396 protein-coding genes, 3 tRNA genes, 1 other RNA gene and 2 pseudogenes (1 of these 402 running past the window's edge) are annotated in these 461,373 nt (G+C 56.8%); 184 read left to right on the top strand and 218 right to left on the bottom strand.

Translation table 11 applies throughout. The features are described 5' to 3' along the window. The 3 genes from dnaJ to METAL_RS09920 all read left to right on the top strand — a co-directional run. Nucleotides 1–771 carry the 3' portion of a molecular chaperone DnaJ gene (dnaJ, locus tag METAL_RS09930; protein WP_005371981.1) on the top strand. Its footprint begins 369 nt before the window's first position, so the window shows 771 of its 1,140 coding nt (coding positions 370–1,140); its start codon lies beyond the left edge, outside the window; its stop codon occupies nt 769–771. Between the two features lie 5 nt (nt 772–776). Continuing rightward, the gene (gene dapB, locus METAL_RS09925; protein ID WP_005371976.1) at nt 777–1,589 is read left to right on the top strand and encodes a 4-hydroxy-tetrahydrodipicolinate reductase; all 813 of its coding nucleotides are present in this window, start codon (nt 777–779) and stop codon (nt 1,587–1,589) included. A 342-nt stretch (nt 1,590–1,931) separates the two neighbouring features. Beyond that, nucleotides 1,932–2,327: a bacteriohemerythrin gene (locus METAL_RS09920; RefSeq protein ID WP_005371974.1), complete on the top strand. Its 396-nt coding sequence runs from the start codon at nt 1,932–1,934 to the stop codon at nt 2,325–2,327. 123 nt (nt 2,328–2,450) lie between these two features. On the opposite strand, the gene METAL_RS09915 is transcribed toward METAL_RS09920, so the two are convergent. Next, on the bottom strand, nt 2,451–5,132 hold the full coding sequence (locus METAL_RS09915) for a bifunctional acetate--CoA ligase family protein/GNAT family N-acetyltransferase (protein WP_005371968.1): 2,682 nt from the start codon (nt 5,130–5,132) through the stop codon (nt 2,451–2,453). Nucleotides 5,133–5,268: 136 nt separating this feature from the next. Between METAL_RS09915 and METAL_RS09910 the strand changes: the two genes are divergently transcribed. The 6 genes from METAL_RS09910 to METAL_RS09890 all read left to right on the top strand — a co-directional run bounded on the left by METAL_RS09910 (nt 5,269) and on the right by METAL_RS09890 (nt 14,833). Then, nucleotides 5,269–6,201, top strand: a complete 933-nt coding sequence (locus tag METAL_RS09910) for an MlaA family lipoprotein (RefSeq protein WP_005371966.1) — start codon at nt 5,269–5,271, stop codon at nt 6,199–6,201. Nucleotides 6,202–6,235: 34 nt separating this feature from the next. Beyond that, nucleotides 6,236–8,551, top strand: a complete 2,316-nt coding sequence (locus METAL_RS09905; protein WP_005371965.1) for an alpha/beta fold hydrolase — start codon at nt 6,236–6,238, stop codon at nt 8,549–8,551. Nucleotides 8,552–8,716: 165 nt separating this feature from the next. After that, nucleotides 8,717–9,856 (top strand): thiolase family protein, encoded by a 1,140-nt coding sequence (locus METAL_RS09900; protein WP_005371962.1) that lies wholly within the window; start codon nt 8,717–8,719, stop codon nt 9,854–9,856. After that, nucleotides 9,853–12,171, top strand: coding sequence for a 3-hydroxyacyl-CoA dehydrogenase/enoyl-CoA hydratase family protein (locus tag METAL_RS09895; RefSeq protein WP_005371954.1), 2,319 nt, complete (start codon nt 9,853–9,855; stop codon nt 12,169–12,171). The genes METAL_RS09900 and METAL_RS09895 overlap by 4 nt, the downstream gene beginning before the upstream one ends. Before the next feature lie 232 nt (nt 12,172–12,403). Beyond that, nucleotides 12,404–12,880, top strand: a complete 477-nt coding sequence (locus tag METAL_RS21560; protein WP_245549337.1) for a hypothetical protein — start codon at nt 12,404–12,406, stop codon at nt 12,878–12,880. Further along, on the top strand, nt 12,881–14,833 hold the full coding sequence (locus METAL_RS09890; RefSeq protein WP_281023991.1) for an acyl-CoA dehydrogenase: 1,953 nt from the start codon (nt 12,881–12,883) through the stop codon (nt 14,831–14,833). It abuts the gene before it with no gap. A gap of 165 nt (nt 14,834–14,998) precedes the next feature. On the opposite strand, the gene ilvD is transcribed toward METAL_RS09890, so the two are convergent. Beyond that, on the bottom strand, nt 14,999–16,852 hold the full coding sequence (gene ilvD, locus METAL_RS09885) for a dihydroxy-acid dehydratase (protein ID WP_005371952.1): 1,854 nt from the start codon (nt 16,850–16,852) through the stop codon (nt 14,999–15,001). A gap of 265 nt (nt 16,853–17,117) precedes the next feature. Between ilvD and thiD the strand changes: the two genes are divergently transcribed. From thiD to moeA, 7 genes are all read left to right on the top strand, one after another. Continuing rightward, on the top strand, nt 17,118–17,909 hold the full coding sequence (thiD, locus tag METAL_RS09880; RefSeq protein ID WP_005371950.1) for a bifunctional hydroxymethylpyrimidine kinase/phosphomethylpyrimidine kinase: 792 nt from the start codon (nt 17,118–17,120) through the stop codon (nt 17,907–17,909). Then, on the top strand, nt 17,906–18,526 hold the full coding sequence (thiE, locus tag METAL_RS09875) for a thiamine phosphate synthase (RefSeq protein ID WP_005371948.1): 621 nt from the start codon (nt 17,906–17,908) through the stop codon (nt 18,524–18,526). Before thiD ends, thiE begins: the two co-directional genes overlap by 4 nt. Further along, complete coding sequence (gene soxX, locus METAL_RS09870) at nt 18,523–18,867, top strand: sulfur oxidation c-type cytochrome SoxX (RefSeq protein WP_005371946.1); 345 nt, start codon at nt 18,523–18,525, stop codon at nt 18,865–18,867. Before thiE ends, soxX begins: the two co-directional genes overlap by 4 nt. After that, nucleotides 18,864–19,331 carry a thiosulfate oxidation carrier protein SoxY gene (gene soxY / locus METAL_RS09865; RefSeq protein WP_005371945.1) on the top strand — a complete coding sequence of 156 codons (468 nt, stop codon included), beginning with the start codon at nt 18,864–18,866 and terminating at the stop codon, nt 19,329–19,331. The genes soxX and soxY overlap by 4 nt, the downstream gene beginning before the upstream one ends. A gap of 3 nt (nt 19,332–19,334) precedes the next feature. Beyond that, a complete protein-coding gene (soxZ, locus tag METAL_RS09860; RefSeq protein ID WP_005371943.1) occupies nt 19,335–19,646 on the top strand; it encodes a thiosulfate oxidation carrier complex protein SoxZ in 312 nt (103 codons plus the stop codon). A gap of 112 nt (nt 19,647–19,758) precedes the next feature. After that, a complete protein-coding gene (gene soxA / locus METAL_RS09855) occupies nt 19,759–20,556 on the top strand; it encodes a sulfur oxidation c-type cytochrome SoxA (protein ID WP_245549335.1) in 798 nt (265 codons plus the stop codon). Continuing rightward, nucleotides 20,553–21,812 (top strand): molybdopterin molybdotransferase MoeA, encoded by a 1,260-nt coding sequence (gene moeA / locus METAL_RS09850; RefSeq protein ID WP_005371939.1) that lies wholly within the window; start codon nt 20,553–20,555, stop codon nt 21,810–21,812. Before soxA ends, moeA begins: the two co-directional genes overlap by 4 nt. A gap of 51 nt (nt 21,813–21,863) precedes the next feature. Here moeA and METAL_RS09845 read toward each other — a convergent pair whose 3' ends face one another. Next, the gene (locus METAL_RS09845) at nt 21,864–22,442 is read right to left on the bottom strand and encodes a hypothetical protein (protein ID WP_213069352.1); all 579 of its coding nucleotides are present in this window, start codon (nt 22,440–22,442) and stop codon (nt 21,864–21,866) included. 424 nt (nt 22,443–22,866) lie between these two features. Here METAL_RS09845 and pgsA point away from each other — a divergent pair, with 424 nt between their 5' ends. Further along, on the top strand, nt 22,867–23,442 hold the full coding sequence (gene pgsA, locus METAL_RS09835) for a CDP-diacylglycerol--glycerol-3-phosphate 3-phosphatidyltransferase (RefSeq protein WP_005371937.1): 576 nt from the start codon (nt 22,867–22,869) through the stop codon (nt 23,440–23,442). 67 nt (nt 23,443–23,509) lie between these two features. Here the strand turns inward: pgsA and METAL_RS09830 are convergent, their stop codons facing one another. After that, on the bottom strand, nt 23,510–23,761 hold the full coding sequence (locus METAL_RS09830; RefSeq protein ID WP_040578319.1) for an OmpA family protein: 252 nt from the start codon (nt 23,759–23,761) through the stop codon (nt 23,510–23,512). A gap of 91 nt (nt 23,762–23,852) precedes the next feature. Here METAL_RS09830 and METAL_RS09825 point away from each other — a divergent pair, with 91 nt between their 5' ends. After that, complete coding sequence (locus tag METAL_RS09825) at nt 23,853–24,809, top strand: IS5 family transposase (RefSeq protein WP_005369238.1); 957 nt, start codon at nt 23,853–23,855, stop codon at nt 24,807–24,809. A gap of 140 nt (nt 24,810–24,949) precedes the next feature. Here the strand turns inward: METAL_RS09825 and METAL_RS09820 are convergent, their stop codons facing one another. Further along, a complete protein-coding gene (locus METAL_RS09820) occupies nt 24,950–25,378 on the bottom strand; it encodes a DUF4398 domain-containing protein (RefSeq protein WP_051040365.1) in 429 nt (142 codons plus the stop codon). Between the two features lie 118 nt (nt 25,379–25,496). Further along, nucleotides 25,497–25,883 (bottom strand): DUF4398 domain-containing protein, encoded by a 387-nt coding sequence (locus tag METAL_RS09815; RefSeq protein ID WP_245549334.1) that lies wholly within the window; start codon nt 25,881–25,883, stop codon nt 25,497–25,499. A 182-nt stretch (nt 25,884–26,065) separates the two neighbouring features. On the opposite strand from METAL_RS09815, the gene METAL_RS09810 reads away from it, so the two are divergent. After that, nucleotides 26,066–26,872: a cyclase family protein gene (locus tag METAL_RS09810; protein WP_005371933.1), complete on the top strand. Its 807-nt coding sequence runs from the start codon at nt 26,066–26,068 to the stop codon at nt 26,870–26,872. A gap of 398 nt (nt 26,873–27,270) precedes the next feature. On the opposite strand, the gene METAL_RS09805 is transcribed toward METAL_RS09810, so the two are convergent. The 8 genes from METAL_RS09805 to METAL_RS09770 form a co-directional block, all read right to left on the bottom strand. Next, a complete protein-coding gene (locus METAL_RS09805) occupies nt 27,271–27,516 on the bottom strand; it encodes an FAD assembly factor SdhE (protein WP_005371931.1) in 246 nt (81 codons plus the stop codon). After that, nucleotides 27,516–28,301, bottom strand: a complete 786-nt coding sequence (locus tag METAL_RS09800; RefSeq protein ID WP_005371929.1) for a succinate dehydrogenase iron-sulfur subunit — start codon at nt 28,299–28,301, stop codon at nt 27,516–27,518. Before METAL_RS09800 ends, METAL_RS09805 begins: the two co-directional genes overlap by 1 nt. After that, entirely contained in the window at nt 28,301–30,085 is a 1,785-nt protein-coding gene (gene sdhA / locus METAL_RS09795; protein ID WP_005371927.1) for a succinate dehydrogenase flavoprotein subunit, read from the bottom strand. Before sdhA ends, METAL_RS09800 begins: the two co-directional genes overlap by 1 nt. Before the next feature lie 3 nt (nt 30,086–30,088). Next, nucleotides 30,089–30,469, bottom strand: a complete 381-nt coding sequence (gene sdhD / locus METAL_RS09790; protein WP_005371919.1) for a succinate dehydrogenase, hydrophobic membrane anchor protein — start codon at nt 30,467–30,469, stop codon at nt 30,089–30,091. Continuing rightward, a complete protein-coding gene (sdhC, locus tag METAL_RS09785; protein WP_005371917.1) occupies nt 30,466–30,858 on the bottom strand; it encodes a succinate dehydrogenase, cytochrome b556 subunit in 393 nt (130 codons plus the stop codon). The genes sdhD and sdhC overlap by 4 nt, the downstream gene beginning before the upstream one ends. 26 nt (nt 30,859–30,884) lie before the next feature. Next, complete coding sequence (locus METAL_RS20720; protein WP_245549333.1) at nt 30,885–31,097, bottom strand: DUF1674 domain-containing protein; 213 nt, start codon at nt 31,095–31,097, stop codon at nt 30,885–30,887. Between the two features lie 196 nt (nt 31,098–31,293). Beyond that, nucleotides 31,294–31,369, bottom strand: a tRNA-Phe gene (locus tag METAL_RS09775). 49 nt (nt 31,370–31,418) lie between these two features. Further along, a tRNA-Phe gene (locus tag METAL_RS09770) sits at nt 31,419–31,494 on the bottom strand. Nucleotides 31,495–31,876: 382 nt separating this feature from the next. Between METAL_RS09770 and METAL_RS09765 the strand changes: the two genes are divergently transcribed. The 4 genes from METAL_RS09765 (at nt 31,877) to METAL_RS09750 (ending at nt 37,900) form a co-directional block, all read left to right on the top strand. Next, nucleotides 31,877–34,633 carry an Hsp70 family protein gene (locus tag METAL_RS09765; protein WP_005371915.1) on the top strand — a complete coding sequence of 919 codons (2,757 nt, stop codon included), beginning with the start codon at nt 31,877–31,879 and terminating at the stop codon, nt 34,631–34,633. A gap of 15 nt (nt 34,634–34,648) precedes the next feature. After that, nucleotides 34,649–35,002 carry a hypothetical protein gene (locus METAL_RS09760; protein WP_005371914.1) on the top strand — a complete coding sequence of 118 codons (354 nt, stop codon included), beginning with the start codon at nt 34,649–34,651 and terminating at the stop codon, nt 35,000–35,002. Between the two features lie 64 nt (nt 35,003–35,066). Continuing rightward, entirely contained in the window at nt 35,067–36,620 is a 1,554-nt protein-coding gene (locus tag METAL_RS09755; RefSeq protein ID WP_005371913.1) for an MBOAT family O-acyltransferase, read from the top strand. A gap of 170 nt (nt 36,621–36,790) precedes the next feature. Continuing rightward, nucleotides 36,791–37,900: a hypothetical protein gene (locus METAL_RS09750; protein WP_213069351.1), complete on the top strand. Its 1,110-nt coding sequence runs from the start codon at nt 36,791–36,793 to the stop codon at nt 37,898–37,900. A 7-nt stretch (nt 37,901–37,907) separates the two neighbouring features. Here METAL_RS09750 and serS read toward each other — a convergent pair whose 3' ends face one another. Together serS and orn are read right to left on the bottom strand one after the other, a co-directional pair. Further along, nucleotides 37,908–39,182 carry a serine--tRNA ligase gene (serS, locus tag METAL_RS09745; RefSeq protein WP_005371911.1) on the bottom strand — a complete coding sequence of 425 codons (1,275 nt, stop codon included), beginning with the start codon at nt 39,180–39,182 and terminating at the stop codon, nt 37,908–37,910. 193 nt (nt 39,183–39,375) lie between these two features. After that, a complete protein-coding gene (orn, locus tag METAL_RS09740) occupies nt 39,376–39,942 on the bottom strand; it encodes an oligoribonuclease (protein WP_005371910.1) in 567 nt (188 codons plus the stop codon). 100 nt (nt 39,943–40,042) lie between these two features. Between orn and METAL_RS09735 the strand changes: the two genes are divergently transcribed. Together METAL_RS09735 and rsgA are read left to right on the top strand one after the other, a co-directional pair. Next, nucleotides 40,043–41,293 (top strand): M48 family metallopeptidase, encoded by a 1,251-nt coding sequence (locus METAL_RS09735; protein ID WP_031431634.1) that lies wholly within the window; start codon nt 40,043–40,045, stop codon nt 41,291–41,293. Continuing rightward, entirely contained in the window at nt 41,293–42,180 is an 888-nt protein-coding gene (rsgA, locus tag METAL_RS09730) for a ribosome small subunit-dependent GTPase A (RefSeq protein ID WP_005371906.1), read from the top strand. Before METAL_RS09735 ends, rsgA begins: the two co-directional genes overlap by 1 nt. Before the next feature lie 14 nt (nt 42,181–42,194). On the opposite strand, the gene METAL_RS09725 is transcribed toward rsgA, so the two are convergent. Next, nucleotides 42,195–42,461, bottom strand: a complete 267-nt coding sequence (locus METAL_RS09725; protein ID WP_005371903.1) for a DUF2024 family protein — start codon at nt 42,459–42,461, stop codon at nt 42,195–42,197. Nucleotides 42,462–42,694: 233 nt separating this feature from the next. On the opposite strand from METAL_RS09725, the gene METAL_RS09720 reads away from it, so the two are divergent. Then, entirely contained in the window at nt 42,695–43,252 is a 558-nt protein-coding gene (locus tag METAL_RS09720; RefSeq protein ID WP_031431633.1) for a MarR family winged helix-turn-helix transcriptional regulator, read from the top strand. 26 nt (nt 43,253–43,278) lie between these two features. Here the strand turns inward: METAL_RS09720 and queG are convergent, their stop codons facing one another. The 4 genes from queG to METAL_RS09700 all read right to left on the bottom strand — a co-directional run bounded on the left by queG (nt 43,279) and on the right by METAL_RS09700 (nt 48,588). After that, entirely contained in the window at nt 43,279–44,400 is a 1,122-nt protein-coding gene (queG, locus tag METAL_RS09715; RefSeq protein WP_005371896.1) for a tRNA epoxyqueuosine(34) reductase QueG, read from the bottom strand. 103 nt (nt 44,401–44,503) lie between these two features. Beyond that, on the bottom strand, nt 44,504–46,411 hold the full coding sequence (gene ftsH / locus METAL_RS09710; RefSeq protein ID WP_005371893.1) for an ATP-dependent zinc metalloprotease FtsH: 1,908 nt from the start codon (nt 46,409–46,411) through the stop codon (nt 44,504–44,506). Nucleotides 46,412–46,735: 324 nt separating this feature from the next. Further along, the gene (locus tag METAL_RS09705) at nt 46,736–47,191 is read right to left on the bottom strand and encodes a tellurite resistance TerB family protein (protein ID WP_005371891.1); all 456 of its coding nucleotides are present in this window, start codon (nt 47,189–47,191) and stop codon (nt 46,736–46,738) included. Nucleotides 47,192–47,403: 212 nt separating this feature from the next. Further along, on the bottom strand, nt 47,404–48,588 hold the full coding sequence (locus METAL_RS09700) for a TerD family protein (RefSeq protein WP_005371889.1): 1,185 nt from the start codon (nt 48,586–48,588) through the stop codon (nt 47,404–47,406). 48 nt (nt 48,589–48,636) lie between these two features. On the opposite strand from METAL_RS09700, the gene METAL_RS20715 reads away from it, so the two are divergent. Then, nucleotides 48,637–48,879, top strand: a complete 243-nt coding sequence (locus tag METAL_RS20715) for a hypothetical protein (RefSeq protein ID WP_157203458.1) — start codon at nt 48,637–48,639, stop codon at nt 48,877–48,879. A gap of 92 nt (nt 48,880–48,971) precedes the next feature. Further along, nucleotides 48,972–49,538, top strand: coding sequence for a tyrosine-type recombinase/integrase (locus tag METAL_RS20710; RefSeq protein ID WP_084675376.1), 567 nt, complete (start codon nt 48,972–48,974; stop codon nt 49,536–49,538). Here the strand turns inward: METAL_RS20710 and METAL_RS09695 are convergent. Beyond that, nucleotides 49,489–49,965: a helix-turn-helix domain-containing protein gene (locus METAL_RS09695; protein ID WP_005371884.1), complete on the bottom strand. Its 477-nt coding sequence runs from the start codon at nt 49,963–49,965 to the stop codon at nt 49,489–49,491. The two genes, METAL_RS20710 and METAL_RS09695, sit on opposite strands and share 50 nt — an antisense overlap. A 329-nt stretch (nt 49,966–50,294) precedes the next feature. On the opposite strand from METAL_RS09695, the gene METAL_RS09690 reads away from it, so the two are divergent. Further along, nucleotides 50,295–51,488 carry an OmpA family protein gene (locus METAL_RS09690; protein WP_005371882.1) on the top strand — a complete coding sequence of 398 codons (1,194 nt, stop codon included), beginning with the start codon at nt 50,295–50,297 and terminating at the stop codon, nt 51,486–51,488. A 106-nt stretch (nt 51,489–51,594) separates the two neighbouring features. On the opposite strand, the gene METAL_RS09685 is transcribed toward METAL_RS09690, so the two are convergent. The 6 genes from METAL_RS09685 to METAL_RS09660 form a co-directional block, all read right to left on the bottom strand. Then, complete coding sequence (locus METAL_RS09685; protein ID WP_005371880.1) at nt 51,595–51,924, bottom strand: hypothetical protein; 330 nt, start codon at nt 51,922–51,924, stop codon at nt 51,595–51,597. 421 nt (nt 51,925–52,345) lie between these two features. Continuing rightward, nucleotides 52,346–53,473 (bottom strand): sodium ion-translocating decarboxylase subunit beta, encoded by a 1,128-nt coding sequence (locus tag METAL_RS09680; protein WP_005371878.1) that lies wholly within the window; start codon nt 53,471–53,473, stop codon nt 52,346–52,348. 84 nt (nt 53,474–53,557) lie between these two features. Beyond that, a complete protein-coding gene (gene oadA / locus METAL_RS09675; RefSeq protein ID WP_005371877.1) occupies nt 53,558–55,339 on the bottom strand; it encodes a sodium-extruding oxaloacetate decarboxylase subunit alpha in 1,782 nt (593 codons plus the stop codon). A gap of 82 nt (nt 55,340–55,421) precedes the next feature. After that, nucleotides 55,422–55,649, bottom strand: coding sequence for an OadG family protein (locus tag METAL_RS09670; protein WP_005371874.1), 228 nt, complete (start codon nt 55,647–55,649; stop codon nt 55,422–55,424). 159 nt (nt 55,650–55,808) lie between these two features. Continuing rightward, nucleotides 55,809–56,573 carry an ABC transporter permease gene (locus tag METAL_RS09665; protein ID WP_005371872.1) on the bottom strand — a complete coding sequence of 255 codons (765 nt, stop codon included), beginning with the start codon at nt 56,571–56,573 and terminating at the stop codon, nt 55,809–55,811. Continuing rightward, nucleotides 56,570–57,499 (bottom strand): ABC transporter ATP-binding protein, encoded by a 930-nt coding sequence (locus tag METAL_RS09660; protein ID WP_005371870.1) that lies wholly within the window; start codon nt 57,497–57,499, stop codon nt 56,570–56,572. Before METAL_RS09660 ends, METAL_RS09665 begins: the two co-directional genes overlap by 4 nt. 140 nt (nt 57,500–57,639) lie before the next feature. Between METAL_RS09660 and ppx the strand changes: the two genes are divergently transcribed. Then, a complete protein-coding gene (gene ppx / locus METAL_RS09655; RefSeq protein WP_005371868.1) occupies nt 57,640–59,139 on the top strand; it encodes an exopolyphosphatase in 1,500 nt (499 codons plus the stop codon). A 10-nt stretch (nt 59,140–59,149) separates the two neighbouring features. Beyond that, entirely contained in the window at nt 59,150–60,430 is a 1,281-nt protein-coding gene (locus tag METAL_RS09650) for a YfiM family lipoprotein (RefSeq protein WP_005371865.1), read from the top strand. 169 nt (nt 60,431–60,599) lie between these two features. Here the strand turns inward: METAL_RS09650 and METAL_RS09645 are convergent, their stop codons facing one another. From METAL_RS09645 to METAL_RS09615, 7 genes are all read right to left on the bottom strand, one after another. Beyond that, on the bottom strand, nt 60,600–61,610 hold the full coding sequence (locus tag METAL_RS09645) for a cytochrome-c peroxidase (protein WP_005371864.1): 1,011 nt from the start codon (nt 61,608–61,610) through the stop codon (nt 60,600–60,602). A 1,073-nt stretch (nt 61,611–62,683) separates the two neighbouring features. Further along, nucleotides 62,684–63,571, bottom strand: a complete 888-nt coding sequence (gene sucD / locus METAL_RS09635; RefSeq protein WP_005371863.1) for a succinate--CoA ligase subunit alpha — start codon at nt 63,569–63,571, stop codon at nt 62,684–62,686. 9 nt (nt 63,572–63,580) lie between these two features. Then, nucleotides 63,581–64,780, bottom strand: coding sequence for a malate--CoA ligase subunit beta (locus METAL_RS09630; RefSeq protein ID WP_005371862.1), 1,200 nt, complete (start codon nt 64,778–64,780; stop codon nt 63,581–63,583). Between the two features lie 25 nt (nt 64,781–64,805). After that, nucleotides 64,806–65,756: an HpcH/HpaI aldolase/citrate lyase family protein gene (locus METAL_RS09625; RefSeq protein ID WP_005371861.1), complete on the bottom strand. Its 951-nt coding sequence runs from the start codon at nt 65,754–65,756 to the stop codon at nt 64,806–64,808. Nucleotides 65,757–65,762: 6 nt separating this feature from the next. Continuing rightward, the gene (locus METAL_RS20705) at nt 65,763–66,020 is read right to left on the bottom strand and encodes a hypothetical protein (RefSeq protein ID WP_157203457.1); all 258 of its coding nucleotides are present in this window, start codon (nt 66,018–66,020) and stop codon (nt 65,763–65,765) included. 132 nt (nt 66,021–66,152) lie between these two features. Then, the gene (locus METAL_RS09620; RefSeq protein ID WP_005371855.1) at nt 66,153–68,309 is read right to left on the bottom strand and encodes a sensor histidine kinase; all 2,157 of its coding nucleotides are present in this window, start codon (nt 68,307–68,309) and stop codon (nt 66,153–66,155) included. Further along, on the bottom strand, nt 68,309–69,013 hold the full coding sequence (locus tag METAL_RS09615; protein WP_005371853.1) for a response regulator transcription factor: 705 nt from the start codon (nt 69,011–69,013) through the stop codon (nt 68,309–68,311). The genes METAL_RS09620 and METAL_RS09615 overlap by 1 nt, the downstream gene beginning before the upstream one ends. A gap of 178 nt (nt 69,014–69,191) precedes the next feature. On the opposite strand from METAL_RS09615, the gene METAL_RS09610 reads away from it, so the two are divergent. From METAL_RS09610 to METAL_RS09590, 5 genes are all read left to right on the top strand, one after another. Continuing rightward, nucleotides 69,192–69,722, top strand: coding sequence for a PspA/IM30 family protein (locus tag METAL_RS09610; RefSeq protein ID WP_031431627.1), 531 nt, complete (start codon nt 69,192–69,194; stop codon nt 69,720–69,722). Next, nucleotides 69,707–70,285 carry a hypothetical protein gene (locus METAL_RS09605; RefSeq protein ID WP_245549332.1) on the top strand — a complete coding sequence of 193 codons (579 nt, stop codon included), beginning with the start codon at nt 69,707–69,709 and terminating at the stop codon, nt 70,283–70,285. The genes METAL_RS09610 and METAL_RS09605 overlap by 16 nt, the downstream gene beginning before the upstream one ends. Before the next feature lie 11 nt (nt 70,286–70,296). Further along, nucleotides 70,297–71,523, top strand: coding sequence for a vWA domain-containing protein (locus tag METAL_RS09600; protein ID WP_005371844.1), 1,227 nt, complete (start codon nt 70,297–70,299; stop codon nt 71,521–71,523). 259 nt (nt 71,524–71,782) lie between these two features. Continuing rightward, complete coding sequence (locus METAL_RS09595) at nt 71,783–72,949, top strand: aminotransferase class V-fold PLP-dependent enzyme (protein ID WP_005371842.1); 1,167 nt, start codon at nt 71,783–71,785, stop codon at nt 72,947–72,949. Nucleotides 72,950–73,356: 407 nt separating this feature from the next. Further along, on the top strand, nt 73,357–74,331 hold the full coding sequence (locus METAL_RS09590) for a 2-hydroxyacid dehydrogenase (protein WP_005371840.1): 975 nt from the start codon (nt 73,357–73,359) through the stop codon (nt 74,329–74,331). 91 nt (nt 74,332–74,422) lie between these two features. On the opposite strand, the gene METAL_RS09585 is transcribed toward METAL_RS09590, so the two are convergent. Next, a complete protein-coding gene (locus tag METAL_RS09585) occupies nt 74,423–75,400 on the bottom strand; it encodes a malate dehydrogenase (RefSeq protein WP_005371838.1) in 978 nt (325 codons plus the stop codon). 386 nt (nt 75,401–75,786) lie between these two features. Between METAL_RS09585 and METAL_RS09580 the strand changes: the two genes are divergently transcribed. The 6 genes from METAL_RS09580 (at nt 75,787) to METAL_RS09555 (ending at nt 81,883) form a co-directional block, all read left to right on the top strand. Further along, nucleotides 75,787–76,644 carry an NADP-dependent methylenetetrahydromethanopterin/methylenetetrahydrofolate dehydrogenase gene (locus METAL_RS09580; protein ID WP_005371836.1) on the top strand — a complete coding sequence of 286 codons (858 nt, stop codon included), beginning with the start codon at nt 75,787–75,789 and terminating at the stop codon, nt 76,642–76,644. A 42-nt stretch (nt 76,645–76,686) separates the two neighbouring features. Beyond that, complete coding sequence (locus tag METAL_RS09575) at nt 76,687–78,033, top strand: glycerate kinase type-2 family protein (protein ID WP_245549331.1); 1,347 nt, start codon at nt 76,687–76,689, stop codon at nt 78,031–78,033. Nucleotides 78,034–78,109: 76 nt separating this feature from the next. After that, nucleotides 78,110–79,363, top strand: coding sequence for a serine hydroxymethyltransferase (gene glyA / locus METAL_RS09570; protein ID WP_005371833.1), 1,254 nt, complete (start codon nt 78,110–78,112; stop codon nt 79,361–79,363). Nucleotides 79,364–79,479: 116 nt separating this feature from the next. Then, on the top strand, nt 79,480–79,710 hold the full coding sequence (locus METAL_RS09565; RefSeq protein WP_005371831.1) for a hypothetical protein: 231 nt from the start codon (nt 79,480–79,482) through the stop codon (nt 79,708–79,710). Continuing rightward, nucleotides 79,707–80,099 (top strand): type II toxin-antitoxin system VapC family toxin, encoded by a 393-nt coding sequence (locus METAL_RS09560; RefSeq protein ID WP_005371829.1) that lies wholly within the window; start codon nt 79,707–79,709, stop codon nt 80,097–80,099. Before METAL_RS09565 ends, METAL_RS09560 begins: the two co-directional genes overlap by 4 nt. Nucleotides 80,100–80,209: 110 nt before the next feature. Then, the gene (locus METAL_RS09555; RefSeq protein ID WP_005371826.1) at nt 80,210–81,883 is read left to right on the top strand and encodes a formate--tetrahydrofolate ligase; all 1,674 of its coding nucleotides are present in this window, start codon (nt 80,210–80,212) and stop codon (nt 81,881–81,883) included. Nucleotides 81,884–82,310: 427 nt separating this feature from the next. Here METAL_RS09555 and METAL_RS09550 read toward each other — a convergent pair. Then, nucleotides 82,311–83,268, bottom strand: a protein-coding gene (locus tag METAL_RS09550) for an IS5 family transposase (RefSeq protein WP_005369238.1) whose coding sequence is annotated in 2 segments (ribosomal slippage) — nt 82,311–82,748 and nt 82,750–83,268 — 957 coding nt in all. Because the reading frame shifts where the segments join, the coding sequence is not laid out codon by codon here. Between the two features lie 309 nt (nt 83,269–83,577). Here METAL_RS09550 and METAL_RS09545 point away from each other — a divergent pair. Next, on the top strand, nt 83,578–84,168 hold the full coding sequence (locus METAL_RS09545) for a DUF502 domain-containing protein (protein WP_005371822.1): 591 nt from the start codon (nt 83,578–83,580) through the stop codon (nt 84,166–84,168). A 66-nt stretch (nt 84,169–84,234) separates the two neighbouring features. Here METAL_RS09545 and METAL_RS09540 read toward each other — a convergent pair whose 3' ends face one another. The 6 genes from METAL_RS09540 to METAL_RS09515 are packed head-to-tail and all read right to left on the bottom strand — an operon-like array spanning nt 84,235 to nt 93,972. Beyond that, the gene (locus tag METAL_RS09540; protein ID WP_005371820.1) at nt 84,235–84,483 is read right to left on the bottom strand and encodes a (2Fe-2S)-binding protein; all 249 of its coding nucleotides are present in this window, start codon (nt 84,481–84,483) and stop codon (nt 84,235–84,237) included. Then, on the bottom strand, nt 84,480–86,033 hold the full coding sequence (locus METAL_RS09535; RefSeq protein WP_245549505.1) for a complex I subunit 4 family protein: 1,554 nt from the start codon (nt 86,031–86,033) through the stop codon (nt 84,480–84,482). The genes METAL_RS09540 and METAL_RS09535 overlap by 4 nt, the downstream gene beginning before the upstream one ends. A gap of 2 nt (nt 86,034–86,035) precedes the next feature. Continuing rightward, nucleotides 86,036–87,628 carry a complex I subunit 4 family protein gene (locus tag METAL_RS09530; RefSeq protein ID WP_005371816.1) on the bottom strand — a complete coding sequence of 531 codons (1,593 nt, stop codon included), beginning with the start codon at nt 87,626–87,628 and terminating at the stop codon, nt 86,036–86,038. Nucleotides 87,629–87,635: 7 nt separating this feature from the next. Further along, nucleotides 87,636–89,198: a proton-conducting transporter transmembrane domain-containing protein gene (locus METAL_RS09525; RefSeq protein WP_005371813.1), complete on the bottom strand. Its 1,563-nt coding sequence runs from the start codon at nt 89,196–89,198 to the stop codon at nt 87,636–87,638. Between the two features lie 2 nt (nt 89,199–89,200). After that, nucleotides 89,201–92,500 carry a DUF2309 domain-containing protein gene (locus METAL_RS09520; RefSeq protein WP_005371811.1) on the bottom strand — a complete coding sequence of 1,100 codons (3,300 nt, stop codon included), beginning with the start codon at nt 92,498–92,500 and terminating at the stop codon, nt 89,201–89,203. 8 nt (nt 92,501–92,508) lie between these two features. Continuing rightward, nucleotides 92,509–93,972, bottom strand: coding sequence for a complex I subunit 4 family protein (locus METAL_RS09515; RefSeq protein ID WP_005371809.1), 1,464 nt, complete (start codon nt 93,970–93,972; stop codon nt 92,509–92,511). A 627-nt stretch (nt 93,973–94,599) separates the two neighbouring features. On the opposite strand from METAL_RS09515, the gene METAL_RS09510 reads away from it, so the two are divergent. The 4 genes from METAL_RS09510 (at nt 94,600) to METAL_RS09495 (ending at nt 100,753) form a co-directional block, all read left to right on the top strand. Next, on the top strand, nt 94,600–97,161 hold the full coding sequence (locus tag METAL_RS09510) for a YbcC family protein (RefSeq protein WP_040578316.1): 2,562 nt from the start codon (nt 94,600–94,602) through the stop codon (nt 97,159–97,161). Next, a complete protein-coding gene (locus METAL_RS09505; RefSeq protein ID WP_005371798.1) occupies nt 97,158–99,062 on the top strand; it encodes a proton-conducting transporter transmembrane domain-containing protein in 1,905 nt (634 codons plus the stop codon). Before METAL_RS09510 ends, METAL_RS09505 begins: the two co-directional genes overlap by 4 nt. 493 nt (nt 99,063–99,555) lie before the next feature. Continuing rightward, nucleotides 99,556–99,969, top strand: coding sequence for an exosortase system-associated protein, TIGR04073 family (locus METAL_RS09500; protein WP_005371796.1), 414 nt, complete (start codon nt 99,556–99,558; stop codon nt 99,967–99,969). 70 nt (nt 99,970–100,039) lie between these two features. Next, complete coding sequence (locus METAL_RS09495) at nt 100,040–100,753, top strand: OmpA family protein (RefSeq protein ID WP_005371794.1); 714 nt, start codon at nt 100,040–100,042, stop codon at nt 100,751–100,753. Between the two features lie 821 nt (nt 100,754–101,574). On the opposite strand, the gene katG is transcribed toward METAL_RS09495, so the two are convergent. Then, nucleotides 101,575–103,791, bottom strand: a complete 2,217-nt coding sequence (gene katG, locus METAL_RS09490; RefSeq protein WP_281023985.1) for a catalase/peroxidase HPI — start codon at nt 103,789–103,791, stop codon at nt 101,575–101,577. Nucleotides 103,792–104,183: 392 nt separating this feature from the next. Between katG and METAL_RS09485 the strand changes: the two genes are divergently transcribed. Further along, the gene (locus METAL_RS09485; RefSeq protein ID WP_005371789.1) at nt 104,184–105,059 is read left to right on the top strand and encodes a LysR substrate-binding domain-containing protein; all 876 of its coding nucleotides are present in this window, start codon (nt 104,184–104,186) and stop codon (nt 105,057–105,059) included. A 356-nt stretch (nt 105,060–105,415) separates the two neighbouring features. Continuing rightward, nucleotides 105,416–106,129 (top strand): 2'-5' RNA ligase family protein, encoded by a 714-nt coding sequence (locus METAL_RS09480; RefSeq protein WP_005371787.1) that lies wholly within the window; start codon nt 105,416–105,418, stop codon nt 106,127–106,129. 60 nt (nt 106,130–106,189) lie between these two features. On the opposite strand, the gene METAL_RS09475 is transcribed toward METAL_RS09480, so the two are convergent. From METAL_RS09475 to METAL_RS09465, 3 genes are read right to left on the bottom strand one after another with little or no spacing between them, the layout of a single operon-like run. Then, nucleotides 106,190–106,660, bottom strand: coding sequence for a TPM domain-containing protein (locus tag METAL_RS09475; protein ID WP_245549504.1), 471 nt, complete (start codon nt 106,658–106,660; stop codon nt 106,190–106,192). 29 nt (nt 106,661–106,689) lie between these two features. Next, nucleotides 106,690–107,538, bottom strand: a complete 849-nt coding sequence (locus METAL_RS21850; RefSeq protein WP_005371783.1) for a TPM domain-containing protein — start codon at nt 107,536–107,538, stop codon at nt 106,690–106,692. An 11-nt stretch (nt 107,539–107,549) separates the two neighbouring features. After that, complete coding sequence (locus METAL_RS09465; protein WP_005371782.1) at nt 107,550–108,161, bottom strand: LemA family protein; 612 nt, start codon at nt 108,159–108,161, stop codon at nt 107,550–107,552. Between the two features lie 456 nt (nt 108,162–108,617). Here METAL_RS09465 and METAL_RS19940 point away from each other — a divergent pair, with 456 nt between their 5' ends. The 6 genes from METAL_RS19940 to METAL_RS09435 all read left to right on the top strand — a co-directional run bounded on the left by METAL_RS19940 (nt 108,618) and on the right by METAL_RS09435 (nt 116,770). Continuing rightward, the gene (locus METAL_RS19940) at nt 108,618–110,432 is read left to right on the top strand and encodes a sigma-54-dependent Fis family transcriptional regulator (RefSeq protein WP_005371780.1); all 1,815 of its coding nucleotides are present in this window, start codon (nt 108,618–108,620) and stop codon (nt 110,430–110,432) included. 135 nt (nt 110,433–110,567) lie between these two features. Beyond that, complete coding sequence (locus METAL_RS09455) at nt 110,568–111,131, top strand: REP-associated tyrosine transposase (RefSeq protein WP_005371778.1); 564 nt, start codon at nt 110,568–110,570, stop codon at nt 111,129–111,131. Nucleotides 111,132–111,372: 241 nt separating this feature from the next. Beyond that, complete coding sequence (locus tag METAL_RS09450) at nt 111,373–113,025, top strand: DHA2 family efflux MFS transporter permease subunit (RefSeq protein WP_005371776.1); 1,653 nt, start codon at nt 111,373–111,375, stop codon at nt 113,023–113,025. 2 nt (nt 113,026–113,027) lie between these two features. Then, entirely contained in the window at nt 113,028–114,488 is a 1,461-nt protein-coding gene (locus METAL_RS09445; RefSeq protein WP_005371774.1) for an efflux transporter outer membrane subunit, read from the top strand. A 115-nt stretch (nt 114,489–114,603) separates the two neighbouring features. Then, nucleotides 114,604–115,830: an HlyD/EmrA/EmrK family protein gene (locus tag METAL_RS09440; protein ID WP_005371772.1), complete on the top strand. Its 1,227-nt coding sequence runs from the start codon at nt 114,604–114,606 to the stop codon at nt 115,828–115,830. Between the two features lie 73 nt (nt 115,831–115,903). After that, nucleotides 115,904–116,770: a class I SAM-dependent methyltransferase gene (locus METAL_RS09435; RefSeq protein WP_084675375.1), complete on the top strand. Its 867-nt coding sequence runs from the start codon at nt 115,904–115,906 to the stop codon at nt 116,768–116,770. A 161-nt stretch (nt 116,771–116,931) separates the two neighbouring features. On the opposite strand, the gene tpx is transcribed toward METAL_RS09435, so the two are convergent. From tpx to tgt, 12 genes are all read right to left on the bottom strand, one after another. Then, a complete protein-coding gene (gene tpx / locus METAL_RS09430; RefSeq protein WP_005371767.1) occupies nt 116,932–117,462 on the bottom strand; it encodes a thiol peroxidase in 531 nt (176 codons plus the stop codon). A gap of 554 nt (nt 117,463–118,016) precedes the next feature. After that, the gene (gene der, locus METAL_RS09420) at nt 118,017–119,411 is read right to left on the bottom strand and encodes a ribosome biogenesis GTPase Der (protein ID WP_005371766.1); all 1,395 of its coding nucleotides are present in this window, start codon (nt 119,409–119,411) and stop codon (nt 118,017–118,019) included. Between the two features lie 250 nt (nt 119,412–119,661). Continuing rightward, nucleotides 119,662–120,849, bottom strand: coding sequence for an outer membrane protein assembly factor BamB (bamB, locus tag METAL_RS09415; protein WP_005371765.1), 1,188 nt, complete (start codon nt 120,847–120,849; stop codon nt 119,662–119,664). Further along, entirely contained in the window at nt 120,849–121,514 is a 666-nt protein-coding gene (locus tag METAL_RS09410) for a YfgM family protein (protein WP_005371764.1), read from the bottom strand. The genes bamB and METAL_RS09410 overlap by 1 nt, the downstream gene beginning before the upstream one ends. A 35-nt stretch (nt 121,515–121,549) precedes the next feature. Continuing rightward, the gene (gene hisS, locus METAL_RS09405; RefSeq protein ID WP_005371763.1) at nt 121,550–122,842 is read right to left on the bottom strand and encodes a histidine--tRNA ligase; all 1,293 of its coding nucleotides are present in this window, start codon (nt 122,840–122,842) and stop codon (nt 121,550–121,552) included. A 14-nt stretch (nt 122,843–122,856) separates the two neighbouring features. Further along, entirely contained in the window at nt 122,857–123,618 is a 762-nt protein-coding gene (pilW, locus tag METAL_RS09400) for a type IV pilus biogenesis/stability protein PilW (protein ID WP_169740994.1), read from the bottom strand. 1 nt (nt 123,619) lies between these two features. Then, the gene (gene rlmN / locus METAL_RS09395) at nt 123,620–124,732 is read right to left on the bottom strand and encodes a dual-specificity RNA methyltransferase RlmN (protein ID WP_005371758.1); all 1,113 of its coding nucleotides are present in this window, start codon (nt 124,730–124,732) and stop codon (nt 123,620–123,622) included. Continuing rightward, entirely contained in the window at nt 124,707–125,138 is a 432-nt protein-coding gene (gene ndk, locus METAL_RS09390; RefSeq protein ID WP_005371757.1) for a nucleoside-diphosphate kinase, read from the bottom strand. The genes rlmN and ndk overlap by 26 nt, the downstream gene beginning before the upstream one ends. A 174-nt stretch (nt 125,139–125,312) precedes the next feature. Next, nucleotides 125,313–126,245, bottom strand: coding sequence for a protein translocase subunit SecF (secF, locus tag METAL_RS09385; RefSeq protein WP_005371756.1), 933 nt, complete (start codon nt 126,243–126,245; stop codon nt 125,313–125,315). Between the two features lie 13 nt (nt 126,246–126,258). Continuing rightward, the gene (secD, locus tag METAL_RS09380) at nt 126,259–128,109 is read right to left on the bottom strand and encodes a protein translocase subunit SecD (protein WP_005371755.1); all 1,851 of its coding nucleotides are present in this window, start codon (nt 128,107–128,109) and stop codon (nt 126,259–126,261) included. A gap of 71 nt (nt 128,110–128,180) precedes the next feature. Next, nucleotides 128,181–128,537: a preprotein translocase subunit YajC gene (gene yajC / locus METAL_RS09375; protein WP_005371754.1), complete on the bottom strand. Its 357-nt coding sequence runs from the start codon at nt 128,535–128,537 to the stop codon at nt 128,181–128,183. Nucleotides 128,538–128,581: 44 nt separating this feature from the next. Then, the gene (gene tgt / locus METAL_RS09370) at nt 128,582–129,697 is read right to left on the bottom strand and encodes a tRNA guanosine(34) transglycosylase Tgt (RefSeq protein ID WP_005371753.1); all 1,116 of its coding nucleotides are present in this window, start codon (nt 129,695–129,697) and stop codon (nt 128,582–128,584) included. A 627-nt stretch (nt 129,698–130,324) separates the two neighbouring features. On the opposite strand from tgt, the gene cysQ reads away from it, so the two are divergent. The 21 genes from cysQ (at nt 130,325) to METAL_RS09265 (ending at nt 153,162) form a co-directional block, all read left to right on the top strand. Then, nucleotides 130,325–131,113, top strand: a complete 789-nt coding sequence (cysQ, locus tag METAL_RS09365) for a 3'(2'),5'-bisphosphate nucleotidase CysQ (protein WP_245549503.1) — start codon at nt 130,325–130,327, stop codon at nt 131,111–131,113. Beyond that, nucleotides 131,110–131,736 (top strand): adenylyl-sulfate kinase, encoded by a 627-nt coding sequence (gene cysC, locus METAL_RS09360; protein ID WP_005371751.1) that lies wholly within the window; start codon nt 131,110–131,112, stop codon nt 131,734–131,736. Before cysQ ends, cysC begins: the two co-directional genes overlap by 4 nt. A 32-nt stretch (nt 131,737–131,768) precedes the next feature. Further along, the gene (locus tag METAL_RS09355; RefSeq protein ID WP_005371750.1) at nt 131,769–133,757 is read left to right on the top strand and encodes an acyltransferase family protein; all 1,989 of its coding nucleotides are present in this window, start codon (nt 131,769–131,771) and stop codon (nt 133,755–133,757) included. Further along, nucleotides 133,754–134,932: a DegT/DnrJ/EryC1/StrS family aminotransferase gene (locus METAL_RS09350; RefSeq protein WP_005371749.1), complete on the top strand. Its 1,179-nt coding sequence runs from the start codon at nt 133,754–133,756 to the stop codon at nt 134,930–134,932. The genes METAL_RS09355 and METAL_RS09350 overlap by 4 nt, the downstream gene beginning before the upstream one ends. A 71-nt stretch (nt 134,933–135,003) precedes the next feature. Then, the gene (locus METAL_RS09345; protein WP_005371748.1) at nt 135,004–136,281 is read left to right on the top strand and encodes an ATP-grasp domain-containing protein; all 1,278 of its coding nucleotides are present in this window, start codon (nt 135,004–135,006) and stop codon (nt 136,279–136,281) included. 11 nt (nt 136,282–136,292) lie between these two features. Beyond that, nucleotides 136,293–137,342: a sulfotransferase gene (locus METAL_RS09340; protein ID WP_005371746.1), complete on the top strand. Its 1,050-nt coding sequence runs from the start codon at nt 136,293–136,295 to the stop codon at nt 137,340–137,342. 33 nt (nt 137,343–137,375) lie between these two features. Then, nucleotides 137,376–138,821 (top strand): lipopolysaccharide biosynthesis protein, encoded by a 1,446-nt coding sequence (locus tag METAL_RS09335; RefSeq protein ID WP_005371744.1) that lies wholly within the window; start codon nt 137,376–137,378, stop codon nt 138,819–138,821. Between the two features lie 7 nt (nt 138,822–138,828). Next, nucleotides 138,829–139,506, top strand: a complete 678-nt coding sequence (locus METAL_RS09330; protein WP_005371742.1) for a sulfotransferase — start codon at nt 138,829–138,831, stop codon at nt 139,504–139,506. 101 nt (nt 139,507–139,607) lie between these two features. Then, on the top strand, nt 139,608–140,573 hold the full coding sequence (locus METAL_RS09325; RefSeq protein WP_157203456.1) for a glycosyltransferase: 966 nt from the start codon (nt 139,608–139,610) through the stop codon (nt 140,571–140,573). 52 nt (nt 140,574–140,625) lie between these two features. After that, nucleotides 140,626–141,585 carry an NAD-dependent epimerase/dehydratase family protein gene (locus METAL_RS09320; RefSeq protein ID WP_005371736.1) on the top strand — a complete coding sequence of 320 codons (960 nt, stop codon included), beginning with the start codon at nt 140,626–140,628 and terminating at the stop codon, nt 141,583–141,585. Next, entirely contained in the window at nt 141,582–142,727 is a 1,146-nt protein-coding gene (locus tag METAL_RS09315; RefSeq protein ID WP_005371734.1) for a glycosyltransferase, read from the top strand. The genes METAL_RS09320 and METAL_RS09315 overlap by 4 nt, the downstream gene beginning before the upstream one ends. Further along, nucleotides 142,724–143,962 (top strand): glycosyltransferase family 4 protein, encoded by a 1,239-nt coding sequence (locus METAL_RS09310; RefSeq protein ID WP_005371732.1) that lies wholly within the window; start codon nt 142,724–142,726, stop codon nt 143,960–143,962. The genes METAL_RS09315 and METAL_RS09310 overlap by 4 nt, the downstream gene beginning before the upstream one ends. Next, nucleotides 143,959–144,822 carry a dTDP-4-dehydrorhamnose reductase family protein gene (locus METAL_RS09305; RefSeq protein WP_005371730.1) on the top strand — a complete coding sequence of 288 codons (864 nt, stop codon included), beginning with the start codon at nt 143,959–143,961 and terminating at the stop codon, nt 144,820–144,822. The genes METAL_RS09310 and METAL_RS09305 overlap by 4 nt, the downstream gene beginning before the upstream one ends. 21 nt (nt 144,823–144,843) lie before the next feature. Continuing rightward, nucleotides 144,844–145,854: a polysaccharide biosynthesis protein gene (locus METAL_RS09300; RefSeq protein WP_005371729.1), complete on the top strand. Its 1,011-nt coding sequence runs from the start codon at nt 144,844–144,846 to the stop codon at nt 145,852–145,854. Then, entirely contained in the window at nt 145,847–146,974 is a 1,128-nt protein-coding gene (gene wecB, locus METAL_RS09295) for a non-hydrolyzing UDP-N-acetylglucosamine 2-epimerase (protein ID WP_005371727.1), read from the top strand. Before METAL_RS09300 ends, wecB begins: the two co-directional genes overlap by 8 nt. Beyond that, nucleotides 146,971–147,957: a UDP-glucose 4-epimerase family protein gene (locus METAL_RS09290; RefSeq protein WP_005371725.1), complete on the top strand. Its 987-nt coding sequence runs from the start codon at nt 146,971–146,973 to the stop codon at nt 147,955–147,957. Before wecB ends, METAL_RS09290 begins: the two co-directional genes overlap by 4 nt. Further along, entirely contained in the window at nt 147,954–148,973 is a 1,020-nt protein-coding gene (locus METAL_RS09285; protein WP_005371723.1) for an MraY family glycosyltransferase, read from the top strand. The genes METAL_RS09290 and METAL_RS09285 overlap by 4 nt, the downstream gene beginning before the upstream one ends. Further along, entirely contained in the window at nt 148,970–151,060 is a 2,091-nt protein-coding gene (locus METAL_RS09280; protein WP_005371722.1) for a polysaccharide biosynthesis protein, read from the top strand. The genes METAL_RS09285 and METAL_RS09280 overlap by 4 nt, the downstream gene beginning before the upstream one ends. A 202-nt stretch (nt 151,061–151,262) precedes the next feature. After that, a complete protein-coding gene (locus METAL_RS09275; RefSeq protein WP_005371721.1) occupies nt 151,263–152,183 on the top strand; it encodes a LysR family transcriptional regulator in 921 nt (306 codons plus the stop codon). Continuing rightward, a complete protein-coding gene (locus METAL_RS09270; RefSeq protein ID WP_005371720.1) occupies nt 152,180–152,773 on the top strand; it encodes a class I SAM-dependent methyltransferase in 594 nt (197 codons plus the stop codon). Before METAL_RS09275 ends, METAL_RS09270 begins: the two co-directional genes overlap by 4 nt. Continuing rightward, nucleotides 152,770–153,162, top strand: a complete 393-nt coding sequence (locus METAL_RS09265) for a rhodanese-like domain-containing protein (protein ID WP_005371719.1) — start codon at nt 152,770–152,772, stop codon at nt 153,160–153,162. The genes METAL_RS09270 and METAL_RS09265 overlap by 4 nt, the downstream gene beginning before the upstream one ends. 849 nt (nt 153,163–154,011) lie before the next feature. Here the strand turns inward: METAL_RS09265 and METAL_RS09260 are convergent. The 5 genes from METAL_RS09260 to METAL_RS09240 all read right to left on the bottom strand — a co-directional run bounded on the left by METAL_RS09260 (nt 154,012) and on the right by METAL_RS09240 (nt 163,461). After that, nucleotides 154,012–158,247: a DEAD/DEAH box helicase gene (locus METAL_RS09260; protein ID WP_005371718.1), complete on the bottom strand. Its 4,236-nt coding sequence runs from the start codon at nt 158,245–158,247 to the stop codon at nt 154,012–154,014. Nucleotides 158,248–158,501: 254 nt separating this feature from the next. Beyond that, a complete protein-coding gene (gene ttcA / locus METAL_RS09255) occupies nt 158,502–159,404 on the bottom strand; it encodes a tRNA 2-thiocytidine(32) synthetase TtcA (protein ID WP_005371717.1) in 903 nt (300 codons plus the stop codon). Between the two features lie 324 nt (nt 159,405–159,728). Continuing rightward, on the bottom strand, nt 159,729–160,949 hold the full coding sequence (fabB, locus tag METAL_RS09250; RefSeq protein ID WP_005371716.1) for a beta-ketoacyl-ACP synthase I: 1,221 nt from the start codon (nt 160,947–160,949) through the stop codon (nt 159,729–159,731). Between the two features lie 12 nt (nt 160,950–160,961). Continuing rightward, nucleotides 160,962–161,477 (bottom strand): 3-hydroxyacyl-[acyl-carrier-protein] dehydratase FabA, encoded by a 516-nt coding sequence (gene fabA, locus METAL_RS09245; RefSeq protein ID WP_005371715.1) that lies wholly within the window; start codon nt 161,475–161,477, stop codon nt 160,962–160,964. A gap of 79 nt (nt 161,478–161,556) precedes the next feature. Further along, complete coding sequence (locus METAL_RS09240) at nt 161,557–163,461, bottom strand: transglycosylase SLT domain-containing protein (protein ID WP_005371712.1); 1,905 nt, start codon at nt 163,459–163,461, stop codon at nt 161,557–161,559. 248 nt (nt 163,462–163,709) lie between these two features. Between METAL_RS09240 and METAL_RS09235 the strand changes: the two genes are divergently transcribed. Both METAL_RS09235 and METAL_RS09230 read left to right on the top strand, forming a co-directional pair. Further along, on the top strand, nt 163,710–165,392 hold the full coding sequence (locus METAL_RS09235; RefSeq protein ID WP_005371711.1) for an ABC transporter ATP-binding protein: 1,683 nt from the start codon (nt 163,710–163,712) through the stop codon (nt 165,390–165,392). A 64-nt stretch (nt 165,393–165,456) separates the two neighbouring features. Next, a complete protein-coding gene (locus METAL_RS09230) occupies nt 165,457–166,287 on the top strand; it encodes a PHP domain-containing protein (protein ID WP_005371709.1) in 831 nt (276 codons plus the stop codon). A 48-nt stretch (nt 166,288–166,335) separates the two neighbouring features. Here METAL_RS09230 and METAL_RS09225 read toward each other — a convergent pair whose 3' ends face one another. Continuing rightward, nucleotides 166,336–166,869, bottom strand: coding sequence for a DUF4231 domain-containing protein (locus METAL_RS09225; protein ID WP_005371707.1), 534 nt, complete (start codon nt 166,867–166,869; stop codon nt 166,336–166,338). A gap of 59 nt (nt 166,870–166,928) precedes the next feature. Here METAL_RS09225 and METAL_RS09220 point away from each other — a divergent pair, with 59 nt between their 5' ends. From METAL_RS09220 to METAL_RS09195, 6 genes are all read left to right on the top strand, one after another. After that, nucleotides 166,929–167,843, top strand: a complete 915-nt coding sequence (locus METAL_RS09220) for a 1-aminocyclopropane-1-carboxylate deaminase/D-cysteine desulfhydrase (RefSeq protein ID WP_005371706.1) — start codon at nt 166,929–166,931, stop codon at nt 167,841–167,843. Between the two features lie 118 nt (nt 167,844–167,961). Beyond that, nucleotides 167,962–168,618, top strand: a complete 657-nt coding sequence (locus tag METAL_RS09215) for a class I SAM-dependent methyltransferase (RefSeq protein ID WP_005371705.1) — start codon at nt 167,962–167,964, stop codon at nt 168,616–168,618. 22 nt (nt 168,619–168,640) lie between these two features. Further along, nucleotides 168,641–170,734: a polyphosphate kinase 1 gene (ppk1, locus tag METAL_RS09210; protein WP_005371704.1), complete on the top strand. Its 2,094-nt coding sequence runs from the start codon at nt 168,641–168,643 to the stop codon at nt 170,732–170,734. An 85-nt stretch (nt 170,735–170,819) separates the two neighbouring features. Beyond that, nucleotides 170,820–171,344: a peptide deformylase gene (gene def / locus METAL_RS09205; RefSeq protein WP_005371703.1), complete on the top strand. Its 525-nt coding sequence runs from the start codon at nt 170,820–170,822 to the stop codon at nt 171,342–171,344. Between the two features lie 64 nt (nt 171,345–171,408). Beyond that, entirely contained in the window at nt 171,409–172,356 is a 948-nt protein-coding gene (locus tag METAL_RS09200; RefSeq protein WP_005371702.1) for an LOG family protein, read from the top strand. A 12-nt stretch (nt 172,357–172,368) separates the two neighbouring features. Further along, on the top strand, nt 172,369–173,640 hold the full coding sequence (locus tag METAL_RS09195; protein ID WP_005371701.1) for an MgtC/SapB family protein: 1,272 nt from the start codon (nt 172,369–172,371) through the stop codon (nt 173,638–173,640). Between the two features lie 62 nt (nt 173,641–173,702). On the opposite strand, the gene METAL_RS09190 is transcribed toward METAL_RS09195, so the two are convergent. Further along, nucleotides 173,703–175,325: a GTPase gene (locus METAL_RS09190; protein WP_005371699.1), complete on the bottom strand. Its 1,623-nt coding sequence runs from the start codon at nt 175,323–175,325 to the stop codon at nt 173,703–173,705. Then, on the bottom strand, nt 175,306–177,045 hold the full coding sequence (locus METAL_RS09185; RefSeq protein WP_005371697.1) for a GTPase domain-containing protein: 1,740 nt from the start codon (nt 177,043–177,045) through the stop codon (nt 175,306–175,308). Before METAL_RS09185 ends, METAL_RS09190 begins: the two co-directional genes overlap by 20 nt. A gap of 124 nt (nt 177,046–177,169) precedes the next feature. Here METAL_RS09185 and METAL_RS09180 point away from each other — a divergent pair, with 124 nt between their 5' ends. Continuing rightward, a complete protein-coding gene (locus METAL_RS09180) occupies nt 177,170–177,598 on the top strand; it encodes a hypothetical protein (protein WP_005371695.1) in 429 nt (142 codons plus the stop codon). 88 nt (nt 177,599–177,686) lie between these two features. On the opposite strand, the gene glgC is transcribed toward METAL_RS09180, so the two are convergent. Continuing rightward, entirely contained in the window at nt 177,687–178,904 is a 1,218-nt protein-coding gene (gene glgC / locus METAL_RS09175; RefSeq protein ID WP_005371693.1) for a glucose-1-phosphate adenylyltransferase, read from the bottom strand. A gap of 723 nt (nt 178,905–179,627) precedes the next feature. Between glgC and METAL_RS09170 the strand changes: the two genes are divergently transcribed. Next, nucleotides 179,628–180,077 (top strand): CBS domain-containing protein, encoded by a 450-nt coding sequence (locus METAL_RS09170; protein WP_005371689.1) that lies wholly within the window; start codon nt 179,628–179,630, stop codon nt 180,075–180,077. Nucleotides 180,078–180,419: 342 nt separating this feature from the next. On the opposite strand, the gene METAL_RS09165 is transcribed toward METAL_RS09170, so the two are convergent. After that, nucleotides 180,420–181,376, bottom strand: a complete 957-nt coding sequence (locus tag METAL_RS09165) for an IS5 family transposase (protein WP_005369238.1) — start codon at nt 181,374–181,376, stop codon at nt 180,420–180,422. Between the two features lie 145 nt (nt 181,377–181,521). Here METAL_RS09165 and METAL_RS09160 point away from each other — a divergent pair, with 145 nt between their 5' ends. From METAL_RS09160 to METAL_RS09145, 4 genes are all read left to right on the top strand, one after another. After that, nucleotides 181,522–182,313, top strand: a complete 792-nt coding sequence (locus METAL_RS09160; protein WP_005371686.1) for a GNAT family N-acetyltransferase — start codon at nt 181,522–181,524, stop codon at nt 182,311–182,313. Next, a complete protein-coding gene (locus tag METAL_RS09155; RefSeq protein WP_005371683.1) occupies nt 182,285–183,118 on the top strand; it encodes a lysophospholipid acyltransferase family protein in 834 nt (277 codons plus the stop codon). Before METAL_RS09160 ends, METAL_RS09155 begins: the two co-directional genes overlap by 29 nt. A 152-nt stretch (nt 183,119–183,270) precedes the next feature. Beyond that, the gene (locus tag METAL_RS09150) at nt 183,271–184,287 is read left to right on the top strand and encodes a M14 family zinc carboxypeptidase (RefSeq protein ID WP_005371681.1); all 1,017 of its coding nucleotides are present in this window, start codon (nt 183,271–183,273) and stop codon (nt 184,285–184,287) included. Beyond that, entirely contained in the window at nt 184,280–185,053 is a 774-nt protein-coding gene (locus METAL_RS09145) for an alpha/beta fold hydrolase (RefSeq protein WP_005371679.1), read from the top strand. The genes METAL_RS09150 and METAL_RS09145 overlap by 8 nt, the downstream gene beginning before the upstream one ends. Before the next feature lie 21 nt (nt 185,054–185,074). Here METAL_RS09145 and METAL_RS19935 read toward each other — a convergent pair whose 3' ends face one another. Together METAL_RS19935 and recJ are read right to left on the bottom strand one after the other, a co-directional pair. Next, complete coding sequence (locus METAL_RS19935; protein ID WP_005371678.1) at nt 185,075–188,224, bottom strand: sensor domain-containing protein; 3,150 nt, start codon at nt 188,222–188,224, stop codon at nt 185,075–185,077. Between the two features lie 200 nt (nt 188,225–188,424). After that, nucleotides 188,425–190,167: a single-stranded-DNA-specific exonuclease RecJ gene (gene recJ, locus METAL_RS09135; RefSeq protein WP_005371676.1), complete on the bottom strand. Its 1,743-nt coding sequence runs from the start codon at nt 190,165–190,167 to the stop codon at nt 188,425–188,427. Between the two features lie 213 nt (nt 190,168–190,380). On the opposite strand from recJ, the gene METAL_RS09130 reads away from it, so the two are divergent. The 4 genes from METAL_RS09130 to METAL_RS09115 all read left to right on the top strand — a co-directional run bounded on the left by METAL_RS09130 (nt 190,381) and on the right by METAL_RS09115 (nt 196,234). After that, complete coding sequence (locus METAL_RS09130) at nt 190,381–191,013, top strand: HD domain-containing protein (RefSeq protein ID WP_005371675.1); 633 nt, start codon at nt 190,381–190,383, stop codon at nt 191,011–191,013. A gap of 260 nt (nt 191,014–191,273) precedes the next feature. Then, a complete protein-coding gene (locus tag METAL_RS09125; protein WP_005371672.1) occupies nt 191,274–193,025 on the top strand; it encodes a carbamoyltransferase family protein in 1,752 nt (583 codons plus the stop codon). After that, nucleotides 193,018–195,201: an iron-containing redox enzyme family protein gene (locus tag METAL_RS09120; RefSeq protein WP_005371670.1), complete on the top strand. Its 2,184-nt coding sequence runs from the start codon at nt 193,018–193,020 to the stop codon at nt 195,199–195,201. The genes METAL_RS09125 and METAL_RS09120 overlap by 8 nt, the downstream gene beginning before the upstream one ends. Then, nucleotides 195,194–196,234: a fatty acid desaturase gene (locus tag METAL_RS09115; RefSeq protein WP_005371667.1), complete on the top strand. Its 1,041-nt coding sequence runs from the start codon at nt 195,194–195,196 to the stop codon at nt 196,232–196,234. Before METAL_RS09120 ends, METAL_RS09115 begins: the two co-directional genes overlap by 8 nt. A 604-nt stretch (nt 196,235–196,838) precedes the next feature. Here the strand turns inward: METAL_RS09115 and METAL_RS09110 are convergent. From METAL_RS09110 to METAL_RS09095, 4 genes are all read right to left on the bottom strand, one after another. Beyond that, a complete protein-coding gene (locus tag METAL_RS09110) occupies nt 196,839–198,146 on the bottom strand; it encodes a replication-associated recombination protein A (RefSeq protein ID WP_005371664.1) in 1,308 nt (435 codons plus the stop codon). Between the two features lie 38 nt (nt 198,147–198,184). Then, a complete protein-coding gene (lolA, locus tag METAL_RS09105; protein WP_005371661.1) occupies nt 198,185–198,814 on the bottom strand; it encodes an outer membrane lipoprotein periplasmic chaperone LolA in 630 nt (209 codons plus the stop codon). Between the two features lie 12 nt (nt 198,815–198,826). Further along, nucleotides 198,827–201,175: a penicillin-binding protein 1B gene (gene mrcB, locus METAL_RS09100; protein ID WP_005371659.1), complete on the bottom strand. Its 2,349-nt coding sequence runs from the start codon at nt 201,173–201,175 to the stop codon at nt 198,827–198,829. 178 nt (nt 201,176–201,353) lie between these two features. Beyond that, the gene (locus METAL_RS09095) at nt 201,354–202,376 is read right to left on the bottom strand and encodes an alpha/beta hydrolase (RefSeq protein WP_005371656.1); all 1,023 of its coding nucleotides are present in this window, start codon (nt 202,374–202,376) and stop codon (nt 201,354–201,356) included. Between the two features lie 255 nt (nt 202,377–202,631). Between METAL_RS09095 and METAL_RS09090 the strand changes: the two genes are divergently transcribed. Then, nucleotides 202,632–203,801, top strand: a complete 1,170-nt coding sequence (locus METAL_RS09090) for an AI-2E family transporter (RefSeq protein ID WP_005371653.1) — start codon at nt 202,632–202,634, stop codon at nt 203,799–203,801. Here METAL_RS09090 and METAL_RS09085 read toward each other — a convergent pair. Next, the gene (locus METAL_RS09085; RefSeq protein ID WP_005371650.1) at nt 203,743–205,164 is read right to left on the bottom strand and encodes a PhoH family protein; all 1,422 of its coding nucleotides are present in this window, start codon (nt 205,162–205,164) and stop codon (nt 203,743–203,745) included. The two genes, METAL_RS09090 and METAL_RS09085, sit on opposite strands and share 59 nt — an antisense overlap. A gap of 297 nt (nt 205,165–205,461) precedes the next feature. Between METAL_RS09085 and METAL_RS19930 the strand changes: the two genes are divergently transcribed. After that, nucleotides 205,462–207,525: a diguanylate cyclase gene (locus METAL_RS19930; protein WP_005371648.1), complete on the top strand. Its 2,064-nt coding sequence runs from the start codon at nt 205,462–205,464 to the stop codon at nt 207,523–207,525. Nucleotides 207,526–207,559: 34 nt separating this feature from the next. Here the strand turns inward: METAL_RS19930 and METAL_RS09075 are convergent, their stop codons facing one another. Further along, nucleotides 207,560–208,030, bottom strand: a complete 471-nt coding sequence (locus METAL_RS09075; protein ID WP_005371646.1) for a peroxiredoxin — start codon at nt 208,028–208,030, stop codon at nt 207,560–207,562. Nucleotides 208,031–208,039: 9 nt separating this feature from the next. Next, a complete protein-coding gene (locus tag METAL_RS09070; RefSeq protein ID WP_005371644.1) occupies nt 208,040–208,564 on the bottom strand; it encodes a glycine cleavage system transcriptional repressor in 525 nt (174 codons plus the stop codon). A 181-nt stretch (nt 208,565–208,745) separates the two neighbouring features. Here METAL_RS09070 and METAL_RS09065 point away from each other — a divergent pair, with 181 nt between their 5' ends. Next, entirely contained in the window at nt 208,746–210,272 is a 1,527-nt protein-coding gene (locus METAL_RS09065; protein WP_005371642.1) for an SPOR domain-containing protein, read from the top strand. 59 nt (nt 210,273–210,331) lie between these two features. On the opposite strand, the gene METAL_RS09060 is transcribed toward METAL_RS09065, so the two are convergent. From METAL_RS09060 to METAL_RS21845, 19 genes are all read right to left on the bottom strand, one after another. Beyond that, entirely contained in the window at nt 210,332–210,826 is a 495-nt protein-coding gene (locus tag METAL_RS09060) for a hypothetical protein (protein WP_005371640.1), read from the bottom strand. Between the two features lie 105 nt (nt 210,827–210,931). Beyond that, nucleotides 210,932–211,675 carry a lysophospholipid acyltransferase family protein gene (locus METAL_RS09055; RefSeq protein WP_005371638.1) on the bottom strand — a complete coding sequence of 248 codons (744 nt, stop codon included), beginning with the start codon at nt 211,673–211,675 and terminating at the stop codon, nt 210,932–210,934. Next, nucleotides 211,635–212,186, bottom strand: a complete 552-nt coding sequence (gmhB, locus tag METAL_RS09050) for a D-glycero-beta-D-manno-heptose 1,7-bisphosphate 7-phosphatase (protein WP_005371636.1) — start codon at nt 212,184–212,186, stop codon at nt 211,635–211,637. The genes METAL_RS09055 and gmhB overlap by 41 nt, the downstream gene beginning before the upstream one ends. Nucleotides 212,187–212,294: 108 nt before the next feature. Then, on the bottom strand, nt 212,295–214,364 hold the full coding sequence (gene glyS, locus METAL_RS09045) for a glycine--tRNA ligase subunit beta (protein WP_005371634.1): 2,070 nt from the start codon (nt 214,362–214,364) through the stop codon (nt 212,295–212,297). Continuing rightward, a complete protein-coding gene (gene glyQ / locus METAL_RS09040) occupies nt 214,361–215,281 on the bottom strand; it encodes a glycine--tRNA ligase subunit alpha (RefSeq protein WP_005371633.1) in 921 nt (306 codons plus the stop codon). The genes glyS and glyQ overlap by 4 nt, the downstream gene beginning before the upstream one ends. A gap of 192 nt (nt 215,282–215,473) precedes the next feature. Continuing rightward, nucleotides 215,474–216,229, bottom strand: a complete 756-nt coding sequence (locus tag METAL_RS09035; RefSeq protein ID WP_005371631.1) for an IS5 family transposase — start codon at nt 216,227–216,229, stop codon at nt 215,474–215,476. A gap of 188 nt (nt 216,230–216,417) precedes the next feature. Further along, nucleotides 216,418–217,152, bottom strand: a complete 735-nt coding sequence (locus METAL_RS09030) for an ABC transporter ATP-binding protein (RefSeq protein ID WP_005371627.1) — start codon at nt 217,150–217,152, stop codon at nt 216,418–216,420. Next, nucleotides 217,149–217,919 carry an ABC transporter ATP-binding protein gene (locus tag METAL_RS09025; protein ID WP_040578314.1) on the bottom strand — a complete coding sequence of 257 codons (771 nt, stop codon included), beginning with the start codon at nt 217,917–217,919 and terminating at the stop codon, nt 217,149–217,151. Before METAL_RS09025 ends, METAL_RS09030 begins: the two co-directional genes overlap by 4 nt. Further along, nucleotides 217,897–219,000 (bottom strand): branched-chain amino acid ABC transporter permease, encoded by a 1,104-nt coding sequence (locus METAL_RS09020; RefSeq protein ID WP_005371624.1) that lies wholly within the window; start codon nt 218,998–219,000, stop codon nt 217,897–217,899. The genes METAL_RS09025 and METAL_RS09020 overlap by 23 nt, the downstream gene beginning before the upstream one ends. Next, nucleotides 218,997–219,884 (bottom strand): branched-chain amino acid ABC transporter permease, encoded by an 888-nt coding sequence (locus tag METAL_RS09015; protein WP_005371622.1) that lies wholly within the window; start codon nt 219,882–219,884, stop codon nt 218,997–218,999. Before METAL_RS09015 ends, METAL_RS09020 begins: the two co-directional genes overlap by 4 nt. Nucleotides 219,885–219,921: 37 nt before the next feature. Continuing rightward, nucleotides 219,922–221,097 carry an ABC transporter substrate-binding protein gene (locus tag METAL_RS09010; RefSeq protein WP_005371620.1) on the bottom strand — a complete coding sequence of 392 codons (1,176 nt, stop codon included), beginning with the start codon at nt 221,095–221,097 and terminating at the stop codon, nt 219,922–219,924. A 205-nt stretch (nt 221,098–221,302) separates the two neighbouring features. Next, nucleotides 221,303–222,790 (bottom strand): glycerol kinase GlpK, encoded by a 1,488-nt coding sequence (gene glpK, locus METAL_RS09005; protein ID WP_005371619.1) that lies wholly within the window; start codon nt 222,788–222,790, stop codon nt 221,303–221,305. 4 nt (nt 222,791–222,794) lie between these two features. Next, a complete protein-coding gene (locus METAL_RS09000; protein WP_005371618.1) occupies nt 222,795–223,928 on the bottom strand; it encodes a GGDEF domain-containing protein in 1,134 nt (377 codons plus the stop codon). A 115-nt stretch (nt 223,929–224,043) separates the two neighbouring features. Next, a complete protein-coding gene (locus METAL_RS08995; RefSeq protein ID WP_005371617.1) occupies nt 224,044–225,948 on the bottom strand; it encodes a helix-hairpin-helix domain-containing protein in 1,905 nt (634 codons plus the stop codon). A gap of 86 nt (nt 225,949–226,034) precedes the next feature. Beyond that, complete coding sequence (locus tag METAL_RS08990; protein ID WP_005371616.1) at nt 226,035–226,772, bottom strand: cell division protein ZipA C-terminal FtsZ-binding domain-containing protein; 738 nt, start codon at nt 226,770–226,772, stop codon at nt 226,035–226,037. Beyond that, nucleotides 226,772–230,281, bottom strand: coding sequence for a chromosome segregation protein SMC (gene smc / locus METAL_RS08985; protein WP_005371615.1), 3,510 nt, complete (start codon nt 230,279–230,281; stop codon nt 226,772–226,774). Before smc ends, METAL_RS08990 begins: the two co-directional genes overlap by 1 nt. Nucleotides 230,282–230,387: 106 nt before the next feature. Beyond that, nucleotides 230,388–231,119: a tetratricopeptide repeat protein gene (locus METAL_RS19925; RefSeq protein WP_005371613.1), complete on the bottom strand. Its 732-nt coding sequence runs from the start codon at nt 231,117–231,119 to the stop codon at nt 230,388–230,390. A 77-nt stretch (nt 231,120–231,196) separates the two neighbouring features. Further along, nucleotides 231,197–231,598: a hypothetical protein gene (locus tag METAL_RS08975; protein WP_031431586.1), complete on the bottom strand. Its 402-nt coding sequence runs from the start codon at nt 231,596–231,598 to the stop codon at nt 231,197–231,199. Between the two features lie 342 nt (nt 231,599–231,940). Then, the gene (locus tag METAL_RS21845; RefSeq protein ID WP_005371608.1) at nt 231,941–232,072 is read right to left on the bottom strand and encodes a hypothetical protein; all 132 of its coding nucleotides are present in this window, start codon (nt 232,070–232,072) and stop codon (nt 231,941–231,943) included. A gap of 222 nt (nt 232,073–232,294) precedes the next feature. Here METAL_RS21845 and METAL_RS08970 point away from each other — a divergent pair, with 222 nt between their 5' ends. Further along, nucleotides 232,295–232,672 (top strand): hypothetical protein, encoded by a 378-nt coding sequence (locus tag METAL_RS08970; protein WP_005371605.1) that lies wholly within the window; start codon nt 232,295–232,297, stop codon nt 232,670–232,672. A 28-nt stretch (nt 232,673–232,700) separates the two neighbouring features. Continuing rightward, nucleotides 232,701–233,126 (top strand): hypothetical protein, encoded by a 426-nt coding sequence (locus tag METAL_RS08965; protein WP_005371603.1) that lies wholly within the window; start codon nt 232,701–232,703, stop codon nt 233,124–233,126. A 92-nt stretch (nt 233,127–233,218) separates the two neighbouring features. On the opposite strand, the gene METAL_RS08960 is transcribed toward METAL_RS08965, so the two are convergent. Then, a complete protein-coding gene (locus METAL_RS08960; RefSeq protein ID WP_005371601.1) occupies nt 233,219–233,407 on the bottom strand; it encodes a DUF2970 domain-containing protein in 189 nt (62 codons plus the stop codon). 97 nt (nt 233,408–233,504) lie between these two features. Here METAL_RS08960 and metH point away from each other — a divergent pair, with 97 nt between their 5' ends. From metH to METAL_RS08895, 18 genes are all read left to right on the top strand, one after another. Further along, entirely contained in the window at nt 233,505–237,179 is a 3,675-nt protein-coding gene (gene metH, locus METAL_RS08955) for a methionine synthase (protein WP_005371599.1), read from the top strand. 82 nt (nt 237,180–237,261) lie between these two features. Beyond that, nucleotides 237,262–237,768 carry a TIGR00645 family protein gene (locus METAL_RS08950; RefSeq protein ID WP_005371598.1) on the top strand — a complete coding sequence of 169 codons (507 nt, stop codon included), beginning with the start codon at nt 237,262–237,264 and terminating at the stop codon, nt 237,766–237,768. After that, a complete protein-coding gene (locus METAL_RS08945) occupies nt 237,768–238,019 on the top strand; it encodes a glutaredoxin family protein (RefSeq protein ID WP_005371596.1) in 252 nt (83 codons plus the stop codon). The genes METAL_RS08950 and METAL_RS08945 overlap by 1 nt, the downstream gene beginning before the upstream one ends. 218 nt (nt 238,020–238,237) lie before the next feature. Then, nucleotides 238,238–240,052 (top strand): translational GTPase TypA, encoded by a 1,815-nt coding sequence (typA, locus tag METAL_RS08940; protein WP_005371595.1) that lies wholly within the window; start codon nt 238,238–238,240, stop codon nt 240,050–240,052. Nucleotides 240,053–240,387: 335 nt separating this feature from the next. Next, nucleotides 240,388–243,591 (top strand): RHS repeat domain-containing protein, encoded by a 3,204-nt coding sequence (locus METAL_RS08935; RefSeq protein ID WP_245549501.1) that lies wholly within the window; start codon nt 240,388–240,390, stop codon nt 243,589–243,591. Between the two features lie 41 nt (nt 243,592–243,632). After that, a complete protein-coding gene (locus METAL_RS21550; protein ID WP_040578312.1) occupies nt 243,633–244,733 on the top strand; it encodes an RHS repeat-associated core domain-containing protein in 1,101 nt (366 codons plus the stop codon). Nucleotides 244,734–244,748: 15 nt separating this feature from the next. Further along, the gene (locus METAL_RS08925) at nt 244,749–245,306 is read left to right on the top strand and encodes a suppressor of fused domain protein (RefSeq protein WP_005371593.1); all 558 of its coding nucleotides are present in this window, start codon (nt 244,749–244,751) and stop codon (nt 245,304–245,306) included. 154 nt (nt 245,307–245,460) lie between these two features. Continuing rightward, nucleotides 245,461–246,708, top strand: a complete 1,248-nt coding sequence (locus METAL_RS19920) for an RHS repeat-associated core domain-containing protein (RefSeq protein WP_031431583.1) — start codon at nt 245,461–245,463, stop codon at nt 246,706–246,708. Next, nucleotides 246,698–247,339 (top strand): hypothetical protein, encoded by a 642-nt coding sequence (locus tag METAL_RS08915; protein WP_005371592.1) that lies wholly within the window; start codon nt 246,698–246,700, stop codon nt 247,337–247,339. Before METAL_RS19920 ends, METAL_RS08915 begins: the two co-directional genes overlap by 11 nt. 243 nt (nt 247,340–247,582) lie before the next feature. Beyond that, nucleotides 247,583–248,074 carry a hypothetical protein gene (locus METAL_RS20700; protein WP_213069487.1) on the top strand — a complete coding sequence of 164 codons (492 nt, stop codon included), beginning with the start codon at nt 247,583–247,585 and terminating at the stop codon, nt 248,072–248,074. Further along, nucleotides 248,067–248,552 (top strand): hypothetical protein, encoded by a 486-nt coding sequence (locus METAL_RS08910; protein ID WP_005371591.1) that lies wholly within the window; start codon nt 248,067–248,069, stop codon nt 248,550–248,552. The genes METAL_RS20700 and METAL_RS08910 overlap by 8 nt, the downstream gene beginning before the upstream one ends. Before the next feature lie 1,166 nt (nt 248,553–249,718). Continuing rightward, on the top strand, nt 249,719–250,261 hold the full coding sequence (locus tag METAL_RS20695) for a hypothetical protein (RefSeq protein WP_005371590.1): 543 nt from the start codon (nt 249,719–249,721) through the stop codon (nt 250,259–250,261). Between the two features lie 111 nt (nt 250,262–250,372). Beyond that, nucleotides 250,373–251,698 (top strand): hypothetical protein, encoded by a 1,326-nt coding sequence (locus METAL_RS08905; RefSeq protein ID WP_005371589.1) that lies wholly within the window; start codon nt 250,373–250,375, stop codon nt 251,696–251,698. Between the two features lie 312 nt (nt 251,699–252,010). Continuing rightward, a complete protein-coding gene (locus METAL_RS20690) occupies nt 252,011–252,520 on the top strand; it encodes a hypothetical protein (protein WP_005371588.1) in 510 nt (169 codons plus the stop codon). A 36-nt stretch (nt 252,521–252,556) separates the two neighbouring features. Next, complete coding sequence (locus tag METAL_RS20685; RefSeq protein ID WP_213069486.1) at nt 252,557–252,730, top strand: hypothetical protein; 174 nt, start codon at nt 252,557–252,559, stop codon at nt 252,728–252,730. Next, entirely contained in the window at nt 252,693–252,902 is a 210-nt protein-coding gene (locus METAL_RS22120) for an HNH/endonuclease VII fold putative polymorphic toxin (RefSeq protein ID WP_157203455.1), read from the top strand. The genes METAL_RS20685 and METAL_RS22120 overlap by 38 nt, the downstream gene beginning before the upstream one ends. A gap of 741 nt (nt 252,903–253,643) precedes the next feature. Continuing rightward, nucleotides 253,644–257,888 (top strand): DEAD/DEAH box helicase, encoded by a 4,245-nt coding sequence (locus METAL_RS08900; protein ID WP_005371587.1) that lies wholly within the window; start codon nt 253,644–253,646, stop codon nt 257,886–257,888. A 385-nt stretch (nt 257,889–258,273) separates the two neighbouring features. Next, nucleotides 258,274–258,756 carry a PepSY domain-containing protein gene (locus METAL_RS08895; RefSeq protein ID WP_005371586.1) on the top strand — a complete coding sequence of 161 codons (483 nt, stop codon included), beginning with the start codon at nt 258,274–258,276 and terminating at the stop codon, nt 258,754–258,756. Nucleotides 258,757–258,814: 58 nt separating this feature from the next. Here METAL_RS08895 and METAL_RS08890 read toward each other — a convergent pair whose 3' ends face one another. From METAL_RS08890 to METAL_RS08870, 4 genes are all read right to left on the bottom strand, one after another. Then, complete coding sequence (locus METAL_RS08890; protein WP_005371585.1) at nt 258,815–259,354, bottom strand: gamma carbonic anhydrase family protein; 540 nt, start codon at nt 259,352–259,354, stop codon at nt 258,815–258,817. A gap of 442 nt (nt 259,355–259,796) precedes the next feature. Beyond that, entirely contained in the window at nt 259,797–262,202 is a 2,406-nt protein-coding gene (locus tag METAL_RS08880; protein WP_005371584.1) for an MMPL family transporter, read from the bottom strand. Then, the gene (locus tag METAL_RS08875) at nt 262,177–262,767 is read right to left on the bottom strand and encodes an outer membrane lipoprotein carrier protein LolA (protein ID WP_245549500.1); all 591 of its coding nucleotides are present in this window, start codon (nt 262,765–262,767) and stop codon (nt 262,177–262,179) included. Before METAL_RS08875 ends, METAL_RS08880 begins: the two co-directional genes overlap by 26 nt. Next, a complete protein-coding gene (locus METAL_RS08870) occupies nt 262,764–263,183 on the bottom strand; it encodes an acyl-CoA thioesterase (RefSeq protein ID WP_005371582.1) in 420 nt (139 codons plus the stop codon). Before METAL_RS08870 ends, METAL_RS08875 begins: the two co-directional genes overlap by 4 nt. A 193-nt stretch (nt 263,184–263,376) precedes the next feature. Here METAL_RS08870 and METAL_RS08865 point away from each other — a divergent pair, with 193 nt between their 5' ends. After that, nucleotides 263,377–264,162: a hypothetical protein gene (locus METAL_RS08865; RefSeq protein WP_005371581.1), complete on the top strand. Its 786-nt coding sequence runs from the start codon at nt 263,377–263,379 to the stop codon at nt 264,160–264,162. A gap of 178 nt (nt 264,163–264,340) precedes the next feature. On the opposite strand, the gene METAL_RS08860 is transcribed toward METAL_RS08865, so the two are convergent. The 4 genes from METAL_RS08860 to sodC form a co-directional block, all read right to left on the bottom strand. After that, entirely contained in the window at nt 264,341–265,708 is a 1,368-nt protein-coding gene (locus METAL_RS08860) for an efflux transporter outer membrane subunit (protein WP_245549499.1), read from the bottom strand. After that, on the bottom strand, nt 265,708–267,660 hold the full coding sequence (locus METAL_RS08855; RefSeq protein ID WP_005371576.1) for a MacB family efflux pump subunit: 1,953 nt from the start codon (nt 267,658–267,660) through the stop codon (nt 265,708–265,710). The genes METAL_RS08860 and METAL_RS08855 overlap by 1 nt, the downstream gene beginning before the upstream one ends. Beyond that, a complete protein-coding gene (locus tag METAL_RS08850) occupies nt 267,657–268,862 on the bottom strand; it encodes an efflux RND transporter periplasmic adaptor subunit (protein WP_005371574.1) in 1,206 nt (401 codons plus the stop codon). The genes METAL_RS08855 and METAL_RS08850 overlap by 4 nt, the downstream gene beginning before the upstream one ends. Before the next feature lie 376 nt (nt 268,863–269,238). Next, nucleotides 269,239–269,760 (bottom strand): superoxide dismutase family protein, encoded by a 522-nt coding sequence (sodC, locus tag METAL_RS08845; protein WP_005371572.1) that lies wholly within the window; start codon nt 269,758–269,760, stop codon nt 269,239–269,241. A gap of 306 nt (nt 269,761–270,066) precedes the next feature. Here sodC and METAL_RS08840 point away from each other — a divergent pair, with 306 nt between their 5' ends. Then, on the top strand, nt 270,067–270,765 hold the full coding sequence (locus METAL_RS08840; protein ID WP_005371570.1) for a DUF2490 domain-containing protein: 699 nt from the start codon (nt 270,067–270,069) through the stop codon (nt 270,763–270,765). A 70-nt stretch (nt 270,766–270,835) separates the two neighbouring features. Here the strand turns inward: METAL_RS08840 and METAL_RS08835 are convergent, their stop codons facing one another. From METAL_RS08835 to METAL_RS08800, 8 genes are all read right to left on the bottom strand, one after another. Continuing rightward, complete coding sequence (locus METAL_RS08835; RefSeq protein WP_005371568.1) at nt 270,836–273,148, bottom strand: NADP-dependent malic enzyme; 2,313 nt, start codon at nt 273,146–273,148, stop codon at nt 270,836–270,838. A gap of 127 nt (nt 273,149–273,275) precedes the next feature. After that, a complete protein-coding gene (locus tag METAL_RS08830) occupies nt 273,276–273,701 on the bottom strand; it encodes an HD domain-containing protein (RefSeq protein ID WP_005371566.1) in 426 nt (141 codons plus the stop codon). Nucleotides 273,702–273,831: 130 nt separating this feature from the next. After that, the gene (gene rpoH / locus METAL_RS08825; protein ID WP_005371564.1) at nt 273,832–274,686 is read right to left on the bottom strand and encodes an RNA polymerase sigma factor RpoH; all 855 of its coding nucleotides are present in this window, start codon (nt 274,684–274,686) and stop codon (nt 273,832–273,834) included. Between the two features lie 83 nt (nt 274,687–274,769). Next, nucleotides 274,770–275,777 (bottom strand): permease-like cell division protein FtsX, encoded by a 1,008-nt coding sequence (ftsX, locus tag METAL_RS08820; RefSeq protein WP_005371563.1) that lies wholly within the window; start codon nt 275,775–275,777, stop codon nt 274,770–274,772. A 3-nt stretch (nt 275,778–275,780) separates the two neighbouring features. Next, nucleotides 275,781–276,437, bottom strand: a complete 657-nt coding sequence (ftsE, locus tag METAL_RS08815) for a cell division ATP-binding protein FtsE (protein WP_005371553.1) — start codon at nt 276,435–276,437, stop codon at nt 275,781–275,783. Nucleotides 276,438–276,445: 8 nt separating this feature from the next. Further along, on the bottom strand, nt 276,446–278,467 hold the full coding sequence (gene ftsY / locus METAL_RS08810) for a signal recognition particle-docking protein FtsY (protein WP_005371551.1): 2,022 nt from the start codon (nt 278,465–278,467) through the stop codon (nt 276,446–276,448). Nucleotides 278,468–278,476: 9 nt separating this feature from the next. After that, nucleotides 278,477–279,073: a hypothetical protein gene (locus tag METAL_RS08805; protein WP_005371549.1), complete on the bottom strand. Its 597-nt coding sequence runs from the start codon at nt 279,071–279,073 to the stop codon at nt 278,477–278,479. Nucleotides 279,074–279,080: 7 nt separating this feature from the next. Continuing rightward, nucleotides 279,081–279,782, bottom strand: a complete 702-nt coding sequence (locus METAL_RS08800) for an SURF1 family protein (protein WP_005371548.1) — start codon at nt 279,780–279,782, stop codon at nt 279,081–279,083. 130 nt (nt 279,783–279,912) lie between these two features. Here METAL_RS08800 and METAL_RS08795 point away from each other — a divergent pair, with 130 nt between their 5' ends. After that, nucleotides 279,913–280,194, top strand: a complete 282-nt coding sequence (locus tag METAL_RS08795; RefSeq protein WP_005371543.1) for a twin transmembrane helix small protein — start codon at nt 279,913–279,915, stop codon at nt 280,192–280,194. Between the two features lie 54 nt (nt 280,195–280,248). On the opposite strand, the gene METAL_RS08790 is transcribed toward METAL_RS08795, so the two are convergent. The 4 genes from METAL_RS08790 to coxB all read right to left on the bottom strand — a co-directional run bounded on the left by METAL_RS08790 (nt 280,249) and on the right by coxB (nt 285,041). After that, nucleotides 280,249–281,121 (bottom strand): cytochrome c oxidase subunit 3, encoded by an 873-nt coding sequence (locus METAL_RS08790; RefSeq protein ID WP_005371541.1) that lies wholly within the window; start codon nt 281,119–281,121, stop codon nt 280,249–280,251. Nucleotides 281,122–281,132: 11 nt separating this feature from the next. Beyond that, entirely contained in the window at nt 281,133–281,678 is a 546-nt protein-coding gene (locus tag METAL_RS08785; protein ID WP_005371539.1) for a cytochrome c oxidase assembly protein, read from the bottom strand. 146 nt (nt 281,679–281,824) lie between these two features. Beyond that, on the bottom strand, nt 281,825–283,447 hold the full coding sequence (gene ctaD / locus METAL_RS08780) for a cytochrome c oxidase subunit I (RefSeq protein WP_005371537.1): 1,623 nt from the start codon (nt 283,445–283,447) through the stop codon (nt 281,825–281,827). 70 nt (nt 283,448–283,517) lie between these two features. Next, nucleotides 283,518–285,041: a cytochrome c oxidase subunit II gene (coxB, locus tag METAL_RS08775; RefSeq protein WP_005371535.1), complete on the bottom strand. Its 1,524-nt coding sequence runs from the start codon at nt 285,039–285,041 to the stop codon at nt 283,518–283,520. 394 nt (nt 285,042–285,435) lie between these two features. Here coxB and METAL_RS08770 point away from each other — a divergent pair, with 394 nt between their 5' ends. From METAL_RS08770 to METAL_RS08760, 3 genes are all read left to right on the top strand, one after another. Next, on the top strand, nt 285,436–286,392 hold the full coding sequence (locus METAL_RS08770; protein WP_005369238.1) for an IS5 family transposase: 957 nt from the start codon (nt 285,436–285,438) through the stop codon (nt 286,390–286,392). Nucleotides 286,393–286,866: 474 nt separating this feature from the next. Continuing rightward, the gene (locus tag METAL_RS08765) at nt 286,867–287,103 is read left to right on the top strand and encodes a hypothetical protein (RefSeq protein WP_005371528.1); all 237 of its coding nucleotides are present in this window, start codon (nt 286,867–286,869) and stop codon (nt 287,101–287,103) included. 124 nt (nt 287,104–287,227) lie between these two features. Then, the gene (locus METAL_RS08760) at nt 287,228–288,835 is read left to right on the top strand and encodes an NAD(P)/FAD-dependent oxidoreductase (RefSeq protein ID WP_005371526.1); all 1,608 of its coding nucleotides are present in this window, start codon (nt 287,228–287,230) and stop codon (nt 288,833–288,835) included. A 21-nt stretch (nt 288,836–288,856) separates the two neighbouring features. On the opposite strand, the gene METAL_RS08755 is transcribed toward METAL_RS08760, so the two are convergent. Next, on the bottom strand, nt 288,857–289,210 hold the full coding sequence (locus tag METAL_RS08755; RefSeq protein ID WP_005371524.1) for a hypothetical protein: 354 nt from the start codon (nt 289,208–289,210) through the stop codon (nt 288,857–288,859). A 150-nt stretch (nt 289,211–289,360) separates the two neighbouring features. On the opposite strand from METAL_RS08755, the gene cysD reads away from it, so the two are divergent. The 3 genes from cysD (at nt 289,361) to cysN (ending at nt 292,369) form a co-directional block, all read left to right on the top strand. After that, nucleotides 289,361–290,269, top strand: a complete 909-nt coding sequence (cysD, locus tag METAL_RS08750; RefSeq protein WP_005371523.1) for a sulfate adenylyltransferase subunit CysD — start codon at nt 289,361–289,363, stop codon at nt 290,267–290,269. 42 nt (nt 290,270–290,311) lie between these two features. Further along, nucleotides 290,312–290,659: a four helix bundle protein gene (locus tag METAL_RS08745; RefSeq protein ID WP_005371522.1), complete on the top strand. Its 348-nt coding sequence runs from the start codon at nt 290,312–290,314 to the stop codon at nt 290,657–290,659. Nucleotides 290,660–290,746: 87 nt separating this feature from the next. Next, the gene (gene cysN / locus METAL_RS08740) at nt 290,747–292,369 is read left to right on the top strand and encodes a sulfate adenylyltransferase subunit CysN (protein ID WP_005371520.1); all 1,623 of its coding nucleotides are present in this window, start codon (nt 290,747–290,749) and stop codon (nt 292,367–292,369) included. 134 nt (nt 292,370–292,503) lie between these two features. Here the strand turns inward: cysN and METAL_RS08735 are convergent, their stop codons facing one another. After that, on the bottom strand, nt 292,504–293,139 hold the full coding sequence (locus METAL_RS08735) for an MlaC/ttg2D family ABC transporter substrate-binding protein (protein WP_005371519.1): 636 nt from the start codon (nt 293,137–293,139) through the stop codon (nt 292,504–292,506). Nucleotides 293,140–293,340: 201 nt separating this feature from the next. On the opposite strand from METAL_RS08735, the gene hemB reads away from it, so the two are divergent. The 4 genes from hemB (at nt 293,341) to dinB (ending at nt 297,395) form a co-directional block, all read left to right on the top strand. Beyond that, nucleotides 293,341–294,300 carry a porphobilinogen synthase gene (gene hemB, locus METAL_RS08730; protein WP_245549523.1) on the top strand — a complete coding sequence of 320 codons (960 nt, stop codon included), beginning with the start codon at nt 293,341–293,343 and terminating at the stop codon, nt 294,298–294,300. A gap of 114 nt (nt 294,301–294,414) precedes the next feature. Continuing rightward, entirely contained in the window at nt 294,415–294,918 is a 504-nt protein-coding gene (locus METAL_RS08725) for a hypothetical protein (protein ID WP_005371517.1), read from the top strand. 1 nt (nt 294,919) lies between these two features. Beyond that, the gene (gene aroE, locus METAL_RS08720) at nt 294,920–295,762 is read left to right on the top strand and encodes a shikimate dehydrogenase (protein ID WP_005371515.1); all 843 of its coding nucleotides are present in this window, start codon (nt 294,920–294,922) and stop codon (nt 295,760–295,762) included. Between the two features lie 520 nt (nt 295,763–296,282). Next, nucleotides 296,283–297,395, top strand: coding sequence for a DNA polymerase IV (gene dinB, locus METAL_RS08715; RefSeq protein ID WP_005371514.1), 1,113 nt, complete (start codon nt 296,283–296,285; stop codon nt 297,393–297,395). Here dinB and METAL_RS08710 read toward each other — a convergent pair. The 15 genes from METAL_RS08710 to flgB all read right to left on the bottom strand — a co-directional run bounded on the left by METAL_RS08710 (nt 297,378) and on the right by flgB (nt 311,564). Next, a complete protein-coding gene (locus METAL_RS08710) occupies nt 297,378–298,124 on the bottom strand; it encodes a hypothetical protein (protein ID WP_005371513.1) in 747 nt (248 codons plus the stop codon). The two genes, dinB and METAL_RS08710, sit on opposite strands and share 18 nt — an antisense overlap. 11 nt (nt 298,125–298,135) lie before the next feature. Beyond that, nucleotides 298,136–299,107 (bottom strand): flagellar motor protein MotB, encoded by a 972-nt coding sequence (motB, locus tag METAL_RS08705; protein WP_005371512.1) that lies wholly within the window; start codon nt 299,105–299,107, stop codon nt 298,136–298,138. Nucleotides 299,108–299,154: 47 nt separating this feature from the next. Next, a complete protein-coding gene (motA, locus tag METAL_RS08700; RefSeq protein ID WP_005371511.1) occupies nt 299,155–300,012 on the bottom strand; it encodes a flagellar motor stator protein MotA in 858 nt (285 codons plus the stop codon). 130 nt (nt 300,013–300,142) lie between these two features. Beyond that, the gene (locus METAL_RS08695) at nt 300,143–301,411 is read right to left on the bottom strand and encodes an EAL and HDOD domain-containing protein (RefSeq protein ID WP_005371510.1); all 1,269 of its coding nucleotides are present in this window, start codon (nt 301,409–301,411) and stop codon (nt 300,143–300,145) included. Nucleotides 301,412–301,646: 235 nt separating this feature from the next. Continuing rightward, nucleotides 301,647–302,573, bottom strand: coding sequence for a flagellar hook-associated protein FlgL (gene flgL, locus METAL_RS08690; RefSeq protein ID WP_005371509.1), 927 nt, complete (start codon nt 302,571–302,573; stop codon nt 301,647–301,649). 9 nt (nt 302,574–302,582) lie between these two features. Continuing rightward, nucleotides 302,583–304,238 carry a flagellar hook-associated protein FlgK gene (flgK, locus tag METAL_RS08685; RefSeq protein WP_005371507.1) on the bottom strand — a complete coding sequence of 552 codons (1,656 nt, stop codon included), beginning with the start codon at nt 304,236–304,238 and terminating at the stop codon, nt 302,583–302,585. Between the two features lie 24 nt (nt 304,239–304,262). Continuing rightward, nucleotides 304,263–305,315, bottom strand: a complete 1,053-nt coding sequence (gene flgJ / locus METAL_RS08680) for a flagellar assembly peptidoglycan hydrolase FlgJ (RefSeq protein WP_005371505.1) — start codon at nt 305,313–305,315, stop codon at nt 304,263–304,265. 13 nt (nt 305,316–305,328) lie between these two features. After that, nucleotides 305,329–306,435: a flagellar basal body P-ring protein FlgI gene (locus tag METAL_RS08675; protein ID WP_005371503.1), complete on the bottom strand. Its 1,107-nt coding sequence runs from the start codon at nt 306,433–306,435 to the stop codon at nt 305,329–305,331. A 19-nt stretch (nt 306,436–306,454) separates the two neighbouring features. After that, nucleotides 306,455–307,129: a flagellar basal body L-ring protein FlgH gene (flgH, locus tag METAL_RS08670; RefSeq protein WP_005371501.1), complete on the bottom strand. Its 675-nt coding sequence runs from the start codon at nt 307,127–307,129 to the stop codon at nt 306,455–306,457. A gap of 13 nt (nt 307,130–307,142) precedes the next feature. After that, nucleotides 307,143–307,931: a flagellar basal-body rod protein FlgG gene (flgG, locus tag METAL_RS08665; RefSeq protein ID WP_005371499.1), complete on the bottom strand. Its 789-nt coding sequence runs from the start codon at nt 307,929–307,931 to the stop codon at nt 307,143–307,145. 50 nt (nt 307,932–307,981) lie between these two features. Then, nucleotides 307,982–308,722 (bottom strand): flagellar basal-body rod protein FlgF, encoded by a 741-nt coding sequence (gene flgF, locus METAL_RS08660; RefSeq protein WP_005371497.1) that lies wholly within the window; start codon nt 308,720–308,722, stop codon nt 307,982–307,984. 22 nt (nt 308,723–308,744) lie between these two features. Then, the gene (gene flgE / locus METAL_RS08655) at nt 308,745–310,040 is read right to left on the bottom strand and encodes a flagellar hook protein FlgE (RefSeq protein WP_005371496.1); all 1,296 of its coding nucleotides are present in this window, start codon (nt 310,038–310,040) and stop codon (nt 308,745–308,747) included. Nucleotides 310,041–310,055: 15 nt separating this feature from the next. Beyond that, nucleotides 310,056–310,727 carry a flagellar hook assembly protein FlgD gene (locus METAL_RS08650; protein WP_005371494.1) on the bottom strand — a complete coding sequence of 224 codons (672 nt, stop codon included), beginning with the start codon at nt 310,725–310,727 and terminating at the stop codon, nt 310,056–310,058. Nucleotides 310,728–310,737: 10 nt separating this feature from the next. Continuing rightward, the gene (gene flgC, locus METAL_RS08645) at nt 310,738–311,154 is read right to left on the bottom strand and encodes a flagellar basal body rod protein FlgC (RefSeq protein WP_005371492.1); all 417 of its coding nucleotides are present in this window, start codon (nt 311,152–311,154) and stop codon (nt 310,738–310,740) included. 2 nt (nt 311,155–311,156) lie between these two features. Beyond that, nucleotides 311,157–311,564: a flagellar basal body rod protein FlgB gene (gene flgB / locus METAL_RS08640; protein WP_005371491.1), complete on the bottom strand. Its 408-nt coding sequence runs from the start codon at nt 311,562–311,564 to the stop codon at nt 311,157–311,159. 985 nt (nt 311,565–312,549) lie between these two features. On the opposite strand from flgB, the gene METAL_RS08635 reads away from it, so the two are divergent. The 4 genes from METAL_RS08635 (at nt 312,550) to METAL_RS08620 (ending at nt 320,334) form a co-directional block, all read left to right on the top strand. After that, entirely contained in the window at nt 312,550–313,746 is a 1,197-nt protein-coding gene (locus METAL_RS08635) for a hypothetical protein (RefSeq protein WP_213069484.1), read from the top strand. A 76-nt stretch (nt 313,747–313,822) separates the two neighbouring features. Further along, nucleotides 313,823–317,353, top strand: a complete 3,531-nt coding sequence (locus METAL_RS08630; RefSeq protein ID WP_005371487.1) for a response regulator — start codon at nt 313,823–313,825, stop codon at nt 317,351–317,353. Beyond that, nucleotides 317,350–319,206 carry a GGDEF domain-containing response regulator gene (locus tag METAL_RS08625; RefSeq protein WP_005371474.1) on the top strand — a complete coding sequence of 619 codons (1,857 nt, stop codon included), beginning with the start codon at nt 317,350–317,352 and terminating at the stop codon, nt 319,204–319,206. Before METAL_RS08630 ends, METAL_RS08625 begins: the two co-directional genes overlap by 4 nt. Before the next feature lie 240 nt (nt 319,207–319,446). After that, nucleotides 319,447–320,334 (top strand): GGDEF domain-containing protein, encoded by an 888-nt coding sequence (locus tag METAL_RS08620; protein ID WP_005371472.1) that lies wholly within the window; start codon nt 319,447–319,449, stop codon nt 320,332–320,334. A gap of 490 nt (nt 320,335–320,824) precedes the next feature. On the opposite strand, the gene METAL_RS08615 is transcribed toward METAL_RS08620, so the two are convergent. The 23 genes from METAL_RS08615 to METAL_RS08505 form a co-directional block, all read right to left on the bottom strand. Next, on the bottom strand, nt 320,825–321,580 hold the full coding sequence (locus METAL_RS08615; RefSeq protein ID WP_005371468.1) for a Fic family protein: 756 nt from the start codon (nt 321,578–321,580) through the stop codon (nt 320,825–320,827). A 188-nt stretch (nt 321,581–321,768) separates the two neighbouring features. Further along, the gene (locus tag METAL_RS08610) at nt 321,769–322,263 is read right to left on the bottom strand and encodes a flagella synthesis protein FlgN (RefSeq protein WP_005371466.1); all 495 of its coding nucleotides are present in this window, start codon (nt 322,261–322,263) and stop codon (nt 321,769–321,771) included. A gap of 2 nt (nt 322,264–322,265) precedes the next feature. After that, nucleotides 322,266–322,577, bottom strand: coding sequence for a flagellar biosynthesis anti-sigma factor FlgM (flgM, locus tag METAL_RS08605; protein ID WP_005371464.1), 312 nt, complete (start codon nt 322,575–322,577; stop codon nt 322,266–322,268). Between the two features lie 83 nt (nt 322,578–322,660). Continuing rightward, nucleotides 322,661–323,359: a flagellar basal body P-ring formation chaperone FlgA gene (flgA, locus tag METAL_RS08600; protein WP_040578502.1), complete on the bottom strand. Its 699-nt coding sequence runs from the start codon at nt 323,357–323,359 to the stop codon at nt 322,661–322,663. Nucleotides 323,360–323,452: 93 nt separating this feature from the next. Continuing rightward, a complete protein-coding gene (locus tag METAL_RS19915; RefSeq protein ID WP_005371461.1) occupies nt 323,453–325,411 on the bottom strand; it encodes a flagellar hook-length control protein FliK in 1,959 nt (652 codons plus the stop codon). A 66-nt stretch (nt 325,412–325,477) separates the two neighbouring features. Further along, complete coding sequence (fliJ, locus tag METAL_RS08590) at nt 325,478–325,915, bottom strand: flagellar export protein FliJ (RefSeq protein WP_005371459.1); 438 nt, start codon at nt 325,913–325,915, stop codon at nt 325,478–325,480. 3 nt (nt 325,916–325,918) lie between these two features. Then, nucleotides 325,919–327,277 (bottom strand): flagellar protein export ATPase FliI, encoded by a 1,359-nt coding sequence (gene fliI, locus METAL_RS08585; RefSeq protein WP_005371457.1) that lies wholly within the window; start codon nt 327,275–327,277, stop codon nt 325,919–325,921. A gap of 5 nt (nt 327,278–327,282) precedes the next feature. Beyond that, entirely contained in the window at nt 327,283–328,017 is a 735-nt protein-coding gene (fliH, locus tag METAL_RS08580) for a flagellar assembly protein FliH (protein WP_005371456.1), read from the bottom strand. After that, on the bottom strand, nt 328,001–329,008 hold the full coding sequence (gene fliG / locus METAL_RS08575) for a flagellar motor switch protein FliG (protein WP_005371454.1): 1,008 nt from the start codon (nt 329,006–329,008) through the stop codon (nt 328,001–328,003). Before fliG ends, fliH begins: the two co-directional genes overlap by 17 nt. Further along, entirely contained in the window at nt 329,001–330,779 is a 1,779-nt protein-coding gene (gene fliF / locus METAL_RS08570; protein ID WP_005371452.1) for a flagellar basal-body MS-ring/collar protein FliF, read from the bottom strand. The genes fliG and fliF overlap by 8 nt, the downstream gene beginning before the upstream one ends. A gap of 24 nt (nt 330,780–330,803) precedes the next feature. Beyond that, nucleotides 330,804–331,121: a flagellar hook-basal body complex protein FliE gene (gene fliE / locus METAL_RS08565; protein ID WP_005371450.1), complete on the bottom strand. Its 318-nt coding sequence runs from the start codon at nt 331,119–331,121 to the stop codon at nt 330,804–330,806. 476 nt (nt 331,122–331,597) lie between these two features. After that, nucleotides 331,598–333,070: a sigma-54 dependent transcriptional regulator gene (locus METAL_RS08560; RefSeq protein WP_005371448.1), complete on the bottom strand. Its 1,473-nt coding sequence runs from the start codon at nt 333,068–333,070 to the stop codon at nt 331,598–331,600. 255 nt (nt 333,071–333,325) lie between these two features. Further along, complete coding sequence (cheD, locus tag METAL_RS08555; RefSeq protein ID WP_005371445.1) at nt 333,326–333,913, bottom strand: chemoreceptor glutamine deamidase CheD; 588 nt, start codon at nt 333,911–333,913, stop codon at nt 333,326–333,328. A gap of 6 nt (nt 333,914–333,919) precedes the next feature. Next, a complete protein-coding gene (locus METAL_RS08550) occupies nt 333,920–334,798 on the bottom strand; it encodes a CheR family methyltransferase (RefSeq protein WP_005371442.1) in 879 nt (292 codons plus the stop codon). Between the two features lie 183 nt (nt 334,799–334,981). Further along, the gene (locus tag METAL_RS21840; RefSeq protein WP_005371440.1) at nt 334,982–337,282 is read right to left on the bottom strand and encodes a methyl-accepting chemotaxis protein; all 2,301 of its coding nucleotides are present in this window, start codon (nt 337,280–337,282) and stop codon (nt 334,982–334,984) included. Between the two features lie 68 nt (nt 337,283–337,350). Continuing rightward, nucleotides 337,351–337,839: a chemotaxis protein CheW gene (locus METAL_RS08540; protein WP_005371439.1), complete on the bottom strand. Its 489-nt coding sequence runs from the start codon at nt 337,837–337,839 to the stop codon at nt 337,351–337,353. Nucleotides 337,840–338,279: 440 nt separating this feature from the next. After that, nucleotides 338,280–339,347, bottom strand: coding sequence for a protein-glutamate methylesterase/protein-glutamine glutaminase (locus tag METAL_RS08535; RefSeq protein ID WP_005371435.1), 1,068 nt, complete (start codon nt 339,345–339,347; stop codon nt 338,280–338,282). A gap of 139 nt (nt 339,348–339,486) precedes the next feature. Beyond that, a complete protein-coding gene (gene cheD / locus METAL_RS08530; RefSeq protein ID WP_005371433.1) occupies nt 339,487–340,125 on the bottom strand; it encodes a chemoreceptor glutamine deamidase CheD in 639 nt (212 codons plus the stop codon). Nucleotides 340,126–340,390: 265 nt separating this feature from the next. Beyond that, nucleotides 340,391–340,756, bottom strand: coding sequence for an STAS domain-containing protein (locus METAL_RS08525; protein ID WP_005371432.1), 366 nt, complete (start codon nt 340,754–340,756; stop codon nt 340,391–340,393). Between the two features lie 328 nt (nt 340,757–341,084). Further along, the gene (locus METAL_RS08520; protein WP_005371431.1) at nt 341,085–341,594 is read right to left on the bottom strand and encodes a chemotaxis protein CheW; all 510 of its coding nucleotides are present in this window, start codon (nt 341,592–341,594) and stop codon (nt 341,085–341,087) included. Between the two features lie 11 nt (nt 341,595–341,605). Beyond that, complete coding sequence (locus METAL_RS08515; protein WP_005371429.1) at nt 341,606–343,744, bottom strand: chemotaxis protein CheA; 2,139 nt, start codon at nt 343,742–343,744, stop codon at nt 341,606–341,608. A 49-nt stretch (nt 343,745–343,793) separates the two neighbouring features. Continuing rightward, a complete protein-coding gene (locus METAL_RS08510) occupies nt 343,794–344,156 on the bottom strand; it encodes a response regulator (RefSeq protein WP_005371426.1) in 363 nt (120 codons plus the stop codon). Between the two features lie 828 nt (nt 344,157–344,984). Continuing rightward, entirely contained in the window at nt 344,985–345,374 is a 390-nt protein-coding gene (locus tag METAL_RS08505; RefSeq protein ID WP_005371424.1) for a response regulator, read from the bottom strand. Between the two features lie 599 nt (nt 345,375–345,973). On the opposite strand from METAL_RS08505, the gene METAL_RS08500 reads away from it, so the two are divergent. Further along, complete coding sequence (locus METAL_RS08500) at nt 345,974–346,411, top strand: hypothetical protein (protein WP_245549498.1); 438 nt, start codon at nt 345,974–345,976, stop codon at nt 346,409–346,411. A 49-nt stretch (nt 346,412–346,460) separates the two neighbouring features. Here the strand turns inward: METAL_RS08500 and METAL_RS08495 are convergent, their stop codons facing one another. The 13 genes from METAL_RS08495 to METAL_RS08435 form a co-directional block, all read right to left on the bottom strand. Continuing rightward, entirely contained in the window at nt 346,461–346,847 is a 387-nt protein-coding gene (locus METAL_RS08495; RefSeq protein ID WP_005371421.1) for a DUF2802 domain-containing protein, read from the bottom strand. 177 nt (nt 346,848–347,024) lie between these two features. Then, the gene (locus tag METAL_RS08490) at nt 347,025–347,759 is read right to left on the bottom strand and encodes an RNA polymerase sigma factor FliA (RefSeq protein ID WP_040578311.1); all 735 of its coding nucleotides are present in this window, start codon (nt 347,757–347,759) and stop codon (nt 347,025–347,027) included. Further along, on the bottom strand, nt 347,756–348,589 hold the full coding sequence (locus METAL_RS08485; protein WP_005371417.1) for a MinD/ParA family protein: 834 nt from the start codon (nt 348,587–348,589) through the stop codon (nt 347,756–347,758). The genes METAL_RS08490 and METAL_RS08485 overlap by 4 nt, the downstream gene beginning before the upstream one ends. Before the next feature lie 40 nt (nt 348,590–348,629). After that, nucleotides 348,630–350,036 carry a flagellar biosynthesis GTPase FlhF gene (flhF, locus tag METAL_RS08480; RefSeq protein ID WP_005371415.1) on the bottom strand — a complete coding sequence of 469 codons (1,407 nt, stop codon included), beginning with the start codon at nt 350,034–350,036 and terminating at the stop codon, nt 348,630–348,632. Nucleotides 350,037–350,052: 16 nt separating this feature from the next. Then, a complete protein-coding gene (gene flhA / locus METAL_RS08475) occupies nt 350,053–352,149 on the bottom strand; it encodes a flagellar biosynthesis protein FlhA (RefSeq protein ID WP_005371414.1) in 2,097 nt (698 codons plus the stop codon). A 2-nt stretch (nt 352,150–352,151) separates the two neighbouring features. After that, entirely contained in the window at nt 352,152–353,285 is a 1,134-nt protein-coding gene (flhB, locus tag METAL_RS08470; RefSeq protein WP_005371413.1) for a flagellar biosynthesis protein FlhB, read from the bottom strand. A gap of 28 nt (nt 353,286–353,313) precedes the next feature. Further along, entirely contained in the window at nt 353,314–354,087 is a 774-nt protein-coding gene (gene fliR, locus METAL_RS08465; protein WP_005371412.1) for a flagellar biosynthetic protein FliR, read from the bottom strand. Nucleotides 354,088–354,090: 3 nt separating this feature from the next. Beyond that, nucleotides 354,091–354,360: a flagellar biosynthesis protein FliQ gene (gene fliQ, locus METAL_RS08460; protein WP_005371411.1), complete on the bottom strand. Its 270-nt coding sequence runs from the start codon at nt 354,358–354,360 to the stop codon at nt 354,091–354,093. Nucleotides 354,361–354,376: 16 nt separating this feature from the next. Further along, nucleotides 354,377–355,132 carry a flagellar type III secretion system pore protein FliP gene (gene fliP, locus METAL_RS08455; protein ID WP_005371410.1) on the bottom strand — a complete coding sequence of 252 codons (756 nt, stop codon included), beginning with the start codon at nt 355,130–355,132 and terminating at the stop codon, nt 354,377–354,379. Continuing rightward, on the bottom strand, nt 355,125–355,505 hold the full coding sequence (fliO, locus tag METAL_RS08450) for a flagellar biosynthetic protein FliO (protein ID WP_245549497.1): 381 nt from the start codon (nt 355,503–355,505) through the stop codon (nt 355,125–355,127). The genes fliP and fliO overlap by 8 nt, the downstream gene beginning before the upstream one ends. A 59-nt stretch (nt 355,506–355,564) precedes the next feature. Further along, nucleotides 355,565–355,930 carry a flagellar motor switch protein FliN gene (gene fliN / locus METAL_RS08445; protein WP_005371407.1) on the bottom strand — a complete coding sequence of 122 codons (366 nt, stop codon included), beginning with the start codon at nt 355,928–355,930 and terminating at the stop codon, nt 355,565–355,567. A 44-nt stretch (nt 355,931–355,974) separates the two neighbouring features. After that, the gene (gene fliM, locus METAL_RS08440) at nt 355,975–356,979 is read right to left on the bottom strand and encodes a flagellar motor switch protein FliM (RefSeq protein ID WP_005371406.1); all 1,005 of its coding nucleotides are present in this window, start codon (nt 356,977–356,979) and stop codon (nt 355,975–355,977) included. Between the two features lie 3 nt (nt 356,980–356,982). Beyond that, complete coding sequence (locus tag METAL_RS08435; protein ID WP_005371405.1) at nt 356,983–357,474, bottom strand: flagellar basal body-associated FliL family protein; 492 nt, start codon at nt 357,472–357,474, stop codon at nt 356,983–356,985. Nucleotides 357,475–358,150: 676 nt separating this feature from the next. Here METAL_RS08435 and METAL_RS08430 point away from each other — a divergent pair. After that, the gene (locus tag METAL_RS08430; RefSeq protein ID WP_005371404.1) at nt 358,151–358,381 is read left to right on the top strand and encodes an AbrB/MazE/SpoVT family DNA-binding domain-containing protein; all 231 of its coding nucleotides are present in this window, start codon (nt 358,151–358,153) and stop codon (nt 358,379–358,381) included. Beyond that, entirely contained in the window at nt 358,381–358,809 is a 429-nt protein-coding gene (locus METAL_RS08425; RefSeq protein ID WP_005371402.1) for a type II toxin-antitoxin system VapC family toxin, read from the top strand. The genes METAL_RS08430 and METAL_RS08425 overlap by 1 nt, the downstream gene beginning before the upstream one ends. A gap of 387 nt (nt 358,810–359,196) precedes the next feature. On the opposite strand, the gene METAL_RS08420 is transcribed toward METAL_RS08425, so the two are convergent. From METAL_RS08420 to METAL_RS19910, 5 genes are all read right to left on the bottom strand, one after another. After that, entirely contained in the window at nt 359,197–359,502 is a 306-nt protein-coding gene (locus METAL_RS08420; RefSeq protein ID WP_005371400.1) for a flagellar protein FliT, read from the bottom strand. Between the two features lie 16 nt (nt 359,503–359,518). Beyond that, on the bottom strand, nt 359,519–359,911 hold the full coding sequence (gene fliS / locus METAL_RS08415; RefSeq protein ID WP_005371398.1) for a flagellar export chaperone FliS: 393 nt from the start codon (nt 359,909–359,911) through the stop codon (nt 359,519–359,521). Nucleotides 359,912–360,054: 143 nt separating this feature from the next. Further along, a complete protein-coding gene (fliD, locus tag METAL_RS08410) occupies nt 360,055–361,377 on the bottom strand; it encodes a flagellar filament capping protein FliD (protein ID WP_213069483.1) in 1,323 nt (440 codons plus the stop codon). 368 nt (nt 361,378–361,745) lie between these two features. Continuing rightward, nucleotides 361,746–362,156: a flagellar protein FlaG gene (locus METAL_RS08405; RefSeq protein ID WP_005371395.1), complete on the bottom strand. Its 411-nt coding sequence runs from the start codon at nt 362,154–362,156 to the stop codon at nt 361,746–361,748. A gap of 88 nt (nt 362,157–362,244) precedes the next feature. Next, nucleotides 362,245–364,530, bottom strand: a complete 2,286-nt coding sequence (locus METAL_RS19910) for a flagellin N-terminal helical domain-containing protein (protein WP_005371394.1) — start codon at nt 364,528–364,530, stop codon at nt 362,245–362,247. A gap of 575 nt (nt 364,531–365,105) precedes the next feature. On the opposite strand from METAL_RS19910, the gene METAL_RS08390 reads away from it, so the two are divergent. Next, nucleotides 365,106–365,468 (top strand): flagellar basal body-associated FliL family protein, encoded by a 363-nt coding sequence (locus METAL_RS08390; RefSeq protein ID WP_213069482.1) that lies wholly within the window; start codon nt 365,106–365,108, stop codon nt 365,466–365,468. A 130-nt stretch (nt 365,469–365,598) separates the two neighbouring features. On the opposite strand, the gene METAL_RS08385 is transcribed toward METAL_RS08390, so the two are convergent. The 3 genes from METAL_RS08385 to fliK form a co-directional block, all read right to left on the bottom strand. After that, a complete protein-coding gene (locus tag METAL_RS08385) occupies nt 365,599–366,105 on the bottom strand; it encodes an REP-associated tyrosine transposase (RefSeq protein ID WP_005371392.1) in 507 nt (168 codons plus the stop codon). Between the two features lie 130 nt (nt 366,106–366,235). Next, nucleotides 366,236–366,505: an EscU/YscU/HrcU family type III secretion system export apparatus switch protein gene (locus METAL_RS08380; protein ID WP_005371391.1), complete on the bottom strand. Its 270-nt coding sequence runs from the start codon at nt 366,503–366,505 to the stop codon at nt 366,236–366,238. Beyond that, nucleotides 366,502–368,643 carry a flagellar hook-length control protein FliK gene (gene fliK / locus METAL_RS08375; RefSeq protein ID WP_005371390.1) on the bottom strand — a complete coding sequence of 714 codons (2,142 nt, stop codon included), beginning with the start codon at nt 368,641–368,643 and terminating at the stop codon, nt 366,502–366,504. Before fliK ends, METAL_RS08380 begins: the two co-directional genes overlap by 4 nt. 1,041 nt (nt 368,644–369,684) lie before the next feature. On the opposite strand from fliK, the gene METAL_RS08370 reads away from it, so the two are divergent. Together METAL_RS08370 and METAL_RS08365 are read left to right on the top strand one after the other, a co-directional pair. After that, complete coding sequence (locus METAL_RS08370) at nt 369,685–372,324, top strand: MMPL family transporter (protein ID WP_005371388.1); 2,640 nt, start codon at nt 369,685–369,687, stop codon at nt 372,322–372,324. Between the two features lie 918 nt (nt 372,325–373,242). Next, complete coding sequence (locus METAL_RS08365) at nt 373,243–373,725, top strand: hypothetical protein (RefSeq protein ID WP_040578309.1); 483 nt, start codon at nt 373,243–373,245, stop codon at nt 373,723–373,725. Nucleotides 373,726–373,730: 5 nt separating this feature from the next. Here METAL_RS08365 and METAL_RS08360 read toward each other — a convergent pair whose 3' ends face one another. After that, complete coding sequence (locus tag METAL_RS08360; protein WP_005371383.1) at nt 373,731–374,063, bottom strand: hypothetical protein; 333 nt, start codon at nt 374,061–374,063, stop codon at nt 373,731–373,733. A 485-nt stretch (nt 374,064–374,548) separates the two neighbouring features. Continuing rightward, on the bottom strand, nt 374,549–375,421 hold the full coding sequence (gene ubiA, locus METAL_RS08355) for a 4-hydroxybenzoate octaprenyltransferase (RefSeq protein WP_040578499.1): 873 nt from the start codon (nt 375,419–375,421) through the stop codon (nt 374,549–374,551). Nucleotides 375,422–375,522: 101 nt separating this feature from the next. Between ubiA and arsC the strand changes: the two genes are divergently transcribed. The 5 genes from arsC to METAL_RS08330 all read left to right on the top strand — a co-directional run bounded on the left by arsC (nt 375,523) and on the right by METAL_RS08330 (nt 380,487). Further along, entirely contained in the window at nt 375,523–375,870 is a 348-nt protein-coding gene (gene arsC / locus METAL_RS08350; protein ID WP_005371379.1) for an arsenate reductase (glutaredoxin), read from the top strand. Between the two features lie 2 nt (nt 375,871–375,872). Next, nucleotides 375,873–376,472: an NAD(P)H:quinone oxidoreductase gene (gene wrbA, locus METAL_RS08345; RefSeq protein ID WP_005371377.1), complete on the top strand. Its 600-nt coding sequence runs from the start codon at nt 375,873–375,875 to the stop codon at nt 376,470–376,472. Then, nucleotides 376,469–376,825 carry a DUF2069 domain-containing protein gene (locus METAL_RS08340; protein ID WP_005371375.1) on the top strand — a complete coding sequence of 119 codons (357 nt, stop codon included), beginning with the start codon at nt 376,469–376,471 and terminating at the stop codon, nt 376,823–376,825. The genes wrbA and METAL_RS08340 overlap by 4 nt, the downstream gene beginning before the upstream one ends. 2 nt (nt 376,826–376,827) lie before the next feature. Then, nucleotides 376,828–377,517: a DnaA regulatory inactivator Hda gene (gene hda, locus METAL_RS08335; protein ID WP_040578308.1), complete on the top strand. Its 690-nt coding sequence runs from the start codon at nt 376,828–376,830 to the stop codon at nt 377,515–377,517. Nucleotides 377,518–377,751: 234 nt separating this feature from the next. Beyond that, nucleotides 377,752–380,487, top strand: coding sequence for a cation-transporting P-type ATPase (locus tag METAL_RS08330; RefSeq protein WP_005371371.1), 2,736 nt, complete (start codon nt 377,752–377,754; stop codon nt 380,485–380,487). Nucleotides 380,488–380,753: 266 nt separating this feature from the next. On the opposite strand, the gene METAL_RS08325 is transcribed toward METAL_RS08330, so the two are convergent. From METAL_RS08325 to METAL_RS08320, 3 genes are all read right to left on the bottom strand, one after another. Continuing rightward, nucleotides 380,754–381,044: a type II toxin-antitoxin system HicB family antitoxin gene (locus METAL_RS08325; RefSeq protein WP_005371369.1), complete on the bottom strand. Its 291-nt coding sequence runs from the start codon at nt 381,042–381,044 to the stop codon at nt 380,754–380,756. A gap of 48 nt (nt 381,045–381,092) precedes the next feature. Further along, nucleotides 381,093–381,311 carry a type II toxin-antitoxin system HicB family antitoxin gene (locus tag METAL_RS20675; RefSeq protein WP_005371367.1) on the bottom strand — a complete coding sequence of 73 codons (219 nt, stop codon included), beginning with the start codon at nt 381,309–381,311 and terminating at the stop codon, nt 381,093–381,095. Between the two features lie 399 nt (nt 381,312–381,710). Next, entirely contained in the window at nt 381,711–383,201 is a 1,491-nt protein-coding gene (locus METAL_RS08320) for an alpha-amylase family glycosyl hydrolase (RefSeq protein ID WP_005371365.1), read from the bottom strand. Between the two features lie 533 nt (nt 383,202–383,734). On the opposite strand from METAL_RS08320, the gene METAL_RS08315 reads away from it, so the two are divergent. From METAL_RS08315 to METAL_RS08265, 11 genes are all read left to right on the top strand, one after another. Further along, nucleotides 383,735–384,445, top strand: coding sequence for an ABC transporter ATP-binding protein (locus tag METAL_RS08315; protein ID WP_005371363.1), 711 nt, complete (start codon nt 383,735–383,737; stop codon nt 384,443–384,445). Further along, nucleotides 384,429–386,975: an FtsX-like permease family protein gene (locus tag METAL_RS08310; protein WP_005371361.1), complete on the top strand. Its 2,547-nt coding sequence runs from the start codon at nt 384,429–384,431 to the stop codon at nt 386,973–386,975. Before METAL_RS08315 ends, METAL_RS08310 begins: the two co-directional genes overlap by 17 nt. Then, nucleotides 386,975–388,120 (top strand): lipocalin-like domain-containing protein, encoded by a 1,146-nt coding sequence (locus METAL_RS08305; RefSeq protein WP_245549496.1) that lies wholly within the window; start codon nt 386,975–386,977, stop codon nt 388,118–388,120. The genes METAL_RS08310 and METAL_RS08305 overlap by 1 nt, the downstream gene beginning before the upstream one ends. Nucleotides 388,121–388,222: 102 nt before the next feature. Next, the gene (locus METAL_RS08300; protein ID WP_005371357.1) at nt 388,223–389,398 is read left to right on the top strand and encodes a phosphoglycerate kinase; all 1,176 of its coding nucleotides are present in this window, start codon (nt 388,223–388,225) and stop codon (nt 389,396–389,398) included. 260 nt (nt 389,399–389,658) lie between these two features. Further along, nucleotides 389,659–389,898: a DNA-directed RNA polymerase subunit omega gene (gene rpoZ, locus METAL_RS08295; RefSeq protein WP_005371353.1), complete on the top strand. Its 240-nt coding sequence runs from the start codon at nt 389,659–389,661 to the stop codon at nt 389,896–389,898. 10 nt (nt 389,899–389,908) lie between these two features. Then, the gene (locus METAL_RS08290) at nt 389,909–392,077 is read left to right on the top strand and encodes a RelA/SpoT family protein (RefSeq protein ID WP_005371351.1); all 2,169 of its coding nucleotides are present in this window, start codon (nt 389,909–389,911) and stop codon (nt 392,075–392,077) included. 52 nt (nt 392,078–392,129) lie between these two features. Then, complete coding sequence (locus METAL_RS08285; RefSeq protein WP_005371349.1) at nt 392,130–392,534, top strand: RidA family protein; 405 nt, start codon at nt 392,130–392,132, stop codon at nt 392,532–392,534. A gap of 10 nt (nt 392,535–392,544) precedes the next feature. Then, nucleotides 392,545–394,626, top strand: a complete 2,082-nt coding sequence (gene recG, locus METAL_RS08280; protein WP_005371347.1) for an ATP-dependent DNA helicase RecG — start codon at nt 392,545–392,547, stop codon at nt 394,624–394,626. 6 nt (nt 394,627–394,632) lie between these two features. Next, nucleotides 394,633–395,193, top strand: coding sequence for a chorismate--pyruvate lyase family protein (locus METAL_RS08275; protein ID WP_005371346.1), 561 nt, complete (start codon nt 394,633–394,635; stop codon nt 395,191–395,193). An 88-nt stretch (nt 395,194–395,281) separates the two neighbouring features. Further along, nucleotides 395,282–395,545: an AbrB/MazE/SpoVT family DNA-binding domain-containing protein gene (locus METAL_RS08270; RefSeq protein WP_005371344.1), complete on the top strand. Its 264-nt coding sequence runs from the start codon at nt 395,282–395,284 to the stop codon at nt 395,543–395,545. Further along, nucleotides 395,532–395,948, top strand: a complete 417-nt coding sequence (locus tag METAL_RS08265; RefSeq protein WP_005371342.1) for a type II toxin-antitoxin system VapC family toxin — start codon at nt 395,532–395,534, stop codon at nt 395,946–395,948. Before METAL_RS08270 ends, METAL_RS08265 begins: the two co-directional genes overlap by 14 nt. Nucleotides 395,949–396,055: 107 nt before the next feature. Here METAL_RS08265 and METAL_RS08260 read toward each other — a convergent pair whose 3' ends face one another. Beyond that, nucleotides 396,056–396,877, bottom strand: coding sequence for a thermonuclease family protein (locus tag METAL_RS08260; protein WP_005371340.1), 822 nt, complete (start codon nt 396,875–396,877; stop codon nt 396,056–396,058). A 92-nt stretch (nt 396,878–396,969) separates the two neighbouring features. Between METAL_RS08260 and METAL_RS08255 the strand changes: the two genes are divergently transcribed. Further along, nucleotides 396,970–397,368 (top strand): gamma-glutamylcyclotransferase family protein, encoded by a 399-nt coding sequence (locus METAL_RS08255; RefSeq protein ID WP_005371339.1) that lies wholly within the window; start codon nt 396,970–396,972, stop codon nt 397,366–397,368. A 3-nt stretch (nt 397,369–397,371) separates the two neighbouring features. Next, entirely contained in the window at nt 397,372–397,812 is a 441-nt protein-coding gene (gene dtd, locus METAL_RS08250; RefSeq protein ID WP_005371337.1) for a D-aminoacyl-tRNA deacylase, read from the top strand. 8 nt (nt 397,813–397,820) lie between these two features. On the opposite strand, the gene METAL_RS20670 is transcribed toward dtd, so the two are convergent. Then, nucleotides 397,821–397,961, bottom strand: a complete 141-nt coding sequence (locus METAL_RS20670; RefSeq protein WP_005371335.1) for a hypothetical protein — start codon at nt 397,959–397,961, stop codon at nt 397,821–397,823. A gap of 179 nt (nt 397,962–398,140) precedes the next feature. On the opposite strand from METAL_RS20670, the gene rraA reads away from it, so the two are divergent. The 3 genes from rraA to METAL_RS08235 are packed head-to-tail and all read left to right on the top strand — an operon-like array spanning nt 398,141 to nt 400,018. After that, entirely contained in the window at nt 398,141–398,626 is a 486-nt protein-coding gene (gene rraA, locus METAL_RS08245) for a ribonuclease E activity regulator RraA (protein WP_031431527.1), read from the top strand. Nucleotides 398,627–398,662: 36 nt separating this feature from the next. Continuing rightward, nucleotides 398,663–399,613: a 4-hydroxy-3-methylbut-2-enyl diphosphate reductase gene (gene ispH / locus METAL_RS08240; protein ID WP_005371329.1), complete on the top strand. Its 951-nt coding sequence runs from the start codon at nt 398,663–398,665 to the stop codon at nt 399,611–399,613. Beyond that, complete coding sequence (locus METAL_RS08235) at nt 399,614–400,018, top strand: RNA-binding S4 domain-containing protein (RefSeq protein WP_005371326.1); 405 nt, start codon at nt 399,614–399,616, stop codon at nt 400,016–400,018. A 108-nt stretch (nt 400,019–400,126) separates the two neighbouring features. On the opposite strand, the gene METAL_RS08230 is transcribed toward METAL_RS08235, so the two are convergent. The 3 genes from METAL_RS08230 to METAL_RS08220 are packed head-to-tail and all read right to left on the bottom strand — an operon-like array spanning nt 400,127 to nt 401,060. Next, a complete protein-coding gene (locus METAL_RS08230) occupies nt 400,127–400,459 on the bottom strand; it encodes a TusE/DsrC/DsvC family sulfur relay protein (protein WP_005371320.1) in 333 nt (110 codons plus the stop codon). After that, nucleotides 400,450–400,740 carry a sulfurtransferase complex subunit TusB gene (tusB, locus tag METAL_RS08225; RefSeq protein WP_005371315.1) on the bottom strand — a complete coding sequence of 97 codons (291 nt, stop codon included), beginning with the start codon at nt 400,738–400,740 and terminating at the stop codon, nt 400,450–400,452. Before tusB ends, METAL_RS08230 begins: the two co-directional genes overlap by 10 nt. Next, nucleotides 400,740–401,060 (bottom strand): DMT family transporter, encoded by a 321-nt coding sequence (locus tag METAL_RS08220; RefSeq protein WP_005371313.1) that lies wholly within the window; start codon nt 401,058–401,060, stop codon nt 400,740–400,742. Before METAL_RS08220 ends, tusB begins: the two co-directional genes overlap by 1 nt. A gap of 113 nt (nt 401,061–401,173) precedes the next feature. Between METAL_RS08220 and METAL_RS08215 the strand changes: the two genes are divergently transcribed. Beyond that, the gene (locus METAL_RS08215) at nt 401,174–401,986 is read left to right on the top strand and encodes a histone deacetylase family protein (protein WP_005371312.1); all 813 of its coding nucleotides are present in this window, start codon (nt 401,174–401,176) and stop codon (nt 401,984–401,986) included. On the opposite strand, the gene tnpC is transcribed toward METAL_RS08215, so the two are convergent. The 3 genes from tnpC to tnpA all read right to left on the bottom strand — a co-directional run bounded on the left by tnpC (nt 401,983) and on the right by tnpA (nt 404,281). After that, on the bottom strand, nt 401,983–403,575 hold the full coding sequence (gene tnpC / locus METAL_RS08210; protein WP_005371083.1) for an IS66 family transposase: 1,593 nt from the start codon (nt 403,573–403,575) through the stop codon (nt 401,983–401,985). The genes METAL_RS08215 and tnpC overlap by 4 nt on opposite strands. Nucleotides 403,576–403,649: 74 nt before the next feature. Beyond that, the gene (gene tnpB / locus METAL_RS08205; RefSeq protein WP_005371080.1) at nt 403,650–404,000 is read right to left on the bottom strand and encodes an IS66 family insertion sequence element accessory protein TnpB; all 351 of its coding nucleotides are present in this window, start codon (nt 403,998–404,000) and stop codon (nt 403,650–403,652) included. After that, nucleotides 403,988–404,281, bottom strand: a complete 294-nt coding sequence (gene tnpA / locus METAL_RS20665; RefSeq protein WP_005371078.1) for an IS66 family insertion sequence element accessory protein TnpA — start codon at nt 404,279–404,281, stop codon at nt 403,988–403,990. The genes tnpB and tnpA overlap by 13 nt, the downstream gene beginning before the upstream one ends. 130 nt (nt 404,282–404,411) lie before the next feature. Here tnpA and METAL_RS20660 point away from each other — a divergent pair, with 130 nt between their 5' ends. After that, nucleotides 404,412–404,534: a hypothetical protein gene (locus METAL_RS20660; protein ID WP_342633135.1), complete on the top strand. Its 123-nt coding sequence runs from the start codon at nt 404,412–404,414 to the stop codon at nt 404,532–404,534. Nucleotides 404,535–404,600: 66 nt separating this feature from the next. Here METAL_RS20660 and METAL_RS08200 read toward each other — a convergent pair whose 3' ends face one another. Both METAL_RS08200 and METAL_RS08195 read right to left on the bottom strand, forming a co-directional pair. Then, nucleotides 404,601–406,019, bottom strand: coding sequence for a high affinity choline transporter 1 (locus METAL_RS08200; protein WP_005371309.1), 1,419 nt, complete (start codon nt 406,017–406,019; stop codon nt 404,601–404,603). Between the two features lie 275 nt (nt 406,020–406,294). Next, nucleotides 406,295–407,815: a CYTH and CHAD domain-containing protein gene (locus tag METAL_RS08195; protein ID WP_005371307.1), complete on the bottom strand. Its 1,521-nt coding sequence runs from the start codon at nt 407,813–407,815 to the stop codon at nt 406,295–406,297. Between the two features lie 181 nt (nt 407,816–407,996). Between METAL_RS08195 and METAL_RS08190 the strand changes: the two genes are divergently transcribed. Beyond that, the gene (locus tag METAL_RS08190; protein WP_005371305.1) at nt 407,997–408,500 is read left to right on the top strand and encodes a SixA phosphatase family protein; all 504 of its coding nucleotides are present in this window, start codon (nt 407,997–407,999) and stop codon (nt 408,498–408,500) included. A gap of 59 nt (nt 408,501–408,559) precedes the next feature. Here the strand turns inward: METAL_RS08190 and METAL_RS08185 are convergent. Further along, nucleotides 408,560–408,636: transfer RNA gene (locus tag METAL_RS08185), tRNA-Asp, on the bottom strand. A 322-nt stretch (nt 408,637–408,958) separates the two neighbouring features. Here METAL_RS08185 and ssrA point away from each other — a divergent pair. The 6 genes from ssrA (at nt 408,959) to METAL_RS08175 (ending at nt 411,496) form a co-directional block, all read left to right on the top strand. After that, nucleotides 408,959–409,351, top strand: a transfer-messenger RNA (tmRNA) gene (gene ssrA, locus METAL_RS20655). Between the two features lie 149 nt (nt 409,352–409,500). Beyond that, entirely contained in the window at nt 409,501–409,641 is a 141-nt protein-coding gene (locus METAL_RS20650) for a hypothetical protein (protein ID WP_213069481.1), read from the top strand. Next, entirely contained in the window at nt 409,592–409,891 is a 300-nt protein-coding gene (locus METAL_RS22115; protein WP_425357667.1) for a phage integrase central domain-containing protein, read from the top strand. Before METAL_RS20650 ends, METAL_RS22115 begins: the two co-directional genes overlap by 50 nt. Next, nucleotides 409,866–410,207 carry a tyrosine-type recombinase/integrase gene (locus METAL_RS19905; protein WP_051040362.1) on the top strand — a complete coding sequence of 114 codons (342 nt, stop codon included), beginning with the start codon at nt 409,866–409,868 and terminating at the stop codon, nt 410,205–410,207. The genes METAL_RS22115 and METAL_RS19905 overlap by 26 nt, the downstream gene beginning before the upstream one ends. Further along, nucleotides 410,201–410,482, top strand: a complete 282-nt coding sequence (locus tag METAL_RS19900) for a tyrosine-type recombinase/integrase (protein ID WP_051040361.1) — start codon at nt 410,201–410,203, stop codon at nt 410,480–410,482. Before METAL_RS19905 ends, METAL_RS19900 begins: the two co-directional genes overlap by 7 nt. A 36-nt stretch (nt 410,483–410,518) precedes the next feature. After that, on the top strand, nt 410,519–411,496 hold the full coding sequence (locus METAL_RS08175; RefSeq protein WP_005371303.1) for a hypothetical protein: 978 nt from the start codon (nt 410,519–410,521) through the stop codon (nt 411,494–411,496). On the opposite strand, the gene METAL_RS20645 is transcribed toward METAL_RS08175, so the two are convergent. Together METAL_RS20645 and METAL_RS08165 are read right to left on the bottom strand one after the other, a co-directional pair. After that, the gene (locus METAL_RS20645; RefSeq protein ID WP_213069480.1) at nt 411,487–411,807 is read right to left on the bottom strand and encodes a hypothetical protein; all 321 of its coding nucleotides are present in this window, start codon (nt 411,805–411,807) and stop codon (nt 411,487–411,489) included. The two genes, METAL_RS08175 and METAL_RS20645, sit on opposite strands and share 10 nt — an antisense overlap. After that, a pseudogene (locus METAL_RS08165) lies at nt 411,804–412,675 on the bottom strand (ISAs1 family transposase). Before METAL_RS08165 ends, METAL_RS20645 begins: the two are co-directional and overlap by 4 nt. A gap of 577 nt (nt 412,676–413,252) precedes the next feature. On the opposite strand from METAL_RS08165, the gene METAL_RS08160 reads away from it, so the two are divergent. Next, nucleotides 413,253–414,299: a GGDEF domain-containing protein gene (locus METAL_RS08160; RefSeq protein WP_005371300.1), complete on the top strand. Its 1,047-nt coding sequence runs from the start codon at nt 413,253–413,255 to the stop codon at nt 414,297–414,299. A 26-nt stretch (nt 414,300–414,325) separates the two neighbouring features. Here the strand turns inward: METAL_RS08160 and METAL_RS08155 are convergent, their stop codons facing one another. The 5 genes from METAL_RS08155 to ppsA form a co-directional block, all read right to left on the bottom strand. Continuing rightward, entirely contained in the window at nt 414,326–414,541 is a 216-nt protein-coding gene (locus tag METAL_RS08155; RefSeq protein WP_005371298.1) for a helix-turn-helix domain-containing protein, read from the bottom strand. Between the two features lie 115 nt (nt 414,542–414,656). Continuing rightward, nucleotides 414,657–415,160 (bottom strand): siphovirus Gp157 family protein, encoded by a 504-nt coding sequence (locus tag METAL_RS08150; RefSeq protein ID WP_005371296.1) that lies wholly within the window; start codon nt 415,158–415,160, stop codon nt 414,657–414,659. A gap of 1 nt (nt 415,161) precedes the next feature. Continuing rightward, complete coding sequence (locus tag METAL_RS08145) at nt 415,162–415,983, bottom strand: hypothetical protein (RefSeq protein WP_005371294.1); 822 nt, start codon at nt 415,981–415,983, stop codon at nt 415,162–415,164. A gap of 250 nt (nt 415,984–416,233) precedes the next feature. Further along, nucleotides 416,234–416,527, bottom strand: a complete 294-nt coding sequence (locus tag METAL_RS08140; RefSeq protein WP_005371292.1) for a hypothetical protein — start codon at nt 416,525–416,527, stop codon at nt 416,234–416,236. Between the two features lie 937 nt (nt 416,528–417,464). Further along, complete coding sequence (ppsA, locus tag METAL_RS08130; protein ID WP_005371291.1) at nt 417,465–419,876, bottom strand: phosphoenolpyruvate synthase; 2,412 nt, start codon at nt 419,874–419,876, stop codon at nt 417,465–417,467. A gap of 397 nt (nt 419,877–420,273) precedes the next feature. On the opposite strand from ppsA, the gene METAL_RS08125 reads away from it, so the two are divergent. The 5 genes from METAL_RS08125 to METAL_RS08095 all read left to right on the top strand — a co-directional run bounded on the left by METAL_RS08125 (nt 420,274) and on the right by METAL_RS08095 (nt 431,879). Further along, complete coding sequence (locus METAL_RS08125) at nt 420,274–422,022, top strand: autotransporter assembly complex protein TamA (protein WP_005371289.1); 1,749 nt, start codon at nt 420,274–420,276, stop codon at nt 422,020–422,022. Then, the gene (locus METAL_RS19895) at nt 422,019–425,909 is read left to right on the top strand and encodes a translocation/assembly module TamB domain-containing protein (protein WP_005371282.1); all 3,891 of its coding nucleotides are present in this window, start codon (nt 422,019–422,021) and stop codon (nt 425,907–425,909) included. The genes METAL_RS08125 and METAL_RS19895 overlap by 4 nt, the downstream gene beginning before the upstream one ends. Before the next feature lie 156 nt (nt 425,910–426,065). Beyond that, nucleotides 426,066–427,142, top strand: a complete 1,077-nt coding sequence (gene gcvT / locus METAL_RS08110; RefSeq protein WP_005371280.1) for a glycine cleavage system aminomethyltransferase GcvT — start codon at nt 426,066–426,068, stop codon at nt 427,140–427,142. A gap of 3 nt (nt 427,143–427,145) precedes the next feature. Next, nucleotides 427,146–430,040, top strand: coding sequence for an aminomethyl-transferring glycine dehydrogenase (gene gcvP, locus METAL_RS08105; protein WP_005371279.1), 2,895 nt, complete (start codon nt 427,146–427,148; stop codon nt 430,038–430,040). A gap of 633 nt (nt 430,041–430,673) precedes the next feature. Continuing rightward, nucleotides 430,674–431,879 carry an OmpP1/FadL family transporter gene (locus tag METAL_RS08095; RefSeq protein ID WP_213069478.1) on the top strand — a complete coding sequence of 402 codons (1,206 nt, stop codon included), beginning with the start codon at nt 430,674–430,676 and terminating at the stop codon, nt 431,877–431,879. Here METAL_RS08095 and METAL_RS08090 read toward each other — a convergent pair. Further along, nucleotides 431,857–433,029 (bottom strand): hypothetical protein, encoded by a 1,173-nt coding sequence (locus tag METAL_RS08090; protein ID WP_005371277.1) that lies wholly within the window; start codon nt 433,027–433,029, stop codon nt 431,857–431,859. The genes METAL_RS08095 and METAL_RS08090 overlap by 23 nt on opposite strands. Before the next feature lie 438 nt (nt 433,030–433,467). Next, the gene (locus tag METAL_RS08085; protein WP_005371276.1) at nt 433,468–435,066 is read right to left on the bottom strand and encodes a GGDEF domain-containing protein; all 1,599 of its coding nucleotides are present in this window, start codon (nt 435,064–435,066) and stop codon (nt 433,468–433,470) included. 348 nt (nt 435,067–435,414) lie between these two features. Here METAL_RS08085 and METAL_RS22110 point away from each other — a divergent pair. Next, nucleotides 435,415–435,890: pseudogene (locus METAL_RS22110) on the top strand (REP-associated tyrosine transposase). Between the two features lie 12 nt (nt 435,891–435,902). Here the strand turns inward: METAL_RS22110 and METAL_RS08075 are convergent. The 4 genes from METAL_RS08075 to METAL_RS08060 form a co-directional block, all read right to left on the bottom strand. Further along, nucleotides 435,903–437,249, bottom strand: a complete 1,347-nt coding sequence (locus METAL_RS08075) for a TRAFs-binding domain-containing protein (protein ID WP_005371275.1) — start codon at nt 437,247–437,249, stop codon at nt 435,903–435,905. Beyond that, nucleotides 437,246–438,427 (bottom strand): patatin-like phospholipase family protein, encoded by a 1,182-nt coding sequence (locus tag METAL_RS08070; RefSeq protein WP_005371274.1) that lies wholly within the window; start codon nt 438,425–438,427, stop codon nt 437,246–437,248. Before METAL_RS08070 ends, METAL_RS08075 begins: the two co-directional genes overlap by 4 nt. Nucleotides 438,428–438,553: 126 nt before the next feature. Then, nucleotides 438,554–439,171 (bottom strand): hypothetical protein, encoded by a 618-nt coding sequence (locus tag METAL_RS08065; RefSeq protein ID WP_005371272.1) that lies wholly within the window; start codon nt 439,169–439,171, stop codon nt 438,554–438,556. Nucleotides 439,172–439,658: 487 nt separating this feature from the next. Then, nucleotides 439,659–439,982 (bottom strand): hypothetical protein, encoded by a 324-nt coding sequence (locus METAL_RS08060; RefSeq protein WP_005371270.1) that lies wholly within the window; start codon nt 439,980–439,982, stop codon nt 439,659–439,661. Between the two features lie 455 nt (nt 439,983–440,437). Here METAL_RS08060 and METAL_RS08055 point away from each other — a divergent pair, with 455 nt between their 5' ends. The 4 genes from METAL_RS08055 (at nt 440,438) to METAL_RS08040 (ending at nt 444,440) form a co-directional block, all read left to right on the top strand. Further along, complete coding sequence (locus tag METAL_RS08055; protein ID WP_213069477.1) at nt 440,438–441,655, top strand: porin; 1,218 nt, start codon at nt 440,438–440,440, stop codon at nt 441,653–441,655. A 705-nt stretch (nt 441,656–442,360) separates the two neighbouring features. Further along, entirely contained in the window at nt 442,361–443,644 is a 1,284-nt protein-coding gene (locus METAL_RS08050) for an ammonium transporter (RefSeq protein ID WP_005371267.1), read from the top strand. Nucleotides 443,645–443,691: 47 nt separating this feature from the next. Continuing rightward, complete coding sequence (locus METAL_RS08045) at nt 443,692–444,018, top strand: hypothetical protein (protein ID WP_005371265.1); 327 nt, start codon at nt 443,692–443,694, stop codon at nt 444,016–444,018. A gap of 158 nt (nt 444,019–444,176) precedes the next feature. Then, a complete protein-coding gene (locus METAL_RS08040) occupies nt 444,177–444,440 on the top strand; it encodes a hypothetical protein (RefSeq protein WP_005371264.1) in 264 nt (87 codons plus the stop codon). A 360-nt stretch (nt 444,441–444,800) separates the two neighbouring features. Here the strand turns inward: METAL_RS08040 and METAL_RS08035 are convergent, their stop codons facing one another. Next, nucleotides 444,801–446,012, bottom strand: coding sequence for a PepSY-associated TM helix domain-containing protein (locus METAL_RS08035; RefSeq protein WP_005371262.1), 1,212 nt, complete (start codon nt 446,010–446,012; stop codon nt 444,801–444,803). A gap of 193 nt (nt 446,013–446,205) precedes the next feature. Here METAL_RS08035 and METAL_RS08030 point away from each other — a divergent pair, with 193 nt between their 5' ends. Beyond that, nucleotides 446,206–446,745 carry an REP-associated tyrosine transposase gene (locus tag METAL_RS08030; protein ID WP_005371260.1) on the top strand — a complete coding sequence of 180 codons (540 nt, stop codon included), beginning with the start codon at nt 446,206–446,208 and terminating at the stop codon, nt 446,743–446,745. Between the two features lie 640 nt (nt 446,746–447,385). On the opposite strand, the gene METAL_RS08025 is transcribed toward METAL_RS08030, so the two are convergent. The 3 genes from METAL_RS08025 to METAL_RS08015 all read right to left on the bottom strand — a co-directional run bounded on the left by METAL_RS08025 (nt 447,386) and on the right by METAL_RS08015 (nt 451,228). Beyond that, complete coding sequence (locus METAL_RS08025; RefSeq protein ID WP_342633134.1) at nt 447,386–449,143, bottom strand: TonB-dependent siderophore receptor; 1,758 nt, start codon at nt 449,141–449,143, stop codon at nt 447,386–447,388. 22 nt (nt 449,144–449,165) lie between these two features. Then, a complete protein-coding gene (locus tag METAL_RS08020; protein WP_005369597.1) occupies nt 449,166–450,338 on the bottom strand; it encodes an IS256 family transposase in 1,173 nt (390 codons plus the stop codon). 107 nt (nt 450,339–450,445) lie between these two features. Then, the gene (locus METAL_RS08015) at nt 450,446–451,228 is read right to left on the bottom strand and encodes a TonB-dependent receptor (protein WP_031431510.1); all 783 of its coding nucleotides are present in this window, start codon (nt 451,226–451,228) and stop codon (nt 450,446–450,448) included. A gap of 182 nt (nt 451,229–451,410) precedes the next feature. Between METAL_RS08015 and METAL_RS08010 the strand changes: the two genes are divergently transcribed. After that, complete coding sequence (locus tag METAL_RS08010) at nt 451,411–451,665, top strand: type II toxin-antitoxin system Phd/YefM family antitoxin (RefSeq protein WP_005371258.1); 255 nt, start codon at nt 451,411–451,413, stop codon at nt 451,663–451,665. 91 nt (nt 451,666–451,756) lie between these two features. Continuing rightward, nucleotides 451,757–452,011, top strand: a complete 255-nt coding sequence (locus METAL_RS08005) for a PIN domain-containing protein (protein WP_245549494.1) — start codon at nt 451,757–451,759, stop codon at nt 452,009–452,011. A gap of 167 nt (nt 452,012–452,178) precedes the next feature. Here the strand turns inward: METAL_RS08005 and METAL_RS08000 are convergent, their stop codons facing one another. The 6 genes from METAL_RS08000 to METAL_RS07975 all read right to left on the bottom strand — a co-directional run bounded on the left by METAL_RS08000 (nt 452,179) and on the right by METAL_RS07975 (nt 461,199). Then, nucleotides 452,179–453,162 carry a FecR family protein gene (locus METAL_RS08000; RefSeq protein WP_005371257.1) on the bottom strand — a complete coding sequence of 328 codons (984 nt, stop codon included), beginning with the start codon at nt 453,160–453,162 and terminating at the stop codon, nt 452,179–452,181. A gap of 390 nt (nt 453,163–453,552) precedes the next feature. After that, the gene (locus tag METAL_RS07995) at nt 453,553–454,134 is read right to left on the bottom strand and encodes a sigma-70 family RNA polymerase sigma factor (RefSeq protein ID WP_005371256.1); all 582 of its coding nucleotides are present in this window, start codon (nt 454,132–454,134) and stop codon (nt 453,553–453,555) included. A gap of 298 nt (nt 454,135–454,432) precedes the next feature. Then, nucleotides 454,433–455,635, bottom strand: coding sequence for a DUF3322 domain-containing protein (locus METAL_RS07990; protein WP_005371254.1), 1,203 nt, complete (start codon nt 455,633–455,635; stop codon nt 454,433–454,435). Beyond that, complete coding sequence (locus METAL_RS07985) at nt 455,632–458,985, bottom strand: ATP-binding protein (protein WP_005371253.1); 3,354 nt, start codon at nt 458,983–458,985, stop codon at nt 455,632–455,634. The genes METAL_RS07990 and METAL_RS07985 overlap by 4 nt, the downstream gene beginning before the upstream one ends. Next, nucleotides 458,978–459,739 (bottom strand): DUF4194 domain-containing protein, encoded by a 762-nt coding sequence (locus METAL_RS07980; protein WP_005371252.1) that lies wholly within the window; start codon nt 459,737–459,739, stop codon nt 458,978–458,980. The genes METAL_RS07985 and METAL_RS07980 overlap by 8 nt, the downstream gene beginning before the upstream one ends. Next, nucleotides 459,736–461,199 carry a DUF3375 domain-containing protein gene (locus tag METAL_RS07975; protein WP_005371250.1) on the bottom strand — a complete coding sequence of 488 codons (1,464 nt, stop codon included), beginning with the start codon at nt 461,197–461,199 and terminating at the stop codon, nt 459,736–459,738. The genes METAL_RS07980 and METAL_RS07975 overlap by 4 nt, the downstream gene beginning before the upstream one ends. Between the last annotated feature and the right edge of the window lie 174 nt (nt 461,200–461,373).

Raw genomic sequence — 461,373 nt, 5'->3', positions numbered from 1 at the left:
AATCTGGAACTGACGCTCGAAGAAGCGGTGGCCGGCACCGAAGCGAAGATTCGTGTACAGGTGCTGGTAACCTGTAACGAATGCTCGGGCAGCGGGGCCCGGAAAGGCACCTCGCCGGTGATCTGCTCGACCTGCCACGGCCACGGCCAGATCCGGATGCAGCAAGGCTTCTTTGCGGTACAGCAAACCTGCCCGACCTGCCGCGGCACCGGCAAGCAAATCAAAGACCCTTGCGGCAAATGCTACGGACAGGGCCGCGTGCAGGATACCAAAACACTGTCGGCCAAGATTCCGGCCGGCGTCGATACCGGCGACCGGATCCGCCTGTCCGGCGAAGGCGAAGCGGGCGAGCAAGGGGGACCTCCTGGCGATCTGTACGTGCAGATTCAGGTCAAGGATCACCCGATTTTTACCCGCGACGGAGCCAATCTATACTGCGAAGTGCCGATCAGCTTCCCGACCGCCTGCCTGGGCGGCGAGCTGGAAGTGCCGACGCTCGACGGCAAGGTCAATCTGAAAATTCCTCCCGAAACGCAGACCGGCAAATTGTTCCGCCTGCGCGGCAAGGGCGTGAAACCGGTCCGCGGCGGTCCAGTCGGCGATTTGTTGTGCCGGGTGCAGGTCGAAACGCCGGTGCATCTGACCAAGGAACAAAAAGAGCTGATCGCGAAGCTGAATGAATCGCTGATGGGGGGCGGCAAGCATCATAGCCCGCAGGAGCATTCGTTCATGGACGGCGTAAAGAATTTTTTCGATAAATTGACAGGATAAGCAAAATGCTTCGAATTGCAGTCGCGGGCGTTTCCGGCCGCATGGGATCTTGTTTGGTCAAGGCGGCCGATGCGTCGGCCTATGCCGAGTTTACCGCCGCCCTATCGCGGCCCGGTAGTCTGGCGGTCGGCAAGGATGCGGGCGAACTGGCCGGCATGGGCACTATCGGCATCAATGTTGTGGACGATCTGTCGGCAGTGCTCGATCAATTCGACCTGTTGATCGACTTTACCCGCCCCGATACCTCGATGACACTGATAGAACAATGCCGGGCAGCCGGCAAAAAGCTAGTGATCGGTACGACTGGCTATACGCCGGAACAGAAACTCACGGTCGAGCGTGCCGCCGAGGATATCGCGATCGTGCTGTCGCCGAACATGAGCGTCGGGGTGAACCTATCGCTGAAACTGCTTGAAATGACCGCCCGGGTGATGGGCGACGAGAGCGACATCGAAATCATCGAGGCGCATCACCGTCACAAGGTCGACGCGCCGTCCGGCACCGCGCTTCGGATGGGCGAAGTGATCGCCGCGGCGCTGGACCGTGACTTGAAGGAATGCGCGATTTACGGCCGCGAGGGCCACACCGGCGCGCGCGACCGCAAGACGATCGGCTTTTCGACGATTCGCGCGGGAGACATTGTCGGCGATCATACCGTGATGTTTGCGGACGACGGAGAACGGGTCGAAATCACCCATAAAGCGACCAGCCGGATGACGTTTGCAAACGGCGCGGTGCGCGCGGCATTATGGCTGAAGGATAAGCCGAACGGCCTGTACGACATGCAGGACGTGCTGGGGTTGAAAAACCTCGGCTAAATTCAAAAAAAACCTCTGTTTCGGCAAGGCTCGGCAATCGGGCCTCGCTTCTTTTTCTCCGAAATATATTCCCTGATTGTCTTGCGGTGCGGCGAGTGACGATTGCCCTCGTCCGGTATCCTCGCTTGCTATCTTTGTAAAGCCGTCCCGGCCTCGCAGGAAAAAGCCCGGACGTTCCGAACGAAAGGCAGTTCCATCGGTCTCCGATATCACGTTCCAGATGTTGCGCCAACAATGGGCCTTCGATGAATTATTTTCCTTAAAAAAAATGTTGTTTTTTACCGCCAAAAAAACCATAATATTTGTGCGGTTTATAATAACAATCCTCAGAGGAGAAAAATCATGGCACTCATCACCTGGACAGCAGAACAATTCGGAACCCATGTCGGCTTTGCGGACCAAGAGCATCAAGTCCTGTTCGGCAAACTGAACAAACTGTACGATCTGGCAACGGGAGGCGCCGAACGGTCGGCGGTGGGTTCTCAGCTCGACGACCTGATTGCATACGTGGTCGAACATTTCGCGCATGAAGAAAAAGAAATGGCCGCGGCCGGGTTTGCCGGTTTCGGCGCGCATAAGGCCGAACACGATGCGCTGGTGAATATCTGCGCCGATCTGCAGAAAAAATTCCATGCCGGACAGGCGGAAGTAACCGAAGATGTCGGCCAGATGGTCAAAGGCTGGCTGGATCACCACATTCCGACTTTCGACAAAGGTTATGCGGTTGTTTTAAAATAAAAAAAGCCAGCAACGGATACGGAGGCGGCCCCACTGCCTCCGTGCTGGACCGGGAAACCCGCCAATCTCCCGGGGCATTCGCTTCGGAAGGGCAGAAAAGCGGCGCCCTGCCTCACCTTTTCCCTACTGCCGCAGATCCTTGATCACACGCACGACTTCAGGTTCGGAGGGAATTTCTTCGATGCCGAAGCCGAGTTTGCTGACGAACGACAGCATCGGCTTGTTCACGGTCAAGACTTCCCCTTCGAGATAGGCGATGCCCTTGAATTTGGCGGTACGCATCAGCATTTTCATCAAGCGGGTACCGATGCCTTTACACTGGCTGTCGTCGGAAACGACCAGCGCGAACTCGGCCGAGCGCCCGTCCGGGTTTATGATATAGCGCCCGACACCGAGCTCCTTCGGCGGGTTTTCCTGTTCGGAAACCGCGATAAACGCCATTTCGCGATCGTAGTCGATCTGGGTAAAGCGCACGATCATCTCCGGCGTCAGCTCCTGCAACGCCTGCATGAAACGGAAATATTTACTGCGTTCGGACAGCCGGTGCACGAAATCCTTTTCCAGATCGCCGTCTTCCGGCCTGATCGGCCGGATCATGATATTGACGCCGCTGGCGAGCTGGTAATGCTCGGTCAACTCGTGCGGATAAGGATGGATCGCCATATGCGAATACGGTATCAGCTCATGCGATAACTGCACCTTGATTCGCGCATCGACCGCCATCACGCCGTGTTCATCCGCAATCAGCGGATTGATGTCCAATTCGAGAATTTCCGGCAACTCGCTGACCATCGTCGAAATGTTCAGCATCGCATCGATCAAGGCTTTGCCATGGATCGGCGGCAATTGCCGGAATGCGCCCAGATACTTCGCCGCTTTCGTCTTTGCGATCATTTGCCCCGCCATGTAGGCGTTCAGCGGCGGCAACGCAACCGACTTGTCCCGCAGAATTTCGACCATCGTTCCGCCAAGCCCGAAACTGATCGCCGGACCGAACACCGGATCGCGGATCGCTCCGACCATCAATTCACGCCCGCTGGAAGAGCCGTACATCGGCTCGACGGTCATTATGATTTCGTTGATGTCCGGATGCTTCTTACGAATCGCAGATTCCATTTCGGCAAAAACGCTGGCCAGCACCTGCACGCTGCGGATATTCAGCCTGACGCCGCCGATGTCGGATTTATGGCTGAATTCGGCCATGTTCACTTTCAGAACAACCGGAAACCCCATCGTTTCGGCCGCGATCATCGCATCTTTTACATTCGCGACTTTGATCGTTTGCGTCACCGGAATCCGGAACGCCGCCAGGATCGCTTTCGATTCCTGGGTCGTCATCGTCTGGCGCCCTTCGGCCAACACGCGCTCGATGATCAGCCGCGCGCCTTCGACATCGGGTACGGGGAGTTCTTCCGCGAGCGAAGGAATCTGTTTGAGCAGGATCTGGTGGTCGTGGTATTTGGCCAGAAACGAAAAAGCATCGACCGCGACTTCCGGCGTGTCGAAATGCGCCACGCGGGAGTTCTCGAACAAAGCCCTGCCCTCCTCGACCTTGGAGCCGCCGGTCCAGGACGCGAGCACCGGCTTAGTGGAATTCTTTGCCGCCTCGATCACGCATTGCGCGGTCCGGGTCGGGTTCGTCATCGCCTGCGGTGTCAAAATCACCAGTACGCCGTCGACATTCGGCTCTTGCAGGCAGATTTCCAGCACACCCCGGAAGTGTTCGGGCGTCGCGTCGCCGAGAATGTCGATCGGATTGCCGTGCGACCAGTGCGCAGGCAGCACCCCGTTCAACGCCTCGATTCCGGCCGGACTCAGCTCGGCCATTTTGACCCCGACGTCGCCGGCCCGGTCGGTGCTCATCACGCCGGGTCCTCCGGCATTGGTGACGATCGCGAGGCGCGCCAGCCCGACCTGATAATTGTTGACCAGGATCCGCGCCGCCGAAAACAGTTCCGCGATGCTATACACCCGGACCACCCCGGCACGCTCGATCGCCGCATCGAAGACATCGTCGCCGCCGACCATCGCTCCGGTGTGGGACATCGCGGCCTTCGAGCCGGCTTCGTGGCGGCCGGACTTGATCAGGATGACCGGCTTCAGCCGCGCCGCGACTTTCAGGCCGCTCAAAAAGCGGCGCGCGTCGCGAATGCCTTCGACGTACATCAAAATGCCGGTCGTCCGGGTATCCAGCGCCAGATAGTCCAGGACCTCGCCGAAGTCGATATCGGCCGCACCGCCCATCGACACCACTGTCGAAAAGCCGATGTCGTTCTGCTGCGCCCAGTCCAGAATCGCGGTGCAGACCGCGCCCGATTGCGACAACAGCGCCAGATTGCCGTCCTTGACGGGGCCGTCGCCGAAGGTCGCATTCAGGCGGCTGCCCGGCCGGACCACGCCGAGACAGTTCGGGCCGATGATCCGGATCCCGAAACGGCGCGCAATGTCCAGAATCTCGCCCTGCAGCCGTTTGCCTTCCGCGCCGAGTTCGCCGAAACCGGCGCTGATGATGATCACGCTGCCGATGCCTTTGTCTCCGCATTGATGGACGAGGCCGGGCACGGTAGCGGCCGGGGTAGCGATCACGGCCAGCTCTATCTCCTCGGGAATCGCATTGAGGTCGGGATAGACCTTGCAGCCGAGCAACGTTTCATGCTTCGGGTTGACCGGATAAATGCCGCCTTTGAATCCTCCCTCCAGCACGTTCAGCAGCAGGCGATGCCCGACACTGTCGGGACGCTCGGAGGCGCCGATGATCGCGACCGAGCGGGGAGAGAAAAAACGGCTGAGATAATGAGGGCCCATAATGCTCCGACAAGGGTAATCCGGGGATCGAAAAAATTTTAGCATCGAAAAAGCACAATTCGTGTATTTATTGCCGATTAAAATCCAGACTGGAGTAAAATGCCGTTATCGATCAATCCATATTAACGTTAGATTTATGTTGCAAAACAAATTGATACTGAACTCCGCCCTGCTCGCCAATCTGGTGGTCGGCGGCGGGCTGAGCGGCTGCGCATCCGATCCGACCCAGCCGGCAAAGGACGAATGGGAAGGCTGGAACCGCAACGTTCACGGTTTTAACGACGATCTGGACAAGGCCGTCATCAAGCCCGTCGCAAAAGGATACCAGGAATATGTGCCGGACCCCGTCAATCAGAGCGTGACCAACTTTTTCGGCAATATCAACGATATCGGCATCACCCTGAACGACTTCTTCCAGCTCAAAATGCTGCAGGGCGGCATGGATCTGAGCCGTTTTCTGATCAACACGACCGCCGGAGTCGGCGGACTGTTCGATGTCGCGTCGAAAATCAATCTGCCCAAGCACAACGAGGATTTCGGACAGACCCTGGGCTTTTGGGGCATGCCTTCAGGCAATTATCTGGTATTGCCTCTGTTGGGCCCGAGCTCGCCGCGGGATGCGGTCGGCCTGCTCGGCGACGCCCTGCTGAACCCTTTGACTTATATCTCCTTCGGAAGCAGCGCGGCGGTCGGCGCGGCAATCACCGGGGCCAAGGCGGTCGAGGTCACCGATGCGCGCGCCGATCTGCTCACTTCCGAGAAGATCGTCGATGAAGCGGCGGTCGACCGCTACGATTTCATTAAAAACGCCTATCAGCAAAACCGCGAATATCTTGTCTATGACGGCAATCCGCCGGAACAAAATGCTGACGATATCGATCTAGAGGAAGCGATAACGGGCAGCGGCAAAACGGATCAGACCTACGCTGCGCCATCCTCGGCGGCCGACTCGGGCTTGCCTCCGGTGACGCAAGGCACCAACAACCTCGGACGTACGAACGATCAATCGGGCCCCGCGCCGGTCGTCAATCATTCACGGCGGCTACTCGAACTGATGCCGTCGGAATAAATGAACCCGGTATAAATGAACAAGGATTCATTCCATGAGCAAACCGTCCTATCCCGAAAACTGGCACGACATCGATATTGGGCTTTATTCCCGATCGGTCAAGATTTTCAATCAAGTACGTAAATTGCTCAGCGTCAAAATGAAGCTGCATACTGCGGACCAGGTCGAGAAGGGCGACATTTTTCTGTTCAACCATTTTTCGCGCTTCGAAACCTTCATCCCGCAATTTTTGATTTACGAAAAGACGGGAGCTTACTGCTGCGCGATCGCTTCCGGCGAATTTTTCAGGGAAGACAATGTACTGTCCCGCTATTTGAGCAATGTCGGATGCTTTCCGCACAATCATCCGCGCCTGTTTCAATTGCTCGCCGCGCAGATTCTGCGCGGCCGCAAGGTGATCATCTTTCCGGAAGGGGGCATGGTCAAGGACCACCGGGTGATGGACGTGAAAGGCCATTACAGCGTCTATTCCCGGCTCACGGGCGAACGGCGCAAGCATCATACCGGCGCCGCGGTATTGGCGCAGGGCCTCGAGATCTTCAAGGAAATGATTCGGACCGCCTATCAGGAAAAGAATCATGCGCAACTGGTGCGTTGGAAGGAGCAGCTCGAACTCGACAGCCTGGACCAGTTGCTGACTTCCGCGCTCAAACCCACGCTGATCATTCCTTCCAATATCACGTTTTACCCGATCAGGACGTCCGAAAACTTACTGCTGACCAGCGTCGAGCTGTTTTCCGGCGGCTTGTCCATGCGCCAGACCGAGGAACTGCTGGTCGAAGGCAATATCATTTTCAGAAACACCGACATGGACATCCGGATGGGCATGCCGGTCAATCCGCAGCAAGACTGGAGCTGGAGCACCAAAGCGCTGCAAGACCTGGTGGCGGCCGAGTTGACGTCCCTGGACGATATTTTCACGATGCCGCTGGCGCCCAAAAACTGGAAGCACAAGCTGCTCGGCTCTCTGCTGAAGTCCTCTTCCAATATGACGCGCAACCGCTATATGGAAGAAATCTATGCCAACGTCACGATCAACCTGAGCCATCTGGCTTCGACCCTGATCATGCATTGCATCGAAAACAGCCTGCTGCTGATCGAGCGCCAACGCTTTTACAACGCGCTGTACATCGGCGTGAAGAAGCTCCAGACCAACACGGCCATCCATCTGCATCGAAGCCTGCTGAATCCGAACTATTACCGAAACCTGAACATCGGCACCAATCAGAGTTTCGAGCATTTCATCAATATCGCCAAATTATCCGATTTGATCGTCGAAGAAGGCGAGTATTACCGTTTCCTGCCCAAATTGCTCGAAGAGCATGATTTCGACCTGATCCGTCTGGAAAACCTGATCGCGGTTTACAACAACGAGGCCGAACCGATCGCCGCAGTCAGCAAGACGATGATCGAGGCACTGGCCGAATGCGACCGGCTCGACCCCGAAGAACTCGCCGGCTGGCGGTTCGAAGACGAACAGATGGATCTGAAGTGGGAGCTTCACAAATACACCAAACCAGTCTACGAAGACATCAACGACCACGAAACCGCCACCGAAGACCCCTCGCCTTTTCTGCTCCAGCCGGTCGAAGAAAACGGCATCGGCGTGCTGCTGATTCACGGCCTGCTCGCCAGTCCGGCGGAGATGAAAGGCTATGGCGTCCACCTGATGCACCAGGGCTATACGGTGATGGGCGTCCGTTTGAAAGGGCACGGTTCTTCGCCTTACGCGCTGCGGGACCAAAGCTGGGAAGACTGGTATACTTCGGTCGTCAACGGCTTCGAAATCCTGAAACTGCACTGTCGGAAGATCGTGGTGACCGGGTTTTCCACCGGCGGCGCCCTGGCATTGAAGTTGGCCTCCGAAAATCGCCCGGATATCCTCGGCGTCAGCGTCGCGGCGGTCCCGTTGAAATTCATCAATCCGACTTTCATGCTGATCCCTTTCCTGCACGGTACGAACAAGTTTGTAGACTGGGTATCTTCCTACGAAGGAGTCAAGCCATTCCTGGAGAATGTCTCGGAACATCCGCGCGTCAATTACCGGAACGTGCCGGTCCGTTGCCTTTATGAATTACGGCTTCTGATTCAGCATATGGACGAATTTTTACCCAAGATCGAAATTCCGGTCTTGATCGTTCATGGCGACCATGACCCTGTGGTTTCAGTCAAAAGCGCTTCGGAAATCATGCAGAAAATCAAAGCCCCGGACAGGCAGTTAAAGATACTGAAATCGAACCGGCACGGCATCATCATGGAAAACATCGACGGCATGTGGAAAATCAACGATGACTTTATTATTCATTGCGCGAGTGAAACAAAAGCCGCCGAATTCAGTCGGATTGAGTAAAAATCGTCTTTAGAACCCTGCGGTGAACCGAGCAGCGGCCACCGAAGCAATGCCGTCTCATCCGGCCGGGAGCGATCAACCCATTTTACACCCTACCCATTCCGCTACCGTGACCGTCACCCGGTAAAAAATCAATCCTACTGCATATAAACAGGAGTCGAATTTATGAAAAACGTGGTTATCTCCGGCTATTGTCGGTCACCGTTTACCCCGGCCAACAAGGGCGTGCTGAGCAAAGTCCGCCCCGACGACCTTGCGGCCCAGGTCATAAAAGGATTGATCGACAAAACCGGCGTCGATCCCGCCGACATCGAAGATCTGATTCTCGGCTGCGCCTTTCCGGAAGGCGAACAGGGCATGAACGTCGCCCGGATCGTCGGGCAGATCGCCGAGCTGCCGGTCACCGTCGCCGGCACCACGGTCAACCGGTTCTGCGGCTCGTCGATGCAGTCGATCCATATCGCGGCCGGCGCGATTCAATGGAACGCGGGCGACGCGTTCATCTGCGCCGGCGTCGAGTCGATGTCGCGTGTTCCGATGGGCGGCTTCAACTACATGCCCAATCCGGCGCTCTACCGGAATTATCCGGAAGTCTATATCAGCATGGGCGACACGGCCGAAAATCTGGCCAGGCAATATAACCTCTCGCGCGAAGAACAGGAGTCTTTCGCACTGCTGAGCCAGGAAAGAACTTACAACGCGCAGCTAAAAAACCATTTCCTCGACGAAATCGTTCCGATCCGGACACCGCTGGGGCCGGTGGACCAAGACGGCTGCCTGCGTCCCGACTCGAACGCGGCCGGTTTGGCCCAATTGCCGCCCGCGTTTCAGACCGGCGGCACCGTCACCGCCGGCACTTCGTCGCCGTTGACCGACGGCGCGGCCGCGGTGCTGGTATGCAGCGAAGCGTATGCCGATGCCCACAACCTGCCCAAGCTCGCCCGGATCAAGTCGATCGCGGTATCGGGCTGCGCGCCCGAAATCATGGGCATGGGCCCGGTTTCCGCGACCGAGAAAGCCTTGAAACGTGCAGGGCTCGATCTCGACGACATCGATATCGTCGAACTGAACGAAGCTTTTTCCGCGCAATTTCTCGCCGTTTTGAAAGCGATGCCGATCCCGATTCATAAGCTCAATCTCGACGGCGGCGCGATCGCGCTGGGCCATCCGCTCGGCGCGAGCGGCGCCCGGATTACCGGCAAGGCGGCCAGCCTCCTGGTCCGCGAAGGCAAACGTTACGCGCTGGCCACCCAGTGCATCGGCGGCGGCCAGGGCATTGCCACGATACTGGAGGCGATCCGATGAACATTCAACATGCCGCCGTGGTCGGCGCGGGCGTGATGGGCGCCAGCATCGCCGCCCATCTCAGTAACGCCGGCTGCAAAGTGATGCTGCTGGACATCGTGCCGGAGAATGCTTCGGACCGTTCGGTCATCGCAAAAACCGCGATCGAAAAACTGCTGAAGGCCGACCCGGCGCCGTTCATGCATAAAGACAACGCGAAGCTGATCACGCCCGGCAATATCGAGGACGACCTGCCGAAATTGGCGGAGGTCGACTGGGTAATCGAAGCGGTCATCGAAGACCCCCGCATCAAAAAATCGCTGTACCAAAAACTGGACACGGTGTGCCGAAATGATTGCGTAATTTCCTCGAACACTTCCACCCTGCCCTTGCGTCTGCTGGTCAAGGACCTGCCCGAAAGCTTCCGGCAACGCTTCCTGATCACGCATTTTTTCAATCCGCCGCGCTACATGCGCCTGCTTGAGCTGGTGTCGAGCCCAGAAACACGGCCGGATCTGCTCGAAGCGGTTAAACGGTTTGCCGACATCGAGCTCGGCAAAAATTGCGTAGTCTGTCACGATACGCCAGGCTTCATCGGCAACCGGATCGGCATCTACTGGACCCTTTGCGGCCTGCATGAAGCGATCGCGCTCGATCTGACCGTCGAGCAGGCCGATGCGGTGATTTCGATGCCTTTCGGAATTCCGAAAACCGGGGTTTTCGGCCTGCTCGACCTGGTCGGCCTCGACCTGATTCCGCATATTCTGACCAGCATGAAACAGGCCCTGCCGCCGGGCGATCCGTTTCATGAACTCGGCGAACTGCCGCAAGTCGTGCAGAAGATGATCGCCGACGGCTATACCGGCCGCAAAGGCAAAGGCGGCTTCTACCGGTTGAATAAACAGGGCGGCGGCAAGATCAAGGAATCGGTCGACCTTAAAACCGGCCATTACGCCCCTTCGGTAAAACCCGATACGAACGCCTTGCAGGAAGCGCAAAAAACCGGTTTTCAGGCGCTGCTGTCGAATTCGGACCCGGCTGCGGTTTTCGCTTGGCGGGTGATGTCGAAAACGCTCGGTTACGCGGCGAGCCTCGCGCCCGAAATCAGCGACGATATTGCCGCCATCGATGCGGCAATGCGCGACGGCTACAACTGGAAATCCGGCCCGTTCGAACTGCTCGCTCGGATCGGGGTCGCCTGGTTTGTCGATAAATTGCAATCCGAAAACCGGCCCGTACCGCCGCTGTTGGCGAACAAGCAGCCGCTCTACAAGGCCGAAGCCGGCAAATTGCAGGCGGAAGGTTTCGACGGCGCTTATCGTCCGGTGACACGGGCTCCCGGTATCGAATTACTGTCCGACGTCAAACTGCGCGGTGTCCCGGTGTTGCAAAACCGCTCGGCCAGTCTCTGGGATGCGGGCGACGGCGTCGCCTGCCTGGAATTCCACAGCAAAATGAATACGCTCGACATGGAGATCATGGAACTGATCCGCCAAAGCGTCGACAAAGTGCAAAACGGCTTCAGGGCGCTGGTGATTCACAACGAAGGCGAAAATTTCTCGGCCGGCGCCAATCTCGGCCTGCTGATGCAGGCGATCCACAACCAGGACTGGGACAGCGTCGCCGGTTTGATTAGCACCGGCCAACAGACTTACCAGGTGCTGAAATATGCCCCGTTCCCGGTCGTCGGCGCGCCAAGCGGCCTGGCCTTGGGCGGCGGCTGCGAAATCCTGCTGCACTGCGACGCGATCCAGGCTCATGCGGAACTTTACATGGGCCTCGTCGAAGTCGGCGTCGGCCTGATTCCGGGCTGGGGCGGTTGCAAGGAATACCTCAGGCGCTGGATCGCCTTTCCGAAAAAACCGGGCGGCCCGATTCCGCCACTGGTAAAGGCGTTCCAAACGGTCAGCCTGGCGACCGTCTCGAAATCGGCGGCCGATGCGAAAGAACTGCTCTACCTGGGCAAGAACGACGGCATCACAATGAACAAATTGCGCCTGCTGGCCGATGCGAAGGCAAAGGCGCTGGCGCTGGCCGAAAACTATGTCCCGCCGCAGCCGGTCGTATTTTCGTTGCCCGGCAAGACAGCCCGCGTGATGCTGAACATGGGCGTCAAAGCCTATCATGCGCTCGGCAAGACCACCGATTACGACCTCGTGGTGCTCAGCCAACTGGCCAGGGTGCTCAGCGGCGGCGACGCCGATATCACCCAGCCGTTGACCGAAGACGACATTCTCGCGTTAGAATGCGAAGCGTTCGTCGAACTGGTCAAGCAGCCGGGCACGCTGGCCAGGCTCGACCATATGCTGAAAACCGGCAAGCCGCTGAGAAATTGACTTTAGGATGCGGCTAAAAATAATTTTCTGAAATGGAGCCTAATTGTCCCCACGCAGAAGGCTCGTCGTGATACCCCCATTGGACAGCCTAATACCCATACATGGACCGGCAGGAGTTCAAAGCAAGCTTTGAACTCCGATGCAGTGCAGTTTGGCTGGGCTTGGGTATAAGAACTATAAAAATGAAGTGTCTGTAAACGCGGCGCTTCCGACAGCAACAGGAGAAATCGTCATGCTCTGGTTCATTGCTTTAATCGCCCTGGTATTGGCAGTCTGCTACCGGCGCACTTCCTTATTGATGGCCACCTGGGTGATAGGCCTGTGGCTGATGGCCTACCTATTGGCCTATGGCGTAACGCCTTTCAGCCAGGGCTTATGGGCTTTGTATCTGCTCATCTTCATGCCGCTGAACATCAATACCCTGCGCATGAAATGGATCAGCCGGCCGATGTTCAAACTGATGAAAGCGGCCTTGCCGCCGATGTCGCAGACTGAGCGGGAAGCGCTCGAAGCCGGCACGGTCTGGTGGGACGCGGAACTGTTCTCGGGCAAGCCGAACTGGAAAATGCTGCAGGACCTGCCCCCCACCCGCCTGTCCGCCGAGGAACAGGCTTTCATCGACGGGCCGGTCGAAACCCTGTGCGCGATGCTGAACGACTGGGACATCACCCGCAACCGGATGGACTTGCCCCAGGAAGTCTGGGACTAGATCAAACGCGAAAAATTTTGCGGGATGATCATCCCGAAGCGCTACGGCGGCCTCGAATTTTCCGAAATGGCGCATTCGGAAGTGGTGATGAAGCTTTCGAGCCGCAGCTCGACCGCCGCGGTGACCGTAATGGTACCCAACTCGCTCGGGCCTGCGAAGCTGCTGCTGGTCTACGGCACCGAGGAGCAAAAAAACCATTATCTGCCGCGTCTTGCGAACGGCGAGGAAATTCCGGCCTTCGCGCTGACCGGTCCGCACGCCGGAAGCGACGCGGGCGCGATGCCCGATACCGGCATCGTCTGTTACCAGGACTTCAAAGGCCGAAAAACCCTCGGTATCCGGTTGAACTGGGAAAAACGCTACATCACGCTTGGCCCTGTCGCGACCGTTTTGGGTTTGGCGTTCAAACTCTACGACCCTGACCATTTAATAGGCGGCAGGGAAAATATCGGCATCACCCTCGCACTGATTCCGACCCATACGCCGGGCATATCGATCGGCCGCCGGCATTTTCCGCTCGACTCCGCCTTCCAGAACGGCCCGAACGGGGGCAAGGACGTATTCATTCCGATGGACTGGGTGATCGGCGGGATCGATCAGATCGGCAACGGCTGGAAAATGCTGATGCAGTGCCTCGCGACCGGACGCGCGATCTCATTGCCCGCGCTCAGCGTCGGCGGCGCCAAATTCACCAGCCGCAATACCGGCGCGTATGCGCGCATCCGCAAACAGTTCAACGTGCCGATCGGCGAATTCGAAGGCGTCGAAGAGCCGCTCGCGCACCTGGCAGGCCAGACCTACCTGATGGACGCCGCGCGCAAGGTCACCTGCGCCGCGCTCGACCAGGGCGAAAAGCCGTCGGTGATCTCCGCGATTCTGAAATACGAACTGACCGAGAGGATGCGCAAGGTGATCAACGACGGGATGGACATCCAGGGCGGCTCCGGCATCTGCCTGGGGCCGCGGAACTATCTCGGCCGTCTGTACGAGGTGATTCCGGTCGGCATCACCGTCGAAGGCGCGAACATCCTGACCCGCACGATGATGATTTTCGGCCAGGGCGCGATCCGCTGCCATCCTTACATTCAAAAGGAAATGGCCGTTTTGAACCGGAGCGATGCCGAAGCCGCCGCCGAACAATTCGACCGGATACTGTTCGAACACATCGGTTTTTTCATGCGCAACCTGGCTGCCAGCTTCTGGTTCGGACTGAGTGGTGGCCGCCTGGCTTCGATGCCCGGCGACAGGCACACCAAGCGCTATTATCGGAAAATCGCCCGTTTCAGCGCCGGTTTCGCGCTGCTGGCAGACTTTGCTTTGTTGACGCTGGGCGGCGCCCTGAAGCGACGGGAACGGCTGTCCGGCCGCTTCGCCGACGCGCTCGGCAACCTGTATCTGTGCTCCTGCGCACTGAAGCACTACCAGAACGAAGGCGGCAGCGAAGACGACCTGCCCTTGCTGGACTGGGCCTGCCAACAGAGCCTGTATCAAACACAGCAAGCCCTGACGGAAATCTTGTGGAAGCTGCCGATGCGCCCTGCCGTCTGGCTGCTGCGCCTGTTCATCTTCCCGCTCGGCAAACCCTGCCTGCCGCCCGGCGAGCGGCTGATTCACCAAACTGCGTCGGTTCTTCTAACCGAATCGCCCGCGCGCGACCGCCTGACACAAGGTATCTACATCAACAACCAGCCGGACGATCCGACCGGCCGGATCGAAGTCGCATTCAAGGCCGTGCTCGCCGCCGCACCGGTCGAAGCGAAGATCCGCCAGGCGCAAAAGAAAAAGCTGCTAAGCAAAGGCGATCCCTCGCATGCCGCCGCCGAAGCCCTGGCAAAAGGCCTCCTCACCGAACTGGAAGCCGGCCTGATCGACGCCGCCAACAAAGCCCGGCTCGCGGCGATCACGGTGGACGATTTCAGCCCGGAAGAATTGACTGGGATCGAGAAAGCGTAAAATTTTTGTGGGCGCATTAGCGCCCTGCAGGGTGTATCTATTCGGTAATCCCCGCTCTCGCCGGACAGAGAGCGGAAGGTTTACAAATCATTCAAGTTCGGAAATTTGCTGGAGCCAAAGGAAATCGGCTCCAGTAGACATCATCCGCGTACTGAGGGCAGTTCGTTAATTTCGCTCGACCAGAGACACGTCTCTCACCGCCCCCCTGGCGGCAGATGTAGCCATGGCGGCATAGGCTCTGAGCGCTGCCGACACGTTGCGCTGGCGATTGACGGGTTTCCAAGCCCTTGGGCCTTTGGCGATCATCGCCGCGCGGCGGCGCTCAAGCTCTTCGACAGACACGGCCAGATGGATACGGCGATTGGGAATATCGATTTCTATCGTATCGCCTTCTTCCACCAAACCGATGGCGCCGCCCTCGGCCGCCTCGGGCGAGGCGTGGCCGATACTCAGGCCGGACGTGCCGCCGGAAAAACGGCCATCGGTGAGCAGTGCGCAGGTTTTGCCCAAGCCCTTGGACTTCAGATAACTGGTCGGATACAGCATTTCCTGCATGCCGGGGCCGCCTTTCGGGCCTTCGTACCGGATCACAACCACGTCGCCCGGCTGGATTTGATCGCCAAGAATGCCGGTAACCGCAGCATCCTGGCTTTCGAAGACACGGGCACGGCCGGTAAACTTGAGGATGCTATCGTCTACCCCGGCCGTCTTGACGATGCAACCATCCAGCGCAATATTGCCGTGCAATACCGCCAGGCCGCCGTCCTGGGAATAAGCGTGCGCTTTGTCGCGGATACAGCCGTTGACGCGGTCGTCGTCCAATTCCGGATAGCGCCGGGACTGCGAAAAGGCGACCGTAGTGGGTATTCCGCCGGGTGCGGCGCGAAAAAACGTCTTGACCGCTTCGTCCCGGGTACGCTGAATGTCCCATTGTTCCAGCGCGGTACCCAGGGTGACGCTATGCACGGTCGGCACCTCGCGATTGATGACGCCGGCGCGATCGAGTTCCCCCAAAATGCCCATCACGCCGCCGGCGCGGTGAACGTCTTCCATATGATATTTCTGTGTAGCCGGTGCGACCTTGCACAGGCAGGGCACGCGCCGCGAAATCGTATCGATGTCCGACATGGTAAAATCGACTCCGGCCTCGTGCGCCGCCGCCAGCAAGTGCAGCACGGTATTGGTGGAACCGCCCATGGCCACATCCAGACTCATGGCATTTTGAAACGCTTCGAATGTCGCGATCGAGCGCGGCAGCACACTGGCATCGTCTTGCTCATAATAACGCTTGGCCAGTTCGACGATCAGGCGGCCGGCGCGCAGGAACAACTGCTCGCGGTCGGCGTGCGTGGCCACCAGCGATCCGTTGCCGGGCAAACTGAGTCCCAGCGCTTCGGTCAGACAATTCATGGAGTTGGCCGTAAACATGCCTGAGCAAGAGCCGCAGGTTGGACACGCGGACCGTTCCACCGCAGCCACTTCCTCGTCGCTGACGCGATCGTCGGCCGCTTCCACCATCGCATCCACCAGATCCAGCGCGCGAATTTCGCCTCTCCAGTTAACCTTGCCCGCTTCCATGGGGCCGCCGGACACGAACACCACAGGAATGTTCAGGCGCAACGCGGCCATCATCATGCCCGGGGTGATTTTGTCGCAATTGGAAATGCAGACCAAGGCGTCGGCACAGTGCGCGTTGACCATGTACTCCACACTGTCGGCGATCAGGTCGCGGCTAGGCAAGCTGTAAAGCATCCCCTCATGACCCATGGCGATACCATCGTCCACCGCTATGGTATTGAATTCCTTGGCCACGCCTCCGGCTTTTTCGATTTCTCTCGCGACCAGCTGGCCCATATCTTTCAGATGCACATGACCGGGCACGAATTGAGTAAAGGAATTGGCAATAGCGATGATCGGTTTGGAAAAGTCTTCGTCTTTCATGCCGGTGGCGCGCCACAAGGCGCGTGCACCCGACATGTTGCGACCGGAAGTGCTGGTATGGGAACGGTATTGGGGCATAATAAATCTCGAAGGACCTTAATGTTTGGAATTGAAGCTTTAGATAATACCCCAATCGAACGTTCATCTCCACTGACGTCGCAACGCATGTTATAGAATTAAGGATTTGGTCGATCATCACTTCCCCTTTTCGTTCTACCCGCCGAACGCTTATCGTGATACCCCTTGTCAGCCCGGGCTATGTAGGGTATATGGTACGCTCGACTGCCTCCCATCGGCTTTTCGGGTTAAAATAAGCAATTGAGTTGAATTGTTGCCTTTCGCTATGTCGATCACCCGTCCTATCGTACTCTGCTTTTCCGGCCATGACCCGAGCGGCGGGGCCGGCGTGCAGGCCGATATCGAAACGCTGGTCAGCCAGCATTGCCATGCCGCGAGCGTGATTACCGCGCTGACCGAGCAGGATACTCGAAACGTCAAGAAGCTGTTGCCGCAGAACCCCGAAGACATCATTAGCCAGGCCGAAACCGTGTTGGCGGATCTGGACGTCAAGGTCTTCAAAATCGGCCTGATCGGCCATCATAAAACCGCCGAAGCGATCCATGCGATCCTGCAACAGCATCCGCACATTCCGGTCGTGCTCGATCCGGTGCTCGCGGCCGGCGGCGGCGCGGAAATGTCGGATCGGAAATTGCTCGATGCGATCGTCGATCTCCTGCTGCCACGTACGACCGTGCTGACGCCCAACAGTCAGGAAGCGCGCCAGCTGGCAGGGCTCGTGGATCTGGACGAATGCGGGCCGGCTTTGCTGGAAAAAGGCTGCCGCTATGTACTGGTTACCGGCGCGCACGAAACGACGCCGACGGTCAGCAACCGACTCTATCACGACAGACGCCGTATCGAAACCTTCCATTGGGACCGGCTGCCCGAAAGCTATCACGGCTCCGGCTGCACGCTGGCGGCCTGCATCGCGGGGCTTCTGGCCCAGGGGCTGACTCCGGCACAGGCCGCTTACGAAGCGCAGGAATATACCTGGAATGCGCTGCGGCACGGCTATCCGCCCGGCAAGGGCCAGCACAATCCGGACCGCCTGTTCTGGATGGAGGCGGGCGTATGAGATTCCCCCCACGCGGGCTGTACGCAATCACCCAAACTGACGGCAAATCGCCGGCCACGGTTATCGCCGAAATCGAGGCCGCGATTCGCGGCGGCGCGGTCGTCGTACAATACCGCGACAAACATCCCCACGATGCGCTGACTTTGGCCCGCGAACTGGTCAAGGTCTGCCACCGGCATCGAGTCCCGCTGCTGATCAACGACAACATCGAACTGACGCTGGAAGCCGGCGCCGACGGCGTGCATCTCGGCAAGAATGACGGCCATATCCGCGAGGCCCGGGAGCGGCTCGGCACCGATGCGATCATCGGCATTTCCTGCTACGACTCGCTCGAACGGGCGCTGGAAGCCCAGGCGCACGGCGCAACTTATGCGGCTTTCGGACGTTTTTTCCCTTCCGGCACGAAGCCTTTGGCTTCTCCCGCGCATCCGGATACGCTTCGGCAGGCCAAGCAGGCGCTGTCGATTCCGATCGTCGCGATCGGCGGCATTCTGCCCGAAAACGGCGCGGCGCTGCTCGCGGCCGGAGCCGATTTGCTGGCCGTGATCGGCGGTATTTTCGACCACGATCCGGAGCTTTCGGCCCACGCCTATCAACGCCTGTTCGATAGCCAATGAAATTCCCGTTACTGGTTTTGTTCGGACTACTGGCCGCCTGCGCCCCTACCGCTCACAAGCCGGAAGATCGTTTGAAGGACGGCAAGCAGTTGGCCTTCGACCGCAACAAAGGCAACTGCCTAGCCTGCCACGCGATCGACGGCGGCGAATCGCCCGGCGATATCGGCCCGCCGCTGGCGGCTTTGAAAACGCGTTTCAAGGACAAAGCGCCGCTGCGAGAACAGATCTTCAACGCGACCCGCTTCAACCCCGAAACCAGCATGCCGCCGTTCGGCAGAAACAAGATTCTTACCACCGGCGAAATCGACCGGATCGTCGATTATTTATGGAGCCTGCCATGACCACCCGCCGCTCTTTCCTTAAAAAATCGCTGGCTTTCAGCGCCGGTTCGTTTGCCTCAACCTTGGGTTTGCTTGCGCCGCTCAAGGTATTCGCCGAATGGCGAACCGAAAACTTCAAACAAGGCCCGCTCGAAGAATCGCTGAAACGATCATTCAAGGACCAAAAAATCACCGAAAGCAAAGACATCGAAATCAAGATTCCGCTGATCGCCGAAAACGGCGCGATCGTGCCGATCACGGTCAGCAGTTCCCTGCCCGGCGTCAGCACCGTCTCGATCTTCGTGGCGAAAAATCCGGTACCGCTGGCCGCGTGCTTCGAGCTATCGCCCGATCTCGATCCCGTTGTTTCGGCACGCCTGAAAATGGCCGAGACCTCCGAAGTGATCGCGGTCGCGGAAACCTCTGGCGGCCTGTACAGCGCCAGACAACTGGTCAAAGTCACGATCGGCGGTTGCGGAGGTTGAAAAATGTCTAGCATCAAAATTCGCGCCAAACGCCTCGAAGCCAAGACTCAGATCCGGACCCTGATCACGCACCCGATGGAAACCGGCCGCAGCAAGGATCCGAAGACGAACCAACCGATTCCGGCCCATTTCATCCGGGAACTAAGGTTGAGCCACAACGACAAGACGGTCATGAACTGCCAGGTGGGCATGAGCATTTCGAAAGACCCGTATTTCGCGTTCATGCTGAAAGGCGGCGAGCCCGGCGACAAAATCAAGATCGAATGGATCGACAATCTCGGCAATGAAGACAGCGAAGAGCATGTCCTCAAATGAAGGCAGGGTACGCTGTGCGTACCTTTTTCAAATCTTTCGTAAGTGTCAAAACTTCAGAAAGGTACGCACAGCGTACCCTACGAAAAGCGTTTTGCTCGCTGGCTCTCTTCTGTTGCCCCCCTTCCTCCTGCACGCGGCACCACCGCAAGACCGGCAGCAATTCCGGGAACATTACCGCCGGCTCTTCCCGAAGCTACAGCTGAGCGATTACGCCGACGGCGTCTATGCGATCGACCCGGTCGCGCGTGAATCCTGGCAGGCGATCGAAGAATTTCCGCCTTATGAGGAGGCGATCGAACAAGGCGAAAAGCTATTCAATATGCCTTTTCCGCAAACCGGCGGCCGCTATGCCGACTGTTTTCCGAATAAAGGCATCGGTATCGCGCATCGCTATCCGCAATGGGATAAAGACAAAGGCGAAGTCGTCACGCTCGCCCAAGCGCTGAACGACTGCCGGGAAAGAAACCGCGAAAAACCGCTGGACGCCGAAACAGGCGAGATCACCCAACTGCTCGCCTACATGGCCTACACCTCGCGCGGGAAAGCGATCGAAACGGTGATCCCTGAAGACGACCCGCGAGCCTTGGCAGCTTATCAACAAGGCAAGGACTTTTATTACGGGCGTCACGGCCAGCTAAACTTCGCCTGCGCGACCTGCCATGTGCAAAACGCCGGCAAGCGCCTTCGTTCCGAAATCCTCGGCGCATCGCTCGGCCATACCGCCAACTGGCCGGCTTACCGGTTGAAATGGAGCGAAATGGGCACCCTGCACCGGCGTTTTCGCGAATGCCTGACGCAAATCAGAGCCGAAGCACCGCCCGCGCAAAGCGCCGTCCTGCGCAATCTCGAATATTTCCTGAGCTACATGAGCAACGGCGTTCCGATCTCCGGACCCAGTACACGCAAATGATCAAAATCCAACCCGCCTGCGGCGACATCCACGAACCCGGACTGATTCCGCTGAACGATGCGCTGGCCCGCATTCTGGCCGCATCGCCGCCGCTTGGCGGCTACGAACGGGTGAATATCGAAAATGCGCGCGGCCGTACCCTGGCCGAAGCCATCACGGCCGATTTCAATGTACCGGGGCATACCAACTCGGCGGTCGACGGTTATGCGCTGAACGGGGCCGATTTGCCGGCGGAAGGCACGCGCATTTTGGAGATTGCCGGCAAGGCTTACGCCGGCGAACCATTTCAGGGCAAGCTCAATCCCGGCCAATGCCTGCGCATCATGACGGGCGCCCCGATGCCGGAAGGGCTCGATACGGTGGTCATGCAGGAACATGCGGAACGGCGCGGCAATACCGTGCTGATCGACGGACGCCATAAGCCGGGCCAGAACGTGCGCCGGGCCGGCGAAGACATCCGTCAAGGCCAGACGATCCTCTATCCGGGCAAATGGCTGACCCCGCCCGACATTGGCCTGCTCGCTTCACTCGGCATTCCCGAAATCAATGTGGTCCGCAAACTCCGGATCGCGATCGCCTCGACCGGGGACGAAATTTTCAGTATCGGAACGACGCCCAAGGCGGGCGGCCTCTACGACAGCAACCGCTACAGCCTGTGGGCGGCGCTCGATCGGCCCGATATCGAAGTGATCAATCTCGGCATCGTCGAAGACCGGCCCGACGCACTGCTGAACGCTTTCGATCAGGCCGCCGAGTTCACCGATGTGATCGTTTCGACCGGCGGCGTTTCTTCGGGGGAAGCCGATTACACCAAAACCGCGCTGCAAGCTTCGGGACGGATCGGCTTCTGGAAGGTCGCGGTCAAACCCGGCCGCCCTCTTGCCTTCGGCCGGATCGGCAATGGGGTATTCTTCGGGTTGCCCGGCAACCCGGTCGCGGTCATGGTGACTTTTTATCTCCTTGTTCTGCCCGCGCTCGAAAAAATGCTCGGAATCGATAACAAGCCGATCGTGCCGGTTTTCCGGGCCCGAACGCTGGACGACCTGCGCAAGAAGCCGGGACGCACCGAAGTCCCCCGAGGGATCATCGGCCCGGATCGAAACGGCGAATGGACAGTTCGAAGCACCGGCAATCAGGGTTCTGGCATCTTGAGTTCGATGAGCCTCGCGAACGCTTTGATCATTCTGGAACACGACAGGGGCAACGTAAAAGCCGGAGAGACGGTCTGGGTGAAACCGTTCGCCGGCTTGTTCTAAGTAAAAAAGGCCGCTTCTGCGGCCTTTTTCAAAGGTCAGGAATTCGCCGTTTCAAGCCGAGTTAGGCTGGCCGCTTTTTCCGCTCCGCGCATACCTGAAGCACAGATAGCCGATCACGATGCAGACCGCAACCGTAAACAGGAACTTTTTGACCTTGACGAACGATTCGTCGCCCTCGATGCCGACCGAGAACGGAATATGCGTATCGACTTTTTCGTTATCGTTGTCGATGGTCACGTGAACCAGATAATTGCCGGCGCCGAACTGGTTGAAATCGACCGCACCTTCCACCGTACCGGTTTTGCTGGCGCTTGGCGGCCGATAGAAAATCCGCGTGCCTTCCGGCTCCTTGGTGACTTCGAATTCGATGCTGACATGGCGCAACTGCTTGCCTTCGTAATCGAAAACCAGATTGGTCATGCCGACCTTCGGTATCGATCTGCAGTAGCTCTTGTTTTCGCTGAAAGTCGGCGTATAGGCCGCGAAATGAATCCACTCGTTGCTGACTTTGATTCTGCACGGATCCGCATCGTTTGCATCGCCCCGATGGGCATAAACGGGCTGCTGCAAGATTAAGGCAAACATCAGCAGATGCGCCAGCCGCACCACCCGCTTTGCCGAGCGCAACACTAAACTTTGTCCTCTACTCCAGGAACTTCCTGTTTTTTGTCCGTGCCGTTTTGTTATTTTCATTATTAACCTCCACACATAAGAACAATTCGGCTATGGCTAGCCGATACCTTCGACTCTCGCGTTGAAATGCCGCCTGCGCTGCATCATTTAAAATAAACAAGCCTTTATCCCTACTGAATCGGTCGGGAAACGCGGGCAACGGCCTGATAATATACCCTTTCTTCCGCCATTCCAAAGATGGCCGCTTAAAAAATTCTTCCTCCGCATCAACGGCAGCCCGCTCCGCTTCGAAAATACCATTGTTTGCTCGGGCCGGCGCAATGATGGTAATTTATGGATTCTTTCGGATCGGCAACTTCGCCCTGCGATTTGCGGGATGCATCCAGACCGCGATCGTCAACGCTTCTTTGGAGATTGACTCATGACTTGGCTTCCCAATCTACTGACGCTTTCGCGCATTGTTATGCTGCTGCCCGTGATGGGACTCCTTGCAGAGACGGATTCGGCCGACTACCGATGGGCTTTTGCCCTGTTTCTGGCGGCCGGTCTGACCGATCTGGTAGATGGCTGGGCGGCAAGGCGCCTCAATTGCGTCAGCAACGTCGGTGCGTTTCTCGATCCCTTGGCGGACAAGATTATGTCCAACGTGCTGCTGGTATTCCTGGCCTGCCGCTATCCGGCCTGGATTCCGCTGTGGATGGTGTTGCTGCTGCTCGCGCGCGAATTTGCGGTGCAGGGATTCCGCAGCATGGCGCCCTGTCTGGGCGTAATGATCCGGACCGAACGCCTGAGCAAACTGAAGACTTTGTTTCAACTGATCGCCGCCGGCGCGGTGATCGCGGGATTGGGATGGGAGAGTCTATCGACCATTGCGGCTCCGGTCGCATTGACCAGCCTGATCCTGGCTTTGGCATCGGGCTACATCTCGATGACGACAATATTCATCAGGAATGCCGATCTCTGGTCCCGGCGGCCGCTGGACATGGAATCCCGCTGAAGCGGGTTCGTTTCGCGCCCCCGTCGGCCGCCCCTGGCACATCGCGGAACAAATGCGCCTTCTCGGCCTACTGCATCGACGCGCCCGCTTTCGAGGCATCGGTGATGGTGACGTCAACGCGGCGGTTTTGCTGCCTTCCTGCCGAAGTCGAGTTCGAAGCGATCGGAAAGTTCTCCCCCATGCCTTGCACCGTCATGCGTTGCGCCGAGATCCCGTTACCTGCCAGAAAGTCCCTGACCGCTTCCGCTCGTCTAGAGGAAAGCTCTTCGTTGTAAGCCTCCGAACCTCGGCTGTCGGTATAGCCTTCGATCTTTACCATGGTATCGGCATGCTGCCTTAAGGAAACTCTGAATAAGTCCTACGCCTGGGATAAAATATCCGCAGCTTGCCATTTTCGATAGGTGCCCGCCATGAAGCAACTCGGACTCAGTGCCCCACTGTTTGTGAAGAAACCGAAACAGACTCGGCGGCAGCAATTTCTCCAAGAGATGGAGCAGGTAGTGCCTTGGAGTTTGTGGACGAGCCGGATAGCGCCGCACTACCCGACAGCGGGCCGAGGCCGCCGCCCCTTTCCCTTGGCGACGATGTTGCGCATTCACCTGATGCAGCAGTGGTTCGGCTATTCCGATCCGGCGATGGAGGAAGTATTGCACGACATGCCGCTGCTGCGCGAGTTTGCCGGGCTCGATGCGGGCGAGGACGCCCTGCCGGATGAAACCACGATCCTCAAGTTCCGGCATCTGCTGGAACGCCATCAGTTGGCACAAACCCTATTTGATGAAACGGCGGCGCTGTTGGCCGAAAAAGGCCTGTTGCTACGGCAAGGCACGATCGTCGATGCGACATTAATCGCTGCCCCGCCGTCCACCAAGAACCGGGCGCGCAAACGGGATGCCGAGATGAGTTCGACCAAGAAAGGGAACAATTACCACTTTGGGATGAAGGCGCACATTGGGGTCGATGCCGAGTCGGGGTTAGTGCATACTGTGGAGATGACCACCGCCAAGGTGGCGGATGGGGTCATGACGGAGGCGTTGCTGCACGGCGAGGAACGGGTCGTGCTGGGCGATCGGGCCTATACCCGCAAGGACCGGAATCTGGCGGCGGATCGCCTGGAAGGTGAGCCGGTTTGGGCCTTTCCGTTCAAGCGGGGGAAGGGTGAGGAGTTGCCGGTAGAGCAAGCCCTTCACAACCACATGCTGGCGCCGTTACGCGCCATGGTCGAACATCCGTTCCGGATCGTCAAGCGCCAGTTCGGCTATACCAAAGTGCGTTACCGGGGGCTGTTCAAGAATGCCCAACAACTCTACTTGCTGTTTGCCCTGGGCAATCTTTATCACGTTCGGCAGGCGCTGCAGCCGACCTAGGGAGACCTTTGTCCTTCGCCCTGGAAAACCGAGAACACTGAGTGAAATCACCCCGATAGCGGGCGCTGCCGGGAAGGATTTGCCCATTTTCGGCGAGGTGCCACGGATGTCGCACGGTGTCGCTTATAAAAACCACTTATTCAGAGCTTCCTTAAATAGTCGACGAGCGGATATAGTTTCTGCAGACTGCCGGGTTTGAGATCGGCGCGGGCCGTATCGAACAAAACGTCCCCCAGCGTCACCAGAATGCCTTCCGGCACCTTTCTGGCTTTCAGTTTCTGAATTTCGGCATCGCGGGCTTCCAGGCGTATCTGGTCTTTCTGGGCGCTGAAGTTTTTGAAGTCTCTGTCCGAGGCACTTCGCTCGGCATTTGCCCGCGCCAGCGCCAGCTTGAGAGTCGTCAGATAGGAAAGGTGCGACGTCTCATCAAAATCTTCGTCCTCTTCCCAGGTATTTTCCGCCTGCTGCAACAGATTTTGCGCCGCGAACAAGTCGGCGGAAGCATAGGACCGAACGGCAGGGTCGTGCATCGTTTGCTGATAGTCCGCTCGCGCTCTTTCCAGAGCCATAGGAGGATTCGACGCACAAGCCGTAATCAATCCGCTGGATAAGACAAGCCCCATACTCAACCATTTACCCGGTTGAAACAAAATTTGTGCTGCCACGGTACACCTCCGAATGGTTCGTTTACTGTCCTTGGATTTGTCGGGAAGATTCCTCTTTCAGTGCCTCGATCGCCTTCTTCATGTCATCCACCTCTTTGGCCTGTTTCGCCGCGGCGGCTTTGGCGTTGGCTAATGTCGCTTCGGCAACGGCTTCCTGAGCCAACCTGCGCGCGTCGTCGTTTTCATCGTCGTCGACGGCCTTGTTGGCCCGATTGAGTTTTGCGCGAGCACTGGTCAAAAGTTCGGGCTCGAATTGTTCGGCGCCGCTTCGGCCGGCGTCCTGTATCGCGAACTCGGCCTTCGCCAGCGTATCCCGAGGCGGCGCCGAACTGCAGCCGGTCAGCGCCATCGTCAAACTTGCCGGCGCGGCTAGAACTCCCAATCTCAAAAACATATTCACTTTAAACATATTGCGCACCTTAAATTCGAACAGCATTGTTTTAACGAAACGGTTAGGAATGAGTCAGATACACAACCCCGCTGACTTATTAATACGATTCCGTCAATAATTTCCAGTTCAGAGTTCGGCCCGCTTTTTATATGGTATAAAGGTATAGAATTTAAAATATATACACTACTCATTCTTCGTCCATGAAAAAACTGATCTTTTTATTTCTGGCAGGCCTTACCGCCTGCGCACGGCATCATGACCCGGCCATATTGTCCGGCTCGCTCGAATGGATCGATTTGAGCCATAGCTACGATAAAAACACTTTGTACTGGCCGAATAATGCCAAAGGATTCGAGCACGTGACCGATGCGGACGGCAAAACACCGCTCGGCTATTACTACTCTTCCTACAGCCTCTGTACGCCGGAACATGGCGGCACGCATCTGGATGCGCCGGTCCATTTCGCGGAAAACGGGCAGGCAGTGGACGGGATTCCGCTGAAAAGCCTGATTGGCGACGCGGTGATGATCGATGTTTCAGCTAAGGCGCTGGCGGACCGGGATTATCAGATCCGAATCGAGGACATCCAGAACTGGGAAAAGGAGCATGGCGCGATTCCGGACAATACGATTGTCCTGTTCAGGACCGGCTACGGAGCGTTTTACCCGGACCGGGCCGGCTATTTCGGCACCCCGAAAACCGGTCCCGAAGCGATACCCGAACTGCATTTTCCCGGCATCGGCCCGGCGGCGGCTGCGTGGCTGGTCGAGAACAGAAATATCAAGGCGGCGGGACTGGACACGCCGAGCCTCGATTACGGCCAGTCGAAAGACTTCAAGACGCATCGGATTTTGTTGGGCCATAGCAAACCCGGCTTCGAAAACCTGGCCAATCTGGAGAAACTCCCGGCCGAAGGCATTTATGTGGTGGCCCTGCCGATGAAAATAGCCAAAGGCAGCGGCGCGCCGCTGCGGATTGTCGCCGGACTGGCATCCCGATCCCGATAAGGCATACTGGAGCGCCGCCCACTCGCGACTTGAAGCAGGCGGCGCTTCATAGCTGATCCGGGCTACGGCTCTGCAACAAGACGAGCATTCTGCATATCGATTAGCTAGAGCATTTTCATCTCGCGTGTAGGGGCACAATACCGTTAAGTCAAGCCGTCATCTCGGCAGGGATTGCCGAGATCCAGATGACAGGGATGTATGAGAACCCGCCATCCTTGGCTTCTGGATTCGGCAACCGTTCCATGCGTTGCTCTAACGCCTGCATCTTTACAAGTCGTCCGGCAATCCTTGCCGGAATGACGAGTTTCCCTTAACTTAGCGGCATGGCTTATGAACGTAAACCCGAAACGAAAATGCTCTAGACAGGTTCCGGACTCACCGGCGCAGAGCCCTGGGGACTATGAGAGAGCCGTGACGTTCCGAATCTTGCCGATCAATGCGGCGAAACCCGAAACCACGGGCTTTTTCCCGCCGACCAGCACCGCCAGCAACTCGTCGTCTTCCCACTCCAACAAGCCGGCGAACCGGTTTCGTTCATCCTGATCCGCCGGAAGATAATGCGTTTCCAGATAGTGCAGCAGCAAAATATCCAGCTCCACGACGCCTCGGCGGCATCGCCATTTCAGCTTTTCGAACGAACGCATCAACCTTCCTGCCGTTGCAGCAGGAGCTTCTTGATTTCCGCGATGGCTTTGGCCGGATTCAGACTTTTCGGGCAGGTATCGGTGCAGTTCATGATCGTATGGCAGCGGTACAGCTTGAACGGATCCTCAAGTTCGTCGAGACGTTCGCCGGTATTTTCGTCGCGGCTGTCATTAAGCCAGCGATAGGCCTGCAGGAGCACCGCCGGCCCCAGGTAACGCTCGCTGTTCCACCAATAGCTCGGGCAGCTCGCCGAGCAACAGAAGCACAGAATGCAATCGTACAACCCGTCCAGTTTGGCGCGGTCATCGCGGCTTTGCAGGCGTTCTCTGTCGGCGGGCGGCGGCGTCTGGGTTTCGATCCAGGGTTTGATCGAGGCGTATTGGGCGAATAAATGGTTCAGGTCGGGCACCAGGTCTTTCACCACCTGGGCATGCGGCAACGGAAATATCCTTACCGTGTCGGGCAGCGAATCGAGCGATTTGGTGCAGGCCAGGGTATTTTTGCCGTCGATGTTCATCGCGCAGGAACCGCAAACCCCTTCCCGGCAGGAGCGGCGGAACGTCAGGGTGCTGTCGATTTCGTTCTTGATCTTGATGATCGCATCGAGCACCATCGCACCGCAGTGTTCCGCGTCCAGTTCATAAACGTCGATGCGCGGATTCTCGCCGGTTTCCGGGTCCCACCGGTAGATCTCGAAGCGGCGGATGTTTTTGACGCCAGCGGGCGCATGATGCGTTTTTCCCTTCAGCACGCGCGAGTTTTTCGGCAGAGTAAATTCGGCCATCAATAGATCCTCTCTTTCGGTGGGAAAGCATCGACTTCGTCGGTCAGGGTATAGAGATGCACCGGCCGGTAGTCGATTTTGACCTGATTGTCCGGCAGCCAGGTCAGCGTATGTTTGAGCCAATTCGCATCGTCGCGGTTCGGATAATCTTCGCGCGCATGCCCTCCCCGGCTTTCCTTCCGGTTGCCGGCCGCGCTAATCGTGACCAGCGCCTGGCTCAGCAGGTTATCGAGCTCCAGCGTTTCGACCAAGTCGGTGTTCCAGATCAGCGAACGGTCGTTCAGGGAAACATCCGCAAACGAGGCGCGAATCTCGGCCATCGCCTTGATTCCTTCGTCAAGGGTCGATTGGGTCCGGAACACGGCCGCCTTCGCCTGCATCGTTGTCTGCATGTCCAGCCGAATCTCGGCGGTCGGCCGACCGCCCTGCGCATGGCGAATTTTGTCGAAACGGGCAATCGCCTGGTCGGCCGCCTCCTTGCGCAGCGGCTTATGCGCATCGCCCGGTTTGATCAACTGGGCGCAGCGGATTGCGGCGGCGCGCCCGAACACGATGATGTCGAGCAGCGAGTTCGAACCGAGCCGGTTTGCGCCGTGCACCGAGACGCAGGCCGCCTCGCCGATCGCCATCAGGCCCGGCACCACATGATCGGGATTGCCGTCCTTCAGCGTCACGACTTCGGTATTGTAGTTGGTCGGAATGCCGCCCATGTTGTAGTGCACGGTCGGCAGGACCGGAATCGGTTCCTTGGTCACGTCGACGCCGGCGAAAATGCGCGAGGTTTCGGCGATGCCGGGCAGACGTTCGTGAATGATCGCCGGATCCAGATGTTCGATGTGCAGATAGATGTGATCTTTCAGCCTGCCGATGCCGCGGCCCTCGTTGATCTCGATCGTCATCGCCCGGCTGACGATGTCGCGAGAAGCCAGGTCGCGCGCGGACGGTGCATAGCGCTCCATGAAGCGCTCGCCCTCGGAATTGGTCAGATAGCCGCCCTCCCCGCGCACGCCTTCGGTGATCAGGCAGCCCGAGCCGTAGATGCCGGTCGGATGAAACTGCACGAATTCCATGTCCTGCAGCGGCAGGCCCGCGCGCAGCACCATCGCGTTGCCGTCGCCGGTCACCGTATGCGCCGAAGTACAGGAGAAATAGCTGCGCCCGTAGCCGCCGGTCGCGAGTACGGTCATATGCGCCTTGAACAGATGCAGCGAGCCGTCATCCAGAGACCAGGCCAGCACCCCGCGACAGGCGCCGTCTTCCATGATCAGGTCGAGCACGATAAATTCGACGAAGAATTCGGCGTTGTGCTTCAGCGACTGCTGGTACAAGGTGTGCAGGATCGCATGGCCGGTCTTGTCCGCCGCCGCGCAGGTGCGTTGGGCGCGTCCCTTGCCGTAACCGGTGGTCATACCGCCGAACGCGCGCTGGTAGATCTTGCCTTCCGGCGTCCTGGAAAACGGCACCCCGTAATGTTCCAGTTCGATCACCGCGGGAATCGCTTCCCGGCACATGTATTCGATCGCATCCTGGTCGCCGAGCCAGTCGGAACCTTTGATCGTATCGTACATGTGGAAGCGCCAGTCGTCTTCCCCCATGTTGCCGAGCGCCGCGCTGATGCCGCCTTGCGCCGCGACGGTATGGCTGCGAGTGGGAAAAACCTTGGTAATGCAGGCCGTTTTCAGGTTTCTTTCGGCCATCCCGAGCGTAGCCCGAAGGCCCGCACCGCCCGCGCCGACGACCAGTATGTCATAGGCATGTTCGATAATCTTGTATGAAACCGTCATGGATCATCCTGTCTGTAGCGTGCGAAATACGGCCAGCAAAGCAATCAACGAAAGCAGGGCGGCCCCCAGATTGACCAGCCAGATCAACACGATCTTGGAACCTTCGCGGTCGACGTAGTCTTCGATCACGACACGCAAGCCAAGCGCCGCATGGTAAAACGCCGCCGCCACGAAGGCGATCACGCCAACCGTATTTACCGGCACGGCGAGCCAGTCCCGGGTTTCCGCATAGGGAGCAGTCGCACTCAAGTCGATCAATTTGACCAGCCAATAAGACAACGGAATCAGCGCCGCGGCAGTGACCCGCTCCATCCACCAGCGCGTGGTCCCGGATTTAGCCGCTCCCAATCCCCGCGCTTTCGCTAAAGGCGTTCGGTAATTCATAAGCCATCCCTATTCGAAAGGACAAAAACCGCCAGCGTCAACAGCACCGAAGCCGCCAGTTCGATCCAGGCGTAGCGGTTCAAAGTGCCGGCCTCGAAACCCTGGCCCGCATCCCAAATCAAATGTCTGACGCCATGGCACAAATGGAAAAACAGGGCATAGATAAATGCCCAGCCCAGAAAACGCATCCACCCCGAACCGGCGACTGCCTGCACCGAAGCGTAAGCTTCGGGCCCAGCGGCCAGCGCCGACAACAGGCAGACGACAAACAAGAGGCCGGCCGACAGCAAGACACCGGTAATCCGGTGAGTAATTGAAAGCACAGCGGTCAACGGCAGCCTGTAGACTTGCAGATGGGGCGAAAGAGGTCTTGGATGTGGCGCGTTCATGGCTTCGATCCCGGAGTGAAGAAAGATTAAAAATCGATGCAGCGCCCGTTTTTTTCCCAGTCGCCATAGCGGGTCGGCTCGGGCCCTTTAAAGCCGCCGATTTCTTGATCGGGGGATAACGGTGTGGAAGGAATGGACTGCGGGGAGCCGTCCCGTTCCGGTTGCTCAGCTTGAGCCGGGCTGGATGTTGATTGTTCCGTCATCATCGCTGGAGAGCTATCTGAGTGAAAGGAATTCATGCGCGAAGGCACAAAAGGCGAAGGCTGATGGCGTGACCGCAAATTTCCGCTGCAGCCAAGTAGAAAGCGAATACCAAAAACCCACGAAAATGGAAAATCAGAAATTCGACTTGCCAACCTATCGCAAAGTCTGGCTTCATTATATAAAGTAAAAGGCCCTGGCAACAAGGCCCAAAAGCACATTGGCAGGAAAAAATGGTGCCCAGGGACAGAATCGAACTGTCGACACAAGGATTTTCAGTCCTTTGCTCTACCGACTGAGCTACCTGGGCAATGGCTGATGTCCAGCCTGTGGGGATAAATCGATCTGAATTGCTGCAATGGTGCCCAGGGACAGAATCGAACTGTCGACACAAGGATTTTCAGTCCTTTGCTCTACCGACTGAGCTACCTGGGCTTGCCTGCAAAAAGACGCATATTTAAACTGATAATCGGCAGTACGTCAACAAAAAAAGTTTTTGAAGTTTTGGCAAAAGAACAACCTCCCAGGCGATTCAAACCGTTGCCGAAACCCCGATGGTCGCGCTCGTTCCGTCTCGGCCAGACTTTTTGCCGGAGCGATTTCCAGACCCAATGGCCTATCGCGGATAAGGCCTGATCAGCGCGGAAATAATCGGTTAGATCGGTTAGAATAGATGGTTTTATGCGGGAACCACCGTATGAACGTCTTTTCGTTTATTGCAGTTCCCGCCCTGTTTGGATAAGGCGGGAACAAGTCGGGCAATGACGCGCGATGGGCGGCCCCGCTCCACTCTGGCATTACAAATAACAAAATCAACGTGCAAAAGTCTTCTCCCCAGTACCTCGTCGGCATCGATCTCGGCACCACTCATACGGTGGTCGCCTATGCGAAAATCGGCGAAGCTTCCGCCAACCTTCGGATCTTCGAGATCGAACAGTTGACCGCACCGGGCCAGGTCGCGGCCAGGACCCTGCTGCCGTCGGTCCGTTATCATCCCGCCGAAGGCGAACTGTCGCCAACGGATATCGTGTTTGCCGCCGAGGCGGACAACGCGGTAATCGGTGAAGCCGCGCGCGTACTCGGCGCAAAAACCAAAGGACGCCTGGTCGCCAGCGCGAAAAGCTGGCTGTCGCATCCTTCGGTCGATCACGGCGCCGGGATTCTGCCCTGGGGCGGCAGCGATGACGTCGGCAAAGTCTCTCCGATCGACGCGAGCGCGAGCTATCTCGCGCATGTCCGCAAAGTTTGGGGCCACCATTTCAAGGAGGCGCCGCTTGCGGATCAGGACATCGTAATCACGGTGCCCGCCTCGTTCGACGAAGCGGCGCGCTCGCTCACGCTCGAAGCCGCGCGGCGGGCCGGTTTGCCCAAGGTCCGGCTGCTCGAAGAACCGCAGGCGGTCTGCTACGACTGGCTCCGGCGGAATGCCGGAAACATCGGCGAACGACTCGCCGATGTGCATTTGCTGCTGATTTGCGATGTGGGCGGCGGCACCACCGATCTGACTCTGATCAAGGTCGAGCACGAGTGCCCGGAGCCGAAACTGACCCGGATCGGGGTCGGCGACCACCTGATGCTCGGCGGCGACAACATCGATCTGGCGCTCGCGCATCTGGCCGAAAGCCGGCTGCTCGGCGGCGAACAGCGCCTGTCCGCGGCCGAATTGTCGCAATTACTCGAACAATGCCGGATTGCGAAGGAACGCCTGTTGGCCGACGATGCGCCCGAGCAGGTCAACGTTACGCTGCTCGGCGGCGGCTCGAAGCTGATCGGCGGCTCCCGGGTTGCCGCTTTGAGCCGCGAAGAAGTCCGCGCGATTGCACTGGACGGTTTTTTTCCATTATCGGGCTGCGACGATTTGCCGGACCGGAAACGTAGCGGCGTCGTCGAATTCGGTCTCCCCTATGCGGCGGAACCGGCGGTCAGCAAGCATATCGCGGCGTTTTTGAAACTACACGAGAGCGCCGCGCGCGAAGCCACACAAGGCCGAGGCCGCGCGCCGGATGGCTTGCTGGTCAACGGCGGCGTGTTCCGCAGCCGGGCCCTGAGCCGACGGATCGAGGCGCTCTGCCGGTCCTGGAACGACGGCAAATTGACCGTGCTCGAAAACCGCCACCCGGAACTCGCGGTCGCCTTCGGGGCGGTCAGTTACGCACTGGCCCGACGCGAGAAAAAACTTAAAATTGGCGGCGGCGCGGCGCGCAGCTATTTCCTACTGATCGATACCGACTCCGGTGCGCAGCAAGGCGTCTGCATCCTGCCGAAAGGCAGCGAGGAAGGCGAAGAGGTGATCCTGAAAGACCGCCGTTTCGCATTGCGTCTCGGCGTGCCGGTGCGCTTCCATCTATGCTCGATGTCCGGGGATACGCCTTATAAGCCGGGCGACATCGCCGACATCACCGAACAATTCCATTCGCTGCCGCCGCTGGCAGCCGCCTTCGAAAGCGAAGATAGCCAAACGGGCAGCGAGGAAATCGTTCAGTTATCGGTCACGCAGACCGAAATCGGCACCCTGAAAATCGAATGCGTATCCGTGGACGACAACAGCCGGCGCTGGAATGTCGAATTCCAGATTCGCTCCCGCGGCCAAACGGCACTGCCCGCCGATGCTTCATTGCCGCCGCAGTTCGACAAAGCGGCCGAACAAATCCGGGCCGTGTTCGGCTCGAAATCGAAAGCGGTCGATCCGAAAGCGGTCAAAAGCCTGCGCACCGACCTGGAAAAAACTCTCGGCGAAGCGCGCGACGCCTGGCGGACGCCGCTGCTCAGGGCCCTGTTCGCGGAACTGCTCGAAGGCGCCAAATACCGCAGACGCTCGGAACACCATGAGCGGGTCTGGTTCAGTCTGACCGGGTTCTGCCTGCGCCCCGGCTTCGGCTTCGCGCTGGACGACTGGCGCGTCGAGCAGCTCTGGAAGCTGTATCCGCATAACCTACAATTCGTCAACGAAATCCAGAACTGGGCCGAATGGTGGACACTGTGGCGGCGGATCGCCGGCGGTCTGACCGAATCCGCGCAGGAACAGCTTTTTGCCGACATCGCCAAATACATCAATCCGGCCTCCGCGCGCCAACCCGGCGTCGCCAAGCAGTTGAAGGTGCGCAGTTTCGACGACATGGTACGGCTCGCGGCCGTGCTCGAACGCCTTCCGGTCGAGAAAAAAATCCAGCTCGGCGAATGGCTGCTGAATCGCCTGCAAAAGCCCGGCGAATCGAACCAGACCTGGTGGGCGGTAGGCCGTATCGGTAGCCGGATGCCGTTTCACGGCAGCAGCCACAATGTCATCCCGCCCGAAACCGCGGCACTTTGGCTCCGGCAAATAGCCCAGGCCGACTGGAAAAAAATTCCGCAGGCCGGTTTCGCGGCGACGCTGATCGCCCGGATGAGTGGCGACCGCGCCCGCGATGTCGATGAAGAAACGCACCGCCAAGTCGTCGAGAAGCTCCGGCTCGCCAAGGCGCCATCTTCCTGGATCGAGTTAGTCGAAAGTTACAAAGAACTCGATGAAAAAGAAGAACAACAGATTTTCGGCGAAACATTGCCGCCGGGCTTAAAATTGATCAACAAAAATTAGAAAACACGCATCAAGATGAAACTGATCGGCCTTATTTTATCCCTGGGTCTCATTGCACTTTATTTTCTGGACGCCGCATTCCGGCTAGAGATGATGACACTCGAAATGCTGGGGCACATCGCGCTCCGTTTTTTTACCGGCTTCCTGATACTCGGCATCGGCGTGTTCTACGAGCATGTGATCCGTTTTAAAAGCTCTATTTTCATCATTCTGGCGCTGCTGCTCGGCGACGACATTTTCGACTACTATCGGAATGTGAATAGTTTCACGCCGGAGGTGATCTTGCTGAGCATTTATATGCTGCTGTGGGGGGCATTGACGGGGTATGTCACGATGCGGCACATCAAAAAATCGCTGGGGCGCCAATAATCACCGCGATTTTTCATTCCCGTACAAACAACCCCGAAAGGGCTGACCCGGCGCTTCCCCATACATGCTGTTTAATTCGTATAGTTTCATTTTCGCCTATCTTCCGATCGTATTTTTCGGCTATTTCGGCCTGGGGCGCCGCAGCCCCAGACTCGCTGCGGCCTGGCTCGCCCTGGCTTCCATTTTTTTCTACGGCTGGTGGGATTTCCGCTTTACCGGCCTGCTGCTGGGTTCGATCGCGGTCAACTACGGCGCCGGCTACGCGATGGCCAAGCAAACCGTTCTCCGCCCGAAATGCCTGTTGATTCTGGCGATTGCGTTCAATCTGTCACTGCTCGGTTATTTCAAGTATTTCAACTTCTTTATCGACAACCTGAACCGGCTGACCGGCGCCGGCCTGGAAAATGCGCCAATTCTGCTGCCGTTAGGGATCTCGTTTTTTACTTTTACCCAAATCGCTTTTCTGGTCGACAGCTACCAGGGCAAGGCCAGGGAATACGATTTCGTACATTACACGCTGTTCGTGACCTATTTTCCGCATTTGATCGCCGGCCCGGTCCTGCATCACAAGGAAATGATGCCGCAATTCGGCGAACGCGCCAGCTGCCGGATCAACGCGGATCATGTGGCAGTCGGGCTCAGCATCTTCATCCTGGGCCTGGCGAAGAAAATCCTGCTGGCCGACTCCCTGGCCGGATATGCGACGCCGATATTCGACGCGGTGCATCAGGGAGGCGAGCCGATGCTGGTCGAATCCTGGATTGCCGCGCTGTCGTACACATTCCAGCTTTACTTCGATTTTTCGGCCTATTCGGACATGGCGATCGGCCTGTCGATGATGTTCAATATCCGCCTGCCGGTCAATTTCGATTCGCCCTACAAGGCGAAAAGTATCATCGAGTTCTGGCGGCGCTGGCACATGACCTTGTCGCGCTTCCTGCGCGACTACCTGTACATTCCGCTGGGCGGCAACCGCAAGGGCAACCTGCGCCGGCATGCGAATCTGCTGGCTACGATGCTGCTCGGCGGGCTCTGGCACGGCGCCGGCTGGCCGTTCGTGATCTGGGGAGGGCTGCACGGCGGTTACCTGATCATCAACCACGCCTGGATCGGGCTCAAACAACGCATGGGCTGGGGAAACGGCGGCAGACTGGCGCAGTTTCTGGCCGGATTGCTGACTTTTTTCGCGGTAGTCGCAGGCTGGGTGTTTTTCCGGGCGGAAACTTTGAACGACGCGCTCGACATTCTGCGCGGCATGGCCGGAATGAACGGCTGCGCCTTTTCGAGGAAATTGGCCAACTCCGGGATCGCCGCATGGCTGAAACCGCTGGGCGTACGCTTCATCGGCACCCTGCCGATGACCGAATTGGACTCCGGAAAGGCCTTCAAGATTTTGCTCTCCTCGCTGCTAATCGCTTTCTATTTCCCAAATTTACAGCAAATTTTCGCCCGCTACCGGCCGGCCTTGACCGAAGTGTCCGCCAATGGGCAAGGATGGCTGCAGCGGCTCTGCCAGTGGAGCCCCGCAACACTTAAGGCCTGGCTATTGGGGCTGACATTCGCTTATACGCTGCTCAATTTTACCCAAATCAGCGAATTTCTTTACTTCCGGTTTTAACGTTCATGCACCGTTATTTGACTCATTTACTGGCTTCGACGGCCTTGGCGCTAATCTTGACGGCCGCTTTTAATGGGTTTGCCGATCCTTATGCGATTTTCGGAAGCCCTCGTTTTCCGAATATCAACGAAGCAAAACCTCTCGTCGCCGAAAATATCAGGATTTTCAAAATGGTGGGGTACCTGCATCATCCGATGGACGCCCTGATTCTCGGCACATCCCGTGCGCATGTCGGACTCGACCCGAAGCATCCGGCATTCGACGGCCTGAAAACCGTCAATCTCGCGATGCCCGCCCAGCCCAACGCAGAGACCGCTTCGCTCTTTAAATTCGTCGCCGAACACAATCCTTTGCGGATGGCCGTGATCGGCCTGGATTTTTTTGCTTCCAATGCTTACCTGACCTTTACTCCCGATTTCACCCCGGACAACTTTACCGAAGACAGAAAATGGAAATTACTGTTTTCCTTCGATACTTTGGCGGCAAGCCGAAAAACCCTGTTCCAACAAGGCCGTTTCCCGCCGGCACCCGATGAAGCGATTACCGAGGCCCGGCAAAAATATTCCAAACAGGCGCTGATCAATTCGGAAAAAGGCTATATGTGGGGCGGCGTCTATCTGCCGGGACCGAAGTGCCGATTCCGGTTCGAGGCGGAGCCTTCGGAAACCGGCAACGTCCAGCATACGCCTCCTCTTGAGGAGATACGCGCGCTGATCGCGTTGGCGCATCGACGTCATGTGAAACTGTATCTGTTCATCTCGCCTTCTCATGCCCGGCAGTGGGAAGTGCTGGCCGCGCTCGGGCTTTGGGACGCCTGGGAAGACTGGAAACGCCAACTCGTCCGGATCGACGAGGAAGAAGCCGTCCGTGCGCGTCAAAAGCCTTTTCCGTTATGGGATTTCAGCGGCTATCACAGTATCTCCACCGAAAACCTGCCCGATTCGGGTGGCACAGAAATGGCCGGCTATATCGAATCCTCCCATTACAAGCCGGCTATCGGCAATCTGGTGCTGGACCGGCTGTTCGATTTGGAGGTTCCGGACCGAACGCTACCCCGTGATTTAGGGGTCCTACTGACGCAGAATGGTATCGAACGGCACCTGGAAGCTATCCGCTCGGCCCGGATGCGTTACCGGCGGACGCATCCCCGTGACATCGCGGAAATCGCCAATTTCGAGAGTGAAGTAAAGCAGCAGAACCGCTGTATCGACTATGCCCATGCCGCCCCGGAGCCCGTCACGGCGGACGGTACGGGCACGGGTAAGGTCGCAGTACGATAAATTCAGGCTATTCGATGTATTCCAGGCCGCCCATGTAAGGCAGAAGGGCTTCCGGAATGCGGATCCGGCCTTCGGCATCCTGGTAGTTTTCGAGCACTGCGATCAGCGTTCTGCCGGCGGCCAGTCCCGATCCGTTCAGCGTATGCACGAGTTCCGGCTTCCCCGTTTCCGGATTGCGCCAGCGTGCCTGCAGCCGCCGCGCCTGAAAGTCTTTGAAATTGCTGCACGAGGAAATTTCGCGGTAAACGCCCTGTCCCGGCAGCCAGACTTCGAGGTCGTAAGTTTTGGCGGACGAGAAACCGGTATCGCCGGCGCACAGCAGCATCCGGCGGTAGGGCAGATTCAGTTTTTCCAGAATGACTTCCGCATGCCGGGTCAGTTCTTCGTGCGCCCTTGCGGAATCGTCCGGCCTGACGATCTGTACGATCTCGACTTTTTCGAACTGGTGCTGGCGGATCATCCCGCGCACGTCGCGGCCGTAGGCGCCGGCTTCGCTGCGGAAACACGGGCTGTGGCAGACCCGCTTCAGCGGCAGCTCTTTCGCGTCGAGAATCACGTCGCGGACGATATTGGTGACCGGCACTTCCGCGGTCGGAATCAGGTACAGCGGCGGATTGCCGTCCGCCTTGAACAAGTCCGTCTCGAACTTCGGCAGCTGGCCGGTGCCGCGCAGGCTGTCCGCATTGACCAGGTACGGCACATAGGTTTCGCAGTAGCCGTGTTCGCCGGCGTGCGTATCGAGCATCAGCTGAATGATCGCCCGCTGCAGCCGGGCCAGCGCGCCGTTCAGCACCACGAAGCGCGCGCCGCTCAGCTTGGCGCCGAGCTCGAAATCCATCCGTTTGTTCCTTGCGCCGAGATCGACATGATCCTTCGGGGTAAAATCGAATTCAGGCAGTGTGCCCCAGCGGCTGATTTCGACATTGCTGTCCTCGTTCTTGCCGTCGGGCACCGAGACGTCGAGAATATTCGGGATATATTCCAGCATGGCGGTGATCGACGATTGGATTTCGGTAAGTTCACTCTCGGCCTGCCGCAATTGATCGCCGAGATGCTGAACCTGGTCCATTAACGGCTGAATATCCTCGCCTTTGGCTTTGGCCTGCCCTATCGTTTTCGAACGGCTGTTGCGTTCGTTTTGCAGGTCCTGGGTTCTGACCTGTACGTCCTTGCGGCGGCCTTCCAGTTCCGCATACGCTTCCGCATCGAAAGCGAAGCCGCGCCTGGCCAACTGCTCGGTCACGTAATCGAGTTCGGTTCTAAATAACTTTGGGTCCAACATGGTGAATGGTTATCAGTCTCTCAATAAAAAAATCTAGGTCAAATGTGCATGAGTCGGCCAGCCGACGATATGACCGAAATGCAGCCGGGATTGCAGGGTTTCGACCGCCTTGCCGATACGGGCGTCGCCTTCAAGCTACCGAACCAAACGCGCCGCCGAGCGCGATCACGATCGAATGATTCATCTCGCGTGGTTAACCGCGCTTGCCTGTGAAGCGGGAAGCGATGAAATGCTCCCGGTAGTATTGAAGTTCATCGATGGACTCCTTGACGTCGTCCAGAGCCCGATGGGCCGAAACTTTGGTGAAGCCGTCCTTGATCTCCGGTGCCCAGCGCGCCGCCAATTCTTTCAAAGTCGATACATCGATGCTGCGGTAATGAAAGAAGGCTTCCAACTGCGGCATGTAGCGGAACAGGAAGCGCCGGTCCTGCCCTATCGTGTTGCCGCACATCGGCGAGGTTCTGTCCGGAAGCCATTGCCTTAAAAACTCAAGCGTCTGCCGCTCGGCTTCGACGGTATCGATTTCGGAAGCCTTGACCCGGTCGATCAGGCCCGACTGGCTGTGGTGCTGCTGATTCCATTCGTCCATCTCGACCAGTATCGAGTCGGGCTGATGCACCGCGATCACAGGGCCGTGCGCCAAGATCGTCAAATCCTTGTCGGTCACGATCGTCGCAATCTCGATGATCACGTCCTGATCGGGATTTAATCCCGTCATCTCCAAGTCTATCCAGACAAGACGATCCGAGTCCAATGCCATTTAATACCTCTCCCATTATGTTCATAAAGTTCCGATTAGTGTAGCATTGGCGAATCTGTATGGCTATTTCTTAAAATAATCCGATTATAATCAGATGACCATGAATACCTTTACCGTTATTTTTATCGTCGCACTGGCGATTTCTTATTCCTTGCAATTTTGGCTGTCCCGGCGCCAGGCCGCGTATGTGATGGCCCATCGCGCCGAAGTCCCCCCTGCATTCGCCAAGTCGGTGCCCTTGGCTGCGCATCAAAAAGCGGCGGACTATACCCTTGCAAAAGGAAAACTCGGCGAGGTCGACAGCATTCTGGGACTGGTGGTGCTATTGCTGCTGACCCTGGGCGGCGGCATAAATCTCGCGTTTACGTTCTGGTCATCGGTTATCGAATCGCCGATCCTTGCCGGTGTCGTGGCCAGCGCAACGATTTTTCTGGCCATGTCATTGCTGGAATTGCCTACCAGCCTCTATCAGACGTTTGTGATCGAAGAACAATTCGGTTTCAACAAAAGCACGCTCAAACAGTTCTTAAAGGATCATGCGCTGCAACTGGTGCTGGGCGCCATCATCGGTCTGCCGTTGCTGGCGCTGATTTTGTGGGTGATGGAAAATGTCGGCGCTTATTGGTGGCTTCTGGCCTGGGCGATCATGATGGGCTTCTCCCTGCTGATGAGCTGGCTGTTCCCGACGGTAATCGCGCCGTTATTCAACAAATTCACGCCGATGGAAGAAGGCGCGCTGAAAGCCCGGATCCAGAAACTGCTGGACCGCTGCGGTTTCAGCAGTCAGGGCATTTTCGTGATGGACGGCTCCAAACGCTCCGGCCACGGCAACGCCTATTTCACCGGGCTGGGCAACAACAAACGGATCGTGTTTTTCGATACGCTGATCAAATCGCTGGACGACGAAGAGCTCGAGGCGGTGCTGGCCCATGAACTGGGGCACTTTAAATGCAAGCATGTGATCAAGATGCTGGCCGCGACTGCGCTAATGAGCCTGATCAGCCTCGGCATTCTCGGCTGGCTGATCGATCAGTCCTGGTTTTATACGGGTCTCGGCGTACAGCAGAAATCGAATGCGGCCGCACTGCTGCTGTTCATGCTGGTTTCACCTGTGTTCACGTTTTTCATGCAGCCGATCAGCGCGTTTTTCCAGCGCAAGTTCGAATTCGAAGCGGACAGCTTTGCCGCCGACCATGCCCAGGCCACTAAAATGATCAGCGGCCTGGTCAAACTCTATGAAGAAAACGCCAGTACGCTGACGCCCGACCCGCTCTATTCGGCCTTTCACTACAGCCATCCGCCGGCTGCAATCCGGATAGCGCATCTGGAGGCGAAAATGGCGGCTCGATAGTGGCTGAGGTGAAGGAAGGGCTGGCAATCGCGCATCTCGGCCAAGGTATCGCGGTTGAAAATAACGGCCGAATCATTCTCTGCCAGCCGCTCAGAAAACTGGATACCATCGCCGTGGGCGACAAGGTGTTATGGTCGGAAGCCGCCCCCGGCCAGGGCCGGATCGAGGAAATTCTGCCCCGGCATTCCCTGTTGATGCGCCCGGCCCGTAACGGTAAAACCCGGCCGGTGGCGGCCAACATCGATAGGGTCGTCGTGATTTTCGCGATGGAGCCGCGCTACGACTGCCTGCTGATCGATCAATACCTGGCAATCTGCGAAAACAGCAATTTCAAGGTAGCGCTGGTTCTGAACAAAGCCGATTTGCCGGGGACGGAGGAAGCGGATCGAGAGCTTGCGGTTTATGTCGGGCTCGGGTATCCCATCTACAAAGTCAGCGCGAAAACCGGCATGGGGCTGGAAGGACTGAAACAAGCGCTACAGGGGCAAGTCAGCATCTTTACCGGGCAGTCCGGGGTCGGCAAGTCTTCTCTGACCCGCGTATTCATTCCCGACAAGGAAATCAAGATCAATGCGATTTCCGCGTCGGCCAAACTCGGCCGGCATACGACTACCGCCGCTACCCTTTATCATCTCAAGGAAGGCGGCAATCTGATAGACAGTCCTGGTGTCGCGATCTTTGGATTGGCCGATTTGACGGCGGACGAACTGGCATACGGCTACAAGGAATTCCGCCCGTATATCGGCAATTGCCGCTTTAACGATTGTCGACACGAACAGGATAAAGGTTGCGCGATACGCACGGCGGTCGAAAAGGGTACAATATCCGAGTGCCGCTACCGGCGTTTTCTGAAGCTTAAAGATAAAATTCCTTTAAAGCCGCGTTAACTAATCTTTGTTGACTAATCTTTCGGGCAGCCTTCCAGTTTGTATATCGCATAGCCCTGCTCGTCGATTTGCTTGCGCAATTCGGCGGGCGCTTCGGCGCTATGGCAGAAATAGCATGTCTCCTGGGTAACTACTGCGTCGGAATGACCGACGCTTTCGAGCCATTTTCTGGCACATTCCAGCGCTTTTTGCGGATCCTGTTCGTCGATGACCACATCGAAATGCATGATGCCGCCTTTGGCCTTTTTTGCATAAGTGTCGAATACGTGAGAAACGGGCATAGTGATTCCATAAAAAACCGGTGGAGCGAGCCACCGGCGCATAAAATGCTTTACTGAGGGATATTATCCGAATTTGAAGAATTTGCACGACTTTACAAGAAACCGAATCGCTCTTGCAACTTACGAAAATCCCTTAAAATAAAGTAACTTTCATATAGTATCGATTCGATATGTTGATAGAGTATGGTATAATACCGTTCAATGTCAAGAATTTTTGAGTACATATGAACGTAATGGAAAAAATAGCCATATTTGAAGTCATTGAGCGTATGTCAGCATTGATTCGGTCCGAAGAACGGAAGAAATGCACCGAACTCGGGCTGCAGCCGGTCCATTTTCAGGTTCTGGATTATCTATCGCGCTGCAACCGCTTCAGCGACTCGCCTGCTGCGCTGACCAACTACCTGGGCATGACCCGCGGCACCGTTTCGCAAACGCTGCAGCTTCTGGAAAAAAAAGGCTATATCAAAAAAAAGACCGACAGTAATGACCGTCGCATGGTGCATCTCAGCCTTCTGGAGGAAGGCGAAGCGGTATTGTCCGAAGCCCGGTCCACCGAATTTTTCCGACAGGCCTCGACATTTCTGAATGAAGATACCACTGACACGGAAAAAGTCTTCTCGGATACGTTAGTGGCTCTGCAAAAGGCGCACAAATTTCAGACATTCGGTCTATGCAAAACCTGTAAATATTTCACTCGCCAAAGCGACGGTTTCTTCTGCGGGCTGACCCAGGAAAAACTCAGCCAGAAAGACAGCGAAAAGATTTGCCAGGAACATACGGTCAATTAGCACGAAAACTAAACTCGACAACGATTTTAATCGCTTGTCGCGCCTTTTACGAAGGCGGACGAGCAGGCCAGTTCTTCCCGCTTTGCTGATTGTCTGTCCAATGCCCATCGCACATGCTCTTTGACCAGCTCGGACGAATGCCCCAGCCTAGCTTTTAAAGCCTCGACCGCTTTCGGAGCGTGAGGGACATTCCCGAGGGCAACTGCGATATTCCTGAGCCAGCGCTCGTAACCGATCCGCCTGATCGCGGAACCTTCGGTCCGGGTCAAAAAGGTCTGTTCGTCCCAAGCGAACACATCGAGCAAGTGCCGCGCATTCAGCCGATGTCTCGGCCTGAAGTCGTTTTCGGCGGTCAATTTGGCGAAACGGTTCCAGGGGCAGATCAATTGGCAATCGTCGCAGCCGTAAATCCGATTGCCGATCAATGGCCGCAGGGTTTCCGGAATTGAACCGTGCAGTTCGATCGTCAGATAAGAAACGCACCGGCGCGCATCGACCCGGAAAGGCGCCACGATCGCCCGGGTCGGGCAGATGTCCAAACAAGCGGCGCACGATCCGCAATGCATTGCGGCCGGCGGATCGATCGGCAACGGCAGATCGGTATAGATTTCCCCCAGAAAAAACCAGGAACCCGCTTTACGGTTGATCAAATTGGAATGCTTGCCTATCCAGCCGAGTCCGGCTTTTTCCGCCAACGCCTTTTCGAGCACCGGAGCGCTGTCGACGAACGCCCGGTAGCCGAACGGACCGGTTTCCACCTGAATTTTATCGGCCAGCTTCTGCAGACGGCTGCGGATCAGTTTATGATAATCACGACCAAGCGCATATCTCGAAATATACGCTTCGACGGGGCCGGCCAGGGCTTTGTGCATTGCGTCCGACGGCTCGGGAAGATAATCCATCCGTACCGAAATAATTCGCACGGTGCCCGGCTGTAAAAGAGCAGGACGGCTGCGCTTAAGCCCATGCCGGTGCATGTAGTCCATTTCGCCGTGAAAATCATCGTCCAGCCAGGCCTGCAGATGCCGCTCGGCCTGCTCCAGGTCGGTGTCGGCAATGCCGACTTGCTGGAAGCCCAGTTCCAGGCCCCATTGCTTGATCTGTACGGCGAGCCACCGCAGGTCTTCATCATTACGGATGGATGACATCGTCAAACTTTTCAATCAGGCTATAAAACAAACAGGGCGGCCGAAGCCGCCCTTCACTGGGAAATTTCCGGTACTGCGCTTCAGTGCCGCCCTTTGACCGGCCTCATATCCGTCCCCCTACCGGCCTGCCGATATTGATGCTCCGGTCGTCGCCCTTATCGGGTTTGTGCAAAGCCGTGGGGCCGGAGGCATCGCTGTCGTCGAGCGGCGGCCGCGGCTCCTGGCCGGCCATCAGGTCGTCGATCTGGCGCTTGTCGATGGTTTCCCATTTCATCAACGCCTCGGCCATCTGGTGCAGGATGTCGACGTGCTCGGTCAGGATCTGCTCGGCCCGGTGGTAGTTGCGGTCGATCACCGCCTTGATCTCTTCATCGATCTGGTGGGCGATCTCGTTCGAGAACGAGGAGCCCGGCGAGGCGTAGCCCATGAACGGCTGGCCGCTCTCTTCGCCGTACACCTGCGGCCCGAGTTTGTCCGAGAACCCCCAGCGCTTGACCATGTTGCGCGCCAGTTCGGTCGCCCGCTCGATGTCGTTGGAGGCGCCGGTGGTGACCCGGTCGCCGCCATAGATCATCTGTTCGGCGATGCGCCCGCCGAACAGGCTGGAGATCTGGCTTTCCAGTTTGCGCTTGCTGGCGCTGTACTGGTCTTGCTCGGGCAGGAACATGGTAATCCCTAAAGCCCGGCCCCGCGGCATGATGCTGACCTTGTACACCGGATCGTGCTCGGGCACCAGCCGCCCGACGATGCAGTGCCCGGCTTCGTGGTAGGCGGTCAGCCGCTTGTCGTCTTCGGTCATCACCATGGTGTGGCGTTCGGCCCCCATCAGCAGTTTGTCCTTGGCTTTCTCCAGGTCGGCCATGGTGACTTCCTGTTTATTGGCACGGGCCGCGAACAAGGCCGCTTCATTGACCAGGTTGGCCAAATCGGCCCCGGAGAAGCCCGGGGTGCCGCGGGCGATGTATTTGAGTTCGACGTCGGCTCCGGCCGGCACTTTTTTGATGTGCACGTTCAGGATCTGTTCGCGGCCTTTCACATCGGGCAGGCCGACGTTGACCTGGCGGTCGAAACGGCCGGGCCGCAACAGGGCTTTGTCGAGGATGTCGGCGCGGTTGGTGGCCGCGATCACGATCACCCCTTCGTTGCCGTTGAAGCCGTCCATCTCGACCAGTAATTGGTTCAGGGTCTGTTCGCGTTCTTCGTTGCCGCCGGAGAAGCCGGCTCCGCCGCGCTGGCGGCCCACCGCGTCGATTTCGTCGATGAAGATGATGCAGGGCGCATGCTCTTTGGCCTGCGCAAACATGTCCCGCACCCGGGACGCCCCGACCCCGACGAACATTTCGACGAAGTCCGAGCCGGAGATGGTGAAGAACTTGACTCCGGCCTCCCCGGCAATGGCCCGCGCCAGCAGGGTCTTGCCGGTGCCCGGCGGGCCCACCATCAGAATCCCGCGCGGAATCTGGCCGCCGAGCTTCTGGAATTTCTGCGGATCGGACAGGAAGTCGACCAGTTCGACCACTTCTTCCTTCGCTTCCTCGCAGCCGGCCACGTCCGCAAACATCACTTTGCGCTTGTCTTCTTCCAGCAGCTTTGCCTTGCTCTTGCCGAAACTGCCCGCGCCGCTTCCACCCTGCGCCCTTCTCATATAGACGATCCACAAGACGATCAACAGCAGCATCGGAAACCAGGATATGAATATATCCATCAGGAACGACCGTTGCGGCGGCTGTATCGTCCGGATCTGCACCCCGGCGGCCAGCAGGTCGTCGATCATATGCGGGTCGCCTGGATCGTAAGTTTGATATTCCTGGCCGTTGTTCGTGCGGATCTTGACATGGTCGCCCATGATTTCGACGCGTGCGACCTGCTTCGCCTTGACCTTGGCGAGGAAATCCGAATAAGCGATAGTATCTTCCGATACCGCAGGGGATGAATTGATCTGATTGAAAATCAGCAGGGAACCTACAATAAGGGCTGTCCAAAATAGCAGGTTTTGTAGAGTTGCTTTCATGGTAACGTCTCCTGCGCCCAATATTCGACTTGGGCAATAATCATGGGTTAACCTGCATCAACGGGCATCCTGATGCCCGATGAATACCGGCAAGTACCATCCCTGGTGGAATTTCCAAGTCGGAGAAACCGTCGATTCCAACCGATACCCCGCCCCTCCCTAACACGATGGCCGGGATTGCAAATCCTTTTACTTCGCGGCCGGCTGAAATAAGGATTATCGGACGTCCGCGTACAAGTGACGTTGATTATTATTGTAGGAAGTACGCCAAATGACTCAATCTAATCGAAGAGATACTCGTTGATTTTCATCATAGTGTAATATTTAAACTAGTTCAAACTCCGCCGGACTCACGCCGAGTTCATTCGCGATCCTGACCGCCACTTTTTTCTCGGACAGATCGAAATTACCGTCGGACGAAGCGATTGCGATAATCATCCGCATCAACAGACGGGCCGCCTCGTTATTCGACTTGAGCTTGCCCAGGGCCTGGAAAGCCTTGGCTTCGCCGATGTCCTTATCGAATTCGAGCTGGCCGACGAAATCCTGAAACGCCTTGATCACATCGCTGGTCGTAAATACCGACAGGGCATCGTTGCTTTCGATGAACTTGATCATTTTTTGCTTTTCTTCACCGGTAATGCTGCCGTCGGCCATCGCAATCAATGCGGAAGCGGCCATCGCAGCGTTCAGAAAATCCTTGTTCTTGAATTTCAACGCTTCCGTTTTTAATTCACTGGCTTTGTTTTTCAGTTGACTCAAGAAACTTTCGAAACTCACGGATTAACTCCTTCTTATATTAGGGTTTTTGAATAAAATAAAACGGCTTTCGATTAATGCTCATTTGACAAATAATATCCTGTTTATACTCCAAAAGACACCGGCACAGCTAAAATAACGGCAAATCAAACACGCCCGATTTTTTTGTCTGCAGGAAGTTTTTTTACAGCGCCTGCCCGCCGATACGATTCCGTCTGCAGAAAACAACCTCCCTATTTACTGCCCGCCACATAATTTAAACCCCAGCCGTAAGCATAATCCATCTGCTGGTGGCCGGAAAAGTAATCGACCAGTTTGGTGATGCGCAACTGGCCGTTCACATTTTCCAGCATCGCAATCGCGCACATGAACTGATCGTTACGGTGGCTATCGAGGCGCACTTCAATGTCCGGCTGATGATGGGACTTGATCGTGATCACCGCATCGACATGCGACCAGTTCGGCACGCCCTCGTAAATGAATGCAAAAATCAGCACCCGGCTGAATTCATGCCAGTAATTTCCATTGATACGCATCGTTTCGCCACCGATCGAACGGCCGCTCCGGTCATCCTGATCCAGTTCGATGAACGGAAACTGCTGCAAATTGCCGAAGTGCCCGCCTAAAGCCTGCACGGCACCTCGGACGCCGTCCTGAAATTCCCAAAGACAGGCCAGATCGAGATCGATGCCTTCCGCCTTTCTGCCGAACAGGCCCGGCGATTTGGTCGGGGTCGAATTCCAGTTCAAATTGACGATAATCTCACCGAGGCCGTTCCGGTTTTTTTCCAGCGAGATCGACTGGCCGCGTTTGTCGAGGGTGATCTTGCTTAAATTGAGCTTCTGGGGCGACGGCTCCGGCAAGGGCGCAGGACCCGATTCGCCCTCGCTCACATCGACCCCGTAAAATTCGGCCAAAGGCTGTAAACCTCCGACAAAGCCCTGGCCGACCGCGCGCAGCTTCCAGTTGTCCTGATGCCGGTAAAACTCGACCAAAATCAATGCGGTTTCCTGGTTTTTGGCCGTATCGAGCACAAAGCCGGCAATCTCGAATCCGGTCAGGAAATCCTTGACCAGCACGGTCACATGCTGAACTTCTGCAAAACTCCGGCCTTTCACCTGCCCGTCGGTAATCGTCATCGTCAACGCGATTTTTTGCACGGATGGCTGGGTGCGGTCCAGATGCAGCGTCAAACGGTTCTGCTCGGGCTCAAGCTCGACGCCCTGATCGGCGCGAAGGGGCTGGTTGTAAAAAACAAAATCCTCGTCCTGGGACACTTGGCCCTGCGCATTTAACAGAAAGGCGCTCATATCGAGATCGGGGCCGGAGATTTTGCGGCCCGTCATAACGGTGACATGCAGCGCCGGCACGGGCAACGGGCAATTTTGTCCGGCGATCATATCAATCCTGTCATACATCGGCTTGCTCCTTTCGATTGTATTTGTATGGCATTGTAATGATTAGTTTTGTTTGGTGTATTTTGGTATAAATTAGGTCCGTTTATTGTCCGCCTGTTTCGTCGGGCGGTCGCATTAGGCGGACTGAATATGGCGCATATACGAAAAATCACCAAAGCAGACGGAACGGTTAAATTTAAAGCTGAGATTGTAGTCAAAAAAAGCGGAATTGTCGTGTATCGTGAGAGCAAGACGTTCGACCGGCAACGGATCGCTAAGGACTGGGGGGCAAGGCGCGAAATCGAACTGTAGGAAGCAGAGGTCTACGCGAAAAAGGGCCGCCTGCCGCTGGCAGACGTAATCAATCAATATTTGGCGGACCTTCCGCCGTCCGGGCGGACGAAATGCGCAGACCTACACAGGAGCTGGGTTGCGACTTATCGAAGGTCGACGTCCACCCTATGACCGCTAACGATTTGACAGGAGTTATGGCAGCTCACCCGTTATTTCAAAGACACGAACATACTGGACGGACGCATGGCAGAATTGATGTGGTTTGCGTCTATTCGGCGCGGCGGGAATCGGAAATTACCAGACTGGAGTGGGCGGACGTAAACCGTGCGCATAGAACAATTTGGGTCAGAAATTTAAAGGACCCGAAAAAGCGCGATTTAGTGAAAAAGGCTAAGCTGCCGTTGAGCGCGTACAAGATCATCATGCGGCAACCTCAGACGAGCAAAAAATACATCTTCCCGTACAACAGCAACACAATCGGAGAGTACTTCTCGCGGGCTTGCCGGTTCTTACAGATTGAAGATCTTCGATTCCATGATCTTCGGCATGAAGCAACCAGTCAGCTGCTCGAACATGGTTTAACGGTTCAGCAGGTACAACAAATTACGCTGCATTCTGGATGGTCCATCAGCACTGACTTCCGGAATGCACCATTCCGGTTTTTGCCAAGGTTTTAGCGTGTTTTTTTAAAAGCTGACGGATAGTTTCGTAGCTGCATGACGGCGCATAGGCTAATTCCACCACTTTGTCCGCCAACAGACGCAACCTCCAATGATTATGCCCGGGTGGCGCCGCACTGCACGCAATAGCAATGAGATGCGCGGCCTGTTTGTCGGTTAGCTTGGGGGCGTGGCCGGGACAGGAACGATCTTTCAACGCCGCTTCCGAACCTTCTTCCACGCACCGCTGACGAGTTTCGGCGACCATCGACGGTGAGACATCCAATGCGGCAATGATGTATTTACCTGGCATTCCTTCCGCGGCTTTCAACAGGATCCGCACCCGCGTTTGGCTACGCGCGGCACTCTTGCCTTTGCTAACCATGGTTTGCAAATAAAGTTTTTCATCCTCAATCAAGTTTACTTTATATTTGATGGCGGGCATGATTTACCCCAAAGCGAAACCTTATATTCATGCCATACATTAAAAATAGTTTCTATAACTTTGTTTTATAATAACTGACTACTAGAGTATTGAGGCTGGCCGGCAACGCGGCGAGGCGCCGTTTGCCATGCCGAAATTGTGTTCATCGATGCAAAAAAATAAAAATCGTCAGGCATAAAGTAGAGGGCGAGTTTGTATGAAGAATATCTTAAAAGTTCAACTCGCCTCAAAATAAACTACTCAAAACATATCGACAATGTTAGAATCCGGGACTGTTGCTGATACTGCGCAATAACTTATCTCATCGTTTTGTAACAAGGAGACTTTCAATGAATAAATCACTCATTGCCGCCGCGTCGCTGGGGGCATTATTCCTTTCCGGTTGCGCTTCGACTCCCGTAAGTACGACCGAGCCTTTTTCGGCCAGGGATCTGAATGAATTACTGACCTCCGGGCAGTATCAACAAAAAACCGACAATTTTTACGTGATTAATGATTCTTCCTCTTCGATGAGCGAAGATTATCTCGGCTCCGGCTTCACGTCCGGCCATGCGCCCGCAAAACTTTCGGTTGAAAAAACCATTCTTTCCCGAATAAACCAGACCATTCCCGACCTGAAATTGACCTCCGGCATCCGCAGCTTCGGTTTCGGTCCTTGCAGCGGATGGGGCAGCACGCTCTATAATCTGCCGCTGACCGCTTATTCCAAATCCACCTTCAATGCAGGAATCGATACCCTGACTTGCGCAAGCGGCGGCTCCCCCATGAACGCTGCGGCCGAAGCCGCAGCTTCCGATCTCTCCGGAACCTCGGGCCGTATCGCTTTGCTGATCCTCAGCGACGGATACGAACTCCAGGCCAGCCCGGTTCCAGCCGTACAGGCCCTGAAACAGCAATACGGCGACCGGCTTTGCGTTTACTCGGTCTGGGTCGGCAACAAACACGAAGAGAACGGCAAATTATTGCTGAACAGCTTGTCCGATATCGCCGGCTGCGGTTTTCGCACCGATGCGGAAAACATCGCAACGCCGGACGGCATGGCGGAATTCGTCAAAAATGTTTTCCTGAAACCGGCGCCCCCCGTGGCGGCTCCCGGCTGTGAATCGCTCGACAGCGACGGCGACGGCGTCAACGATTGCAACGACCAGTGCCCCAATACGCTGAAAGGTGCTCATATCAATCAATTCGGCTGCTGGATCGTGGACGTCAAGTTCGACAATGACAAGAGCAATATCAAGCCTGAGTACCACGAAGAACTGGACAGAGCGGCCCAGGTCATCAACAATAATCCGGGGGTGACGATTGAAGTACAAGGCCATACCAGCAATACCGCCTCGGCCGGGTACAACCAGAAACTTTCCGAACGGCGTGCGGCAGCAGTGGCCAATTACCTGAGCCAACATGTCGGCAGCAACGCAGTATTGACGCCGGTCGGTTACGGCCTGACTCACCCTATCGATACCAACGATACCGAAGAAGGCCGCGCGAACAACCGCCGCGTCGAACTGAAGGTTCTCCACTAATACCAGGCGTTTTCCAATACCGGGAGGTGGGTTTATGCAAACCTTCCGGTATTCCTCTCCATAAGACCTCTCCGGCTTCTCCCCACCAGGAAAAGCCGGAGCGGCTTTAAAGCGGCTTGATATCGATTTTTGCGTATTCCCGATAAACAGCCCTCAAGTGACCGGGTAAAAGATCGGCCGGATAGGTTTTGTGCCGCAATTTTCCGAGGCGCCACCACCATTTTCTCAGAGATTGGGACACATCATCATGGATGATCACCTCATCAACCTCTTCCAATTCCATCAATGACAAAATCACCTCGACATCTCTCTTGTACAGATACGCCTGTTGGCCACTGTCGAGCTTAACACCATCCAATTGCTCACACCTCATAGCCACCCCTAGCAATAAACTATCCGCCAAGGAATAATCGACTTCCCACTGATAAAGCTCCATCACTATTTTTAGCGGTGAAGTACGCTCGATTGCATGGGCAGAGATTTACTCCTCGACAACCGCTCCCTGCGTTGTCCTACCTCCTGCAGTCGTGCAATCTCTGCATTCACGCCATCCCTTCATGCAGCAGGTACGACCCCAGGGATGGGGGAGGTAGATCGTGTCGGGAACAGGCGATCGGGAGCAATGCCACCACTAAAAGGTGGTCTAAGGACAGAGCAATTGCCGACGACTGCAGGGATGTAGGAGATGGGGCAACGCAGGAAGCCGTTGCCGAGTGCATACCTTTTTACCCTCCAATGGTAAACAGCGTACCCTACAGCGGTTTGTGCCCTTTAGGGTAATCTAAGCGCTCGGTGGGGGAACGAGAGGGGAAAGTTATGAGCCACCAAATCTTAACAAAACAGAAACATATCCAGAACTATTTGACCAGGCTCAACAATACGCCCGCCGCTACCGCCGAACCGATCACGCCAGCCACATTCGGCCCCATCGCGTGCATCAGCAGGAAATTATGGGGATTGCTTTCCAGACCCAATTTATTCGCAACGCGGGCGGCCATCGGTACGGCGGAAACTCCGGCTGCCCCGATCAACGGATTGATCTGGGTGCTGCTGAACCGGTTCATGATTTTCGCCATCATCACGCCGCCGGCCGTACCGATCGCGAACGCGGCCGCACCCAGCGCCAGAATGCCGAGCGTTTTGTATTGCAGGAAGGCTTCCGCGCTGAGCTTCGATCCGACCGACAGGCCCAAAAAGATCGTGACGATATTGATCAGCTCATTCTGCGCGGTCTGGCTCAAGCGTTCGACCACGCCACATGCATTCATCAGATTGCCCAACGCGAACATGCCGACCAGCGGCGCCGCAGAAGGCAGCACCAGAATACAAAGCGTCAACAACATCAGCGGAAACACGATTTTTTCGGTCTTACTGACGGCGCGCAATTGCTGCATCTCGATCTTACGTTCTTCCTCGGTCGTCAGCGCGCGCATGATCGGTGGCTGAATCAGCGGCACCAGCGCCATGTAGGAATAGGCGGCGACCGCGATCGCCCCGAGCAAGTCAGGCGCGAGCCGGGAGGCAACATAGATCGCGGTGGGTCCGTCGGCGCCGCCGATGATCCCGATCGCGGCCGCATCCCGAAGCGAAAACTCGAGCCCCGGCACGATGTTCAGCGCCAACGCGCCCAGCAAGGACGCGAAGATGCCTAGCTGCGCAGCGGCGCCGAGCAGCAGGGTTTTCGGATTCGCGATCATCGGCCCGAAATCGGTCATCGCACCGACGCCCATGAAAATCAACAAGGGAAAGATGCCGGTCTTGATGCCGAAGTAGAGATAGTAAAGCAGCCCTCCCTCCTCCGAAATACCGGCAACCGGAATATTGCTAAGCACCGCGCCGAAGCCGATCGGCAAGAGCAGCAAAGGTTCGAATCCTTTTTTGATCGCCAGATACAACAGCACGAAGCCGACCAGTATCATGAAAGCCTGGCCGCTGCTCATGTTGTAAAGGCCGGTGCTCTGCCAAAGTGAAATTACGTTTTCCATGGATGATCGTGAAATGAAATGATGTTACAGCAACTGTCCGTTTGCCCGCGGCAAAATACTCCCCTTGTGCGGTAGCCAATACGCTTATAAAGTAATCAGGGCATCGCCGCCTGCTACGCCTCCGCCTTCCTTGACATGGACGGCACTGACGACGCCCGCGAATTTGGAGCGCACTTCGGTCTCCATCTTCATCGCTTCCATGATCACGACCACCTCGCCGGCTGCTACCACACTGCCTGGCCCGACCAGAATCTTCAGGATGTTGCCGGCCATCGGCGCTTCGATGACCACGCCGCCGGTGCCCGGCTGCGGAACCACGATCGGCTGGGCGGCAGGCTCGATCGTCAGGCCTGCACCACTCGGCCCCACGACCACATTAAAGTTTCGGCCATCGACATTGACTACATAAGACTCGATCGCCTGCGCGGCCTGCCCCTGGGCTTTTACGGACACTCCGCCCGTTTCACCGGTCGGCGGAGCTTCAAATGCGGAAGGATTGCCGCGGTTGACCAAAAACTTCCAGCCGACTTGGTTGAACATCGCATTGATCAACACGTCCTCTTCGACATTCTGGGCCAGCTTGACGCCTTCTTTCCCGGCCTTTTCCTTTAAGTCGGCGACCAGCTTGCCCATTTCCGGGGCTATCAGATCGGCCGGCCGGCAGGTGATCGGCGCCCCGCCCTCGAGCACGCGTTCCTGTAGTTGTTTGTTGACCGGCGCCGGAGTCTCTCCGTATTCGCCTTTCAGAAGGCCGGCCGTTTCCTTGGTAATCGTTTTATAGCGTTCGCCGCTGATGACGTTGAGTACCGCCTGGGTACCGACAATCTGCGAAGTCGGGGTGACCAGCGGAATGAAGCCCAGGTCTTCGCGCACGCGCGGAATTTCGTGCATCACTTCATCGAATTTATCGGCGGCGCCCTGCTCTTTCAACTGGCTTTCCATGTTGGTCAGCATGCCGCCCGGTACTTGGGCAATCAGAATGCGGCTATCGACGCCTTTCAAACTGCCTTCAAACTGCACGTATTTTTTGCGGATATCCCGAAAGTACTCGGCGATTTCTTCGAGCCTGGCCAACTCCAAACCGGTTTCCCGATCGGTCCCTTCGAGGCTCGCCACAATCGTTTCGGTCGGGCTGTGGCTGTAGGTCATGCTGAGCGGAGAAATGGCCGTATCGACCATATCGACGCCAGCTTCGGCCGCCTTGATCAGGCTCGGGACGCTCAAACCGGTCGTCGCATGGCAATGCAGGTGGACCGGCAGCGAAGTGCTCTTTTTCAGGCGTGAAACCAGTTCGAACGCCTCGTAAGGTTTCAAGAGGCCGGCCATATCCTTGATGCAGATCGAGTGGGCGCCCATGTCTTCGATCTGCTTGCCGAGATCGACCCACGAATCCAGGGTATGCACGGGACTGGTCGTGTAAGAGATGGTACCCTGGGCGTGTGCGTCGGTTCTGAGTACCGCCCTGACCGCGTGTTCGATATTGCGCATGTCGTTCATGGCGTCGAAAATCCGGAACACGTCGATCCCGTTGACCGCGCTGCGTTCGATGAACTTGTCGACCACGTCATCGGCGAAATGCCGGTAACCGAGCAAATTCTGCCCGCGCAACAGCATTTGCTGGCGGGTTTTCGGCATCGCGGCCTTCAACAGGCGCAATCTTTCCCACGGGTCTTCGCCGAGATACCGGATGCAGGCGTCGAAAGTCGCCCCGCCCCAGGACTCGATCGACCAATAGCCCACCTGATCAAGTTTTTCGCAAATCGGCAGCATGTCCTCGATACGCATCCGAGTCGCAAAAATCGACTGGTGCGCATCACGCAACGCGACTTCGGTGATCGCCAAAGGCTTGATCTTCTCTTTCGCCATTCTTAAATCTTCTCCAGAATCCTTAAAAAGTTGGTTTCATAGCCTCGACGGGCCATCAGCAAGTGATTGAGCAAACAGGTTTTTACCTGTTTTTGCTTCGGTATTGGTGCACGGCTGCCGTAATGGCCGCGACGGTCGCTTTATCCGTTTCGATGTTGACAGCTTTGGCGGCTTTAGGCGGTTCTGGAAAAAAACGCTGGATCAGCGAAGACATCGTATTGATCGCGACGACCAATAATGCTAAAAATAAAAAGACGATGCCCATGCCGACAATCATCAACTCGACACCGCTTCTCATCAGTTCCGCCATAAAGCCTTACCCATCTCAAAAACTGTAGTCATTTGGGCTGCATTATCCCTAAAACCCTGCATCTAAACAAATTAAAGATGAGCAAATCCCTAAATTAACCGCAGTTGCGCGCAAAACAGGGAACCGTTCATCTCTGCGATTTCATCCAACGCCCGGCCGTCAATTTTTGATGCCCACCCCTTTGTGCAGCAGATAAAGGCTGAATAAAGTCAGCAGGATGACAAACCCTCCGGTCATTCCGAATGCCAGGCCGATATCGATGTCGGTCGTTCCGATCATGCCGTAACGAAAGGCGTTGACCATGTAAAGAATCGGATTCCCCATCGCGATCGTTTGCCAGTGGCCGGACAGCATGTCGACAGAGAAAAACACGCCTCCGAGATAACTGAGCGGCGTCAGGAGAAAATTCGGGATGATCGAAATATCGTCGAAGCTTTCCGCAAACACCGCATTGATAAATCCGGCCAGCGAAAACAGCGTCGCGGTCAACAGCGCGATCGACAGGCAGATTCCCGCATGATGGACACTGACCGGCGCAAATATCAGCGAAATCAGCGCGACCACGCCGCCGACCGCCAGTCCGCGCACGATCCCTCCGGTCACATAACCGCCCAGAATCACCCAGTTCGGCACCGGCGCGACCAGAAGTTCCTCGATATGGCGCTGAAATTTGGTCGAATAAAAGGACGATACCACGTTCGAATACGAATGGCTGATCACCGACATCAGGATAATGCCCGGCACGATATAGTCGAGATAGTTCGCTCCGCCCACCGTGCCGATCCTGGCACCGATCAACTTGCCGAAAATCAGGAAATACAGGGCGGTGGTGATTGCCGGCGGCAACAGCGTCTGCGGCCAGATCCGGAAAAACCGGTGGATTTCCTTAACGGCAATCGTGCGAAAAGCAACGCCGGAATTCATCGGGCGGCTCCCGACGCTTTTGCGTCGATCAGGTCCAGAAATAGCTGTTCCAGCCGGTTGGACTTGTTCCTCAGACTGATCACCTTGATCCCCTGCTCGCTCAACCGGCTGAACAACTGGTTAAGCCCGAACGTTTTTGGCACGCTGACATCCAGGACCCGATCGGACGCCCGTTCGATGTGCACCCCCTCGATCACGGGCGCCGCTGCGACCGGATCGGCCAGGTCGAGCAGAAAATGATCGATGTTCAGACGCGCTAAAAGACTCTTCATATCGGAATGTTCGACAATTCGGCCCTGATCGATGATGGCGATGTTCCGGCACAGGCTTTCCGCTTCTTCCAGATAGTGGGTGGTCAAGATGATCGTCGTGCCCTGCCCGTTGACCTCGCGCATCAGATTCCACATCGAGCGGCGAATCTCGATATCGACGCCGGCCGTCGGCTCGTCCAGAATCAGCAGTTTCGGCTCATGCATCATCGCCCGCGCGATCATCACCCGGCGCTTCATGCCGCCGGACAGACGCCGCGAGACGGTATCGCGCATGTCCCAAAGCTCCATCTGCTTCAGGCATTTTTCCGATCGCTGCAGCGCCAGTTTGCGCGGCACCCCATAATAACCGGCCTGATTGAGCAGAATGCTCCCGACCGTTTCGAACTGGTTGAAGTTGATTTCCTGCGGCACCACGCCGATGCAGTTTTTCGCCTTGTTCCTTTCCCTCCGCACATCGTGTCCGAAGACCGTCATCGTTCCGCTGCTTGCATTGACCAGCGAACAGATAATCCCGATTACGGTGGACTTGCCTGCGCCGTTCGGCCCCAGCAGCGCAAAAAAGTCGCCCGCTTCGACATCCAGATCAATACCCTTCAGGGCCTCGAACCCGTTGCTGTAGGTTTTCCGGAGATTACGTAGAGATAATGCATTCATAAAAAACTATTTGCTTAACGAAATCCTTCAAATCAGTTAAATTAAGCGGCGAAACAATTTCGGCCAAACAAAACCACAAGCAAAAAACCATCCAATTTTATCAGAATTAAAACCATTCTGTTGCTTTAACCGGATCAACCGTGCCAAAAAAACTACCCGAAATCGTTGCCGCCGTCGATCTCGGCTCCAACAGCTTTCATATGATCGTCTGCACCCTCAGGGACGGCAAACTGCAAATCCAGGACCGGATACGCGAAATGGTCAGACTGGCCTCCGGCTTGGACAAAAACGATGAGATCGATGCCGAAACCCAGGCCCGAGCCCTCGCCTGCCTCGAACGGTTCGGCCAACGGGTACGTCATTTTCCGCCCGGCAGCGTGCGCGCGGTCGGCACGAATACATTGCGGATTGCGAATAATGCGCAGGAGTTCCTGAGCAAAGCCGAAAAGGCGCTCAACCACCCGATCGACATCATTTCCGGAATCGAAGAAGCCCGCCTGATCTATTTGGGGGTTTCCTACAGCCTGGGAAGCGACGACAACACCCGGCTGGTGATGGATATCGGCGGCGGCAGCACCGAATATATCCTTGGAACCGGCGATTCTCCCTGCGAAAAAGAAAGCCTGCACATGGGTTGCGTAACGCTCAGCAATCAATTCTTCAAAGGCGGCAAACTCTCCAAAAACGCCTTTGGCCAAGCAGTGTTGTTCGCCGAACAGCAACTGGAACCGTTCCAGCAAACATTCCGCCGGAATAAATGGGACAAGGCGATCGGCGCCTCGGGAACATTGCGTGCGATCGACAAAGTGCTGAAACTGAAAAACTGGAGCCATGACGGCATTACCCTGGAAGGATTGGAGCAACTGGCCGCGCATATCGGGCACTGCAACCACATCAACGATTTGAAGCTGCCCGACCTGAACCCCAACCGCCTGCCGGTTTTTCCGGGCGGCGTCGCCATCGTGTATGCGACTTTCAAAAGCCTCGGCATCGATCGAATGGTGGTCTCCGAGGGTGCCTTGCGGGAAGGACTGATCCAGGACCTGATGGGACGGATATTCGATCGGGATATCCGTTCCGCCACCGTGGAGAGTTGGGCCAAACGCTTCCACACCGACAAGCCGCATGCGGCACGCATCAAGCAAACGATCGCTTATATGCTGCCGCAATTGAGCAACGAAAAGAATCCGATCGACAACGATACGATTACCCAATACTTGAACTGGGCGGCCGATTTGCACGAAATCGGCCGCGACATCGCACACAGCGGCTATCACAAACACAGCGCTTACATCATCGAGAACGGCGATCTGGCCGGGTTCTCGAGACAGGATCAAATCCTGTTGGCCACCCTGGTCAGGACGCACCGGCGCAAATTCGTCCGCTCCTTGTTCGCCGCCCTGCCGCCCCCCTGGAAAGATCTGGCGCCTTACCTGAGCATCATTTTGCGGCTCGCGGTACTGCTGCGCCGCAACCGCTTCGATGCAGACCTGCCGGAGTTCAAGATTGCGATCGAAAAGACCAAAATCCGGCTGACCTTTCCGAAAAACTGGCTGAACGAATCCCCTTTAACACATGCCGATCTGATGCAGGAAGCCGATTACCTGAAACAGAGCGGTTTCAAACTGGATTTTTCCTGAAGCCTCCCGCATGAAGCTCATACTCCGCTTGATCGTTTATAGCGTCTTCACGATCCTGGCGTTGTGCGTGGCGATCGTGCTGTTCGGCGTCGGCAACAAACCCGACGTGATCGGGCTCGGCTGGGAACTGACCCATGAAGACATCGCGCGTGCGAAAAAGATTCTGCACGAAGGCGCGCAAGTCAAACCGGACGAGCTCGACACCATCGAACTGACCGAAAGCGATCTGAATCTGGCCGCCAATTACCTGCTGAACCGATATTGGAAAAGTGCGGTCCATATTCAACTGAAAGACCACAAGCTGCGCTGCAACGTGACGGCCACCCTGCCGGACAATCTCCTCGGCAAGTTCCTGAATGTCAGCTTCCGGCTCGGCAACGATTCGATCGGCGAATTGCCCGGCATCACCAAATTCAAGATCGGAAAATTACTGCTTCCCGCCCGATTCGCCGCCTGGGTGATCGAACGGATTATCCAGAACACTTCGCTGCGCGAATATTATTTGTTGGCGACTCACCCGATCGAAGCTGTCGAGATCGACGATGAAAAGGTTTCGATCACTTATTTTTCGAGCGCCGAGACGCTGCGGCAGGCAAGAAATTTTCTCGCCGACAGCAGCGCTAACCCGGCACAGGCCGTCTATAAAACCAAACTGGCCGAAATCGTCGCAAATCACGACCCCGAATGGCGGCTGTCGCTTGCCGAACTGCTGCAGCCGATGTTCCAACTGGCTTTCAATCGCTCGACGCCCGAAAGTGCGATCGAGGAAAACCGTCTGGTGATTTTTACCGTAAACGATTATGTGAACAAATACCAGCTTCCCAAGCTGCTCGACGTCACGGACATCAAAACGGCCGAAAAACCTCAATACTCCGCGTTTATGTACAAGCGTATCGATCTGGCCCAACATTTCATCGGCGCCGCCGCCTTGACCGCCTCGGTCAACGGCAAGCTCGCGAAAGTCATGGGCGAACAGAAGGAATTGAGCGACGCGGACGGCGGCAGCGGTTTCAGCTTCATCGATCTGGCCGCCGACAAGGCCGGCACCCGCTTCGGTGAAATCGCGACCTCGACGCCCGAAAATGCCCGAAAAATTCAAAAAGCGATGTCCGCGATCCGAAGCTACAGCGAATTCATGCCGGATCCGCGAGACCTACCGGAAAAAATGAGCGCGGAAGAATTCAGGAAACGTTTCGGAGCGATCGACAGCCCGGAATATCAAAAGATTTCGAAAGAAATCGACGCCCGCATTGCCGCCCTGTCGATCTATCAGATTCAGCCCAACCAATAAAATCCTTCGGAACGGCAAGGCTTAACCTCCGTTATTACGCCTAATCTTGCGTTTCGTTCGAGAGTTGCGGGGAGAGGGAGAACAATTTAGAGAGAACGATCAAGACCGACCCCAAGGAAAAATCGGGACGAGGAGCATGGGCACCCCGTCCCGTCTTCAACATAGAAGATTAATCGTAATTGAACGTCTTGTCGGGAGTGCCCGGCAGACGCGGCATCGTTTGTTTCGGGAACTCGCCGGTCAGCGCGTTCAGGAAAGCCACGATGTCGTCGACGTCTTGCTTCGGCAGATCCTTGTCCAATTGCAGTTTGGCCATCAGCTTGACTGCCTGGTCCAGCGTTTTGACCGAACCGTTGTGGAAATAAGGCGCGGTCAAGGCTACGTTGCGCAAGGTGGGCACTTTGAACAAATGTTCGTCGGCCGGATTTTTCGACACTTCGGCGACGCCCTTGTCCTTCATGAAGTGATACTGCGCCTCGAAATAGCCGTTTTCATGCAGGGGGAACTTCTGGAACGAGCCGCCGCCATTGAAGGCCGGTCCGCTGTGGCAACTGGTACAACCGAGTTCGGCCGCTTTGTTCAGACCGCGTACCTGCTGTTCGGTCAACGCCGATTGATCGCCGTTGGCATATTTGTCATAAGCGCTGTTCGGGGTGATCAGCGTTCTTTCGTAAGCGGCAATCGCTTTGGTCGCAGTGTCCTTGGAAATTTCGCCGCCGGGGAACGCAGCCGCAAACGCTTCCTGGTAACCGTCGATCGTTTTCAATCGGGCTACCACGTCATCCCAGCTCTTCATGCCCATTTCGATCGGGTTGGTGACCGGACCTGCCGCCTGCGCTTCCAGACTTTCCGCCCGTCCGTCCCAGAATTGCACTTTGTTGAAGGCGGCATTCCAGACCGTCGGCGCGCTACGTCCGCCGGTTTGCCCATTCACGCCCATCGAATTGGGGCGATTGTCTTCGCCGCCCAGCATCGTGTTATGGCAGGAAGCGCAAGCCACGGTACCGGTCGATGACAAACGCGGGTCATGATAGAGCATCTTGCCCAGCTCGACCTTAGCTTCCGTGGTCGGATTGTCGGCAGGCGCGGGAGCTTCGGTGGGCAATGCTTCGAACGCCCATGCCGCCGAAACAGAACTCGCCAATGCCAACGCCGTCGCCAGCACACGAAATTTAAACATATGTTCCTCCTAATTTTATTCTAATCATTTTTGTCAGGGTAAAACCTCATTCCGACGGAATTTGCCGGTTGTCGGGCCCCTTCCGCCCAGTTTACAAAAATCCTCATGAGGATTCATTTATAACGGACGAAAAGCCCCGGACAATGGCTATCAATGGATTCGCTCGCTACAGCTTGATCCTCTTATCTCGTTAAAAACATGCGGATTATGCCGAAACGCCCTCTCATTTTAAGTGCGAATCCTTGAACGAAGTCAGTCAGCTCCGTAAATATAAACCTATACTTATTTGTAAGCAACGCTTCATTCACTCGTATGGCATTCATTTTTCGACGAAGCCACACTCGTTCTTCGCAACGATTACCGTTTTTTTAAGGCCTTCGGAACGGGAGAAGCACTTGGTCGACTGACGGCACCGTAAATCAGTTTTCACCGAGCCTCATTGCCCGCAAAAAAACGTTTCCAAGGCGACCTGCGCCTGAAGGAAGCGGATCGCCATATTTAGATGTCATGAGGAACTGCCGGTCACATTGACGGGAGCGGAAAGCAATAAGGCAAAAAAAATGCCGCGCCAACGGAAAATCTGGCCCGGCATTTCTCCGAAATCAGAGGCAATCGTTATTATTTGGCAGACTCAGGCGCTGCTTCCGGAGCGGGAGCGGGAGCCGCTTCCGGAGCGGGAGCCGGGGCGGGCTCGGCTGTCGGTGCGGGAGTCTGTGCAGGAGCGCTCGGAGCAGCCGCCGGAGCTGCGCCTTCCTTGGCCTTTTCTTCAGACTTTTGACAGCCTGCCAATAAGGCCAAGCTGACGATACCTGCTGCAAAGATATTCAAAATTTTCATATAGACTGTCCTAGAGGTTATATTCGTATTGTTATGTTATCAGCGCTACCCCTTATTACAGGATCGTAGCAGGCAATAACATATCAAATACCTAACGGCTTTACTAGAATCTTTAAGGATTAAGCCCATTCCCGCCGTTTGCCTGATCAAAAATACATTCAACCGAAAGAAGCACTCACCCTCAAAGTTCAGGCGAACCCAGCAACAAGTCCGCCCCATTGCCATAGACCGTGCGTCTATAGCTTCGCCAATACTTCGGCTACGGTCGCGCCCATCGCCGCCGGGGTCGGGCAGATCGTAACGCCGAGCTCCTTCAGCATCACGACTTTTTCGGCCGCGCCTTCGCCGGCCGAGGAAATGATCGCCCCGGCATGCCCCATCCGGCGCCCTTCGGGCGCGGTGAGTCCCGCGATATAGGCGACGACCGGCTTGGTCATGTACTCCTTCGCGAACAATCCCGCTTCGACTTCCTGAGGACCGCCGATCTCGCCGATCATCAGTACGACTTTGGTTTCAGGGTCCTGCTCGAACTTTTCGAGGATGTCGCGGTGGGAAGAACCGTTGATCGGATCGCCGCCGATGCCGACCGAGGTCGAAACGCCGATACCGAGACGCTTCATCTGATCGGCCGCTTCGTAACCCAAGGTGCCCGAACGGCCCACGATGCCGACGTTGCCCTGCATATAGATATGGCCCGGCATGATGCCGAGCATCGAGCGTCCGGGACTGATCGTGCCGGCGCAGTTCGGCCCGGTCAGGACCATGCGTTCTTCGTTCGGAAAGCGGCGCAGAAAATTTTTGACCTTCATCATGTCCTGGGTCGGAATGCCGTCGGTAATCGAGACGCAGTACTTGATTCCCGCATCGGCAGCTTCCATGATCGAATCGGCCGCAAAGGCCGGCGGCACGAACACGATGCTGGCTTGCGCGCCGGCTTTTTGCACCGCTTCCCTGACCGTATTGAACACAGGCCGTCCTAAATGGGTCTGACCGCCTTTGCCCGGCGTCACGCCGCCGACGACCTTGGAGCCGTATTTGATCATGTCCTCGGCATGGAACGAACCGATCTTGCCGGTAAAGCCCTGAACGATGATGCGTGTGTTTTCGTCGATAAAAATTGCCATCTTGATTCCTTAACAACCTTCTGTAGCGACCGCCTCTTTTGCGACGACCTGATTACGCGCCTGCACCGCTTTCTCGGCCGCTTCGGCCAGGGTTTCGGCGGTGATGATCGGCAATCCGCTTTCCCGGATGATCCGTTGTCCCTCCTCGACATTCGTACCGGACAAACGCACGATCAACGGTACCTGCATGTCGATTTTTCTGACCGCGTGCACGACGCCCTCGGCGATCCAGTCGCAGCGGTTGATGCCGGCAAAAATATTGACCAGCATCGCCTTCACGTTTTTGTCGGCCAGCACCAACCGGAACGCTTTTTCGGTCCGCTCGGCCGAAGCGCCGCCGCCGACATCGAGAAAGTTCGCGGGTTCGCCGCCGGCCAGCTTGATCATGTCCATCGTTGCCATCGCCAGCCCGGCGCCGTTGATCATGCAGCCGATATCGCCGTCGAGGCCGACATAGCTGAGGCCGCGGTCCGCGGCGGCCATTTCGCGCGGGTCTTCCTGGGTTTTGTCGCGCAGTTCGGAAATTTTCGGCTGGCGGAACAAGGCGTTATCGTCGAATCCCATCTTTGCGTCCAACGCGATCAGCTCGTTGCTGCGGGTAACGACCAGCGGGTTGATTTCGAGCATGCTGCAGTCGAGCGCCCGCAAGGCCTTGTAGCAGCCCCGGATCGTCTTGACTGCATGGCTCATGATTTCGGCATCCAGACCGAGAGCGAAGGCCATCTCGCGCGCCTGATAATCCAGAAGGCCGACCGCCGGTTCGATATAAATCTTGGTGATGGCTTCCGGACGGGTTTTCGCCAGTTCCTCGATTTCCATGCCGCCTTCGGCCGAGCCGATCATCACGATCCGTTCGGCGCTGCGGTCGACCAGCAGGCAGAAATACAGTTCTTTCGCAATCTCGGTGCCCGCTTCGACATAGAGGCGGTTGCACACCTTGCCGGCAGGCCCTGTCTGATGCGTGCGCAGTCTTTTGCCCAGCAGTTCTTCCGCCGCGGCCGCGACTTCGTCATGGGTTTTGCAGATCTTGATGCCGCCGGCCTTGCCGCGCGCACCGGAATGGATCTGCGCCTTGACCACCCACAGATGCCCGCCGATTTCGCGGGCGCGCTGGACCGCGTCTTCCGGACTGTAGGCCAGACCGCCCTCGGCGATCTTTACGCCGTAGCCCTGTAATATTTCTTTCGCCTGATACTCATGAATATCCACGACTCTTGCCTCTTGCTTTCAGTGATTATTGGGTTTTCGCGGCGATCGCTTCGGCCGCTCTGACGACATTGTTCGCCATCCGTTCGGAAGCCGCATCGATCAGGCGCCCGTCCAGCGAGGCCGCGCCTTTGCCTTGCGCGGCCGCTTCCTGCAAAGCGGCCAGAATACGCTTGGCCTTTTCGACTTCGGCCGCGGGCGGGGTGAAAACGTCGTTGGCCAGTTCGATTTGCGACGGATGGATCGCCCATTTGCCTTCGCAGCCGAGTGCGGCGGCGCGGCGTGCGGCCTGTTGGTAACCTTCCGGATCTTTCAGGTCGCCGAACGGTCCGTCGATCGGACGCAGGCCGTAAGCGCGGCAAGCCACGGTCATCCGGCTGATCGCCGCATGCCACTGGTCGCCAGGATAGTCGGGATTCAGCCCGCCGATATTAACCGTGCGCGCACGGTTGCTGGCCGCATAATCGGCGACGCCGAAATGCAGCGCTTCGAGACGGCCGCAGGCACCCTGTCTCGCAATGTCCTCGACATTGGCCATGCCGAGCGCGGTTTCGATCAGCGCTTCGATGCCGATCTTGTTTTTCAGGCTCTGCTGCATCTCCAATTGGTTCAGCATCGCTTCGACCATATAGACGTCACCGTAAACGCCGACTTTCGGAATCAGAATCGTATCGATTCCGGCGCCGGCCTGTTCGACCAGGTCGACCACATCGCGCACCATATACTGGGTATCCAGGCCGTTGATCCGCACGGACAAGGTGATGCCGTGGCCTTTCCAGTCCAGGTCGTTGATCGCCTCGATCACATTCTTGCGCGCCTGCAGCTTGTCGTCGGGCGCAACCGCATCTTCGAGGTCGAGAAAAATGTAGTCCACACCGCTTTTCAAGGCTTTTTCGAACATGCCGGGATTGGAACCGGGAACCGCCAGTTCGCAACGTTGAATACGCTGCACCGATGCCGTATATAAAGTGTGACTCATTATTGACTACCTGCCTGTACGTGCTTCTAAATAAAATGATCCGGCCGAATGGTCAATTGCATCCGCTTGTTCGGCCGCAAATAAATAAATCCACCATTTTACTTCGTGCGGACTCAAAGTCAACGACTGCCGGATTTGTTTTTCCGTTTCCGGAGAGAAAAGTCGGCATGCATTTTTCAACTCGATTTGTACGTATTCACGACTTAGGATCGGGTAGGAAATAACTTTTTGAAATTGATTGTTATGAGAAAGCGGATTGTTCACTCCCCTCTTTGGAAAAGAGGAGTCGGGGGAGATTTATTAAATAAATCCCCCTCGATCCCCCTTTTTCAAAGGGGGAGGTGTATTTGACGAAGTTCTCCTTTTTCAAAGGGGAAGTTGTTTTTGACGAAGCACTTAACGGCGGCATCGGCGTATCTCCCCGCCGTTTTCGGAAGTTTTATCAACCGGAAAATCGATCCTGAATTCTGCCCCCGGATCGCGATTAATAACGTCGATTCGTCCGTTCATGCCGACCGTCATTTGATGCGCCAAAGCGAGCCCGATCCCGGTCCCGACCGTCTCGCGGGTCAGTTCGTTTTCGGCGCGGTAGAAGAGTCGGAATATTTTTTTCAGTTGGTCTTTGGCGATGCCGGGACCGTAATCGCGCACCGCGAAGCGGATGCGCCCGCCGCTCAAGCGCTGGCAGGACACGTCGACCGCTTTAATGTCCGCCTTCGCGGAAAATTTGATCGCATTGTCGACCAGGTTGATCATGATTTGGACGAACCAGTCGGGATTCACCTTCAGTTTGGCCTGCGCCGCGTCTTGATCGACCGACAGCGTTAAACGAAAGCCGCTCCGTTCGATTTGGGTCGAGATTTTCGATTGGATGCCGTCGATCAGTTCGGCCACCGTCAGGCTTTGCAGCGACGGCTTGTTTTCGTTCCGGGTCATTTTGGCCAGTTGCAGCACGTTGTTGATCAGGCGGGTCAGGCGCTCGCTCTCATCCAGAATGAAGTCGTAATAGGCCTTTTTCTTGCCGTCGTCCACCCAGCCGGCCTGCAGCATTTCGCCGTACATCCGAATCGAGGTCAGCGGCGTTTTCAATTCGTGGCTGACCGCCGAAACGAAGTTCTGCTGCTGGTTGAGCAGATCGATCTGGCCGACGCCGAGCCGGTACATCCCATAAAAACCGGCTAAAAAGACGGCGCTCAGCACCGCGCTCAGCCAGATGATCACCCAGCCGCCCGGCCCGACCGGAAGCTGGGTGATGCTGAACACGAGCTGCAAGTCGCCGAACGGGTCGGGCAAGCGGTCTTGGTAAAGCAGCTCCCCTTCCAGTTCGGCGGCACTCGACAGATAACCGCGCGGCGCGCGACCGGCAAAGGCGGAGAGCACATTGCCTTGAAAAACGGTCAGCAGATCGCTCATCCGCGACAACGCGGTTTCCTGAAACGCCGCGTTGATCGTCCCTTGCAGGAAGGCATCTTTTTCGATCAGCAGACCCTGGATGTAGCGCTGGCCGTTCAACCAGACTTTGCGGAACAGCACGAACTGGCCGCTGTCCAGTTGGCTGAACTCGAAAGGATCGACGGCGCTTTCGAACGTGCGGATGCGCAAGGTTTTCGCCTCCGCTGACGCGGCTGGAGCCGCCGGGCGACCGGATGCTTCCGACGCGGCGACGGCGGGTGCTTCGGTGCTCCGCACCGGCTCGGGCAGGACGTTCTGTTCGGTGCGCGCCTTTTTGGGCGTCGCTTTCAACGCCTTGCGGACGCTCTCTTCGGGCCGTATCGGCACGGCTTCTTTCTGAAAGGTTTGCTTGAGTTTGATGTCTTCCAGGCGGCCCAGGGCGTTTTCCTGCTTGCCTTTGGCTGGCGCTATTTTTTTAAGCTCGTCAAAGATCGCCTGCCCCGTGCCGGCAGCAGGCGGGGCTGCTGCTGCAGGTTGTTGGAGTTTGCCGGCAACGGATCGGTCAAAAGAAACGGCATCTCGTTCATTTTCACGCATCTCCTTGTCTTGCCGCGCGGCCAATTCAGCGCGTTTACCACGATCTTTTTTTGCGCCGACGCCCGTGTGGTTTTTGACCAGCCGGTTCTCGCTCAATATCTGCCGAATCCGGTTCTCGAGGGCGGCCCGTTCGGACAATTCCCGTTCGGCAAGTCCATAGCGCCCAGCTTTATCGATATCTTCGGGCAGCAAAGGTGTCGATAAGCGGCCGGCCGCATCCACCTGGAAATAACCGATCGAGCCCGGGATTTCCGCTTGCACCGGGTATCGGGAAAGCGGCGAGCGCTGTAAAAAATTGGCCGCCGGCGCTCCGGCCACGTTCAGAAAGGCATAGTCGGTGAACGGCCTTTCCGCTTCGCCGTCGATCAGCCGGATCAGTTGGTTGTCGATCCGGCGGGTCAATTCTTCGGCCATCAGCCGATGCCGGTGAAAAGTCTCCCATTTCAAGCGGCTGTAGGATTGCTGGACGAGCACCGCGGTTGGGATCGCAAGGCTCAGGAAAAAAAGCAGCAGCCAGCGGCGGAGCCTTTTTTTATCCAGTCTTTTCAATCGGTTCCGCTTCATCACGGCGGCCCGATCAGCCGGTAACCGGCGCCGCGCACGGTGATCAGAAAGCGCGGTTCGGCGGGGTCGGTTTCGATCTTGCGGCGCAGTTTGGCAATATGAATGTCCACGGTACGGGTTTCGATCGCCAGATGATTCGCATAACCCCACACTTTCTGCAACAGTTCTTCGCGCGCAACCGGCCGGTCGGCATGGCGTTGCAGGTATTGCAGAATCTCGATTTCGCGCCGGGTGAACGAAAGCGCTTGCGCCCCGCGCCTGCCGGACAAGTTTCGGCAATCGATCGTCAATTCGTCGCCGAGCCGTATCGACGTTTCTTGCGCCAAGCCCTGACCGGTTCGGCGCAAGACCGCCTGCACCCGGAGCACCAGTTGCGCGACCGAAAACGGCTTCGCGACATAATCGTCCGCGCCCAGCGACAAGCCTTCGATGATGTCTTCGTCGTTGCTTTTGGCGGTCAGCATGATGATGGCTTGATCGCGGCTGTGTTCCCAAATCCGATTGCAAATCTCGAAGCCGTTCAGGCCCGGCAGCATCACGTCGAGCAGGACCAGATCGAATTTGCCGCCGAGCGCCTTAGCCAAGCCTTCGGTGCCATGGGCGGAAAAATCGACGTCGTAGCCGTGGTAGACGAACACGTCGATCAGGCCGGTGCGGATGGCGGTTTCGTCTTCGATGATCAGAATGCGCGGTTTGCGGGTCATGGCAGCGGCCTTGCCGGAAAATGTCGACAGTTTAGCAAGCCTGGGCCCGCTATCGGCAACCGAACTGTAAATATTTTGTAAATTCCGCGCCGAACGTTTTACCGAAGCGTGTCTGTTTACCGCCGCCCTTCGCGCCTAGACTGTGCCCGTCGAACATTATCAACACGGGAGGTGCCTCATGGCGCTGATTACACGACTGTCAAGACTGTTCCAGGCCGACATGCACGCGGTTTTGGACAAAATCGAAGAACCCGCGGCGCTGCTGAAGCAAAGCATCCGGGAAATGGAGGAATCCGTCCTGGCCGACGAGCGGCACGTGCGCATGTCGGAACACAAACGGCAGCAACTCGAAGGCAAACGCGATCAACTCGCGGAAACCTTGGCCGAGTTGGAGGAGAAGTGCGCGCTCTGTTTTCAATCCGGCAAGGACGAGCTGGCGCGGGCTTTCGTCAAACGCAAACTCGAAACGCTGCAAACGCAGAAATGGCTGGCCGAAAAGATCGTGGTCCTGAACGAACAAACGCGCCGTTTGACCAAGCGGCTCGCGGAGCATCAGGCGCAACTGGCGGCGATGAAACAGAAAGCCGAGGTCTTTCTGGAAAACGGCGCGGTTTCCTCGCATCCCTGGGAAAACCCGTCGGTCGTGGTCCGGGACGAAGACGTCGAAGTCGCTTTCCTGCAGGAAAAACAAAAATGGAGCGCGCCATGAACAAGCCTACGTTTTGGGAAGGTGTCGTAGTTGCCCTGTTCGCAGGCATCGCGGGCGCTGGCGGCTTTTATGCCTTCGCTGCACTTTGTTCCGGAGCAGTCGCGATTCGTATCGTGATCGGCGGCCTGACCTTCGTCTACACCCTTTATTTACTTGGCCGCAGCCCTGAGCGCGTCGGCCGGGCCACGGCCCTGCTCGCAGGCGGCCTCCTGTCGGCGGCGGTATGGCTGTTCTATCCGCCGCTATTCCTGTTTTTACTCGCGCACGCGCTTTATATCTGGCTGATTCGTGCGCTGTATTTTCATAGCCGCCTGTTTTCGTCCCTGGCCGACCTCGGTTTATGCCTGTTCGGCATCGCGTCGGCCTTCTGGGCATTCGATCGAACCGGCAGCCTGTTCATGACGGTTTGGTGTTTCTTTCTGATACAGGCCTTGTTCGGGGTCTTGTCGGGCGGAAATCCACAGGCCGCCGATGCAGCATTCCCCGCCGACGGCGAAGCCGACTTTAACCGCGCGTACCGGGCTGCGGAAGCCACCGTGCGCAAACTTTCAAACAGCAATTAGGAGACACGACGATGAAAACCCAACTCTTCGCCATCGGACTTTTTACTGCGACCGCGGCGACGGTCGCCTTTTTTCCGGCGGTCAGGCAAGCCGTCGCCACGACCGCGAAAGGATTCGAATCCTCTCCGGCAGCGGCCGATCCGGTCGCGCAGCCAATTTCAGCCCATCAAAAACCCGCGATCGAAGTGGTGTTCGTGCTCGACACCACCGGCAGCATGAGCGGCCTGATTGCCGCGGCGAAGGAAAAAATCTGGTCGATCGCCAGCACGATGGCGTCCGCGCAAACCGCGCCGGACATCAAAATGGGGCTGATCGCCTACCGCGACCGCGGCGACGCTTACGTTACCCAAACCGTCCCGCTTTCCGCCGATCTGGATTCGATGTACGCCAAACTGATGGATTTTCAGGCCGACGGCGGCGGCGACGGGCCGGAAAGCGTCAATCAGGCCCTGCACGATGCGGTGAACAAGATCGCCTGGAGCCAGAACCCTTCGACCTACAAAGTGATCTTTCTGGTCGGCGACGCGCCGCCGCACATGGATTACCCGAACGACGTCAAATACCCGGTCACCTTGGCGCAGGCCAAACAAAAAGGCATCATCGTAAACGCGATCCAGTGCGGACAGGACAGCGGCACGACCGCCGAATGGCGGCAAGTCGCCAGCCTCGGCCAAGGCAGTTATTTTCAGGTCGAGCAGTCCGGCAACGCGATTGCGATCGCGACGCCGTACGACAAAAAACTGGCGGAATTATCCGGCAAATTGGACAAAACCCGCCTCTTCTACGGCAACAAAGAAGAAAAAGCGAAACAGGCGGGCAAATTGGCCGCTGCCGAAAAAGTGCACAAGGAAGCCAGCACCGAATCGCAAGCGCGCCGGGCGGCCTTCAACGCTTCCTCCAGCGGTAAACGCAATTTTCTCGGCGAAAACGAACTGGTCGATGCGGTCGGCAGCGGCCGGGTAAAACTGTCCGACCTGCCGAAAGAAGCCCTGCCCGCAAGCCTGCAAGCGATGTCGCCGGCAGCTCAGGAAGAATTGGTGGGCAAGACGAAAAAGGAACGGAGCGAACTGGAAAGCGAAATCAAAAAGCTCGCCGAGCGGCGCAATGATTACCTGCGGGGAAAAGTGGCTGCCGAAGGTGGCAAAAAGGAGTCGCTGGACGCCCAATTGTACGGCGCGATCAGGCAGCAGACCAAAGACAAGGGCTTGGTTTACCGAGACGACAGCGCCAAGTATTAATACAAGTATTAAGCCGCGTAGGGCGGGCAACCGCTTCATCGTTGCCCGACTTTGGGCGGCGATCCTTTGGCGATATTACGATTATCGAAATCCACAGACAGATCGAAACATCCAAAATGTCGGGCACAAAAAGCGTGCCCGACCTACGGTACTATTGATGATTGCAATCCAGTATGTCATGATTAGCGGTTTTGAATTTTGGCGCATTTTGCCCAACTCCGCTCTTAACAACATTTAACTACCCTGACGAGGCAAATCCATGGCTGGTCGCAACCACCTTTATATTCCTGGCCCTACCAACGTCCCTCACGAAGTCCTGAGCGCGATGCACGCGCCGATGGAAGACCATCGCTCACCTAAATTTCCGGCGATCTTCAAACCTTTGCTCGAAGACATGAAAAAAGTCTTCCGGACCGAAAAAGGGCAATGTTTCATTTTCCCCGCGACCGGCACCGCGGGCTGGGAAATCGCGCTGACCAACACGCTGAATCCGGGCGACAAAGTGATCATCTACCGTTTCGGCCAGTTCAGCCATTTGTGGGCGGAAATGGCGAAGCGCCTCGGCTTCGACGTCGAAATCCACCAGGAAACCTGGGGCAAGGGCATTCCTCTGGACAAGCTGGAAGCGCGCCTGAAAGAAGACAAGAATCACGAAATCAAGGCCGTACTCGCGACCCATAACGAGACCGCGACCGGCGTCACCAGCGACATCGCCGGAGTCCGCAAGGCGCTGGATGCAGCAGGCCACCCTGCGCTGCTGTTCGTGGACGGCGTCAGCTCGATCGCCAGCCTGGATTTCCGGATGGACGAATGGGGTGTCGACGGCGCGATCAGCGGTTCGCAAAAAGGCTTCATGCTGCCGGCCGGCGGCGCGTTCCTCTGCTTCAGCCAAAAGGCCTTGAAAGCGACCGAAACCAGCCAATATCCGCGCTGCTTCCTGGATCTGCGCGACCAGATGAACCAGAACAAGGACGGCTATACCCCTTACACGCCGGCGCTGCCGATCCTGTACGGCCTGCGCAAGGCGCTGGACCTGCTGCTCGAAGAAGGCATGGACAATGTCTATGCGCGCCACCATCGCCTCGCCGAAGGCACTCGCCGCGCGATCGCGGCCTGGGGTATGAAGCTGTGCGCGCATCCGGGTTTCGAGTCGAACACCGTTTCCGCAGTCGTCGTGCCGGAAGACAAGGACGCCCGCGAAGTGATCAGCACCGCATTCAATAAATACAACCTGTCGCTCGGCGCGGGACTGTCCGAACTGTCCGGCAAGGTGTTCCGCATCGGCCACGTCGGCGACATGAACGACGTGTCGATGCTCGGCGCATTTGCCGGCGTCGAAATGGCGATGCTGGATTGCGGCTTCGACATCAAACCGGGCAGCGGCGTCGCGGCGGCAGTCGAATATTACCGTTCGACCGAAAAATAAAACGCATTGACGGTATATCGTTAGGAGTTACGCCCCACGGAGGGCGCTATTGCCGAGCGTAGGATGGGTACGACTGCATGGGCAGAGATTTGCTCCTCGACAACCGCTCCCTGCGTTGTCCTACCTCCTGTATCCCTACAGTCGTGCAATCTCTGCATTCACGCCATCCCTGGCGTTCATGCAGGAGGTACGAGCCCAAGGAAGGGCGAGGTAGATCGCGTCGGGAACACGCGATCGAGGGCAACGCAGGGAACAGTTGCCGACGACTGCACGGATGCGGGAGTTAGAGCGACGCATGGAGCAGTTGCCGAGAGGCGCCAGCCGAAACCCACGTTCAAAACCCATCAATAACCCATGTGGCGGATGCGCTTCGCTTATCCGCCCTACTCTAAGCATTAAGTTCATCGATGAGCAAACCCAAAGTCGTTGTTACCCGCAGATGGCCTTCGGCAGTCGAAGCGAAATTAAAAGAACTGTACGACGTTACCCTGAACGAATCCGACGTTCCGCTGACCGCCGAGGAACTGAAACGGGCGCTGCAAACCGCGGATGCGCTGCTGCCGACCGTGACCGATCCGATCACTGCCGACATCCTGCGGGTCCCGGACAGGAAAGCCCGGATCATCGGCAATTTCGGGGTTGGCTATAACAACATCGACATCGCCGCCGCCAAAGAGCAAGGCCTGGTCGTAACCAACACCCCCGGCGTCCTGACCGACTGCACGGCCGACATCGCGATGCTGTTGCTGCTCATGTCGGCCCGGCGCGCATCCGAAGGCGATCGCCTGGTACGCAGCGGCCAATGGACCGGCTGGGGGCCCACCCATCTGCTCGGACAGAAAGTCACCGGCAAGACGCTCGGCCTGATCGGCTTCGGGAGGATCGCCCAAGCAACGGCCAAACGAGCCCACCACGGCTTCGGGATGAGGATTCTGTTTTATACGCCGCGCAATGTACCCTCACAGGAAATTCTCGACGACGTAAAGGCAATCCGCTGTGCGACGATCGAAGAACTCCTGGGCGAAGCCGATTTCGTCTCCCTGCACTGCCCGGGCAGCGCCGAAAACCGGCATCTGATCGACGAGGCACGCTTGAAACGGATGCACCCGAACGCACATCTGATCAATACCGCGCGCGGCGATGTGGTCGACAATCAGGCATTGTGCAAGGCATTGAAAGAACGCTGGATCGCAGGAGCCGGACTCGATGTCTATGAAGGCGAACCGAACGTTTATCCGGGATTTTTGGAACTCGACAATGTCGCGCTGCTGCCGCATCTCGGCAGCGCTTCCGAGGAAACCCGGGCCGCGATGGGCAAGCGGGTGTTGGAAAATATCGAAATGTTTTTCGCGGGACAGGAGCCGCGGGACAGGGTGGCGTAACCGACAATCGACGAGTGCCAGTTACTTAAAACGTTGGGTTGGGTTACGCCTTCCGCTATCGCTCCAGGCTAACCCAACCGATTCGGGGAATTTACAGCAAATGCCGGATCGCGTCCCGCTCGTCCTTCAGCTCGGCCTCGCTCAGCTTCATCCTTTGCATGCTGAACTCGCTGATATCGAGCCCCTTCACGATGCTGACCTCGCCGTTGATTACCGTTACCGGAAACGAATACATCAGATCCCTTTCGATCGCGTAGCTGCCGTCCGACAGTACGCCCATGCTAACCCAGTCGCCTTCCGGCGTATCCAAGGCCCAGGTACGCATCTGGTCGATCGCGGCATTGGCCGCGGAGGCGGCGCTCGACAGGCCGCGCGCCTTGATCACCGTCGCGCCGCGCTGCTGCACGGTCGAAATGAATTCATCGACAAACCAGTCGCGTTCGACTAGGGACAGCGCATCCTGCCCTTTTACCTTCGCATGATGCAGATCGGGGTATTGCGTCGTCGAATGATTGCCCCACACCGTCATGTTCTTGACATCGGTAGTGAGGACACCGCATTTCTCCGCCAGCAGGCTGACCGCGCGGTTATGGTCGAGGCGGCTCATCGAGGAAAAATTCTCGGGCCCCAGTTCGGGCGCGTTCTTCAACGCGATCAGGGCATTCGTATTGGCCGGATTGCCGGTCACCAGGACTTTCACCTTGCGGCTGGCCACCTCGTTCAGGGCCTTTCCCTGCACCGAAAATATTTCCGCGTTCACTTCCAGAAGGTCCTTGCGTTCCATGCCGGGACCACGCGGGCGGGCGCCGACCAGAAACACATAATCGGCATTCTTGAACGCCGTACGCGGATCGTCGGTGGTTTCGATCCGGTACAGTAAAGGGCTCGCGCAATCCTGCAATTCCATCACCACGCCGTCCAGGACGTGCATCGCCTGCGAAACTTCAAGCAGATGCAATATGATCGGCTGCTCGGGACCGAACAGGTCGCCTGCCACCAAGCGAAAAAGCAGAGAATAGCTGATTTGGCCTGCAGCACCTGAAACCGCGATATGAACGGGTGTTTTCATGGGTTATCCCTAATAATTAAAATTTAGATGCGGAAAGTCTGATCGTTCGCGCCATTCTCATTGTTGTCGAGCCCTGTCAGTTTGAGTTTTATGATAACGTCAAGGCCTCACGCCCGCAAGCCAATTGATGACTCAGCCGATCAAGTACAGCCTCGGGTGCGATTCAAACTGATGTATAGAAAGACACTGTCCTTGCCGCACAAAGGGGCGAAACAGGGTATCTCGCGCGCAACTTCAGAAAAGCGGGACAGCAGGAGTCCAAAGCTGGCTTTTGAATCGCACCCTGCGGCCTCAGGCCGCTCAACAAGGAAAAGCTTCTCGGGTATAATAGACAGTCTTTTTTAACATTTGAATCCGGTCGCCTTCGGCCTCATCTCCCGAGTTCCATGAAAAAACTGCTTTTCCAATTCGATACCGACCCGCACCCCTCAGTCTTCGACACGGTCGTCGCCTATGACGGAGGAGCCGATCATGTAACCGGTTTCGGCGGCCTGACGCCCGACACGATTTCCGGCCTGGTCGAAGGCGCGATTTTTACGCGCCCTCCCAAAGACAAGAAAAATACCGCAATTTTCATCGGCGGCAGCGACATGATCGCCGGCCAGGATCTGCTGAAAGCGGTGCAAAGCAAATTCTTCCCGGGATTCCAGGTCTCGGTGATGCTCGACAGCAACGGTTGCAACACGACCTCAGCCGCTGCGGTCGCCAAACTGGCGGCTGGCAGCCCGTTGGCCGGTAAGAAAGCGGTCGTACTGGCCGGTACCGGCCCCGTCGGGCAGCGCGCCGCGGTGATGCTGAGCCTCGAAGGCGCCGAAGTCTCCCTGACCGGACGCAAGATGGACAAAGCCGCCGCCGCCTGCCGCTCGATGAAAGCCCGTTTCGGCGTCGACATCGTCCCGGTCGAAGCGGCCGATACCGAAGCGCGCGGCCGCGCGATCGAAAAAGCCAACATCGTGTTTGCGGCCGGCGCGGCCGGCATCGAGTTGATTGGCGCCGAACATTGGCAGGACAATCCCCACATCGAACTGATCGCCGACGCGAACGCCACCCAGCCGATCGGCATCGGCGGCATCGACGTGTTCGACAAAGGGGTGGAGCGCCACGGCAAGATCGTCTGGGGCGCGCTCGGCTTCGGGCCGCTGAAACTGGAGCTGCATCGTGCCTGCATCGCGAAACTGTTTACCGACAACAAGCTGGTTTTCGACGCGGAAAACATCTTCGAACTCGCCAAACAAATGGCTTAACGACCGCTCTTTCTCGATTTATCCGTGGAAAGCGAAGCGATTTTGGCAGCGCGCGATGATGCTCTCGCCCTCTTTCGGGCAGGCGTGGCGGCGGCCGACCCCTACCTGGCGGTCAAAGACTGCCTGTCGGCCGACCGGGATCGTTTGGCGATCCGTCTTGACATTAATGATCCCGGCAGGCAGCGCCTGGGCAAATGGCCGAAGATTCACCTGATCGCTTTCGGGAAGGCCGCCTGTGCAATGGCACGGGCCGCTGAAGAAATCCTTCCCGAGCCGTTATGGGCCGGCAGGGGCATCGCGGTCACAAACTACGAAAACGTCGCCGTCCTGAACCGCAGCGATGTCTTCGGCGCGGGCCATCCGCTGCCGGACGCGGCGGGCCTTGACGCCGCCCGCCGGATTGCCGAAAAAGCCGGCCGCACCAAGGCGGGCGAGCTGGTGTTGACGCTGGTCAGCGGTGGCGGTTCGGCGTTGATCCCCTGCCCGGTCGAATCCGTTTCCTTAACTGATAAATGCGAGGTAACCGGTTTCTTGCTGGCCAGCGGTGCCACGATCGACGAAGTCAACTGCGTGCGCAAACATCTGTCGCAGTTGAAAGGCGGCGGACTCGCCAAGCTCGCCGCGCCGGCCGACCTGCATGCGTTGATCCTATCCGATGTACTCGGCGACGATCCGAGCGCGATCGCGAGCGGCCCGACCGTGCCCGATCCGAGCACGTTTGAAGAGGCAATTCGTATTTTACGAGCGAGACACATCTGGGAACGGCTTCCCGGCACGGTCCGCGCCTATTTGCAGAACGGCGCACGCGGGCAAGCACCTGAAACGCCAAAACCTGACGATCCCGTTTTTGAGAAAACCGGCCACACGCTGATCGGCAGCAATGCGATCAGCCTGAAAGCCGCCGCCCAAACCGCGGAGCAGCTCGGCTACCGAACCGTCATTTACAGCGATCATTTGTGCGGTATCGCGCGGAATGCCGCCGAACAATGGGTCAAAACGATCGCCGCTAATGGACAAATCCGCCAGCCGACCGCCTACCTTGCCGGCGGCGAAACCACGGTCCGCTTGACCGGCAACGGGCGCGGCGGCCGCAATCAGGAAATGGCGCTGGCGTTCGCCCTGGCCGCCGAAAAACACGGGCTCGATGCCGACTGGGTTTTTCTGAGCGGCGGCACCGACGGCCGCGACGGTCCGACCGATGCGGCCGGCGGGCGGGTTGATGCCGGTTCGCCGGCGCGGATGCGCGCGCAAGGCATCGAGCCGGAAGCCTTGCTCGACAATAACGATTCTTATCACGCGCTGCAAACTTCCGGCGATTTATTGTTCACCGGCGCGACCGGCACCAATGTCGCCGACCTGCAGATCCTGCTGATCCGCCCGAAAACCTAACGCCGGCCGCGGATAACGCTTTGCACGGCCACCCTTAAGCCCTACAATATTCCACAATTAATTCAAGGAGATTTGCATGTTTGATAAATCGATGACCATCGAAGGCTTCGACGATGAATTATTCCAGGCGCTCAAAGAAGAACGCCGCCGCCAGGAAGACCATATCGAGCTGATCGCTTCGGAGAACTATTCCAGCCCGCGCGTTCAGGAAGCGCAGGGCACCGTACTGACCAACAAATACGCCGAAGGCTATCCGGGCAAACGCTACTACGGCGGCTGCGAATACGTCGATACCGTCGAACAACTGGCCATCGACCGCGCCAAGCAGCTATTCGGCGCCGACTGGGCGAACGTGCAGGCGCACTCCGGCTCGCAGGCCAACGCCGCCGCCTATATGGCGCTGATCAAGCCGGGCGACACCATTTTAGGCCTGGCGCTATCCGACGGCGGCCACCTGACGCACGGCGCCAAACCGAATTTCTCCGGTCAAATTTACAACGCGGTGCAATACCATCTGGATCCGGCCACCGGCCTGCTCGACTACGACCGGATCGAGGCCCTGGCGCGCGAACACCAGCCGAAAGTGATCGTCGCCGGTTTCTCGGCATATTCGCGGATCATGGACTGGAGGCGTTTCCGCGCAATCGCCAACGCGGTCGGCGCTTACCTGCTGGTCGACATGGCGCACGTCGCGGGCCTGGTCGCCGCGGGCTTGTACCCGAACCCGGTGCCTTACGCCGACATCGTCACCACCACCACGCACAAAAGCCTGCGTGGTCCGCGCGGCGGCATCATCCTGGGTAAAGCCAATCCCGAGCTCGAAAAGAAAATCAACTCGATGATCTTCCCCGGCATCCAGGGTGGCCCCTTGATGCACGTGATCGCAGCGAAAGCGGTCGCATTCAAGGAAGCGATGGAGCCGGAATTCAAAACCTATCAGCAACAGGTGATCAAGAATGCACAAGCGATGGCGAAAGTCTTCATCGAACGGGGTTTCGACGTGGTTTCGAGCGGCACCGACAACCATCTGATGCTGGTCTCGCTAATTCCGAAAGGCATTACCGGCAAGGCCGCCGACGCCGCGCTCGGCAAGGCCCACATCACGGTCAATAAGAATGCGGTGCCGAACGACCCGCAGTCGCCGTTCGTAACCAGCGGCATCCGGGTCGGCACGCCTGCCCCCACTACGCGCGGCTTCAAGGAAGAACAGGTAATCGAGGTCGCGCACTGGATGTGCGATGTAATGGAAAACATTGAAGATGAAAACGTGATTGCGGCGGTGCGCGAGAAGGTCGCGGCCCTATGCACGCGTTTTCCAGTGTACGGCTAGGCATACAGCTAGGCACACCTCAATTTGGGACAGTTTTATCGCTTCCCTCGCATTTTGGACAACGACCAGTAGTTGTTGTCCATTATCATATTTTCACCATGCTCAATTGAATCATTATGCATACCACATACAGACTGCAAGCCAATGAGCTGAATGAAGATTTCATCAACTCCTTGAAAGCCCTGTTTCATGACAAAACGATCGAAATAGCGGTTTCCGATGCGGTAGCGCAACAAGGAGAAAATGCACCGTTAATGCTGCGTAAAGCGGGCGCTTTGGCCGGGCGCATCAAGATCGGCGACGACTTCGATGCGCCATTACCGGACTTCGACGAATATCAGTCATGAAGTTGCTGCTCGATACGCACATTCTGCTCTGGTATTTGGAGAACGACCCGAAATTACCTGATACCTGGAAACGATACATCGAAGACCGGCATAACAGCATTGCCGTCAGTATTGCCAGCCTATGGGAGATCGCTATCAAGATTTCGCTCGGAAAATTAGAGCTTCTGGACGATTTATCTACCGTTGAAAGCGTTCTGCATCAACAAGGAATAACCCTTTTACCGATTAAAACATCGCACTTACTGCAATTACTGAATTTGCCTTTTCACCATCGCGATCCTTTCGATCGCTTGATTATTGCTCAAGCCCAAGTGGAGCAGTTGTCCGTTGTCACTCATGATTCTCAATTTGCGCAGTATTCAGTTTCAATGTTACCCGGAGCTAGTTAACTCTCTATCCAGGGATACGCTCGGTGCCATAAAAATCAATTTTCAACCTTAAATTAGACTTTCCGGCTATTTATTCCAACCCTGGCCGGGTCTGCAACAGGAAAAAATTCATGTCCGACATAGAAATCGCCCAACAGGCGAAGATGAAGCCGATCATCGGCCTCGCAAAAGAGCATTTCGGCATCGACGCCGAACATCTCGACCCGTACGGCCACTACAAAGCCAAATTGTCGCTGGATTATGTGAACAGCCTCGGCGGCAAGCCGGACGGCAAACTGATTCTGGTCACCGCGATCAGCCCGACGCCGGCCGGCGAAGGCAAAACCACCACCACCGTCGGCCTCGGCGATGCGATGAACCGGATCGGCAAAAAGACGATCATGTGCCTGCGCGAGCCCTCGCTCGGCCCCTGCTTCGGCGTCAAAGGGGGAGCCGCCGGCGGCGGCCATGCGCAGGTCGTGCCGATGGAAGACATCAACCTGCACTTCACCGGCGATTTCCATGCGATCGGCGTCGCGCACAACCTGCTCTCGGCCCTGATCGACAACCATATCAACCACGGCAATGCGCTAGGCATCGACCTGCGCCGGATTCAATGGAAACGCGTCGTCGACATGAACGACCGGGCGCTGCGGAATATCGTGCTCGGCATGGGCGGCCCCGCGAACGGCTATCTGCGCGAAGACGGCTACGACATCGTGGTCGCCTCGGAAGTGATGGCGATCCTCTGCCTCGCGACCGACATCACCGATCTGAAGGAGCGGCTCGGCCGGATCGTGATCGGCTACAAGACCGACAACAAAACGCCGGTCTACGCGCGCGACCTGAATGCGCACGGCGCGATGGCGGCGCTGCTGAAAGACGCGATCAAGCCGAACCTGGTGCAGACGCTCGAAAACAACATCGCGATCATCCACGGCGGCCCGTTTGCAAACATCGCGCACGGCTGCAACACGGTCACCGCGACTAAGACCGCGCTGAAGCTGGCCGATTACGTGATCACCGAAGCCGGCTTCGGAGCCGATCTCGGTGCGGAAAAATTCGTCGATATCAAATGCCGGATGGCCGGCCTGAAGCCATCGGCGGTGGTGCTGGTCGCGACGGTCCGGGCACTGAAATTCCACGGCGGCGTCGCGAAGGAAGACCTGAATCGGGAAAACCTCGGCGCGCTCGAACAGGGTTTCACGAACCTGGAACGGCATTACCGGAACATCACCGAACATTACGGCCTGCCCTGCGTGATCTGCATCAACCATTTCACCTTCGACACCGAGGCCGAACTCGACTTACTGCAGGACAAATGCCGGACGCTCGGCGCAGTCTGCATCGCCTCGAAACACTGGGCCGAAGGCGGCAAGGGCGCCGAACGGCTCGCGCACGCGGTCGCCGAGACGGCCGACCGCCACCTGGATGGCTGCCGCTTCGTCTACGACGACCATTTGAGCCTGTGGGAAAAAATCGAAACGATCGCGACCAAGCTGTACGGCGCGGCCAAAGTCACCGCGAACGCGAAAGTAAAGGCCCAGTTGGCGGCCTGGAACGGCGACTACGGCCGTTTCCCGATCTGCATAGCGAAGACGCAGATGTCGTTTTCGACCGACGCGTCGATCAAGGGCGCCCCGTCCGGACACACGGTCGAAATCAGAGAAGTCAGATTGGCCAACGGCGCGGGCTTCATCGTCGCGATCGCCGGCGATATCATGACCATGCCGGGCCTGCCGAAAGTGCCGGCGGCGGAGAAGATCGACATCGACGAAAATGGACGGATCAGCGGGTTGTTTTAGAGCATTTTCGCTTTGGGAATATGGCCTTCGTAAGGAAAACACGTCATTCCGGCCGGGATTACCGGCATCCAGAAACCCAGGCGGGTTGGCTCTCATACCTCCCTGTACCCTGGATTTCGGCAATCCCTGCCGAGATGACGGCTGGACTTAACGGTATTGTGCACTTATACGCGATATGAAAATGCTCTAGATACTCAAAAACGTTGTGCATGGCCGGCCGGGGTCTTTTGCTCCGGCCGCCAAATCGATTTTGTCTCCTTGTCTTCATGCCGTTAAGGAAGCTCTGAATAAGTGGTTTTTATAAGCGACACCGTGCGACATCCGTGGCACCTCGCCGAAAATGGGCAAATCCTTCCCGGCAGCGCCCGCTATCGGGGTGATTTCACTCAGTGTTCTCGGTTTTCCAGGGCGAAGGACAAAGGTCTCCCTAGGTCGGCTGCAGCGCCTGCCGAACGTGATAAAGATTGCCCAGGGCAAACAGCAAGTAGAGTTGTTGGGCATTCTTGAACAGCCCCCGGTAACGCACTTTGGTATAGCCGAACTGGCGCTTGACGATCCGGAACGGATGTTCGACCATGGCGCGTAACGGCGCCAGCATGTGGTTGTGAAGGGCTTGCTCTACCGGCAACTCCTCACCCTTCCCCCGCTTGAACGGAAAGGCCCAAACCGGCTCACCTTCCAGGCGATCCGCCGCCAGATTCCGGTCCTTGCGGGTATAGGCCCGATCGCCCAGCACGACCCGTTCCTCGCCGTGCAGCAACGCCTCCGTCATGACCCCATCCGCCACCTTGGCGGTGGTCATCTCCACAGTATGCACTAACCCCGACTCGGCATCGACCCCAATGTGCGCCTTCATCCCAAAGTGGGTAATTGTTCCCTTTCTTGGTCGAACTCATCTCGGCATCCCGTTTGCGCGCCCGGTTCTTGGTGGACGGCGGGGCAGCGATTAATGTCGCATCGACGATCGTGCCTTGCCGTAGCAACAGGCCTTTTTCGGCCAACAGCGCCGCCGTTTCATCAAATAGGGTTTGTGCCAACTGATGGCGTTCCAGCAGATGCCGGAACTTGAGGATCGTGGTTTCATCCGGCAGGGCGTCCTCGCCCGCATCGAGCCCGGCAAACTCGCGCAGCAGCGGCATGTCGTGCAATACTTCCTCCATCGCCGGATCGGAATAGCCGAACCACTGCTGCATCAGGTGAATGCGCAACATCGTCGCCAAGGGAAAGGGGCGGCGGCCTCGGCCCGCTGTCGGGTAGTGCGGCGCTATCCGGCTCGTCCACAAACTCCAAGGCACTACCTGCTCCATCTCTTGGAGAAATTGCTGCCGCCGAGTCTGTTTCGGTTTCTTCACAAACAGTGGGGCACTGAGTCCGAGTTGCTTCATGGCGGGCACCTATCGAAAATGGCAAGCTGCGGATATTTTATCCCAGGCGTAGGACTTATTCAGAGTTTCCTTAAAACAAGAAGGCGACAACGGCAATACCTCCCTTCGTTTTTGTGTACGAACCGGCCTTTTTCCGGACGAAGCCGACCGATGACGGAATTTTCTATCAATGATGAAATTTTCTACTGGCGTCGAGCCAACGGCTTCGCTAAAGTAAATTCGAGCCGGCCGTGATTCCGTGCGCTGCAACGAAGCGAAATGGCCGCATCATTGATGTCTCATACAAGCACACACAAAGGGGAAAACTCGATGGCAAGCAAACTTAAAACGCTGGTAAATGATGTTCTGATCGGCATAGTCGGCTTCGTTCCGATCGTGCTGATCTTTCAGATCATTGTCTATGTTCAGCGTGCGTTGAAGAATTTCGTGTTGCTGGTACACGGCAAATACGACAATTCTCTGGTGACCATCGTCCTGTTCGCCGCCGCGATCGGCCTTTTGGCCTATTTCGGCAAATTGCTGAAACAGGACAGAGCGCATTTGCTCTATTATCTGGAATCGCTAATCCAGAGAATCCCGATCATCGGCAGCATTTACCGGGTTACGCGCAAATTGCTGCGCTTGTTTCTAACCGCCGAGGAATCGCAACTTCGCGAAGCGGTTTACGTCGAATACCCCAAAGATGGCATGTGGGTACCCGCCTATGTCACGAACCGCATCGGCGATTGCTATATTCTTTACATCCCTACCTCTCCCAACCCGACATCCGGTTTCACGGTGATGGTGCACAAATCCAAGGTGATGCAATCACAGATGAACATCGAAGAGGTTTCGAGTTTCGTCATCAGCGTCGGCGTCGATTTCGCGAAGTCCGAAGAAGCCAAAACCCTCTATAAATAACCGGGGTACAGGGGCAATGCCGTTAACGCCGGGAGTTCCCAACGGGCTCCCGGACCGAAGCCGCCCTCAAGGGATGATGGGCGGACATATCGAATCCGGACGCCCGCCCAACTCGGCCAGCAAATCCGATACCGCGCGCTCGCAGGCTCCGCATCCCGCGCAAACGCCGGTCAGCCGGGATATATGCTCCAGATCACCGATCCCCCGACCGACCAGCGCCCTGATCTTCTCTCCGGTAGTCCCGCTGCAATGACAGATAACGTCGGTTTTTCCGGCCGGCCTGCTCTCATGCATCTCGAAATTTCCATTTGTCATTCGCGGGTTTCCGGATCCGGTACCTCCGGATCGAAACCGGAGCCGTCCATCGCCGGCGGTTCGAGCAAATGATTCAGCCAGACTTCGGCTGCAGCCCGTTGATTTTCCAGAACCGTATCCGGCCACAGGCCGAATGAGAGGACCAGCATGCCGAGCACGCAAAGAACGCCCAGCTCGCGCGGGCGCAAATCCTGCAATTGCCTGACCGCGGCGCTTGTCGCCGGTCCCAAGAAGGCCTGGCGCGTGAACGACAGCATGTAAGCGGCGCCGAGAATCGTTCCGGCCAGCGCGGCAATGGCCAGGCTCGGATGCGAGGTCAACGCGCTGACGATCATCAGCAATTCGGCCGGAAAACCGCTGGTTCCGGGTATTCCCAGGCTGGCCAGCATAAACAGCAAATAAAAGCCGGTCAGCCGGGGCACCGCCGTGGCGAGCCCGCCCATGTGCACTTTTTCGTTACTGCCGAGGCGGTGATGAATAAAGCCGGCGATCAGCATCAAGGCGCTTCCTTCGATCGAGAAGTTGACCAGTTGGAACAACGCGCCCTGGATTCCCTGTATATTCAGCGAAGACAGCCCCACGATGACCAGCCCGATATGGCTGATGCTGCCATAGGCCAGCAAGCGGCGCAAATTGCTTTGCTGCATAGCGACCAACGCGCCGTAGATCAGCGTGACCGCGCCGATGATGCCGAGCGCCCAGTTGTATTCGACCGCCGAAGCCGGCGCCAGCGGCATCGCGAAGCGGATGATCCCGTAAACGCCCAGTTTAAGCCCGGTCAACAGAGCGGTCATTTGAGTCGATCCTTCCATCGCTACCGTCGGCAGCCAGGTATGAAAAGGCGGCAAAGGCGCTTTCACCGCGAAACCGAGCATCAACAGAATGAACACCGCCGTTTCCGTCCGTCCCGACAACGGCGTGGCCGACAGCATCGGCAGACTGAACGACAGATCGCCCGGAATATGGCCCTGGATCGTGTCGGCATGGTTGAACGCAAGCAGAATGATCGCGAACAGCAGCGCAACGCCGCCGAACAGCATCACCAGCGTGTATTTCATGGCGGCTTCGCGCCGTCCGGGACCGATGCCCCACAAGCCGATCAAAAAGAAAATCGGCACCAGGGTCAGCTCCCAGAACAGAAAGAACAGGATCATGTCCATCGCGGTGAATACGCCCATCGTCACGCCTTCGAGCGCGAGCAGCAGCGACAGGTGAAAACGCGGCAGGCGCTGCACCGAATTCCAGGTCGCCAGCAAAGTCAGCAAGGTCAGCAGCGCCGACAAGGGCAGCAGCAGAATCGATATGCCGTCCGCACCGAGAAAGTAATTGATATTCAACCGTTCGATCCAGGCATGATGCTCGACCCACTGCAATTCGTTGCCGCTCTCCGCTTGAAACCGGCCGGCAGCGGCGAGCGCAACGGCCAGCTCCAGACCGGCGACCGAAAGAGCGCTCCATTTGGCGGCCTGGAGGTTCCGCACCAGGCCGACCGCCGCCGCCCCCAGCATCGGCAGCCAGATCAAAATACTGAGCAAGGGAAACTCCGGCATATTCATGGCTGCTGTTCTTCCTCGAATTGAACATTATCGGACCCGGATATTCCCGCCGGGTGATCATGCGGCATCGAGCTGTGAATCGGGTAGCCTTTCGTGATCAGCGCGGCGTCCTGGTCGACGAGCCTGAGCCAGGGCCGCATGTAAAATCCCGTCCCGATCAGCAAAGTGCAGATCACAAGCGTGATCAGACGCTCTTTCAGCACCGGATGGTGCAGGCTCGAATAAGGCTGCGCGAAACGCCTGGAAGTCGCCAGAAAAATGCGCTGGAAGGCCCAGAGAATAAATGCCGCCGCCAGCAGGTTGCCGGTCAATATCGCGATCGCGAGCAGCCAGCCGTGCTCTTCGACGGTGCCCTCGATGATCAGATGCGTGGCATCGAAACCGGGCGTGCCGGGTTTGACCAGCGTGCTCAAGGCCGAAATCAGGAACAGCATGCCCAGGGTCAGATTCGAATCGAACAAACCGCCCAGCCTCGGCATAACCGCGGTGCCGGTCCGTTCATAGATCAGGCCGACGCTGAACAGCATCCCCGCCGTCGCCAGGCCGTAAGCGATGGACAGCATGATACTGCCTTCCAGGCCGAAATCGTTGAAACAGAACAACCCGATCACCAGAATGCCGGTCTGGCTGATGACCGCAAAAGCCAGAAGGCGCCGGATGTTGATCTGCAGTAAAGCCATGACCGCGCCATAAAAAATACTGATCAGCGCCAAGGTCAGCACCAGCCCCGACCAGTCTTCGGCCACGCCGGGCAGCAACGGCAAAATAAACCGGAGAACCGCGAAAATTCCCAGCTTCAGGCCCGCCAGAAAAATCGCGCAGCTCGCGACCGTGCCCTGTTCGGCCAGGATCGGCAGCCAACCGTGAAACGGAAACAGCGGCATGCGCACCGCAAAGCCGTAAAACAGCAGCACAAATATCAGCGCCTCGTCGTGGAGATAGGCGTTGTTCCGCTTGATCGTCAGCCAGTCGAAAGTCAACGGATGCTCAGAATCGATCAGGCCGAAACCGAGCAGCAGAAATCCGGCCAGAGTCATCAGCAAAGCGCTGCCCCAATATTGCAGGAAGCGGTCGACCGCCCACCGCCGATGCAGGCCGGTACCGCAGTGCAGCGTCAGGTAAATGACCGGAATCAGCTCCAGCGCGCTCCATAGCCAGAACTGCATCACGTTCAAAGACGCGAAAGCCCCGATTAAAATCGCCTCGTAACCGAGCACGCAGGCCACGAAAGTACGGCCGTGATAACGCTTCTGCGAGTGCGAAAAGATATAGTACATCACCAGAAAAGCAATGACTGCGGTCAACGGAATAAACAGAATATTGACCCCGTCGACGCCCACCGCATAGCTCAATCCGGCAAAGTGCATCTGTTCGACCAGATGAAGGCCGGATTCCTCGGCATCGAACACCAGCAACAGATAAACGCTCAATAACACATTCAGGCACGCGCCGGCAAACCCGAAGCGAAAGGCGGCCGGCAAGGTGCGCGTACAGAATACCGCGGCCATCGCGGCAAGCGGGACCAGCGTCATCGCGGTCAGGACCGGAAAAGCCGCCGCGGCGGCCCAGGGGTTAACGGGAAAATGCATCGGGGCCTCAGAATGCGACCAGCAGGGTGACGAACACAAACAGTACCAGATAACGGGGCCTTAAAATATACGCTTCGAAGCGGTTGGCGGAACGCCCCAGACGCCTGCCGAAATCCGACACGCTTTTGCCGTAGCCGCGCAGCATCAAGCGGCTTTCAAGGCCGTGAATCAGCGCCGCCGTCCATTCGGCCAGTTTGCCTGCCAGGCCGCTGCCTTGCGCAAACTGCTCGGAATCGTTATCCAGGCGTGCACCGATCTTTTGCTCTTCGTACTGAGCCAGCGAAGAAATCGCGTTGATCGCCGGCGCCGGCGAGCCCAGCAGCGGATCGATGATGGAATCGTCGAAATAGCGAAGGTCGTGCGACAGCCGGCCTATCGGCCTGACCAACAGGCAATCGGTCAGCGAGTCCAGCCAGAAACGCTGCAGCGAGGCGGTATAAAGCCAATACTTTTTAGCCAGGACTGGCCCGACCGGTTTGACCGGCGTGCCGTGGATATTGTGCAGCAGCGACGGCGCGCTCAGCAATTGATAGGCGCGGACGACCGCGTGCGCGCATAAATGCCACTCCGCCAACCGCCACAAGCCGAGCCCGCATTCGAAAAACATCAGCCCCAATTGCACCGAAACGGCGGTAACCAGCGAGGTCTTGATATCGGTCTGGGTGAGCCCGAGCAAATAACCGTGCACCGCGGTGACGCCCCCGGCCACAATCAGCAACCCCATCGCAAAAGGCGACGCTTCGAAGAGCGGCTCCAGCAGACAGACCAGAAAGATGCCGGCATGCACCATCACCGAGCCGTAAAAGACCGCACTCGACGGCGTCGGCCCTTCGAGCGCGCGCAGCAGCCAGGGAGTAAACGGCACCTGCGCGGATTTGACGAATGCCGCGACCGCGAAACAAGTCGCGATGCCGGCCGCCTCCCCCGACGGCAACTGCGCGGCCAGCGCATTCAATCTCGTCCAATCGACGCTTTCCGCGAAGGCGTAGCTGAGCCCGATCCCGATCACGAAAGCCGCATCGCCGACCCGGCTGGTCACGAAGACCCGCGTCGCGTTAGCCGCGGCGGCCGGACGGTCATGCGCGTAGGCGATCAACAGATAGGAGCAGAGGCCGGCGATTTCCCATCCCATAAACGTAGCGGCCGCGTTGCCGGCCAGCACAAGCCAGTGCATCGCTCCGGTAAACAGCGTCAGCACGAAAAAGAAACGGTGAAAGCCGGCTTCCTTGTGCAGGTAATTCACCGAAAAGCGCAGCACGATCGCCTGGAGGGTCCCGAACAGCGCAGCGAGCCGGGGGCCGATGCCGTGCGTCGAAAAATTGAACGAAATCCGCAATGTATCGCTTTGCAGCCAGGTTCCCAGATTGAACGTACCGCGGTTCATGCCCAGCATGTCGGCGGCGCACAGCGTCAACGCCAACAGGCAGGACATGGTGACGGCCCAGAGGGCGATGCCGGAGGTCACGCCTTCCTTGTCCTCGCCGGCCAGCCAACCGAACAGAATGCCGAGCCCCATGATCGCCGCGGCGCCGAAAGGCAGTAACGGAATCAAAATGACTAACGAATCCATGCTCAGGCTCCGGTGGTTACGGGCCGGAGCAGCACCGGCGCAACCGGTCCGGTTCGGCCGCGGTAAGCGGCCTGCGAATTTTCGACGGCGGCCGGCAGCGTTCCGTCTCCTTGCCAGCGCACGAATCCTCTGTCGCGATCGAACAGGAAGACGTCTCCGCTTTCCGGATCGATCGCAATCAAATGCAGCCAGCCGTTGGCGATCAATTCGCGCAGCGCCTCCTGGCGCTGATAAATCCGCTCGAGCACGGCCGTTTTGGCTTCGACGATCACCTGCAGGCGCATCGCCTCGTGAATTTCGATCATCTGCCTGGGCAGGCCGGTACGCAAATCGCTGCCGGTCCCTTCCATCACCCCGAAAAGCCCTGTCAGGTTGTGCGGAATCTTGGTGCCGCAGCCGAAACGGTCGTTATCGACGGTCGAGAAATAATATTCCAGATTGATGCCGGCGCCGACCGGCCCCGCGGTCAGCAAAATGTTCTCGACGACGCGCCCGTCGGGGTCCTGAGCGGGATCGTAGGAAATCAGGAAGACGCGCCGGTCCAAAAACAGCCCGCGCGTCAGCTGGCGTCGGCCGATCACCGCCGCCGCGTTGCCGGCATGGCCGAACTCGGGGCGCACCTGGCTCAAGTCCGAAGCGCGCCGCTGCACATGGGCAAAGGCCTGTTTCGGCGTCGGCAATGCTTCCGCAGGCAAAAAGCGGCGACAGCGCTCATGCGCGGAAAGACGCTGCGCTTCATGGAGAGATTGGCGGAGAGCAGCGAACGGTCCATGCCAGGATTGAGGCAGCGTGTCCAGATCGTACCAAGTGATCGCGTCGCTGCAGGTATCGTGCTGCGCGCCGACGAACCGGCATGACGCCGGAATCGCGATGCCGCGTTCAGCCAAAAGCTTCCGCACTTCCGGACGGTTCGCCATCGCCGCGAAGACGCGCGCGTTCGGGCCTCCCCGCCGCCCTCCGCAGGCGCCGCAATCGTGGGCCGCCTCGTGCGGATTGTTCAAACTGGTCGAACCGTGCGCGATCATGCAGACCAGCGGCGCGAAGCCCTGGGTCAGCCCGAGCGTCCTGAGCAGGTTTTCGATCCGGTCGGCCTGCTCGGCATCGCCGAATCCGATCTTCGGCTGCGCCGTTGCAGAATCTGCGGTGCCGGTAAAACGCAGCGCGGTGGGCATTTCGGGATCGAGGGCACGGGACAATCTCTGCTTGAACCGGAATCTGAAACCGGGCAGCAACGTGTCGCCGAGCAATCCGAGCAGGATGAACGGCGCCGCCAGAACGGTCGTGAAATACGCCGATAACGGGTCGCTGCGCAAACGGTGGTGAATCAGATAAGCGAGCCCTCCGAACAGCTTATGCCCCCGCCGATGCCTGCCCAGGATTTGCTCGGCGCCGGGCCTTACCACTTCCTCGACCAGATGGGCGGGCGTGACCGCGACCGGGCACAGAGGCGTCGTATGCGCGTCATCGAGCCCTTTGTAATACATCGGAATCCCGAAAAAGCCGGCCGCCCCGAAGGTTTCGACAGCGGGGTTCAGCTCTTCGAGATGCCGCCGGAAACTTTCCTCGCGCTCGTCCATGCAAAAAACCAGTTGCGCTTCTGGTTGCCGCCCGTGGCCGGCCGAAAGCCCGCGCCCCCGATTGACGGTTATCGCTTGCAGCAGCTTGTCGCGGTAATTCCGCTCGTAGGCAGCCAGCCAGACCTTGCCGCGCCGGGCCGGCTTAAACGCATCCAGCTGCTTCAGCAGAATCTCCAGATCGTTCCGCGACATCGCGCCGACCGCCTCGGCGTCGATGCCCAAATGCTGGCACAGCCGGAACAAGCGCCAGCCGCTGCTCCAGTGGCAATGGCGGTTTTCATGGCGGCACAGCGGGCTCAATTGCCAGGTGCGGATCTGATCGGAAAGCGCCTGCCACTCGGGTTTGAAATAGCGCTCGGAGCGGGCGCGCAGAATCAAGGTCTTGGTTTTTTGCGCCAGGAACTCCGGTAATTCGCCTTTATATAAGGCTTCCCGCACCATCAATTCGGAAAGATTCTTGCGAAAATAATTTTCGATCGCCGGGAGCTTCGCTTCGATTTTCCATACGTCCCGGCAAATCTGGCCGAGCCAGAGACGATCGTAGATCAGCCGGATCGCCAGAAAATCGGCAAGGTCGACGGCCGCAGGACGATCCGTGTGGTAACCGGGATGATGCCGCCGCCAGTTGATCATGCCCGACCAGCCCGGCAGCTCCAGCGCCAATCGCCGCAAGTAGCCGGCCCATTTGGCCTGCGGCAGGCCAAGATAGGTCAACTGCCCGATGACCGCCTCCACCGGATCTTCGGGAAGCCCGTCCACCAGCTCGGACCAGTCGGGCAGTTCGAGAAAAACCGGATTCACATCGCACCGGAACATGCTGCGCCAGCCGGCATACAACCCCAGGGTATCGCGCTCCGGCAATTGCCAGGGCGCCATGCCTTCGTCCAGCGCGGAGGCGCAGATCCGGATCAGTTCCGGTTTGACTGTTTCGAAGGCGTCGACGCCGGTGATCGCCCGAATGAATCCGCCCAGCGTCAGTCTGTCGCCGATTTCGGTCGTGAATCGGGTCAATGCCGCACCGGCTTCCGCCCGCATCATTTCGTGCAGAGTCAGGCTGCCGTCCGGCTGCGCCTGCACCGCCCGATTGATCCATTCCTCGGCCTGTTCCGGAGACAAGTCGAACAGATTTTCGGGATGCGGAACGGTTTGGTCCAGCCCCAGCTTGTCCAATATGCCGCTCCAGAGCGAACGGACCCGGTTCTTTTCGTCGAGGGAAGTCGCCCGTTTGCCCAGCAGTGCGGTTTTCACCGTTTCCGGCACGTCCGGTTGAACCTTGTCCAATGCTTCCAGCTCGGTAATATTCCAGTTCAACCGGCTTTCGGTAATCGGCTCCAGATCGAACAGCAGCGCAACCCGGTAAACATCCTCGCGGCGGATGGTTTTGCCCCGTACCGCACAGACGGTATCGTCGAGGTTGAAGTCGACGTAATGCCGGAGTCCGGCGGCCAGATCGACGTCGCCGATCCGGCCTTGCCGGTAACAGGCGCGGAATTCGCTCTCGGGCTGATAGCCGCCGATTCCGGTCACCCGCTCCGTTTCCGCCAGTGCTTCTTCGAAAGGCAGATGCTGATAGCCGTGCAGGGTATTGTGATGCACGAAGTCGAGAATCGGCGCCTGCCCCGGCAATACATGATCCAGTTCAAGCAGGATGCGGGCGATTTCGTCGCGCAGGACCGCATTGCCGGAGCCCGCGCGGGTTTCTGCTGATATCGATAATTCCTGCATGAAAAACCCTAGGGCGACACCAGTGAATGAAGGTGGGAAACGGTCGCCTCGGATAAAGCGATCAACGGCTGCGGCATGAGGCCCAATAGGATGATGCCGCCAACCAGCATCCCGGCCGTGAACATCTCGGACAGCGTCAGATCCCCTACCTGCTGCATCTCGGCCTTGACCGGCCCGGTAAACAACAAGCCGACGGTTCTTATCGCGTATGAAGCGCTCAATAAGACGGCGAGGCTGAACAGGACCATCCAGCCGCCCCACTGTTGAAAGCCGCCGGCCAGCGCGTGAAATTCGGCGATGAAGCCGACCGTCCCCGGCAGCCCCATCGCCGCAAACAGGGCCAGGGTCGTGAACACCGCGAAACGGGGCGTCACCTGAATCAGGGAACTGTAATGCCGGACATTACGGGTATGGGTTCTTTCATACAGCAGGCCGACCAGCAAAAATAGCGCCGCCGCGATGAAACCGTGGGCGGTCATTTGCAGGATCGCGCCGGTCATGCCGGTCTCGTTCAGTGTCGCGATGCCCAACAGGACGATGCCCATGTGGCTGATGGAGGAATAAGCGACCATCGCCTTCAGATCGGTCTGCCGCCAGGCCAGCAAACCGCCGTAGATCATTGCGATCAGCCCCAGAATCATCAGCGCGGACTGAAAAAACTGCGCCGCCTGGGGCAGCATGGCGATCGACCTGAGCAGGCCGTAGGCGCCCATCTTCAATAAAATGCCGGACAGCAGGATACTGACCGGACTCGGCGCTTCGACATGCGCCAGGGGCAGCCAGCCGTGCAGCGGGAAGATCGGCATTTTGACGCCGAAGCCGATGATCAGGCCGAGCAGGACCAGAATCTGCTCGGTTTTGGACATCGAATACGTGGACTGGCTCAGTGAAGCCATCAGCGAGCCGCCGTAGTCGAGATCGTACTGGCTGATTGCCAGCAGACTGATCAGCATGAAAATCGACCCGCCCATCGTGTACAGCACGAAATTCAGGCTGGCCGCATGGCGGCGCTTGCCGCCCCAGCGGCCGATCAGAAAGAACAGCGGAATCAGGGTGACTTCCCAGAAAACGTAGAACAATGCCCAATCCTGAGAGAGAAAAACGCCGAGCATGCCGAACTCGAGCAGCAACATGCAGAAATAATAGCCCTTGACGCCGTTGGTGATCGCATGGGAAGCGAGCAGCGCGCAAAAAGTCAGCAGCGCGGCCATCAATACCATCGGCATCGAAAGACCGTCGACTCCCAGGGAATACGCGCTGCCGACATCGGGATTCACGACGAAAAACTCCCTGAACTGGAGTTGTGCCTGAGTCGGATCGAAAGTCCCCAGCAACCGGCAGGCGAAAACCAGAGTCAACAGAGAGAACGTCTGCGCGATCAGCCGAATGAAAAACGCATTGCCGCCCGGCGCCACCGCGAGCAAAAAAGCCCCCAGCGCCGGCGTCCAGAGTAAAGTACTGAGTATTCCCATGTGCTGATTCTATATGCTAAGCAATGCAAGTTCCGAGTCATATCGGCAAACAAAACCGGCGGAACCATCGGCTGCAAATCCGGAAACGGCGCCCGCTTAAATATCGATTCGATACTAAATTAAAAATTGCCGGCCATTATACTCGATCTTGCAGCAAACGGCGTGCAACAAGCAAGCCTTCCGAAATTCGTCGCATCCCTTTGAAACTTCGGGTAATCGAAATGAAAAGGTCGCATTTTACCCGATAAACCGGGTCAAATCAGTTCAAATCCACCTAAAGATGGTTTTTTTGACCCTCTTTGGATGTCCACCTCAATTTATTATCAAGCAAAAACAAATGCTTGAGTTACGGCATGAAATATGCAGCAGTTATAAAAAACGTTCCTTGTAACAAGAGTGGGCGCTTGAAGAGAGGCGTGCGGCCGCATGCCCGGCACGAAACGGAATCGCCCGTTTCGATTCAGGCGGACGCGTTGAAAAAGCTGTTCCGCCAGCCAAGTAAACGCCTGATATAGAATCTTGTTACGGATTGCACGATCTTTTATTTCCAAGTTTTAATCTCTCATGACGCCCCCAAATACAGCATCATATAGACCCGTTACGGATAATCCGAGTCCTGCCGAACCGTTGAATGCGCCGAAATTCGATCCGGATGCGTCCATCGAGCATATCTCGCACTGGCTTCCTACCCAGGGGCCGATCAAAGACTTCGTTCACCACAATACACTTCACTCGGTTCAGCACCTTGCCTTTCATGAAGGCGTGGCGCTCGCGGCCGGGATTTTCGGCGCACGCAGCTATTTGCCGCTGGCCGATTACCAGAAACGCTATCGGCAGGGACGCATTACCGACGCGGCGATTTCATGGGCTATCGGACAAGCGGCAGCCGATATCGAGGACGCGGAAAAATTCCGCGGCTCCTTGTTCATCGAGGACAACCGCAGCCACTATCCGCCCGTGTCGATGGCCAACCACGGCATCCGCCGCTCCTGGCTGAACCGCCTTGAAATAGACTTGGACGCGCGGGTGCATCCGGTTTTATTCCGCCTGCTCGCCAATTTTTTGGACCAGGGCATCAGCCGCTGGAGCCTGCCGCAGAACGGCGAGCGATTTTGGGACTGTCTCTGGCGGCTGGTGCATAACAGTCTGCTGCCGCTATACCCGCTCCATGAACCGGAGGTGCGCGCGCTGCTGCTCGAAACGCCGGACCGGGTCATTCTGGCCTGCCTCGAAAAAATCGTCGGCGACGAACGGCTCTACGAACAATATCTGCTCGAAATGCTGCTGGCGCATCCGGGCTGGTCCGGCATGGTGCGCCTCGTGGAACAGAATCCGCAGATGCTGCTGGCGCGGCGGACCCTATCGTTGAAAGAAACGATCGCGTGCGAGCTCGCCTGCGAGTTGGCCTTTCTCAATCTGAAAAAAGGCCGTCAGTTCAGCACGGTCGCCGCCGTACCCGATTCCCAAACAGCACCGTTGCTTACGGAACCCGGATATAAGCCGAAAGTGCCGCTTCGGTTGAAGGTCTGGCACGAAGCGATGGAATGGACGCTGCATGCCGAACTGCTCAAGGCAATCGCGGCGTCCGCCGATATCGACCGGAACCGCAACGAGCCCCGCACTCCGCAAGTTCAGGCCCTGTTCTGCCTGGACGACCGCGAAGGCTCCCTGCGGCGTCATCTCGAAGAGTTGAACCCCGCTGTCGAAACCTTCGGCGCGGCCGGCTTTTTCGGCATCGACATTCTGTTTCAAGGGCTGGACGACACGTTTCCCGTCGCCCAGTGCCCGGCGGTTATCCATCCGAAACACATCGTCCGCGAATCCAGCCTGACCCATAAACCGGGGAAAAACAAGAAAGGAAAAAAGTTGAAAGATCTCCATATCAAACCGCAATCCCTGTTCAGAGGCTGGATCTACACCCAGACGCTCGGGATCGGCTACGCGATCCGTTTGATGTGGAATGTGTTCCGTCCGGGTGGGAAATTACCTTATATCAATAAGTTGAGCGAAGTCGAAGCGCACACGCACCTGCATCTTCTGCGTGAAAGCGACCTGCCCACCGAGGACGGACGCATGCTCGGATTTTCCTTTACCGAAATGGCGGACCGCATTGAGGGGCTGCTGCGCAATATCGGCCTGACCCGCAATTTCGCACCCTGGATCGTCGTCGTGGCTCACGGCTCCAGCAGCGCGAACAATCCGCATTTCGCCGCCTACGACTGCGGCGCCTGCTCCGGCAAGCCCGGCGCGCCGAATGCGCGCGCCTTCGCCCGGATGGCCAACCTCGAGCCGGTACGCGCGCTGCTCCGGGAGCGCGGCATCGATATCCCGCAGGCGACCCGCTTTATTGCGGCGATGCACAATACCAGCCGGGACGAAATCGCCTATTTCGACGAGCATCTGCTCGAAGCGCAGCCGTCGCCGGAACTGGAAACCTTCAAGGAAACGATGCGGCGCGCGCTTGAACTGAATGCGCTCGAACGCTGCCGCTGGTTCGAACTGGGACCGCAGAATCGCGACCCGGAAGCCGCGCACGCCCACGTCAAAGGACGCGCCGACTCCATCTTCGAACCCCGGCCCGAATACAATCATTCGAACAACCTGTATTGCATCGTCGGAAAACGGGCGCTGACCCGCAACCTCTACATGGACCGGCGCGCCTTCCTGCATTCCTACGATCCGGAAAGCGATCCGCAAGGCGCCATCCTGGCCAGAATCCTGAGCGCCATCGTGCCGGTCTGCGGCGGCATCAATCTGGAATACCTGTTCTCGCGGATCGATAATTCGGTGTACGGCGCGGGCAGCAAACTGCCTCATAACGTAATCGGACTGCTCGGCGTCGCCAACGGCGTCGAAGGCGATCTGCGCACCGGACTGCCGAATCAGATGATCGAAGTGCACGAACCGGCGCGCCTGCTGATCGTGATCGAGCAATCCCGAGAGATTATCGATAAATCCTTAGCGAAAATCGGCGAGGCTCGGGAATGGTTCGACCACGACTGGATCAGGCTGGCCTGCTTCGAGCCGTCCGGACGCGCCGTTTATTTTTACTCTAACCCAAAATGGCAATCCGTCGATCTGGCCGGCATGCCTCCGACGCCCGAAGCGGACTGTTCGGAAGCCGCTTTTGCCGGCAAGATCCAAACCGTCCCAGTCCATCTGTTGCAGACAATGCGGAGCCCGTCATGAACAGTTTGCTTCTGGCCTGTCAATTAATGCCCCTGCTGGGTTTCATCGCGATCTTCCTGACGCCCAAGGATACGAAAAAATTCTCCGAATTCAGTTACTGGAGCGCCGGCGAGAAAAGAATCTCCACGGTCAGCTCCCTGTTCGGGGCGGCGCTGGGCATCAGCATCGCCGCCCTGCTGACCGTTTGGGCGCTGGCAGGTTTTCCCCGCTACGAATATGAAGCCTTCACACTGTATTCGAAGGACGATTACCGGTTTCCGGTCCTGTTTTATCTCGACAAGGTTGGGGCGGCTTACCTGTTCTGCATCTGGATCATTTTTTCGATCATCATTCGCTATTGCCAATATTACCTGCACCGGGAAGCCGGCTATAAACGTTTTTTCCTGACCATTTTCGCGTTCGTGTTCGGCCTGATCATGGTCATTCTGTCCGGTTCGATCGACATGCTGTTCGCGGGATGGGAAATCGTGGGCGTCTCGTCCTTCCTGCTGATCGCGTTCTACCGCCACCGCCCGCAACCGGTCCGCAATGCGCTGCGCGCCTACACGGTTTACCGTTTTTGCGACATCGGCCTGTTGCTCGGCGCCTGGATGACGCACATGCTGTTCCATGAAAGCGACCATTTCGGCCAGATCGCCAGCCTGTTCGAAAGCGCGGCGATGCCGCCGGCCGGCTACCCTGCCCTGCTCCTGCTGTCGCTATTGATCGTAATGGCCGCTTCCGGAAAATCGGCGCAATTCCCGTTCTGCTTCTGGCTGCCGCGCGCGATGGAAGGACCGACGCCGTCGAGCGCGATTTTTTACGGCGCCTTGTCGGTGCACCTCGGCGTCTTCCTGCTGCTGCGCACGATGCCGATCTGGAGCTACCATTTTCTCAGCCGCGCCGTGGTGTTTCTGATCGGCCTGCTGACCGTGTGTATCGCGAGCCTGTCCGAAAAGACCCAATCGAACATCAAGGGCCAGATCGCCTACGCCTCGATCACCCAGGTCGGCTTCATGTTCATGGAACTGGCTTTGGGACTGGAAACGCTGGTGCTGGTGCATTTTCTCGGCAATGCGTTCTTGCGCTGTTATCAACTGCTGGTTTCGCCGTCGATCGTCGCGCATCTCTTGCGGGTCGAAGGCTCCGCGGATACCCAATTCTCAATCAAAACTGATTCATTGCGCGACAGATTGCCCGTATCGGTCCGCGACAGCCTGCCGGAAGTGCTGCGCAATACCTTGTATGTCTTTTCGTTGCAGGAATGCAATCTCGAATGGTTGATGCGGTCTTTGCTCTGGGATCCGCTGAAAAAAATCGGCGCGGCGGTGAACGCGGTGAGCCCCTGGATCAAAGGCGCAACCGCGCTGGTCATCTTCGGCCTGTTCATATTCGTGGCCAACGCGGAATTGATGCATCACAAATACCTGGCGGTACCGGCCCTGGTATCGATGGTGCTTGCGACATTGGGCGGCTTCAGCCAGAAGCACAGCCCTTTCAGAACCTGGAACGACATTGCGCTCAGTTATTTCTTCGCCTGCATCGCGGTCTGGTTCATCGTCAACTCGGCCTGGGACGATGCGGTCGTATTCCTGACCGGCATCATCCCGGCCTGGCTGCTCGGCATTGCAGCATTGCACCTGCTGTTGAAAGCGGAAAATTTCAAGGAAACGCCGTTCGCCTACCGGGCAATGGCGGAGACCAAACCCAGGCTGTCGCTGTTGCTGTTCATCAGTTTCCTGGGTCTCGTCGGTTTTCCGATTACCCCGGCCTTCATTGGCGAAGACCTGCTGCTCTATCACGCCAGCAGCCAGCACCCCTGGTTTGCGGCGCTGATCGCCTTCTCGTTCGTCGTGAACGGAATCGCGGCCGCACGCATTTTCCTGCGCTTATGCATGGGGCGGGGCGGCCTGTGGAATTGAACAAATGACCGGCATTCGATAAAGTTGGACGAAGGATCGGTCCTGCAACAAAAGCGCCTAAACACGCCACCGCTGCAGGATTCGGCGAAAACCGACCGGCACTCGGGCGGTGTGATTTTATGCAGATAACCGTTGTTCATTTCGGGAAGTTATCGGGCGGGCCTCCCTCTTTACTTTTGGAAAATACCCCTTAGAATATGCTTTAGAACTTAAAAAACAAACAAAATAAACCGTTACGAAATATCGCCTCGCGGACTCGACTGAGGAGTAAATCCTTACCGCCATCCTGTATCGGGAACCTGCAAGGCCTGTCTGGGAATTGACGCTATCTCCAGCCGAACCATTTCTTAGTGTTCAATATCCAGAAATTGTCGCTTTCATAGATTTACCGTTGTATGATCTTTTTGCCCGCTTCATCGGATTGAATTTCTCCGGAATGTGTTTTTTCGGCGAAACAAGGTCCGACTATTTAATTTTTTGGGAGGAATCGATAATGAACAAAAAACACCTCTTTAGCCTATGTGCTCTAACCGGCGCCCTGCTGTCTGCGGGACCGACCCATGCCGATGCGCACACCTATCTCTCCGGTTTTACCTCTAAAGTAAATCAGGGATTTTTCAATACGACCACGGGATGGATCGAAATTCCCAAAAACATCGTCAATATCAGCCACGATCAAAATATTTTCGTCGGTTTTAGCTGGGGGCTGCTGCGCGGCACGGCGCATGCGGTCAGCCGCACCCTTGTCGGTGCAGCGGAATTAATTACCTCTCCGATTCCGACCGACGATTACATTACGCCTCCTTACGTCTGGGAACGCTTTAGCGAGGATACGCGCTATTTCGGGGCGCATTATCCCGGTTTCTGGACGACTTACGGTCCGTTGGACGACGGCGACGACGATTAGGCCGCGCCGGTTCCCATCAGCTCATCGTTGCTCACCACTGCGGTTGATTTGGAATTAAGAGGATAAAACCATGAATAGACAATTTTTTTACCTGCCCTGTGCGGTGATTGCCGCGGCACTTGCCGGATGCGCACAGCCGCCCCGCAAAGACATTCCGCTGCTGACCTCGGAAGTGGACGCCGTCGTTCTGGGAGACTACGGCCAGTCCATCCATCACGAGGAACTGGCCGAGGAAAATCTGGAAGAGGCCGTCAAGGTATTGAATCACTGGAAAAACGATCATTACTGGAATATCGAGGAAGGACAGTATGCGGTCGATTCGGCCCGGGCCGCCTCGCAGCACCGTCTGGAATCGGAAAAAGCGCTCTGCCAGTGGCTGACGGCCGTCCACAGTCCCAACCATCATATAAACGAGGTGGCGAAGCATACCGCCGCCCATTTCAAAACCGGCAGCGCCACCCCATACCGAACCGACCATCGGGCCATCGCGATCATGGGCCGCTACCTGCAATCGCATCCCGATGCTTTCGCCGACGTAACCGCCTATACCGATACGGTGGGCAATCAAGCCAGCAACCAGGGCTTGGCGGAAAGAAGAGCCGAAACAGTCGCTAGGCTGCTCGTCGAGCACGGCGCAAAATCCGAGCAACTGCGCGTCAAAGCGGTAGGCGAAGCAGAAGGCCCCGACAACACGCCGAACCAGCAGCATCGGGTGGTAATGATGAGCACCGATCATCCGGCCTATCAGGACTGCGCAGGTTTAAACGCCGCCGGTTTAAAATAAAAACCGTCTTCCCGCCCCGCGCCCGCTCAGGCTTTCAAGACAAAGCCGGAAAAAAGCGGCGTGGGGCACAAGCCCTTTAAACTGTAGATCTTAATCTATAGTGCCTCGAACGATCCTGTACATTGACCGCCTGGTTTACCAGATCACTCAACGCCGTTAAGTTTAGCTGCGAAGAGCTGCAAAGCCGGCTTTGTAAATGACGGAACCGACCGACAAAATGACTGGGATAGCAGCATCGCGGCGGGTAATACCGGCGATGCCTCCATACCGTCACCGTCAGTAATACCCGACCCCGACCGCTACTTCGGCCAGCTATATGACGCCAGCACCGGTGTTATCGTCATCACCGACACGAATCTGGTCCGCCAAAACCGGTTCAATTAACGACATCGACGCGACCCGGCTGACTATTGGCGAGAGCGGCGGCACGCAGACGCTGGCCAGCGCCGGTAGAAATTACCGACGCCGCCAGTTTCTCCATCGCCCCCGAACGGCGCGACCAAATCCAGTGTCGACGCCCTGCCGAACAAGAAAACGGCACTACCTCATAATATTGCCGCGGCCGATAACTGGAACGGCCCGATTACGGGAGACAACATCAAGGATCTGACCGATAACGGCATTACCGTCTCGAACCTGCCCGACATCACCGCCACCGTCACTGCCGGCGCCATCCTGACCCGAACCCTCGACTTTTGCCACCGCGGCCGTCATCGATCAGGAAACCGACATCGATCTGCTCGACTTCACTATTTCCAGACTCGCCACTGCGGACAGCATCGCCACATGATCCATCAAGTTGGGTGCATGGCAAAGTAAAATCAGCGCGTGTCAAAACGATCCAGATCCATCACCTTTGCCCATGCCCGGGCGAAGTCCTGCACGAATTTCTCTTTGGCATCGTCCGAAGCATAGACCTCGGCCACCGTACGCAGCTCGGAGTTGGAACCGAAGATCAGGTCGACCGGCGTAGCCGTCCATTTGACCTGGCCGGTAGCACGGTCCCGTCCCTCGTAAAGGGCCTCGGATGACGACTTGGTCCAGTGGGTCGACATATCGAGCAGGTTCATGAAGAAGTCGTTACTCAATACGCCCGGACGGCTGGTGAAGATGCCGTGCTTCGAATGGCCGGCGTTCGCATCCAGTGCCCGCATACCGCCGACCAGCACCGTCATTTCGGGTACACTCAAGGTCAGGAAGTTCGCACGCTCGACCAACATTTCCGCAGGCGAGCGAGAATTATCCTTGCCGAAATAATTGCGGAAGCCGTCAGCTTTGGGCTCCAGCACCGCGAACGACTTGGCATCGGTTTGTTCCTGCGCGGCATCCATACGGCCCGGTTTGAAAGGCACCTGCGCCTTGTAGCCGGCTTTTTTGGCGGCTTCTTCCACGGCTGCCGAACCGCCCAGCACGATCACGTCGGCGAGCGACACTTTCTTGCCGCCTTTCAGCGTCCGATTGAAGTCGTTTTGGATGGCTTCCAGGCGAGTCAGCACCTTGGCCAATTCGGCGGGATCGTTGACCTCCCAATCCTTCTGCGGCGCCAGGCGAATACGGGCGCCGTTCGCGCCGCCGCGCATGTCGGTACCGCGGAAGGTTGCCGCGGAAGCCCAGGCCGTCCTGACCAGCTCCGGAATCGTCAACTCCGAGGCCAAAATCGCCGACTTCAGCTTGGCGGCATCCTTGGCGTCGATCAACTTGTGCGCGACTTTGGGGATGGGATCCTGCCAGATGAAGTCTTCCGCAGGCACTTCGGCACCGACATAGCGCGCCTTGGGCCCCATGTCGCGATGGGTCAGCTTGAACCATGCCTTGGCAAAAGCAAGCTCGAACTCCTTGGGGTTGTCCAGAAACCGCTTGGAGATTTTCTGGTACTCGGGGTCCATTTTCAAGGCGATATCGGTCGTAAACATGATCGGCACATGGCGCTTGCCGGGGTCGTACGCATCCGGAACGAAGTTGGCGCCCTGGCCGTTTTTGGGAATCCATTGTGTTGCGCCGGCCGGGCTCTTGGTGGTTTCCCAGTCAAAGGTATACAGCCACGTCAAATAATCGTGGGTCCAGCGCGTCGGATTGGTCGACCATGCTCCTTCCAGGCCACTGGTGACAGTGTCGTCGCCATGACCGCTGCCACATTTGTTGGCCCAGCCCAAGCCCTGTTCTTCGATGCCGGCGGCGGCCGGCTCCTTACCGACGCACTCGTCCGGCTTGTGCGCGCCGTGCGCCTTGCCGAAAGTATGCCCGCCCGCGATCAGAGCCACCGTCTCTTCGTCATTCATCGCCATGCGGCCGAACGCTTCGCGGATATGCTTGGCAGCCGCCAACGGATCGGGATTGCCGCCCGGCCCTTCCGGGTTGACGTAGATCAGTCCCATCTGCACGGCGGCCAGCGGTTTCGCCAGCTCACCCTTGACGTCGTGGCGCTCGTCGGCGAGAAATTTCTTTTCCGCTCCCCAATTGACGTTCTCGGCTTCCCAGTCGTCCGCCCGCCCGCCCGCGAAACCAATGGTCTTGAACCCCATGTCTTCCAACGCCACGTTGCCGGCCAGCACCATCAGGTCGGCCCAGGACAGCTTGCTGCCGTATTTCTGTTTGACCGGCCACAACAGGCGCCGGGCTTTGTCCAGATTGACGTTATCCGGCCAGCTGTTGAGCGGTTCGAAGCGTTGCTGTCCGCCGGAAGCGCCGCCGCGCCCGTCGAAGATGCGGTATACGCCGGCGCTGTGCCAGGCCATGCGGATGAAAAACGGACCGTAATTGCCATAGTCCGCCGGCCACCAGGATTGAGAGGTATGCAGTACGCCGGCAATGTCCTTTTTCACCGCTTTCAAGTCTAGGGTTTTAAATTGTTCGGCATAATTGAACGCTTTGCCCAAGGGGTTGGACTCGACCGAGTTCTGGCGGAGCGGCTTCAGATCCAGTTGTTCCGGCCACCAGAAACTGTTCATCGTCGGCTGCGGCTCGGCCCGGGCCGGCTCGACCGTCAATACTGCGGATATGGCGACTGCCATTGCAGAAGCCAGGAATGTTCGTTTCATTTTCATAAATGTTCCTTTACTCTTTAATTGGAAGGGTAATGCGAAAAAAACATGTCGGAGAATTTTACGTTTAGACACCTCTAGCGAAAAGGGTCAGCGACTTTCCCACACTTGGCTCATCGCCAAGGATCAAGGGTTCAAGATCGGCACTGCCTTTTTTGTTTTTCATGGAAGCTCTCCTGAATAAGTGACGAACCTATGGATTAGATTTCCGGTAAGCGATAATTTCGGTAGGCATATTTAACCCGATAACGCATTTATTTTGAAATCGATTTTATCGATAAACCCATAGGTGGAATCAATAGAGTGCAACCGTAAGGTGATATTATGTCCGATTGTTCAGCCGAATGGCTTCTCGACCGGCTTTCTACTCCAAAGCGATACAAGAAATTATGAACTTGCGTGACTTGAGCTACCTCGTAGCGGTAGCGGACTTAAGAAATTTCAGTCAAGCGGCTGACCAATGCTCGATCAGCCAGCCCACCTTGAGCACACAGATCAAAAAACTCGAAGATTATCTGGGCGTCAACTTATTCGTGCGCGAGAAAAACGGTGTGGAAGTGACGCAAGCTTGCGAACAAATTCTGCCGATCGCCCGCAGAATTCTCGCCGACGTTCAGACCATTCGGCAAATCGCCGCCCATGCCGGCGACCGTTACCGCAACATGCTGTCGCTGGGGGCGTTTCCCTCTCTGGCAAGCTACGTGCTGCCGGAATATGTATTCCGCATCAAGCAATACTATCCGGATCTCAAGCTTCAACTGGTCGAAGAAAAGACCGATTCGCTCATCGCATTGCTGCTCGACAAAAAGCTGGATGCGGCCTTGTTGGCCTTGCCCGTGGAACATGAAGCGCTGGAATGCCGGTCGCTTTTTGAGGATCCGTTTACCTTGGCCGTATGTGCCGACCATCCTCTGGCTCACCTGGAGGAAGTAGACCTGAACAGGGTAGCCAAGGAGAATCTGCTATTGCTGGATGAAGGGCATTGTTTGCGGGATCAGACGCTGAAGCTGTGCGACCCTTCCCGATTCGTTGAGCATGATTTCCGGGCTTCCAGTCTGGAAACCCTGCGTTTCATGGTCAAGAACGGCGTCGGGGTTACGCTAATGCCCTCCGTCGCCGTCCAGCCCGAGGATAACGACATTCGCTATATCAACATCCGCCAGCGGCCTAGCCGCACTATTGCACTCATCTGGCTGCGCACTCATCCTCGCAGCGCGTTGCTGGAAACCTTGGCGACACTACTGGCATATAAACCGTTACCCTGAGCTTCGCCAAACCGTTCCCGAAACACGGAACCCCAATCCGGACGGCGAATTCTCCCGGACGGCGGAGTTTGCCGCCCGCCGCTTCGAGGCTCAGGAAGACATGCCGCCGTTCCAACCTCAAAGCCCGAACCGATAAAGGTTGAAGCAGGACTAAGGATCTGGTAGGAAATAACTTTCCGGAGTTGATTGCTATGAAAAACGGATTGTTCACCCCCCTCTTTGAAAAAGAAGACTGCATGGGTGCAGGAGGTAGGACAATGCAGAAACGATTGCCGAGAGGCCGGGGGAGATTTATCAAATAAATCCCCCTCGATCCCCCTTTTTCAAAGGGGAAGTTGCTTTTAAGGAGAGCCGATATGTTGAAAGCCATGAAACTGTCAGCCGTACTGGGTATTTTCCTCGCCTCACAGCCCGGATGGGCCCAAACGGCCGACGAATCCGTCACGGCCATTAATATTGCCCTGGATCCGGATGCGGCGCTGATGCTGAACGCAAAAGCCGCCAATGCCCGCCTACGGCGGGACACCCCGGAGGGATTCGCTTTCGATGCTACCCACAAGCCCCACATTACGCTCCTGCAGCGCTACGTGCTTACCGAACGCCTCGACGGCCTTTATACCGCGGTCGGCAGAGTCCTCGCCCGCCAGAAAGGCATCGATTTAAAGCTGCAGGCCTCCCGGTACGATTACACCCCCTGGAAAAATAAGGGGATTGAGATCCTGGTCGTCGAGCCGACTCCGGCGCTCCGCGCTCTGCAGCAACAATTGATCGAGGCGGTCGCCCCTTTTACGGTGAAAACGGGAACGGCTGCCGCTTTCTTTGTCACCCCCGCCAAGCCCGACATAAACCCGACGACTGTCGATTACGTTGAGACCTTTATACCCAAGCACGCCGGGGGCAATTACCATCCCCATGTCACCCTCGGTATGGCCTCGCCGGATTATCTGAAGAAAATAATCGCCGAACCCTTTAAAGCGTTCACGTTTTCGCCGGTCGGGGTATCGGTCTATCAACTCGGCAACTTCGGGACGGCGCGGAAGCAACTGAAAACCTGGCCATGGGAACCTTGAAAGTGCCTGTCGGTAAATGGAACCGATAGGCAAAACCGCCCTTTTTTATCCTCCGAATTTCTACCGCCGAACGATAACCGGCTTGTTGGAAAGCTCGTCCGGATTGCGTTCCCCGGAAGGAAAATGGGTTATCAGAATCTTCGAGATGCGTTCGATACCTTCCAGCGAACCTTTCCGGAAGTCGCCGCCACGAAATGCTTCCTGCATGACCTGAGCCAGGCTATCCCATTCGGATTGCGGCACGCGCTTGGCGATGCCTCGATCCGCAACGATATGCACTTCCCGGTCAGCCAGTAACAGATAAATCAATACACCGCTGTTTTCTTCGGTATCCCATACCCGTAGATTCGCAAATACTTCGGTCGCCCGCTGCTGCGCCGACAGGCCGCGCCAAACCCAGGCGGGCGCCAACGCATTTTCGACAGCGAAACGCAGCTCGCCGCGGTGATGGCATTCGGATTGATGCACCGCCGCTTCCACATCGTTGAGTAAGGCAGCGGAAAACGCCAAACGCCAACGCCAAGGCGGCATGAAAGTATGAATGAGCCAACGCTTGACGTTTACCATGAGCCGGACGCGCCCCCGCCGCCGAATCGGCCGCCACCGCCGCCTCCCCAAGAACTTCCTCCGCCGTACCCGCCGCCATAGCCGCCTCCGAAACCGCCGCCGCTGGACCAGCCGCCGTAACTTCGCTGGCGAATGCCGACAATGAAGAAAACCATCAGCCCGATCAGGAATGCCGCGAAACCCAATCCGAACAACAGTGCCCCTACCGCGCCGCTGCCCAAGCCGGCCAGCATTCCGCCCATGACCCGCCCCAGCATGGCGGACAATATCCAGCCCGCGACGATTCCGCCGAACAGAACGAATATAAAAGCCCCACCGTTCTGCTGCCCTGCCGGCGCTTCCTGCGGCGGCGGCAGACGCTCGCCTTCGATCAGGCGCATCAGCTGAGTCACTCCCGCATCGATGCCGCCTGCAAAATCGCCGGCTTTGAAATACGGGGTGATCGTTTCGGCGATTACGCGTTTGGCGATCGCGTCCGGAATCGCCCCTTCCAGACCGTAACCCACTTCCAGCCGCATTTTTCGATCCTCTTTCGCCACGATCAAAAGCACGCCGTCATCGACGTTTTTCCGGCCGATTTTCCAGGCATCCGCCACCCGTATCCCGAATTGGGCGATCTCTTCAGGCTGCGTGGTGGGGACGATCAGAACCGCAATCTGGCTGCCCTGTTTGGCTTCGAAGGCGGCCAATTTATCTTCCAGCGCGTTCGCTTGGGCTGCACTCAGCGTGGAAGTCAGATCGGTGACGCGGTGCGACAGGTCGGGAATCGGCACCAACGCACCTGCTCCCGAAAAAAACAGCAGCAATAAAAACCCAACCCCATAACGCATGAACGGCAGCATCGACAATCCCCTTACTGAGCGGGAGACTCTGCCGGCGCAGGGGCTCCGAAATCGACTTTGGGCGGCTGCGAAATGGCGCGTTCATTTTCTACGGTAAAGCTCGGCTTGGTCTTATAACCGAACAGCATTGAGGTCAGATTGGTAGGAAAAGACCGTACGGTCAGGTTGTATTCTTTTACCGCATCGATATAACGGTTGCGGGCGACCGCAATGCGATTTTCCGTGCCTTCCAGTTGCGCCTGCAGATCGCGGAACAAGCCGTCGGCCTTCAATTGCGGATAGTTTTCCGCCACCCCCAGTAAGCGCGAAATCGCGCTAGTCATTTCTCCCTGGGCCGCAACGAATTTTCGGAAGGCCTCCTCATCGTCGACCAGTTCCGGCGTAGCCTGGATCGATCCCACTCGAGCCCGCGCCTGCGTCACCTCCGTCAACACGCCCTTTTCATGCGAGGCATACCCTTTAACCACGTTGACCAGGTTAGGCACCAAGTCGGCGCGGCGCTGGTACTGGTTCAATACCTCGCCCCAGGCGGCTTTGATGTTCTCATCGCCCGACTGCAGCGTGTTATAGCCGCAACCGGACAACATCATCGCGATGAATGAAGTCAATAACCATTTAAACATTTCGGTTTTCCTCATTTTTGTTTCAAAAAATCTGTTTACTTCGACGTCAAAACACGGGCAAATATGAATGCGCGCGGGACGATTCTGTTGAAAAATTACTGTTCCCGCCGGCAACGCACCGTAAGCCGATATTATTAAACCTATTAAGCTTAAGCCGGCCCTTAAAAAATCGTATTTAAGAGCCAGTTTGAAATGAAGTAAATCGTTAAAAACAGTCTGTATTCTATGACTTAACGCAGCCGGTAACAATTCCGGCCGGTTATTTACAGTGGGAGTTCGATTGCGATTTCAAGATTATAAAAATGACGTCTTTTTTAGCCGGCTATTTCCCGGCTTCATTTACCGCGCTCTCATTCAACTCGGCCTTTCGAATAGCATTTCGTCACCAAATATCGTGACATGAAACGGAAGTTGCAGTAAGTTGCTGCCGGTCCAGACAAACCTGCCACAACAGCAATGAGAAAAAATCCGTCATCGCCGCAAAATTTATCGGCCGAACACTTGCTTCAGCACCTGCCCGTCTCGGCTTTCGTGCTGAACGCCCGGCATCAGGTCGTGATCTGGAACAAGGCCTGCGAGCAACTGACCGGCCTGAAAGCGGAAGAAATGATAGGCAGCGATCGGCATTGGCAAGGCTTCTATACCGAAAAACGCCCCTGCCTGGCGGACTTGCTGCTCGACGACAGTCTCGGCGACGTCAAGGGACTGTATGAATGGGCCGGCGCCCCCGCATCCCGGACCGATATTTACCATACCGAAAACTGGTGCCCGATGCCGGACGGCCGCCGGCTGTATCTGGTGATCGATGCCTGCGCGATCCATGACGAAAACGGCGAAGTCGCGGCAGTCGTCGAAACCCAGCGCGACCGCACCGAGCAGCGCCTGATGATGCAGGCGCTCGGCGACAGCGAACAGCGGATTTCTTCGATTCTCGGCTCGGCAATGGACGCGATTGTAACGATCGACGAACGCCACAACATCACCTTATTCAATGCGGCGGCCGCGCGTATCTTTCGCTGCGCCGCCGACTTCGCGATCGGCCAGCCGTTCGAACGCTTTATCGCCCCGCGGTGCGCCCCGTTATTCAAACAATTCGTCGTTTTCGACAGTGCCATTAAAACGCCCGCCTGGGTGCCGGAAGGGCTCAGCGCCCGCCGGGCGGACGGTGAGGAGTTTCCGATCGAAGCGACCTTTTCGCCGCTGGAAGCCGGCGGTCAAAAACTCTTTACGATCATCCTGCGCGATGTCAACGACCGCCGCCTTGCCGAACAGAAACTGGAACGGCTGCAGCAGGAAAAAGGCTATCTGCAGGAAGTGATCAACGACGAACACAACCCGGGCGATTTCGTCAGCGGCTCCAAGGTGATGCGGACCGTGATGGAACAAGTCCGGATGGTCGCCCGCACCGATACCCCGGTGCTGCTGCTCGGCGAAACCGGTACCGGCAAGGAACTCCTGGCGAGGGCGATCCACGAGTACAGTAGCCGCAACGCGGCAATCCTGGTCAAGGTCAACTGCGCGGCGCTCCCTGCCGAGCTGATCGAAAGCGAACTGTTCGGCCATGAAAAAGGCGCCTTTACCGGCGCGATTCAGCAGCGCAAGGGCCGTTTCGAACTGGCCGACGGCGGCACGCTGTTCCTGGACGAACTGGGCGAGCTGTCCATGCCGGCACAGGCCAAACTGCTCCGGGTACTGCAGGAACAGGAGTTCGAGCGCGTGGGCGGCAGCGAGACGATCCGGGTCGACGTGCGGGTGATCGCAGCCACGAACCGCAATTTGCCCGAAGAGATCGCGGCGGGCCGCTTCCGGGCCGACCTCTATTACCGGCTGAACGTGTTCCCGGTCGAAGTACCGGCACTACGGCAGCGGAGTGCGGATATTCCGCTGCTCGCGCGTTTTTTCCTGACCAAATATGCGAAAAAATTGGGCAAGCATTTCGATGACATCGAGCCTGCGGGCCTTGAGCAGCTAAAGCACTACGCCTGGCCCGGCAATGTCCGCGAATTGCAGAACGTGATCGAGCGGGCGGTGATTCTGTCGCAGGGCTCGCAGCTGGAAATCCCCCCTTTGCAGCCGTACCAAGACAAGCCCTCTTCTCTATCGGAAAAACCGAAAACGCTCGAATCGCTGGAGCGGGAACATATCCTGCACACATTGAAAGAAACCGGCTGGGTCATTTCCGGCCCGAAAGGAGCCGCCGCGATTCTCGGCATGAATCCGAATACCTTGCGCTCCCGCATGCTAAAGCTCGGAATTTCCCGAACCGGCTGACGTAGGGTACGCTGTGCGTACCATTGAATGCCAAAGGTATTGGGCAGTCGTAGTACGCGCTATGCGTACCGTGATTTAACACCTATCGGTACGCACAGCGTACCCTACTTTTTAACTCATCTCTTGGTGTCGCTTATGTCACACTTTCGACGTGCTCATATTCCCGGCGGCTCATTCTTCTTTACTGTGGTAACGGAACGGCGAGCTCCGATTCTCTGCACCGATACCGCCCGCACCTTCCTGCACACGGCCATTCGAGAATGCCAACGGCGTTGGCCGTTTCGGATCGATGCGCTGGTTTTACTCGACGATCATCTTCACGCCCTTTTGACTCTGCCGGAAGGTGATTCCCATTATTCGGCGCGTTGGGGATGGATCAAAAAGAAATTTACCAAAGCATATCTCGCTGCCGGCGATAGCGAACAAGCCCTTAGCGCTTCACGGATTCGTCAAAGACGGCATGGCGTTTTCCAACGCCGGTTTTGGGAACACACGATCCGGGATGAAGACGATTATGCGCGGCATTTCGATTATATCCACTATAACCCGGTAAGACATGGATATGTGGAATCGGTGCAGGATTGGCCTTATTCGACTTTTCACCGCTGGGTTAAGCAAGGCGTTTATCCGCCGGATTGGGGCAGTAAGGTACACGGCGTCATGGAGTTCGATGATTTGGATATTACCGCTATGGAATAAAGGTACGTTATGCCTCTTTGAGTTTTATGGTACGCACAGCGTACCCTACGATGGAGTCACGATATTTCGTTAAATTTACGATATTTAGCGAGACCGAATTCTCTACATCGTTTTGTTTTTGCTGCTTTATTTTTTAAATAATTGATTTAAAAAATATTTATTCTAATTTTTCACTCCCGGCATGACTCTTGCTGTACTACGGATAATCTCACCTAGCGGTGATTTCCGAAGATACCCAACCATGACCGAAAACGATAACACCGCCCGGGCCGCCTGGGCGACCTTGACTCACGACAGCCTCAACAGCGCGGAAACAGGCGAGCACGCGCTGACCCGGACGCAATTTGTCTTCCTGAACGTCGCCCTGCTGCTCGGCAATATCCTGGTGCTGTTCAATACCGGCGCTTTTGCCTCGATCAGCCTGCACGCAACCGGCGGCCTCGGCGTCAGTCCAAGCCATGCGGGCTGGATGCAAAGCTATTATTTCGTCAGCCTGGCTTTGGCGTTGCCGGTCAGTTCCTCGCTGTCGGCCGCTGTGGGCGAAGTCCGCCTTTATCTGGCTGCGATGGCCGGGATGGCGCTGGCTTCGTTGCTCTGCGCCGCGACGTCCGACCTGTCCTGGTTCTTAACAGGGCGGGCGCTGCAGGGCTTTTTCGGCGGACTGACCATTCCGCTGTCGCAAACGCTGCTGATGCGCGAATACCCGGAATCGACCAAGTCTTTCGCAGTCTCGCTATGGAGCATTGCCGCGCTGAGCCCGTTTACGCTGGGACCGGCGGCCGGCGGCTGGATTGCGGATCAATGGGGATGGCGCTGGCTGTTCTACTTGAACATCCCCCTGCCCTTATTGTCTTCGGCTCTGGTCTGGGCCTTGTTGTTCGACCGGTATTCCACTGGGCGGAGAACGCGGTTCGACAAAACCGGCTTTCTCTTGCTGGCCGTCCTGCTGTTCTGCCTGCAGACCGTACTGAACCAGGGACAGGACGCCGACTGGTTCAACTCGCCCGGATTGATCGCTACCGCGCTGACGGGCGCGGCAATGCTGGGCTATTTCATCGTTTGGGAACTGGCGGAACGCTCGCCGCTGCTCGACTTGCGCTTGTTCGGCCAGCGCAATTTCGCAATCGGCAGCCTGCTGCTGAGCCTCGGCTTCATGATCATGTACGGCTTGCTGTCGGTGCTGCTGGTGCGTTTGCAGACAGTCGCCGGCTACACCTCGTTTCTGGCCGGCAGCGTGCTGCTGCCTTTGGTGTTCCTGGCCAAACCGATCGCAAGCGTCATGCACCGGATCGTGCACCGCTTCGACGCCCGCCTGCTGGTCTGCATCAACATGCTGCTGTTCGCGCTGTTTTGCGGCTGGACCAGCCGGTACGACTTCTTCGGCCGCGGCGGCTGGTTTACCCAGCCCTTATGGACGCAGATACTGGAAGGCTTTTGCCTGGGCGGCCTGTTCGTACCGTTGACCACATTGTTCCTTTCCGGATTGGCGCCGAAACGGCAAACCCAGGCCGTCGAACTGGGCGGCCTGCTACGGGTGATGGGCGGCAGCGTAGCCTCCCCCTTATTCGGCGTATTCTGGGAACGGCGTACCGCCTTCCATCAAAGCCGCCTGATCGAAAGCTTTTCACTGTACGACGGCTGGTCCGCGCACACGATCGACCGCCTGCACGACGCCGGCCTGCACGGCACCTTAGCCACCGCAAGGCTTGCCGCTCTCGCAGGCCAGCATGCCGCAATCCTGGGGCTGAACGACACGTTCAGGCTGTCGGCCTGGCTCTTCGTAGGCCTTGCGGGACTGGTCTGGTTTGCCGCCCCGGCCGGGCCGAAACCCGCCGCATCCCCAAAGGAAGACAGGCGCCTGGAAGCTTTGGAAGACTTGGTAGAGGAGCCGTAACAATGAGACTGGTTAAAATCGCCCTGCTCGCGACTGCTTTATCTCTGAGCGGCTGCGCCCTGCTGCCGGAAAACGGCGTACGCGCCAAACCGATCGCACCGCCCAAACTGGCCCAGACGCTCGCAACCGATTCGCAGGCCGAGAAGATCGTACAGGAATGGCCCCAGGCGCAATGGTGGCAGGCATTCCGCAATCCCGAGCTGACCCGTCTGATCGAAACGGCACTGCGGGATAATCCCGGCTTGCGCGTGGTTTCCGCGCGCCTTACCCAGGCGGAAGCCGCCGCGGATTTTCAGGCTGCCGAAATGCTGCCGAGCATTCATGCCAGCGTCGAACTGCATCACCGGCGTTTTTCGGCGACCGATTTTTACGGCCCCAACGGCGGCAAAACCTTTACCGGCGCCTACATCGACCCCCTAGTCTTCCGCTATCACCTCGACCTGTGGGGCAAGGATAAAGCCGCACTGGAAGCAGCGCTCGGCCAGGAAAAAGCGCAAGCGTCGGAGCTGGCGATGTCACGGCTGCTGCTGAGTACCGCGATCGCCCGCAGCTATTTCAGCTTATGCGCGGCCGGGGAGGATGTCGAGCTGGCCCGTGAATTGAGCGGGAAAATCGAAGAAAAACACCAACTGGCGGAACTGCGCTGGCAGCGCGGATTAAGCAATCAGGATCCGGTTTACGCCAGCCGGCAGCAACTGGAAGCGGCGCGCCAGCGGGAGACCCGCACACGTCACATCGCCCAGCTATTGCGGAACCGGCTGGCAGCTCTGGCCGGGCAAGGGCCGGATTGGGGAAAATCCGTTCGAGCCGCCCGCAATGAAATCCTCGGCTATCTGCCGAAGCCGGAAACGGTGGCCTTGGGCCTGCTGGCGCACCGGCCGGACGTGGCGGCAGCGCTATGGCGGGTGGAATCGGCCGCCCAACGGGTCAAAGTCGCGAAAACCCATTTTTATCCCGACATCGATCTGGTGGGTTTTGCCGGCCTGCGCAGTCTGAATCTGAAGGATCTGTTTCTTTCGCACGGCGCCAGCGTCGCCTACGGCATGGGACCGACCTTGACCCTGCCGATTTTCGAAGGCGGGCGCCTGGAGGCGGAATTGAAGAACCAGGAGGCCGGCTACGACGCCGCGGTCGAAGGCTATAACGACACCCTGCTGACCGCCGTACAACAGGTCGCCGACAGCCTGGCCGAATGGCGGCAGAGTTCCGAGCACGAAGCTTCCGAAGCACGTGCGCTGAAAGCGGCCGAAGCCGAATCCGGGCTGGCCCGTAAGCGTTTTCAGGCAGGACTCAGCGATCGCGACGGCATGATCGATGCCGAAACAGCGCTGATCGAGCAGCGGCTCACTGCCAGTGAACTGCACAACGCCCGTCTTCTGGCCGCCGTAGGTCTGATCGAAGCCCTGGGTGGCGGTTATGAAAACAGTGAAGCCGCGGCGTTGAAAAACCGCATGATAAGGTAGGGTGGATAAGCAAAGCGCATCCACCAAAGCCGGCCCGGTGGATGCGCTGCGCTTATCCACCCTACACGAATTTTAACGACAATGATGCTTTAATCGCCCAGAGAGGCAGACAGTCATGAACGATACTCAAACCGTCCCGAACACACCCAAATCCCACGCCGGCCTCCGTAAACGCCGGCCAAGCCGCGGCCGCCGGCTCAGGCTGGTCACGGTAGCCGTGTTGGCGCTCGGGCTGGTTTATCTGGCTTACTGGCAGGGTTATGCCGGCCGTTTCGTGGTCACCAACGACGCCTATGTGACCGGAAATCTGGCACCGCTGAAAGCCCAGACCGCTGGCACCGTGGTGGACGTCCGGGTCGATGACACCCAGTTCGTGCAGCGCGGCGCCGTGCTGGTCCGGCTCGACGGCCTGGAGGCAGAGGTCGCGTTCGAAAAGGCTGCCGCGAACCTGGCCGACAGCGTGCGCCAGATCGAAACCCGATTCAGTCAGGCCGAAACCCTGCGCCAAAAACTGGCCGCCAAGGAAGCCAGACTCCAGCGCAGCCGACATGACCTGGCCCGTTTCCATAGCGTGGCCGCCGACGGCGCGGTTTCGGCACAGCAGATCGAGAACAGCGAATTTCAGGTGCGCGAGGAGGAAGCCGACGCGCGGCAAACACGTGCCGAGCTGGAAGGCGCCGAAGCGCTGGTCCGGAACACCACCCCGGCGGACAATCCGAAGGTATTGCAGGCGATCGCTGCTTTCAAGCAGGCTTATCTGGCCAAAGTCCGCCAGGAGATCGTTGCGCCGGTGTCGGGCTTCGTCGCCAAACGCAGCATCCAGCCGGGCGAACAGGTACGTCCGGAAACGCCGCTGATGGCGATCGTGCCGCTGGATTATTTATGGATCGAGGCGAACTTTCTCGAAAACGAGCTGACCCACGTGCGGCCCGGCCAGCCGGTCGAAATCACGGTGGATCTGTACGGTTCCGACACGGTGTATCACGGCGAAGTGCTGGGGCTTGGAGCCGGCACCGGCAGCGTATTCGGCCTGCTACCGCCCAATAACGCCACCGGCAACTATATCCATATCGTCGAACGGGTACCGGTCAGGATCGGCCTGCGCACCGATGAACTACAGGCCAAGCCGCTGCGCCCCGGCCTGTCCGCCGTAGTCCGCATCGACACCCGCCATCCTGGCCGCTCTGTCCTGAAACCTTTGACCACGACACCGTCGGACTATAAAACCGAGGTTTACGACCGCCAACTGGAAGGCGCAGCGGCGCTGATCCGCCAAATCATCGAAGCGAATCGGGTCCATAAAAGCCCAAAAGGCAGCGCACCCGATACCCGGCACTCGTGAAGCCGAAACAAAGCTTTCGATGCGAAAACGGATCATTTTCCTGATATAGTCGTCAGCGAAAGCTCAACCATTTATATCGGGCGCACCGGTCCGATCCATTTTTAAGGAAGTTTCAATGCATACATTCGAGGAAGCCAAGGCTAAAACCGCTCAGGCTTACAATGCGGCGGCCGACTTGTTCGACCATTCCGCCAATACCTTCTGGAACCGTTTCGGAAGCCGCACGGTGGAACGCCTCAACCTGTTGCCCGGAGAACGGGTTCTGGATGTCTGCTCCGGAACCGGCGCTTCCGCATTGCCGGCGGCAGTCCAAGTTGGCCCCCGCGGCAGCGTGCTCGCCGTCGACCTGGCGGACAAACTGCTGGCCAAGGCTAAAACGAAAGCGGAAGCGAAGCGCCTGAAGAACCTGGAATTCCGGGCGGGCGACATGCTCGCGCTCGGCTATCCCGACGGGCGCTTCGATGCGGTGATCTGCATTTTCGGGATCTTCTTCGTGCCCGACATGGCGGCAGCGGTCAGGGAATTATGGCGGAACGTGAGGCCCGGCGGCCGGCTTGCGATCACCACCTGGGGACCGGATTTGTTCGAACCGGCGAACGGCCTGTTCTGGCAGGCCGTACAGGCGGAACGCCCCGGACTGTGCAAGGGATTCAATCCCTGGGACCGCATTTCCAGTCCCGAAGGGCTCTGCACAATGCTTGCCGAAGCCGGACTGCACACTGTCGATGTCGTTGCCGAACCAGCCGTGCATCCGTTATCGAGTCCCGAGGACTGGTGGGCTCTGGCGATGGGCAGCGGCTACCGGGGAACGCTCGATCAACTGGAGCCGGACCAGTTACGGCGGGTGAAGCAAGCCAATCTGGCGGGACTGGAAACGAAGTCGGTCAGCGAAATTGAAGCGAATGTGATTTATGCGATCGCAAGCAAGCCGTTGACTTGAGGCAAGAAATTCGTCATTCCGGGAGGATTTGTCTGGAACAGTTTTACATTCCTCTCAAAGGGCATAGCCATCTACATCAGTTTGACATATCCCGTATCCCGGCATGGCCGCCGATCCGGAAGGCGGTAAAGCCTTGACTCGCCAGATATGCAATCTGTCCGTTATTCTGATAATGACCGCTGATTTGGATTCTGAACGGCAAGCGCGGCGAGAGCGCTCTCATAATCGGGCTCGCTGGCCAGTTCGTCCACCAGTTGGCTGTATATCACCCGATCGCTCTCGTCGAGAATCATCACGGCTCTGGCGGTCAGTCCCGCCAAAAGGCTGTCGGTCAGCTTGATCCCGTAATCGTCCGCAAAACTCGAACGGAAGGTCGATAAAGGAATCACATTTTTGAGCCCTTCGGTTTCGCAAAATCGGCATTGCGCGAACGGCAGATCGGCGGAAATCACCAGCACCACCGTATTCGGAAGGTTGGAGGCTTTCTGGTTGAATTTGCGGGTCGAGATCGCGCAGGTGGGCGTATCCAGGCTCGGTACGATATACAGAACCTTTCGCTTGCCGGCGAAATTCGCCAGTCCGACATCCTTCAATTTGCCGTTCACCAATGAAAAATCGGGCGCCTTGCCGCCCACAGCGGGAAGTTCGCCGCACGTATGTACAGGTTTGCCTTGAAATGCGAGGGTTGCCATAATGTTCGATGGTTTCTGATAAGTTAAGACTTAGGAATGAAGCGATGCCGTTATCATGAAATACATTTTTTATCCGAAAGAGGGCGATAAACCGTTTTCATGGCTGTTAGGTTAAGGAAGATAACTTTTATAAAATCCCCCTCGATCCCCCTTTTTCAAAGGGGGAAGTATACCGTCCTCCCGTTGAAAACGGGGGAGGCGTATCGCCTTTATTTGAAGAAGGGAGAAGCGTATCGTCTCCCCTTTGAAAACAGGGAAAGCGTATCGTCTCCCTTTTTCAAAGGGTGGAAGCGTATCATTCCCCCCCCTTTGAGAAAGGGGGGTTAGGGGGGGATTTTCAAACAAAACTTCCCGACTTAACAAACATGAAGCCGCTTCCCTTGCCCCGACCATGAAAATTGGCTGCAGGAGCGATGCCTCCTCCGCGACTTGAGGTTTCGGTCGCGGCGGAACACCGTCTCCTATCTTAGCCTTTCGGTTTTTCACCCCAACGACATTGCCTCTTCAGGGAGAGAAATCCCCTGCACTTTACGGCAGCGGATCTTCTATCTCGCCTACTTTTTTTCGCTTTTACGGTGCCTGACCAGGCGCTTGCGTTTTTCCAGTTGACGATCGCTCAGTTTGTTTTTCTGGCCCTGGAACGGGTTCGCCGGCGATCTGAATTCGAGCCGGATCGGCGTGCCTTTCAACTGCAGGCGTTCGCGCAAATAGTTCATCAAAAAGCGTTTGTACGCATTCGGCAGGGCATCGGTCTGAATCCCGTGAATCACCACGACCGGCGGGTTGCGTCCACCCTGGTGCGCATATTTGAGCTTGATGCGCCGATTGTTCACCATCGGCGGCTGATGCGCGTCGGTCGCTTCTTTCAGCAGCCGGGTCAACAGCGGCGTCGACAGGTCGACCATCGCGGCTTGATAAAGACTGTGCACCACGTCGAACAGTTTGCCTACGCCGCTGCCGTGCAGTGCCGAGATCGGGTGTTTTTCGGCGAAATCGACGAACGACAGTTTGAGGTCGAGCTGCCGCCTGACCATCTCTTTCTGTTCTACCGAAAGGCCGTCCCATTTGTTCAAACCGATGATCAGCGCCTTACCGGTCTCCAGCACCAGCCCCAAAAGATGCGCATCCTGATCGGTCACCCCTTCGCTGGCATCGATCAGGTAGATCACCACGTTCGATTTCTCGATTGCCTGCAGCGATTTGATCACGCTGAATTTTTCGATCGTTTCCGCAATCCTTGCCCGGCGCCGCATGCCGGCGGTGTCGATCAACGTGAAGCGCTTGCCGCCCCGTTCGAACGGAATATAGATGCTGTCGCGGGTCGTGCCGGGTTCGTCGAATACCACGACGCGCTCTTCTCCGAGCAGTCGGTTGACCAAAGTCGATTTGCCGACGTTCGGCCGGCCGACGACTGCAATGCTGATTCCTTTCGGCCCCGCTTCGGGCTCCTCCTGAACGGACGGCAGCAGATGACGGGAGCCCGCCAGCAGATCGGCGACCCCGCGCCCGTGCGCGGCCGCGATATAGACGGGTTCGCCCAGCGCCAGCGCATGAAAATCCGCGGCAACCGTGTGCGCATCGATACCGTCGATCTTGTTCACGACCAGCACGATCGGTTTGCCGAGCTTGCGCAAATCCTTCGCGATCACTTCATCCGACGCGCTGAGTCCCTCCCGGGCATCGACCAGAAAAAACACCACATCGGCTTCTTCCAGCGCAATCCGGACCTGCTTTCCGGAAAAACTGTCGATACCTTCCGCATCGTCCGCAATACCGCCCGTATCAACGACAAGACAGGCCATATCGCCGTACCGAACGCGGCCGTACTGGCGATCGCGGGTCAGTCCCGGATAATCGGCAACCAGCGCCTCTCGGGTGCGGGTCAGATAATTGAATAAGGTCGATTTGCCGACGTTCGGCCGACCGACCAGGGCGATAACGGGTAGCATAGTATTGAAAAGGGTAAGTTATTGAAGCGTGATGGAAGGCCGAACGGGAATACCGCATCGCAGAGCGGATAAGCGCAGCGCATCCGCCAGACAGGCCATATCTTTTCTGGAATAAGGTTGCCGTAGGGTACGCTGCGCGTACCTTATACGGAACATCATAAATCAAATTCCCAAAAGGTACGCACTCGGCAACCGCTCCCTGCGTTGCCCTACCTCCTGCATCCCTGCAGTCGAGCGTACCCTACGTAGGTCAGCGAACCTTCAACGCGGCCAATGTGCCGTCTCTGGCATAAACGAATACGGTATCGTCCGCAACCACCGGCCGGGCGTCGATCGGTCCGCCGGTGACTCGAACCCGCCCCATTTGCCTGCCATCGCTGTTGGACAGGAAATGCACATAACCTTCCAGATCGCCGACGGCGACGTAATCATCGAACGCCGCCGGTGCAGTCAGCTTCCGGTACTGCAATTCCTTCTGCTTCCATAATGCAACTCCGGAACGATCGTCCAATTGCAGCACGTTGCTGTCGGAGTCGGTCAGAAACAAACGGCGGTCCGAAATGCTCAGGCCGGAACTCGAAGACAACTGTTCGTTACGCCAGAGCAGATAACCGTCCAGCTCGGCTACCGCACCGACACCGCCCTGATAACTGGCGATATAGATGACGCCGCCTTCGGCAACGGGATCGACGTCGAGGTCGACCAGCCGTTCGATTTCGGAGCGGCCCTTCGCCATCGCAATGCTGGCTTCCCAGGAGAACTTGCCGTCAGTCAAGGCCAGCGCGATCAACTTGCCGTTGTCCTCACCGAAAACGACATTATCCTCGACCACGATCGGCGCGCCGGTGCCGCGGACGCTCAATGTCGGCACGCTGCGTTCGTAGCTCCACATCTTTGCACCGGTTTTTTCGTTCAGCGCAGTGATCGAACCGTCCGTGCAGCGCACGATCACTGCCCCCCGCGCAACGGCCGGAACGGATAAAACCTCGCCCGGAACCGAAGCGGCCCACAGCTTTTCGCCGTTGTCGAGCTTCAGCGCGACGACTTCGGCATCGGAAGTTCCCAATATGACGGTGCCGTCACCGATATGGGGTCCGCCGGAAAAATGGTATTCGGTTTCCGCTTCCCAAACCCGCTCGCCATCGGTCTGACGATGCGCCTCGACCAACCCCTCGATATCGGCGGCGACCACTTTTCCGCCACCCACCGCAGGAACGAGCTTCAGCGACTTCTCGCCGGCACCGTCGCCGACCGATTCCTTCCAGAGAATCTCGATATTTTTTTCCGGAGTGTATTCGACCAGCGGAGCCGGAGGCTCGGCATTATCCTCGCCTCCCAGAAAATAATCCTTGATTCCTTCCAAGGCTTCGCCCGCGGACTCCATCGAGGCGCAGCCACTCAAACCGATTGCGATCAATAAAGCCCAAATAAAACACATTATTTGGAATCTTTTGCCGGCTGTGCGACAGGAACGGGTTCCGGAGCGGTCAAATCGTCAAGCTTGATCTTCAACAAGGGCGATTGATCTCCGCCGCTCAACGCATTCTGATAAGCGGTACGCGCCTCATCGATACGGTCCATCGCCACATACAAATCGCCGGCCAATTCGTCGTAACTGGCCGAAAAACCGGCTTTGACCGCCGGATCGACTTCATTGATCAACTGCAGGCCCCGCTCGTATTCGCCGGTCGCCAGCATCAGCCGGACCAGGCGCAGGCGGGCAATATGGCTCAGTTCCTTGTTCGACTGGCCGATCACTTCCTGCAGCACCGCTTTCGCTCCCGCCAAATCGCCTTTCTGTACCTTCAGTTTGGCTTGTTGCAGGCCGGAATAAGCGGCGTAGCTGGTGCCGCCGAATTCAGCCTGCAGGCGTTCGCCCAACGGCTCGGCCGCGCCCGGATTGTTCGCTTCGACCGACTTGACCAACTGGCTGTAAAGATCGGAGGCCTGTGCCGCTTGTTCCTGTTGATGAGAGCGCCAGTAATTCCAGCCCCCGATCAAGGCAATGCCGACCGCGACCCCGATGATCGTCGACATGCCGTTTTCTTTCCACCAAGCCTTCACGGCTTCGAGCTGTTCTTCTTCCGAATCGTAAATTGCCACAATATTTCCCGATCTAAAATTTGATAATCAATAGGTTATTTCTTGCCGTAGCGCTGGCGGAAAAAATCCACCGCCTGCCGTTCGCTCATGCTCGCTTGCGACGTCTCGGCCACATTTTCGAGCCGGAGCGGCTTGACCGCAATTTCGCCGCGGCTGACTTCGTCATCGCCGAGGATGACCGCGAACTCGGCGCCCGATTTATCGGCTTTCTTGAACTGATTCTTGAAGCTGCCGCCGCCGCAATGGACCTGGAGCTTCAATTCGGGCACTTCGGAGCGCAGCGATTCCGCAAACCGCATGCCGACGCGCTCGGCCCGTTCTCCTACCCGGATCAGGTACGCATCGACCGTTCGGGAGACCGGCACGTCCGCCAGCGATTCGACCAGCGCCAATACCCGTTCGATCCCCATCGCAAAACCGACCGCATGGCTGGCTTTGCCGCCCAACTGCTCGATCAGGCCGTCGTAACGGCCGCCGGCGCAAACGGTGCCTTGCGAGCCCAACTCGTCGGTCACCCATTCGAACACGGTATTGCAGTAATAGTCGAGCCCGCGCACCAGGCGCATGTTGATTTCGTAAGCGACGCCCAGGTCGTCGAGAATCTGCCGGAAGCCGTCGAAATGCGCGCGGCTGGCTTCGCCCAGATAATCCATCAGCGCCGGCGCGCCGCTCACGACGGCTTTCATCGCCGGATTTTTGGTATCGAGAATCCGGAGCGGATTGGTTTCCAGCCGCCTCAGGCTGTCTGCGTCCAATTGATCGAGATGGGTCTTGAAATAACCGACCAGGCTCTCCCGGTAGGCAGTTCTTTCCGCGATCGTGCCGAGCGAGTTGATCTCCAGGCGGATTTTTTCGCGAATGCCCAGCCGCTGCCACAAGCGGTGCATGATCAGGATCAGTTCGGCGTCGATGTCCGGCCCCGCCATCCCGTAGGTTTCGACGCCCAACTGGTAAAACTGCCGGTAGCGTCCCTTCTGCGGACGCTCATGGCGGTACATCGGACCGTAGTACCAGAGGCGATGCGCCTGATTCGCCAGCAGGCCGTGTTCGAGGCAGGCGCGCAGGCAGCCGGCCGTGCCTTCCGGGCGCAGCGTCAGCGAATCGCCGTTCCGGTCGTCGAACGTATACATTTCTTTCTCGACGATATCGGTCACTTCGCCGATCGAGCGCTTGAACAGTTCGGTTTTTTCAACGATAGGCGTACGGATTTCGTTGTACCCGTATGCGCCCAGCACTTCCCGGATGACCTGTTCGGCATACTGCCAAAGCGGCGCCTGATCGGGAAGCACGTCATGCATGCCGCGGATTGCTTGTATATGATTTGCCATGAATGATGAGTCTGTTATTTTTGAGCAGACCGGATTTTTTTCGCTTCGCTGGAGCTCGGAAATTTTTCCAGCAACAAAGTGCGGTATTCTTCCGCGGGCGCCCGATTACCCAAGGCTCGCTCGGTATGATAGCCGATGAACAGGGTTTCCGGCGTAGGCTGAGCCACGCTCAGGTAGCGCGCCAGGAACGCTTTCGCCGGCCAAAGATCGTTTTTCTGATAACTGATTTTCTGCATCGCGGCCAGCGCCGGCGCATAGGCTTTGTTCAAGTCCAGTGCTTTTCTGAAAAAAGTCTCCGCCTCCGCCATACGGCCCCGTGCCATCTCGCAGCGCCCGGCATTGGTCAGCGCCAGCCATTGGCGATCGTTCAGCGGATTGTCGGCTGCCTTGGCCAGCAGCGCCAAGCCTTTCCCGGCCTCCCCCCCATGCTCGCACCGGAAGCGTCCGAGATTGTTCTGGGTGCCGAAATCGTCGGGCTTGATGCTCAGCGCGGTCTCGTATTCGTCTTCCGCCTCGTCATATTGCCTCAACCTTTCGTAAAGAAAAGCCAACGCATTATGCGCCTTGGCGTTATCGGAATCCTCATCGATCGCGCGCTCCAGATTTTCCCTTGCCTCTTCCAGCTTGTTTAGATCCATATACCGGATGCCGAGCTGGTAATAGGTTTCCGAAGCCCGTTGCGAGTCGCGTTCGGGCGACTTGCCGCCGAACCAGGAACAGGCGCTCAGGCTCAGCATCGAACCACAAAGCAAAATCCGGAGCATAGACGGATTCATCTCAAGCGGCCCGCTCATTTTCCGCGGCTTTCAACTTCAAATGCCGGCGGCTTCTGTCCTTCACCTTGCCGACCAACTGACCGCATGCCGCATCGATGTCGTCGCCGCGCGTTTTCCTGACCGTGGTCACGATGCCGGCTTCGTTCAGCATCGTCTTGAACAGATTGATCCGGTTATTGCTCGAACAGCGGTACGGCGAGTTCGGGAACGGATTGAACGGAATCAGATTCAGTTTGGAAGGCACCGTCGACAACAATTCGATCAGGCCTTTCGCATCTTCCGGCGAATCGTTGATGCCGTCGAGCATCACGTATTCGAACGTGATCGTGCGCCGCGGCGCGAGCTTCGCATTGTCGCGGCAGGCTTCCATCAGTTCGCTCAACGGATATTTCTTGTTGATCGGCACCAGTTGATCGCGCAGTTCGTCCCGAACCGCATGCAGCGAAACCGCCAGACTCACATCGCAGACTTCGGTCAGCCGGTACATCGCCGGCACCACGCCGGAAGTGCTGAGCGTCACGCGCCGCTTGGACAGTCCGAATGCGAAGTCGTCCATCATCAGATTCATCGCGGCGACCACGTTGTCGAAATTCAGCAGCGGTTCGCCCATCCCCATCATTACGACATTGGTGATTTTGCGTTCGGAACCGAGCCGTTTTTGCGCGGCCAGTACCTGGCCGATGATTTCGGAAGTCGCCAGATTGCGGTTGAAGCCCTGCTGTGCGGTCGAACAGAACGAGCAGGCCAGCGCGCAGCCGATCTGCGAAGACACGCACAGGGTCCCGCGGCTCTCTTCCGGAATGAAGACCGTCTCGACGCGGTTGCCGCAATGCGTTTCGAGCACCCATTTGCAGGTGCCGTCGGACGCCTGCTGTTCGAGCACGATCTCGGGCGCTTCGATCCGGCAATGTGCTGTCAGCCAGGCGCGCAAAGGCTTGCTCAAGTTGGTCATCGCCTCGAAGTCGTCAACGCCTTCCTGATAGATCCATTTCAACAGTTGAGTCGCACGGAACGGCTTTTCGCCGTGTTCGACAAAAAAGGCCCCAAGACCTTTTCTGTCGAAATCGAGCAAGTTGATCGATGCCGCGTTAGCGGGTGCGGGCGCAGAGTTCATTGTCGGAGAAAAAGAAAGCGATTTCTTCTTTCGCGGTATCCTGACCGTCGGAACCGTGCACCGCGTTTTCGTCGATGCTGCTGGCGAAATCGGCGCGGATCGTGCCGAGAGCGGCGTCTTTCGGGTTGGTGGCGCCCATGATTTCGCGGTTAAGCGCGATCGCATTTTCGCCTTCCAACACCTGCATCATCACCGGACCGGAAATCATGAACGATACCAAGTCCTTGAAAAACGGACGCTCTTTATGCACCGCATAAAAACCTTCGGCCTGCGCCTGAGTCAGGTGAACCATTTTCGCCGCGACGATTCTGAGGCCGCTCTTTTCGAAACGGCTGTAGATTTCGCCGATCACGTTTTTGGCTACCGCGTCGGGTTTGATGATGGAAAAAGTGCGTTCTATCGCCATGAGGATTACAACTCCAGATAATAATGAAAAAATTAATTGCCTATTATACCCGAACAGGATTCTATATCGAAAATGTAGGGTACGCTGTGCGTACCTTTTTCCTGTCGGTCGTAAGAGATGCCCGAACACGGTACGCACAGCGTACCCTACGGTCTTGTAACGGCTTAACCGTTGTCAAGGCAAATTGTCGATTTCGACACTTTCCTTTTTTACCATCAGATCTTGTCTCGATACGCCCAACCACAGCAGGATAGGACTTGCGACCAGAACGGACGAGTAAATGCCGAACACGATGCCGATGGTCAGCGCCAGCGCAAAATTATGCAGCGCTTCGCCACCGAAGAAAAACATCGCCAGCACCATCAGCTGAGTCATGAAATGCGTAATCACGGTGCGCGACATGGTTGCCGTGATGGCGTTATCGATCATGTCGGGCACGCTCGTATTGCGCATCAAATGGAAATTTTCCCGTACCCGGTCGAATACCACGACCGATTCGTTGACCGAATAGCCCAATATCGCCAATACGCCGGCCAGAACCGGCAGCGTGAACTCCCATTGAAAAAACGCGAACATGCCGAGAATGATCACGATGTCGTGCATGTTGGCGATAATGGCCGCCAACGCGAAACGCCACTCGAAGCGGACGGCCAAATAAGCCATAATCCCCGCCACGACCAACATCAACGCCAATCCGCCGCTTTCGAACAATTCCTGGCCGACTTGCGGCCCGACAAATTCGACGCTGCGCAACACGACGCCGGCATCCTGCTCTTTCAATTTTGCCAACACCATCTCGCTCAATCTGGCGTTGTTGATTTCCGGCTTCATGGGCAAACGGATCAGTACATTTTTCACGCTGCCGATATTCTGCACCGAAAATTCGGTCAGCTTCTGATCTTCCAGAATTTTTCGAACCGTTTCGAGGTTGGCCGGCTGATCGTAACGGACTTCGATCTGGATGCCGCCGGTAAAGTCCAACCCCAAATTAAGCCCTTTAAAGCTTAAGGCCAATATTGCCAGAATAAAGGTCACCAGCGAAATGGTCGTGGTTACACGACCATAGCGCATAAACGGGATATCGCGTTTAATTTTAAAAAATTCCATTGAATCCTCGGATTTAGATAGCCAACTTGTCCAATTTACGCCGCCAACCGTAGACGCCATTGACCAACGCTCTCGATACCAGCACCGCGCTGAACATGGAGGTCAAAATACCGATGCACAGCACCAGCGCAAAACCGCGGATGGGGCCCGAGCCCAGCATGAACAACGCGATGCCGGCAATCAAGGTGGTGATATTGGAATCCAAAATGGTCGCGAACGCCCGTTCGTAACCGGCATAAATGGCGGCATGCGGCGTCATGCCGATTCTGAGCTCCTCGCGAATCCGTTCGTTGATCAGCACATTGGCGTCGATGGCCATGCCCACGGTCAGCGCGATCCCCGCCATGCCCGGCAGCGTCAGCGTGGCCTGCAGCAAGGATAGCACCGCCACCAACAACAATACGTTCACGCCCAAGGCGACGACGGAAAACACCCCGAACAGGCGGTAATAAACAATCATGAACAGAGTGATCGTCAGGAAACCGTAGACATTGGAGTTGATGCCCTTAGCGATATTTTCCTGGCCCAGGCTGGGACCAACCGTGCGTTCTTCGACGATGTCGACCGGCGCGGCCAGCGATCCCGCCCTGAGCAGCAACGCCAGATTGCGCGCCTCGCCCGCACCGTCGAGGCCGGTGGTCTGGAAGCGTTTGCTGAACACGCCCTGGATCGTCGCGACGCTGATCACTTTTTCGACTTTTTGTTTGGTACGGACTTTCTGGCCGTCGACCACTTTGGTATCGACCTTATATTCGATGAACACGACCGCCATCGGCTTGCCGACGTTGTCCTGCGTCACCTTGCCCATTTTCGAGGCGCCGGCGCCGTTCAGGGTGATAAACACCGCAGGGCGTCCGTCCTGGTCCATACCGGAAGACGCGTCGACGATCTGGTCGCCGGTCACGATAATACGGCGGTCGAGCAGGATCGGATTGCCGTTCTTCTCGTAATACAACCGGCTGCCGGCCGGCACATGGCCTTCGACCGCATTCTGCACGTCATGCTCGGTATCGACCAGGCGGTATTCCAGCGTGGCGGTCGTGCCCAGAATTTCCTTCGCGCGGGCGGTATCCTGCACGCCGGGCAACTGCACGACGATCCGGTTCTCGCCCTGCTGCTGGATCACGGGTTCCGCAACGCCCAGTTCATTGACCCGGTTACGCAATGTCGTAATGTTCTGGCCGACCGCGTTCTTTTTGATTTCGCGCACTTCTTTTTCGGACATTGCCAGCAGGATTTCATCCTGAGCCTCGGTATCCGTGATATCCAGCCCCGGAAAATCGCGCGCCAACAAACCCGCCGCAGCGGCGCGGTCATCCGCCGAATTCAATTTCACCTTGATCCGGACGCCTTCCTTACTGACCGCTTGATAACGTATTTTCGCTTCCCTGAGCGCCTGGCGCACATCGTCGTTATAACGGTCTTCGGCCTGTTTGACCGCCGCGTCCATATCCACTTCCATCAGGAAGTGCACGCCGCCGCGCAGATCGAGGCCGAGATACATCGCCTTGGCGCCCAAGGCGTCGAGCCAGGCCGGCGTCGCGGGCGCCAGATTCAGCGCAACCGTGTAATTGCCGCCCATCTGATCTCTCAGCAAATCCGCGACCTTGATCTGGTCGTCGGTATTGTTGAAGCGCGCGAGCACCCGGTCGTCCTTGTATTCGAACGCCTTGACCGCCGCACCGGCCGCCTTGATTGCGGACTCGATCTTATTGGCCTGCTCCAGGTCCAGTTTCTCCGAATGCTGCGGCGAAACCTGCACGGAAGGATCGTTGCCGTACAGGTTCGGCAGCGCGTAAATCGCCGAAACGAAGAATACGGCCAGGATTAAAATATTTTTCCAGAGCGGATAATGGTTTTGCATGCTGAATCATTCCAGTTATTGAATCGCCTCTTGCTGATCGAGAGAAACCGACGCGCCGGGACGCGCCCATATCAGGGCTTATGGGTGGAAATCTTTTTGGTAATCGCCTTATAAGTGCCCTTCGGCATGATGCTTTCAATACTTTGCCGCTGCACCTGAATGAACGTATTCTCGGAAACCTCGATCCTGACGAAATTCTCGTCCAGATCGACGACCTTGCCCAAAATACCGCCGGAAGTGACCACTTCGGCGCCTTTCTGCATTTTGGCGAGCATTTCTTTCTTTTCCTTGGCGCGCTTCGATTGCGGACGCAGGAACATGAAATAGAAGAACACCAGGATGGCCAGCGGAAACAGCATGCCTTCGATGCCGGGCGCCTGCTGCGCGGCCGGAGCGGCGGCCATCGCGTCGGAAATAAAGAAACTCATGATTTTCCTTGAAAAAATTATTATATTAATGGTAAATCGCCGTATTATGCCATATCCGGCGCGACTTTGCCTCGTTGGCGGTAAAATTCGTGAGCGAAACGATCGAAGTCCCGATTTTCGATCGCCTCGCGGATTTCGCGCATCAGGCTCAGGTAATAATAAAGGTTGTGGATCGTATTCAGCCTGGAACCCAGCATTTCGCCGCATTTGTCGAGATGGCGCAGATACGCGCGCGAATAGTTCCGGCAGGTGTAGCAGCCGCAGGCTTCGTCGAGCGGCCGGGTGTCGGCCTGATACCGGCTGTTGCGGATCTTGACCACGCCGAAACGGGTAAACAGATGGCCGTTCCGCGCATTGCGGGTCGGCATCACGCAATCGAACATGTCGACACCCCGCCGGACCGCTTCGACCAGATCTTCGGGGGTGCCGACGCCCATCAGGTAACGCGGCTTGTCGGCCGGCATCTGCGGCGCGATAAAATCCAGCGCCGCCAGCATTTCTTCCTTCGGCTCGCCGACCGACAGGCCGCCGATCGCATAGCCGTCGAAACCGATATCGACCAACCCGGCCAGCGATTCGCGGCGCAGATGCTCGTACATGCCGCCCTGCACGATCCCGAACAAGGCGGACGGATTGCCGCCGTGCGCCTTCTTGCTGCGTTCGGCCCAGCGCAGCGACAACCGCATCGAATCGGCCGCCTGCTGCACGGTCGCCGGGTACGGCGTGCATTCGTCGAAGATCATCACGATATCGGAACCCAGGCCCATCTGCACCTGCATCGACTCTTCCGGCCCCATGAAAATCCTACTGCCGTCGACCGGCGAACGAAACGTCACGCCCTGCTCGGTGATCTTGCGCAACGCGCCGAGGCTAAATACTTGAAAGCCGCCGGAATCGGTCAGGATCGGCCTGTCCCAGCGCATGAATTCGTGCAGGCTGCCGTGCGCCCTGATCACGTCCATGCCGGGCCGAAGCATCAGATGAAAGGTATTGCCGAGAATGATCTGCGCGCCGATACCGACCAGATCTTCCGGAGTGAGCGATTTGACGGCGCCGTAGGTACCGACCGGCATGAAGATCGGCGTTTCGACCGTGCCGCGCGCAAAAGTCAATTGACCGCGGCGGGCCGCGCCGTCGGTAGCGATTAAATTGAATTCCATGAAAAAAGACGGGTGCGAATGAATAGCGGGGATTCCCCGATAAAGAAAACGCGCCAGTATATCGGAATTCGCTCCATTCTTAATGAGGAATCAGCGAATTCCGCACCCCCTTTAGACGCGACAGAGTTTGCAACCCCGTCCTTAACCCTTTGTCGATGCCGAGATCGGATACAGGCGTAGAAGCTCTTGTAGGGTGGATTCGCCGTCAGGCAATCCACCATCGCTTTGAAGTCTGTTGGCGTTTTGCTATCGCGAAAACGCCCCACGGTTGTTGACCTGGATAACAGTATCTATGTTTACGATTGCAGAAACGGAAGCGTAGCGCGCAGGAATTGCGGCGGCCCGAAGCTAGCGCACAAAATTAGTCGAAACGACAAAACCCAATTGTCGTGGAAATGTGCTGTCACGATTTTAAATTCGGGCAGAGCATGACTTTTGGGGGAAGAATATGCAATAATCACGTCCTTTAAAAGCAAGCCGAAAGGATGCGCCGAATCCGGCGACCTTGTCTTTTACGAAATTCGAAGAATTTTTACGGTGACGGCGTTCGCGCCAGTCCGCGCTGCAGTGCCGCAGAACAGTCATATTCCTGCTCGAAGATTCCCTAATTCAGTGCCCGAATCATTTTTGCATCAAATCATCGCGATCGCCAAAGCCGCCGGTCAAGGCATTATGGCCGTCTACAACCAGCCGGGCGGCGAAATCGTACTGAAAGCCGACCAGTCGCCGCTGACCGAAGCCGACCTGATTTCGAACCGGATCATTGTCGACGGATTGGCGCGGCTGACGCCCGATATCCCGGTGCTTTCCGAGGAGTCCGCGGAGATTCCGTATCGACAGCGCGCCGCCTGGCAGCGTTTCTGGCTGGTCGATCCGCTCGACGGCACCAAGGAATTCATTAAGCGCAACGGTGAATTTACCGTCAATATCGCCCTGGTCGAACAGGGCCGGCCGGTGCTCGGCGTCGTGCATGCGCCCGCGCTGGACGTATGTTATGCGGGCGCCGCCGGCACGGGCGCATTTGTCGAACGCGGACAGCGTCGGGCCGAACCCATTCAGGTCGCCCCCCGCGACGCGCAAGACGTCCTGAAAGTCGTCGCCAGCCGTTCGCACCGCGACGCCCGCACGACCGCCCTGCTCGACCATTTGGGACCGCACGAATGCCTCACGATGGGCAGTTCGTTGAAGTTCTGCCTGGTTGCCGAAGGCAGCGCGCATTTCTACCCGCGCCTGGGTCCGACGATGGAGTGGGACACCGCCGCCGCGCACGCGGTGGTCGAGGCGGCCAGCGGGAAAGTTTGCGATCTGTCCGGCACGACCCTGCGCTACAACAAGGCCGATTTGCACAATCCGGAGTTTTTCGTATTGGGCAAGGCCAACCATGCCCTTCTCAGCGCCGTACAAGACTGCCTATGAACGAATCCCGCAAACCGCAAACTTCAACCGATGTCGTCTGGCATCACGCCACCGTCACCCGCGCCCGCCGCGAACGACTCAACGGCCACCGCGGCGCGATCGTCTGGTTTACCGGCCTGTCCGGCGCCGGCAAATCGACCCTGGCCCATGCGGTCGAGGAAGAACTGCATCGGATGGGCTGCCGGACCTTCGTGCTGGACGGCGACAACGTCCGCCACGGCCTCTGCGGCGACCTGGGCTTTTCCGCGAAAGACCGGGAAGAAAATATCCGCCGGGTCGGCGAAGTGGCGAAACTGTTCATGGAGGCCGGCGTGATCGTGCTGACCGCGTTCATCTCGCCGTACAAAGCCGACCGCGCCCGCGTGCGCAGCATGGTCGAACATGGCGGTTTCATGGAAATCTTTTGCGACAGTCCGGTAGAAATCTGCGAATCGAGAGACGTCAAAGGGCTTTACAAAAAAGCCCGCGCCGGCCAGATTGCGGAATTTACCGGCATTTCCTCCCCTTACGAAACCCCGGAAAACCCCGAACTCACCGTCAACACCGGAAAACTCGATCTGGAGGCTTCGGTGCGGCAGGTGATCGAAGCGATGCAGCACCGAAGCCTGATTGCCGGGCATTGATTTTTTCGGCCATTCCAACTGTAAAGTTTACGATGCAAACGATCGCCTATCGTCCGGACATCGACGGCCTGCGCGCCATCGCCGTTCTTTCCGTAGTCGCTTATCACCTTGACATCGCCCCTTTCAGCGGTGGATACGTCGGCGTCGATATGTTTTTCGTGATATCGGGTTACCTCATCACGCGCATCGTTTATCCCGACATCCGCCGCCGGTCTTTTTCGTGGCTCGGCTTTTACGAAAGAAGGATTCGCCGGCTGTTTCCCGCGCTGTTTACGGTTTTTTTATTTTCCCTGGCAATCCCTTATTTCCTTTTCCTGCCCAAGGATTTCCAGTCCGTCTTCCAAAGCCTGGTCGCCGCCACCCTGTTCGCGTCGAACCTGTTATTCTGGAAAACCGCCGGCTATTTCGATTCGACTGCGGAATTGAAGCCTTTGCTGCATACCTGGTCCTTATCGATCGAAGAACAGTTTTACCTGTTGTACCCTTTCCTACTGGTTCTCGTCGGCCGGCTTTCGTTGCAGTGGACCTTCGCCGTTTTATCCGGCGTCGCTTGTTTCTCCTTGTTCCTGAGCGAATTTTATCTGCACGGGCAATCGCCTTCCGTTTTTTATTTGCCCCACTTTCGCGCCTGGGAACTCCTGATCGGCACTTTGCCAGCCATCGGCCTTTTACCTCCCGTCCGCTCGCGGTCTGCCAGGGAAGCGCTGTCGTATCTCGGTTTCGGCGCCATCGTCTACGGCATCTTCGCCTTCGACGATCAAACCCTCTTTCCCGGCGCGAAGGCGCTGTTTCCCTGCCTCGGAACCGCCCTGGCCATTCATGCCGACGCCCGGCAACGCACTTTTGTCGGACGCTTGCTGGGCTGCAAACCGTTGCTGGCCGTCGGACTGATTTCCTATTCCCTGTACCTATGGCATTGGCCTCTGATCGTTTTTGCGAAATATTATGCGATCAGGCCGCTCGCCGGTTATGAAAAGCTCGCGCTATTGGGCGTTTCCTGCCTGGCGGCCGCTTTATCGTGGCAATACATCGAAAGGCCGTTTCGCGGGAAAAACGGCCTCCTGTCGAAAAAATGGCTATTCGGCGGCGCCGGCCTCGCCATGTCGAGTTTCGTTTCCGTCGGCCTGGCCGGACATATCAAACAAGGCTTTCCGGACCGGCTTCCCGAGGAGCCGGTAAAACTGGCCAAAGCTTCGTTCAAATTGCAGCAACTGCAAGGCGACTGCATCGATCTGCCCCAGGACAGGATCGACAACGGACAAGCCTGCCGACTGGGCCGGGCGTCTTCCGAGCGGCTCGATTTCATCGTTTGGGGCGATTCGCACGCCTTCTCGATGGCGGAATCCCTCCATCTCTCCGCCGAACGGAACGGTGCGGCGGGCCTGTTATATGCGCATACCAGCTGTCCGCCCTTGCTGGACGTCGAACGTTTCAACGCCTACGAGCAGGGTTGCCGCAAGTTCAACGATTCGGTCAAGCGCTGGCTGCAACAAAACCGGCATATCGGAACCGTTTTTCTGGTCGCGCGCTGGGCAATCTCGGCGGAAGGCACCCGCTACGGAGCCGAACAGGGCCGGCCGGTGATCATTTCCCCGAAAGGGATCCAGGACAACCCGGAGGCTTTAAAAGCCGGTTTGGAAAGAACTTTGCAGTTTTTAACCGACGAAGGATTCCGGACGGTTTTCGTGAGCCAGGTTCCCGAAATCGGCTGGAACGTTCCTTCGACACTGGCGCGGGAGACCTTATTCGGGCATCGCGCCTCCCATGAGGTTCCCACGGCCGGGGATTACCGGGAACGCCAGCGCACCATGACCCGAATTATAAACGAACTGAGCGTACACTATCCGGTCGAAATCGCCGATGTCGCTTCGGTACTCTGCGCCTCGTCGCAGTGCCTGATAGAACGGGACGGACATTCCTTGTACAAGGATGACGATCACTTGAGCGTCTACGGTGCCGCGACCCTGTCCGGGCTCTTCAACGACTTTTTCCGGAGCGACAGCCTCCGCACAGCAAGATGAAAACGATCACTACGGTACAGGATTTGGCCATCAACGGAGCCGGGCCGGCTTTCGACCTCCCCTTGCACGTCGGCCGGCCGAACATAGGCAGCCGGGACGCCTTCATGAAATACGCGGACGACATCTTCGAGCGCTGCTGGCTGAGCAATAACGGCCCGCTGGTCCAGGAATTCGAACGGCGCGTCGCCGACTACCATCGCGTCAAGCACTGCGTGGCGATGTGCAACGGCACCATTGCCCTGGAAATCGCGATACGCGCCCTGGGACTCAGCGGCGAAGTGATCGTGCCCTCCTATACTTTTATCGCCACCGCTCACGCCCTGCACTGGCAGGCGATCACGCCGGTTTTCGCCGATATCGGCGAACGGACCCACACCCTGGATCCCGAAGCGGTACGGCGCATGATCACCCCGCGCACGAGCGGCATCATCGGCGTTCATCTCTGGGGCCGCAGCGCGGCCGTCGAAGCCTTGCAGGCTATTGCCGACGAATTCGGCCTGAAACTGCTGTTCGACGCCGCCCATGCGTTCGCCTGTTCGCACCGGGGCGCCATGATCGGCAATTTCGGCGACTGCGAAGTCTTCAGTTTTCACGCCACCAAGTTTTTCAACACCTTCGAAGGCGGCGCCGTGGTCACCAACGACGACGCGCTGGCCGAAGCGATGCGCCTGATGCGCAATTTCGGTTTTTCGGGCCTCGACAACGTGATCTATCCCGGCACGAACGGCAAAATGGTCGAAATCGCCGCCGCGATGGGCCTGGTCAATTTCGACGCCATTGACGCCGTCGTCGAGGCCAACCGGCGCAATTACTGCGCCTACCGAAAGGAACTGGCCGATTTGCCGGGCATCAGCCTGCTGCCCTTCGACGAAACGGAACGCAACAATTACCAGTACGTGGTGATCGAGATCGGCGCGGACTGCCCCGTCGGCCGCGACCGGATGATCGAAGCACTGTGCGCCGAAAACATTCTGGCGCGCAAATATTTCTGGCCCGGCTGCCATAACATGCAGCCGTACCGCGCTTTATATCCCCATGCCGGCCTGCTGTTGGCGAATACCCGGCAGGTGGCGGACCGGGTCGTGGTGCTGCCGACCGGAACGAGCGTGGATGAAGCGACGATCCGAACGGTGGCCTCGGTGATTCGCGTTCTGATCGCGGCCGGCGATGCCTGATGCCGTACTGTAACCTGAATCGCAATCCCTGCGGAGAACGTCCGTTCGCCCTTTAGCCATCCAGCGTTAAGATGAAAAAACTGAAAATCCTGGTTTTTCCGTGCGGCTCCGAAATCGGACTGGAACTGTACCGGTCGCTCCGCTTCGCCAAGGAAGTCGAACTCTACGGCGGCAGCAGCGTCCCCGATCACGGCAGGTTCGTTTATGAGCGGCATATCGGCGACCTCCCTTTTGTGGAAGATCCCGACTTTATCGGCCGACTCAACCGGTTGATCGAGGAACTGGGCATCGATTACGTGATTCCCGCGCACGACAGTGTGCTGCTGCGTCTGGCCGAAGCCCGGCATGAAGGCGGGCTGGCCTGCCCGGTCATCACCTCGCCGGTGGAAACCTGCCGGATAGCGCGTTCGAAAAAACGCACCATGGAAGTGTTTGAAGGCGTCGTGACCACGCCCCGCGTGTACGGCAGCCTTTCCGAAGTCACGGAATATCCGGTATTCCTGAAACCCGACGTAGGGCAAGGCTCCAAAGGCACCGTTCCGGCCTATTCCAAAGAAGAAGCGGAGTTCCATCTGGCTTCCCAGCCCGATCTTCTGATCCTGGAATACCTGCCGGGCGAAGAATATACCGTCGACTGCTATACCGACAAAACCGGGGAGTTGATTTTCCAGGGCGCCCGGCAGCGGCAGCGTATCTCCAACGGCATCAGCGTCAACACGAAGCCGTTCGGCTCCGAAGAAATCGCGGAGATCGCAGCAAAAATCAACGCGCGCCTTCCCTTTGCCGGCATGTGGTTTTTTCAGGTGAAACGATCGAAAGCCGGCGCTCTGGCCTTGATGGAAATCGCGCCCCGCCTGGCCGGCACCATGGGCATGCACCGGAATCTGGGCGTGAATTTCGCGTTGATGAACATTTACGAGCTGGAGGGCTATCGGGTTTCCGCCTTACCCAACCCCTTCGGCATCGAAATGGACAGGGCCCTGCATTCCCGCTTCAAGCTGGATATCCGCTTCGATCATGTCTATGTCGACTTCGACGATTGCTTGCTGATCGACGGCAAAATCAACACCTGCCTGATCGGCTTTCTGTTCCAGTGCCTCAACGAAGGCGTGCAAGTCCACCTGCTCACCCGCCATGCCCGCCACATCCACGAAACGCTGGCAAAACACCGGATCGAGCGCCTGTTCGACTCGGTAGTCCATTTACGGAACGGAGAAAAGAAATCGTCGTTCATCAAGCACAAAGCGGCGATTTTCATCGACGATTCGTTCTCCGAAAGGGCCGAAGTGAGTTCATCCTGTAAAATTCCCGTATTCGCACCCGATGCGGTCGAATCCCTGCTCAAATAGTCCGGATCATCATGGCGCTTAAAAACGACGACAAATCACTGTTCCTCAACCAGCTCGGCCAGCGCAGGCCGCAATTCAGGAGAAACGAGGATCTCGAACGGCTTCTGGAAGAACTCGCCGGCTATCTCGGGCCGATCGAAGGCGAAATCGAAAAAAATTTCGGCCGCCCCGCGATGCCGCCGCTTTTTCTGGTCGGCAATCCGCGCAGCGGGACCAGCGTGTTCATGCAGTTTCTCGCGTTGAGCGGCGCTTTTTCGATTCCGACCAACCTGTTGTCGCGTTTTTACTATGCGCCGTTTCTCGGCGCCAAGATTCAGGAATTGCTGACGAATCCCGAGTACGATTACAAAAAGGAATTAACGGCCGAAAACAGCGGCGCAGGATTGGCTTCTGATATCGGAAAGACCCAAGGCAGCCTGGCGCCCAGCGAGTTTTTCCATTTCTGGCGGCGTTTTCTGCCGAGATACGATCCCGAATATCTGGACGAAGGCGACTGTGAAAAAATCGACATGGCGGGCCTGCAGAAAGGGATCGCCGCGATCGAAAGCGTATTCGCCAGGCCTTTTGCGGCAAAAGCGATTATCGTTCAGTATAATCTGGATGTCCTTTTCTCGGGATTTCCGAACGGCCTGCTCGTCCATATCCGGCGCGACCCGGTCTATGTGATGCAGTCGATTTTGCAGGCCCGGGAAAGATTCTACGGCAACCGCGGCTTGTGGTGGTCGGTAAAGCCCAAAGAGTACGCACAGTTGAAAGACATGGATTTTTATCACCAGATTGCCGGTCAGGTCTATTACACCGAACGCGCGCTGGCCGAGCAAATGCTGAAAATTCCCGAGCCGAATAAATTGATTATCGACTATGAGGCTTTCTGTGCCGACCCGCCGTCGGTCGCCCGCGCGATCAATGAAAAGTATGCCGGCCTCGGGTTCGGGCTGAACATGCCGATCGACCGGATCGAGGCACTGGAGCCCAAAAACACGGTCAGGATCGAAGCCGAGGCTATCCGGCAGCTGGAAAAGGCCTATGCCGCCTTCGAATCGCTGCATTCGGCGGAATAAGGGGAAGAAGACAACAGCGGAACCGGAAACGTGATGCCTTCATTACAAAACAACGTTTCGAAAGGCATACTGTGGAGTGCCGTGGACGTCTCGCTGCGGCAGGGTTCGCAGTTCGCCGTGCTGATCGTCATGGCGCGCATTTTGTCGCCCGAAGATTTCGGCGTGATGGCCTTGCTCGCCCTGTTTGCCGGGTTGGCCAATGTCTTTGTCGACGGCGGCTTCGGCTCGGCGCTGATCCAAAGGCAGAACGTGACGCGCACGGACGAGTCGACCGTCTTTTTTTTCAACCTGGCGATGGGCTTTTCGGCGCTCGTGGCGCTGTGCGTCCTGGCGCCCTATCTGGCGAGGCTGTTCGACAAGCCGATCCTGCGCCCGCTCACTTACGCGATGGCGGCCAATGTCTTCATCGGCGCTTTCGGGGCGATCCATACGACGCTTTTGACCAAAGAACTGAACCTCAAGCTGATCGCCCGAATCGGCGGCATCGCATCCGCCGTTTCCGGCGCACTGGCCATCGGCCTGGCGCTCGAAGGCTTCGGCCCCTGGAGCCTGGCCTTGCAGGTCGTGGCGGCCAATGCCGTATCGACGCTGCTGTTATGGCACTGGCATGCCTGGCGGCCGCTGTGGACGTTCAGTTTCAGCTCCCTGCGCTCGTATTTCCGGTTCGGCGGGTATTTGCTGATCGTCGCGCTCGCCGACCTGCTCCATACCCATCTTTACTCGCTGCTGATCGGCAAGTTTTACCAGGTCCGCGAAGTCGGTTTTTACGACCGCGCGCAGAAAACGCAGTCCCTGCCCGTCAATTTCATCATGCTGGTGATCAACCGGGTGGCCTTTTCCGCTTTCTCGACGCTGGCGGAAGACAGAGAACGGCTGTCCCGCGCCTTCCGCAAGGCGCAGCGCCTGGTCCTGTTTGTCAATACGCCGCTTTCGATCCTGACGATCGTCCTGGCCGAACCGATCGTGCTGGCGCTGTTCGGCGAAAAATGGCTGCCCAGCGCGCCGCTCCTGCAGGTGCTCGGCATTGCCGGCCTGCTGTGGCCGATGCACATTCTGAATACCAACGTGCTGAAGGCGCAAGGCCGATCCGATCTGTTTTTCAACATCATGCTGGTAAAAAAATCGGTCGCCATCGGCTTGACGGTATGGGGCAGTTTTTACGGGATCATCGCGATTGCCTGGGCGCAGGTGGCCGCTTCGGTATTCGCCTTGGCGGTCAACGCCTATTACAGCAAGATCTTTCTGAATTACGGCGTTTTCAGGCAATTGCAGGACCTACTTCCCAGCCTGACCGCCGGCGCCTTGGCGGGCGCGGCGGCATGGCTGCAATCCCAACACTCCGGTTTTTCCTGCTACGCCGACTTGGCGCTGGGCACCTTTCTGGCCGGCCTGGTTTACCTATTGCTGGCCCGTTTGCTGGACGTCAACACATTGACGGAATTCACCGGCCTGTTCAAAAAACGCAGCCTACAACACTGACAGACACATGACATTCGACAAACTCGCCGGCTTTATCAAGCCGCCGCTTCGAAAGTGCCTCTTTTTCAGGCGGAAAAAGATATTCTGCATCGGCGCCAACAAAACGGGCACGACCTCGATAGAGCGGGTATTCCGCTCCCTCGGGCTCAAAGTCGGCAACCAGGCGAAAGCGGAACTGCTGCTGCATGACTGGGCCAAGCGCGACTTCCGCCGCATCATCCGTTATTGCCGCCGGGCGGAAGCTTTCCAGGACGTGCCGTTCAGTTACCCGGACACTTTTCGGGCGGTCGACGCCGCTTATCCGGGATCGAAATTCATTTTGACGGTACGGGGCAGTGCCGAAGAATGGTACGAGTCGCTGGTGCGCTTCCATACCGGGTTGATCGGTAAAAACCGCCTGCCGACCGCCGATGATCTGCGCGCCTACGGCTACCGCTATCCCGGCTTTCTCTGGGAAGCGCAGCAACTTCGCTACGGGGCGGACGAAACCACGCTCTACGACCGCGGCCTGTACACGCGCTGCTACGAAGACCACAATCGCGCCGTAATCGACTATTTCAAAGACAGGCCGGACGACCTGCTGGTCCTGAACGTCGCCGACCCCGGCGCGATCGAAAAACTATTCGCTTTTCTGGGCTATCCCCATACCGGGCAAACCATGCCGCATGCCAATGCATCGAAATAAGGCGCTGCGCCGGGCAAACCTCCGTTGAAAACGTTTTTTCCGTGATCGATTTCAATATTGACGAATTCAGGCGGGCCCGGCTGCGGTCCGAAAGCGAAATAATGGCGGCGTGGCCGGACGCCTGTCCGGCCGTCAGCATCGTTTGCGCGACTTTCAACCACGAAGCTTACATCGAGGACGCCCTGCGCGGTTTTTTGCTGCAGCGGACGGATTTTCCGTTCGAAATCGTGATTCACGACGATGCCTCCGCCGACAACACCCGCGCCATCGTCCAGCGTTATGCCGATGCCTATCCGACGCTGATCAAGGCCGTACTGCAAACCGTAAACCAGTACAGCCGGGGCAAGAAACCCGTTCCGCTGGCCGCAGGCCATGCGAAGGGCCGTTATGTCGCCCTGTGCGAGGGCGACGATTTCTGGATCGACCCTGGCAAACTGCAGCGCCAATTCGACGAGATGCGAAAGCATCCGGCATGCGACATCAGTTTTCACGCCGCCGCCGTGCTGCAGGCGGATGAAACGCTGGCACCCGTCGCCGATTACGCAAAACGGGTAACGGTCATTCCGGTGGACAGGCTCATTGCCGCCGACGGCGCCTTTTGCCCTACCGCGTCGTTGATGCTGAAACGCAGCCTGTTCGACCGGCTGCCGGACTGGTATTATGAAAAAGCGCCGGTCGGCGATTATTATCTGCAGGTTATCGGCGCCTTGTCCGGCGGCGCGCTTTATTTGCCCGACGCCATGTCCGTCTACCGCCCTTTTACCGCCGGTTCGTGGAGCGCCTCCCTTTACCGGAAGGAGAAAGCCGGAATCGTCGCGCATACCGAAAGAACGCTGGATTGCCTGGCGGAACTGGACCGCTTTACGGACTACCGCTATTCCGCCAGCATCGGCCGGGCCCGGTCGCTGCAGGCCTTTTCGGCGGCGATTTTGTTTCTCAAAAAGAAACATGTGCGGGAATCCTGGTATTTCATGAAGATGAGCTGGTCGTCCTGCCGTCGGCTTTTTATCGGGCAATTGTTCTCGTTATCGAAAAAACTGGCCCGGCGAACCCTCTTCGGCCGATGAGAGAACGACCCATCCTTCCCGTAACGATTCAGCGCAATCCCATTTAACCTCCATGACTCAAACGCTTGCCATCGTCGGCGCGACCGGCTACATAGGAAGGCATCTGATCGACTCGCTGGCGAACGACGGCGATGTCCGGATCAAGGTACTCGCGAGGACGCCGCAAGGGGAAGGTCGAGATCCCCGCTGGCCGACAGGCGTGGAAGCCGTGCCGGGCGACCTGAACGATGCCGAATCCATGCGGGGCCTGCTCGAACCCGGCTGCACGGTGGTCAATCTGGTCTACCTATGGGATGCCGGAGAACAAGCCAACCTCGAAGCGATCCGCAATCTGCTCGATGCCTGCCGCGCCGCCCGCATCGGCCGGCTGATCCATTGCAGCACCGCCGCGGTTTCCGGCCGCGTCGCGGACGACCGGATTACCGAGGAAACCGCCTGCCGGCCGGTCACCGAATACGGAATGACCAAACTGAAGGTCGAACAGACGATTCTGGCCTCGGCGAAAGACCGTTTCGACGCCGCCATCCTTCGCCCAACCGCCGTTTTCGGCCCCGGCGCGGAACCGTTGAAAAAACTGGCCGCCGATCTGCTGCACGGAAGCCGCTGGCGCAATTACCTGAAATCCTGCCTTTTCGGACGGCGGCGGATGAACCTGGTCCATATCGGCAACGTGGTTGCGGCCCTGGGCTACTTGATCCGCTACGAAGGACCGGTTGGAAACAAGGTCTTCATCGTGTCGGACGACGCTGACCCGAGCAATAACTTTGCCGACGTGGAACGTTATCTGATCGGCGCGCTCGGAGTGCCCTCCCATCCACTGCCGCGGCTGCCGCTGCCATTGGGCTTGCTGAGCCTGCTGCTGCGTACGTTGGGCAGAAACAATATCAATCCGCGCTGCAATTATTCGCAAAACAAGCTCGAAACCTTCGGCTTCAAAAGCCCGGTCGATTTCGAGACGGGCCTGGCGAATTACGCGGCCTGGCGCCGGGCGCAGCCGGATAGCCGATCATGAAGATCCTGAACGTCAACTCCTCTCTGAGCTCCGGAACCGGCGGCGGCACTGCCGAACGCACCTTCCAGATGAGCCGCTTCCTGGCGATGGAAGGCAACGATTGCACGGTGCTGACGCTCGATGGCGGCCTGGATGCGGCCCGGATCGAAGCGCTGAAACCGGCCCGCCTGGTGGCTATTCCCCTGCTCTGGCCACGGTTCCACCTGCCGCGGATGCGCTGGCGGACGATCAAGGCGCTGGTCGAGGAGGCGGACATCATCCACCTGATGAACCACTGGGGCATGCTGAACTCGATGGTCTATTGGGCCGCCCGCCGCGCCCGGAAACCTTATGTGGTCTGCCCGGCCGGGGCGCTGCCGCTGTTCGGGCGCTCGCAGTTGTTGAAGCGGCTCTACAATCTGCTCGTCGGCCGGGCGATCGTCCGTTATGCCGCCGGCTGGATCGCGGTCACGGCGGCCGAGTTCTCCCAGTTCGAAAGCTATGGCGTGCCGTCCGAACGGATCACCGTCATTCCGAACGGCGTCAGCCCCGACGACTTTCCGGCTGTCGATACCGCCGAATTCCGGCGCGCAAAAAAATTGCCGGACGTACCGTTCATTCTGTTTATGGGCCGGCTCAGCCCGATCAAAGGCCCCGACCTGCTGCTGCAGGCGTTCACTTCGTTACAGGAGCGGATCCCCGATTACCATCTGGTTTTCGCGGGTCCCGACGAGGGCATGCAGGCTGGGCTTGAAGACGCGGCGCGTCAGGCCGGCATCGTAGAACGGGTGCATTTTCTGGGGCTGGTCGGCGGCCGGGACAAGGCGGCGGCCTACCGGGCGGCCCGCCTGCTCGCGGTGCCTTCCCGCCAGGAAGCGATGTCGATCGTGGTGTTGGAAGCGGGCGTCTGCGGCGTTCCGGCCATGCTGACCGATCAGTGCGGGTTTTCCGAAATCACCGCGATCGATCCGGGCCTGGAAACGCCGGCTACCGCGGAAGGCATTGCCGCCGGCCTGGAACGTCTGCTGCTGACTCCGGGCCTGCTCGAACGCACCGCAGGGGAATTACGGGAACTGGTCATGCAGAAATACACCTGGCCCCGTATCGTAGGACAGTATGTAAAATTGTACCGCACTCTCTTACCGACATCCGCCGGCCCATGAAGATACTGCTCGTCAGTCAATATTTCTTTCCGGAAGCCTTCATCGTCAACGATCTGGTCCGGCGCCTGAATGATCTAGGCCATCAGGTGACCGTGCTGACCGGCAAGCCGAACTATCCGCAGGGCAAGATTTACGACGGTTACCGGCTTGGAGGCATTCAGCGCGAACGCTACGCCGAAGCGGTCGAAGTAATCCGCGTACCGCTGCTGCCGCGCGGCAAGGGCGGCGGCCTGCGCCTGGCGGCCAACTACCTGTCGTTCGTGCTGTCCGGCCTGGTCCTTGCGCCCCGGCTGCTGCGCGGCAGGCCCTTCGATGCGATCCTGGTGTTTGCGATTTCGCCGATTACCCAGGTGATTCCGGCGATGCTGCTGAAATGGCTGAAAGGAGCGCATCTGGCGGTCTGGATACAGGATTTGTGGCCGGAGAGCGTCAGCGCCACCGGATTTATCCGCGACCCGTGGCTGTTGAAGATGATCGGCTGGCTCGTGAAAGGCATTTATGCGGGATCGGACACGTTGTTGGTACAATCGCGGGCTTTTACCGAACCGGTCGCACGTTATGCACGCAGAGACAAAATCGTTTATTATCCCAACTCTTTCGAGGATAAAAACGAAACGGCCGCCGATGAGACCCTTGTGCCCGAATGCCTGCTGGAGACGCTCGAAAACGATTTTTGCCTGGTCTTCGCCGGCAATCTCGGCACCGCGCAGTCGCTCGGCACGCTGGTCGGTGCCGCGGAGCGGCTGCGGCATCTTCCGGACCTGAAATTGGTCGTCGTCGGCAGCGGCAGCATGCAGCCCTGGCTGGAGCAACAAAAAAGCGGGAAAGCGCTGGACAATCTGCTGCTTGCGGGCCGCTTTCCGCCGGAAGCGATGGGGCCGATCTTCCGCCGCGCCAAAGGGCTCCTGGTCACATTGAAACGCGACCAGATTTTTTCCTGCGTGATTCCGAGCAAGATTCAGGCGTATCTCGCCGCCGGCCGGCCGATCCTCGCCGCGCTGGACGGCGAAGGCGCGAAAGTGGTGGAAGAAGCCCGCGCAGGGCTGACCTGCCCGGCCGAAGATGCCGAAGCGCTGGCCGAGTGCATCCGGAAACTGCATGCGATGGACGATGCCGAGCGCGATGCGCTGGGCCGGTCCGGGCGCGCCTATTTCCTTGAACAGTTCGAAATGGCGGCGCAAACGCAGCGGTTAGTCGAAATTTTTAACCAGAGAATAAAGGAAACACGGAGATGAGCGGGAAAGTCCTGGTACTCGGCGCCACCGGCATGCTCGGCAATGCGGTGTTCAGGTATCTGTCGGGCGATCCCGGGCTGCAGGTCTGGGGAACACTCCAGAGCCCTGCGGGCAAGCGTTTTTTTGCGGAGGCGCTACAACCTTATCTGCTCGCGAACGTGAATGTGCTCGATTTCGACACCCTGGTCGGCGTTTTCGGGAAAATCCGCCCCGACGTGGTGATCAATTGCATCGGCCTGATCAAGCAACTGGCGGATGCGAACGATCCGCTGGCCGCCCTGCCGATCAATGCGATGCTGCCGCACCGGTTGGCGAAATTGTGCGCATTGTCCGGCGCGCGCCTGATTCATGTCAGCACCGACTGCGTTTTTTCCGGCCGCCAAGGCATGTATCTTGAAACCGATCCTTCCGATGCGGAAGACCTGTACGGTAAATCCAAATACATCGGCGAACTGCATGACGTGCCGCACGCGGTCACGCTGCGCACCTCGATCATCGGCCGCGAACTGTTCGGCCATGTCGGCCTGGTCGACTGGTTCCTGTCTCAGGAAGACCGCGTGAAAGGCTATCGGCAAGCTGTCTTTTCGGGCTTGCCGACCGTCGAACTGGCCAGGATAATGCGCGATTTCGTGATCCCGAATCCGGCCCTGTCCGGCCTTTACCACGTTTCGGCCGCGCCGATCGACAAATATGCGCTGCTGAAAGAGGTCGCCGAGGCCTATGAGAAAACGATCGAAATCGTACCGGACGATGCCGTATGTATCGACCGTTCGCTGGATTCGGCGCGCTTCCGGCAAGCCACAGGCTATGTCCCGCCCACCTGGCCGGAACTGATTTTGATGATGAAAAATTTTGGATGACGGAGTTTACCGGGCACACCGATGTTTGATGATAAAGTCTTGATGATTACCGGCGGCACCGGCTCGTTCGGGCATACGGTGCTGAACCGCTTCCTGGACACGAACGTCCGGGAAATCCGCATTTTCAGCCGCGACGAGAAAAAACAGGAAGACATGCGCATCGCGCTGGCGAACGACAAGGTCAAGTTTTACATCGGCGATGTCCGCGATTACACCAGCGTTTCCGAGGCCCTGAGCGGCGTCGATTATATTTTTCACGCCGCGGCGCTGAAACAGGTGCCGTCGTGTGAGTTTTATCCGATGGAAGCGGTCAAAACCAATGTGATCGGCACCGAGAACGTGTTGAATGCGGCGATCGCCAACGGCGTCAAACGCGTGGTCGTGCTCAGCACCGACAAGGCGGTCTATCCGATCAATGCGATGGGCATCTCGAAGGCGATGGCCGAAAAAATCATGGTCGCCCGCTCGCGGATGATTCCGGAAACCGGCACGGTGGTCTGCGCGACCCGCTACGGCAACGTGATGGCTTCGCGCGGCTCGGTGATTCCGCTGTTCGTCGGCCAGATCAGGAAAGGCGAGCCGATTACCGTGACCGACCCGAACATGACCCGTTTCCTGATGTCGCTGGAAGACTCGGTCGATCTGGTCCTGCATGCGTTCGAGCACGCCCGGCAGGGCGACATTTTCGTGCAGAAGGCCCCCGCCTCGACGGTCGCGGATCTGGCCCAGGCGCTGAAGGAACTGTTCGGCAGCGCCTCACCGGTCAAAGTGATCGGCACGCGCCACGGCGAAAAGCTGTACGAGTCGCTGATCTCGCGCGAAGAAATGGCCAAGGCCGAGGACATGGCACGCTATTTCCGGATTCCCGCGGACAACCGCGACCTGAACTACAACAAATATTTCGTCGAAGGCGAGGCCCATATTTCGGAACTGGACGATTACACCTCTCACAATACCGTGCGTTTGAACGTAGCGGAAATCAAACAACTGCTGATGACGCTGGACTACATCAGGAAGGAACTCGATGCTTAAAGTGATGACCTTGATCGGCACGCGCCCGGAACTGATCAAGATGAGCCGGGTGATCGCCGAACTCGACCGGTACACGCGGCACCTCCTCGTGCATTCCGGGCAGAATTACGATTACGAATTGAACCAGGTATTTTTCGACGACCTGGAAATCCGGAAACCGGACTATTTCCTCGGCGTCAGCGGCGAAACTGCGGCCCAGGCAATTGCGGACGTGATTGCAAAGGCCGACGACGTGTTCGCGAAGGAAATGCCCGACGCCCTGTTATTGTACGGCGACACCAATACCTGCCTCGCGGTGATCGCCGCGAAACGGCGCAAGATTCCGGTCTTTCACATGGAAGCGGGCAACCGCTGCTTCGACCAGCGCGTGCCCGAAGAACTGAACCGCAAGGTGCTCGACCATCTGAGCGACATCAACCTGGTGCTGACCGAGCACGCCCGCCGCTACCTGATCGCCGAGGGCATCCGGCCCGAGACGATCATCAAAACCGGCTCGCACATGCGGGAAGTGCTGGATTATTACCGGCCGAAAATCCTGCAATCCGACGTGCTGGCGCGCGAGCGGCTCCGGGAAGGCCAGTTCTTCATCGTCAGCGCGCACCGGGAAGAAAACGTCGACCACCCGGAAAACCTGCGCGATCTGCTCGCAACGCTCAAGGCGCTGGCCGATACCTATCGACTGCCGGTGATCGTATCGACCCATCCGCGCACCCGCAAGCGCCTGGAAGCGCTCGGCGAGTCGCTGGAACACCCGTTGATCCGCACGCTGAAACCGTTCGGTTTTCTCGATTACATCCGGCTGCAGATGGCGGCGTTCTGCGTATTGTCCGACAGCGGCACGATCACCGAAGAAGCTTCGCTGCTGAATCTGCCTGCCGTGACGCTCCGCCAGACGCACGAACGGCCGGAAGGGATGGATGTCGGCACCTTGGTGATGTGCGGCCTGAGGCAGGAAAACGTGCTGGACGCCGTCCGGACCGTAACCGGCCAGCATGACCGGACGCGCCGGATCATTCCCGAGATAGCCGATTACCAGGCGGGCGAAGTCTCGAAACAGATCGTCAGAGTGGTGCTCAGCTACACAGGTTACGTCAACCGTACCGTCTGGTCGAAAACATGAACACCGCCGGCACAAGCGAACTGAACATTCTGATTACCGGCGCCAACGGCTTCATCGGCAGCGCCTTGACGAAACGCTTGCAGGCCGATCGGCGGTTTTCCGTCCGGGCTGCGGTGCGGAGCATGACGGGGCTCGGCCGGACGGCCGGCGCCGAAGTATTCGAAACCGGCGATCTGGCGGCAGACACCGACTGGCAGGCCGCGTTACAAGGCATCGGCGTGGTCGTCCATCTCGCCGCGCGCGCCCATGTGATGCGGGATACCGCGGCCGATCCTCTGACCGAATACCGCAAGGTCAATGTCGACGGCACCTTGAATCTCGCAAGCCAGGCGCTGCAGGCCGGCATCAAACGCTTCATTTTCATCAGCTCGATCAAGGTCAACGGCGAGCAGACGCCGCTGAACCGCCCATTTCGCGCGGAAGACCATCCTTCTCCGGTAGACGCCTACGGCATTTCCAAACGCGAGGCCGAAGACGGTTTGCGTGCATTGTGCGCGAATTCGGGCATGGACTTCGTGATTATCCGCCCTCCCCTGGTTTACGGCCCCGGAGTCAAAGGCAATTTCCTGACGCTGCTGCGCTGCCTCGATAAAGGCCTGCCGCTGCCGCTGGCTTCCATCCGGAACAAACGCAGCCTGGTCTCGGTGGACAATCTGGCCGATCTGATCGTGATCTGCATCGAACACCCCTCGGCCGCCAACCAGACGTTTCTGGCCAGCGACGGCGAGGATCTTTCCACGCCCGAACTGTTGCAACGCACCGCGGCGGCGATCGGAAAAGAAGCCTGCTTGTGGAGCGCGCCGGTCGGGTTATTGCATTTTGCCGCGCAATGCGCCGGCAAGACCGAGGCGATCCGGAAACTCTGCGGCTCCTTGCAGCTGGATATCGCCAAAACCTGTGAGCGGCTCGGCTGGCGCCCGCCGGTGGCTATCGATCAGGCCCTGCAGGCCACCGCCCGGTATTATTTGGGAGCCCGCAAGTGATCGAAGCCGGCGGTTTGCTTCTCTCGGCCCTGGCGGCGTTCCTGCTCACCGGCCTGATTCGTCGTTATGCCTTGCGCTCGAATCTGATCGATGTCCCGAACCGGCGCAGTTCGCATACGCAGCCGACCCCGCGCGGCGGCGGCATGGCGATCGTGGCGGTGTTTTCGGCCGGCCTCGTCGCACTGTCCGCCCTGGACGTACTGACTGCCAACCAGAGCCTAGCCTTGATCGGTGCCGGTACCTGGGTCGCCTTCATCGGTTTCCTGGACGACCATCGCCATATCCCGGCCGGATGGCGGCTTCTGGCGCATTTTGCCGGCGCGGGCTGGGGCCTTTACTGGCTGGGCGGCTTTCCGCCTCTGCTCTTGTTCGGGGAGACGGTCGATCTCGGCGGATTCGGCCACCTCTTCGGGCTCCTCTATCTGGTCTGGCTGCTGAACCTGTACAATTTCATGGACGGCATCGACGGCATCGCGGGCATCGAAGCGGTCACCGCCTGCCTGGGCGGTTCGATGTTGTTTCTGATCGGCGGCCATTACCAAGCCTGGCTGGAACCGGCCCTGCTCGCGGCCGCCGCCGCCGGTTTCCTGCTCTGGAATTTTCCGCCCGCCCGGATCTTCATGGGCGATGCGGGCAGTGGTTTTTTAGGCATCGTCCTGGGTATGCTCTCGCTGCAGGCGGCCTGGCTGGACCCGGCTCTTTTCTGGAGCTGGCTGTGCCTTCTGGGCGTGTTCATCGTCGACGCGACCTGGACCTTATGGCGGCGCTTCCGGCGCGGCGAAAGGCTGCACGAAGCGCACCGCAGCCATGCCTACCAGTTTGCGGCGCGCCGTTACGGCTCACATAAAACCGTAAGTTTATTCGTCGGCGCGGTCAATCTGTTCTGGCTGCTGCCGTCGGCGATCCTGATCGGCCTCGGCGTATTGAACGGTATCGCGGGCGTCGCCCTGGCCTACCTGCCCCTGCTTCTGTCCGCGATCAAATTCAACGCGGGCGGCGAAGAAATGCGCGGATGAAGTCCCGGCTGGCGCATTGGTTCATCGGGCAACCCCGCTCCCGGAAAGCCCTGATTCTGATCGGGGCCGATGTCGTGTTTGCGGTCCTGGCTTTATGGTCGGCTTTTTCGCTGCGCTGGGGCATCCTGTTCGTCCCTCGAAATATCGAGTGGACGCTGATCGCGGTCGCGCCCATGCTGGCCGTTCCGATTTTCATTCGCCTCGGCCTGTACCGGGCCATCATCCGCTATATCGAAATCAAAGCGTTATGGACGATCGTACAGGCGGTCGCTCTCTATGCCGGGGCCTTCGCGGCCATTTATTTCCTGCCTTTCATCTTTTACGAGAGCGGCATCCGCAACCTGCCGAGGACGGTCCCCATTCTGAACTGGCTGATCATGACCCTGCTGGTCGGCAGCAGCCGATTTTTCGCGCGCTGGTGGCTCGGCGACACCTATGCCCGGCTCGGCGGCGGGCATAAGTTCTCCCTGCAGCCGAAGAAGAAAGTGCTCATTTACGGCGCCGGCAGCGGCGGTGTGCAGCTGGCCTCGGCCCTATCGCTCGGCCGCGAATTCGAACCGGTCGCCTTCATCGACGACGATTCGTCGCTTCATAAACACAAAATTCACGGTCTCAGGATTTATCCGTTTTCGGCCCTGAGTTACCTGATCGACCGCTACGCGGTTTCAAGCGTCCTGCTGGCGATACCGTCCGCCAAAAGATCGCGCCAAAGCGAATTGATCCGGATGCTCGAACCCTATGCCGTGCATGTCCTGTCGATGCCGTGCGTATCGGAAATCGCCGAAGGTAAAATCACTTTCGATAGCCTCCGCGAAGTCGGCATCGAGGATCTCCTGGGCCGAGATCCGGTGACGCCCAACCCCGATCTGCTGCATGCGAATATCACCGGCAAAACGGTCATGGTGACCGGCGCAGGCGGTTCGATCGGATCGGAACTGTGCCGGCAGCTCGTCGCGCTGCAGCCGTCCGCGCTGGTGCTGTTCGAACTGAGCGAATACGCCCTGTACGCGATCGAACGGGAGCTGCTGTCTTCCCGCAACGGCGGGAACGAAAGAACGCCGATCTATGCGATCCTGGGCTCCGTAACCGATGCGCCGCGCCTGACCAAAATCTGCAAAACTTTCAAGGTACAGACGATCTACCACGCGGCCGCCTACAAGCACGTACCGATCGTCGAACACAATCCGGTCGCGGCGATACGCAACAATATATTCGGCACTCTGCGCTCGGCCGAAGCGGCCGTAACGGCGCGGGTCGAAACCTTCGTGCTAATCTCGACCGATAAGGCGGTACGCCCGACCAACACGATGGGCGCTACCAAACGTTTCGCCGAACTGATCCTGCAGGCCTTCAGCGCCGAGCCGTCCGTCCGGCAGTCCACCCGCTTCACGATGGTCCGCTTCGGCAACGTTCTCGGCTCTTCCGGCTCGGTCGTGCCGTTGTTCAAGGAACAAATCAAACACGGCGGCCCGGTCACGGTCACCGACCCGAATATCATCCGTTATTTCATGACGATACCCGAAGCCGCGCAACTGGTCATTCAGGCCGGGGCGATGGGCGGCGGTGGCGACGTCTTCGTGCTCGACATGGGCGAGCCTGTCCGCATTCTCGACCTGGCCAAGCGGATGATTCATCTGAGCGGCCTCGAAATCAAGGATCGAGAACATCCGGACGGCGAAATCGAAATCCGCTTTACCGGGCTCAGACCCGGCGAAAAACTTTACGAAGAATTGCTGATTGGAAACCATGTAACGGAAACCGAACATCCCCGCATCATGCGCGCCGAAGAACACGTAATCGCCTGGGCGGACCTTCGTAAACGTCTGGAATGCCTGGACAGGGCGGCAGAACGGGACGATCACGTACAAATTCGGGAAATTTTGCTGCAAGCGGTCTCGGGCTTCGCGCCGCAATGCGGCATCGAAGACTTGCTCTGGAAACGGGCGCAATCCGGCGCCGCAATGCCGGGCCCCGAAGAAATAGACAAAAAAAAACCTCCCTTCGAAAATGGCGAAGGGAGGCGGAAAAATCAAGCAGCGAATAAATTTGAGGAGGCGCCGCCCGATGAAACAGAGAAAAATCTGTGACGCTCTTACTATACAGTCTTTAAAATAGGATACAATAACGCATATAATAAATTCATTGTTTCCTCATATGAAACAACTTAAAATTTCGACGATGTACCGCTCCCTCACTTTGGCCGCATAGGATTGGCAATCCCGTCCTGCGATTCCGCGTTTCCCTTAAACCTTAAACCCGCCAAACCCAGCTTGATTGCAGGAGAATCCCGTGGATAAATTGACCAGCATGAACGTTTTCGTCCGTGTCGCGAAAGCGGGAAGCTTTGCCGGCGGCGCCCGCGATCTGGATATTTCCCGGGCGATGGCGACCAAGCACATCATCCACCTGGAAAGCGCGCTCGGCACCCGCCTGTTCAACCGCACCACGCGCAGCCTGAGTCTGACCGAAGTCGGCGCCGCGTATTTCGAACGCTGCCAACAGGTCCTGCTCGACATCGAGGAAATGGAATCGCAGGTCACTCACCTGCAGACCGAGCCGCGCGGCTCGCTGCGGATCAGCGCCCCGCCGGTAATCGGCGCCACCCATATCGCGCGCGCCATCTCCGAATTTCTGAAGCTGCATCCCGACCTGAACATCGAACTGACCATCCAAAGCGGCCCCGGCGACATGATCGAAGACGGCATCGATCTAGCGATTTATCTGGGCACGCTGAACGACACCAGCATGGTCGCGCGCAAACTGGCCAGTTCTTCGCTAGTGGTCTGCGGATCGCCCACCTATTTCGCCAAACACGGCATTCCCGAGACGCCGCAGGATCTCGTTCACCACAGTTGCCTGATCAACTGGGCCATTCATCCCAAAAACAAATGGCCGTTCAAAAGCGAATCGGGTTCCCAGACCATTACCGTCTCGGGCCGCCTGCAAGCCAACGTGGCGGATGCGATCCGCATCGCGGCGATCAACGACATGGGGCTGGTGATGCTGCCGATCTACATCGTCGGCTGGGATATCGAACGCGGCAGGCTCCAGCCCGTGCTCCAGAATTACCCTTCGCCGCCGCTGGATGTGCATGCGGTTTATCCGCACCGGAAATATTTGTCCGCGAAAGTCCGCGTATTCATGGAATTTCTGCAAACCTGGCTGGAGCCTCGCGTCAGCAAGCCCGGGGGGGACTGCCCCGAAACATGAATGAGCTCCAGGAAAAATGGGACCGGCTCTACAGCCTGGACGAACCCGGCAACCAGGCCCCGGTGCCGCTGCTGGCCGAAAACGCGTTCCTATTGCCGTCCGAAGGGCATGCGCTCGATCTCGCGTGCGGGCTCGGCGCCAACGCGATTTTTCTTGCCGAGCATGGCCTGAAGGTCGTCGCTCTCGATATTTCCGCCGTCGCGATCGAAAAGTTGCAGACTTATGCCGGCCGCCGCCGGCTGGCGATCGAGGCGCACCGGACAGCCATCAGCTCCGCTTCGCTGCCTTCTTCCGCCTTCGATGTCATCGCGGTCGGCCGTTTTCTTGACCGCGGTTTGAAGGATGCGATAATGAACGCCCTGAAACCCGGCGGCTTATTGTTCTATCAAACATTCACCCGCCTGAAAATCGGCGACGAGGGTCCGAAAAATCCCGCCTATCTGCTGGACCGCAGTGAGCTGCTGACCCTGTTTCTGCCGTTGCGCCCGGTTTTTTACCGGGAAAATGCGGCGATCGGCGACCTCGGGCAGGGACTCCGCAACGAAGCCCAATTTATCGGCCAAAAACCTGAGCAAGAAATAAAATCATGATCGAAAACCTGACTCCGCAACAATGCTGGGATTTGCTCCAGCGCGATCCGAATGCCGTCCTTGTCGATGTCCGCACTAAGATGGAACACGCCTTCGTCGGTCATCCGACCGGCGCCATCCATATCCCCTGGAAAGAAGCGCCGGACTGGCAGCTGAATCCGAACTTTGCCGCCGAGGTTGAGGCCGCCGTCCCGAATAAGGACGCCCCGATCCTGCTGCTCTGCCGCAGCGGGCAACGCTCGCTGGATGCCGCCAGGCTGCTCGAACGGGACGGTTACAAGCATCCGATCAACATTCTGGAAGGCTTCGAGGGACCGCTCGACGAGAACAAGCACCGCGGCAATCTCGGCGGCTGGCGCTTTCACGGCCTGCCCTGGGAACAAAGCTGAACCAGGCGCGCCTTCCCCGCACCGCGCGCCCTGTGCGCAGATAATTACTGCACGCTTGCAGACCCCCGCACGGGTCTACGCTCTTTTTCCTCATGCAGTCCCTTTCATTTTCCTCCGGCGCAGCACTTCCAGCTTCCCCTGCTCTTTTCTGCCACCTGCGGCTAACTCTCCTCCCACGCCAAAGAAGATAGAAAACCAATTAATTCATAAGTTTAAGATAAATTCTTAATGAATCTTAGGATGTTTAGCCAGCTCTTTTTAACAAACCTTAACAAACAATCATAACTTATTGTTTAAATAAGTTTTATTGTGCCAGTCGCGTAGTCGTGTAGGTCGGGCACGCGCTTTTTGTGCCCGATATTTTCGATGTGACACGGTTACGGATCATCGAGCACCCTCTTCGCCGCCCAAATGTCGGGCAACGGTGAAGCTGTTGCCCGACCTACCAGGCTACCAAGCTTCACCGTCCAAATGCTTCAAACGGGATAAAGATGATTCTAAAGTAGAGCGAAAGAAGAAACCGGCAGAAATTACGGTGTTTGTTCCACGCGGAACTCTTGACAAATCACTTGACACGACTTTAACTATCGCCTCTAAGTTACATTAACTTCCGCCTTTAAATCACATTAATAATATTTCATAAATATCTGTTTTTATTTTTATTATTAATGAAAATAAATTTTGGTTTCTTATGCCCTTTCCGGACAATTACGGCAGTCTCAGTCCGGAGATCTCATCTTCGATTTGGGCCGTCTCCGTTTTTTGAATCCGGCGAAGGAGGGACCGGAGCCTAATTTCAAAAACGCTCCGAGCCGCCCAAAAAGGATCGAAAGGATCGCGGCCTCCTCGTCAATCATCGCTGCGCATCAAACTCAGCAAATCGTCCGCCGAAACCTTGCCGCTGACGTCCGCACCTTCGAGCAGGCTGTCGGCAAGGTCGCGCTTGCGGCTGTGCAGCGCGACGATTTTTTCTTCGATCGTCTGTTTGGCGATCATCCGATAGATCGTAACCGGGCGCTGCTGCCCCATCCGGTGCGCGCGGTCGGAGGCTTGGTCTTCGACGGCCGGATTCCACCACGGATCCATGTGGATCACATAATCGGCCGCAGTCAGGTTCAGGCCGACGCCGCCGGCTTTCAGACTGATCAGGAACAGCTCGCCGTCGCCGCGCTGGAACGCATCGACGCGCTGCTGGCGTTCCTTCGCCGGTGTCGAACCGTCCAGATATTGATACCGAATGCCACGCCCTTCGACATAGTTTCGGATCAGTTGCAGATGGTCGACGAACTGGCTGAACACCAGCGCTTTGTGCTTGTTGTCGCGCAGTTCCTCGACGATTTCGCCGAACGCGGCCAGTTTGCTGCTCGGCAAGTTGATTTCGGCGTTTGCGAGCCGGCTGTCGCAGCAACTGCGGCGCAGTTTGGTGATCGCGGCGAGGATTTTCAGATGTTTCTGCCCCGGCGGGCCGTCGCTACTCGCAAGTTCGTTCAGGCTGTCGCGGCGGATCGCTTCGTAAAACGCCATTTCTTCGCGGCTGAGTTCGACATAAACCGGGATTTCGGTGCGCGGCGGCAGTTCCTGTAAGACCTGGGTCTTGGTGCGGCGCAGGATGAACGGCTGAATCAGCTTCTTCAGGCGCTGGCGGGCCTGGGCGTCGCGGTCGCGTTCGATCGGCCCGGCAAAACGCAGGGTGAACTGCTCCTGCGAACCCAACAGGCCCGGGTTGATGAAGCGGAACAGGTTCCAGAGCTCGCCAAGATGGTTTTCGAGCGGCGTGCCGGTCATCACGATCCTGAAATCGCCCTGCAGATTCATCGCGCCTTGCGAGCGGCGGGTCGCGGTATTCTTGATCGCCTGCGCCTCGTCGAGAATCACCGTCCGAAAGCGGATTTTCGCCAGCATTTCGGCAACGGCTTCCTGCTGCAGCAGGCCGTAGCTGCAGATCAGCAGGTCGTACGGTCCCAAACTCTCCAGCATGCCCTGGCGGTCGCCGCCGCCCAGTTGCCGGGGCTTCAGGGTCGGTGCGAAGCGGTTCGCCTCGTTTTCCCAATTCAGGCACACCGAGGTCGGCGCGACGATCAGCGCCGGACCGTCGGGCGCGCGTTCGACCAACAGCGCGAGGCCCTGGATCGTTTTGCCGAGACCCATGTCGTCGGCCAGGCACGCCCCGACGCCCCAGTGCGCCAGGCGCGAAAGCCAGACATAACCGTCTCTCTGGTAATCGCGCAGTTCCGCCTGGAAAGTCGACGGCAGCTCCGGCCGGAACTCGCGCGCGGATTTCAGGCGCTCGACATGCGCCTGCCAATGCTTGTCGGCTTTGAATGCGCCGCCGTCCGTGTCCCAGTCCTCCAGAGTCAAAGCCGCCAGCGGATTGATCCGGACGTTCCTGCCGCTGATGTCGGCGTAGGCCTGCAAGTCTTCCAGCCGGCGGCGGAACGCTTCGGTCAAAGCGACGAACTGGCCGTCCTTCAGTTGCAGGAAACGGCCTTTGCCGCTGCCGAGCAGGGACAGCAGCTCCTGCATTTCGATGACGGTGCGATCGTCGATCTTCAATTCGCCATCCAGCGCGAACCAGTCGTTAGCGCGTTTGATGTTCATGCTGAAATTCGTACTTCCGGCCTGGCCCAGCAGCCGGAATTTGACGCCTTCCGGCCATTCGACGATCGCCCGGCCTTCCGGGAGCGACTTGAGCTGCAGCAGCAGTTCGAGACATTGCTCGGGCTCTTCAAGCAGCCGCTCGCCGGCTTCGTCCTGCTCCGCCAGGCCCAAAGCCGGGCAGGCTTCGAGCAGTTCGGCGGCGCGCGTTGTTTCGAGCGGCAAGTCGCGCTTCGCCTGCAGCCGCCGTCCGTCGATTTCGGCAAAGACGCTTTCGCCGCCCCGGCCGGGCGCATAATACGCCCCGCCTGTCGCAAACGGCCTGATCAACAGCGCAGCCTTCAAGCCTTCGCCGAACGGCAGCAAATGCACGCGCGGCGTGGCGTCGGCGGCGACCTGTTCGGCGCCGCTCGAACTGCCGCCGACGTCCGAATGAACGGTCAACAGGCTCGAAATGCCGGTCAGAGTCTGCAGTACGCGTTCCTGCGCCGACATCGGCACTTCCAGACCCTGAGGCCCCAGCACCGAATAAATCTTTTGATGCTCGGGCGCGAATTCGACGACTTTCAGGCGCGTCGGACTTTCCTTGCCGACATGGATTTTAAGGTCGTGCCACGGCGCCGGGTGCAGTTCGATCCGTATCTTGTCGCCGCCTTTTCCCCGGCTGACCCGTAACTCGGGCTCGCCCTTGACCACTTCGACGCGCACTTCGGGCGAATCCGCCCAAAACAGCAACGGATGGCCGGCCAGAGCGAGCGGCATTCGGCTGCTGAATTCGTAAGAGACCGCCCCGTAGTACCAGCTGCCGCCGCGGAATTCCTTGATCGTCTTGCACAGTTTCAGATCGTGTTCGCTCAAATAATCCAAACTGTCACGCTCCTCGTAAAGGCGCTTCAAGGCAACCGTCCGGCCCTTGCTCCAGCCGCCCTTGGCCTGCTGTTTCTGTTCGCGGGGCTCGATGGCCACGGTATGGCCGTACTCATGATAGGACACCAGCCAGATCAGGCGGACCGACTTCTCCGGGGCCGCCGGCCGGTCAGCGCTTTTGCCGGCCGACGGCGCGATATTCAACAAGGCGTCCAGGGCCAGATCCCAATCGGGCCGGCTGACGAACAGCTCGGCCAGGGCAAGGGGTTGTTCGGCCAGAAAACCGGCATCCCAGCGTTCGCTCCCGGCAGGGGCGATTTTAGCGAATACCTTCGCCAGTTCGGCGGCCGGCCAGCGATAGCCGTTATTCTGTAAATGGGCGTATAAAGACTGCTGATTTTTGCTCACTTCCGTAACATGCCCGGCATCGACCCAACATTGGATCAGCCATAAAAACACATGCTGTAATGCATTCGGAATCACCATCGCCGCTTCCGGACGGCCGTCTTTACCGAAACCGGAGGTGAGTTTGAACGGCAGCGTCATTGCCAGAAGTTCGGTCCGCCGCTGCAGGTCGCCCTGCTGAAACTCGTGAAACAGCGCGAGGTAGCGGTAAACGTCGGTCCAGATCCCGCCCATCCTGCCCCCTTGGGCGAGCAGGTTCGGCAGCTTCGCGAGGCGTTCGCCGTCACGCTGTTTCATGATCGCGAGCGGATAGAATACCCCGGCCAGGCCGTAAAAATACGCCGTGCGTTTGCCGGTTTCTTTCCTGAGCGCCTGCAGCGCCTTTTCGAAACCGACAATTGCCTGCGCCGAATCGCCTTTCATAAAGGCCAGCGCGGCGGCGACAGCTTGCAATTCGGGCTCGGTGCGGGGCGTTATCCAACGCTCGAGTTCGTCCCAATCGCCGCGCAGCCATTGCAATTCGGCAAACACGCGCGTCGCCAGAGGCGCCTTGACGAGCCCCGGTTCGAGCGCACACCGGCTTAAAAAATCGTCAATGGCCGAGTCGGCATAGAGATGGCTCAATTGATGTAAGGCAATGTAACCGGCAATGTCGTGCAGGATGACCGGATGGCGCCTCTTCAACCACGCGGCATCGAACGGGTTCAAGATCCAGCGCAGATAGATGTCGTGATCGGGCGGCAAATTCAAGACATGGCGGCCGATTTTCAGGCATTCGTCGGCCTCTTTATACTCGCGGAGGTGAAAGCGGATTCGCGCTTCGCGCAGACAGTCGTCGGCCTTATCGTAGCGGTAATAGCCGCCGCGCACCGGCGCATGGCGGCCGATGCTGTCGGCGATTTTTCGGAAGGCGCGCGTTTCTTCCGCCAGCTTTCGGGTCAGCGGCTCGACAAAACGCCGTGCGCATCGGTAGGTACCTTGTTTAGGCGTTTTTTCGGCCAGCCGCGAGTCCTGCAAGGCTTCCAGCAGCGGCGCCAGCGTTGCCGGTTTGAACGCCTTGCCGTCCTTGTCTTTGAATCCGAGATCGAACAGACATTTGCCGATCAGCATCGGACCGGCATAGCCGTCATGAACGGCCAGCACGTCAAGGATGGCGCCTTGTTGGGGAGAAAGTTGTTCGTATGTTTTGAATTGTTCGGAGAGAATTGCGGAATCCATCACCAATGCTGACTCGTGTAAGGGTTCGGAGCGGACTGAGGGCGGTTACGGCTGTAGTTAGCCGAAGAAAAAATGTAGGAAGGGCAACGGCACGCATTGGAACGGTCTTTAGGAACCGCAGACCTATACTGCGCCGTAACCCGCCAAGGTTGCCGCAAAAGGCGGGTTCGGCGTGCGGAAAGCTTTGCCGAACCCGAAACTCAAAAGCGAAGCGCGCCGAACCCGCCCTACGTTTGACCAGGACGCGACGATCTTTATTCCGCCGTGCCCAGGATCACGGCCGTGCGCGCTTTCGCGAAAGCGCGGTCGAAAACCAGCGGCTGTTCGACGCGAATTGGCGGCGGTGCGTCATCGGCTCCGTCGCTGCGCTGCAAGCCGACAAAGTCGAACAGCTTCGCATCGGCCAATTGCGACGGCGCGACGTTCTGCAGGCTGGTGAAAATCGTTTCGAGGCGGCCCGGGAACTGTTTGTCCCAGCCTCGAAGCATCTGCTTCATCGCCTTGCGCTGCAGGTTTTCCTGCGAACCGCACAGGTTGCACGGAATGATCGGAAAGTTTTTGAAAGCGGAGAAGCGTTCGATGTCCTTTTCGCGGCAATACGCCAAAGGCCGGATCACGATGTTCTTCCTATCGTCGCTGAGCAGCTTGGGCGGCATCGCCTTCAGTTTGCCGCCGTAAAAGATGTTCAGGAAAAAGGTTTCGAGAAGGTCGTCGCGGTGATGGCCGAGCGCGATTTTGGTGACGCCGTGCTCTTCGGCGAAGCCGTACAGGATGCCGCGGCGCAGCCGCGAGCAGAGCCCGCAGGTCGTGGCACCCTCCGGAATCACCCGTTTGACCACGCTGTAGGTATCGCGCTCGATGATGTGGTAGGGCACGCCGATCGATTCGAGGTATTCGGGCAGCACGTGCTCGGGAAAGCCCGGCTGCTTCTGATCCAGATTCACCGCGATGATCTCGAACCGGACCGGCGCGGTTTTCTGCAGATTCATCAGGATGTCGAGCAAGGTGAACGAATCCTTGCCGCCGGACAGGCAGACCATCACCTTATCGCCGTCCTCGATCATATGGTAATCGGCGATCGCATCCCCTACGTTGTGGCGCAGGCGCTTTTGCAGTTTGTTGAATTGGGTGCGGGTTTTCGAACGGATATCGGACATGCGATGAAACAATTAAAGGGGTGGAAATTGCGTAGGGCGGGTTCGGCGCGCTTTGCGGGTTACTTTCAAATCAGGCAGACATTTCCGTGCGCCGAACCCGCCTTTTACGGCAATCTTGGCGGATTACGATACGCAGCCAAGACCGTCGATGCTTAAAGCCCCTACCCATGCGCATCGGAATCCACCCTACGGTCTATCTACGCGGAGCGGGGGTTTGCAACCCCGTCCCCTTACGTTTTCTACCGTGCACGGCAGTAGAAACTCTGAGGACGGGACAATATGCCTCGCCCGGCCAAGCGCCTTGCAGTGCTAGAGAATTAGGAGTTAACCGGTATAGCGTTCGAAAATCAAAGTGGCGTTCGTCCCCCCGAAGCCGAAGCTGTTCGACATGATCGTATTCAGGGTCACGCCGTCCTCGCGCTCGCGCACGATCGGAATGCCTTCCGCGCCCGGATCGAGCCGGGTGATATTGGCTGAAGCACTCAGAAAGCCTTCTTCCATCATCAATAACGAATAAATCGCCTCGTTCACGCCGGCCGCGCCTAGGGCATGGCCGGTCAGGGATTTGGTCGAACTGACCTTCGGCACCCGGCCGGCGCCGAACACGGTACGCAACGCTTCGAGCTCCTTGGTATCGCCGACCGGCGTGCTGGTGCCGTGCGCGTTGATATAGTCGATTTTACTGCGTACCGTCGCCAGGGCCTGGCGCATGCAGCGCACGGCGCCTTCGCCCGACGGCTGGACCATGTCGTAACCGTCGGAAGTGGCGCCGTAACCGGTCAATTCCCCATAAATTTTCGCGCCGCGCGCTTTCGCGTGCTCCAGCTCTTCGACCACCAGCACGCCGCCGCCGCCGGAAATCACGAAGCCGTCACGGGTTTCGTCATAAGGCCGGGATGCCGTTTCCGGGGTATCGTTGTATTTCGACGACAATGCGCCCATCGCATCGAACAAAAGCGACATCGTCCAATGCACTTCTTCGCCGCCGCCGGCGAATACGATGTCCTGCTTGCCCATCTGGATCAGTTCCATCGCATGGCCGATGCAGTGCGCGCTGGTCGCGCAGGCCGAACTGATCGAATAATTGACGCCCTTGATCCTGAACGGCGTCGCCAGGCAGGCCGTGTTGGTGCTGGACATCGTGCGCGGCACCATGTAAGGGCCGACTTTTTTGATGCCTTTCTCGCGCAACAGGTCGGCTGCCTCGACCAGGTTCGAAGTGGAAGGCCCGCCGGATCCCATCACGAGGCCGGTCCTTTCGTTCGAAATATCGCTGTCTTCCAGCCCCGAATCGTCGATCGCCTGCTGCATCGCAATGTAGTTGAAGGCGGCGCCGTCGCCCATGAAACGCTTGATCTTGCGGTCGATATGGGCATCCAGGTCGATCTTGACCGCGCCGTGAATATGGCTGCGAAAACCGAGTTCCCGATAAATATCGGCAAAACCGATGCCGGACCGTCCGAGCTTCAACGATTCGACGACTTCATTCCGGTTATTGCCGATACTCGAAACGATACCTAAACCGGTTACCACAACTCTTTTCATTACCTTTAAACCTTAGAAATCTTCTGTAGAAGTAAACAGACCGACGCGCAAATCGGTCGCTTCGTAAATCTTTTTGCCGTCCACTTCCATCGTCGCGTCAGCAATGCCCATCACCAGCTTGCGCATGATCAGACGTTTCATGTGAATATGGTAGACGACTTTTTTGGCGGTCGGTAACACCTGACCGGTAAATTTGACCTCGCCGACGCCCAGCGCGCGCCCTTTGCCCGGCCCGCCCATCCAGCAGAGAAAAAATCCGACCAACTGCCACATCGCATCGAGCCCCAGGCAGCCCGGCATGACCGGATCGCCCTGAAAATGACAGTCGAAAAACCAAAGGTCGGGCCTGATGTCGAGTTCGGCGATGATCTCGCCTTTGCCGTACAGCCCGCCTTCATCGGTAATCAACGTGATGCGGTCCATCATCAGCATAGGCGGCAACGGCAATTGGGCATTTTTGGGTCCATAAAGTTCTCCCCTTCCGGACATCAACAATTCGTCGCGCGTCAGACTATGCTTTTTCTCCATTCTGTGTTTACCTTGGCAAATTTTTATTAAATTGGTTCCGCATATTATCTATCAGGCCCTGAAAAAAATCAGCTCATTTTTACCCGGGCGGAACGGCGGGCATCAGGTCGGTGATCTTCAATCCGGGTTTGTCGAGCCGATGCTGATAAATGACCGCATAGGACAAAACCGCCGCCACATACTTTCGTGTTTCCCGAAACGGGATCGTTTCGACCCAGATATCGGCGGGCATCGCCCCGGCATTCGGCAGCCATTTCGTTGCTCTGGCAGGCCCCGCATTGTACGCCGCGGCCGCTAACGCCACATGACCGTTGAAGCGCTGCAGCAGTTTTTTGAAATAATAAGATCCCAGCCGAATATTCACATCGGGGTCGAACAGACTGGCGTCCGTTACCAGATCTTGCTGAATCTCCCGTGCAATCTGCCTGCCCGTTTTCGGCATCACCTGCATCAGTCCCAGCGCCCCGACGGCCGATTCGGCATGGCTGTCGAGCATGCTTTCCTGCCGGATGACGCCCAGCACGACCGCAGGGTCGAGATTGTGGCGGAGCGCATTGTTCCGCACCTGTTCCAGATAGCCGACCGGAAAGCGCAAGGCCAGATCGTCCCAATAATCCGCCTTGGCCAGCGTCTTGATCGCAACCGGATGCCAGCCCCACGACTCCGCCAGCTTGGCGGCCCGTGCGCGTTTCTCCCGGGCCAGTTTTCCCGTTGCGAACCACCATTGCCGCTGCGCTTCCATTTCGCGGTTTAACGCCCTGAGCTCGATCACGGCCTGAAAATCCTTTTCGGCCGCCAATTCCGCCAGATCGTTCGCGGCCAGCGGCACAGGGGTATCGGCCAGGAAGTATGGCTGCGACACCGCGTCGGCGGCCAGAAAGCCGTAAAAACTTCGGTCCTTGGCAGCCTGCATATACAGCGACCGCGCCTCCGCGGCCTGGCCGGCGACCTCGAACGCACGCGCCTGCCAATACTGCCAGCGCGCTTCCTTGAGCTCTTCGAGCGTCAAATCCGACACGGCTGCTGCGATATGCTCCCAGTTCTGTTCGAACAAAGCGGCCCTGACCCGCCACTCCCTCACCTCGCCGTCATAGACACTCAAACCGGTCAACCGGTCGTAAGCGCCGGCCTTTCTTTGAAAGGCCAAAGCCAGCGCCAGCCGGCGCTCGGTCATTTGCTTGATGCGGTCTTCCAGCGGCAGGCCTTGTTTCTCGGCGTCCCAAAGCCGCACGGCCCTGTCCGGGTCCGACTTGGCGATCCGGTCGAGGCCATGCGCAAAAATTCGGGCGGACAACGCATCGTTGCCCGAACGATTCTTCAGTTCAATGATCCGTTCGGGGTTCTTATCGACTTCGAGCCATGACTCAGCGACATCACGGTCCGACCTCGGCAGCTGGCGCGCAAGCGATTCGGCCAGCTGCCGGTGGTTTTCCTTCAACGCCATTTCGAAACGCTGCCATATCATTTCGCGGCTCATCAGCGCGGATTTTTCCAACTCGGCAAATAGCGGTCCGCATTCGCCCGGCTGAGAACTGCCGCTCATCCACAACCGTTTGGCATTCAGCAGGGCCTGTTCCTGAAAACCGGTTTGAAAGCGGGCCCAATGATACAGGCATTGGAGCGCCACATTGCCGTCGGCTATGTAATTTTCGGTATAAGCCTGCCACTTGTTTTGCGCGGCCATCGACTTGAGCCATTTTTCCCGCAGCAGCGGAGCGTAGCGCGTGTTTTTATAATCCGCCAGAAACGCACGGATTCCGTCGGTTTGCGTCAGGTCCTTTTTCAACCACTGATACAGAAGATAAGGATAAAGCGGATACTCGGACAGCGTATCGGCCAGTGCCTGAAAAGCGGCCGCATCGCCGCGCTCGACCGCCTGCTCGGCCAGCACGAAGTCGCTGCGCTCGCGCTGCCGGTCGCGCGCGCAGGCATCGATACCCGACGCCAGTACGATAGCCAGGAGGATGACACGTAGGGATTGCATGCTATTTGAGAAATTGATTGATACGGCGGTCTGAACGAAATATTCGAAGAAGCGCCGCCGAACGGCGGCTATGACTAAATTCAAGGCTTCGCTATAATGGCGCGGAAAATATAACGACTTCAACCCGAAACGTGCACTCCAAACCCTCACGATCCCAGGCAGCGCCTTTCAACTGGGATTATATCTTCCAAATTGCCGGCCAACATAAAAAAGCTCTGATTTATTCTCATGTCATCGCCCTCCTGGCGATGATCGCGAGCGTGCCGGTGCCGCTGTTCATGCCGCTGCTGGTCGACGAAATCCTGCTGCACAAGCCCGGCCTGATCATCGAAACGCTGAATCCGCTCGTCCCCGCCGCGTGGCAGGTGCCGGTCTTTTATATCGCGGCCGTGCTGCTGGCGAGCCTTGTGCTGCGGATCATCGCGATCGTTTTCAACATCATCCAGGCGCGCGAGTTTTCCTGCATCGCAAAAGACATCATCTTCCGCATTCGTCAAGATCTGATCGGCCACCTGCAGACGATTTCGATGGCCGAATACGAAAGCCTCGGCACCGGCGCGATCGTCACGCACCTGGTCACCGATCTCGATACGATCGACAATTTCATCGGCAATACGATCAGTAAATTGCTGGTCGCGAGCCTGACCATTTTCGGCACCGCCGCGATCCTGCTCTGGATGAACTGGCGGCTGGGCCTGTTCATTTTATTGCTGAATCCGGTCGTGATCTATTTTACGCGCGTGGTCGGAGGCAAGGTCAAGGATCTTAAAAACAAGGAAAACAGCGCCTACGGCATTTTTCAGGAATCGCTGACCGAAACGCTGGAAGCGATCCATCAGATCCGCGCCAGCAACCGCGAAAAGCACTACTGCCGCGAACTGATCAACGCGGCGCGCTATGTCAAGGATTACTCGGCCGCCTATGCCTGGAAAAGCGACGCCGCGAACCGGTTGAGCTTTTTGATTTTCCTGTTCGGCTTCGACGTCTTTCGCGCTCTGGCGATGCTGATGGTGTTCTATTCGGACCTGACGATCGGCCAGATGCTCGCGGTATTCGGTTATCTCTGGTTCATGATGGGGCCGGTCCAGGAGATCCTGAACATCCAGTACGCCTTTTACGCGGCGAAAGCGGCTCTGGCCCGGATCAACAGATTGAAGGCGCTGAAGCAGGAGCCGCATTATCCGCATCTTGAAAATCCGTTCCTGAACAAGAAGACCGTCGCGATCCGGATCGAAGACCTGCATTTCAGCTACGGCGAGGAAAAAGTGCTGAACGGGATCAACCTGACGATCCATGCCGGCGACAAAGTCGCGCTGGTCGGGGCCAGCGGCGGCGGTAAGTCGACCCTGATCCAGACCTTGATCGGCCTATATCCTGCCGAAAGCGGAACGATTCGTTTCGACGACGCGCCGATGGAACGGATAGGCCTGGAAGTAGTCAGAGAAAACGTGGTGACCGTGCTGCAGCAGCCGATCCTGTTCAACGACACGATCCGCGCGAATCTGACCCTCGGGCGTACCGCAAGCGACGCGGAATTATGGAATGCCCTGGAAACGGCCCAGCTTGGCGACATCGTAAAAGACCTGCCGACCGGGCTGGATACGGTCGTCGGCCGCCACGGCATGCGCCTGTCGGGCGGACAGCGCCAGCGCCTCGCGATTGCCCGGATGATCGTGGCCCAACCGAAAGTCGTGATTCTGGACGAGGCCACCTCCGCGCTCGACAGCGAAACCGAATACAAGCTGCACCAGGCGCTCGCCGGTTTTCTGGCGGGCCGAACCACTCTCATCATCGCGCACCGGCTGAGCGCGGTCAAACAGGCCGATCATGTCTATGTATTCGAAGAAGGCAAAATCTGCGAGCAGGGACGGCACGAGACGCTGATTGCCCAGAACGGGCTGTATGCGAAACTCTATGGGGAATACCAATAACCGCAGGCGTAAGACAAAAAACAGATGGGCAGAACCCTCTAAACCATAACGATAACAAAAATCCATGTCCGAAATTTACGATCTGCACTGCCACTCCACCGCTTCAGACGGCGCGCTGTCTCCGGCGGAACTGGTCCGGCGCGCGCATCGGCAGGGCGTGACCGCTCTGGCCCTAACCGACCACGATACGACCGCGGGACTCGGCGAGGCGCAACGCACCGCGCAAGCCGAAGGCCTCCGCTTCATTCCCGGCATCGAACTGTCCTGCCAATGGCAAGGTAAATGCCTGCATATCGTCGGACTCGGGATCGACCCCGCCTATGCCCCGCTCGCCGAAGCGACGCATGATCTGCGTAACGTACGGCTGCACCGCGCGGAACAGATGGCGCAGAAACTCGAAAAGAAACGCATCCACGGCGCGCTCGAAGCGGTCAAAAGAATGGCTGGCGACAGCATGATCACGCGCACGCACTTCGCCGATTTTCTGCTCTCGCAGGGCCATGTGACCAGCCAGCAGGAAGCCTTCGACCGTTATCTGGCGAAAGGCAAGGCGGCCTATGTAGCCACTCCCTGGGCGGAGATGGGCGTGGCTATCGACTGGATCGTCAAATCCGGCGGCGTCGCCGTCCTTGCACACCCGTTGCGCTACCAGTTGACCGCCAACTGGCTCAGGCGCTTGCTGAACGCCTTCAAGGAGGCCGGCGGACAGGCCGTCGAAGTCGTGACCGGGCGCTACAATCCGGAAGAAATCAGAAACATGGCCGACCATGCGAGTCGCTTCGGGCTTGCAGGCTCTGCAGGCTCGGACTTTCACAGCCCCGACAATCAATATGTCGAACTGGGCCGCCTGGCGCCTTTGCCGCCGGCTATCCGGCCGGTTTGGGACTTGCTGTAGATCTTTCTATTGTCTGACCCACATTCGCTTCCTCTCGTAAAAATCGTTTTAAACGGCGTTATTTTTAGCGTGTTGATCATCGGTTTCGCCGGCGGCACTGTTGCGGTACTGCCAGAATAATTGCTGTTCTTCCGCAATCACCGTTTCGACGCGCTCGACCAACAGCCGGTAGGCGGCCTCCTCATCGGTCACCGGGGCATAATCGCCGGCATTGTTGATGTACAGGCGATATTCCCGTTTCATCCCTTCGGCCGCTTTCCGGTAAGCCTGCCAGGTTTCGTTCGGACGCAGCAGCGTATCCACCGCGCGGAATACCGTGACGGCCGCGCCTAACAAGGCAGTGGCTCCGGCTGTCCAGGATTGATCGGCAAACACCTGGATGACCGAAATCAGCGCGCCCGTCACGATCACGGCCATTGCGAAAAACAAATGCTTGTATTTATACTGCCCTGCCTTGCTTTCGTACCAGCTCCGCTGATCTTCGAGAATGTTTTCGAAATAGTATGCCGCCCTCTCCTTGCGGCTCTCGATCACCGACTTCCAGGACGATACAGGGCGTGCTTCATTCGTTTGTTCGGTCATGGCTTTTTCTCTAGCTAAATAAGTCCGGCGTATTGTTATTATTTTACGATAAAATCCAGATGCATCCCGCCCTGTCCTCTCTGAAAGCCGGCTTTCATCCCTCGCCGCTGGTCCGTATCGCCGATCCCGATCTGCCCCAGGAGATCGAATTGTGGCTCAAGCGGGACGATAGGCTGCATCCTATCATATCCGGCAACAAATGGCGGAAGTTAAGCCACATCCTCGAAGACGCACTCTCATCCGGAGCCCGCACCCTGATCAGCATGGGCGGCGCCCACTCGAATCATCTGCATGCGCTGGCTTACGCCGGCAAACGACTGGGTTTGCAGACGATCGGCCATATCCGCGGCGAGCGGACGGAGCCGCTGACGCCGACCCTCGAGGACTGCCGCAATTGGGGCATGGAACTGCGCTTCGTTTCGCGGTCGGAATACCGGCAGCTCAGGCAATACCGTAAACCCGACAGCCTCCCCGGTATCCGGCCCGGCCAATACTGGCTGCCGGAAGGCGGCGCTCAGCCTCTTGCGCTGAAAGGCGTCGCCGAACTGGTCGAAGAAATCGAGATGCCTTTCGACGCGCTTTGCCTGCCCTGCGGCACCGGCACGACGCTGGCCGGCTGCATCGCCGCCCTCGGCGGCGCAAAAACCGTGCTCGGCTTTGCGGCGCTCAAGCACGCGGAGTTTTTGACGGCCGATGTGGAAAGCCTGCTGCCGAAACCCTGCCCTCGCTGGCAAATCGTTCACGATTACCATTTCGGCGGCTTTGCGAAAACGGCGCGCGAATTGCTCGAATTCATCCACCGCTTTGAACTGACCCAGCAAATTCCGCTCGAACCGGTCTATACCGGAAAAATGATGTACGGACTTTACGACATGATCGCCAAAGGCTGTTTCACCCCCGGCCAACGCATCGTCGCCGTCCACACCGGCGGCCTGCAGGGCAGGCGCGGATTTAACGCCGTCAACGCCGGATAAGACGGGAAGTATCGCCCGTCAATCCAAGTCGGCCCGGCAGCGCACTTCCCTCGGCACCTGCGGCATGGGTACATCTCTTCCCTTAATTCACCTATCACGTTAACTACGAGAGAATGCAATGGATAGACAACCGGAACCCGAGCTGATGGAAGATCCCGAACAGGTCAGGGCCTATGCCGAAGCCGATTTTGCGGTCCCGCACCAGCAATTCGTCGACCGCCTGCGGGCCTTCGTCGGCGACCCGGAATTCAGCGGCATCGCGCTCGACCTGGGCTGCGGGCCGTGCGACATCGGCCTGTGTTTCGCCAAGGCCTTTCCACGGTGCCGCATCGACGCGGTCGACGGTTCGCGCGCGATGCTCGATTATGCGGCCATCCGGACGCCGTCCATCGGGAACCGCATCCGGCTGATCCACGAACGTCTGCCTTTTGTCATATTTCCCGAACAATTTTATGCGATCATATTCAGCAACAGCCTGCTGCACCATTTGCCCGACCCGCAGGCGTTGTGGCAAACGATAAAAAAAGCCGCCCGGCCCGGCACCCGCATCGCGGTGATGGATCTGCTGCGCCCCGCCTCGCTCGAGGCGGCAATGGCGCTGGTCGAGGCCCATGCCGCCGGGGAGCCGGAGATTTTACGGCGCGATTTTTACCGTTCCCTGCTGGCCGCTTTTACCCTTGAAGAAATCCGGGATCAACTCAAAAAAGCCGAACTCCCGCTAAACATCGAACCAATCAGTGACCGCCACGTTTTCATCGAAGGCGTAATGCCTTAATCGCCAACCGCTCAAAATAGTTATGGACGCCATCATCGAAGTCATCCCCGCCGCCGACCTGCAAAAGCCGGAATTTTACATCAACCGCGACGCCAGCCTGCTCGAATTCAACAGGCGGGTACTGGCGCAAGCCCGCAACGAAGACGTGCCGCTACTCGAAAGGCTCAACTACCTGTGCATTTCCTGCTCGAATCTGGACGAATTTTACGAAGTCCGGGTCGCTTCCGTAATCCAGATGGCGGCGATCGATCCCAAGGTTACCGGTTCCGACGGTCTGACCCCGGGCGAGCAGCTGGAACTGATTTCGGTCAAGGCGCACGAACTGGTTACCGAGCAATACCAGGTGCTGAACGAGATCCTGATTCCGAAACTGCAGACACAGAACATCAACTTCATCCGCCGCAAGGACTGGAGCGAAACCCAGCTGAAATGGCTGCAGAATTATTTCAACGAGGAAGTGCTGCCGATCCTGACGCCGGTCGGCCTGGATTCGGCGCATCCTTTTCCGCGCATTCTGAACAAGAGTTTGAACTTCATCATCTCGCTGACCGGCAAGGATGCGTTCGGGCGCAACAGCGGCCGCGCGATTTTGCAGGCGCCGCGCGCATTGCCCCGCATCGTGCAGCTGCCGGCCGAGGAAACGCAAAGCGGCCGGTACGATTTCGTGTTTCTGTCGTCGATCATCCACGCCTTCGTCGACCAGCTGTTCAACGGAATGACCATCAAAGGCTGTTACCAATTCCGGGTAACCCGCAACAGCGACTTCTTCGTCGACGACGATGCGATCGACGACCTGCTGCTTGCGGTCGAAGGCGAACTGGCGATGCGCAACTACGGCGACGAGGTCCGCCTCGAAATCGACGCGAATTGCCCCGATGAAACGGTCGCCTTTCTGCTGGCCCGCTTCGACATGACCCGGCAGCACCTGTTTCTGGTCGACGGTCCGGTCAATCTGAACAGGCTTCAGGAAATCATTCGCCTGGTCGACCGTCCCGACGTGAAATTCGTGCCGTTCAAGCAAAGCGTTCCGGCGCAATTCGCGCGCAACAAGGACATGTTCGCCGCCATCCGCCGACAGGACATTCTGCTGCACCATCCGTTCGACTCGTTCGCGCCGGTCGTCGAATTCCTGCGCCAGGCCGCGGCATCGCCGGAAGTGCTGGCGATCAAGCAGACCCTGTATCGGACCGGCGCCGACTCGCCGATCGTGAACGCCTTGATCAAGGCGGCCCGGGCCGGCAAGGAAGTGACCGTGGTGATCGAACTGCGCGCCCGTTTCGACGAAAAGGCCAACATCGATCTGGCCGCCAAGCTCCAGGAAGCCGCAGTGCATGTCGTGTACGGCGTCGTCGGCTACAAGACGCACGCGAAGATGTGCCTGGTGCTCCGCCGCGAAGGCAAGGAACTGGTCAATTACGTGCATCTAGGCACCGGCAATTATCATCCGAAGACGACCCAGCTCTACACCGATTACGGCTTGTTTACCTGCGACAAGGAACTGGGCGAAGACGTCCGCAAGGTTTTCGCCCAACTGACCAGCCTCGGCAAGGTCACCAAGCTGAACAAACTGCTGCAGTCGCCGTTCACGCTGCACAGCGGCCTGCTGGACAAAATCGAGCGCGAAATCGCTTTTGCGCAGAAAGGCAAAGCGGCGAAAATCGTGATCAAGGTCAATGCGGTCGTGGAAGAAATATTGATTCAGTCGTTATACCGCGCCTCGCAGGCCGGCGTCGAAGTCAAACTGATCGTACGCGGCATCTGCTCCCTGCGGCCCGGCATTCCTGGCGCTTCAGAAAACATCGAGGTGCGCTCGATCATCGGCCGCTTCCTCGAACACGAACGCATCTACGCCTTTCTGAACGGCGGCAACCAGGAAATCTACGCATCGAGCGCCGACGTGATGAATCGAAACATGTTCCGCCGCGTCGAAGTGTTTTTTCCGATCGGCAGCAAGAAACTGCAAAACCGGATTCTGCGCGATCTGGAACTGTACCTGACCGATAATACCGAGGCTTGGCTGATGCAGCCGGACGGCCATTACCGGCGCGCGAATCGAATAGAGGACCAGAATCCCGTCCAGGCACAGATCCAATTGTTGAATGAATTGCAGAGTTAATCCATCCATAGTAAAAAAAGACCCTTTTTCACCCCGACCGGGACGATAAGCCCGAATTCGTCCGCGTAACGCTGAGAGGCATTTTATGAATCGGATAAGAGAAATTGCCCAACTGGGCGCCGAAGTGTTGCGGCGCCAGGCCCTGCCCGCCGCTGAAACGAACAGCGCCGAAAACCGCGCCGTGATCGCCGCGATGAAAGCGACGCTGGCCAATACCCAAGGCGTCGGTCTCGCCGCGCCGCAGATCGGCGAATCCGTGCGCATCGTGATCGTCGCCTCCCGCCCCACCCCGCGCTATCCGGACGCGCCTCTAATGGAACCGACCGTGATGATCAATCCCTCCTTCGAAACGCTTTCGGAAAGCATCGAAAAAGGCTGGGAGGGCTGCCTGAGCATTCCCGGAATTCGCGCCCTGGTCCCGCGCTTCAAAGACATCCGGGTCGACTATACCGACGAGCAAGGGCATCCGGTCCAAATCCGCCTGCAGGACTTCATCGCCCGCGTTTTTCAACACGAATTCGACCATCTGAACGGCCTGGTCTTTCTGGACCGCGTCGAAAACAACCGGGACATTTTTTCCGAAAGCGAGTATCTTAAATTCTTCAGTTGAGCACGGATGGGCTTTCTCGGGCACATACCGGCCCTATTCGAGAAATCCATTTGTTACGGAAACCATGAAGCAAAACAGAAATATCCTTTCCTGCGCCCATCCCCTGAAAGAAGAACGATCCGAGCCCTTACCCTTCCAGATCCCCAAACCCGCCGAAGAAGATCCTGAAGCGCCGTTACGGCTGAAAAAGATCCTGTCCAGCGCCAGTTACCGCCAGGCCGACCAGGACGTCGACTTTCTGAATCAGGACGAACTGCGTTCGTTTCGTTTGCAGGTCGATTTTTTAAAAGCGGAGCAGACGCTCAAGGAAAACCGCGTCGAAAACACCATCGTGGTGTTCGGCGGCACGCGTATCAAGGAACCCGGCGAATCGAAGCGCAAGGTGGACGGCCTGAAAGCCGCGCTCGAAAGCAAGCCCAACGATCCCTTGCTGCTGGGAAAACTCCGGGTCGCCGAACGGGTTTACGCGAAAAGCCATTATTACCATACTGCGCGCGAATTCGGCCGCCTAGTCGGCGAGTCGCGGCGGCAGGCGCCCGACCGTGCCTGCGTGGTCATGACCGGCGGCGGCCCCGGCCTGATGGAAGCGGCCAACCGCGGGGCCTACGACAGCGGCGCGCTGACGGTCGGCCTAAACATCAACCTGCCTTACGAACAGTTTCCGAACCCGTATATCACGCCCGAATTGTGCTTCCGCTTTCATTATTTCGCGATGCGCAAACTGCATTTCCTGCTCCGCGCCAAGGCGCTGGTCGTGTTTCCGGGCGGCTACGGCACGTTCGACGAACTGTTCGAAACCCTGACCCTGATGCAGACCCGCAAGATCAAGCAGGCGCCGGTCGTGCTGGTAGGCGAGAGCTTCTGGAAGGAAGCGTTCAATGTCGATTTCCTGATCTGCGAAGGCGTGATCGATCCCGAAGACCGCGAGTTGTTCTGGTATGCGGAAACCGCCGAGGAAATCTGGCAAAGCATCCTGGACTGGTACAATGTCAACGGCGAGCCGCTGCTCTAAAGCGCCAAGCCCATGGAATTCGCCGACCTGATCGCGACCATTCCCCCCATCCTGATCCAGTTCGGGATGACGGTCGCCTTTGCGTTCGTGGTCGGGCTCGAATTTCGCCGCTATCATCAAATCAATCAATACCAGCTTCATTTCGGCAGCACCCGGACCTTTGTATTGATTGCGATTCTGGGCTTTATGCTGTTTTCGCTCGATTCCGGCAAGCTGCTGTTCGCCATGGGATTTCTACTGTTTGGGGCGGCGCTGCTGATTTATTATTGGCACTTGGCCGCGAAAGGCATCTTTTCGATCTTCAGCCCGCTGCTGGGGCTGCTGATCTATCTGATCGGTCCGATCGCGATTACTTTTCCGAACTGGTTCCTGGTGCTGTTTGCGGTAGTGCTGATCCTGATGCTCGGCGCGAAGCCGGTCATTCACCGTTTTTCGGATCAGCTCGCGAACGACGAAGTCGTCACGCTCGCCAAATTCCTGATCATTTCCGGCGTGATTCTGCCCTTATTGCCGGATCGGCCGATCGCACCGGCACTGCCGGTCACTTATTACAAAGTCTGGCTGGCGGTGATCATCGTTTCCGGCTTTTCGTATCTCAGCTATCTGATCCACAGTTATTTTTATAAAAGCCGCGGCCTGATGATTACGGCCGTATTGGCCGGGCTGTATTCGAGTACGGTCGCCACCATCATGATCGGCCGGCGCGCACGCAATTTGCCGGGAGCCGAAAGCTATGTCTCGGCCGCATTGATCACCGCCACCACGATGATGTACCTGCGCCTGCTGGCGATTATTTTTCTGTTCGACCTGCATGCGGGCCTCCGGCTGCTGTTGCCTTTCCTCCCGATCATCGTGCTGTCGGTGATCGCCGTGGCGGCGTTGGTCCATTATAAAAACGAATGCCCCTCCGAAGCGGATACGGTCGATGTCGGCCACCCGCTGGAACTTTCCACCGCCGTTCTGTTTGCGGCGCTGTTCATGGTGTTTACCTTCGTCACCCAATACGTGATCAGCCATTTCGGGCGCTCCGGGCTGAATTTCCTGGCGATTGCGGTGGGATTGACGGATATCTATCCGTTCATCCTGTCGTTGTTGAGCGGAAAATTTCAGGTTTCCGAATCGGCAATCGTTGCCGCGGTCGTATTGGCCAGCGGCAGCAACAATCTCTTGAAAGCCGCCTATGCGATATTCTTCGCGCGCAACGCTTCGGTACGCTTCGGAGCCGTCTGGCTGATTCTTCTGTTTTTGGCATCCATCGCGTATGCATACGCGTTGATCGTTTGATCCGATTCTCGCCCGCCCGCTCACGCCGAAGCGGTGAGCAATCGAACGTAATCAATCTCGGCTTAACGAATCAACATCCGTTGCAGCGGACTGCTGCTGTCGATCGTGGTCTGCTGCCGGCTTTCGAGTGCGGCGCAGTGGCCAAGCAGATCGGCGACCTGCCTTTGCTGTTCGGCATGCAAATCTTTCATCCGATCGATCGCCGCCAAGGCTTCGGAACCGATCGACGCAAACGCCTGCGCCAGGCCTTTTTGCAAGCCGCGCAGTGCGCTGGCCTGCAGCGAAGGCTTCAGTTTTCTGGCGATGAACCAGGGCGTCAGCCAGCTGATCGCGACCACCAGGCTGCTGTGAATCAGAAAATCGACGCCCAGGTACGCCAGATGGGTTTCGTTGCTGTACTCGTAACCGGTAAACACCTGATAACCGACCCAGCTCAGGGCCGCCAGCGGCAGCAGGATTTCGGCGATGCGCGCCCCGCTCAGCAAAGTCCGCTGCAGAGTGTTGCCGGGATTGGCGAGAGATTGTCTCACCGCCAGTTCGCTTTGGGTTTCGATGATTTTCGGCGCTTTTTCGCGAAGCGGAGCCAGTTGCCGCTTGAGCGGCTGCGCCGGAATGCCGCGCTGCTCGGCCTGCAGCACGAACTCGTCGAGGGCATCGTCGAACCGGGCTTTCGCCCAAGCGTCCCATAGCAGCGCATCGGCCTGAGTCGAAGGATATTTTCCGGTCGCCGGATGGGTCAGCAAGCCGACCGCATGTTCCGCATAATAATCGGCCAATTGCCTGACCGGCCAGGCGAAGCCTTCCAGCAGCAACTGCCCGGTACGCTGCCATTGCTGCTGCCAAAGCGGAGAGAGCTCCTTGAATGCCGCATCGCCGGCCAAAGCCTGCCGGTATTGTTCCAGCGCGCAGCGGAGCTCGTCGAGGCGGACCTTAAGCCCGCGCTGTTCGAGCTGCTGCACGGTATGCTCGTTGGCCAGATCGGTGAGCATCTTTGCCAAGGCGCTGAATTCGTCTTCCTGCCCGTCTTCCGCGCAGATCGTCTTGAAAACGATCGGGTCGACGAAACCGGCCTTGCTCAACTGGCGTTTGAAGTCCTCGAATTGTTCCGGTTGGCCGCGGTCCCATTGATTCAATACGAACAGCCAGGCGTGCCGCGCCCCTTCCGCCAACAGCAGCCGCCAGGCCTTCTCGTCGCGGTAGCGTTCCGGACTGACCACATAGATCAGTACGTCGATATGCGGCAGCCATTCCAGCACCAGATGCCGGTTGGCCTGGTCGATGCTGTCGAAATCGGGCATGTCGATCCAGATAATATGCCGTTTCGCCTCGTCGTCGTGCGGCGCGGTCTTCACGCTGGCGATCGGCAGATGCTCGGGCAAATGCCGGAGCGCGACCGAACGGTGGTGATACAGGGTCACCTCGCGCGAAGTCGGCCGTTCAATGCCGGTTCTGGCAATCGCCTTGCCGGCCAGCCGGTTCAACAGCGAACTCTTGCCGACGCCGGTACCGCCCATGAACGCCACCAGCAACGGCCGGCCCTGCCCTTGGCCGAACAGGGCGCTCGGCGTACCGGTCCGCGGAAGGCTTTCCTGTTCCGGCATGTCCCGATCGATCCAGCCCACCTCCGCCGCTTGTGCGGCCCACTGGCGGGTATGATCCGCCAAATCAGAGTAATCGTAAGCCATGACGTTTTTCCTTCAGATGGTTTTCCGCTTCCTGTAATTGCTCGGGCGTAATGTTGAAATGCGCCAGGGCGGACAATTGCTGCGGCAAAGCCGCCAATTTGTCGCGCAGCGCCTCGACGAACAGCACCTGTCTGACCTGGTTCAACTGGTTTTTTTTCAGATCGGCCTCGACGCTGTGCATGTAACTGCCGATCGCGCTTTCGGCCAGCAGCGAGGTCACCGTCAGCATCGACGGAGCGATCACCAGATCGTGCACCCCGATCCCGCCGGTATGCAAGGTCAACGCGATCACCGCCGCATCGGTCGTTGCCCGGGTCGCGCGCAGGCTGTTCAGTAGCAAAGGCTGCTCCTGCAGTTTGCGGTACAAACGGTGCGCGGCGCTTTCGACATCCTGCTGGAAAGTCTGGTGGTAATGTTTGACCGCGCCGTCGAACCCGGCCAACAGCTCCTGGCGCCGGCCGCGCAGAAGCGCGCCCATATCCTTCCACCACAGGCGCTGCTGATGCTCCTCGGCCTTGTCGCGCAGGTTGTCGGTCATCTGCAGCAAGGCGTGCTCGGCGATCTGGTGCAGCAGCGCGACTTCGTGGCTGGTGCCGGTCAGCGAAGCCTTCTTGCGGCCGAGCTTCATCAACTGCCTGACCGGCCAGGTCAATGCCCGGCGCGTGCCGGCCAATATGCCCGCCAAGCCGGGGATTTCGAGCAGGGCGAGCAGTTCGGCCATCGCGACCTGAAAGGTTTCGTAGTGATGCGGATGGTTCAGATAGTCGCGCTGATAATGGTCCAGCGCCTGTTTGATCGTTTGATCGAGCAACTGATGCCAATCTCTCAGCGCCTGATGCTCCTGCACAACGGGCTCCAGCCATTGCGGCCAGTAATACTGGAGCAATTCCTGCTCGTAGCGGGCATGCTTCTTGTAGGAAACCCGAGCGGCGAGCCGCGGCAGCAGCGACGGCTTGGCCTCCGGCCAGACCGGCAGGCCCGATGGCTTGTCATAGTACAGCGGCACGACTTCCGGAAATTCGTCCTTGCGGGCCAGCAGCCATTTTTCCTTCAAGGAATGCACGATCAGCGCTTCCGAGCCCTCGCTGAGCTTGTTCAGGCAGATCACGGTCGGCTGGCGTAAGGCTTCCAGGACGGACATCATGTCCCAGACCGACTGGTCCGCGTATTTTTCCTTGCTGATCACCAGCACGATCACATCGGCCAGCGCCATGGTCCGGATGACACCTTCGCGGTAGGTCGACGAATCGATCGAGTCGAAATCGGGCGTATCCCACAATACGCATTCGGGCAGTAGCGAAGAATGCGCTCCCGGTTCGGACAGCGCAAAGCAATCGTGCCGGTCTTTGCTCAATTGCGCGGGCAGCAGTTGCTGAAAACGCCCGAAGTAGCGCTGCAAGCCGCTGCAATCCTCGCGCCCGACCCGGTGGCAAAAGCCTTGCGGATGCACCGTATAGCCCGCCAGGGGGCTCACTCCGGCGGCGCCGGACTGAAGCAGCACGTTCACCAGCGTGCTCTTGCCCGCCTGCGTCGGCCCTACCACGGCAATCTGCAGCGGCGGCAACGGCTTGGAATCGATCAGCGCGCCTTTGCGTAAAAAAGCTTCCGCCAGCAGCAGCTGATCGATGCGCTGCCGGTAGACCGCCTTGGCGGATTCGAGAGGAGCCTGCTGTAAAATCGTCTGGTAACGCTGCTTCAGTAATTGGATAAATTCCAGCATAAGGGGTTGCATGGGTTATAATTGCCGATCATTTTACCGAGTTTTTTGAAGATCAGGCGTTATTAATAAACAATAAAAAGCCAATACCCTTAACACCGATCCGTCATTCCATCGAGGCAGCCTAATGAAAAAAATTTCCCTATTCCTGATTTTTATTCTGAGTTGTATCCTTTTGTCCGCCTGCGGCAGAAGCGACAAAGTCAACGGGCACAATATCCGGACCGCGTATAAGTCCGTCAAAGTATTGAAGGAACGGCTGCCGGCCGAGAAGCGCATCGAATTCGAAGTCTCCTTCTGGACCATTCGCGACGCGCAAAAGGCCGATTCCGAATTTTTGAATGCGGTCGACGGCAAAACCCCGCTGGAAATCATCGATATGGGCCAAGAGATCTACCAGCAGCGGAAGAATGCCGGCTTCAAGGGCTATGAGCACTATTCGAGCTGGGAGGACATGATCAACAAGTTCAGCCAGGAAAGATCGCAACAAGGCGCGATCAAAAAGGAAGACGCCAAAGATAAAGCGAACGACGTGCTTTACAATTTGCCGCGTTAGCCGAGAACGAAAAATGCCTGTTCCGGATGGACCGTTTCATACCGGTCCGTCCTTCCCCTTCCCCGCCACGGCCTGAACCGGTCCCGGGTCAAAAACGGTAGCCTTTCGGCACCACCGTCACCCCGCTTTCCGAAACCGTGAAACGCACCGCATCGGCCACCGGATCGATGCCGATTTTCTCGCCGGACGGTACGCTTACATACTTGTCGATGATGCAGCGCTTCAGCACCGCGCCGGCGCCGACCTGCACGCCCTTGAACAGGATCGAATCCTCGACCCGCGCATCGTCATCGACGCGAACCTGCGCCGAGAGAATGGAATGCCTGACCGTGCCGCCCATGATCACCGCTCCGCCGCAAATCAGCGAATTATCGAATTGACCGGGGCGGCCCGAGTGACCGGGCGCCATCCTGGCCGGGGGATATTGGCCGGGATAGGTCCGTATCGGCCAATCGCGCTGATACAGGTTGATCGGCGGCACCGGCAGCAGCAAATCCATATTCGCCGTGTAATATGAATCGACCGTGCCGACATCGCGCCAGTAACGGTCGGGCGTCACCCGCCCCTTCTCGCCGCCGAAACGGTAGGCGAAGACGCGTTGCCGGCCGATCAGGCGCGGAATGATGTCCTTGCCGAAATCATGGCGCGATTCGGCAAGCTCGTGATCGAATTTCAACTCCCGGCAGAGCAAATCCATATCGAATACATAGATCCCCATCGAAACCAGCGCATGTTGCGAATCGTCGGGCAGCGCCTGGGGATTGGCGGGTTTCTCCCGAAACTCCACGACGCGCTGAGACGGATCGACCGACATGACGCCGAAACCGCGGGCTTCCTCCAGCGGCACCCGCATGCAGGCAATCGTCAGTTCCGCGCCCTGCTCCTGGTGAAAATGCAGCAGGGCGGCGTAATCCATCCGGTAAATATGATCCCCCGACAGCACCAGCACATAAGCGGCATGGCTGCGTTCGAGCAGATACAGGTTTTGCATGATCGCATCGGCGGTGCCCGCGTACCAGGAATTACCGGTGCGCATCTGCGGCGGCACCGGGGTGATATACTCCGAAACCTCCGGATTGAAAATCGACCACCCGTCGCGCAGATGCTTTTGCAGGGAATGAGATTTGTATTGCGTCAGCACCAGAATGCGCCGCAGTCCAGAATGCAGACAGTTCGACAAGGTGAAATCGATGATCCGGTATTTGCCGCCGAAAGGCACGCTCGGCTTGGCCCGTTCGGCGGTCAAGGGGTGGAGTCTGGAACCGGCGCCGCCGGCCAGAATAATGGACAGGGTCTTGTCGAGCATGAAATGTCCTTTCAACCAAAACCTACCTGCCTAATACGAACACGTAAGCTTTATTCAAATACACCCAACTTTTCTCCTTACCAAACTTCAAGCGAAACTTGGCAAGGAGGCTGGAGGTGCGGAAACAGCCCTGTTTCCGAAACTAAAAATCAACCGTGATCGCCGCGTTTCCGCAGCGGACGGCAGCGAGCCATTGATACGCTTTTCTGACATGTTGCCAGTTCACGCCGATACACTTCCATCAGCACCAAAAACAGGCACAAAAATACAAAAGCAGCCATCTCAATCTCCTTCGTAGTTAAAAACAGAAGAATGCCGAGAAAGCATTCTTCACCCTAAGGATATCAAGCATTAACCATGCCATTTCGGTTACCGGCTTGATTTAACCTCACGAACCGAAAGCATTTCAAAGCCGTTCAAACCGCCCGGCGCTTCGGCACCAAAATGGTGATTCTCCCTTGTGAAGCGGGATAATATCAGTGCGCCGCTGCACGGGTTTTAAATCCGGCGGATGCCCCCTCCGGACCGCCTGCTTCAAAATTTCCTTATTTTTTAGTTATCCGCTCTTTCGGAATAGTTCACCCGAAACATTTGAAGCGCGAAACGGGCCGCAATACCGCAAACGATTCGTCCTGCCGCAACGGCAAATAACTTCGGCTTTGAATCAAACGCGCCCTTTAGAGTCAATTATTACCGTTCCCCACTCAAAATCGGATTTTCATTATGACGCTTAAAACCTTATGCAATCGCGAAGTTCTGGTGGCGTATAAAGACGACACTATCTTCAATGCCGCCGTACTGATGCGTCAATATCATGCCGGCGATGTGATTATAGTGGAAGAACGCAACGGCTTGCGCTATCCGGTCGGGATCGTGACGGACAGGGATATCGTCATCGAAGTGATCGCGAAAGAACTCGCGATCGATACGGTCACGGTAGGCGATCTGATGTGCCGCGAACTGGTGCTGGCGCAGGAGGACGACGACCTGCTCGACGCGATTCGATCGATGCGTCAAAAAGGCGTCAGACGGCTGCCGGTCGTCGATAAAAGCGGCGTTCTCGTGGGCATCTTTGCTGCCGACGATCTGATCGGGTTGATCGCTGAACAGTTACAGGGCGCGGCCGGGTTGATCGGCAAGGAACAGGCACAGGAAAAGCAGTATCGATATTGACACGCCCCTACGTTTTCCTTTCAAAATTTTCTGAGCAAAACCGGCCCGCTTTCCGGGGCTGCCGAAAGTTTGCGTGCGGTTAATCCGGATACCACCAAAATAACGGCTTCAACAGCGGGCGGATCCAGCTCTTTGTTTTGTTTTCGCTTCTTCTGTCATCGAAGTGTCATCCGCCCGTCACGCAGCGTTAAGGAAGCTCTGAATAAGTGGTTTTTATAAGCGACACCGTGCGACATCCGTGGCACCTCGCCGAAAATGGGCAAATCCTTCCCGGCAGCGCCCGCTATCGGGGTGATTTCACTCAGTGTTCTCGGTTTTCCAGGGCGAAGGACAAAGGTCTCCCTAGGTCGGCTGCAGCGCCTGCCGAACGTGATAAAGATTGCCCAGGGCAAACAGCAAGTAGAGTTGTTGGGCATTCTTGAACAGCCCCCGGTAACGCACTTTGGTATAGCCGAACTGGCGCTTGACGATCCGGAACGGATGTTCGACCATGGCGCGTAACGGCGCCAGCATGTGGTTGTGAAGGGCTTGCTCTACCGGCAACTCCTCACCCTTCCCCCGCTTGAACGGAAAGGCCCAAACCGGCTCACCTTCCAGGCGATCCGCCGCCAGATTCCGGTCCTTGCGGGTATAGGCCCGATCGCCCAGCACGACCCGTTCCTCGCCGTGCAGCAACGCCTCCGTCATGACCCCATCCGCCACCTTGGCGGTGGTCATCTCCACAGTATGCACTAACCCCGACTCGGCATCGACCCCAATGTGCGCCTTCATCCCAAAGTGGTAATTGTTCCCTTTCTTGGTCGAACTCATCTCGGCATCCCGTTTGCGCGCCCGGTTCTTGGTGGACGGCGGGGCAGCGATTAATGTCGCATCGACGATCGTGCCTTGCCGTAGCAACAGGCCTTTTTCGGCCAACAGCGCCGCCGTTTCATCAAATAGGGTTTGTGCCAACTGATGGCGTTCCAGCAGATGCCGGAACTTGAGGATCGTGGTTTCATCCGGCAGGGCGTCCTCGCCCGCATCGAGCCCGGCAAACTCGCGCAGCAGCGGCATGTCGTGCAATACTTCCTCCATCGCCGGATCGGAATAGCCGAACCACTGCTGCATCAGGTGAATGCGCAACATCGTCGCCAAGGGAAAGGGGCGGCGGCCTCGGCCCGCTGTCGGGTAGTGCGGCGCTATCCGGCTCGTCCACAAACTCCAAGGCACTACCTGCTCCATCTCTTGGAGAAATTGCTGCCGCCGAGTCTGTTTCGGTTTCTTCACAAACAGTGGGGCACTGAGTCCGAGTTGCTTCATGGCGGGCACCTATCGAAAATGGCAAGCTGCGGATATTTTATCCCAGGCGTAGGACTTATTCAGAGTTTCCTTAACGTTTCCGACACATAACTGACATCTCGCTCCCGTAATTTATCGGCATCTTTTAATACCCCGAGCAAAGCCGATGAAAAATCTCGATCAGGAGACTTGCCAACCCGCCGCCAAACGCTTCAGCAGTTTCATTGCGGACTCGGAAGCGATGATTAAAGCCGCGCAAGCGCTTCGCTACCGCGTTTTCGCGCGGGAAATGGGCGCCCGGCTCAAGTCCGCCGCCGAAGAACTGGATTATGACGAAATCGATACGTACTGCGATCACCTGATCGTTTACGACAACCAGAAAAACAAGATCGCCGGCTATACGCGCCTGTTGAATCATGAACAGGCGCAATCGCTCGGCCGCTTTTATTCTCAGGATGAATTCGACCTGAGCCCGATTCTGGCGCTGCCCGGCCGGTTCCTCGAAATCGGCCGTACCTGCGTCGACCCCGATTATCGCGGCGGCGCGGTGCTGACGACCCTGTGGTCGGCGCTCGCACAGTATGCGAGCGAAGGCGGTTATCGCTACCTGCTGGGCTGCGCCAGCATCACGCCGGGCCCGAGCGGATATGCGGTGGATGCGGTCTTTCGGCATATCGACCGGAAAAATATCGCACCGGCATCCTTGAAAACCGTCCCGGCCGTCCCGGTGCCGGCGCGTTTGCGCTGCCAGCGCGACGAGTCGGGCATTCCGCCGCTGCTGAAAGCCTATCTGCGTTTCGGCGCTTTGGTCTGTGCCGAACCGTTTTGGGACGAAAGCTTCAACTGCATGGATCTTCTGATGCTGCTGCCGCTCGAACAGCTGGAGCAGCGTTACAGCAAGCACTATCTGAGAAACGGCCAGAGCGCCAATGAAAGCGAAACTTCGGCTCTACTCTAAAGCGGCCGGGCTCATGCTGCTGTTTACGGCCGGCTTTCTGATCGCCGCAGGCCTGTTTCCGGTCATCGGGCTGGTTCGCCCGCCCGCCGGAGCCAGACAAATCAGGGATGCGGTCAAACTCCGCTGGCTGCAGCGGTTCGGCCGCATCCTGAACCTGCGGGTCGACAGGAGCGGCAGCCTTGCCAGGCACCCGGTGCTGGTCGTCAGCAACCACGTCTCCTGGCTGGACATCATCGTCCTGGGCGGGCATGTGCCCGGTTGTTTCGCCGCCAAGGACGATATCGCCGGCTGGCCGGTCATCGGCTATCTGTCGCGGCAGGCCGGCACCGTGTTTATCCGCCGGGGCGACAGGAAGCAGATCCTGCAGACCACCGAAAAAATGGCCTGGCAATTGCGCCGGAACGGCAATATGCTGGTTTTTCCCGAAGGCACGACCACCGACGGCAACGAAGTCCTGGATTTTCATGCGTCGCTGTTTCAACCCGCCCTGTTGACCCATGCCGCGATCCAACCCGCGGCCATCCGTTATTTGAACGCCGCCGGGAAAAGCGCACCGTTTGTCGGCGACGAAACATTCGTCGCCCATTTGTTCAAGATGCTGGCGCTCGAAAAAATCGACGTCAAACTCGATTTTCTGCCGGCGATCGAGAGCGAAGACAAAACCCGCAACGGCATCAGCCGCGAAGCCAGAAGCCTGATCCGGGAAGCTTTGCGGGCCGATGAGCCTGTCGGCGTTTTAACTCCCGCAAGCCGGAAAATCAGAAGGCAAATTGACGGCTTAGCGGCTTCTCTTCAGGAATCATAGACCTGGCAGGTCTTGTAACCGAAAGTAATTCGCCCGAAGCCTAACCTGCTGTCTTTCCCGGAAAAGATTGAGTACAATCGGCCGCATCTCACCCCGCACCCGCCTCAACGGCGGAACAGCGCTTAATTCATCACGGAAATAACGATAATTGGATGGCGGATTTTGTCTTACCGGAACTCGACAGGCTCGAACGCCTCATCGAACGACTCGGCAACCGCGCGCAGTGCGAAATCGTCGAGCGCATTCCTTACGAGGGGCACCAATTCCCGATTCACTGCATCACGCTCGGTTCGAGCCGGCCGGAGGCGCCGGCGCTGGCATTTTTCGGCGGCGTGCACGGCCTCGAAAAAATCGGCTCGGAAGTGATCCTGTCATTCATCCAAACGATCACCGGCCTGCTCGACTGGGACGAAGAATTCGCCGCACGACTGCAGAAATCGCGCCTGGTCTTCATGCCTCTAGTCAATCCAGTCGGCGTGTATCTCGGCACGCGAGCGAACGGCAACGGCGTCGATCTGATGCGCAACGCGCCTGTCGAAGCCGAAGGCGCCACCCGGCTGTATTGCGGACAGCGCATCAGCCCCCGCCTTCCCTGGTACCGCGGCAGCGAACTCGAAATGGAGAAGGAAGCGCTGGCCTTGTGCCGCGTGGTCGAAAAACACTTGTTCGGCTCGAAGCTATCGATCGCGCTGGATCTTCATTCGGGTTTCGGCATTCGTGACCGCTTATGGTTTCCCTATGCTTCGCGCAAGACCCCGTTCGGCCATTTGGCCGAAATGCTGGCGCTAAAGGAAAACCTCGACCGCTGCTACCCTTACCATATTTACAAAATCGAACCGACCTGCACCGAATACCTGATCAACGGCGATTTATGGGATTATCTGTTCGACCGCTTCGCCGAACAGGCACAGGAAGCGCGGCTGTTTCTGCCGCTGACGCTCGAAATGGGGTCCTGGCTCTGGCTGCGCAAAAACCCTTTGCATCTGTTTTCGCGCCACGGCCTGTTCCATCCGATCCTGCCGCACCGCCAGCAGCGCATCTATCGGCGTCACTTCCTGCTGTTCGATTTCCTGCATCGCAGCCTGCTCTACCCGGCGGGCTGGACAGCCCTGGGCGAACGGCAAAAACACCAATACACCCGGAAAGCGATGGAGCTGTGGTATGCCTGAACCGACTGCCCCCCCTTTCATTTTGCTGCGCGGCCTGACCCGCGAATCGGCGCACTGGGGGGATTTCGTGCCGCAGTTGCAGGCCGCGTTTCCGAACGCACGACTGACTTTGCTCGATTTGCCCGGCGCAGGCCTTTTATTTCGAGAAACTTCGCCGGCCTCGATCCGCGGCATTCTGGAAAAAGTCCGAATGCAGGCGCTCGAACAGAATTCTCTCAATGAACCGGCCGTGTTGATCGCCGTTTCGCTGGGCGGCATGGTCGCCTGGGAGTGGATGCTCACGCATCCTCAGGAAATCGGCGGCGGGATCCTGATCAGTACCAGCCTGGGCGGTTTGAGCCCTTTTTACCGGCGCCTGCGCTGGCAAAATTACGGCAGACTGTTCGCCGCGGCCGGGAATCGGGATGTCGAAAAAAGAGAACCGGCGCTGCTCGAATTGCTCAGCAACCGCGAAGACCGCTATCCGCAAACCGCCGCCGACTGGATCGCGATTCAAAAAGCGCGCCCGGTCGGCGCCGGAACCGCTTTCCGCCAGTTGATGGCGGCCGCGACTTATTGCCCCGGAGACATCAAGCCGAAGCCGCCGATCTTGCTATTGAACAGCCGCGGCGATCGACTGGTCGATCCGCAGTGCTCCGAAGCCATTGCCCGCAAATGGCAGCTCGAATTCCATACCCATCCCTGGGGCGGGCATGACTTGACGGTCGACGACAGCGGCTGGGTGGTGGCGGAAATCCGTGCCTGGATCAAAAACGCGGCGCGCTGAAAAACGCCAAAGCACGGCGATTTACGAAATCGTCGGCTCCGAAACGGCCGGGCATAATGCCGGATGCTTCGCTAACAGGGCCTCGAACCGATCGGCGGGAAGGGGTTTCGAAAAAAAGTAGCCCTGCCCGTAATCGCAGCCCATCTTTTTGAGTATCGCGTACTGGTCTTGAGTTTCGATGCCTTCGGCGATCACCTGAATGCCCAACTTGTGAGCCATGCCGATCATCGCTTCGCAAAGCGCCAGATCGCTGGCCCCGGAAGCGAGATTGCGCACGAAGGACTGGTCGATCTTGAGATAATCGATATCGAACTTTTTCAGATAGGAAAGCGACGAATAGCCTGTCCCAAAGTCATCCAGCGCCACCTGTATCCCCATGTCCCTGAAGACCAGCAATTGGCTGCTGATTTCCTCCCGGGCTTCCATCAGCAGATTCTCGGTGATTTCGACAACGATACTTTGGCCCGGCAAATCGGCTTCCGCCAAAGCATTGAAGCAAGGGACCCGGCTGTCGGCATTCGCCCTGAACTGGGCGGGAGACATGTTGACGCTGACCTGAAACGCCGGATAATGGATGGCGCGCCACCGCGCCACTTGGGCAGCCGCCTGGCGGCACACCCAATTGCCTATTCCGATGATCTGGCCGGTGTCTTCGGCAATCGGTATAAAGTCGGACGGACTCACCAGTCCCCTCTGGGGATGCTGCCAGCGAATCAGCGCCTCGGCCTTCTGAATAAGGCCGGTTTCCAAATCCACGATGGGTTGGTAGTGCAAAATAAACTGATCGTTTGCCAAGGCGCTGTACAGGTCGTTGGTCAACCGCATGCGGGCATTGGACACCTCCTGCATGGCCGGCGTGTAATAATGAAAACGATTGCGTCCTTGGCGTTTGGCCGCATACATGGCTTGGTCGGCGTTTTTAAGCAACGTCGTAATGTCCCGGGCATCGTCGGGATAGAAAGTGATGCCGATACTGGCCGAAACATAGGCCAACTCGTTCTTCAGCCGGTAAGGCATCGCCAGTTTATCGAGAAGACCATTGGCAACCCGGCCGACATTGCCGACATCCTGCAAATCGTCCAGAACGATGATGAATTCATCCCCGCCCAGACGCCCGGTAATGTCGGATTCCCGCACGCATTCGGCCATACGCTCCGCCGCTTCCTGAAGCAGCGAATCGCCGACCTCGTGCCCCAACGTATCGTTGACGTCTTTGAAACGGTCCAGATCGATCAACAGCACCGCAAATCGCCTGTTATCCCGGCGCGCCCGCTTGATTTCTTCCATCAACCGATCATGGACCATTCGCCGGTTCGGCAGATTCGTCAAAAAATCGAAATTGGCCTGGCGCCAGATAAGCTCTTCGCTCTTTTTCTCTTCGGTAATGTCGGAAAACAGCGCTACCCGGCGGTACGTCGAACCTTCATCCCGGCAAATCGTATCGGCGATCAACCGCGCAGGATAGATTTCACCCCCCTTGCGGCGGCTCCAGACCTCTCCTTGCCATTTGCCGGAAATGGAAATCGCCCCATCCATCTCCCGAGCGAAAGTGCCGTCATGGGAAACCGAAAAGAGAAAGTCCGGCTGTTTACCCAAAACCTCCTCGAAGCCGTAGCCCGTAATTTCGGTGAAGGCGGGGTTGACGGTAATGATGCGGTTATCCGCGTCGGTTACCATCATCGCTTGGCTGCTGGCTTGATATACCAGAGTGGCGAGCTCCATCTCTTCGGCGGCGAGTCTGCGGTCCGTGATATCGGTGAACATGGCGAATGCGCCGGCAAAGTTGCCGTCGCTGTCCGTCAATGCGGAACCGGCAATCGAACACCAACGGACTTTACTGTCCCGGCGGCATAGCCGCAGCTCGTAATAGGTGCTTTCTCCTTGGCTTCTTTGCCGCATTTCGCGCCGAAAATGCGGAATGTCCGCCTCAAAAACAAATTCCTCCAACAGCCGTCCGAGCATCTGTTCGGGCGCATAACCCAGCATCGAAGTCATGGCCGAGTTGACGAGAACGATGCGAAAACGCCGGTCGATCGAGCAAATGCCCTCATTGCTGGTCTCGACGATGAGCCGATAGCGCTCTTCGCTTTCGCTTAAAGCTTTTAAGGCTTGACGCCATTGGGAGATGTCCTCCGTAATCGACCAGATATAGCGCTGCCCATGAGGCCCGGATACCAGCATGCCGTTTAGACGGAGAGGAATGCGCTGGCCGTTTTTATTCCGGTATTCTTTCTCGTACGGTCCGTAGTAGCCGACGCGGAACAGCGACTCCAACTGCTCCGCTTCCTGCGATTCGTATTCCGGCGGCGTCAGCGTCCAGTAATCCAGGTTCTTGAGTTCGTCCGCCGAATAACCGCACATGCGGCGAAAAGCTTCGTTGAATTCGATAAAACGGCCCTTCATGTCGGTCAGGGCGATGCCGAGCGGCGACAACTCGTAAAGCCCGCGCAGCCTCTTTTCATTTTCTTTCAAATGTTGTGAATATTCGCGGTTGAGAATCAGGCTCATCGCAATCATCAGGCCCAAATAGCCATAAGACCGCAAAGGGACAAAATCGATGGCGAACAACCTCACCATAAGCCCTTCGGTCAGGAACATCATGAAAAAGCCGACGGCGGCGATCATACCCAAGAGATTGCGATGTCCGCTATGACGGTAAAAATCGCTCAGCGCATGCAGCACATAGCCAAAGCTCGCCATCACCGTAACCATGCCGAAATAAAACCATCGCCCCGGCTGACCTACCACCAGGGCAACCGCTTCTCCCCATCTCGAATGCAAAGTTTTGAAACCCTCGATCCGGTCGTATAACAAACCGAAAGGCTGGCTTACATTCACCCATAACAATAAAACGTAGAGCAGGGTCAACCCTTTCAGAAATCGCAGCGGCCGGCTGTTGGAAAAGAGCGCGATAAACCAAAGGAAAATCATGAAAAATACGATGCTGAGACCGAGGCTCCATTTGAGAGCCGTAATGCATTCATCGAGATTTTCGGCTTTTAACGACCGGCATTCAAATAAGGCGACCAGCGATACGACCCAACTCGCCGAGCCGAATGCGATCTGAGCGGCATTGAAGGGCCGGCTGAAACCCACGGAAAAATGAATCAGACCGGCATAAATGCAGAGGCCGGAGAGAACATACAAGCTGGGCGCAATGATTTGGATCATCTTCTACGGGTAAGCGGGACATAGGCCGTGCCGAACCGGCAAGAGGCTATGATCAAAGGTCGTCAGGCGGTGAATGTCCGACTCAGTATAGCCAGCTTTTCAAGACGTTGGCTCAAATTCGGACTTTTTTACAAAAATCTTCCATCTCCGGCTTTTCGTTTACCCCGCTCCCGCAACAGTACCGGACAGCCTTCAAAGGGTTACAACGTTTTTTCGAGATACTGCACGATCAACTGCACATTGCGGTTGCTCCTGAATTCGTTGATGTCGAGCTTGTAGGCCGCCCGGCAGGCGCGAAGGCCGAGCCATCGTTCGGGGTGATCGATAAAAAACGCGATCGCATCGATCAATAGGCCATTGGCGTTTCTCAACACCAGCTTCAGATGCTTCTGGCCGACGATGCTAGCCTGTACGACCTCGAACTCGCCCTGGAAAACCGGTTCCGGAAAGCCCTGTCCCCAGGTCGCGGCGTTCTGCAGCAGTTCGGCGAATTCGACCGTCATTTCCTGTTCGCTAAGTTCGCCGTCCGAAAGCACTTTCTGCTCCAGATCGACCTCGTCCAGGCGTTTACGCACCATTTCATCGAACGCCAGCGCGAACGGCGGATAATCGTGCATCGCAATACTCATTCCGGCCGCCATCGCGTGGCCGCCGAATTTGCTGAGCAACTTCGGATGCGCGGCCGCGATGTCGCTGAGCACGTCGCGGATATGCACCCCCGGAATCGAGCGGGCCGAGCCTTTGATCTGATCCTTGCCTGCCGGCGCGAACGCGATGACCGGCCGGTGCAGGCGGTCCTTGATCCGGGACGCCAGAATCCCGATCACGCCCTGATGCCAATTGGGGTCGAACAGGCACACGCCGGCAGGCAAATGGCGCTCGTCGAGCGCCCGCATCTCTTTCAGCAGCGTCAGCGCCTCGTGCTTCATCTGGCCTTCGATTTCCTTGCGGCCGTTGTTCAGGTCGTCCAGCTGCAGGGCCATCTGCCTGGCTTCCTCCGGATCGTCGCTGAGCAGGCACTGAATCCCCAGCGTCATATCGTCCAGGCGGCCGGCCGCATTCAAACGCGGCCCGAGCGCGAACCCCAGATCGGCGGCCTGGAGCGTGGCCGGTTTGCGGCCGGAAACGTCGACCAACGCCTGAATACCGGGATGCGCCTTGCCCATCCGAATCCTGAGCAACCCTTGATGCACCAATATCCGGTTGATCCGGTCCAGCTCGACTACATCGGCAACCGTTCCCAGCGCCACATAATCGAGCAACTGGCCGAGATTCGGGTCGGGCAATCCCTTGGCCTGAAACCAGCCGGTTTCCCGGAGCCGGCTTCTGAGCGCCAACAGGCAATAAAACATGACCCCGACCCCGGCCAGCGCGCGGCTCGGAAATTTGTCATCGGGCAGGTTCGGATTCACGATCGCCTCGGCGGCCGGCAGCTCGCTCCCCGGCAAATGATGATCGGTGACCAGCACCTTGATGCCGGCCTGTTTCGCCGCCAGGACTCCGTCGATGCTGGAAATGCCGTTATCGACCGTAAGGATCAGGTCGGGCTGTCTCCGCTTGACCAGCTCGACGATCTCGGGCGTCAATCCATAGCCGTACTCGAAGCGGTTGGGCACCACGAAGCCGACGCGCCGGGCGCCGAACAGTTGCAGGCCCTTGATCGCCACCGCGCAGCTGGTCGCGCCGTCCGCGTCGAAATCGGCCACGATCACGATTTTTTGGTCCTGTTCCAGCGCCGTGATCAGCTGCTCCACCATCTTCTCAATGCCCGACAAAAGCCAGGGCGGCGGCAATTTGGCCAGCGAACGGTCCAGATCGTCGGGCGAGGCGACGCCCCGCGCCAAAAAGATGCGCTCCAATATCGGATGCAGGCCGTCCATAGGCAGATGCGGTTGAACCAATGGCCGGGAAGTAATGATTTTTTTGACGCCTTGAGGGTACATGCGCGGGGGGAAATTAAGTCGCTTTCAGAGCTGATAAAGATGAGCCATTATAGCGCCAAATAACGTAACTCCGATCCGGATAATGTCCCGAATCTAGCCGTTGACCGGGCAATGACAAAGGGGCTATTTTTTATATTTTTGTTGCAAGCTGAATCGGCAACGGGAAAGATAGACATAAATTTATCGATAACTTATAGGACACATTATAAGACCATGTTTCTGGTTGAGCGCTGGTTTGAAGCCTGGGCAGCCCTCGGAGTTCCCCGCAGCCCCGAGCTCGAACGGCTGCATGCCGATTTGACGCGGCGTTACTGCGAGCCGCATCGGCATTACCATACGCTGCGGCATCTGGCGGAGTGTTTCGGCCATTTGTCCGAGTTGGCGCCGTATCTTTCGCATAAACCGGAGTCCGAGCTGGCGCTGTGGTTCCACGACGCCGTTTACGACCCGCATCGCACGGACAATGAAGCGCTAAGCGCGGCTTGGGCGGCCGATTCGGCCCGCTCACTGGGCGTTGCGGAACCTACGGCCCGGCGTATCGCCCGGCTGATCATAACCACCCGCCACAATGCAGAACCCGAGGGGAACGATGCTGAGGCCGTGACTGACGCCGACCTGGGCATCCTGAGCGCCGACGCCGGGCGCTTCTTCCAGTACGAAGCGCAAATCCGGCAGGAATATGCCTGGGTTCCCGAAGCTGACTTTAGAGCCGGGCGCGCCGAGTTTCTGGCCCGCCTGCTGGACCGGCCGCATATTTTCTCGACGGAGCGCTTCCGCCGCCGTTATGAAGCTCGGGCGCGCGCCAATTTGCAGGCGTCCGTTCGCCGGTTGGCCGAGAGCCCTTGAGCCCGTCCCCGGCTCAAGCGTCCACCTCGCAACACAAACCCTCCTCTTCCTCCCGTTCGCCGTCGAAACGGGAAATTCCGATTTTAAAACAGCAAATTACAAAATATTCCATCCCGTTCCTCGGGAATTCCCGATTTTAATCTGGATTCCTCGCGCCATTATGGTATATACATCACTGATCGCCGGGATCGATGATCTCGATCGGTTGGAGCCCTCGATAACAACGATAAAACATCCACCCGAATCATGCCTGGAGCGGAATGAAAACCTATTGTATCGGCTTGTCGGTCACTTATCACGACTCGGCGCTGGCGATTGTCGACGCGGCGGGCGATGTGCTGTTCGCCGAAGCGACCGAACGCTTTCTGCAGAACAAGCGCGCGTTGAACGCCGAGCCGGACCAGTTGTTCCGGATACCGGAGCTGCTCGAAACCTATTGCCCCGATCCGGGCGCAATCACGGTCGCCAGCAACTGGCGCAAACGGCGGCCGCTCTACGAATCGCTGATGTCGCGGCTCGGCCTGCTGTCGGCGCCGGGCCTGCTGAAAGACGGCATCAAACGGCTGCGTTCGCCGCTCGGCAATTATCAGCTGCACCACATGATGGCCTGCCAGCACAACAGCATCCGCCGCGCCGGCCTGAATCTGGTCCGGATCCTCCGCGAACGCTATCCGCACTGCAAAATCCGCTTCGCCAACTACGACCATCATCTGACGCATGCCGCGGCCGCCTGCTACGGCAGCCCGTTCGAGGAAGCCGCCTGCGCGGTGATCGACTCGTTCGGCGAACGCGGCGCGATGGCGTTTTACCGGTACCGGGACGGCAGGCTGGAGCCACTTTACGAGGCCCGCGGCGCAGGTACCGCAAGCCTCGGCCTGTATTACATGAAGATCACCGAACTATGCGGCTTCGACTGGCTGAAAGGCGAGGAATGGAAGGTAATGGGTCTGGCGCCTTACGGCCGCCTGAACGAAGCACTGTATGCGCTGCTGCAATCGACGATTACGCTCGACGGCTTCGAGGCACGGCATCAGGGCAAGAAAATTTTCGACCGGATCGACCGGCTAGACGTCTTCAAGCACAAGCAGCAGGATCCCATCGAACTGGCCGCCGATCTGGCCTTTACCGGCCAGCGATTTTTTGCGGAGACGGTGAACCGGCTGCTGACCCATCTGCAGCATGTCACCCAGTCCGACAATCTGGCGTTGGCCGGCGGCTGCGCGCTGAACTCCTCGAATAACGGCCGGATCACCCAGGAAACCCCGTTCAGGCAAGTTTATGTGCCTTCCGCCCCGGCCGACGACGGCTGCGCGCTCGGCGCGGCCTGGCTGGCGCATCATGACGCGCATCCGGCGCCTCCCTCACCGAAGGCGATACAAACGCCCTACACCGGTTCGGTAATCGCCGAGGAGGCGATCGACCGCCTGCTGCGCTTCAACCGCTCGCTGACGATCGAGCATCTGCCGGAGTCGATCTGCGAAGCGGCCGCCCAACGGCTGGCCGAAGGAAGACTGGTCGGCTGGCTGCAAGGACGCGCCGAATTCGGGCCGCGCGCGCTCGGCAACCGTTCGATCCTGGCCGACCCGCGCTTTGCCGAAACGCAGGACCTGATCAACGAAAAAATCAAATTCCGCGAAACCTTTCGTCCGTTCGCACCGTCCATTCTGCATGAGTTCGGCACCGACTATTTCGAACATTACCAGGAGTCGCCGTATATGGACAAAACCCTGAAAATTCGCGAAACGATGCGCGGGCGGATTGCTGCCGTCTGCCACGTGGACGGCACCGGACGCCTGCAAACGGTCAAGCAGGAATGGAACCCGCGTTTTTACCGGCTGATCGACTGCTTCCGGCAAGTGACCGGCGTTCCGGTGCTGCTGAACACCAGCTTCAACGTGATGGGAAAACCGCTGGCACATTCGCTCGAGGACGCGATCGCGCTGTTTCTGACTACCGGGCTGGACATCCTGGTCGTCAACGACTATCTGATCGGCAAGCCCCGCGATGCATGAGCCCGCCGACCCTTTCGCTCTTCATCTGAAGCCGGCCTTTTCGAAGGCGGTTTACCGGACGGCGCGGCAATACCGCCAAAACGGGAGAACACTGTTCCATGCACTGATCCAGGATGGTGAAGAGCCCGCGCTGTACCCTTTCGCCTATCATTTTATCGAAAGCCGCCAGGCCGGAAAGACATCGTCCGATTCAACCGGATTGCCTTCCAGATGGGATAGCGAGAGTATTTTACAGGCGTTGACATTGCAAGAATCGACCTTTCCGCCAATAACAGCCACACTCGCCCAACTGCGAGATGCCCTGGTCCAGGTTCAACCGGTGCTGCTGACCGAACCGTGCTGGCTGCGGAACATCCTGCAGACTGCGACGAATCAAGCGCCGGCCGCGATTGCCCTGTCGGCCGTGTATGCCTCGTCCGGCGCGATGGCTGCGTCGGACAAAGCGTTTCAAGCGTTGCTCTTGAACGCCGGCCTGGAAATTCCCGATCCCTGCAGCAGTGCTTTTGCCCGGAACGAAACGATCGATTCCCGGTTTTTCGATTTCGCGGCGCTGCAACTGGCGCTTGGGCAATTTCCACGCGTCTTTTTTCCCGAAATTCTCGGCTTTACGGTTGCGTGGTGCGATTCGCGGAGCCTGCTCGAAGGATTGGCGAACGATCCTCCGGAATTAACGATTTATCTGCAACGCAGGCGGAATCGATTGCCATCGGCAAAGCCTATTGCAATCGATGCGATCCGGGATTACCTGGCCCGGTTCGAGAGCGGCAAGACTACGCTCTGGCAACGCATAACGGCTGGATTCGATCTCTACCGGAAGCATTTCGAACGATGCGAGCGTCGGCTGCGCGACCGCCTGGAAAATCCCGAAACCGCCGCGCAGGCAGCGGCAAAGATGTTTACGGAGAAAGCCCAGGGCGCCTGCGGGCACCACCGTCATGTCAGGCTGGAAGGACGCTCGCTGGACGACTGGTTCGCCGAACAGCCTTTCGATGGCAAGGGGTTTCTTGCCGCCTTGCACCGATCGGCCTACATCAACCGGCAAAATCCCGCCGCCAGCCCCTTGCTGAAGCTTTTCGAGTTCGAAGGACCGATGTTCGGCGTATTGACCGAAGCCGATAGGGATTGTCTGAAATACTGGCTAAGCGGAGAAGATGCCGGCTTCGAAGAAGTGCCCTGCCCCGGCGAAACTCCGCCCGAAACGGACTGGCTGCCGGCGGAAGGCGGAGACGATACGCCCGCATTCGGCAACATGAACCGGCGCGAACTCTATTATTATCTGGTCAATGCCGAGCTTTATCCAGACGTATTGCCCGCCGCCCGCCGCCTCGTCGAACGCGTGCTGCGTGCAGCGGGCCGGTTCAGCCGCTTGCCGTTCGCAAACTACACGCACCAGGCCTTTACGAACCATATCGATACGCTTTATCGGCGCGAGATGCAGGCTTACGAACCGTTGGCAGAAAAGCCCCGTCTGTCCAGGCGAGCCTATGTCTGGGGCATCGAACAGCTGGCGCCGGCGATTTTGGCCGACGGCTGCTGGCTACAGCATGCAAGCCGCCTCGAATTCACTGCGTATGCAGCCATCGGCGCGTCCTTATCCAAAATCTACGACGACGAAACCGGTAACGGGACCGAAGCGCAGAACCATCCGGTCATTTACCGGCGCCTGCTCGACAGCCTGCACATCGATCTGCCGCCGATTCACGATCCGGCCTTCTGCCATCATCCCGGTTTTATCGACAGCGCCTTCGACATTCCGGCGTATCTGCTGGCTATTTCGCAGTTTCCGGCCAGTTTTCTGCCGGAACTTCTGGGCCTGAACCTGGCGATCGAACTGAGCGGCCTCGGTAGGATTTACCTGCGACTGGCCGAGGAACTGGAGTTTTGGGGCATCGATCCGAAGATCGTGAAAGTGCATACCTCGATCGATAATCTGGCGTCGGGGCATGCGGCGCTTGCCGGAAACGCAATCCGGCATTATTTGGATCAAATTGCCACCGGCCAGGGCGAAACCGCCAAAAACGCCCACTGGCGCCGGATTTACCGCGGCTACTGTTCGCTGGCGACGGCCGGGCGGACCTTCAAAATCGCGCTGGCCGTTCGTTATTTATGCAAGCCATTCCAAGGCCGGTGTAGCGGCCGGCACTTTTTTGTCCGCCGCTCCGGCCAAAATGCCTAGCTGTTTCGGGTATCTGCTCGCTTTCATCTTGCCGCTCGGCAGTTTTGTGTTTTTACTGGGCGGGCCTCACCCCCCGGCAACGGCATTGGCCTGGACGCTGCCCTTCTGGCTGATGCTGCTGTTGGACTGGAAAACGCCCGATTGGCCGAGCCATCCGGACAAAAAAATGCCGGAGCTGTACTATGACGGGATTCTGTATGGGCTGGCCCTGCTGCAATGCCTCAACATCGTCCTGATGCTCGAATTCGTGTCGAAGCTGTCCTGGGGAGAGGCCGGCGATTTCGGCGCTAATCTGATCAATCTGCTTCTGGTCCGTTTTTTGGTCGGCACCAGTTCGGGCACATCGGGCATCGTCGTCGCGCACGAACTGATCCACCGCGATTCGAAGCTGCAGCGCGTATTGGGACATCTTTTGCTGTACAGCGTCTGTTACGATCATTTCGTGATCGCGCATCAACGCGGCCATCATCACCATCTCGGCATGCCGGAAGATATCGCCACGGCACATTTCGGCGAAAGTTTTGCCGCTTACTGGCGCCGGGTTTTCAAAGGTTATTTTAACTATGCCTGGCGATCGGAACGGGAGCGGCTCGGCATCGGGCGGCGTTTCTGGCAGGCCGGACTGTTGAAGCATCAGGTGCTGCACGGTTTGGCGGTCGAATGCGCATTCGTCATCGGGATCGTTGCGCATTACGGCTGGCTGGCCGCGCTGCTGTTTCTTTACCAGGCATTCGCCGCGGTCCGGATCCTGGAAGCCGTCAATTATTTCCAGCACTGGGGGCTCGGCGAAGGCCGGTTCGGCAGAACCTATGGCTGGGTCACAGGCTCATGGTTGTCTCGCTATGCGCTGATCGGCCTGTCGAATCACATCGGCCATCATCTCAACGCCAAAAGCCGCTATCACCAAATCACCTATTCCGACCGGGGGCCGAAAATGCCCTACGGCTATTTCGTGATGAATCTCTGGGTAAAACTGCACAATGCGTCATACCGGAAGATGGCGGAAAATAAGCTGCTCCACTTCGATTGCTGAAAATATAAGCTTTACCTTCCACGTCAAGCGTTATGAATAGCAGCGTTGTAGGGCGTTTTTGCGACAGCAAAACGCCAATCCCCTTCAAAGCGCGGCGGATTGCCTAGCGGCGAATCCGCCCTACAAAAGCGACAAGTTTTACCGAAGATTTTCGCCCCTCAGTGCCGGGACCGTTCGTCGAGCGCTGCAGAGCTGTAGGGCGTTTTCGCGATAGCAAAACGCCAATAAGTCCTCCAAGCGCGGCGGATTGCCTGGCGGCGAATCCGCCCTACAAAAGCGACAAGCTTTACCGAGGATTTTCGTCCCTCAGCGCCGGGACCGCTCGTCGAGCGCCTGCAGAACTGTAGGGCGTTTTCGCGATAGCAAAACGCCAATAAGTCCTCCAAGCGCGGCGGATTGCCTGGCGGCGAATCCGCCCTACAAAAGCGACAAGCTTTACCGAAGATTTTCGTCCCTCAGCGCCGGGACCGCTCGTCGAGCGCCTGCAGAGCTGTAGGGCGTTTTCGCGATAGCAAAACGCCAATAAGCCCTCCAAGCGCGGCGGATTGCCTGGCGGCGAATCCGCCCTACAAGAGCGACAAGTTTTACCGAAGATTTTCGTCCCTCAGCGCCGGGACCGCTCGTCGAGCGCCTGCAGATGTTTCAGCTTTTCGGCGATTTTGATTTCCAGGCCCCTGCCCACCGGCTGATAATAGGTAGTTCCCCGGAGTTCGTCGGGAAAATAGTTCTCGCCCGCAGCATAAGCTTCGGGTTCGTCGTGCGCGTAGCGATACGCCTTGCCGTAATCCAGCGCCTGCATCAGTTTGGTGGGCGCATTGCGCAGATGCACCGGCACGCCCAGGCTGCCGCTGCGCTTCGCATCCTGCATCGCGGCATTGTAGGCCCGGTACACCGCATTGCTTTTCGGCGCGCAGGCCAGATAAACGACCGCCTGCGCCAGCGCCAGCTCGCCTTCGGGACTGCCCAGGCGCTCCTGCGCCTGCCAGGCATCCAGAGCGATCTGCAGACCGCGGGGATCGGCATTGCCGATGTCCTCGGAGGCCATCCGGACGATCCGGCGGGCGATATAGGCCAGGTCGCAGCCCGCGTCGAGCATCCGGCACAGCCAGTACAGCGCCGCATCCGGCGCGCTGCCGCGCACCGACTTGTGCAGGGCTGAAATCTGATTGTAAAACTCCTCGCCCTGCTTGTCGAAGCGCCGGACGCCGCCGCTCAGCACTTCGCACGCCAGCGCTTCGCCGATGGTTTTCTCGTCGTTGGCGGCGGCCAGTTCGACGGCCAGTTCGAGCAGGTTCAGCAGCCTGCGCGCATCGCCGTCGGCGGCCTGCACGAATTGCCCCCGGATTTCCGCATCCATCGCAATTTCCAATCGCCCCAGGCCGCGCTCCCGGTCGGTCAGGGCGCGTTCCGCCACCGCCGACAAATCTTCCGCGGTCAAAGGGTTCAGCACGTACACGCGGGCCCTGGACAATAACGCATTGTTCAATGCAAACGACGGGTTTTCGGTCGTCGCGCCGATGAAATAGACCGTCCCGTCCTCGACGTGCGGCAAAAACGCATCCTGCTGCGCCTTGTTGAACCGGTGCACCTCGTCGACGAATAAAATCGTCCGGTGCTGCTGTTGCTGGAGCAGAAACTGCGCCTCGGCGACCGCCGCGCGGATTTCTTTCACGCCGGCGAGCACCGCCGAGACCGGCGCGAATTCGGCGTCGGCATGGCGGGCGATCAGCCGCGCCAGCGTGGTTTTGCCCGCGCCGGGCGGCCCCCAGAAAATCATCGAATGCAGGCGTCCCGCCATGATGCTTTCATAGAGGGGCTTGCCCGGCTTGAGGATATGCTTCTGTCCCGCATACTCGTCCAGGCTTTGCGGCCGCATTCTGTCGGCCAAAGGTCTCGTCAAATCATCGGACATTTTGCGTTTTCCTTGCGTTCCGCACCTTGCCGCTCCGATTATTCCTCGAACACATCCGCACCCTTCGGCACTTCAAACTGGAACAAATTCTGCTTGAGCGGCGGATTGATCAGCACGTTCGAAAAATAGATACGGGTCAACTGGCCGAAATTATCGCTGAGCTCCATGCCGCCGAGGGAGCCCTTGGTCAAACCGATCAGGATGTATTTGAAGGTCGTTTCCTCGCTTTTCGGCGACAGCTTGATCCACTGCATGTCGCCTTCCTTGCCCTGGCCTTCGATGATGAAATTGTCTTCCAGAGACACTTCGCCGCTCAAGAGCAGCGCCGGCGTCGAACCGAGCGATTGGTCGAGCTTTTTGACGGTAACCTGGTCCAGATCCTTGTCGTAGAACCAGACCTTGCCTTTGTCGGCGACGATCTGCTGGGAAAAGGGCTTCTGGTAATCCCAGCGGAATTTGCCCGGCCGCTGCAGGTAAAAAACGCCGAAACTGGTCTTGACCGGCAGCCCCTGCTCGTTCAGCAGGACCTGCTTGAAATCGGCCGACAGCGACCTGGAAGCGGTCAGGAAGGCTTTTAACTGCCGTACCGGCGAGTCGTCCGCCTGCAGCGGCAAACTGACAAAAGCCGATAGTAATAGGATAAAGCCCAGCCATATTTGTCGATTCATTAAAACTCCTGATTAGTTACTTTGAGGAAAAAATTCCTCAAACCACGGCCGATCCTGTTCGATGACCGGATTGCCGCAGGCCGAATAGGCGGTCGGCTCGGACCCCGCGACATACGGATAACCCTTGCCGTACGGACAATCCGCCCCGGCGACCAAGCCGGAATAAGGATCGATCCTCACCATTTTGATATTGTCGGGCGGCGTCAGACTCACGGGTTGCCTCGAAATCTGCCGCATGAGCGCGGTCCAGACCGGCAGCGCGCCGGTCGCTCCGGTCAAGCCGGCCGGTTTGTTATCGTCGCGCCCGACCCAGACCACCGAAAGATAATCACCGGTAAAGCCGGCGAACCAGCTGTCCTTCGCATCGTTGGTCGTACCGGTTTTGCCGACCAGGCCGTAATTCTGCGGGAAAACCGAATACGCCGCGGAACCGGTGCCCGAATGCATCACTTCCTGCATCATGGTGTTCAGAATGTAAGTAGCGGACGGATCGACCGTCTGCCGGACCGTGTACGGATAGCTTTGCAGCTTTTCTCCCGCCGCGGAAACGACCGCCTTGATCGCCTTGATCGGGGTCAGGAAACCGTCGCCGGCAAGCGTCTGGTACATCTGGGCCACTTCGAGCGGGGTCAGTTGCGCCGCACCCAGCAGGAAGGAGGGATACAAGTCGACCTGGCGGTTCACGCCCAAATCTTTCAGCGTTTTCGCGACCCGCCCGATGCCGATATCCATGCCGACCCGAACGGTCGCCAGATTGTACGATTTGGCAAGCGCGGTATGCAGCCCGATCGTGCCGTGCTCCTTATGGTCGTAATTCTTCGGACTCCAGTCGTTGCCGTGGTCGCCCTTGATGAAGATCGCGCTGTCGTTGACCGGCGTGGTGATCGTGTATCTTCTCGGGTTCTGCAGCGCGGTCAGGTAGATCACCGGCTTGATCAGCGAGCCGATCGGCCGCACCGCATCCAGCGCCCGGTTGAAGCCGGCGGAAGAATCGTCCCGCCCGCCCGCCAGCGCCGCGATTTCGCCGCTGTCCCGGCGCGTGACCACGACGGCCGACTCGAGCGCTTTGACCCTGGACAGTTTTTCCAGTTGCGGCAGCTTGCGCTTGGTCGTCTCTTCAAGCTTATCCTGAATTTGCGTATCCAGCGTGGTAAAGATCCGCAGACCCTCGGAAGTCAGATCCTCTTCATGGTAGTCCTGCTTCAGTTGGCGCTTGACCAGATCCAGAAAGGCCGGATAGCGGTTCGCCGAACGATGCGTATTCGCGATCACCGCCAACGGCCGCGCCTTCGCGGCGGCAGCTTCTTCCGGCGTGATGTATTCCTGCGCGGCCATTTCGTCGAGCACCAGATTGCGGCGCTGCAGCGCCCGATCGGGAAAACGGCGGGGATTGTACTCGGACGGCCCGCGCACCAGCGCCACCAGCGAAGCCAGTTGTTCCAGCGACAGATCCTTCAACGGAGCACCAAAATAAAACTGGCTGGCCAGCCCAAAGCCGTGCACCGCGCTGGCGCCGTCCTGGCCCAGATAGATTTCGTTCAGGTACGCTTCGAGAATCTCGTTCTTGCCGTAACGGTACTCCAGGATCAGCGCCATCAGCGCTTCCTTGATCTTGCGGGTCAGTTTGCGTTCGGACGTCAGATAGAAGTTTTTGACCAGCTGCTGGGTGATCGTGCTGCCGCCCTGCACCATGTCGCCGGCCTGGATATTTGCGAGCATCGCCCGCAGGATGCCGCGCATGGAAATTCCGAAGTGATTATAAAAATCCCTGTCTTCCGACGCGAGCAGGCCTTTGATCAGCCTATCCGGCGCTTCTTCGAGCTTGATCAGTATCCGGTCTTCCTTGATGGTCGGATAAAAGCTGCCGATCTGGACCGGATCCATTCGGACGATCGCCAGGCTTTGTTCATTGGCCAGATCGGTAATGCCCGCGATCCCGATTTCGGAAAAATCGACCCGCATCGCCACGCCGGGCTGCGGTTCCGGCTGGTCCCAAAAGGTGAAGGTGCGGGTTTTGACCGAAATCCGCCCGCCATTGCGAAAATAAGTGCCTTCCGCCGCCAGCTCCGAATCTTTCCGGTAATGCAGCATCTCCAGCAGATTCTCGAATTTTTCCGCACTGATCCCGTAGCCGGCATACAGTTCGACAGGATTGCCATAGACGCGCGCGGGAATCGCCCAGCGTTTGCCTTCGAACTGGGCGCGTACGTGGTAATCGAGATAACCCAAGTAGGTGAAAAGAAAGAAGGCACCGAGGCCGATCAGGATGATAAAGCTGTTTCTAAACCAATGGGATGTAGATTTTCTGCTTTGGGGATTCTTATTGTACCGGGCACTTCGCCTGGTCGATCTGTGTGTCATGGCCTTTTTAAGCAGTGATGGGATAAATGCGTCCGTTATATGAATCGGCTATTATACCCAGTTCAGGCAGGCCGGCATCAGAAACCGTGACATTAGCAAGCCTTCGATGAACCCCTCATGAATGAAACGAAAAAGGCCGGCCGGACGCTGAAAGCCCGGCGAGGCTTTCGGTGCCTCCTCAATTGAACGAAGTCAATACCGGCTTCAGCACGATTTCGGCGCGCCGGTCGGCGCCGGACGGCAAATGGACCTTGCGGGAATCTATCCAGGCGGCGATATCCTGCCAGGTTTTGTCTGCCTGCAAATCCCTGAGCAGCATATGATAGCCTTGCTGATAAAACGCGACGGTTTTTTCTTTTTCGCCGGAGGGATTCTTCTTATGCTTCAGAAACCGTTGCAGAAAGGCGTAAGTGGGCTTTTTGGGAATGATATCGTCTTTTTCCCCATACAACAGCAGCGTATCTTCAGTCAGCGAATCGGCGCTGTTGAACGCCAGATCCATCAAGTTGGCCAGGCCGTACAGCGTTTCGACGCGGGCTCCCTTGATCACCCAGGGATCGCGGCCCAATTCGCGGAGCATTTCGATATTGTCCGACGGCGTCACCTTCACGACGCCTTTGCCGGTCAGCCTCAACCAGGGCGTCGTATGGGCGAGTATCCACAACAGGCTGTTCTGGTACCAGGGCATCGTCTTGCGCGCCCAGAGCGCAGGCGCGGCCAGAATAATCCCGTCGACAAGCTCGGTGGTATCGTGTTTGGCCGCGGTCATCACCACTGCGCCGCCCATGCTTTCGCCAAGCAGGAATATCGGACTTCTGGGATAGCGTTCCTTAACCAGGCGCGCCAGCGTCAACAGATCGTCCGCATAGGAGGCGGAGCCGGCCCACAGTCCGCGCTTCGGCGCGGCGCCGAAGCCGCGCTGGTCATAGGCAAAACTGGCGATGCCGTGTTCGCTGAAATAGCGGGCCGGCTGGTCGAAAAAACGGCTGTAGTCGTTGAAACCGTGTACCGCGATGATCACCGCTTTGGGTTCGCCTTGGGGCAGCCAGCTCCGAAGCGGCAAGCGCGCGCCGTCTTCGGTAATGAAAGCCAGCGTATCGAGACGAGCCACGGTCGTTTTGGCGCCGGAAGGGTAAATGGAAGGCATACAGCCGGACAGCAGGAGAGTGATCAAGGAGAGGATCGAGACAATCTTTTTCATATACCTTCGACCCGGCCGGATGCCGGGATAAACGGAACGGCAGACAAGGCGGCAACTACAATCCGAACCCTTGTCTTGAAGATCGAATGTAAAACAACCGTCATTTCCGCCCATCCTGCGGGAATGATGAGCCCCCGGTTCAGAGAAGTTGCTTCCATCCAACAATAATGATTGTGAATGCGCATAAAAGTTCCTAGCGTTCCCGTTTCAGAATAGCGTTAGAATAAGGATTATTCAAACAAAAATTCACCCGTCATGCCTGCGGCAAACCCGAACCGAACCGTTATCGCACTCGTCCTTCGCTCTTTCGTCAACCGGATCCTGCCCAATGCGCAGGCCGTTTCGCTGGCATTGATACTGATCATGATTTCGGTACTGATCTATTCGCTGTCCGGCCTGCTGATGCCGGTGTTCGCTTCGGTCGTGCTGGCTTACCTCCTGGAGGGAATCGTGGCGAAAGCCGAAGCGGCGGGCCTGCCGAGATGGACGAGTGTCTATCTGGTATTCTCGATCTTCATGACCGGCGTCGTTTTTTTGTGTTTTTATCTGCTGCCGATCGTATCGCAGCAAGCCGTCGAGTTTGTCCAGCAGATTCCCGCGATGGTGTACCGGCTCGAAATGAGCATCCTGCAGCTGCCGAAACTGTATCCGAAACTGATCTCGCAAAGCCGTATTCAGGAAATCATGCAGATACTGCAGCGGGAGGTGTGGTCCTACGGGCAGAACATGCTGTCGGTGTCGGCCGCGTCGCTGGTCAGCGTGGCCAGCGCGATCGTCTATCTGTTCCTGGTGCCGATGATGGTGTTTTTCTTTCTGAAAGACAAAAAACTGCTGATCGACTGGTTTCTGCAATTCATCCCGAGCGACCGGTATCTGACCGCGCGCGTCTGGGAAGAAGTCGACATTCAGATCGGCAACTATATTCGCGGCAAGTTTGCCGAAGTGTTTATCCTTTGGGCGTCCAGCTTCATCACTTTCCGCTTTCTCGACCTGAACTATGCGATGCTGCTGGCGGTGTTCATGGGCCTGCAGGTCATCATTCCCTATGTCGGGGCGACACTGGTCACCTTCCCGGTGCTCGGCGTCGCCTATTTTCAATGGGGCTGGGGCAGCGACGCATTCGTGTACGTCGCGGTCGCCTATGCGATCATCCAGGCCCTCGACGGCGTCCTGCTGGTACCGATCCTGTTCTCCGAGGCGGTCAATCTGCATGCGATTGCGATCATCGTGGCGATCCTGTTTTTCGGCGGCCTATGGGGCTTTTGGGGGGTATTTTTCGCGATTCCCCTGGCCACCGTAGTCAAAGCGGTGCTGTCGGCCTGGCCCCGGCTGGGCGATCCGAATCACGACAGTCCGTTTTACTGCCCTATAAATAGTCCGACCCAAAATCCGCCAAACGCGAGCGCTCGCCGCGGCGCAGGGTGATATGCGCCGCGTGTTCCCAGCGCTTGAAACGGTCCACCACATAGGTGAGCCCCGAGGTCGTCGCGGTCAAATAAGGCGTATCGATCTGTGAAAGGTTGCCGATACAGATGATCTTGGTGCCGGGGCCGGCGCGGGTGATCAGTGTTTTCAACTGCTTGGAGGTCAGGTTCTGGGCCTCGTCGATGATCAGATAGCGGTTCAGAAAAGTCCGGCCGCGCATGAAATTCAACGAACGGATCTTGACCCGGTTCATCAGCAGATTCTGCGTTGCCCCCTGCTCCCATTCGGTATTGCCGGACCGGTTGCCCAGCAGTTCGAGATTGTCCATCAGCGCCCCCATCCACGGCGCCATTTTTTCTTCCTCGGTACCGGGCAGAAAGCCGATATCCTCGCCAATCGGCACCGTTTCGCGCGTCATGATGATTTCGTTATAGAGTTTGTGTTCCATCGTCAACGTCAAGCCGGCCGCGAGCGCCAGCAAGGTTTTGCCGGTGCCGGCCGTGCCGAGCAGCGTCACGAAATCGATGTCTGGATCGAGCAGGACATTGAAGGCGAAGTTCTGCTCGCGGTTCTTCGCGGCGATGCCCCAGACGCTGTTGTGCTTAGTCCGGTAATCCCGTGCCAGTTCCAGGATCGCGGCGCGGCCGTCGCAGGAACGCACGATCGCCTCGAAATTCGAGTCGTCTTCCATGTACAGGTACTGGTTCGGATACCATTCCGCGACCAGCGGATTTTCAAGTTTATAAAAGGTTCTGCCCTTTTCCTGCCACGAATCCATCTTGCTGCCGTACCGGTCCCAGAAATCGTCTTCGAGCGCCATCGCGCCGCTGTACAACAGTTCGATATCGTCGAGCACCTGGTCGTTGTGGTAATCCTCGGCCGGCAGTTCCAGCGTCGCCGCCTTGAGGCGCATGTTGATGTCTTTCGAGACCAGGATCACTTTGATCCCGGGCAATTGTCGGGTCAGCGCCAGCACCACGCTCAGAATCGAATTATCGGCAAGACTGCCCGGCATGGTTTCGGGCAACAGTTCGCTCATGATGCTGGTCTGGAAATACAAACGGCCGGCCCTGCCGATCACGCCGCCTCCCCCGCCGTTCGCCTCCAGACGCGATAACGGCAATCCGTCCTTGATATGCTCGGGATTCACGTCCCGGATCAGCTCGTCGAGAAAACGGCTGGCCTGGCGCACGTTGCGCGCCACTTCGGTCATGCCTCTTTTGGCCCGGTCCAGTTCTTCCAAAACGATCATCGGAATGAAAATGTCATGCTCCTGAAATCTGAAAATACAGGCGGGATCATGCATCAGCACATTTGTATCGAGCACAAACAGTTTTTTATCGGGAGTGGTTTGAATATTCATGAAATCCTTGAGCTGTGAGGTTCAAAAGTCATCGATGCGCGCTTGTCTTCCGCTTCCGATACCGACCGGCGCTATCGTTAAGAATAATCGCTTTGAGTGGATTTATAAAGCACCCTGAGATGGGATGCCGTTCCCGGAAACGTCCCGCGAACGGTCTTTAACCTTCATGGCCTTCCCGGCCAAATAGCAAAATTGTGACCGCTTTCTCGGAAAAGTTTCCATCTTTCGACATCTGAACTATATTCACAAGTAAGCGTTTTCGATCGCCGATATTTTTAACGGCAAAAATCACAAGCCATGAACCCTATTCGCGCTTTTTCGTTTATCCTCTCGGCTTTATGCAGTACAGTCCCCGTGTTTGCCTTCCCGGCTCCGCAACAGGACATCATCGATATTCAACTGCGCTGGCACCATCAATTCCAGTTTGCCGGTTACTATGCCGCCGTCGAAAAAGGCTTTTACCGCGAGGAAGGACTGGAAGTCCGGCTGCATCCCGGCGATCCCGCGCATCAACCCGTGCAGGAAGTCCTGTCCGGGCGCGCCCAATATGCCGAAGGCAACAGCGAAGTCCTTTTCCAAAGACTGCGGGGCGAGCCGCTGGTTGCACTGGCGGCCATTTTTCAGCACTCGCCGTCGATACTGCTGGTGCGCAAGGATTCGGGCATCGATTCGGTACATGACTTGGCCGGAAAAAAGGTGATGCTGATGAATCGGACCGAAGATGCCGATTTCCTGACCATGTTCGTGAATGAAGGGATTCCGCTTTCTCAAATCGACATTATTCCGAGCAGTTATCGAATCGACGATTTGATAACCCGCAAAGCGGACGCTTTCAATGCCTATTCGAGCAACGAACCGTTTTTCCTGAAGCAGCGCGGCATTCCTTACAATGTCATCGCCCCCGGCAATTATCGGGTCGATTTTTACAGCGACATTTTTTTCACTTCCGAGAAAGAATTACGCAGCCGCCCCGAACGCGTCGAAAAGATGCTTCGCACCACACTGAAAGGCTGGCGCTACGCGATGGATCATCCGGACGAGATCATCGATTTGCTGATCCGCCGCTACCCGGTCGACAAAACGCGGGCGCATCTCGAATTCGAGGCGGCGGAGATGCGCAAACTGATCTTCCCGGATCTGATCGAAATCGGTCATATGAATCCGGAACGATGGCAGCATATGGCCGACGCCTTCGTGAAAGCCGGCTTGGTCAGATCGGACGATTTTCTCGACGGATTTATCTACAGCGCCAGGTCCCCCAAACATTTACCCGCCTGGGTCGTCCCGGTGCTGGCGTTCGCCCTGGCCGTTATCGCCTTGATCCTGGCCGCCGCCTATTACCTGATGCAATTGAACCGGCGCCTCGCATCGGCGCAGCATCAATTGCACGAGGTCAACCGAGCCCTTTCGGAAGAAATCGATGAACGCAAAACGATCGAGGCAAACTTGCGCATCAGCGAAACGCGCTACCGTTCGCTGTTCGGGAACATGGTTGAAGGCTTTGCGTTTTGCCGGATGCTTTACCGCAACGGTCAACCCGACGATATCCAGTACATCGAAGTGAATCCGGCATTCGAAACCTTGACCGGCTTGTCGGCCGTGACCGGCAAAAAGATAACCGAAGTCGTGCCGGGCATCAAAGCGTCCAACCCGGAAGTCTTCGAAATTTACGGGCGCGTTGCGGCAGGCGGCCCTCCCGAGAAATTCGAGATTTTCATGTCTCCGCTCAATCTCTGGTTTTCCGTCTCGGCCTACCATGCCGACACCGACACTCATTGCTTCGTCACGGTGATCGAAAACATCACCGAACGCAAACTGCTGCAACGCAATTACGAGCAGATGGCGCAGACCGATTATCTCACCGGCCTGTCCAATCGCCGACATTTCATGCAGCAGGCCGAAACCGAGCTGGCGCGCACCCTGCGCTACGGCAGCGCCTTGGCGCTCCTAATGCTCGATCTGGATCATTTCAAACAGATCAACGACAACCACGGCCATCGGGCCGGCGACAAGGTCTTGCAGGCGTTCAGCACGCTTTGCCTGTCGATTCTGCGCGAATCGGATCTGATCGGGCGCCTGGGGGGAGAGGAGTTTGTCATCATGCTGCCGGAAACCTGCGTCGCGGAGGCCATCGGCGTAGCCGAACGGCTGCGAAAAATAACGGAAGAAGTGTTCGTGCTCCTGGAAAACGGGCAGGCTTTGTATTTTACCGTTTCGATCGGGATCGCCGGACTCGACGAACGCTACGCGCATCTCGACACCCTGCTTCAGAAAGCCGATCAATCGCTTTACACAGCCAAGTCGATGGGGCGTAACCGGATCCATACCGAGGCATCATGCATCCGCGCGGCCTGCCGGTAAAAGCGCAAACTACACAGCTTTCCACGGGCTGAATTCAGTTCAGTCCTTCCACCGCCAGCAGCACTTCCCGTGCATGGTCCTTGACCTTCACTTTACGCCATTCGCGCACCAGCATTCCACGGCGGTCGAACAAAAACGTGCTGCGCTCGATACCGCGAACCTGCTTGCCGTACATGTTCTTCATCCCGATCACGTCGAACAGGCCGCAGAGCCTCTCGTCAGGGTCGGACAACAGCTCGAACGGAAACGCCTGCTTGGACTTGAAGCCTTCATGCATCTTGACCGAATCACGCGACACACCGAAAACGACCGTATCCAGCGCGGCAAAGCGCTCGCTCAGATCGCGGAAATCGCCGCCTTCCTGCGTGCAGCCCGGCGTATTGTCCTTCGGATAAAAATACAGCACGATGTTCCGCCCCGCGTAGTCGGTCAATCTAACCGTTTTGCCGCCGGTAGACTGAATTTCGAGATCGGGCGCGGCGCTGCCGAGCGTTAAAGGTGTCATATCCGGCTCCTAACGTTTAATCGGTTCGAGAATGGCGTCGATATTCAGTTGATCGCAGAAATCCAGAAATTCCTCGCGCAACGGCAGCAAGCGGACTTCCGGCGGGATCAGCACGATGAATTTGGTGGTGAACACCGAAGTCGAAATGTACGGCGCCTGATACGAACTGCCCGACACCTCCTCGATTTCGATTCCGTGCGAGTCCAGGAAGGACGATACCGCTTCGATGATGTTGTCGCGGTCGACCGATAACGTTTCGAGGGAATAAGGCAGAAAATCTTTTTCTCTGTGCTGATGTTCGGGCCTCAGCATATGGACCTTGATGTCCAGGCGCTTCTCGACCGCTTCCAGGGCATTTTCGATCTTGGCGATTTGGTTCCAGTTACCCTGGATCAGCAAATAGGCGGCATGCGCCTGTTCCAGTCTGCTGTAGCGAACTTCTACAATACCGCATTTGCAATCGCGGACTGCGGACAATATTTCGCTGATGAATAAGCTCCGGTTATGTCCCAATACGGTAACGGCTAATTGCATATTTTTCTCTTCGGTTTATCGGCTGAGGGCGATAAGGGGCAAAAATACTGTGGCAAAAAATACATCCGCTTAGCTTCAAACTCCTATTGATTAAACAAATGAAAGATATTGGATTTTTTCCTCGCCAAGCAATAAACTAGCCGGAAAAATGAGCGTTATATTACTACCAAAGAGCCCCCCAATGACAGAGCTTTTAAACAAAAAGTCTAAAGAAGGACGCTACCGCGTCGAACCGAATATCGCCGAAGTCGATCCGGTCATTGAGCCGTTGACCGATCTGGATGATGACGAAGATGCGATCGACCGGCTGCTGATCAATACGGGTTTCGACGCCGATGAAAACGTTTCCGCGCGGACGGTAGTCGATGACCGGACGTTACCGATCCCTCAGGACGTTGTCCCGCCCTTCGATGCGTTCGGTGAAGACGAGGCCCTGACCGTACTGCAAGCCGACGATGACGAATATGTCGAACCGGTGGATATCGGCTCGCCGCTCGCCGACGTCGAGCTAGCCCCGGATCCGCCGCCGTACCAAGCGGCATCCGTAAATATTGAACCGCTCCCGGGCCAGGATGCGCTTGCGCCTATTGCTGACGAGCACACGGCCTCCGCCTTGCGCCATCCGGCACCCGAATCTGCCGGCACGCTTCATGACATTTTCGCCTTGCCCGCCGAAAAGGATGAAGCTTTCGCGCCGGCCGCCCCGGCATTCCCCATTCCCAAACCCGATCCGGAAGAAACGTCCTTTGTCAACCGCGCCGCATTCAAAGACTGCCGCCCTCCCCTTGACCGAGAGCCGGAACCGGACGCCATTCCGCATCATCCACCCGGAAATGAAACGACGGCATTGGGCGATGCGAATCCGTCTGTCGAAACTCCCTTCTCCCCATTTAAAGCAGACGCTTTCATTCCGGAACGAGGCATCGCCCCTGACGCACCGCTGCATGCCGGGGAAGAGAGCCGTCTGCCCTCGGCGCCGGAAGACCTCCTGCAACGTATCGCGCGGCTTGAAGCCAAAGCCTCGAATACCCGCCGCCTTTCCTATGCGGCGATGTTGCTGTCGCTCGCCGCCTTATGTGCGGCTTCATACCTCGGCTACCTAGCCGTTCAGACACGTGCCGAACTGATTAAACTGCAAGACATGCAGTCGATCATGAAAGAAGACCTAGACGGCTTGAGCGAAAAGCTCGACAACGGTAAACAGACGGTCGGGGACAGCGCCGATACGCCCAGTGCCTTTATCGATGAAAGCCCGCAAAAACCGGGAAACCAATCGGCCGCGGTCCGGGCACCGGCTTCTCCGGAAACCGGGCCGCTTCATGTCGCCGCCCCGCCGGCGGCCGGCGGGGCCCGAAAAATTTCCGAACCTTCCGTCCGCAAAACCCGTGTTTTACCGGTTCAACCGGCCCAAAGCGCCGCACCGCAAAAAGCTTCGGAAAGCTATCCGGACAAACCCGTCACAGGAACCGCCGGCGGCCCGTGGTCGGTTAACTTGGCCGCCTTCAGACAGATGGACGATGCCAGAAAAAAAGCCGCGGAATTGAAGCGAAAAGGGATTCCGGTCAAAGTGAGGAAAATCGATATCAATCATTCCATTTGGTACCGGCTCAGCGTGCCCGGCTTCGCTACCAGGGAGGCAGCCAGCGCCCACTCGGCGCGGCTCAAGAAATTGCTGCGTTTGAACTCGATTTGGGTCGCGGCGACTTAAGCCGGAGGTTATCCCGCCGATGACGGCAGAATACCGTCGAACCGATCTCCAGGCAGGATTTATTTTTTCCCGGATTCGACAGGCGCCGGCTGAGCCGGTTCGGTATCGCTTTTTGCCGGTTCGGCATTCGGTTTCGCCTCTTCCTGAGCCCCTTTTCCCTCTTCTTCGGGCTCGGACTGAATCATGATGGCCGAATAGCAGTTCATCAGGCTTTCGGTGAAATTGTTGTGGGCATCGGCCAGGGCTTTCGGTGAACCGAAATCCTTACGCAACTCATCCAGCGTTTTCTTCGGGTCTGCCGACTTCATCAACGTCAGCATTTTGGTGTAGTTTTTATAGGCGGTACGGCGTTCGGGATCGAACTCGGCAAAGCCGGGCATGTGCTGGGTCGTGGTGTCGACGACACAATCGGTCATTTTTTCCGGATCGATGTGATAGTCCTTCACCTCCTGTTCCTTTTTTATTTCCTCCAAAACCGCCGCTTCATATTCGCCTTTCTCGGCGCAACCCACGGCGAGCAAAGCGGAAATCGAGATGAGTAAAATCTTTTTCATTCAGTTAAACCTTGAGTGATTGTTTTATAAACCAATGGAAAACCAGAAAAACCGGCATAAGAAGCAACTTGCAGTTTTTACGCCCCGTGCTTTCGACCCGCTTTTTTAAAGTTCCTTCATCGCCTCGGCAATCCAGGCTTCGGCCTCGGCATTGATATGGGCGGCCTTGCGCCCTTTGCTTTCGATCGGAGGACCGATTTTGACCTTGATCGTACCCGGATATTTCAAAAAGCTGTAACGCGGCCAGTAAACGCCGGCGTTATGCGCAATCGGCACGACCGGATATCCCGATTGCTGCGCCAGCATCGCCCCGCCGGCATTGAATTTTTTGACTTCGCCGGGCGCGGTACGGGTGCCTTCCGGAAAAATGACCACCCAGAGGCCGGCCTTTAAATTCTCTGTGCCTTTATCGAGCAATTTACGCAGCGCCGCACGCTGATTTTTGCGGTCGATCGCAATCGGTTTCAATGTTGCCATCGCCCACCCCCAAAGCGGCAGCCAAAGCAGCGACCGCTTCAGCAAAACCGAATGCATCGGCAGAAAATCGCGATAAGCGATCGTCTCCCAGGCCGACTGGTGCTTGCTCAGCACGATCGAAGTCCGGCTCGGGTCGATGTGTTCCATCCCTTCGATTTTATGGTCGATCCCGCAGCATGCTTTAGCGAGCCACAGCACCCATTTGATCCAGAGCCCGGCGATCCGGTAACGGATCCGGAAAGGCAGCACAATCGCCATCAGCACCAGGGGACAGATCACGAACAGCGACAGCGTCATGCCGATGAACAGCAGCGTCGAACCGAAATAAACCTTAAAGTTCCTGCCCCGAGACGAGGGCGTTTGCAGCGTCATATAAATTGTCAAAAACCGGGATTTTCAAATGGGGGTTCGCGGCCAGCGTTTTCCGGCCTTTGCCGGTCTTGACCAGGATCGGCCGGATGCCGGCCGCTTCGGCGGCCTGAATGTCGCGCAGCGAATCGCCGACCAGCACCGCATCGTGCAGATCGGCCCGATGCTCCGCCGCGAAGGCTCTGATCAGCCCCGCTTTCGGCTTGCGGCAGTCGCAATCGTCTTCAGGGCCGTGCGGACAGTAATATATCGCCTCGATCGCGCCGCCGTTTTCGGCAGCCAGGCGGCGCATCTTCCGGTGGATGCGCTCCAGCATGGAGAGATCGAACAACCCGCGCGCGATGCCGGACTGGTTCGTGATCACCACGACCTTGAAGCCGTGGCTGCCCAGCAGCGCGATCGCCTCCAGGCTTCCCGGAATCGGCCGCCATTCTTCCGGCGACTTGATGAACGCGTCGGAGTCCTCGTTGATCACGCCGTCCCGGTCGAGCAGTACATAACGGTTATGCGCCATGTTTCAAGCCGGGCCGCTTCGACCTGAGGCTGCGGAACCGGCGAAAAGCCGGAATTTTCTCGCCGCTCGGATATTCTGTTGCTTCATCGATGGGGCGCCGGTCTCCGATCAAGACTGCAGTTTCGAGATGTCCGCGCAAGTCAAAAACTGTTCGGACAACAGCGTCAGCAACGCCAGCCGGTTCGCGCGCAATTCGGGATCGTCGCACATTACCATCACATGATCGAAAAAATCGTTGACCACAGGCTCCAGCTGCGCGAGCCGGCTCAGCGTGCCCTGGTAATCGCGCTGCGCCAAAAGCGGCTGGATCGCCTCCGCCGCGCTGTTGGCCGCTTCAAACAGACGCTGTTCCTGCGCTTCGGCGAGCGTTCCGACCGAAGCGGCAGGCGCCGTCTCCGATTTTTTCAGGATATTGCGGATGCGTTTGTTCGCGGCCGAAAGGCTTTCGGCCTGCGGCAACTGCCGGAACGCTTTGACCGCGGCCAGGCGCTGAACGAAGTCGAGCGGCTCGGACGGATTGACCGCCATCACCGCCTCGAACTCATCGGCCGAGTAGCCCTGATCCAGGCAGTAGCCCTTCAGCCGGTCGAACACGAAATCGCTCACCAGCGCACGCGTCGCCTCGACGTCGAACGCATGCGTGAACTGGCCCAGCGCAACGTCGATCAGATCGCGGATATTCAGCGGCAGGCGGTTTTCGACGATGATCCGGAGCACGCCGATCGCCGTGCGCCGGAGCGCATAAGGATCCTTGTCGCCGGTCGGAATCAGTCCGGTGCTGAAAATGCCGCACAAGGTGTCGATCTTGTCCGCCAGCGCGACGATCCGGCCGGTTGCGCTGCCCGGCGTCGGACCGCCGGCCTGCTTCGGCAGATAATGCTCTTCGATCGCCTGCGCCACTTCGGCCGGCTCGCCGTCCGCCAGCGCGTAATAACGGCCCATGATGCCCTGCAGATTGCCGAATTCGCCGACCATGTCGGTCAACAGGTCGGTTTTGGCGAGCAACGCGGCGCGCTTGGCCTGTTCGACATCGGCCTGCAACAAATTCGCAATCACCTCGGCCAGCTTGATCACGCGTTCGGTCTTGTCCGCAACCGTGCCCAGTTTTTCCTGGAACACGATGTTAGCCATGCTCAAGACACGCTCGGCCAAAGGTTTCTTGCGATCCTGTCTCCAGAAAAATTCGGCGTCGGTCAGTCGCGGGGTGATCACGCGCTCGTTGCCGCGCCGGATCGACTCGGGGCGCTTGCTCTCGATGTTGCTGAACGTAATGAAATGCGGCAGCAGCGCGCCGTCCCGGCTCTTCACCGGAAAATATTTCTGGTTGGTCTGCATCGTCGTGATCAGCACTTCGGCCGGCAATTCCAGAAAGCGCGGATCGAAATTGCCGGTGACCGGCACCGGCCATTCATTCAGCGCAGCGACTTCATCGAGCAGATCGTCCTCGATATGCGCGATGCCGTTTACCTGCGCGGCGGCCTTGTTCGCGGCCTCGCGGATGAGCGTTTTCCTGGCTTCGAAATCGGCGATCACCCTGCCCTTCTCATGCAGCGTTTCTACATAAGCCTCGGGGCTTGCAACCGTCAATTGCTCCGGCGCATGAAAGCGGTGGCCTTGCGTAGCGCGGCCGGTCGTCAGGCCCAGAATCTCGGCCTCGATCACCTGTTCGCCGAACAGCAGCACGGCCCAGTGCACGGGCCTGACGAATTCGGTCGTGAAGCTGCCCCAGCGCATCCGTTTGGCTATCGGAAGCATAGCCAAACTTTTGCGGATGATGTCAGGAATCAATTTTTCGGTAGCCTGCCCTTCGACCTCCTGGGTATAGGAAAGCCATGCACCCTTGTCGGTTTTCAGCTCCTGCAACTGATCGAAGGTGGTGCCGCAACTGGCCGCGAATCCCAGTGCGGCCTTGCTCGGGCTGCCGTCCGGCGCATAAGCGGCCTGCAGCGCCGGACCGCGCTTTTCGACCGTCTTGTTTGGCTGTGCGGTATCGAGATGCTCGATCAAAACCGCAAGACGCCGCGGTGTCGCATAAAACCGGCTGCCTGAAAACGCCAGGCCAGCCTCGTTCAATCCCGCGACGATGCCGTTTTGCAGCGCCTGGGCCAGATTCAGCAGGTTCTTCGGCGGCAGCTCTTCCGAACCCAATTCGAAAAGTAAATGTCTGGTTTCGCTCATCTTGATTCTCCCTGTCCGGCCAGCATCGGAAAGCCCAGCGATTCACGGCGCTGGTAGTAGGCCTCGGCGACCGATTTGGCCAGATTTCTGACCCGCAAAATATAGCGCTGGCGCTCGGTAACCGAAATCGCGTGCCGCGCATCGAGCAAATTGAACGTATGCGACGCCTTCAGCACCATTTCGTAGGCCGGCAACGGCAAGTTTGCCTGGATCAATTTCTGGCATTCCTGTTCGTAGGTGTCGAAGCATTTGAACAGAAAATCGACGTTCGCATAATCGAAATTGAACGCAGACATTTCGACCTCGTTCTGATGGAATACGTCACCGTAACTCACCACGCCGTGCGGAGTACGCGTCCAGACCAGATCGAACACGCTCTGCACGCCCTGCAAATACATCGCCAGCCGTTCCATCCCGTAAGTGATTTCGCCGGTTACCGGCCGGCATTCGAGGCCGCCGACCTGCTGGAAATAGGTAAACTGGGTCACTTCCATCCCGTTCAGCCAGACCTCCCAACCGAGCCCCCAGGCGCCCAGCGTCGGCGACTCCCAGTTATCCTCGACGAAGCGGATGTCGTGTTCGAGCAGATCGAAGCCCAGGTAACGCAGGGAATCGAGATAGAGTTCCTGAATGTTGTCGGGCGAAGGCTTCAGGATCACCTGGTACTGGTAATAATGCTGCAGGCGGTTCGGGTTCTCGCCGAAGCGTCCGTCGGTCGGCCGGCGCGAAGGCTGGACATAGGCCGTATTCCAGGGTTCGGGGCCGATCGCGCGAAGAAAGGTCGCCGGATGAAAAGTCCCCGCCCCCACTTCCTGATCCAAAGGCTGCAGCAGCACACAGCCTTGCTTGGCCCAGTATTCCTGCAGGGCCAGAATCAATCCCTGAAACGTCGAAACATCGTAATTCGAACTCGCCACGGTACACTCACGATATGCAGTAAAAATCTCGTGATTATATCTTAAAATTCGGTTTAAAGCAGGGTTTATGGCGCGCTTTCAAAACGCCGCGCCATACTCAAGGTGATATTGTAATGTCGGCAGACAAGGCTACGCATCGAAATGCCCCACTGCCATTAACTTAAGAAGCTGTCTGGCAAAACATTAAACGCATTATGCAAGCGTTATTTTAAGCATGGCGATACGAATCATGTTTTCGGAAGTGGCCGTGAGAATTTCGACATCTTTAGAGAGGCGGCGAAAATTGCCAAGCCATGAAAAAGTACGTTCAACCACCCACCGTTTCGGCAGCACCGCCCAGCCATCTTTGATTTTCCTGGAGATATGTAAAGGCCTGTTCAAGACTTCAGTGCAGAAGGTTACCGCCGTGCCGCCATAGCCGGCATCGGCCGAAAAAGCTTTCAATAAGGGCCATTTATCAATTGTTCTCTCCAAGATCTCGCAGGCACTTTTCGTGTCGCTGAGGTTAGCGGCATGGACCATGACAAACAAGAGGTTACCCAAGATATCCACAACAATATGACGTTTATGCCCTTTGACCTTCTTGCCGCCATCGATACCGCGTTCTTCACTGGCGTAGACGGTTTTTACGCTTTGTGCATCAATGATGCCATAACTCGGTTCAGCTGCGCGGCCGACCTGCTCACGGCGATAGGCGACCAAGCGATCCAAACAGGCCTCCCAAACGCCGCGTTTATTCCATTTACTGAAATGGTCATAAACCGTTTGCCAGGGCGGAAAGTCGTTGGGCATCATCCGCCACTCAATACCGCCTTTGACGACATATAGAATCGCGTTGATGACCGTCCTCTTGGCATGTTTATGGCTCCTTCCTCGGCGGCTCCGAGGCTGAAAATCTGGTTCTATTAAGGCCCATTCCGCATCCGTCAGATCGCTTTTGTATCCCATTTCCAAGATGACAATAAAAAATCTTGATTTTACAAAATCTTGTTTTGCCAGACAGCCTCTAAGAAAAAATAGAGTCCAAAGCTTGCTTTGGCCGACTTAGCGATTTTTCCAAAGCAAGCTTTGGACTCCACGCAAGGCCGACTCGACGTTCTTATTAACTTAATGGCAGCCCAAGTGCCTCCAGGCGCTCAAGCCCCCAAATACGCTTCCTTGATGCGAGGATTATCCGACAATTCCAGACCTGTCCCGGCCAGTACCACCCTGCCCGTCTCCAGCACATAAGCCCGATGCGCTATCCGCAACGCCATGTTCGCATTCTGTTCCACCAGCAGGATTGTGGTGCCGGTCCGGTTGATGTCTTCGATAATGCGGAAAATTTCCTGAACCAGCCGCGGCGCCAGGCCCATGGAAGGCTCATCCAGCAGCAGGAGGCGGCCCCGGCTCATCAGCGCGCGCCCCACCGCGAGCATTTGCTGTTCGCCCCCCGACAAAGTACCCGCCGGCTGCTGCCGGCGCTCCTTGAGCCGCGGAAACAGCGCAAACACCCTGTCGTAATCGGCTTCGACCTCGCCTTTGCCCTGGCGCTGCCAGGTCGCCAGATGAAGATTTTCCTGCACGGTCAGGTTGCCGAAAATGCCCCGGCCCTCCGGCACATGCGCGATTCCGAGTCCTACGATTGAATGTGCCGGGATCGGCCCAAGATCACTTCCGTCGAAAACGATGTCGCCGGTAAATCGGATGAGGCCCGAAATGGCCCGCAGAATCGAACTTTTACCGGCGCCGTTCGCACCGATCAATGTAACGATTTCCCCCCGGTTGACCTTGAACGATACCCCGTGCAAAGCCTGAATGCCGTTGTAACGGACCTCTAGATTCCGCACTTCCAGTTGCGGGCCGGCCTGCCGAATCGACGCCTGTCTCATTTAACCGGAACCTCGCCCAGATAAGCTTCCAGAACCCGGGGATGGTTCTGGATCAGTTTCGGTGGTCCTTCGGCCAGGGTCACACCGAAATCCAGCACCTGGATCCGTTCGCAGATGCCCATGACCAGCTTCATCTGATGCTCGATCAGCAGAATCGTCAGTTTGAATTCGCGACGAACCCACAGAATCAATTCCATCAGTTGATCGATTTCTCTCGGATTCATACCGGCGGCCGGCTCGTCGAGCAGCAGCAGTTCCGGCGAAATTGCCAGTGCGCGCGCGATTTCCAGCCGGCGCTGCAAACCGTAAGGCAGATTCTTCGCTTTTTCTCCAGCCAGATGTTCCAGCTTGAAGATCGCCAGCAGCTCGCGCGCATGATCGATCACGCGCTGTTCTTCGCGCCGGAAGCGCCCCAAGTGCAGCAATGCCTCCCAAGGCGTGTAATCAACCTGCGAATAATGCGCGATCCGGACATTGTCCAGAACCGACAAATCGCGGAACAAGCGAATGTTCTGAAAAGTGCGGCCGATGTGCAACGCGGCAATCTGATTCGGAGTCTTTCCCACCAGTTCGGTGCCTTTGAAGCGGATACTGCCCGAACTGGCCCGGTAGACGCCGGTGATCAGGTTGAAGACGGTCGTCTTGCCGGCGCCGTTGGGACCGATCACGCCGACCAAATCGCCCTCGTAGAGTTCCAGATTGAAATCCTCGACCACGCGCAGGCCGCCGAACCGATGTCCCACCTTAGTCGCTTTCAGGATGTTCATGTAAACCTGCTTCGGGAAGCGTGTGACGATGAGCATCCTTATCCCGTTCTGGAACGAAACCACGGTATTCCCGCAGCCCCATCATGCCGCGCGGCCAGTACAGCATCACCAGAATCAGCGCCAAGGGCATGATCACCATCCGCCACACGCCGAGATGGCTGATGAAGTGCTCGTTCAGGGGATTGAATACCGCCGCAGGCAGCCAGGACAACAGCGACGCCATCGTCGACGGCCGCAACAACTCCAGCAGCACAGTGAAAAGCGTCGCGCCGAGGATGGAGCCGCCGATCGACGCGATGCCGCCCAAGTAGACCATAATCAGGATTTCGGTGGACTTGGCGATATCGAAAACCCGGGGGCTGATGAATTGCAACAGATGCGCGAACAGCGCGCCGGCAATGCCCGCACAGAACGACGACAGCATGAAGGCGAAAAATTTCACCTGCCGGGTATTCACGCTCATCAGGTCGCTCGCGATTTCGTCCTCGCGAATCGACATCACCCCGCGCCCGTAGTTGGAATAGACAAAATTGCGGACCAGCCAGACCAGCGCCACGGTCCAGAAAAAGACCCAAGGCAAGGTCGTCAGCCGCAGAATGCCGGAAAGGCCGCGCGGGCCGCCGACGAAGTCGATATTCTCGATCGCGGATTTCACGATCATCAGGAACGCCAGGGTAATGATGGCCAGATAGTCGCCTCTGACCTTGAACGAGGGAACCGCGACGATCAAGCCGAAGACCGCGGCCGCCGCACCGCCGGCCAGCACCGCCAACGGAAACAGCAGCGGAAAATCGGCCGCGGGCAGCACCTTCATCGTCAACACGGCCGAGGTATAGGCGCCTATGGCCATGAAGCCGGCATGCGCCAGGGAAAACTCGCCCATGTAGCCATTCACCAGATTCAGGCTGACGGCCAGGATGATATTGATGCCGACGTACATCAGGATCAACTGCGCGTAAACGCTGAGCAGATGGTACTCCGGAACCAGGAAAGCCAGAACCAAGCCGCTCGCGAGCAGAACGGGAACGAGCCAGCGCCGCTCCAGCAGCCTGTTCCAATGAACGCTAACTTTGGCGATCATACTTTCTGGACGCGCGGCTTGCCCAAAATCCCGTAGGGCCGGGCGATGATCAACAGCATCAGCAGCGTGAACGCGACGAAATCGCGGAAGGTCGACGGCAAAAAGGCCACCACCATGATCTCGACGCTACCGAGGATAAAAGCGCCGACCATCGCGCCGCGAATATTGCCGATACCCCCCACGACTGCGCAAATAAACGCCTTCCAGCCGACCAATATCCCCATGTACGGATCGATCACCGGATAGGCCAGCGCGTACATCGAACCCGCCGCGCCCGCGAGTCCGGCGCCGATCGCGAAAGTGATCGAGATGATCCGATCGACCGGGATGCCCATCAGAGGCACATAGGTCTTGTCCCAGGAAATTGCGCGCATCGCCATTCCGATCCGGGTACGATACACGATGGTGTCAAGCAATCCGATCAATACCAGCGACAGGCTGATGATGACCAGTTGTATTGACGAAAGCGAAAGACCGTACAGGTTCCAGGTGACGTTTCCCAATAAGGTCGGGATGTGCTTCGGATAGGGCGACAGCGCCAGCGTGAAGTTCTCCAGAAACAGCCCGACGCCCAGCGCGGTAATGATGGCCGAAACGCGCGGTGCCTGGCGCAACGGTTTATAGGCAAGCCGTTCGATCACGACGCCCAGCAGCCCGGTCCCCAACATCGTCAGCAACAAGGTCGGCACAAAGCTCAAACCGAGCTGAGTCGACAGCAGAAAACAGAAAAATGCGCCGATCATGAACACATCGCCGTGCGCGAAGTTGATCATGGCCAGGATGCCGTAAACCATCGTGTAACCCAGCGCGATCAACGCGTAGATTCCGCCCAATTGCAAGGCGTTCAACCCTTGTTGCAACCAGTAGATCAGCGCTTCGTTCAAAGCCTCGGTCCTCGGACCCTATATCCGATCCTGTACTTCATGGCGCCGCGTTCATTACCCAGACGAACTTGTCGCCTTTCACCTGCATGATCACCGCGCTCTTGACCGGGTCGCCGGAACCGGGAGCAAACTTGATGATACCGGTCACCCCTTCATAGTCGGCCACCGCGGCCATCGCATCACGGACCGCCTTGCGATCGAGTACGGGCGATTTTTTCAGTGCTGCGGACAACAGGCCCATCGCATCATAGGTCAGTGCGGCGACGTCGTCCGGCGTATTGCCGTACCTGCCGGCATAGGCATCGATGAATTTTTTCGCGGCCGGCGTCGCAATATCGGCCGCGTAATGGTTCGCGAAATAATCACCTTCCACCGCCCCGCCCGCCAGCTTGATCAGTTCCGGGCTGCTCCAGGCGTCGGAGCCGACCAACGGTTGCTTGATGCCCGCACGGCGCGCCTGCTGGGCGATCAGGCCGACATCGTTGTAATAGGCGGGCAGAAAGACAATATCGGGGCCTGCGCTCTTGATCTTGGTCAACTGCGCGGAAAAATCGCGGTCGCCGGTCGTGTATGTTTCAAAAGCCACGATCTGCCCGCCCAACTCCGCAAAGGTTTGACGGAACAGATCGGCCTGGCTCTTCGGCGCCTCGGAGGCCACATCGTAAAACACGGCGGCCTTTTTCGCGCCCAGCTTTTCGGTCGCGAACCGGGCCAGCACCCGGCCTTCGAACGGATCGGTATAACAGGCGCGAAATACATAGGACTTCGGTTTGCCACTGCTCGTGTCCAGCGTCGTCTTCGGATTGGTTGACCAGGGCGTGATCAACAACGTCTTGTTGAACTCGGCGATCTCGGCGGCGGGAATCGCACCGAGACTGGCATTCGGGCCGATAATCGCGACCACGTTGTCCTGGCTGATCAGTTTATTGGCCGCGGCCACCGATTGGTCGGGTTTGGAAGCGTTATCCTCGATGACAAGCTCGACCGGGTAAGTTTTGCCGCCGACCGCGATTCCACCGGCGGCATTGATTTCGCCGACCGCCAGTTCGGCAGCATTTCTGGACGAAGCGCCGACCGCGGGCATGTCGCCCGTCAATTCGACGATCAGCCCCACTTTGATCGTATCTTGCGGGTGGGTGGAATTGCCGCAACCGGCCAACTGCATGGCGGTTATCGCGATTGGCAAGACAGCCAGGAAGATTGTTTTACGCATGAGTCTTCTACGAAAAAAGGCTTAAAGCGGGTTTTCACCAGTGATTGAGATGACTCCCATCACGCCGATAATTGAGTCGAGAATAGCGCTGAACACCATAATAAACCAGAATCCATCTTTCTTTTTATGCCGTTCGCGGTTAGCCGGGCTATAATCCGCTTTCTTGCCAAGAATAGCAATATGCCGCTCTCCCGCTCGTCGGCCTTTACGGGCCTCTCCATCCCTTGACGCTCTCGACGGCCTTGCGCCATTGTTTTTTATGAGCTTCCCGCACGCCGGCCGGCATAGTGCCCTCAAAGGAGCGATCGGCCCGCCATTTATCGGCCAGTTGATCCAAGGTCCATGCCCCCGTGGCAATCCCCGCCAGATAGGCCGCGCCCAGCGCGGTCGTTTCGAGATGCGCCGGGCGGACCACTTCGAGCCCGGAAATATCGCTCTGAAACCGGGCGAGAAATTGATTGGCCGCCGCGCCTCCGTCGATCCGTAACTGGCTGACCGGCCTGCCGCTGTCCTCGGACAGAATCCGTAAAATATCGTCGACCTGAAAAGCCATGCTTTCCAGCGCGGCGCGGATGATATGCGCCGCGGTTGTACCGCGGGTCAGCCCGAAGATCGCTCCGCGCGCGTCCGGATCCCAATCCGGCGCGCCGAGCCCGGTGAAGGCGGGCACGAAATAAACACCGCCGTTATCGCCGACCGAGGTTGCCAGCATTTCGCTGTCGGCGGCCGAGCCGAGCAGATGCAGGGCGTCGCGCAGCCACTGAATGGCCGCGCCGCCGACAAAAACGCTGCCTTCCAGCGCGTAGTCGACCCGGCCGCCGATCTGCCAGGCGACCGTGGTCAACAGCCGATGCTTCGAGAGAATTTTTTCGGCGCCGGTATTCATCACCAGAAACGAGCCGGTGCCGTAGGTGCACTTGGCCATGCCCGGCTCGACGCACAGTTGCCCGAACAGGGAGGCCTGCTGGTCGCCGACGACAGCGCCAATCGGCATGCCTGCGCCGATCTCCTCGCTGCGCGTCAGGCCGTAGTATTCGCTCGACGGTCTGACTTCGGGCAGCAAGGCCGCCGGAATTCCGAACAGGTCAAGCAATTCTTCGTCCCAACGGAGGGTTTCGATATTGAAAAGCAGCGTACGCGACGCATTCGATACATCGGTGATGTGCAGTTCGCCCCGCGTCATTTTCCAGACCAGCCAGGTATCGACGGTGCCGAACGCCAGCCTGCCCTGCCGCGCCCGGTCGAGCGCGCCGTCCACATGATCGAGAATCCAGCGGATCTTGGTCGCGGAAAAATACGGGTCGAGCAGCAGGCCGGTTTTTGCCCGCACCCTGTCTTCCCAGCCGGCCGCCTGCAAGCGCGCGCACTGCCCGGCGGTGCGCCGGTCCTGCCAGACGATCGCGTTGTAAATCGGCTTGCCTGTCTGCCTGTCCCAGATGACCGTCGTTTCGCGCTGATTGGCGATTCCGATCCCGGCAATCGCTTCCGGGCCCAAATCGAGCCGCTGCATCGCCTCGCGGCATACCGAGGACTGGCTCTGCCAGATGGTTTCGGGATCGTGTTCGACCCAGCCCGCTTGTGGAAAAATCTGCCTGAACGCCTGTTGGGCGACGGCTGCGGGCCTGCCCTCCGGATCGTAGAGAATGCAGCGCGAACTGCTGGTCCCTTGGTCGATCGACATCAAATAGCGCATCGGCTCAAGCCTTTAGCAGCGCAAACGGCCGGTCCCGCGGAATGTCGTGGTATTCGATCCGGTTGCGACCATTATTTTTGGCCTGGTACAAAGCGGAATCGGCGGTGTTGATCAAGCATGAAGCGGCTTCGGCGATCGTCAACGGATCCCTGCGATCGGAACGATAGGTCGTCAGTCCGATGGAAAGCGTCACAGGTATCGTGATTTCGCTGAAAGTGATTTTGAGAGACTGCACATTTCTCCGAATCCGTTCGGCGATTTCACAACCGGTCGACTGATCGATATTGCTCAATAAAACCACGAATTCCTCGCCGCCGTAACGGGCCAGCACGTCATTATTCCTGAGCTGGTTTTTGATCGCCTTCGCCACGATCGATAACACGCTGTCACCCGCCAGATGGCCGTATTTGTCGTTGACCGATTTGAAATGGTCGATATCCAGAAACAGGCAGGTCAACGGATCGCTGTTGCGCTGGCAGCGGGCAACTTCCTCGCCGATCCGCTGTTCGAGAAAACGGCGGTTGTTGACGCCGGTCAGCGTATCGACATAACTGGTACGGCGAATCGTTTCGATATTCAGGCGATTCTCCAGGCAGATGCCGACCACCATGCTCAAATGGGCGAGAAAATCGTCCGTAATCGAGCCGAAAAAACGGCCGGGCCGGCTGCTGCCCAAATTCAGCGTGCCGAGGTATTCTCCCCGTTGGTACAACGGAATAATCGCGATATGGGCCAAAGGAATAGCGTCGGAAACGAAAAAATGCCCGAAATGCTCCTGCACGAAGGACCCAAGGTAGGAATGCAGGACATAGCCGAACTTTACACTGAACAATTCCTTGTCGCACAGCAAAGTCAGACGTCGATGATGCGCCGGATCGAACGATTCTTCGGCGAGCAACTGGCTCAACTCACCGGACTCGTCAAGCAGGCAGAGCGTGACCTGATCGAGATCGAAAACGGCTTTCGCGCTGTCCAGGATATAGCGGATCATTTCTCCCAGCGAACTCTGATCGAACAGGCGCATCTCGAAAGTCTGGAAGTCCTTCAACATCGAGCTGCCTTTTCTGATGGAATCGAACAGGCCACTGATGTGGCTTTCCAACACAATCAAATCCGTCGTCAAGTCGTTTTCCAGCATGGCCTCTCTCCGGCAATTCGCAGGTCATCGCCTCTTCCCTGGCAAGCTTAACGCTCCCTTATCCTCCTGCTTCGCTAGAAGTTTATTTCATATCACACTAATTTGTAAATAAAAATTAGTCAAACATCGCCAGATATTCGACTTCGCTGATCACCTTCACCCCTTTTGCCGCGGCTGCGCTGATTTTCGCTGCGCCGACATCTTCTCCGGTCACCAGAAAATCGGTCTTGCCGCTGACTGCGCTGGCGACCTTCGCGCCCAGCCGCTTGGCTTCGCGCGTCATCTCCTCGCGCGAACCGTGCGTCATCGTGCCGGTGAACACGATCGTTTTGCCCGCGATCGGGCTGGCGGGCTGCGCCTGCTCGCTGCGCAGCGGCGTCCTGGCCAGATTGAAGCCGAGCGCATGAATTCGCATGAAATCGTTCTTGATTTTCGCCAGATTCGCAATCACCGCCTCGCCGGTCTTCTGTGCGAAGCCTTCGATCGAAACGATGTCGTCCAACGTCAGGTCGAAAATGGCCAGCAGCGGAAAATGCCGCAAAAGCCGCTCGCAGTTGCCGAGCCCCATCCGGTAAATGCCGAAAGCGCCGAGAAAGCGCCAGTCCTCGATCGAATCCCGGCGGCTCCGGGCCAGTTGATCGAGCAGATTCTGCGAGGTTTTCTCCCCGAAACCGAGCTGCTGCAAATACTGCCGGTCCAGTTGGTAGATTTGGTAAACCGAATGGATCCCTGCCGCATGCAGTTTCTCGATCGTCTTCTCGCCGAAACCGTCGATATTGCCGAGCGTCCTGAAAAAATGCTCGATCGTATTCTCGATTTGCGCCGGACACTGGACCGGATTCGGGCAATACAGATAATCGCTGTCCCAGATCAGCGCGGTACCGCAACTCGGACAGGTTTCCGGAATTTGCGGCGGTTGCGGAACGATGACCCGTTCGATTTTCGGGATCACCAATCCCGAACGGATCAATTCGATCACCGCGTCCTCGCCGATCCCCATTTCTTTCACCATTTTGTAATGGTGCGCGGTCGCGCGCGAGATCATCGCGCCGCTCAATTTGGTCGGCTCCAGCTCGGCGACCGGATTCACCCGGCCGGAACGCGAGGTCTGCGGGGTTACCCGCAGCACTTTGACGACCGCGGTCTCGATATTGTTTTTATAGGCGATCTGCCAGCGGTGATGGTGGCGCGTCGCGCCCATGTGCTGCCTGATCCGGACATCGGTCACTTCGAAAATCACCCCGTCGACATCGTACTCGACCTTGGCCGGCACCGCGTGCACAATCGTCTCGAACTGCTCCAGAATCTCTTTTACCGAACCTTGCCAGTCCGGCAGCTGCGCAAACGGAAAGAACACCGCGGCGTGGTTCTGAATCGTCGCCAGCGCGTGTTCTTCGAGATCCTTTTCCTTGATGATGCTGGCCTGGAAATTACGCGCATTTTCAAAATAATCGGCCAGATGCGTCGCGAAATAACGCTGGTTCACCACGATCTCGCCGGCGCCCTGCCCGCGCCGGCCGTCGCCGGCGACCACGAGGCCGCGCTCGAACACCCGGCTGATGTCGGTCCCCTTGCGGCCGTCGCCGCGGGTATAAAGCATTTTGCCGTCGTCGTAAGCCGCAAAGCCGTCCAGCTTCGGCGTCGCTCGAAAACGCAGCCCTTCGAAATCGATGCCCAGTTCCTGCGCCGCTTTTTCGACCCGCTGCAGCCATTTTTCGATGCCTTCCTTCGAGTAGGCTTTCTCGGTCGACAGCATCATCTCGGGCAGCGCGACCGTTTTACCGACAAACGCTTTTTCGGGCTCGACCGTTTCCAGATAAGGATGATCGGGATGGCGCCGGCGCAACTCTTCGAGAAACACGAAATCGTACACGGCATCCAAAAGGATCGGTTCGCCGCGCCGGTAATATTCGTTGCAGACCTTCAAAAATTCGACCAGCTCGTCGTCGGATAACCGGTCGGGCCGCGCCTCGGCGGCGATTTTGAGGATGGCTTCGGGTGGGGTGTGATTTTTATTCAATGGAACTGACCGGCAACAAAAAAGGCCAGACGGATCATCGCTCTCGGGCGAGAAATCCGCCTACGTCAAAATTTTTCCGATAAGTATTACAGGCTCCGGCGAATCAATTCCACCGTTTTCTCGCTCAACGGCCTGTGCTCGTGGTCGAGCACAGTGCCGTCCAGTTCGGCCGCCATGAACACGGCCGTCTGCACGAAGTCGTCGAATACCGGCACCGCGTCTTCCAGCTCGCCGGGCTGCATGAAAAAGATAATGCCCGGGCAATAGAAGTCTTCCAGATCGTGCTCGGGGAAAGTGCCCGGAGGCTGCATGCTGGCGACGCCGAAATCCACCAGGCGTTTCGAGTCGAGCCGTTCGTAAATTTTTAGATTGCCGTATTCGAGGCCGGCGAGGTCGAACGCATGGGCGAGGTCGAGACCGTTAAAACCTTCGTCCTGATTCGCGATGACGCTGAACTGAATGATGCTGGGCGCGGGAAAGCGCGGCTCCGGCTCGTCATAGTCTTCAGAGTCCTCAGCTTCCGGATTCGCCTCAGCGTCCGGCTCTTCGGTCTCCGGCTCATGGTAGCGGCCCGTTTTGCCGGATGAAACCGCTGTGGACGCAACTGCCATCCTGTCGTCCTCCTCTTCCAACGTGCCGGGAAAGTCCTCGTCATCGATGGCCTTTCTCGGGGCAACCCCGGACTTCGGCGGCGTTTCGTCTTCGAAATCGTCCTCCAGACTGTCCCGGTACTTCTTGCTTTTGACGAACGCCCATGCCAGCATCCCGGTAATGATGATCAAGCCGGTTGCAATGATCACAATTCTCAATAATTCTTTATCCATCAGGTTTCCGCCAGACTGACTGCTTCTTCTAAATCGACCGCGACCATCCGGGAGACTCCCGGCTCTTTCATCGTGACACCGGCCAACTGGTGCGCGATCTCCATCGTGGCCTTGTTATGCGAAATATATAAAAACTGCACCGAGGACGACATTTCCTCGACCATTTTGGAAAAGCGGCCGACATTCGCATCGTCCAGCGGCGCATCGACCTCGTCGAGCAGGCAGAAAGGCGCCGGATTCAGATCGAAAATCGAAAACACCAGCGCGACCGCGGTCAGCGCCTTTTCGCCGCCGGACAAGAGATGGATCGAGCTGTTGCGCTTGCCGGGCGGCCGCGCGATGATGTTCACGCCCGATTCGAGCAGATCCTCTTCGCTGAGTTCCAGGTAGGCCTGGCCGCCGCCGAACAATTTCGGAAATTTTTCCTGCAGGCCGCCGTTTATTTTATCGAAAGTTTCCTTGAACCGCAGCCGGCTTTCCTTGTCGATTTTGCTGATCGCCAATTCCAGGGTCTGCAGCGCTTCCGTCAGGTCGGCATGCTGCGCATTCAGGAAATTCATTCGTTCGGTCTGCGCCTTGAACTCTTCGATCGCGGTCAGATTGATCGCGCCGAGGCGTTCGATCTGCCGGGCCAGTTCGTCGACTTTTTGCTTCCAGGCCGACTCCTCGGCGCCTTCCCGCAACTGCTTCAGCACTTCATCCGCATCGGCTTCGATCTCGGTCAGCTGTTCGTTGACGGTTTGCTGGCGCACCCGGCTTTCCTGCAGTTCGTAGCGAATCTTGTCGAGCGCTTCCTTACGTTTTTCGAGTGCGTTTTGCAGTCGCACCTGTTCCTGCGAGAACCGCGAAATATCGGCTTCGACCTGTTCCTGTAATGCGCGCTGCGTTTTCAGTTGCTTGTCGAGCCGTTCGCGGTCGAGCGTCAGTTCCTGCAACTGCTGTTTTTCTTCGTCGATCGGCTTCAAGGTATCCTGCAGTTTTGCCTCCAGCTCGGCCTTTCGGTCGAACAGTTGCCGACACTGCAATTCCAGGCGTTCGATCTGTTTCGCGGTATGATTTTCGGAGGCCAGCAGCGACTCGATCTGGGTTTTCAGCGCGAAAACTTTTTGCCGGGCGTCATGCACCCTCTGTTCGGCCGATTTTTGCTGGCCGGAGAGATCCTGGCTCGCGCTTTCGAGTTGATGTTTTTGCTGCGCCTGTTTTTCGAGCGTCTGTTCGGCCTCCTGCATCAACTGGACCGACTCGGCGATCAGCTCGGCATTCTCGGCGATATGCGCGTCGATCTCTTCCAGCTCGCGGCGCAGCTGAGCGATCCGGCGCTGCTGCTGTTCGAAACGCGCAGTTTTGGCGCTATGCTCGGCGCTGCGCAGGGTCAGCCGGCTTTGCAGCGTTTTATCTTCCTGCTGCAGCGTGTCGCGGCTGCGCTCGGCGGTCTTCAGATCGTCCTCGGCGGTTTCGAGGCGCTCCTCGAAAGCGGCGATTTCGGCCTGTAATTCTTCCTGTCGCTGCTTCAGCTGGCGCAGTTCCCGTTCGCGCTGCAGGACGCCGGCCTTGCTGTCCTGCGCGCGGATGATCCGGATCCAGCCCGGCCCGAACCAGGCGCCGTCCGGCGTGATCACCGATTCGTAGGGCTTCAGCGACAAGGCCAAATGTCTGGCCGACGCCGTATCTTCGGCACAATGAATGCCGGCAAGAATCGCGTTCAAATCCCAAGATGCTTTGACCTTGGCCGTCAGAAGTTCGCCGTTCTGCAACGCTTCGGAGTTGACCCGGAAACCGGTTTCGAACAAGGCGAGCGAATCGCCCTGCAAGCGGGGCAATTCCGCCACCACCGGCTGGGCATCCTCGACACAGATCGCTTCCAGATAGCCGCCCAGCACCGTTTCGACCGCGGTTTCCCAGCCCGGCTGCACGTCCAGGCATTCGGCCAGCCGCCGGCTGCCGCCGAGCTGCATGGCGTTCAGCCACTCGTTCAGTTTCTTGTTGTCCTTGCCCATCGCATGCTGCTGAAGCAGTTCCAGGGAAGTGATCTTGCCCCGGATGCCGTGCAGTTCGGCGCGCTGTTTGTGCAACGTGTCGTGCAGGCTTTTGATCTCGTCCCGGCGGTCGCGGCTCAGCCGTTGCGCGGCCTCGATCTTTTCGTGCAGCTCGGCCCGGTCCGTTTCGAGCAGATCGATTTCCTCGGCCAGCGCCTCGATTTCGTCTTCCAGTTCGCTGCCGGACAATTCGTCGCGCTCGGCCTGCAATTGATCGCGGCGGGCCTGCAATTGCCGATTCTGGTTCTGCAACTGCCGGGATTTGACCCGTTCGACCTCGGCCTGTTCCTGATAGCGCGCGCTTTCGGTCCGGTAGACTTCCCACTCGGCCTGCCAGTCGCTCTGCTTCTGCTGTACGCCCTGCTGCCATTGCAGGCTTTCTTCCTGACGCTGTTCGGCGATCTGTAAAGCCTCTTCCGCGGTCAGTTTCGCCTGCTTCAGGGTTTCGAGCTGCTCCCGGTCCGTATCGATCTCGCCCTGCGCCTGTTCGGCCTGACGCGTTACCCGGTCGATCTCGGTCTCGGTTTCGCGATGGGATTGTTCGTTATGGCGGATCGCCTGCTCCAGGCTGCCGACCTCCGCCACCACGCTGTAATAATCACCCTGCGCCTTATTCAGATTGTGCTGCTGGTTTTTATGATCGCCGCGCTTGCTTTCGAGCGCGCTTTCCAACGCGCGCAATTCAACGAAGACCCGATTATGCTCGTGCGCCGCTTCCTGCATCGCCGACTCCAGCGCGGCCGCGGCCGCTTGGTATGATTGCCAGCGCATCGCCAGCAATTCGAGTTTGAACTGGCGTTCCTGCTTTTTCAGTTCGGTGTATTTCTCGGCTTTCTCGGCCTGTTTTTGCAGGTGCTTCAGCTGTTTTTCGACTTCGTCGCGAAGATCCTGCAGGCGCTCCAGATTTTCGCGGGTATTCTGCATCCGGGATTCGGTCTCCTGGCGCCTTTCCTTGTATTTGGAAATGCCCGCCGCTTCTTCGATATGCAGACGCAGATCTTCCGGTTTCGCTTCGACGACCCGCGAAATGGTGCCCTGTTCGATGATCGCATAACTGCGCGCTCCGAGGCCGGTGCCCAGAAAAATGTCGGTGATGTCCTTGCGCCGGCATTTCGAGCCGTTCAGCGTGAACTGCGACTGGCCGTCGCGGCTGACCTGGCGCTTGATCGAAATGGTCGAGTAATTGGCATATTCGCCGCCCAGTTTGCCTTCCGTATTGTCGAAGATCAGTTCGACCGAGGCAGTGCCGATCGGTTTGCGGGTCGCAGAACCGTTGAAAATCACGTCGGCCATGTTCCCGCCGCGCAGGTGTTTGGCCGAACTTTCGCCCATCACCCAGCGCACGGCGTCGATGATGTTCGATTTGCCGCAACCGTTCGGGCCGACGATGGCGGTCAGATTGCCGGTGATCGGAATCGTCGTCGGGTCCACAAACGACTTGAAACCCGCCAGTTTGATTTTTTCCAGTCTCATTACGGAAAGAAGAAATGCTACGCGAACAAAATAAGCGCGTATTATCGATGATAATGCGGCGAGCGGCGACTGTTTTCAGCGCCGCGCGCCGCATCGGAACGCCAAGCTAAAAACCGGCGGCCTTGTCGCGCGCCGCCTTGGCGCCGGAGGAATCTTTCTGCAATTCGCGCGCGCGGGCGATCAGCAGCCAGCTGTGCTTCTTCAGATATCGGTCGCCGCCGGCCAGAAGCGCGGCTTTTTTCGCCAGCTCCTCGGCCTGTTTCGGTTTGGACTGCTGCAATCGTAACAGTGCCAGCTTGTAATAGAGGCCGGCATTGTTCGGCTCGATGTTGCGGGCGCGCTCGATCGTGGCTATCGCGGAATCCAGGTTCCCCGACCGGCTGCTCTGATTGGCGGCCGTCACCAGCGCGCCGACGGCCGGCGAAGACGAAGCGGACGGTTCTATCGGCTGAAAAGGGATAGGAGCCGGAACGAACGCTTCCGGCGCCGGGACATTGACTGCGGGGCCCGGAGACACCGGCGGCGCTTCGACACCGCCCGTCACGGCCGGGACATCCGCCTCCGGCAACGGCGGCAGCATTCCGTCCGTCCCGCCGGTCATCGGCGTCGGCTCGATAGGAGTCACCTGCTGATTGAATTCCGGAATCGGTGTCGTTGTCACGGTAGGTTCGGGAATCTGAGCCGGAGCCGGCGGCTGCACCACAGGCGCGCGCGGCTGTCGGTAGACCGGCGCGGGCCCCGCATGGATCGGAGCGGGATACTGCTGTTCGTAAAGTCCCGCACAGCCCGATAAAAGCCCGGACAGCACGAAAAGTATAATGAAATGTTTTTGCATCATTGATTTCTCATCTAGCGCGGAGTAAGGGCGGAAAAAATATGCCGCCCATAAAATCCAGGCCACTTTTTTCGGCGCAGTCAGGAAACTTTCTGCCCGTAATAATTGATCTTCTGCAATCGATTCAGATTCGCGCGCCGGGAATCGAGCTTCAACCGTTTGAAAATCGCCCGGACCTCCATAGCCCGGATTTCCTCCAGGGTGCCGAATCTTAACTTAAATAGGTTCTTTTTCCTACCTTCGGGGAAAAAGCGCATGATCCGGTCGACCTCTTCATCGATAACCCTTCGTGCCCGCAGCAAGTCTTCAGCCACATCCTCGGGAAAATCAAACGGATGATCGGGGTCGACGGCGACGGGAACCGTCTCCGGCTGCTTCGGCCGGCCGGCATTTTCAGGGTTCAGTATCCCGCGCAGGCGACGGCTTTTGGCCGGGTCGACAAGCGGAGGGCTTTCGCTGACTTCCGCATAAGGGGGTCCCAAGACTTTTCGTTTTGTTTCTGCGGGCATGAAGAACCGGCGGGAATGAATAAAAGGCAGACTTTATCCCGACTCGTTAGCAAATGACAAGCCTTCTACCGGCTTGACACCGGTTCGTCAAGGCAAACGGACCCGGCCGGGCGCTTGTGCCGGGTTTGGAGCCGGAATCTGAGGGGAATCGACGACCTGCCGGAAGCTATAAAGCCATCCTGGACAATCGTCAGACTGAAAGGAAGAAAGAACGTTTGAAAATAATAGGCCGCCTCTAATCCTCAATAATTTCGAGATCAGTTCAGGCGGCCTAAATACTTAATAATTAATGATTAAGCGGGTTGAGACAGAGATTTACTGCTCGTCGTCCGGGTGTGGAGCGAAAACCCATTTTACCAGGGCATACACCGCGCCAACCACCACCAGCAAACCAACAATGCCAGCAGGCGTTTTCAAAGTCTCAGTCAAATCTAAGATGAACCCCATATTAGTCCTACCTATAATTGTAAATATTTTTTAGAAATTGCCAGATTAGTAGCAAGGAATGCACATGATACTTTAGGCTCCATTAAAGTCAAGGATTAATGACGGATAAACGGCCCGGCCCCGGCCTGCGGCATTCTTTTTACCGCGTCAGTATGTCCTCGGATAGCGAGTGTGGTATAGTTTAAATTCTGTGTAATAGATTCGGACTGAGGGGATAGATTCATGCGCCACTATTTATTATCATCGGTAGCCTTGCTGGCGTCTTTCACGGCAAACGCCGATGTGCAGTTGAAGGATGACAGCGATATTCGAGGCAAATGGAATTTGTATGCGGAAGCGGCAAAGCTGGACGGCGAAAAGAAGAACGTCGATATCGTCTGGGATTTTGCGGACAACGGCATCCTGCATACGATTGCGACCGACTCGCTCGGCCGTACCAATGAGATGAGAATCGAAGTAAAATACATAGTCGAGGATGGAGTACTGAAAAAAGAAGTGTCGCCGGGACGCGGCAAATTCGAGACCTGCAAAGCCGTCGAAAAGACCGCCGACAGCATGGTGCTCAAATGTTCTTTCAATTACTTCTTCCTGAAAAAATAATAATTAAGAAAATAATAAAGGTGTAACTATGATAGGTGGAATTTTAATGGTGTTGGCCGTCATCTGGATTTATCAGTCGGCTAACAAAGCAAAAGTCAGCAATCCTTTAATGTGGGTCGCGATCGCGGCCGGCGTGTTCTTTGTCGTGCAAATGCTCTTGGTGCAGGCAAACGTCTTTATCCTGGAAGCGGTCCGGGGCAGCGAGTCCAGCGGCGATTACGAAAGAGACCTGCTCAGTGTCGGCGACAGAAAAAACCAGGGCGGCTTTCAGGGCGTGGGCGGTTATCTGCTGTCGGTCTTTTTCGAACTGATGCCTCCGCTTGCCGGCGTGCTCGCAGTGGCCTTCGTGCGGCTCAAGTTCGTTACGAAAGAATCCTTTTCGATCCACAACCTGTTTAGCGGTATCAAGGAAATGTTTACCAGCATTTCGCAAAGCTTCAAAACTCCCGAATAAAACACCACAAGGCCCCGCCCGCCTCGCTAAAAAGCTCAAGCAATGCTTGAGCTTTTTAGTTTGCGGCGGGGTCCCGGATTCCTTGATAGCGGTCAACCGGTAACCATCCGTACCAGGAAAATGATCGCGGAAACAAAAACGACCGTAAAGATCAGCCCCGCTATCAGATAGGCCGGCAACGAGCCTTGCATAAAATCTTTTTGCCTGTTTTTTTCGCTTTGCACCCCCATTGCGGCGGACAAAACACTTTTTATGACATCGACGATCGACGGTTTGGACATTCGTACCTCCTTTAAAAAAATTCGAATAATAGTGTAGTCATTCGGCCCTACCAACCGCAATTTTTCGACGACCGGCCCGACCTTTTACCTTTTGCCCATGGACAAGACCCCCGATTTAAAACAGCTCCTTTCCCAGAAAATCCTATTCCTCGACGGCGCGATGGGTACCATGATCCAAAGCTACAAGCTGGAGGAAAAAGACTACCGGGGCGCGCGTTTCGCCGACTGGGACATCGACCTGAAAGGCAACAACGATCTTCTGTCGCTGACCCAGCCCGCGATCATCAAAGCCATCCACTGCGCCTACCTGGAAGCCGGTGCGGACATCATCGAAACCAACACCTTCAACTCGACCCGGGTCGCGATGGCCGACTACCGGATGGAAGCTTTGGTTTACGAAATCAATGTCGAATCGGCGCGTCTCGCCCGCCAGGCCTGCGACGACTATACACAGCTTACGCCGGACAAGCCACGCTTCGTCGCCGGCGTGCTGGGACCGACCAACCGGACCGCCTCGATGTCGCCCGACGTAAACGATCCCGGCTTCCGTAACATTTCGTTCGACGAACTGGTCGAGGCCTACACCGAAGCCACCCGGGGCCTGATCGACGGCGGCGCCGACATCATCCTGATCGAAACGGTGTTCGACACGCTGAACGCGAAAGCCGCCGCCTTCGCGGTCGACGCCTACTTCGAACGGATCGGCCACAAGCTGCCGGTGATGATTTCCGGCACGATCACCGATGCCTCGGGCAGGACTTTATCGGGCCAGACCGTGGCCGCGTTCTGGCATTCCCTGAAACATATCGAACCGATCTCGTTCGGCTTCAACTGCGCGCTCGGCGCAAAGGAATTAAGGCAGCACATCGACGAACTGTCGACGATCGCGGATACCCATGTCTCCGCGCATCCGAACGCGGGCCTGCCGAACGAATTCGGCGAATACGACGAATCGCCGGAAATGATGGCGCAGGAAATCGCCGACTGGGCAAAGCAGGGCTTTCTGAACATCATCGGCGGCTGCTGCGGCACGACGCCTGCGCACATCAAGGCGATCGTCGAGGCGGTTTCGCCCTACCCGCCCCGAGCCATTCCCGACATCCCCAAAGCCTGCCGATTGTCCGGCCTCGAAGCGACGGCGATCGGCCCGGACAGCCTGTTCGTGAACGTCGGCGAGCGGACCAATGTCACAGGCTCAGCGGTCTTCAAACGGCTGATCGTGGCCGGCGATTACGAGGCCGCGCTCGACGTCGCCCGCCAGCAGGTCGAAAACGGCGCGCAGGTAATCGACATCAACATGGACGAAGGCATGCTCGAATCGAAAGAAGCGATGGTGCGTTTCCTGATGTTGCTCGCGGCCGAACCCGACATCGCGAAAGTGCCGATCATGCTCGATTCGTCGAAATGGGAAATTCTCGAAGCCGGGCTCAAGTGCATCCAGGGCAAAGGCATCGTCAATTCGATTTCGCTGAAAGAAGGCGAAGCGAAATTCATCGAACACGCGAAACTGGTCCGGCGCTACGGAGCGGCAGTGATCGTGATGGCGTTCGACGAAGTCGGCCAGGCCGACACACAAGCCCGCAAGGTCGAAATCTGCACCCGCGCCTACCGCATTCTGACCGAACAGCTCGGTTTTCCGCCCGAAGACATTATTTTCGATCCGAACATTTTTGCGATCGCGACCGGCATCGAAGAGCACAATAACTACGGGCTCGATTTCATCGAAGCGACCCATGAAATCAAGGCGACCCTGCCGCATGCGCTGATTTCCGGCGGCGTCTCGAACGTTTCGTTCTCGTTCCGCGGCAATAATCCGGTCCGCGAAGCGATCCATGCGGTGTTTCTCTATCACGCGATCCAGGCCGGCATGGACATGGGCATCGTGAACGCGGGCCAGTTGGCGATCTACGAAGACATTCCGGCCGAATTGCGCGAGGCGGTCGAAGACGTCGTGCTGAACCGGCATCCGCACGCGACCGAAAAACTGCTCGAAATCGCCGAACGCTACCGCGGCGACGGCTCAAGCGGCGCCGTCAAGCCCGAAGAGCTGGAATGGCGCAGTTGGCCGGTCAACAAACGGCTCGAACATGCGCTGGTGAAAGGCATCGCCGATTTCATCGACGAGGACACCGAAGCAGCCCGCCTGCAAGCCGACAAGCCGCTCCATGTGATCGAAGGCCCGTTGATGGACGGCATGAACGTGGTCGGCGACCTGTTCGGGGCCGGCAAGATGTTCCTGCCGCAGGTCGTCAAGTCCGCGCGGGTGATGAAAAAGGCGGTCGCCTATCTGATGCCGTTCATGGAAGACGATCAGGCCGAAGAACGCCAAAGCAACGGCAAGATTCTGATGGCGACAGTCAAAGGCGACGTGCACGATATCGGCAAGAATATCGTCGGCGTGGTGCTGCAGTGCAACAACTACGAGGTGATCGACCTCGGCGTGATGGTGCCGGCCGAAACGATCCTGCAGACCGCGCGCAAGGAAAAGGTCGACATCATCGGTCTCAGCGGCCTGATCACGCCATCGCTGGACGAAATGGTGCACCTCGCCAAAGAAATGCAGCGCCAGGGCTTTACGATTCCGCTGCTGATCGGCGGCGCCACCACCTCGCGCGCGCATACCGCGGTCAAGATCGAACCGAATTACGAAGGCGCGACCGTCTATGTACCGGACGCCTCGCGCGGCGTCGGCGTCGCGGGCAGCCTGCTCAGCGCCGACCTGAAAGCCGGCTATACCGAAGCGGTGCGCGCCGAATACCGGGAAGTTCGAGAGCGCCATAAAGGCAAAGAGGCGAAGACCCAGCAGCATCCGATCGAAGCCGCCCGCCGGAACCGAGCCGCGTGGAACGGCCATATCCCGATCAAACCCTCGTTTCTCGGCATCCGGGCCATCGACCGCTTCCCGCTGGAAACCCTGGTCTGGTATATTGACTGGTCGCCGTTCTTCCAGACCTGGGAACTGGCCGGGCGCTATCCGAAAATCCTGGACGACAGCGTGGTCGGCCTTGAAGCGCGCAAACTGTTCGACGATGCGCAAGTGATGCTGCACAAAATCATCAACGAAGCATGGCTGACCGCCCGCGCGGTGATCGGCTTTTTCCCGGCCAACAGCGACGGCGACGACGTGATCGTGTACGCAGACGAATCGCGCGCCAAAGTCCGCGCCGTGCTGCACCATCTGCGTCAGCAAAACGTGAAGGCGCCGGGCCGGCCGAACTATTGCCTGTCCGACTTCATCGCGCCGAAAGAGCAAGGCATCGCCGATTACATCGGCGCGTTCGCGGTGACCGCCGGCGTCGGCATCGAAGCGAAACTGGCCGAATTCGAACGCGATCACGACGACTACAGCGCCATCATGCTGAAGGCGCTGGCCGACCGTCTGGCAGAAGCTTTGGCCGAATACATGCACCAAGCGGTCCGAACCGATTACTGGGGTTATGCGAAGGACGAAAAACTCAGCAACGAACAATTGATCGAGGAAGCCTACCGCGGCATTCGTCCCGCCCCCGGCTACCCGGCCTGCCCGGACCATACCGAAAAGGCCAGGCTGTTCGAGCTCTTGAACGTCACCGAGAGTACCGGCATCACCCTGACCGAAAGTTACGCGATGTATCCCGCCGCGGCAGTCAGCGGCTGGTATTTCGCGCATCCGGAAGCACAGTATTTCAACGTCGGCAAAATCAACCGGGACCAACTGCAGGACTATGCCAAACGCAAAGGCATTGCCGAAGAAGTCGCCGAACGTTGGCTGTCGGCGCATCTGAATCATTGAAAGCACTGGTTCAAAGTTCAGAGAGCAAGGTTCAAAGCTCCCGATTTCTTGCACCCTAGACCTTGAACCCTGAGCCCATCCCATGTCATTAAAAGAAAAAATCGAACACTCCCTCGAACGCATCCTGTACGGCAGCCGCTGGATCCTGGCGCCGGTCTATGTCGGGATGAGCCTGGTCGTCGCCGCGCTGTTCATCAAATTCTTCCAGGAACTCTATCATTTCCTGCCACACCTCCTGGAGATGAACGAAACCGACCTGATCCTGAAAGTGCTGGCCCTGATCGACCTGACCATGGTCGGCAGCCTGATCGTAATCGTGATGTTCAGCGGTTACGAAAACTTCGTTTCCCGTCTGGATATCGCCGAAGACGCCGAAAAACTCGACTGGCTCGGCACCCACGACTACGGCTCCCTGAAGATGAAGATCGCCTCGACCATCGTCGCGATTTCGTCGATCCATCTGTTGAAAATCTTCATGAAGATCGAAGACACCCATAACGATAAAATCCTCTGGTACGTGGCCGTGCATCTGACGCTGGTCGTTTCGGCCCTGCTGATGAGCGTCCAGGACAAGATGAGCAAACACTGATGCGCTTCTTATTGCTCGGCACCGAAGGCTGCCACCTCTGCGAAGAAGCCGGGGAAATCGTCGCGGCGTGCGCACCGCATTTCCCGGTCGAATCGGTCGACATCGCCGAACATCCGGAATGGCAGCCCGATTATGCGCTGAAAATCCCGGTTCTGCTGGAACCGGCAAGCCGCCGCGCGCTCTGCTGGCCGTTCGACCTGCCGCAGGCAGCCCATTTTCTGCAACAGTTCGGTGAAGCGGTTTCGCGTTAAAGCCGGACGGACGGCTACCCTCCATGCGGCTCGCCTGGAACGCCGCCCATCGGCGTCCAGCGGCGATTTTTCGGTGACTCGTTGAACGATAAAAACACCGGGCCGGCTTTTGTGTATAATTCCTTTCCTTAACCCTCGTTTACCCCCAAATCCCTTTTGCGATGCGGGCACGGGATGCGCCGCATCGAATCATTCGCTAACCCTTTCAAATTGACTCAATGGATATCAATAAATTAAGAAACGTCGCGATCATCGCGCACGTCGATCACGGCAAAACTACGCTGGTCGATAAACTGCTGCAGCAATCCGGCACGTTTGCCGCGCACGCGAAAGTCGCCGAGCGGGTCATGGACTCGAACGACCTGGAAAAAGAACGTGGTATTACCATTCTGGCCAAGAACACCGCGCTGGACTGGAACGGTTACCATATCAACATCGTCGATACGCCGGGCCACGCCGATTTCGGCGGCGAGGTCGAGCGGGTACTGTCGATGGTCGACTCGGTGCTGCTGCTGGTCGACGCGGTCGACGGCCCGATGCCGCAGACTCGCTTCGTGACCCAGAAAGCGTTTGCGCTGGGCCTGAGACCAATCGTCGTAATCAACAAAATCGACCGCCCCGGCGCACGCCCGGACTGGGTCGTCGATCAGACGTTCGACCTGTTCGACCGCCTCGGCGCGACCGACGAACAGCTCGATTTCCCGATCGTCTATGCTTCCGCACTGAACGGTTTTGCCGGCCTGGAACCGACCGTCACCGGCGGCGACATGACGCCGCTGTTCGAAACGATTGTAACGCACGTCAGCCCGCCGGACGTCGATCCCGACGGCCCGTTCCAGATGCAGGTGTCGAGCCTCGACTACAACACCTACGTCGGCGTGATCGGGATCGGCCGGATTCAGCGCGGCGCCGTCAAGACCAACATGCAGCTGACCATCGTCAGCCGCGAAGGCGAAGAGCGCAAGGGCCGCATCCTGCAGGTGTTCGGTTTCCACGGCCTGGAGCGGGTCGAAGTGCCGGAAGCGAATGCCGGCGACATCATCGCGTTTACCGGTATCGAAAAACTTGAAATCTCGGATACGCTTTGTCATCCCGATGCAATCGAGGCCATGGCCCCGCTGACCGTCGACGAGCCGACCGTTACGATGACATTTCAGGTCAACAATTCGCCGTTTGCGGGCAAGGAAGGCAAGTTCCTGACTTCCCGGCAGATCCGCGAGCGCCTGGAAAAGGAATTGCAGCACAACGTGGCGTTGCGCGTCGAGGACACCGGCGATCCGGACAAATTCAAGGTTTCGGGCCGCGGCGAGCTGCATTTGTCGGTATTGATCGAAAACATGCGCCGGGAAGGCTTCGAACTCGGCGTTTCGCGCCCGGAAGTGATCCTGAAGGAAGTCGACGGCGAAAAACATGAGCCTTTCGAAATGGTCACGATCGAAGTCGAGGAAACTCACCAAGGATCGATCATGGAAAAACTCGGCGAGCGCAAAGGCGACTTGTTGAATATGGTGCCGGACGGCAAAGGCCGGGTGCGCCTGGAATATAGGGTGCCCTCGCGCGGCCTGATCGGCTTCCAGACCGAATTCATGACCTCGACTTCGGGTTCCGGACTGTTCTACCATGTGTTCGATCATTACGGGCCGATGAAAAAAGGCGAGCTAGGCGCCCGAAAACGCGGCGTGCTGATCTCGATGACTCAGGGCAAGGCGCTGGCTTATGCGCTGTTTGCGTTGCAGGAACGCGGCGAGCTATTTCTGGTGCATGCCGATGAAGTCTATGAAGGCATGCTGGTCGGCATCCATTCGCGCGCAAACGATCTGGTCGTGAACCCCTGTAAAGCCAAGCAGTTGACCAACATCCGCGCAGCCGGCACCGACGAGAACCTGATTCTGGTACCAATTCAGAAAATGACGCTCGAACAGGCGCTCGAATTCATCGACGAAGACGAATTGGTCGAAGTCACGCCGAAATCGATTCGGCTGCGCAAGAAACTGCTGCTCGAACACGAACGGAAACGGGCCGCAAAAAGTTAACTACTTAATAGCAGGGGCTGGGCTTCAAGCCCAGTCCCGAATGTCCGCCGTCTGCACAACCCCCGCTGTGATTCTCTTTATATATGGCCCACGGCCCTACACCGCATGCCGCTCGTCAATGCAAGAAAAAACGCCGTCCCGATAACCCCCAATGCCGTTAAGTTTAGCTCCAAGGCGTTGCAAAGCTGGCTTTGCAAATGACGTAACTTTTTTAACGGATCAGGTGAGGTGAATATCCTTCTCGAACGTCTTCTAGTTAAATGAGCCGATAGAGTCGGCAATCTAGTGATTACCGGATGTTCAGCCCATCGAATTTTCCCACCCTGAGGACGAGCATGTATTTCCTTCCCCCAGCGCGACTGATCTGGCGAGCTTACCTTTGGCTCTCACTGTTATGCCTTCCCTACCTGGCGTTAGCCGATCCGGGCCTACCCTATGAGCAACTGCCCGGCCAGATGCAATGGGAACAGAACGACAGCGCGCGCGTACCGCAGGTCGAGTTCCAGTCGGAACCGCTGTCCGGCGCAACGCTGCTGAAAGAAACCGACTACCGCGGCGAAGGCCAGTTTCCGTTGGTCTTTGCCCGCATCCGCACTTCACCGCAGTTTTTAATGACGGAAAACTGCGATTCTCTCGCCGGAATGAGGGGTTGGATACACAGTTATTCGAGTTGCTTGATCGATCATCTAAACTACGATGGTCCTTCAAGCAACCGTACGCTCACCGTCTGTACATGGGGTGTGTGCACAATGTTCGAGGAAACCTTGAAGCCGCGTTCGAAGGACGTGCGCGACACCTTGGTGGCGAACGGCGTGATCAACGGCACGAGTTATCGCTGGGTCTATACCCATTTCCAATCCGGCATCCGCGAAGCCTACAACGGCCTCGGTAATCTGGTAGCCCGCTTCGACCGGTCCGGCATCGAGCACCGGGTGGTTTACCAATCAATAAACGGCTTCAACCGGATCAGCACGGTGACCCACGTGCCGAGCGGGCGCGTCTTGCGTTTCCAATATAACCAAGGTTGGCTGGTTTCGATGACCGATCCGGCTGGTCAAATCTATGCTTACAACTTCAGTAACAACTCGAATACGGTGACCTTTCCGGTGGCGACGGCGGGGGTTATACCGTTAGTCAGGCACTATACCCAAGGAACTTTAACTTTAAGGGCGTGTTACGACGCGGGCGGTATCGAGAATATCCGCAACGCTTATACCTATTTGCATACGGTATCGGAAGGCGAACGTACCTTGTTGGATACGACCTTCAATTGGCCATGCAGTACGAATTTCCCCACTTATTCGCGCATCGAGCAGGCCGGGCACAATGCTAAAAACCGAGTCCAACAGCGTAGTATTCTAACGGAAAAGCTGACCGAACAGTTTGCCGACAGCGATACCGCCGACTACCGGTCACTGGTCTACAATCGAACTTTTACTCAAACGAATGCTACCGATATAAGAAGCCCGATTTACCGTCCGAAAGGTGTCAGCCTGCGGTGCGACGATTGCGACGGCGATTTTAAAACCGCTACCTATAACGCCAAAGGCGACCTGTTGAGCCGCACCGATTATCTGGGCCGGGTCACCACATTCACCCGCGATCCCCGGGGCCTGCCGCTGACCGAAGTGGAAGCCGCCGGCACCCCGGAAGCGCGCACCACCACCCGCACCTGGGACAGCCGCTTTCCGCTCAAAACCGCGGAAGTGCGCGGCGCGGTGGCCAAAGACTGGCGCTACAACGACCGCGGCCACTTGATCAAGGAAATCGTCCGGCCGGCCACGGAAACCCTGGCCTACGACAGTTGCCGCACCGGCTCCACGACCTGCCACCAGACCGTGTATAGCCACACTTACGATCCCACGACTCAAGTCATCGTGCGGACGGTCAAAACCGGCCCGCGTCCGGAAAACGGCAGCACCGTCACCGACTACCGAAATAACGGCGACCTGTGGAAAACCACCGACGCCCTGGGGCGTGTCGGGGAAGTGGTCGGCGTCGATGCGCACGGCCATGTCACCGATCAGGTCGACATCACCGGCGTGCATACGGTCACGACTTACAATGCCCTGGGCCAGCCGTTGTCGGTCGCGGTCGGTGAGGACGTGACCCGCTACGCCTACGCCACGGACGGCCGCCTGCAAACGCTGACCCGCCCCGACGGCAGTCAATTGAACTACACCTACACGCCGGCCGGCTCGGTAAAAACAGTCAGCCTGAGCGCGAACGGCCGCACCGATACGGTGGCGTATCAACGCGACAGCCGCGGCAAGATTCTGCAGACGCTCGCCAGCCAAACCGGGCAGGCGGCGCAGCGTTGGGAACAAGGTTTCGATGAGCGGGGCCGTTTGATCTCGGAACGCGACGGCTCCGGCAGTTGGTCTTCCGTGTCGGTCTATAATGACAACAACCTCGAAACCCGCACCTGTTTGAGCCTGGAAATCTGCGACTTGACCGGCTATACGGCCCTGGATCAAATCAACGAAAAAACGCGGGCGCCGATGGCGGACGACCATTCGCTCGCCCTTTCCATTCCGTTGTTCGATCTCTGGTACGACCCGGCCGGCCGGGTCAACCGGGTGGTCGATCCGAACGGCGTCGAAACCCGCTTGAGCCACACCGAGCTGGACCGCCACGACCGCGAGGACTCGGCCGACTTCGGCCTCCGCCAGGCCGACTTCGATCTGGCCGGCAATGAAACCTACCGCGAGGACCCGGACGGCTACGCCAGCGATAAAACCTACGACCCGCTGGATCGGCTGCAACGCGCCGCGTACAGCGATAACGGCGTGCTGGCACAGACCTGGGACGTGCCGACGTTGGCCGGCGAACCGGCCGCCTCTGCGCTTGGCCGCCTGACCGGACGCAGCCGGCTGAATGCCGCCGCCGAAGGGAACCTCACCGTCAACGAGGCGTTCCGTTATAATGCCCGCGGCGACGTGACCGGCTACCGACAATCCTTGAGCGGCCGCCCGGATTTGACCTTCACCACTGCCTACACCGCCGGCGCCGACGCCGCCGGCAAGCCGACGCGGATCGACTATCCGGGCGGCTTGACAATAACTTACCGCTACGGCACCGACGGCCGCGCCACCGAGGTCCTCGCCACGCTCGGCGCGACGACCTTGACGCTGGCCACCGACATCCGCTGGCAGCCGTTGCTCCATCGCTTGTCTCGACTGACTTTCGGCAACGGCCTGACCTATACCCGCGAACGCGATGCCGGCGGGCGGCTGTCTGCTGTCACGTTAACGCAGGGCGCCTCGGCCTTGTACCGCTTCCCGGTCGGCTACGATGCCCGCAACCGCGTGGCCCGCTACGGCAACACCTTCTTCGCCTACGACGACCTCGACCATCTGGCCGAACACCAGGACACCGAGGCGCACTTTCTGCTGCGCCACGACCCTAACGGCAATCTGGAGCAAATCCAGGCGCTGAACACCAACGGCACACTCCGGGCCTACACGAACCTGATCTACACCGGCAACCGCCTGACCCAGGAAACGCGCAAACGCCCGCCCCGGCCGAAGGCGGCCTGAACGGCTCCAACGGGCCGTACCGCTACGACCTGTCCGGCTACGTGACCGGCCACGGCAATGCCGTGCAATTCGGCTACGACGCGGCGCGTAACCTGACCCGCTACACGCGCAATGGCCTGACCACCCGCTACGTCTACGACGGCCACCGCCGCCGTGCGCTCAAGCTCGCCAGCGGCAGCGAGACGCGCTATGTCTACGACGGCCAGGATCACCTCCTCTACGAACTGGCCGCCAACGGCAGCCGCTGCAACTACGTCTGGCTCGGCGACATCCCGCTGGCGGTGATCGACCAGAACGCCGCCGGCGCGCTGACCGCCGCCTATGCGATCGAAACCGACTTCGCCAATACCCCGCGCTACCTACGCTCCGCCTTGCCGAACGTCAACCTGAGCCAACCGGTCTGGGCCTGGCCGCTGGCCCCCTATGGCAATGCCCCGGCGCAGCAAGATCCGGACAATAACGGCAGTCAAGTCGTCTTCAACCTGCGCTACCCCGGCCAGTACTACGATGCCGAGTCGGGCCTGCATTACAACCACACCCGCTATTTCTCGCCCCGCACCGGCCGCTATCTGCAACCGGACCTCATCAAGCTGGAGGGCGGAGTCAATGTGTACACCTATGCCAATGGCAATCCGGTACACTATACCGATCCGACCGGGACGTTCGGTGTAGTCGGTGCCTTTTTTGGCGGACTTTTCGACTTCAGCTTTCAGATGCTGAGCAATGGCTTTGATATTGGCGCCGTGAGTTGGGGCGAAGTGGGTGCTTCGGCGGCTTTGGGGGGAGTCGGCGGTGTGGGAGTCGGTACGCTTGGGAAGATGAAGAAGGTTGTTGATAAGGCGGGGGATGTTACAAAGAGCGCAGCGGATATTACGAGACGACCTTCAAGCTTCAGAAAACAAACAGTACAAGATGCATGGGATAATGCTACAACTGGATCGAAGCCTGGGTCAAAAGCATGTCCTACATGTAGCAAAGATGTGGAAGTTGCACCAACTCAGGGACGCAGAGATTGGGATGTTGATCATCAGCCAAAATGGAGTGAGAGGAGCTTGAGTGGCATGGACAGAAAGCAGGTCCTAGACGAATATAACAAAGATGTAAGGTTACGATGCCCAAGCTGTAACCGTTCTGACAACTGAGGAGCAAGCCAAATCATGAACATTATTGACCATGCTGAAATATTTCTTGGAAAAGTTTCACAAGGTTGGAAGGAAAATCTTTCTTCTGATGGCTTGCAAGTAGTGTGTTTCGAGGATAGCCCATTTAAATCTGTAGATACCTTTTTCACAGTGGGTTTAAGTCACCACGAGTTAAGGATATCTGATGAAAAAAAAGTCCGTCAGGAGTTGGTTTTCCCTCTATCAGGATCAGACACGAGCACGGCTGAAAATATGGTCTCACTCTTGCTCTTTATTTGTGAGCTGATCCTAAAGGATCACAACGCTCTTCTTCGAGGACAGGTAATACGACTTCCAGTAGATGCAGCTAAGAAACTCGGATTTGATGCGGTGTATTGTACAATTCCTGTATTTATGGGTGATGCTTTTGCAACCTTTAGCGGGTCAGAACCGCCGACAGTCGTTGTTTGGTCTATTCCCATTTACACTAGTGAAGCGAATTATGTTAATGCAAATGGTTGGAACAAATTCGAAGATTTATTGGAAGAAAAAGACCCCGATTTATTTTCTTTAGAGCGTGAACCAATAATTTGATGTTACAACCCGTAAGATACTCTGTTCAAACCCGTAACCCGTAACCCGTAAGGCGGAACCGGCTTTGCCGGGTTCCGCCATTCGGAACGACCACGATGCCGAACGAGCCCTGTAGCGCCACGACGCCAACGGCAACCTGGAGCAAGTTCAACAGTTGAACGCGAACGGCGTGCCGCTTGCCAACAATCATTTGGTCTACACCGGCAACCGCCTGACCCAGGAAACGCAAACGCCCGCCCCGGCCGAAGGCGGCCTGGACGGCTCCAACGGCCCGTACCGCTACGACCTATCCGGCTACGTGACCGGCCACGGCAATGCCGTGCAATTCGGCTACGACGCGGCGCGTAACCTGACCCGCTGCACGCGCAATGGCCTGACCACCCGCTACGTCTACGACGGCCACCGCCGCCGCGTGCTCAAGCTTACGAATGGCAGCGAGACGCGTTCCATCTACGACGACCAGGATCATCCGCTCTACGAACTGGCCGCCGACGGCAGCCGCCGGAACTACGTCTGGCTCGGCGACATCCCGCTGGCGGTGATCGATCAGAATGCCGCCGGCGCGCTGACCGCCGCCTACGCGATCGAAACCGACTTCGCCAATACCCCGCGCTACCTGCGCCCCGCCTTGCCGAACGCCAACCTGAGCCAGCCGGTCTGGGCTTGGCCGCTGGCCCCCTATGGCAACGCCCCGGCACAGCCAGATCCGGACCATGACGGCAGCCAAGTCGTCTTCAATCTGCGTTACCCCGGCCAATATTACGATGCCGAGTCGGGATTGCATTACAACCATACCCGCTATTTCTCGCCAAGAACCGGAAGATACTTGCAGCCCGACCTCATCAAACTGGAGGGCGGGGTCAATGTGTATACCTATGCCAATGGCAATCCGGTACACTTTACCGATCCGACCGGGACCGTTTGGGATTTTGTGGATATCGGCTTTTTTGCGCAGAGTCTGTTTAACTTTATCCAACAGCCGGGCTTGGACAACGCCATTAACTTGGGGCTTGACGGGGTTGGGTTGTTACCTGGGGTACCGGCGTTAGGGACACTTAGGCAGGTGGGCCAGGCGGCGGATAAAGTGATGGATGGGGTAAAAGGGGTTAAGCCACCTAACCTTAGTCCTTCAGGCGCTGGCCGTAATGGGGCTTTCCGAGAAGCGAAAAGACAGTCTGGCGTACCGGTCAATCAACAACCCAGTCGTGTTACTCCAAATGTCGACAAGAGGGGAAATACTCAACCAGGGAAAATCTATGAGTTTGATAGTCCTACCTCTGGCGGAGGTATGAAAACTATAAGGATTAGGGATGACTCCGGTGGGCATAATTTCGGAGCAGGCAATTTACAAAATCGTGGGCCACATTTTAATGATGAAATAGGTAATCATTATGACTACTGAGATTAAAACTACTATTACAATGAATATCTCTGTAAAAAACGAAGTATTCAACCTAAATAAATCAAACATCCCTGAAAATTGCACCTTGGCAGCTATTTCTTGGTTTCTTAGTGGTGAATCTATCAGTACGTTACAGTTGAAGATTTTGAATATTATTATTAATTTAATTACTGAGAAGCTAACAAAATATAATGTTTGGTTATTTATAGGTAACTCTACATGGCAACCTGATACAAGAGTTGTTCGTTATCGAAAACTCTGGAATGCATTAAAAGCAAGAGGTGTCGAAATTCCCCATTTCGGTGAAACTTTTGAACAGATGCAAGAAAGCGCTCAAGGACTAAAGTTTTTTGGAGCTAAGCTAATTTCAGAATTAAGTACTACTAGTGTTATCCAAGCTATTCATGAAGAACGTTGCGCTTATATATTGGCCTTACCTAAAGATATTAGTATTGACCAGGCACTCGACAAAGGATGGCAAGTAAATAATATCTTTGATAGAGAGCTTTTAAAATTTATTGCAAAGAGTAATGGAATAATTTTAAAGGCTGTTGGGGAGTTTGATGACTATGAAGCGGGTTTTGTTGGTATTGCTAAGCCGGAATTGATTGTGAAGCTTATAACCCGGTAACCCGGTAAGGCGGATTCGCCGATAGGCAATCCGTCATGGCTTTGAACCCGTAAGGCGGAACCGGCTTTGCCGGGTTCCGCCATTCGGAACGACCACGATGCCGAACGAGCCCTGTAGCCCTGTAGGTCGGGCAACCGCTTTATCGTTGCCCGACGCCCATGTGGCGATCATGCTTCGGAATATTGCTCGGGCCTGAAGCCTGCCACCTTTCAAGGCATTGGAAATGTCGGGCACAAAAAGCATGTGCCCGACCTACACGACTTTACCGGTCCGACCGGGACATCCTGGGACATCGGAGACTTCTTTTCGACGTTTTCTTCGATATTTTCCAGCTTTACGTCTCAGTTTATCAGCTTCTCTGATACCGGTAATGTATCTACGCCTGAAGTTGGAAAGGCAGATTTAGTTAAGGGAGTTGTTAATGCGGTAAAAAATGCATTGAACTCACGTCAAGCTAGACGGGAAACAATGAGGCAAGAAAAAATCCCAACTAGCCAACAACCGATTTCTCAATCTAAAAATCAATCCGGTCGAGAGTACAAGTATGAGGTTCCGAAGAAAGGAGGAGGGATAGAAACAAAGTCAGTTCAACAACAAACATTGGATAGAAGCCATCCAGGTGAAAAACATTGGGAGGCCGGATCGATTAAAGTTGACGGTGATGGAAATATACAAACAAATAAATACGGTTTTCCAAAACTGGAAAATAATAAATCGAAGGTAGATTATGAATGATTCAATAGAGAGAAAACAAAAAATTGCTTATAAAGTTAATCTTAAAGATCATTTAACAGAACTAAGCTACTTTAGTCAAAAGCCTGTGACAGAAGCATCTTTGTTATCTATAGAAGAAACAAAAAAAATAATGAATATAAAAATTAGCGATCAAGCGGTAACTACCCGCTTTACTATTCCATTCAAAGATAAAAACCTTCCAAGATTTGCCTTATTTATCGATTTATTGTACAAACAAAATCCAGGCCCTATGTTTATTTGGACTAAATTTTCTGAAATTTGCGGATGTATCAAAATCAACTCAATTAAAGAATTTAATTTTGAATTTCCTTTCTCTGCGAGCTCTCACGGCATTGTTACTCTCATCACTAAAGATATCACCGATAAAATGGTACTTGATTACTACTTAGATGAAGAGGATAAAGAAATGCTAGAGGTTAGCTTAATAGGGAATAATTGGTCGGCAATTCGTTATTAACCCGTAACCCGTAACCCGTAAGGCGGAACCGGCTTTGCCGGGTTCCGCCATTCGGAACGACCACGATGCCGAACGAGCCCTGTAGGTCGGGCAACCGCTTTATCGTTGCCCGACGCCCATGTGGCGATCATGCTTCGGAATATTGCTCGGGCCTGAAGCCTGCCACCTTTCAAGGCATTGGAAATGTCGGGCACAAAAAGCACGTGCCCGACCTACACGACTAAAAGACCTTAATTTAACGAAGAATACGGAAAAGGTCAGCCCTGTAGGTCGGGCAACTGCTTTATCGTTGCCCGACATCCATGTGGCGATCATACTTCAGAATATTGCACGGGCCAGAAACCCTGTCACCTTTCAAGGCATTGGAAATGTCGGGCACAAAAAGCACGTGCCCGACCTACACGACTATGGTACGTGTCTGAAACCCTGCCACCTTTCAAGGCCTTGGAAATGTCGGGCACAAAAAGCGCGTGCCCGACCTACAGGGCTTTTTTAACGGACCAGCTGAGGTAAATGTCCCTCTCGAACGTCTTCTAGTTAAATACGTATTAAGAGCTAAAGGCTGTTACGCTGTGAAAACAGCCTAATAAAATCCCCCTGCTCCGCTTTTTTCAAAGGGAGGAAAGCGGCATTGTCAAAGGGGCGAGGGTATGAGCCGCTTCAACAATGGCCAAAACGACATCCCTCCTTTGAAAAGAGAGAGCGAGCATGCTGGCGGACATCTTCTCCTTTGAAAAAGCTGTCTCTTGATTACAACTCAGCAAGCGCAGATTTGCTGAGTTGTAATCAAGAGACAAGCGAGAGGGGGGAGCAAGGGGTGCGACCTATTATCGACCCAAAATATGGCTGTTAAAACCTTATTGGACGAGGCTATTCCAGCGAGCCGTGATATGAAAAAACAAACAATATAATTAAGATAACAAATGCGCCTACCCCGCAAGCCACCAACTTGCTTACAGCAGATCAGGGCTTTCATGCGGCGGCATCTGGTTAAAAAGGCCCGGGGGGGGTAATCAGTATTAATTCAAACCTAATTTATTGTCCATTTACGAGAGGAAACCAAGGCAGGCTGTTTAGCAAAGACTAAGCAACCAACCAGAAAACGAAATCGTTAAAAGAGCCGGGAAATCTATATTTTTTAACAAAACACCTTTAGGGGCATTCTTATGAAACAGCTTATCAAATCTGCGCTACATAGCTTTCTGCTCATCGCTGTATGTGTTATTGTCAAACCCGTATTTTCACAAGATTTAAATCCGACAGAAAAATCTCCTGCTGCGGCCGAATTTAATGACGCACAACAAGAGAACCCCCAACTGACTATCGACGTACTCACTGCTCCGATTAAATCAAAAGCAGAGCTAAACAAATATCTTCAAACGACGCCAATTCCCCAGTCTCCACTGCGTTTCTTGTCGCACACCCACCGCCTTAAAGAGTTCTTGTCCAGCTTGTATTTCGGCCCGCGTGGTTTAACAAGTTATAAGACACCAGCGTTGGAAGCCCTAACACCAACGCAGGCTTATCAGATTTTGAGCTTGTTTGGTTTACAAAGCACCGTTTCAATGCTCACTAGCTTAGTGCCTGTCACCCCTCTCGATAATGTGATCATGACGAATACCACTGCCGCACCGGCCATTAGTTGTATATTTGGTAGAGATGGGCCTGGGTGTGAGGCCCGTAGTGCAGCTATATGTTGCCGATCTTAGTAGGAAGGTCTAATCAAAAAGCGACATGCATGTATCAACCTATTTTTTAAGGTGTACGTTAACCAGCGCCTTCCAGCCAGGGAGAAGCACTGGTTCTAAGCCGGAAACCTCATGAGAGCAAAGTATTTTTGGTTGCAATTAGCTTTTAGTGGCGCGATATCATTTAACGCGGCATCTGCGCCAGCCATGACGCTTGTGGATGACTACCTCGCGTTCCGGCGAGCTATTAACCCTCTCCCCGGAGAAACTGTCGCCGCGCAAGAGGTGCGTATCCAGAATCGATACGATAGGTATTTTCGGGTCGCCCAATCGCGCGTCCATAAAATATCCGATGCGGATTTGCATATTCTGCTGAGGGCTGCCATTGACACCGGTAAATTCACTGAAACTTCGCGATTTCTTAATCAAGCCCTGACTGATCTCAATGAACTCGCATCCAGAGGGCAAGCTGTCGATCGCGATTACCTCGATGTCTACCAAGAGCTTGTTCACTACCGGCGGTTGACAGAAGCGAAAACGATTTTTAGAGATCACCACGTTGATGGCATGGAGCCTATTCCCACAATTATCGACCAAGTTGGCACTTTGCGGCATGCGCGTACGGAATATCAGATCTCAAGTGGTCGTGATGAACTAATCCATCGGCTCTCGGTATTGCCAAAGACGGGAATCCTAGTCACTGCAAGCCCACATTGTGGCTATGCGGTCAATGCAGCACACACCATTCATAACGACCCGATTTTAGGCCCAGTATTTCGGGATCACTCTAAATGGTTAGCACCACCAGACGGACGTTATGATCTCAGCGCGTTTCAGGACTGGAATAATGCCTATCCCGAGGCGACGCTCTCCATCACTTATCGTCAGAGCGATTGGGAATTCATCAAGAATTGGGGTTCACCAACTTTCTATTTCTTTCGTAATGGACGGTTGATCAGGAAGCTGGAAGGTTGGAGACAAGAGGGAGGAGGTCAGAAATTAGAAAAGATAGTGCGTTCACTAGGCCTGATTAACCCAAGCATGGCGCTTCGCCAGCCGGAGAAAGAGGTCAGTCACTCAACCAGCGTAAAGACACCAGATGGCACAACGAATAGCGAACACAATCGGCATCTCATTAATCTCGCCACTGCACCCATAAAATCAAAAGGCGATCTTGATGCCTATCTAAAGAGAACGCCGCCTTCCGAATCCCCTTTCCTGTATCTGTCGCCGCTTGATCTGAAAATCTTTTTAGACGGGCTGATTTTTGATAAATCAGGATTGACACAATTCCCGCCGGATGTATTTAAAGGTCTTGCCGTAACACAAGCCTATAAGCTGCTCGCTCTATTTGGATGGCAACTCGTCGTCCCAAGCATACCGGATCTTCGCGAGCAGGACTCACTCGATACGCTTATTAAGAGCGCTGAAAAGAATGCGGAGAAAAATGATCGATGATTTGAAGCAGACGTGGGGAACCATAAGGGTTTTTTAATGGGGTTTGAAGTCCAATGGTACGAAACCTTACGCTAGTCTTTAAACTCATTCGTATTTCAACATTTATTATAAGCGCATCTTATGGCCTTGCGGAAAACAGGGTGCGGATCGTCATGGTCCAAGTTACACTGACAAAATGCATGTGAATTTTTAACCAAACAGCTTCTAATTTCAAAGCGGTAACATATTGAAGCAATTTCATATTATGCAAGCGACGGTTCAAAATTAATAGTTTTAATGCAAGAAATTGGCTTGAACTGATTTCTGGTCCATATGCTTAAGCCAGAGGCAAAACATTGGATTGTGGCGCTTGCGGTATCTGCGTTATTACACCTAATTCTCTTTAGCCTTGACATAAGTTTTCAAACGATACCAATCTCTCGGATAACAAACCCTATTGAGGTGGTTTTAATAAAATCACCGACTCATGAAAAGCCTATTTCGAAGATCACAAAGGTGATTCCTCCACAAGCATCCGCCATTAGCAACGGTATGCCATTAAGTAACGCTGTCTCCGTGCCTTCTAAAAAGAATAAGCCTGGGATGATACCCTCACGTCATGCTGAAAAAAGCCTGCCCAATAAAACAACCGTAGCTATACCGCCAACGCAGCCCAAAGCAGTAGCAAATTCAGTTGAGAAACAAACGGCAAATCCAGTCCCGAAGCGGGACTGGAGTAACATCGCCAAAGAAATGATTCGCGACAATGCTGACAAAGAAATAGTGCGGGATCAGCGCCAAGGCGAATTATGGCTAAACCCGGTAAGGCGGATTCGCCGATAGGCAATCCGCCATGGCTTTGAAGCATGTTGTGGCGTTTTGCTATCGCGAAAACGCCCTACGCCCTACGAGCTGACCGAAGTGGAAGCCGCCGACACCCCGGAAGCGCGCACCGCCACCCGCACCTGGGACAGCCCTGTAGGTCGGGCAACCGCTTTATCGTTGCCCGACGCCCATGTGGCGATCATGCTTCGGAATATTGCTCGGGCCTGAAGCCCTGCCACCTTTCAAGGCATTGGAAATGTCGGGCACAAAAAGCACGTGCCCGACCTACACGACTATAAGGATCAGGGATGACTCTGGTGGGCATAATTTCGGAGCAGGCAATATACAAAATCGTGGGCCACATTTTAATGATGAAATAGGTAATCATTATGACTACTGAGATTAAAACTACTATTACAATGAATATCTCTGTAAAAAATTAAGTATTCAATCTAAATAAATAAAACATCCCTGAAAATTGCACCTTGGCAGCTATTTCTTGGTTTCTTAGTGGTGAATTTATCAGTACGTTACAGTTGAGGATTTTAAATATTACTATTAATTTAATTACTTATAAGCTAACAAAAAAAGTAAGGCGTAACCGGCTTTGCTGGGTTCCGCCACTCGGAACGACCACGATGCCGAACGAGCCCTGCAACTTTGATGCGATGCTCCAAACTTTATTTTATCTGTCGGCCTAGGGTTGGCGGATCGCCTGCCGGCATATCAAGCGACCCGGCATTCCAAGCTCATTCGGCGGAACCCGGCAAAACCGGTTCCGCCTTTAATAAAATGGAGACTTGACATGTCTATAACAGGTCGGGCAACCGCTTTAGCGTTGCCCGATGTCCATATGGCGATCCTACTTCGGAATATTGCGAGGATCTGAAACCCTGTCACCTTTCAAGGTCTTGGAAATGTCGGGCACAAAAAGCGCGTGCCCGACCTACACGACTGACCATCGGGAAGCGCATCGTTCGTGATCGGCCCATGTGCCGCAAGAAGGCGCCTCTCTGGCGAACGATGCGCTTCACTTCGTTCAGCACATCCTACTGCCTTCCAGGTAAAATGGTGGCAGTTTCCTGCCAAATGACCGTTTACTCAAAAATTCTTATCTCCTCCATGTCCGGCAACTAAAGCCATGACGCATATCCTGCATTCTTTCCATCCTGCCGTCTCACATTGGTTTCTGGATCGATTCCAGGCGCCGACAGACGTTCAAAGCCAGGCCTGGCCCGCGATTCAGGCCGGCCAGGCGACGCTGATCGCCGCGCCGACCGGTTCCGGTAAAACGCTGGCCGCCTTTCTCGCGGTGATCGATCAACTGGTCAAACAAGGCGTCGAGAGCTTTTTGCCCGATCAGGCGCTGGTACTGTACGTTTCCCCGCTGAAAGCGCTGTCCAACGACATCCATAAGAACCTGGAACTGCCGCTGTCCGGCATCGGCATGGCGCTGCTCGAAGCCTCATTGCCCGGTGTCGTGATCCGCGCGCAGACCCGGACCGGCGACACCAGCCAGGCCGAACGGATCGCGATGAGGCGCACTCCGCCGCACATCCTGGTCACGACGCCAGAGTCCTTATATATTCTCCTGACCTCCGAATCGGGCCGCGAGATGCTGAAAACGGTACGCAGCGTGATCGTCGACGAAATTCATGCCGTGGCCGGCAACAAGCGCGGCGCACATCTGATGCTGTCTCTCGAAAGATTGACTCAGCTAACCGAAAAGCCGCCGGTGCGGATCGGCCTGTCCGCGACGCAGAAGCCCTTGACCACAATCGCACGCTTTTTGACCGGAGACCGCAACGAGCCCTGTACGATCATCGATACGGGCCATGTCCGGCAACGCGATTTGAAAATCGAGGTGACCGGCTCGCCGCTCGAAGCGGTGATGGCGAACGAGGTCTGGACCGAAATCTACGACCGTCTCGTCGAACTGGTCAACGACCACCATACCACGCTGATTTTCGTGAACACCCGGCGGCTCGCCGAACGCGCCGCCGCCGCGCTGGCCGAACGCCTCGGCGAGGAGTTCGTGACCTCGCATCACGGCAGCCTGGCGAAGGAACACCGGCTCGACGCGGAAAACCGGCTCAAGCAGGGCCGGCTGAAGGCGCTGGTCGCGACCGCCTCGCTCGAACTCGGCATCGACATCGGCGATGTCGACCTGGTCTGCCAGCTCGGCTCGCCGCATGGGATCGCGGCGTTCCTGCAGCGGGTCGGCCGTTCCGGGCACCGGCTCGACGCAACCCCGAAAGGGCGGCTGTTTCCGCTCACGCGCGACGACCTGCTGGAATGCACCGCGTTGTTGAACGCGGTCGCGCACGATCAGCTCGACACGATCCGAATCCCGGATCATCCGCTGGACGTGCTCGCCCAGCAAATCGTCGCGGAAGTCGCCTGCCGCGAGTGGCCGGAGCAGAATTTATATGAAACCCTGCGCAAAGCCTGGCCGTATCGCGAACTAACATTGGAGCAATATACTGCGGTCGTCAAGATGCTTGCGGACGGCTACCACACCCGGCGCGGACGCCGCGGCGCCTACCTGCACCGCGACGCCGTGCACGGGATGCTCAGGCCGCGCAAGGGCGCGCGGCTGACCGCGATCGTAAACGGCGGCGCGATCCCGGATCAGTTCGACTACGACGTAATCATGCAGCCGGAAGGGCTGTTCGTCGGCACGCTGAACGAGGATTTCGCGTTCGAAAGCATTCCTGGCGACATTTTCCAGCTCGGCAACAATTCCTACCGGATGCTGAAGATCGAGCAAGGCAAAGTGTTTGTCGAGGACGCGCACGGCCAGCCGCCGAACATCCCGTTCTGGTTCGGCGAGGCGCAGGGACGCAGCCGCGAACTGTCCGAAGCGGTGTCGGATTTGTCCGAAACGGTCGATCGCCTGCTCGAACAGGGCGGCGATGCTGCGCGCGATTTCATCTTCCACCGGCTCGGCCTGCCCTCGCCTGCCGCCGAGCAGCTGCATCATTATCTCGCCACCTCGAAAGCCGCGCTGACCGCGCTGCCCTCGTTCAAGACGATCATCTTCGAACGCTTTTTCGACGAAACCGGCGACATGCATTTCGTGGTGCATTCGCCCTACGGCTCGCGAATCAACAAAGCCTGGGGGCTGGCGCTCCGGAAACGCTTCTGCCGGCGCTTCAATTTCGAACTGCAGGCGGCCGCGACCGAGGACAACATCGTGCTGTCGCTGGGGCCGACGCACAGTTTCCCCCTGCTCGAACCGGCCGGCTACCTGAAGGCTGCTTCGGTCAGGGACGTGCTGGTCCAGGCGCTGTTGGCCGCACCGATGTTTCCGACGCGCTGGCGCTGGGTCGCGAATACCGCGCTGGCGGTGCCGCGTAACCGCGGCGGCAAAAAAGTGCCGGCGCAGTTCCAGCGCAACGATGCGGAAGACCTGATCGCGATCGTTTTTCCGGACCAACTCGCCTGTTTCGAGAATATCGCCGGCGACCGGGAGATTCCGGATCATCCGCTGGTCGAGCAAACGCTGTGGGACTGCCTGCACGACCTGATGGACCTCGACGGCCTTGAAGCCGTTCTGGCAGGCATCGAAAGCGGGGAAATCCGGGTGATTGCCCGCGACCTGACTTCGCCCTCGCCGATGGCACAGGAAATTCTGAATGCGCGGCCGTACGCATTCCTCGACGACGCGCCCGCCGAAGAACGCCGTACGCTGGCGGTGCAGCAGCGCCGTTTCGGCAGTCCCGAAGATGCCGCCGAAATCGGCCGCCTGAATCCCGAAGCGATCGAACAAGTCTGCCGGGAAGCCTGGCCGGAAGCGCGCGATCCGGACGAACTGCACGATGCGCTGGTCGTACTCGGCTTCATGACCGAGCTGGAAGGCCTGCGCGCACCGATCGGATTATTCACGGCGCTGCAGCGCAGCGACCGGGCAACCGCGCTGCGATTGCCGAATGCGCAAACGCTCTGGGTAGCGGCCGAACGACTGGCCGAACTGCAGCAGCTTTTTCCGAACGCCGCACTCGAACCGCCTATTCGCGCGCTGCCTATCGACCGAACGCAGGCCGAAGAGGATGTCTTGCGCGATCTGGTTCGAAGCCGTCTCGAAGAACTCGGGCCGGTCACGGCCGATCTGCTCGCCCGCCCGCTGGGCCTGCCGACGCCGCGAATCGAGGCCGCGCTGATCGCACTGGAACAGCAGGGTATCGTGCTGCAGGGCCGCTTCACGCCCGGCGCGGAGGCCGTGGAATGGTGCGAGCGCGGCCTGCTCGCGCGGATCCACCGCTACACCCTGAAGCAGTTGCGCCGGGAAATCGAGCCGGTCGCCCCGAGCGTTTACATGCGCTTTCTGTTCCACTGGCACGGCCTGCGCGAACCGGGAACCGGCGAAGCGGCGCTCGCCAAGGCCCTGCATCAGCTCGAAGGTTGTAATCTCCCCGCTTCCTGCTGGGAACACGACATTCTGAGCCGGCGCATCAAACCTTATTTTGCGTCCGAACTGGACCAGCTTTGCACGTCAGGCAAATTCATCTGGCTGCGTCTGAAAGCACTGGGCGACAGCGCGCCGAAATCGGCCGGCAAAAACACGCCGGTCGCGCTGGTCGCGCGCGAGCACCTGGAAACTTGGCGCGCCTTTGCGCCGGTTCCGGACATCGAAGCGCAGGCGCTCTCCGGCAATGCGCAGAAAGTCCATGCCGCGATCAAGGAATGGGGGGCGAGCTTTTTTCAGGAGCTGGCCGCCGAAACCGGCCTGCTGAAGACGCAACTGGAAGAAGCGCTCGGCGAACTGGCCGCCGCAGGGGTGATCACTTCGGACAGCTTCCAGGGCCTGCGCACGCTGGTCACGCCGCAAAAGATCCTGCACCGGCGCGGCAAGCGCTATCCGATTTACGATCCCTTCGCCGCGGCCGGGCGCTGGTCGCTGCTGCGCTCCTTGCGAAAGCCTACGGAAGCGCATTATCCGGCCGTCGAACACATCGCCCGCATCCTACTCAAACGTTACGGCGTGGTGTTTCGGAAAGTGCTGGAACGGGAAGAAAACCTGCCGAGCTGGCGTGAACTGCTGTATGTTTACCGGCGCCTGGAAGCACGCGGCGAACTGCGCGGTGGCCGTTTCGTGCAAGGGTTTGCGGGCGAGCAATTCGCGCTGCCCGAAGCGGTCGGCCTACTTCGGAACCTGCGCAAACCGCCCATCACACCCGAGCTGGCCGTGATCAATGCGTCCGACCCGCTGAATCTGACCGGGATCGTCACGCCCGGCGACCGGATTCCGTCGATCCACAGCCAACGCCTCGTCTATAAGGACGGAACGCCACTGGCGCATGGCTCGGGCAAAAACGTGCATTACCTGCAAACTCTTGACGCGGAACATCAATGGCAATTGCAGTGGGCGCTGCTGAACAAATAATACCGCCCTTATGCTATTGCCGTGAAAGATGCGTAGGATATACCGACGTAAGGAGGCGCACCGAGTGCCCTTCAGGGTATCGGTCGCGAACGATACCCTGAAAGCTCTTGATGCGCTTCACTTCGTTCAGCACATCCTACGCATCTTTCACCTATCGCGATGACAGCCTCAACTTTATAGTATTGGCTTCCCTTTACCAGGACAAACGGGGTAAAAAAGCAAGAAAATTGTCGAATTTTATTGATGTCTATCAATCAAAATTATCGATAATAATTCTGTTACGCTCAGCGTCAATCACACTTTCATTTCAGACCGGCCGATTCCTAATCCATCCGCGTGGCGGAATCAGCGGCGTTTCCCGTCCTTCTTGATCAAGGAGAAAATCATGAACGCTAAATATATTTTTGTTGCATTCCTCGCCGTCATCGCCGCCGGCGCCGCTGCCCAAGGAACCCCGGAAGGGGACGCCTGCCGTAAAGCGGTGGCCGAGCTCGCAAAAGGCGAAATCGTCAAAATGAAGCTTAAAAATAAAAACGGCATAGACCTTTATGAAATCGACGTCAAATCCCCGGACGGCGTCAAGTGGGAGTTCAAGTGCGACAAGGCCACCGCCAAAATCCTCGAAAAGGAACAGGAACTGCCGAACGCCAATCATCCTACATTTACGGCACTGAAAAAAATCGATGAAACGCAGGCCCGCCAGATTGCCCTGAAGGCCCAGCCCGGAACGATTACCAAGGTAGAATATGAAATCGAAAAGGACGGCACCGCCACGTATGAATTCGGCATCAGAACGAGCGACGACCAGGATATGGAGGTCGAAGTCGATGCCGCAACCGGCAAGATTATCAAGACCGAAGAAGATTAACGGCCTGCAGATGTCGGCAAGTCAACGAGAAGGCTGACGGATGCCGTCCGCAATCCGTTTATTCCGGAGATTCCTGCAAATGCTCATTCTTCAATTGAATGTAATGCGCCGCGGAATATTCGAGAAACTCTTTTTCGGAATCGGTTAGCGGCCGCTTTTTCTGGGCGGGCGAACCGACGTACAGATGCCCGCCCTCCAGCCGCTTGCCCGGCGGCACTAAGGCGCCCGCGCCCAGCATCACATAGTCTTCCAGCACCGCATCGTCCATCACGATCGCGCCGATGCCGACCAGGCAATAATCGCCGATCGTGCAGGCATGCGCGACCGCCCGGTGCCCGATCGTCACGCCCTTGCCGATCGTCAAGGGATAACCTTTTTGGGTGAACTGACCGTAATGCGTCACATGCAGCACCGAGCCGTCCTGCACATTGGTGCCTTCGCCGATCGTAATGCGCTCGACATCACCCCGAATCACGACCGAAGGCCAGATCGAAACGTCGTCGCCGAGCGTCACCTCGCCGATCACGGTCGCATTTTGGTCGATATAGACCCGTTCGCCGACGGCCGGCCGTTTACCTTTAAAACTTCTGACTGTCACAGTGACTCCTTGAATAGAATGTTCCCAGAAAGGGGTTAATATAACCGTTCCCCGGCGCTTAGGCCAGATTTACGGAAGCATTTCCGCCGGGCGTAACCGGCCTGAATCGCCGGTTCCAATCAATGGACCGGCAGGAGTCCAAAGCTGGCTTTGGATCACTTCTCTATTACGTTCAAAGCAAGCTTTTCAAAGCGGGCTTTGAACTCCAATGCTTGAGCTTTGTAGGACTTGTATATAACGATGAGCACTGGAGCGTGGGAACGAGAAATTTGCAGAGCAAATCCCCCCTGCCCCCTTTTTCAAAGGGGGATGTCGTCTTCCGGGCTCAGCCGGTAGCAGTAGGTCGGGCAACGATGAAGCTGTTGTCCGACCTACTCGGCTTGAAAAATCCCTGATACGGGACTGCCGGTAAGTCACTTAGGAAACAAAAGGAAACCGAACGCTACATCGGCGCGTCTTCAGTCCGCTTTTTACGAGGATTGAGCGCGCTTTTCCTAATGTTTCCGGCGATCTTGCGGGGCTCTTTGGGTCTTTGGAGCGGATTTTCTTTCCCGATCAAAGGCGCCGTCAGCATCGCGGCCATAATCCCGACCGCCACGGTAAAACCGAACGCATGCACGATCTCGGTCGAACTGACTGCGAGCAGGCCGAACGACAGCAAGGTCGTCAAGCCCGAAAGGGTAACGGCCAGCGAGGTGCTGGTTCGCCTTTCCCCGGCCAGATAAAAGAACGCCGCGTAATCGACGCCGATTCCCAAGACCAGCAGCAGCGCGAAAAGATTGAAGAGGCTGAACAGCTGATTGAACCAGCCGGTCAACGCGAGTGCGGCCAGCGACGCAACAAGCGGAACCGACATCACGGTCAGGGCGCCGCGCCGGCCGAACTTGAAACACAGGCCTGCCGACACCAGCGCGAAGGCGGCAAACAGCAGCACGCTCGCCCTGATCCGATAGCGCGCGAACAGCGAAGAAAGTTCCTCGACATGATCGACCCAGACGACGCCCGGCAACGCTTCTAAAGACTTCAAAGCCGCAGCATCCCGAATCCGGCTCAGAGCCACGATGCCGGCACAGCGGCCTTCGGTACAGCCGAGCCAGAGCGACCGTTTGCCGGCGTCGGCCGCCGCCAGCCAGTCTTCCAGTTTCAGCGTGCCGCCCTCGGCCTCGGCAAAGGTTTTCAATTCTGCGGCGATGGCGGCGCGGTCGAAGCCCAGTTCGCTCATATAACGTTTAGCCAGGCCGGAATCGAACAGGGCCTTTTTCACCAGAAGATAGTCAGTCCGCTGGTTTTCGGGATCGGGCCAGTAGCGGCTGAGCCCTTCGTAGGATTTCAGAGCGTCGCGCCGGATCAGGGCATCGAGCTTTTCGAGCAGGCGCTGTTCGTTAACATACCACTCCTGCCGATCCTTGCCCGAAACGAGGAAAAACTGGTTGTCCCGTAGTTGCAAGAGCCGCCGGATCTTTTCGGCGTCCTGCAGCAATGCCGGGGATGCGGACTGGAGTAAACGCACATCGTCGCGCGGGGTCAATTGGGCCGTACCGCCCGCCAGCACGATCAGCACCGATGCGCCGAGCCAGCGGCGGTTGTGGAAAGCCCAGTCCGGCCAGCGCCGTTCCCACAGCGTCGCCAGTTTCAGCAGCGCCGGCTCGTGCGCGAAGCGGAACCCGGTCAGCAGCAGCGGAAACAGCAGCACGACGGTCAGCCAGGCGGCGAACAATCCCACCGCGGAAAACAGCGCGACTTCTTGCAGCCCCGGAAACGGCGAAAAGCCGAGGCCCGCATAGCTGAGCAGGTTGCTGATCAGTCCCAGGAACAGCGCCGGAAATATCGCCGACAACCCTTTGCGCGGATTCCAGTCGCGCTCGCCGAAACTGTCGCAGAGATAATGTTGGGCGTAATCGTCGACCACGCCGATCAGGCTCGCGCCGAACACCAGCGTGATGATATGAATCTTGCCGAACATCCAGACACTAACGACTAATGCGGCGGCCAGGCCGCTTGCGATCGCTGCCGTGGACAAGAGCAACGGTCGGATGCTGCGGAACGTCCACAGAAACAGCAAGACAATCCCGATGCCGGAACCGATGCCGACCGTCGAGATTTCCCGTTGAGCCGACTCCGCGCCGTAGGCGGTAAACAGCGGCAGGCCCGAAACGAGCAGTTCGCCGCCGGACTTTTGTATCTCGGCCGCCGCATTCCGGCTCAATTGCAGCAGCTTTTCGAGCTTGTCCAGAGGCAGCCGGCCGTTGTCGAGATCGGCCTGCAGCAGCACCCAAACCTTTTGTCCATCCCGGACCGTCACGACGCCTTGTTCCAGATTCAGGCCGGCCGGTTTTTGCGTGGCCATATAGCGCCCGAATAGCAGCAAGGGATCGTGTTCGAGCATCGCTGCCTGCATCTGGCCGGCCGGGCTGTAGAGCATCTCCAGGTTCCGGTCGAGCAGAGCCTGAGGCTGCGATACCAATAAACGCCGCGTTTCCGGATCGAGCAAGCGATAGCGATGAGCGAAAAACCGCCGGTATCGATCGACGCCCTGTTCCTGGTTAACCTTCAATGTGATGCTGCCGAACAAGCCGCTGTCTCTGACCCGCTTTTCGAGCTGTTCGGCATTCGCAATGGCTGCTTCACCGCCGGGCGCGCCGATCAGCCAGATCACCTTGCGGTTGATCAACGCGTTGTGGCGTTCGATCGCCGCGGCAACGTCGGGACGCTGCTCGATTTTCGGCAACAGCGCCAGAAAGCCGGTTTCGAGCCAGTCGCGGTTCAGCGTGTCAAACCCGAGGACGCCGAGCAGCAGCATCCCGAGCAGCCAGATCCCGGCGCTAAGGCGCGGAAGATAAGCGTTCAAAATCGGCTTCCTGGGTGGACGTCAATGATTCGGGATGGGCGATAGGGTCGAAGGTGATGCGGGTGGAATTGCCGTTCGCTTCCTTGATGTCGATCTGCCTGAGTTCCTTGTCCCCGGCCAGTTGCATCTCGAAAATGATTTTTCGCAGCAAAGGATCCTTCGGCTTCAATTGCAGTCGCCATGCGGTTTTACCGTTCGTGCCGGCCAATTCGAAGCCTTCCTGCATCGACTGCAAATCGCCTCCGAACATCGCGGTAAACACCCGGCCGAACGCCGGCGGCAGAATCTGTTCGCCCTGCGCCGCCAATAATCTTGTTCGATTGACCAACAGCATGGAAGGCACCGGCGTCAACGTTTGCCAGATTACGCCGCGGCTTCGGTGGTAAATGAAGGTTCCGGTCGAGATCAGCGGCTTCTTCAGGACTTTGATGTTTTTTTCCTGCCGGAAGCGGCCTGCGGTCAATTCGGTCTTGACGAGCCGCGCACCGATCTCCGCCAGCGTATCGGTGGCCAGAGTCGCCCGCAATGGCATCAACAATAATAAAAGGATAGCCAACGGTTTCACGGCTTCACCCCCAGCTTTTTCAGCAATACCGGCGGCGACTCCAGGCACATTTCGCGGTTGCGCCTGTCCACCGCAACCTGGACCGTATGGCCCTTGGCCAGTTTCGCGCCGGTCGCGGCATCGATAATCGAATAATCGATCTTCAGGCGATGTTCCCATTCGGCGAGGAAGGCTCTGACCGTCACGATCCGGCCGAACACCGCCGGCTTGATATAGCGAATGCGCAGGTCGATGATCGGCCAATCATAGCCCGAATCGCGCATCGCGAGATAGTTATAGTCGATCCGGTCGAGCAGTTCGCAGCGGGCGATTTCGAAATATTTCGCATAATGTCCGTGCCACACGATCTCCATCATATCCGCATCGTGGAAAGGAATTTTAAGATCGATTTCGGCGCAGTAAATGGGGTTTTGCACTGAGCTATCCTGGTTAAGGGCGGGAATCCGGCCCGCTATTTTATGTCAGATTGGTTTTATCCGAAAAATAAACGGCCCGGCGCCAGCTTGCATGTTGGATGCCGTTGCGTTAGACTCCGAAATGCCCCCAGAGAACTCCGGTTATTAACGCACCCGGCCGCCGCCGCGGCCGAACCGATACAGGAGATGTCTTATGCAATTTTTTCGGATGCAATCCCCTCCCTACAGTTCCGACAGCCAGGATTTATCGATCAATGGCAATCTGGAATACGTTTACCGCTTTCCCGGCGTCAGTTGCAATGCTTGCAAGGCCACCTACGGCGGCAGCCGCATTCTGACCCTGGAAGCGCCGCCGCAAATCCGGACCGACCAGCGATTCCGGAGCCGCTGGCCGATTACCGAGCGGGAACACGCAGCCATGCAGCGCGAAGTCGCCGCTTATCTGGATGCCGATTTCGCCGCCTTTGAAACCTTCAAACCGGGCGACAATTTCCAGCCGGCCTACTACGACAGCCCGTCGCTTCCCCATACCGACTTTTTATGGCCGAACATCCGCAGCTTCGTCGTTTCGGCGAGAATGAAGCGGATCGTCTTCGACGAGCTGGCCGGCGACGTCGATATCGTTCCGATCAGTCCCCGCAAAGTCGGCAAGCGCCCCGGCAATGCCTTGCCCGCCGCCCTCGATCCGGACGATCCGCAGAACCGGATTCATGGCCCGGCAGCGATCGAGCCGTATTATCAGATTCTGGTCCGGTCGGAATCGGATTATCCGAAGGGCGGTTCGCCGGTTTCGGTCTGCCCGGTCTGCAAACACGAAACGATCGACGACGAAAAACGGGAGCTGGTGATGCGCGAAGACATGTGGCGCGGCCAACCGATCTTCCTGCTCAGGACGACGTTGTACGTAATCGTGACCGAAGCGCTGGCCGAGAAAATCCAAAGGGCCGGCGCCAGCAATGTCGATTTCGTGCCGGTCTAACTCGCGGCCGGTACAAGTCATCGCCGTATCTCAGATACGAAGGCCGGATAAGCGCAGCGCATCCACCGCATGATTGCCGGATGCGCTGCGCTTATCCGGCCTACGAGAGAGGATTGGGGGAGAGGGATTTTTCCTCTATTCAGGGCAACCGGTTCCGGCAAGAACAGCCCTCGCAATACTACAAACGCCGCCAGCCCCCGCCCAGCGCCTTGTACAACAGCACCGAGGCGGTCAGCACGTCCACATGCGCCTGCACCTCGCTATCCCGTGCATTCAGCAGGCTGCGCTGAACGTTCAGCAGGGTCTGATAATCGGTCGCACCGGCCAGATAGCGTTCCAATCCCAATTCGTACGCCTCACTAGCACTGTTAACCGAAAGATGCAACTGTTCGCGGCGGCGTGCGGCCTGACCGCCTAGCGCAAGCGCATCCTCGACTTCGCGATAGGCGATCAACAGCGTTTGCCGGTAAACCTCGACCAGTTCGTTACGTCGGGCCTTGGTCCGTTCGAGTTCGCCTTCGAGGCGGCCGCCCTGGAAGATCGGCTGGCTCAATGTGGCTCCCGCCGCGACCGCGATGCCGGCCGGCTGCGACATCATCGCGGCAGTGAAAATGTTGTCCGCGCCGAGTTCCAGTTTTGGATAGAAGGCGGCCCGGGCAACGCCGATATCCGCATGCGCGGCGATCAGCTCGGCTTCGGCGCCCCGGACGTCGGGACGCTGCTCGAACAAGGCGGCCGGACGAGCCGGGTCGGCGTTGGGGATGCGAATCCCTTGCAACGTTCTTCCCTGCGGCTCGAACTGTTGCGGAGGACGGCCGAGCAGCACCGCGAGCGCGTTCTCGGTCTGCGCGATATCCTGACTGAGACGGGCCACCTGCGCAGCGGCATTCGCGCGCTCGGTCTGTTGCTGCGCGACATCCAGCGCGGTCGCGGCGCCGGCCTCGAAGCGCGACTCGATGAGAGCCAGCACTTCGCTGATATTTTTGAAATTCTCCTCGGCGATGGCCCGGCGGTCCTTGAGGCCGAGCAGCGTAAAGTAGGTCTGGGCGACATCCCCCATCACGGTCAGCCGCAGCGCATCGAGCGAGAAGCGGGCATTGTCCAGATGCGCCCTGGCGCTGTCGCGGCCGGCGCGCAGGCGGCCCCACAAATCGACTTCATAGGACAGGTTCCATTGGCCTTGCCAGGTACTTTGGCCGCCGTTGAAACGGGTGCCGTCGTCGTAGGTATAACTGCCGCCGGCGCCGACGGCAGGCAGCAGCGGCGCGCCGGCGATTTTGGCGAGCGCCCGGAACTGATCGATACGCCGGGTGACCGCAGCCAGGTCGCGATTGTTAACCAGCGCTTCATTCATCAGGCGATCGAGCTCGGCGCTGCCGAACAGTTTCCACCAGACCGGCGAAATGGCCGCTCCGCCGGTCTGCGTTTTCGGTGCAGGATTCTTCCAGGCTTCGGGGACGGCATCGGACGGACGCCGGTAATCGGGCACCAGCGAGCAGCCGGCCAGCGCCAGGCAAATGGCCAAAAACCCTTGTTTGTTCTGCATCATTCCGCCGCCAGCGCCACCACCGGATCGAGCAGCGCCGCCTTGCGCGCCGGTAAAAAACCAAATAGAACGCCGGTGCCGAACGCGCAGGAGAACGCCATCACGGCCGGCAAAGGGGAAAAAACCACGGTCATTTCGAACATCGCAATCACTTTGCCGGCCCCGAAGCCGAGCAAAACGCCCAACAGGCCGCCCAGCGTACACACCACGGCCGCCTCGGTATTGAATTGCAGCAGAATGTCGCGACGCCGCGCGCCGACCGCCATCCGGATTCCGATTTCGCGGGTACGCTCGGTCACGCTGACCAGCATGATGTTCATCACCCCAATGCCGCCGACCAGCAGCGAGATCGCCGCCACCGTGCCGAGCAGCACGGTCAGCGTATTCTGGGTCGCGGTGGCGGTTTCGAGAATCGAAGCCATGTTGCGTATCCTGAAATCTTCGGTCTGATGGCGCGAAAGCAATAACCTCGAAATCGCATCCTCGGTTTCTTCGATCGCGCCCACATCGCTGACGCGCACGGTAATCCCGTTCAGATAATTCTGCCCGAACAGCCGGATCAGGCCGGTCGTGACCGGCACGAACACCGTATCGTCCTGATCGCCGCCGAAGCCCGATGCCCCTTTCGGAGTCATGACTCCGATCACTTCGAACGGGATATTGCCGATCAGAATATAGCGCCCTATCGAGTCGATCCCCTCCGGGAACAGGATCTGCGCGACCGTTTGCCCGAGTACGACGACCGGTGCGTAGCGACGCATGTCCTGGTCGTTGAAAAAATCGCCTTCCGCGACCGGCCAGTCGCGGACTCTGGGCAGCGCCGCGCCGACACCCTGAATGGTGGTCGCATAGTCGATATTGCCGAACCGGACCGTTTGCCGGCTGCTGCGCTCGGGCTGGGCGACTTCGACATTCGGCAGTTCCTGGATCGCCTCGGCGTCATCGGGAGTCAGTGTGATGACATCGCTGGCACCGCGCAGCCCGGGTGCGCCGGGGCGGATCGACAGCAGATTGGTGCCCATCGACTTGATCTGATCCAGCACGTCCTGCTGGCTGCCCTCCCCGACCGCAAGCATCGTCACCACCGCGGCGACACCGATGATGATGCCGAGCAGCGTCAAGGCGGTCCGGAACAAATTGACCCGCAGCGCGCGCAAGGCGGTCTTGACCGCTTCGCCAATATCCGCGAAGACGCCGGCCTTGCCGCCCGGATCGATCATCACGTTCGGATGCTCGGCGCCCAGGCTCGACGGCGCCGAATCATCGACGATTCTGCCGTCGCTGATCGTGATGATCCTTTCGGCATGCGCGGCGACGCCCGCATCGTGGGTGATCAGCAAGATCGTGCGCCCCGAGCGGTGCAATTCCTTGAGCAAGGCCATCACTTCCTGGCCGCTGCGGCTGTCCAGCGCGCCGGTCGGCTCGTCGGCCAGCATGACGGGCGGATCGTTCATCAGCGCCCGGGCAATCGCGACCCGCTGCTGCTGGCCGCCGGACAATTGCGAAGGCCGATGGTCGCAGCGTTCGCCCAGGCCCAGGTTGGAAAGCAGCTTGCGCGCCCGTTCCAGGCGGGTGTTTTTATCTTCGCCTGCATAGAGCGCGGGAATCTGGACATTTTCTTCCGCGCTTTCCGAACCGAGCAGATTGTAGCGCTGAAACACGAAGCCGAACGTCGCCCGCCGCAACGCGGCCAGTTCGTCCGGATCGAACAGCGAAACGTTCCGACCGGCCACCTGATAAGTGCCTGAAGTGGGCCGGTCGAGACAGCCCAGGATATTCATCAGCGTCGATTTGCCCGAACCCGACTGGCCGATGATCGCGACGAACTCGCCGGGCCAGATTTTCAGCGATATGTCGTCCAGGGCCCGAATCAGATTGTCGCCGCTTTTGAAAGTCCGGGAGATGCGTTCCAGGTTCAGCAACGGCTCCGTTTTTGCCAGGTTCAGGCTCATATCCGCGGCATCGCCGGTGGTCTGTAGGAATCTCTGCCTCCATTCTTCTGGGCGGACGCCACCGTCAGCTTGACCCGGTCGCCGACCGACAAGCCGTCGCGAATCTCGGCGAAGCGCCGGTTCTGTATACCGACATGAATCACTTTTTCGCTCACCCGGTTATCGGCTCCGGCCGCCTTGACCTGATAGGCCCTGCCTTTCTCGTTGTCCCGGTCCTGCAGCCGTTTGCCCAGCGCATTGACCGGGATCACCGGCACATGCCGGGCCTCGCCCAGCACGAAAAAAACCTGCGCGCTCATCCCGCTCATCAGCTGGCCGTCCTCGTTGTCGACATCGACGAGCACGTTGTACAGGACCACATTGTTCACCACTTCCGGCGTCGGCAGAATCTGCCTCACCACGCCCTGCCAGCGGCGCTGGTCCGAGCCGAGCGTGGTGAAATAGACGGGCATGCCGACCTTGATGCGCATGATGTCGGCTTCCGCGGTCTGCGAGCGCACGGTCATCTTGTCGAGCTTGGCCAGCTGCATGATATTCGGCGTTTGCTGATTGGCGTTCAGGGTCTGACCTTCGCGGGCAGTCTGCTGTACGACGGTGCCGTCCATCGAGGCGAAAATCTTGGTGTAGCCCAGATTGGTCCGGTCGCCCGCAAGCGTCGATTCAACTTGCTGTATTTGCGCCCTAATCGAATCGGCAACTGCCAGCGCGGCCTTGCTGTTGGATTCACTGTTCTGCAGCGTTTCCTGGCTGACCGCCTTGGTCGGGTACAATTTCCGATTGCGGGCATACTGACGGTTGGCAAACAGGATCAACGCCTCTTGCTGGACCAGTTGCGCTTTCAAATTATTGATACTGGCTTCATCCGCCTGCACCCGCGCCGCATAAATGCGCGGGTCGATTTGAGCCAGCTGCTGGCCGGTTTTGACAATGTCGCCGATCTCGACGAACAGTTTCTGCAACTGGCCGGTGACCTGCGCACCGATATCGACATATTCCTTCGGCTCCAGTTTGCCTTGCGCGGTCACGTTTTCTTCGATGTCGCCGTAGGCGATTTCGACGATCGACTCTTTCATCGCCGCCTGAGCCGACTCGGTTTCCTTCTGAAAATAAAAACGCAGCGCCGCGCCCGCTGTGACGAGTACGGCAAGCAGGCCGGCAAACCAGTAAAGGTGCCGGCGAGTGATCAATGGTTTTACCCGCATTAAAAACGACTTAAAAGAAAATAAGAATCATTCGCAAAAATTGGCAGCATTGTAGCATGGCCGCATGCGTTTCAGGCTTTTAGGGAGAGATGACGGATCGGTTTTCAAAAAGCAGAACGGTGATAATCAGGTTCTTAAGAGCACAGTCTCGGGTACAAAATAATAGCCCACGGTCCGGTTCCATGACTCCTGTCGAGTGCACACGGCGGATCGGATCGATCCGCCGTGTGCAGAGCAATTTTCCCGTCGGGGGCTCTCACATTGAATCTTAGGCTTGTCAAGGTATCCGGCGCGGGAGATGCTTCTTGCATCGCCGATCACTCCGCCCGCCGGCAACGAGATGATAGCGGAGCAGCCTTAGCCGGCTATCCGAAATTCAGTTTCCGATGATTCCACAGGCAATCCGGCCCTTGCCGCCGCCGAGCGGTTCGGGTTGGTCCGAATAATTATCGCCGCCGGCATGGATGACTAACGCGCGGCCTTTGACGTCCTCCATTCTCAGGCGCGGAGCCATAACACTTTCGGTCACCTTACCGTTCGTGTTCACGACCAATTTCGGTAAATCGCCTAAATGACCGCTGCCTTCCGGACCTGCATGCTTTTTCGTGGCTTTCGGGTCGTAATGTCCGCCCGCGGCAAGCGCCGGCGTCATTTTACCCTCTTTTTCTTTCGCCTCGCAGTTTGGATTTTCGTGCAGATGAAATCCATGCTCCCCCGCAGGCAGCCCCTCAAGCACCGGCGTAAAAACCAAACCGTTCGGCAACTCGGTGATTTTAATGCTGCCGATCGCTTTTACCGTTCCCTGCTCGTTGACCGTATTCATCGGGACAGCGACTTCGGCGGCAATGGCATAAGTTACCGATGAAACGAACAGTGTGACGAGATAAACAGCCCTCATTTGGCTCTCCCATTGACGAATTGGATAAAAACTCTTCTCATGGTAAAACCAGCGACAAAGTAAATCAACTTAAAAACATCGGTTATTTTCCACCACCGCAGTTTTTTCGATAGATTTTTATTCCTTGCCTAAAGGGCAGCTCATTTTTTAGAATTTGATTAATTAATTGAAAAGTTGTACTTTTCATAAGTGGCCTGTATTTTGCTGAATATAAGCGCCTCCGCATGAAAAAGCCCTCATGCCGGGCGCTGCTTCACGTTTCGCTAACAGACAGGCAATCGAATTTTTAATTGTAGGAATACCGGTATGAGAAAAACCATAAATCCCCTCGGGCTGACGGCCATTATTTTGAGCTCCCCCGCCTTAGCGGACGATCTGCTGCAGGATGCCGGCAGCTGGCTGCAGATCGTCGGCGAAGGCAGTTTGAAAGGGGTGGATCCGAGCCTCGAAAAGGGGCGCATCTGGCTGGAAGGACAATCCCGTTTCGACGATAACTGGAATCATTGGTATCAAGGCATGGTCCGCGCAGCCCTAGGCTACTCGCTGAGCGACCGGGCGACAATCTGGGCGGGCTATACCTGGCTGCCGACCCAAAACGTCGGTAAAGAGTATGTATCCCAGCAGGATGTCTGGCCGGCGTTTCGTTACGTTTTGCCGACCGATTTCGGCACCTTAACGTTCAGAACGATGGTCGAAAGCAATTTCCTGAAAGGCGACGATGTCCGTTTCCGGCCCCGGCAAATGATCCGCTTCATGCATCCTTTGGAATTTGAACCGCGCTTGAGCCTGATCACCTGGGACGAGTTTTTCATCCGCGCGAACTCGACCCGTTTCGGCGGCAAGTCCGGCTTCGATCAGAACCGGGCATTTGCGGGGCTCGGCTGGACCTTCAACAAAAACTTCAGGGCCGAAGGGGGCTATCTGAACCAGTATCTGGACGACGCCACCCATACCGATAACACGATGCATCATTTGATCATGGGATCGCTATACATCAACTTCTGACATTGTCGATAAGCTTTATCAACAAACACCGGCCGGGCTTCAAAACCCGGCCGGTGTTTGTTCGCCCCCTCTAAGCCGCGTCGTTCGCATCCGCGACGCAAAGCGCGGCCATGTTCACGATCCGCCGCACCGTCGCAGCCGGCGTCAGGATGTGCGCGGGCCGCGCACAGCCCAGCAATACCGGCCCGATCGCGATGCCGCTGCCGGAGGCGGTCTTGAGCAGGTTGTAGGCGATATTGGCCGCGTCGATGTTCGGCATCACCAGCAGATTCGCGCTGCCTTTCAGCTTGGTCTCCGGCATCATTTTTTTCAACATCTCGTAATCGAGGGCCGTGTCGCCGTGAATCTCGCCCTCGATTTCCAGTTCCGGCGCCTTTTCCCGAACGATCGCAAAGGCCGCGCGCATTTTTTGCGCGGACGCGCTGTCGCCGGTCCCGAAATTCGAATGCGACAGCAAGGCGACACGCGGAGTCAGGCCGAAACCGCGCATCCGTTCTGCGGCCAACAAGGTAATCTGAGCAAGCTGCTCAGCATCCGGATCGTAATTGATATGCGTATCGACCAGCAAAATCTGGCGGTCGGGCAGGATCAGACCGTTCATTGCCGCATAGACGTTCACGCCCTCCTGCTTGCCGAGCACCTGGTCGATATACCCCAGATGCGAAGCCGCCGTTCCGAAAAGCCCGCAGATCATCCCGTCGGCATAGCCCTTATGCACCAGCATCGCGGCAATCAGGGTATGGCGGCGGCGCATTTCGAGCTTCGCATAATCCTCGTTGACGCCTTTGCGCACGGTCATGTCGAGATAGGATTTCCAGAAATCGCGGTAACGCTCGTCGTATTCGGGGTTCACGACCGTAAAATCGACATCGGGCCGAATGCGAAGCCCCAGTCTTTCGATCCGCTGCCGCAATACCACGGGCCGCCCGACCAGGGTCGGATAGGCGATATTTTCGTCGACCAGCATCTGCACCGCGCGCAGCACCCGCTGTTCCTCGCCTTCGGCGAACACGATCCGTTTTTTCGACGCCGGAATTTGCTTGGCGATCCGAAACACCGGCTTCATGAAAGTCCCGCTGTGATAAACAAACTGCTGCAAGCGTTCGACGTAAGCCGGCATGTCCCGGATCGGACGGGCCGCGACGCCCGATGCCTCCGCCGCCGCCGCAATCGCGGGCGCGATCTTGGTCATCAGGCGCGGATCGAAAGGCTTCGGGATGATATAGTCGGGACCGAAACTCAATTCGTCGATCCCGTAAATGCTGGCGACGATTTCGGACTGTTCCGCTTGGGCCAGCTCGGCGATCGCATGCACGGCCGCAATTTCCATCGCCCGAGTGATCGTTGTCGCGCCGGAGTCCAGCGCCCCCCGGAAAATATACGGAAAACACAAGGCATTGTTGACTTGGTTCGGATAATCGGAACGGCCGGTCGCGATCACCGCGTCATCGCGCACGGCGGCAACCTCTTCGGGCAGGATTTCGGGATCGGGATTGGCCAGCGCCAGAATCAAAGGCCGCACCGCCATCCTCTTGACCATCTCGGGCTTCAGGACGCCGCCGGCGGACAGGCCCAGAAAAATATCCGCGCCCGGCATCGCCTCGCCCAGGGTCCGCGCCTCGGTATCGCGGGCAAAACGCGCCTTGTTCGGATCCATGCCCTCGGCGCGCCCCGTATAAACGACGCCGTGGTGGTCGGTCACGAAGATATTCCCGGCCGGAAATCCGAGGTCGATCAGCAAATCCAGGCAGGCCAGCGCGGCGGCGCCGGCGCCCGAAGCGACCAGTTTGCACTGGCCGAGCGTTTTGCCGACGATTTTCAGCCCGTTCAGGATCGCCGCGCCGACGATGATCGCGGTGCCGTGCTGATCGTCGTGGAAGACCGGAATTTTCATCCTTTCGCGCAGCTTTCGCTCGATGTAAAAGCATTCGGGCGCCTTGATGTCTTCCAGGTTGATGCCGCCGAAGGTCGGTTCGAGCGCCGCGATAATGTCGCAAAGCCTGTCCGGGTCCTTTTCGTCGATCTCGATGTCGAACACGTCGATGCCGGCGAATTTCTTGAACAGCACGCCCTTCCCCTCCATCACCGGCTTGGCCGCCAGCGGCCCGATATTGCCGAGTCCCAGCACCGCGGTGCCATTGCTGATCACCGCGACCAGATTGCTGCGCGCGGTGTATTTGAAGACGCTGGCGGGATCGGCCGTGATGGCCTCGCAGGCCGCCGCGACGCCCGGCGAGTAGGCCAACGACAGGTCGCGCTGGTTGGCTAACGGTTTGATCGGCGTGACGCTGATCTTGCCCGGCGCCGGAAATTCGTGATATTCGAGCGCGGCCTCGCGCAACTGCCTGCGCAGTTCGCCGTTGGAGTGATCTGATGACTGCATTGCCGCGATCCCTTTCTTGAGTTCCGGAATGTCTTTGATTCTACCAGAGTTGAGAAGGCGAAATCGCGAAAATCGGCGGATGAACTGCCGGGCGCCGGCACCGCCTGAAAAATAGACGGCCGAGCCGTTAATTTCCCGCCAGTAGAATCTTGCGCACGGCCTGATATTCCCGCAGGCGCTCGCGATCCTTTTCGGTCGGCTCGGCAATGCGCGACAGATTCATGTTGTCCGCCACGTCCGCCAGCTTGACAGCCCGCGCGATCGGGTTCCGCACGGCGCGTTCGGCCGCTTCAATACGCGACTCCCCCGGCTCCTTGGTCAAGGCGCGCACCGCTTCTATCACTTCCGCCGGAAAATTCTCGTCGGCGAGGTCTTCGAATGAAATGCCGGTATCCTCCACCACGTCATGCAATATCGCCGCCAGACGTTCGTACGGAGAGTCGACCGCCAACATCACCCGGATCGGATGCAATATGTACGGCTGTCCCGCTTTATCAAGCTGGCCCGCGTGGGCTTTGACCGCAATCTCTATGGCTTTTTCCAAGGTGGACATGCTCTTTCTCCCTTTGTCACTGCGATTTAATAATGCTTCCGACGCGCCGGACTTCGGAAAATTCCGCCCATAAAAAAGGCTTAACGGAAATCCCGTTAAGCCTTGTAAAAACCGATACGGTTTCAGCGAATCAAGCCGCCAGTACCGCGGTCCGCAATTTCTTCATCGCATTTTGCTCAAGCTGGCGGATCCGCTCGGCGGATACGTTGTAGCGCTCGGCCAATTCGTGCAGCGTCGCTTTTTTGTCCGCCAGCCAGCGGCTGGACAGGATATCCAGGCTGCGCTCGTCCAGTTCGGACAGGGCTCCGGACAGCAATTCCTGCTCATGGCCGGACCATTCCTCGTTTTCCAGCAACAGGGCCGGATCGGCGCCGTGCTGTTGCAGATAATGGGTCGGCGCGACGTAAGTCTGCTCCTCCTCATCGTCGACCGGCAGGTCGAACGAAACGTCGCGGTTGCTCAGGCGCTGCTCCATTTCGTACACCGTGCTGACTTCGACATCGAGGTCGGCGGCGATGGCCTTGGCTTCGTCGTTCGACAGCCAGCCGAGGTTTTGCTTGGATTTGCGCAGATTGAAGAACAGTTTGCGCTGCGCCTTGGTAGTCGCGACTTTCACGATGCCCCAGTTCTTGATTACGTACTCGTGAATCTCGGCCTTGATCCAGTGCACCGCAAACGACACCAGGCGCACGCCGATGTCCGGATCGAAGCGTTTGACCGCCTTCATCAGGCCGATATTGCCTTCCTGGATGATGTCCGGCATCGACAGGCCGTAACCGCTGTAGCCCCGCGCCACGTGCATCACGAAGCGCAAGTTGGTCATCACCAACTGCCGCGCGGCTTCCAGATCGCCGTGATCTCTAAACCTTATCGCCAATTCGCGTTCCTGCTCGGATGTCAACCTAGGCATTTGCCGGACCAGATTCAGATAAGCATCGAAAGTGCCGGCCGATAAATTAACAGGTAAGGTTAATGCATGACTCATGATGTAATGTACCTCGGTTAGTCAACTTGATTTAATTTTAGCACTCTCAAACTCAGAGTGCTAATCATTTTACAAGTTCAACGCTACTCGGGCCGCAATTGCCGGAGCTGATAGGTCAGAACCGCCCAAGAGCCTGTCACGCCGAGTCCCGAAGACAACAGGACCAGAAAAACCGACTCGCCGTAATCGAGAAAGCGCAGATGAAAACTACCCTCGTAAAGCAGCGACAGGTTCTCGACAGAACGCCACAACAGCAGCATGATCGCGGTCACGATGAACCAGGCCGCCACGCCGGACAAAAAACCGATCCAGAAGCCGCCGTACAAAAAAGGCCGCTGAATGAAGCGATTGGTCGCGCCGACCAGTTTTGCGATCACGACTTCCTCGCGCCGGTTATGCAGCTCCAACCGTATCGTATTGCCGGTGATGAACAGCACGCCAAACCCGAGCAGAATGCTGATGCTCCGGGTCGCCCGCTCCGCGAGCCGAATGATCGACTGCATCCTTTCGAGCCACTGCATGTCCATCTGCGCCTCATCGACTTCAGGATATTGCAGCAAGGCTTGCTGGAGCGTTTTCAACACCTTGACATTCGATTGCGCCGGCGTCGGCACGACTTCGAGCACGACCGGCAGCGGATTGCCTTCGAGCGCATCGAGCGCGGCGTCCAGGCCGCTGTTGGCCTTGAATTCGGCCAGCGCCTGCGCCTTGCCGATCAGTTTGATCGCGGCGACTTCGTGATGCTTGCTGATTTTTTCGACCAGCCTGCGCGCCTCGGCTTCGGTCACCGAGTCTTTCAGGAACAGCGAGATCTGATTGCTCGACTCGATCGTGCCGGTCAATTGTTCCAGATTCTCGACCAGCAGGTAAAAGCAGGCGGCCAGCGCGATCGAAATCGCAAGCACGCCGACCGTCAGTGCGGTTGTGAATGGCTTGTCGACAAGCCGCCCCAAGCTGGAAAACAGTGCATGCGCATGCAAGTCGCGATAAGCATGCAGTTTGTCGAAAAAATCGCCGCCGGCAATTTTGTTCTGGGGGGCTTCCTGGCGGGGCTGCGGTTTGGGTTTAACCGGTTTAACGGCGCGCTTCATCGTTTATCCCGCCACCAGCCGGCCGTGGTCCAGCGCCAAAACGCGCCGGTCCATTTTGTGAATCAAAGCGATATCGTGAGAAACGATCAATACGGTGACTCCTACCTGTTGAAATCGGGTAAACAAGGTCATGATTTCCGCTGCCAGCTCGGGGTCCAGATTGCCGGTCGGTTCGTCGGCCAGGATCATCGGCGGCTTGTTCACCACCGCGCGGGCGATTCCGACGCGCTGCTGTTCGCCGCCGGATAGGGTCAGCGGATATTTTTTCTCTTTGCCCAAAAGCCCGACCTTGTCCAGCGCCGCCCTGACCTTCCGGGCAATTTCGCGGTGCCCGTAACCGGCCACCGCGAGCGGCAGCGCCACATTGTCGAATACGGTGCGGTCCTGCAGCAGTTTGAAGTCCTGAAAAATCAGCCCCATTTTGCGGCGCAAAAAGGGAATCTGGCGATCCTGCGCATAACTGACATTATGGCCGCCCAGATAGATCTGTCCGCGGCTGGCGCGCTCGATCAGCGCGATCAGCTTGAACAGCGTGCTTTTCCCGGCCCCGGAATGGCCGGTCAGGAACGCCATCTCGCCGCGCTCCAGATGGAAGCTGATGTTGCTCAGCACATCCCCGGCTTCGGAATAGCGTTTGCTCACGTTATCGAATTTTAACATAATCCTTGTCAGTCCCTCGCGAACAGCGCCTCGACGAACGCGCCGGCATGAAAATCCTGCAAATCGTCGATGCCCTCGCCGACGCCGATAAAACGGATCGGAATGCCGAGCTGCTTGGCCAGCGCGAAAATCACCCCGCCTTTGGCGGTACCGTCGAGCTTGGTCAATGCCAGGCCGGTCAGAGAAACCGCTTCATTGAACTGCTTGGCTTGCGACAGCGCATTCTGACCGGTGCCCGCATCGATCACCAACAGCACCTCATGCGGGGCGGTTTCGTCGAGTTTGCCCATGATCCGTTTGACTTTCTTCAATTCGTCCATCAGGTTGGACTTGGTATGCAGGCGGCCCGCCGTATCCGCGATCAGCACGTCGATCCCTTTCGCCTGGGCCGACTGCAGGCCGTCGTAAATCACCGAAGCCGAATCGGCGCCGGTATGCTGCGCGACCACATGGATGTTGTTGCGTTCGCCCCAGGTTTGCAGTTGTTCGACCGCCGCCGCCCGAAACGTGTCGCCGGCCGCCAGCATCACGCTGTGACCCTGCGCCTGCAGGCGTTTGGCCAGTTTGCCGATCGTGGTGGTTTTGCCCACGCCGTTCACGCCGACGACCAGAATCACGAACGGAGTGTCCTGCTTCGGGATCGCTAGCGGCTGGCTGCAGGGTTCCAGAATGCTCAACAATTCCTGTTTGACCGCGGCGGCCAGCGTTTCCGGGTCGCGAAGCTGATGCCGTTCCAGGCTTTGGGTCAGGCGGTTGATGATCTTGGTCGTCGCATCGATGCCGATGTCGGCCATCAATAAAGTCGCCTCGATGTCTTCGAGCAGTTCGTCGCTGACCGATTTCTGGCCGAGCGTCAGGCCGGCCAGCGCGTCGCCGAGCCCGGAACGGGTCCGTTTCAACTGCGATTTCAGACGCAGATACAGTGATTCGGGCGCCGGCTCGACATAAACCTCTTCTGTAGGCTTTTCGATCGTGACCGGAACCTTGGGAATTTCCTTCACTTCCGGCAACGGACGCGGGCGTTCGGCAGGAATTTCGGCTGCCTTCAGGCCGTAGCGCCCGTAGAAACCGATCGAAATCAGCGGCATCATCATCAATGCCGCGAACGCATTGTGCAGCACGGCCGCCCATAACGGCGCGGCCAGTTCCACGACCGCGATGCCCAGGCTGATCTGGGCGATCAGCAAAATGCACAGTTTCAATCCGGCGCGTCTGACCGGCTTCGGATTTTTCGCCGAAACCGCCAGCAGCATCACCAAGCCGAGCACGAGCAAGCTGACCAGCGCAAACATGCGATGCAGCCAGTGCACCGCAACCTGGGCCTCCGGCGGCAGCACACCGGTATCGCCGTTTATCAGTCCGTTCAGCAGGTCCGTCGCGTGGTAGAAATCGGCCGTTTCCGGAAACCATTGCCCGTTGCACAGCGGAAATTCGGTGCCGCAGGCCAAGGCGGCCAGATTCGTGCCGGTCCAGCCGCCGAGCAGAACCTGCAGCAAAACGACCCACATCCCGAAGCGGGCCCAGTTCACCGGCCCCTGCCGGGACGGCAGGCGGACATAATCCGGCTTGACGCGCAAATACAGGCCGAACAGGAGCCAGAACGTGAACATGCCGAGCATTAGGTGCAGCGTCACGATCAGCGGCATCGTCCGCAGTTTTACCGCCCACATGCCCAGCGCGGCTTGCAGCCCGACCAGAACCAGCAGGAACAAGCTGCCGGTGACTGCGGCGACTCGGTTGGTCTTGACCCAGGGCGATAAAACGGCGAGCAGCAAAATCACCAAGCCGAGACCTGCAGCCAGATAGCGGTGCGTCATTTCCTTCCAGGCCTTGGCAGGGTCGAAAGGGTGTTCGGGAAAGGCCCGATCGGCTTCGGCCTTAAAGTCCGGCGTATCGGCAATCACGGCCCTGCCGTAGCAGCCGGGCCAGTCCGGGCAGCCGAGACCGGCATCCGACAGGCGCACATAGGCGCCGAAAACGATCACGATCAGCGCCAGAAAGACGCCGAAAAGAGCAATTTTTCTATACATGGGTAATTCCTAACCGATCTGCGAGATTCTTAAAAGATGCGCCAAATCGCTTTTGACTTTATAGGGATCGAATCCGGGTTCGTATTGCATCATCAGATTACGCAAGGGATCCATCAATAACACCGCACCGTCGTGGAATCCCTCCGGCTTGATTTGAGCGAGTTTGGCCATCAAGGAATCGCTCGGCTTCACGCGCAGCAGCGATTTGTCGCCCTGCCACCAAACCTCGGCAAGCTTCGGATCGGGGTTGTCGAGCAACAAAACGATACGCCGGGTTCTCGGCAGATCCTTATTCAGCATCAGCTGGATCTGCCTGGTTTTATGCAAGGCATCCAGGCAAGCCGCATTGCAGTCCTGACGCGGAATCACATTTACGATCAGCCAGTGCGCATTCAATTCGTGAATATTATCGGTGGTGAACGCATCGAATCCGCTCAATTCGGAAGTTTCGGTCGTCACCGGCGGCACGATCAGTTGGCCGTAATTGGTCCGGCCCTGCAGCCACTCCGGCCTCGCCTTGAACAACAAGGCGGCCAGAAACGGAATAAAAGCCATCGCAAACAAAGTGAGGATGAGCAGGCGGTTTTTTTTCTGTTGATCATTCATTTTTTTATTATTTTAAACGGCTGTACCAGACAAACAGCAGCGCCAGCGCGGCGGCAAGGCCGAACCATTGCAGCGCGTAGGCGACATGCTGTTCGGGCGGCATCACCGCAGCTTCGCGCCATTCGCGCCGGTAGCCCTCGGGGGCCTGTTTGTCGAGTTCCAACATGAAAGGAAATACGGGATAGCCAAATCTTTCGGACAAAACGGCACTGTCCGCAATCTGGACCACGGCCGGCCAGCCTGCGGTCGGCTGATCGGCGCCGGCCAGCTTGATGCCGACGCTCGGAAAGTGATTGATCCGGCCGCTGACCTGCGTCGGGTTGGATCGAATCGCGATATCGGGCAATACTTTCCTGTCCCGGCTGGCCGGAATCCAGCCTCGATTCACCAGGATCGCCTTTTCGCTTCCGTCCAGAATGAACGGCGTCAGGACAAAATAACCCGCCCGGCCTTCGACAACCTGGTTGTCGATCAAAATCTGATGCGTGCTGTCGTAAGAGCCGCTCGCCGCGGCCTGCCGATAGCGCAGAACCTCTTTCTCTTCCGGCGTTGCCGCCGTCAGCTGCAGCGCGGGCGCGGCCATGCCTTGTTTTTGGCGGTCCAGAAATGCGCGCTTTTGTTCGGCCCGATCCAACTGCCAAAAACCCAAGGAAATCAATACCGGCAAAAGGCACACTACGACCAGCGTGGGAACTTTTTCAAATTTCATGGTTTGATCTTACGCCTTTATGGGCGTCCCGCACGTCAAGGCAAAGGAACAATAAATTTGCAATTCTTCCGGCAAAGGGATAATTTTCGCTTTCCATCAATTTCCGCATGCAGCCCGCTCCCATTTATTCATGATTATCAAAACAATCGTCGCCCTCGCCTTTATTCTGATCATTATAAGTCTCGGTTCGGCGCTTTTACACCTCGTCAAACACAAAAGCGACGAAGATTCGAAAAAAACGGTCAAGGCGCTGACTTTCCGGATTACCCTGTCGCTGATACTGTTCGTTTTTGTTTACCTGATGATCGCGACCGGCCTCTATATACCGCAAGGCATTGGCGCCAGAATGCATGCGCCGAAACCGCCCGCCTCAACCGAACCCGCTCCGCAAAACACGCCGCCGTCGAATTGACAAAAAAAAAGCGTTGCCTGAACGGCAACGCTTTCGATCGATTGAAAACCGCGATTACAGCAAATACACGAACACGAACAGGCCCAGCCAGACCACGTCGACGAAGTGCCAGTACCAGGCGGCCGCCTCGAAGGCAAAATGGTTCTCGGGCTTGAAATGGCCTCTCCAGCTCCGGAACAACACCGTGCTCAGAATGATCGCGCCGACGCAGACATGGAAGCCGTGGAAGCCGGTCAGCATGAAGAAAGTCGAACCGTAAATGCCGGTGCCGAGCGTCAGCCCCATTTCGGTGTAGGCTTCATGATATTCGTAAGCCTGAAGCCCGACGAACAAAAAGCCGAGGGTAACAGTCGCTATCAATCCTTGAATCAATTGCTGGCGCTTGCCGGCCAACAGGCCATGATGGGCCCAGGTGCAGGTCACGCCGCTGCTCAACAGAATCAACGTATTCAAAAAAGCCAGCCCCCAAGCGCCCATAGGCTCGAATTCGCCGTCCGGACTCGGCTTGCCGCCGATCAGATGCGCCGGACCATTGGTCGGCCATACCGCCTCAAAGCCCTTGTGCAGCATCTCGCCGGTAACGCCTTCCGCAAGCCACGGCACCGACAAATTCCGGGTGTACCAGAGCGCGCCGAAGAAGACCGAGAAGAACATCACTTCGGAAAAGATGAACCACATCATGCCCATCCGGTAGGAAATGCCGACCTGGGTGTTGTACATGCCGTATTCGCTTTCCAGCGACTGCAGGGTAAACCAGCCCGCCAGCATGAAGATGAAAACCAAAAGGCCCAGAATCATCATGCCGGGCCCGATCGACGAACCGTTCAGAAAATTCGCGAACCCCGCCAGCATGATAAACAGCCCCACCGTGCCTATTATCGGCCAGGTCGCTTTATGCGGAATGTAATAAGCATTGTGTGTGGACATAACGTTCCCCTTTATTGTTTCTCTGCTTTTTCAGTATTGTCAAAAAATGTGTAAGCCAGTGTAATCGTTTTATGCTCCGGCGAAATCTTCGGATCGACGACGAAACGCACCGGCATCATCCTGCCTTCCCGCGGCTTGAATTTCTGCTCGGTAAAGCAGAAACACTCGGTCTTCTTGAAGTATTCGGCCGCAAGGCCCGGTGAAATACTCGGTATCGCCTGCGCAACCATCGGCTTGTCGGTCTTGTTTTGCGCATAAAAATTCACCGTATAAAACTGGCCCGGATGAATCTTTAATTTCGGCGTTTCCGCACGAAACTCCATCGGCGCCGATTCATTCAGCGCGGTCACGAACTCGACGGTCAACTCGCGGCTTTGATCGACCTGATAACCGGTTTCCTTCGCGGCCGTAGTATCGACCTTGCCGTTAAGACCGGTTACCTTGCACAACACATCGTATAACGGCACCAGCGCGAAACCGAAGCCGAACATCACTATGGTGACCAGCAACAGGGTACGCACCAGCCTGGCGTTTTTTCGCCGCAATTCGTCAGTCATTGCGAGACGGCTTTCAGAACCGCAAAGACATAAATTGCGACGGCAATCACTACCAATATTAATGCCGTCAAAATATTTTTCTGCTTGATATTCATTTCGATACGGATACGCTGCCTGAGGCAGCGTATCTCCGGTTCAGCTACGGCTTAGGAATGCTCGCTTGGAACGGTTTCCGGCGGCGTCGTGAAAGTATGATAAGGAGCCGGTGACGGCAAAGTCCATTCCAGACTATGTTTATGCGCATCTTCCCAGACTTCGTCGGTCACTTTCTCGCCGGTGCCGCCGCGGATCGTATCGATCACGATATACAGGAACAGCAACTGGCTAAGTCCGAAAATGAAGCCGCCGATGCTTGAAACCATATTCCAGTCCGCGAACTGTACCGCATAATCGGGAATACGGCGCGGCATACCGGCCAACCCCAGGAAATGCTGCGGGAAGAACAGAATGTTGACCGAAATCGCCGACAGCCAGAAATGCAGCCTGGCGATTTTTTCGTTATACATATGACCGGTCCATTTCGGCAGCCAGAAGTAGCCGGCCGCCATCAGGATGAATACCGAAGCCGGCACCAGCGTATAGTGAAAATGCGCCACGATGAAATAGGTGTCATGATATTGAAAATCGGCAGGCGCAACCGCCATCATCAAACCGGTAAAACCACCCATCGTGAACAACACCACGAAGGCGATCGAAAACAGCATCGGCGTTTCGAAGGTCATCGACCCCTTCCACATCGTCGCGGTCCAGTTGAACACCTTCACGCCGGTCGGAATTGCAATCAACATCGTCGCATACATGAAATACAGTTCACCCGCCATCGGCATCCCGACCAGGAACATATGGTGAGCCCAGACGATGAACGACAGAAACGCGATCGACGCGGTTGCATACACCATCGAGCTGTAGCCGAACAGGGGCTTACGAGCAAACACCGGAATGATCGTGGAGGCGACGCCGAAGGTCGGCAGAATCATCACATACACTTCCGGATGACCGAAGAACCAGAAAATATGCTGGTACAGTACCGGGTCACCGCCGCCGGCCGCATCGAAGAAGCTGGTATCGAAGAAACGGTCGGTCAGCAGCATGGTCACCGCACCCGCGAACACCGGCATGATCGCGATCAATAAGAATGCGGTGATCAGCCAGGTCCAGACGAACAACGGCATTTTCATCAGCGTCATCGCCGGTGCGCGCATATTGAAAATGGTCGCGATAATGTTGATCGCACCCATGATCGACGAAATCCCGAGCAAATGCACCGAGAAGATCGCAAACGGCAGCGCCGCACCGGTTTGCAATACCAACGGCGGATACAAGGTCCAGCCGGCCGCCGGCGCGCCGCCTTCCATGAACAGGGTGCTGGCCAGCAACAAAATACCGGCAACCAGCATCCAGAAGCTCATGTTGTTCATCCGGGGCAGCGCCATATCCGGCGCGCCGATCATCATCGGAATCATCCAGTTCGCCAAACCGACGAAGGCCGGCATCACCGCACCGAACACCATGACGAGGGCATGCATCGTGGTCATCGAATTGAAGAATTGCGGATTGACGAACTGCAAACCCGGTTCGAACAGCTCGGCACGGATCACCATCGCCATCGCGCCGCCGACGAAAAACATCGCGAGCGCGAAAACGAGATACAGCGTGCCGATATCCTTATGGTTGGTCGTAATGATCCAGCGAATCCATCCCTTCATCGGGCCGTGGTCATCATGATGATCATCGTGCTCATGATCATGGGGTGCTATGACAGCGGACATAGTTGTTATACCTCAAATAAAATGTAAAAAAAGAAGCCATGAATCCAGGTAAACGCAAGGGTTTGCCACCTTATTGCAGTAAAGGCTCAATCTCCTCGGGCGTAATCATGTCGTTTACCGAATTACCCAGTGCATTACGGGTATAAGTCACGACTGCGGCAAATTCTTCAGGACTCAACGTACCGCCGAAAGCCGGCATCATACCTTTGCCCGCCTTCATCAAGTCGATCTGTTCCTTGATGTCGCCGTTGACTACATCGCTGCCTGTCAACGCCGGGAACGTCGGCGGCAAGCCCTGGCCGCCTGCCTGATGGCAGGAAACGCAACGGCTTTCATACACGGTCTTGCCTTTAGCAATCAAGGCTTCCTTGGATGACGACGGCGCGCTTTCATCCGCTTTCGGCTCTGCCGCCGGAGCCGGCTCCTCGGCCTCTTCTTCATCTTCGTCCGACTCCGAAACGGCCGCTGCGCCTTCCGGCAGCATCGCGTGCACCGCTTTCGGCTGAATTTCATCGCCAACCGAGTTGCCTAACGCGTTACGGGTATAGGTGATGACCTCCGCCAGCTCATCGGCCTTCAGCATTTTGCCGAATGCCGGCATTGCGCCTTTACCGTTCAGGACGATCTCGGCCTGCTTGTTGATATCGCCGGTCACGATCGGGCTGCCTTTAAGAGCCGGGAATGCGCCGGGAACACCCTCACCGGTCGGCAAATGGCAGGTGGCGCAGTTTTTCTCGTAGACGCCTTGGCCCGCCGTGATCAGCTCATCGCGACTCTTGTCGCTCAGGTCAGGCCCTTGGGCTGCTTCCGACTTGGTTTTCTTGACCCAGGCGTCGTAATCGGGCTGGTCCATCGCAACCACTACGATCGGCATGAAGCCGTGGTCCTTGCCGCACAACTCGGTACACTGGCCCCGGTATGTGCCGGCCTGATCGACCTGAGCCCACGCCTCATTCACGAAGCCGGGGTTTGCGTCTTTCTTCCAGCCCAAAGCCGGAACCCACCAGGAATGGATCACATCGGCCGCAGTAAACAGGAAGCGGATTTTCTTTTTGGTTGGGATTACCAAAGGCTTGTCGACGTTCAACAAATAATTCGGCACGGTGCGCGGATCGATATCGGAGCCAAGCTGGCGCGCCTTGTTGCTTTCTTCGTCCAGGCTGCTGAAAAACTTGATGCCGTTGTCCAGGTATTCGTATTCCCATTTCCACTGCCAACCGGTCACCTTGACCGACATATCGGAATCCTGCACGTCGCCGAGATCGAGCATCGTCTTGGTCGCCGGGATCGCCATACTGATCAGAATCACGGTCGGAATAATGGTCCAGATGATTTCGATCGTGGTGTTTTCATGAAACTGTGCCGCCTGGTGACCTTTGTCCTTGCGGTGATGCAAGATCGAATAGAACATCGTGCCGAACACGCCAAGACCGATGAATACGCAAATCCAGAGAATCAGCATATGCAGGTCATAAACATCATGACTGATCTTGGTAACCCCTTCGGTTAAGTTGAGCGTGTAATCCGCCTGCGCTAACTCTTGCCCGATAGCCGTCAAGATCGTGCCTGCGAATAGTTGCTTGGTTTTGTTCACGGAGCAGCCCCTTCGTAAGTAATAAAAAACCTTGAATGCGTCATTTCATTCCGAAAATCCGGGGCAGCGTCGAAACAAAGCTCCCCCTACGCAATAAATTTCACAATATAACTGTGTAATTCTACCCTATCAAACCCTTCTAAGCCAGATGTCTCTAGCGGTTAAAGCTTGCGCAGCGACCGCTGCACTGCCCATTCATTAGTGCTCAAATGCCTGCAACTTCCGGTAAAAACTGCTTTAGCACAGACAAAAGCGCAGAAAACGGTCAAAATATTTGAGACAAAAGTAAACGCCGATCAACCTAAAAATGTGATTTTCCCTTAAGGAAACTCTGAATAAGTCCTACGCCTGGGATAAAATATCCGCAGCTTGCCATTTTCGATAGGTGCCCGCCATGAAGCAACTCGGACTCAGTGCCCCACTGTTTGTGAAGAAACCGAAACAGACTCGGCGGCAGCAATTTCTCCAAGAGATGGAGCAGGTAGTGCCTTGGAGTTTGTGGACGAGCCGGATAGCGCCGCACTACCCGACAGCGGGCCGAGGCCGCCGCCCCTTTCCCTTGGCGACGATGTTGCGCATTCACCTGATGCAGCAGTGGTTCGGCTATTCCGATCCGGCGATGGAGGAAGTATTGCACGACATGCCGCTGCTGCGCGAGTTTGCCGGGCTCGATGCGGGCGAGGACGCCCTGCCGGATGAAACCACGATCCTCAAGTTCCGGCATCTGCTGGAACGCCATCAGTTGGCACAAACCCTATTTGATGAAACGGCGGCGCTGTTGGCCGAAAAAGGCCTGTTGCTACGGCAAGGCACGATCGTCGATGCGACATTAATCGCTGCCCCGCCGTCCACCAAGAACCGGGCGCGCAAACGGGATGCCGAGATGAGTTCGACCAAGAAAGGGAACAATTACCACTTTGGGATGAAGGCGCACATTGGGGTCGATGCCGAGTCGGGGTTAGTGCATACTGTGGAGATGACCACCGCCAAGGTGGCGGATGGGGTCATGACGGAGGCGTTGCTGCACGGCGAGGAACGGGTCGTGCTGGGCGATCGGGCCTATACCCGCAAGGACCGGAATCTGGCGGCGGATCGCCTGGAAGGTGAGCCGGTTTGGGCCTTTCCGTTCAAGCGGGGGAAGGGTGAGGAGTTGCCGGTAGAGCAAGCCCTTCACAACCACATGCTGGCGCCGTTACGCGCCATGGTCGAACATCCGTTCCGGATCGTCAAGCGCCAGTTCGGCTATACCAAAGTGCGTTACCGGGGGCTGTTCAAGAATGCCCAACAACTCTACTTGCTGTTTGCCCTGGGCAATCTTTATCACGTTCGGCAGGCGCTGCAGCCGACCTAGGGAGACCTTTGTCCTTCGCCCTGGAAAACCGAGAACACTGAGTGAAATCACCCCGATAGCGGGCGCTGCCGGGAAGGATTTGCCCATTTTCGGCGAGGTGCCACGGATGTCGCACGGTGTCGCTTATAAAAACCACTTATTCAGAGCTTCCTTAAAGAATGCATCGAAAAAATGAAAAATTCCCGAGACGGAATATGAGCGAAGCAGGCAAAGATCGGCAAAAACCGGCCTTACCAGTGGCCATTCCGGTAGCCGGCCGGTGCTCCGCCGGCCGATATACGGGAGCGCCGGCTTGCGGACCGACGAAGAAAGCCCCTGGTGAACGCCTGGTAAAAGGACCCCATTCTGGTCCATACTACGGTCCAGTGATCTTTTATCCCGCCGGTCCGGCACACAAACCGAGTTTCATCATCAAAAGAAAGCTCGGGTATAATGCCCTAACCAAAGATAAATCCGCGCGAGGCGGTCACCGCTATGCCTTCCGATTACCGTCCCATTCTGGATAAAATCAAAACCGGCGATTGGGATGCCGCGCATCGGTCGATTCAGAACTTCTCCGACCCGCTGGCTTGCCGGATCCATGCCTTTCTGCATCGACAGGAGGGCGACCTCGACAATGCGGCCTACTGGTACGCCCGTGCAAAAATGACGCCGCCTGCCGATAGCTTGACCGAAGAACTCGACCGCCTTTATCGATTGGCGCAAAAATAAATCGTGCACCGAAATTTTCAAGTCCCGAAAACAATCCTGCGGTTCCGCCCGCCTTTGAATATTTACCTTCCTTTTTTTAATAACCGCGCCGGTCCAGGCGCTGCCCATTCCTTTTGCCGTACCGATGCTGCGTATTACCGAACTCAAACTGCCGCTCGACCATTCCGAAAACCAGCTGAAATCCGCTATCATTCAACGTTTAGGCATTAACGCCGGACAGCTGAAAAGCCACAGCATCTTCCGCCGCGGCTACGATGCCCGGAAACGCGACAGCATTACGCTGATTTATACGCTCGATGTCGAACTGGAAAACGAAGCCGTCGTGCTGGCGCGCTTTCGGGACGATCCCCACATCGCCCCTACCCCGGACACCCGCTATCATCCTGTCGCGCAGGCACCGCAAAACCTGGCGACAAGGCCGGTCGTGATCGGCTTCGGGCCTTGCGGACTTTTCGCAGGACTGCTGCTCGCGGAAATGGGGTTCCGTCCGATCATTCTGGAGCGAGGCAAACCGGTGCGCGAGCGCACCAAAGACACCTTTGGCCTCTGGCGCCAGCGGGAATTCAATCCGGAATCGAACGTGCAATTCGGCGAAGGCGGCGCGGGCACCTTTTCAGACGGCAAATTGCACACTCAAATCAAGGATCCCCACCATCGCGGCCGCAAGGTGCTGACCGAATTCGTGAAGGCGGGCGCGCCGACGGAAATCCTCTATTTGAGCAAGCCGCACATCGGCACGTTCAGGCTGGTGTCGATGATCGAGGAAATGCGCGGCACGATCGAAGCTCTGGGGGGCGAGATCCGTTTTCAAAGCCGCGTCGAGGACATTTTGATCGAAAACGGCGCAGTGCGCGGCGTGGCGCTGGCGAACGGCGAGACGATCGATGCCGATCACATCGTGATCGCGGCCGGCCACAGTGCGCGCGATACCTTCAAAATGCTCTACGAACGCGGCGTCTATATCGAGCCGAAACCGTTCTCGATCGGCTTCCGGATCGAGCATCCGCAATCGCTGATCGACCGCTGCCGCTTCGGCAGCTATGCGGGGCACCCGCTGCTCGGTGCGGCCGATTACAAACTGGTGCACCACTGCAAGAACGGCCGCTCCGTTTACAGTTTCTGCATGTGCCCCGGCGGCACGGTCGTCGCCGCCACCTCCGAGCCCGGCCAGGTGGTGACCAACGGCATGAGCCAGTATTCGCGCAATGAACGCAACGCGAACAGCGGCATCGTGGTCGGCATCACGCCCGACGATTATCCGGGATACCCGCTGGCCGGCATCGACCTGCAGCGGGAACTGGAAAAAAGAGCCTTCGAACTGGGCGGCGGCACCTACGATGCGCCGGGCCAACTGGTCGGCGATTTTCTGGCCGGCCGCCCATCGACCGGATTCGGCTCGGTGCAGCCGTCTTATACCCCCGGCGTGCATCTAGGCGATTTGAGCAAGGCTCTGCCCGCTTATGCAATCGAGGCGATCCGCGAAGCGCTTCCCGCTTTCGATAGAAAAATCCCCGGCTTTGCGATGCAGGATGCGGTGCTGACCGGCGTCGAAACTCGCACCTCCTCGCCGATCCGAATCAAGCGCAACGGGGACTATCAAAGCCTGAACACGCGCGGCCTGTATCCGGCCGGCGAAGGTGCGGGCTACGCCGGCGGAATTATGTCGGCAGCGATCGACGGGATCAAAGCGGCGGAAGCGGTCGCCCTGAACATCATCGGAAAGAGAAAATAATCGCCGCGCCGGAGGAAGGATTCACTTCGAGCGCTTGGTCGTGTTGAAGACGTAAGAAGCCACGACGCCGCGGTTATCGAACTTGATCACCAGGTCTTCGGTTTCGCCCTCGCTGAACAGGCTGTACCGATAATGCCCGTAAGTCCAGGTCTTCATTCCGTTATCGATGCCGGTGCGCCAGGGTGCGCCGAAGGTCGTATAGATGTCGTTCTGGGTCGTCTGGCCGATCCGTATGGTCGAAACTTGGCCGGCCGGAAATTCGTGCCCGATCGAAGCGCACCCCGACACAGACAGAAACACCAGCATCGCGGTCAGGCGGGCGGCGTTCTGTAGAATTCCGCAACGGCGGACCGGGGAACAATCGTGGAAGCGCATGGAAATATCCTTTCGAAAAATGAGAGGCGTCATCATAAAGCAATCACCGGTAAAATTCCTGTCCTTTTGCGCGCACGGCTGGCAATCGAAGGCCATACGAATTAGAATAACGGGTTAAACTCAAGCTTACCGAATTATCTGGCCCACTTAATGATTGATTATAAACTGACGCATCTGAAACAGCTTGAAGCTGAAAGCATTCACATCATTCGGGAAGTTGCCGCCGAATTCGAACGGCCGGTGATGCTGTATTCGATCGGCAAGGATTCCGCGGTGATGCTGCACCTGGCGATGAAAGCGTTCTATCCGGGAAAGCCGCCGTTTCCCTTGATGCATGTCGATACGACCTGGAAATTCCGCGACATGATCGCCTTCCGCGACAAAATGGTGAAGGATCTTGGTCTCGAGCTGTTGGTCTATATCAATCAGGACGGGGTCGACCAGGGCATCGGGCCGTTTACGCACGGCAGCAAGAAACATACCGACGTGATGAAAACCGATGCCCTGAAACAGGCATTGGACAAATACAAGTTCGACGCAGCTTTCGGCGGCGCCCGCCGCGACGAGGAGAAATCGCGCGCGAAGGAGCGGGTCTATTCTTTCCGCGACAAAAATCACCGCTGGGATCCGAAAAACCAGCGCCCGGAACTTTGGAACATCTACAACGGCAAGATCGACAAGGGCGAAAGCATCCGCGTGTTCCCGCTGTCGAACTGGACCGAACTGGACATCTGGCAATACATCCATCTCGAAAACATCCCGATCGTCCCTCTTTATTTCGCCAAGGAGCGCCCGGTCGTGAACAAGGACGGCATGCTGATCATGGTCGACGACGAACGGATGCCGATCGGACCGGACGACAAGATCGAAATGAAGAAGGTCCGCTTCCGCACGCTGGGCTGCTACCCGTTGACCGGCGCGGTCGAATCGAATGCGACGACACTGCCGGAAATCATCCAGGAAATGCTGTTGACCACGACCTCCGAACGCCAGGGCCGCCTGATCGACCACGACCAAGCCGGCTCGATGGAGCAGAAAAAGCGCGAAGGGTATTTCTGAAATCAGGTTCAAGGTACAGGATATAAAGTTCAAAACAGCATCATGCGATTTGAAGACCTGGAAGTTTGGAAAATCTCTTGTAGGCTGTGCGTTGAGCTCTACAAAGTACTTGAAGAATGCCACGATTTCGGCTTTAAAGATCAAACCACTCGCTGTGCGCTATCTATTCCCAGCAACATCGCTGAGGGTTATGAGCGAGGCAGCAACAAAGATGCCACTAAATTTTTCTATTACGCCAAAGGCTCTGCCGGCGAATTAAGAACGCAAATCTATATTAGGGTAAAAATTGGGCACTTTGATAACGAAACAGGAATTTCTCTAAAAAATGAAGCGGAAAAAATTTCCAAAATGCTTTCCTCGCTTATCAAATCCCGCCAGCCTAAACCTTGAACCTTGAACCTTGAACCTTGAACCTTGAACCTTGAACCTTGAACCTTGAACCTTGAACCTTGAACCTTGAACCTTGAACCCAACCTAATGTCCCACCAGTCCGATTTAATCAGCACCGACATCAACGCCTATCTGGCGCAACACGAACGCAAGGAACTGCTCCGCTTTTTAACCTGCGGCAATGTCGACGACGGCAAAAGCACGCTGATCGGCCGCCTGCTGCACGACTCCAAGATGATCTACGAAGATCAGCTGGCCGCGGTGCAGGCGGACAGCGTCAAATCGGGTACCACCGGCGCGGGCAAGATCGATCTGGCGCTGCTGGTCGACGGGCTGCAGGCCGAGCGCGAACAAGGCATCACGATCGATGTCGCTTACCGCTATTTTTCGACCTCGACCCGCAAATTCATCATCGCCGATACCCCCGGCCACGAGCAATACACCCGCAACATGGCGACCGGCGCGTCGACCTGCGATCTGGCGATTATTCTGATCGACGCCCGCTACGGCGTGCAGACCCAGACCAAACGGCACAGCTTTATCGCGTCCCTGCTCGGCATCCGGCACATCATCGTCGCGGTCAACAAAATGGACCTGGTCGATTACAGCGAAGCGACTTTCAATAAAATCAAGCGCGACTATCTGGAATTTACCGCCGCGCTGTCGCTGCACGACATCCGCTTCATCCCGATTTCGGCACTGGACGGCGACAACGTGGTCAATCGCAGCGGGAACATGCCGTGGTTCGACGGCGAGCCGCTGATGGACGCGCTGAATAACGTGAAGATTGCGAACGACCATAACTTTATCGACGCGCGCTTCCCGGTCCAGTACGTAAACCGGCCCAACCTGAATTTCCGCGGCTTCTGCGGCACCGTCGCGGCCGGGGTGTTCCGGAAAGGCGACCCGATCACCGCCCTGCCCTCCGGCAAGACCAGCAAAATCAAGTCGATCGTAACTTACGACGGCGAGCTTGCCGAAGCTTTCCCGCCAATGGCAGTTACCTTCACGCTGGAAGACGAGATCGACATCAGCCGCGGGGACATGATCGTCGGCAACGAAACCCTAACAGCGATCGTTGCCGATAAATTCCGTGCGCACATCGTCTGGATGCACGAAAAGGCATTGACGCCCGGTCGGCAGTACACCCTGAAGCTGGCTACCCGCAGCGTGTCCGGCTCGGTATCGATGATCCACCACCGGATCGACGTGAATACGCTGGAACACCACGATGCCAGCGAGCTGAAGCTGAACGAGATCGGCCACTGCACCGTATCGGTCAATGCGCCGGTCGTGTTCGACGCTTATAAAACCAGCAAAGGCACCGCTTCTTTCATCATCATCGACCGCCTGACCAACGGCACGATCGGCGCGGGCATGATCCTCGGCACGACCGAAGAGGAAACCCTACCCCCGGTCAGCGTCGAGGAGCGCGCGGCCCGCTTCAGCCAACAGGCCTCGGCCGTTTCGCTCACCGGCACGAACGCCAGGGAAATCGCTTATCAACTGGAAAGAAAACTGTTCGACAACGGCCATGCCGCGACCGTGCTGGAAACCGCCGATGCCGCCCTGATCGAGGCAATCAAAAACGCCGGCCTGATCGGCTTGTGCGTCAACGGCGAAGCGCAATGCAACGCCGAGTTCGACAGCGAGGTGCTGCCGATCGATGAAATCTACAACGGGCTGAAAGACAGAAAGATCATTTACTGAAGAAAATCCGGAACGGGACTGCAAAAGCGCCACCCGGAAACCGGCAGGATAGCGTTTATCGCTCTAAATGTCCGATGACAAGGCCGGGAAGGCGGAAGGCATTGACGATGTGCCTTCCGCCTTTATTTTTAGGATCAGGACTTCGTCGACAACGCTTCCGCGTTACGCTTGGCCAGGCTTTCGATCACCGCGCCCAGCGAACCTTTTTGCTGCACTTCATTCGTGAAAGTCGTCCGGTAGTTGGTGACTAGGCTGACGCCTTCGATCATGATGTCGTAAGCCTTCCACTGTCCGGTTTCGCTCAAAAACATCCGGTAATTGACGCCGACCGGCTGAATGCCCGGCTGCAGCACTTCGGTTTTGACGACCACCTTGTTGGAGCCCGGCTCCATGTCCATCGGCAGGAAGCGGACCGACCACTCCTTGAATTCGATGAAAGCGCGCGAGTACGTTCTAACCAACAATGTCTGGAACTCCTGCTTGAAGCGCTCACGTTCTTCCGGGGTAGCGGTTTTCCAGATTTTGCCCAACACCAGCGCGGAAATCTTGTCGAAATCGGTATGCGGATAGATCACTTCATTCACGAATCGAGTGATTTTTGCGAAATCGTGCTTAAAGGAACTATCCTGCAGGCGTTGTTTCAGCTTGTCCGCTGCATCCTGGATTGCTTGTTGAGGCGGTAGCAAGTCTTGCGAATAAGCGCTCGATACCGGTAAAAATGCCATAAAAAACAGACATAAACCGAAAAGCGTAATTTGTTTGAACTTCATATTAATCCTCAGAATGATAGAAACCTGTTGCCTGTCATTTTCAAATGATCAAAATGACTTTCCTGTTACAATAAAAAATTTGCGGAACCGCGCCTGCCGATTTGCAGCGTGGTGCTTAACGTTGAGATTTTCTTAAATACCAAAAGTTCTGGCAAGATGACCTATCATACCACCAATTTTCCCAAAATACGCATGAGAAGAATGCGTTACAGCAACTTTTCGCGCCGCTTGATGCAAGAGCACCGCTTGTCCGTGGACGACCTGATTTATCCGGTATTCGTGACCGAAGGCAGCAATGAAAGAATCCCGATCGTGTCGATGCCCGGCATCGAAAGACTATCCGTCGACCTCCTTTTGGAAGAAGCCTACGAACTATTCAGTCTCGGCATTCCGGCGCTTGCGCTGTTTCCGGTCATTCCCCTAGAAAAAAAGTCCGATCTCGCCAAGGAGGCTTACAATCCGGAAGGACTCGTGCAAACCACAGTCCGCGCCCTAAAAGAATCCGTGCCTGAACTCGGCGTCATTACCGACGTGGCGCTGGATCCTTACACTTCGCATGGGCAGGATGGCCTGATCGATCAGGACGGTTATGTGCTGAACGACGAAACGATCGAAGTGCTGGTCAAACAGGCCCTGTCGCACGCCGAGGCCGGCGCCGACATCGTCGCCCCCTCGGACATGATGGACGGGCGCATCGGCGCGATTCGGCAGGCGCTGGAAGCCAGCCGCCACCGCAACACCAAGATATTGGCCTACTCCGCAAAATATGCGTCGAGTTTTTACGGCCCGTTCCGGGACGCGGTCGGCTCGTCGGCCGCGCTGGGCAAGGCCAACAAATACAACTACCAGATGGATCCGGCCAACTCCGACGAAGCCTTGCGCGAGATCGCGCTGGACTTGCAGGAAGGCGCCGACATGGTCATGGTCAAACCCGGCATGCCCTATCTCGACATCATCCGCCGGGTCAAGGACGAGTTCGGCGTCCCGACCTTCGCCTATCAGGTTTCCGGCGAATACGCCATGCTGAAAGCGGCTTCGATCAACGGCTGGCTCGACGAAAAACAGGTGGTGCTGGAATCGCTGCTGGCATTCAAACGCGCCGGCAGCGACGCCATTTTGACCTACTTCGCCAAGTCCGTGGCAGAATGGCTGCAAAATTGAACTCAGGCACATCGAACTGAAACTCAACCGCTTTGCCGAGCTCAAAAAGTCCAGAGCGGCCGGCAAGAGCGCCGTAAAACAATCACAACGATAACGACAAACGGAGTCCCGGATATGATTCTTACCGCAAGGCGCAAACGCCAGATCGAAGCCATCATCTTGATTATACTGCTGATATTGTCGCTCGGCGGTATTTTTATCAATGACTACGCTCCGTCCGACGGTTTCGGCTACTGGGTCATGATGGTCTTCGTATTCGCCTTTTTCTCGATCATTCTGGGCTGGCTGCAATCGCAACAGGAAGGTGAAAATTTCGCGCCGGTGTTGCGCGATCAGGCGCTGCATTGGCTCTGCACCCTGCTCGTAGTCGGCGGCGACTCGATCGTGCTGAAGCCGGAAAACAACTCCGGCCTGGTCATTCTGCTGATTCTGTCGCTCGCGGTGGTGCTGGACGGCGTGCGCATCGGCTGGCGCTTCAGCGTCGTCGGCATCTTTCTGGGCGTCTCGGCGGTGATTCCGACTTATACGCAACATTTTTTCTGGGTGGAACTGATCATCGTCGCCACCATCATCACCCTGACCATCATCTGGAGCTTTTGGCTGAGGAGAAACAATTAACATGCCCGCAATTGACCGTTATGCCGTCTTCGGAAGCCCGATCAAACACAGCAAATCGCCCCAAATCCACCGCCTGTTCGCCGAACAGACAGGCCAGTCGCTCAGTTACGAAGCGCAGGAGGTAAAGGCCGAGTCATTCGCCGAGGCAGTCCGCGCCTTCTTCGCCGCCGGCGGCAAAGGCCTGAACTGCACCGTGCCGCTGAAGGAACTGGCCTACCGCTTTGCCTCGCACAAAACTGGACGCGCGGAACGCAGCAAGGCGACCAATACGCTCGCCCTGCAGGCGGACGGCACGATTCTAGGCGACAATACCGACGGCTGCGGCCTGGTCGGGGACCTGCTGAATAATCATCGCATCACGCTCGCGGGCAAACGCATCCTGATTCTCGGTGCGGGCGGCGCCAGCCGGGGCATCCTCGGGCCGATCCTGGAAGAAGCCCCGGCCGCTCTGGTGATCGCGAACCGGACCGTCGAAAAAGCGGAGAGGCTTGCCGAAGAATTCGAATGTCTCGGCAGCATTGCCGGCTGCGGCTTCGAAGCGCTTGCCGGACGGCAATTCGACCTGATTCTGAACGCCACCTCCGCCAGCCTGAGCGGCGAACTGCCTCCCCTGCCCGAACATCTGCTCGCCGATAAAGGCAACTGTTACGATCTTGCCTACGGCAACGAGCCGACCGCCTTCGTGCGCTGGGGAATCGCCCAGGGGGCGCAAAAGAGCCTGGACGGGCTCGGCATGCTGGTCGAACAAGCGGCCGAAGCGTTCTTCATCTGGCGCGGAGTCAGGCCCCAGACCCATCCGGTCATCGATCTGCTCGACAGGGAAAGAAAAGTCGTTGAAACCTAGAGCATTTTCATACCGCGTGTAGGGAATTCCTCACCTTCTGAAGGGCGCCCTGCCGTTAAGTCCAGCCCCGTAGGGTACGCTGTGCGTACCTTTCGACATTGAAGGTACGCGCAGCATACCCTACGGGGGCTGAACCCGTAAGATACCGGTGCCGGACGGGATATTTATCCCGTCTGTAACGTTTAGCATCGCGCGAACACAGACGATGATTTTATGCTGGCGGTAGGTCTTCAAATGGGGGGAACGGGGTTATCAACCTCATCCCGCGCAGGGGGATTGCCGAGATCCAGATGACAGGGAGGCATGAGAGCCCACCTTCCTGGGTTTCCGGATACGGCAACGCTCCCTGCGTTGCTCTAACGCCTGCATCCTTGCAGTCGTCCGGCAATCCCTGCCGGAATGACCTGTTTTCCTTACGAAGGCCATATTCCCAAAGCGAAATGCTCTAGCCGGCTTGGCGGACGCAACGCTTATCCACCTTATAGGCATCCCGATCAGCCAAGCTGCCTAAGGAAACTCCATGACTGCCGACCTGCCTTTACGCAAAATCATCCATATCGACATGGACGCTTTTTATGCCGCGGTCGAGCAGCGCGACAATCCCGCCTATCGAGGCAAACCGGTTGTAGTCGGCGGCCGGCCCGATTCGCGGGGCGTGGTCGCGACCTGCAGCTATGAAGCCAGAAAATTCGGCATCCGTTCGGCGATGGCCTCCTCCCAGGCTTACCGGTTGTGTCCCCAGGCGATCTTTGTAAAGCCCCGGTTTGAAGTTTACAGAGACGTCTCGGCAGCGATCCGGCGCATTTTTTCCGACTATACCGAACTGTTCGAACCACTGTCGCTCGATGAAGCGTATCTGGACGTGACCGTGGTTTCACGCTGCCGGGGATCGGCTACCTTGATTGCCAAGGAAATCAAGGACAAGATTCGACAACAAACCGGACTGACCGCTTCGACCGGCGTTTCCTACAACAAATTCCTGGCGAAGATCGCCTCCGATCTCGACAAACCCGACGGATTGTGTCTGATTACGCCGGAACAGGGCCCCGGATTTGTCGAACGCCTGCCGGTCGGCAAATTTCACGGCATCGGCAAGGCCACCGAGAAAAAAATGCACGAACTGGACATCCGGTCCGGGCTGGATCTGAAACGCTGGCCGCTGTCTTTATTGGTGCAGCATTTCGGCAAGGCCGGACAGCATTATTACGACATTGCCCGCGGCATCGACCACCGGCCGGTCCGCAATTTCCGCCCGAGCAAATCGGTCGGCGTGGAAATCACCTATCCGGAAGACCTCGCCGAACCCAACCTCATCCTGCAGCAACTGATCGACCTGATGGGCAAGGCACTCGCGCGGCTGACCGCGAAACAGATGACGGCGCATACGCTCACGGTCAAAATCAAATACCATGACTTCGTGCAGATCACCCGCAGCAAAACGCTGCCGCAGGCCATTACGGGAGTGGAAGGGTTCGAGGCCATACTGGCCGATTTGCTGAAAGATACCGAGGTCGGCGTCAAAAAGGTACGCCTGCTGGGCATTGCCCTGTCGTCCCTGCACAGTCCGGAGTTACTGCATTACCGGCAAACGGACCTGTTCGCCTTCTCCATGCCGTCACATTTCCCAAATTAACAGGCGGGTATGCCGCGCGTCGTTCAACTGCACGATCCTGGCGGGAGCACAGTCCGGCACGGCAAAGGAATTGCTTACAAACAAAGAACCTGCCCGCATTTCATGCTTCGCCTTTCGCCAGAGTTCGGCCATGGGTTCCGGCGACAGGAAAGCGTAGACGACATCGTAATCCGCCAGATTTTCATTCCAGAAGCTGCCGTAACGGACATGCACGCCACTCTTCTTCGAGCGCAGCCGACTCACCAGAAAAGGAAGCGGCGCCGACTCGATACCGTAGAACCGCCCGGCCGGCTTTTGCTCGGCAAGGCGGGCCAGCAGGCCACCCAAGCCGCTGCCCAAATCGAGAAAACGGAACGGCCGGTGCCCGGGCAACAGCGAGGCCAGCGCCGCGCAGCTCGTTTCGTTGGAGAGATAAAGCGGGACTCTTTCCTTGGCATTACTGAAAAAAATCAGCCAAAGCAATAAAAATCCTCCCAAAAAAAAATGGGGGGACAAGTTGAGGCCGGATACCAGCAACAGCATCGGCACAAAAAGCCCCTGTATGACGAACCACCACGGAGGCAAACCGAAAAGCCAGCTCGACACGACGGCGGTTGCGCTTTGCAGGAGCGTCAACCCCCACCAAGGCAACAACAGGCCAAAAAGCAGGCTCGCTTTAAATGCCAGAAACGCGGCAAGCAATGCTCCCGCCTGCGCCAGCAAGGCGGAAAAAACGACCGGCAGACGCATCGATGCCGAGACTAGCGGCTTACCGGCTGGGGAACAGGCGGCTTGATCTCCGGCACGGCCGGCGACGGCGGCAAAGAAGAATTGTTCAGCAGCTTTTTCTGTGCGAAGTCGCGGACGTTGGCGCTGTTGATAACGCCTTCTTCGGTTCGCTTATTCAGGACGATGATCGAAATTCTCCGATTGATCGGATCGAGGGGGTTGTCCTTGTTCAGATGGACGCTGGAAGCCAGGCCCACGACCCGGATGATCTTTTCGTCCTTTAACCCGCCCCGCACCAGTTCTTTGCGGGCGGCGTTGGCGCGATCCGCCGACAACTCCCAGTTCGTATAGCCCTGCCCATTGCCGGGAAAGGGAGCGCTGTCGGTATGTCCCGAAACGCTGATCCGGTTCGGCAATTCGTTAATGACCGGAGCGAGCTGATCCAGAATCTGCGCCGCGTAAGGCTCCATCTTGGCACTGGCCGTATTGAACATGGCCTTTTTTTCCTGATCCATGATCTGGATGCGCAACCCTTCCGTCGTAAAGTCGATCATCAGCTGGTCCTTGTACTGATTCATCAGCGGGGTGGTTTCGATCAAATTATCGATTTTTTCCTTCAGTTGCTTCAGGTGGTTGATATCCCGCCGTTCCGCTTCCTCATCGACATCCCTGTCGCTGGCCTCGGCAATGGATTCCTGCTTGCCTTCATTGGTCAACTTGACCTGCCCCTCGGACTGCGTCACATCTTGCCCGCCGCCCTGGATCAGGCTGGTCGCATCGCCGGTATTGGCCCCGCCGGCAATGGACGGCCTCCAGGGGTCGGTAAAATAATCGGCAATCCCCTGCCGAATCGAAGGCTCGGTCGTGCCGAGCAGCCACATGAGCAGAAAAAAAGCCATCATCGCCGTCACGAAGTCGGCATACGCCAATTTCCAGGCGCCGCCATGATAGCCGTGTCCGCCTTTTTTTATTTTCTTGATGACAACAATCGGATTTTCATTCATGCGGGCGGATTTTCATTCATGCGGGTAGCGTAAGGCCAATATCGTTTTTATTGTTTGTTATTCTTGAGATGCTCTTCCAGCTCTATAAAAGGCGGACGCTCGGCGGAGAACATGACTTTTCGGGCAAACTCCACTGCCACGGGAGGGGCATAACCGTTCATCGAGGCAATAAAGCCGGCCTTGATGCTTTGATAGTATTTGGTGGACTCGGCCAGCTTCTGCTCCATCAGGCCGACCAGAGGGCCGATAAAACCGTAGGAAAGCAGAATCCCGAGAAAAGTGCCGACCAGCGCCGCACCGATGAGCTGGCCCAATTCGGCGGGAGGCTTGCCTACCGAACCCATGGTATGGACTACGCCCATGACGGCAGCGATGATCCCGAAAGCCGGCAAACCGTCGGCCAGGCGCGACAAGGCGCTGATAGGCAAATGCCCCTCTTCATGGTGAGTTTCGATTTCGAGATCCATCAGATTGTCGACCTGATGGACATCGAAATTGCCCGCAACCATCAACCGAAGATAGTCGGTAATGAATTCGACGGCATGGTGATCGGCAAGCACATTGGGCGCCGCGTTAAAAAGGGGACTTTGCGAGGGGTTGTCTATGTCGGCCTCGATGGCCAACAATCCCTGCTGCCTGATTTTGACGAAAATATTGTTTAACAAGGTCAGAGTTTCCAGATAAAACGTTTTTGTATATTTGGAACCTTTGAATACGCCTCCCAAACCGCGTAACGCCGCTTTCAATACTTTCGGGCTGTTGGAAACGATAAAGGCGCCTACAGCCCCTCCAAAGATGATCACAAACTCAAACGGCTGCACCAGAACGCCGACATGCCCTCCCGCCCCCATGTATCCGCCCAACAGAGCGCCAATAACTACGATATATCCAATAACGACAAACATGCAGCCTTCTCTTCAAATATAATCAGCAAATATTATCAGGTAATTCCGTTTTCGGTACGGCGAAGATATTAAAAGTATAGCGGATTATTTGAATCAGGCGGGCTTTCTTTTCGAGAAACCAGAGGACGGCCTAGGCGAGCTCATTCAGAATATCCTCTGCGCTGGTAATGGCCTGTATATAGATTGCGACCAATTTATCCATGGCGACCAATTCCGCAAACGGTTCGAGCGAATGGCCCTGTTCAAGCGCTTGAATGCAATTCAATCCGACACTGTAAGGCCCCGTACGCTCAACCAGTGCTTGGGTCATTTCGGCTTGAATAGGCATATCCTTTACCAATTGATCGAGAGGCTGGCCGAACATCCCGTCAAGGATCGACAGCAGTCCCACGGCATAAGCGCTTTCCGGCTTACCGAGTGCGAGCTCTTTGCTCATCGAGTAACATAATTCGGCGCGGATCAAGCCCGTTTTTATTATCTCGACGCTTTTCACGGGCATATCGGACATGATGACCAGGCTTGCCCAGGCCCTCAGTCTTTTTAAACCGATAAACAAGACGGCTTGCTGAATGGAGTCGACTTTTTTAGTAAAGCCGAAAAAGGCCGAATTAATGAATCGCAGGGCTTTAAAGCTGAGTTGGGGATCCAGAGAAATCAACCGGGCCAACTCGTCCAGACCCACCGCTGGATCATTGATTCGGGAAATCATCTTTATCAATAAATTCTGATTGGTCTGCAGAATTTTGGTATTCAATATCTGGGGCCTGGCGAAAAAGTATCCTTGAAAAAGATCAAAACCCATTTCCAGCACCTTTGCAAACTCGGCATACGTTTCAACTTTCTCCGCAAGCAAAACCAATCCTTTCTTCTTTAAATCGGCAATATTTTGCGAATAGGCTTCGAGGTGGAGTCCGGTAATATCGATTTTGACGATAGAGCAATAAGGTAATAAAGGAGACCAATGAGGCTCGAACCTGTAATCATCCAGGGCGATAATAAAGCCGCTCTCATGCAGCTTACGTATGCCGCCTACCAGTTCGGCGTCGATTTCAATGTCTTCCAGAACCTCCAGCACGAAACGGTCCTTATCCAGCGGTAAGGCTTGCCCATCGGTAAACAATGTTCTCGTAAAATTCACAAACGCTTTATGAGGCCCGACCAAATGTTTCACGCCGAATTCAAGAAACGTATAAAGCAGGGTACGCGCCGTTACGAGATTTCCGTTGGCGCCTTCCTCCGGCCCGGAATTCCGGTATCGATACAGCAACTCATAACCATAGGTCCGTTGATTGCGGTCAAGGATGGGCTGGCGTCCTACTTGAACGATCTCTGTCGGGCATTCCAGCTCTGTTTTGGGATTATTATCCGGCACGCAGTGTTTTCTATGTCTAAACGCCATGTTATGAATCTGCGATTCACGCCTTTACCTTACAGAATGCCATAAACACGGAGCAAATCGGAAGTCATTTCTCGACTTCACGGGAAACGCCGCCATTCTATCGCCGAGCCGATATATACCCTGGCTTTATATTCCGGCTTTCGGCGAATAAGTTTAACCGCATGATCAGATGTATATGGATAACTTGCTATACGCCCGGACAGAAAGCCGGAAGTATCGGGAAAGTCCTCCGAAGTCAAAAGAGGTTGAATAGCGACAGCTTTTGCACCTGTACGAAAGCCTGCTGAGCCGCCTGCAATGCAGTGGATTGAAGACTGAAGCGGCTGATGGCATCGGCATAATCGACATCCTCGATTCCGGATAATACCGTTTGGATGTTAAGCACCTGATCGGCATGCATGTTTTCTTGCTGATCCAATACGTTGAGCCGAACCCCTATCGAGGATTGCACATTGATTATCCTCTCCATGGATTGCTTAATATCGTCCAGCGAACTGGATTCCGGCGCATTGCTTTTTAGGTCGGCGATAAATTTGTCTATCGCTTCAAAAGCGTTATCGATGCCGGGAGATGGACCGGCGGGGGGAGGCGCGCCGGTAGGCACTCCAAAAACACTCTCGCCCGGGTTTCCGTCAGCCACCAGACGATCCGTACCGATTTGAATCTGCCGCTGATTGCCGTCTCCGCCGTAGGCATATCCCCCGCCGGGGGCGGGAACCTTTTCGAAAGGCTGGGTATCGCTTTTAAATCCTGCAAACACATATTCGCCGTTCGCGTTTCGGCTGTTGGCTATCGCCACCAGTTGATCCTTCAAGCCCTCCATTTCCGTGGCGATCGCATTCCTGTCGCTCGGCGAATTCGTGTCATTCAAGCCCTGAATTCCCAACTCGTTGATTTGTTGAAAAATATCCACCGCGTTCTGCAATAGTCCGTCCTGTAACGAAAGCCTTTGCCTGGCGGTATCGATATTTCTTTGATACTGCTCGGTCTGATTGAGGTTTTGATTCAGATCGACCACGCGCGCAGCGGCTGCGGGATCATCGGACGGCGCCAGTATTTTTTTGCCGGAAGACAGCTGCATCTGGGTCTGGCTCAACCGGACCTGCTGGTTCAGAATGGAATTGAGGCTCAATTGCTGCGCCCAAGAAGTCGAAATTCGCATGACAGTCTCCTATCGAATAGCTCCGATGAGGGTATCGAACAGGGAATTGGCGACGGAGATTGCCTTTGCCGCCGCCTGATAAGCATTCTGAAATTTAATCAGATTCGCCGCCTCTTCGTCCAGGTTGACCCCCACCAGATTTTCCCGGGTTTGTTTGGCCTGGTTCAGCAAAACCTGCTGAGCCGATTGGCTGGTTTTTGCCGATTGCGTGCTGGTCCCAACCTGGCTCACCAATTGGCCATACGCGGAAGAAAGCGTGGAGCGGCCTCCCGATAGAATAGGCTGCTGTTCAAGATTCGCAAGCTTCAGCGCATTGGTATTGTCCCCCGGAACGGAAGCGCCATTGCCCGCCGCGGCGATTTCCTCGGGATCGCCGATATTGATCTTCAGGTTTTCGGCCGCGTAAAAGGCGGGGCGGATCAGAAAGCTCGAAGCGCCGGTCGGCGGCGTAGACAAGCTGATCGTCATCCCTTCCACATTGACCGGGCTTCCGGGAAAGCCGGCGATATTGATCGCCTGCTTGTCGCTCAGGCGGGTCAACGTATAATTGGTGCCGTCGTAATCCAAACGATAATCGCTGGGGTTCAGGTTCGCCGTATTGGCCGGATCGTAAGTGGCAGCGATGCTGCCCCCTCCCGGCAGGCCGGGATTGACCGTAACCGGCACATTCATGCCGGTGCCGCCCAAGGCGAATAAATCCTGGCCCGGCGCGCCGTTCAAATCGAAGCCGCTGTTATGTATCGCGTTGAACTGCACGGACAAAGCGGCAGCCAAGACTCCCAACTGTTGTTGCGCGGGGTCCAGAATCTGATCCCGAAATTTGAGCTCGCCCGATAATTCGCCGCCCGTGATCGACTGCGTGATGGGCTGGCCGTTGATAACGATATCCTTATAGGAATTATCGAAAGTGGAGCCGGCCAGCGATAAAGTCGCCGCACTCGCATTGGAAACCAAAGACTGCCCTTTGCCGATGATCAGGTTGACCGAGCCGTCGTCCATATTGAGCGCGGACACGTTGATTTTCTCGGCGATCTTGGTGATCAGCGCATCGCGCTGGTCCAGCAGATCGTTCGGCATCTGCATACCGCCAGTCCGTCCGAACTCCGCGGTGATTTTAACGTTCAGATCGGCGATGGACTGCGCATAGGTATTGATATCGTCGAGAGTGGCCTGCATCTGCTTGTTCGTCTGATCGCGCAAACCGTCGAAAGACGATGCCATGTCATTGAATTGTTGCGCCAGCGAACCGGCCTGCCCCAGCATGGCCTGGCGGGCGGCCAGGGAAGTCGGGTCATTGGCGACATCATTGACCGCGCTAAAAAACGATTTTAAAGTCACCGGCAGGCCCGAGTCGTTGTTGCCGACCAGCGTGTCCACTTGCGATGCCATGCCCGCCAAATAGTCCGACTCGGCGAAGGCGGAGGTGCTGGAATTGAGCTGCTGATTGATAAATTGATCGTAGCTGCGCGTAATATTGACGACGTTGACGCCCTGTCCGATGTACCCTGCCCCCGTAAATTGAGGGGGACGGGCGCTCAGCTCGACCTGTTGCCGGCTATAACCTTCGGTATTGACATTGCTGATGTTCTGGCTCGTCGTCGCCAGCCAGCGCTGGGAAGCGAAAAGCCCTGTCAACGCCGTTTCTAAAATCCCCGTTCCAGCCATGATCTTGTCCTGCTTCGGTTGTTATCAGGCCCGATCGTCCATCGCCGCGGCAAGATCGGGTTGAATGTTGTTCATTGTTGCGCCGCGATAAATGCTGATGATCTTCTCGGCGTATTTCGGATCCGTCGCATAGCCTGCCTGCTGCAATCCGCGCAGATACCGTTCCGGACTATCAGCCTGTTTCAAGGCGTCGCCATAGCGCGGGTTGTTTTTAATCAATCGCACATAATCCTGAAAACTTTCCTCGAACGAATCATACGCACGAAATCCTGCGTTGGTTTTCCTGCCGACGCCTCGTTCGAATTCCAGCGCCTGGACCGACACTTGTTCCCCCTGCCATGCCCTTCCGGCTTTGATGTTGAACAAGTTGAAGGTGCTTTCACCCTCCCGGTTTTTGATCAACGAACGCCCCCAATTCGTCTCCAGTGCCGCCTGCGCCAGCAGCACTTTCGGCTCGACGCCCAATTCCCTGGCGGCCCGTTCGGCAATGGGATGCAAATGCCTGACAAAATCCTGTGCGGAATATATCGGCAGATCGCCGGATTTCTTGAATGAAAATTCCGAATCCCCGCCCTCCAAGGCAAGCTTTTCACCGTTGACCGAAGCCGGATTGATTTCTTCTTCATTCCCGATCGCGGCATCCGACGCTTCATGACTCTCATCGATCTTGCCGAGGATACGGCTGTCGACTTTGCCGTGCCGGCCCGGCATCGCCTTGCCGGCGGTGGAAGAGCGGTTCAGATAATCCTCGATATTCATTTTTCCGGTCTTGTCATCGTCGGCCTCTTCGCGTTTCATCTGCTTGACGATCAAATCCGCCAGCCCAACCGATCCCGACAGATTCGACGCCAACTGTTGATCGTACATTTCGCCGTAAAACTTGCTTTGCTCGTTATCCAGGATACCGTCCGCCAGTTTCGACTCGCGCATGCTTTTGAGGACCTGATTCAGGAAAACGGCCTCGAATTGCTTGGCGGCCGCTTTCAAGGCTTCCGGAGACTCTTTCCTGGCTTCGGTTTTCAGCTTCGCAAGGGCGTTGAGGTCGGTATAAACATCGGACCGGTTCGCGTTTAACATAAGAAACCTCCCGCTAAATGACTATCAGCTCGGCGCGCAGGGCGCCGGCGGTCTTGAGGGCCTCCAAAATGGCGACCAAATCGCTCGGCCCGGCCCCGACGGTATTGACCGCCTTGACGATTTCATCCAGGGACACGCCGGCATTGAATACGAACATCCGGTTTCTTTCCTGTTCGACTTGCACATCCGATTGCGGCGTCACCACGGTCTGGCCGCCGGAAAACGCATTCGGCTGGCTGACCTGCGGATTTTCGCTGATGGTCACCGTCAAACTGCCGTGCGACACGGCGGCCGGCCGCACCCGAACTGTATTGTTGATCACCACGGTTCCCGTGCGGGAGTTGACGATGATCCGCGCCGGCGCCTCGTCCGGCATGATATTGATGTTTTCGACCAATGCCGCGAACGAGACTTTTTGCGCCACATCGAAAGGCCCCCTGACGCTGACCGAAGCGGCATCGACCGGCCTCGCGGTATTGGCGCCCAGTTCTCTGTTGATGGCTTCGGCCATTCGATTGGCCGTCGTAAAATCGGCCGCATGCAAATTGAAAGTTAAAATGTTGCCTTCCGAAAAAGGCGTTTTGACCGTACGCTCGATGGTGGCGCCGTTCGGAATCCGGCCGACGGTGGGATTGTTGACGGTAATGTTGGAACCGTCCCGGCCGGTCGCGCTCAAGCCGTTCACGACCAGATTGCCCTGCGCGACCGCATAAACTTGGCCGTCCGCGCCCTTCAGCGGCGTCATCACCAAGGTGCCGCCCCGCAGACTTTTCGAGTCGCCGATTGCGGAAACCGTGACGTCGATGGTTTGCCCCGGCTTGGCGAACGGAGGCAAATCGGCCTGAATCGCCACGGCGGCGATATTTCTCGATTTGGGATCGACGCCGGGAGGCAAGGTCACGCCGAAGCGGCCCATCATGCTGCGCAAGGTTTGCCCCGCAAACTTGGTTCTATCCCCGGATTTGTTGTCCACGCCCACGACCAGCCCGTAACCCACCAACTGATTGGTCCGCATTCCTTCGACGGAAGCGATATCCTTGATCCGTTCGCCTCGAACCGAACCGCTGAGAGCCAGTCCCAGCATGGCGAATAAACCGATGGCCTTGCGTACGCTCTTCATGTTTCAGACTCGCTCGAATTCAGAAAGGAAACCACGGACTATAGATGATCCTGGCAAGCCATCCCATTTTGCTGGCGTCCGCCATGGCGCCTTCTCCGGTATACATAATGGTCGCATCGGCCACTTTGTCCGAGGAAACGGTATTGGACGTGTCGAGATCGACAGGCCTGACGATACCCGAAAGCCGGACGTATTCGTCGCCCTGGTTCAACGTCACTCTTTTCTCGCCGCGCACCCGCAAATTGCCGTTCGGAAGGACTTCCACGACCGTAACGGAAATATTGCCGACCAGACTGTTGCTCTGGTTGGCCTCGCCTTCCCCGTTAAAGTCCCTTTTGCCGGCCAGTTCGGTTTTCGCATCGTTGCCGGTGAGGGACGACAGCGCGAATCCGGCGACAGTCGGCGCCGACACCAGCACATCGAGGTCCTTTTTCGCACTCAGATCGTCCGCCTTTTTGGCCTGGGTCAACTCCTGAAGCTTGATGGTCAACACATCCCCCACCCGCATCGCCTTATTGTCTTCGAACAGGCGCATGTCGTAACCGGCCTGGTAGATGGCGCCGCTATTCGACACGGGAGGCTGCAATGATGCCGGCGCCACCGGCGCGAATGCGGGATCTTTGGGCGGCACGGTCGTGCAAGCCGACAACAGAATGGACGCCAACCCCAAAAGTCCAAGCTTTTGCATGATCATCCTCATTCTCCCGCTACAGTTGCTGGGTCACGAACGAAAGCATTTGATCCGTGGTCGATATGGCCTTGGAATTCATCTCGTAAGCCCGCTGGGTTTCAATCATGTTCACCAGTTCTTCGACGACATTCACGTTGGAGGTTTCCAGAGAGCCCTGCAATAACGTGCCGTATTCCTGGTCGCCCGGCGTGCCTATGAGCGGCGCGCCGCTGGAGACCGTTTCCCGGTAAAGGTTTTCGCCGACCGGTTCAAGACCGGTAGGATTGATGAAATCCGCCGTCTGGATCTGTCCGACCTGAACCGGCGCGGCATTTCCCGGCTGCAACACCGAAACGGTGCCGTCCCGGCCGATCGTGATGCTGAGCGCATCGTTCGGTATCGTAATCGCCGGTTCCAACTGCAAGCCGCCCGAAGTCACCAGTTGGCCGTTGGAGTCGAGTTTCAAGGTTCCGTCGCGGGTATAATTAATGTCGCCGTTCGGCATCAGGATTTGCAAATAACCCCTGCCGTTGATCGCGACGTCCAGGGAATTTTCGGTCTGCTGAATATTTCCCTGCGTATGCAGTTTCTCGGTAGCGACAGTTCTGACGCCGGTGCCCAACTGCAGGCCCGACGGCAATTCGGTATTTTGAGTCGTCTGCGCGCCCGCTTGCCGAATATTCTGATAAACCAGATCCTCGAATAGCGGCCTGGATTTTTTGAATCCGGTGGTGTTGACGTTCGCCAAGTTATTGGCGATAACGGCCATCCGGGTTTGCTGGGCGTCCAGGCCGGTTTTGGCGACCCATAAAGCGCGTTCGGTCATGGTAATCTCCTGCGTGTCAAAGAATTGTCTCGATCAAACTCATGCAGGGTTTATGCCATCTGCATCAGTTTGGCGCCGATGCTGGCATTGTCATCCGCCGCTTTCATGACTTTGGTTTGCAATTCGAAATTTTTGGACAGTTCGATCATCTCCACCATCGCGCTGATCGCGTTGACATTGCTGCCTTCCAAGGAACCCTGCACCAGCCTGACGTCGGCGCTGGCCTCCGCCGTTTTGCCGCCTTTCAAATGCATCAGCCCGTCATTCAACTTTTCAAGATCGCCCGGCGCCGGCTGGACCAGCTTGATCCGGTCCAGCATCGCCATATTGGTGGAGTTAACGCCCATCGGAATGATGCTGATCGTGCCGTCCCTGCCGATTTCCAGCTTTCGTGCCGGCGGCAGGGAAATCGGCCCATTTTGCCCCAGAATCTGCAGGCCGGCGCCGTTCTGCAGCAAGCCCTCGGGAGTGATCCGAAGATCGCCTGCGCGGGTGTAGGCTTCCTTGCCATCGGCCGTCCGTACCGCCAGCCAGCCGTCGCCCTCGATCGCAACGTCCAGTTCGCGGCCGGTGGTTTGCAGCGCACCGATTGACAGATCCGTCGCCGGCCTTTCGGTCATCGCATAAACGCGCGTCGGATAACCGGCGCCGAACACCGGCATGCTGCGGAATTGCTCCAGATCGGCCTTGAATCCCGAGGTTTGAGTGTTCGCCAAATTATTGGCGTTTGCCGTTTGCGCCAATAATGTTTGCTTGGCTCCGCTCATCGCGATATAGAGACTCTTATCCATTACGGCTCTCCCGGCTTAGCGTTTAACGGATATTCAAGATGCTTTCGGTAACGGTTTTTTCAACGCTGATGGCCTGGGCATTGGCCTGATAGGCTTGCTGGCCGATGATCAGCCGTACCAATTCCGAGGTCAAATCCACGTTGGAAGCTTCCACCGCGCCCGACTGGATCTTCCCGAAACTTCCCGTGCCAGGCGCGCCGACAATCCGTTCGCCGGAGTCCGCGCTTTGCGCCCAAGTCGTATCGCCCAATTTCGCCAGCCCTTGCGGATTGGGAAAACGGGACAGCGCGACCTGGCCCAACGTTTCCGCTTTACCGTTGCTGTATTTGGCGTAGACGACTCCGGAATCATCGATATCGATCCCAACCAAGTTACCCGAAGGAAAACCGTTCTGAGCCAGATTATTGACCGAAAATACACTGCTGTATTGGGTCGTTCCGGTAAAGTCAAAGGTCAGGCTGAGCGGATCGACGTTCAGATTGGGATCCAGCGTCGTGGAGTCGATCGGGCCGTAAGCGAGCGGCATCACCGTCGTCAAGTTTCCGGCCGTGTCGAACGTCATCGTCTTAAATGATTGGGAACCGTCGAGCGGTAGAGGCGCTGCCGTACCGTCGGTATTGATCGGTTTGCCGTCAACGAACAGATACGTATTCCAGGTATTCGGCGTCGTCGGGCTCTGACTGACGTAATAAGTAGTGGCGATATGGGAGTTTCCTTGCGAGTCGTAAATCGTCAAGGACGTAGAGTGATTGTAGGAATTCGGAACCGCAGGATCCACGGTGGTAGCGGTCGGCGTGACCTGGGTCGACTGCAGATTCGAACTGACGCCTATGGTGCTGGTGGCGGTCGGCGATCCCTGATTGGCCTTGACCTGCAAAGGCTGCAAAACTCCGGTGCTGAATCCCGCGGCCACCGTCGTTCCGTTTGGCTTGAACGTCATCAGGTACAGGCCCTGATTGTTCACCACATAGCCTTCCTTGTCCAGTTTGAACTCTCCGTCCCGGGTAAATGCGGTAGGCTGATCCGACGTCGCGCTGCTTCCCAACGAAAAAAAACCGTCGCCGCTGATGGCCAGATCCAGATTGTTGCCGGTCGCATTGATGTTGCCCTGCGTAAACTGTTGCGCCACATTCGCCACCCTGACCCCGGTCCCCGCCTGAATACTGCTGACGCCGCTGACGCTGGCGGCATAGACATCGGAAAACTCTGCCCTGGATTCCTTGAAGCCAACCGTGTTGGCATTGGCAATGTTATTGCTCGTCACGTCCAAATTTTTCGAAGCGGCATTCATGCCGCTGACCGCTGTAAAGAAAGCCATGTGATTTCTCCGAAATTAAAGAATCTGTGTGATTTGATTGAAGTTTACCGCTCCCAGTCCTTCCAGGTTCACCGTAACGCCCTGCTGGCCGTTGCCCAGAATAACGCTGTCGACCTTGGAATTGACTTGCGTGGCCAATGCTGTATTGGTTCCATCGATGGTCGCCGCCGCCTCCAGTTTATAACTGCCCGGATGCGCCAATACGTTGCCGTCGCTGTAACCGTCCCAGGTGAAAGGCACATTTCCCGCTGTCTGGTTGCCAAGATTCAAGGTCCGCACCGTTTCTCCCGTTTGCGCATCGACGATTTTCAACGTCACATTGGGGGAGTTGCCCGGCAGCACCAGTTGCCCTTGAATCTCGCCGCCTGCCGGCAGAGTGCCCTGACCCGACTGCACGGACACGTAATGCCCCACCAGGCTTGAGGCCTGCAGGGCCTGATCCGAACTGATCGAATCAGCGAAATTTTTAAAAGATTCCTGCAAATCCTGAATTCCCGCCACCGTTCCGAACTGCGCCATTTGCGCCAGAAAATCGCCGTTTTCCATGGGCTTGGTAGGATCCTGGTGAGTCATTTGCGTCGTCATCAGTTTCAAAAAATCTTCCTGTCCCAACGACGACTTTTTAGAAGCCGTCGTTTGGGAGCCCGATAATCCCAGGGCGTTGATCGCATCTATTCCGAGAGTCATGCCATGCCTCCTATTTACCCATTTTCAAGGTTTGAAGAATCAGTTCCTTTGCCGTATTCAAAACCTCCACATTGTTTTGATAAGAGCGGGAGGCCGACATCATATTGGCCATCTCTTCGATCGTATTCACGTTGGGTTTGTAGATGTACCCGTCCTTGTCCGCCAGGGGATGATAAGGCGCATATTCCGCCACCGACGGCTCCTGGCTTTCCACCACGCCCAATACGTTGACGCCGCTTCCCGGTTTCTGCCGGTCGAGAAGATTCTTCAACTCGGAAGCGAATACCGGCTGGCGGGATTTATACACCGTATCCAGACTGCCGCTGACGGCGTTGGCGTTGGCAATGTTGCTGGCGACCAGGTTCAGCCTGACCGACTGGGCGTTCATGCCGCTGCCGGCAATATCGAAAATATTGAAATTGGCCATGCTCATTCACCTCTGAGGGCCGTCATCAGACCCGCTAAACTGTTATTAATGAAATTCAAACTGGCTTGATACTGCACCGCGTTTTCGGCAAATTTGGCCTGTTCCACATGCGCTTCCACGGTATTGCCGTCGAGCGACGCCTGGTTCGGGTTGCGGTACATCATCCTGGCGCCCAGCGTTAACTCGGGGGGAGCAAGGTGATTCGTCCGCGTGCGTTCCAGGTTTAAACCGGAAAGGTTTAAACCGGAAGGCATGTTTTGCTTCAATACCGACGAAAAATCCAGGTCGCGCGCTTTATAGCCCGGCGTGTCCGCATTGACCAGATTCGAGGCGAGCACCTCGCTGCGTTTTTCGCGCAATGCCAGTGCCTGCGCGTGAATCCCCAAGGCTTTATCGAAATTTATAGACATACTTTTTACCTCACGATAGGTCGCTTCGAGATTTCTTAAGCAAATACCGCACCAAAATATTTTTTCTATTTGTAAACAAATATCTGCAATCCGATAAGGGTTTTTGATTACGATAGGACATGATTTCTTGCTATGATGAAACCCCGCTATTCATGCGGAAGAAGCGGTTTGGCCGGCGTACTGCCAAATTATTGACGTTGCGCCTGTGCTGCGGAAAATTACCGGCTGTGTCGGCAATTGGAAGACAGATCTATTACGGAATTAAGAGCTAGAGGCTGTTGTGCTGTGAAAGCGGCCTGGATAAAATCCCCCCTCTTTTTCAAAAGGGGAAGCGGCCGTAGGATGCGGTGAGGAACGAACCGCATCGTTCGCGATTGATGCGGTTCGTTCCTCACCGCATCCTACGGCTCTTGTAGGGTGGATTCGCCGCCAGGCAATCCGCCTTCCCTTTGAAGCCGGGTAGGCCGGGCAACCGCTTCATCGTTGCCCGACGTCAGGTGGCAACCTTGCTTCGCTATGGCGACAGCTTGAAGTCGCCACCCCATTGAACTCCGGCCATGTCGGGCACAAAAAGCGTGCCCGACCTACTCGGCTGCCCCTTTTTCAAAGGGGAAAGTGGCCGTAGGATGTGGTGAGGAACGAACCGCATCGTTCGCGATTGATGCGGTTCCTATCGTCACCGCATCCTACGGTTCTTGTAGGGTGGATTCGCCGCCAGGCAATCCGCCTTCCCTTTGAAGCCGGGTAGGTCGGGCAACCGCTTCATCGTTGCCCGACGTCAGGTGGCAACCTTGCTTCGCCATGGCGACAGCCTGAAGTCGCTACCCCATTGAATCCGGCCATGTCGGGCGCAAAAAGCGTGCCCGACCTACTCGGCTGTTGTGCTGCAAAGAGTGGATGGAGCAACGCCGATGCGGCGCTTAATTCGCATTTTAGGGTTATTTACGAGTAATGGCTTATGAAATATTGGTTGTCGGCGGCTTTATTGGCGAATATCGCCTTGCTTCTGGTGGAATTTCATTCCGGAGCATTCGAATCCGCCCCGATGGAAGAAACTAGCGACCTCCGGAAAGAACGCGAGACTGATTCGAATCCACACAAAGATGCACCCGGTGAAATCGGTCTCGCCGATACTCCTGTTTCTTCTGCCGAAAATTCAAACGGGGGTTTGAATTCGCACCATGAAGCGCGGCTGGAAGTTGAACAATCTCCGCGTCAGGATAATATTTCCATTCCCGATGCCCAGGCATTGCTTCCAGCATCGAACTCAATCCAGACGCCCGGACAAACCCGGACTTTTCCGCTCGAAAGCGGCAGCGCGGACGCTCCCGGAGATGAACCCATTGCTGCCGTTGGTCTTCCGCGGCCGGCGCAACCGCCCGCCTCTCCCGAGCCGTCAAAAACCCCGACCGCCATTCAATCGGCTGAGAAAGGCTCCGCCGCTCCATCCACCCTTGCGCCAATCCCGCTTATCCCTGCCGAGGAAAAGAATGTCTCCGCTGCTCCCGAAAATCCTCGAAAAGGCGGAAAGCCGGGTCTGGCTCACGCCGTTCCTCCCAACGAAAACGCCGGGAAAGCCGAAGCGCCTGTGCATTCGCCAAAAGCCGCGGCGCAAACGGCAAAAAACAAAAACGCCGGGAGTGAATCCGTGGCCAGGGAAACGTATCCGTCGCTCCCCCTGCCGCACGCGCCGGATAAAGTGCTGACAGCCTGCTACATGGCCGGCCCCGCCAATAGTCTCGGCGCCCTAAACGCGCTGCTCGGGCAGTTCCGTCCGCAATTGACGGAACTGGCCATGGCTCCGGCCCCGGCGGAAAAAGCGCATAAGCGCAACCGGTTTGTAGTGTACTATCCCGCGCCGCCTTCCTTGGAAGCGTCGTTCCTTACCGCGACCACCTTAAAAAACACCTATGGAATTAAAGATTTGCAGGTCATTAGAGACGGAGAGATGAAAGGTGCCATTTCTTTGGGCGTCTTCAGCAGCCAACGGAACGCCGAATCGGCAAAAAGCCGATTTGAGCAACAAGGGCTGCAAGTCCAAATCAAACCGCGTTTTCCTACCGAAAACGCCTACAAAGTGCGAATGCGCTGGACTTCGCAACAGGAACCGATCGCCGAGCAATTAGTCGATGCATTGACCCGGAGCTATCCCGATACCCGGCGAATTGGCTCCTGCGAGTAACCGGATCGGGGAGATAGACTCGGTTTCTTAACAGCCTGCTAGACTTTAAGGACGAATCACCGAGAAGCACACCCCCATGATGGTCACCGCCTCCGTTTCAAAATCGCTCAAACGACCTTTCCTGTATTCGCTCATCAGCATCGGCATCGTCCTGGTACTTGCGGAAGCCCTCGTCATACTGCTGCTGGAAGCCCTGCCTGCGTGGGGGATCGGGTTAACGCCCCTGCAGGAAAACGCTGCGCGCCTGGTATTACTCTTCGTGTTGTCGGCTCCTTTGACATGGGTGTTGGCATTGCGGCCGTTGGCCGGAAAAATCGACCGGCAACAAGCCGGCCATATGAACCGGATCAACGAGAATCAACAATTACGCCAGGCGCTGGACTTTCATGTCCTGATCAGCATTACGGATGTCGCCGGACGCATCACTTATGTCAACCGGAAATTTTGCGAAGTCTCCGGGTTCAGCGAAAGCGAACTACTCGGCCAAGACCACCGTATCATCAACTCCGGCTATCATGATCAGGAGTTTATCCGTCAAATGTGGCGCACGATCGCCCAGGGCCGGCCCTGGGAAGGCGAATTCTGCAATCGCAGCAAGGAAGGCCGCCATTATTGGGTAGCCAGCACGATTATTCCGATGCCGGGTCCGAACGGCAAACCTGCGCACTATCTTTCCATCCGCCGCGAAATCACCAAGATCAAAGAAAACGAAATCCGCCTGTTGACCCTGAAACAGGCTTTGGATGCCAGCAGCGAGATGATTATCGTCACGGACGATCACGGCTGTATTCAGTATGTCAACCCAGCTTTGTGCGATTTTACGGGCTGGAAAGAAGAAATGCTGGCCGGCAGGCCGCCGGACATCCTCGACAGCCCGAATGCCGATCCGCGCTCGTTGCGCGAAATGCGGAACAGCCTGCGCCTCGGCAAATCCTGGAGCGGCCGTCTGCTCAACTGGCGAAAGGGCGCGCCGCCCTTTCGAATCGCCGGCCAATCGCCTGTTCCGGATGCACGCGATTATTGGGCGGAAGTCTGCATCACGCCGATACGCAACCAAAATGGCGAGATCATCGGTTATGTGCAGATTCAGCGGAATATCACCGACCAGGTCCATAAGGAACAAGCCCAGACGCTGGAAAATGCCGACACTGTCGCGCGTCTGGCCATTTCCGAAACATTGCAGCAAACGCTGCCGCTGCAACAGCGATTTATCCGGGTGTTGGATATTCTGTTCAACCTGAAAGCATTCGACTTGCAGCGTAAGGGCGGCGTATTTCTTAAAGACCCGAACGAGGATTGCCTCGATTTATTCCTACTGCACGGCAAATTCAGCGAGGAATTCATCCGCCGCGAACAGCATGTGCCTTTTGGGGCCTGCCTGTGCGGACGCGCGGCCGTTTCCCAGGAACTCATCGTCAGTAATGACTGCTTCTGCGACCCGCGCCATGAACACCAGTTCGAAGACATGCAAGCGCACGGTCATTATATTGTGCCGATCGTGTCCGCCGGCGCAACCCTGGGCATTTTGTTTCTCTATACCGATCCTCATCCTTTGCAGTTGGAATCGCGCCTGACCATGCTGCGGCAAGTCGGCGACATGATGGGACTGGCCCTGCTGCAGGAACAAGCCAGGCATTCTTTGGAAAAGGCGCGCAATGCCGCCGAAGAGGCCGCCAAAACCAAAGCCGAGTTTTTGGCCAACATGAGCCACGAAATCCGCACGCCTATGAATGGCGTATTGGGAATGCTGGATATTCTGAAAGATACCGACATGAGCTATGAACAGAGAGACCTGTTGGAAACGGCCGCCAATTCCGCCGAATCGTTATTAGCCATCATCAACGATATTCTGGATTTTTCCAAACTGGAAGCGGGCAAATGCGAGCTCGAACAGATCGAATTCAACCTGCCGGCCCTGGTCGAAGAAATTTGCGCTTTGATGTCGGTTCGCGCGCACGCCAAGGAATTGGAACTCAACTGCTTTCTGCCGCCCACGCTGCCGGCGCGCTGGCTAGGCGATCCCAACCGCATCCGGCAGGTGCTGGTCAATTTGGTCGGCAATGCGGTCAAATTTACCGAACGAGGCGAAGTCTCCGTCAAAGTATTGGCGCAAGCATCCGCCGGCGACGACAGTGCGCTACGCGTGGAAATCAAAGATACCGGTATCGGCATGAGTCCGGAAGGCCAGACACTGTTGTTTCAGCCGTTCGCACAGGCCGACAATTCCACGGCCCGGCGTTTTGGCGGAACCGGTTTAGGACTATCCATCAGTAAAAATCTGATCGATCTGATGAAAGGCAATATCGGGGTGGAAAGCGTGCAGGGGAAAGGCACTTGCTTCTGGTTTACCTTACCGCTGCAACCGGTCGATAATCATGCCGCGCCTTCTCTTACCGATCTTTCCGGCAAACGCGCGCTGGTCGTCGACGATAACGACACCAACCGCAAAATTCTGCGGTACTATTTGCAGCACTGGGGCATGCGGGTCAGCGAAGCCGATAATGCCCCCGCCGCGTTGACCGAACTGCAAACGGCGGCCCTGAAAAACGAGGCTTACGATATTTTACTATCGGATCTGCATATGCCCGATATGGATGGCTACGCGCTGGCGCGCGCCATTGCAACATTCCCCTCCATCGCCGCTACGCCGCGCCTGCTGCTTTCCTCAGGCGGCATGGGCTCCGAAGCCGACCGCCTGGCGTTGGGCTTTGCCCAAAGTCTGCTAAAACCCGTCCGTCAAGCCCAGTTGCTAGAGGCCATCGCCAGCGCCTTGCATGCCCCGCTCAGAAAAACCCTGTCGCCGATCAAGATTGCCGAAGAGTTACCCGATTACGGCAGCAAGCAGATCCTGGTAGTCGAAGACAACAAGGTCAATCAAAAAGTCATCCTGGCGATGTTGGGCAAATTCCGATGCACTCCGGACCTGGCCGAAAATGGCCGGGAGGCGCTCGATAAATTGGCCCAAAAAACTTACGATCTGGTGTTCATGGACTGCCAGATGCCGGTCATGGACGGCTACGAAGCGGCCCGCCTATTGCGAAACCGGGAATCGCCCCTCCCCGTGAAAACTCCCGTCGTTGCCCTCACGGCACATGCCGCCGCCGGAGAGCGCGAGAAATGCCTGGCCGCCGGCATGGACGACTTTTTAAGCAAGCCTATCGTCAGACAGGAACTGGCGGAAGCCTTGGCGCGATGGTTGGGAGACGCCAGCTCCTGTGAGATAATGGCCGACACGAAGTCTGTTATTGCGAACGACCTGTCCTCCCCGTGCTGGGATGAAGCCGAAGCGCTTAAACGTCTGGACAATGATCAAGAGCTACTCAACGACATGATCGATTTATTCTTCACCATCACCCCGGACCGATTGCTCGAACTCGAAGAAGCCCTGGCTCGCCGCGAGCCAGCCGCCCTGGCCGATGCCGCGCATGCGATCAAGGGCATGGCCGGGCATTTTTGCGCCGATCCGCTGTATTCCGCCGCGGCCAGACTGGAGCACAGCGCCCGGCAGGAGGAACCGGGCGATTTTCGACAAATGACGCGGGATGTGGCCGATGCGGCCGCCCGGTTGATGGTCGCATTGCGCTCAAAGCAAGGCGCCGCTTTATGAATACCGAGTTCAGCTTTCACGAACTCAAAGCGGCTGAGCGTCTGCCTACACCTTCGGGGCTTGCCTTGGCGATCATGCAGTTGCTGCAAAAAACGGATGCCACCCTACTGGAACTGGCCGAACTGGTAAAAGGGGATCCGGCCTTGACCGCACGCATCTTGGGCTTTGCCAATTCCGCCGCATTCGGTGCCCGCCGCCCCGTAGCCACGGTCCATGACGCCGTGCTGATGATGGGCATGAATTCGGTACGCAATTTCGCGTTGAGCCTGTCCTTGATCAACAATCACCGTGACGGCCATTGCATGGGCTTCGATTATCCGATCTACTGGGCACAGGCGCTGGCCATGGCCGTCGCCATTGCCGCCATTACCGCGCGCGAACGGACGATAGCGCCGGAAGAAGCTTTTACGATAGGCTTATTGTCCGACATCGGCCGGCTGGCCCTGGCCACCGCCTGGCCGGAAACTTACGGCGATTGTCTTCAAATGTCTCAGGGCGACGACCTGCTGCGCCTGGAACGTGAACGCTTTGCCGTCGACCATAAGGAACTCACCCTCATACTTTTGCTGGACTGGGGGTTTCCCAGCATATTGCTGGATGCACTCAACCTCAGTACCGAACCTCTTGCCGGCGAAATTTCCAGGGTAACCCGCCTGGCCCGGCAATTGGCTTTCGCCCGGCAGATCGCACGTTACTGCATCGCCGATGACCAGTATCGCACCACCCTCTTACCGGATTTGCAGCGGCAAGCCGAAAACCACTCTCTCGAGCGCGATTTTTTCGACAAGTTTATCAATGACATCAGCAGGGAATGGCAGACATGGGGCAAATTGATTGAAATCAAGACCGATGCGCGGCTTGCGTTTCCGGCGGCCCCGAGCGAGCAAACGGAAACATTACCCGGACTGGATCTGCTGCTGGTAGACGATGATCCGATGATGGTAGCGCGCCTGTCGAAGCAATTGACGGCCGCCGGCCATCGGGTGGCTGCCTGCCGTGACGGCGAGGCCGCGCTAAAACATGTCGTCGAGCATAAGCCGCAAATGATGATTACCGATTGGCGAATGAAACCCCTGGATGGTTTAAGCCTGTGCAAGACCTTGCGTGAAGCCGACATCGGCAAGAACCTGTATCTGATCATGCTCACCGCGACCGAAAGCGAAGACGCCCTGGTCAAGGCTTTTGCCGCCGGCATCGACGATTATGTCACCAAACCGGTCAGCCTGCGGGTTTTATTGGCGCGTATCCGCGCCGGCCAGCGCATCATCATGCTGCAACAGGAAGTGGAAAAAGAAAAAAAAGACATCCAGCGCTACACCGCCGAGCTGACCGTCGCAAATCGCCGCCTGGAAATGATGGCGAATACCGATATTCTCACCAGCCTGCCCAACCGCCGTTATGCCCTGACCCGCCTGGAACAGGAATGGGAAACCGCCCAGCGCTACAATCGGCCCTTAAGCGTCTTGATGCTGGATCTGGACCATTTCAAATCGATTAACGATACCTTGGGCCATGACGCCGGTGACGCCGTACTAACCCATTCCGCGAAAATATTGAAAGCCACCGTCCGGGCAAGCGACATCGCCTGCCGTCTGGGCGGCGAAGAATTTTTGGTGATCGCCCCCAACACAGACGGAACCGCCGCCCTTTTACTCGCCGAACGCATTCGCGGAGCCATACAGGCTCAACAACCCAAAGATCCCGCTCTCACAAAGCCGATTACCGTCAGCATCGGCGTTGCCGGCTCGGTAGGGGACAAACCCGGCTGGAAAACGCTTATCAAACTAGCCGACCAAGCGTTATACCAGATCAAGGCAAGGAGCCGTAATGCCGTACAGCTCGCATCGTTTTGAAAAGTTTTCCCCGGTTGCCGAACCGGTCCGCATCTCGCGTCTTGTATTTGTACGGACCTTGAATTATTTTTACCGTAACGATCCGCGACTCACTCAGCGTCAATTTTCAGGCATTTCAAAAATGCCAACTATCTCACATTTTCATCTATCTGAATTATAAAGATTATAGTTTTTTGGCATAAGAATCGCTTAATCATTCACAACCATGAAACCTCATGAATTCCAATCCGGAGAATCGTTGTGAATCAGAAATCCGCAGTACTGACCGTTACCAGCACCAGCACATTCGAGTCGGCCAAAGCTGTCAATCTGGATCATTTTGATCTCAGCAGCGCTTTGCAGACTACGCTCGATTTCAATAAATTGATTTCCATTTTCAGCCGGAAAATCGAAAGGCTGATTCCTCATACGGCCTATGCGTATTCTCATACGGAATTCGGAGTGGAAATCAAAAACGGGGTTTTTACCCGCAATGCCTATACCTACCTGCTCAAGCTCGAAGAGCAGATGCTCGGTAAATTGACTTTCATGAACAATCGCAAATACAGCCAGAAAGAGATCAAGCTATTGGAAAATCTGCTGTGTTTTTTAATCTACCCTTTAAAAAACGCAACTCAGTATCAGCATGCTTTGAAAATGGCTTACACCGATCCCCTGACCCAGGCCAATACCCGGACATCCTTCGACGATTCGGTAAAGCGGGAAATGAGCCTGGCCATTCGGGCAGGAAAAAACCTCTCGGTCATCTTTCTCGACATCGACCACTTCAAATTTTTCAATGACCATTACGGCCACCAATGCGGCGATTTCGTCCTGGCGTCCCTCGCCAAATGCATCCGCGACAGCCTGCGTTCCAGCGACCTTCTGTTCCGCACCGGAGGCGAAGAATTCGTCATTTTATTGAGCGACACCGACATTGACGGCGCCAAATTATTGGCGGAAAGAATTCGTATGTCCATTGAAAACCATACCCTGGTTTTCGACATGCATGCCATCAAAGTGACGGTCAGCCTGGGAGTCAGCGCCTTATGCAAGGAAGATACGGCGGAAACTTTTATCAAACGTGCCGACGCGGCCATGTATCAGGCGAAAAGAGACGGCAGAAACCGGGTATTCGTCGCCGCTTAGCCGCCTCCTCGCCTGTCCGGCTCGAAATGATCCGGACGCATGAAGAGGCGCTCGCCCTGATGTAGTGCTCTTCGCTTTGATTGCCCACGTGCGCTTGCCACCATTGTCGTACTTCCGGCAAATGGCTTTCGTCCACTTTCTCGTGACCTTCGCGGGTGTTGGGTGGCGACACCGCAATCGCGCTGGATACCAGGCTCGTTTCATTGCGCTACTTTTGTAGCGGATGGCGGATAGCTTGCTGTCGGCGGCTAGAGCATTTTCATATCGCGTGTAGGAAAGTCCTCACCGTCTGAAGGGTGCCCTGCCGTCAAGTCCAGCCCCGTAGGGTACGCTGTGCGCACCTTTCGACATTGATGGTACGCACAGCGTACCCTACGGGGACGGTCGAGCGATTGTTGGCAGGATTTTCCCAGCCGATAAGAGTGCACCTTCTTGCCATCGATGAACTCGGTTACGGTAATCCCCGAAGTTTCAGGCAGCAGGCTCATCATTATGCGTCCTTGGAACCTTGAATGATCCGCAGATAACGCTCCAGAGCAGTCTGTTCAAGCCCTGCGACCAAATCGATGAACGGACTGTAATCCCCACGTGTATGCGCAGTATCCAGCGCATCGTAATAGCCCAAGCGACGCTCGACCGGAATGATCACCGGCAAAAATCCTCGCCGCATCAACTCAAAGTTCATCAATAAACGCGAAGTGCGGCCGTTGCCGTCGACAAACGGATGAATGCCGACAAAATCGACGTGTAACCGAGCGGCACACTCCATCGGATGCAGATTGATTGATCTGCTGTACCAATCCATGAGGGCAGCCATCGCTTCCGGCACTTTAATGAAATCGGGAGGCACATGCTCTGCACCGGCGATCACCACGTTTTCCTGCCGGTACTGGCCAGCATTACGGTCGTCGATATTTTTCAGCACCAAGTGATGAATGGATTTGATCTGCCATTCGCTCAACGCATCCTGGCTTTGAACAATGGCTTCCACATAATCGATGGCTTCTTTGTGGTTGATCACTTCGAAATGCTCGCGCAACGGCTTGCCGCCGATCGTAATGCCCTCTAGCACCACCTTGGTTTCTTTCAACGTCAGCGTGTTGCCCTCGATAGCGTTGGAATGGTAAGTCCACTCCAGCACTTGTTGTTCATGCAGCGTGCGGACGGTGTGTTCCGGCAGAGGACGAAGACTGTCCAGACAGGACTTGAGACGATCGATCCCGGCAAACAGGAACGGAATATTCATGATTTGTCTACCGTTACGCTGAGTTTGCTGGTGAGCAATTGTTGCATCGGAGCTTTTTTCTCCTGCTGTAGACAGATGAGTTTTTTGGGAGAGTTTCAATCTCTCTCCCGGCTGCGGAAAGAATTTGGGTGATTTTTTCTTGTTCTAAAAAATTTTTGTAAATCTCAAAAGAGCCGACAATTTTGGCACTATACCGATATGAGGGGGCGGCCCAAATAGTCGGCTTTGGCAATGCCGTCGGGCCCATAGGTATTTCCAATTTGCGGTTTGCCCTTAATAATCTGCAAAGAGCGCTTGGCATGGCGCGACAGAAGATCGATACATGCCCCGTTGCGTTCGTTGAGCGCTTTACAGTCCGCGGAAAGCCGGACGACTTGTGCCCAGCTGCGGGTTGCTTCCGAGGTAGAGAATCCCGCCGCTTCGGCACGCTGAAGGCATAGCGACATCCCTTCCCGATTATGAGGCAGCTTTTCCAGGGCCAATAACTCGCCCAGTTGCCGGTTCACCCGCTCCATCTGCTCGACGAGCTGATTTTTGTTGCTCGCGATAAAACCGATCAGTTCGGCTTGCGGCGTCTGCTTCAGGTTCTCGGCCTCTTGATTGAGCTGCCGATAGAGTGATTCAACCAACGGCAGAACACTGAGGATCTGTTTTTCGATGAGCGGAAATGTTTTTTCTATCATGGTCAAATCTCCTTATCCGGCGGCAACAATTTTTCAAATTCAATCATTTTTTGAGCGATCTTTTCAGCATCGATCTGATACTTGCCTTCGGCAAGCGCTTTCTTTACCGCGTTGATTCGATCCACATCAAAGGTGGAAGCGGGCGATAATTCGACCGCTTTTTTAAAGTCCCGTACAACCGTGGAGGCGGGAATATCGCCCTCATGTTTGACAGTCTTGGCCGACACCTGCTTTTGATCGTCGGCGTCAGCCTTTTTGACGGGTTTAACCGGGGCGAGACTGCTAAGTCTTCCGGCGATGGGTTCTATGGCCATGTCAAATACCTCTATTCCGCTCTATCTATATCTAATTAGCGGCAGGGTATGGTAAAACTTTAACGTCTTTTTTGATAGGCCTTTTAATGATCGACCGATACGATCCCCGTTTCCACTACGGCGGCGCTAATGACGCGCCCCGAACTTTCGTTCTTGACCCGAATCTTTTGCCCCCGCGCGCCGTCCATCATCGCCTGGCCGTTCATTCGGACTTCGAAGCCGGGCCGGCTGGAAGTGATGGCGATTTTTTCCCCCCTTCTTATCAGTATCGGCTCGGCAACCGCTCGGGGACTGAGAACAACTCCTGCCGGCAGAAAACGCGTGGCTTGTTTGTTTTCGAGCTGCTCGGGCTGGGCGGCGGCAGCGTCGCTCAGCCGGGCGATTTCTCTTTTCTCGAAGGTAAAGTGTTGCCGGGTAATGATATCGCCACGCTGTACGGGCTGCGTCAGGACCGGAACTTCCTGATAAAACTTGATGAGGGCGGTGACGAATATCGACCATCTGTTTCCCGAATTGCAGCGTACGCCTACCGCAACCCGTCCCGAGGCTTTGCTCAAGTCACTCGTGGTATAGGCTTGCAGCGGCTCCAAACAGGCGGATAACGCCAATAGATTGTCGATCGGAACGACGCTAACCTCGTATTCGTACATCGGGCTGATATTTTGCCCGATATAATCCTTTACGGTTTCATAAATGCTTTCATGGGACTGCAAAGGCTGTTCCGCCCTGGCCGGATTCAGCAACATCCAGACCAATACGCATAGGCTATATAAAATCTTCATCGCAAAATTTGCCGGTTTTATGACTTGATAATTATTCAGCACATTTAATGCCAAAGCTTTCCGCATTTTGACGGCCCAAACTTCCCGCGAACATCAAGCATAGATATTCAATAATCCTTTATTGACGACGGTACCTCCGCTTTCCGGCTCTTCGCCCGCTTCGGCCATGCTCCCCGCCGGCTGAACGCCCGCTTCGAAATGCTTCGGCGACTGCTGAGAAGAGGATTGTTGCTGCTGTTGGCCCGACGACGTATTTTGCGAAATATTGACGTCCGTCAGATTGAGCTGCTGCTCGTTCATCATTTCGCGCAATTTGGGAATGGAGGCTTCCAGTACCTCACGCACCGCGGCGTGCTGCGCCGTAAACGCGATCGTTGCCTGATCGTTCTGCATTTCGATACGTACCGAAATCGGCCCGAGATGCTCCGGATTCAACTTGATTTCGGCCGCGGACAATTCTTTATGGTTCATCCACAAAATCCGTTCTCCCAAATCCTTGTTCCAGTCGGGATGCTGCATCGGCTTGGTCATTGCCGGCATGTCCGCCCTGTTTTCGGAAGGCTGCCGATGAGATTGGGCAACCTCCACCATGCCGCGGGGCGGCACGTTGTCCGTATCCGGAGCGGAAAGGCCGGCTTCGTTCGAATGCGCATCGTTCGAAGGTGGCGATTTTTCCGGGGGATCGACATTCGGAAATTGAAATTCCTTGACGACCCGGCCAAATTCTCCCTCTTGCTTCGAGGCGTCTTCGGGTGCCGCCTGCGTCCCTGCGCCGTTCGGTTTCAATTCTTCGAACAACGGCTTAATAAAAGGTTGGGACGATATTTTGCGCCCTGCGTCTTCGTTTACGAAATCATCGAAGCTCTTTTCTTCGCCGGCAGCCGCGGACACAGGCTGAGGCGGTACGGGCGTCGCCGTCAATACCGTCATGGAGGGTATAGCCTGCGCCGGATCGTCGGTGTCTTTATCCGAATCTTGTGCCTTCCTTTTTTCGTTACCCGCATGAACCGTAGAGTCGGCCCGGTCAATTTTTTGACGGGGCAATTGTTCGACGGTCTCGGGTAGAACCGCCCTCTGGTTTGGCTTATTGCCGGCGTCTTCGCCGGATTCGATGTTTGACGGCCCGTTTTTTGCCGATTGGACCGGACTTTGCGGATTGGGCGGAAATTCCGGATAGGCCGGTCCGTCTCTATCCGAATCTTCGAGCTTTTGTACCCCATCCTGCCTGATACTTTGACGGTCCGCCGGCGTTTCGACCGTTTGCGGGCGGAGTTCGACAGCCTCGACTAACGGCATTTCCCGGGCCGAGGCGTCATCGGCCCCCGATCTCGTGCCAGCCGCCTGAGCAAGAGGTATTTTTTCGGAATCCGGATGCCTAAGCGAAGGCGCCAAGGCCGGAACCGCCGGCAAAACCTCGGAATCGCTGCCTTTGCTTGCGCCGGCAGTTTTCACGGTCGTCGCCGTCATGGCTACAGCGGATTTTACCGAATGCTCCGCAACAGACTGCCGCTCTAGCGAGTATCGTTCTGCAGGATGTTCCGGCACAGGAAGCGGTGCGCTTTCGGCATTTCCTTTCGCGCCGTAACTCAAGCTGTCCGTTACCGCCTCCAGAGCGGCTTTGGGATCGGCCGCTTGGCCGGCTGCGCCGGCCCCCGTCTCCCCGGCGGTGGATTGCGCCGAGATTCGGCCGTTCTGAAAAGCCGCATTGGCCGGCAAGTCAACATCGACGGCTTCCTGCTGTGTCAAAGCCTGGTCGATCGGCTCCGGCAAAGGCGGCAGGGCCGCCGCGTCATATTGCCGGTCGCCCGGCAGATCCGAAAATTCGGCAAAACGAGCCGGCGGATTCGCCGGTTGAAGCGCAACCGGAGCAACGTACTGTCCCGGCGGTAACGTCCCCTTCGCGTTGGCCTCGCCCAACGACGCCAACTGTCCTCTCAAGGCGTCCGCAAATCCCCCTGTCGAGGGGCCGTTATCGGTCAACGATTGTCCACTCCCGTCAGCCGCAATCACCGGCTGGAGTACGGAGGCCAATTTACTCCCCTCGATATTCATAACCACCCTCTTGCCAATTCTGTCAAAGATTTCCTTCGATTTTCGGGCGCTTTTTCGGATCAGCCTTTAGCGGCCCATAACGAATCTCGTGGCCCATTCATCCTGTTCATCTTGCTCGATCTTGTCATCGAGCTTCTTTTCCGTCACGACAGCCGTATCGCAAACTTTCTGCAGACTCGCCGTCTGATTGTGCAGGTTTTCCCAGTGTTTCTTTTTCGCCCGGAATTCCGCCTGGCTTCCATGCAGGGAAAGTTCCTGGCCTCTGATCGCCGTATCCAGCTTATCCATGAACGACCTGAACTCCATCAACCGGGCGGCACTGGCGCCCTCGCCTCCCAAACGATTGAAGCGTTCCTGATAGTCTCGCCGGTAATTTTTTAAATTTTCCAATTGCGCTTCGACTTCCTGCATTTTCTTCCGAGAGGCGCCCAACGCTTCCAGGGCGTTTTTTTCCTGGACTGCCTTGATCTCCACAATCGCTTTGATACGCTGGGATCTTTTCATCGTTTATCCTTTATTTCTTAATTCCAACAGTATTTCCAACTCTTTCAGGCTGCGTTCCACGTTGACCGCTTCGTTCATATCCTGTTTCAGAAACTCCAGGATCGCCGGATTTTTTTCGATAGACTTGTCGATACGCGGATCGGAGCCGACCTGGTAGGCACCGACGCTGATCAAATCCAGATTTTGCCGGTAAATGGAGTATAAACGCCGGACCTCCAGCGCCATCTTCATGTGGCTGCTATCGACGATATCGGGCATGACGCGGCTCACCGAGGCTTCGATATCGATCGCCGGGAAATGCCCGGACTCGGCCAAACTTCTGGACAGGAAGATATGGCCGTCCAACACGCCCCGGGCCGAATCGGCGATCGGATCGTTATTATCGTCGCCCTCGGTCAGCACCGTATAAAAAGCGGTGATCGAGCCGCCGCCTTCGCTGCCGTTACCGGCCCGTTCCACCAGATGCGGCAGCTTGGCAAAGACGGAGGGCGGATAACCCTTGGTAGCCGGCGGTTCCCCGATCGCCAAAGCGATTTCGCGATGGGCCTGGGCGAAACGGGTCAACGAATCCATCAGTAGTAACACATCTTGCCCCTGATCGCGAAAATATTCCGCGATGCTGGTCGCCAGCAAAGCGCCGTGCACCCGCATCAGGGGAGGGTCGTCGGCCGGCGTGGCGACGACCACGGCCCGCTTCAGCCCCTCTTCGCCCAATATCTTCTGTACGAATTCATTGACTTCGCGCCCCCGCTCGCCGATCAGCCCGACCACCACGATGTCCGCCGCCGTAAACTTGGTCATCATGCCGAGCAGGATGCTTTTTCCGACGCCGGTTCCCGCAAACAAGCCCATGCGCTGACCTCGTCCGACGCAGAGCATCGAATTGATCGCCCTGACGCCGACATCGAGCGGCGTGCGGATCGGCTTTCGCGTCAAGGGGTTGATCGTCGTGCCGTTGAGCGAAATGCGCGCATCCGCGTTCAGAGGCCCTTTGTTATCGAGCGGTCTGCCCGCGCCGTCCAAGACTCTTCCGAGCAAGCCGGCGCCTACGCTAGCCAGACTGTTTTCCCCCATCGGAATGACGCGGCAATCCGGCTCCAGCCCATACAGTTCGCCCGCCGACATTAAAAAAACCCGTTCACCCGCAAAACCGACCACCTCGGCCTCGATTTTTCTTCCGCCGTTCATCTCGATTCGGCAGCGCGAACCGATCGCCGCTCTGCATCCGACGGCCTCCAGGGTCAGCCCCACCATCCGGGACAGCTTTCCTTCAACCACCAGGCCGGGCGTTTGCTCAATTCTTTGCGAGTAAGGCTTTAACCTGTCGATCCAAACCCCGGACCGGTTCGCTTCCGGAATCATCGGCTTCAATCCCCCTGCCGCTCGCCGCCGAACAGCGTCGAAATCACGGACGCCAAACGATTTTCCATCGAAGCGTCGATATGCGAAACTTCGGTATCGACTTTGCAGCCGCCGCGGGTAATCAACGGATCCTCGATCAAATTCCAGGGGGGAGACAGCTCCGTCGGAGCCAGTACGGAGCGCACCAATTCCGCGTCGTCCGGATGCAGATGCAAATAGATTTTCTGAGAAGACAGCGGCAGTATCTTGATCGATTCTTTGACAGCGGCAATGATCTGCCCGGGGTCCATTTTGATTTCCCTGCGTATGATTTGGGTGGCGATAGCGATCGCCAATTTGACCAGCTCCTTTTCCACTTCATCGTCGAGTACTTTGAACGGTTCGCTCAAGGACTCCATCAGCCGGGCAAACTCCGCGGCCTGCTCCTGCAATAAGTGCTGATTTTCATCATAGCCTTTTTTTATGCCTTCGGTGAGTCCCTCATCGAAGCCTTTTTTTACGCCTTCATCGAAGCCCTGCCGAAAGCCGTCCTGTTTCCCTTGCGCAAAAGCTTCCTCATACGCCTGCTTTTGAACCGCTTCGATCTCCTCAACCGTCAACTTCGGCGTTCGGCCGGAAACAAGAACCGGCGCTTCGGCTTTCTCCCGCGTACCCGGAGTCGAAACTTCCGGCAGATTCCATAATTCGAACGTTTCCGTTTCCGGCAGGGAAAATCCGGACGTTTTAGATGAGTTTGTCATCGCCGCCTCCGAATGTAATCGCACCCGACTCGGCCAGGCTTCTGACGATCAACAAGATTTCTTTCTGCGCCTGCTCCACTTCGCTCAATTTGGCAGGCGGCGCCGCTTCCAGGTCATCGCGCAGCATATCCGCCGCGCGCTTGGACAGATTGCTGAAGATTTTATTCTTCAGTATTTCGCTAACGCCGCGCAATGCCAGCAGCAGCCGGTCCGCCGCCACCTCGCGTAGAAACGTTTGCATGCCCCTGTCGTCCAGATTGACAAGATCTTCGAAAATAAACATCTTGTCCTGGATCTTTTGCGCCAATTCGGAACTGCTTCCCGATATTTCCTCCAGCAACAGGGTACTGACGGGGCTATCCATGTGATTCAAAATATTGGCAGCGACATTGACTCCGCCGACAAAGGAAGATTTGATGTTTTCGTTGCCCTCCAATTGCTCTTCCATGATTTCATCCAGTTCGCGCAAGGCGGCAAGCGGCACGCCTTCCAGCGAGGCAATGCGCATCAGCAGGTTCGGGCGCACTTCTTCGGGCAGGGACATGATCACATCCGCCGCCCGCTGGCCATCGAGCAAAGACAGAATATTGGCGACGATCTGGGGATGTTCTCCGCGCACCAGATCCGCTATCGAGCGCGTATCCATCCATTTCAATTGGTTAATGCCTTTCGACCGGCCTCCGATCAATATTCTGTCGATAATGATTTCCGCTTTTTCGGGACCCAAAGCATGCGTCAGGACGCTTCGAATATAATCTTCCGAATCAACCCCCAAGGCGGTCTGTTTTTTGACGGTAACGACAAATTCGTCCAGCACGGCATCCACCATTTCCGGCGAGATGCCTTTCAGCGACACCATGTTGGCGCCGATCAACTCTACTTCCCTGGGTTCCAGGTATTTCATAATCTCGCCGGCCCTTTTTTGCCCCAACGCAAAAAGCAGCAAGGAAGCGCGTTCAACGCCGGTTAAAGTGCCTTCGGGACTACTCATCTTTGATCCACGCCTTAATCGTTTGCACCACTAATTTCGGATTTTCATCCACTAACCTCTGCACATATTCCATATGCCTTTCGTAACTCTGCGGCGCCGACAACAGCGAGAACTCATCCCTGGCGGACGCCAGCGCAGCATGTTCCGCTCTTCGATCGTCAGCCGGCACGGCTTCGGGAACGGCTTTATCGGCCGGAGGATTTCCGTCCACCGAAGCATTGTTTGCCGCGGCCGCGGCCTCCGCCTTGTCCGGCTCCTTTTTGTCATCGACGCGGCCTATAAGTCCGCGCACGGCGGGACGCAATACGCCGAACAGCAGCAGCAGGATAGTTGCCGCGGCAATCAGTTGCTTCATCAGTTCCGCAAACCAGACTTGTTCCCAAACCGGAATTTCCGGCAGGCTTTCCATTTCTTCATTCGGATTGAAGGAGACGTTGGTTACCGTCACCTGATCTCCCCGTTTACTGTCGTAGCCCACGGCCTGCTTTACCAAATCGCCGAGCCGGTTAATATCGTCGGCGGTATAGGGTTGATTGGCGGCTTTGCCATCCTTTCCCACCGTATGGCGGTCGTCCACCACCACGGCGACAGTCAGGCGGCTGATCGCGCCGGTTCCCATGCGGGTATGGGTAATGGTCTTGTCCAATTCGAAGTTTCTGGTGGTGCTTTTGGAAAATGAGCCGTTTTCCGTATTCGCCGCATTCTTTTGGGAATCCGCTGCCGTCACTTTTTCCGGCGCAGTGCCCGCCGGCGTCGGCTGGTTGGATAACGCCCCCGGCACCCCTTGAACCGCGGACAGCGTATTCTTTTCTTCCGCCGCTTGTTCACTTCTCAAGACCGAACCGTCCGGGTTGAACATTTCCTGCGTTTTTTCGGTTTGCGTGAAATCGACATCCGCGGAAAGCTGGACGCGCATGCCGTTGGAACCGACCAGAGGCGTCAAAATATTGGCTATCCGCTCCATCAGATGTTCTTCGATATTTTTTTTGTATTCCAACTGCCTGGAGGCGAGATAAACTTCCGACGACGAATCCTTGCTGTTCAATAACTGCCCTTTCTGATCCACGACCGTCACTTGCTCCGCTTCAAGCAATGGAACGCTGGAGGCCACCAAATGGACGATCGATTGAATTTGCTCTTTATCCAACGATCTGCCTTGGTACAGATTGACCATGACCGAAGCGCTCGGTTTTTTACGGTCTCTGACGAACACCGACTGCTGAGGCATTGCCAATAATACTCTCGCCGATTTTACATTCTGGATCGACATAACGGTTTGCGCGATTTCGCCTTCGAGAGCCCGTTGAAAGCGGAGCGCCTCGACACTCTTGCTCGTTCCGAAGCCGGGGTCCTTATCCAGTAAATCGTAGCCCAGACTCTTGCTTTTGGGCAGTCCCTGAGACGCCAGCTTGAGCTTTAGCTCATGAACTTTATCGGCCGGCACCATGATCGCTCCGGTTCCGGACTCTACCCGGTACTTGACGCCTTCCGACTCAAGAATTTCCAGAATTTCAGAAGCATCCTTATCGCCGACTTCCGAAAACAGCAACCCGTAAGAAGGTGCTTGCGACCAGAGCACGACCGCAACGCCCACTGCCACGCTGAGCGCCAGCCCCAGCATCAAACCGATCTGACGCGCCAGCGGCAGCCCGGCCAGACCTTGCATGACAGGATGGGCATTGCCCGTTACCGCCAACGCGCCTTGAACACCGGCGTTCGTTAGATCTTGAGTCCCGGCATTCATTAAATTATTACCGTTTTGCACGCTCATTTTTCAGTCGCTTTGCCGCATGAATTATATCGGCATGTTCATTACGTCTTTATAGGCGTCCACAAGTTTGTTTCTGACCTGCAGCATGGCTTGAAACGAAACGCTCGCCTTTTGCGAAGCCAGCATGACTTCCGCCAGACTGGCGCCGGACTCTCCGGTTTCGAACGTCTCCGCCATGGTGCGCGCGGTTTGTTGGGAGGCGTTGACGGAATCAATGGTCTGCCTCAGCAATGCCGAAAAATCCGTGTTACCGCCGTTGCCTGTTTCCTGCACTCGATTTCCGGCTTCGAGAGACATTGCCCGCATCTCGGCCAACATACGGTTTATGTTCATATCGTTCATGGCATTTCCTATCGATTTATCGGCACCGGCTGACAAAGGAGAAAAGTCCGATGCCCGGACAATTTAATTTCACCGCCCTAACTTTATGCATGATTGATGCCAATTCTGCTACATCTCTCTGTTCTACGCCGAGGAACGGCAGCCGGCTTTCGGCGCGTTATCCGATATTTCCCAATTAAATCCGTCAAGTGAATGCCAACGCATATCTTTCGGGCCGTTGCCGCATGGCGATTAAAAGGGATGGCGCCTACCCGGAGTACCACTGCATTTCCTGCCATCGTCAAAATTTTGACAAAAGCCGCTTTTGTAAATCGAGCGCACACAAACTCTGCAAACAAAGCGGGAAAGAAAAAAGAATGCGCGCTTGCCAATGCATCGCTCGGTTGCCGTTGCAACCCAGCCGCAGGGAGGAAAGCGGGAGAAGGGAATCGAGACTCAGGATCCGCCCCGGTTCGAGAAACGAGCCCGGAAACAGCTTAAAACTGCAAGTCCAGCTTGCGTAACTTTTCAACGAGCGTAGTACGGCGAAGATTCAACCGCTTGGCCGCGTGCGCCACAATGCCATTGCTTTCTTCCAGCGCTTGACGAATCAAATGGCTTTCCATCGTATCCAGATATTTTTTGAGATCGATACCTTGCTCGGGCAAAGACACGCCCTCGCCTTTCATGACATTTTCCAAAACCTTATCCGCTTCCGTAGGCTCCGCCAATTCGCCGCTTTCCTCTACTTCTTCCGGATCGGCCACGACTGCGCCCGAGAGATCGGCAAAACGCTGAAATTTTTCCGGCAGGTCGGCGGCATTAACCACTGCCCCGGGATAAATAATAGCCAGCCGCTCGATCAGGTTCGCCAACTCGCGGACATTACCGGGCCATTCATACCGCATCAATGCCGCCATGCACGCATTGCTCAATCTGACCGTGCCCCGGTTTGAAGCTTCCATTCTGCCGGTGATGTCCTTGACTAAGAGAGGAATATCCTCCGGGCGATGCCTTAATGAAGGAACTTCGATAGGAAAGACGTTCAGGCGATAGTACAAATCTTCCCTAAAACGGTTTTCTTTGATCTGGTTCTCAAGGTGCCGATGCGTAGCGGCAATAATCCTGACATCACAATGTATGGCCTTGCTGCTGCCCACCCGCTCGAATGTCCGTTCCTGCAGGACTCTCAGCAACTTGACTTGCATCGCCAGGGGCATATCGCCGATTTCGTCCAGAAAAAGCGTGCCGCCCTCCGCCAGTTCGAAGCGCCCCACCCTGGCATTCAAGGCGCCTGTAAAAGCCCCTTTCTCATGGCCAAACAGCTCGCTTTCCAACAATTCGCCGGGGATCGCACCGCAATTAATCGGCACGAACGGCTTTGATCTTCGAAGGGAAGCGTCGTGCAATGACCGGGCGATGACTTCTTTGCCGGTTCCCGATTCGCCAAGAATCAAAACAGTGGCATCCGAATCCGCAACCTGATCGATGAGTTTTCGAACATTGACGATCGCCGGACTATTGCCCTGCAACCGCGCAACCGATGACGAACGGCGATCGTAGGCTCTACGGTCCGAGTGGGGATTGTTGAGCCCGATTTCCTGCCAGAAAGCGGTAAAGAGCTTGTCAGTGACGCGCTTTAAGCCGGCGTGCGTAATGGGCCATTCCAATATCTGATGGACCATTTTGTCGATCGCAGACGGAACCTCGTCAACGGCCCCTTTGTCCACTAGGAGAATAAGCGGTATTTTTCCCGCCTGGGCCGCGATATCCTTGATCGCAAGCGCACGTTTCTGCGAATCGACATCGCCAACAAAAATACCCGCGTATTGTTCGATCTGTCCGGTAATCGGCCCATAATCGGAAGCATCGGCAAAAACTGCCTGATATTCCATAAATGTAAAGATGACTTCAAGCTGCTGGGATCTTGTCGCGTTATTGTCGATGACTAAAATTCTCGGCAAAACCATATTTCCACACTCGTACTCAAGTATAAACCCTCAGAGAAGCCATCTATCACAAACTCCGAATCATAAATAACTCGGCTACAGCAGCGGACGAAGTGGCCTATTGCCAGGCAAGACTTTTAATTATAGCCGGATAAGATCATCATTCATATTGAACAGAAAAAAGACCGGCACCGTTCGCGAAAGAAAATGCGATAGAAAATAAGGCCGCCTTTTTAAAAAGGCGTCGCCTGAGCGAGTTCATTGCACTCCCCGGTCTCATTCTCCATGCAACAGGCGATTAACGTATGCTTCCTCGCGCTGGATAAGAGTGGCGTTATGGAGCCTTATCAGTTTCTTGACCATGACTTTGCCCTGCTCCGGAAAAAAATAGATTTTACGCGGATAGCGATCATATAAATCTTCGGCGACGATGGGTATCGCTTTGAGCTTCAGGTAGCTGCGTATAAAGTCGGCGGTACGCCGCCCCAGGTTATCCAGCCTGTCGTTTCTGAATGGATCGCCGCCGCCGAACAATTTGGCTTCAAGATTTTCATAGCGCGCGCCCATCCCGAGCAGATGATCGATCAGAACCTCCATGGCACGGTTGCCGTAATCAGTCGAATCGTAACCCGACTCTCCGTCCTTTCTCCGAGGCGGCAACATGAAATGATGCATTCCGCCGATACCGCTTTCCCGGTCGCGAACGCAGACCGCTACGCACGATCCCAATACGGTTACGATCAGGATGGGGCGAGCAGTGACATAATATTCGCCGGGTACAATCTTGACCGCATCAATATCAAAATAATTGTCATAATAAAAATTGGGAGCCGGTACCTCGTCGTCTGAAAAAAATTCGGACATGAATCCTTAAATTGAATTATGAAGAGGGTTTGACGGCAATGCAGCCTTTGAATGACGCACAGACGAGGCAAGTTCGTAAACGGTCTTGCCTCGCAATTTGAAGATATCCGCCGCGTGATGCAGGCTTTCCGAATGACCGGCGAACAGCAGTCCGTTTGCTTCCAGTTTTGGGGCGAAGCGTTTGAGAATTTTGTATTGGGTTGGCTTATCGAAATAAATCATGACATTACGGCAGAAAATAGCATCGAAGCCTCCCCCGATAGGCCAATGTTCATCCAGCAAATTAAGCCTTCTGAAACTGACCAAGTCGCGCAGTTCTTTCCGTACCTGAACATACCCGTCATTATTTCCAGAGCCTTTCAGGAAGAAGCGCTTGAGCGTTTCCCTGGGCAGCTTTTCCACCCGTTCTATTGGATAGATGCCGGCTTCGGCCTTACTCAAGACGTTCGTATCAATGTCGGTGGCGATAATCTCCACGGGAGGATTAAAGGCGCCGAAAGCTTCCACCACGGTCATGGCCATGGTATAAGGCTCCTCTCCGGTCGACGAGGCCGAGCACCACAAACGGATGGGCCGCTTTGACAGGCTCAGCACATGTTCCTTGAGAATCGGAAAATGATGGGGTTCACGGTAAAACGCCGTAAGATTGGTCGTGAGCGAGTTAATGAAGGCTTCCCACTCCTCGCCTTGATCCCGTTCCACCCTGATCAGGTATTCTTTGAAGGTTTTTAAACCGGTAGCCCGCAATCGGCGCCCTAGCCGCGTGTAGACCATTTCCTGTTTGCTATCGTTGAGCTTGATGCCGCTGTGCTGATAAAGGATGGTCCGAATCCGTTCAAAATCTTCCTTTGTGTATAAAAACTCCTTTTGCTCTTGTTTGCTCATCTTGCTCTGATCCTGACTGAAAATGAAGTTGCATTATTTAACCCGTACAGGCTTCGGAAATGATCTTGCCCTATGAATGGCTGAACCCAGACAGGAGGGGCGGTTTAAAACCGTCCCTCGGCATCGATAGATAAAAATTAGAACCTTCAGTCAATGTATAGCGCCCGATGCGATGCTTCTCGGCTAAAATTCCGTCCACTCATCGGCATGGGTTTGATTCAACTTGACGCTGCCGGCAGTTAACCGGGCCGAAGGTTTATAAGCGGATGACAAACTCGCCGCAGGACGCGGCGAGGAAGGGGTAAATCGGCTTGCGGATGAAGTGTCGAGGCGGAATTGACTCACCGTTTCCGATAGCGTTAACGACTGCTCCTCCAATGACTCCGCAGCCGCTGCGGCTTGTTCGACAAGCGCCGCGTTCTGCTGAGTCGCTTCATCCATCTGGGCTACTGCGGTATTCACCTGTTCGATACCGGAGCTTTGTTCTACGGACGCAGAGGCAATTTGCGACATGATATCGGTCACCCGCTTCACCGAGGAAACAATCTCATCCATTGTTTTGCCCGCTTCGAGCACCTGCTGGCTACCATCTTCGACCTTTTCCACCGAATCGCTGATCAACGCTTTGATTTCCTTTGCAGCTGCCGCCGAACGCTGAGCCAGATTACGTACCTCACTGGCCACGACGGCAAATCCGCGGCCTTGTTCACCGGCGCGTGCCGCCTCCACCGCGGCATTGAGCGCCAATATATTGGTCTGTAAAGCAATCCCGTCGATCACGCTGATGATGTCGACAATCTTACGGGAGCTTTCGTTGATCGCATGCATCGTATCGACCACTTGCTGCACGACACCGCCGCCTTTAACGGCGACGTCTGCGGCCGACAGCGCCATTTGGTTCGCCTGCTTGGCATTCTCGGCATTTTGTTTTACCGTGGAAGCAAGCTCCTCCATGCTGGAAGCCGTTTCTTCAAGACTGGCAGCCTGCTGTTCCGTGCGATGCGACAAGTCGGCATTACCGGCGGAAATTTCCTTTGCCGCCGTATGAATTGAATCGGTAGCCTCTCTGATGGTCAAGACAGCCTGAGCCAGATTATCTACCGAGACATTGACGTTATCGCATAACCTGGCAAAAGTACCCTGGTAATTTGTCGTAATTTTTTCAGTCAAATCCCTTTTTGCCAGCGCGCCCATTACCCAGACCACTTCATTGATGGGCCCCACGATAGCATCCAGCGTGTCATTAATTCCCTTAACGATGCGCTGATAGCCGCCCTGGTGCCGAGACACGTCGGCGCGAGTATCCAACCGCCCTTCCAAAGTGGCTTGAACCAGCGAATCGGTATCCACGATCAGTGCCTTGAGATTGGCGCGCACCTGTTCGATCGTTTCGTTGACAAACCCTTTCTTACCGGGAAACTTTTCCAGTGGCGCATCGAAATTACCTTCGCCGAATTCCTTAATGCATTCCATCGCCTTCATATTCATCTCGATATGGCCACTGACCATTTCGTTGATACGCTGCACGACGGTTTTATAGACCCCGTTGAAACGCTCGACGTCGATCATCCAATCGATATTGCCATTGCCATGCTCCTCCGACATGAGCTGTTGACAGGTGAGAAGGCCGTTGAGAACACCTATGCTGACGTTGAGATTTTTCTTGAGGGTATTGAAATCTCCCTTATACTCATCCGTAATCCGCTCAGGGATATTGCCTTGAGAAATATCTCCAATATATCGAGCCGTCATCGTTATAGGATTAATCAGCGCTTCCAGTACCTTATTAATCCCTTCCAGTATTTTTTTATGTTCACCCTCTTCCAGTTCTTCCGGTTTGGCCCGGACCGATAAAAGGCCATTGACGGTACTGTGGACAATTTCGTCAATCTGCTTAAAGAAAAGCATTTCCGAGGTATGGTCTACCCATTCGACAACAGAGCCTAGACGACTCCCATTCTCATCGATAACAGGGCTGGCCGTTAAACTGAAAATACGGGCGCCAACGGTAATCTGCGCCTTATGAATGCCCGTTAACTCGCCTAAAATCCGCTGCTGATGCGCCGGATTTTTATGAAAAATATCCATATTTGTGCCGATCAGGCGATGAGTGTCAAAACCGGGAAACACCTTGCGAAGATCGGCCTCCGCATTTTTCAGCATTTGAATTACCGCAGGATTCATATAAATGATATTGCGATCCTTGTCGGCCATCATCACGCAAGAGGTCACGGTATCGAGAGCTGTTTGCATTCTATGAAAATGGACCGCCTGCTCGACGTTCCTGTCCATAGCTCGACGGCTTTCCAATATCCGACGCTCAAGCGTAACCTGACTATTTTTCAATGCCTTCATAAGAGGAGCGACGACATCACTGCCCGTTGTTTCGATATCGCCAGTAAAATCACCATCCTTCATTTTATCGATGATTTTCACTGCCTCGTCAATGCGGGATTTCACCGCTTTACTGAGTAATAATGCCATTTTGATGCCTCTATCTTACCAATTAGCGAAATTATTATTTATTGCTGTTTTATGATTGAACTTAATTATTAAGCCGCAACTCTTTCAACTAGAGCCATATCTTTGGCCGACATGAGTTGCTCGATATCCACCAGAATTATCATACGCTCATCGATCGAGCCCAACCCGATGATATATTGAGTATCAATGCTCGCCCCCAATTCCGGCGTGGAATGAATTTGCTCAGGCGTCAATTCGATTACGTCGGATACACCGTCAACCACCATACCAATCACTCGGCCGCAGACATTTAAAACGATCACTACTGTAAACGGGTTGTATTCCACATTCCCCAATTGGAATTTTATGCGCATATCAACAATGGGCACTATGACGCCGCGCAAGTTAATTACGCCCTTGATGAAATCCGGAGTATTGGCAATCTTAGTGACCGTTTCATAGCCGCGAATTTCCTGAACCTTAAGAATATCGATTCCATAATCTTCATCGCCCAGTTTGAAGGCCAGATACTCCCTGCCGGTAGATGCAGCCCCGCCGGGCTTCTGATTGTCTTGCATAAATAACCCCGATTCTTAATATTGTGAATATTTAATATCGAATTTCAAAAATGGTGTAGTGTATCCGCATCGGTCAACTTTCGGCGGATTCAAGAATCTTTGCCCTAAGGCTCCCTTCCTGCCAGCACTACAGTTTTACTTAAGCATAGTAAAACGAAGCAGCAAGTCAAACCGTTATTGTAATTTTTTTATATCAAAAGTGATGCGGAATTCTTAAGACCAGAACATGCGGAACCATCCCGGCAATAAAAGGAATCTATGGGACAAAAAGCTGGGCGCCCAAACCCATTACGTCAATAAGCCTGACGGAATGGGGCAATTTAGCCATCTCGACATTCAATGAACTTGCCGTCCAGAGAAAATTTCTACCACTAAGAAACCTTCCGAAGAAAATCAGAGAGCTTGAATTGCTTTATTGATTGCATTCCAAGAAGAATTTCTCAGATGAGGGAGAGTATTTTACTGGCAATTCCATGGAGTGGCACAACATGATCGACGCATCCCATTTTATAAGCCGCTCCGGGCATACCCCATACGATGCTGGTCCGTTCATCCTGAATAACAGTGATTGCCCCGGCATCATGCATCTCACTCATCCCTTTGGCCCCGTCAACCCCCATACCGGTCAATAAAACGGCTATTGCATTTGTGCCGACGCTACGGGCAAGAGAGCTGAACATGACATCGACAGCTGGTTTATGACGATTAACGTACTCCCCATCATACAAGTGGATCACCAAACGGGCACCCTCCTTCATCACTTTCATATGCCTGTCTCCGGGAGCCAAATAGATATGGCCGGCTTCCACGATCTGGCCGTGCTTTGGAATGCAGGTTGTCATTTCAGTCACAAAGTCAATATGCCTGGCAAATGACTCGCTGAAAGCCAAAGGAAGATGTTGCGTAATGACGACAGCCGGGGTGTCTGCCGGAAACCCCTTGACGACCGATTTAATCGCCTCGGTTCCTCCCGTGGACGCTCCCAGGGCGATAATCTTATTGGAGGCTGCGTAGCTTTTTTTTACAGGATACGGTTTTTCCTTGAGTTGGCCGGGTATTTTTTCGATATCGCCCGATTTCAATCCTCTATTGTCGAAATTTCTAATATTGGCCAATGCCGCCATTTTGACCTTGCCAATAATCTCTTCCGCATAATTGTTCAAGGTATTGGCAACATCCACTTTAGGCTTGGGGACAAAATCAACAGCTCCCAAGGAAAGCGCTTCCAACGTAATGTCCGCTCCTCTTTCTGTGAGAGTCGAAATCATTACCACCGGCGTCGGCCGCAAACGCATCAAATTTTTCAGAAAAGTAATGCCGTCCATCTCCGGCATTTCGATATCCAAAGTCAGCACATCGGGATTGAGCTGCTTGATCATATCCCTGGCAATATAGGGGTTGGCCGCAGTACCGACCACTTCGATATCGGGCGATGAGTTAAAAATCTCAGTCAATAGTCTTCTGATTAACAAAGAGTCATCGATGATTAATACCCGTACTTTATTCATGCATTATTTCTTTATCAAATTACATGTCGCCCCGCATACGCGCTTGGCTACTACATTCCGGTTTACTTAGACTCTATCGGTCTTGCGGCAGATCGACGATGAATCTCTTGCTCTATACTTTACTATAAGGGGACTTCAATCAAAAAAGTTCAATTTCGCCGGCAACCGGGATATCTTTAAGGCTATTAAAATATTGGCGTTCTCTTTGGAGAACCGTATCGTTATGCAATTCTCTTATTTTTTTCATTGCCGCTTTTCCCGTTTTCGGAAAATAAATTATTTTTCGAGGATAAATATCACCCAAATCCTGAGATAGCAATCTCAATCCTTCCTGATCGAGATAATCCAGAACAAAATTGATATTTTTGATTCCAATATCGGTTAGAGTCGGAATGATTTTTCCGCCTCCGAATACTTTTACTTCCAGATTTTTACGTTTACCGCCATTGCTCAATATGGTATTGATCAAATGTTCCATAGCATAGTTTCCGTAACGCGTAGAAGCCCCTATAATAGATTCATTACTCTTTTTTATCGGGCCGTAGTTTCCTTCCGGCAGCATAAAATGATTCATACCGCCAATGCCCAATTCTTTATCTCTGATACAAGCCGATACGCATGATCCCAATACCGTGGTAATCATCTCGTCTTCTTGCGTCACATAGTATTCTCCAGGGAGAATCTTAATCGCTATGATTTCCCGGTCTTTATCCCAATATCGATTAAGACGCTCAAACCCCGCAATCGACGGCCTACTAATCTTAATGTGCGCATTCATCAGTTACTTAATCTTCCCATAAATAGTATATGTAATCTATTCAAAGCCCTAAGAGCGAATTTGAGGATTCTGAATGTCCAATAAATAGCTGCTGACCAATTCCTGAAAAATTAGATTTAAGCCCATGTGCCTTTAGCCTTAAAGAATACCGAGTCCAGTCGCTAACAACAAACAGCACTCTATGCTTTATTAATTAATACGAACATGACCCGCGCAAATAAGAACATAACCCGAATGCTCTTCACAGCTTCCCGATGTCACCTATTTATTGCGCAAAACCATTGAGCTCCAACACGTCCGATAATCCCAGCAGGTCTGCGGATTCTATGAATCGTGGGGACGGCTCGGTAACTAGAATATTTTTTTGCCGTTTACCGGCTTCTTTTTTTAACGCGACTAACAGTTGCAAGGCCGCCGTATCAATCGAGGCCACCTGAGAGGCATTAATCTCAATCGAATCATGCACCGCAAAGGAATTTTTAATTCTTTCATGTAATTTAGTAATATTCTGAATACTTAAGACGGTATCCAAATTGATACGCGGCCCGGCATCCTCGCACTCCGTATCTGAGTTAAAACTCTGGTCTTCCTGCACATCCGTCATTGAGTTCATATCGTTTTCGGCAGTCATCTTTAGAAAATTACTCGCGTTTTCCTGTTTAAGGCACACCCTTATACATAAATGCCGTCATATCCGCCGGGAAGCGGGTATCCAGCGCCAGGGAGGCAGGCTCAAAACATCCCTGTAGTCTGGATTCCGGCAATCCCTGCCGGAATGACGGACTTGGGTATAAGGATATGTGTTTAAGGTTATAAGAATATCCATCCCGCATCCCTTCTTTAGGCTACTAGCCATCTTCCATAAAATACTGGATTTAAGAATACAATTATTATTACTTAGTCATCTGCTGATATTTAAATATATTCAATGTCAGGGAAAGAGACAAAACCCTCGGCTGCTAATTATTATAATTTTCCAGTTCTTCCAGTTTGAGTAGTTTATCCACATCCAGCAAAATCACCATACGCTCATTGACCGATGTCAGGCCGGTGATGAATTCGTTGCTGACTTTCGAACCAAAATCAGGCGCTTTCTGAATTTTGTTTTTGTCTATGGTAATGACATCCGATACGGCATCAACCACCACCCCCATGGTCCTTGTTCTATTACCGTCTCGGGTTTGTAGCACAACGACAACGGTCAGTGAAGTGTATTCGGTAAACTTCAAGTCGAATCGCTCTCTCAAGTCGATAATCGGTACGATCGATCCGCGCAAATTCACCACGCCTTTCTCATAATAAGGAACATTAGGCACTCGGGAAACCGGCTCCCAACTGCGAATTTCCTGGACACGAAGAATATCCACCCCGTATTCTTCATTTTCCATCGTAAAACTCAAGTACTGGACCGCGTCGATTTCCTTGTGATAACGGTTCTGCTCCGAACTATTTTCTATCTCTTGTGCCATATCCGCTCTCGCTAAGCCGCCGAAGGTATCTGCGCCTGACGATTGGAATACCTTACCAAACCCGGAACGTCAAGAATCAAAGCGACCGAACCGTCGCCAAGAATGGTAGCGCCTGAAATGCCTTCCACTCTGCGGTAATTCGCTTCCAATGATTTAACGACCACCTGTTGCGGTCCCAATAATTCGTCGACAAACAGGCCGCATAACGCGCCTTGCCTTTCTACCACAACAATGACTCCCTCGGATGGCTTGGACTTGTCTTTGAGCGGAACATTGAATACCTCGTGCATTCTGATGATCGGAATGTATTGATTCCGCAGTTTGAATGCCTCGCCTTTACCGGCTATCGTATTAAGCATTTTTTCGGTGACATTGATTGATTCGATAATTGAAACCAAAGGCACAATATAGATTTCATCGCCCACGGCAACGGACTGGCCGTCAATAATGGCCAAAGTCAACGGCAGATGAATGGAAATCGTCGTACCTTTTCCAAGTTCGGAAATGATATCGACATTTCCTCCCAAGGCCTGAATGTTCTTTCTTACGACATCCATGCCGACACCGCGGCCGGAAATATCGGTAATACTTTCTGCGGTTGAAAAACCCGGCATGAAGATCAATTCAAAAGCCTGTTTGTCGCTCAACTGGCTATTTTCAGCAATCAACCCTTTCTCGACAGCCTTGGCGATCAATTTATTTCTATCCAATCCCCTTCCGTCATCGCTGATCTCGATAACGATATGGCCGCCCCGGTGATAAGCATTCAGTTCTATCGTACCGATTTCGGACTTGCCTGCAACCAGCCGGTCCACCGGCATTTCTATGCCGTGATCCAGGCTGTTCCTGATTAAATGCACCAACGGGTCATTGATCAATTCAACGACGGCCTTATCCACCTCGGTGTTTTCCCCCACTAATTTCAACTCGATTTTTTTGCCTAGCTTGGCACCGATATCATGGACCAGCCGGGGAAATCGGCTAAATACGAAACTAATGGGCAGCATCCGTATGTTCATGACGCTTTGCTGCATGTCCCGGGTATGGCGTTCGAGCTGTGAAAGGCCCCTTTTCAGCTGTTCCAACTGATCCATGGTAAAATTTTCACTGATCAGGCCCAGCATGGATTGCGTTATGACGACTTCGCCCACCAAATCGATCAAGGCGTCAATTTTTGCGGTATCGACACGAATTGAACTGGAATTGGAATTGGAAGACTTGGGCGATTTGGTTTGATCATTATCAGGCTGGGAGACGCTCTGTTTGGTGCTTTCCGGATTGCCCGTCCCGGTTTTTGCTTCGGCTTCGCCCAATTCCGTTTTCGGAGCGCCGGTTTCGGGCGGAACCGGCTCCGGCTCGATTTTTTTTACTGGCGGAACCGTTTTGCCAGGCTTTGTCAAAGGCTGAATGTCGAGTTCGCAGTCCCCCTCAACCCAGGAAAAGACCTCATTGACTTCCTGAAAAGAGATGTCGCCTTTTATCTGCAGTGTCCAGGAAAGATTGCAATCCTCCGGGTCCAGCTCAAAAAGCCCCGGCACATCCCGCGTATTGACCGATACGGAATAGTCGCCCAACTCGGCGAGCTCGCGAAATATCCTCACCGGATCGTTCCCGGTTTTAAGCAGGTCAAGGTAAGGGCAAAAGGCTATCTTCCAGCCTTGCTCCGGCATTTCGCAGGCTTCGGATGCGACAGCCTCATCATCCGCATTTCCGGACTCAGGCCGGGAAGATGGAGGCTCAGTAGCCGGAGCCCCCCCTGCCGCGCCGTTCAGTTGAATTTCCAGGGCAAGTTTATATTTTTCTACCGCAACCCGATCTACGCTTTCTCCTTCCTGAATTGAAGTCAGCATGGTTCTCAGACAATCCACCGAACCTAACAAAACATCGACCGCGGGTTGAGTCACTTTCCTTCGCCCGTCGCGCATCTCGTCAAGTAAGGTTTCCATCACATGGGTAAAATCAGCCACATCGTGAAATCCGAATGTACCGCTTCCGCCCTTGATCGAATGCGCACCCCGGAAAATGGTATTAATCATTTCCGCATCTATATCTCCCGTATCGAGGTTTAACAACCCGGATTCCATCGCATCCAGTCCTTCGAAACATTCTTCAAAAAAGACCTGATGGAATTGAGACATATCGATAGACATAGGCTTACCTGTGTAATACGAGAATTTGAGTCATTACCTTGACTATAAATTAGCCAAGAACCTTTTTTAATGTCCTTAATAACTGTTCCGGATCAAATGGTTTGACGATCCATCCCGTCGCTCCGGCCGCCTTGCCTTCTTGTTTTTTTTCAATCCCGGACTCTGTCGTCAGCATCAGCATGGGTATGTATTTATAATCGGGCAATGATCTCAAATCTCTGATGAGGGCAATACCGTCCTTATTCGGCATATTGACATCGGTGACGATGCAATCAAATTTCTTGATTTGGGCTTTTGTCAATGCATCAACCCCATCTACAGCCTCTTCGACTTCATAGCCAGCGCCTTTAAGAGTAAAGGCGACCATTTTTCTCATAGAGGCTGAATCGTCAACTGCAAGAATACTTGCCATTGTTTTCTCCATTGTTGTACTTAAAGCAAAATCGGGTCAATAGCAGCAAAACGTCAATCGTTTCCTGAAAGTATAGTAAAAAAAATTTTTTTGTTGGATTTTGCGAATTGAAAAGGAAAGTGAATAGCCAAAGCAAGAGCTTTGCGAGTCAGATAATCTGGAGCGGGAACAAAACGGTACTTGTCGGGATTGCGGTGTAATGGTCAACAAAAACCGGACACCTATTCAAAAGGAGGTGGCACCGAAAAACTGAACGAGCGGCAGGTACTTATGGACCGCTTCGTAGGGTACGCTGTGCGTACCTTCCCCCGCACATCAATGGTACGCACAGCGTACCCTACGGTGGGATGCCGGACGGGATATTTATCCCGTCCGTAACGTTTGAAGCGGGACAAGCAGGGAGGAGGATTTTGTGTTGGCGGAGAGTTTTCAAACAGTGGGGACGGCGTTATAAATCCTGCCCCGCTCAGATCCTGGGAGCGTACATCCCTGCAGTCGAGCGTACCCTACTTGAAGTTTGAGTTCGGGATAAGAAACAACAACCCCATGCTCTCATTTATCAAAGTCAATCCGCTGCCTCAGAGGTAATGGCTTATCCCGATTCAGGTTACAAAACCATTTCACGCCCTTATTGATCAGGTTAAACCCATGCCCTTATACATAAATGCCGTCATACCCGCCGGGAAACGGGTATCCAGGGATGGCAGGCTTAACGTCCCTGTAGCCTGGATTCCGGCAATCCCTGCCGGAATGACGGGCTTGTGTATAAGGACATGGGTTAAACCTCTGATGATTCATTTGAATCATCAGCGGCCCATGCTTGCATAATCATGACAGCATAGTGCCAATTTTCTTTATTAAATCGGCGGGTTTATAAGGTTTTATAATATAAGCCGTTATGCCCGCCTCGATGGCTTCTTTGACTTTGCTGCCTTCCGACGACGAAGTGAGCATAATAAAAGGCGTACTTGCCAGTTTAGGCTCTGCCTTTACAGCTTTGAACAAATCCAATCCGCTCATTCCCGGCATGTTCCAATCACAAACTACCAGATTAACTTTTATCCTTTTCATCAATTTGAGCGCTTCTTCCCCATCGGGCACATCAAAAACATGCGCAAAACCGGCATCCCGTAAAACGGCTTTGGTCATGCTGCGCATAGATAAGGCGTCATCGACAACCAAGATTTTGTTCTGAAGTAATTCGTTCGTTAAGTCCATCGTTGTTCCAAAAAACAAGAGCTATAAATTTCCACGTGCTCAACAAAATTAGGCAAAATCAATAGAAAATCTGCTAAGCACTATTGACTGAAAGGAAGAAAAAAGGCTTCAAAACGCCACGCAACTCAAGCCAATCAAGCTTTTAAAGCATTTTCTTCCCTGCTCGCACTCTAATAATAGCAAAAACGAATAAATTGGCATGGGTAAAATGCCTTCCCTACATCTTTCGCGTCCGGATAATGATAACGGCTTCTCAAATCCAAAAAATTAAGGCCAAAATAAACACCTCCTTCCGGCTGTCCGGGAACTCACAATTTTTATCGAGAGAGCACTACCCTGCTTATCCTGTGTAATTTGCCGACACTATATTTCTTATGTAAAATTAGGCACCTCGTTTTTTAGCTCGGAATATGAAAATGTCTAATATTTTCCATCGATCGAAAAAATCTTGGCGATTTTGCAACCCTTATTTGGCAGTTAGTTCCTGCATGGTGAAATAATTGACTCATTCCGATTCGAAAAGCCCCGATCTTGATTGGAGCCAGGTCCGAGAAACCGTCAAATTGTTGACATTGTCAGCCGCGCAGGTAGACGTGATCATGCAGGAAGGCGACTCGGCAGTCGATACACTGACCGATTCGTTCACCGAAATTGTAGAAAGTATGCAGGCGATGAACCAGCATCTTTTGGCTCTTGTCGATTCCAATGAGAGGGAACTGGCTTTAACTTGCTGTTCGAAGACCCAGGAAAAGATTCAAGCCGCCATCGTTGCGTTTCAGTTTTACGACCGCATGCAGCAGTGCCTGCATCATGTCACCTCGAATCTGAGAGGATTGTCCAATCTCGTTGGAAGTCCGGAACACCTCTATAATCCTGATGCATGGCGAGAACTTCAAGGAGAGATAAGATCCAGATTTACGATGGAATCCGAAAAAGTGATGTTTGACGCCATTCTTCAAGGCAAATCGGTCGATGAAGCGATTGCCGCAAAGACCGCCTTCCAGGAAGGCGAGTCGGACAATATAGAACTCTTCTGAGTCCGACAAAGTCTTGTTTCGTTCCTAACACGGAAATAACCCGCAAGCTTCAACCCGGTCCTGATCCGTGCAGACGCATCAATAACACGGCCTCGTCCCTGCACAAGCTACAATCGCGCATCAGCTCTTCCACACTCGCGCCATGGCGAATTTTCTGAATGATGGCGTTATAGGGATTTGCCGATTGCTCATTTTGCTGAAAAGCCGAAAGCTTTGCCGATAACCCTTTCAATTGTTCATCGATAAACGCCAGCCGGCTGTCCGCCGCCCGTGCGGACGAACTCAACCCGGCTAAATATTGATCGTTTTTTTGAACGCTATTTTTCAATACCTGCAATTCGCCCTTCAGTTTCATATAAGTACGCGCCAGCCATAACAGCATAACCACGGCCGTTACCGTAACATGAGCAAGGACGATCAAAAACAAATTAGCCATCGATCAATTTCATTTCCTGGAGAGAGTGAGCCGAACGCTTTTTCCGGATTTTACAGTTTCTCATTCATGTCTTACGGACTGTGCCGAAATGAATTTTCCACTGTCCATCCGTTTCCTTTATCGTCCGAACAAAGCCGAAGAAAGGCATCGAACGGAAGATTATAACGCAGAAAAATTTTACCGGCTTGGTTCCAGCCAGCCTTTCATTCTGGAACGCAATCTCAACACCGCTTGCGAACTGATCTGGCTCACCCTCGATTCGCTGACATTCAACACATCCCCAATCTCGCGCAGATTCAGCTCTTCGCCATAATAGAGCGACAACACGAGCCGTTCGCGCTCGGGCAGTCCCGAGATGGCTTCGGCCAGAGCCTTTCGCAGCCCCGCCCGGCTCACATCCTCAAAGGTTGCCTCGCCAAAGCTCGCCGCCTCGTCAAGATAATGATCGCCGGACTCGGCCAATTCTTCGATACTGAAGATGCGGCAGCTACTGGAGTCTTCAAGTATGCGATGATACTCTTCGAGAGAGATCCCTAAAAATTCGGCAATCTCCTCCGCCCTGGCTTCCCGTCCTGTCTTATTTTCAATCACACGGATAGCGTCCGTCACCAGCCGCCATTTTTTATGCACCGAACGCGGCGTCCAGTCGGAACGCCTCACCTCATCCAGCATCGCTCCGCGAATACGTATCCCGGCATAGGTTTCAAAACTGGCGCCTTGGCCGATGTCGTAGTTTTTAATGGCGTCCAGCAATCCCAGCATCCCGGCCTGAACCAGATCATCGAGCTGCACGGCATCGGTCAGCCGGTTCAGCAAGTGCTGGGCGATTCGCCTGACCAGCGGCGCATATTGCATGACGTGCTCATCGATGCCGCCGGTCTGAACCGCACTGTACATGGCGACTCCGCTCATACATAATCCTTGCGGGAACTGTATTGAACCATTCGTTCAATGAAAAACTCGAGATAGCCGCCCGCCTGATACTTTACCGGCAAGGCATCGATTTTTTCGGCGATTTCCGTGATTGCGAGGGAGATGTCGCTCTTGGGATATTCCAATACCACCGGGCTTTGCTGCTGGACCGATTTACGCAAAGTCAAGTCGTAGGGTATGCTGCCGATAAACTGCAGGTTAACGTCCAGATAGGCGTCGGTAACTTTACATAATTTCTGAAATAACTTTCTGCCTTGCTCCCCGGTTTGGACCATGTTGGCGATGACATTAAAATCACTGACCGTATAGTCTCTGTTCAGCAGCTTGATAAACGCATAGGCATCGGTCAGAGAGGTAGGTTCATCGCAAATCACCACCATGACCTCCTGGCAGGCGCGCACAAAGTTTACCACGCTCGCCGAAATGCCGGCCGCCGTATCCACGATCAGCACATCCATCTCCTGATCGATCTCGCTGAACGCCCGGATCAGCGCAGCCTGTTCCATAGTGGTAAGCTCCGACATTTTCTGAATACCGGAAGCTCCCGGAATGACTTTCAAGCCCAAAGGACCTTCCATCATGATCTCACTCATAGATTTCTCTCCGGACAGAACGTGAGCCAGATTGAATTTCGGGTAAATGCCCAGCAAAATATCGACGTTGGCCAGCCCCATATCGGCATCGAGCAAGGCAACGCGGCGGCCTTTTTTGGCAAGAGCAACCGCGACATTCACCGACACGTTGGTTTTACCTACCCCTCCCTTTCCGCTGGCGACCGCAATGACCTTGACAGGCTTAACGCTTTTCATATTTCTAATCCCTTGAGCTTGATCATGATGCTGCATGATTTTACGCTACAAACATTTCGTAATTTTCAAAATCGCCGATGCCGTTATCCTCTTTCGATTCGGCCGCACATTGGCCGATAAGCGTTCTGGCCACAGGGATAAACATATCTTCGGGAACGCGCTGTCCATTCGTAATAAACGATACCGGCAGATCCTGCTCTATCAGCGCGGAAAGCGCCGGACCGGCGGTAACGGCCTCGTCGAGCTTCGTCAGGATGCAGGCCTGCGGCTCGAAAAACCGGAAGGCATTGATGATTTCATTCATAACCCGGTATTCGGAGGCGGCCGACATCACCAGATAAGCTTTAATCGAGAAAACGCTTTGCCGCAGCATATTGATCTGCTCCACCAGCTTCATATCCCGCTGGCTCATGCCGGCCGTATCGATCAGAATCAGGCGCCTGTCGGCCAGGCCGAGGATAAGGTTCCGCAATTCCTCGCTGTTGGACGCCACCCGAACCGGCACACCGAGAATACGTCCATAGGTATTGATCTGCTCGTGAGCGCCGATCCGATAATTATCGGTAGTGATCAAGGCGACCTGCGACGGACCATGCTTCAAAATGAATTTGGCGGCCAGCTTGGCGATGGTCGTCGTTTTGCCGACGCCGGTGGGCCCGATCAGCGCCACGACTCCGCCTATGTCCAATAGATTGTCTTGAGCGATGGGCAGCATTTCCGCCATCAATTCCTGAGCTTCCGCAAAAGCCAGATCGATATTGGCATAACTGTTCAGCCGATTGGCGACATTCACGCTCGTTTTTTTGGAAATGCCCATCTTGGCCAATTGCTGCAACAGATGAGCCCGGACCGGATTGGCTTGCGCAAAACCGGCAACGCCTGTGTCCGCTATTTTGCTGTCGAAAGCGGCTTTCAAGGATTTAAGATCCCTGAACATTTCCAGCAGCAGTTTATCCGGGAGTGTGGATGGCATCGTTTCCGCCGCCCCGGCCTTCTCGACCGGTTTTTCTTTCTCAAAGGGATGAACGACAGCCGCCGGAGCCGGTTTGGTTTCTTTTACCGGCGGCACGTTTTCTTGGCGACGGAACTGCATTTTTTCAGCATAGCCGACAAACTGATCAGCCGCGGCCTGCGGGATGCGATTCGGCATCATGCCTCCGCGGCTGCTTTTTTCACCGTTACTCAAACTATTGAAACGATTCGTTTCGGCCTGTAAACCCGGTGTTTGACGAGGAGACGTTCTATTCGATGCTGCCGGTAACGGCTCGCTGGATTGTTCCACCAGCTTGTTTTGAATCAATTGTTCGTCAAAATCGCGCGCCGCAACGATTTCAATGCCGCCGTCAACGGATTTGTTCGACATGATCACCGCGTCCGCGCCCAGTTCTTCTTTGACCATGCGCATCGCCTGGCGTATATCCGGCGCAAAAAAACGTTTGATTTTCATAGCGTTGCCTCATTCCTCATGTCCATCGCCCTATGGTTGAAACCACTTTGATTTGTCGGTCCGGCGGTATTTCGTTATAAGCCAGAACGTGCAGGCCGGAAATCGAATGGCGGACGAATCTGGCCAGCCAGGGACGCACGTAGGAAGAGACCAGCAAGACCGGAGCTTGCCCCTCCATTTCCATTTTTTGGGTATTTTCCTGTAACGACCTGTGCATTTTTTCCGCCAGACCCGGTTCGATGCCGGCACCCTGTTCGCCTGCGGTTTGCAAAGATTTATGCAATAACTGTTCCAGATCGTACTCCAGGGTCATGACCGACAATTCCTGCTGTATCCCATTGATTTCATGGATGATCAACCGACCTAACGAAGCACGAACCGCTGACGTCAAGATGTCGGGATCTTGACTCTTGACCCCGTATTCCGCCAAAGTTTCGGCAATCGTACGCATATCGCGGATGGGCACGCGCTCCTGCAGCAAATTCTGCAGAACCTTGACGATCAGGCCCAAAGGCAGAATCTTCGGCACCAGATCATCGACCAGCTTCGGCGCCGTCTTCGCCAAGTTTTCAAGGACTTTCTGCGCTTCCTCGTAGCCGAACAATTTATGGGCATGAACCTGAAGCAGATAGCTGAGATGCGTAGCGACCACGGTGCTGGGATCCACCACGGTATAACCCAGTGTTTGGGCATAATTTTTCTGGGCCGGCTCTATCCAGACCGCTTCCAGGCCGAAAGAAGGATCGCGGCAGGCTTTGCCTTCCAGCGTTCCGAATACGCGCCCCGGATTGATCGCCATTTCCAGGTCGGGCATGATTTCGGCCTCCCCCACCGTAACGCCCATCAATGAAATCCTGTACTCGGCGGGATTCAGATCCAGATTATCGCGTATGTGCACGGATGGAACCAAAAAGCCGAGTTCCTGCGAGAGTTTTTTGCGTACCCCCTTGATGCGCGCCATCAACTGCCCCCCCTGATTCTTATCGACCAGGGGAATGAGCCGATAACCGACCTCCAGGCCCACGATATCGATCGGCATGACATCATCCCACCCCAGTTCCTTCACTTCGGGCACAATGGGAGCCGACATGTCCACCGGATAATTTTCATCCACCATCTCGCCTTGCTTGCGCCGTTTATCGATCAAATAAGCGGAACCCGCCAGCAGCGAAGCCAGCAAAATAAAAACCAGATTCGGCATGCCTGGAATGATGCCCAGCGCCGCGATGACTCCTGACGTAATCAGCAGGGCTTTCGGATTTTCGAAAAGCTGCGTGCTGACTTGCTGACCGAGATTCTGGCTGGTGCTGCCGACTTTGGTCACCACGATCGCCGAAGCGGTCGAGAGCAGCAAGGAAGGAATCTGGGCGACTAGGCCGTCGCCGATGGTCAATAAGGTGTAAATCTTCCCGGCATCGGCAAAACTCATGCCGTGCTGACCGACGCCGATCGCCATACCGCCGATCATGTTGATGAACAAAATGAGGATACCCGCCACCGCATCACCGCGGACGAATTTGCTGGCGCCGTCCATCGAACCGTAAAAGTCGGCTTCGGTCGCAACTTCGGCCCGGCGGGCGCGCGCCTCATCCTGAGTGATCAAGCCGGCATTCAGGTCCGCGTCGATCGCCATCTGCTTGCCCGGCATCGCATCCAGCGTAAACCGTGCGCCGACTTCCGCGACCCGTCCTGCGCCTTTGGTCACGACGACGAAATTGATCACGACCAGAATGGAAAAAACGACCAGACCCACCGCAAAGTTGCCGCCGATCACGAAGGCGCCGAAGGCCTCGATCACCTTGCCCGCCGCGTCTCCGCCGTTATGCCCTTCCAGCAGGACGATCCGGGTCGAAGCCACGTTCAACGCCAGGCGCAATAATGTCGCCAACAGAATCACCGTCGGGAAAGCCGCAAACTCCAGCGGCTTGAGGGTATAGACGACCACCAGCAGAATGATCAGCGAGAAGGCGATGTTGAAGGTGAACAGCAAATCCAGCAAAAACGCCGGCAACGGCAACATGATCATCGCCAGGATCATCATGATGACGATCGGTGCCCCCAGCTCCGCCTTGCCTAAAAATTTGACGGCCGAAGTAATTTTACTTAATTCCATACTTATCTATCTTGTTTGAACTCGTCAGGGACTTGAATATTGACAGGCGGGCGGGGCTCGTTCCAATGATTTTCCCTGGCCATTTTTAATTGATAAACATAAGCCAGCACCTGCGCCACCGCTACATAAAGCCCTTGCGGTATCTCCCGGTCGACGTCGGTCGAATAATACAGCGCTCTCGCCAGAGGCGGAGCCGAAACCAGGGGCACATTGGCGCCGACCGCCAACGATCGAATCTGGGCGGCCATCAAATCGGCGCCTTTCGCTACCAGTATAGGCGCCCCCTTGGAATCCATGTCGTATTTCAACGCCACCGCGTAATGCGTCGGGTTGGTAACCACCACGTCGGCTTTCGGCACTTCCGCCATCATCCGATTCTGCGCCATTTCCATCTGAATCCGGCGCTGCCGTCCCTTCACTTCCGGCTTTCCTTCGGTTTCCTTCATTTCATCCTTGATTTCCTGCAGCGTCATTTTCAATTTGCGGTTGTGGTCCCATAACTGATAGGGTACGTCGATCATCACCACCACGATCAGCGAAGCGCTGAGCACGAGAAAGCAGATCCCCACAATATGCAGCGCATGGAGAATGGACTGATCGACCGGTTCCACGCCCAGCCCGATCAGTTCGCCGATGAAATGCCGATACAATAAAAAAGCGGCGGCCAAGATCAATAGGAATTTCAACAGGGCCTTGAGCAGTTCAATCAGTCCCCTCAGGGAAAACAGCCTGGCAAGGCCTTTGAGCGGATCGAGCTTTTCCAGCTTGGGCGCAATCGATTCCCAGCTGAAAATCCACCCGCCCAGCGCCAGGGGAGCAATCACCGCGACGGCAACCATCACCGCGATAAAAGGAGCGATCAACGACAAACCGTCCAGCATGGCCTGCTTGAACCGGATAACGGGACTTAAAGGATCGAAAATGACTTCCCGTTTGAGTTGAAACTGCTCCCGCATGAGGCTCAACAATCCATTGCCCATGCGCCCTCCCGTCATCAGCAGGAGAATGGCGCTGGCGATCAGCATGGCGAAGGTATTCAGTTCGCGGGAACGGGCGATCTGGCCTTGTTTTCGGGCGTCTTCAAGACGCTTGCTGGTGGGTTCTTCGGTTTTTTCCTGATCTGAATCTTCAGCCATGACGCACAATCTTCACCGACAATAAATCTCACAGCCTCAACAACTGTTCGATCAGCTCATAGGCGCCGGTCAAAAGACCGGAAAGTTGCCCCAATACATTGGGAAAAGTCAGCCAGATCAACGCCAGCCCCAACATCAGCGTTACCGGAAAGCCCACTGAAAAAATATTCAGCTGCGGAGCGGCGCGCGTCGCCACTCCGAAGCCGATATTGACCAGCAGCAGACTGACGATGAGGGGCATCGCCAATAATACGCCGCCCGCAAACATGCGGCTGCTCCAGGCGATGATCGCCCAAAGGTCGGCCTTGGCAAGGCCGTCGGGTCCAATCGGCAGACTGGCAAAACTGTCCAGCAGCATTTTGATCAACAGCAAATGGCCATCCAGGCTGAGAAACACCAAAGTCCCGGTCATCGTGTAAAGCTGCGAGACGAGCGGCGCTTGCTGGCCATTTTGAGGATCCACCATGGAAGCGAATCCCAGACCCATGCTCAACGCGACACTTTGCCCCGCAAACGAAAGCGCGGAAAAAACCATCTGCACGATAAAACCGATCGCCAGGCCGATCACAACCTGCTGGACGATGATCAGCATGCCTTCATAACTCAGCATGTCGACGGCAGGCGCCCCCGGCAATAACGGCATGACGACAAACGTCATCGCCGCCGTAAGAATCAACCGCGCCCGGGCCGGTACGGCCTGCAAACTGAACAGAGGAACCGCCGTAAACATCGCGCCGATGCGGATCATGGGCAAAAAGAATGAAGCGGCCTGATGCAAAATTTGGGCTTCGGTAAAATTCACGGCTTATCCAATCAATTGCGGAATCGCCTTTACCAGGCCTTGAAAATAATCGAGAAACAATTGCAGCATCCAGGGCCCGGCAATCAGCAGTACGAGCCCAATGACGATCAATTTAGGGACGAAGGTCAGCGTTGCTTCGTTGATCTGGGTCGCCGCCTGAAACATAGCAATAATCAGACCAACCCCTAGGGAGGGCAGCAAAATGGGGGCCGTCAGCTTGATTGCGACGATCATCGCATCCTGGCTGATATCATAAATGGTATCCGGCGTCATAATTTTGACTTCGATTTCAGTTGACGTAAAAACTCGCCGCCAGCATTTCCATAATCAAGGACCAGCCATCGGCCAGTACGAACAACATGATTTTGAACGGCAACGAAACGATCATCGGGGACAGCATCATCATCCCCATCGTCATCAACACACTCGCAACGACAAGATCGATGATCAGGAACGGCAGGAAAATCAGAAACCCTATCTGAAAAGCCGTTTTCAACTCGCTCGTGACATAAGCGGAAAGCAACAATGAAAAAGGAACCTCTTCGATGGAATTCAAGTCGGCATGACCGGAAATTCTGATAAACATCTCCAGATCGGCCTCACGGGTCTGCTTCAGCATAAATTGGCGGAACGGCTCCGAAGCTTGGGTAATTGCCGTGGCCGCGTCGATTTTTTCTTCGAGGTAAGGCTGTACCGCCTCCGTATTGACTTTCTCGAGTACCGGCATCATGATGAAAATCGTCAAAAACAAAGACAAGCCCAATAACACCTGATTGCTGGGCGCCTGCCCCGTGCCGAGGGCCTGCCGCAGTAAACTCAGCACAATCACGATCCGGGTAAACGCAGTCATCGTCAGCAGCAACGCCGGCAACACGGTCAGCAAGGTCATCAGCGCCAGAATCTGAATCGTGACGCTATAGGTCTGGCCGCCCTGCTTGCCGGTGGTGACGGTGACGGCATCGATGCCGGCCGCAAACGCAGGCGTCTCGGCCCATAGGCAACCGGCGGCCAGGAGCAGGGCGGTCAACACGAGAGAGCTACGCATCGGGACGGGATTTAATCGCTTGCATGAGTTTTTGGGCAAATACGCCCTTGACGGAACTTTTGGCGGCGTCTTCTCCGGCCAAACAATCATCTCCCTCCAGTACGTGCAAGGTCTGAATCCGGCCGGGCGTAACGCCCAGAACCAGTTGTTTCCTACCCACCTGCAACAGGATGACTTTTTCCCGCATGCCCAGCGAGAGTCCGCCGATCACTCGCATTCGCTCTGCGCCGGCCGCCGCCATTCGGCTGAATTTGCCGATAACCCAGATGCAAAGAAAAAAAATCCCCAGTACAGCCAGAAGCCCGAGAATCCAGTGGACCAGGTCGGCGGAAGCGACGCTTCGAAAAGGCGGTTTTGAAACATCCGCCGGCAAGGCAAAACTCGCGGATGCACATAGAAATAAAAAAACGCAAAAGAGAGGTTTTATCGACATCAGGCCAATCTTTTGACGCGTTCCGACAGACTGATGATGTCGGTCAGGCGAATACCGAATTTTTCATTGACGACAACCACTTCGCCATGCGCAACCAAGGTTCCGTTAACCAGAATATCGAGCGGCTCGCCCGCGAGACGATCGAGTTCGACAATCGCCCCCTGATTCAATTTCAACAAATTTCTGATGCTGATCTGGGTCCGGCCAAATTCCATGGACAGGGTGACAGGAACATCCAGAATGACGTCGAGATTGAGTTCTTCCGATGAGGCGCTTAACGGTTTCTCGTATTCATTGTGAAGAGTTCCCGCTTCTTCGAATTCATTAACTTTAACTTCACCCGATTCAAGGGAATCTTTATTCATATTGCTTGTATAACCATTTGAATTGTTAATATTGCCCGAATCGCTTAAACGGACTCGGTTCTCACTATCTTATCGATAATCTGCACGGCATAGTGACCTTCCGAGGTGCAAGGTCTGCAGGTAAAGACAGACACGCCTTCGGCCTTCAAGGACAGGGTTTTCGGCATGTCGATCGGGATGATGTCGCCTTTCTTCAACCGCAAAATATCGCTGATGGGCAAATTCTTCTCGACCAACTGGGTATTCACTTTCAGTTTAGCCTCCATCACTTCATTTCTCAAAGCCACCCGCCATTGCGTGTCGGATTCCGTACTGTCCACTCCCACCGACTCCAATAAACCCTTGATCGGTTCGATCATCGCATAGGGCATCAGAATGTTGATATCGCCTCCCCCGCCCTCCAATGCAATGTTGACCGTAGTGATCATCACATAATCGTCCACTCCGACAATCGCCGCATAATTCGGATTGATCTCCGAATTCAAATATTCGAAATTGATCGCCAGCACCGGTTCCCAGGCATCTTTCAGGTCTTTGAAAATCATGTCCAATATCTTCTGGATTACCCTCATTTCGGTCCGGGTAAACTCGCGGCCTTGAGAATTATGGTCGTACTGACCATTGCCGCCGAAGAAATTATCGACCACGGTAAACACGAAATAGGGGTCCATCACGATCAATGCCCGCCCCCGAAGCGGGGAAATCCGGACAATATTCAAGTTGGTCGGCGTGCGCAACCGGTCCATGAAATCGGAAAACTTCTGAAACTGAATCCCCGATACGAAAATTTCCGGAGAACGGTGCAACAATTTAAACAGCGATGTACGTAAAGAGTTGGAGAAACGGTCGTTAATCATCTCCAGCGTGCGTATATGGCGCCGCTGAACCACCCTTTCCTGGGTGTTGAAATCATAGGGCTTGACGACCTCTCGCGCATCAACTTCCTCCGCTATGCTTTCAACTTCGGCTTCAGGCTCAAAATCGCCCTCTTCGACACTATTGAGCAGCGCCTCGATCTCTTCCTGGGAAAGTAAATCCGACGTACTCATAATCTATTGCATGACGAAGGCAGTAAAAAACAATTCCTTAACCTGACTCTTTCCCGCCATTTTTTTCAAAATAGAAGTCACTTCATTCAACATGGCGACACGCAGCTTTTCCTTCTCCTCGCGCATGTTCAGGTTTTCGGGTTTTTGAGCACTGATCAGCATCAACAAGTTATTGCGAATCATCGGCTCATGCTTTTTCACAGCTTCCAAGGCATCCTCTTTTCCGGCGACCAGAAAAGCGAGCGAAATCTGGATCATCTGAATGGATGAGCCTCTGGGAAAATTCACCGTCAGGGGTTTAGCCATCTCATAATAAAGCTTTTCAGCTTCCTCTTCATCGTCGTGCGCCGTTTTTTCGGCATTGGCCGAATGATGCAAATAATAAAAAACACCCCCTCCAACACCTCCGGCCAATAAAACCGCCCCCAGAATAATGGCGAGCAGCTTCATCGTAGATTTTTTCCCGTTACCGGCGTTTTGATCAGATTCTGCCATAGTCGAAATCGAAGCTTCGTTTAATTTAAAAAATCGATGCTTACTATTATAGACACTGGCAAGGGAAAGAGATAGGAACAGCTCACGCGGGACGGGGTAATCGCGCCATATTCACAAAGGCCGTCATTCCGGCAGAGATTGGCGGAATGACGAGCGCTGTAGGGCGTTTTCGCGATAGCAAAACGCCAATCCCCCTCAAAGCACGGCGGATTGCCTTCGGCGAATCCACCCTACAAGGGCTTGTGTTTCCCGCAAATCCCTGTGTTTCCACCGCCGTCGGAGCGACGCCTTCGTCGCGATGCTCGATGGCCGTTGATATTGAAACCTTTTTTGGCGGAACCGCTGCCGCGTTCCGCCCTACAACGCGGTAGGGTGTTTTCGCGATAGCAAAACACCAATCCCCCTCAAAGCACGGCGGATTGCCTTTGGCGAATCCACCCTACAAGGGCTTGTGTTTCCCGCAAATCCCTGTGTTTCCACCGCCGTCGGAGCGACGCCTTCGTCGCGATGCTCGATGACCGTTGATATGGAAACCCTACAACGCGGTAGGGTGTTTTCGCGATAGCAAAACACCAATCCCCTTCAAAGCGCGATTGCCCTGTTTTTCATCCCTCTATTTACTTTTCCCGTTACAGAGTATTACCATTAAAGTATTACTTTCCACCCGGTAATCATCATGCGCGTTACAAGCAAAGGCCAAGTCACCATTCCTCAAAACGTCCGGGAAAGCATGGGCATCCTGCCCGCCGAAACCGAGATCGAATTTCTACAGGATAAAAACGGGCGCTGGTATATCGTCAAAGCCCCAAGCCGGACAAAAAAAACCAGCCGGTTCCGGTCCGCCCATAAAACGGCAAAATTGACGATGAGCACCGACGATATCATGGCCTTGACGCGAGCCGGCTGATGGCCGTTATCCTGATCGATAGTGGCGTGGTCATCGACCTCTCCGACCCTGAAAGCGCCTGGTTCGAATGGAGTGTCGCGACCCTGGAGCGACTCGACCAGAACAATACCCTGGTCATTAACCCGATCATTTACGCCGAGTGCTCCATAGGATTCGAGCGCATCGAAGAAGTGGAAGTCCTGTTCGAACATCTGGGCTTCGTCATCCGGCCAATCCCGAAAGAGGCCCTGTTTTTGGCGGGGAAAGCCTTTTTACAGTACAAGAAGCGCCAAGGCGGCAAAAGCAATGTGCTGCCGGATTTTTTCATTGGGGCGCACGCCGTAGTAGCAAATTACCGGCTAATGACGCGGGATCGGGGACGCTTCAGCACCTACTTTCCCAGCGTCGAGTTGATCATGCCGAATTCGGCCAACGGGTTGAATCGATAGGGTCCTCAAGGAGGCCTCGCTCGGGATGGAATTTGCAACAACACAGGGTTGGATAAACGAAGCGCATCCACCGCGCTGTTATCCAAGCCAAGCGTTACGAAGAGCAGAGTTGTAGGGTGTTTTCGCGATAGCAAAACACCAATCCCCTTCAAAGCACGGCGGATTGCCTTCGGCGAATCCACCCTACAAGGGCTTGTGTTTCCCGCAAATCCCTGTGTTTCCACCGCCGTCGGAGCGACGCCTTCGTCGCGATGCTCGATGGCCGTTGATATTGAAACCTTTTTTGGCGGAACCGCTGCCGCGTTCCGCCCTAGAGCCGTACGCTATGCGTACCGTTTACCGCCGAAAATGGTACGCACAGCGTACCCCACCCACCGGCCCGAAAAACTAAAGCATATAAGCCTTCACGGCTTTCTTCCCCTGCTCCATCTGCCGTAAAGCCAAGCCCGCCTCCTGTTTTTCGGCCAGTCCCAGCGTCGCTATTTCATAATCCATCGCCAGTATATTTCGGATACTTTCCGCAACCGGAGAAGCCAATTCAGGCTCGACAGGGGTGAGAAAAAAGGCGGAAATCCGCTCGCGCCTGCCCGCTTCTAACGCGATCACCTCATCCCAAAGCGAAGCCTGGGCTTTTTCCAGCATCGCCCGGGTTAGCTCAACCAGTTGCAGAAGCTCGGCTATCCTGTCGTTCATTTAAAGCCAACCGGTCCTAAACATTCAAAATACCGGGGATCGCATCCCATCCGGCTTTAATTTCCAGCATCAAATCGGCAATCTCGTCGAGAATCGCCTCGTCGCTCTGAAGATTGGCCATCAACAGACGTTGGGACATATAGCCATACAGACTATTCAGATTCTCCGCCAATTCGCCGCCTTTTTCCTTATCCAGCGAGGCCTGCAATCCGCCGACGATCGTAATGGCTTTACCGATGTTCTCGCCTTTTTGAGCGATTTCTTTCCGAAGGATATTGCCCTTCGCCAACGCGATTTTTTCGAGCACCCCTTCCATCAGCATCTGGATAAGGCGGTGCGGCGTCGCATCCATCACCAAGGACTGAACACGCACTTCTTTGTATTGGTTCATTGCCATACTAGCATTCATTTGACTCTCCTCTGTATTTTTTATGCTTTGAAATCAGAATTATCCGACAACTATAGCGGCAGTTTCATCCAAAACTTTAGAGCTAAAAACCGCTAATTTTCCGATATTCCGATTCTCCAAAACTCAGTAAAGGCTTCTTTAGCTTATCCGTTCGTACTTACGACACCGGGTAAATTAGCCAATTGTTGTGTCAAAAAACTTCCGGTACTCTGCAATTGCGCCACCAAGGTATCCATCGCCGTAAACTGCTTGCGGTAGCGGGATTCCAGCGCGGTCAGCCTCGTGTTGAGAGCGTCCCGTTGATCGGCAATACCGGCAATGCTCTTGTTGACGCCGTTAATGCGCGAAGACAAAGGGCCATCGGAAGACAGATACGTTGTCAAAGTGCTGTCGAATTTTTTGGCCAAGCCGTTTTCGGAAGAAAATAAATTGGCGATGGCATCGAAATTGGTTGTCATCGCTTTGTCCAGTTTGGAGGAATCCAACTGCAAATTGCCGGTTTTATCGCTGACAATGCCGATATCGGCTAAAGCCGAGATGCCGCCCCCGCCTTGCACGACACTCGACAGCACCTGGCGAAGCTGATTCTGTACGCCGCGCAACGTGGCGTCGCCCAGCAACGGCCCGCCGGTTTGGGTAGCGGCGTTGTAACTGGATAAATTGCTCATCGTATTGACCAGCGAATTGTACGACTTGATGAAATCATTGAGCTTGGAGGTGACGGAACTTTTGTCCATCGCGACGGTGATCTTGCCGGTCGTGGCCGGATCGGCTTTCACCAGTGAAAGGGTAACGCCGGTAATCGCGTCCGAAAAGCTGTTGCTGTCGCGGGTCACCTGCTGCCCGTCGATATGAATGATGGCGTCCTGGGCGGACTGGACCGTGGTCAGATTGGCGGTCGCCAGCCGGCTCAAATCCTTGCCGTCCGACGCATTCGCATCGGTTGCGGTTATTGAGATGGTATTGGCTGCGCCGACCTTTTCCGAGGTCAACACCAATTGCGAACCGGTATCGACTTTAATGATCGTCGCCTTGACGCCCGGATTATCCGTAGCGGAATTGATCGCATCGCGAAGGCCGGCCAAAGTCGTGTCGGCACCGACAGCGATGTTGAAACTGGAGGAACCCAAATCGATTTTGAGACTGCCTTCGCCGACAACATCGGTTTCGGCGCTAAAATCGCCGGAACGCACTTTCGCGGCCTGCGCCAATTGATCGACGGAGATCGAAAAACTGCCGGCCACGGCGGCGCTGCCGGCGGTTACGGTAAACAAATCGGTGTCGCTGGAAGTGGCGGTGCGCACCTTGAACGCGGAAGCATCCTTGAGCGCCTGTACGCTGGTCTGAAACGAAGACAGGGCACCCTTCAGCGAACCGTAGGCCGAAAGATCCGCTTGTAATGTGGCTTCTTGAGTGTTTAACCGATCTGTCGTCGGCTGTCCTTCGGCAGTCACCAATTTCGACACGAGGCCCTCGATATCCAGCCCCGATCCTACCCCGGCAGAAGTAATTGCAACCATATTGAGTCCCCCCTTAACTTAAGAAGCTGTCTTGCAAAACATCACAAGCATTTTGCAAGGGTTAATGTGATCATGGCAATCCACAAGGGCTTGTGTTTCCGCCGCCGTGGGAGCGACGCTTTCGTCGCGATGCTCGATGGCCGTTGATATTGAAACCCTTTTTGGCGGAACCGCTGGCGCGTTCCGCCCTACGATTCATCCACCTTACGGGTTACAGGATCGTAGGATGCGGTGAGGAACGAACCGCATCAATCGCGAACGATGCGGTTCGCGTTCCTCGCCGCATCCTACGGCTCTATCATGCCGAACACCCATCAGGCCGTGGAACTGAATATCGTCAATTTTCCCTTATCATTCTGCTCCGCCAGGCTGCGCGCCAGCCTCAACGCTTCTTCGGACGGAATCTGCCGGATGACTTGCTGGCTTTTCGTATCGATGACTTTAACGATCATCTCGCCGCTTCCTTCGTCAAGGCTGAATTGCAGATCCCTCTGGATGTTCTGCACAAAATCGTTCAGCTTACTGACGGCATTACCCAGCTTTTCCGGATCTTTCGCCTGATCTTTCCCTGCGCCGGAAACGGCATCAGGCACAAGACGTGCCTCTACCGTTGCCGCCTCGGCTTGCGGAGCCGGGTCGATCGGAACCTTTGCCTGAACCGCCGGCTCGGGCGTCGCGGCCGGAGCGGGAGGGCGCTGTTGAGTCATGCTGGTACCAATGTCCATGTTAACCTCCTCATCAAACTCCTTTTTACATGATCATGAAAAAACGGAAGCCCGGCGTTGCCGCCGGGCAATGGCTTGGCACTCTATATTATCTCAAAAGACTCAAAACGCCTTGCGGAAGCTGATTGGCCTGGGACAACATCGCCGTGCCGGCCTGCTGCAGGATTTGCGCGCGGGTCAGGTTGGCGGTTTCCTTCGCGAAGTCGGCGTCGGTGATCCGGCTCTTCGAAGCGGTCAGGTTTTCGGTCCGCGTTTGCAGACTGTCCACCACGGCGGCAAAACGGTTTTGGTAGGAGCCGAGCGATGCGCGCGAAGTATTGATCGTCTGCAGGGCGCCGTCAATCGTGTCCAGGGCTTTGGAGGCGTTGGCGGCGGTCAGCACGTCGAGGGACGCGAGGCTATTTACGGACGAGGTGGTAGTAGCCGTTGTCGTCCCCGTAGTAAAGCCCGCATTGCCCGCCGCGGCACCACCCAGGACAATGCCGTCGGCGCTTGTGCTCGACAAGGTAATGGTGCCGTGATTGGAGAAAGCGCTGGCTGCGGCTGCCTGTCTTCCAAGTTGATCGGCACTCAGGCCTGTTTGAGTCGCCAGGGCCGTTTGAGTGGCCTCTGCTGCTACAGGATCCGTCGCGGTACCGGAGATGCCGAATGTCAAACCGTCCGCATTAGTGCCGTCCGTGAAGGTAATTTCCCCGGTTGCTGCGTCAGCTGCGACAGTGCCGTTTGCTGCGGTGCCACCGGTGGTGGCTTCCAGCGCCGTATTAATCGCTGCAGCTAATTGCTGTCCATTGTATGCGGCGCCACCGGAGGCTTGTTTACCAATCACGCCAGCAGTAGTACCTGCGCCCACATCAGCGACAATTTGAGCTGCCAACGCGTCTTTGTTATCTGTAGCGGTTGCGGCATCCACGGCAACGCCGCTTTGAGCAATACCCAAAGTTTTAGAGGCCGCTACAGTCAGTGTACTGCCAGCTACCGTCACTGTGCCGGCACCCTTCCCATTGATAAGGTCAGCGAGGGCAGTAGCATCTGCATCATCATCTCCTGTTGCTTTGTAAGAGATATTTCCTGTAGCGCTACCAGTGAGAGTGAGATTATAGGTTTGCCCGGCGGTCAAGCTTGTAATTGTATAGGTACTACCGGCATCTCCAGCAGTGGCGGCAGTCGCTGCGGCATACGCTTCAGTAGCCAAGGTAACATCAGCCACACTCGTGCCATCTACCGTCAGACCGGTAATTGTACCGCCAGCAGTCGAAAAACCCGGAGTAAAAGTACCCGCAGTAGCTACGGCCGCGCCGGCAACAGCAGGAGCGCCTAATTGCCCAACGTTACCGGATTGAAGACCTGTCCGATTGAGGAAAGCCGTTTTTGCGGTCGCAGCGGCAGCCGGATCGGCGGCGACACTATTCAGACCGATACTGATGTCGCGGCCATCGGCAGCAGTCAGGGTTAAGGCTCCCGTGGTCACATTTGCCGATGCGGTAACACCGGTTTGAGTAGACACCTGATTAATTGCCGCCGCCAGGTTAGCACCTTGGCCGGCGGCTGTTCCGCCTGCCGCGACAGCACCGATATTAACTCCATTAATACTGAAGGTATTGGCCGCAATCCCGGTAAAATCTGTTGCGGCAGAGCCGGTGACGGTGTTCGGATTAGCCGTCGCGGTCACGCCGGACTGTCCGGAAATCGCGTTGATCGCTTCGGCGATCGAGAAGGCGCTGGCGTCGCTTTGACCGGGCAACGCGCCGATTTTCGAGGCGCCCACCTGCTGGCCGTTCAGCGTCAAATCGCCGGCGGCAAGAGCGGCAATCGTTTTCCCGCCCGAATTGCTGGCTTTGTAAGACGCCCCCGCGCTGCCCAAATCCGAAGTCCGGGCGCTGGAAATCGACGAAATCTGGATCACGTCGCTGGAAGAATTGTTGGCGCCGATCTGGAAGTTTTTAGCGGTAAACGAACCATCCAGCAGTTTGGTGCCGTTGAACGACGAGTTTTGCGACACCCGGTCGATTTCCGCAATCAACGATTGCACTTCGCCGTTGATCGCCGCGCGGTCGGAATCGGAGTTGGTGGCATTGGCCGACTGCACCGCCAGCTCGCGCATCCGTTGCAGGTTGTTGCCGATCGTGTTCAAATCGCCTTCGGCCGTTTGCGCCAGCGAAATACCGTCGTTCGCGTTGCGCTGCGCTTGGTCGTTGCCGCGGATTTGCGAGTTCATACGCTCACTGATCGCCAAACCTGCCGCGTCGTCCTTGGCGCTGTTGATGCGCAAACCGGAAGACAAACGTTGCAGCGAAGTCGCCAGCGAAGCCTGCGACGTGCTCAGGTTTCTTTGGGCGTTCAATGAAGAAATGTTGGTGTTGATAACTTGTGCCATGATGACTCTCCGATGTATGGACTAAAAAGGCCAAACGGCTTGGCCGGCTTAAAAGTATCGGGGATTTTTTCATATTACTCATTGCCCCGCCTTTGTCCTGGTTATCGACTGCGCTTTTTAAAACTTTAATGTTTTTTTGTCCTGTCATGCGTTTTGTGATCTGCTTCACATAATCGCAGCACCCCGGTGGATTGCCTTCGGCGAATCCACCCTACCCCGCTGCAACCTCGTAGGGTGGTTTCGCGAAGCAAACCACCTCAGGCCTCAAATCCAGGGCATGACCTGCCGCGAAACCCGGCGAACCCGGCGGATTGCCTTCGGCGAATCCACCCTACCCCGCTGCAACCCCGTAGGGTGGTTTCGCGAAGCAAACCACCTCAGGCCTCAAATCCAGGGCATGACCTGCCGCGAAACCCGGCGAACCCGGCGAACCCGGCGAACCCGGCGGATTGCCTTCGGCGAATCCGCCTTTCGATACCCGAGCGCCAAAATGGCCTATACTGAAATCCTGATTATCGTCAGCTTAACGGGAGCCAATCGTGCGCTTATCGGTTTTATTACTCAGTTTTTTACTCATGTCTTCTTGGGCTTATGCGAACGAAGGATCCTCATCGGGGGAAGGCGGCATGGAATACCTGGAAATCACGCCCAAAATTACGGTCAATCTGGCTGAACCGAGAAGCTACTTGCTGGTCAATGTTCAGCTTTTAGCCGAAGGCCCGAAGGCAGTCGAAAAACTCAAAAAACATATGCCGGCGATCAAGCACGAGCTGATCATGCTGCTCAGCGGCAGGTCGACCGATTCGATCCAGACAATGGAACAGCGCGAAGCCTTACGCAAGGAAACCGCCGCCGCCATTAAAAAAACCCTGGAGCACTACGAGGACAGCGATGGCTTTCGAGACGCTTTTTTCAGCGAATTTTTGATCAACTATTGATGTAGGCTAAATGGCGGATTCGCCGAAGGCAATCCGCCATTTAGCCTCAAAGCCAAGGAATGGCTTGTCATGAATGCCGGCGGATTGCCTTCGGCGAATCCGCCCTACTCCGATACATGAGGCAAATTCTCTACTTTTCCGCACCAGTCCACCGGCAGAATGCCGTCGCATAGCATACATAACGGTGGAACGAGGAATACGGCCAATCGCGCACGCGGCTGACGTAGCCATGTTTTAAAGGGTTAACATGAACATAGTCGATGTGCCGGGAATAATCGCGTTCGGATGCCAGCGTGTGTTCCCAGTAACGGCGCTGCCATATGCCGCGTTCGGCGCGCCGGCGGCGGAGCGGGGATATTCGCTCGATATTGGGCAGACCTTTCGAGAACAGCAGTTTAATCAAACGCCAGCGCAAAGGGTAATCATCGGAGTCGGACGGCAGCGTCCATATACAGTGCATATGATCCGGCAATACCACCCAGGCATCGATATGGAAGGGATATAAGATTTTCACGCGCCGAACGGAGTCGCGCAAAAGCCCGATATGATCGGTCAATAACGTCTGTTTCCGGTCGAGAAGATTGACGGTAAAAAAATAGCATCCGCCCGCTACGAAATTGCGCCGGTAATTGGACATCGGAAATCCCGAAATAAAAATAAGCGTAGCAGAAACGTAGGGTGGTTTCGCGAAGCAAACCGCCTTTCAGGCCTCAAACCGAGGCATGGCCTGCCGCGAAACCCGGCGGATTGCCTTCGGCGAATCCGCCTTACGGCCGTTTGCCGCTCAGCATGTAGGCGAACGCAATCACTTCGGCCACCGCGATGTAGAGCTCGCGCGGGATTTCGCGCTCCAGAGGCACGCTGGCCAATACTTGAACCAATTCCGCATCGTGACGCAGAGGAATATGGTGCGCTTCGGCCAGTTCGATAATCTGTTCCGCCAGCAATCCTCTTCCTTTGGCAGTCACTCTGGGGGCGCCGGTTCCGTCATAGTTCAGCGCAACGGCAAGGGTGGATTTTGGGTTGTTTTGGGTCATGCGAGAAGGTCCAGCAAGTGTAGGTCAACCGTTTCCGAAAGCGACGACGAAGGCGGTCGGTCCAAGACGGTGAGCGCCCCGACCGCCAACCCGGCCTGCTCCAGCCTTGCACGCAGCGTTTCGGTCGCCTGGCCGATCCTGTCGGCGGTTTCTTCCCGATCGCTCCAGAGGCAGGCATCGATTTGCGTGCCGTTCCAGATGATACGGGCGTTAAAGGCGCCCATGCCGGGAGGCTGGAGCTGGATCGTCGCGGTCCAGCCGGGAACACGGTCCTCGGTCGGAGAGCCGCCTTCCGCGGCAATCGACAGTTCGGCGTTGTCCTGATAGTTTCCCGCAACGAAAGGCAGATTCAATTGCAAACATACGGTGCCGTCGTCGCGCGGCTGAGAGGCCAATTGATCAACGGCAATTTTAGCCAATGCGCCTTCCGCTTTCTGGGCCAGCTTGGCCGGGTCGATCTCTTCCGGTTTGCTGAAACTGTCTTCGGCTTTATCGGTTAAAGGAAGAGGCGGCGCGTTCCGAACCGTCGATAGGCTCGTTTCGAATGGCTGTGGTTTGGCCCCGGCCGCCAGCCCTTCTTTCTCCGGCGTCTGAATATCCGTGGAATGGGCCGCTTTGTCGGCAGCGAGTTTAGCCGCGCTTTGCTCCGGTTTGGGCGCGAAAGTTTCCGTTTCGGCCGGCACCGGCGCGCCGACTTTCTCTTCCGGTTGAGTCAGCAACAGCCACGGGGCAGACGGCGAAGCCGGGAGCTGCCCCACGGCAGCGCTTTTGGCCTGCGATTGCGGCGGCAGGGGCTCGCCGGTCGTCGTAGGCAAGGCGCTTGCCGCCCGTTGCGGCATCTTGTCCGGATTCGAAACGGCCTGATCGCCGGCCTCTTCCGGACCCTGTGCCGCCGTTTGGAAGGGCGCCGTTCCGGGCGGAGAGGCGCTTTCCTGCCGCAAAGGTCGAGCAGGGGCAGCCGCCTTGCCGCCTTCTCCTGGCGGCAGAACGGCCAGCAGATTCAGCAGGCGCGCCTTCAAATCATTTTCCGGAAGCGGCGCGCCTTCGGCCAGGGCCGCGGCCAGCGACGCCTCAAGAAACACGCCCGGATTCCGGACGACTTTTTGCAAACCCTCGGGCGTCATCAGTTTTGCCGCCTGCGGCAGTACCGAGGCAAGACGTTCCGCCGCAGGACTCGCCGCTTTGTCGACAGCGAGCTTGGCCGCGCTTTGCTCCGGTTTGGGCGCGAAAGTTTCCGTTTCGGCCGGCACCGGCGCGCCGATTTTTTCTTCCGGTCGAGTCGCCGGCGGCCACGGAGCAGACGGTGAAGCCGGGAGCTGTCCCTCGGCAGCACTTTTGACCTGCGATTGCGGCGGCAATGCTTTACCGGTCGGTGGAGGCAAGGCGGTTTCCGCCCGTTGCGGCGCTTTAGCCGGATTCAGAATGGCCTGATCGCCGGCCTCTTCCGGAACCTGTGCCGCCGTTTGGAAGGGCGCCGTTCCGGGCGGAGAGGCGCTTTCCTGCCGCAAAGATCGAGCAGGGGCAGCCGCCTTGCCGCCTTCTCCTGGCTGCAGAACGGCCAGCAGATTCAGCAGGCGCGCCTTCAAATCATTTTCCGGAAGCGGCGCGCCTTCGGCCAGGGCCGCGGCCAGCGACGCCTCAAGAAACACGCCCGAATTCCGGACGGCTTTTTGCAAACCCTCGGGCGTCATCAGCTTTTCCGCCTGCGGCAGTGCCGCGGCGAGACGTTCCACAGCCACATGCACCGGCCCCGGCAGATTCGAAGAATTCGAGGACGGCAACCGGCCCACCATCGCGGCGAATTCCTTCAAATCGATCTGCTTCGGCAACAGCTCGCGCAGGGCCTTGGGCACGACTTCCGGCCCGGGCGGCTCGGCAGGAAGAACGCGTAATTCGGGCAGCGCGCCGAGCCGGCTCACCTGAACCTGCAAGCGCTGGCCGACGGTCAATTCCGCTTGGCTCATCGCGGTCAGCGATTCGCCGCCCGGTAACCGCTGAAGCTGAAAACGATTTTCGCCCATCCGCGCCTGAACTACGACATCGAGGATAGTTCCCAGTTTAAGCGACTCAATCTGTTGAGGAGACGCGGCGGTCGCTGCAACATTCGAGAGAGCCGCACTGTTGCGAATTTCCATCATCCAAGCCTCGGTCGGGTACGGTAAGGGGGAGATTGTGCCTTGCAACAAGCGCAGGCCGGCTAGAGCATTTTCGTTTCGGGTTTACGTGCCGCCAAGTTAAGGGAAACTCGTCATTCCGGCAAGGATTGCCGGAATCCAGAAGCCAAGGATGGCGGGCTCTAATACATCCCTGTCATCTGGATCTCGGCACAAATCTGTCTGGAACAGATTTGCATTGACCCGAAGGGGGCCAGGCAGGAAAGCCTGGCATGAATCCCTGCTGAGATGACGGCTTGACTTAACAGTATTGTGCACTTATACGCGATATGAAAATGCTCTAGACACCCAAACTCATGCTTTCAATACCGCATCCGATTTTTTAGGTGCCGAATCGCAAAACCCCGGACGCCTCGCGATCTTTCTGTACGGATTGCTCATGATGATTGGGATCATGCCGATTTTGGCCTTTGGTATTTTCACATCCCGCAAGCAATGCCAGCATGAAAAATAATAGGATAGACGATTTCATCATACCCTCCTCATTCGGTTGTCGGTGAAATATAAAATAACAAATTCCGGCATAATTCACCAAGTCTCGGCACGGAGACCTCAAGCAAAGCCCCATTGAATGACATGGATTGACGGCAATTGCTGCATCCCTGCCCTGCCGCGAGTGTTGTCATACCCGCCGCGAATGCAAGCCGCCACGGCCAAGCGTTGCGCAGTTCGGCCCTCATCTTCGAGACCTTCCAATTAAGTCAATCATGGAAGGAAGGCCTGCCCTCCACGGCAATCATGCGATGGTGAAACTTCCGCAGGACGGGTTTTTTAAGGCTGCGGAATACTTTCACAGCCTCCAATATCCCGTCCGGCGTTTGGACCCGCTGCCCCGCAACGCGGATCTTCGGAAAAACGAGACATAGCGCGATTGCCCCGGCATGCCCTCGCCTGTACTGTTATTTTGAGGAATTTTGCTATTTTGCAGTCTATAAATCTATTGCCCAAACCGCGAAAGCAGTTTCCGGATTCTGCCCCCTAACATAAAAAGACCCCAGGTGCCGCATGAAAAAAATCACCGAAGTTTATGGTCAATGGATCGCCAAACTGGATGGCAGATTGCTGCGTTATCCGAAAACGCTGATCCTGACGTTCCTGCTGCTCTGCGGATTCAGCGTGTACTATACGGCCAAGCACCTGGGCATCGATGCCGATACGACCGATATTCTATCGAAGGATCTGCAGTTCCAGAAAGATCGCGAGCGTTTTATCAAGGCTTTTCCGCAGGATGACCAGGCGATCCTGGTCGTAGTCGATGCCCGGACACCGGAGCAGGCAACGCGCGCTTTGGATTATCTCGGAGCGGAATTCGGCAGGGAACGGCAGATCAAATCGGTTTACATCCCGGGCACAGGCGATTTCTTCGAGCGGCACGGCCTGCTTTATCTCGACCTTGACAAGTTGGAGGAACTGGCCGCCAAAATGACGGAAGCCCAGCCCTTCATCGGCACGCTGTCCAAGGATAACAGCCTGAAAGGGCTGTTCAACATTCTCGAACAGGCTATTACCGCAAAAACGCATGAATTGCCGGTCGACCTGAATCCCCTACTCGATAAAATCGGTGCGGCGATCCAGGCCGTACTGGACGGCAAAACTTATCAGTTATCCTGGCAGCAGTTGATGGTGGGGGAAAACCGGGACCTGTCGAGCACCCGGCGCTTCATCCTGCTCAAGCCTCATCTGAATTTCGAAGAACTGATGCCGGCCGAAAAGCCGCTGGCGGCGGTACGGGCCGTCGCGGCAAAAGCCGAACAAATTTTCCCAGGAATCGACATACGGCTGACCGGCGAGGTCGTGCTGGAACACGACGAACTGGCCACGGTAACCTACAGCGCCGAAATGGCTTCGGCATTCTCGTTCCTGCTGGTCTTCCTGTCCCTACTGATCGGCTTCCGGTCGGTCAAACTGACGCTGGCCACGCTCGGCGTGCTGACCATGGGCCTGATGCTGACTTTCGGCTTTGCCGCACTGGCCATTGGGCATCTGAACATTATTTCGGTGTCCTTCGCGGCGCTGTATATCGGTATCGGCGATGATTACGCGGTCCAGGTCTGCATGCGCTACCGCGAACTGTTCAGGCAGAACATGCCCCGCGGGCAGGCTCTGCTCGAAGCCGTGCGCAAGGTCGCGCCGCCGGTCACTTTGTGCGCGATCACGGGAGCGACCGGCTTTTTTGCCTTCCTGCCAACCCAATACACCGGCGTTTCCGAACTGGGGCTGATCGCCGGCGTGGGCATTTTTATTTCACTACTGATCACGCTGATCGTACTGCCGGCGATATTGAAGCTGTTTCCGCCGCATTCGGGGCCGGCAAAAAAGTCCGACGATCTGTTCCCGGACTGGGTTTACCTGTTCCCGATCCGGCATGCCACTCCGGTCAAGTGGGCTACCGCCTTACTGACTGCGGCGGGCCTGGCCGTGCTAACCCAGGCCCGGTTCGACATCAACCCGCTCAATTTGCGCGATCCCGACAGCGAATCGGTGGCCACCTTCAGGGAATTGCTGAAAACCCAAGATACCTCGCCGATGACGCTGACCGTACTGGCGGACAGTCAAGACGAAGCATTGGCCACGGCGCAAAGGCTGATGCAACTGGAATCGGTCGAAAATGCGATTACGATTTACGACTATATCCCTCCGAACCAGGAGGCCAAACTGAGCATCATCGATGACTTGTCCCTGGTCATGGGGCTCCAGTTGACGGCGTTTCCGGCCCCGCATCGGGATAGCGTTGAAAACGGCATGGCGGCATTGGAAAAATTCAGGCAGGCTGTCGGCAAGCATTTAAAGGAAAAGCCCGACAGCGAGCTTGCGGCAACCCTGCGTCCGTTGCATCGGAAAGTGGAGTCGCTGATTGCGGTATTGCAAGCGAAATCGGCTCCGGAAAGAAAAGCCATGCTGGACAAATTGCAATTCAGCCTGCTGGATACGCTGCCGGATACCATGAATACGCTGCTGAAAGGGTTGAATCCGGGCGAGGTCACGATCGATACGCTGCCTCCCGACCTTGCCGAACGCTGGCTCGGCAAAGACGGCGTCTACCGGATCATGGCCTCGCCCAGCAAGGACCTCAACGATGAGAAAAACCTGAAAGCGTTCATCCGCGAGGTCCGGCAAATCGCCCCACACGCGACCGATCTGCCGGTCATTTACCTGGAATCGGGCAATGCGATCGTAAAAGCCTTTCAACAGGCGCTGGCCAGCGCCGTCGCGGCCATTGTGATCGTGTTGATGTTCACGCAGCGCAACACCAAGGACGCGCTGCTGATTCTGCTGCCTTTGACGATGACGGCCGTCCTGACCGGCGCCTCTACGGTACTGATGGACAATCCGTTCAACTTTGCCAATATCATCGTCATTCCGATCCTGTTCGGGCTGGGCGTCGATGCTGGCATCAACATCATGAACCGGCTGCGCCATCCGGATCGGGAAGACAGTGTTCTCAGAACCGGCACGGCCAGAGGCGTCGTGTTCAGCGAGCTGACCACGATGTGCAGCCTGGTCAGCATGGCGTTCACCCCGCATCTCGGCCTTGCCGGCATGGGGCAACTGCTGTCGATCGGATTGCTTCTGAGTATTATCTGCACGCTGATCGTGTTGCCGGCGTTTGTTTCCGGAGAGGAGGGGCGAATAGCCCGCGGATAAGGCCACAGCCGGGAATGGGCGCCCTCGGAGGCCGAAATTGAATTAAAAAGAGTCGTCATCGGGTGCCCCCTCCTGAGCGGGACAGCGGTTATAACCGGTGCTGTTAAATTTAGCCCCGACGCTCCAAGCTGGCTTTGCAAATGACGAAACCGATTGACAAAGCCAGCTTTGTACTTTTAAGAAGGCTTGACTCCAGCTTATCTTAGCGGCATCGGGTTTACACCCCGTCCGCACTGTTTGAAAATTCTCAGCAAACACCAAATCATTTTCCCTGTCGGTCCCGCTTTAAACGTTACGGACAGGATAAATATCCCGTCCGGCATGCAGCCGGCGGTTCATACCGTAGGGTACGCTGTGCGTACCTTTTCACCCCCAATGGTACGCACAGCATACCCTACGACTGAAAACAGGAACGATCGGCGGCATGCCGGGAAGCTATTTCTAGCCACATCCTAAACGGTTTGCAAGTGGAGCTGAAATTCATCATCATTGTCCGGCCGTCCCTGTGTATTACGAAGACCCAGACCGGTAAGCGCTGCACTCATCACCGCCCAACCGCTCTTCTCAGGCTGACGGTACATCCGGAGATGGCATGAAGTCGACCGCTCTTACCTCCGTTAGACATTCACTTATCAACGCAAAGGTTATAGTTTTATGATTGAGCGATATTTTTTTCCGGGTGCTGCATTCAGTTGGGCCCCGCCCCAAGCGATTACCACGCAACCTAAAGACGGAATCGTAACCGTGAGCCCGCCGACTCCGTCGGTCATGACTTTTCAGGATCTGGATCCTTTCCACTTCGATACGAGCACCATGAATCGTTTCAGGAGCCTGGGGTTAACGAAAAACTAGGCGATACATCACGATTGGCTATGCTACATTCACGGGCGCACCGCCAAAATCAGTTCGACTAACGATGTGCTGACCGGATTCATGAGCGGCTGCTATATCGCCGCCTGGACCGACAACACAGGCAGGCAAGTCGGCCACATCGGAACCATAGAAAGCGTGGGTAAGACCCAGCCGCCGAATTCGACGGTGAAACAAACTTTCTCGGCCATGATGCCTAACAATGTCAAGGCCTATAATCCGATGGCATTGACGCGAAAATATCCGCAGTACGATGGTTGGTGGAACGTACTGAGCCTGGTGACGTCCGACAGCCGCTTCTATTCCATCCTACTTTTGAAGCATCGCCGTAACGATCCCTTGATTACCTGTGCCGGCATAAAGAGTTGCGCAGGCATCGGGACCAAATATGATGCGGCAGCTTTTGGCTTAAGGCGTCAGATTCCTTACCGGAGTCCGGAAAATGCGCCGAGGTGGAAAGCATCAATTGTTGGGCTTCATTGCATTCAGCCCAACCTACGGCTACGGCATCGGCGCATTTTCCCGCTCTGAACCGATTATTTTTTCTTATAAAAATTAGAGGTATAGCAAGACATCAGCGCGCCCCTGACCAGGGCGACATCATTTTGCCGGTAGAGTTGGCTTTCCTTATCGCTGAGGGTGGGCATAAGTTTCTTGGTTTCGTCGGAAATATCGCTATTGCTGAAAACCGCGTCAGCCACACAATTGCAATAGGAGTTGGCCTGCTCCGCGGGGCGCGTGGAGCTCTCCTGATTGATACAGCTATTTACGAAGACCGGTTTAACTTGGTACGTATCGCGATTCTCGCCGGTACATGCCGATAAATCGATACATAAAGCCGCAATAAACACTAAGTTTTTCTTATTCATTTTATTCCTTGTCATCGATATTACGTCTCGAGAAATTGTAGTCGTTTGTTGATTAAATTAGGATAGAGAGAAGGGCTTTTATTCAGGGTTCCTCAATCCTTCCCGCCCTTCCCTCTAAGACATGGCAAAAAATAACCTCCCGGCAGGCCGCCCGATCGTCCCCCCGCGTTGCACGCACATGAGACGCTTCGGGTGGCAACAATGGGATAGATACGCTCTTTCAATACAATCCCTATTTTGCAAGCTCCGTAGGGTACGCTGTGCGTACCTTTTCATTCCTCATGGTACGCACAGCGTACCCTACAGCGGTAACCCAACCCTTCGGAGCACCCCACCCGCCGTGGAGAGTTTTCGCGTAGCCTAGACAAGGCTGTATCACAATCAGCGCTCGGCATGAGAACGCCGTTCGAACCACTCTGCGGTTCGGGGGCCAGGTTCCCACGCAAAGCGCAGGAACTTATGAGGAGAAGTTAATCAACCCAATCCTAAACAAACCGGTAATCCAGCACCAAGCCGATAAAAACCGCCAGCCCGAACCAGTTGTTATTCAAAAACGCCTTGAAGCAGAGCGCCCTTTCGCGGCGGAAAATCAGTTTCTGCTGGTAAACCGCCAGCCCTGTCGCTACCAGCAGCCCGGCGTAATAAAAAATGCCCAGTTCCTGCATGCGCCCGACGGCGATCAGCAAGGCAAGTATCACGATCTGCAGCGCGCCCATGATATGCCGGTCATAGGCGCCGAACAGGATCGCGGTCGATTTGACGCCGATTTTCAGGTCGTCGTCCTTGTCGACCATCGCGTACATCGTGTCGTAAACCAGCGCCCAGAGCAGCACGGCCAAGTACAAAAGCCAGCCGGTCAAGGGAATCGCATTCAATTGCGCGGCGAACGCCATCGGCACCGCCCAGCCGAACGCGGCTCCCAGATAAGCCTGCGGCAGATGCGTGAAGCGCTTCATGAACGGATAGCTGGCGGCCAGAAACGCGCCGATGAAAGACAGCCCGATCGTGAACCGATTCATCAGCAGAACCAGTCCGAACGAAATCAGGCACAAAACCGCGAACAGGATCAGGGCTTCCTTCGGCCGGACGCGGCCGGCCGCGATCGGACGCTGCCGGGTGCGTTCGACGTGCGGGTCGAAATTGCGGTCCGCGTAATCGTTGATCACGCAGCCGGCGGCCCGCATCAGCACTACGCCCAGCACGAATACCGCGCATACCAACGCATCCGGTTTGCCGTTTCCCGCAATCCACAGCGCCCACAGCGTCGGCCATAATAGAATCAATGTACCGATCGGACGGTCAAACCGGGCAAGCAGCCAGTATTGTCTGGCGCGATCGCAAATACGATCCGAAATCAGTGCGGACAAGAAATGACCCCTTTTTCAGCGAGAGTTTTGACGAGAAATGTTATTATAACTTCTTTATTGGAAAGCGCGCCGAAGCGCCGGAGGCCGCCGTTATGAAGGTAAAAATTTATCATAATCCGCGTTGCAGCAAATCCCGCGAAACACTGCAACTGTTGCGCGACAAGGGCATCGAACCGGAAATTGTCGAATATCTGAAAACGCCGCCGAGCGTGGAAGAACTCGACCGGATCCTGCAAAAACTCGGCATCGAGCCGCGCGATTTGATGCGCAAAAAAGAAAAACCCTACGACGAATACGACCTGTTCGACAAATCGCTGGACAGGGAAACCCTGATCCGCGCGATGGTCGAGCACCCGATCCTGATCGAACGCCCGATCGTGGTGGCCGGCGATAAGGCCGCGATCGGCCGGCCGCCGGAAAACGTGCTCGCGATTCTGTAACGATGACCAGGGTCCTGGTGCTGTATTTCTCCCGGTACGGGGCGACCGCCGACATGGCGATGCAGGTCGCGCGCGGCGTCGATGCGGTCGAAGGCGCCGAAGCGGTGATCAGGACCGTGCCCGACGTGTCCGCGGTCTGCGAAAAAACCGCCGAGCGGATTCCGACGCACGGCACGCTGTATGCGACGCTGGACGACCTGAAACATTGCGACGGCCTCGCCCTGGGCAGCCCGACCCATTTCGGGAATATGGCCGCGCCGTTGAAATATTTTCTCGACGGCACGACCCCGATCTGGTTTTCGGGCGCCCTGGCCGGCAAGCCGGCCGGCGTTTTCACCTCGACCGGCAGCCTGCACGGCGGCCAGGAAAGCACGCTGCTTTCGATGATGCTGCCCTTGCTGCATCACGGCATGCTCCTCCTGGGCCTGCCGTATACCGAGACGGCCTTGCGCGAAACCGTCTCGGGCGGCACGCCGTACGGGCCGAGTCATCTGACGGAGCGAAATGCCGCGTTGACCGATCACGAAAAAACCTTGTGCCGGGCATTGGGCAAGCGTCTGGCCGTCACCGCGAAAACGCTGAAAGCGGGAATGCCGATTTGATCAGCAGCCGGCCGGTTTTCTTCCACTACTTGGCGCTCGCCGGCTATTTCGGGCTGTTTGCGCTGATGATGCTGTGGCCTACCGTACTGGCCGCATCAACCCGGTTTCCCGTGGCGCTGATTCTGGTCGTGACGGTAACGCCGCTGTTGCCGCCGCTCCGCGGTTTGCTGGCCTTCAACCCCAGAAGCCACGCGTGGGCCGGCTTCCTCAGCCTGCCGTACTTCGTGCACGGCACGGTCGAGGCGTATGCCAATGCCGGCGCCCGTCATCTGGCTGCGGCCGAGATGCTGTTCAGCCTGTTGCTGTTCTTCGGTTCCGCGCTCGCGATCCGTTTCAACAGGAAAGCGCAGTGAGCATGGCGAAGCAACTGCCGTTGCAGTTTGTGTTCAGGGCCAACCAAACGTTCCAGGATTTTTTTCCGGGCGCCAATTCGTCCGTCGTCAATCATCTGCAGCAGTGCGTTGCGGGCAACGGCGAAGCGTTTATCTTCCTTTGGGGACAAACCGGCCTCGGCAAGAGCCATTTGCTGCACGCCTGCTGCCATGAAGCGCAGCAGCAGAAGCTTTCGTGCTTCTATTTCGATCTGGCGCTGGCCGCCGGATCTTCCGTACACCTGTTCAACGACCTGGAAGCCTTCGAACTGGTCTGTCTGGACAACGTGGAAGCGATCGCCGGCCATGCCGACTGGGAGCAGACCCTGTTCAACTTCTTCAACCGGCACCGGGATTTGGGGCATAAGCTGATCGTTTCTTCCCGCACCGCTCCGAAAGAACTGCCCATCCAACTGCCCGATTTGAAAACGCGGCTGAACTGGGGGCTCGGTCTGAAAATCCAAACGCCGGACGACGCGGGAAAGACCGCCGCGCTGATTTATAAAGCCCGGCGCATGGGTCTGGAAATCTCGCCGCAGGCCGGGCGTTTCCTGTTGAGCCGCGCCAACCGCGACATGAATTCCTTATGGCGCCTGCTCGACCGGCTCGACCAAGCCTCGCTGTCCGCGCAGCGCAAACTGACCATCCCGTTTTTGAAACAGATTCTCGATTGAGGAAGCGCCGCTAAAGGCCGGTACGGCCTGACTCCGGTCAGGCTTATCTTTCCGGTTATAAGGGAAACTTCCCCCCGCATTCGCCCTTATTTTTCATCTTCAAAGTCAACATACCGCTAAAATTCCGGTCGATAAAGTGATTATCCCATCCTGCGCCTGGAACAATACCTTTTGCCGGGCGGACTGGAGAGGGTAGAATCGGTTAATCATTGTCAGCTCAATCCTGGATCCTATATGCCTAAGCAAAAAACTGCCAATAAACGAGCGACGAATTGGCACACGCTTGCCGCCGCCGACACGGTCGCGCGCCTAAGTTCGGACAGGCACCACGGCTTGTCTTCCGGCGAAGCGCGCGCGCGGCTGAAACAATACGGACGCAACCGCCTGCCGCGGCCGCCCAAGCGTTCCGCTTTCATCCGCTTTCTGCTCCAGTTCCATAATATTCTGATTTATGTGATGCTGACGGCCGCCGGCACGACAGCCATGCTGGGCGACTGGGTCGACACCGGCGTCCTGTTGGCCGCGGTGATTGTCAACGCGATCATCGGCTTTATCCAGGAGGGCAAAGCGGAACAGGCGATGGACGCGATTCGCGGCATGCTCTCCCTGCATACGACAGTCATTCGCGACGGCAAGCGCCTGGAAATCGAAGCCGAAAAACTGGTGCCGGGCGACATCGTGACGCTGGCTTCCGGGGACAAAGTGCCGGCCGACCTCCGGCTTATCACCGGTAAGAGCTTGCGGGTGAACGAGGCGATATTGACCGGCGAATCCGAAGCGGTCGAAAAAACAGCCGGCCCGGTCCTAAACGACGCCCCGCTGGGCGAGCGTTTCTGCATGCTTTTTTCCGGCACCCTGGTCACCTCCGGGCAGGCGTCGGCTATCGTGGTCGCCACCGGCCTTCGCACCGAACTGGGACGGATCAGCTCGCTGCTTCGACAGGTCCGGAGCACGACCACGCCGCTGCTGCGTCAGATCGACAGATTCGGCCGCTGGCTGGCACTGGCGATTGTGCTGCTGTCCATCGCGACCTTTATTGTCGGCGTGCTGTGGCACGGACATCCGCCTAAAGAAATGTTCATGATGGCGGTGGCTCTCGCCGCATCGGCCATCCCCGAAGGACTGCCCGCCATCATGACCATCACGCTGGCGCTCGGGATGCGCCGGATGGCGAAACGCCATGCGATCATCCGGCATCTGCCGGCGGTGGAAACGCTGGGTTCGGTCACGGTCATTTGTTCCGACAAGACCGGTACGCTGACTCGGAACGAAATGACGGTGCAAAAGCTCGCCACCGCGGATCATGTTTTCACTGTCAGCGGCGTGGGTTACGAGCCGGACGGCGGGGTTTATCTGAACGGCGCCGCGGTCACCGCCGACAACTGCCCGGAACTGGAGGAAATTGCCCGCGCCGCCGTGCTATGCAATGACGCGCAACTGCACCGGGATGCCGATGAGTCCTGGCAACTGGCAGGCGATCCGACCGAGGGCGCCCTGCTCGCATTCGCCGTCAAAACCGGCAAAGATCCTGCCTGGGAGCGCGAGAAGCGGCCGCGTACCGACGCCATCCCGTTCGAATCGGAACACCGGCTGATGGCGACCCTCCACCACGACCATAAAGACAACGGCCTCATTTTCGTCAAGGGCGCTCCCGAGCGCATTCTGGAAATGTGCGACCGCCAGGGCGGCCTCCAGCAGAACCAGACCACGCTGGATACCGGCTATTGGCTTCGCCGCGCGCAGGCATTCGCCGCCGACGGCTTGCGCGTCCTGGCGATTGCCGGAAAATTAGTCGAGGACTCCAAGCGCGAGGTCAGTTTTGCGGATCTGGAAAACGGCTTTACTCTGCTCGCTCTGGCCGGAATCATCGATCCGCCCCGGGAAGAAGCGATCGCTGCGGTGAAAACGTGTGTCGGCGCCGGCATCCGCGTCAAGATGATCACTGGCGACCATGTCGATACGGCACAGGCGATCGGCGAGCGGCTCGGCATCGGCCTCGGCAAACCGACCTTGAGCGGAGCCCAGATCGAAGCCCTGAATGACGAGCAGTTGCAGGAAGTCGTGCTGGAGGTCGACGTATTCGCGCGGGCAAGCCCGGAACACAAGCTGCGCCTGGTAGAGGCTCTGCAGGCGGCGGGTCAGGTTGTGGCGATGACCGGCGACGGCGTGAACGACGCGCCCGCGCTAAAGCGGGCCGATGTCGGGGTCGCGATGGGCCTGAAAGGGACGGAAGCAGCCAAGGAGGCATCGGACATGGTGCTGGCCGACGACAATTTCGCCACGATCGGCAACGCCGTTTACGTGGGGAGAGGCATTTACGACAATATTCAGAAATTCATCCTGTTCATGCTCCCGACCAACGGCGGGGAAGCCCTTGTCGTACTGGCGGCCATCTTCTTCGAGTTGACCCTGCCGCTGACCCCGGCCCAGGTGCTCTGGATCAACATGGTCACGTCCAGTACCCTGGGACTCGCGCTCGCCTTCGAGCGCCCCGAGCGCGACGTCATGCTCAAAAAGCCCCGCGCTCCCAAGGAACCTTTGCTTTCCTGGTTTTTCGCCTGGCGGGTGCTGATGGTTTCCACGCTGTTCATGATCGGCGCGCTCGGCCTTTTCCTCTGGGAAACGCAGCGGGGATCCAGCCTGGAAACCGCGCGCACCATGGCGGTCAGCACCGTGGTCGGCGCGGAAATGTTCTACCTGATCAACAGCCGCTACATCTACAAATCCGTCTTGTCGCTTGAAGGATTGTTCGGAAACGCCTACGTTCTGATCGCGATCGCCGCCTGTGCGGCATTGCAGATCGCTTACGCCCATACAGGCCCCATGCAGGCCTTGTTCGGATCGACCGGCCTGTCTCCGAACGAATGGCTGAAAGTCGCCTGCGTCGGCTTTTTCATCTTTGTCGCCGCGGAATTGGAAAAAGCCGTGATCCGCTGGCTCTTCGTTGGCGTTGCCGTCGTCCGCCGGTAAAATGACTTTCCGATATAGGGTACGCTGCGCGTACCTTCTCAAAGCCCGCAACACGGCAAGGCCATCTTTGATGTTCACGGAAATATGCCGCGTCATCTGTAGGGTCGTAGGATGCGGTGACGATAGGAACCGCCTCAATCGTGAACGATGCCAATCGCGAACGATGCGGTTCGTTCCTCACCGCATCCTACGGCCCTGCCCCGGTCAGGGCTTGCCGGGATGACGTGTTTTCCTTACGAAGGCCATATACCCAAAGCAAAAATGCTCTAATGCACGTACATACTGTTCAAATTTGCAAATTCCGGCACATTCCGCTCTTTTTCCTGCGTTCCTATCTGCAGGATCTTAACAGTGCAAGCCGGCGTTGGCGGTTCGAACCCAAGTTCGCCAAGCCGTCCTATCTGTTGAGCAAGGGTAGATTGCAGAGCGGCCAGGGCTTTTTCTTCCGTCGCTCCATAGGCGACGCAACCGGGCAGGTCCGGACAATAAGCGGAATAATTCTTTGCCAATCCCCGGTTGCTCAGCTGGATAATGGCGATAAAAAATCTCGTATTCATGTTATTTCGTTAAGCGTGTTGTTGACTTGTGCATCGGCAATGACGAACTCAAACCTCTAAAACCTGTACTTGCGAATGGTTCTCGATGGAGTCAAGTCCGAGTGCTTTCCGGCTGTCTATATGACGGATGACGCAGATTTTCAGGGCTTCGAGCGCTTTTTCCGGCGTCGGGGCATGCGCTATGCAACCCGGAATGTCCGGGCAATAAGCCGAGAAACGCTTGGTAATGTCTTGACGGGTCGGTTGAATAACGGCTGCTAATTTCATTTCGTGCGACTTTAAACAGGGGTTTGGTTAAAAAATCTCCTATTTTTCCTCTCCTTAATAAAAGCGGCATCGGTCTTGACGATCAGCCAGCTTCTTTTGGCGTCATATTACAGAGGAATCGGCACGACCGAAATACGGGCGGGCGCGTACGTAGATGCCCGTATTCAATGTCCGCAATTTGCTTCGCTTGCTCTGCGCCATTTGCGCCCGCCAAGACGAGCGAAGCCCGGCAACCGAAAAAGGCGGGCTTTGCCGCAAGCCCGCTCCAAAAATGCGGTTCGGAAAGCCTCACGGAAGGCGGAATAGCGCAGCCCATTCCGCCGGATGCGATGCCTTCATGCGGCGCAATGCGGCTTCGCCTATTGCGCCCTACGGTTCTACCGGTTTGAAGGCCGACGTTCATCGGCCATTATTGCCCCGCTCTGCGGCCAGAAAATGAAATCCCCATGCCGGCAGGTCGACGTATAAGCCTTCGTTCTGCAGCTCCGCCCCATCGCGTTCGAAGCTTGTCGACTGGAAAATATCGTTCAGCCGCCAAACCCCGTCATTGAGTCCCGGCCAGGCGATTTTTACCAGGCCCTGGCTTTGCGTTTCGGACAGGTTCACTACGATCAGGCAACGGCTGTTTTCCGTGGCCCAGGTCCAGGCCACCAGATTGTTGCAGGTCGCATTGTCCGGCCAGCCGCCGCACTCGCAGAGCTGCCAGTCGCCCTGCATGAAGTCGCCCTCATTCAATGCGCAGAGTAATTGCAGATAAAACGCCAGCGAATCGGTAGCCGGAGCTTCCTCCGGCCGGCGCCCCAACGATACCGGCAAACGAACGCGCAGGCCTTCCAACTGGCCTTCGTGGATCAGACGCGCGCCGGGCAAGGTCAGCGCGGCGACCGCGGCGGCGCGCTGCCTCTCCGGATTGAAAGCGGCGGCGGCCCTGGCCTCGCCGTGATTTTCAATGAAGCGGACCAGTTTGTCCTGATAGGCGCGGTCGGCGCGCAGATGCAGCCGCACGCTTTCCGCCGGCTCGTGGGCCAGCCGATCGTACAGGCGTTTGTCGTAACAGAAATCGAAGCCTTGCTGCTGCAACTCCCATTCTTTGTCCCAGTAGGCTTCGGCGATGAACAGGAAGCCGGGATGAGCCTTTTTGACGGCCGGTATCACTTCGCCCCAATATTCGGTTGCGGGCCTGTCGCCCGCGCGCGGCCCCCAGGTTTCCTCGAAAACCGAATCGAGCAACAGCATCGCCATGTCGCAGCGCACGCCGTCGCACTGAGCGGCGACCGCATTCAGGGTCTCGACGGCGGCGGCACGCAAGCCGGAATGAAAACCGTTCAGTTGGACCCTGTCGGCCCATGCGGGAAAGCAAGGATCCTTGGCGCAGGCAAAGATGTTGCCGCCGATGTCGATGAAGGAGGCCGGGTCCCGGCTGAGATCCTTGTCGCCGCCGCGGATAAAATAGGTGGGATGCTCGGCCAGCCAGGGATGGTCCGGTGCGACATGATTGGGAACGAAGTCGAGGATCAGGCGCAGACCGCGCGCCGCCATTCCGGCTCTGGCAACGGCCAGGGCATCCGGCCCGCCCAGATGCTCGTCAACGCGGTAGCGCCTGATGCAGTAAGGCGAGCCGACATGATCCGCCTCTTTGAAATCCGGCAAAGCGGCTTGGAAATCCGCCCGCAAGGATTCATCGGCCATCGCGATCGTTCTGCCCATCGGGCTGCGTTCCCACACGCCCATCAGCCAGACCGCATCGAAGCCGAGGGCGGCGATGCTGTCCCACTCGATATCGGGGACCGAAGCCAGGGTGACCGGCCGGCCGGCGCTTCGGCTGAGCTCCTCCAGCCAGACCCAGGTATTGATTTCGTAAATCTGCGGATATTTCGTCCAGGAATTCATAAAGTCTCTTTTGGTTTAGGTGGTGTGTTTCTTCTTCAGGAAATCGTTTTTGCCGGTCTTCGGAGACTCTGACGCACCCTGGCTATAGGGTGGACAAGCGTAGCGCATCCACCGCGCAATCGCCGGATACCCCGGAGAGCACAAGTGCGCTTCGCTTATACAGATGGAAGACCAAAGAAATGATAGGGATTCGGATCTTTCAAAATCACAAGAAGCAAGATGGGTTGGCCTATTGACTAACGGGACTTGTTCGAATCGAATGCATTAACCGCTCGGCCGACAGCCGGCGACGCACGGCGAATGGATTAGCGCGCCGCTCACCGTGCGAAGCAGGCATGATGAAGCCTGCCCGGTCATTTTATACGTAAAGCGCTTATCGTAAAAACATATAATAAAATTATGTAATATTACAAGGCCAGACACTACGTCCGCCAGGGAAACTTGTCCTGCCGAATCCTGAGTTGAACCTTTCGCACGGTGCTTGTCGAATCAGCATTCAGCTTCATTCGCCCGCTTTTCATCCGGGGATCATCATGCCGAGCCATTGCGTCCTCCAGCTCAAGCAGTTACGCAAGAGTTATCCCGAACCCGGCGGGCGGCGCGTGATTTTCGAAAACTTGAACCTCGACGTGCGGCAGAGCGAATTCATCGTGCTGCTGGGCCGCAGCGGCTCGGGCAAATCGACCTTCCTGAACCTGATCGCCGGAATCGACCGGCCGGACAGCGGCGAAGTGATCGCGAACGGCGTCAATCTGACCCGCCAGTCCGAGCATCGGCGCACGCTGTTCCGCCGCCGCCATATCGGCTTCATTTTCCAGAATTACAACCTGATCCCGACGCTGACGGTCGAAGAGAACCTACTGCTGCCTTTGGAACTGACCTGGAAACGCATCACCCGGCAGGAGCGGCTCAAAGTCGCCGACATGCTGGATAAATTGGCGCTGCAAGCGCACGGCGGCGCGTATCCTGACCGACTGTCGGGCGGCGAACAGCAGCGGGTCGCAGTCGCGCGGGCGCTGATCCACGATCCCGACCTGATCCTGGCCGACGAACCGACCGGCAACCTGGACCTCGACACCGGCAGAACCGTCCTCGCCATGCTGGATGAACTGGTGCAGCGCGCCGGCAAGACCCTGATCATGGTGACCCACAGCCCGGAAACGATCGGCAAGGAAAATCGGCTTTACGCGATCGGCGACCGCAAGCTGCAAGCGGTGGAGCGGGACGATGGCCGGCCTGCTTAGGCGCAGCAGCCGCAACCACCTGTTTCGCCACCCGGGCCAGTTGGTTCTGGCCCTGCTCGGCATCGCGCTGGGCGTAGCCGTCGTCATCGCGGTCGACCTGGCGCTGGACAGCGCATTCCGCTCGTTCGAACTGGCCGGCGAAGCGGTGTCCGGACGGGCGACACATGTGATCGGCGAGGACGAAGGGCTGGACGAACGACTTTATACCCGGCTGCGCGTCGAGCAGGGCATCCGGAACATGGCGCCCCTGATCCGCGATGATGTCGCCCTCGCCCAGGACTCCGACGATCGTTACACGCTGTACGGCATCGATCCCCTGATCGAAAAAGACTTTCGGGCTGCCTGGCAGAAACAGCCGGCTGGCGGCGACTCCGGCCGGCTCTTGCGGAAACTGCTGACGGAGCCCAACGGCGTGCTGATCGGCGAACGGACCGCCCGGCGCCTGAACGCGGCTGCCGGCGATACTTTTCCGATCCGGACCGCAACCGGCCTTCATGTATTGACGATAATCGGCCTGATCGAGGCTCCGGATGCCGTTGCGGAACAGCTGCTCGACAAAGTGATCGTCGCCGACATCGCGACCGTCCAGGAACTGACGGGGCTCTACGGCAGGCTCAGCCGGATCGAACTGATGCTGCCCGAAGGCGCCGAGCAAGGGCCGGTTCCGGAAAGAATCCGCCGCGCCCTGCCCGCAAGCCTCCGGATTGCTGCGGTAGAAACGCTGGCGCAAGCGGCCCGCGAAATGACGGAGGCGTTTTCGGTCAATTTGAAAGCCTTGGGCCTGTTGTCGCTGCTGGTCGGGCTTTTCCTGATCTATAACGCGATGCTTTTTCTGGTCGTACAGCGGCGCGGACTGATCGGCATCCTGCGCGCGCTCGGCGTCACGCGCCGGGAAATCTTCGGACTAATTCTGCAGGAAGCCCTGCTGCTGGCGGTGACCGGCACTCTCCTCGGCACGCTCGCCGGGATCGGAATCGGCGGTTTTTTGTTGCCCTCGGTCTCGGCCACGCTGAGCAGCGTTTATTTCGCAACCGGCTCCGGTACTTTGCTGATCGCTCCGGAACAAATCTTTAAAGCGGCCGCGCTTGGTATCGGCGCCAGCCTGCTGGCCGTGTTGCCTCCCGCTTTCGAAGCGACGCAGGTGTCGCCCGCCGCCGCGCTGACGCGCTCCCGGCTGGAGTCCGGTTCGAAGCGGCTGGTCCGGCTAGGCTTGGGACTCGGGCTGCTGCTGATCGCTTCGGGGCTGACGGTGATCGAACTCTCCGAATCCAGCATCCGTTTCAGTCTGGCCGGCATTTTTCTCTTGATGGCCGGCTTTGCGCTGCTGACGCCGGCAGCGACCCTGGGGATGATGAAAGGGATCGGCCGGCTGGTCGAGAGCCGGAGCATTATCGGCCGCCTGCCGGTGCGGCTGATTTCGGCCGAGATCAGCCGCACCGGCATCGCGATGGCGGCCCTGATGATCGCGGTCGCGGCGACGATCGGGATGGACCTGATGATCGCCAGTTTCCGCCAGACCGTGTCGGACTGGATCCGAACCAGCCTGCAGGGCGACCTGTACGTAACCTTGACCGGCAACCCGGCCGCCCCCGGCAAGGCGGCCAAAAATCGCGAACTGAAAGCGGCCATCCAGGCGCTGCCGGGGGTCGATGTGACGAGCAGCGTCCTGCGCACCTCGTTGCCGGCGCCAACCGGCCCGGTTCCGGCCACAGTTTTCGATTTGACTGCGCGTTCCCATGCCGGCTTTCTGCTGTTGCAGGCAAGCGATTCGGCCTGGGAACGGTTCGAGCTGGAACCGGCCATTCTCGTCACCGAGGCTTTCGCCTATCACCACCGGCTGAAGCTCGGCGACACGCTGACCTTCCTGACACCCACAGGTCACGTCATCTATCAAGTGATCGGCATTTATGCCGACTACAGCGGCGACCGGGGGCACATCGCAATGAGCCGCCGGCAATATCTTCGACACTGGCCGGATCCGGGTTTTACCGGGATCGGCGTTTACGCCCGGAGAGAGGCCGATATAACCGGACTGGAAAAATCGATCCGCCGCACACTCTCCGCCGGGCAGACGCTGCGATCGGCCCGCGTCATCTACGAGGCGTCGATGCATGTTTTCGAGCAAACCTTCACGATCACCGAAACCTTGCGCGGCCTGGCAGCGGGCATCGCGATGATCGGCGTGTTCGGCGCGTTGACGGCCCTACAGTTGGAACGCGCCCGCCAGATCGGAATTCTGCGCGCGATCGGCCTGACGCCGGGACAATTGTACCGCCTGATCGCCGCCGAAACCGGACTGATGGGACTCTGCGCCGGCCTTTTCGCGCTGCCGGTCGGCGGCCTGGTAGCGTACGAACTGATTTTCGTGATCTACCGGCGTTCCTTCGGCTGGACGATGGCGTTTCATTTCCACCCGGAAATACTGCTGTACGGCCTGCTGCTGGCGTTCGGCGCCGCGCTTCTGGCCGGCCTGTGGCCGGCCCGTAAAATGGCGCGGATCAACCCCGCGGAAGCATTGAGGACGGAATGATGAGCGGGCGCCTGTGGCTTTTGCCGATCGCGCTGGCGTTGGCGGCCGGGGGAGGATCGATGACGTTCCGCTACAAAGATCCGGCCGCTGTCGAGCCGCCGCAAGACGATGCGTTCAGCGATACCCTGACTTCCGGCGATCCGGGCTTCGAGCGGGCTTACCGGCCTCGTCCTTTTTCTTTTCCCGACGATTTCGGCCCGCACGAGCGCTTCCGGACCGAATGGTGGTATTTCACCGGCAACCTGCAGACCGGGGGCGGGCGCCAGTTCGGCTACGAGCTGACTTTTTTCCGCTTTGCGCTGACGCCGCACCGGCCGGCATCGACATCGGCCTGGCGCACCAACCAACTGTATATGGCACACTTCGCGCTAACCGATGCGGAAACCGGGCGCTTTCTTGCCGACGAACGCTTCAGCCGGGCCGCAAGCGGACTCGCCGGCGCACGCAACGAGCGCTACCATGTCTGGTTGTACGACTGGAAAGCCGAGGGCCGGAATAACGACGGTTTTCCGATTCGCCTGCAGGCCGGAAGCGGAGCGCATGCGCTCGACCTGAATCTGAAAACCCAAGATTCTCCCGTACTGCAGGGCGACAGGGGCCTGAGCCAGAAAAGCGCGGAGCCCGGCAATGCCTCCTATTACTATTCCTATCCGCGCATCACTACGGAAGGCATCATCACCGCGGACGGCAAAAGCCACCGTGTCACCGGCGAAAGCTGGATGGACCGGGAATGGAGCACGAGCGCCCTGGCCAAGGAACAGGCGGGCTGGGACTGGTTCGCGCTGCAGCTCGATAACCGGAGCGAACTGATGTTTTACCGGTTCCGGCGCAAGGACGGCCGGCCCGATCCGAACAGTACAGGCGCCTGGTTTCCGGCCGATCGAAGCAAGCTACCTTTAACCGATCGGGAAGTCGTCGTCGAAGTACTCGGCTACTGGAAAAGCCCGCACTCGAAGATCACTTATCCTGCGCGCTGGCGCCTCTCCGTGCCGGGCCAAAAGCTTTCGCTCGAAATCGTGCCGTTGATTAACGACCAGGAACTGAATTTGAGCTACCGCTATTGGGAAGGCGCGGTTTCGGTTCGGGGCCGATGGAACGGGAAAGAAATCGAAGGAAAAGGGTATGTGGAATTGACGGGATACTGATAAAGATACCTTAACTGCATAATCTATGCGAACAAGACTAACCCGCCTCCGATACCTTATAATAAGCCGATTCGCCCCTTACTAAAACCAAGAGAGAAAAATATGTCAGTAAAAAGAATGGCCGATCTGGATTTGGCCGGCAAACGCGTATTGATTCGTCAGGATTTGAACGTACCGGTCAAGAACGGCAAAGTCACCAGCGATATCCGTATCCAGGCCAGCGTACCGACCATTCGGCAAGCCCTGGAAAAAGGCGCTGCGGTGATGCTGATGTCGCATCTCGGCCGCCCTGAAGAAGGCGTCTATGATGAAGCGGCCTCGTTGAAGCCGGTCGCCGACCGCCTGTCCGAACTGCTCGGCAAACCGGTGCGCCTGGAAAAAGACTGGATCGACGGCATCGCCATTCAACCCGGCGAAGTGGTGCTGTGCGAGAATGTCCGTTTCAATGCCGGGGAAGGTAAAAACAAGGACGAACTGGGCCAGAAAATGGCCGCGCTCTGCGACGTGTTCGTAATGGACGCGTTCGGCACCGCGCACCGCGCCCAGGCCTCGACGCACAGCGTCGCGAAATTCGCGAAAGTCGCCTGCGCGGGCCCGCTGTTGGCCAGCGAACTCGACGCGCTCGGCCGCGCGCTGGAAACCCCGGCCAAACCGCTGGTCGCGATCGTCGGCGGCTCGAAAGTCTCGACCAAGCTGACCGTGCTGAAATCGTTGTCCGAAAAGGTCGACCAATTGATCGTCGGCGGCGGCATCGCGAACACCTTCATCGCGGCGGCCGGTTTCCCGGTCGGCAAATCGTTGTACGAACCGGATCTGATCGGCGAAGCCAAACAACTGATCGCGATGGCGAAACAAAACGGTTCCGACATTCCGGTTCCGGTCGACGTGGTCTGCGCGAAGGAGTTTTCCGAAACCGCGGCGGCCACCGTCAAAAAAGTCAGTGAAGTGGCCGACGACGACCTGATCATGGATATCGGTCCCGAAACCGCAAAGCAATACGCCGAGATTCTGGCTTCCGCCAAAACGATCGTCTGGAACGGCCCGGTCGGCGTATTCGAGTTCGACCAGTTCGGCGGCGGCACCCAGGCGCTGGCCGAAGCGATCGCCGAATCGCCTGCCTTTTCGATCGCCGGCGGCGGCGATACGCTAGCGGCGATCGACAAATACGGCATCAACGACAAAGTCTCCTACACCTCGACCGGCGGCGGCGCTTTTCTCGAATTCCTCGAAGGCAAGGAACTGCCGGCCGTGGCAATCCTGAAAACGCGCGGCGAATAATCTCCTGCGCGGATTTTCTCCGCTCTGCATCCTGGCCTTTCCCGGCCGGCAAAAATGCCGGGAAAGGGCAAATCGGCATAGCCCCGGCTAACAGCGGGGGCTATCCTTTCAACCGCGTTCAATATTGCTAATATTCCATTATTGCTAATATAATGGCTTTAAGCGTTTTGTAACGCACTGATCAAAAAATAGAAAACCATTCTCCGTCAAGCCGGTCAAATGATCGGATTGATTTTGAACTCATACTTAGTAGGATACCGATGGCCAGAGTTACGATTGAAGATTGTTTGGAACATGTCGAGAACCGCTTTAAGCTGGTGCTGCTGGCGGCAACACGCGCGCGCCAGTTGAGCCGCGGTGCGGATGAATTCGTCCCGCGCGGCAAGGACAAGGATACCGTCGTTGCGTTGCGCGAGATCGCTGCGGGCCATGTGACCATGGAAAATGTCGGTGCTCTGCACCGCTCCAGCGAGCATCACGATCCGAATCCGATATTCTGAGACTGAATGTATGTTGGAAATAGCCGATCCAATCGAACTCGAACGCCCCCAGGACAAGCTGGTCAGGCGTTTGTGCGAGATCCTGAACGGCTATCTCGACCAGCCCCATATCGACGACTGCGTCCGGGCCTATGAATTCAGTGCGGCGGCGCATTCGGGACAATTCCGCAAAAGTGGCGAAGCCTACATCTGCCATCCGGTCGCGGTGGCGATCAGTCTCGCCGAAATGCGGATGGACGCCAACTGCATCATGGCGGCGATTCTGCATGATGTCATCGAAGACACCCCGATCAGCAAGGCCGAATTGGCCGCCGAATTCAGTCCCGATGTCGCCGAACTGGTCGACGGCGTAACCAAGCTGACCAAGATCGACGGCATTTCGCGGGCCGAGGCCCAGGCTGAGAACGTCCGCAAGATGTTCATGGCGATGACCCGCGATCTGCGGATCATCATGGTCAAACTCGCCGACCGGCTGCACAACATGCAGACCCTCGGCGTGATGCCGTCCGAGAAAAAACGGCGCATCGCCAAGGAAACGCTGGACATCTACGCACCGCTCGCGAATCGGCTGGGCATGAACAATATCCAGCAGCACCTCGAAGTCCTCAGCTTCGAGGCCATGTACCCCCGACGTTATGCGATCCTGAAAGCGGCCGTCAAAAAAACGCGCGGCAGTGGGTTGAAAACGATCAATACGGTCGAAAACTCGGTCAAAAATCGGATGAGCCAGGCCGACATCGTGTGCGAGGTGTCCGGCCGCGAAAAGAATCTCTACAGCATTTATACCAAAATGCGGCACAAGAAAATTTCCTTGCCGGACATTTTCGACGTGTACGCCTTCCGCATCTGCGTCGACACGATCGACGACTGCTACCGGACGATCGGCGTCGTGCATTCGCTCTACAACCCGAAACCCGGCCGCTTCAAGGATTACATCGCGCTGCCCAAGGCGAACGGGTATCAGTCTCTGCATACAACCCTGATCGGCCCCGGCGGCGTACCGCTCGAAATCCAGATCCGCACGCACGAGATGCACCGGATGGCCGAGTCGGGCATCGCCGCGCACTGGCTGTACAAATCCGATGACGACAGGCAAGAAAAATTCCAGAAACGCGCGAACGAATGGCTGAAAGATATCCTCGAAATCCAGAAGTCGGCCGGCGATTCCCTGGAATTCATCGAAAACCTAAAGGTCGACCTGTTCCCGCAGGAAGTGTTCGTGTTTACGCCGAAAGGCAATATCGTGAAAGTGCCCCGCGGCTCGACCGTGGTGGATTTCGCCTATGCGGTGCACACCGACATCGGCAATCAATGCATCTCCGCACGCATCGACAAACAGCTCGCGCCGCTGCAAACCAAACTCGAAAACGGCGTAATGGTCGACATCATCACGGCCCCGTGGGCACGGCCGAATCCGTTGTGGCTGAACTTCGTCATCACCGCCAAAGCCCGTTCGAGCATCCGCAGCTACCTGAAAAACTTCAACCGCAAGGAGGCGATCCTGCTCGGCCGCCGCCTGCTCGAAAAAGAATTGCAGGCGATGGACCTGCATCTCGAACAGGTCGATGAAAAGCGGATTCATGACCTGCTCAAGCTCATCGCCAAACCGTCGCTGGACGATCTGTTGGAAGATATCGGCCTCGGCAACAAAATGCCGTTCCTGATCGCCAAACGGCTTTCCCAGGACGACGTGCACGGCGCGCTCAAACTGGAAGACACGCAGATGGCCCGCACCGCGCCCTTGATCATCAAGGGCACCGAAGGCATGATCATCACGCTGGCCAAGTGCTGCCGGCCGATTCCGGGTGATGCGATCGTCGGCTTCTACAATCCGGGCAAAGGCATCGTCGTCCATCATAACGAGTGCCATAACAGCAGCGACACCCGGAAAAAGCAGGCCAACTGGCTGGAGGTCGAATGGAGCCAGGATCTGACCACCGAATTTCCGGCCGAATTGCGTCTCGAAGTCATGAACCGGACCGGCACGCTGGCCACGATCCTGGCCGCGATCTCCGAAATGAATTCGAATATCGAAAACGTCAGCGTCGCCGATCAGGACGACAAGATCTGCGTCGACCTGATCACGCTCAGCGTCAAAAACCGCGTCCATCTGGCCGAAATCATGCGCAAGCTGAAAAAGCTGCCGATCGTGGTCAGACTCGAACGCGTCAGAGCCTGATACAATCCAGATTCTGAGAAACAGTTTTACGAAATTCCAGCCCCTTTACCCCATGATCAAAGAAACCATCAGCACCGATAAAGCCCCGCAGGCGATCGGCACCTATTCGCAAGCGGTCAGAGCCGACCGCACCGTTTACCTGTCCGGCCAGATTCCGCTGTCGCCGGAAACGATGGCCCTGGTGGAAGGCGACATCAAAGCCCAGATTGTCCAGGTCTTCGAAAACCTGCAGGCAGTCGCCGAAGCCGCTGGCGGCACGTTTGCCGATTTCGTCAAACTAAACGTGTACCTGACCGACCTGGCGCATTTCCCGCTGGTCAACGAGATTATGGGGCGCTATTTTCAGGAACCCTATCCCGCCCGTGCCGCGATCGGCGTCGCCGCGCTGCCGAAAGGCGCACCGGTCGAGATCGACGGCATCATGTGCCTGCCGCCCCAGGAATATCCCGCCTCCTGAGCGTGTTTCGATGAACCGTCTGCAGCAACCGGTTGCCACGCTCGCGGGAATCGGCGCGCAAACCGCGCGCCGTTTCGAAAAACTGGGCATCCGCGTCATTCAGGACTTGCTGTTCCATCTACCGGCGCGTTACGAAGACCGTACCCGGCTCACCCCGATCGGCTCGCTCGCAGCGGGCATGACCGCCATGATCGCCGGCAAAGTCGAATTCGCAGACGTCCTGCCGCGCGGACGCAAAAGCCTGATCGTCCGGATTGCCGACGACACCGGCTTTATCTCGCTGAAATTTTTTCACTATTCGGCAAGCCAGCTGCATGCCTTTGCGCCCGGCGCGCTGGTCAGTTGCTACGGCGAAGTCCGTTACGGCTACGCCGGCCTGGAGATGACCCATCCCGACTACCGGATCGTTGCTGACACCGACGGTTTCTCGCTGGAGACCCGCCTGACGCCGGTCTATCCGCTGACCGAAGGGCTCGGCCAGACGGTGATCCGGAAAGCCGTCAAACAGGCGCTCGCATTGTGCGAATACGATGCCCGGCTGCTGACCGACTGGATCCCCGAACCACTATTACATGAGCTGCGCTTCCCTACCCTGCAGGAAGCGCTGCAAACCCTGCATACGCCGGGCGAACCCGCCGCCTCCGCCGCACTGCAAAACGGCAGCCATCCGGCATTGAAACGGCTCGCGTTCGAAGAACTGCTCTCGCACTATCTGAGCCTCCGATCGGCGAAAAGCAAAATCCAGTCCTGCCGGGCCCCCGTATTGGCCGGCGATCCGGCTGCCGCCGATCGCTTCGTTCGCCGCCTGCCTTTTCCGCTGACCGGTGCCCAGCGGCGCGTGATCACCGAGATTGCCGACAGCTGCCGGAAAATCCAGCCGATGATGCGGCTCGTGCAGGGCGACGTCGGTTCCGGCAAAACGGTCGTGGCGGCCTATGCGGCGCTGCTGGCGGTCAGTTCGGGTTACCAGGCCGCCGTGATGGCGCCGACCGAGCTTCTGGCCGAACAGCATTACCGCAACTTCAGCGCCTGGTTCAGCCACTTCGATATCCAGGTTGTACTGTTGACCGGCCAGACGAAAGGCAGGCAACGTCAGGAGATTCTGGAAGCCTTAAAATCCGGAACGGCCCCAATTGCGGTCGGTACGCATGCGCTGTTTCAGGACGGCGTCGAGTTCGATCGGCTCGGGCTTTGCATCATCGACGAACAGCACCGGTTCGGCGTGCACCAGCGCCTGGCGCTGCGCGAAAAAGGCCGCCAGTCAAGCATCCGTCCGCATCAACTGGTGATGACTGCGACGCCGATTCCGCGCACCCTGGCGATGCTGCAATATTCGGACCTCGACATCTCGGTGATCGACGAATTGCCGCCAGGCCGAAAGCCGATCGTGACCAGCGTGATTCCGGCCGACCGCCGCCATGAGGTGATCGCCCGCATCAACGGCTGGGTCGCGCAAAAAAAGCAGGCGTATTGGGTCTGCACCCTGATCGAGGAATCCGAAGCACTGCAATGCGAAGCGGCCGAAAAAACCGCGGAAATGCTGACCGAAGCGCTGTCCGGAGTACGGATCGCGCTGATCCACGGACGTATGAAGGCGGCCGAGAAAGACGTGGCGATGCAGGCGTTCAAACAGCATCAAATCGATCTTCTGGTCGCGACGACCGTGATCGAAGTCGGTGTCGACGTGCCGAACGCCGGGTTGATGATCATCGAAAATCCGGAGCGGCTCGGCCTTTCGCAGCTGCACCAGTTGCGCGGGCGCGTCGGCCGCGGGGACAGCGACAGCTATTGCCTGCTGATGTATCAGCCGCCGTTATCGGAGATGGCCCGCCGGCGGCTCGGCATTTTACGCGACAGTAACGACGGCTTCGTGATTGCCGAAAAAGACCTCGAACTGCGCGGCCCCGGCGAAGTGCTCGGCACGCGCCAGACCGGCGCAGTGCATTTCAAAATCGCCGATTTGGCGAGGGACGCCGATTTGCTGGATAATATCCAGCAAATCGGCGAACGGTTCTTCAACGAGGTCCCGGACGCCGTCCAACCCCTGTGCGACCGCTGGCTCGGGGCATCCATTCATTACGCCGAGGTTTAACCCCGCTTGCCGTTCCAAAGTCTGTTATTCTCCCGTGAACCCGGCTGGCGGGAAAACCGTCCGGGACTTCGCCACCGCCTGCCCGAAAACGTCGCCTCATGGATTTACGAAGCCGGCTCGCTGACCCGGCGCCTGCGCAGCTATTACGGCAGTGCCGTCAAGGTCGAAGTGGTTTATCAACGCTGGCTGACGCCATTCCTGAGCGAACGCAAGCTGCTCGGCCAAGCCGAACACCGTTACTGCATGACCCGCGAGGTGATGCTGCACGCGAACGGGATGCCGCTGATCCTGGCCCGCACGATCATGCCGAAGCAGACGATCCGGTCGGCGCACAGAAACCTCTCTCGTCTCGGCAGCCGTCCGCTCGGGGAGGTGATATTCTCGTATCCCGATATCGAACGGCTGGATCTTCAGGTCACGGCGCTAAGCCCTTCCGCCTGGAGCCCGAAGGCAGTGGAGCTAGGCGCCATCCGGACGCCGGTCTGGGGGCGGCGGACCGTCTACGCGATCATGCATCAGCCGCTGCTGGTCAACGAATTTTTCATGCCGGGCGCCTTGGCGATCTGACGCGCAAATACCGTACAGTCGCACCTCCTTCTATTATCCCAACGACCATGATAAACTCCGTCTTACTAAGTAAGAATACCGAGTCATCATGCCGACAGTGACAGTTTCCGATAAAGGCCAAGTTGTAATACCGGCGGAAATCCGCCGGCGAATGGGCATTACGCCCGGCTGCCAGCTCAATTTCATTCTGGAAGGCAATGCGTTGCGGGTCGAAGTCAAGCGCCGCATCCAGCCCAGCCGTGCCGAAGAAGGTTACGGCATGCTGGTCTGCAAAAGACGGGGCGAAAGACGGTTATCCGATTTCGATGTCGCCCAAGCCATGCGCGAGACGCCGGATAATGATAGCGATTGACACGAATATACTGGCGCGCTTTTACGTGGAGGATCCCAACGATCCTGAAGCAGTCAGACAACGCCCCATTGCCCGGCGCATTCTAACGGAATCGGCGGATTTGTTCGTTCCGTTAACCGTAATATTGGAATTGGAATGGGTGCTGCGCGCATTTTACGGTTTCGGCAGCGACGATTTCGCGCGCGTTATTACCCATCTGTTAGGGCTTTCCCACATCAACGTCGAAAACTGGCCCAGCATTGCCGACGCATTGGAATTGCACCGTGAAGGTCTTGATTTTGCCGATGCCTTGCATCTAAAGGCAGGCCAACATTGCGAGATTTTTTACAGTTTCGACGACCGGCGTTTTGCCCGGCGCGCAAAAAAACTGGGCGTCAAACCGAACGTTACGGTGCCGAGTTAAAGCCGGGATTCGGACTTGCTGCCGGCTCAATCTCGGTCGGATCAAGTGATCAGCGGGTTTGCAGAACCCGTCCGACCGAAATACCGGGCGCTTCGGCAATCGCTCGATCAACTGCGGGAGTCGCCCACGATGGCGCTCGGGTGGCGGATCAGCATCGAATAGCCGCCCTTGTATTTGTTCAGCCAGCCGCGCACCTCGACCGATCGGCCCAGATAACGGCTTAAATCCGGAAACATCGGCAATCCCCGCTTTTCGATCCGGGCCTCGAACTTATCCGAAAATTTCAGGTACACGAATTTCCGGCTGCCGCGCAAATCGACGACCCGCCCGGTCACCCGCGTCCAGCCCGGATGGCCCGAAGCCGGCAGGCGGTCGGCCGGAATCGGCTCGTATTCCGATTTACGCCAGATGCCCAGGCGGGCCTTTTCGGCACGGCGTTCGGCATCGACCAGCCGGTCGACATACAGCAGATTCGGCGGATAGATATTCACCGCCGCCAGACCTTGCTCGACCAGTTGCAGATTGATATGCTCCTTTTGATCGGTAAACACGTGCGCGAGCGTCCTGCCGTATTTGTCGGCCGCTTCAGCATCCGACTCCAGCCGCACCTTGCGGTTTTGCAGCTTGGCGGCGAGCCAGCGCTTCGCCTCCTCGCCGCCTGCCTGTTCCGGCTGATTGCGATGCTCGACCTCCGGCGTGTTCACGCCAAGCAGCCTGACCTTGCGGCCGTCTTCGAGCATCAGCGTGTCGCCGTCGAACACTTTTTTGACCCGGTAGAAACCGTACCCCGGCTTAATGTCGAGCACTTTCGCCGCCGCAGCCGGACGGTCGGAGTAATGTTTGTTGCCGGCGCCGTCCTGCCAGCCGTAGATTTCCGCGTTGACCCAATAGGCCAGGCATAACAATAATAGCGAGACGATACGCCGCATGGATTTCCTTGAAAGGCGAAAAAGACCGGCCAAACCGTGTTGACCCGAAGAAAACTTCAGTCCCCTTATTTTAGCCTAACCGTCGGAATGCTTTGATTAACGACTTATTATTCGTTTACGGTACGCTCCGCCGCGGAAGCCGCCATCCGCTGGCCCGGCTGTTGGCCGAAAATGCCGAGTGGCTCGGTTTCGCCTATTTTAGCGGCCGGCTGTTCGATCTCGGTGCGTACCCCGGCGCGGTGCCGTCCGGCGACCCCGCGCACCGGGTCCGGGGCGAGCTCTACCGGCTTGACGATCCCGCTGCGATACTGCCCCTGCTCGACCGTTACGAAGAATTCGGCGAAGAGTTCCCCGAACCGAACGAATTCATCCGCTCGCTGCAGGCGGTCCGTTTCAAAGGGTGCGCGTTGAAAGCCTGGATTTATCTTTATAACTGGCCCACCGGCAACCTTACCGTTCCAGGGCAAAACCATTCCCATAAACTGAAATAATGCATGATCACGATCATCCAGCGCGTTACGACCGCCCATGTCGCGGTCGACCATCAAATCATCGGCAAGATCGGGACCGGCATCATGGCGCTGGTCGCGGTCGAAAAGGAAGACAGCGAAAAGCAGGCCGAACGCCTGCTCGAACGGATTCTGAATTACCGGATTTTTCCGGACGAGGCCGGCAAAATGAACTTGAGCCTGAAAGACATCGACGGCGGCCTGCTGCTGGTGCCGCAATTCACGCTGGCCGCCGATACGCAAAAAGGCAACCGCCCCAGCTTCACCTCCGCCGCGCCGCCGGAGCACGGCAAAAAGCTGTTCGGCTATCTGCAGGCTCTGGCGCTGAACGTCCATCCTTCCGTACAATTCGGGCGCTTCGGCGCCGACATGCAGGTGGCGCTGGTCAACGCCGGCCCGGTCACCTTTACCCTCAGATCGCAGTAACGCCCCCCTTACCAGCCGCTGTCGTCATCGTTCCGATAGGGCTGCGGCTTCACCTTGTCGGAAATTTTAGGAACCTTCGCCGAGCGCAGCAGAATCAATGCGCTGCCCAGGACGAACAGCAGGGCGACGATAAACAAAACGATCCACATCGGATAATCCTCAAGTTGCCTGAAAACCTTTAATAGACTATAAAATAGCCGCATAACGTTCCCATTTTAACGCGCTAAAGGTACGGCGTATGGAACGATTCATAAGGAATTTCGGGAAGCGTTTTATGACCCTTCTTGATGGCACCGCTTTGAAACCGACTGTTTGGGAAACCGATCCGATGACTTTTACCACCGCCCGCCTCTGCGATGCCCACGCCCACGATATGCACTTTCATATTGCCGAACCGCTGTTCAAACCCTACGGAGCCAAGCCGATATTCCGGGGCCGCATCACGACCTTGAAAGTTTTCGAAGACCATGGGCAGATCAAAACCATCCTGCAGGAAAAAGCCGAAGGCCGCGTGCTGGTGGTCGATGGCGGCGGGTCGCACCGCTGCGCACTGATCGACGCCGAGCTGGCCAAACTGGCGGTCGCTAACGGCTGGCAGGGACTGGTGGTTTACGGCTGCGTCCGCGATACCGCAGAACTGATCGAACTGCCGATCGGCATCCGCGCGCTGCACGCCCATCCTTTGCAAAGCCACCAGAAAAACTTCGGCGACCGCGATCTGCCGGTCTTTTTTGCCGGCGTCCACTTTAAAAAAGATCATTTTATATATGCCGATCATGACGGAATCGTCGTCTCGGACAAAATGTTGAGTTAAAATAAGCGGATATTTTCCCACTATGGAAGTCAAGATATGCAAATCGTACTCGCTAACCCGCGCGGATTCTGTGCCGGCGTCGACCGGGCCATCGAAATCGTCGATCAGGCGCTCGAAACCTTCGGCGCGCCGATTTATGTGCGCCACGAAGTCGTGCACAACCGCACTGTCGTCGACGGATTGAAAGCGAAAGGCGCGGTATTCATCGAAGATTTGAAAGAAGTACCGGTCGGCTCGTATCTGATCTTCAGCGCACACGGCGTTTCCAAGCAGGTGCAGAAGGAAGCCGAAGAACGGCAGCTGACCGTTTTCGACGCGACCTGCCCGCTGGTTACCAAAGTGCACATCCAGGTCGCCAAGCATGCCAAATCGGACCGCGAAGTGATCCTGATCGGCCATGCCGGCCATCCGGAAGTCGAAGGCACGATGGGCCAATACGAAAAATGCACCGAGAACGGCGGCATTTATCTGGTCGAAACGCCGGAAGACGTCGCGAACCTGAAGGTGAACAATCCGGACAATCTCACCTATGTCACGCAGACCACCCTGTCGATGACCGATACGAAAGTGATGGTCGACGCGCTCAAGGCCCGTTTCACCGGCATCAAGGAACAAAAAAAAGACGATATCTGCTACGCCACGCAAAACCGCCAGGACGCGGTTCAGGACCTGGCCAAGAAAGCCGACGCGATCCTGGTCGTCGGCTCGCCGAACAGCTCCAATTCCAACCGCCTGCGCGAAATCGCCGAACAGCTCGGCAAACCGGCCTACCTGATCGATACCGCCAAGGACATGAAACAGGAATGGTTCGACGGTATCGAAGTCGTCGGGGTGACCGCCGGCGCCTCGGCGCCGGAAGTGCTGGTCCAGGAAGTGATCAGCAAGCTGAAACAATGGGGCGGCTCGACCACCACCGAACTGCCCGGCATCGAGGAAAAAGTCGTCTTTTCGTTGCCGAAAGAACTGAAAAAACACATGGTGCAGTAATTGCCCGCCGAACTCGACTCGCTCCGCCTCGATAAATGGCTGTGGGCCGCGCGTTTTTTCAAGACGCGGGGTCAAGCCCAGGAAGCGATCGCGGGCGGCAAGGTGCACGTCAACGATCAGCGCGTGAAACCCGGCAAGGAAGTGAAGCCGGGCATGCGCCTATCCATCACCAAGGACACCCTGCACTGGAAAATCACGATCGTAGCGCTCTCCGCACAGCGCCGGCCCGCCAAGGAAGCGGCGCTGCTCTACGAAGAAGATCCCGAAAGCCACGCCAAACGCCAGCAGCAGATCATCGGCGAACGCGAAATGCGCGCGCTGATGCCCAACAACGGCCCCGACCAGCGGCCGAACAAAAAGCAGCGGCGAATGATCCACCGTTTCAAGCAGGATTTCGATCTCTAACGTAGGGTACGCTCGACTGCAGGGATGCAGGAGGTAGAGCAATGCAGGAGCAATTGCCGAGTGCGTACCTTTCTCGATTCTTCCGGTTCATGGTACGCACAGCGTACCCTACATGCACGTCGGCGGCTTCGGCAGCCCCGCCAGCTTGCAGGCGTATTTCAAAGGCCCCTCGGGAAACAGGCGATGCAGATACCGGCTGTTGCCTTTGTCCTCGCCGAGCGCCTTCGCAACCGCTTTCGCGAACACCCGCGCATTCGGCAAATGCTTGAACTCGAAGTAATAATTCCGGATGAAGCGAATGATTTCCCAGTGCGCGGGGCTCAATTCGATCCGCTCCGCCTCGGCCAGCTTTTCCGCAATCGCTTCGTTCCAGTCGGAGGCGTTGACCAAAAACCCCTGATCGGTCGTCGCCAGCGCCCTGCCGCCCACCTTCAATTCCATGACTGAATCAACGGATGCGCGACGGTCAGTTCGACCAGTCCTGGATAATCGATCACTTCGATGCCTTCCACGATCCGGTCGGCCTCGATACCGCGCATCAGCAGATCGGCGGACAGCGCATACAGAGGGTGATCGGCCAGCATCCCTGCCAGACGATCGTACAGCCGGCCGTCACGTAAAATCCAGAGCACCGCATTTTCCAGAAACACCACGCTGCTGCCCGAATCGATTCTTTCCAGAACGGCTGACGGAACCGGCGAAGCGGAAATCAGATGCAGCATTAATGCGCTTCGGTCAGTTTAAGACCGATGACGCCGAGAATCACCAGCGAGATCGACATCAACCGGCATACATCGGCCGGTTCCTTGAACAATAAAATGCCCAGGGCCGCAACCCCGACCGCCCCCATCCCGGTCCAGACCGCATAGGCCGTACCCAGCGGCAAAGACTTGATGGCCAGCATCAACAGGTAAAAACTGCACAATCCCGACACGCAGGTGACCACGCTGGGCCACAATTTGGTGAAACCTTCGTTGAACTTCAGGCTCAATGCAAAAACAATCTCCGCGAGACCGGCGGAGAACAACAATAACCAGGCCATTTAGCGCCTCTTGCTTTACTTCGGTAAAAGCGACTATTCTACCCTAGGCGGCAGTCTCGACGAAATCCCGCAGCGCGGCGGCGCATGGCCATCCACTTCGGTTTTATCTCCTTATGATGACGCTTTATTACACGCACGGCGACTTTCTAAGACACACCCCGCCCTTTGAGCACCCCGAATCGCCGGATCGGCTGCGCCGCATCGAAAAAGCCTTACAGGCGCCCGAATTCGCCAAACTGGTCAGAAAATCGCCGCCGCTCGGACCCGCGCAATACGATCAAATCCGGCTGATCCATACCCAGGCACATATCGACCGGGTTTTACACCCCATCCCGGAAGGCAGCCACCACTACCTCGACCCGGACACCTATCTTTCGCACGGCAGCGCGAACGCTGCCTTGCGCGCAGTCGGCGCGGTCTGCGATGCGGTCGACCAAGTGGCCGGCGGCAAGGCCGACAACGCTTTTTGCGCGGTGCGCCCACCCGGCCATCATGCCGAACCGGACCGGGCGATGGGTTTTTGCCTGTTCAACAATGTCGCGATCGCCGCCGAACATGCGCGGAAACACCCTTCGATCCGGCGCATCGCGATCGTCGACTTCGACGTGCATCACGGCAACGGCACCCAGGCTGCCTTCGAACGGCAAGCCGAGGTGCTGTACGTTTCCACTCACGAAATGCCTTTATATCCGGGCACCGGTTATCCAAACGAAACCGGCGTCGGCAATATCGTCAACATTCCGCTCGCGGCCGGCACGGACGGCGCCGAATATCGCCATAAGGTCGAAACGATCGCCCTGCCCGCACTACGCCGTTTCAAACCCGAACTGCTGCTGGTTTCGGCCGGTTTCGACGCGCACTGCGACGACCCGCTCGGTAAGCGAGCAGCCGTACCACATAGCCAGTCTGTCGGCACTCTGGTTTAGTCTATTGAGCGGAGAGGCAGTAATTCGTCGATACGACTGTTAGGCCAGGTAGGCAGTTTTTCGAGGGTATCTTTTAGCCAGGCCGAAGGATCGAGGCCGTTGAGCTTGGCAGTGCCGAGCAGCGTTTGGATCACGGCCGCTCGTTTTCCGGCACGTTCTGATCCTGCAAAGAGCCAGTTCTTTTTACCCAAAGCGATCGGTCGGATACTGTTTTCAATCGGGTTGTTATCAATCGGCAGATCACCGGTTTCGGCATAACGGCTGAGAGCGATCCAACGTTTCAAGCTGTAATCAATCGCTTTGGCCGTGGCGCTGTTGGGCGCGGTTTGAATGCGGGTGCGTTGCAGCCAGTCGTGTAGATCGGCCAGTGCCGGCAGGCTTTTCTGGGCGCGCAAGGCTTGACGCTCAGCGGGCGTTAGGTCACGACCTTCGGCTTCGATCGCATAGAGCACCGCGATCCGGTTCAAGGCTTCTTGGGCGATCGGGCTCTGACTGGCCTGTAACAGGTCGAAGAACTTCCGGCGCGCATGCGCCCAACACGCCAGTTCGATGCACGGTTCGATCAGGCGTTGATCCTCGGGATGCGCACGGGCCGCCGCAAACAGGGCTTTATAGCCGGCATAGTCGTCGACCACGAGGTGGCCTTGCCAATCGCCTAGAAACTGCCCGGCATGCCGGCCGCTGCGGCCGGCTTGATAGTCGAAGACGAGGATCTTGGGGCCCGGCTGCAGGTCGTTGCTGCGGTAGGCCCACAAATAGGCCTTTTTCGTTTTGCCGTTGCCGGGATCCAGCTGGGGGACCGGCGTCTCATCCGCATGTAAACTATCGCGTTGCAACAGCTGCCAGGCCAAACGGTCGGACAAAGGCTGCAAGGCGACGCCGAGACGTCCGACCCAGTCGGCCAGGGTGGAACGGGATAAGGTCACGCCGTCGCGGGCGGCGATTTGTTCCAAGCGGTAGAGCGGCAAATGATCCTGGAATTTGCTGATCATCACCCAGCTCAACAAGCCAACCGCGGCCAGACCGCCATCGATCACCGCCGGCGGAATCGGCGCCGCCGTGACGGTCTCGCAGCTCCGGCAGGCGTACTGCGGACGGATATGGCGATGGACGAAGAACTTGGCCGGCTCGACATCCAGTTGCTCGGTCACATCTTCGCCGATCTTGACCAACTCCCGGCCGCAGTGCCCGCAAGTGCAGGATTCCGGTTCGTGCCGGTGTTCGATGCGGGGCAAGTGAGACGGTAACGGTTGCCGGCCGGCGCGCAGGCGTTTGGGGCGAACCACCGTTGCACAAAGGCTGGCATCTTGCAGTTGCTCAACTTCGGCTTCAATCGCCGAAATATCCGTGTTCCAGGTTTCCTCGAACACATCCCGCTGCAAGGGGGCCAAGGCTTCGCTCTTGGGGCTGAAACGAATGCGTTTGTAATAGGCCAACTCGTGCGTCAGCGCGGCGATTTTAATGTCTTTGCTCTGAATGGCTTTGGCATCCCGCTCAGCCTGTTCAATCAGCGCTTGAAGCAGCGCCGCCACTTCGGTTTTAGCCGAAGGTTCCAAGTGCAACTGATCGAGTTTGGCGAGGGGGTTCATGGCTGTCATTATACCGCAGAAACCCCCTGAATGCCTTGATTTTGCTGGGTTGCAGCAGCTTTTAAAGCCGCACTTTACACCCGCCATGCTGCTGATGGCTCTGCCGAGAGACGTTGCCAATCGACACCGGCGGCCAACCACTGCCACTGGGCCGGACTGAGCGCAAAGACCGGATCAGAGGCCTTGGGCCAAACAAAACTGCCGCGATGCAAACGGCGCTGGCACAGCCACACGCCATTGCCGTCCCACAGCAACAGACGCAAGCGGTTGCCGGCCCGGTTGCGGAAGATGAAGGCCGACCCGGCACCCGGCGAATGCCCCAGGCTGTGCTGGACGATCGCGGTTAAGCCATCCAGGCCGCGCCGCATGTCAACCGGCGCCACCGCCACCCAGATCTGCGCCGGACTCGCGATCAAGCCAGGCATCGTAACAGTTCCGCTACCCAACTCGCCGGTGTTGAAGCCGGCAATTCCAGGCGATGGCCTTGGCGACACTGCAACACCAGACGCTCGATGGAGGGGGCGGCGTTTTCAACGCGGACCGGGATTAAGGCCAAGGGTGAGGCGCCTCGACCCTTGCGGTAATCCGATAGCCGTGCGGCAAAGGTACGACTGTTAAGGCTGTGTTGCCGGCAATAAACAGACTGCTTTAAACCACTGCTTTGCCAGGCTTCGATATGATCGAGCCATCGTTTCGATAATGCCATGATTCATCCTCACCAAAAATAATAAGGATGAACTGTCCGGTATTGCTTGAACAGATGGGACGGCTAGACGCTTACCCCGCTCGCGGACATCGAGCTGGTCGAGGACGACTACCGCTGGATTACGGAAGAATTGATCACCGTCGCCAAGGAATTCTGCAACGGCCGGCTGATATCGGTTCTGGAAGGCGGCTACCACCTGGAAGCCCTGGCGCGCAGCGTGGCGGCGCATGTGGGAGTGTTGCTGCAGGCTTGAACACCAAAGCGACTTTCCCACCCTCACAGACCTGCCAGGTTTTGAAAACCTGGCAGGTCTTCTCCATCAATGTTCCTCACGCAGCCAGGCCGCGATAAGGCCCAATTTTACATCTTTCCTGCGCATGCTTTCCCATGTTGCCACCAGAACATAGCTCGCCAAGGCGGCCGACAGCGAAACCAGATAAGGCGTCGCCAGATCCAGAACATGATGCCCGACAATCCAGGTCAGCATACCCACAGCCAGCGTCACGCCGGCACTGAACGCGCCGCCGAAGGAAGTGAAGAGCCCGAAGATCACCACCGTAAAAATACCCGCGCTGCCGAAAGCGGAGGCCTCTTCGACCAGCGTGTAGACCCGGCCGGCATTCAACGCCAACGCAAAGGCGACGATTCCGCTCGCCAGCACGATCATCCGGGCGATTTTGACTTTCGCCGCATCGTCCCGAACCTTGACCAGCGGCACGACCAGATTGTGCGACAACAGCGCCGAGGCCGCCAGCAAGGCGCTGTCGACGGTCGACAAAATCGCCGAAATCAGCGCGCCGGCGAAAACGACGTAGAAAAAAGAATGCAGATATTTTTGCGCCAGCGTCGGCAAAATCTGCTCCGGTTCGTTCAACCCGGGCAGGAGCTGCATACCAAGCAGCCCGATCGTGACCGGAATCAGGCCGACCGCCAGATAAAGCAGGCCGCCGTACACGCAGGCGCGGCGCGCCACTTCGGGAGAGCGGCTGGCCAGCACTCGTGCGACCAGCTCCTGAGAAAGCACCGAGCCGCAGATCGGGATCGCCCACTGTTCCAGCGTTTCGAGACCCGATTTTTCCGACGTTCCGAAAAATCCCAACCGTTCCGCATCCAGACGCGCGATCGACACGTCGAGGCCCCCGCCCGCCTCCAGCACGATCACCAGCAACAGCAGCAAGCCAATGATCAGCGCGATGCCCTGCACCGCATCGGTCACCACGTCGGCCAGCAAACCGCCGTACATCGTATAAACGATCACGACCGCTGCCGCGACCGCAATCGCGATGTCGACTTCGAGCCCGGACGCCGAAGACAGCACCTGCCCAAACGCGCGAACCTGCGCCGCCGCCCACATGATCGAGGTCGGGGCGATCAGGAGCACGGCAAAGCTCTGGATTCCGGCCGAATAACGCTGCACGAACAGATCGGCCAGCGTGGTCAGATTGCGCCGCCACAAATGCGCCGCAAACACCAGGCCCATTAGAACCAAACAAAGGGTGTAGCCGAACGGATCGACCGTTGCGCCCGACAGACCGTTTTCGTAGACCGAACCCGCCGCGCCGATGCAGGTCTCCGCGCCGAACCAGGTCGCGAACACGCTCAGGCTGCCCATGCCGACGCCGAGACTGCGCCCGGCCAATAGATAATCGCTTTCGCTGGTGATTTTTCGCGAACAATAAACGCCGACCAGCAGTTGCAGCAGGATGTAAACGACGATGCCGACAAGTACGGTATTCATGCCACGGATACGAGCGAAGTCAAAAACGGCTCATTGTATCCCAGGAAAGCGGGAAGTCAGGAGAGATTCGAAGTTCGTACGGATTGCGTAAAATGCGCAATCCAACCTGCGGAGCCTATGATCGGGATGAATGACGGGTTGAGAGCTGTAGGGCGTTTTCGCGACAGCAAAACGCCTAGCCCTCAAAGCGAAGCGAGGCGGATTGCCTGGCGGCGAATCCGCCCTACAAGGGAGCCGTAGGTTAAGCCGGCAAAAGCCGACTCAACATGAAAAACCTACTGCTGCCCCGCGAACAGTGCTTTGAAGACCGCGTGATTTTTCGCCTGCACAAACGCATCGAATGCCGGCTGATAATGTTTGCGCACCCGCGCTTTTTGGATGGTCAACTGGTGAACCAACTCGTCCAGGGCTCTCAGCGTGGCGGGCGGCAACTCGCCTTTGTTATCCTTGCAGCAGCGATCGATATAATCGATCTGCACGTCGAGATCCTGAAAATCGCCAAGCACGTCCTGCAATCCTTTAAGCTGCTTGATCAGCTTTCTAACCTGTTGCCTGGGATACAGGCTTTGAAAAAACTCGATCAGGTAACGCAATTTCTTACAGGTCTTGCGCAATTCGTGTAGATTTTCCGCCGGCGAATGCGGCGTAATCGCCCGGCCCTCCTTGACTATGCGACGATAGATCTTCCAGATACGGCGATCAGCCAGCGTTTTGATGTCCGGGCAGTGTACAGCGGTGGATTCCGGATACGACCGGCTTTTCAGGCAGTGCTCCCATTCCGTCAGTGTCTTGCGGTATTTGGCCGAACTCAATTTTTCAGCCAGATCCCGTTGATTTTGCGTTCGCTTTTCCTGCAGCAGTTCCAGAAACGGCTCGATATCCGCATGCGAATCGGCAGGCAGATGAAGCATGTAGCGCTCGAATTTCGCCAAGTAAACGTCGAGATCGCGCGTCGGGCCGGTAACCTGGCCCAACCAGGAGAAAAAATCCGCGAAATAGCTTGTTACATCGGCCGTCAGCACATCCTTGAGCTGACCGAGGCCGGTACGGGTTCGCCGCACCGCGACCCGAAAATCGTGCAGAAACTCGGAATCCAGGTCGGCAATCACGCCCTGTTCGTTCAACTTCATCGTTTTCAATAAAGCGCCGAAGATGAATTTGACGGCCAGATCGGCGCGCATCGAGGAATCGAGATCGATTTTGAGCTTGGACGAATAATCGTTCGGCTTGCGGCCTTCGAGCGCGAGCGCAAGGTCCAACGGCGACCGGGCGAGCGGCTGCATGCCGAGCGCTTCGGTCAGGGTCGCGGCGATATGTTCCGCGGTTTTCAGGAAACCTTTGACCGGCTGAAGCGTCAGTTGGCTGTTCAAAAGTTCGTAATCTTCAAGCAACAGGCGCAGGATGATGCGCTTTTCTTCATTGCGCAGCAACAAATGATAGGCTTCGTACTCCAGCGAACAGAGAGGCAGCAGTGCGCGCGGTTCCAGATAGGTTTCCAGCGTAGTGCGCACCTTGCCCGCTTTAAGAAGATTGGCCCGGTGAGGGATCTCCTGCGTTTCCAGGGTCGCAAAAATCCGGCCGTTCTGCAGATTTTTCAATACCAGGTTCGAAGCCGTCCGGGACCGGTTGAATTCACACAAAATTTCGTTTTGATAAAGGCGCCAGTCGAAACTGTCGTAATAGGTGCGGAGGCAATACTCCTGCAAAACCAGTTGCACGTCGGCAAACTTATCCAGAGACGCGATCAGCTTATCAACGCCCAGACCCGCAGGCAATTCGAATCGTAAGTCCATCATCCCGTCGTTCCGGAAGCAGATTTTGAGATAAAAGGCATAAATCCTTTATACTGCCATTCTTATATGACAGTTTAATGACGTCGGCCGCCATACACAAGCACAGCCGGCGGGGTTGTTAATTTTGACCGCCGAAGTCCGTCAAGATTGCAAAAAACCCATTTATTTTGAAGGGTAAAAAACGATGAGAGAATTATGGTTGTTGCGCCATGGCAAATCGGACCGCGATGCGGTGGGTTCCGACTTCGACCGCCCGTTGAAACCGCGCGGCAGACGTGCGGCGCAGCGTCTTGGCGAGTGGTTGCAGGAGCGCGGGCTATATCCGGATTTGATCATTACATCGCCTGCCCGGCGCGCGCTGAATACCGCCCAACTGGTCTGCGACGCGCTGAAACGGCCCGAGCCGCCGACGCAGGAGCCGCGGCTTTATTTTTCCGGCCTGGAAGAAATCAAAAACGTACTCGCCGGATGTCTCGAATCGGCCCAATGCGTAGTGCTGGTCGGACATAACCCGGACCTGGAAGAACTGCTGGTCGAACTGGTCGGCGAAGACGGCCTGCCCGAGGTCGAGAAACTGATGCCCACGGCAGCTTTGGCCCGGCTTGAAATGCCGGATGACTGGAGCGAACTGGAAGCCGGCTGCGCCAGACTGATCGAAATTCTCTATCCGAAATCTTTGCAGGAATAGAAAAACGACTGAAGAAAAAGGAGAGGGGAGCAAAAAGCTCTCCCTATGAAGAAGACAGATGGCGGAGCGGACGGGACTCGAACCCGCGACCCCCGGCGTGACAGGCCGGTATTCTAACCGACTGAACTACCGCTCCGCGTTAGAAGGCGGGCATTTTACAGGATTTCTGAAATTCGTCAAGCACTGTTGCCAACTTTGTAGGGTACGCTATGCGTACCATCAGGCAAAAAGGGGGTACGCATGGCGTACCCTACAAGGGAATCGCATTTCGGCAGGCCGGCGCCCCGCCCCTGAAATGAAGAATCCTGTAGGGATATTCCCACTGATGGGCTATAATGACCATCTTAAATATTTTCAATTTTCCCGGTGCCGTTTGGCGTAAGTCGCCGAGTCGGAAAAATTTTTTCGAAAATTGAATTTTTTTAAAATATTCCTATCTCAAGATACGAAACAGTTAAGGGGGCGACTTGGCTTCGACGTGGGTAGCGAAACCTTAAGTGCATGCCGAGGACTGTACACCTCGTAAAACCTACAGAAAAAAAGTATTCGCAAACGACGAAAACTACTCAATGGCTTTGGCTGCCTAAAAACAGCCACCATTCCTTTGACTGTCTGTGCTTATGCGGGCAGAGTTCTTAATGTCCTTCGGGACAAGCGGAACGCTCAGAGGTCATTCACATAAGATCGCGCCAAAATTTGTCCGGGGTGGCGGCGCTAAAACCTAACGGAATCGCTGACAGTTTTCTTGGCCCGACGGGTAGCTGGCAGCTAAATCAAAAGCGCGGGATAAGCATGTAGACCTTACGGCGGAGTACTTGCGGACGCGGGTTCAATTCCCGCCGCCTCCACCAATTCAAAATTCATTGAAGTTCAATGAAACCCAAAAACCCGCGAGTTTAAAGGCTCAGCGGGTTTTTTTATGTCCAACGAAGTGCAATGAAAACCATTGACTACCAGCAATAGTTGCTGGTAACGGATTTGCCAGCAAATGGGAACCAACATGGCAAAACCTCTCAACAAGTTATCTCCGCATACCGTTAAGAGCATGGCGGCCAGAGCGAAGAAGGAAGGCAACGTCGAGAAAGCGATAGATGGCGGCGGTTTGTATTTCGTGGCTGAACCCAACCGTTCGTCATGGTGACGATTCGATTACCGGGCTACTGGAAACCATCCGGCGCATTGAATCACGCGGAGCCATCGAGACAGCCCACCGCACCGATCACACATACGCGGCGGTATTCGCCTTTGCTACCGGAACACAGCGTTGCGAAAACAACCCGGCAACCGCCATTAGATCGGTCTTGAAGCCAGTTCCACTGGCAAAAGAATTTTACACGTCTAAAAGATCAGGGCAACATATCGAATTTGCTCAACGGCATCACCGATTATAAAGGCAATCATCTTGTGAGAACGGCGCTTAAACTGTTGCCGTTGGTATTTGTCCGGCCTGGAGCGCTGACAAAGGCTGAATGGAAGGACATCGACCTGGAACAAGCAATGTGGACAATCCCGGCACACGCCAAGAAACAACGCGCCGCCCTCAAGCAAGACCCTGACCGCGTTCATCTTGTCCCCTTTTCGAGGCAGGCGGTCGCTATCCTGCAAGACCTCTATCCTTTAACCGGATCGGGACGCTTTATATTCACCGGCTTGAGAACGACACCGAGTAGCAAAGGCGAGCGGCACATGGCCTCTGAACCATGCTAGGCGCCTTGTACCGCATGGGTTACAGCAAGGAAGAAATGACCTCACACGGATTCCTTGGAATCGCTTCCACCAACTTGAGAGAGGCCGGCAAAGGCAAATTCAGTCGCGACGTAACCGAGCCACAAATGGCGCATGCCATCACCAATAAAACCGAAGCCGCATACAACCATGCCGAATATATGGAAGAGCGCACGGCAATGACACAATGGTGGGCCGACTATCTGGACGGATTGAAAAATGGCGCGCAAGCGATACCGCTCAGACAACCAACATAGCGCATAAAAACAAAAATTTTATAAGGAACTGAACCGATGTTTACCAATACTTGGGGAAATTATTACTACGGCTATGATGATAAGGCGGATAAGGAATCTAAATCGGCTCGCCATTGGACAGAACTACTAGATTTTTACCAACCCGATTTGCAGGCCAAGGTAACGCGAACCATTACGCAGTGGAACTTAGTCGTCAGAGATCATTTGCGCAATGAAACCGCCTTGCGGCTCACAACGGGCAGTGAAACCACTCAAATTCCCATTAAAGTATGCGACGGCTTGCCGATTCCTTTGGCCGATGCGCTTAAAAAATATGACAACATTGCCGAATTGCTGTTAAACGAACAAGCATTCACCCATGTTTCCAACGGACTCAAAATTGCGGATGACCAGTTTGAAAAACTTCGGCAACTATTGCCTTGTGATTTCTCGAAAACCGAACTTGAAAGAATAGGCTCATGGTTCGAGGGCATTGTCGGCCAACTCCAAAAATTTGCTATAAAGGATGAGCTTAGAATGCTCAATCAGGACATTCTGGGCGCTTATTTTTTCAATTCTCCTCGGATTGAAATCTATTGGGCAGCGATCGGCATTTACGCCCAGCTTTATAACATTTCCGTTGAAGGACTTTGCTTGGTGACCCTCGCGCACGAGTTAGCTCATGCTTATACCCACATGGGCAAAGACATTGACGGCGCAACGTGGAAGAAGGCTGATTTTGCCGATGCCGATTTGCCCCTTGTTGAAGGCTTGGCTCAGTTCTATACGAAAACGGTTTGTGAAAAACTGGCCCCGCGTTTTCCCGGAGGCTTGGAAGCCTACCGGGCTTTATTGGAAACACAATCCCCAGCGTACACCGAACATGAGAATTGGATCAGAAACCATCCGCATTTGAAGGAAGCCGTCCGCTTTTGCATGATCCAATGCAGAAGCCAAGGCGTTAAATCCTACGGGCAGTTTCAAGATATTTTGCATCAAGTAAGCGGGCTTCCTTTTTCTTCGGTTCAGAAATAGCCCTGATATTTGCCATTAGCCGCATTTATGTTCGCGAGAATCTCCAATAGCCGGCGCGCAAAATCCCGCTGAACATTTTCAGGTATTTCGGGAAGTCTGATCTCGGCCAGATTGGCGTAATACATCCGCTGCTTTACACCTCCCACCCGGTTAAATGCGACCAAGGCGAGGAAATAATCCGTTTTCAGCATAAGCGCCATAAAATCAGGAAGAAAGCCACCTTTCAGCCAGGGCAATCGCGCTATGTCGCTTTTTTCCCGAAGATCAGTTCGGCGCGATACCGGTCGCTCAAACAAGCTCGCAGTTTTCATCGGCGCAGGCTGTCTTTGCTCGGTCCGTGGTTATTTAGCAGGTTTAAAGCCGTACGCCGGATTAACGCCAGGTTTTCCGACGAATGATCTTTTCGGGCCCGGTTGCCGTCTTCCCTGAACTGCACATCCAATAAGCTTTTCCATTCCGACTTCTGTTCGAGCCAGTCGATCTGCGCACTTAAATGGCAGCGGCGAATTTCAATGCGCCCATGGTCTTTATCCACGGTTTCATGCATAGGCAGATGTCCGGCCGTCGCTTTGGTATCGAGCCAAAGCCTGACGTCGCCGCACAAATCCTTGTGATTGTCCTTCAATGCCAGCAGGTAATCAGCTTGGGCATCAATAGTAGTGGCGATGCGCTTCTGACAGCCCATCGCGTCAATCGAGACCAGCGCACCGGTCATGTCCAGCATCGAAACAGATCGGGAATCGCCGTAATCTCGTTGGGTTTCTCGCCGACAGCCTTTTGCGTCAACGCCCAGCGCGCTTTGGCTGCATACGCACTCAGCAAATGCACGGCCTTGTCGCCGATGCGACTGCCGCGCAACGTCTTGCCATCCAGGCAGAGGTGTTCGCCCGACAGACTCGGCAACGCCGCATGAACCCAGCTTAAAAAGGCTTCCTGAAAGGCTTGTGGATCAATCCGCCCCAACACATCGCTTAAGGTGTCGTGCGACGGGATGCCGTTTGGCAACTCCAGAAACTCACACAGCCACGCCTTTTTCTCCTCGGCGAATGCTTCCATGCCCACCCAGTCTTCTATGCCATTCAGTACGGCGCATAACACGATCCTTAAAATATCGCTCAGTTTGTGCAACTTATTTTTCGTCTCGCGGCATGGATCTTTGAGGTCCTCGAAATACGGCATTGGATTGGGTAACATCCTTGTTTTCTCTGCAAATGGCCTATTTTATAGGCTTGGCCCTGTCAAGGGGGGGGGATAGCGCAATTGCCCTGATAAGATATTGAATCTTCTAAATTTTTATTATAAAAAACGCCATAATACCTTGAAGAGGTTACATTTTGTTACAATTCAACTTGAGCTTAATCTCGCGATTTCCTTTAAATTGTAGTTGTCCAGAATTCCGGCAGCAGATAGCGGTCTTTCTACAAACCGGAAACTTGCCGCGGAAGTGGCGTCTTATTTGAAGATTGAGCATAGGCAACTGATATTACAAAGGATTTCGTTTAAACTAATGCATATGAATTCACAATTGCCATTACCCGGTCATTATAGAGATAGTCTCCGGCGTAAACATAGCGGGAAAAGCAGGGGTATAGGAAAAATTGACTAAGGAAAAAACCGGATTGTCCCCACGAAAACGCCTTCTTGCCGCCTGCTGTCTTCAGGCAACTGAAAAACTGCCCGTTGATGCAAGCGAGGCCCGATCTAACATGACTTATCCCGCCCCCGAGATTCCGTCCAGTAAAATTCGCCCTTTTTTATGATCGCGACCGTTTCTTTTTTACCCTCCTACGATGCCCCGCTGGAACAACACAAGGAATACCTGCGCCGGTGCGTGCCGTTGATGGTCAAGCACAATATCCCGCCCGATCCGATCAATTATGCGATCTGGTATGAATACGTGGCCGGGCGCAATGCGCAGTTGATGCAGGAGCTCGATGCGCTGGTCCGCGCCAAAGCGCCCTTTGACGCCGCTACCAGCCTGAAGCTCTATAAGACTTACATTTGCCATGCCTCGGTGGAATCGTTCGAAAAGATCAATGCGCAGCTGCAGCGGCTCGTCGATCAAGCCGCCCAGGCCGTCAGCCTGACCAGCGAACGGGCGGCGGCGGCCGGCGATCACTTGGCCGAGCGATCCCAAACCCTGGCGGCCGCCGCGCAGCAAGTGGGGCTGCAAACCATTCTGTCCGAAATCATCCAGGAAACCAAGCAATTGGCAAAAACCAGCGAGGTACTGAAAACCCGGCTCGACGAAACCCATAAGGAAATGGCGCAGTTGCGCGACGAACTGGCCCAAGTGCGGGAGATCGCCAAGATCGATGCCCTGACCGGTCTGTTGAACCGCCGGGCCTTCGACCAGGCGTTGAAAGCCTTCGTCGCCAACCCGGCGGCGCAGAAAGGCTGCCTGGTGTTGCTGGATCTGGATCATTTCAAACGGATCAACGACACCCACGGCCATTTGGTCGGCGATAAGGTGCTGCGCTATTTCTCGACCTTATTGCAGAAATACGTGGCCGCGCATCATCACGCCGCCCGCTATGGAGGCGAGGAGCTGGCCATCATCATGCCCGGAACCTCTTTGAACGAAGCGCTGACGATCACCGAGCAGATCCGCAGCGTGATGGAGACGAGCCGGCTAAAGCATAACGGCAGTCTCGATGCCTTGGGCAAGGTCACGGTCTCCTCGGGCATTGCCGTCCGGCAGTCCGGCGATACCTCCGAAAGCCTGATCGACCGGGCCGATGCCGCCCTGTACCGCGCCAAGGCCTCCGGCCGCAACAGAATCGCCGTGCAGGAAGAACCTTAACCCGAAAGCGGCAGGCAAAAGCGCAACTATTTTTTGATCTTGTCCTTTTCCGGAAGCAGATCGACCGTGAGGCAGCTAAGCGCTCTCGCAAGCCTGCGCAACGCGTCGATCGAAATGTTTTCGGCCTGGCCCTGTTCGAGCTTGCTGATCATCGACTGGGTAACGCCGGACCGGTTCTCGAGCTCCTGCTGGGTCAGCCCGAGGCTGAGCCGTTTATTTTTTAATATGTCGCCGATTCGCATCAGGTCATCCCTCCTCAAGAATAAGCTCGGCATTATATGAACATATTCATAATCCGTCTAAAAAAGTCGCAAAAAAAAGGGCCGTCAAAACGGCCCTTAGTCTGTACCGGCGGGTTTATTTGATGACGAGGCGCGCGCCCTGGCTCAGGCTGGCGCCGGCGACGCTCTGCCCCGCCTGCAGCGCTTTCCTGATCGCGGTTTTATCGACCTTCCAATTGACGACCGGCTCCTTGAATTCGGCCGGCACCGAGTCTTCGTCCAAAATCTCGACCGCAGGCGGATTGCTCCGGATCGTCACCCTGAAATAAGGGCATTCGATTTCGGTCATGCCGCTGTGCTCCATGTTGCTTTTCAGGTAGCCCTTCAGCCATTGCACCCGGTTTTCCAACGTTTTCCGGCGCTTTGCCATATTCGCCTCGGCGACTTTGATCGCTTCGGCGGTGGTTTCCATGTTGCGCAAAAATTTGGCCACATTGACGGCCTTTTCCTCCAGTTCGCCAGCCAGCGCTTCCAGCGTGTCGCTGATCGCTTCCGCCGGCAGCTCAGCATCCGGGTCGGTCAAGGCATCGAGGGCCTGCACATAGTGGGCGCTCAACTGGTACAGCGTTAAATTGGGCACCTTACACTCCTGCGAACTGATCGAGCTTACTGTAAAGCCGGTGGTAAAACTCCTGGTTCAAATCCAGAAAGGTTCTGAAACGCTGATGCGACGCGTTGGCCATCCAAGCTTTGACCCGTTTCCGGTCGAGGCCGAGTTCTCTTATCCTCACCTCCAACTGCTTGAGTTGTTCCTTGGTGATCCCCTCGAAGCCGTTGTTCAGCACGGTGGTTTCCGCTTCCCGGATGCTTTCCGCTTCGCGCAACTGCATCATGTCTTCAAGATCCTGGGTGAAGACCTCCGACAGGCCGGCCATCCTCAGCGTGGCGTCGATATGCGCGGACTTCTCGGCCATTTTCAGCGATTTGTTGATGTCGCCGTTATCCTGCGCAACGATCCGGGCCCCTACCCCGTCGGCGACGACGCGACCGGAACCGTCGACAATCTCGCAGCGGATAATGATCTGGCTCAGCTGCGGGCCGTTCAACGCCGCCTTTTCATAGGCGGGCAGCGTCGGATAGCGCACCGTCAGACCCAGCATGCCGCAGATTTTTTCCGCGCCGGCCTTGAACAGGCTCGGCTTGCTGAAATGATCCGGATTCCGGCAGTCCTTGCCGGCCGAACAGCGCCTGTTCGCGACGTGAATGCTTCCGAAATCCAGACCGTCGATCAAGGCGTCCCGCACCCAGACCATCAGCGCGGCGCGGTTCTGCTTGCGCCGGTCCAGCCCTTCCTTGAACATATCGGCCGGCAGGTCGAGCGGATTGGCGGCGATCACCGGCGGTTCGTTTTCCGGCTGTTTTTCAATAGTGGCCGGAACCACTGCTTGCGATATAGATTGCATAACAAAAACACTCTTCATATACGATTGAGAAACGGCGAAATCGGGCGGATGCCTTTTCCCGCCGTATTCTTCGGTGTTCTTCCGGAGGAAGAACGGTTGTTGCCGATCGGCTGCATCGGGCGTTGACCGGGTTTATCGTGCCGGACCGGCTCGCTGAAATTTTTCTGTTTGAGTCGTCATGATGATGAATGCCCTCCTGATAAACAAAATTAGGAAGAATGAGAAATCGAGACCCGAAGCTGAAACAGCTTCAAAACGGCGCCGCTTCGGGACTTTCATCGGTTACTTTAAGACCGTTTTTCTTTTGACGGCCTTTCACGGTGGCGAGTACTTTTCGGACAGCTTCCGTGAGGGTTTTGCCGGTTTCGTAATAAGGCTCGATATCCGCACCGGGCGGGGCCGAGACGAAAACGGCAAAGTTTTCGCCCCACTCCGTCGAAGGCGCGCGGCTCGCGCAGACGTCCCGCCCGTGGATGCCTTGGCTATCCAACGCGGTACGGACCACGCTCACCGCACACCGCTGTTTTTTTTCAAGATTGGTCAAAAATAAAAATCTCCGAAAAAGAGGGGTCAAACTCCGGAGTATGAATATATTCATATTTCAGGACGCTTTTCATCCTGTCAATTGATCATGTCAGACCTGGCAGAACCGGAAAAGTTGCTCTCCTTCCCTTTCGTCCAACCAACGAACTCCCAAGCGCAAACGGGAGGAGAATGTATGAATATATTCATATTTTATACCAAAACACTATTTTTTTCATATAGCTATTTTCGACAGGATGAGGAGGGAACGGATTGGGCCGCCCTCACGGCATGCCGGAATCGATGATCTCTTCTCTTGAATGAAAGATCATCGTGCCCACACTCTGCGCTCATCTTCATGCACCCGTCCTGCAAAACCCAAATGCGAATTAAGCGTTGCATCGGCGTTGCTCTATCAACTCTTTGCAGAGCAAATCCCCCTGCCCCTTTTTCAAAGGAGATATCGCCAGTCTGCAGTCTGTAGGAGGGGTAGAGACGACCGCCGAAACCCATCATGGAGAGCTATATCGTACTTCGTATTGATGGGTTTCGCTGCGCTCTACCCCTCCTACCTTGCTTTGCCTTATACCTGATTCGATATGCAACCTTGCTTAGGGGAGAGGCGGTTTGCTTCGCGAAACCGCCCTACTCCGATACCTGGGGCAACGCCACAGGATGGTTTCGCGGAGCAAGAGACAGGTGACGGAGGTGCCGAACGGGATATTTATCCCGTCCGTAACGTTTGGAATCGCGCGAACACAGACGATGATTTTATGTGGGCGGGAGGTCTTCAAACGTAGGGGCGGGGTTATCAACCCCGCCCCGCTCAGGGCTTTGAACGCCTGCCGGTCGTTGATTGGAACCGGCTATCCGAAGGTATAACGGCGAGCGCTCGATGTGGGAGCGCAGCCCGTGCGCTCCGGTCCTCGCGCCCCAGCGGAGAGCGCGAGGCACGGCGGCTACCGCCCCAACCGCTTCTCGGTCTCCAGAATCCGCGGCGTCGTCTGCAGCACCGTATCCGGATTCAGGCTCATCGAATCGATCCCGATTTCGACCAAAAACTCGGCCATTTCGGGATAGTCGGACGGCGCCTGGCCGCACAGTCCGCAATGGCGCCCGTTGCGGCGCGCGCCTTCGACCGCGAGGCGGATCATCTGCTTCACGCCCGGATCGCGTTCGTCGAAATCGTTGGCCACGATTTCGGAATCGCGGTCGACGCCCAAGGTTAACTGGGTCAGGTCGTTCGAGCCGATCGAGAAGCCGTCGAAATGCTTGGCGAATTCGTCGATCAGGATCACGTTGTTCGGAATCTCGCACATCACGTACACCTGCAGCCCATTCTCGCCCCGCTTCAGGCCCAGTTTCGCCATGGAGTCGAGCACCCGTTCTGCCTCGTCCACGCGCCGGCAGAACGGAATCATCAGAATCAGGTTGGTCAGCCCCATCGTCTCGCGCACATATTTCATCGCCGCGCATTCGAGCGCGAAGCCTTCGGCATAGGCCGGATGCACGTAGCGCGAAGCGCCGCGGAAGCCGATCATCGGATTCGCCTCGTCGAACTCGAACCCGCGTCCGCCGAGCAGGGTCGCATATTCGTTGGTCTTGAAATCGGACATCCGGACCACCACCGGTTTCGGATAGAACGCCGCCGCGATCGTGCCCACTCCTTCGGCCAGGCGCTGGATGAAGAAATCCCGGCCGCTTTCGTACTGCTGCGTCAGCGCTTCCAGTTGCGCTTTCTCGGCCGCGTCCCGCACCTTTTCCGGATGGATCAGCGCCATCGGATGCGCCTTGATCGATTCGGTAATGATGAACTCCATCCGGGCCAGACCGACGCCGTCGTTCGGCAGGAAGCTGTGCTTGAACGCCGCTTCGGGATTGCCGACGTTCAGCATGATGTGGGTTTTCGGGTGTTCCAGGCCGGACAGGTCGGTGGTGATTTTTTCGAAATCGATCAGGCCCGGATAGACCTTGCCGACATCGCCTTCCGCGCAGGACACGGTCACCGGCCCGTCGGTCTTCAGCACTTCGGTCGCGTTTTCGCAGCCGACCACGGCCGGCACCCCGAGCTCGCGGGCCACGATCGCCGCATGGCAGGTGCGGCCGCCGCGGTTGGTCACGATCGCGGACGCGATCTTCATCACCGGCTCCCAGTCCGGAGTCGTGATGTCCGCGACCAGCACTTCGCCGGCCTTGAACCGGGACAATTGCTCGACATTGTCGATCACCCGCGCATTGCCCTGGGCGATCCGGCCGCCGACCGCGCGGCCGGTGACCACGGGCGTCGCGGAGCCTTTCAGCACGAACTGATCGAGCGTCGCGCCCTGTTTCAGCGACGCGACCGTCTCCGGGCGCGCCTGCACGATGTAGAGCTGGCCGTCGATGCCGTCCTTCGCCCATTCGATGTCCATCGGCCTGTGCCTGCCGGCCTTGGCGCTGTAATACTTTTCGATCTCGATCGCATAGCCGGCCAGGGTCAGCGCATCCTCGTCGCCGATGCAGAAGCGGGCGCGCTCCTGCTCGCTGGTCGCGATGTTGCGGGTCGGTTCGCGCGTGCGGCCTTCGCTGTAGATCATCTTGATCTTTTTGGCGCCCAGCGAGCGCCGAAGCACGCTGCGGTAGCCCTGCCCGTAAGTCGGCTTGTGCACGTAAAACTCGTCCGGATCGACCGCGCCCTGCACCACGTTTTCGCCGAGCCCGTAAGCGCCGGTGATGAACACCACGTCCTTGAAGCCCGATTCGGTATCGAGCGAGAACATCACGCCGCTGGCCGCAAGATCCGAACGAACCATTTTCATCACCCCGACCGACAGCGCCAGTTGGAAATGGTCGAAACCGTGATCGACCCGGTAATGGATAGCCCGGTCGGTGAACAGGCTGGCCATGCAGCGCTTGCAGGCATCGAGCAGCGCCAGATTGCCGCTGATATTCAAATAAGTGTCCTGTTGGCCGGCGAAACTGGCGGTCGGCAAGTCTTCCGCGGTAGCCGAGCTGCGCACCGCAACGCTCAGCTCGTCGCCGTATTCCTTTTTCAGCTGCGCATACGCATCGAGAATCTCGCGCGCGAGATCGGCCGGAAACGGCGCGCCGTAGATGACTTCCCTCGCCGTCCGGGCGCGTCGGGCCAGATCGGCGACATTATCCGGATCGAGATCGTCCAGCGCTTCATGCAGCGCCTGCCAGGCATTGGCCTGATCGAGCAGGTAGCGGTAAGCGTCCGCGGTCACCGCGAATCCGTTCGGAATCTTGATCCCTTTCAGCGTCAGTTCGCGGTACATTTCGCCGAGCGAGGCGTTCTTGCCGCCGACCAAAGGTACGTCTTCGATCGATAATTCATTGAACCAGCGGATATATTGCATCTTTTCAGGCATTCTCGTCTCCTTGTATTCCAGGTGCGGCAGACCACCGCGAAAACCCATTGTAGTCTAGTAGCAATCGTTTCCGGCAGCCAGAACGAATTTATCTCCGGCCGCCCCTGTATATTTGAGGGCCGCTTGGGTAAAGCGGTTGCCAATTGCGGCGGTCTTAGTCGAGAATAGGCGCGAGGTTCCGTTGCAAGACCTTCAAGAAGGCCTGCTTGAGCCTTCGCATGAAAAGAGAGAGCCGCAAAGCCGGCTTCGCCAATCCAAATAAAAAGCTTATTCCATGTTTCTTATGGAATTCAGCCGAATTTCGAGCGGAAAATGCGAAAAAACAGGGCGTTTCTTAGAAAAAAAGCGTCGAGGAAAGAATCAAGGTTGTCTACTCTGACATCATGGAGGTCATCGGATGCGATTGTCTCGTTTGGCTCGAAACCCTTCGCCGCTGCGGCAAGCCGTGGGAGTCGCCGCGCTTTCCCTGCTCTTCACGGATATCCCCGCAGAAACCGCGATCCGCGGCATCGAAGGCGAAGCCGCGAAGAACGTCGAGTTATCCTTATCGTTAGCCAGGGAACAATGCGACGCGTCTCGGTGGATGATCGAGCGTCTGTTCGATAAAGCCGACGCCGAAATCGACGAGGCGGCGCGCGCGTTCGGTTATTATCACGCCGCCGTCAAAAAATCGCTGAGTTTTGACGATGCCTGCTGGCACGCGAAATTCGACATTTCTCCCGGCCCGCGGACAATCGTGAACGAGATCCGGATTACGTTGCGCGGCGAGGCCGAAAGCGACCCCGCCTTCCGCGAATTGCGGGATAAATTGGCCGCCGAAAAAAACCAGCCGCTGCGCCACGACCGCTACGAGAAAATGAAAAATGAAATCAAATCGCTGGCAACCGCAACCGGCTATCTGAACGGAAGCTTCTCGGAAAGCCGGCTGATCGTCGACCCGGCCACAAACACCGCGACGTTCCGGCTGTCCTTCGATTCGAAAAACCGGCTGCGTTTCGGCGACGTGAACGTCGAACAGGACATCCTCGACCCGGAATTCGTCCGGAAATTCATCGCCTTCAAACCGGGCGATTTTTATTCCAGCGACGCCTTGGGGAAAACCTACGACGCGCTGTCCAGAAGCGGCTATTTCGAGCAGATCGACATCCGGCCGTCGGCCGACGTCGAGCACCGGCAGAACGTGCCCGTCTCGGTTCGCCTGACGCCCAAGAAAGTGCATCACTACAGTCTCGGCCTGGGTTTCGCCACCGACGTCGGCCCGCTGGTAACCGCCGCCTACCAGAGCCGCCGCCTGAACCGGAGCGGCCATTTCCTGAACGCCAATCTCGACATTTCCCAGGTGCTGTCGACTGCGGATATCGAATACAACATCCCGCTGGCCAAGCCGACCACCGATTTTTTCAGTTTCGGCGCGGGATTCAAGCGCGAAGATACCGATACGTTCGAATCACGCTCCGGCAAGCTGTCGGCCCGCCTGAAACATGCCTACGACAACGGCTGGAAACAGACTTTGTTTCTCGATTGGGTTTACGAAGACTTCCGGATCGGCGCAACCCAGGAAGAGGTGGTGCTGTTGATCCCCGGCGGCAACTGGCTGCGTTCCGTCTCGAACGATCCGCTGCGCCCGACCGAAGGCTACCGGCTGGAGTTCAACCTGACCGGCAGCTATGAAAACCCGCTGTCCGAAGTCAGTTTTGCGCAGGGTTCGGTCGCCGCGGTCTGGCGGCATCAACTGCCGTGGGGCGGCATTTTCCTCGGGCGCGCCGAGCAGGGTGCGACGCTGGTCGACAATTTCGACAAACTGCCGCCTTCCTACCGGTTTTACGCGGGTGGAATGAACAGCATCCGGGGCTACGACTATAAGGAGCTCGGGCCGCGGGACCGGACCGGCGCCGTAATCGGCGGCCGCTATCTGAGCGTGCTCAGCGCCGAATACGAACATCCGATTCTCGACAACTGGGGCCTCGCCGCATTTATCGATGCCGGCGATGCCTATAACTCGGAAGGAATCGACGTAAAGGTCGGCACCGGCCTGGGCGTCCGCTGGTATTCGCCGATCGGCCCGATCCGGCTGGATTTCGCGGTGCCGCTGAACGAAGCGGAGTCTTCGTTTCAAGTCCATTTCGCCGCCGGCATGCGCTTATGAAGCGGCGCGTGTTCCTGATCGTGCTCGCGGCGGTGCTGGCGCTGCCGCTTACGCTGATCGCATTGCTGTACACCGAGGCCGGCACCCGCTGGATGTTGCGGCAGGGTTTTGCCTTCCTGCCCGCCGAAATCACCGTCGATTCGATCGAAGGCCGGATGCTCGGCCGCCTGACGCTGACCGGCTTCGACTACCGGAGCGACACGGCGCACATCGCAGTCGGCCGGTTCGTCTTGGCCTGGAAACCCGCCCGGCTTTTCGGAGGAACGCTGGCCATCGACGAAATCGTCGCGGATACGCCCGACATTACCTTGACGCCATCCGAAGAACCCGCCGCCCAAAAGCCTTTCGACCCGAACCGCCTGCCGCGGCTGCCGATCGGTATTTTCATCGGCCGCGCGCGCGTAACCGGTTTGACCTTTCGGCAAGGCGAGACGGAACAGCGCCTCGACGAATTGCAATTCTCCGCGCGGACCGAAAACGGGCGTTTCCGGATTCCCGACCTTACGCTGAAGACCGATCACGCCGCGCTGAACGCGCGGGCCGAGGTCACGCTCCGGGGAGAATTGGCGTTTCTGCTCACTGCCGAGGGACAGGCCGCTGCCGGCGAATACGGCGACTGGAAAGGAAATGCGCAGCTTCAAGGCGATGCCCGGCAACTCCGGCTCGAAGGCCGCCTCGCCTCCCCTTTTGAACTTCAACTCAAAGGAACCGCGGAAGACTGGCCAGAAAAACCGAAGCTGAACCTGCGCGCCGAATGGCGAAAGCTGTCCTGGCCGCTCGCCGCGCAAGAGCCGCAGGTGCGCAGCGGCTCCGGCCGGCTGGAACTCTCCGGCCCGCTCGACGGCTACCGGATCGCGCTGAACGGCGAACTCAGCCCCAAGGCATTGCCGAAAGCGACGCTGACGCTGAACGGACACGGCAGCCGCGAAGCGCTGGCGATCGAAGCGCTCGAACTCAGGTCGACCGACGGCGTGTTTCGAGCCAGCGGCAATCTCGCCTGGCAACCCGAAGTCGCCTTCGATCTGGCCTTGAACGCGCAAGACTTCAACCCCGCCGTGCTGTCGCCGGAACTGCCGGGCAAGGTGTCGATGGCGGTACGCAGCCAGGGCGGGCTTTCCGGCGGCAAACTACAGCTCAATGCCCGCATCGACAAACTGGCCGGCAATCTGCGCGGACGTCCGTTACGAGGCGGAGGCGGGCTGGTACTGGCGGACGACAGGCTCAAGGCCGACCACCTGACGCTGGCTTCCGGTCCGAACAAGCTCGCGCTGAACGGAACGCTCGGCTCGGCGCGCGACACACTCGACGCGGCGATCGATGCGCCGAACCTGAACATGCTCTGGCCGACGCTCGGCGGCCGTTTCGAAGGCAACGCGCAACTGCGCGGCGCGTTGAAACAACCCGCGTTGACATTCCAAGGCAAAGGCCAAACCCTGCGTTTCGGAAAACATCGGATCGAACGCGCGGACATCGCGATCGATTACCAGGCAGGCGCGCAGGAAAATTCGACCCTCGCGGTTTCCGCCCGCTCCATCCAAAGCGACGGACTGCTGATCGACCAGATGTCGGTGGACGGCTCCGGCTCGCAACGGCGGCATCGATTCAAAGCCCGGATCGATTCGGTTCATGCCGACATTAGCGCCGCGCTCGACGGCGGCCTGAACGCCGACCGCTGGGAAGGCGGACTGGCGCGGCTGGACATACGCCGGCCCAGCGACGGCGCCCGCTGGGGGCTCGAAAAACCGTGGACAATGCGGGCGCAAAAAAAGCCCGAAGGCGTCGAATTCGCGCTGGATGCCGGTTGCCTGACCGGGCAAAAGTCTTCGGTTTGCGCGAGCGGATACTTCCGCCCGAACGGCGATTTCAAGCTGGCCGCGCAAGTGGCGAATTTTCCCACCAGCCTGTTTCAGGATTATTTCCCGGCAGGCTTCGAGCTGATCGGCCTGCTCGATGCGGACATCGACCTCGGCAGGCAGAAACAGCGTCTGAGCGGAAAATACAGCGTAACGCTGCCCGGCCGTACCACGCTGCAACTGCCGGCGAAACCGAACCCGCAGACAATCGCATTGGGTCCCTTGGCCGTGTCGGGCACTTTGAAAGGCCAGGAGGTTACCGCCGTTGCCGATGCGAAGCTCGTCGAACAGGATTATCTGCGCGGCAACCTGCGCTTGAACACCGCCACCCCGCAAACGCTTTCAGGCCGGATCGATGCTTCGGTACGCCGGCTGGACCTGATCAAACCTTTCGTGCCTGCGCTTTCGGACATCAAAGGGCATCTGCGGGCGGACCTCGGCATCGAAGGCCGCCTGCAAAAACCCGAGGTCACCGGAACGCTCGCTTTAACCGAAGGGCTTGTCGAAATGGCGGGAGCGGGTTTCGCCCTCCGGGACATCGATCTCAGGGCGACAGCGTCGGGCCGGCGCGAAACCCGCATCCAACTGCAAGGCGCCACGCGGCTGGCCGTCTTGAGCTCTCCGGGCGTGACCGTCCCAAAGCCGGTCCAGGAACGGATCGAGGTCGATGCCGGGGCGGTTTTGCACGAAAAGACGATCACGGCCACACTGAAGCTGGGCATCGGCGCCCAAAACCGGATCGACGCCGACGTGCGGATGGACACCGACAAAAAGAGAATTCCGGACGGCCGGGTAACCGCCTCGCTAACCGACTGGTCGCTGCTGACACCGTTGACCGCCGGGCAATTAACGGACATCAAAGGCCGGCTGGCGGCCGATTTCCGGATCGCCGGCCGAACGGACGCGCCCGAGATACGGGGCGACATGACGCTTTCAGAGGGCGGCGTCTCGGTGTTGCCGCTCGGCATTGCGGTTCGCGACATCCGGCTACGGGCGACTGCCGACATGGCCGACGAACGGCCGGCCCGGATCGAAGGCTCGGCCCGATCGGGACAGGGCACGGTCAATCTGGACGGTTTTGCCGATCTTTTCGGCAACGGCCAATTCCGCTTGCAGGGCAACGGTTTCGAAGCGGCCCGGCTCCCCGAAGCCCAGGTAACCGTCAGCCCCGATCTGTCGCTGCTGATGACAGCCGAAGCGCGCAAAATTACCGGAACCCTGACCATTCCGAAAGCACGGATCGAACTGAAAGAGCTTCCCGAAAACGCGGTCCCGGTCAGCAAGGACGAAGTGATTCTGGGTAAAGAAAAAAAGCGTGAGGAGGCGGTACCGCCGATTCCGCTCGATGCGAACGTCGAAATCGAACTCGGCCGCGAAATCCGGTTTTCCGGCATGGGCCTCAAGACCGGCCTTACCGGTAAACTCCGGGTCAGCAAGACCGGCGAAAAAATCGTCGCGAACGGCAATATCGATATGGAAAAAGGCAGCTATAAAAGTTACGGGCAGGATCTGGCCATCAAGCGGGGAAAAATCGCGTTCAACGGCCCGCTCGACAATCCCTGGCTCGACGTGGAAGCGACCCGGCTGTCGAAGGACGAAAAAGTCACCGCGATCGTAGACGTGAGCGGCCCCCTGAAAGCACCCAAAACGCGGCTTTCTTCGAATCCTCCGCTGCCGGAAACCGATGTGCTGGCCTACCTCGTCACCGGCGGCCCGCTCGGCCAGGTCGACCAGAATGAAGGCGAAATGGTCGCCGGCGCGGCGCTCGCCTACGGTTCCTCCCAGGTCGGCTGGATCGCGAACAAGCTCGGGTTCAGCGAGTTCGAAATCAAGCAAGGCAAAACGCTGGAAGATACGCTGGTACAGGCCGGGCGATACCTGGCGCCCGGTTTTTATGTCGGCGCCAAGGTCGGCCTTTTCAATAATCAGGCCGCGCTGGTGATGAAGCGCAAACTGACCGAAAACCTGAACCTGGAAACCCAGGCCGGCACCGCGCAGCGGGTCAAAATCAATTACGAGTTCGATACCGATTAGCTTCGTTCGGCTAGGTGGAAGACCTGCCAGGTTTTCGAAACCTGGCAGGTCTACCGGCCGGCGGGAACACTCGAAGAAGCGCGATAAAATCGCCGCTTCGATTCGGCCGAAATTCGGTTAAACTGATCGCACCATAACATTCAGGCTCGGTATGAGATGACATTGAAGACGCTTCCTCTGCACGCTTTACACCTCGAACTCGGCGCGAAGATGGCGCCTTTCGCGGGTTACGAGATGCCGCTGCATTACCCGGCAGGCATCATCCGGGAACACCTGCATTGCCGGAGCCAGGCCGCTTTCTTCGATATTTCGCACATGGGGCAATTCAAAGTCGAAGGCGCAGAGGCCGCCGGCGTACTCGAAAACCTGACCCTGAGCGACATTACCGGCCTCCGTCCCGGCTTCCAGAAATACACCGTGCTGACGCTGGACAACGGCGGCCTGCTCGACGACATCATCGTCAGCCGGACCAGGACGGGACTGTCCATCATCGTGAACGCGGCCCGCAAGGATCGGGATTTCGCGCACCTGAGCCGTTCTCTGCCGGACCTTGAAAATCTGCAGGACCGCGCGCTATTCGCGCTGCAGGGCCCCAAGGCCGAAGCCGTGATCCGGAAGTTTTCCCCGGCTGCCGCAGAACTCAAATTCATGCAGTTCGCCGAAACCGAACTCGACGGGATCGCATGTTCGATCAGCCGCAGCGGCTACACCGGCGAGGACGGCTTCGAGATTTCGGTCAATATTTCCGAAGCCGAACGGCTGGCCCGCCTGCTGCTGGCGGAAGATGCTGTCGCGCCGGCCGGGCTCGGCGCCCGCGACACGCTGCGTCTGGAAGCGGGCCTTTGCCTGTACGGGCATGAGCTGAACGAAATGATTACCCCGGTCGAGGCGGGGCTTGCGTGGATCATCAAAAAAGGCCACGACCGCTTTCCCGGAGCCGAAAAGATCCTCGCCCAGCGCCAACACGGTCCGGCATTCGTCCGCGCGGGACTAATCGCGGAAGGCAAGGCGCCGATCCGGGAAGGCGCGACTTTATTGAACGACCGGGGCCAAAGCGTCGGCCGCGTCACCAGCGGCAGCTTCGCGCCGAGCCTGGCCAAACCGGTGGCGCTCGCGCGGCTCGAAACGGCTTACGCGGAGGCAGGCACCACGCTGTTCGCCGAAGTCCGGGAGCGCCGGGTCATGCTGTCGGTCGTCCCCCTCCCTTTCATCCCTCACCGCTACCGCCGCTAAACCATGACGACACCGCGCCCCACCCTGAACCAATTGGAAATGCTCGGCGATTTCATCCGCCGCCATATCGGCCCGAGTCCCGAACAGACCCGCGAGATGCTGGCCGAACTGGGCCTGAGCGATCTCGAACAGATTATCGACCAGGCGCTGCCGGCCGACATTCTGAACACCGAGCCGTTGAAGTTGACCGAAACGATCAGCGAGAATGCGGTGATCAAGCACCTGCGCAAGATCCGCGAACGCAACAAGGTGTTCACCTCGCTGATCGGGATGGGCTATTACGATACGGTCATGCCGGCCGTGATCAAGCGCAACATGCTCGAAAACCCGGGCTGGTACACCGCCTATACGCCGTATCAGGCCGAAGTCAGCCAGGGCCGGCTCGAAGCGCTGCTGAACTTTCAGCAGATGGTGATCGACCTGACCGGGATGGAAATCGCGAATGCTTCGCTGTTGGACGAGGCGACCGCCGCGGCCGAAGCGATGACGATGGCGCGCCGCCTCTCGCGCAGTACGAGCCCTACGGTCTTCGTCGACCAGGACTGCCATCCGCAGACGATCGCGGTGGTACAGACCCGCGCGCGTTCGCTCGGCTACCGGGTGATCGTCGGCGATCCTTACCAGGGCCTCGATACGCACGACTTCTTCACGATAATCGTGCAGTATCCGGGCTCGCAAGGCGAAATCCGCGACCTGCATGAAATCGTCGGCATCGCCCGGCAAAAATCGGCGCTGGTCACGGTCGCGGCCGACCTGTTGAGCCTGGTTTTACTGAAGCCGCCGGCCGCGTTCGGGGCCGACATCGTGGTCGGCAGCGCCCAGCGTTTCGGCGTGCCGATGGGCTACGGCGGCCCGCACGCGGCGTTTTTCGCGACCAAAGACGAATACAAGCGCTCGATGCCGGGGCGGATCATCGGCGTGTCGAAAGACAGCCACGGTCAGATCGCCCTGCGCATGGCGCTGCAGACGCGCGAACAGCATATCCGCCGCGACAAGGCGACCAGCAATATCTGCACCTCCCAGGTGCTGCTCGCGGTGATCGCGGGCTTTTACGCGGTCTACCACGGCGCGGACGGGCTGCGCATGATCGCCGGGCGCGTACACCGCTACGCGCAAATTCTGGCGGCCGGCCTGACGCTGATGGGCCATGAGGTCGTCAACCGTTGTTACTTCGACACGATCGTCGTGCGCGTGCCGAACCGGGCGAAACGGATCGCCGCGCAGGCGATGGAAGCGACGATCAACCTGCGCGTGATCGATCCGGACCATCTCGGCATCTCACTCGACGAAACGACCACGCGCAACACGATCCGGGCGGTCTGGCAGGTGTTCGCCGCACCGGCAGCCGAGTTTCCGGACATCAACCGGCTGCATAAAACGATCGAGGAATGCATCCCGGACGATCTGTTGCGCGCCGATCCGATCCTGCGGCATCCGGTCTTCGCGCGCTACCATTCCGAAACCGAGATGATGCGCTACATGCGCCGGCTCGCTCGGCGCGACATCGCGCTGGACCGCTCGATGATTCCGCTGGGCTCGTGCACGATGAAGCTGAACGCAGCAACCGAAATGCAGTCGCTGTCCTATCACGAATTCAACGGCCTGCATCCCTTCGCGCCGTTGTACCAGACGCTCGGCTACCAGCAGATGTTCGCCGAGCTTGAAGACATGCTCTGCGACCTGACCGGCTTCGATGCGTTTTCCTTGCAGCCGAACGCGGGCTCGCAGGGCGAATACACGGGCCTGCTGGTGATCCGGAAATACCACGAAGTCAGCGGCCAGGGCCAGCGTAACGTCTGCCTGATTCCGGCCTCCGCGCACGGCACCAACCCGGCCAGCGCGGTGCTGGCCGGCCTGAAGGTGGTCGTGGTCGCCTGCGACGACAACGGCAACGTCAGTCTCGACGACCTGAAGGCCAAACTGGACGAGCACCGCGACACGGTCGCCGCGCTGATGATCACCTACCCTTCCACGCACGGCGTGTTCGAGGAAGCGTTCCGGACCCTCTGCGACCTGGTCCACGCGTACGGTGGCCAGGTCTATCTGGACGGCGCCAATTTCAACGCGCTGGTCGGCCTCAGCCGCCCCGGCAGGCTCGGCGCCGACGTCGCGCATCTGAACCTGCACAAGACCTTCAGTATTCCGCACGGCGGCGGCGGTCCCGGCGTCGGGCCGATCGGGGTCGGCGCGCATCTGGCGCCTTATTTGCCCGACCATCCGGTCGTGAAGGGCGTGAACCCGAACAAAGGCCGCTACGGCACGGTCGGCACCGTCGCGGCCGCACCCTGGGGCTCGGCCAGCATCTACACGATCTCCTGGGCCTATATCGCGATGATGGGCGCGGCCGGGCTCAAAAAAGCCACCCTGACCGCGATCCTGAACGCGAACTACATCGCCAAGCGGCTCGCGCCTCATTATCCGATCCTGTACACCGGCAAGAACGGCTGGGTCGCGCACGAATGCATCATCGACTGCCGCGCCTTTAAACATGCCTGCGGCATTACCGTGGAGGACATTGCCAAACGGCTGATCGATTTCGGCTTCCATGCCCCGACCGTGTCGTTCCCGGTACCGGAAACCCTGATGATCGAACCGACCGAAAGCGAGAGCAAGGCCGAGATCGACCGCTTCTGCGACGCGCTGATCGCAATTCGCGGGGAAATCGCCGAGATCGAAGCCGGCCGCGCCGATCCCGAAAACAACGTGCTGAAACATGCCCCGCACACCCATCGGCTATTGTTCGAAGATTGGGCCCTGCCCTATTCCCGGCAACAGGCTTTCTTTCCCGGTAACCACCAGCAGGACGACAAATATTGGCCGCCGGTCGGGCGAATCGACAATGTATATGGGGACCGGCATGTGGTCTGCACGTGTCCGCCGATGGAGGATTATCAATAAGCCGTTGGTCATATAGATACTGTATCCACGTCGAGCATTATGAAGCGCAGCGTTGTAGGGCGTTTTCGCGATAGCAAAACGCCAATCCCCTTCAAAGCAAGGCGGATTGCCTGGCGGCGAATCCGCCCTACAAGAGCTCCCGGCAACAGGCTTTCTTTCCCGGTAACCACCAGCAGGACGACAAATATTGGCCGCCGGTCGGGCGAATCGACAATGTATATGGGGACCGGCATGTGGTCTGCACGTGTCCTCCGATGGAGGATTATCAATAAGCCGTTGGTCATATAGATACTGTATCCACGTCAAGCGTTATGAAGCGCAGCGTTGTAGGGCGTTTTCGCGATAGTAAAACGCCAATCCCCTTCAAAGCAAGGCGGATTGCCTGGCGGCGAATCCGCCCTACAAGAAATGGAACAACGATACGGACGAAGCATGCAAGGAAGGCCATTTATATCCTGGGTCCGAACAAACATCGCCGCAAATCAACTATCGAAAAAATGAATTTATGGTGAAGAATGCAAAATTTATGCGACACTATCGGCCAAAAACAGCCGCTAATTGATCATGCATTTGTTTACCAGAAATCACGGGGGCATATTCGGCTTGGCTTTGCCGCTTATGTTGTTTAGCCCGATGGCCTTTGCCACCAACGGTTTCAACCTGATCGGCTTCGGCGCCGAATCGACCTTGATGGGCGGCGCCGATATTGCAGTCGCCCGCGATACCAGCGCACTGAACACCAATCCTGCCGGCCTGACGCAGATTCACGGACAGGCATTCGACGGTTTTGCTTCGGGATTGCGCACTTTCGATCTCACCCATGAAGATAGCCTGGGCAATAACAAACACGCCGATAATAAATACACCTTTCTGGGCGGCGGCGGGTATGCCGCTTCGTTTGATTCACTGCCTTGCACTGCCGGAGTTGGCCTGTTCAGCCAGGGCGGCGCCGGCGGAATATTCAAAAACATCAATACTCCATTCGGCAACCGCGATGAGATAAGTTCGCTCTTCGGTATGGCAAAAGTCAGTCCCGGAATAGGTTGCCGCATCAATGACAGCTGGTCGGTGGGAACCAGTCTGGCGGTCACTTACGCCAGCGTAAGACAGAAGTTTTTCCCCGACACGTCGGTCGGCGCCGCCCCCTTTGCAGGCTATCGGCTCGACGGCGCTACCTCGCTTAAAGTGGGGTTCAGGCTGGGTGTGCAGTACCGCGTCAATCCGTCTCTGACACTGGCCGCAACCTACACCGAAAAAATCGATTTACCGCTAACCGACGGTGAGCTGATTGCGAATTACTCGGAGATGGGACTGGGAAGAGTCAAGTATCGTAATGCCGGCGTGACCGGTCTGGCGCTGCCGCGCGAAGTGGCACTGGGCTTCGCGTTCAAACCAGCCGATAGTCTGCTGTTATCGTTTAAAGTCAATTGGATCAATTGGGCCGACGCGATCAAATCCGTAACCCTGCGCGCCACCGATCCTGAAAATCCGCTGGCGCCGGCTGTCTATCAAATCGTGACCGCCGGCGATTGGAGCAATCAGTGGGTGTTCGCTTCCGGGCTCGCTTATAACTGGAACAAACGGACAACGCTCTACCTGGGGCATAACTACGGCAACAGCCCGATACCGGCCCAGAACGCCAGCCCTTTGTTAGCCGGTATTCTCGATCACCATATCACGGTCGGCGTAGCGCATCAGATCAGCCGGGAATGGCGCTTTACCGGCGGCTTCGAATATATGCTGCCGGTTAAAGAACAATACACCAGCCCTTTATTCGGCAACGCCGAAGTCAGGAACGAAGCTTTGTTCCTGCACGTTATGCTGAGCCGTCGTTGGTAGAATCATTCTTCAACAATTCGGTGTCAAAACCGAACACCTTCCCGAACCAAATGAATACTACCCATACCAGAATGCCGAAAGGGATATAACCGATGTATCCCAAAATCGGCATTTCGGCAAAAATATGGATAACGTTGACGTAAGGAATATCGTATATCCAATAATTAGGGTTAGTTGGCGGTATGTCCGGGTTGGCGTTGCTGCCCCAGTTCCATAACTCCCAGAAGAACCCGTTACACAAACTGCCGATCGCCACCAGCAAAGCCGGCCCCCAATTACCTCCGGCCATTGGCGTAAACGGATTCCCTATGTTTTTCCTGATCAGTTGGCCGGAAACGATTGCCAGCGGTCCCACCCACATTGCCCAAAACAGCGGATAAGGCAGAAACACCACCACAAAGATCAGCAATAAGCCGCCCCATAGCAACAGCCCGCCCGGCAAGGCTATCTTAGGACCGTTGCTGTATCGGCTGGCTAATCCGGGAAATGTGTTCAGCAGCGTGTACCATTCGAAAATCGCGGGCCAAACCGTGGTATAGGCAATCAGGAACAGCAACACGATGGTGCCGTGGCCAAGCGGCATCACGCCGTCCACGGTGTTCGGGTAATACCAGTTGCCGAGCGTAAAATAGTCGAAGTATTCGAAATACAACCAACCCACGATGGAGACGACCGCGCTAATGAACAGTGTTTTCGGCCGCGCCGCCAGCAATGAATAGCCACCGCTACGGCGATAGGTCAACCCGTCCAAGACCAGAATAAAGCCCCACCATAAAGGCGTAAAAGCGTAGTACACCAAATCGCCGAAAGGCGAGACCCGCGCCCACATCAACCACCAGAAAAACAGCGTCAGTACCGAACCTATCCAAAACCACACCGGCAATGCCGCCGGGGCCGGCTTCGGCGGCGGAACCGGTATCGTAAAACCGAACCATTGAGGGAACAGTAAAAATAGATAGAAAGCCGCCTCTACCAGAGCCAGTGCGATAAAGATTATCAAATTGAAACCGGGCGGTTCCGCGACAAAAAGCGGCGGAAACACGCCGAAGCCGGGCGGCAAATGGGTTTCCGGATAAGCGAACCACGCCGCGACAAGCGGCAACACGACAGATAACACGATCGGCCAGATCAAACCATAAATGCGTTGCATTATTCTCTCCTCGCTAGTTGTTCTAGAGCATTTTCGTTTCGGGTTTACGTTCATAAGCCATGCCGTTAAGTTAAGGGAAACTCGTCATTCCGGCAAGGATTACCGGACGACTGCAGGGATGCAGGAGATACGAGCCCAAGGAAGGGCGAGGTAGATCGCGTCGGGAACACGCGATCGAGGGCAACGCAGGGAGCGGTTGCCGAATCCAGAAGCCACGGATGGCAAGCTTTAATGCATCTCTGCAGTCTGGATCTCGGCACAAATCTGTCTGGAACAGATTTGCATTGACCCGAAGGGGGCCAGGCAGGAAAGCCTGGCATGAATCCATGCCGAGATGACGGCTTGACTTAACGGTATTGCGCCCTTATACGCGATATGAAAATGCTCTAGAATCGATTTATGATCTTCCCAGCATCTCCGCTTGCGAAAATGCTTGCTTCACAATACGTACTTGGCGGTCTGCCCCGTCGTTTTACGAAGACGCTTATTTTCATACATCCGGCAATCGGCCATGTGCATGAGTTTTTCTTTACTTGTCGCTTCATAAACATATGCCGAACCGGAACTGGCGCCGACAAAGCCAAATCCACCGGCACGCATCGCGTCAACCGCTTGTATCAACATTTTCTCGATCCACGACACATCGCCTTGCTCGCAAGTAATCGCGAACTCGTCGCCGCCCAAACGGTGCGCCTGGGCATTGTCGCCCAATAATTCGTTCAAATGCCGGGCAAATACGCACAGCAATTCGTCCCCGCGTTCATGTCCGAACTGGTCGTTGTAATACTTGAGGCCATCCATATCGATAAAGGTCAAGCTGCCATGCTGAGGCAAATTCTCCAGAGCCCTATCCAAAGCCACACGGTTGGGCAGACCGGTCAAATTATCGGTTCTAGCTACACGGTTGCTGTATTCCAGGCATTCTAGCGCATATTGCTTATCGCGATATAGCTGGGCAAACTGGTAAGCCTGAACCAGAGCCAGCAGCATGACTTCTACCGAAACCGAAATCAGGCCCATGTGTTCGACGTACAAAGTGTAAAAGCTGAGGCTGTCGATTGAAATTGCCGTAATTCCCAGCACAAAAAACGCCCCGATCGCGCACAGGTAAATCCGCGCGGTCGTGCTGCCCTCAAGTGATCGGACAATACCGGTAACCAAACCGTAAAGTAGAAACAAACCCACACCGTAACGATCGATTTCCAGCGACCAATGCGGCATAAACATCGCCAACGCTATGCCTCCTCCCAGCAAGACCAGTGACAGGTTACCGGCCCTGTTCAGGCGCGGATAAGCCTCATGCCGGATTTCCAACAAAGACATGACGAACAGAATATAGGCGAAGTTGGAAAACAGGATTGGGAAACTGACCAGATAAAACCAGTGCATATCGAACAGTTCTGTAAACGCCAGCAGCGCCGTGCCGTTATACAGCAGATTGCCGAGAATAAAGATCGAGTACATGATCGAAGAGAGATGCAGGTGTACAGCCGCCAGCGCCGCGTAATAGAGCATCAAACCCAAAAACATGCCCAGGCAAGTCAAAACCAGCGCATTCCCCGGTTTGATCGCTTGCCGGTAACTGGTTAACGAATCCAGATAGGGTTGCGGATCGGCCAGAAAGAAAGGGGAATCCAGCTCGGTCAACAGACGGTAATGACCGGATGGAAGATCGATTTCGCGACCATGGCGCAGAAAGAAAGGGTTTGGCTCATCGCTCAGAATCCCGCCTTGCAAATCGACAACCGGACGGCTATGAGCGTCCAGGATGATATGCCGAAAATACCCGATAGTGCTGGTATTCTTGAAATCCAGCACATAGCGGCCCGGAGTTTCAATGTCGAAATCCGCCTGCTGAAAAAAATGGCCCCCCGTCAATGCGACTTTAACAGCCGATTTGAGTCCCGCAACAGTCATATCGGCCTGTCCCCGATAGGTCCAACCTTCGGGAGCTTGATACCAAGAGCCGGCAATCTCCTTCGCATCGGCCAGACAGGACAAGGACCACGAAAGGCTCACGATCAAGCAAACAACCATGCTGAACACTGTGTGCGGGGAACATATACTGAAACACGCACTTGATCGGGTGATTTTTACCATATTTTCTACATAAGGAGTTTAGTCGTCCAAACCAAAACGAAGCCAGTAAGCATCCGCACATTGAGAAACATTAGTCTATTTTACAAACTAAAGTGTTTAGTCCCACGATTAAGAAGTCTGGACTCATCATAAAAATAGCGGGGGTTTTCTGATAAAAAGCGCCTATGGATTCAAACGGTGTGATGCAGCCAATAGCGAGGAGGTTGAAGTTATAGGCGTACAAATGCGCCTTCAGGTCTTCCACGTTCTCGTAATGGAAGCGCTTGACGGTATTTTACTGTAAACCTGCTGTAACGCTATCGGAACGATCTACTGATTCGTGAGATCGGCCTGCTGCGCGAAACGGTGCGGCGGGTTCGTGAACGCCATCCTTTTCAAATCGACGCCTGGGTTGTTTTGCCGGAGCCCATACGTTGTGTGTGGACATTGCCGTCCGGCGACAGCCCGCGTAGGCCCTATTAGAGCAAGCGTAATCGGACGCATGTTTTCACACAGGTTTATAATTTCCGCCTTGTGCAATCGGAAAAAGCCATCGGGGGAACGGGGTATCTGGCAGCGGCATTATTGGGAGCATTTCATCCGCGACGATGCCGATTATCAATCGCCATGTCGATTATGTTCATGTGAATCCGTTGAAACACGGCCACGTCAAGCGAGTAGCCGATTGGCCTTATTCGACTTTTCATCGCTATGTGGCGAAAGGGATTTATCCGCCGGATGGGGACGGTGATGCTTCCTCTAAAGTGGATGGCGGCACATGACCATGCGTCCGATTACGCGGCGCTAATCGGACCTACGGGGTACTTACACAGCCAGGGGGGTTCGGTTTCGGCCGTATCCGTGGGCTTGGCGATCCATTCGGCATAGGTTTCGAGCAGTTGCCTCAGTTTGGCCGACTGGGATTCGCGGGTTTCCTGCATCCAGGCCGGCACGTCCATGGCTTTGGCCTGGGTTTCCCAAACGGCAGCGGCTTGGGCATCGCTTAGGCCGACGGCGGCTTCGTATAAGGAGGCGATGACCCAATAGCGGTTATCCCTGTCTTCCAGTTTGTCCGCCAGCGCCGCGGCATAACGCATCACCTCCTTGCGGATTCGCCTTGCGAACACGAAGTCGGCGACGGCTTCGTCCCTGTTGCCGCTCTGCAAAAACTGCAGGGCGCGCAGGTTCAGCAGATAGGCCAGATTGATGCCGTTGTAATGGTCCTGCTTCAGGTAAAAACCGCGCTCGTAGGCGGCGATGCATTCCGACAGGCATTCGGGGCGGCCGCATTCTTCCCACAGACGCTTATGGATCGCACCCCAAAGCCCCAGGGTTTCGGGATTGTTCGAGGTTTCGGGAGACAGCCGTTTGAGCACGTCACGCGCGGCCTGCAGCGCTTCGACGACGGTCGGCTGCCTGCTTTTGTAAGTCGCCAGAGCCAGTTGCTGGACCACGAACGAATCTTCCGGACGCAGCTTGTCGACCTCTTCCAGCAAGATCCGCGCGGCGGCAAAATCGCTGACGGCGATTTTTTCCATCGCCGCATCGAGCATCGCCTTGGCGCTGGGATTGTCTTCGCCGACGAGGTTCGCGGCAGGACCGGATAAAAGGTAGGATTTCACGGCCGCGGCACGCACGGGCTCGGCCTTCGCCGCCGGCGGCTGCAGATGCGGCAGATAGGTGTAAACCGGGCTGTCGATGGCCGGCTGGCTCAGGATTTTCTCGATCGCGGTCTTCAAATCGTTCATCAGGCGGTTGGCTTCCTTATAGCCGATTTCATCGCCCAGATGCTTGTAGCGGCGCAGCACGATATGCGACAGGTCGAACGGGTTTTTGAACTGCTCTTCGGCCAGCACGATGGTGGTATAAGGCCGGAGCGCATAGCGCACGCCCAGTTCGAACGCCGCATTGACGTTGTAGGTGGACAGGTCGGCAATGACCACGTCGGCGTTCAGCAGGCGCTCGTACATCGGCACGTCGATGGTGCCGGCATGCACGATTTCGTCCGCGCGCACGCACTCCAGGCCGGCCGCTTCGACCGCCATCTTGATGATTTCATAAGACGCGTCCAGGTCCAGCACCCGGCCGTCGGTGTAATCGGTTTTCTTGCCGAACCCCTGGACGACAAAACATTGGTTCATGCTAAAAACCCCTCGAAATGTTCAGGAAAACAATTTTTCGCCGCGTACGCGCTGCCGACCCGGCGAATGTCGCCGATATGGTCGACCGAATCCAGCATCTGCACGTTGGCGGGATTGATGTCGCCCAGGCCGAGGGCATGCAACCCTTCGAAGCTGACGTCGGGATCGTAGCGAAGGTAGGCGAATAATTTGGGACCGGTCCAGTTCGAACCGTCGGCGCACGGCAGCACCATGTCGCCGAATTCCCGATCGATCGGCCTCCCGTGCCGGCATTCGCCGACCAGGCGGCAGGTCATGTCCCAACCGGCCGAAGCCGCGTTCATCAACGCGGAAGGAATATTCTTGGCGAAATACAGCAGATTCATCTCGTCGACCTTGAGATTGGGGTTGGCGTTCGCCACGCTGCCGGTGCCGACCGACACGATCAGCAGTTTATCCGCCCCGGTCTGCCAGTTGATCGCGTAGGGCCTGGCCGTCGCCATCTGAAACGCCAACCAGGCCGGATTGTTGTACGTCGTCACACCGCCGTCCACGAAGATGAAGTTGTATTCGTCCGGCGTGCCTTCGGCGAAGGTCACGATTTCCGGCGGAAAATAAGTCGGCGCGGCGGTGCTGGCCCGCACCAGTTGCCACAACGGCAAATTCAGATTGCAATCCTTGCGTTCGCGGCGGTTGTATTTGGCGAAGGGGTTGTTCGATACCGGCCAGGGCGAATCGGTGGTGTGGTTACGCATCACCATCATCAGCAAGGTTTTGAGGTTGGCGCTGCCCAGCGTCGCCGCGCTTTCCTGCAATTGCGTATCGAACGACGATTTGAGTAGTTCGGCCAGGGGCTCCTTGTTGTAATCGTACTTGAGCCGTTTCAACAGCGAGGCCTTATCGAACATCTGCCTGCCGCTGTCCAGATAAAACTGGCGAATCCGCGCCATCGACATGCCGCTGGCGATACAGGTAGCAATAATCGCGCCGGTGCTGGTTCCGCAAACGAAATCGAAATAATCGGCCAGCACGAAATCCTCGCCTTTTCCCAGCGCCTGCCGCAATTGGTCTTCCAGGCTGGCCAGAATTTCGACGCTCATCAAACCCAGGATGCCGCCGCCGTCGCAGGCGAGAATTTTCTTGGGGCCCGGTGACTGGATGCGGTTAAGCACGTTGCGATTCTGGATCGGAGAGTTCATGACGACTTCCTGTTGGCTTGCACAAAGTTATTCTTTTAATTGGGTCTTGCAAAAGCGCTCGGCCAGCGTCTCGGCGTATTGACGCTTAACCTCAGTTGCGAGGGCTCGATGGGATAAGCGCCCCGCTCATTCCAGGGTTTTGGTATTCAACCAAACCACCCGGCCATTCCGCTTTTCGACTTCCTTGACCATATGCGCCGTACCGCCCGGCCCGTCGCCGCCGCCGCCTCCGTCCCACAGGCAGATGAAGGTCAGCTTTTCGGAGCCGTAAGCCAACGCGCTGGCCAACAGCCAGAGGTTGCAGCGCTCGTAAAGGTCCGTGTCGGGCGGCAGCTCGCCTAACACCCGAGGGGCGGCCAGCGGCGGCGTTTCCAAACCGTCGGTTATCGCCCGGTAACGCTTCAGCCAATCAGCATCGGCGACAGCGACCGACTTTTCGATGAAGACCGGCTCTTCGAAAGGTTGCAGCAACTGCAGCCTGACGCCGCGCTGCCGGCAAGCCTCGGCAAACAGAATATCGCCGCCGCACGCGCCTTGGGTCAAACCCAAATCCTGCGGTCCCGCCTGCAGGCCGGAAAGCACGGCCGCGATCCGCTTGCCGGCGATATTTTCCTTGTCCGCCGGAAAACGCGGGCTTTTGCGGTCCGGCGAATCGATCATGTGGCCGCTGAACAAAAATACCTTTTCCGGAACCCATCCCTCGCGGCAGGCGCTCGGTTTGAAGCTGGCGGGCGCAATCTTCATGCGGAAGCGGTTCCTGTTTATCAACGATTGAGATGAATGGGCGGGATTTCCCTCCCTTACCTGCGCCAAACGCGCTTCCGAAATGCAGTACGCAAACCTGGCAATACGGAAAATCGGCCGCTTGCCGCGCCTGGAAAGCCAAATGCGTCCGGGGAACAATGCCTTTTATCAAGCTTGAACGGTTTAATAAGCCCTGTCAAGCGCTAGTCGATCAGAATAATCAGAATAAAGAGAGATCCTTAAAGACCGGGCCCTGACCGCTTACGCTTGCCGCCCGACCGGCGGAATGGCGCCCCGCCGGCCGGATAGGCAACGCCTACGGCGACCGGCTTTGGAGCTTGGACTTGTCCTTCGCCTGAGGACAGTTAACATCCGTCAGCCGATAATCGAACTTTTGCCGAAAGAATTTGAAGCGAATAAAGAAGATAAAAAATCTTTCCCTCTGTTGCTGGCCGCGGGCTTTCCTTGTGCCGGGACCGGGTTTCGATCACGAACCGCAGTTATAAGCCTTGCCGGTGACCGAACCGTTAAAAGCGCCGGTCGGGTTGAAACGTTCCCACACGACATGGCTTGCCCCCAACCGACCGGCACGCTTAACGGCGGCCTGTCTGGCCAACCTTTGCCAGCCGTTGTTCTTGCCGTAGCCTGACGAACCCTCGATCGGGCCGATCAAACGGCAACCCTGGACGCTTTCGGCCGGCACCTCGTCGGGTTTTGCGGCCGCACTGAACGAAAGGCCTAGAAGGGCCGCGATCAGTAAAATCTTGCCGAAGCGGCAACGATTTCCTTGGGAATCGGGAAGTTTTGTCATAAAGTTCTCCATTTTGTAATTATTGAAGAGGCTCTTTCCGAAAAAATTATTCTTGTTGATCGGCGCCGGGTCAGTATGCACCAGAATGTTACGTTGTAGCGATTCGAAAGTAAATAGCCGCTAAGCTCCGGCCGCAAAAAAGTTTGCAAATGCTGCGTCGAAAGAAAATAAGCTTATGATATTTATAGTTTAATATTGACTATCGAAAAACAGGATGACGCACCGTTATGGTGTATTTTTTGATCTATTTATGCACAATAATGGAACGACGATCGCAAGCGGAAATTCGAAATCCTCTTCATTTAATATCGACTCGAAATTATTTGAAGCATATAATTCTTCCCGATGCCCGGCAAACGGCGACGCATGACCGCACGGGCGGCAGGACAGGATTTTTCAAACAAGACGTAAGAACTGATACATAACCGATCCCCATGGCAACGCTTGGCTTGAATATGAAACCATCGACCGCAGTTCTCTGCGCACCTCCGCTGACTTTCGACAAGGCATCGATACTTTGTCTGTTTTTACTGCTGTACAGCCATTTCGCCTCGACGGTGATGGCGCACGACGAGAGCGTGATCCACGCATTGACCGGCCGGGATTTCAGCCAGAGCAAATTCCTCAGGGAACACGGCCTCAAGATGGACGGCTGGCTGTCGATGGGCGGAACGTACCAGACCCACAACCCGGACGATCATTCGAACGCGCCGATTACCTTCAACGACCGCAGCGGCGAGTTTCAGCTCAACCAACTCTACCTGTACCTCGAAAAATCGGTGGACATGGAAGCCAGACACTGGAATTTCGGCGGCCGCGTCGATCTGATGTTCGGAACCGACAGCCGGTTTACGCAGGCCGCCGGGCTGGACAATCGATGGATCGACAAGCGGGATCTGCGCTTTTACGATATGGCGCTGCCGCAAGCCTATCTGGAAGTCTTCGCGCCGTTCGGCAACGGCATCACCGCCAAGATCGGCCATTTCTACACGATTCTCGGCGAGGAAGTCGTGACTTCACCGAACAATTTCTTTTATTCGCATGCCTACACGATGCAGTATGGCGAACCGTTCACCCATACCGGTGCGCTGTTCAGTTATGCGCTGAACGAAAATTTCACGCTGAATGCGGGTTCCGTGGCGGGTTGGGATAATTTCAGCGAAAACCTGTCCAACTGGAACTTTCTCGGCGGCATTTCCTGGACCAACGACGAAGCGACCAGCGCGGTATCCTGGTCGGTGATCAGCGGCGATGCCGACGATGTTACGGATGTCAACCGGACGGTGTCCAGCCTGGTCGTTTCGCACAACTTTACCGATAAACTGGAATACGTTTTCGAGCACGATTTCGGTTTTCAGGAACAGGCCGCGGCATCCGGCCAGGATGCCTACTGGTACGGCATCAACCAGTATCTGGTTTACGATTTCACCGATGCGTTTTCGGCCGGGCTGCGCGGCGAATGGTTTCGCGATGCCAACGGCACCCGGGTGATGACCGGCAACCCTGGGCATTATTTTGCGCTGACCGCGGGCGTGAACTGGAAACCGCAAAGCTGGCTCACCCTGCGGCCGGAAGTGCGCTACGACTGGGCCGACGCGAAAATCGATCCTTACGCCGACCGAAGCAAGGATCATCAGTTGCAGATTGCGATGGATGTCGTGATCGATTTATAACGTTTTTTGATCTGCCGCCTCCCACCGCAATCGAAGAGAACTCATCCCGCCCTGCTTCGCGTAGCGCGGCAACGTGTTGCCGGTATTCCTCATCGACCTGCCTAAAAAACATTTTCCCTGAGTGCTGCCTCTACTAGAGCATTTTCATATCGCCTATAGGGAGATAATGCCGTTAAGTCAAATCGTCATCTCGGCAGGGATTCATGCCAGGCTTTCCTGCCTGGCCCCCTTCGGGTCAATGCAAATCTGTTCCAGACAGATTTGTGCCGAGATCCAGATGACAGGGATGTATTAGAGCTTGCCATCCCTGGCTTCTGGCTTCTGGATTCGGCAACCGCTCCCTGCGTTGCTCTCGATCGCATGTTCCCGACGCGATCTACCTCGCCCTTCCTTGGGCTCGTCGATCGCGTGTTCCCGACGCGATCTACCTCGCCCTTCCTTGGGCTCGTATCTCCTGCCTCCCTGCAGTCGTCCGGCAATCCCTGCCGGAATGACGCGTTTCCCCTCACTTTGCGGCATGGCTTATGACCGTACACCCAAAACGAAAATGCTCTAATATCCTATCCGCGCCGTCGTTTTACGGCTCCGCACGCTGCCTTCCAGTAACACCTTGCATTTTTTTCGCAACTACGCTACAAAGCGCGATTCTTTGAGCACCGGAGACTCAGTCCTCCGTTCCGTAAAATAATAATAAAGGTGCAAATCATGCGAAAAATCCCCTTATTGAGCCCGCTCGCCGCGACCCCGTTTCCGGTCTTCGCCGAAGACGGCCTGAACTCGGCCGATACCGCCTGGATCTTGACCTCGGCGGGCTTGGTGCTGTTCATGACTATGCCGGGACTGGCGCTGTTTTACGGCGGTCTGGTGCGCACCCGTAACGTGCTGTCGGTGATCATGGCCTGTTTTTCGATCACTTCGCTGATCTCGCTGATCTGGGCAATCGCCGGTTACAGCCTGGCGTTGACCGACGGCGGCGCATACCAAGCCGTGCTCGGCGGTTTTTCGCAGTTGTATCTGATCGGCATGAATGCGGACCGGCTGGTCGGCAATCTGCCCGAATCGGTCTTTGCAATGTATCACATGACTTTTGCGATCTTCGCGCCCGCCCTGATCGTCGGCGCGATGGTCGAACGCGTCCGCTTTTTTCCTCTGCTGTTTTTCTGCGCCTTTTGGGAATTGCTCGTGTATGTACCGGTCTGCCACTGGATCTGGGGCAACGGCTGGCTGGCCGAATGGGGCGTGATGGACTTTGCGGGCGGCATCGTGGTGCACGGCAGCGCCGGCGTCGCCGCGCTCGCCGGCGCGCTGGCGGTCGGCCCGCGGCGCGGTTTTCCGCGCACGCCGATGATGCCGCATAATCTGACGATGACCGCGATGGGCGCCGGCATTCTCTGGGTCGGCTGGCACGGTTTCAGCGCCGGCAGCGCGCTGATGGCGAACGGCTCGGCGGGCATGGCGATGCTGTCCACCCATCTTTGCGCCTCCTCCGCTTCGATCACCTGGATCGTGATGGACTGGCTCAAGTTCGGCAAGCCGAGCGTGCTCGGCGCCATGACCGGCATGGTCGCCGGCCTCGGGATGATCGCGGCCGGTGCGGGTTTCGTGTCGCCGTTCGGTGCGATCCTAATCGGCATCGTCGCCGGAATCGCCTGTTTTTATTCGATTCAACTGATCAAGCAGCGCCTCGGCATCGACGACGCGCTCGACGTGTTTCCGGTGCACGGCATCAGCGGCATTCTGGGAGCGCTGTTGACTGCGGTGTTTGCGGACACCGCTTTCGGCGGCACCGGCATCGTGGCCGAAGGAGGCATCTTCAAGCAGATCTTGATCCAGCTTTTCGGCATCGGGGTCACGATCGCCTGGAGCGGCCTGGTCAGTTTTCTGTTATTCAAAGCGATCGATAAAGCGATCGGGGTTCGGGTCACTCAGGAAGCCGAATCGATCGGGCTCGACATCGACCAGCACGACCAGCAGGGCTACAGTTTTTAACCCACCGATGGATGCCCCATTTTTGCTCTGACCGATATATTGAAGCCATGCAAATCCGTCGTTTTCTGATCCTGAATCTGTTGTTCGCCGCGCATCCGGCCTTTACCGAAACGCACGAGCACGAAATGCAGGTCCAAAACTCGCCCTGCCTGGGGCAGACCGTCGAAGAAGTTTTGAAGACCAAGATTCACACCCGATCGCAACGCGACCTGGGCTGGCAGACTTTTCACGAAGAAGACCATGTCGAAGTGGAGCGCGCCTTTTTGATGAACAAAAGCATGCAACTGCGCTTTCGCTGGCGAATCAACGCCGACGGCAGCATTACGCCGGTCAGCAAACGGGCCGAATCGCTGTGCACGCCGGAAGAAGAGTGACCGTTGCGGCAGGCTCGAAAACCGAAGGCGATTTACCTCGAGGTCGTGCCGGCATAAAATGCTTTTTCGATAAGGCTTGTTTTAGTCAGCCAGGCAAGATCATTAACGTAAAATCATCCGCAGCCCAATCCGATTGGGGCGAATTAAGGGAGCAAGCCATGACCGAAACCCAGGCAATTACCGATATACTGCAGCATTGCAAAGAGCTGAGCGCCTTCTGCAGCCAGAACGGCTGGATCCTCGACGAATCGATCGACTATGAAATCATCGAACGGCGCCCGGACAGCCTGTTGATTTATGTGACCTTTCTCGAAAGCATCATGGAAGGCTCGGGCTGCCAGTGCGACCAGAAGCCCTGCTACGGCCGTTTACGGCTGAAGTTGAGCGAATCGGGAGAAATTGTTGGAGTTGAGGCCGTTTGACCTTCGGCGATCAATAATCCAACCTTTGCAATCTGTAGGTTGGGGTGACGACAGGAACCCCAACACACAGCCCTCGCTTTCACGTACGCCTTTGAATACCCGGAAACCGATGATGTTGGGGTTCCTGTCGTCACCCCAACCTACGCGGCTGCCAAATCTTGGCGGTGGGCTGTATAGGTATTTCCCGGCCCTGCCGAAATTTCACGAAACGAGTCATTACGGTTAAAATTCCACGCGGATCGACCCCATGAAAGAACGCGGCGTGCCATAGGAAAATGTAGGTTGGGGTGACGATAGGAACCCCAACAATCGAAGCGCACCGAGCGACCGAATTGTTGGGGTTCCTATCGTCACCCCAACCTACCCCGCTTTTTGCCTTGCCCTCTGTTTTTGCCGCCAACGGATGAAGCCAGTTACAAACAGCACCGGACAGGCCAGGCCGGTGAGGAACACCAGTATCCGCCCGGCCATGCCGAACGCCTGGCCGGAATGCAACGGCCATTGCCAATGGGTAAAGACTTCGCCGGCAGTACCGGTAGCGGGATCGTCGATATCGAGATAATCGCCGCTATAACGGTCCATCACCACGCACACCCGCTGCAGCCAGCTTCCCGGCCGATCCACGTTGTCCTTGCAAACGGTATAGGCGGCGGTCGCTTCATCCGCGCCGTAGATCCCGTAAATCCAGTGCGGACGGCCTTTCGGGTACAAACGGTCGGCGCGCGCGATGGCTTCGGCCATATTGAGCGATTCTTTCCCGGAAACCGGCGTGGAACGAAACCAATAGCGATAAGTCACCGGCGAAAACAATTCCAGCACCGGCACCACGTTATGCGGCAACACCATGTATACGCCGGAAAACAGCACCGGGATCATCACCAGCGCCGTATAAAACCCGCTGGTTTTGTGCAGGTCGTAATTGAAGCGCACGGGTCCCGCGCCGGCCTTGAAGCCCAGCGCCTGCCGCCATTTTCCGGTCAAAGGCCACCAGACGATCAAACCGGTCAAGGTCGAAATAACCAACAGCGCGCCCGATACGCCGACCACCACTTGGCTGACATCGTTCGGCAACAGCAACGCGTAATGTAATTTGAACACGAAGCCGATAAAGGTGTTCGGCAGCCAGCTTTCAGAATCGCCCATCAAGTGCTTGCCGGTGACCCGCGCCGTGTAGGGATCGACACAAACCTGCCAGTTCTCTACGGCGCCGTCAGGCTTCGCCAGCGAATAGCTCTGAATAAACGCCGCCTCGTCGTTGCGCGGATAGGTAGCGAAGGTCAATTTGGCGGCGTCCGGCATGACCGTCCGTCCGGCTTTGAAAATTTCCGGCAACGGCCGGTAAACCGCTTTCCCTCGCGGCGGGGTAACGGTCAACGTGTCGGCGTTCAGCCACTCATTGATTTCGACATGAAAAACCAAGATGCCGCCGGTGACGCCGTAAATCGACAATAGCGCGCCCAACGCCAACCCCAGCCAAAGATGGACGGTCAGCCAATAGTGGCGGCGGCGTTTCAACGCGGATAAACTTTGCAAGCTTGCAAGATGCTTGAATGGCGAGATGTCAAGGCTCATAGGATCGTGAATGTAAAGTTCTCGCGGCCGGGTTATCGGAAAAAATGCGTTTTAGCCGCGTAGCCGCGTAGGTTGGGGTGACGGCAGGAACCCCAACAAACGAAGTACCCGGAGAATTGTTGGGCTCACAACCCCATGCCACCCGACATCCCTGCTATAGTTTAAAAATCCAAACGTTAATAAAATCGGTCCCATGCGATACCGGCGCCATTACCTCGAAGGCGGCAGCTATTTTTTTACGGTCAATCTCGCCGAACGTAACCGGCGCTTATTGGTGGAACACATCGACGTACTGCGCGATGCCGTTCGCGGTGTACGCGACCGGCACCCGTTTCAGATCGACGCGATGGTGGTCATGCCCAACCATCTGCACGCCATTTTTACCTTGCCGCCCGGCGATACCGATTATTCGACCCGTTGGATGTTGATCAAGGCTGGTTTCTCCCGACACCTTCCGAAAAACGAGCGCATCGACGCCAGCCGCTTGAGCAAAGGCGAACGCGGTCTTTGGCAACGCCGTTTTTGGGAACACACCCTTCAGAACGAAAACGATTTTTGCCGCCACGTCGATTACATTCATTACAACCCGGTCAAACACGGTTACGTTGCCCGCCCGGCCGATTGGCCCCATTCCAGTATCCACCGCTATATTCGCGCCGGAATCCTTCCGGCCGACTGGGGCATCGCCTCCCCCGACGCCGACCCAAAATTTGGGGAACGTAGATTGGGGTGACGATAGGAACCCCAACAAACGAAGCACACGGGGCGACCGAATTGTTGGGGTTCGAGCGCTCACCCCAACCTACCACGCTGGGTAATAGATTCGAGGTCTATTGATAAGATGTTTCAGCGGCAAAAACCCCCACATTATTTAATGCCCCTGCCAAATCTTGGCGGTGGACTGTAGGTATTTCCCGACCCTGCCGAAATTTCGCGAAACGGTTCATTACGGTTAAAATTCCACGCGGATCGACCCCATGAAAGAACGCGGCGTGCCATAGAAAATGTAGGTTGGGGTGACGATAGGAACCCCAACAATCGAAGCGCGCGGGGCGACCGAATTGTTGGGGTTCGCACACTCACCCCAACCTACGCACTTATTGATAAGACGTTTCAGCGGCAAAAACCCCGACATTATTTAATGCCCCCTGCCAAATCTTGGCGGTGGGTTGTAGGTATTTCCCGGCCCTGCCGAAATTTCGCGAAACGGTTCATTACGGTTAAAATTCCACGCGGATCGACCCCATGAAAGAACGCGGCATGCCATAGAAAAATGTAGGTTGGGGTGACGATAGGAACCCCAACAATCGAAGCGCACGGGGCGACCGAATTGTTGAGGTTCGCACGCTCACCCCAACCTACGCGCTACGCGCTCAAAACTCTATCCGTATCGAACCAACCGCCGTCAGCGGTGCGCCGGGGGCAATAGCTAAATAAGGACGAGCTGCGTTTGCGTTCGGATCGGAGGATTCGTAGTAGGTTTTATCCAATAGGTTACGGATGTTGAACTGGGTGGTGACTCGGGTTGGCCCGACTTTCATTCGATAGGCGGCAAAGGCATCTACCCTGATAAAGCCCGGCAGTTGAGACGTGTTGTCGAAATCGGTTTGACGCTGCCCGGCGGCAACGCCACCCACGCCAAAACTAAAGCCTTCCTGCGCCTCATAGCCATTCATATCGTACTTGACAAACAAGCTGCCGGAGTGATCCGGGACATTCGGCATCCGGTTGCCGGCAGTACTGCCCACATGATCTTCGATGACTTTTGCATCAGTATAGGCATAGCTGCCGATCAGGCTTAAGCGATCAGTGATCTGCCCGGTTACATCCAGTTCAATTCCTTGGCTGCGCTGCTTGTTAGCGATCTTGTCGAAAGGATCCGGCGTACGCTGGTCATTGACCAGGATATTGTCTTTGGTCAAATGGTAATAGGCCAACGTCGCGATCAGGCGGTCATCGAACAACTGGGTTTTCACACCTGCTTCAAACTGTTCGCCGGTCTGCGGGTCGAAGGTCGCGCCATTTGCAGCCGGGGCATTATTGGCGCTGAACGAAGTCGTCCAATTGCCATAAATACCGAGCTGTGTCCAGGGCTGATACAGAATTCCCACGCGCGGACTGAAGCCTTCATCTTTGTTTGACGGTAGCACCGCTTCAGCCGCACCAGACGAAGCGCCTCTGCCCCGGCCGGTTGTCGACCAATCGTAACGGCCTCCGCCCAGAATATGCAGTTTGTCCCAAAGCGTGATGTGATCCTGAAAATAGGCGCCGTACCAGTCGGTCTTGAAAAAAGAATAAGCCATATTGCGTGATAAGGTTGATTGAATCAAGGCAGGATCGATACCGTAACTGGGTGCAGGGTTGAAAATATCAATATCAAGGGCCGGATTGGGTAATATGTATTCGCCAGAGGTAACGTATGTATTCATTGCGTGGTAATAGTCAAAACCCACCAGGACATCATGGTTAGAAAATCCTAATCGAAATTTTCCGGTCAAATCCAGATTCGTGGCATAACTTTCCCCATCGGTTGTCTGACCAAAAATGTTGCGTCTGAGAATACCGTCCGGTCCCAGCCCATCTTCACCGGGGCCATTCACTGTGGGAGAACGCGTGATAAAAGCGGAATAAGTATCGGTAAATCCGGCAAGAAAACGGTTATGTATGGCCCACGCGTCATTGAAATGGTGATTCATCTCGGTACTGACAAGAGTGTGGGTACTATTGTCAATCGGACTATTCGGGTCATCCAGAGAACGGCTGATCGGTATCGCCGCCGGACGCGTGCCTATTGCGGGAACACCGACGTCCGCCTGATAATCCTGGTCGGAATGTTCGACACTCAAGGTTATATCGGTACGGTCGGTCGGCCGCCAAGTGAGGCTGGGATTGACCAGCACCCGATCCGTAAAAATAAAATCCCGAAACGACTCATTGTTCTGATAAGAACCAGTGAAACGATAGAGCAACGACTTATCATCAGTAATCGCTCCGGTTGCATCCCATTGCGTACGATAAGAGTCATAAGAACCGAATTGCTGTTCAAGCGAATAATAAGGGATGTCCAGCGGCTTTTTGGTCGTGACGTTGATCAGTCCTCCCGGTTCGATACGGCCGAGAGTGTAAAACAATCCGTGTAAACCGCGGTTAAATTTAATTGGGCATGCGGTCTGGAAACATAATCATAAACTGATTAATAGCCGGCTTCCAATCGCGCAATGGCATGGACCATTTTTTAGAGGCATTCTCGATTGCCAAATAAATGACTTTCATAGCCGAATCGTCATTGGGGAACAGTTTCCGTTGATTGATGGCTTTTCTAATCACGCTATTGATCGATTCAATGGCATTGGTGGTGTAAATGATTTTCCGGATCGCGTCAGGGTAATCGAAGAATGCGATCAAGTTGGCCCAGTGGTTGCGCCAGGAGCGACTGATGGAGGGGTATTGGCCGTCCCATTGCGCGGCAAAGGCTTCCAATTCCTGTTCTGCTTCAGTCACGGTAACGGACTGGTAGATTTTCCGGAGCCCGGCGGCGACGGTTTTGCGGTCTTTCCAGGACACGAAACGCAAGGAATTGCGCACCCTATGCACGATACAGAGTTGGACTTGTGTGCTTGGGAAAGCGGCGGCGATCGCTTCCGGAAAACCGGTTAAGCCATCGACACAGGCAATGAGCACATCCTTGACGCCGCGGTTTTTCAGTTCGGTCAGGACCGACAGCCAGAATTTGGCGCCTTCATTTTCGGACAGCCACAGACCCAGCAACTCCTTTCTGCCTTCCAGGGTGACGCCGAGCGCCAGGTAAACGGCTTTGTTGATGACTCGCTTGTCCTGCCGGATTTTGACGACAATGCAGTCCAGATAGAGGATAGGATAGAGCGCATCCAAGGGTCGGGATTGCCACTCGATCACTTTGCCCAGTACCGCTTCCGTGACATTAGACACCAGGGTGGGCGAGATATCGGCGCCATAGAGTTCGCGGAAGGTTTCGACGATATCTCGCGTGCTCATGCCCTTGGCATACAAGGTCAGAATCTTATCGTCAAAATGACTCCAGCGGGTTTGATGCTTGGTGACCAGCGGCGGCTCGAAGCTGCCGTTACGATCGCGTGGGGTGTCAATCTCAATGACCCCGTGTCCGCTTTTCAGCTTTTTTGTGCCATAACCGTTGCGACTATTGCCGGAACCATAGCCTTCGGGAGAAGGCTTGGCATACCCTAAATGGGCATCCATTTCGGCATTCAGCGAGGCTTCTACCGTGATTTTCAGTAAATCCTGAGTCAGTGCCGCTAAATCACGCTCTGACTTAACGCCACGGGCCAAATCTTGTCAAGCGGCAACCATCGTGGGGTCTTTAATAATATCGCTCATTTTCTGCTCTCCTTGAGAGAAGTTTACTACACTGAAAATAAGCGGTTACACGGAATTATTTACACCCTCATACGGCCATACAATACAGCCGCGGGACCTTTGAGCACTTCAATGCTTTGCAGATTGCCGACATCGAATTCCCCTGGAAATCCGTCGTTACCAAAGAGCAATCCATTCCGGTAAACCCTGTCATTTTGAAAGCCGCGAATAATGAAGCCAGTGCCAAGACCCAATGTCGGCCGCGCCCGCACGCCACTGACGTTTTCCAGCGCATCCTTGATGCGCGTGCTTTTCTGGTCATCCATTACGGTCCTTGGCACGATTTGCAGCGACACTGGTGTTTCGATGAGCGGCGTGTCGGTCTTGGTAGCTGTGCTGGAATTACGAATGGCGTAGTTCTTGTTATAAGGATCGGTCGAATCATATTCCGCCGCGCCCGTCACCGTCATTGGCGGCAGTTCGACGTTTCCCGAAGCCGGGGCCGATGCCCGCTTTGTACTTTTCTCCACCGTAATCGTATCCCCCGCCGTTTTCCGATACTCCAACCCGGAATCGGCCAGCATGATGCGCAGCGCCTGTTCCGGCGTGTGCCGGCCGGACACCGGGCGCGACCGTAAAGCGCCGACCGCGCCGGCCTGATACAGTAAACGCAGGCCGGCGCGGTCGGCCAGTTCGGTCAAGGCGCTGTCCATCGGCTGCGCCGGGATGTCGAAGGTTTGCAGGGCGGAGCCGGCCAGCGCCGGCATGCCGAAACCGCCGGCGAGCAACGCCGAGGCGATACAGGCGGGCAATAATCGATTATCGCCGGGCTTTGCTTTGTCGTTTCGATGTCTGGTTTCCATGTTTTCCCCTTAACAATGAAGCGGCAAAATAACGCCGCGTATGGGTTAAGACGGATCAGCGGGAAAATCTTGTAATCGGTATCCGAATTTTTATATGCGCCATTTCAAAGCGCCGGCCGCCTTTGACAAGGGAAAATGGAGCACCTATTCTTAGCCATGCCTAGCCAAGCTATGAGGATTGTATGATGCAAGTCAATATACTCGAGGCTAAAAATAGCCTCTCCAGCCTGATCGTTGCCGCCGAGCGGGATGAAGAAGTGATCATCGCGCGCAACGGCAAACCTGTCGCCAGAATCGTCAAATACGAAGCGCCCAAGGTAGCCGCTCCCGGCGCCTGGCGCGGCAAGGCCGGCTATGCCGCCGATTGGAATTCCGCCGGGAACAACGCGGAAGTCGAACGTCTGTTTACGGAAGACGATGACGCGTCTGCTGCTTGATACCTCGTTTACGACTGGCTGATGGGAGAAGTGCCGGACCGTGCACTCATCGAACGGATTCAGGCCGAAGGCGCCTGGGTCAGCGCGGTAAATGGCGATCAAGAACGGCCTGGGCAGAATGCCCTTGCCTTCCGGCAAAGTCGCCGAAGACATTCAGGCGCAAGGTTTTCGATGGTTGAACGTTACGCCGTACCACGCCCAGACGCTGTTTGAATTGGGCGCTCGCTATAAAGGCCCTTTTGACCGCTTGTTGCTCGCTCAAGCGAAATACGAGAATCTATGGATTGTGACTTACGATGCAATCTTTCAGGCTTATCTCGATGAAGTCATTATCGTAAAAAAATAATGCAAATTTATCCTGCAAGCATGGGGCCCAATATCGTTAAGATAAGCCGGAATCAGGGCGCTTAGGATTTCGCCAGAAATAACTTCCCCTTTTTGAAAAAGGGGGGATCGAGGGGGATTTGTTTGATAAATCTCCCCCGGCCCCTCTTTTTCAAAGAGGGGAGTGAATCATCCCCGGAGCAACGTCAGCCACGGCGTGATGCGGGTGATGTTGACCGGCAGAATGTCGGCGATCATGTCCAACGCGGCGGCGGGGTCGCCCACGGGAAAGACGCCGGTGACGCGCAAGGTTTCGAGCCCGCCGTTGACGATCACCATGCGGCCGGGATAATAGCGATCCAATTCGGCGACCACCGCCGCCAACGGCTGGTTTTTAAAGATCAGCTTGCCGCGCCGCCAGGCCGACATCTGCTTGGGGTCGATCGCAACAGGGGCTTCGAATCCGTGTTCCGGGCTGTAGCGGGCTTGCTGTCCGGCATTGACCCGGCTCGATTCCGGATAATCCTTGTCATCAAGTCCTTTGACGCCGACGGCGTGCTCCTCGACCGTCACGCGCGTGCCCCGGCTATCTTCCCAAACCTCAAATACGGTGCCCAAGGCCTTGACGACGGCGGTGCCGGTGGCGACCTCAAACGGCCTGGCGGGATCTTTGGCCACGGTAAATACCGCTTGCCCGCGATGCAAGGCGATATGCCTGCCGGCGGCGTCGAAGGCGACCGAGAACGCGGTGTCGGTATTCAGCGCGACCTGGCTGCCGTCCGCGAGGATGACATGTTTCTGCTCGCCGACGCCGGTGGAATAATCGCTGAACCAACGTTCGCCGAAGCCTAAAAACTGAATCGCCGACGCGGCCAGAAGCAGGCCAGCGGCTAAACCGGCCCATTGCCGGCCGTGGGATCGGCCGCGCCGGGTTCCGGCGGGGATTTTCCGGAGGCCGGCGGCAGGCGGCGCGCTCGCCAGCATGGCGTTCCCCATCTCCAACCACAGCTGTTCGGCCTCGGCAAACGCCTTGCGGTGCGAGGGACTGCGGCTTTGCCAAGCCTTGGCCTCGGCAAAATCCTCAGCGGCCGCCTTGCCGGAATTCAGCCGGATCACCCAATCGATGGCCTGATCGGATAGGGCGGTAATTTCTGAAACCGGGGCTTTGGACATGGCGATAATGGGACACTTTTATGATGGTTATTATGACGGATCAATAAAGAATTGTTGCCATTATAAAGCAGTTGAGCCGTTAAACGGGGAAACACGAGGCAATGCCGTTACCGTGAAAATACATTTTCATTCCGAAGGGTGAACGGTGATTTTCATGACTGTTAAGTTACCGTCATCTCGGCATGGATTGCCGAGATCCAGACTACAGGGATGTATTAAAGCTCGCCATCCCTAGCACCTGGACTCCGGCATTCCTTGCCGGAATGACGAATTCTCCCCCTTAACCAACGGCATTGGAATACGAGAAAGCCCGCCCGCGCTTTTACCTATTCAACGGCGCTTTTCAGAACCAAGCCAACGCCTGCGTTATCGTCAAAAACGCCGCCTCGTTCAGTAATTTTTCAAGCGGCCGCGGCAATGTTTCATCGCCGACGCCAGATGCTTGGCGACCATGCTTTCGGAGATGCCCAGGCGTGCGGCAATCTCGACGTGGCTACAGCCGTCGACCCGGTTCAGATAAAAAGCCAGCCGGCAGGCTTCCGGCAGTTCGGCCAAGGCCCGATTGACCGCATCGAGCCGTTGCTGCTGCTGATAGCGGCTCTCCGGGCCGGGCAGGCGTTCGGGAATATTTTGCCAGGTTTCTTCGTCGACCTCGTGCGGCAGCCGATTATGGCAGCGGCGCTGACAGTCGATGACCAAATTGGCGACAATCCGAAACACGAACGCACGCAGATTTTCGACCGTCTCGGGACGCGGATGGCCGTTCATGCGCAGAAAAGCGTCGTGCAGAATATCCAGAGCATGATCTTCGGTACCCGCTTTCCTAATGATAAAGCGGCTCAGTTCGCCCCTATGCTGCTGGATAAAATCGGCGATATGCTGAAGGGTGAAGTCGGATACGCCTTCCGGATCTTCGGAAGCATCCGTGCCGGTGCCGCATAACGGCTGAGAAAGATTGGAAAAATCGGTCATGAGCTGGCCAGGGATTTTTTTAAAAGCCTAAGCACAGCATTTTTCGTGCCTGACCAAACAATTGCCGGACAGACTGGCTTTTCCCCGCAGCGACGATTGCAAGCGCCCGCTTCCGTGTGTGAAATGCCGCACACGATGCGTCAAATACCGCAGTGCCGTTGGGATGAGCTTTACGAACCCCCAACAATTCGACCGGTGAACGCTGCTTGTTGGGGGGTCCTGACGTCACCCGCCATATGCATCAACTTAAGGAATCTCTGAACAACTGAGCGGGGACGGGGTTTCACACCCATAGGCGCTAACTTAAAATCCGCTTTCTGCCGGTCTCCAGCCAGTCCAGGAGTTGCCGCAAGGCATGGTCCGGCGCGATGCGTTCCTGCTCCAGGCGCGTCCTGCCGTAAAAGCCGTCGCGCAGCCGTTCGAACAAGCCAAGCTCGGCGGCGGTCAGGCAAGCGGGCGTCCGCCGGCAAGGGCTCTCCTCGTCGACCATACGCTCGCGATACCGCAGCAAGGTGGCTTCATCCATCATCAGCGCCTGTACATGCGGCTGGCGACGGCGCGCATCGCTTAAAAACATCAGCCCCGCGCTGTCGATGTCGCCCCAGTAGCCGATTTGCCGAGCACCCAACCAATCCGCATCCATCCAGGCGGTATTGCCGCCCCCGCCGAATACCGCAATCGTGTCGTCGAGTTCGGGCAGCGCATAGCCGCTTTGGACGTTTTCGACGACCAGGATGAAGGATGCCGGCAGCGGATGGCATCGTAAAGTCTGCGTATCGAGTTGCAACAGCGGCAGCCCGGCCAGCCGCTCCCGGCTTTGTCGACAAAGCGGCCGCACTTGCAGCCAGCCGCGGGGATTTTCGCGGCAGTCCAGCCAGCCGAGCAGCCCGTCCGGTTGGGTTGCCGTACCGTCATACAGGCAATCCAGCAGGTCGCCGAGCAGGACGGCATAGTTCTCGACGAATTTGGTATCCACATGTTCGAGCGGCAGCGCGCGCAAAAAAGCGCCCTGCCCCATTCCCGGCCGCAGTTGGGGCAGGCATTTCGCAAGCAGAACGGCATCGTCCGCCGCCATGTCTTCGATGACGTCGAGATGTTTGAGCAAGGCGTTCGACAAACGGGTATCGATGGCGAGCAGAGGCAGCATGCGCTCTTCCCAGAGCCGGCTTCTAACTTGGGCTTCCGGACCGAGCAGCGCGACCAGTTCCGGCATCGACCCGATTTGCAAGGCCACCGGCACGTCGTGTTCGCCGAGGTGCGGGAATTTTTTGCGTTGCCATTCCAGTTGCTCGGGAAAACGCCAGGCCTTCCAGCCGGCGATGAATTGCCGGAAATGTTCGAGATCGGCCAGCGCCTGGTCTTCGGTCGGCGCCTTAAGCAGCATGCGCAGCGGAAACGGGCGCTCTCCGCATAGGCGTCCGCGCAAATTCCGGGCATGATCCCATTCGCGCCGTTTGATCTCGGCAACGGCTTCCGCGGGCGGCAATCCCCACGGCTTCATGTTTCGGGTGCCAGCACGATGTCGAGTTCGCCGGCTTGCCGCTGCAGGCGTCGGTCGATTTCTTCCCAGGTCACCTCGCAAAGCCGGCTTTCGTGCGTCGCGCCATCGCGTTCGGCAATGATCAGGGAACGCGCCGATTCGCGCGCCAGATTCAGGTTTTTATAAGGCGTGATCAGGTTTACGTGGATGTGCAGTTCCTTGAAGATGCGCAGCACCCGGCGGCTGACCGCCTCGGCGGTGTTCGAGAACGCTTCGTCGAGGAATACGGTGCTGTAGACCGGACGGTCGTAGCCGTCCGGCGTCAGCACGTAGGCCAGGCTGGCCGCGACGATCGTGCCGGCGAACGATTCTTTTTCGCCGCCGGATTTGCCGCTCGACGATTTCAATACGTCGCGGATCGCGCCGTCTTCCAGGCCGATTTCTTCCGCATAGAACGACAACTGGTGGCGCGGATCGAGCAGGCGCAGGCTTTCGAGCGTATAGGCGCTGGCCGAGCTGCTGGCTTTGTCGAGAATTTCGATCACCTGTTGCAACACCGCGAACCGCGCCTCGTGATCGTCGCCGGTCAATTGCTCCATGACCTGCCGCAACAGCCGATTGAAATGCAGCACATGCTCGTATTGATCGTTTTGAATGCCGAGGCGCAGGAAGCTGCCGGCCTTGAATTCGGTCCGCGCCAACACCCGGTTGATCGTTTCAATGCGTTCGTAGATTTCTTCGCGCTCCGAATCGATGCGCTGACGGATCGCGGCCAGCGATTGCGTCGTGTGCTTGTTCAGGCGTTTTTGAAATTCTTCGACCAAGGCCGGCAGGCCGTCTTTTTCGAGTTGCCCGAGATGGTGCAAATACTCGGACAGGCTGGCCAGGTCCGCGCCCCATTCGGCGGTCAAGGCTTCCCATTTGGCGCGAAAACCGGTCATGATGCCGATCGCGCTCCGGCCTGCCCGGTCTTTGCGGCCGCGTACCGCATCGCGCTGTTGTTCGAGGCCGCGGCGATGGCGTTCTTCAATTTTGGCCGCATCGTCCAGTTGTTCGTCTTTCAGCGCGCCGGTTTTGCCGCGCAACGCCGCGCGCAAATCGTCGCCGAGCCCTGCCGCCGCCAAGCGTTGCGCCTGTTCCTGTCGGGCCGCCGCGCTTTGCCGGTCTTTACCGATACCGGCGACCTCGGCGATCTGTTGCCCTTGCTTTGTCTGCAACTGCTGCAGCGCCTGCTTGGCCTCGTCCCAGCGAGCTTTCGCCTTGGCCAGATCGCCGCCGGCCTGCTCCAGTTGCCGGATGTCGTTTTGCAGTTGCCCGGTTCTTCCCTGCCAATACGGCGCATCGATTTCGGCCCAGCGGAATTCGCCGAGTTTTTCCCACTGCCGGCTGCGTTTGCCGACTTCATCGAGCCTTGTGCGGGCTTCGGCGGCGGCCTTGTCGAGAACGCCCAGTTGTTCGGCCAGGGCCTTGGCCTCCTGCTTCAACGCGTCCAGGCGGTTTTTGTTCGAGAAACCGAGCTGCCAGGCGCGGCGGTCGTCGATGCGCTGCTGGTCCTTTTTCTCGAAGCGGCCTTTTTCGAGGTGCATCAGGCCCTGTTGGGTCAGCGAAAACGGCGTGCGGTCGAGTGCTTCGGTCGAAGCGACGCAATCGAGGTCGAAATGCGCCAGATGCTGCTTCAGCCAGTCGCGGTACGGATGCTCGCGCCAAGCCAGTTTGCGCAGATAGCCGTTGGTTTTGAACGTTGCCTTGTCGTTCGAAGCGCGCACGACCTGCGCACGCACATGCAGGCCGGTGTGGCGCTGGTTCAGCCAGCGGGTGACCAACGGATATTCGCCTTCCGGCACCGCCAAAGTCGTGCGCAGGCCGCCGAGCGCGCGTTCGATCGCGCCTTGCCAGGCGCGCTCTTCGTCCTTCACGTCGAGCAATTCGCCGAAAAACACCAGTTGCTCGCGTGCGAGCCCCAGCGCTTCGGCCATTTCGTCGCGCAGTTGTTGAAACTTGCTGTCGATGTTCGAGTCGGGACGCGCTTCGATCGCGCGGATTTCTTCCTGCAGGTCGCGCTGTTGCTGCTGCGCGTTGGAGAATTTGGCCGCCTGCTCGGCAAACGCATCCTGCGCTTGGGTTTTTTCCTGTTCGATTTGTTCGATCGCATTTGCGGCCTGTTGCCGATTCCGGGCAAACACCGCTTCCTGCAGCGTTTTATCCAACTGCAAGGCGCCGGCGATCTGCTGGTAGTCGGCGGCGCGGCGGGTCGTGTCGCGCAGTTTGTCTTCGGCGACGGATAAGTCTTTTTTGATCGCTTCGATTCGTTCGCCGCCGGCCTGCAGATAATCGGCGTGGCGCTGTTCCGCGTTGCTTTCGGCGTCTTTTACCTCTTGTTCCAGTTTGGCCAATACCTGCTTCGCCGCGCGCAGCCGATCTTCGATCCGTTCGACGCGCTCGGCCCAGAGCGCCGCGCATTGTTCGCCGAACCAGACCGGCAAGCCCTGCAGTTCGGCATCGAGCTGTTTGAGTTCACTTTCGGCGCGAAACAGGTCCTTTTCGATCGCCGGCAATTCGGCCAGCGCATCGCGCTGGCGGCGGGCGTCGAGCAAACGCTCGTGGATACCGACCAGATCGGCAAACTCGCCGACCGCCTTGCGCGCATCTTCGCGCACGCTGCTCGGCTCCAGCACCAATTCGCGGATCAGTGCGGTCAGATCGTCGATTTTCTTCAAACCCAACGCGCGCGCCAGCAGCGCCGGCGCGTTCGGGTTATCCATGCGCAGCAGCCGCCGATAGCTTTCCAGGTATTCGGAAAAGCGATCGTCGCAGTTGGTGATGGCCGGATCGTCCTTCAAAAAGTTTTTCAATGCCCGAGGATCGCCGTCGCCGAACGCGTCGAGCAATTCTTTCAGCGCCAGTTTGCGGCGCGCGACCAGGTAGACCCGCTTCAGATCGCCGAGGCCGCCGCCGGCATGGATGATCCAGAACAGCGCCGCGAGCGCCATCTCGGCGCCGTCCTCGGCAACATAATTCGCGCACAGGCCGGTCACAACCGCGCCTTCGCGCTTGCTGCGCACCCGCGTCTGGCTGCCGTCGTGGGCGCTGCCGAAACTGCCGCGCACGTACGACATCAAACTCCGGTCGCTGCGGTCGCCCTGCGCGGCGGCCACGTTGAACGCCGCCTTGCCGGCCGGCTGCAGCAGCGCCATCAGCGCATCGACCAGGGTCGATTTGCCGGCGCCATTGTCGCCGGTGATCAGAGTGCCGTCGGGATCGATGGCGGCCGTATGCAGGCCGTGGAACGAACCCCAGTTGTAGACCGACAATTGCCGCAGCCTGATCGCGCCGCAATCGTACAGGTCGGCGATTTGCGTTATTTCATTCATCGTTCGTCTCGCTGCCGGACCGTTCGGCCAGGCGGGCGTATTCGCCGAGCATTTGCTCCAGAAACGCTGCGTTCACGACGTAGCGGATCACCGGCGTGATTTCGTAACGGTCGTCCTCGCCGCGCACCGCCGCCAGGATGCGCCGGTCCTTCATAGTGTTCAAGGCGCCGTTCAATTGGCGCAGGTCGCTGCGGCTGCTGTTGGTCAGCGGCAGAAACGGCCGCAGCGCGGTTTCGATGCGTTCGGTATCGATGATCACGCGCTGCTCGCCGGCGGCTTCGCGTTCCTGGTAATGCTTGCGCAGCACCAGGAGCAGCAGCGTATCGTAGAGCGACAAAGTGCGCCGGTTGATCAGCGAAGCGCCTTCTTCGTCTTCGTCGCCGCCGTCATCGCCGCCCTGCACCAGCAGCATCGCGATGCCGGCCTTTTCGTCGAGCAACAGGCGCAGGTTCATGTCGGCCAGATGTTCCTGAATGCCGGCGCGGTAACGGCACAGCGCCTCGAACAACAGGCGCTTGTTCTCGGCCATGACCACGCCGTGGCGCATGAGCGCGATCAGCGCGCGCCGCGCTTCCTGCGGCAAGCGTCCTTGCTGCTGGTCTTCGACCGCAAGCGGTGCGAGCGGCAGCATGGCCTCCTCTTCGGGCTCCGTCTCCGGCTCGCTTTCCGGCACGGGCGGAGGCGGCACTTCCTCCGCTTCGGCCGGATTCAGCAACATGTCGAAAAAATGGGTTTGCCGGTATTCGCGGGTCATAATTGCAATTCTTCCAGCCGCTCGGGAAACTGCTCGGCGCTGAGCAGGTAATGCGGAATCTCGGCCTTGAATCGGCGGCCCTGGCGATCGGCGATGCTTACCGTTTGGCGGCCGCTCAATTCGGCCGCGCCGACCGCCCGCGCCACCCGCAGGCAGGCAACCAGTTCTTCCAGTCCGGCCTCGATCGGCCGGCGTTCGAGGACGTCCGCGACCGACAACGGAATGCGGCTGCCGCGCACAATGTTGCGCATGCCTTCGGCGATCTGCATCACCTGCACCGCATGCAACTGCTCGAGCATGGCCGCGCTCGGCGTCGAAGCGTTTTGCTCGGCTTCGATGCCGCGCGTATGCAATTGTTCTTCCGGCATTTTCAGGCGCAGGCTGGCCGGCGAAGAAATTTTGACCGTGCCGCTCGCAAGCGCCAGGCCGGTGTCGTGGCGGAGCGGAATCGCGGCGTCCTTGAAGCCGACCGCCAGCCTTTCGAGCCTGCCGAGCAAACGGTCGACCGCGCGCATTTCGGAGGCCGCGCCGCTTTCGACGAACTGGCGCAGTTTTTCCTCGGTGCGGCGGCGTACCCGGAACACGCGATCGCTTTCCTTGTTCAATTCGCGCATCAATTTGCCGAGAAAGCGCGCCTGCGTGTCGTTCAGGTGTTTCGCGGCCGGGCGGATCAAGATCGTCTTCAATTGCTCGCGAAGTTCGGTGCTGCGATTCGGATCGCACAATAATTGGAAAAAACCGTCGAAGGCCCGGCCGGCATCGCTGTCGGCCAGCAGCCGTTCCTGTTCCAGCAGTTTCAGGATGACCGCGCCGCGGCCGCCGCCGGATTCGATCATCTCGATGCGCAGGCTTTGGTCGAGCCGGCGGATGTCGTCTTCGACGCGGCGAAAATCGCCGGTCAATACGGAAGCCAATTGATAGATTTCGACGATGCGTTCGCGCTGTTCGCTGTCCGACAACTCGCGTACGATGCCCGCCTGCAAGTCGTCCAGCTCGCGCTGGATCTCGGCCTTGCGCGCTTCCAGGATGGCCGTACGCTCGCCGGGATCGGGGCTGAGCGCGACCGACAGATCGCGCACCGCATCCTGGACGATGCGCAGGTGCGAGGCGGTGGCGCCGCTCTCGCGCTGGTCCAGTTGCCGGCAGAAACGCAGCGCCACTTCGCAGGCGTCAGTTTTGCTCAGGCGGTCGTCCAACTCGCGCAGCCAGCCGGACTGTATCCATTGGCGCAGGTAACCCGGCGCATTCTCTTTGCTGTCCAGACTTCCTTGTTCGCGCAGCCGTTCGAGTTCCATGTCCAGAGCGGCTCGGGCGCGCCCGAACGCCACTTCGTTGTCGTCTTCGAACAAATCGGCGATAAACGCCAGTATCACCGGCGCATGGTCGGCCCGCAGCAGGCGCCAGGCGGGGTGTTCCTTGTGCAGACGGCGGAAGCGGGCGTTTAATTCGTGAAAGCTCATTAAATTCCGTTAAAATCAGAGTCCGCCGATTATAGCGTATGCGGAACGGGATTTATCGACCTTTTCCCCGGACTGTATTGTTCCCTGAGTGAAAAGGCCATTCCCACGTTCCGGCGTGGGAACGCATACGGAACGAGAAAATCCCGAACCCACGGCTTCGAAACGTCGGGTTAC

The sequence above is a fragment of the Methylomicrobium album BG8 genome (assembly GCF_000214275.2).
Taxonomy (GTDB): Bacteria; Pseudomonadota; Gammaproteobacteria; order Methylococcales; family Methylomonadaceae; genus Methylomicrobium; species Methylomicrobium agile.
This window is presented reverse-complemented; position numbering and strand designations above follow the sequence as displayed.

What these genes read in the sequence shown, in the direction of transcription:
- dapB (WP_005371976.1), top strand. Translation starts at nt 777, where the DNA reads ATGCTTCGAATTGCAGTCGCGGGCGTTTCCGGCCGCATGGGATCTTGT.
- METAL_RS09920 (WP_005371974.1), top strand. Translation starts at nt 1,932, where the DNA reads ATGGCACTCATCACCTGGACAGCAGAACAATTCGGAACCCATGTCGGC.
- METAL_RS09915 (WP_005371968.1), bottom strand. Translation starts at nt 5,132, where the DNA reads ATGGGCCCTCATTATCTCAGCCGTTTTTTCTCTCCCCGCTCGGTCGCG.
- METAL_RS09910 (WP_005371966.1), top strand. Translation starts at nt 5,269, where the DNA reads ATGTTGCAAAACAAATTGATACTGAACTCCGCCCTGCTCGCCAATCTG.
- METAL_RS09905 (WP_005371965.1), top strand. Translation starts at nt 6,236, where the DNA reads ATGAGCAAACCGTCCTATCCCGAAAACTGGCACGACATCGATATTGGG.
- METAL_RS09900 (WP_005371962.1), top strand. Translation starts at nt 8,717, where the DNA reads ATGAAAAACGTGGTTATCTCCGGCTATTGTCGGTCACCGTTTACCCCG.
- METAL_RS09895 (WP_005371954.1), top strand. Translation starts at nt 9,853, where the DNA reads ATGAACATTCAACATGCCGCCGTGGTCGGCGCGGGCGTGATGGGCGCC.
- METAL_RS21560 (WP_245549337.1), top strand. Translation starts at nt 12,404, where the DNA reads ATGCTCTGGTTCATTGCTTTAATCGCCCTGGTATTGGCAGTCTGCTAC.
- ilvD (WP_005371952.1), bottom strand. Translation starts at nt 16,852, where the DNA reads ATGCCCCAATACCGTTCCCATACCAGCACTTCCGGTCGCAACATGTCG.
- thiD (WP_005371950.1), top strand. Translation starts at nt 17,118, where the DNA reads ATGTCGATCACCCGTCCTATCGTACTCTGCTTTTCCGGCCATGACCCG.
- thiE (WP_005371948.1), top strand. Translation starts at nt 17,906, where the DNA reads ATGAGATTCCCCCCACGCGGGCTGTACGCAATCACCCAAACTGACGGC.
- soxX (WP_005371946.1), top strand. Translation starts at nt 18,523, where the DNA reads ATGAAATTCCCGTTACTGGTTTTGTTCGGACTACTGGCCGCCTGCGCC.
- soxY (WP_005371945.1), top strand. Translation starts at nt 18,864, where the DNA reads ATGACCACCCGCCGCTCTTTCCTTAAAAAATCGCTGGCTTTCAGCGCC.
- soxZ (WP_005371943.1), top strand. Translation starts at nt 19,335, where the DNA reads ATGTCTAGCATCAAAATTCGCGCCAAACGCCTCGAAGCCAAGACTCAG.
- moeA (WP_005371939.1), top strand. Translation starts at nt 20,553, where the DNA reads ATGATCAAAATCCAACCCGCCTGCGGCGACATCCACGAACCCGGACTG.
- pgsA (WP_005371937.1), top strand. Translation starts at nt 22,867, where the DNA reads ATGACTTGGCTTCCCAATCTACTGACGCTTTCGCGCATTGTTATGCTG.
- METAL_RS09830 (WP_040578319.1), bottom strand. Translation starts at nt 23,761, where the DNA reads ATGGTAAAGATCGAAGGCTATACCGACAGCCGAGGTTCGGAGGCTTAC.
- METAL_RS09825 (WP_005369238.1), top strand. Translation starts at nt 23,853, where the DNA reads ATGAAGCAACTCGGACTCAGTGCCCCACTGTTTGTGAAGAAACCGAAA.
- METAL_RS09820 (WP_051040365.1), bottom strand. Translation starts at nt 25,378, where the DNA reads ATGGCTCTGGAAAGAGCGCGAGCGGACTATCAGCAAACGATGCACGAC.
- METAL_RS09815 (WP_245549334.1), bottom strand. Translation starts at nt 25,883, where the DNA reads ATGTTTAAAGTGAATATGTTTTTGAGATTGGGAGTTCTAGCCGCGCCG.
- METAL_RS09810 (WP_005371933.1), top strand. Translation starts at nt 26,066, where the DNA reads ATGAAAAAACTGATCTTTTTATTTCTGGCAGGCCTTACCGCCTGCGCA.
- METAL_RS09805 (WP_005371931.1), bottom strand. Translation starts at nt 27,516, where the DNA reads ATGCGTTCGTTCGAAAAGCTGAAATGGCGATGCCGCCGAGGCGTCGTG.
- METAL_RS09800 (WP_005371929.1), bottom strand. Translation starts at nt 28,301, where the DNA reads ATGGCCGAATTTACTCTGCCGAAAAACTCGCGCGTGCTGAAGGGAAAA.
- sdhA (WP_005371927.1), bottom strand. Translation starts at nt 30,085, where the DNA reads ATGACGGTTTCATACAAGATTATCGAACATGCCTATGACATACTGGTC.
- sdhD (WP_005371919.1), bottom strand. Translation starts at nt 30,469, where the DNA reads ATGAATTACCGAACGCCTTTAGCGAAAGCGCGGGGATTGGGAGCGGCT.
- sdhC (WP_005371917.1), bottom strand. Translation starts at nt 30,858, where the DNA reads ATGAACGCGCCACATCCAAGACCTCTTTCGCCCCATCTGCAAGTCTAC.
- METAL_RS20720 (WP_245549333.1), bottom strand. Translation starts at nt 31,097, where the DNA reads ATGAATTCCTTTCACTCAGATAGCTCTCCAGCGATGATGACGGAACAA.
- METAL_RS09760 (WP_005371914.1), top strand. Translation starts at nt 34,649, where the DNA reads ATGAAACTGATCGGCCTTATTTTATCCCTGGGTCTCATTGCACTTTAT.
- METAL_RS09755 (WP_005371913.1), top strand. Translation starts at nt 35,067, where the DNA reads ATGCTGTTTAATTCGTATAGTTTCATTTTCGCCTATCTTCCGATCGTA.
- METAL_RS09750 (WP_213069351.1), top strand. Translation starts at nt 36,791, where the DNA reads ATGGTGGGGTACCTGCATCATCCGATGGACGCCCTGATTCTCGGCACA.
- serS (WP_005371911.1), bottom strand. Translation starts at nt 39,182, where the DNA reads ATGTTGGACCCAAAGTTATTTAGAACCGAACTCGATTACGTGACCGAG.
- orn (WP_005371910.1), bottom strand. Translation starts at nt 39,942, where the DNA reads ATGGCATTGGACTCGGATCGTCTTGTCTGGATAGACTTGGAGATGACG.
- METAL_RS09735 (WP_031431634.1), top strand. Translation starts at nt 40,043, where the DNA reads ATGAATACCTTTACCGTTATTTTTATCGTCGCACTGGCGATTTCTTAT.
- METAL_RS09725 (WP_005371903.1), bottom strand. Translation starts at nt 42,461, where the DNA reads ATGCCCGTTTCTCACGTATTCGACACTTATGCAAAAAAGGCCAAAGGC.
- METAL_RS09720 (WP_031431633.1), top strand. Translation starts at nt 42,695, where the DNA reads ATGGAAAAAATAGCCATATTTGAAGTCATTGAGCGTATGTCAGCATTG.
- queG (WP_005371896.1), bottom strand. Translation starts at nt 44,400, where the DNA reads ATGTCATCCATCCGTAATGATGAAGACCTGCGGTGGCTCGCCGTACAG.
- ftsH (WP_005371893.1), bottom strand. Translation starts at nt 46,411, where the DNA reads ATGAAAGCAACTCTACAAAACCTGCTATTTTGGACAGCCCTTATTGTA.
- METAL_RS09700 (WP_005371889.1), bottom strand. Translation starts at nt 48,588, where the DNA reads ATGTATGACAGGATTGATATGATCGCCGGACAAAATTGCCCGTTGCCC.
- METAL_RS20710 (WP_084675376.1), top strand. Translation starts at nt 48,972, where the DNA reads ATGCGCAGACCTACACAGGAGCTGGGTTGCGACTTATCGAAGGTCGAC.
- METAL_RS09695 (WP_005371884.1), bottom strand. Translation starts at nt 49,965, where the DNA reads ATGCCCGCCATCAAATATAAAGTAAACTTGATTGAGGATGAAAAACTT.
- METAL_RS09690 (WP_005371882.1), top strand. Translation starts at nt 50,295, where the DNA reads ATGAATAAATCACTCATTGCCGCCGCGTCGCTGGGGGCATTATTCCTT.
- METAL_RS09685 (WP_005371880.1), bottom strand. Translation starts at nt 51,924, where the DNA reads ATGGAGCTTTATCAGTGGGAAGTCGATTATTCCTTGGCGGATAGTTTA.
- METAL_RS09680 (WP_005371878.1), bottom strand. Translation starts at nt 53,473, where the DNA reads ATGGAAAACGTAATTTCACTTTGGCAGAGCACCGGCCTTTACAACATG.
- oadA (WP_005371877.1), bottom strand. Translation starts at nt 55,339, where the DNA reads ATGGCGAAAGAGAAGATCAAGCCTTTGGCGATCACCGAAGTCGCGTTG.
- METAL_RS09670 (WP_005371874.1), bottom strand. Translation starts at nt 55,649, where the DNA reads ATGGCGGAACTGATGAGAAGCGGTGTCGAGTTGATGATTGTCGGCATG.
- METAL_RS09665 (WP_005371872.1), bottom strand. Translation starts at nt 56,573, where the DNA reads ATGAATTCCGGCGTTGCTTTTCGCACGATTGCCGTTAAGGAAATCCAC.
- METAL_RS09660 (WP_005371870.1), bottom strand. Translation starts at nt 57,499, where the DNA reads ATGAATGCATTATCTCTACGTAATCTCCGGAAAACCTACAGCAACGGG.
- METAL_RS09650 (WP_005371865.1), top strand. Translation starts at nt 59,150, where the DNA reads ATGAAGCTCATACTCCGCTTGATCGTTTATAGCGTCTTCACGATCCTG.
- METAL_RS09645 (WP_005371864.1), bottom strand. Translation starts at nt 61,610, where the DNA reads ATGTTTAAATTTCGTGTGCTGGCGACGGCGTTGGCATTGGCGAGTTCT.
- sucD (WP_005371863.1), bottom strand. Translation starts at nt 63,571, where the DNA reads ATGGCAATTTTTATCGACGAAAACACACGCATCATCGTTCAGGGCTTT.
- METAL_RS09625 (WP_005371861.1), bottom strand. Translation starts at nt 65,756, where the DNA reads ATGAGTCACACTTTATATACGGCATCGGTGCAGCGTATTCAACGTTGC.
- METAL_RS09620 (WP_005371855.1), bottom strand. Translation starts at nt 68,309, where the DNA reads ATGAAGCGGAACCGATTGAAAAGACTGGATAAAAAAAGGCTCCGCCGC.
- METAL_RS09615 (WP_005371853.1), bottom strand. Translation starts at nt 69,013, where the DNA reads ATGACCCGCAAACCGCGCATTCTGATCATCGAAGACGAAACCGCCATC.
- METAL_RS09610 (WP_031431627.1), top strand. Translation starts at nt 69,192, where the DNA reads ATGGCGCTGATTACACGACTGTCAAGACTGTTCCAGGCCGACATGCAC.
- METAL_RS09605 (WP_245549332.1), top strand. Translation starts at nt 69,707, where the DNA reads ATGGAGCGCGCCATGAACAAGCCTACGTTTTGGGAAGGTGTCGTAGTT.
- METAL_RS09600 (WP_005371844.1), top strand. Translation starts at nt 70,297, where the DNA reads ATGAAAACCCAACTCTTCGCCATCGGACTTTTTACTGCGACCGCGGCG.
- METAL_RS09595 (WP_005371842.1), top strand. Translation starts at nt 71,783, where the DNA reads ATGGCTGGTCGCAACCACCTTTATATTCCTGGCCCTACCAACGTCCCT.
- METAL_RS09590 (WP_005371840.1), top strand. Translation starts at nt 73,357, where the DNA reads ATGAGCAAACCCAAAGTCGTTGTTACCCGCAGATGGCCTTCGGCAGTC.
- METAL_RS09585 (WP_005371838.1), bottom strand. Translation starts at nt 75,400, where the DNA reads ATGAAAACACCCGTTCATATCGCGGTTTCAGGTGCTGCAGGCCAAATC.
- METAL_RS09580 (WP_005371836.1), top strand. Translation starts at nt 75,787, where the DNA reads ATGAAAAAACTGCTTTTCCAATTCGATACCGACCCGCACCCCTCAGTC.
- glyA (WP_005371833.1), top strand. Translation starts at nt 78,110, where the DNA reads ATGTTTGATAAATCGATGACCATCGAAGGCTTCGACGATGAATTATTC.
- METAL_RS09565 (WP_005371831.1), top strand. Translation starts at nt 79,480, where the DNA reads ATGCATACCACATACAGACTGCAAGCCAATGAGCTGAATGAAGATTTC.
- METAL_RS09560 (WP_005371829.1), top strand. Translation starts at nt 79,707, where the DNA reads ATGAAGTTGCTGCTCGATACGCACATTCTGCTCTGGTATTTGGAGAAC.
- METAL_RS09555 (WP_005371826.1), top strand. Translation starts at nt 80,210, where the DNA reads ATGTCCGACATAGAAATCGCCCAACAGGCGAAGATGAAGCCGATCATC.
- METAL_RS09545 (WP_005371822.1), top strand. Translation starts at nt 83,578, where the DNA reads ATGGCAAGCAAACTTAAAACGCTGGTAAATGATGTTCTGATCGGCATA.
- METAL_RS09540 (WP_005371820.1), bottom strand. Translation starts at nt 84,483, where the DNA reads ATGACAAATGGAAATTTCGAGATGCATGAGAGCAGGCCGGCCGGAAAA.
- METAL_RS09535 (WP_245549505.1), bottom strand. Translation starts at nt 86,033, where the DNA reads ATGCCGGAGTTTCCCTTGCTCAGTATTTTGATCTGGCTGCCGATGCTG.
- METAL_RS09530 (WP_005371816.1), bottom strand. Translation starts at nt 87,628, where the DNA reads ATGCATTTTCCCGTTAACCCCTGGGCCGCCGCGGCGGCTTTTCCGGTC.
- METAL_RS09525 (WP_005371813.1), bottom strand. Translation starts at nt 89,198, where the DNA reads ATGGATTCGTTAGTCATTTTGATTCCGTTACTGCCTTTCGGCGCCGCG.
- METAL_RS09520 (WP_005371811.1), bottom strand. Translation starts at nt 92,500, where the DNA reads ATGCAGGAATTATCGATATCAGCAGAAACCCGCGCGGGCTCCGGCAAT.
- METAL_RS09515 (WP_005371809.1), bottom strand. Translation starts at nt 93,972, where the DNA reads ATGGGAATACTCAGTACTTTACTCTGGACGCCGGCGCTGGGGGCTTTT.
- METAL_RS09505 (WP_005371798.1), top strand. Translation starts at nt 97,158, where the DNA reads ATGAACAGTTTGCTTCTGGCCTGTCAATTAATGCCCCTGCTGGGTTTC.
- METAL_RS09500 (WP_005371796.1), top strand. Translation starts at nt 99,556, where the DNA reads ATGAACAAAAAACACCTCTTTAGCCTATGTGCTCTAACCGGCGCCCTG.
- METAL_RS09495 (WP_005371794.1), top strand. Translation starts at nt 100,040, where the DNA reads ATGAATAGACAATTTTTTTACCTGCCCTGTGCGGTGATTGCCGCGGCA.
- katG (WP_281023985.1), bottom strand. Translation starts at nt 103,791, where the DNA reads ATGAAACGAACATTCCTGGCTTCTGCAATGGCAGTCGCCATATCCGCA.
- METAL_RS09485 (WP_005371789.1), top strand. Translation starts at nt 104,184, where the DNA reads ATGAACTTGCGTGACTTGAGCTACCTCGTAGCGGTAGCGGACTTAAGA.
- METAL_RS09480 (WP_005371787.1), top strand. Translation starts at nt 105,416, where the DNA reads ATGTTGAAAGCCATGAAACTGTCAGCCGTACTGGGTATTTTCCTCGCC.
- METAL_RS09475 (WP_245549504.1), bottom strand. Translation starts at nt 106,660, where the DNA reads ATGCCGCCTTGGCGTTGGCGTTTGGCGTTTTCCGCTGCCTTACTCAAC.
- METAL_RS21850 (WP_005371783.1), bottom strand. Translation starts at nt 107,538, where the DNA reads ATGCTGCCGTTCATGCGTTATGGGGTTGGGTTTTTATTGCTGCTGTTT.
- METAL_RS09465 (WP_005371782.1), bottom strand. Translation starts at nt 108,161, where the DNA reads ATGTTTAAATGGTTATTGACTTCATTCATCGCGATGATGTTGTCCGGT.
- METAL_RS19940 (WP_005371780.1), top strand. Translation starts at nt 108,618, where the DNA reads ATGAGAAAAAATCCGTCATCGCCGCAAAATTTATCGGCCGAACACTTG.
- METAL_RS09455 (WP_005371778.1), top strand. Translation starts at nt 110,568, where the DNA reads ATGTCACACTTTCGACGTGCTCATATTCCCGGCGGCTCATTCTTCTTT.
- METAL_RS09450 (WP_005371776.1), top strand. Translation starts at nt 111,373, where the DNA reads ATGACCGAAAACGATAACACCGCCCGGGCCGCCTGGGCGACCTTGACT.
- METAL_RS09445 (WP_005371774.1), top strand. Translation starts at nt 113,028, where the DNA reads ATGAGACTGGTTAAAATCGCCCTGCTCGCGACTGCTTTATCTCTGAGC.
- METAL_RS09440 (WP_005371772.1), top strand. Translation starts at nt 114,604, where the DNA reads ATGAACGATACTCAAACCGTCCCGAACACACCCAAATCCCACGCCGGC.
- tpx (WP_005371767.1), bottom strand. Translation starts at nt 117,462, where the DNA reads ATGGCAACCCTCGCATTTCAAGGCAAACCTGTACATACGTGCGGCGAA.
- der (WP_005371766.1), bottom strand. Translation starts at nt 119,411, where the DNA reads ATGCTACCCGTTATCGCCCTGGTCGGTCGGCCGAACGTCGGCAAATCG.
- bamB (WP_005371765.1), bottom strand. Translation starts at nt 120,849, where the DNA reads ATGTGTTTTATTTGGGCTTTATTGATCGCAATCGGTTTGAGTGGCTGC.
- hisS (WP_005371763.1), bottom strand. Translation starts at nt 122,842, where the DNA reads ATGGCAAATCATATACAAGCAATCCGCGGCATGCATGACGTGCTTCCC.
- pilW (WP_169740994.1), bottom strand. Translation starts at nt 123,618, where the DNA reads ATGAATCCGTCTATGCTCCGGATTTTGCTTTGTGGTTCGATGCTGAGC.
- rlmN (WP_005371758.1), bottom strand. Translation starts at nt 124,732, where the DNA reads ATGAACTCTGCGCCCGCACCCGCTAACGCGGCATCGATCAACTTGCTC.
- ndk (WP_005371757.1), bottom strand. Translation starts at nt 125,138, where the DNA reads ATGGCGATAGAACGCACTTTTTCCATCATCAAACCCGACGCGGTAGCC.
- secF (WP_005371756.1), bottom strand. Translation starts at nt 126,245, where the DNA reads ATGGAATTTTTTAAAATTAAACGCGATATCCCGTTTATGCGCTATGGT.
- secD (WP_005371755.1), bottom strand. Translation starts at nt 128,109, where the DNA reads ATGCAAAACCATTATCCGCTCTGGAAAAATATTTTAATCCTGGCCGTA.
- yajC (WP_005371754.1), bottom strand. Translation starts at nt 128,537, where the DNA reads ATGAGTTTCTTTATTTCCGACGCGATGGCCGCCGCTCCGGCCGCGCAG.
- tgt (WP_005371753.1), bottom strand. Translation starts at nt 129,697, where the DNA reads ATGGAATTCAATTTAATCGCTACCGACGGCGCGGCCCGCCGCGGTCAA.
- cysC (WP_005371751.1), top strand. Translation starts at nt 131,110, where the DNA reads ATGAACGAATCCCGCAAACCGCAAACTTCAACCGATGTCGTCTGGCAT.
- METAL_RS09355 (WP_005371750.1), top strand. Translation starts at nt 131,769, where the DNA reads ATGCAAACGATCGCCTATCGTCCGGACATCGACGGCCTGCGCGCCATC.
- METAL_RS09350 (WP_005371749.1), top strand. Translation starts at nt 133,754, where the DNA reads ATGAAAACGATCACTACGGTACAGGATTTGGCCATCAACGGAGCCGGG.
- METAL_RS09345 (WP_005371748.1), top strand. Translation starts at nt 135,004, where the DNA reads ATGAAAAAACTGAAAATCCTGGTTTTTCCGTGCGGCTCCGAAATCGGA.
- METAL_RS09340 (WP_005371746.1), top strand. Translation starts at nt 136,293, where the DNA reads ATGGCGCTTAAAAACGACGACAAATCACTGTTCCTCAACCAGCTCGGC.
- METAL_RS09335 (WP_005371744.1), top strand. Translation starts at nt 137,376, where the DNA reads ATGCCTTCATTACAAAACAACGTTTCGAAAGGCATACTGTGGAGTGCC.
- METAL_RS09330 (WP_005371742.1), top strand. Translation starts at nt 138,829, where the DNA reads ATGACATTCGACAAACTCGCCGGCTTTATCAAGCCGCCGCTTCGAAAG.
- METAL_RS09325 (WP_157203456.1), top strand. Translation starts at nt 139,608, where the DNA reads ATGGCGGCGTGGCCGGACGCCTGTCCGGCCGTCAGCATCGTTTGCGCG.
- METAL_RS09320 (WP_005371736.1), top strand. Translation starts at nt 140,626, where the DNA reads ATGACTCAAACGCTTGCCATCGTCGGCGCGACCGGCTACATAGGAAGG.
- METAL_RS09315 (WP_005371734.1), top strand. Translation starts at nt 141,582, where the DNA reads ATGAAGATCCTGAACGTCAACTCCTCTCTGAGCTCCGGAACCGGCGGC.
- METAL_RS09310 (WP_005371732.1), top strand. Translation starts at nt 142,724, where the DNA reads ATGAAGATACTGCTCGTCAGTCAATATTTCTTTCCGGAAGCCTTCATC.
- METAL_RS09305 (WP_005371730.1), top strand. Translation starts at nt 143,959, where the DNA reads ATGAGCGGGAAAGTCCTGGTACTCGGCGCCACCGGCATGCTCGGCAAT.
- METAL_RS09300 (WP_005371729.1), top strand. Translation starts at nt 144,844, where the DNA reads ATGTTTGATGATAAAGTCTTGATGATTACCGGCGGCACCGGCTCGTTC.
- wecB (WP_005371727.1), top strand. Translation starts at nt 145,847, where the DNA reads ATGCTTAAAGTGATGACCTTGATCGGCACGCGCCCGGAACTGATCAAG.
- METAL_RS09290 (WP_005371725.1), top strand. Translation starts at nt 146,971, where the DNA reads ATGAACACCGCCGGCACAAGCGAACTGAACATTCTGATTACCGGCGCC.
- METAL_RS09280 (WP_005371722.1), top strand. Translation starts at nt 148,970, where the DNA reads ATGAAGTCCCGGCTGGCGCATTGGTTCATCGGGCAACCCCGCTCCCGG.
- METAL_RS09270 (WP_005371720.1), top strand. Translation starts at nt 152,180, where the DNA reads ATGAATGAGCTCCAGGAAAAATGGGACCGGCTCTACAGCCTGGACGAA.
- METAL_RS09265 (WP_005371719.1), top strand. Translation starts at nt 152,770, where the DNA reads ATGATCGAAAACCTGACTCCGCAACAATGCTGGGATTTGCTCCAGCGC.
- METAL_RS09260 (WP_005371718.1), bottom strand. Translation starts at nt 158,247, where the DNA reads ATGGATTCCGCAATTCTCTCCGAACAATTCAAAACATACGAACAACTT.
- ttcA (WP_005371717.1), bottom strand. Translation starts at nt 159,404, where the DNA reads ATGTCCGATATCCGTTCGAAAACCCGCACCCAATTCAACAAACTGCAA.
- fabB (WP_005371716.1), bottom strand. Translation starts at nt 160,949, where the DNA reads ATGAAAAGAGTTGTGGTAACCGGTTTAGGTATCGTTTCGAGTATCGGC.
- fabA (WP_005371715.1), bottom strand. Translation starts at nt 161,477, where the DNA reads ATGGAGAAAAAGCATAGTCTGACGCGCGACGAATTGTTGATGTCCGGA.
- METAL_RS09240 (WP_005371712.1), bottom strand. Translation starts at nt 163,461, where the DNA reads ATGCAATCCCTACGTGTCATCCTCCTGGCTATCGTACTGGCGTCGGGT.
- METAL_RS09235 (WP_005371711.1), top strand. Translation starts at nt 163,710, where the DNA reads ATGATCGCGAGCGTGCCGGTGCCGCTGTTCATGCCGCTGCTGGTCGAC.
- METAL_RS09230 (WP_005371709.1), top strand. Translation starts at nt 165,457, where the DNA reads ATGTCCGAAATTTACGATCTGCACTGCCACTCCACCGCTTCAGACGGC.
- METAL_RS09225 (WP_005371707.1), bottom strand. Translation starts at nt 166,869, where the DNA reads ATGACCGAACAAACGAATGAAGCACGCCCTGTATCGTCCTGGAAGTCG.
- METAL_RS09220 (WP_005371706.1), top strand. Translation starts at nt 166,929, where the DNA reads ATGCATCCCGCCCTGTCCTCTCTGAAAGCCGGCTTTCATCCCTCGCCG.
- METAL_RS09215 (WP_005371705.1), top strand. Translation starts at nt 167,962, where the DNA reads ATGGATAGACAACCGGAACCCGAGCTGATGGAAGATCCCGAACAGGTC.
- ppk1 (WP_005371704.1), top strand. Translation starts at nt 168,641, where the DNA reads ATGGACGCCATCATCGAAGTCATCCCCGCCGCCGACCTGCAAAAGCCG.
- def (WP_005371703.1), top strand. Translation starts at nt 170,820, where the DNA reads ATGAATCGGATAAGAGAAATTGCCCAACTGGGCGCCGAAGTGTTGCGG.
- METAL_RS09200 (WP_005371702.1), top strand. Translation starts at nt 171,409, where the DNA reads ATGAAGCAAAACAGAAATATCCTTTCCTGCGCCCATCCCCTGAAAGAA.
- METAL_RS09195 (WP_005371701.1), top strand. Translation starts at nt 172,369, where the DNA reads ATGGAATTCGCCGACCTGATCGCGACCATTCCCCCCATCCTGATCCAG.
- METAL_RS09190 (WP_005371699.1), bottom strand. Translation starts at nt 175,325, where the DNA reads ATGGCTTACGATTACTCTGATTTGGCGGATCATACCCGCCAGTGGGCC.
- METAL_RS09185 (WP_005371697.1), bottom strand. Translation starts at nt 177,045, where the DNA reads ATGCTGGAATTTATCCAATTACTGAAGCAGCGTTACCAGACGATTTTA.
- METAL_RS09180 (WP_005371695.1), top strand. Translation starts at nt 177,170, where the DNA reads ATGAAAAAAATTTCCCTATTCCTGATTTTTATTCTGAGTTGTATCCTT.
- glgC (WP_005371693.1), bottom strand. Translation starts at nt 178,904, where the DNA reads ATGCTCGACAAGACCCTGTCCATTATTCTGGCCGGCGGCGCCGGTTCC.
- METAL_RS09170 (WP_005371689.1), top strand. Translation starts at nt 179,628, where the DNA reads ATGACGCTTAAAACCTTATGCAATCGCGAAGTTCTGGTGGCGTATAAA.
- METAL_RS09165 (WP_005369238.1), bottom strand. Translation starts at nt 181,376, where the DNA reads ATGAAGCAACTCGGACTCAGTGCCCCACTGTTTGTGAAGAAACCGAAA.
- METAL_RS09160 (WP_005371686.1), top strand. Translation starts at nt 181,522, where the DNA reads ATGAAAAATCTCGATCAGGAGACTTGCCAACCCGCCGCCAAACGCTTC.
- METAL_RS09155 (WP_005371683.1), top strand. Translation starts at nt 182,285, where the DNA reads ATGAAAGCGAAACTTCGGCTCTACTCTAAAGCGGCCGGGCTCATGCTG.
- METAL_RS09150 (WP_005371681.1), top strand. Translation starts at nt 183,271, where the DNA reads ATGGCGGATTTTGTCTTACCGGAACTCGACAGGCTCGAACGCCTCATC.
- METAL_RS09145 (WP_005371679.1), top strand. Translation starts at nt 184,280, where the DNA reads ATGCCTGAACCGACTGCCCCCCCTTTCATTTTGCTGCGCGGCCTGACC.
- METAL_RS19935 (WP_005371678.1), bottom strand. Translation starts at nt 188,224, where the DNA reads ATGATCCAAATCATTGCGCCCAGCTTGTATGTTCTCTCCGGCCTCTGC.
- recJ (WP_005371676.1), bottom strand. Translation starts at nt 190,167, where the DNA reads ATGTACCCTCAAGGCGTCAAAAAAATCATTACTTCCCGGCCATTGGTT.
- METAL_RS09130 (WP_005371675.1), top strand. Translation starts at nt 190,381, where the DNA reads ATGTTTCTGGTTGAGCGCTGGTTTGAAGCCTGGGCAGCCCTCGGAGTT.
- METAL_RS09125 (WP_005371672.1), top strand. Translation starts at nt 191,274, where the DNA reads ATGAAAACCTATTGTATCGGCTTGTCGGTCACTTATCACGACTCGGCG.
- METAL_RS09120 (WP_005371670.1), top strand. Translation starts at nt 193,018, where the DNA reads ATGCATGAGCCCGCCGACCCTTTCGCTCTTCATCTGAAGCCGGCCTTT.
- METAL_RS09115 (WP_005371667.1), top strand. Translation starts at nt 195,194, where the DNA reads ATGCCTAGCTGTTTCGGGTATCTGCTCGCTTTCATCTTGCCGCTCGGC.
- METAL_RS09110 (WP_005371664.1), bottom strand. Translation starts at nt 198,146, where the DNA reads ATGTCCGATGATTTGACGAGACCTTTGGCCGACAGAATGCGGCCGCAA.
- lolA (WP_005371661.1), bottom strand. Translation starts at nt 198,814, where the DNA reads ATGAATCGACAAATATGGCTGGGCTTTATCCTATTACTATCGGCTTTT.
- mrcB (WP_005371659.1), bottom strand. Translation starts at nt 201,175, where the DNA reads ATGACACACAGATCGACCAGGCGAAGTGCCCGGTACAATAAGAATCCC.
- METAL_RS09095 (WP_005371656.1), bottom strand. Translation starts at nt 202,376, where the DNA reads ATGAAAAAGATTGTCTCGATCCTCTCCTTGATCACTCTCCTGCTGTCC.
- METAL_RS09090 (WP_005371653.1), top strand. Translation starts at nt 202,632, where the DNA reads ATGCCTGCGGCAAACCCGAACCGAACCGTTATCGCACTCGTCCTTCGC.
- METAL_RS09085 (WP_005371650.1), bottom strand. Translation starts at nt 205,164, where the DNA reads ATGAATATTCAAACCACTCCCGATAAAAAACTGTTTGTGCTCGATACA.
- METAL_RS19930 (WP_005371648.1), top strand. Translation starts at nt 205,462, where the DNA reads ATGAACCCTATTCGCGCTTTTTCGTTTATCCTCTCGGCTTTATGCAGT.
- METAL_RS09075 (WP_005371646.1), bottom strand. Translation starts at nt 208,030, where the DNA reads ATGACACCTTTAACGCTCGGCAGCGCCGCGCCCGATCTCGAAATTCAG.
- METAL_RS09070 (WP_005371644.1), bottom strand. Translation starts at nt 208,564, where the DNA reads ATGCAATTAGCCGTTACCGTATTGGGACATAACCGGAGCTTATTCATC.
- METAL_RS09065 (WP_005371642.1), top strand. Translation starts at nt 208,746, where the DNA reads ATGACAGAGCTTTTAAACAAAAAGTCTAAAGAAGGACGCTACCGCGTC.
- METAL_RS09060 (WP_005371640.1), bottom strand. Translation starts at nt 210,826, where the DNA reads ATGAAAAAGATTTTACTCATCTCGATTTCCGCTTTGCTCGCCGTGGGT.
- METAL_RS09055 (WP_005371638.1), bottom strand. Translation starts at nt 211,675, where the DNA reads ATGACGCTGCAAACGCCCTCGTCTCGGGGCAGGAACTTTAAGGTTTAT.
- gmhB (WP_005371636.1), bottom strand. Translation starts at nt 212,186, where the DNA reads ATGGCGCATAACCGTTATGTACTGCTCGACCGGGACGGCGTGATCAAC.
- glyS (WP_005371634.1), bottom strand. Translation starts at nt 214,364, where the DNA reads ATGAGCGAAACCAGACATTTACTTTTCGAATTGGGTTCGGAAGAGCTG.
- METAL_RS09035 (WP_005371631.1), bottom strand. Translation starts at nt 216,229, where the DNA reads ATGGGATACAAAAGCGATCTGACGGATGCGGAATGGGCCTTAATAGAA.
- METAL_RS09030 (WP_005371627.1), bottom strand. Translation starts at nt 217,152, where the DNA reads ATGAGACAGGCGTCGATTCGGCAGGCCGGCCCGCAACTGGAAGTGCGG.
- METAL_RS09025 (WP_040578314.1), bottom strand. Translation starts at nt 217,919, where the DNA reads ATGAACATCCTGAAAGCGACTAAGGTGGGACATCGGTTCGGCGGCCTG.
- METAL_RS09020 (WP_005371624.1), bottom strand. Translation starts at nt 219,000, where the DNA reads ATGATCGCCAAAGTTAGCGTTCATTGGAACAGGCTGCTGGAGCGGCGC.
- METAL_RS09010 (WP_005371620.1), bottom strand. Translation starts at nt 221,097, where the DNA reads ATGCGTAAAACAATCTTCCTGGCTGTCTTGCCAATCGCGATAACCGCC.
- glpK (WP_005371619.1), bottom strand. Translation starts at nt 222,790, where the DNA reads ATGCGCTATTTGATGTCGATCGACCAAGGGACCAGCAGTTCGCGCTGC.
- METAL_RS09000 (WP_005371618.1), bottom strand. Translation starts at nt 223,928, where the DNA reads ATGCTGGAAAACGACTTGACGACGGATTTGATTGTGTTGGAAAGCCAC.
- METAL_RS08990 (WP_005371616.1), bottom strand. Translation starts at nt 226,772, where the DNA reads ATGGATAAAGAATTATTGAGAATTGTGATCATTGCAACCGGCTTGATC.
- smc (WP_005371615.1), bottom strand. Translation starts at nt 230,281, where the DNA reads ATGAGACTGGAAAAAATCAAACTGGCGGGTTTCAAGTCGTTTGTGGAC.
- METAL_RS19925 (WP_005371613.1), bottom strand. Translation starts at nt 231,119, where the DNA reads ATGATGCAAAAACATTTCATTATACTTTTCGTGCTGTCCGGGCTTTTA.
- METAL_RS21845 (WP_005371608.1), bottom strand. Translation starts at nt 232,072, where the DNA reads ATGGGGTTCATCTTAGATTTGACTGAGACTTTGAAAACGCCTGCTGGC.
- METAL_RS08970 (WP_005371605.1), top strand. Translation starts at nt 232,295, where the DNA reads ATGCGCCACTATTTATTATCATCGGTAGCCTTGCTGGCGTCTTTCACG.
- METAL_RS08965 (WP_005371603.1), top strand. Translation starts at nt 232,701, where the DNA reads ATGATAGGTGGAATTTTAATGGTGTTGGCCGTCATCTGGATTTATCAG.
- METAL_RS08960 (WP_005371601.1), bottom strand. Translation starts at nt 233,407, where the DNA reads ATGTCCAAACCGTCGATCGTCGATGTCATAAAAAGTGTTTTGTCCGCC.
- metH (WP_005371599.1), top strand. Translation starts at nt 233,505, where the DNA reads ATGGACAAGACCCCCGATTTAAAACAGCTCCTTTCCCAGAAAATCCTA.
- METAL_RS08950 (WP_005371598.1), top strand. Translation starts at nt 237,262, where the DNA reads ATGTCATTAAAAGAAAAAATCGAACACTCCCTCGAACGCATCCTGTAC.
- METAL_RS08945 (WP_005371596.1), top strand. Translation starts at nt 237,768, where the DNA reads ATGCGCTTCTTATTGCTCGGCACCGAAGGCTGCCACCTCTGCGAAGAA.
- typA (WP_005371595.1), top strand. Translation starts at nt 238,238, where the DNA reads ATGGATATCAATAAATTAAGAAACGTCGCGATCATCGCGCACGTCGAT.
- METAL_RS08935 (WP_245549501.1), top strand. Translation starts at nt 240,388, where the DNA reads ATGTATTTCCTTCCCCCAGCGCGACTGATCTGGCGAGCTTACCTTTGG.
- METAL_RS08925 (WP_005371593.1), top strand. Translation starts at nt 244,749, where the DNA reads ATGAACATTATTGACCATGCTGAAATATTTCTTGGAAAAGTTTCACAA.
- METAL_RS08915 (WP_005371592.1), top strand. Translation starts at nt 246,698, where the DNA reads ATGACTACTGAGATTAAAACTACTATTACAATGAATATCTCTGTAAAA.
- METAL_RS08910 (WP_005371591.1), top strand. Translation starts at nt 248,067, where the DNA reads ATGAATGATTCAATAGAGAGAAAACAAAAAATTGCTTATAAAGTTAAT.
- METAL_RS20695 (WP_005371590.1), top strand. Translation starts at nt 249,719, where the DNA reads ATGAAACAGCTTATCAAATCTGCGCTACATAGCTTTCTGCTCATCGCT.
- METAL_RS08905 (WP_005371589.1), top strand. Translation starts at nt 250,373, where the DNA reads ATGAGAGCAAAGTATTTTTGGTTGCAATTAGCTTTTAGTGGCGCGATA.
- METAL_RS20690 (WP_005371588.1), top strand. Translation starts at nt 252,011, where the DNA reads ATGCTTAAGCCAGAGGCAAAACATTGGATTGTGGCGCTTGCGGTATCT.
- METAL_RS22120 (WP_157203455.1), top strand. Translation starts at nt 252,693, where the DNA reads ATGTGGCGATCATGCTTCGGAATATTGCTCGGGCCTGAAGCCCTGCCA.
- METAL_RS08900 (WP_005371587.1), top strand. Translation starts at nt 253,644, where the DNA reads ATGACGCATATCCTGCATTCTTTCCATCCTGCCGTCTCACATTGGTTT.
- METAL_RS08895 (WP_005371586.1), top strand. Translation starts at nt 258,274, where the DNA reads ATGAACGCTAAATATATTTTTGTTGCATTCCTCGCCGTCATCGCCGCC.
- METAL_RS08865 (WP_005371581.1), top strand. Translation starts at nt 263,377, where the DNA reads ATGCAATTTTTTCGGATGCAATCCCCTCCCTACAGTTCCGACAGCCAG.
- METAL_RS08860 (WP_245549499.1), bottom strand. Translation starts at nt 265,708, where the DNA reads ATGCAGAACAAACAAGGGTTTTTGGCCATTTGCCTGGCGCTGGCCGGC.
- METAL_RS08855 (WP_005371576.1), bottom strand. Translation starts at nt 267,660, where the DNA reads ATGAGCCTGAACCTGGCAAAAACGGAGCCGTTGCTGAACCTGGAACGC.
- METAL_RS08850 (WP_005371574.1), bottom strand. Translation starts at nt 268,862, where the DNA reads ATGCGGGTAAAACCATTGATCACTCGCCGGCACCTTTACTGGTTTGCC.
- sodC (WP_005371572.1), bottom strand. Translation starts at nt 269,760, where the DNA reads ATGAGGGCTGTTTATCTCGTCACACTGTTCGTTTCATCGGTAACTTAT.
- METAL_RS08840 (WP_005371570.1), top strand. Translation starts at nt 270,067, where the DNA reads ATGAGAAAAACCATAAATCCCCTCGGGCTGACGGCCATTATTTTGAGC.
- METAL_RS08835 (WP_005371568.1), bottom strand. Translation starts at nt 273,148, where the DNA reads ATGCAGTCATCAGATCACTCCAACGGCGAACTGCGCAGGCAGTTGCGC.
- METAL_RS08830 (WP_005371566.1), bottom strand. Translation starts at nt 273,701, where the DNA reads ATGTCCACCTTGGAAAAAGCCATAGAGATTGCGGTCAAAGCCCACGCG.
- rpoH (WP_005371564.1), bottom strand. Translation starts at nt 274,686, where the DNA reads ATGAGTCATGCATTAACCTTACCTGTTAATTTATCGGCCGGCACTTTC.
- ftsX (WP_005371563.1), bottom strand. Translation starts at nt 275,777, where the DNA reads ATGAAGCGCGCCGTTAAACCGGTTAAACCCAAACCGCAGCCCCGCCAG.
- ftsE (WP_005371553.1), bottom strand. Translation starts at nt 276,437, where the DNA reads ATGTTAAAATTCGATAACGTGAGCAAACGCTATTCCGAAGCCGGGGAT.
- ftsY (WP_005371551.1), bottom strand. Translation starts at nt 278,467, where the DNA reads ATGTATAGAAAAATTGCTCTTTTCGGCGTCTTTCTGGCGCTGATCGTG.
- METAL_RS08805 (WP_005371549.1), bottom strand. Translation starts at nt 279,073, where the DNA reads ATGAATGATCAACAGAAAAAAAACCGCCTGCTCATCCTCACTTTGTTT.
- METAL_RS08800 (WP_005371548.1), bottom strand. Translation starts at nt 279,782, where the DNA reads ATGAAATTTGAAAAAGTTCCCACGCTGGTCGTAGTGTGCCTTTTGCCG.
- METAL_RS08795 (WP_005371543.1), top strand. Translation starts at nt 279,913, where the DNA reads ATGATTATCAAAACAATCGTCGCCCTCGCCTTTATTCTGATCATTATA.
- METAL_RS08790 (WP_005371541.1), bottom strand. Translation starts at nt 281,121, where the DNA reads ATGTCCACACACAATGCTTATTACATTCCGCATAAAGCGACCTGGCCG.
- METAL_RS08785 (WP_005371539.1), bottom strand. Translation starts at nt 281,678, where the DNA reads ATGACTGACGAATTGCGGCGAAAAAACGCCAGGCTGGTGCGTACCCTG.
- ctaD (WP_005371537.1), bottom strand. Translation starts at nt 283,447, where the DNA reads ATGTCCGCTGTCATAGCACCCCATGATCATGAGCACGATGATCATCAT.
- METAL_RS08770 (WP_005369238.1), top strand. Translation starts at nt 285,436, where the DNA reads ATGAAGCAACTCGGACTCAGTGCCCCACTGTTTGTGAAGAAACCGAAA.
- METAL_RS08765 (WP_005371528.1), top strand. Translation starts at nt 286,867, where the DNA reads ATGCCTTCCGATTACCGTCCCATTCTGGATAAAATCAAAACCGGCGAT.
- METAL_RS08760 (WP_005371526.1), top strand. Translation starts at nt 287,228, where the DNA reads ATGCTGCGTATTACCGAACTCAAACTGCCGCTCGACCATTCCGAAAAC.
- METAL_RS08755 (WP_005371524.1), bottom strand. Translation starts at nt 289,210, where the DNA reads ATGCGCTTCCACGATTGTTCCCCGGTCCGCCGTTGCGGAATTCTACAG.
- cysD (WP_005371523.1), top strand. Translation starts at nt 289,361, where the DNA reads ATGATTGATTATAAACTGACGCATCTGAAACAGCTTGAAGCTGAAAGC.
- METAL_RS08745 (WP_005371522.1), top strand. Translation starts at nt 290,312, where the DNA reads ATGCGATTTGAAGACCTGGAAGTTTGGAAAATCTCTTGTAGGCTGTGC.
- cysN (WP_005371520.1), top strand. Translation starts at nt 290,747, where the DNA reads ATGTCCCACCAGTCCGATTTAATCAGCACCGACATCAACGCCTATCTG.
- METAL_RS08735 (WP_005371519.1), bottom strand. Translation starts at nt 293,139, where the DNA reads ATGAAGTTCAAACAAATTACGCTTTTCGGTTTATGTCTGTTTTTTATG.
- hemB (WP_245549523.1), top strand. Translation starts at nt 293,341, where the DNA reads ATGCGTTACAGCAACTTTTCGCGCCGCTTGATGCAAGAGCACCGCTTG.
- METAL_RS08725 (WP_005371517.1), top strand. Translation starts at nt 294,415, where the DNA reads ATGATTCTTACCGCAAGGCGCAAACGCCAGATCGAAGCCATCATCTTG.
- aroE (WP_005371515.1), top strand. Translation starts at nt 294,920, where the DNA reads ATGCCCGCAATTGACCGTTATGCCGTCTTCGGAAGCCCGATCAAACAC.
- dinB (WP_005371514.1), top strand. Translation starts at nt 296,283, where the DNA reads ATGACTGCCGACCTGCCTTTACGCAAAATCATCCATATCGACATGGAC.
- METAL_RS08710 (WP_005371513.1), bottom strand. Translation starts at nt 298,124, where the DNA reads ATGCGTCTGCCGGTCGTTTTTTCCGCCTTGCTGGCGCAGGCGGGAGCA.
- motB (WP_005371512.1), bottom strand. Translation starts at nt 299,107, where the DNA reads ATGAATGAAAATCCGATTGTTGTCATCAAGAAAATAAAAAAAGGCGGA.
- motA (WP_005371511.1), bottom strand. Translation starts at nt 300,012, where the DNA reads ATGTTTGTCGTTATTGGATATATCGTAGTTATTGGCGCTCTGTTGGGC.
- METAL_RS08695 (WP_005371510.1), bottom strand. Translation starts at nt 301,411, where the DNA reads ATGGCGTTTAGACATAGAAAACACTGCGTGCCGGATAATAATCCCAAA.
- flgL (WP_005371509.1), bottom strand. Translation starts at nt 302,573, where the DNA reads ATGCGAATTTCGACTTCTTGGGCGCAGCAATTGAGCCTCAATTCCATT.
- flgK (WP_005371507.1), bottom strand. Translation starts at nt 304,238, where the DNA reads ATGGCTGGAACGGGGATTTTAGAAACGGCGTTGACAGGGCTTTTCGCT.
- flgJ (WP_005371505.1), bottom strand. Translation starts at nt 305,315, where the DNA reads ATGTTAAACGCGAACCGGTCCGATGTTTATACCGACCTCAACGCCCTT.
- METAL_RS08675 (WP_005371503.1), bottom strand. Translation starts at nt 306,435, where the DNA reads ATGAAGAGCGTACGCAAGGCCATCGGTTTATTCGCCATGCTGGGACTG.
- flgH (WP_005371501.1), bottom strand. Translation starts at nt 307,129, where the DNA reads ATGATCATGCAAAAGCTTGGACTTTTGGGGTTGGCGTCCATTCTGTTG.
- flgG (WP_005371499.1), bottom strand. Translation starts at nt 307,931, where the DNA reads ATGACCGAACGCGCTTTATGGGTCGCCAAAACCGGCCTGGACGCCCAG.
- flgF (WP_005371497.1), bottom strand. Translation starts at nt 308,722, where the DNA reads ATGGATAAGAGTCTCTATATCGCGATGAGCGGAGCCAAGCAAACATTA.
- flgE (WP_005371496.1), bottom strand. Translation starts at nt 310,040, where the DNA reads ATGGCTTTCTTTACAGCGGTCAGCGGCATGAATGCCGCTTCGAAAAAT.
- METAL_RS08650 (WP_005371494.1), bottom strand. Translation starts at nt 310,727, where the DNA reads ATGACTCTCGGAATAGATGCGATCAACGCCCTGGGATTATCGGGCTCC.
- flgC (WP_005371492.1), bottom strand. Translation starts at nt 311,154, where the DNA reads ATGGCCAATTTCAATATTTTCGATATTGCCGGCAGCGGCATGAACGCC.
- flgB (WP_005371491.1), bottom strand. Translation starts at nt 311,564, where the DNA reads ATGTCTATAAATTTCGATAAAGCCTTGGGGATTCACGCGCAGGCACTG.
- METAL_RS08630 (WP_005371487.1), top strand. Translation starts at nt 313,823, where the DNA reads ATGATGGTCACCGCCTCCGTTTCAAAATCGCTCAAACGACCTTTCCTG.
- METAL_RS08625 (WP_005371474.1), top strand. Translation starts at nt 317,350, where the DNA reads ATGAATACCGAGTTCAGCTTTCACGAACTCAAAGCGGCTGAGCGTCTG.
- METAL_RS08615 (WP_005371468.1), bottom strand. Translation starts at nt 321,580, where the DNA reads ATGAATATTCCGTTCCTGTTTGCCGGGATCGATCGTCTCAAGTCCTGT.
- METAL_RS08610 (WP_005371466.1), bottom strand. Translation starts at nt 322,263, where the DNA reads ATGATAGAAAAAACATTTCCGCTCATCGAAAAACAGATCCTCAGTGTT.
- flgM (WP_005371464.1), bottom strand. Translation starts at nt 322,577, where the DNA reads ATGGCCATAGAACCCATCGCCGGAAGACTTAGCAGTCTCGCCCCGGTT.
- flgA (WP_040578502.1), bottom strand. Translation starts at nt 323,359, where the DNA reads ATGAAGATTTTATATAGCCTATGCGTATTGGTCTGGATGTTGCTGAAT.
- METAL_RS19915 (WP_005371461.1), bottom strand. Translation starts at nt 325,411, where the DNA reads ATGAATATCGAGGGGAGTAAATTGGCCTCCGTACTCCAGCCGGTGATT.
- fliJ (WP_005371459.1), bottom strand. Translation starts at nt 325,915, where the DNA reads ATGAAAAGATCCCAGCGTATCAAAGCGATTGTGGAGATCAAGGCAGTC.
- fliI (WP_005371457.1), bottom strand. Translation starts at nt 327,277, where the DNA reads ATGATTCCGGAAGCGAACCGGTCCGGGGTTTGGATCGACAGGTTAAAG.
- fliH (WP_005371456.1), bottom strand. Translation starts at nt 328,017, where the DNA reads ATGACAAACTCATCTAAAACGTCCGGATTTTCCCTGCCGGAAACGGAA.
- fliG (WP_005371454.1), bottom strand. Translation starts at nt 329,008, where the DNA reads ATGAGTAGTCCCGAAGGCACTTTAACCGGCGTTGAACGCGCTTCCTTG.
- fliF (WP_005371452.1), bottom strand. Translation starts at nt 330,779, where the DNA reads ATGAGCGTGCAAAACGGTAATAATTTAATGAATGCCGGGACTCAAGAT.
- fliE (WP_005371450.1), bottom strand. Translation starts at nt 331,121, where the DNA reads ATGAACGATATGAACATAAACCGTATGTTGGCCGAGATGCGGGCAATG.
- METAL_RS08560 (WP_005371448.1), bottom strand. Translation starts at nt 333,070, where the DNA reads ATGGTTTTGCCGAGAATTTTAGTCATCGACAATAACGCGACAAGATCC.
- cheD (WP_005371445.1), bottom strand. Translation starts at nt 333,913, where the DNA reads ATGTCCGAATTTTTTTCAGACGACGAGGTACCGGCTCCCAATTTTTAT.
- METAL_RS08550 (WP_005371442.1), bottom strand. Translation starts at nt 334,798, where the DNA reads ATGAGCAAACAAGAGCAAAAGGAGTTTTTATACACAAAGGAAGATTTT.
- METAL_RS21840 (WP_005371440.1), bottom strand. Translation starts at nt 337,282, where the DNA reads ATGGCATTATTACTCAGTAAAGCGGTGAAATCCCGCATTGACGAGGCA.
- METAL_RS08540 (WP_005371439.1), bottom strand. Translation starts at nt 337,839, where the DNA reads ATGCAAGACAATCAGAAGCCCGGCGGGGCTGCATCTACCGGCAGGGAG.
- METAL_RS08535 (WP_005371435.1), bottom strand. Translation starts at nt 339,347, where the DNA reads ATGAATAAAGTACGGGTATTAATCATCGATGACTCTTTGTTAATCAGA.
- cheD (WP_005371433.1), bottom strand. Translation starts at nt 340,125, where the DNA reads ATGAATGCGCACATTAAGATTAGTAGGCCGTCGATTGCGGGGTTTGAG.
- METAL_RS08525 (WP_005371432.1), bottom strand. Translation starts at nt 340,756, where the DNA reads ATGACTGCCGAAAACGATATGAACTCAATGACGGATGTGCAGGAAGAC.
- METAL_RS08520 (WP_005371431.1), bottom strand. Translation starts at nt 341,594, where the DNA reads ATGGCACAAGAGATAGAAAATAGTTCGGAGCAGAACCGTTATCACAAG.
- METAL_RS08515 (WP_005371429.1), bottom strand. Translation starts at nt 343,744, where the DNA reads ATGTCTATCGATATGTCTCAATTCCATCAGGTCTTTTTTGAAGAATGT.
- METAL_RS08510 (WP_005371426.1), bottom strand. Translation starts at nt 344,156, where the DNA reads ATGGCAAGTATTCTTGCAGTTGACGATTCAGCCTCTATGAGAAAAATG.
- METAL_RS08505 (WP_005371424.1), bottom strand. Translation starts at nt 345,374, where the DNA reads ATGGACTTAACGAACGAATTACTTCAGAACAAAATCTTGGTTGTCGAT.
- METAL_RS08500 (WP_245549498.1), top strand. Translation starts at nt 345,974, where the DNA reads ATGCAGGAAGGCGACTCGGCAGTCGATACACTGACCGATTCGTTCACC.
- METAL_RS08495 (WP_005371421.1), bottom strand. Translation starts at nt 346,847, where the DNA reads ATGGCTAATTTGTTTTTGATCGTCCTTGCTCATGTTACGGTAACGGCC.
- METAL_RS08490 (WP_040578311.1), bottom strand. Translation starts at nt 347,759, where the DNA reads ATGAGCGGAGTCGCCATGTACAGTGCGGTTCAGACCGGCGGCATCGAT.
- METAL_RS08485 (WP_005371417.1), bottom strand. Translation starts at nt 348,589, where the DNA reads ATGAAAAGCGTTAAGCCTGTCAAGGTCATTGCGGTCGCCAGCGGAAAG.
- flhF (WP_005371415.1), bottom strand. Translation starts at nt 350,036, where the DNA reads ATGAAAATCAAACGTTTTTTTGCGCCGGATATACGCCAGGCGATGCGC.
- flhA (WP_005371414.1), bottom strand. Translation starts at nt 352,149, where the DNA reads ATGGAATTAAGTAAAATTACTTCGGCCGTCAAATTTTTAGGCAAGGCG.
- flhB (WP_005371413.1), bottom strand. Translation starts at nt 353,285, where the DNA reads ATGGCTGAAGATTCAGATCAGGAAAAAACCGAAGAACCCACCAGCAAG.
- fliQ (WP_005371411.1), bottom strand. Translation starts at nt 354,360, where the DNA reads ATGACGCCGGATACCATTTATGATATCAGCCAGGATGCGATGATCGTC.
- fliP (WP_005371410.1), bottom strand. Translation starts at nt 355,132, where the DNA reads ATGCGTAGCTCTCTCGTGTTGACCGCCCTGCTCCTGGCCGCCGGTTGC.
- fliN (WP_005371407.1), bottom strand. Translation starts at nt 355,930, where the DNA reads ATGAATAAAGATTCCCTTGAATCGGGTGAAGTTAAAGTTAATGAATTC.
- fliM (WP_005371406.1), bottom strand. Translation starts at nt 356,979, where the DNA reads ATGAGTACGTCGGATTTACTTTCCCAGGAAGAGATCGAGGCGCTGCTC.
- METAL_RS08435 (WP_005371405.1), bottom strand. Translation starts at nt 357,474, where the DNA reads ATGGCAGAATCTGATCAAAACGCCGGTAACGGGAAAAAATCTACGATG.
- METAL_RS08430 (WP_005371404.1), top strand. Translation starts at nt 358,151, where the DNA reads ATGCGCGTTACAAGCAAAGGCCAAGTCACCATTCCTCAAAACGTCCGG.
- METAL_RS08425 (WP_005371402.1), top strand. Translation starts at nt 358,381, where the DNA reads ATGGCCGTTATCCTGATCGATAGTGGCGTGGTCATCGACCTCTCCGAC.
- METAL_RS08420 (WP_005371400.1), bottom strand. Translation starts at nt 359,502, where the DNA reads ATGAACGACAGGATAGCCGAGCTTCTGCAACTGGTTGAGCTAACCCGG.
- fliS (WP_005371398.1), bottom strand. Translation starts at nt 359,911, where the DNA reads ATGAATGCTAGTATGGCAATGAACCAATACAAAGAAGTGCGTGTTCAG.
- METAL_RS08405 (WP_005371395.1), bottom strand. Translation starts at nt 362,156, where the DNA reads ATGGACATTGGTACCAGCATGACTCAACAGCGCCCTCCCGCTCCGGCC.
- METAL_RS19910 (WP_005371394.1), bottom strand. Translation starts at nt 364,530, where the DNA reads ATGGCACAAGTTATCAACACCAACATTTCTTCATTGAACGCCCAAAGA.
- METAL_RS08390 (WP_213069482.1), top strand. Translation starts at nt 365,106, where the DNA reads ATGTCTTCTTGGGCTTATGCGAACGAAGGATCCTCATCGGGGGAAGGC.
- METAL_RS08385 (WP_005371392.1), bottom strand. Translation starts at nt 366,105, where the DNA reads ATGTCCAATTACCGGCGCAATTTCGTAGCGGGCGGATGCTATTTTTTT.
- METAL_RS08380 (WP_005371391.1), bottom strand. Translation starts at nt 366,505, where the DNA reads ATGACCCAAAACAACCCAAAATCCACCCTTGCCGTTGCGCTGAACTAT.
- fliK (WP_005371390.1), bottom strand. Translation starts at nt 368,643, where the DNA reads ATGATGGAAATTCGCAACAGTGCGGCTCTCTCGAATGTTGCAGCGACC.
- METAL_RS08370 (WP_005371388.1), top strand. Translation starts at nt 369,685, where the DNA reads ATGAAAAAAATCACCGAAGTTTATGGTCAATGGATCGCCAAACTGGAT.
- METAL_RS08360 (WP_005371383.1), bottom strand. Translation starts at nt 374,063, where the DNA reads ATGAATAAGAAAAACTTAGTGTTTATTGCGGCTTTATGTATCGATTTA.
- arsC (WP_005371379.1), top strand. Translation starts at nt 375,523, where the DNA reads ATGAAGGTAAAAATTTATCATAATCCGCGTTGCAGCAAATCCCGCGAA.
- wrbA (WP_005371377.1), top strand. Translation starts at nt 375,873, where the DNA reads ATGACCAGGGTCCTGGTGCTGTATTTCTCCCGGTACGGGGCGACCGCC.
- hda (WP_040578308.1), top strand. Translation starts at nt 376,828, where the DNA reads ATGGCGAAGCAACTGCCGTTGCAGTTTGTGTTCAGGGCCAACCAAACG.
- METAL_RS08330 (WP_005371371.1), top strand. Translation starts at nt 377,752, where the DNA reads ATGCCTAAGCAAAAAACTGCCAATAAACGAGCGACGAATTGGCACACG.
- METAL_RS08325 (WP_005371369.1), bottom strand. Translation starts at nt 381,044, where the DNA reads ATGAATACGAGATTTTTTATCGCCATTATCCAGCTGAGCAACCGGGGA.
- METAL_RS20675 (WP_005371367.1), bottom strand. Translation starts at nt 381,311, where the DNA reads ATGAAATTAGCAGCCGTTATTCAACCGACCCGTCAAGACATTACCAAG.
- METAL_RS08320 (WP_005371365.1), bottom strand. Translation starts at nt 383,201, where the DNA reads ATGAATTCCTGGACGAAATATCCGCAGATTTACGAAATCAATACCTGG.
- METAL_RS08315 (WP_005371363.1), top strand. Translation starts at nt 383,735, where the DNA reads ATGCCGAGCCATTGCGTCCTCCAGCTCAAGCAGTTACGCAAGAGTTAT.
- METAL_RS08310 (WP_005371361.1), top strand. Translation starts at nt 384,429, where the DNA reads ATGGCCGGCCTGCTTAGGCGCAGCAGCCGCAACCACCTGTTTCGCCAC.
- METAL_RS08305 (WP_245549496.1), top strand. Translation starts at nt 386,975, where the DNA reads ATGAGCGGGCGCCTGTGGCTTTTGCCGATCGCGCTGGCGTTGGCGGCC.
- METAL_RS08300 (WP_005371357.1), top strand. Translation starts at nt 388,223, where the DNA reads ATGTCAGTAAAAAGAATGGCCGATCTGGATTTGGCCGGCAAACGCGTA.
- rpoZ (WP_005371353.1), top strand. Translation starts at nt 389,659, where the DNA reads ATGGCCAGAGTTACGATTGAAGATTGTTTGGAACATGTCGAGAACCGC.
- METAL_RS08290 (WP_005371351.1), top strand. Translation starts at nt 389,909, where the DNA reads ATGTTGGAAATAGCCGATCCAATCGAACTCGAACGCCCCCAGGACAAG.
- METAL_RS08285 (WP_005371349.1), top strand. Translation starts at nt 392,130, where the DNA reads ATGATCAAAGAAACCATCAGCACCGATAAAGCCCCGCAGGCGATCGGC.
- recG (WP_005371347.1), top strand. Translation starts at nt 392,545, where the DNA reads ATGAACCGTCTGCAGCAACCGGTTGCCACGCTCGCGGGAATCGGCGCG.
- METAL_RS08270 (WP_005371344.1), top strand. Translation starts at nt 395,282, where the DNA reads ATGCCGACAGTGACAGTTTCCGATAAAGGCCAAGTTGTAATACCGGCG.
- METAL_RS08265 (WP_005371342.1), top strand. Translation starts at nt 395,532, where the DNA reads ATGATAGCGATTGACACGAATATACTGGCGCGCTTTTACGTGGAGGAT.
- METAL_RS08260 (WP_005371340.1), bottom strand. Translation starts at nt 396,877, where the DNA reads ATGCGGCGTATCGTCTCGCTATTATTGTTATGCCTGGCCTATTGGGTC.
- dtd (WP_005371337.1), top strand. Translation starts at nt 397,372, where the DNA reads ATGATCACGATCATCCAGCGCGTTACGACCGCCCATGTCGCGGTCGAC.
- METAL_RS20670 (WP_005371335.1), bottom strand. Translation starts at nt 397,961, where the DNA reads ATGTGGATCGTTTTGTTTATCGTCGCCCTGCTGTTCGTCCTGGGCAGC.
- rraA (WP_031431527.1), top strand. Translation starts at nt 398,141, where the DNA reads ATGACTTTTACCACCGCCCGCCTCTGCGATGCCCACGCCCACGATATG.
- ispH (WP_005371329.1), top strand. Translation starts at nt 398,663, where the DNA reads ATGCAAATCGTACTCGCTAACCCGCGCGGATTCTGTGCCGGCGTCGAC.
- METAL_RS08230 (WP_005371320.1), bottom strand. Translation starts at nt 400,459, where the DNA reads ATGGAATTGAAGGTGGGCGGCAGGGCGCTGGCGACGACCGATCAGGGG.
- tusB (WP_005371315.1), bottom strand. Translation starts at nt 400,740, where the DNA reads ATGCTGCATCTGATTTCCGCTTCGCCGGTTCCGTCAGCCGTTCTGGAA.
- METAL_RS08220 (WP_005371313.1), bottom strand. Translation starts at nt 401,060, where the DNA reads ATGGCCTGGTTATTGTTGTTCTCCGCCGGTCTCGCGGAGATTGTTTTT.
- METAL_RS08215 (WP_005371312.1), top strand. Translation starts at nt 401,174, where the DNA reads ATGATGACGCTTTATTACACGCACGGCGACTTTCTAAGACACACCCCG.
- tnpC (WP_005371083.1), bottom strand. Translation starts at nt 403,575, where the DNA reads ATGAACCCCCTCGCCAAACTCGATCAGTTGCACTTGGAACCTTCGGCT.
- tnpB (WP_005371080.1), bottom strand. Translation starts at nt 404,000, where the DNA reads ATGCCTGGCTTGATCGCGAGTCCGGCGCAGATCTGGGTGGCGGTGGCG.
- tnpA (WP_005371078.1), bottom strand. Translation starts at nt 404,281, where the DNA reads ATGGCATTATCGAAACGATGGCTCGATCATATCGAAGCCTGGCAAAGC.
- METAL_RS08200 (WP_005371309.1), bottom strand. Translation starts at nt 406,019, where the DNA reads ATGAATACCGTACTTGTCGGCATCGTCGTTTACATCCTGCTGCAACTG.
- METAL_RS08195 (WP_005371307.1), bottom strand. Translation starts at nt 407,815, where the DNA reads ATGATGGACTTACGATTCGAATTGCCTGCGGGTCTGGGCGTTGATAAG.
- METAL_RS08190 (WP_005371305.1), top strand. Translation starts at nt 407,997, where the DNA reads ATGAGAGAATTATGGTTGTTGCGCCATGGCAAATCGGACCGCGATGCG.
- METAL_RS20650 (WP_213069481.1), top strand. Translation starts at nt 409,501, where the DNA reads ATGGCAAAACCTCTCAACAAGTTATCTCCGCATACCGTTAAGAGCATG.
- METAL_RS22115 (WP_425357667.1), top strand. Translation starts at nt 409,592, where the DNA reads ATGGCGGCGGTTTGTATTTCGTGGCTGAACCCAACCGTTCGTCATGGT.
- METAL_RS19900 (WP_051040361.1), top strand. Translation starts at nt 410,201, where the DNA reads ATGCTAGGCGCCTTGTACCGCATGGGTTACAGCAAGGAAGAAATGACC.
- METAL_RS08175 (WP_005371303.1), top strand. Translation starts at nt 410,519, where the DNA reads ATGTTTACCAATACTTGGGGAAATTATTACTACGGCTATGATGATAAG.
- METAL_RS20645 (WP_213069480.1), bottom strand. Translation starts at nt 411,807, where the DNA reads ATGAAAACTGCGAGCTTGTTTGAGCGACCGGTATCGCGCCGAACTGAT.
- METAL_RS08160 (WP_005371300.1), top strand. Translation starts at nt 413,253, where the DNA reads ATGATCGCGACCGTTTCTTTTTTACCCTCCTACGATGCCCCGCTGGAA.
- METAL_RS08155 (WP_005371298.1), bottom strand. Translation starts at nt 414,541, where the DNA reads ATGCGAATCGGCGACATATTAAAAAATAAACGGCTCAGCCTCGGGCTG.
- METAL_RS08145 (WP_005371294.1), bottom strand. Translation starts at nt 415,983, where the DNA reads ATGCAATCTATATCGCAAGCAGTGGTTCCGGCCACTATTGAAAAACAG.
- ppsA (WP_005371291.1), bottom strand. Translation starts at nt 419,876, where the DNA reads ATGCCTGAAAAGATGCAATATATCCGCTGGTTCAATGAATTATCGATC.
- METAL_RS08125 (WP_005371289.1), top strand. Translation starts at nt 420,274, where the DNA reads ATGCGATTGTCTCGTTTGGCTCGAAACCCTTCGCCGCTGCGGCAAGCC.
- METAL_RS19895 (WP_005371282.1), top strand. Translation starts at nt 422,019, where the DNA reads ATGAAGCGGCGCGTGTTCCTGATCGTGCTCGCGGCGGTGCTGGCGCTG.
- gcvT (WP_005371280.1), top strand. Translation starts at nt 426,066, where the DNA reads ATGACATTGAAGACGCTTCCTCTGCACGCTTTACACCTCGAACTCGGC.
- gcvP (WP_005371279.1), top strand. Translation starts at nt 427,146, where the DNA reads ATGACGACACCGCGCCCCACCCTGAACCAATTGGAAATGCTCGGCGAT.
- METAL_RS08095 (WP_213069478.1), top strand. Translation starts at nt 430,674, where the DNA reads ATGGCCTTTGCCACCAACGGTTTCAACCTGATCGGCTTCGGCGCCGAA.
- METAL_RS08090 (WP_005371277.1), bottom strand. Translation starts at nt 433,029, where the DNA reads ATGCAACGCATTTATGGTTTGATCTGGCCGATCGTGTTATCTGTCGTG.
- METAL_RS08085 (WP_005371276.1), bottom strand. Translation starts at nt 435,066, where the DNA reads ATGGTTGTTTGCTTGATCGTGAGCCTTTCGTGGTCCTTGTCCTGTCTG.
- METAL_RS08075 (WP_005371275.1), bottom strand. Translation starts at nt 437,249, where the DNA reads ATGAACCAATGTTTTGTCGTCCAGGGGTTCGGCAAGAAAACCGATTAC.
- METAL_RS08070 (WP_005371274.1), bottom strand. Translation starts at nt 438,427, where the DNA reads ATGAACTCTCCGATCCAGAATCGCAACGTGCTTAACCGCATCCAGTCA.
- METAL_RS08065 (WP_005371272.1), bottom strand. Translation starts at nt 439,171, where the DNA reads ATGAAGATTGCGCCCGCCAGCTTCAAACCGAGCGCCTGCCGCGAGGGA.
- METAL_RS08060 (WP_005371270.1), bottom strand. Translation starts at nt 439,982, where the DNA reads ATGACAAAACTTCCCGATTCCCAAGGAAATCGTTGCCGCTTCGGCAAG.
- METAL_RS08055 (WP_213069477.1), top strand. Translation starts at nt 440,438, where the DNA reads ATGAAACCATCGACCGCAGTTCTCTGCGCACCTCCGCTGACTTTCGAC.
- METAL_RS08050 (WP_005371267.1), top strand. Translation starts at nt 442,361, where the DNA reads ATGCGAAAAATCCCCTTATTGAGCCCGCTCGCCGCGACCCCGTTTCCG.
- METAL_RS08045 (WP_005371265.1), top strand. Translation starts at nt 443,692, where the DNA reads ATGCAAATCCGTCGTTTTCTGATCCTGAATCTGTTGTTCGCCGCGCAT.
- METAL_RS08040 (WP_005371264.1), top strand. Translation starts at nt 444,177, where the DNA reads ATGACCGAAACCCAGGCAATTACCGATATACTGCAGCATTGCAAAGAG.
- METAL_RS08035 (WP_005371262.1), bottom strand. Translation starts at nt 446,012, where the DNA reads ATGAGCCTTGACATCTCGCCATTCAAGCATCTTGCAAGCTTGCAAAGT.
- METAL_RS08030 (WP_005371260.1), top strand. Translation starts at nt 446,206, where the DNA reads ATGCGATACCGGCGCCATTACCTCGAAGGCGGCAGCTATTTTTTTACG.
- METAL_RS08015 (WP_031431510.1), bottom strand. Translation starts at nt 451,228, where the DNA reads ATGGAAACCAGACATCGAAACGACAAAGCAAAGCCCGGCGATAATCGA.
- METAL_RS08010 (WP_005371258.1), top strand. Translation starts at nt 451,411, where the DNA reads ATGATGCAAGTCAATATACTCGAGGCTAAAAATAGCCTCTCCAGCCTG.
- METAL_RS08005 (WP_245549494.1), top strand. Translation starts at nt 451,757, where the DNA reads ATGGCGATCAAGAACGGCCTGGGCAGAATGCCCTTGCCTTCCGGCAAA.
- METAL_RS08000 (WP_005371257.1), bottom strand. Translation starts at nt 453,162, where the DNA reads ATGTCCAAAGCCCCGGTTTCAGAAATTACCGCCCTATCCGATCAGGCC.
- METAL_RS07995 (WP_005371256.1), bottom strand. Translation starts at nt 454,134, where the DNA reads ATGACCGATTTTTCCAATCTTTCTCAGCCGTTATGCGGCACCGGCACG.
- METAL_RS07990 (WP_005371254.1), bottom strand. Translation starts at nt 455,635, where the DNA reads ATGAAGCCGTGGGGATTGCCGCCCGCGGAAGCCGTTGCCGAGATCAAA.
- METAL_RS07985 (WP_005371253.1), bottom strand. Translation starts at nt 458,985, where the DNA reads ATGAATGAAATAACGCAAATCGCCGACCTGTACGATTGCGGCGCGATC.
- METAL_RS07980 (WP_005371252.1), bottom strand. Translation starts at nt 459,739, where the DNA reads ATGACCCGCGAATACCGGCAAACCCATTTTTTCGACATGTTGCTGAAT.
- METAL_RS07975 (WP_005371250.1), bottom strand. Translation starts at nt 461,199, where the DNA reads ATGAGCTTTCACGAATTAAACGCCCGCTTCCGCCGTCTGCACAAGGAA.